The organism is Viridibacillus sp. KH_047, from assembly GCF_057838945.1.
The window spans coordinates 3,229,604-3,690,976 of the sequence record NZ_CM174479.1; the positions used below are offsets into that span (position 1 = coordinate 3,229,604).

Genomic DNA, 461,373 nt, shown 5'->3' on the forward strand with positions numbered 1-461,373 from the left:
TACGCCATCTTCGAATGACATTACACCTGATGCCACTAACGCTGTGTACTCACCTAAGCTATGCCCTGCAGTGTAATCTGGTGTAATACCTGCTTTTGTCAGTTTATCAGCAATCATTGCACTTGTCGTTAACAATGCAGGCTGCGCGTTGTAAGTCAATGTCAAATCTTCAGCCGGACCTTCAAGCATTAACTTAGATAATGAATAACCTAATAATTCATCTGCCTCATTATAGTAGGCTTTGCACGCTTGGTGCTCAGCCACAAATTCTGCTCCCATACCAACTGATTGTGAACCCTGTCCTGGAAAGATAAAAGCGATTTTCGTCATGATTAGTTCTCCTTTGAAATTGTAGAATCAATCGTTGCACATACGTTGTGTTTAACCATAATATTTGCTTGGCGAATAGCACTAGCAAAAGCATTTGCATTTGACGAACCGTGCGCTTTTACTACTGGTGCTTTTAAACCGAATAATGCGGCTCCACCATACTCTGTATAGTCCATTTTTGTTTTAATTTCTTTTAAATTACTCTTCATCATTAACGCTGCAACTTTTGTTTTCCCTGAAGCCATAAATGCTCCCTTTAACATTGAAAAGATGCTATCAGCTGTACCTTCGATTGTTTTTAACACCATATTACCTGTAAACCCATCAGTCACGACAACATCTGCAGCACTATTTAATAATTCACGTGCTTCAACATTACCGATAAAGTTAATTGGCGCTTCTTGCAATAAACCAAAAGCAGCTTTAGTAAGCTCATTTCCTTTTTTATCTTCTGTCCCGATATTCAATAATCCGACTGTTGGATTTTGAATATTGCGTACTTGTTGTGCATAAATGCTAGCCATAATTGCATATTGAGCTAAGTTTTCAGGTTTTGCATCGGCATTTGATCCTAGATCTAACATATCAAAACCTTTACCATCTAAAGTTGGTAATGTAGTTGATAATGCAGGTCGATCAATACCTTTAATACGTCCTACTACAAATAATCCAGCGGCCATTAGTGCACCTGTATTCCCTGCTGATACGCAAGCGTCTGCTTCACCATTCTTAACTGCTTCTGCCATTTTCACCATTGAAGCATCTTTCTTCCGACGTACTGCACGAACTGGTTCGTCATCACCTTCAATAACTTCTTCACAATTAATCACAGTTAAGCGCTCATGATCTTTTAAGTATGGTTGCATTGCCTGTTGTTGGCCAAATAATTGGATTTCGATATCCGCAGAAGCTTCTAACGCTCTATAAACGCCTTCGATAATGGCTTGTGGTGCATTGTCTCCACCCATGCCGTCTATTGCTATTTTCATTTACTTTTCACCTTTTCCTTTCGTACGGTACATTTCGAACTTACCAGCGAAAACAACTTCATTTTCAACAGTAGAGGTTAACTCGATAAATGTTCGACTTTTGCTGTCATCCTTGCCTGTGACAAGTGCTTTTGAAATTACTCTGTCACCTGCTCGTACTGGTTTCACAAAATGGATTTCTGAATGCACAGTTAGGGCTAAGTCATCATTAATCACTGCTACAGCGAGTGAATTTGCTTGAGCAAATAGATGATGCCCCCTCGCGATACCATTACGCTGGAAGACATGCTCTTCTTTCACGTCAAAAATGGAAAGGGCTCTTTCGTCTAATTCAATATCTATAATGTCACCAATCACTTCATCAATTGGTAAAGATTTTACATCATTTTCAAAATTATGAGCAGCCACACCTTTAATTCGTTCACGTAATTCTGGTATCGATAACTCCATTCTATCTAACCGAATCGTTTGTACGCTCACATTAAATTGACTGGCTAGCTGTTCATCGGTGACGAATGGATTATCGATTATTGTTTGCTGTAATAATTTTTGTCGTTCTTTTTTAGAGTACTTCATTTTTTTCGCCACCTTTCAAAAATTAGCACTTGGTACTAATATCAGTATATAAATTTAAAAAAGAGAATGCAAGAGTTGTTTTTAACTCTTTTTCGCATTCTCTCCCTTTTCAACAAAAATAATTCATATCAATCGATACGATCGCCATTTAATACACCAGACTCTGCTAGCATATTACGTAGCTGCTCACAGTCATCTGCTTGCCAAAATTCTTCAGTTGATAGGAGCTTCTCTGCATCTTGTCTCGCCACTTCTAAGGCTCTGTAATCATGTACGAGATCAGCCATTTTAAATTCAGGCAAACCACTTTGTTTTTTACCAAAGAAATCACCTGGTCCACGGAGTTCTAAATCTTTTTCCGCTAAACGAAAACCGTCATTTGTTTCCGTCATTGAAATCATCCGCTCTTTGCCATCTTCTGATTTTGGGTCTGCCAATAATACGCAATAGGATTGATGCTCTCCCCGACCCACACGACCTCGCAATTGATGGAGCTGAGCCAAACCAAAACGTTCTGCATCATAGACAATCATAAATGTTGCATTTGGTACATTTACTCCAACTTCCACAACAGTTGTTGAAACAAGAACATGCAACTGCCCTTCACTAAATTCACGCATCACCGCATCCTTTTCTTCTGCAGGTAAGCGACCATGCATGAGCCCAACTTTATATTTCTCTCCGAATAATGTAGTCAGTTGTGTGTAAACATCGACTGCATTCTGCACATCTAGTTTATCCGATTCTTCAATTAATGGACAAATTACATATGCTTGTCGGCCCATTGCCAGTTCATTTGTCATTTGGGTTAACACTTGATTAAACTGTTCCTTTTTAGCCCAATTTGTCTGAATTTCTTTTCGTCCAGCAGGTAATTCGTCAATAATTGACACATCCATTTCACCGAAAGCTGTAATCGACAAAGTTCGAGGAATTGGTGTCGCTGTCATGAATAGCACATCCGGACTTTCTCCTTTATCTCGCAAAATACGACGCTGCTCTACACCAAATCGATGTTGTTCATCTGTAATCACAAGACCAAGTTTATGAAATTCCACATCCGGCTGAATTAATGCATGTGTTCCAATTAAAATATCAATATCACCGTTTTTTAATCGTTCCAGAAGTATACGACGAGCCTTTGTTTTGGTAGAGCCCGATAGAAGAGCCACTTCCACTCCTAATGGCCTTAGCCATTCATCTAGTGACTCTCCGTGCTGCTCAGCCAAAATCTCAGTTGGAGCCATTAGAGCACCTTGAAAACCCGCAGTTACAGCGGCGTATAATGCAATGGCTGCTACAACAGTTTTCCCAGAACCAACATCCCCTTGTAACAAACGATTCATACGATGAGGTTCTAGTAAATCTCGACATATTTCATTGACGACACGCTTTTGCGCATTCGTTAATTCATATGGCAAAGTTAGAAAAAACTCTTTTAGTTTCTCTAGATCATAGTGAATAGATAAACCCTGCTCTTGTTCTTTGCGAATTTTACGTAAGGCTTGTATTCGTAATTGAAATTGCAACAACTCTTCATATACAAAACGCCTTCTTGCTTGCTTGGCATGGTTTGCATCCATTGGAAAATGAACACCTTCTAGCGCATCTGCAACAGGTAATAATTTATATGCCGTTCTTAATTGACTAGGCAAAGATTCTGCAATTTCTGATTTCGATTCATCTAGTACTTGACGCATATAATTACGGAATTTTTTTTGATGCATACCGCTCTTTAAGCTATAAACTGGCTCAAAGTCAGCATGATCTACTTTCGGGCCAAATGTAATTTGGGTGCCATTAATGACTTGACGACCGCGATCCCACTTCCCCGTTACTGTCGCTATAGAACCAGGTATCATTTTATTCTTTAAGTATAATTGGTTGAAGAAAACGACTTTTATTAAATGGCGCCCTACAAGCATTTGCACTTGTAGACGCGATTTATTCTTCCCTAAAAAGAGGGCAACTGGTTCACTTTCAATACGCCCTTCAACCGTAACACGTTCACTATGTGGTGTTTCTGCTAAATCCTTTAATCGAAAATCTTCATGTCGATAAGGAAATGTCCAAAGTAAGTCATTGAAAGTTTCAATACCCATACTATGAAGCGCTTCCCCCATTCCTTTTCCGACACCTTTTAAATTCGTGACAGGCTGGAGCAAAAGATCATTCACTTTGTAGCACTGCCCCTCCGAAGATTTTAGCCTCCAATGCTCTACCTGTCGGTGTAGCTGCTAGGCCACCTTGTCCAGTTTCTCTTAGTGCAGAAGGCATTGTACGTCCAATACGATACATAGCATCAATGACTTCATCTGTGGGAATTCTACTAGTCACACCTGCTAAGGCCATATCGGCAGCAACAATCGCATTCGCTGCTCCCATAGCGTTACGTTTAACACATGGCACTTCTACTAATCCCGCTACAGGATCACAAACAAGTCCAAGCATGTTTTTCAATGAAATCGAAAAAGCGTGCGCACTTTGTTGAGGAGTACCTCCTGCCATTTCAACAATAGCAGCAGCAGCCATTGCAGCAGCAGAACCTACTTCAGCTTGACATCCACCTGCTGCACCTGAGATGGATGCATTATTTGCTACAACAAACCCAAATGCTCCTGAAGTGAATAAATAACGAATCATTTGTTCCTTCGTTGGATTTAATTTATTTTTCACCGCAAAAAGTGTACCTGGTACAACACCTGCCGAACCTGCTGTTGGCGTTGCACAAATAGTACCCATTGCTGCATTCACTTCGTTTGTTGCAACAGCTTTACTTACAGCGTCTAATAAAAGATCACCCGCTAAAGATTTTCCTGTTGCAATGTATTTCTGAAGTAAGACTGCATCCCCTCCAGTTAAGCCAGTTACAGAATGCACACCTTTTAGACCGCGTTCAACCGCTTCTTCCATAACAGTTAAATTACGTGTCATTTGAGTCATAATTTCTTCTCGTGTACGTTCAGTTATTAACATCTCTTGCTCTATCATAATTTCTGAAATTTGTTTATTTTCACTTTCAGCTAATGCCACTAATTCTCTAACATTATGAAATAATACTTCCATTTTTCTACCTCCTAGTTTTTAATGCGCGTTACTTTAGTAATATTCGGTAGAGTTGACATTTCATCTAAAATGGATTTGTCGATATTTTGGTCAACTTCAATAACCATTAATGCCATATTGCCACGTTCTTTTCGTGAAACTTCCATATGACCAATATTAATGTTATAACCTGCTAAACAGTTTGCAACCGCAGCTATACAGCCTGCTCGGTCATCATGCACAACAAGAATTGCCGGCATACCCCCAGATAACCGAAGTGGGAAACCATTTAATTCTACAATTTCAATACTTCCTCCGCCTATTGAAATACCTACCATTGACATTTCTGTTTTATCGTCTCCAATTACTAGACGAGCTGTATTTGGATGTTCTGTATTCGCTGTTTCTGGAATAAATTCAAATGTTAAGTTAGCTTTTTCTGCATCAGCAAAAGCCGTTTTAATGCGTTCATCAAATGTATCGTAGTCTAGTAGACCTCCGATAATTGCAACATCTGTCCCATGCCCTTTATAAGTTTCTGCAAAAGAGCCATATAAATGTATTTTCGCCCATTTTGGTTGGCCCCCAAATAAGTCACGTGCGACGCGACCAATTCGTGCTGCACCGGCTGTATGTGATGATGATGGCCCAATCATAACCGGGCCGATAATATCGAATACCGATGTGTATTTCATAAAAAACTGCCCCCTTGCTTAATCGTTGTTAGTCGTAACACCATTCTACATGATAATTTAAGACTATACCAAGTATTTGATACAGCACAAAAAAAGTAGCGCACTCTAATAGCGCGCTACTTTTGAATAGCTGTTTAATTTATATACCACAATCTTCGAAAAAACTATACGGTACTCTTTATTCAACAGAAAGAATAAATGGATATAGTGGTTGTTTACCGTTATGAACTTCCACTTCAACATCTGGATAGTTTTCTTCGATAAAGCTTGTAAATGTATTAACTGATGATTCATCAGCATCTTGTCCATAAAGAACTGTTACGATTTCCGAATCCTCATCAATCATTGACTGAATTAAAGTTTCTGAAGCTGATGCAAGTGAAGTTGTTGCTTCCACAATTTTACCTTCAGAAATAGCCATAAAGTCGCCTTTATGAATTTCAACGCCATCAATCGAAGTATCACGAACTGCAAATGTCACTTGTCCAGTTTTCACATGAGCATATGCTGATGTCATATTTGCTTTATTCTCTTCAACTGAAGCATCAGGATTAAACGCAAGAACCGCTGCCATTCCTTGAGGTACTGATTTTGTTGGTACGACCGCAGCTTCAATATCTAACACTTCAGCTGCTTGCTCTGCTGCCATTACGATGTTTTTATTATTCGGTAAAATTAGTACTCGTTCTGCTCCCACTGCTTTAATGGCGTTAACAATATCTTCAGTTGAAGGATTCATTGTTTGTCCGCCTTCGATAACATAAGAAGCGCCAACACTTTCTAAAAGCTCAGCAACACCCGATCCCATTGCTACTGTAACAATTGCATATGGATGTTTTTTCTGTACTTTTTTAGCTGATTCATTAGTATGACCTTCGCCAACGATGTCTGTATGTTGCTGACGCATATTGTCGACTTTTACTTTGATCAAGCTACCAAATTGGTGTCCGTAAGCAATTACTTCACCTGGTTGTTCAGAGTGAATGTGAATTTTCACGACTTCATCATCTGAAATGACAAGCAAAGAATCTCCATAATGACTTAAATCTTCACGGAATTTTGCTTCATCAAAAGGTTTACCGCCTAATTTCTCGTCTTCGAAACGAACCATGAATTCAGTACAGTAACCGTACACAATTTCTGATGTATCCATGAAGTCTTGTACTTTATGGTGTTCAGCACTTACTAAATCGTCCATTGAAGATGCTACAGTTTTTTCTGGAAGTGCTTCACCTTTAAGTGATGCTAAAAAGCCTTCATAAACATACACTAATCCTTGTCCACCACTATCTACTACTCCAACTTCTTTCAGTACAGGTAGTAATTCAGGTGTGTTAGCTAGTGATGCTTGCGCTGCTTTGACTAACTCGTCCATCACAACGATGATATCTTGTTCTGTTTTAGCTACTTCCACAACATGAGCTGCAGCTTCTCTTGCGACTGTTAAAATAGTACCTTCTACAGGTTTCATAACTGCTTTATATGCAGTATCCACGCCGTATTGGAATGCTTGCGCGAATTGGATGGCATCGACTGTAGCTTCTTTTTCGATTGCTTTACCAAAGCCTCGGAATAGTTGAGATAGGATAACACCGGAGTTACCACGCGCTCCCATTAATAATCCTTTTGATAGGGCTTGGGCTGTTTTACCGATATGTTCCACAGCATTTGCTTCAGTTTCCTTAGCACCTGATGTCATCGATAAATTCATATTTGTACCTGTATCGCCATCTGGCACAGGGAATACGTTTAAAGAATCCACATAATCTGCATTTTGGAATAGGTGATGTGATCCCATTTGCACCATTTCGGCAAATTTAATCCCGTCTAATGACTTCATTTGAATGAGTTCCTCCTCTTACACGTTCGCTACGCGAACACCTTGCACATAGATATTGACTGATTTCACTGCCATTCCGAGTGTTTTATCTAGTGTATATTTTACTTTTGATTGGACTTGGTATGCTACTTCAGAGATTTTAGTGCCGTAGCTAACGATTACATACATATCAATATGTAAATCTTCGCCCTGTTGGCGTACAAGAACACCTTTTGCAAAATTCTCTTTGCGTAAAATGTCTGTTAGTCCATCACGAATTTGGTGTTTACTTGCCATACCTACAATGCCGTAACATTCAAGAGCGGCTCCACCAGCCATTTGTGCGACAACATCATTAGAAATATCAATGTTTCCGAATTCGTTTTTTAATTCAACTGACATAAAAATGCCTCCTGACTCCATTTTGACTAACTCTTATTGTACTATACAAAATTCGATTATAAAAGAAAACCTATACATTCGTCTAGTATAGACTGTAAAGGTTTTTTTCTTGAAAGTCTATCGAAATCAGTTGCAATGCATAAAAGTGTATGTTAAATTATTAAAGTATGTGAAATACCGAACTGAAATTATAATCTTTCAGCTTCTTTTTGTGAGGAGGGAATATAAAAATGCCAAAAAAATGCGTAATTACTGGACGTAGAACTCGTTCCGGCAACGCTCGTTCCCACGCAATGAACGCTAACAAGCGTACATGGGGTGCAAACCTACAAAAGGTCCGTATTCTAGTTGACGGTAAACCGAAACGTGTATGGGTTTCTGCACGAGCTTTGAAATCAGGAAAAGTTGAGCGCGTATAATGCACTCATAATAAATGCCAGGGTTGACTTATCGTCACCCTGGCATTTTTTCTTTTTTCTTTCTTTGTTTAGATTTAGCTGTAGCAGTTGTTGATGCTGATGCTGATGTTTCTTTTTGAAATGCTTGTAAACAAATCCTCGCAAATCCACTGACGAATTTTGGCAATTGGAACGTGTATACCTTCAACTCTCCACTCCTCGCTAGTCATCTATACTTCTTATCATTAAGCATATGCCTGCTGTGAATGAAATAGACGCGATTCCGTCAGATATTTCATTACTTGTAAAACGAGAGGTTCCTACTTCAATTACTTCATTGGTGGTTTCATATAAAACACCGCGCAATGTCATATTCTCTACAGGGCCTTTAAATGCAAAGAAGGACATATATTTATAATGATCATCCTGTACCATTGTATGTTCACCAGGGAGTAAAAATTGTAGTTCATTTGAACGATTTACTATTTTAATATGTAGTTGTGGATACGCTAATTGTAAGCGGTATACTGTATGCAAATTTGCCTCGTAATGATCTAAACGACCACCTGTTACTCCAGTAATATATACTGTAGTCGGCTTTAATGATAGCGCTTTAATAATTGCCAGTTCAGTATCTGTCTCATTCTTTTCAGGTGAAAAGCGTTCAATATGAGGTACTCGCTCGGAAATTTCTTGCCATTCCTCATTTGTTATCGAATCAAAATCACCAACAGCCATATCTGGAACAATTCCTCTATTTAATAAATACATCGTCCCATGGTCTGTTCCAATGAAAAAAGCATCAGAAAACGAAAGCAAGAAATCGTTGGACACGATCTCTTGCTCAGGGCCTCCAGCGCAAATCACAATAGTTTTCATTGGATTGCTTGTTCTCCAGCTAATTGAATCTCTTGTAAAGCTTTCGAACGATCTTCTTTACCGTAAATCGCAGATCCTGCTACGAATATTGTTGCACCGGCTTTTGCGCAAGGAATGATTGTTTCTGCATTAATACCACCATCGATTTCAATTTCCACATTCAAGCCTTTTTCTTTAATAATTGTTGAAAGTTGTTCAATTTTAGGCACTACCGAATGGATGAATTTTTGCCCACCAAATCCTGGATTAACTGTCATGAATAACACCATATCAATATCTTCTAAAACATGTTGAATTGTTTCGATAGGTGTATGAGGATTTAATACGACACCTGGTTTCACACCATGTGAACGAATTAATTGAATTGTACGATGTAAATGACGGCATGCTTCTACATGTACTGTAATATAGTCTGCACCGGCTTTTGCAAAGTCTTCGATATATTGGTCTGGATTTTCAATCATTAAATGTACATCAAGTGGTAGATCTGTTACCGGACGTAGCGCTTCCACTACGATTGGGCCCATTGTAATATTCGGTACAAAATGTCCGTCCATTACATCAATATGAATTAATTTTGCTCCTGCTGCTTCAACTTCTTTTACTTCTTCAGCTAATTTTGAAAAATTAGCAGCTAAAATAGATGGTGCGATTTTAATCATCGTTAGTACCTCGGCTTTCTATCAATTATTTCTTGCAAAAACTGCAGGTAATGATCATAGCGATACTGCTTAATTTCTTTGTTCTCTACTGCAGCTTTCACAGCACATTTTGGTTCTTTTAAATGTAAACATCCACGAAATTTACAATCCTCCGATAAACGCTGTAATTCCGGGAAACAGGATGTTAATTCTTCTTTTTCAAGTGTATCAAAATCAAAAGAGCTAAATCCAGGTGTATCAGCAATTAATCCTCCAGCAAGAGGGATTAATTCAACATGTCTTGTCGTATGCTTCCCTCGTCCTAGCGCTTCTGATATAACCCCGGTTTTTAATTCTAATGATGGCATAATTGTATTCAACAAAGTGGATTTCCCAACACCAGATTGTCCTGCTAATACAGTTGTTTTACCTTCTAAAACCTGTTGAATTTTCACCAGTATTTCTGGATCTCCTTTATAGGTTTGAATCACTTCATAACCTATTTCTTGATAATCTCTAATATACTGTTGAATACCATCATTTTCTCCAGAAGTTAATAAATCTGTTTTTGTTAAGCAAATAATCGGGTGGATATGGAAAGATTCTAATGCTACTAAGAATTTATCCAATAATATTGTATTAAAAGCTGGTTCCTTTGCTGAGAAAACAAGAATTGCTTGGTCAATATTTGACACTGGTGGGCGTACTAGCTCGTTATGACGCTCATGAACGGCTGTGATTGTACCATCATTATTTCCTTCAACCACAAAGTCCACAAAGTCACCAACAAGCGGTGAAATACCTCTATTTCGAAATACACCACGACCGCGACATTGTATCAGTTCACCTTCTGAGTGAACATAATAAAATCCGCTTAACGCTTTTCGAATCTGACCTTTCGCCATTCGATTCCTCCTTATTGTAAGCTGTCATAAGTAATTGTTTTATCAATAATTATTTTATCATCACGGACAACGCGATAAATTGCTTTTGATCCTTCTTCAATTTCTAATTGAAGTTGCATTTTTTTTGATTCGGAAATTTTAAACTGATTAGCAATATCAGCAATAGAACGTGTACGATCTTGGATGTAAATACGGATTTCTTGCTCCTCGCCCTCTTCTTCAGGTTCATATGGAATAATAATTGTTGGAATGTATAATTGAACATGTTTTTGTTGCGGTCCTTTTGAAATAACCACATTAATTGTAGATCCAATAGTTGCCATATTACCCGCTTGAGGAGTTTGAGAAATAACTTGTCCTTTTGGAATAGTTTCTGAGTAATCCTCTTTTGCAATGTGGACGTTAAACCCAGAAGATTTTGCATAATTTTTTAGAGCAGCTTCATCATATCTTTCTAAATTTCCAACTTGTGCCTGCTCTTGACCCTCACTTACAGTAAAAACAATAATAGTGTCAGCAGGTATGACTGCATCACTTGCTTCAGGTGTCTGATCTAAGATAGTTCCAGGTGGCTGATCAGAATGCTTCGTTTTTGTTTGGATGTCTTTAAACTTATACTTGGATAGTAATTTTTTTATTGTTTCTATGTCACGACCTCTATAATCGATCAACGTTACTTTTTTCGGCCCTGAACTTACCATGATATCAATTTCCGAACCTTTTTTACGCTCTTTTCCTGCCGAAGGATTCGTTGAAATCACATGGCCTTCTTTAATATTATCAGAAGCCTCTTCAGTTTGTCTTCCGACCTCAAACCCTTTATCTTCAAGTAATCCAATAGCCTTAGCTAACTCTTGTCCAGCAACATCTGGAATCTCCACTTTCTTTTCTTGGAATAGATTAGGGAATAGGACGAGGACCAATATAAACAATAATAGGGAAGTAATAATACCGCTAACAAGTAACAGTAATTTTCTTTTCTTCGATTTCTTCTTACCGCCCTTTTTTTCCTTCTTTATATTTTCTTCTACCACTGGCATTGCCTTTGTTTTTTCAATGTCCGCATTTTGAATCATTTGAGCCTTTGTAATAGCTGGCATTGCTTTTGTCTCATCGTGGTCAACAGGAGGCATAAATTTGGATTCATGACTTCGATTTTCTTCAAGGACTGTAGATAAATCTTCCTGAAGTTCTTCAACAGTAGAATAGCGGTGTGCTGGGTCTTTTGCAGTTGCCTTAAAAACAACATTTTCTAAACTTTGTGGGATAGAGGGTACAATTGCACGTACTGAAGGCGTTTCAGATTGTAAATGCTTCAGTGCGATTGCCACTGCTGATTCACCCATAAACGGTAGCTTACCTGTTAATAATTCATAGAGCACAATTCCCAATGCATAAATATCCGATTTTTTAGTTGCTGTTCCTCCACGTGCTTGCTCAGGTGATAAATAATGGACTGTTCCTAAAACCGAATTTGTTTGTGTAAAAGATGTTGCTGATAATGCAATCGCAATACCAAAATCCGTAATTTTCACATTACCTTCTTGATCCATTAATATATTTTGTGGTTTAATATCGCGATGAACAATTTGATTTTGGTGAGCATGTGCAATAGCTGACGTTAATTGCTCCATTATCATGACACATTTCATTGGTGATAACGGCGCAAATTCCTGTATGTATTGCTTTAAAGTTTTGCCTTCAACGTATTCCATAACCAAATAATGCATATCAGCATCTTCACCAACATCGTAAATACTTACAATATTAGGGTGTGTAAGGCTTGTGGCAGAAAGCGCTTCCCTTTGGAAACGTCGATGAAGCTCCTCTTCATCGGAAAAGCTATATCTTAGTACTTTAATTGCTACATCTCTATCTAAAATCATATCGTGTGCAAGATAAACATTGGACATACCGCCGCCGCCAATCCATTCAAGAACTTTATAACGGCCGCTTAATCTTTTTCCAACAAGCATTCTTACACCTCCTTCATATTATCTGCAAATAAAATAAGCGAGATATTATCTTCTCCGCCATGTTCATTTGCCAGTTGTATCAGTTGTTCACCCTTTTCCTGAATAGGTAAAGGCAGATGAATAATCGCTTGCATTTCTTGTTTTGTTAATTTGTTACTTAGACCATCCGAACAAACTAATAAATATGAATCAGAAACGAATTGCACCGAATAAAAATCTGGTGCAATCGTCGCTTCTGTTCCTAAAGATTTAATGATGTAGTTTTTCTTAGGATGACTTTCGGCTTCTTCTTCACTAATTTCCCCATTATCGACGAGTACATTCACATAAGAGTGATCTCTTGTAATAAGTTGTAAATTAGTTGCAGTGCTGAAATACACACGACTATCACCGATGTGACAAATAATACATTCGCCAGCATCAATCAAAACGGCTATTAAAGTTGTTCCCATGCCGTGACAATTTTCGTGTGATAAAGAATATTGATAAATCGATTCATTGAGTTCTTGAACAGATGCTAATAGCCATTCTTTTTTCAATTCAGTTGATTGAAATGACTCCGCATCTGCTTGCAAAAATAACTGTTCAAATCCAGAAACTGCCATACCACTAGCTATATCTCCAGCATTGTGTCCACCCATACCATCAGCGACAATGGCAAGTTTATATGCATCTTCGCGTTCAATGAATATAGCCCGGTCCTCATTTACCGTCCTTTTCCTTCCAATATCACTCGCTACTATATATTCCACAGCCAGTCACCCCATTAATTCGTCGTTTCTTGCTTTCTCTCCTTCGCACGTAATTGACCACATGCAGCATCAATATCTGAACCGTGCTCGCGTCGAATCGTTACATTAACACCATGATTTTTTAATGTTTTTTCAAAAGAGAAAATATCATTTTTCGGTGTACGTACATAGTCACGTTCTGGAACATAGTTTACTGGAATCAAGTTCACGTGACATTTAATACCTTTGATTAATCTTGCTAATTCTTCAGCATGTTCTACTTGGTCATTGACTCCGCCAAATAGACCATATTCAAAACTAACTCGACGACCTGTTTTCTCAGTGTAATAACGAATTGCTTCAATTAGATCTGGTAATTTGTACGCTTTTGCAATTGGCATCAAACGTAGACGCAATTCTTGGTTAGGTGCATGTAATGACAAGGCAAAATTAATTTGTAATTGTTCATCTGCAAATTTATAAATTGAAGGAATAATACCACTAGTTGATACTGTGATATGGCGCGCACCAATGTTCAATCCTTTTTCATGATTGATGACTTTTAAGAAGCTCATCATGGCATCGTAGTTATCAAACGGTTCACCGATTCCCATAATCACGACATGACTCACACGTTCGCCAACTTCATCTAATGCTTTTTGAACGTTGACAACTTGCTCAACAATTTCACCAGCTAATAAATGACGCTTTAATCCTCCTAAAGTAGATGCACAGAATGAACATCCGATACGACACCCTACTTGTGTCGTTACACAAACAGAGTTCCCATATTCATGACGCATTAACACAGTTTCAATTGAATAGCCATCTTGTAATTGGAACAAGAACTTGATGGTACCATCTTTAGATTCTTGTTTGATTAAAGTACTTAATGTACTAAGTTCAAAGTCAGCAGCTAATTTATCACGTAATTCTTTTGATAAGTTAGACATTTCATCGAATGTTGTTACACGTTTTATATATAACCAGTCAAAAATTTGGCCTGCACGGAACGGTTTTTCACCGTTGTCCTTTAACCAAGTTTGCATTTCTTCTGGTAATAATGAATAAATCGATTGGCGTAATTGTGGTTTTTCTTTTTTAACTCTTACTGGTTTTTGTATTTCTTGATCCATTAGTTTGTAAATTCTCCTTTTTTTCTAAAGGCAGCAACGAAAAAGCCATCACTGCTAAAGTCTTGTGGAAAGACTTGCATCATTCCGTTTGTTTGAAGTTCTTTGAGTACGTCTGGCACATTCGGTACAGGTTCAAGTTCCATATCCGGATGTTTCTCTAAAAATGCAGAAACAGTTCCATCGTTCTCAATTTTATCAACTGTACAAGTACTGTAAACCATTTTGCCTTCATTTTTTAATAATTCATAGGCTGAATCCAGTAATTGTAATTGTATTGGTTGTAGTGATGAGAAATCTTCTTCTTTTTTCGTATATTTAATATCCGGTTTACGTCTAATAACTCCTAATCCACTACACGGTGCATCGACTAAAATACGATCAAATGACTGCTTTTCAAATTGCTCAGTTGCTTTTCGACCGTCTAAAACTTTTGCGTCAATAACAGTTAGACCAAGACGTTCTGCATTGCTCTTTATAAGTTTTAGTTTATGATCATGTAAATCAGTTGCGATTAACTCGCCTTCGTTTTTCATTTTCTCAGCAATATGTGTTGTTTTACCACCTGGTGCCGCACACATATCTAAAACTCTCATTCCTGGCTCTACTTGCAAAGCGTAAGCCGGAATCATAGAGCTTTCATCTTGTATGGTAATCAAACCATTTTTGTATGATTCTGTACGAGCAGCTTGACCCGTTAATAAATGCAAGCATTCTGGTAACACTTTACTACGTACAACTTCAAATTTTTCGCCCCACAAGCTTTCAAGCGCTTGGTCTGTTGTTACTTTTGCTGTATTTACACGAATAGTTTGTTGTGGAGGTAGATTATTTTCAAACAGCATATCAGATGTTTTTTGAATGCCGTAAGCTTCTACATAACGGCGTACTAACCAGATCGGGTGACTCGTTTCAATAGAAAGTCGTTCAATCGGATCTTTTATTTCCGTCGTATCTCTAATTCCGTCACGTAAGACCGAACGTAAAATGCCGTTTACTGTTTTAGAGACACCTTGATGGCGTGCTCGGTGTTTTGCTATCTCAACGGCTTCATTTACTGCTGCATGATCAGGAATTTTCGATAGGTATGCAATTTGATATAAAGACAGGCGTAGTAACCATCTCACCCAATCATCCAATTTCCCACGTACAAATGGCTCTAAATAATAATCTAAAGTCATTTTGTATTGAAGTGTACCGTAAGTAATCTCCGTCAAAAGAGCACGGTCTTTCGGCTTAATATTATATTTTTCAATTGTTTGATGAAGAAGTAAATTACTATATGCTTGCTGTTTATCTACTGCAAGAAGAATAGTTAATGCTGCGTCGCGAACATTACCATCCCAAATTTTATCTTTCTTTTTTGTCATTCAAAACGGTCCCCAATCTGTAATTTTGACCCGGTACCCCTTAAGTAATCCATCGCAGTCATACGCTTTTTGCCAGCTGGCTGTAAATCTAAAATATTAATGGCTTCTCCGTTACCTGTTGCAACTGTAAAATATTCTTTATCAATAGCAATAACAGTACCAGGTACTTCGTTATGTTTTTTATCCGACTTTTGCGCCCACCAAATTTTCACATTATCGCCATTCAATTTCGTATACGCTACCGGCCAAGGATGTAAACCTCTTACTTGGTTATAAATTTCTGTGCTATTTTGCTGCCAATTGACTAGCTCCTGTTCACGTGAAATATTATGAGCAAATGTCACTTTTTCTTCATCTTGCGGGATGCGAGCATTAGTGCCATCGATAATAGACGGTAACGTTTCTTTTAGTAGGTCGCGACCAATAATACTTAATTTATCAAACAATAGGCCAGTATGATCTTGCTCATCAATTGTGAGTTCTGCTTGTGAAATAATATCACCTGCATCAAGTTTAACTGCCATATACATTATCGTAACACCTGTTTTTTCTTGTCCATCGATTAAGCATTGATGAATTGGTGCTCCACCTCGATAAGCTGGTAATAATGAAGCATGAACATTCACACAACCAAGTTTCGGTGTATCCAATAGTTCCTTCGGTAAAATTTGACCGAAAGCCGCTGTTACGATTAAATCAGGATTTAAAGCGATGATTTCTTGCAACTCTTCAGATCCACGAAGTTTCTCTGGTTGAATTACCGGTAACCCTAAACGAACAGCCTCTTCTTTGACAGGTGGTGGCGTTAACACACGTTTACGACCAACAGGACGATCCGGTTGTGTTACGACAGCTTTAATATCGTACCCTTCTTCATGAAGCATACGCAAAACCGGTACCGAAAAGGCAGGTGTCCCCATAAAGACAATGGAAATCATTCCTGTTCCTCCTCTGCTTCGGCCATTTCATCTAATTCTTCAAGCGTATAAACACGCGTAATTTTTTTATCAAATAACACACCAAACAAATGGTCAATTTCATGTTGAATCACACGTGCGTCAAAACCGGCTGCCTCAACTTCATACCACTCTCCATTACGGTCTTGTGCTTTAATATGGACATAATCAGGACGTTCTACATCGCCATAAAGTTCTGGAAAACTCAAACATCCTTCAATCTCAATAGCAGAACCATCTGTAGCTAAAATCGTTGGATTAATGATTTCAAGAATGGCTCTTTCCTCGCCCATTTCTACAACTGCCGCTTGTATGCTTTTATTTACTTGAGGTGCTGCGATGCCTACACCATCATTCTCAAGCATAGTATCATACATATCATCAAGTAATTTTGCTAGCTCTGCATCAAATTTAGTAACAGGCGCTGCTTTAGTTTCTAACACTTTTGCTGGATTTTTTACAATTTCTAATAATGCCATAATACCCTCTTTTCTTGCGATTATATCTAAATGGATGAAGGATCTAAATCAACTGTTAATTGAATACCTTTTTTCACCCAGTCTGTTCGATACATGCGAATTAATTGTTGTAAAGTAGCCGTTAAATTGGGCTCTTTTTTATATTTTATCAAACATTGATAACGATATCTATTTTGCACCCGACTAATAGACGCTGCCGTCGGACCAATAATACCTACATTTTGTGATAGTTGCATCCGTAACCAATCTACTGCCTTACCTGCATATTCTGCTGCCATCAGCACATCTTCATGCGTCACTTGAATAAGTACGACATAATAATACGGTGGATAGGCGAAACGCTGTCTCATTTGCATTTCCTGCACATAAAATGGTTCATAATCTTGTTCTTTTGAAAGTTCGATTGCATAGTGCTCCGGTGTATATGTTTGGATAAACACTTCTCCAGGTTTATCATGACGTCCTGCACGACCACTTACTTGTGTAAGTAATTGAAATGTACGCTCCGCAGCTCTAAAGTCCGGTAAATTTAATGAAGTATCGGCACTCAGAACACCAACCAACGTAATATTCGGAAAATCAAGCCCCTTCGCAATCATCTGTGTTCCTAGTAAAATATCAGCTTCTCCACGACCAAAAGCATCTAAAATACGTTCATGAGAACCCTTTTGTCTCGTTGTATCAACATCCATACGAAGTACTCTTGCTTCAGGAAAGAACTTATATATTTCACTTTCAACCTTTTGCGTTCCAGTACCGAAAAATCGAATATGTTCACTTTGACATTCAGGGCATTCATGTGGCACGTGTTCTTCATAGCCACAATAGTGACATTTCAGTTTTTCTTGAGAGCGGTGATAGGTCATAGAAATATCACAGTTTTTACATTGAACAACCGTACCACAATCTCTGCATAACACAAAGGAAGAAAATCCCCTACGATTAAGGAATAATACCATCTGCTCTTTTTTTTCAAGTCGAATACGAATTGCTTCTGCTAATTCCTCAGAGAACATTGAACGATTCCCATTTTTTAATTGTTCACGCATATCGATAATTTCAACTGTTGGCAAGGATTGCTGCATTGCACGTTTTTTCAGTGTCAATAATGTGTACACTTGCTTCTTTGCTCTAGCAAAAGATTCTAAAGAAGGAGTTGCACTACCTAATATGACAGGACATTGATGAAATTCACTACGCCAAATAGCTACGTCCCGTGCATGATAACGCGGTGAGTCCTCTTGCTTATAAGTTGACTCATGCTCTTCATCCAATATAAATAAACCTACATTTGTGAAAGGGGCAAAAACAGCTGACCGAGCGCCGACTACAACCTTTACTTCCCCTCTTTGAATCTTTCGCCATTCATCATATTTTTCGCCTTTCGATAGGCCGCTATGAAGTACAGCGACTAGTTCTCCAAAACGCGAGCGAAAACGCTCCGACATTTGAGGTGTTAAAGAAATTTCAGGGACGAGTACAATCGCTTCTTTCCCTTTTTCAAGAGTACTTTGAATAGCTTGTAAATAAACTTCCGTTTTCCCACTTCCTGTAATGCCATGCAGTAAAAACGTTGTCGGTAGTTTATTTTTCATCGCTGTTAATATTTGCTGAAGTGCTACTTCTTGTTCATCAGTCAGTGCAAGCGGCTTCGTCTTCACTGCATTCTTTGTAAATGGGTCTCGGTACACTTCTTCTTGAATATACGTGGCAGCCCCTTTTTCAATTAATGCATTAAGAACTGCAGTTGTAATATCTAAGGTTTGACAAAGTTCTTCAGGTGTCAAAACCGCACCTTTGTGATCCACCATCCATTCAGCGACCATAACTTGCTTTTTCGCTCTTTTTGGAATATCAGCGGCAATTTGCTGTAACTTCACTTCATCATCCAAAATTTTCAACTTTCGGACAGCCTTTACTTGACCTTGTTGTTTGACGACTGTTTTTATTTGGACAATTCCTTGTCCAATACTATATTTCAATGATTTCAGAAGTCCAGCAACTTCTACTTTTTTATATGGAATCGATGATTTATTGCCAAAAAGATTTTGTAATTCAGCTGGCAGGTCATCTAGTGGGCCTGTGAGATGAATGGTTTTTTCGTATTTCGCCCGTAACGCGGAGGGTAACATCACTTGTAATGCATCAATTTCAAAGCATAAAGTCTGTTTTGTCATCCACTGGGCAAGCTGTAGCATTTCACCTGTTAAAACAGGTTCAATATCGAGTAACTGTGATAGTGGTTTTAGTTTACCTTGTGGAACATCCGTTTCTTCCTTTAAAGCAGTGATGAAACCGAGCACATTGCGAGGGCCAAATGGTACTTTTACACGACATCCAGCTTCTACAAGTGCTTGCCATTCATCTGGAACAGCGTAGTCAAACGGTCGATCCACTGGATATGCCGCTACATCTACGATGACTTGCGCAATCACAATAACATTTCTTCCCTTGTTAAAATGGTTTTGAACAACTCAAGTGCCAATTCTTTTTTAGGAAGATGAACGAATGTTTTTTCGAAATCATTATGACCAACGAGTGTAACCGTATTTGTATCAGTGCCGAAGCCTGCTCCATCTTGAGTTACATCATTAGCAACAATATAGTTTGCGTTTTTCTTTTCTAGCTTACCTTTTGCATACTTTAATACATCATTGGTTTCTGCTGCAAAGCCAATTAATAATTGATCTTTTTTACGTTCCCCTAATGTTAGTAAAATATCAGTGGTGCGTTCTAATTCAATAATCGCATCACCTGGCTGTTTTTTCATTTTTTGCATATGTGCCGTTTTTGGACGATAATCCGCTACCGCTGCAGTTTTTACAACAATATTGGCGTCATCATATTCGGCTAACATAGCTTGGAGCATGTCCTCGGCACTTTCCACATGAACAACCCTTACACCAGCTGGAGGCTCAATTGCTACCGAACCTGATACAAGTACAGTTTCTGCACCTAATTCAAGTGCTGCTGCAGCCATAGCATAGCCCATTTTCCCAGTTGAGAAATTAGTTAAATAACGTACAGGATCAATTCTTTCACGCGTTGGTCCTGCAGAAATTACAACTTTCTTTCCTTTTAAAAGTTCGTTTTTAGGTTCGAAAAACTGCGCAGCTAGTGCTGTAATTTTCTCTGGTTCTTCTAAACGACCTTTACCTACATATCCGCAAGCTAAAAAGCCCTCAGATGGTTCAATAAATTCATAGCCATCTTTAGCTAATTGGGCAATATTTCGTTTAACTGCAAGATTATCATACATATGAACATTCATTGCAGGTGCAATCCACACTTTTGCAGTTGTTGCTAATAATGTGGTTGTTACCATATCATCTGCAATGCCATTTGCAAGTTTACCAATTACATTTGCAGTTGCCGGAGCTACGATGATTAAATCCGCCCAATCCGCTAAATCGATATGTGCAATAACACTCGAATCTTTTTCATCAAAAGTGTCTGTATAAACATCATTTTTAGACATTACTTGAAAGCTTAAAGGTGTTACAAAACGTGTTGCAGATTCAGTCATCATTACTTTCACATTTGCACCAGCTTGAGATAATTTACTCACTAATGCTACTGCTTTGTAGACGGCGATTCCGCCTGAAACACAAAGTAAAATGTTTTTATTTGCAAGCATTTTTTTCTTCCTTTCAAAACGACAAGCTCCCAAAGAAATGTTAATTTCCTCGGGAGCTTCTACGTTGTCATGTCATTAAACTTCGTCTTCGTAAATAGCTGATTCGTCTTGAGCTACTTGACTTAAAACGCCAGCAGAAACTTCTTCTAGTGCTTTACCTACATTCTTATGTGATTTATAAGATGAAAGTCTATAGTCACTACCTTCTTGCATTGCACGTGCTCTTTTTGAAGCAAGGCTAACTAATGAATATTTTGAATCGATTTTTTGTTTTAATACGTCAACAGATGGGTATAACATCTAATTATTCTCCTCTCAGCATAGCTAAGTATTGTTTTTCTACTCTTTCACGTCGACAATGTTCCGCAACTACGATTGCATTGACACGATCACAAGCTAATTGTACTTCATCGTTCTCAACGACATAATCGTACAAATTCATCATTTCTAATTCTTGATTTGCAGCAGCAATACGCGTTGCAATCACATCTTCTGTTTCAGTACCACGCCCAACTAAACGTTGCTGTAATGCTGAAATGCTAGGTGGCGCAAGGAAGATGAATAAACCATCAGGAACCTTGTCACGAATTTGAGCTGCACCTTGTACTTCAATTTCTAAAAACACATCGCGTCCAGCATCTAATGTTTTGTTTACATATTCTAGAGGTGTGCCGTAATAGTTCCCTACATATTTAGCATATTCAAGGAGTTGTCCTTGTTCGATTAAACTTTCGAATTCCTCTGTTGATTTAAAGAAGTAATCAACACCATCAACTTCGCCTTCACGTGGTAGACGTGTAGTCATGGAAATAGAATACTCATAATTAGTATCTGGTTGTGAAAAAAGTGCTTTTCGTACAGTACCTTTTCCGACACCTGAAGGGCCAGATAGGACAATTAATAATCCACGTTCTCTTCTCATGCTTTCTCCCTCATCATTACAATATATTAATAGTACATTTAGTAAACACAATTATTCAATATTTTGAACTTGTTCTCGCATTTTTTCAAGAATCGTTTTTGCTTGGACAACCGCAGCTGAAGCTTCAACAGATTGGTTTTTAGAACCAATTGTATTAATTTCACGATGAATTTCTTGCAATAAGAAATCGAGTTTTCTTCCGATAGAAACATTATCTTGAAGCGTTTCATCAAGTTGGGCAAAATGACTTGATAAACGGTCTAATTCCTCAGCAATATCTGCTTTTTCAGCAAAAATTGCAACCTCTGCTAATAATCGTTCTTCTAATGCGCTAATGTCTGTAAGCTCTGCAATTCTTGTAACGAGCTTATCGCGATACTTTTGCACGGCTTGATCGGCCACTTTACGAATCAACTCAATTTGCTCTGCTAAATCCGTTTTAAAACCTACTACCGCTTCTTGCAATTCCTGACCTTCTCTTTCGCGCATTTGGATCAGTGCATTTGCAGCTTGTTGTACAGCTTGATCAACAGCTGTTAAAATTTCTTCTTTTGATGTCTCTTGCACTTTGACAGTTAATGCTTGCTCTAAACTCAAAAGTTCTGTCATCGACCACTTTTCGTCGAGCAATATCTGTTTTTGCAATTCTTCTCTTGCTTCTTTATAAGCATTGACTAGAGGCCAATTCACTTGTACAACTTGCTGTTGCTGTGACAATTCTTTCACATATACGGAAACATCTAACTTACCTCTTGAAACTAATGAGGAAAGCAATTTTTTTGTATGAACTTCCGCTTCCATCCACTCTTTCGGAAAACGTGTCGTAACTTCTAAAAAACGATGATTTACCGATCGAATTTCTACAGTAAGCTGAAATTGTTCCGTTGTTGTGACACCCCTGCCAAATCCAGTCATACTACGCACCAAGGTCAGTCACATCCTTCTTTGCATACTGATTTTTAATTATAACATATGAAAACAAGTTTTGCCTTGCAGATTTGCTAGAAGTTCACTTAATGGAGCAAAAAAAATGATTAATATCGATAGGCATTAGTCACGAAGAACTACATTTTACAAATCCTATACTTACCTATATAAACGAAAAAAATGTTAAGATAGAACAAAACGATTTGAAAGAGGAATTACTTATGGCTTATGATGGTTTATTTACAATCGCAATGGCGAAAGAGCTACAACAGTTAGTAACTGGCCGAATCGCGAAAGTGCATCAACCGAACTCTCAAGAAATTATTTTACATATACGTGCCAATGGTGGAAATCACAAATTACTATTTTCAATCCACCCTTCTTATGCACGTGTTCATATCACAGAACAAACAATTGAAAACCCGCCAGAACCACCTATGTTTTGCTCGTTACTCCGTAAACATATTGAAGGTGGATTTATTGAATCAATCCAACAACAAGGAGCTGACCGCGTCCTCATCTTTAAAATTGCTAGTAAAAATGAAATTGGTGACCCAATCACGAGGGAATTGCACGCTGAAATCATGGGACGCCATAGCAATTTAATTTTAGTTGACAAAGAAACAGACAAAATCGTTGATAGCTTAAAGCATCTACCACCTGCAATGAATAGTTACCGTACAGTTTTACCTGGTCAACCTTTTATCGCACCACCAGAACAAGATAAGGAAGACCCTAAAACGGTAAGCATGGAATCATTACAACTTTTCTTTGCTGAAGAAAAAAACACACAAGAAGTAGTCCAGCATTTTACAGGCTTCTCTCCCTTACACGCTACTGAATTGTTATACAGAAGTGAAACTACAGGGCAACCGATCGCTGACCTCTTCTCATTATTTATTGAAGAATTTGAAATTGGAGGGAATTCACCAACCTACGCCGAAATAAAGGGGAAATCATATTTTTCACCAGTGAAATTAACACATTTAGAAGGTGAGCACACAAGCTACCCAAACCTTAGCACTCTACTGGATCGGGTATTCTTTGCAAGAGCTGAGCGAGACCGCGTTAAACAACAAGCTGGTGATTTAGAACGCTGGTTACAAAACGAAATTAGCAAACTTAAATTAAAGTTAAAAAAACTCCAAAAAGATTTAGATCGAGCAAACAATTTAGACCAATTTCAATTATCCGGTGAGTTATTAATGGCTAACTTGTATGCTTTTGAAAAAGGGCAAAAAGAAGTTACTGTTGTTAATTATTATAGTGAGGACAGTGAGGAAATCACGATCCCTATTAGCGAACGGAAAACACCAGTTGAAAATGCACAGAGCTACTATACAAAGTACAACAAGGCGAAAAACGCACTTATTATGGTGCAAGAGCAACTCGATAAAACGCAAGAAGATCTAGCCTACTTTGAAATGCTATCGCAACAAGTACAACAAGCTGCGCCTGCTGATATAGAAGAAATTCGTGAAGAGTTAGCGGAACAAGGCTACTTGAAATTACGCGCTTCAAAACGACGTAAAAAGCCAACAAAACCAACTCCAGAAAAGTTCAAATCTTCTACAGGAATTGATATTTCAGTTGGTAAAAACAATAAACAAAATGATTATTTAACATTTAAAATCGCACGTAAATCTGAAATTTGGATGCATACGAAGGATATCCCAGGATCACATGTCGTTATTCACTCTTCTGAACCAGATGAACAAACTTTATTAGAAGCAGCAACTTTATCAGCCTATTTCAGTAAAGCACGTGAATCATCATCCGTACCTGTCGATTACACAGAGGTACGTCAAGTAAAGAAACCAAATGGCTCTAAACCTGGTTTTGTTATTTACTTCGAGCAAAAGACATTGTATGTAACACCAGATGAAGAACTAATCATGAAGTTAAAATAATTCTTTTGAAGAACACATAAAAGGATTCGCATATTTTTATTTGCGAATCCTTTTCCTTTTTACTAACTTAATTACTTCTCCGTTTCACCAATGCCTAACCATTTCACTGAGATTTCTTTTAATGTACCTTCACTTGTTAATTCTTCTAAAGCTTTCGAAATGTCTTCTACTTTTTTTACTATCCTTAGTAAATAGAAATGCAATACTCCCCCTTGAAGTAGGAACAAACTCTATTTTCACATCATCCAATTTAACTTTATCCATCGTCGGTTTTATGTTGCACAATAAAAAAACTAGCAAGTGAGAATTTCTATTCACTCGCTAGTTTAAAAAGCACTTATATTTGTATTATTATTTTAATTTCCCGGCTTTTAAATCATCATGCCATTGCAGTAAACCTGGAATGTCTGATTCATTAATAGCACCTGATTCTTTTGCTGCTTCAACTAGTGCTTCGAAGTTAGATAGGCAATAGTAAGGAACACCCACTTCTGCAAAAGCTTGTTCAGCACGTGGTAATTTATATGAATATACTGAAACGACACCAAGTACTTCAGCGCCTTCACGACGCAGTGCTTCTACTGCTGTAATGCTAGAACCACCTGTCGAAATAATATCTTCTACTACAACTACTTTTTGACCTACAGAAAGCTTTCCTTCTGTTTGGTTACCACGACCATGGTCTTTTGGTTTTGAACGTACATATACCATCGGTAAGTCTAAAATGTCGCTTACCCATGCTGCATGTGGAATTCCCGCCGTTGCTGTACCAGCTACTACATCTGTTTCTGGGAAGTTTTCTTTAATAAGCGCTGCAAGGCCGTTTGCGATTGTAGTACGTACTTTTGGAAAAGAAATTGTTAAACGTGTATCACAGTAGATTGGTGATTTAATACCTGATGCCCAAGTAAATGGATCATTCGGACTTAGTTCTACTGCTCCTACTTCTAACATACCTTGTGCTACTTCTTTTTGAATTGTCATTATTGTTGTCCTCCCCATAATTGTTGTACAGCATGGTACGCTTCAACTGGATTTTCTGCTTGTGTAATAGCACGACCTACAACGATTTGCGTCGAGCCTTCGTGGCGTGCAAAATCAGGTGTAGCAACGCGTTTTTGATCATGTGCAGCACCGCCAGCCATACGAATACCTGGTGTTACTTTTAGGAAACCTTCTCCACATACTTCCCTGATTGCTTTTGCTTCAAGTACAGAGCACACAACACCATCTAAACCAGCTGAATGTGCAAGTTTAGAATAATGCAGTACTGATTGACCCAAAGATAAATTGATTTGTTGCTCGTTTTGCATTTCCTCTTCAGTCGTTGAGGTTAACTGAGTTACTGCAATTAAAGCTGGTCGCTGTTTACCTTCCTCAGTTCCCTCTTTTAACCCCTCAAGAGCAGCCGCCATCATATTTGAACCGCCTGCAGCATGAACATTGACTAGGTCCACACCAAGTTTTGCTAAGCCCTTCATCGCTGATTTCACCGTATTTGGAATATCATGCAGTTTTAAATCTAAAAAAATGTCGTGACCTTGTGCTTTAATTTTGCGAATGATTTCTGGCCCTTCTTGTAAATAAAGCTCAAGACCCACCTTCACAAATAGTGGCTCATTGAACTGAGAAAGAAATGTCATTACTTTCTGTTCATCTGGAAAATCTAACGCGATAATAGGCTTATTATTCATTTAGCGGTGGCTCCTTCCAATTACGTCAGTTAATTTGTCATAACCTAGTTCATCTAGCTTTTGTGGTAATGCTTCTATAATATTTGGGCATACGAATGGATCCACAAAGTTTGCAGTACCTACTGCTACAGCACTTGCCCCTACAGATAGGAAGTCAATAACATCCTCTGCAGTTGCAACTCCGCCCATTCCAATGATCGGAATATTAACGTTTTGGCTTACTTCATGGACCATACGAATTGCTACCGGTTTAACAGCTGGGCCTGATAAACCTCCAGTACCGTTAGCAATAATCGGTTTGCCTGTTTTCGGATGCAAACGCATACCGATTAATGTATTAATCATCGTAATACCGTCTGCCCCGCCTGCTTCTACAGCTTTAGCGATTTCAGAAATATTGGTTACATTTGGTGATAATTTTACATAGACAGGTACATCTGATACCGCTTTTACCGCTGCCGTTAAGTCACTTGCTGATTTCGGATCTGTACCGAATTGAATCCCACCACATTTAACATTTGGACATGAAATATTCAACTCTAACGCATGTACATTTGGTGCTTTTGAAATAGCCTCTGCTACTGCTACATAATCGGCCGTTTCTGTTCCAGCCACATTTGCAATAATTGGCACATCATATTTTTCTAACCACGGAAGTTCATGTGCTAAAACATGCTCTAAACCTGGATTTTGTAAGCCAATGGCATTTAACATTCCTGCTGCTGTTTCAGCAACTCGTGGTGTTGGGTTACCAGAGCGTGTTTCCAATGTCGTAGCTTTAATCATTATTGCACCTAACTTAGATAAATCATAAAGCTGTGCATATTCTTGTCCAAAACCGAAGCAGCCTGAAGCTGGGATAATTGGGTTTTTTAATGATAAGCCTGGTAATTCGACTTGTAATCTATTCATAGCTTCACAACTCCTCTCGGGAAGACTGGACCGTCAGAACAGATCTTCAAGTATTCTTTTTCTGTTGCATCTGTTGTATTACATACGCAAGCAAAGCAAGCTCCGATGCCGCAGCCCATGCGTTCTTCAAAGGATAGGAATCCTTTTTTATCAGGATAAGTTTGCTCTAATGCCCCTAGCATCGGAGTTGGTCCGCAACTATAAAAAACATCAAATTCTGGTGCTTTATCTCTTAATAAGTCTGTGACAAATCCTTTTGTTCCTTGACTACCATCTGCAGTTACGATATAGGTGTCGTCTAACTCGGAAAATTCATTTTCGTAAAAGACGTTGTTTTCAGATTGGAATCCTAGTACGTGAATCGTACGTACTCCTTTTGCATGTAATTCTTTTGAGAGCTGATACAAAGGAGGAACGCCAATACCACCACCAACTAAAAGTGCTGTTTGCCCTGGCTCTACTTCTTCTACAGGGAAACCATGTCCTAGCGGCCCAAGTACATCCACTTCTTCACCTGGTCGTTTTGCCGATAAGATTGTCGTACCACGACCTTCTGCTCGGTAAATCATTGTGAACTGCAATAGTTCACGATCAATTGATGCGATACTAATCGGTCTTCTAAGTAAAGGTTCAAATGTATCCGTTACACGTACATGGACGAATTGACCCGGTTGTTTCATATCAAGGACAAGCTGACCTGTTAAAGTCAGCTCAAAAATATCCTCAGCAATTTGCTGTTGGCGTACAACTTGCATACGTTCTTGGTGAATCATCCTCGCACCTCCTGCTTAGGCATTTCTTCAGCTGTAAAGGTCATAGATTCGATTACTCGAAGCATTGCCTCTGCAGTATCAAGAGATGTTAAGCATGGAACCCCATTTTCTACTGATTCACGACGGATACGGAAACCGTCACGTGCGGGTTGTTTTCCTTTTGTTAGTGTATTGACGATTAATTGCGCACCACCATTTTGGATAACGTCTAGTAAAGTAGGACCATTTGATCCGATTTTATCGACAACACTTGCTTTTAGACCTGCTTCTTCAATTGCTTTTGCTGTACCTGGTGTTGCTAGAATACTATAGCCGATATTCGTAAAGCGTCTAGCTAAAGCAATTGCTTCGTCTTTATCTTTGTCCGCTACTGTCATTAAGACTGAACCGTGATCCTTAATATCCATACCAGCTGCTACTAGACCTTTATATAGTGCTTTTTCTAGTGTACTATCTTTACCCATTACTTCACCTGTTGATTTCATTTCAGGTCCTAATGTAATGTCTACTCGACGCAATTTAGCAAAGCTGAATACTGGTACTTTCACGTAAACACCTTGTTGAATCGGCGCTAAACCAGTTGGATAACCTTGTTCCACAATCGATTGACCAAGTATCGCTTTTGTTGCAATATTCGCCATCGGTAAATTCGTAATTTTACTTAAGAACGGTACTGTACGAGATGCACGTGGGTTTACTTCGATAACATATACTTCGTCATCAGAAATTACATACTGGATGTTCATTAAACCTTTGATTTCCAACCCTTTAGCTAAACGAGTTGTATAGTCTGTTAATGTATCAATATGTTTTTGAGACAGTTGTTGAGGTGGATATACTGCAATCGAGTCACCTGAGTGAACACCTGCACGTTCGATATGCTCCATAATACCTGGGATCAAGACGTTTTCACCGTCACAAATCGCATCTACTTCAATTTCTGTACCAGTTAGGTATCTATCAACTAATACTGGGTGCTCTGGGCTAGCTTCAACCGCATGCTCCATGTAATATTGTAGTTCTTCTTCGTTATAAACGATTTCCATTGCGCGTCCACCTAGTACATATGATGGTCTCACTAAAACTGGGAATCCGATTCTCTTAGCAATAACAATCGCTTCTTCTGCAGAAGTAGCCGTTTTACCCATTGGTTGTGGGATACCGATTTCGTGTAGTGCTTCCTCGAAACGGTCGCGTGATTCAGCACGGTCAATTGCATCTAGTGATGTTCCTAAAATTTTCACGCCTCTTGCTTCTAGTTTATCTGCTAGGTTAATAGCTGTTTGTCCACCAAATTGTACGACAACACCTTTTGGTTGTTCCAGATCAATGATGTGCATAACATCTTCGATTGTTAATGGCTCGAAGTAAAGCTTATCAGAGATTGAGAAGTCAGTTGAAACTGTTTCTGGGTTTGAGTTAATAATAATTGCCTCGTATCCTGCTTCTTTAATCGCCCAAACAGAATGTACTGTTGCGTAGTCAAATTCTACCCCTTGACCGATACGGATTGGACCTGATCCAAGCACGATTACAGATTCACGTTCTGATTTGATTGATTCATTTTCATCTTCGTATGTACCGTAGAAGTATGGTGTTTCTGATTCAAATTCAGCAGCACATGTATCTACCATTTTGTACACTGGTATAATGCCATTTTCTTTACGGAAATCGTAGATAGCAGACTCTGTTGTATTCCAAAGTTTCGCAACTGTTTCATCTGCAAAACCTATACGTTTTGCTTGACGCAATACGGCTTTGTCATGCGGATTATCTTTTAATACAGTTTCATAATCAACAATGTTTTTAAATTTATTTATGAAGAATAAATCGATTTGACTCCAGTCATGGATTGTTTCGATTGTCACGCCTCGACGCAATGCTTCTCCCAAGAAGAATAGACGCTCATCTCCCGCTTTGCGGATACGCTTCTCAATCCATTGATCTGACAGCTCTTCAGGATTTTTCATTTCAATATGTTTATGCCCAGTTTCAAGTGAACGAACTGCTTTTAGCATAGCTTCCTCGAAATTACGGCCGATTGCCATTACTTCACCAGTTGCTTTCATTTGAGTACCTAAGTTACGTTTTGCATTTTCGAATTTATCGAAAGGCCAGCGTGGAATTTTCGCCACAACATAGTCTAGTGCTGGTTCGAAGCAAGCGTAAGTTTTGCCCGTAACAGGGTTCATCATTTCATCTAGCGTTAAACCGACTGCGATTTTCGCTGCAAGCTTCGCAATTGGGTAACCAGTTGCTTTTGAAGCAAGTGCTGATGAACGTGATACACGTGGATTTACTTCAATAATGTAGTAGTTGAAGCTGTGTGGATCAAGGGCAAGTTGAACGTTACAACCACCTTCGATTTTAAGTGCTCGAATGATTTTAAGCGATACATTACGTAGCATATGATATTCACGGTCTGATAAAGTTTGAGATGGTGCAACTACAATTGAATCTCCTGTATGAATCCCAACTGGATCCACATTTTCCATGTTACAAACTACGATTGCATTGTCTTTAGAGTCACGCATTACTTCATATTCGATTTCTTTAAAACCTGCGATTGATTTTTCTAGTAAACATTGTGTTACCGGGCTATATTTTAGACCAGATGTCACGATTTCGTTTAAATCTTGATCGTTATAACAAATACCACCGCCAGTTCCGCCAAGCGTAAATGCTGGACGAACGATTACTGGATAACCAATTTTTTCAACGAAAGCGTGTGCTTCTTCTAAGTTGTGGATAATGTCTGATTCTGGTACAGGAACCCCTAATTCGTACATTAAGTTACGGAACAAATCACGGTCTTCTGCTTTATTGATGGCATCAAGTTTTGTACCAAGGATTTCAATGTTTAGTTCATCTAAAATACCTGATTCATGCAATTCAATAGCCATGTTTAAGCCCGTTTGGCCACCTAAAGTTGGTAGGACAGCATCTGGGCGTTCTTTACGTATAATACGTGATACAAACTCCAATGTAATTGGTTCGATGTATACTTTATCTGCGATTTGTGTATCCGTCATAATTGTTGCTGGGTTTGAGTTAATTAAAATGACGCGGTAACCCTCTTCTTTTAATGATAGACATGCTTGTGTTCCTGCATAATCGAATTCTGCAGCTTGTCCGATTACGATTGGGCCTGACCCGATTACTAAAATGGTTTTGATATCTTGACGTTTAGGCATGGTGTTGCTCCTTTCTAGTATCTACATTCATTAACTCGATGAATTCATCAAATAAGTGGTTTGAATCTTCTGGTCCTGGTGATGCTTCTGGGTGATATTGTACTGTGAATACTGGGTATTCTTTATGTTTTAATCCTTCAATTGTTCCGTCATTTAATGCAAGGTGAGTAACTTCTAAACCCGTTCCCTCTAGTGAAGCTGGATCGACTGCATAGCCATGGTTTTGAGAAGTTAGTTCAGTACGTCCAGTTTTTAGTTCTTTTACTGGATGATTAGCACCACGATGTCCAAATTTAAGTTTGAACGAATCTGCGCCACATGCTAGTGCGAAAAGTTGGTGTCCTAAGCAAATACCGAACATTGGCACTTTTCCGATTAGATTTTTTATTGTTTCAATTGCTACTGGCACATCTTTCGGATCTCCAGGTCCATTTGATAACATTATACCGTCTGGATATAAAGCTAAAATTTCGTCTGCTGGCATATTGTAAGGAACTACAACGACATCACAGTCACGTTTGTTTAACTCGCGTAAAATACCATGCTTCATACCGAAATCTAATAATACAACTTTTTTACCTCGCCCCGGGCTTGGATATGGTGTTTTCGTAGAAACTTGCTCTACTTGGTTTGTTGGGAATGTAGTTGATTTTAACTTTGCTATTACCTCTTCAACATCTACCTCTTCTCCTGCTGCTGTTAAAGTAGCTTTAATCGAACCCATTTCACGAATCAAACGAGTTAGCTTTCTTGTATCAATCCCTTCAATACCAGGGATTTTTTTCATTTTGAAGAATTCATCTAATGTTGTGTCACAACGGAAATTTGATGGTGTTTGCGCTAATTCGCGAACAACGAATCCTTTTATTGCAGGGTCAATTGTTTCAAAATCATCACGATTAATACCGTAGTTACCGATTAATGGGTATGTCATTGTCACAATTTGTCCTGCAAATGATGGGTCAGACAATGTTTCTTGATAACCCGTCATTCCTGTTGTAAATACAACTTCTCCGTCTGATGCTAAGTCACTACCGAATGCTTGTCCTTCAAATACAATACCGTTTTCTAAAATTAACTTTCTATTTGTCATTGTGCTTCCTCCCATACTATGTTACCTTCAAAGATTGTCATAACTGGCCAGCCTTTTGCTGACCATCCATTGAATGGTGTGTTTCTACCTTTTGATACGAAACCTTCAGCATCAATTGTTTGTTCTTTATTTAGATCAAGTAAGATCAAATCTGCCGATGCCCCAACTTCTATCTTGCCATACGGTAAGTTGAATAACTCAGCTGGTTTTGCGGCCATCCAATCTATTAATTGTTTTAATGTCCATTTACCTGTTTCAACAAATTTTGTATACAGCAGTGGGAATGCTGTTTCAAAACCGACAATGCCGAATGGTGCGCCTACCATACCACAGCATTTTTCTTCAACTGTGTGTGGTGCGTGGTCTGTTGCGATACAGTCAATCGTGCCATCAAGTAATGCTTCGTGTAATGCTTGTAAGTCATCATTCGCACGTAATGGTGGATTCATTTTCCAGTTCGCATCATCTGATGGAATGTCCATTTCTTCTAATAGAAGATGGTGAGGACAAACCTCTGCAGTTACGTTAATGCCTGCAGCTTTTGCATCGCGCACTACGCGTACTGATTCTTTTGTTGATACGTGACATACATGGTAATGTGCACCTGCTGCTTCAGCTAGTAAAACGTCACGAGCAATTTGCACTGATTCGCAAACAGATGGTATTCCCGGCAACCCTAGCTCTTGATTGCGAGTACCTTCGTGCATCACGCCATCGTAGATCAATGAATTATCTTCGCAGTGAGCAACTACTGCCATGCCAATTTTCGCTGCATCTTTCATTTGCTCAAACATCGTTGCTGCTTCTTGTACACCAACACCATCATCAGAAAATGCAACTGCTCCATGTGCTTTTAAGTCTGTTAAGTTTGTGCGTTTGTCGCCAGATTGCGCGACTGTTAAAGACCCATAAGGTAAAACGCGAATGACTGCACTATCTTCAATTAAACTATTTATGTAATCGAGATTTTCAATTGAATCTGGTACTGGCTTTGTGTTAGGCATTGCACAAATTGTTGTGAAGCCACCTTTTGCTGCAGAAGCTGTGCCCGTTGCAATCGTTTCTTTATGTTCAAAACCTGGCTCACGAAGATGAGTATGTACATCTACAAATCCTGGGGCTACGACAAGACCTTTACCTTCGATTACTTCAACAGCCTCAGCTGAGATTAAAGCACCGATTTCTTTAATATTTCCACCCTCTATTAGGATGTCTGTCGATTGAAATTCGCCTTGTTCATTTAACATTTGAACATTTTTTAGTAATTTTGTCATATTAGCCTCGCCCCTTTAAAATATGTTCTAATATTGCCATGCGGATGAATAATCCGTTTCGCATTTGAGAGAAGATTCTTGAACGCTCACATTCTACTAATGATGAATCAATTTCTACACCACGGTTAATCGGTGCCGGGTGCATAATAATTGCTCCATCCTTCATCATTTTTTCACGTTCTTCAGTTAAGCCATATCTTTCTCTGTATGACTCAACTGTGAATCCATCATATGCTGCTTCACGTTCATGTTGTACCCGAAGCAGCATTATGACATCACTCTTTTCGATTAGTTGATCCCAATCTTGATGCGCCTCATACTCACCTTGCCACTCTGGAGGACAAACAAAGTTGACGTTTGCTCCTAAAGTAGTAAGTGCTGTTGCATCTGATTTTGCAACACGACTATGAGAAACATCACCTGCAATTGTAACATTGACACCTTCAAATTTCCTGAACTCTTTGAAGATTGTGTATAAATCAAGCAAAGATTGAGAAGGATGCTGTCCGGCACCATCACCTGCATTGATAATTGATACGTCCAAACCTTCTAAAAGCTCTTCGTAGTAGGCATCTTGTTTATGACGAATTACGACTGCATCGATACCGCTTTGTTGAATCGTTTTTACCGTGTCGTACAATGTTTCACCCTTTAGCACGCTAGAGAATCCTGCATCAAAGGGAATTACTGTAGCTCCTATTTTTCTTTCTGCTGATTCAAATGATGTTTTTGTTCTTGTGCTTGGCTCAAAAAATAGGTTCGCGATAAAGTATTCTTTCTCTAGTTGTGGTTTCGCACCTGCTTCAAATTCAGCAGCGCGGTTTAAAATCAGCATAATTCCTTCTTTTGATACTTCATCCATTGACAGTAAGTTTCTCATCATGAGCCTCCTAGTTTATAAATAAAGCCTCCCTAGATTAGTAGGGAGGCTGAGGAAGGATATGACAGGATAAGCATAGCGCTTTCGCACATGCTTTCGAATCTATACAACCCTTCTTTGCCTCTCTGGGCAATCTGTTAAAAGGTACAGTATTTAAATGTTATTCATCCAAATCAGCGACTTCTTTATCGCGACCTGGTAGTACTAAGTTTAAAATGACACCGACGATGGCTGCTAAGGCCATACCTTCAATTGCAAACGTGTCAGAAACTTGCGGTATTTTCAATGTTGCGCCACCGATACCAAAGATCAAGATAACTGATGCAATGACTAAGTTACGTTTATCATCGAAGTCTACTTTATTTTCAACTAGCATTCGTAGACCACTAGATGCGATGATTCCGAATAATAGAATTGATACACCGCCCAACACTGAAGTTGGAATTGTTTCGATAACTGCCATCGCTTTTGAAAAGAAAGCCATCACTATTGCTAATATTGCTGCGCCACCGATGACGTATACACTATAAACTCTTGTCAACACTAGGACACCGATATTTTCACCATAAGTTGTTTTCGGTGGTCCACCGATGAATGCACTCATTAGCGTTCCTAAACCATCACCTAATAGTGAACGATGTAAACCTGGTTCTTTAATATAATTGCGATTTACAACTTTACCCAACACTAATTGGTGGCCAATATGTTCTGAAATCGTGACAATCACGATTGGTACCATCGCTAGAAGCAATGTGCTTGTCACTTTGAATTCATAATCTATTCCTGGGATTAAGAAGTCAGGAAGTGCAAACCATTTTGCTTGTCCAATTGCAGTATAGTCAACAATACCGATTGCTGCTGAGTATATATAACCTACAACTAAACCGATTAGAATTGGCATTGTACTAATGATATTTTTGAAGAAGATTGTACAAATAATGGCTGCTGCTAACGTAACTAGAGCTGCAGAGAAGTCTGGGAAACTATATATCTTCCCACCATCGCCATCTGGAATATTCATCGCCATATCAACTGCAACTGTTGCAAGACCAAGACCGATAACCATAATAACCGGAGCTACAACGATTGGCGGCAATAACTTCATAATCCATTTATAACCCGTTTTCCAAATGAGTAGTGAGACTATGCCGTAAGTTAAACCGACGAACATCGATCCGATCATTGCACTTCCAACACCACCATTGTTTGATACAAAGATGATTGGTGTGATAAAAGCGAATGAAGATCCTAAGTAAGCTGGGACTTGAAATCTCGTTACTAATAAGAATATCAGCGTTGCGATACCACTTGTTAAAAGGGCCATCGCTGGGCTCAAACCAGTAAGCTTAGGAACTAATATTGTTGAGCCGAACATCGCAAACATATGTTGAGCACTTAGTGTAACAAGTTGAAGTGCTTTTGGTTTTTCATCTATATCTAAAACTGCGTTTGCCATATCCTGTTATCCTCACATTCTTTACCTTGCTTATTCGTGAATTGTGACGCAATCCGTAGCATCAACTTCTACCATGTTAACTACGATTCTTTCATTTCCTGATGTCGGAATGTTCTTCCCTACATAATCAGCACGAATAGGTAGTTCTCTATGACCACGATCGACTAATACGGCTAGTTGGATTTGTGAAGGTCTTCCTAAGTCCATGACCGCATCCATAGCTGACCTTACTGTTCGACCTGTATATAGCACATCATCTACAAGAATGATTTTTTGCTCTGATACGTTGTCCGTAATATCAACTTGCTGTACTAGTGGCTCTTCGTTGTCTGTTTTTGTTGACAAATCATCACGATATAGCGTGATATCAAGTTCTCCGGTACGTATTTCTTTACCTTCAATTCTATTGATCTTTTGAGCTAGCCTTCTTGCTAAATAAGCGCCTCTCGTTTTGATACCTACTAAAATGCACTCATCAATTCCTTCATTGCGTTCAATGATTTCATGAGCGATTCGAGTTAAAGCACGATTCATAGCTGGTTCATCAAGTAATACTGCCTTCTGTGTCATTATTTTTCCTCCTCTCGTTATGAGCATAAAAAAACCTCTTGAGCAATGAGCCCAAGAGGATATAGGTGTACTTAAGATATGTCGAAAATACTTGCATCACAAGGATTTTCCACATTTCACGCATACCTTCTCAGCCTCTCTGGACTGTCTTTAAAGGTGAATATTTAATTTTTCACTACGATAAGTATATTACTCTAGGACTTAAAATGTCAATAGTTACTTTTCAATTCTTTTAATAACTCTTCATAATCAGCTGGTAATGGCGCCTCAAATTCTATATATTCACCAGTTGAAGGATGAATAAAGCCTAATACACCAGCGTGTAGAACTTGTCCACCAAAGTCGAGTGTTTTTCTCGGCCCGTATTTTGGATCACCCGCTAATGGATAACCAATATAGTTCATATGGACACGAATTTGATGTGTACGTCCTGTTTCTAGTCTACAATGGACAAGAGTGTAATCCACTCCTAAACGGTCGATAACAGCAAAATGCGTAATCGCATGCTTCCCATTATCAACAACGCCCATTTTTTGACGATCGCGTGAATCCCGACCTATCGGAGCATCAATTGTTCCTTTATCGTGTGGAATATGACCATGAACAAGCGCCGTATAACGACGAGTTACTGTCTTATCTACAAGTTGCTGTACTAATGATTCATGTGCTTTATCGTTTTTGGCAACCATTAATAAACCTGAAGTATCTTTATCAATACGATGCACGATTCCTGGACGCGCTACACCATTAATACCTGATAAATCTTTGCAATGATACATTAGACCATTTACAAGAGTACCAGTTGCATGACCTGGCGCTGGATGTACGACCATGCCTTTTGGCTTGTTAACTACAATTACGTCGCTATCTTCATAGACGATCTCTAAATTTAAATCTTCTGCTACTATTTCAAGTGGTTCTGTTTCTGGAGGAGTTACTGAAATAACGTCCCCTTCTTTTACTTTATATTTTGTTTTAACTGGCTCATCATTTACCATAACGATTCCATCTTTTAACCAAGCTTGAATTTGAGAACGTGACCAGTCTTGTTGCATTGCTGCAAATGCTTTATCAATACGCTCACCATTCAATTCTTGCATTACTGTATAACTTACTGCTGTCATTGCTTCACCTTTTTCTGATTGAGTTTCTCTTCAAAGAGCATATAAATAATTAACATCACAACGCCAATTGTTAACGCTGCATCTGCAATATTAAAAATCGGGAAATCATAATTAATAACTGGGATTAGTACATTTACAAAATCCACTACTTCACCGCGAAACACACGATCAATAAAATTACCAATCGCTCCACCTAATATGAACATTAAGCTCGCTTGAAATAATGGCTTTCCTTTTGCTTCTTTATGAAAATAATAAAGAATACCGATTATTACAGCTACCGTAACAATTGCAAATAACCAAAATTGTCCCTGTAACATTCCCCATGCTGCTCCGCGATTACGATGCGAAAGAAGTCCAAAATAAGGATCCCATAGCATAATACTTTCACCAAGTTGCATGTTTTTAACGATACTCCATTTTGTTAGTTGATCGATAATTACTACAAAAGCTGCTAGCCCATAATATTTATACACCGCAATATCCTCCGTTTACTCTATATCTTAACCATTTTAACATAATAGTGCTATGAATGAAAAAAACTACTCATAATATACTTCATTTTGCAACAAAAAAGCCCCTTTCAATGAATAATCATTGAAAAAGGCCGCCACTTAAACAGATAAATATAATATTATGTTGTTTCAGATTTCTTTGAATTACTCTTTCCATTCTAAAAAATGAGCAGTCCGATTAAATTATCGGCTGCTCATTTTTTTATTATGCTTCAGTATAGTATTTTTCTACAACATCCGCACAGTTTGCACATAATGTTGGGTGTGATTCACTTTGACCAACTGTTTCAGAAATTGACCAGCAACGTTCACATTTTTCACCTGTAGCTTTTTCTACAAGAACAGCTACGTTATCAACTACAACTGCTTCTGCGGGAGCTTGTGCAGTTTCGCCGCCTACAACGAATTCTGAAACGATATTCAATTGAGCAAAATTAATAGCTTGGTCTGATAGTAAAGCCGTAGTTGCTTCATCTGCAAAGACAGTTACTTTTGCTTCTAATGATTTACCGATTACTTTCGCGTTACGCGCTTCTTCTAAAGCTTTTAAAATTGCATTACGAACAGTGATAATTTGAGCCCATTTCGTGCGTAATGCTTCAAAATCTTCTTGTTCAACAGCTTCTGGCATATCAGTTAATTGAACACTTACTGCCTCTGTGTTATCTAAATACGACCACATTTCATCTGTTGTGTGTGGGATGATTGGAGTTAATAATTTTAATAATGCTTGTAATGTATCATACATAACCGATTGCATTGCACGACGGTCTGCATTATCTTGACCTTCGATATATACAACGTCTTTTGCAATATCTAAGTAGAATGAGCTTAACTCAGTTGCTACGAAGTTGTTGATTGTGTGATATACGCTTGCAAATTCATAGTTATCATAATGCGTGCGTACAGCTTTAATCACATCTTGTAATTTCATGTACATATAGCGATCTACTTCACGAAGATCTGCATATGCTACACGATCTGTTTCAGGATTGAAGTCACTCACATTACCATGTAGGAATCGAAGCGTATTACGAATTTTACGGTATACTTCAGAAACTTGCTTCATGATGTCCATAGAAATACGAACGTCAGCTGTGTAGTCTACTGATGCTACCCATAAACGTAGAATATCGCCACCGTATTGGTTCATTACTTTGATAGGAGCGATAATATTCCCGATAGATTTACTCATTTTGCGACCTTCGCCATCTAATACGAAACCGTGAGAAAGTAAACCTTTATACGGCGCATGTCCGTTTATAGCAACACTTGTAATAAGTGAAGAGTTAAACCATCCACGGTATTGGTCAGAGCCTTCTAAATAAAGGTCTGCAGGGTAACGTAATTCTGGGCGTTCTTGTAATACACCTTGGTGTGTCGAACCTGAGTCAAACCAAACGTCCATAATGTCGGTTTCTTTAGTGAATTCGCCATTTGGGCTACCTGGATGAGTGAAACCTGCTGGTAATAAATCTTTCGCTTCACGTTCGAACCAAATGTTAGAACCGTGTTCTTTGAATAGATTTGCAACATGCTCAATTGTCTCTTCAGTGATGATTGGTTCATCATTCTCAGCATAAAATACTGGAATTGGAACACCCCAAGCACGTTGACGAGAAATACACCAATCCCCGCGGTCACGAATCATATTGAATAGACGTGTTTCACCCCATGAAGGTGTAAAGTTTGTATCACGTATTGCTTGTAACAATTCGGGACGGAATGCTTCAATTGATGCAAACCACTGTGCAGTTGCACGATAAATAACTGGTTTTTTTGTACGCCAGTCATGTGGATATGAGTGCGAGAAGAATGAAAGTTTTAGTAATGCTCCTTTTTCTTCTAATGCTTTTGTAATTTCTTTATTGGCATCATTATAGAACAATCCTTCAAAGCCAGGAGCCTCTTCAGTTAATACACCACGGTTATTAACTGGGCTTAAAATACCAATATCGTATTTTTTACCTATGTTAAAGTCGTCTTCACCATGTCCAGGAGCTGTATGAACACAACCAGTACCGGCGTCAAGTGTTACGTGATCACCGCACATAATAAATGAATCACGGCCGTATATAGGGTGAGCTGCTACAACGTATTCTAAATCTTGTCCAGCGATTTCACGGTCAATTTCGTAGTTTTCCCATTCTAACGTTTCTGCTACTTTTTCAAGTAAACCTTTAGCGATGATAAATTTCTTATCAGCTACTTTTACTACAGCATATGTGAATTCTGGATTCACGGAAATACCTAAGTTAGCAGGAATTGTCCACGGTGTTGTCGTCCAGATGATAAAGCTTTCGTCAGTATTAACTACACCTTTACCGTCTTTTACACCAAATGCAACATAGATAGATGGCGATTTGATATCTTGGTATTCGATTTCTGCTTCAGCTAATGCTGATTCACTTGAAGGAGACCAGTAAACTGGTTTTAAGCCTTTATAGATATAACCTTTTTTTGCCATTTCACCGAAGACTTTAATTTGACGCGCTTCGAATTTAGGTTGTAATGTGATATAGGGATTATCCCAATCACCACGTACACCGATACGTTTGAATTGAGTTCGTTGACGATCAACTTGCTCGTAAGCATACTCTTCACAAAGTTTACGGAATTCCGCAGTAGTCATTTCTTTGCGTTTTACACCTTTGTTAGCTAATGCTTGCTCGATTGGTAGACCATGCGTATCCCAACCTGGTACATAAGGAACGAAGTAACCAGTCATTGAACGATGACGATTAACCATATCTTTTAATACTTTGTTTAATGCATGACCCATATGAAGGTCACCATTTGCGTACGGAGGACCATCATGTAAGATGAATGCTGGGCGATCTTTTGTACGTTCTAGCACCAACGCATTGATGTCCATCTCTTCCCATTTTTCTTGAATTTTCGGTTCATTAGCCGGCAAATTTCCTCGCATCGGGAAATCTGTTTTCGGCATTAATAACGTATCTTTATATTCCATATAAATCCTCCTCTTTTTTATGCAAATAAAAAACTCCTCATCCCAAAAAAGGGACGAGGAGGAATTATCTCGCGGTACCACCCTAATTGCGTATATAAAATAATACGCCTCTTAGACACCGTAACGTGGTGTGAGCCGAGATTACTTACTGTTTTTGTTCAGTAATCTAGTTCCAGAGTGATTTTCTTCCTTGAGTGTTTAGTCCGAGCTTACACCGTCCTCAGATCGCTTTTACATCACTCAAAAAATACTGTCTCCATCATAACTTTTTCTTTGATATGTTGACATTATAGAAAACAGAAAGCATTCAGTCAAGTATCGTTTACTCTACCGGTGTATCCAAGCGCTCTAATTCTGTTGAATCAATTTCATATTCCAATAAATGATCCCAATCATCTGATTCAATCAAATCTAATTGTGCTTCAACAATCATTTTGAAACGATTACGGAATACTTTAGATTGTTTTTTCAACTCTTCAATTTCTAGTGCAATACGACGTGCTTTTGATAGAGCTTCATTAACAATACGATCTGCATTTTTCTCAGCTTCTTTAACGATTAATTTTGCTTCTTTCGTAGAATTACGTCTCACTTCTTCAGCAGCTTCTTGTGCTATGACAATGGATTTTTGAAGAGTTGATTCAATTGAATTATAGTGACCAATTTGCTCATTTGAAGTTAGTAATTTGCTTTCTAACTCTTTTTTCTCTTTTAAAACAACTTCATAGTCTTTTATGATTTGCATTAAAAACTCATTGACTTCATCTTCATTGTAACCTCTAAAACCACGGGTAAACTCTTTATTATGTATATCAACAGGCGATAACGGCATTTTCTACACTCTCCCTTATAGCATAATATATATTGTAAACTATTATACAGGTCATTAATGGTAAGTACATCGAAAAAACAACAAATTTAATGAAATTGTTATGATTTTCTTTCCATACGACCAATATTAATGCGGATTTTATCTTTTTTTGTTCTTCCTTCAATAGCTCTTATCATAAATCTTCCAAATCCTCGAATCGATAATAAATCGAGTTCATGCAATTCAAAAGATATATTTTCTCTGATAGTAAAGTTAACCTTCACTTTTCCACTATTAATAAGCGCTGCTGATTTCTGACGAGATATATTAAATACAGAAGCAATAACCGTATCTAAACGTATCGAACTCACTGTCATCATTTCATCCGTCCAGACTTCTTCATTCGGTAGTAACATTTCAGTTGAATCTAGCGCTTCTACATATACTTTTACCTTACCAATTGAAGTGAGATTAGCTCTTACATAATCTTCTACTTCAGAAGCAATAGCGAATTGGGCTGTAGAGTTGTCTAATCTGATATCCCCAAATTTCTCTCGTCCTAAACCAAGTGACAATAACGCCCCTAGAACATCTGGATGCTCAAGTTGAACAAACTTAGAAGGATAGCGCAAATGAAATACCGTGATTTGATAGTCCTCTTCGACTGGTTCAAAATAGGAAGGGTATATAAGAATCCTTCTGCGCTCAGCTTCATCAAATGCACCATAATACGCCATTACAATATCGCCCTGATGTCCAATGATTGACTGGACAATAAATCGTTGACGTGGATCTAGGAAATCCGTTAACTTTGGCGCATAGCGATCTTCTACTTCCATACGCCAGCCACTAACTTGATCAATAAATTCACGCTCTTCTGGTCGGAAATGCTGGAATATCTCTTCCATAGTCCCCCTCCTTTCTTAATAAAAAAACCCCACATTCATATTGTGGGGAATAGTAACATTGACTAAAATACTAGAGTAAAAATCCATTAAATAAACTTATTACTCCTTGATTTGCCAAATTCAATACAAATAATGCGACGATTGGTGAAATATCAATCATACCTAATGGTGGAATAAAACGTCTAAATAACTCTAAATACGGGTCACAAATTTTACCTAAAATTTGTCCAAATTTAGACTCATACGCTGCTGGAACCCACGACATCAAAATATAAATGATTAGCGCAATTGAATAATAGAAAAACAATTTTGAAATGATAGTACCTACTATATACATAAATTAATAAACTCCTCAGTTTGATCAGTCTTCATAATAATATTCAGAAATATTACCGTCAACTTCTACATTATCTGGTGTGCATAAGAATATGTCCGTCCCAATACGTTTTATATCTCCACCCAGTGCACATATTGTACCACTCAAGAAGTCAATAATACGAATACCTTGCTCTTTATCAATACGCTGTAGATTTACAACGACTGCACGCTTACTTTTTAAATGTTCAGCAATATCTTGAGCTTCTGCATAGACACGAGGTTCAGCTAAGACAACCTTAGAAGATTTTTGTGTAATACTTACTAAATTAGGCGTATTTGTATGTTCAGTTGTCACATTCCGTCGCTCCTTGTTGCTTACTTTTTTAACTGCAGGTTGACTTACTGCAGCTTGATGAACAGGTTGTGACATGACTCTTTGTTGGCGTTGCTGTTGCTGTTGCTGTTGCTGTTGTAATTGTTGCGGTTGCGGTTGCGATTGCTCATAATAGTCTTCATCATCTTCTTCTAGTAAAAAAAAGTTCTTAATTTTATCCTTCATGCTCATTAAGAATCCCTTCTTTCGTTGCCAACTAGAGCCGTACCAATTCGAACATACGTTGCACCCTCTTCGACAGCGATTTCATAGTCATTTGACATTCCCATCGATAAATCGTGACATGGTGCATGAGCATATCCGTTATTTTCGACTTCCAATTGTAGCTTTTTAAGTTTTTTAAAAACGTTGCGAACTACTTCTAAATCTTCTGTATTTGGGGCCATTGTCATTAAACCCACTACTCGAATACGAGAATATTGCGATAGTTGCTCTATAAACGGTATGACTTCTTCTGGTTGTAGACCATGCTTTGATTCTTCACCTGAGACATTTACTTGTACAAAACAATTCACACTACATGTTGCTCGTTTTTCAATTTCTTCTGCTAAACTAATACGATCTAAGGAGTGTAAATAATCAATTTTATCAATGACTTGTTTTACTTTACGTGTTTGCATCGAGCCGATATAATGCCATACAGCACGTTCTGTAATTGTTTTTCTTTTTTCTAACAAGCCTTCTGGACGATTTTCGCCCAATTGATTTAATCCTGCATCAAGCGCTTCAATAGCTCGTTCAGTAGACACTTGCTTCGTAACTGCGATAATTGATACATCTGCTACTTGTCTACCTACCCTGTTTGCTGCTTTTTCAATCTTTAGCTGAATTTCTTCTAAGTTATTTATAATTAACGTCATTTTATTCCCATCTTTTCAAAGATACTTGTTACCTTATTGTACCAAGCTACGCATGAATTATCAATGAATAGTCATACATTTCACTATCGTGCTTTCACTAAGATGACATCCTTTCCTACTACAAGAATATCTTCTATACGAATTTTCATTGCATCCTTATCACTTTGTGAAAATTGAAAGAATCTCTTCGGTTCGGATACGACGAATGCCTCAATCATGCCCGTTTCTTCCGACAATACTGCGTCTAGGACAAACCCTAAAAAACGTCCATTGCCTGCTTCAATAATTTCTTTTCGTTGGATATCAGAAAATCTCATCTACATCCCTCCTAACTTAGTCTATGAAGGGAAATAGCAAAAAACGCATCAACTTTTATAGTTTGATACGTCTTTGCCATAGTTATTAATTATCGTATTGTGATATTTGCTTTTGAATTGTTTTAATTGCACTTTTTTCCAGCCTAGAAATTTGAGCTTGCGAAATTCCTAATTCGTTTGCTATTTCAGTCTGGGTTTCACCATAGTAAAAACGTTTTGCTAAGATTTTTTGTTGCCGTTCATCTAGCTTCATAACATTTTCTTTCATGGTTACATAAGTCAACCATCGTTCTTCAGAAACTGCATTATCTTTTAGTTGATCCATCATATAAACTGGATCACCACCATCCGAATAAATCGGCTCATGCAATGACATTGGTTCTTGAATTGCATCTAAAGCAAATAATATATCCTCTTGTGGCAAGCCTGTCATACGCGCTAAATCTGATAGCGTTGGTTCACGTAATTGCTCATTGATAAATTGCTCTTTAGCCTGCATTGCCTTATAGGCAATATCACGCAATGAGCGAGCAACGCGCAGTGGGTGATGGTCCCGCAGATGCCTGCGAATCTCCCCAATAATCATAGGTACTGCATAGGTTGAAAATCTCACATTATGAGACAAATCAAAATGATCAATTGATTTCAATAAACCAATACAGCCGACTTGAAACAGGTCATCAGCCTGTTCACCACGGTATGCAAAACGCCCCACAATACTGAGCACTAAACGTAGATTGCCCATAACGAGCTGGTCTCTTACTTCCTCTTGGCCACTTTGCAATTGGATAAATAACTGACGCATTTCCTCATGCTTTAATACAGGTAACTTTGCAGTATCTACACCGCATAAATCCACTTTTGTTCGCATAGTCATTTCCTCCGGACGCTTCTTACTTTCTTTGTTGTAAGTTCAGTTTGTCCGTTAAGCGTCAGAATATGCGGTGGAAAAATGACCAATTTCAACCATTACATAGTTGGTTGATTTAAATTTTCACGTAATTCATGAATAATTTTCTTCTCTAAACGAGAAATATAAGATTGAGAAATACCGAGATGATCTGCAACTTCCTTCTGCGTCATCTCTTCTCTACCATTTAGTCCGAAACGACATTCCATTATATAGCGTTCGCGCTCTTCCAATATATGAATTGCTTGAAACATATGTTGGCGCTCGATTTTCTTTTCAACATTATCCGTAATAATATGCTCGTCCGTCCCTAAAATATCCGATAATAATAATTCATTACCATCAGCATCTGAATTGAGCGGTTCATCTAGAGACACTTCACCTTTAGTTCGACTTGTTTTGCGTAAGTGCATTAAAATTTCATTTTCGATACATCTAGAAGCGTATGTAGCGAGTTTGATATTTTTTTCAGTATTAAAAGTTTCAATTGCTTTTATTAATCCAATCGATCCAATACTGATTAAATCTTCAATTGGTGTATTTGAATTATCAAAACGTCTAGCAATATAAACTACTAAACGCAAATTACGTTCGATTAACGTATCTCTAGCACTCATATCTCCTCTCATAAACGCCGCAATAACTTCCTTCTCCTCCTCTTTTTTCAATGGTACAGGCAGCGATTCATGACTTCCTATATAAAAAGTACCCTTCGTTCTCCAAGTAATGAACTTCTGCTGTAGCCAGTGCCAAAATTTTCGAATCATGTAAAAACCCCTTCCATCATTATTGACAAAGCGTTGAGACATTTAGAATGACATCTACCTGCTGTGGGAAATGATCTGATTCCCTTGTAAGTACGAAAAAACCCGGTGCGATAAAGAAACCATCTTCCCCGTGTACCTCCCACTGATCAAAGCGGAAAGCGATTCCATAAACCGCTTTTTCTTGTACCGTTGAAAATCGAATAACCGTCAACTTACTTTGTAACTCTTTCGGGAACATCGATAATTTGTAAGGATTAGATGATTGCCAGCTCTGTAGTGCAGTTTTTAGCACATCATCCATACGTTCTTCTAACGCGCTCCAAGCAATAAAATGAACAGCCCTACCAGTTAATGGCTCGATGCAACTATTTCCTGTATCGATAAAGCCTCTTAACAGCCAACTCTGCCCTTGAAACGTCATTGTCGTATCAAATACTAGTCCACGTTCAAGCGATTGCTGTTTACTAACGGTCCATCTATTTTGCAATAGAACAAGCCCAGCAATAGCTATGATACTGCTGGTCGATGCAAAATAGACAGTAGGCATTTTAAAAAATAGTGGCTCAAGAGCAGTTAATAGACCACCTGCAAATAATGCGGCAACAATACAGATAACAGCACTTTTGAGCCATTTCATAAAATGAAAACCAAAAGCACTAATTGTCATCACGACAAATGCAAAAATCATTGGTATAACAGATTGACCAATAAAGACAACGACGCATGCACCTATTAGCGCGCTTAACAACAATCTTTTTCTCGACACTTGCAATGCACCAATCTTACTTGTAAAGGACAAGACAATGTAATTAAAAATTGTATTGAGCGCTAAAATAACTTCTCCGTACATGACACCGCCTCCCTATTGAAAGGTTAACATTCTCCAACTTCAAAAAATGTCAAACTGTGAAGTGATTCCGCAAAAAATTGCGACAGAAAAAAGTGTATACTGACATTTTTTTGAAGATATTTTCCACAAAATAAAAAGCCCACACAATAAATTGTGTGAGCTAGTTGGATTAATAAATTAACGTCTTTTTTGGCGATTACGTAAGAATGTTGGAATATCTAAAGCATCATCTTGAGATTGTGACGTTTGTGTTTGGCGCACAGGCTCTTGATGTACTTTTACTTCTTCTTGTCTTACTTCACGACCAACTTGTTGAGAAGCCGTAGTAACAGCTGGACGACCAGCACCGATTCCGCCGCGACCAGCTGAACGCGGGTCTACAGGCATATCATCATCTGAGAATCCAGTTGCAATAACTGTAACGATGATTTCATCTTTCAAGTTATCATTAATTACCGCACCAAAGATAATATTCACATCTTCATCAGATGCTGCAGATACAATATCAGCTGCATCCCCTACTTCATAAAGACCTAGGTTTGAACCACCAGTCATATTCATTAGGACACCTTTTGCACCATGAATCGATGTTTCAAGTAATGGACTTGAAATCGCTTTTTTAGCAGCTTCTATTGCACGATTTTCTCCAGATGCAATACCAATACCCATTAATGCAGAACCTTTATCAGACATAATAGATTTCACGTCTGCAAAGTCTAAGTTAATAAGACCCGGTGTTGCGATTAAATCTGAGATACCTTGTACACCTTGACGAAGAACATTATCTGCTTCACGGAATGCTTCTAACATTGGCGTGTTTTTATCTACTATTTCAAGCAGGCGATCATTTGGAATAACAATTAATGTATCAACTGCTTCTTTCATTGCAGTAGTACCGCCATATCCTTGTGATTGACGTTTTCGTCCTTCAAAAGTGAATGGACGTGTTACAACACCTACTGTTAATGCACCTAAATCGTGAGCAATTTGAGCAATCACAGGTGCAGCACCTGTACCTGTACCGCCACCCATACCAGCAGTAACGAATACCATATCTGCTCCGCTTAACGCTTCTTCTAACTGTTCTTTACTTTCTTCAGCAGCCTTTTTCCCAACTTCAGGGTTTGCTCCTGCACCTAAACCACGAGTTAATTTACCACCAATCTGTAATTTCACATCAGCTTTCGATAGTTTTAATGCTTGTGAGTCTGTATTAACGGCAATGAATTCTACACCTTGTACACCATGTTCAATCATACGATTGACTGCATTATTACCGCCGCCGCCAACGCCGATTACTTTAATCACTGCTAGTTGTTCGACATCTGTATCAAATTCTAACATCTCTATTCCTCCTATTTTAGCTCATTGTGTGTAGAGAAAGCCGCCTATATTATTCTAAAAATTTGGTTAAGAAATTCCGAACCTTACCAACTACGCCTTCTTTTTGCTCTTGAGCATCATAAGCAGTTGGCACTTTTGTATTTGACTCTGTATTTTGAATTGGTCCTAGCGGTTTGTCATCGCTATAATCTCCGAGAAACTCGGATTCCATATATGCATAACGAATTAAGTTTACTGCTGATGTATATTCAGGTTCTCTTACACCGATATATTCAGGCGTGTAAACTCTTACTCTCGTTTGTAACACATGGCGAGCTAGTTGAGAAATACCTTCTAATTTGGCAACGCCACCAGTTAATACGACGCCACCTGGTAAATCTTGAATACCCATCCGATATAACTCATCGATTATCAATTCGAATAATTCTTCCAATCGAACACCGATTATTTCGGATATGTACCTTTGACTAAACTGTTCCTTTGTATCTCCATCAATAACTGGCACTTCAAATAGTTCATCTTCTGAAGCATCGTCGTAAAATGCATGTCCATAGTCAATTTTAATCTTCTCAGCTTGTTCTGTAGGTGTTTTTAAGACAATCGATAAATCTTTCGTAATATGTTCTCCACCTACTGGAATAACAGCTGTGTGTGTGAAATGCTCATCTTTGAAAATAGCAATTGTTGTTGAACCTCCGCCAATATCAATAAATGCAGTGCCTCGGTTCTTTTCATCTTCAGTTAATGCAAATTCACCTGCAGCAAGTGACTGTAAGTAAATTTCTTGTATATCCAATCCCGCTTTTTCAACGCAACGGAGTACATTATGCAGGATTGTTTTAGAAGTAGTAATTAATGTACCATCCATTTCTAATCGGATACCAATCATACCTCGAGGGTCTTTGATTTCATCTAAATTATCTACTATAAATTGTCTAGGAACTAAATTGACTAGCTCTCTCTCTGGCGGAATAGACATCACTTGTGCCGATTCCATTACGCGATCTAAATCCTCATCGCCTATTTCACGATTGTCACTATTAACAGCAACTACCCCTTTAACAGGTTGGAGCATAGCCTGATTGGCAGGAATTCCTAGAATAACTTTATTAATAGTCATCCCTATCATTCTTTCGGCTTGTTCGACCGCTTTTTTAATAGATTGTACTGTAGCATCTATATCTACAATACTCCCTTTACGAATGCCAGTAGATTTTACATTCCCTACTCCTATTACATGTAAAGTCTCATTATTTACTTCTCCAATAACGACTTTAATGGATGATGATCCTATATCTAGTGATACATATAATTCTGAGTGACTCAATCTGTGGCACCTCCTTCAACAACTCTTATCAATATTCTATTGTAAATTGAGTAACTTGTCTAAATAAATTCCTGTCTTTTTGAAAAAATTCCTTCTATTAGACTGCTTTTTCAGATTGTTTTGCTTTTTTATCATTCCATTTTGATAATAATATCCTTCTTATGATAGCAATATTTTGGAAAAGTCGCACTCCAAAAGCGAAAACGGCTGCCAAATAAAGATCAACACCTAAGTGAACTCCTAAAAAAGCTAATCCAGCTGCTAGAGCAATATTAAAGAAAAAACCTGTCACGAATACATAATCATCATATACTTGTTGTAATTGTGCTCTTATCCCACCAAAGAGAGTATCTAAAGCCGCAAGTACTGCAATTGATAAGTAACTTTCATAAATTGTAGGTATTTGAACGTCAGTTAACAGACCAAGGGAAATACCTAATAGTAAACCTAGTAACGGTAACCACAAATTCTATTCCCCCTTTGTCGTTTCTGATAAGAATTTATTATGAAAAGATTGATCAAATCCATTTAAAGTTACCTTCTTTTGTGGTTTTCCAATTGATAAAGTTAAATTATCAAGATAAAAATCATCTGAAATGGATGAAGATTCCAAATAACTTGCAAGCTTATTAGCATCCGCTAAAGTACTCGTACCAATAGTTATCATAAATGGTGGTGTTCGAACAGCCAAACTATTAACAGTTGTTTGTCCATTAATATCACGAATAGCTGTTGTTTGAACGATTCTCTTACGATCAATCTCAACTGCATTGCCCTTAAAACGATTAATTTCATTGACAAGTTTTACCAATAAATCCGGTGAGATATTTGGTACTGCTTGTCCTAATACCTTTGCCTCAGGTGAAGCATCAATTCTAAGCACTAAACCCGGAGATGTTATTGCTGTTAATCCTGCTTCTTGTTTCAACCCTTGAACTGTTTCCCTCAATATGCGTTCTGGACTATCATTATCCATATTCTCATATTTACTGATCGTGGAATTTAATTGCTGAATGTTTGCTAACAGTTCTGAATGACGCTGCTTTTCTAGTGATAGTTCCCGACGAATATCCCATAAATCACGTGTATCACGTTGTTGTGGATTTTTCACTGTGTTATACTGCATCGCTAACATAAATCCAATGATGAATAATACGATGATGAACGGTGTATGCACTTTACGCTTCAATCTATCGCCTCCTTACCTTAGGCCATTAAGAATTTCCTTGGACGGCAGGCATGACGAGCTGCTTACTACCATCTATCGTCACAATAATATTATCATCAATGAGTTGGTCAAAAACGCCACCAGCTAGTGTTAAGCCTGCAGACAATACCTTTGGGTCACCTACTGCTTCAATGACAAATGGTGCTGGGAATTGGTCATCATCAATCGTGATTACTGGACCATTACATTTAATATAAGAATTAGCTTTTAATCGATGACCATTAATGGCAATCGCTTGAGCTCCAGAAATCTTTAATTCATTTAATACTTTGAATACGTGACTTTCATGTACGATGTAGTCATTCGGGTTAACCGATTTCGGATCATATTCAGCATCTTGTAGCGTCACTGTAACACCAGATCCTCGTCCAGGTATTTTACCAAGTAAAAGGCGTAGATCATCAGCCTGCTTCACTAAATCTTTATATCCCTCTTTATTACCCGAAAAGTCTTGTTCATAATCCTTTATTTTTTGTTGTAAAAGTAATTTTTCTTCTTCAAGTTCTTTATTACGTTCTTGTTGAGCAATTAAACCTTCACGTAATTGTTCTTTTTTTTCAAAATCAGAAGAGTTTGTTTCAGTCATCGTGTTATCTTTTGTCTTTGCCGTATTATAGGCATACGCGAAAAGAAAGCCCAGGGCAATCGAAACTACTAAAAAGGCAAATTGATGTTTAAATGAATGACGTTTTTTATTGGCTGGTTGTTTGGTCATCTACTTCCTCCTTTGAAGTTGGTTTACCATATTCACTCGAATACGAGCGATAGAATGAACCTACTTCTAAGTCAATAACCCCTTTTTCACCTTTTTTGACTTGCGAAATAATAGATGGATAATACCGCAATTTTTCAGCCAATGTCGTAATAGTTGCACGAACTTCAAAACCATCATTCATAAATAAACGTACCGCATAAGGATTGGATTTTGTTGGAACAGCATTTACTTGAGAAATTAAAGTCATTAATTCTTGATCGACCTTGTCCAACTGTTTAATCATCTTAAGTAGTAAGGCGTCTTCTTTGAAACCAACCAAGATGGGTAAATTCAAATCACGTGGTATTTCATCTAAGCTGTAAATCACACCATTTTGCAACACCAAATTATATTGACTACCATTCTTAATAAAAGCTTTTTTATCGTACTCTTTTACTTTTATAGTCACAGTGTTTAACCAATTACGTTCAACTGATACACTCTCGACCCAATCTTTTTTTTGAAGGGTCTCTTCAATATTTTTTGGCTTAACCCCCCACAAAGAATCTCCTACACGGATCTTACTATGTTTTGTGTAGTATTCTGCTTTTTTTAATTGGCCACCAGTTACTTTAATTTCCCCTATATGACTTAGTGATGATTGAAAATAAAGAAGTGCCAGTAAGATAATGCCGAAAATGGCTAGCAATATTGTAAACCGCTGATTCGTCCGTTTTTTACGACGTTCACGAAGCGTAGGAATACGTTCTTCTATATCTATAATTTTCTCCATACTGTGCACTCCTTCCTCTTTTATTTATACTCTTTTTGTAAAATTCCAAATTACACCGACTATAAGCCAAGCGGACATTAGGGATGAACCACCATAACTTATAAAAGGCAAAGTAACTCCTGTAACAGGTAGTAAGCCTGAAACAACTCCAATATTCAAGAACGCTTGAAAACCTAGCATACTAATCAATGCTGCAACACTGTAATAATAGCTTAATTGCTGCGTTCTGACGGCCAAAGCATAACCAGAGTATAAAGCCACCGCGAAGGTTATAACGATCAATGCTGCGCCTATAAAGCCTGTTTCCTCGGCAATGATGGAAAAGATAAAATCATTTTGTGGTTCGGGTAAGTAGAGATACTTTTGCCGACTGTTACCAAAACCATGTCCAAACAAACCAGCTGGCCCAATTGCAAGTAAGGATTGGATTGCTTGGAAGCCACTACCTAAAGGGTCAGACCAAGGATCCAAATACGCCTCTATACGCTTTAATCGGTATGGAGCCGCCATTATTAAACCCACTAAACCACTTATACCAATCATCATTAGAAAAACGTAAAAACGAATTGGATAACCAGCTATAAAAAGTAATGCAAAGGATGATACGAGTAAAATAAACGCAGAACCAAAATCAGGTTGCAGCATTATAAGCGCTGCTGGCAATAAAATCAAAACAAAGTGACTTAATTGAATGGTTCTTTCCGTACTTTTCTTACGTGCTAACACAAAGCTTAATTTTACAAGTAATGCAATCTTAGCAAATTCAGCGGGCTGAATACTAAGGGGTCCAAAAGCAATCCAGCTTTGAGAACCATTACGCACGGCGCCTATTCCTGGAATCAATACCGCTATTAAAAGTAAGAGTGAAAATATGTACAGTATTGTCCAACTTTTTTCCATCCTTAGAAGGGAACTATTGGAAACAACATAAAATGCTGCTACTGCCACACCTAAATAAATTAGTTGTTTAAAAAGAAAAGGGGCAGTATTGCCATAGTGTACCTTGCCCCAATAAGTCCCTGCAGAATAGACGAAAACAATGCCTATCAATGTCAATAAAATGATTGCACTCATAAAAAGTGTGCGTTCACGTTGATTCAGCTATGGCATCCTTCCTGTTGTTCGAATTTCCTTACAACTTCATTGCAGCTTCGATGAACTTATCACCACGCACCTCGAAAGTTGGGTATTGATCCCAGCTTGCGCATGCAGGAGATAATAAGATGACATCTCCTTCATTTGATAAATCTGCTGCTTGTTTAACACCTGATTCCATATCATCAGCATATGCTATTTTTTTAACACCACATGATTCTGCGAATTTAGCAAATCGCTTAGCTGTTTCCCCAGCTACGACAACCGCGTGAACATTCCCCATATGTGGACGTAGTTCTTCGAATGAGTGCCCTCGATCTAAGCCACCTGCAAGTAAAACAAGCGGCTGTTTAAAGGCTGCTAACGCACTGCGAGTAGCTAATGTATTAGTTGCTTTAGAATCATTGAAGATTTTACGACTTTGCCATTCTCGAACAAATTGTGTACGGTGCTTAACACCCGTAAATGATGATAAAACATGCTCAATCTTATCTTTCGGACAATCCATAATTATCGCTGCAGCAACTGCTACTAAAACATTTTCTAAATTATGTTGTCCAGGAAGAGCTATAATGCTACGTTTGATAAATGGTTTACCTAACCAGTAAATCATGTCATCATCTGCACTTATTCCTAAATAATTAATACCTTTTGTTGTGAAAGGAACTTTATGTGCATGTGATTTATTTGCATAACTTACGACAACTTCTTGATCTGCGTTATAGATTAAATAGTCTGATGCATCCTGGTTGCGTGTTACAGCAAATTTAGCATTACTGTATTCTTCCATTGAACCGTGATAGTCAATATGCGCTTCGTATAAATTCGTCCAAATCGCAATTTTCGGCTTAAATTGTTCAGTACCCATTAATTGGAATGAAGATAATTCTGTAACGACTACATTATCTGTTGTTGCATGTTCAGTGACTGAACATGCTACTGTACCTATATTTCCAGCAATGAGAGGGTTTAAACCACCTTGATTTAAAATATGGTAAAGCAAGGTGGTCGTTGTTGTTTTACCATTTGAACCCGTAATACCAATCATTGGAGCCTCGCTAATTAAGTAAGCGAGCTCTATCTCAGTCCAAATTGGAATACCACGTTTTACAGCATCTGCTACTAGAATGTTTGTATAAGGAATCCCAGGGTTTTTCACAACTAATTCGAAACCTTCATCTAGTAAATCTTCTGGATGACGGCCACAAATCACTGTAATTCCTTGTTGTAACAGACGTTGTGCATCAATGTTCTCTTCAAAAGGTTTTGCATCATTTACAGTAACGAAAGCACCCATTTTATGCAGTAATTCCGCAGCTGCGACACCGCTTTTCGCTAATCCTAGTACAAGTACTTTTTTATGTTCCATCCCATTTATGCTTTTCATTTCAAGACCTCCGGAACCACTGCGATCAACGCTGCAACTACTGCTGTCAACCAGAATGTTAGAACAATACGCCATTCAGACCAGCCTGATAACTCAAAATGGTGATGTAGTGGACTCATTTTAAAAATTCGTTTACCTGTTAATTTGAAGCTTGCTACTTGTAAAATAACAGACAGTGTTTCAGCAACAAAGATAATACCAATCAATAATAGTAACACTTCATGCCCAACTAATACTGAAAGCATCGCAAGTGCTCCACCTAAAGCAAGTGAACCCGTATCTCCCATAAATACTTTTGCTGGATTGGCATTAAATAGTAAGAAACCAAGTAAAGCACCTGTTACAGCAAATGCAAATATCGCGATATCAACTTGATCGTTTACAAGCGCTAGCACACCAAATGCAGTAAACGCAATGGAAGCTGTACCCGACACAAGTCCATCTAACCCATCTGTTAAGTTAACAGCGTTAGAGAAACCTACTAACCAAAAGATTAAGAATAAAACATAAAATCCACCTAAATTAAAGGCGAAATCAGTAAGTGGTATCTGAATTGTATTATGGAAAACGCCTAGACCTAATAAGAAATAGGCAGCAATCGAAATAATAATTTGTCCGATTAACTTTTGGAGGGATGTTAATCCCAAATTACGCTTGAAAATAATTTTAAGACCATCGTCTAAAAAGCCGATTAAACCAAAGCCGAATAAGACGAGAATTAATACAACGGATTGTGAGGTAAAGGCATCATTTAGATAACCTAATACAATTGTAGTAGCGATAATAGAGAATAAAAATATTACGCCACCCATCGTTGGAGTTCCCGCTTTTTTCTGATGTGATTTTGGTCCTTCTTCTCGAATACTTTGACCAAATTTCATTCGACGTAATAACGGAATAACAGCTGGTGCTGAAATTGCCGTTAAGACGAATGAAGTGGCCAAAACAATTAAGGTTGTTGCAATTGTCATGAAAATTCTCCTTCTAACCTTCTTTAGTACATGTACTATCATAGTAGTTTCAATTCTATTTTTAAAGACTAATACACGCTATTTTTCTAAATAAACGTGAATTATGCCATCTAGTCCGATTTGTGCATCTGCTTTTGGCAGTTGAGAGGCAATTTTGGAGCCATTTCCATGCCATTCTAAACGAAACGGATATTGTAATTTTGCTATATCTTCTTTTGTCTGACCGACCAAATTAGGTACGCGCACTTTCTCGACATCCCCCCATTTATATATCTTTTCTAATTGTCCCTTTCGTTCTGTAATACCAACTTTATCATGAACATCCTCAATGATTTGCCCCACAATTGGTGCCGCAATAACACCACCAAATTGCGTAACGTTCTTAGGATTATCTATTGCAACATAAACAACAATTTCTGGATCATCCGCTGGTGCGAAGCCGATAAAGGATACAATATACTCGCCATCCTTATACCGTCCATCTTCAACCTTTTGAGCCGTTCCAGTCTTACCACCTATACGTAGGTGATCTCTGAAAGCATTTCTACCTGAACCTAAAGCAACAACCGATTCTAATGCCTCACGAACTTTTTTGGACGTCTCAGGCTTAATCACTTGACGTTTTTTTACTGGTTTGTAGCTTTTCAATACCTTGCCTGTATTAGAATCGATTAGATTTTTAACTATATAGGGTTGATAAAGTGTACCCCCATTAATCGCTGCTGATACTGCCTGGACTTGTTGAATTGGCGTGACAGAGATTCCTTGCCCAAAAGAAGTTGTAGCATGTTCAACAGGACCATATGCCTTTTCAGAGAACAATATTCCACTTGATTCGCCTGCCATATTCGATCCCGTTGTTTTCCCAAATCCAAAATCACGTATATATTTTTGAAGTTTTGTTGGCCCTACTCTTCTTCCGAGCTCTATAAAACCTGGGTTACAAGAATTTTGTACGACTTCTAAAAAGGTTTCGGTTCCGTGGCCTGCACGCTTCCAACAACGTAGACGAGCACCTTCTACCATAGAGTAGCCCGGATCAAAGAAATGCTCCTTATCTAAATCAACAACCTGTTCTTCTAACGCTGCACTTAATGTAATGATTTTAAATGTAGAACCTGGCTCAAAGGTCATCCACACTGGTAGATTTCTGTTGTAAATTTTGGAATCGACTTTGGAAAATGAAGGAGGAGAGAATGTTGGATAAGATGCTAACGCTAATATTTCACCAGTTTTAGGATTCATAGCAATACCCATTGCCTGGTCTGCCTCGTATTTCTCCATCGCTTGAGAAAGCTCACGTTCTACGACCTTTTGAACATCAACATCAATGGTCAGTTCCATTGTTGCACCGTCTTTACCTTCTTTCCAACTATCTTGGACATGAGGCAATGCTGCACCTTTCGCATCTGTAAATAAGCGGATTGCGGAAGCTTTTCCCATCAATAAATCATCGTACTGATACTCTAATCCGGCTAATCCTTGCTGATCATAACCTGTGAAACCAATTAGCCTAGAGAGTAATTGATCATACGGATAATAACGTATGTAATCAAGCCCTGCGTAAATTCCTGGTATATTTTTTTGTTGTATTTTTTCGGCAATTTCCTTAGATATGTTTTTAGCTTCTGGAGCAAGCTTTACTATAGACGTTCTTTGTTGCATTTTTTTTGCTAATGCTTGCTCATCTACTCCTAATATCGATGCCAACTCTTTTGCAGCCTCTAAAGGTTTATCATTTTGAGCTGGCATAAAATACAATGTTGGGGCGAGTTTATTACCAACGATTAGCTTACCATTACGATCTACTATGTTCCCTCTTAAACTTGAAACTGGTATTTCACGATCCCAGCTTTCTTCTGCCCTTTTTGTTAACAAATCATGTTGTATAAACTGTACATGTACTAATTTCCCAATAAGCATAAGGAATAAAACAACAAAGACAATCCACATCCACTGCATTCTTTTTTTTGTACTTTTAGTGGCCCACATTGTTCGACATATCACACCTTTTTTTCTTACAAAGTATGATATGACTCCCCGTACTATTCAAATTCTTTGCAAAATCATATGAACTATTTGTAACGTTCCTCTGGTTTTTTCATTTTCAAAATAATTTTCTTGTTTCTATTTAGTACAGTACCAGCTTTAATACTTTGTTTCTGTACATAGCCTTCACCATTAATTTCTATATTGGCACCTGACATTGTTTGATACGTAAGAACGTTACGGAGTGACCAATCTGTAAAATCAGGTACTATTGAATCCCCATCTGTCTTCAAGAATACAAAACCGCCTGATAAAACTTCTGATTTTTCTGCAGGGTATTGATCTGTAATCTTTTCTCCATTACCTATGATAACCGTTTCTATGTCATTTTCTTCAAATTCTTTTTCAACCTCTTCAACAAGTTGACCATTTAAGTTCTCCATAGTTAGAGAACTTGTTTTCTTAATTTGTTGAGGCTTGATATTTAAATATTTTAAACTACTTCCCATAACTGTATTAAATACGGTTGCTGTTGGTTCTGAACCGACATCTGTAGGTCCAAGCTTAGGTTTTTCCACAGCAATGTACATAACTAACTGAGGGTCATTTGCAGGAGCCATACCTAAAAATGAATACAAGAATTCATTTTTCCCCCAAGAGTATCCACCAGATGCATTCGGAATTTGAGCTGTACCAGTTTTACCAGAAACTTCATATTCTTTACTTGCAAAGTTTTGACCAGTTCCTTTTTCGGAATAAATGGTAGAAGCTAAAATCTTTCTAACTTCCTTAGCCGTTTTTTCGGAAATAGGCTGACCTTTAATTGTTGGGGTGTTCTCTTTGACGATTTTTTTCGTATTTGGATTCACGATTTTCTCAATTACATACGGTTGCATCATTTTACCATCGTTTGCGATGGCAGAAATAGCTTGAATTAATTGAATAGGGGTGACTGTAGATCCTTGTCCATAAGTAGTTGTGACGCGATTAATTGGATATTTATCTAAAATTTTCCCCGTCGCTTCATTTGGTAAATCAATTCCCGTCTTTTCTCCGAAACCAAACTTATTCATATAAGAAATAAAGGTATCATCGCCCATTAACTTTAATAAGTGAGCCATACCTACGTTTGAAGACCGTTGGATTCCTTCTAAATACGAAATACTTCCCCATCCAACTTGGTTACTATCTCGAATAGTTCGATCGAGCACAGTATACTGACCAGACTGAAATGTAGCATTCGGGAACCATTTCCCTTCTTCAACTGCAGCTGCTAATGTAAATGTTTTCATTGTTGAACCCGGTTCAATCGTCAATTCTGTTAACTGGTTTAACCAGCTATTTTCAAGTCCAGTACCGTCTTGTGGATTGTATGTAGGTCTTTGCGAAACAGCAAGTATTTCTCCCGTTTTCGGATCGGCAACGACTGCTACCATCGATTCAGGATTATATTTTTTATAAACTTTAGACATCGAATCTTCTAAAAAGTTTTGTATGGTCTTATCAATCGTTAGATATACATCCGCACCATCTTTTGCAGGTTCTACCATCTTATCGCTATTAGGTAGCAAATAACCCCATACATCACTCTTATATTGAACCCTTCCATCAGTACCAGATAATTCTTTGTTATAGATCGATTCTAGTCCCATTTTACCTACAGTTCTAGTTTGTCCATCTTGCTGAGTATCCCTTTGTGCTAAGCCAATTAAGTTTGATGCAAAGATACCATTTGGATAAAACCTCTTTGTTTCTTCCATGAAGACGATGCCTGGTAGCTTTTCACTACTAATTTTCTCCATTACGCCATGGCTAATATTACGACCTGCCGCACCGAATTCTACTTGACGGATTTCATTACCTTGTGCATTCTTCGCTTTTGTATTTAATTTATCAAATATATCTTTTTCGCTAATAGAAAGATATTTCGCTAAAATTTTGGCAGTTTTCTCTTTATCTGCGACGTGCATAATAGTTTTAGTTCCTTCAGATACTTTAGGACTAATTACTGCTACTAAGCGATAGTTAATTGTATCTTCTGCAATAACTTGCCCTTGCCGATCTAGAATGTTACCTCTATTAGCTGTAATTACTTTTGATTTTTCATATTTTGCTGCCGCTTTTGCTGCCAAAGCTTGCCCCTCTACTTGGCCAGAAGCTTGGATTGTAAATATACGGAAAAACATAGCAAAAAAGAGCCCTCCATAAACGACTAACATTAGAAAGGCTCCCCATTGAAATCGAAACTTTCTCTTCATTGTCCAGACACTACTTTCACGTTTTTTTCGTTTAGCTTCAAGCCTAATTCTTTCGCTTTATTCCAAATACGCTCATATGTAGAGAGTTCGCTTACCTCGATGGACAATTCCGCATTTTGTTTCTTCGTTTCATCAATTTTATTTTCGATATTTTGAATTTCAACAGATGTTGTATTAATTGCAGATTGCGCATTCAAATTCATAACTGACAATAATGCTATTATTGTCACCATGGCCACAAGGAGAACTCTTTCCCCCTTAGACAATATTCTTTTGGAAGGTCTGGGTGTTGGCTGCTGGACGGTTTTCTCCGGTACTGTTGGCTGTGGCTGCTGGATGTACGTTTGTTGTTGTTGCCGATTAAGCAATGCCATTTAATCACTTCCCTTTTTCTTTAATTTTTTCAGCTATTCTTAGTTTTGCAGAGCGAGCTCGATTATTTTCTTCTAGTTCTTGCTCTGAAGGTAATATCGGTTTACGAGTAACAAGTTTTATCCCTGGAGCTAATTCTTCGGGAATAACAGGTAAACCTGGTGGTAATTCAGGCAAAGAGGATGCTTCTTTGAAGATAGTTTTACATAATCGGTCTTCTAAAGAGTGGAAAGTAATGACGCTAACTCGTCCACCTACATTAATAACTTCAAGTGCTTGTATTAACGAATCTTCAGCTGCACCAAGTTCATCATTTACAGCAATTCGAATGGCTTGGAATACACGTTTCGCTGGGTGTCCGCCTTTACGTCTTGCTGCTGCTGGGATACCTTCTTTAATTAAATCTACTAGTTCACCCGTGGTTTCAATTGGGCTGGTCTTTCTAGCTTCTTCAATTTTCCTGGCAATTTGTTTCGAGAACTTTTCTTCACCGTATCGATAAAAAATACGTACAAGATCTTCGAATGACCATTCATTCACAACATGAAATGCGGAAAGTTCAGCTGTTGTATCCATTCTCATATCAAGTGGTGCATCTTGATGGTAACTAAATCCTCGTTCTGCGTTATCTAATTGAGGAGATGATACGCCTAAGTCGTATAAAATTCCGTCAACTTTATCTATGCCTAATGCTTCTAATTCTTCCTTCAAATAACGGAAGTTTGAATGTACGAAAGTTATTTTATCTAAATATGGCGCTAAACGTTCTTTAGCATTTTCAATGGCTGAAGTATCTTGATCAAAGCAAATAAGTCTACCTTCTGATGATAATTGGCTAACTAAATATTCACTGTGTCCAGCCCCACCTAAAGTACAATCTACATAAATGCCGTCAGGACGAACGTTCAATCCATCAACGGTTTCCTTTAATAATACAGTCGTATGATTAAACAAGGTTTGTCCCTCCTCTAAATTGGTTATATATCAAAATCAATCATATTCTCAGCAATGTCATTGAAGGATTCCTCAGATTCAGCAAAATAATTTTGCCAAGACTCTTTGGACCAAATTTCAATACGATTAGAAACGCCGAGTACTACACAATCCTTTTGAACATTAGCGTGTGTTAATAAGTTACTTGGGATATTAATACGGCCTTGCTTGTCCACTTCCACCTCTGTAGCACCTGAAAAGAAGAAACGCGTAAAAGCTCGGGCATCTTTCTTTGTAACAGGTAATTGCTTCAGTTTTTCTTCCAGCTTACGCCACTCCAAAATAGGATACCCGAATAAGCAATTATCCAATCCTCGAGTGATGACAAAGCCTTCCGTAAGGTGTTCACGGAACTTAGCAGGTATAATCAATCGGCCCTTTGCATCAATACTATGTTGATACTCTCCCATGAACATATTACTCACCCCACTATATGAAATTAATGTACCACATCCCCCCACATTCCACCACTAATTCATTGGAAAATAAGGGCGTTTACATTAAAATGCGTAAATCGTCCTTATCAACAACAGTATTTCTACTAATTTTTCCCTTTTTGTTTAAAAAACTTCATACTTCTTATTATTATTTTATTATTTTATTACCAAACAGTAGTATTTTTTTGATATTTTTAATAAAAAAAGCTATCTCGATTGAGATAGCTTTTAATACCCTATAATCAGGATAATATTATATCTATTATATTTTAAAAAAACATCACTTTTTTAATCCACATTATTCCAAATTATATATATATTACTTGATGCAATTCACTAACTTCTAGTGGTAACTGTAAAATTTCATCAATTAAAGTCATGCCATATTCATTCATATATTGGAATGGATTAAATATACGTTCCATCAAATTACCTTCTGGAATCAGCTGGCCTTCCATCTCGGTAAATTTACGAATTGTAACATCATGCTGAAGCAATACTTCTGCTTCTATTTTCTTCAATAGGAAGTCTAATTGTTTTTCATGAATATCTAGATTTTTTATGACTATTTTATCTAGGTGTACGTTATTGTTATGCAAATGCTTTTGTAATTCCACATATTGCTGCTGTAGCAACGCTTTTGTTTTTTCAATAGTCTCTTTTGCAGCATCATCATACACTTCATTTACAAATGTCTGATGCATTTGGGCCACTTTACCACTTAATACTTCAGTAATAGTTAAATCATGAGCTTCTATTAAGTGTCCCACTTGGCGATTAACAAGTGTCATATTCATACGTGGTACAAAAACCGGCACCTTCATACCAAGCAACTCGAATGCGTCTTTTAATGTAGACCAATATGCAAGCTCTCCCGGTCCACCAACAAATGCAAGTACAGGCAAGACCATATCCTGCATAAGCGGTCTTGTTACTACATTATTACTTAAACAAGAAGGTTGTTCTGTTGCAAGTTGCAACAGTTCTTCTTTCGTAAAATGGACATTCGCTACATTATTGATAAAATTGCCATCTTTACGCTCTAGTAAGAAGCGCTCGCCTTCCTTGACATAAAAAAGGTTGGCATTTTCTTTTGTTGCACCAATTGGGGTACCATAACCATTGTCGGCCAAAAGCGCCTCTCGGTTTGAAACAACAGCTGCAATCTCTTCAGAGTGATTCACTAATCTCTCGAAATACGGTGCTTCATAAGCACGAAGTTTCGGATCAGCTGCATCTAATAGAAGTAATCCTTCTTCTTTAAAGAACCAGTGCATTAATTGAGCGAAAAAGTCAGTATATGTATGACTCTTTACTAAAAATGTATCGATTTTCGCCAACAAATCTTCCGTATATGCAGTTTCGCCGTATTGTTGGAAGACGTTTTTTATAAATTTACGTGTATCTTCAATATCTAATGTTGTTGTTGAAGCCATCGTCTTCTTCTTTGAACGGTCAGGATGAATCTGTTTTTGCAAACGACCATTTAATAATGTAAATGTATGATTAATTTCATCAATATCATGGTCTTCACCAGCAATCCAAAATACCGGAACGACTGGAATATCTAATTTTGCACGCTGTTCTTTAGCTAATAGTAAAACTGAAATAGCTTTATGAACGGAATATAACGGCCCTGTTAATAAGCCCGCTTGTTGTCCACCAACTACAACTACTGCATTGTTTTCTAATTCTTGTAAATGTTGTTCCACTTTTACCGATTTCTCTAGCGGTTCCATAAATTCACGGATAACTTTTACGAGTTCAGCTCGACGAATCGGATGATTTTTTAGTTCTTCTAAACGTTTTTCGAAAGATTCATCTTCATTTGTATAATGAAAAAACGACGAAATTGTTGATTTTTGATTACGATAATCTACCAATAATTGATTCGTTACCGGTACATCTATTTGTTCCAGTTTCATATTAGTATAAACTCCTCTATATTGTTAACTTCATTCGAGTATAGCATTTTAATCGGTTGGATTGAAAAAATACGCTCACGTCATCGTCACATATAAAATGATTCTTTGAACTATTATAATAATCCAAATAACCACATAAGTAATGGTTAACGCTAAAAATAAGAAGCGCCAAATCTTCCTGAATAACGGTAGTATTTCAATTTCTTTTGTCGAGCGCCATTCAATTATCGTAAAAACAATCGCAATTATTATTGCAACAATAAAAGTTATAAACCCGATATCATATCCCCATAAAAAATCCACAGATTCTGGAACAGAAAAAAACAGTATGAACGTCGTCATATCTGCTGCCCTACCAAATACTTTTACTCGCTTCTTAGATAATTTTTTAAGAAGTGAATAAATAATGAGAAATAAGATGACCGGGCAAAGTATAATGAAATGCAAAAAAATTGACAGTATATATATCATCTTTCTACACCGCCTTGTTGCGCTGCCATTAATATCATATAAAGAGTCTTTAATGTAGGCATTTCGTGACCACGATTTTGCGCTATCTCTAATATCCCACCAACAATCGTATCTACTTCCATTAACCTTCCATTTAATCGATCTGTAAGCATAGAAGATGTATTCGTTGCTGTTTTTGTACATAAAGCAAGTACATCCTCAAATAGAAGTTGATCCTGTTGTTCCGAGAATGCTTCCATGAGTTCTTTATATAATTTCTCTAATAATATTAAACTGTGCTCATTCGTAATAAGAGAACCGTTTTTAACATTTAGTATAGTCGTTAGAGAATTAATAAGACAATTTAATAGTGCTTTTCGTATTATCATTTGTTCTGCATTTTCTATCCATTCAATCGGTAGTTTAGAATCTGATAGTTGAAAAAACTTTTTAAACGGCTGTCCATCTCCTCTTTCTATAGCTATTTTCATCTTGCCAATCCCTCTGTGTGCAACACTTGAATTCGATAGCTTCTCAGCTCCAAACTCTACTGAACTAAAAGCAATATGCTTCTGTTTCAAGTTCTTTGCAAATTTAAAATGTTTCACACCATTTTGAATAAAAAGTAAAGACGTGCTTTCTGGTAACGAATTAAATAGAGATTGTAAACTTGCTAGATGATGATATTTTACGGCAATTATCCATATTGCATCTGTCGGAAATACTTTAAAGTCATGTGAAGCTTTAATATATGTATGGTGCGACTGTTGCAAGACATCGATTTGCTGTAGACCTTTGTCATTAAGTTCACTTGCTTGAGTTTCTCGGTGAACAAGAATATTCATCTGGGTGCGATCTTTTTGTAGCAAGGATGCTAGCAGCAAACCAACCGCTCCTCCACCTACAACAACAATTTGCATATCGATATCTCCTTTCAATAAAAATAGACTGAGGTCCACCTTAGATAGGTAGACCTCAATTGCAACACTTATTATACAGGATAAACAGGATGTTTTCGATATGGCAGCATGATTTGTTTTGAGTCATAATAAGTCAAACGTTTCGTAATGACCGCTCTTAAATCACATGGCGCTACGATTTCATCTACAATCATTTCGGATGCCATTTTGTATATATCGATTTCCTTTTTATATTCATCATGTTTTTCTTTTACAAACTGTATTCGTTCTTTCGGATCTTCAATAGCTTCAATTTTATTTGAATAAACGGCATTAACTGCCGCCTCTGGACCCATTACGGCAATTTGCGCAGTTGGAAGAGCAATACAGACATCAGGTTCAAATGCCGGACCGCACATTGCATATAGTCCTGCTCCGTAAGCTTTTCGTACCACTACTGAAATTTTAGGTACTGTTGCCGAACTCATCGCTGAGATTAACTTCGCACCATGGCGAATAATTCCAGCACGTTCTACTTTTGTACCAATCATGAAGCCTGGCACATCAGCTAGGAACAATAATGGAATTGAAAATGCATCACATAAATTAATGAATTTAGCCGCCTTATCTGCCGAGTCAACAAATAATACGCCGCCCTTTACTTTCGGTTGGTTCGCAATAATTCCCACCGCTTGACCATCCATACGCGCTAAACCAGTAATCAATTCCTGTGCAAAAAGTTTTTTTATTTCAAAAAAACTTCCCTCATCTATTAACTGCTCAATCGCTTCATACATATTAAAAGGCGCGTTTTGATTTTCAGGAATTATTTCTTCTAATTTGCGACCTTGTTTTGGTTGTTTTCCACTAATTACTGCTGGTTTATCAGCGAAATTCGCTGGAAAATACGTTAAATATCGACGTGCTTCGGAAATAGCTTCCTCCTCAGTTGAAACAAGTACATCTCCGCACCCACTAACAGTACAATGCATACGTGCTCCACCCATCTCCTCAAGCGACACCTTTTCACCAATAACCTTCTCAGCCATACGAGGTGAACCTAAGTACATGGAAGCATTACCTTCTACCATAACAACGATATCACAAAACGCCGGTATGTATGCTCCACCTGCAGCAGAAGGACCAAACAATAAACAAATTTGCGGAATCATCCCTGACATTCTCACTTGATTATGGAAAATACGTCCTGCTCCACGACGCCCAGGAAACATTTCCAATTGATCTGTAATACGTGCTCCTGCTGAATCTACTAAATAAATCATAGGTACTTGATTTTTTTCTGCCACTTCTTGGATACGGATAATTTTCTCTACAGTACGAGAACCCCAAGAACCTGCTTTTATAGTTGAATCATTCGCCATGACGCAAACTGTTTGACCATTCACCTTCCCCATTGCAGTGACCACGCCGTCTGCAGGTAAATCGCCTGCTTCGCAATTCGCAAAACGTCCATCCTCTTCATATTCTCCATTATCAAAAAGAAGTGCTAAACGATCTCGTACGAACAATTTATTTGTCTCTTTTAGTTTTTCATGGTATTTCGGATGTCCACCTGCAAAAATCCCCTCAAGTTTGTTTGCTAGACGTTCGTTATATACTGTTTGTTCAGTCATATCAAGGCCTCCCCTTTGTGTTCTACACTTACATTTACATTAACCTAAAACGACTAGCACATCATCTTCGTTAACGAAGTCACCTTCGTTGACCTTCACTTCAGCAACTACGCCTGACACTTCAACATCTACTGGGATTTCCATTTTCATAGACTCTAAAACGATGACAGTTTGACCAGCAGTTACTTCGTCTCCTTCTTTTACCTCTACACGAAATACAGTACCTGCCATTGATGCTTTAATTTCCCCCATAAATCTTATCCCCCTTGTGATTGGCTAACCATTCTGTTAGCGAACTTGTATGATAAACTCCTGATTGGAACATTTCTTCTTGCAATAATCGATCAAATAATAACACATTTGATTTTACCCCTTGTATATCTATGTCCTTGATAGCCGTTTCAGAATTAGCCAATGCTTGCTCTCTTGTTTCCCCAAACACGATAAGTTTCGCAATAAGCGGATCATAAAACGGTGACACTGTATTTCCCTCAACGTAACCACTATCTATTCGACAATTACCTTTTTGCGGGAACATCAATACTTGCAACTTACCCGGTGATGGCAAAAACCTCTCTGGATCCTCTGCGTAAATACGATATTCAATTGCATGGCCAGTGCACTTTATAGCTGTTTGGTCTTTTACAGGTAATGTCTTGCCTTCAGCTACTTGCAATTGCCACTCAACAAGATCAAATCCAGTAATAGCCTCGGTAACTGGATGCTCGACCTGTAAGCGTGTATTCATCTCTAGAAAATAAAAGTGATTTTCAGCATCCACTATAAATTCTACTGTTCCAGCATTGGTATAACGAACAGCTTTTGCAGCATCCACAGCAGCTTGCAATAATTTTATGCGCTCCTCTTGCGGAAAATGAGGTGATGGCGATTCTTCAATAACCTTTTGATGACGTCGTTGAATCGAACAGTTTCGTTCAAATAAATGAACGATATCCCCCTTATCATCACCGAAAATTTGCACTTCGATATGACGCGCATTCGGAATATACTTCTCAATAAAAACGAGGTCATTTTTAAAATACGATTGCGCTCGTTTTTTTACATTTTCAAAACTATGACTGAGCGCTTGCTCATCTCCACAGCACACCATGCCAATACCACCCCCACCAGCTGATGCCTTCAGCATTACAGGGTATCCTATTAGACTAGCAAACTGCAATGCCTCTTCTAATGAAGTTAGACCTTCTTCTGAACCTGGTACAACTGGAACACCGGCATTTTTCATCGTTTGACGCGCTTGAATTTTATCACCCATTTGCTCGATTATATCTGCATTTGGACCAATCCAGCGAATACCCGCAGCCTCTACTTTTCTAGCAAAATCCGCATTTTCTGATAGCAACCCGTAACCTGGATGAATATCACTTACCTGATGCTCAATGGCAAGTTGAATAATATCATCAGCCTTCAAATAAGACTGTGCAACTTGATTTCCACCTATACGAACAGCATTTGTCGCTTCTTTTACGAAAGGTAAATCTTGATCTGCATCTGAATAGATAGCAACTGTTTCAATACCTAACTTGTGGCATGTAGAGATAATTCTCCTCGCAATCTCCCCACGATTGGCAATTAGAACTTTGCGCATATTCATCCCCCTTTGCTTGAACCGTTTCTCCCTTTCCTTATTAGTCTAAACGAAATAAGAAAGCGATTTCAACTATTAACTAGCAAATTTTAGTTATTATTGAGTATTTTTTCTTCTTTGTTATTTTATTCACAATAAAAAGATCATTCCAAAATAGATTTAGAATGATCTTCCATACGAAATATTTAACTGCATTTTTATTGTCTAACCTTCTCTAAACCTTGTTCGAGCCAATTTACTAACTCATCATGCTCATGCTTTAATGTTTCATGAGATTTCTTCAATGTTTGATAAGCTTCAGATAATTGGTCAAAGCTCATAAGCGCTTGTTTTAGATGTGAACGCATCATTTGCTTTGGCCTTGTTTTAGCATCTTCCAATTCCGCTTCATATTGTGCTCTTAATGTTTTATTCCATCGAAAGCCACAAGCTTGTTTTGTACGGCCTAACTCTTCAGCTGCTTCTTCAAAACCTGCAAGCTGTGATCGACCTTCTCGAACTGCCATTAATATAATTTCCACCAAACGTGTATCATCTACAGCTAACCATTGATCTTTTCTTTTTTTAACTTCTATCTCAATCACCTCGCATTTTTATTACTATATGCGAGTTTTTCAATTTTAGAAGTTATTTTGATTTTGATAGAAAACGATTTACAGCTTCGTGATGTGCATCACTTTCCCACAATTTTGAGCAGGTGTGAACTTCCTCCATAACACGATCAAATAGCCCCATTTCTCGCCATTTGCGCAGCTCCATTTCTTTATAAGCTTTATGAACTGAAGGATGGACTTTACGCATGTCCTCTATAAACGTCTCAAGAGCTTCTTCTTTACCACCTTCAAATACACGCATAGCCCAACCGATTTCATATAAAAGTTCAGCTGGATATGCTTTAGCATCCACTAACATTTTCAAAGCACGATCAAGGCGTAATCCACGTTCAAATAAATATGTTCCGCCACCCCAGCCAGAAGTAATAGCTAAAGTCCCTTGAATGAAACCACATTTTGCTTCAGAAGCTACTAAACGAAAATCACAGGCTGTCGCAATTTCACAACCTCCACCAACGGCAGCACCATTAACTAAGGCAATAGTCGGGACTGGTAATGTTGCCAGATCATAAAGAATTTTGGCCATTTTACTTAGCATTCCAAAAGCTTGCTTTTCGGTTGTTAATGAATGAAACTCTGCTAAATCCCCTCCGGAGCAAAATGCGCGATCCCCTGCTCCAGTGATGACTAAAAAACGTACGGTATCATGATCATGTACATATGTAATTAGTTCTTTAAAACCTTCCATCACTTCATCATTTATGGCATTACGTCGTTCTGGACGATCAATAGTAAATGTTAATACTCCATCTTGTTCTTGAAAATGATACGCCATTTAAATCTACTCCTTTTAGAATAATTAGAAAATAGAAATAATATCATCATACCCGTTTTAATTGGCTGATGCAATGTGCTCCACAAGTCCAACTCAATAATTTAACGAAACTTCTTTATCAGCGAATAAAAGAGATGCTAAATTCAAACATTACCTAATGGAATTTTTTTAAAAGTTATTCAAAAAAATAAAACAGCAACCTAGAGGATGCTGTCAATAATGATAAGATTAAACAATTATATTATGTATTATTTAATGTTATTTAAAATTAATACTTGTTGAGTTCGAAAGAGAGCCTTCAGCATTATTAACAAATAAAAAAAGACCACTAGAGAGCCATGGTCTCTCTAGTAGTCTTTTCCAGAACAAATACTGAATTATTTGCTCACAACTTCTTTACCTTTGTATTGACCGCATGCTTTACATACGTGGTGAGCCAATTTACTTTCACCACAGTTTGGGCAAGCAACCATACCTGGTAGAGCTAGTTTGAAATGTGTGCGACGTTTACGTTTCGCAGTTTTAGAAGTTCTTCTAAATGGTACAGCCATCGATGGCACCTCCTTACAGATCGGTTATTCGTCTGTTTGATCAAAATACTTTGCTAAATCAGCAAGTCTTGGATCTATTTTTTTTGTGTCATTCTGTTTTTGATAGGCTAATTCGTCCTCCGTTGAAAAACTCCAATCAGAGTTATTCTTAGGTGTCGGAATTGTCGCATCTTCTTTATACACTTGCATCGGAATTTCTAATAAAATTAGTTCTTCTAACACAGGGTCAACATTTACTACTTCACCTTCTACAACGTGAAGGTTATCATAGTCTGTTTCATTAGCAGTTTCTGACCAACTGAATATTTCGTCGGACTCAATATCAAATGAAAACTCAACGTCTTCCCATGTTCGTGCACAAGGAAGTGTTAGCGTGCCTGTCAATTGAAAATGACAAGTGATTTGGGATGCACCAAATGTGCAGTGCCCTTTTACATGAACAGGTGTAATCTGACGGATGTCCGGGTTACGTTTCATCACATCATCCAATTGAACTAATTCGTCAATCGGCATCCCGTTTTGGCGATATTTAGATAATTGTGGGATTGCCCATTTCATACGTTTATCACCTCAAGACAACAAAGTTGATTATATAATGCTAAATTATAGATGTCAAGATATTTTCTTGTCACTACTACAAACTCTCCGTATAATTACGGATAAAGAGTGTAAATGGGGTGAAGATTTGATAGCAACCGGTGTAATTGTAGAATACAATCCTTTTCATAACGGCCACCTCCATCATATCAGACAATCACGTGTAGAGACAAAGGCAGATATTGTCATTGCCGTGATGAGTGGTCATTTTTTACAAAGAGGTGAACCTTCTTTTGTCGATAAATGGACGAGAACTAAGATGGCTCTTGCTTCAGGTGCAGACCTTGTTGTCGAATTACCTTATGTGTACGCAACGGCTCAAGCATCCGATTTTGCTAAAGGTGGTATAAGCATATTAGACGCTATGTGCTGTGACTATTTTTCATTTGGTAGTGAAGAAGGTAATATAACACCGTTTTTAAACAGTTTTAGCCTGTTACAAGAGCATAACGATACTTTACAGCAAATGATAAGGGATTCTATCCAAACAGGTATAAGCTATCCTCAAGCGTTAAATACGGCATATAAACAGCTTATCCCAACAAATGAACTGTCATTCGTAGATTTATCAAAACCAAATAATATTTTAGGTTTTCATTATATTGAAGCAGCAAATAAAATTCATTCGAATATAAAAGCTGTAACAATCCAACGTATTAAAGCTGATTATCATGATGCTATTGAAGTCGATTCAACGATTGCTAGTGCTACCGGAATTAGACAGGCAGTTTTTGAAGAGGGTTCGATTGATGGAATCGCCTCCTACATGCCTCAGGCGTCTTTTAAAGGATTAGAAGAATGGCATCATTCAAATAACACTTTTGGAAGTTGGCAGGCTTTCTGGCCACTTTTACGCTTTACAATCATTCGTCATACACCACTAGAACTAGCAAGTTTTGCAGAAGTTACGGAAGGTATTGAATATTTGCTACTACGTGCTGCAAAAGAAAGTGAATCTTTTGTGTCGTTTATGCAAAAAGTTAAATCAAAACGCTACACATGGACACGTATACAACGTATGTTAACACATATTTTTACCGGCTTTACTTGGGAACGTTTAAAAACCTTTAAGCAGCCTTCGTATATTCGCTTGTTAGGGATGACTGAAAATGGTCAAAAATATTTGTCCTCGAAGAAAAAGAATTTTACATTACCTATTATTAGCCGTGTAGCGAGCTCTGACGATGCAATGTTAATGCAAGATATCCATGCCACCGATTTGTATATGCTTGCGCTTAGCGGACCTGCAAATACAAAAAAAATGGGCTTGGATTATAAAACCCCGCCCATTCGTGTATAAAAATTATTTTTGTTTTAAGTCATTTAAATATTTTAATGCATCATCTACTGTTTTTACAGGCACGATTTTCATTTTCGTGTCTATTTTTTTTGCGGTTTCAACAGCTATCTCATAATTTGTTTTGATTCCTGGATTTAATTTTTTTACTTCATCCGTAATTGTATCGTCTGGAGCAAAGAAAATTTCGATACCACCGTCTTCTGCAGCAATTATTTTCTTATCAATACCACCAATTCGGCCAACTTCACCTGATTCTAACATTTCACCTGTGCCTGCTACGTTATATCCTTTTGTGAGATCGCCTTCCGTTAATTGATTGATGATTTCTAATGTGAACATTAACCCTGCAGAAGGACCACCAATTTCATCCGCTTCGATTTTTACATTTGGATTAGTTGTAATTGATTTATTTTCTGTGAAAGTAATCCCAATACCAACTTTTCCTTTTGTCCCAGGTATTTCTTTTAAAGTAACAGATTTTGTTTGCTCTTTTTCATCTCGAATGATAGTAAGTTTTACTTTATCACCGGATTTTTTTTCTGCTAAATAGTCGATCAATTCTGTTTGACGAATAATTTTTTTTCCATCTATTCCAATCACTTGGTCACCAGGTTTTAAAATACCGTCACTAGCACCGTCTTCTAAAACATACACAACATAAACGCCGTTATACTTAATCTCATATTCTTTATTTGCCTTTTTAAAAGCAACATATTTGGCGTTAAATTGTGAATCCGTCATCAGTTTTAATTGACGCAAATTATATTCGTCCTCACTCTCATGTGGACTTCTTACTTGCGTTTCTGGAAGCAATTCTTTTCGACTACTTAACTTAGCACCAGCATAAGTAAAAGGTGTTGCTTTAGACATCGATACAGTCATGAGACTCATTGTTCCTTCGCTGTCTGATTTTGCATTTTCTACCTCTACAAACTGCGAAAGCTCATAAGCTCCACCTGGCTGCATAATATAATAAGGTAATGGATAGACAAAACCTAAAACCGCAATTGCAGCAATGACTATAAAACCTATAAATTTCTTGATATTCAAGACATGTACCTCCAATTAACAAACTCTTAAGCTATGTATATGACGAAACATTAGAAGGTTTGTTCGATTTTTTTAAAAATAATTTTAGTATTTGTGAATTCGACTTACAAAAAGATAAGAATGGGTGGAGCTAATTCTCGTTTCTCGTATGAACATCATTATTTGTTGGGTACTTATTGCTTTATTACTCTTGCAACCAGGTATTGCTCATGAGGGGGCAGATGTGGGCATCAAATTATTTATGAACGCACTCTTCCCCTATTTATTGCCCTATCTAATATTGACCCAATGGTTACTACGCCTGACAAATCAGGGCAATAGTAATTCATCTAAGACCGCTCTTTACTTAAAAGCATATGGCATAAGTGCGTTAGGAGGATTTCCAACTGGTGCAGCGACAATCGCTTTTATGACAAAGGAACAGCAATTAACACTACGAGAAAGTAAGTTTCTACTTGCTATTTGTCATGCCCCTAGTCCACTCTTTATGATTGGCTTTGTTGGTTATGAATTACTTGAAAATGCCTCAATTGGTTGGCAAATGTTACTGCTAATACATAGTGTAAATTTAGTAACACTTGGTATTTTCATATTGTTTTCTAAACGTCCTGCTGAAACAACGTCCATGAAAAAGGAAATAAAACGTGATTCATTTCCTTTAATTGAAAGTATGAAAGGTAGTATTCCGACTGTCCTTTTGGTTGGTACAACTGTTATATTTTTCACTACAATTAGCCATGTGATTGCAAAGACATTACTTCATTTCTTTCATGATTTGCCTGCAGTTTTGGCCGTTTCTTTATATGCAGTGTTAGAAATGACCTCTAGCTTACATATTGCAACACAATCATTTGCAAGTTCTGCTTACTTGCCTTTATGGCTTATGACTATTTTAGCGGTTCAAGGTTTAAGTATTCATTTGCAAGTTGCAGTTTTAGCTAAGGACGCTGATATCCCTCTTGTTCCATACTTTTTATTACGCTTGATTATGATACCTATACTCCCTCTACTGTACTGGGTGATTTTCTTATGAAAATCACCGCAAAAAAGGCTGTTTTATGATGTACATCATAGAACAGCCTTACTTTTATTTCGAATTGAACTTTTCTTTTAATGCAACTTCAACGATATCTGGTACTAACCCATGGATATCTCCACCATATTGTGATACTTCTTTAACAATACTAGAACTCAAAAATGAGTATTTATTTTTTGTCATGATGAAAAATGTTTCAATTTGCTCGTCAAGGAAGCGGTTCATCGATGTGATCTGCATTTCATACTCAAAGTCTGAAACTGCTCGTAAACCACGTACTATGGCATCTGCATTACATTTCTTTGCATAGTCGATTAATAAGCCAGAAGATGAATCCACTTTAACATTTGGCATGTCGCATGTTACTTGTGTAATTAAATCCATTCTTTCATCCACATTAAACAATGGTTTTTTCGAGGAATTATTCATCACAGCAACATAAACTTCATCAAAAATATCGGCGGCACGTTTAATAATATCTAAATGTCCGTTCGTAATTGGATCAAAAGTCCCCGGTACAACAGCTATTTTATTCAATGGATTCTCCTTCTTCCTTCATCGAACGATAAAATGAAATAATAATGCTACCATAACTCTCTTCACGTATTTTTTCGAAATGTAGGAAGGTTTCTGGTAAATCAGTATCACGATCGTGTTCACAAACAATCGTACCAGAGCTTGAGATAACATTATTTGATACTATTTCTTCTACTAAATCATAATATGCTCGTTTTTTATAAGGTGGATCTAAAAAGATTAAGTCAACTTGTACGCCTTTTTTTATAAGAGCTTTCATAGCTCTAACTGCATCGTTTCGAAAAAGCTCAGTCTGTTCTTCATAACGACATTTTTGTATGTTTTCTTTTAGATTTTGGAAGGCACGTCCATCTTTTTCAATGAAAATCCCTTTATCCATTCCTCTACTAATGGCTTCAATACCTAGTCCACCACTACCTGCAAATAAGTCCAAAACGGTACCACCGTCAAAAAACGGACCTAATATATTGAATAATGATTCTTTAACTTTATCTGTTGTTGGTCTAGTGGTTGTGCCAGATACCGCTTTTAAAGGCATCCCTTTTCTGTCACCAGCAATCACTCTCATTGTTTCACCGAACCTTCTCTTACTTACATTTTTAATCGATTTTAATTCAAAATAGCAGATGGCGCAATATTAATTTTGTCATCCGACTTTTCTACATCGACTAAGAATAACCTAACAAGCCATGCTTCTTCCACATAATAATCGTCACCAAATTTTTCGAAAGGTTGCGAAATGATATTATAGCGTTTTTGATTATAGACATAGAATGGCTCAGTCATTGGGAATCTGAAATTTCGCGTATTACTTTCTATATACAATCCATTTTTCCCTTTGCTTACTTCATAGCCAAGACTATTTAATACCGGTACCGCTTTATAAAAAATACGGCCATCTTTGAAAATAACTTGCGCATCATCATCCTCAGTATCATTCAAATACACATGTCGCGCATCTTCAAATAACAACGGAGCAATCTCAGTACGATCATTGTCATTCATTTCAAAAAATGACGTTTGTAAATCAAGCGTTTTAGACAACAATTTGTCAAGTCCTTTTGGTGAAATCACTTCACCTTTTTGAGCTAACAAACTTTTTTTCCATACTTTTGCTTGTTCACTTGTCATGTACTTATTTACAATCTGAGTGATTTCATGCGCCTTATCAGAGCCAATTTCTTTCCCAGATATAAAGGACGCAACGGCGATTGGCAACCAATTATTATTACTTACAAAGTCATATTGTTGTCCAATCTGTGACATGACTATTTTCTGTTCAATAGAACCAATATTAAATACTGGGGTAAATAAAATTCGTGAAGCTGAGTTTTTCTTTGAACTTTGCATAATCGCTACATGATTAAAGCCTTCCAAAGAAAATTCTTTTAAATCTGTTTTTAAATCCTTCGATATCGCCTTGTCACTATATAAAGTGACTTGCTCATTTTCAAAGACCGTTTTCAACTTTTGTTTTTGCCAATATAAATCAGTCACTGCTCCGTAACCGCTATACATTGAATAATCTACTAGATCAAGTGTTTTTTGACCTACTAATTGTAGACCAGTAAACCATTGACCACCCGATTTTGTCTCATCGGAAATGTGAACCTTTGTATGTACTGGGGTTCCATTTTGTAGAGTTAAAAAAATATTACGCAAAATTTCACCTGAAGTAAGCCCTTTTTTAGATATTGGAAACTCATATGAGATGGATTGGTTCTTTTCATCTCCTGCTTTTAGCTGAGTTAGTTGCTCATTTAAACGTTCGCAACTTTTGATATCATCTAAAAGACATGCCTTTTTCTTACTCTGAGTTGGCCAAATAAGCTTCACATTATCTTGAGGGAGGTCGGTAAAGTGATGATTCACTATCAACTTTCCTTTACGATAAATCACTTCTATTTCTTGGTCATAGTTAAATGCCTTATCCTCTTCAGACAATTGATCCGAAAAGACATGGTACTGAAAAGTTAACATTATGCCGTTTAAAAATAATAAAATTGAAAATAAGCTGGCAGCAAATTTCATGTGCTAATCCTCCTGCATCATGATACTATGTGTTAGGAAAGGATGTGTACGAACAATGATTCAACAATTTATTGAACTCGGCAAAGGTTTTGGTGACGTTTTTGAACTATGCGAACTTGCCGAAACAAATCAGCATCGCTATCGTAATGCCTTCATACTTGTAGCTGAACATAACGGCAAAACTGTAGCTTCTCTTGCCGTAGCTTTTAATCCAGTTGGTGAAAGTAAATTTACACCACTTTATATTTGTAGAGAAGGTATTTCGCATTCAAAAACAAAGCCCTCTAAACGAGTACAACTATTCGAAAATAAAATAACTGAAATCGGTAGACAAGCAATTACGTTAAACGTAAAACACTCATCTGAATTTGCAGAAACTACTCTCTATTACCAATATCTTATTGGTATTATGCGTCTCAATCATTATATCCCACCCATGCACTAACTGATACGTTTCATCAATTTCCATTCAGTTTGACAACAATATACTGGATGTTCTTTTTATCGACAAATATAACCAAAGTTTTATAAATCAGTTTTATAATCGTATTCTTTTGCCTTATCAGGTTTCGCATTTTCAAACTCAGTTGATACAAAAGGACGATATGAGGGCACTGCGTTTTTAACATACGGAAGTCGTATCATTTTGGCCATCGTCGCTTCAATTTCATCTTGATCACAATAAAGTACAACATATTTTAATTTTCTTGAAATATAATGTACATGTCCATATCTTCGCAAAGATTTTGCTTGTTTTAAATGATGGACATACACAATCAGGCCTTGTCGGTCTTTCATATGGATTCCCTCTTTTCTTACAAACAAGAATACCATAGCTTGGAATTCAATCGCAACCAAGTTTAGCTGACAGAGATATGGTTTATCCGTTATAATAAAATTAGAAGTCTGCATTTAGAGGAGGACTATAATGGGAAAGAAAACGAAAGTTGCAATCGCAATTGCAGCGGCAAGCGCAGCAGCATGGGCAGGTTCAAAAGCTCTTTCAAAACCTCAAAAACGAAGCGATAAAGATGCATTACAATATGACCAACCGATTGTACTTGCACATCGTGGCGGCTCACATTTAGCACCAGAACATACAATGGCTGCATTCCGCAAAGCAGCAGAACTCGGTGTACACGGCTTCGAAATCGATATTCGTTTAACAAAAGATGAAGAAATCGTTGTTTTCCATGATGAGTATGTTGATCGTACTTGTGACGGATCAGGTCGCGTAGCAGATTTAACTTTAGAAGAATTACAGTTATTAAACTTTGGCTATAATTTTGTTGATTTGGATGGTTACTTACCATATCGAGAGGATAAACAATCAATTGTTACATTACGTTCATTGTTAGAAGAATTCCCTCAAATGCTCGTAAATATTGATATGAAAGATGCGCCAGATACATATGAGGGAGGACTAATGCCTTCAAAACTTTGGCGTTTAATCGAAGAGTTAGGTGTCGAAAATCGGGTTGTTGTGACAAGCTTCTTCGACGAACAAATCGATCGATTCAATCTTTATGCTCAAAATAAGGTTGCTTTAGGTGCTGGTCAGGGCGAAGTGAAAAAGGCTTATACTTCCTTCACTAGTCAATTCGGCCATCTATACCATCCAAAAGTTGACGTATTCCAAATTCCATCGAAATTTGGTGTTTTTGCTTTAGATAATGCTAGCTTTATACGTTTCTTAGAAAACTTGAATATTCCGGTACATTATTGGACAATCAATGACGTATCAACAATGGAACAATTACTCGCAGTCGGTGCCAAAGGTATTGTTACTGATCGCCCTGATTTAGCAATTGAACTATTAAATGAATAACAGAGTTATATATAAGAAAAAAGACTTATACGAAATTCGTATAAGTCTTTTTCTTATGCTGAACAAGAACAACTACCGCCAGTTCCACAACCCGAACCACATGAGGAGCTAGAGTTTAAGAATGGATTACTAACAGGCACTTTTACAGCCTCTGATACCGTTTTGCCGATTAACAAACTGATTTCATCTAGTAAATCTTGATAATCATTTTCGGCAACTTTAAGAGCTGCTATTTTATCGTTTAAATCGAGTTTACGTTTTTGCAAACGGATCGATTTCATAATTGTTTGGTAATCTGGATGATACTTCCCAAAACGTTGAACATCCTCGTATTGCTCTTTCATCCGTTGGAATGAAGCAATTTCTTCTACAAGTTCAACATCGGAATACACACTGTTGTAGGCATGCTGCAACGTTGCGATTTCTTTGGAGGATCGTATCATTTTACTCAGGACATCTACTTCATCAAGGATTTGTGCCCACTCTGAAGTCATCATCATATTTCATTCCCCCATTCCATTAATATCATAACAGATTTACTGTTTTATTGTTAAGTTAGCGATTGAAAAAAAGTTATTCGTTTAAAGCCCCCTAGCCTTTTTCGAATCTTTCTTCAAACCAAATCTTAAATCTCCCTTGTACAATTGCACTATAAAAAATGCCCTGAACAACTCATCCCCACTTATTAACTGTCGCAACTATTTTATCAAAAAGCATGACTTATTGATAATAGTGGAAAAGCATACATACACTATAGAAAAGCCAAAATGATAGTTACCAATAAACTAAATTTACATATTTCTCTTAAATCAGTTTTCACTACTTCTGTACGAGCTAAGTTATCTACTTACGATGAATATGAAAAAAACAAGGTGGTCATTTCTATCGAAAAAGCACTTCTTTTAATTATTTTGTTAAGACTATGTTCAGGGAGTATTGAGTTGACAGCAGCACTTTTTATGTTTAAGTACAATGACTTAGAAAAAGCATTTTATATCAATACTCTCCTCGCATTAGTTGGACCTACTGTTTTAATTGTTACGACTGGAATTGGTTTATTCGGCTTAGTCGAAAAGGTTTCGTTGCTCAAAATGGTTTGTCTATTCTCAGGAATTTTCCTCATCCTTTTCAGTTTGAATTCCAAGTAAGCAAAATCATTATGTATTTTCATATTAAAAAAACAAAAAGGAACGATTCAGCTAAGTTAACTGATCGCTCCTTTTTATTATGTGGTGCTATTTTTTTGCCCGATTTTATCAATTTGAATGAACTTAAATACTAAAAACAAGATAATAAGCCCTATCACACCAGCTGCAATATAACTCATATTTAGATATTTCTCCATAACCAATGACATAACAGGTGGGCCTGCTGCAACACCGATAAATCTTGCTGAACTATAAAAAGAAGAAACAGTACCTCTCTCCTCTTTTCGAATATTCTCAGTAATGATAGCATCTAACACTGGTAATATTGCTCCGATTGCAATGCCCACAATACTGGTCACTACTAACAATAAAACCAACTTTTCTGCTGTAAATCCAACAAACACAACACTAATAGAAAGGACAATTAAACAAATAATCATCAGCTTCTTAATGAGCTTCATATCCCCTTTTATCTTCCTGCCAGTAATAAAAGAAGCGATACAGAGCATAAGTAAAGGAATAGCTAATACGAATCCTTTTTTTACACCTTTAATATCGTGTGTTTTTTCAAGATTTTCAGATAAGAAAAATAACGCACCAAACAAAATAAGCATAACAAATGCCCCGTTTAGAAATACGGTGAATAACCACTTTCCCTCTTTCTTAAATGTGGTTTTAACATTGGTCAAAAACTCTTTTAATTTTACTGGTTCATCTTTTTCTTTAGGTACTTTTACAAAGAAGAAAATTAGTACGATAGAGATTAAGCTAAAAGCAGATATTGAGAAGAATGGTAAAAACCATATGAAAGCTGCAAACAATGAACCAAGAATTGGACTTAATACTTTTCCGAACGTATTTGACGTTTCAATGATTCCTAAACAGGAACTTGTTTTTTCATCATCATCTTTATATAAGTCACCTACTAGCGGTAATACTATCGGCATAGCACCTGAAGCCCCTGCGCCTTGCAAAATCCTTCCAATAATAATACCCATATACGGATTTTCCATTTTCCAAGACGCTATACCAGCTATTAGACCACCGATTAACGCTAAGATTAAACTCGGTAAGATGACCATTTTCCTTCCAAAACGATCCGATAAGTAACCCGCAACCGGAATAAGAATAATTGCCGCTACTGAATAACTGGTAATAATCATACTTGATTGGAAAGAAGAAATACCCACGTTTTTTTCCAATATCGGTAACACTGGGATTAACATAGAATTTCCAAGTGTCATAACTAAAGGAATTGAGGCCAAACTGATTATACACCAAAGGCTGACTTTGTCTTCACGATTATCCACATTCCCCATCCATACACCTCTATTAACTGTTAGATTAATTTCCATTAATAAAGGTATGATTTCCTTGCTGATTTTTTTTATGCGTTTGGATATACATTATGTACACTAAGGAAAAGAGCGTTTTGAACATCAAGACAAATTAAAAAATGGAATGGTAAGCTTGAATACCAAAATAAATACCGAATCCAATCATCGATAAAGATGAAATAATGGAAATGATTTTCAAAAAAGATGGCGATAAAATTTTCCGTGAACCACCTGATATAGTGGCCATTATGAAATCGACTAAAGAAATGCCTAGTAATATGAATGCACTATAAAGAATTATTTCAACTCCTGATAATGTTCCCGCTCCTCCTACTAGGACAGATCCATATATACCTAACCAAAAAAGGATTGTTAATGGATTTAACAATGCCATTAAAAAACCTGATAATAATGAATGTCTTAAACGAACCACTTTTTCAAATTTTGAATCCATCTCAATAGTATGTAATGTAAGTAGATTCTCAATCCCTGTATACATAAGTACGAAAAAGCCGAATGACCAAAGTAGCGTTTTTATTAAAGGTACCTCTATAAAGTGTCCAATGCCAAAGTACACCATGACCATATATAAAATATCGGTGACGACTGCACCAAGCCCGAAAAACCAAGCATGGAAAAATCCATTTTTAATACCTGTATTTAATAAAGTTGCTTTAACAGGGCCAATTGGTGTAGCTAAAGATACCCCTAAAAAGAAGTAGGGAAGTATGGAATTCATGAAATACCCCTCCGATAAAATAGTGTCTTTGCATCATATTCAAGGCGCATTACTTGTACGACAATTAAAAAAAGAAAATTCTAAGAATAATTAAACCTAGCTCTTATAATTTAATATTAAAGGATTTTTCATCTTCACCATTAATAAATCGATTTATCGAAATAATTACTAAACAATAAAAAAACGAAGGATGTCAATTTTCATCCTCCGTCTTGATACTAGTTATTTTAAACAGGTACATCTAGATCTAGGTCAATCAATCTTAATAAATTTATAAGTAAAGTCGAATACTTTGATTTCTACTGTTATAACATAAAAAAATGTGGAGTATTCTGTATAAATAGGATCTTTCTGTTATTTATTCAATGAGTTTCTCTATAGTTGAGTAGCAATTACTTCACGTTATTTTATCGAATACTTCAGAAACACTTGATATAGCATTAGAACAATTTCACTTGCTATTCAAAATATCTTAAAGTTATAAAATGGTAATGTCATGACAAGTGCTAAATTTATATAGAAATACACGCCAATCACGTTGTATCAGATGGTTACCATGTTAATACGAGTAATCTAACAATGCATTATGTGAAAATCTTTAATCAAAATACATTATTTGCAAAACTCAATCTATTCATCAAAGTAGTCGCACTATGGTACTCGAATCTTCAATTAAAAAGGAAGTTGGTTAACATACTGCATTCGCAACTGGCTCATTTTTCGTCATTGAGCCTAGTTTTTAATAGTTTTATATATTCTTTAGCAATTTCAAAATCTGAAAATGGGACTACCTCATTACCAATTATTTGAGTCGTTTCATGCCCCTTTCCAGCGATTAAAACAGTATCACCAGGATTAGCCTCAGCTATTGCACTTTCTATCGCTTGTTTTCGATTAATTTTAATTGCATACGGGGTCAGGTCAATGCCCTGTGCAATTTGCGCAATGATAATATCCGCTTGTTCTCTACGAGGATTGTCACTTGTTAACCATATTTTATGAGCAAAACTATCTGCTACTTTCCCCATTTCACGACGTTTTCCATGATCCCGATCTCCCCCGCAGCCAAAAACAACTATTAGTCTCTTTTGAGATATTAATTTAAGAGATTGTAAAATAGCTGCAAGAGCACTCGGTGTATGAGCGTAGTCAATGACGATTCGTATACCGAGATCATTCTCTACTTCTTGTTGTCTTCCTGAAGGCAATATGAGGTAAGGAATACTTGGAGCAATGATTTGGAGCGGATATCCAAGTTGTTGTACAGTTGCCACTGCTGCTAATACATTTTGTTGGTGGTGCTCTCCTACAAATGGCATCGTTAGTTCAACTGGATTTTCCAAATACTGCACAAGTAAAACGGTGGAAGTACCATTTATCTCTTTATGAATGACGCTAATGTCCGCTGTTCGATGTCGACCAAAAGTAAAGGATCTTACATGATGTTGTTTCATATTTAAACAAAATGGATCGTCGGCATTAACGATTATTTTATTTGCTAAAGTAGCCAATTTTCTCTTGGCTAATTCATACTTCTCCTTACTGCCATGTTCATCATAATGGTCTCTACTCACATTTAAATATACGCCGTAGTCAATTGGGCAATGATCTAATCGATGTTGCGACAATCCTAAAGAAGATGCTTCTATAATAATATACTTCACGCCCAATTCAACGCATTGCGAAAAAATCGGGTACAAATAGGTTGGAGGTGGTGTGGTCATAGATGAAGTATTCTGATCCTGACGCTCACCATTTATCCATAATCCTAATGTGCCAAGTACAGCTACTTTAGCTCCAAGCTTTTGTAATATCTGCCCAATAAAATGCGTTACAGTTGTCTTGCCATTTGTTCCGGTTACCCCAATGACAGTCAATAACTCAATTTTATCCCCTACAACAGCTTTACATGCATAGGATAAAAATGTTGAACAGTCAGGTACCCAAACATGAGGAACTTCTGAATGTTCAATTGGCTGGTCTTGATCATACACAATGGCTACTGCTCCTTTTGCCACTGCTTCGGAAACAAAGTGCCAACCATTATGCTGCTTTCCTTTCCTTGCAACGAAAATATTACCTGGCTGGATTTGTTCTGCAACATCAGTTATTCCACTTATTTCTACACGTATCGAGCCGCCCTGTACTTCACAAGGCCAATCCTTAATAAGCTCTGCTAAGATCAACTGCTTTCCTCCTGCACGTTTTTAACATCATCGAATACATTATTACAATCCGCTATTCACTTGTATGGTATGAAGAGAGTGCACAAAATGACACGAAGAAAGATGGGAGTATTCACTATGATTATTCAAAAGTTTGGTGGAATCGCAATGCAATCCGAAGCTTCGCGTAAACATTGCATCCTTCATATACGTAAGGCTATTCATAAATTTGAAAAGGCAGTTATTGTTGTTTCAGCTATGGGCCGCGGTGGAGATGCTTATGCCACTGACACATTGTTAACCTTAACAAGTGCTTTTAAAAACGATTCTAAATCAAAAGACCTCGTTGCAGCATGTGGCGAAATGATTGCCGCAGCTGTCATTTCAGCAGAACTAGAACAAAGTGGTATCGATAATACGTTGTTATATGGTCAAGGGATTGGCATTGAGACATCCGATAACTTTGGTGACGCAGAAATTCATGCTGTTCACACAACAGCTATAGAAAAAGCATTAAGTGAGACTTCTTGCGTCATCGTCCCTGGTTTTCAAGGTACCACTGCAGAGGGTGATATTACTACGTTAGGACGTGGCGGTAGTGATTTAACCGCGGCGCTACTTGGAGCTGCCTTGAAGGCACAATTTATTGAATACTATAAAGACGTCCCTGGAGTGATGACTTACAATCCTAAAAATAATGCTAACGCAGAATTAATTTCGAAATTAACGTATCCCGAATTCCATGAATTACTCAATGATAGCCATCCAATAGTGCAAAAAAAAGCAGCGGAGACGGCAGAAAAGCACCATCTCACACTGCATATTCGAAATACTTTTTCTATGGACCAAGGAACACTAATCATACCTGCTATTCATCATGGCTCATCCGATATACTATCTATACTTTGAATAAACACCTGTGAAAAGTGTTTACCAAAAGCACCTGAGCCAAGCTGATTATAATCTTCATTTAATAATGTGTCTCGATGTTTCTCTGAATTAAGTAATCCATTAATTGCTTCAGGTGCATCTAAGTAGTCCTCCGCAATATTTTCTGCTGCCATATCAAAATTAACAACTGCATTTTTTAATCGCTCTTTTAAAGTATCTTGCTGAACGCCCTCTTTTGAAAAATTGCCAAGTGCTAAACTTGCAGCATGACTTTGAGCAATACTATTTAAATCAATTGCTGCGTTTAAAGCTTGCAAACCTTTTTGAGTACGATAAACGTTCGTCAAATCAAAAAGTTGTCGCTGATTCGCTAAATCTATTTCAACTTGTAAATAAGATGAAGGTACGTTTGGTGTAATCATGTCTCCGACATATGTCATATCATAAGGTTGCTGTTTCACAAGTGTTTCTCCATCTATGAAGCGTACTGCCTGTAAGGTTCGATCTGTAGCATCAAAATACATTTGTGCATATAAACCATCATACATCGTTAAAATACGTGTTTTCATATCTTCTTCATCTAAAATAAAAGTGTAAATATTTTCATCAATTTGCACATTGACTTCCGTATCAATAATAGTAGATCGATATATATCATCTAAAGACTGACCTATTTTAAAAGGTGTCGCTGCACCATTAACACCGGCAATATACACTTGTGTTACTTTACGTCCCTCTACACCAACCATTAAATAATCATCATAACCCTCATCGTATACCCACCATTCATAGCCGTAAGCAGAAGGTTCTACTCGGCTTGGCTTGCCTTTTAATTTTTCTAATGCATTAGTAGACTTTCCTACTAATGTAGATAACCCATCTTTTGGTCTAGGTATGGCCTTATCGTTCACATTTGGAACATCTTGATTAGGTATTACTTTTCCTTGTGAATTTGGAGCTGTTAATAGTTCATTTTCCTTTACGGACTGATTTGTATAGAAGAAAACAACTAATATAGCTGCTAATATAACTAATATTCGAAATAACGCTTTCACATGGCCTCTCCCCAATTTGTTTAGTTATTTTATTATACCAATTGCCGTGATGTATTCACAATGTTGTCATTGCAACCGATGCATTTTTGCTCTATTATAAAATGGAACGTATATATGGTACGATGAGTCAAAGGAGGACGAAATTTATGTATTTCGAAAATACAGGACTTGAAAACACTTTAGCTGACATTACACTTCTTGATGATCTTATGCGCGAACATGGTTTAATCCGTGCTACAGGCTGGGACTACGAACGCGTAACTTGGGACAGACGCTTTGATGTACGTGAAGGTACATTCTACCTACGTGTATTCGGCTTCACAAAAGACGGTGACATCGGCGCAAATGATGCAATGATTACACTATTAAAACCAGCTCTAGGTAAACACTACTTCCCACACGGCGTAGAATATGGTGAAGGTGAAGTATTCCCTGCTCATCTAGTAAAATCTTGCCAAGAAATTTTGAAATCTCTTGAAAAACAAATTAAATCATTTGAAATTCATTCTTAATAGTTTTATTGAAGTGCTGGTATCTTTCAGCACTTTTTTTATTGGATAAAAATTAGAAATTTATCCATACTATGAGCGTAAATTTAAAAGATAGGTGATTTGATTGGCTAAATCCAATTTTTTTAGTATATTAAAAAAAATCTTACTAACTATTATAGTTCTATTACTATTATACATTTTGATTCCAGCATCTATACCAATTTTACTATCCCTTGTGACTGCTCTGTTGCTTGAGCCACTTATTCAACTTCTACAACGAAAGTGGATTAAATCTAGACGATTCTCAGTCATCATTTTATTCTCTCTCTTTTTAATCGTATTATCAAGCATCCTGTACTTCGCCATTACAAATGCTATCACACAAGTCTCTCATTTATCAAAAATAGCTCCTGAACTTTTCGACCAATTAACCGCCTCTTGGATGAACCTTCAAAATCGATTAGCGAAGATTACTCACGATCTACCTATTGAAGTAATTACTGAAATTCAACTTGGTATTGACAGAGTCATTGAAAGACTTCAATCCTCATTTATCGAATTCTTTAGCTACGATAGGTTAAAAATGATCGTATCTAAGCTACCGTTTTTTTTACTCAATTTACTTGTTTATATGTTTGCTCTATTTTTATTTATGTCTGAAATGCCGAAACTCAAAAAAAAATTTAATTCATATATCTCTCAAAAGAAGGCAGAAAAGTGGAAAGTACTTTTTCAAAAACTCCATATTGTATTATTTGGTTATATTAAAGCTGAATTAATCGTTAGCTTATCCGTTTTAGTTGTTACTTTTTGCGCTTTACTATTCATCGTTCCGAAATACGCCATTATTATGGCTTTAATCATTTGGTTTGTCGATTTATTACCTATTTTAGGTGCCATTGTTATATTAGCTCCTTGGGCCATTTACGCTATGCTTACTGGTCAAATGGCAATGGGTATCAAGTTGGCAGCATTAGCGGTTGTCATTATTATTCTCCGCCAAATATTAGAGACCAAGGTTATGAGTGCTCAAATCGGATTACCTCCACTTGCTACATTAATCAGTATGTATATCGGCTTACAATTATTTGGGTTCTTAGGTTTTTTTATAGGTCCATTAATTGTCATGGTATTTATAACAGCTAAGGAAGCTGGATTACTAAGTAAATTTATCAAATAAAAAAGCTGTTCCCCCAAAAAATAATAAGGGAACAGCTTTTTAGCTTTAATTACTTAAAATAGCTTTAATAACTGAAGTTGTTTCTCCACCTTTGTATAATACATAAAGTAATGTATATACTGCTACGCCTGTAATGGCTGTGAAGAACCAAATCACACTTGTAATTGGTCCAATTTTACGATGACGTACTAGGTTATTTTTGAATCCTGATAATAATGTTACGATTCCGAAAACGGCACCTGTAGTTGCCAAGCAGATATGGAATATAAGGAAAATCGTATAATAGATTTTCAAATTATCAGGTCCACCAAATGCTGTATTACCAATAAATACAGTACGTGATACGTAGATGATAAAGAATATTAATGCTGAAATTGCAGCTGCAATCATTGTTTTCTTATGCGCTTCAATTTTTCTTTGCTTAATTAGTGCCCAACCAATTGCTACTAAGATAGCACTTAATGCAATAAAGGTTGTACTAATTGTAGGTAAAATAGGTACATTCATGCGTTTTTCTCCTAACAATCTTTTTGTAATTAGTGATATTGATTAGCATTTAGCTGTTGTCTTTCCAATAAAGCTTTTTGCGTAATTTCTTCCGCGTTTTCTTGTTCATTACGATACCATCTAACAAATACTTTACCTAATACAGCTGCAAAGATAATTTCTTGAATAATCTTCATGATGATTCCGCCTAGCTGTTGATCGTACAAAGGATCCATATTTGTAAATAATTCAGGCCCCGATAATGATAATCCTGCTAATGTTGATACAGGCACACATAATTCCATTGCTTTCATCCACAATTCGCCATCTGTATATGTAGCATAGAATGGAGATGAAGCAAAAATAATTAACGCACAAGCAGGCGTGATAAGAACCGCATTCCCGATAATATAGCCAACTTTGTGTAAGTCCTTCATACGAGGTTGTCCCTCTACAGAATTAATAAGTGGCCAGTACATAAATAATGCTGATACGAACAGCAGTAATGTATACAGTCCATGTATCGTTTCATTTAGTTTTATATAGTCCAAAATCATTGGAATATGATAAAAAGAGAATAATGCAACGAAAAATGCTAAAGCAAACATGGGCTTAGTCATAAAATGAAATACAGGTTTGATATACGGTAATTCAATAACATACTTCCATAACCAATTTGGAATCCCTTGAATCAAGAAAATCGGTATTAATAGAAGTAGTAAAGCCATTTGCACCATATGCATTGCAAACATAATATGAGCCATTAAATCGACTGGCGAACCCATAACAATATATATCAAAATCATACTGATTACGAAATTGATCGCCTCACGTTTCTTCAAAGGTTCACTTACTTTGAAGTCTGTTCTCCATTTAACAGTAATAAGAAAATATAGTACAGTTAAAAACAAAATGACGCCTATTAAATAAGGGCTCCACATTGCTTGAAATCCAAATATACTCAGAGGCATAGTATTTCGCTCCTTTAGTCTCAATACTTCCATTATAAGTCCCAACCCCACGAACTTCAATGAACGAATCATGACAATTTATTATTAAATGCTTCAGGCGCTCGTTCAGCTACGAAACACGTTGGAGGACGGAAGCCAAAGTCGCCTTTAGACTTTGAGCGCCCGGCCGAAACGTCGCGAGTAGCTAGCGCCTGAAGCTGGATATCTCAGTTAATGCTTTGCGTGTTTGTTTTAAGGAACGTAACCTAAGTTCGCGGCGTCCTGCTGCAACGGTTACGTGACCCACATCCTGTGGGCCCTCGACAAGCTCTGGAATTTTCGAATCAAAGTCATCTCTTCTGATTTTGACTGTGAGAACAAAAACGATTCGAGACTTTATACTTAAAGCTTGATTGCATCTTCCAGCTTCAAACACTATCTAGCAAAAAAGCAAAAAACCGAGCCTGTAATAGACTCGGTTTTTTGCTCTGGTTCTTACCACCAAATGATTGTTACAAAAGCAAGAATCATTGTAAAAGCGATGAATGCAGCAGAGTACATGAAGAATTGTGCCATTCCATGACCTTTTTCGCTCCAGTGCATAAAGTAATACAATTGTAGCGCTACTTGTACAGCCGCAAATAATAAGATAAGTGGTGCAACTAAGTAAGCAGACATTCCTGCTTGAACTGCAGCAAATGCGATGAATGTTAAGAAAATCATAATCGCAAATACTGTTACTTGATTACGCATACCTTGGTTTGCGCGTTTACGAGCATATTCATACTCGTGTTTACTTCTTGTACGTGCTTCAACGTCATGTGACATTAACCCAACACTCCCATCAAGTAAACTACAGTGAAGATGAATACCCAAACTACGTCGATAAAGTGCCAGTATAATGAAGCTAAGTAGTACTTAGGCGCATTATAAAGGTTTAAGCCACGTTTAGAGTTACGTAGCATTAACAGGATAAACCAAGCTAAACCTAGAATTACGTGCAATCCGTGAGTACCTACTAAAGTGTAGAATGAAGAACCGAATGCACTTTGAGTAAATGTAAAGCCAAGGTGTACATAGTGATAGAACTCATAAATTTCAAGACCAAGGAATCCTAAACCTAATAAAACAGTTACGATTAACCAAGCTTGCATCGCTTTGAAATTATAGTTTTTCATATGATACATAGCATAAACACTTGTTAATGAAGAAGTTAAAAGTAACATCGTCATAATGAAAGCAAGTGGTAACTCAAAAAGACTTTGAGTTGAGAATTCCATTCCAGCTGGCCCTTTATTTTTTAGCGCTAAGAAAGTCGCAAATAAAGTCGCGAATAAAACTGTTTCACCACCAAGGAAAATCCAAAAACCAAGTGTTTTGTTTTTCCCTTCAAGTGTAGAGTTCTCGGGATGTGCTGGCCAAGATTGTGGGGTAAATTTCTTATTTAAATCCATTAGTGTTTACCCCCTTTTTCATTCATTAATTCCTCTTTATGAATATGATAACCTAAATCATCTTTAAGAGAACGAACAATCATTGAAGCGAATGTAATCGCTAAACCAATAATTAAAACTGGAATTGACCATGTTTTATCTGCATCTTGGTGATAAAGTGCACCAAATGCTGCAACGAATAAACCAAATGAAATCATGAATGGAATGAATGAGTTGTTTGGCATATGGATATCTGAAATTGGTTCAGCATATGTCATACCCTCTTTGTTTCCTTCCATTTTTTCAATCCAAAAAGTATCTAATCCACGAACAAGTGGAGTTTGTTTAAAGTTATAATATGGTACTGGTTGTGGAATAGCCCACTCAAGAGTACGTCCATCTTTCCATGGATCGCGTCCTGCTGGTTCATTTTTAATAGCAGTGATAATTACGTTTACTACTAGTAAAATAACACCGATTGCCATTAAGAAAGCACCAACCGTACTAATTAAGTTGAATTGGTCCCAACCTTGACCGCCCATGAATGTGAACACACGACGTGGCATACCCATTAAACCTAAGAAATGTTGAACAAAGAATGTACAGTGGAACCCAATGAAGAAGAATACAAATGTAATCTTACCAAGGGTTTCATTTAACATTTGGTTAAACATTAAAGGCCAGTAATAATGTGCTGAAGCAAATAATGCTAATACGATACCACCAACGATAACATAGTGGAAGTGAGCTACGATAAAGTAAGAATCATGTAGTTGGTAATCAAGAGGTGCAGATGCTTGCATTACCCCTGTAACCCCACCAGCTACGAACGATGGGATGAAACCTAATGCATAAAGCATTGGTGTTGTAACTTTAATGTTACCGCCCCAAATTGTTAATAACCAGTTAAATACTTTCATACCTGTTGGTACAGCAATCGCCATTGTCGCTACTGCGAAGATTGCGTTTGCAGTTGGTCCAAGACCTACAGTAAACATATGGTGAGCCCATACCATGAAGCCTAAGAAACCGATTAAGATAGTCGCAAATACCATTGAAGAGTATCCGAATAAACGTTTTCTTGCGAATGTCGCGAAAATCTCAGAGAATAAACCGAATGCAGGAAGTATTAAGATATATACTTCAGGGTGACCAAAGATCCAGAATAAGTGCTCCCAGATAACTGTATTACCACCATTAATATGATCAAAGAAGTTCGCATCAAACATACGGTCGAAAATCATGAAGAATAATCCCACAGTAAGTGGAGGGAACGCGAATAAAATTAAAGCAGACGCTACAAATGTAGTCCATGTGAATAATGGCATACGCATATATGTCATACCTGGTGCACGCATGTTAATAATCGTTACAAGGAAGTTAATCCCCGCGATTAGTGTACCCGCACCTGAAATTTGTAAACCTAAAGCATAAAAGTCAATACCATGGCCTGGTGATGCTAGAGATAGTGATGCATAAGAAGTCCAACCTGCATCAGGAGCTCCACCTAAGAACCATGAAAGGTTTAAGAAAATACCACCAAATAAGAATAACCAAAAACCTAAAGAGTTTAGGAATGGGAAAGCAACATCACGTGCACCAATTTGTAGTGGTACAGCGGCGTTCATAAATGCAAACAGCAATGGCATTGCAGCTAAGAATATCATTGTTGTACCATGCATTGTAATAATTTCATTGAAAAGACCCGCACTCACAAAATCATTATCTGGTTTTGCTAGTTGGATACGAATAAGCATTGCTTCTATACCACCGACTACGAAGAAGAACGTACCGGCAATAAGGTAAAGAATGGCGATTTTTTTATGGTCTACTGTTGTTAAGTAGTCCCAGATAGTTGCGCCAAAGCCCTTTTTCTTTGCAGTTGAGCTCACAACTTTAACCTCCCTCAATATGATTTAAATCAAATTATTTTTCTACAGATAGACCCATTAAGTATGCGGCTAAAGCATCAAGCTCTTCATCTGTGAATTCTTTACCATTATTTAAAGCTTTTTCTTCTGGCATTATGTTCCCTGGTTTAAGCTCTTGTGAGTTTTTAATCCAGTCTTTAATACCATCTTCTGAGTGTTCAAGGAAACCAGCAACACGGTTACGATCTCCAAATGCAGCTAAGTTAGGTGCAACTCCGCCTCCAGTACCCTCACCAGAAACTGCGTGACATGTAATACAACTATTAGCGAATACTTGTTCACCTAAATCAGTTGAATTTTTATCAGCTGTTTTCCCTTTAGTAGCTTGCATGTTATCAACCCACTTGTTGAAGTTATCTTGGCTTAATGTTTTAACTTTGAAATCCATTAAAGCATGTGAAGGACCACAAAGCTCAGCACATTTACCATAGAATACTCCGTCTTTCAAACCATCTGATTCTTTATCAAATGTTAAATAGAATTTGTTGATGTTATCAACGTTCGTATCCATTTTACCACCGATTGCTGGAATCCAGAATGAGTGTTTAACGTCAGCAGCTTTTAAATTGAAGTAAACTTTCTGACCTGTCGGTACTACTAATTCTTGTGAGGTTACGATACCTTGTTCAGGGTATTCGAATTCCCACCAATATAATTTAGCAGTTACGTTTACAGTAACCGCTTTCGCGTTACCGTCAGCGTCTTTCGCTTCCATCGCTTTAGTATCAGCAAATTTGTAAGTTAAACTTACAGTCGGAACAGCTAAGATTAATAATAATACGATAGGAATTGCTGTCCAAAGAATTTCTAGTGTATGGCTACCTTCAACTTGTTTTGGAATTGTATTTTCTCCAACTTTTTTACGTCGGAACTTAACAATAGCAAGCACGTAAATGATAACCACTACGATAATAACAAACGTCATAATTGCAGTTGATAATAGCAGTAGATTGTATTGATCTTTACCAACTTGACCCGCTGGAGTTAAAGTTGATAAATACTCTTCGCCACAACCTGAAAGGAAAATCGTTAGTGCTGCTAACAATCCGAATAGACGCCATTTTTTAAGCCCTTTCATCATAGCTTAATTAAACCCCTCTTTCTTTGTTGTATTTACATGTGTAACTAGGACTGTGGTTCATTCTATATGAATTCCTTTTAAGAAAGAATCCCAAAGTTAGGCAAAGACAGAGAAAATTATCATTGAAACAAATAAAATAGTCATATAATTTAATGAATAAATAAACATCTTATTCGCCCATTTTATATCATCTGTCGCTTTAAAACCCGTTAAAGCAAGTGCGAACCAACCAAGGTTCAATACTGTTGCGAGAATAATAAATCCTATTCCGAGCTTCATAAGCAGAAATGGTAGAGGGAATAACAATAATACCCATACTAACATTGAACGTTTAGTTCTTGCAAAGCCTTTAACAACTGGAAGCATAGGAATATTGGCTGCTCTGTATTCTTCAGTACGTTTCATAGCAAGTGCATAAAAATGCGGTGGTTGCCATACAAACATTATCAAAAATAGTGCCAATGCACCAGAACCAAGTGATGGTTCAACAGCAGCCCATCCGATCAGTGGTGGAATAGCTCCTGAGATACTTCCTACAACGGTATTACTTACATGCCTTCTCTTTGACCACATGGAGTACAAGACTACGTAACATAGTATGCCTGCAAGTCCCCACACACCGGCAGCAAAAGATGCCATAAATAACAAAAATTCACCTACAATTAAAAGAGAGAGAGCGATTGTCAATACAAGGCTCGGTTTAAATCTACCCGTAACTGTCGGTCTTGACTTTGTCCGTTTCATTATTGGATCTATATCTTGATCAATGTAATTATTCATCGCCCCAGATCCTGCAATAATGAATGCCGCACCTACTAAAGTAAAGAACATGATATTCAATTCTTGTAAAAAATGTTTATTAGTGAATTGAAAGGCCAACCAAAGTCCTGTAAAAGTAGTAACTAAATTGGAATTAACAATGCCAATTTTGATAAGTGCTAAAAAATCTTTTACTAGTGAACTTGTTTCAGGTTCCGAGTTTCCATTAGCAGACAATATACGACCATTTGACATATTCCCCCTCCTTTCGATTGGTAAGCATATTCCGTTAACCCTACTATAACGAAAAATAGCGTTGATTTCTAGACAGAAAGTGAAATTTCATGTCGAAGGGTTGATGGAACCAGTTTCCATATCTATAGTAAATCATTTTCTTGTTTTAATTGTGAAGGTTCTTGTACGAAATTATGAACAATTTGTGAAATCGTTTTCTCTTTAGAATGACAATATTCTATACAAGTTGTTTTTTGGTCCTATTTTCGCTATCATCAGAAAGGCAGGTACCACCTTTAAAAGGTGATTACTATATATAAAGTAGGTGGCAATTATGCAATATAGTAAATACATGAAATGGTTTGCTGTTGCTGCAACAATTGGAATGTTGCTCATTTTACTGGGCGGAGCACTCGTCACAAAAACTGATAGTGGTATGGGCTGTGGTAGAAACTGGCCTGATTGTAACGGTTCTCTAATACCAAAAGAAATAACTACAGAAGTGTTGATCGAATTTTCCCATCGTGTCGTTACTGGAGCCGTGTCATTTCTTATTTTGATTTTAACAGTTTGGGCTTGGAAAGTATTAGGACATATTCGTGAAGTGAAATTCTTATCTTTCATGGCATTATTCTTCTTGATTGCACAAGCTTTAATCGGTGCTGCTCAAGTTCTATGGGGACAAGGCGATTTTATACTAGCTCTTCATTTTGGTATATCACTTATTTCATTTGCAGCAGTACTCTTACTCACATTAATTATTTTCGAAGTTGACCAAAAATTTGATGCGGACAAGGTCATTATTGGTAATAAGCTAAAGAGACATACAATAGGTGTTACAATCTATTCTTATCTCGTAGTATATACAGGTGCCTTAGTACGTCATACAAATGCGAGCTTAATTTGTCCAGATTGGCCATTATGTAATAACAACGATATTGGATTACCTACTAATTTCTATGAGTGGGTTCAAATGGGTCATCGCTTTGCAGCTGGATTAATCTTTGTATGGATTTTATTCATTGCAATTCATGCTATTAAACATTATAAAGAACAACGTGTCCTCTATTGGGGCTGGATTATCGCACTAATAATAGTTTCTCTTCAAGTGTTAGCGGGTATGGCTGTAGTACTTTCTCGCTTAAATATCGTATTAGCATTACTACATTCACTATTAATCACACTTTTATTTGGTTTATTATGCTATATGATTCTATTATTATCTAGAAGTCGACAAAATCAAAAAAGTAACTAAATATTTTAACTAAACAATATAAAACACGCCTTTGCAAATGCAAAGGCGTGTTTTTTGCTAGTTATTCCATTTCGATTAGTAAATCACCTGTTGAAATTGCATCTCCAGCAGCTACATAAATTTCTTTTATAATGCCGTCCTTAGGTGCTTGAACAGTCGTTTCCATTTTCATAGCTTCTGTAATCAGCAAATGCTCACCGCGTTTTACGGAGCTACCTTTTGAGATAGCTACCTTCAATACTGTACCTGGCATTGTTGCGCCAATTTGATCTGGATTTGCAGGGTCTGCTTTCGCTTTACGATCTCCATCTACCTCAACTGTCATATCTTGAATAATAATTTCACGAGGTTGACCGTTTAACTCAAAGTAAAGGACACGTGTACCATCAAATTGAGCTTCCCCAATGGATACTAGCTTAATGATAAGTGTTTTACCTTTTTCTATCTCAACTTCAATCTCTTCACCCAGTCTTAAACCATATAAGAATGTTGGCGTATCTAATACTGATACATCTCCAAACATATCTACTGTCTTCATGTAATCTTCGAAGACTTTTGGATATAAAGCAGTCGCAAGTACTTCATGACTTGTAATTTGACGATTATATTTTTTAAATAATTCATCGTGAAGTTCTTTTAAATCTATTGGCTCTAATAATTCTCCCGGTCTTACAGTAATCGCTTCACGGTCTTTTAAAATAACTTTTTGTAATTCTTCTGGGAATCCACCATATGGCTGTCCTAAATAACCTTGGAAGAATTCAATTACTGAATCTGGGAAATCAATTGTTTTACCACGTTCAATGACTGATTCTTCATCTAAATCATTTTGAACCATGAATAAAGCCATATCACCTACTACTTTTGAAGAAGGTGTTACTTTAACAACATCTCCAAATAACAAGTTTACGCGGGAATACATGCTTTTCACTTCTTCCCAACGGTCGCCAAGACCGACGCCTTTAGCTTGCTGCTGTAAGTTACTATATTGACCTCCCGGCATTTCATGAACATATATTTCAGAATGCGGGCTATTCATGCCACTTTCAAAGTCACTGTAGTATTTTCGAATATCTTCCCAGTAATAAGATAGTTTTTCTAGACCGTCAATGTCTGCTCTTACTTGTCGTTTGCTACCTTTCATCGCATAGTAAAGTGAATTAGCACTTGGTTGCGATGTTAGACCTGCCATTGAGCCTAGCGCTGTATCAATAATGTCTACGCCTGCTTCAATTGCTTTAGCATACAGATAAATACCATTGCCACTTGTATCATGTGTATGCAAATGAATTGGTAAATCTGTCGATGCCTTTAATTCAGAAATTAAACGATAAGCTGCTTCTGGCTTTAATAAGCCTGCCATGTCTTTAATAGCTAAAATATGGGCCCCAGCAGCCTCTAATTCTTTCGCCATATCTTTATAGTATTGTACTGTATATTTTGCTCTAGAGTCATCTAGGATGTCTCCTGTGTAGCAAATAGCTGCTTCTGCAATCTTACCCGACTGTCTTGTTGCATCAATGGCTACTTCCATACCTTTAATCCAGTTCAAACTGTCGAAAATACGGAACACATCAATTCCTGCATCTGAAGATTTTGAGATAAACTCTCTAATAATATTATCTGAATAGTTTTTATAACCTACTGCGTTCGCACCACGCAGTAGCATTTGGAATAACACGTTTGGCATTTTTTCACGTAGTTTAATTAAACGATCCCATGGGTCCTCTTTTAAGAAACGATATGCAACGTCAAAGGTTGCACCACCCCACATCTCTAGTGAGAAGAAATTATTCATTATTTGTGCTGTTTCATCTGCAATATTGAACATATCACGTGAGCGTACACGAGTCGCCAACAATGATTGGTGTGCATCACGCATAGTCGTATCTGTTAACAATACATCATCTTGCTCTTTAATCCATTGTACAAGACCTTCAGGACCACGTTCATCTAAGATTTGCTTCGTACCAGCTGGAATTGATTGTACAATTTTAATATCTGGTTTATGAGGTTTCGAGAAAATTGGCTTCTGTTGATATTCAATTCCAGGGAAACCATTAACCGTAACATTACCGATATAACTTAATAGTTTTGTACCACGGTCTTTACGTGGAGAGAATAAAAATAGTTCTTGCGTTGTATCGATGAAACTTGTATCAAACTTACCATCTATAAAATTCTGATGACGAACAACATTTTCTAAAAACGGAATATTCGTTTTAATACCACGAATACGGAATTCTTGTAGATTTCGATCCATCTTAGCTGCTGCTTCTTTAAATGTCATTCCCCAAGTTGAAACTTTAACAAGTAATGAATCATAATATGGCGAAATAACTGCGCCTTGGAAGCCGTTACCAGCATCTAAGCGTACTCCAAAACCTCCACTTGAACGATAAACCATCAATTTACCAGTGTCAGGCATGAAATTATTTAATGGATCTTCAGTCGTCACACGCGATTGAATAGCAAATCCGAAAAGTGGGATTTGTGATTGCTCAGGGATGCCAATTTCTTCACTATGTAAAGATAAACCTTCTGCAATTTTAATTTGTGCATGTACAATATCAATCCCAGTAACCATCTCTGTAATCGTATGCTCAACTTGGATACGAGGATTTACTTCGATGAAATAAAATTGGTTACCCGCTACTAAAAATTCTACAGTCCCTGCATTTATGTAGGACACATTTTTCATTAATTTTATTGCAGCCTGGCAAATTTCTTCACGTAATTCAGGAGTTATTGAGTTCGAAGGTGCAATTTCAACAACCTTTTGATGACGACGTTGAATAGAACAATCACGTTCATATAAATGAACAATATTACCTTCTTTGTCTCCTAAAATTTGTACTTCAATGTGCTTTGGCTTGTCTACAAATTTCTCTACATACACATCATCAGATCCAAATGCAGCTTTTGCTTCTGACTTGGCTCTATCATAAGCTTCTAAAGCATCAGCAGCAGAGTGTACAACGCGCATACCGCGTCCTCCACCACCAAGTGCAGCTTTTATCATTAACGGGAATCCATACTGCTCACCAAACGCTAACACCTCATCAATAGATGCAACAGGTCCATCTGTTCCAGGAATTACTGGAATATTAGCTACGACAGCTTGTTCACGAGCTTTTACTTTGTCACCAAACATATCTAAATGATTAGAAGTTGGACCGATGAAAATAACGCCTTCTTCTTCACAACGTTTTGCAAAATCTAAGTTTTCAGATAAAAAACCATAACCGGGGTGGATTGCGTCCACTCCTGCATCTTTTGCTATTGCTAAAATTCCTTCTATATCTAAATATGCATCTATAGGCTTCTTACCATCCCCAACAAGGTACGCTTCATCAGCTTTGTAACGGTGATACGAGCCACTATCCTCTCTCGAATAGATTGCTACTGTTGTAATATTAAGCTCCGTACACGCCCGAAACACGCGAATCGCAATTTCACCACGGTTTGCTACTAGAATTTTTTTAATTGCCATTTCCCTTACCCCCTAGACTTTATTCCTTTCCCTTTTAACAAACATGGAGACATTTATGAGAATCCCCATAGCTAAAGATAACAAAATTATCGAAGTTCCGCCATAACTAATAAAGGGAAGCGGTACACCAGTTAATGGTATAATCCCTGTTAATCCACCGACATTTATGAACGTTTGGAACCCTATCATACTAGCAATACCAGCTGCTATCATTCTTGCCATTGGATCCTTTGTGCGTAAGGCAATAAGCAATGCTCGGATTACAATAAAGCCTAAACCACCTAACACAATTGCGACCCCTAATGTGCCCAATTCTTCTGAAATAATCGCTAAAATAAAATCTGTTTGTGGTTCTGGTAAATAACCCATTTTTTGTACAGATTGACCTAAACCTAGCCCTTTAATGCCTCCAGCACCAATTGCTAAATAACCGTTCACAATTTGATACCCGAAAACCTGCTCGTCCTCAAAAGGATTAAAGAAAGCGTTAATTCGTCCCATTCTTTTCTCAGTAAAAAAACTATCTTTTATAAAGAAAATACCAATTAACGCAATTGTCATACAAACACTTAAAACACCTAGAATTTTACCAAAGGTTTTAATTTTAATTCCGCTCGCTGCAATAACTGAAATAGCGATAAAGAATATAATCATCAGACCCCCTAAATCCGGTTCAAGAAAGACCATAAATCCCGCTGCAAATAAAACGAAAATAGGTGGAATGATAGATTCATTTATATTATCGATTTTTCCTTTTTCATATTTCTTCGTAAAGACTGCAGAAAAATACAATATGATAATAATCTTCACAAACTCAGATGGCTGTATATTTGCAAAACCTAGATTAATCCAACTTTTTGCTCCAGAGTCTCCTGGACTAAAGCCAAAAAAGTAAACTGATAAGAGCGAAACGAACATGACACTCAACATCGCTATAATCACTTTATTTTCTTTATAAATTTTGTATGGAATAAAAGCCCCAACTACAAAAGCAACAGCACCAATACACAAGTTCATAATTTGCTTTTTATAAAAAAAGTCAGCGCTATATCCTAATTGATTCACTGCCCACACCATACTTGCGCTATAAATCATAACAAGTCCAAAAAGACAAAGTAATAAATATGTAAAAAACAGTGGATAATCGAAATTCCTTGCATATCTTTTTAAGTATGTTTTCATGCGAATACCTCTTTTACTCATCTTGTAGCAAAAAAACCCAAACAACTGCGTGTTTGAGTTTTTTACTTATTTCTCTGTAAATGCATCATGCAACACAGATAATTCTTTTTCAAGTGAATCAAGAATCTCTCTTCCCTTTTCACGTTCAAGCAAGCCTAACTTAACTGCAAAATCAATTTCGCGTGATAAGCCAAACATTTGTGTATCTAAAACTTCTTCGTATAGTGGGCATTGTGGCATTGTTAAATGCTCCATCTGTACTCTAATAAGCTTAGCAATTTTATCTGCGTCAGCAATAAGGAGTTCCAATGCCTTCTCCTGATATGAACTTTGCGATTTAGTATCCATGAGGACGCCCCCATTACCTGATATTTCTTCTATTCTATCTTAATAAAGTTTATCTTTTGCGCAGTAAAATTGCAAGTATATAACTATGTAAACCGTATAACCAATTTTATTTCTTTATTAACTACATAAATTAGCTGTATACTGAGATATGGAATGTACTATTCAAGGAGGAATCAACATGGAATCTATCATTCAAATTAAGGGTGCCGTGAATTTTGCTATCACATTAGATCCAACCGTTTGGATTTTTGATGATCGTAAATTAGATCTAGACACATATTTTACTGAAGAACGAGTATTTGTAAACGCTGACGAAGAGTATATGGAAAAAGCAGGTAAACACTGGTCACGTGAAATTATGGAGGGCGCCACATTTCCACCAACTTTAAAATCCGAACGGAAATTTGAGAAAAAACATATGATGACTGGCACATTTGGTATCATATTAAAACCATTCCTTAAAAATGCAGAAATTAAAGATGGCGCAACTACAGTTATTCTAGAATGCCGAGATGGCTCTGAATATAACTTCTCCATAGAAGATGCTGAGGCCCTTATCTTAAAATATAGCCAAGACGGTAAAATGCTGACTGATAACGGTCCTGTTTATGTACTCAACGGTGACGGTTCAAATGTAGATAACCCAATTAAAGGTCTTGTAGCGATTCGAGTAGAATAGGAGGGACTTAAACGATGCGAGTTAAGTGTGTCATTTGCGATTCTATTAATGAATTACCCGATTATTCACCAGAAGCAAAAAAATTACGAAATCGCCCTATCCATACGTATATGTGTCCTATATGTCATGTTCGTATTTCAGAAAGAACAAATGCCCGTATAGCAACTGGTCGATTTATCTTTAGAAAAAAACACTCGCTTGTCGAAGATGAATTCTAGTTATTCTATGTAATATAGGTTAAATAAAATATAAAAAGAGCAATTGAGATTCAGCTACTAGCTTGTCCTCAATTGCTCTTTTTTATGTGATTTACTAGACCATTATTATGCTGTTTGTGCTTTTTTATCTCTACGCAGACCAATTTTATACATGATTAGCACAAGTGCGATAATCAATAACCCTTCTACTACAGGTAAATAAGTTGCAAAGAATGTCAAAAAGATACAGCCAACAAACAAGAAGAAATAAATAACGATATTTTGCCAAAACTTAAGTTTTTTCGCAAACCCTAGATTGTAAACAACAATCGATAATGCAAAAATAACTACTAACAAAATATTACTAGCAACACTAAAATCAGATGCAGTTTGATAAACATACTTGGCTACCGGATACATTTTATCAAATACAAATGCATCATTATTTGATACATCAGGTGCGGCAAGTTGAATAAAATTCAGTTCACTTAAAAAACCGGATTTAATATCCAAGACTTTCCTTCCTTTCGTTTAGCGATTGATTACTCAGCGCTACGTGATTTCTTAGCTGCTTTTTCGCGTTCGTTTTTATTTAGAATTTGTTTACGAAGGCGAATAGATTCTGGTGTTACTTCACAGTATTCATCTTCAGCCAAGTATTCTAATGCTTCTTCAAGAGTTAAAATACGAGGTTTTTTAATAACATTCGTTTGGTCTTTGTTAGCTGAACGGATGTTTGTTTTTTGTTTCATTTTGATGATATTAACAGTAATGTCTGCATCACGTGTATTTTCACCAACAATCATACCTTCATAAATATCAGTACCTGGTTCAACAAATAGTGTACCACGGTCTTCAATTTGCATCATACCATAAGTAGTTGATTTACCTGTTTCCATAGAAACTAGTACACCTTGACGACGTCCACCAATTTTACCTGTTAGTAATGGTTGATAGCTATCGAATGTATGGTTGATAATACCGAAACCTTTTGTTAAAGACATAAATTCAGTTGTATAACCAATTAATCCACGAGCAGGTACCATGAAGATTAAACGAACTTGGCCACTACCATTGTTCACCATATCTAACATTTCACCTTTACGTAAACCTAATGATTCAATAATTGAACCTACAGTATCTTCAGGTACATCGATTTGTACACGTTCAAATGGTTCACATTTTACGCCATCAATTTCTTTAACGATAACTTTTGGTTTAGATACTTGTAATTCATAACCTTCACGACGCATGTTTTCGATCAGAATCGATAAGTGAAGTTCACCACGACCCGAAACAGTCCAAGCATCTGGAGAATTAGTATCTTCTACACGTAAACTTACATCTGTTTGTAATTGAGCGCGTAAACGTTCCTCAATTTTACGTGATGTTACCCATTTACCTTCGCGACCTGCAAAAGGTGAGTTATTTACTAAGAAAGTCATTTGTAATGTTGGTTCATCGATACGTAAAGGTGTTAAAGCTTCTTGGTGTTCAGTTGGACAAACAGTTTCACCTACGTTAATGTCTTCCATACCTGAAACAGCAATTAAATCACCTGAGTATGCTTCTTCAACTTCTTCACGTTTTAATCCGAAGAAACCAAAGATTTTAGTTACACGGAAATTTTTCACAGTGCCATCAAGTTTCATAAGTGCAACTTGTTGTCCAACATGGATTTTACCGCGGAATACACGACCGATACCAATACGGCCAACATAGTCATTATAATCAAGTAATGCTACTTGGAATTGTAAAGGTTCATCACGAGTATCAGCTGGTGCTGGAATGTGACTAATAATTTCTTCAAATAAGCATTTCATATTTTCTTCTTGTTTAGCTGGGTCTGAATCAAGTGATGCAGTACCATTTACACCAGAAGCAAATACAACTGGGAATTCTAATTGATCTTCATCAGCACCTAATTCGATTAATAAATCGATTACTTCATCCACTACTTCTGTAGGACGCGCTGAATCTTTATCTACTTTGTTTACTACTACGATTGGTGTTAATTTTTGTTCTAATGCTTTTTTCAATACAAAACGAGTTTGAGGCATACAACCTTCATATGCATCTACAACTAAAAGTACACCGTCAACCATTTTCAGGATACGTTCAACTTCTCCACCGAAATCGGCATGTCCTGGTGTATCTAGGATATTGATACGAGTACCTTCGTAGTTTACTGCTGTATTCTTCGCTAAAATTGTAATACCACGTTCACGTTCGATGTCGTTTGAGTCCATTGCTCTTTCTGCGACATTTTCGTTTGAACGAAAAGTACCTGATTGTTGTAATAATTGGTCAACCAATGTCGTTTTACCATGGTCAACGTGAGCTATAATTGCAATATTTCTAATGTCTTGACGTAAATTTGTCATTATTCCACTCCACATTCTATTTTCGAGTCCATAACTGTGTTATTATAACACAAGAGATGTTTTTTGTCTTTTCTTAACAACTAGTATTTCAAATTTTTTTATTATTTCACAGTATAATTATTAGTTCGACATTAAGTTAAAATCACTTATAAGTCAAACAAATTCATCAACTGGAGGATTTAAAATGAAAAATGCTAAAGTCGTTATGGCTTTTTTTGCGTTAGCTGCAGTGCTAGCTATGTGTTCAATAGGAATTGCAGTTGCCTTTAAAAGCGTAATTGGTATCTTTGGTGCTATTTTATTGGTTTGTGCCATTATGGGCTATGGCTTCAAAACTAAACGTCAATTCCGCGATAAAGGTTTGCTGTAACTCTTCTCAAATAAAAAGAATGAACTGGCAATTTGCGAGTCCATTCTTTTTATTTATATCTATATTCTATTTCAAATGAACGTATTGTTCAATGATTGTCTTATGAATTTTAGGATTTGCAATAATAAATGTATCTTGTTCTTCCAAATTAATCGCTTCATTTCCTAAGTTTGACACAATCGCACCGACTTCATTGGCAATCACTGCACCACCAGCAATATCCCAAGGTGATAATCTCATGGACATATAAGCATCCATTCGTCCACATACTACTGCAGCAATCTCTAAAGTAGCAGAGCCATATGATCTTGTCCCTCTAACATGATGAACAAGGTCAATCATCTTATTGTGTTCGATATAGCGATTTGGTGTAACCCAAGTAGCGTTTATCCCAATAATCGCTTCATGTAACGGTAAAGGTTGCAGCCGCTCTAACTGACGATCATTCATATATGCTCCTTGTCCTTCGACAGCATAATACAAATCATTACGCATTACATCGTATATGTACCCTAGTTTTCCAATGCCATCGACATAAATGCCAATTGAAATCGCAAAATTACGATGCTGTCGTATGAAATTCATCGTCCCGTCAATCGGATCAATTATCCACACGACACCATCCAATGATTCAAGGGGTTCCCCCATCCCTTCCTCACCGAGAATTTTAAATGCAGGATCATAAGAATGAATTTGTTCAATAAAAAACAATTCTGTTTCACGATCAATATTCGTTACAAGATCATTCGCATTAGCCTTTGTCTCGATTTCTAACTTTTCAGAAAGTGATTGACGAATTCGTTCGCCTGCTTCATGAATAATTTTAACCGTAAATTCATGTATTACTGTAATCTCCACCATAGCCCCACCTTTCGAAGCAAAAAAAACATCATTTCTATAAGTACAAGTTAATGTTTTTTGCCTATCTCTATTATAGCAAAAAAAACATCTGCTCCTCATTTGATTAGCAGATGTTCACCGGCGAATTTTGATTCTCTCTTTAGGCAAAAGCATGAAATGCCTCCAATTCCAAATGAAGTTCAGAAAGGCGAATTTTGCTTAATTCAATTTGTTTTACATCCTCATCTTGCAGAGCATCAAATAATGTTGCTAGTTCATAATCCATTTCTAATTGCAGACCCTTCACATATTGCTTTTCATAATCAACTTTGCGAATAATGTGTACTACTTGTTTCATACTAACCAGCTCCTTTTTATTTTGTTTGTGCAAGCTAGGACTTAAAGTGTCTTACTACATTATATGCATGATGTGAAAAATGATAAGTCCTTCTACAAGATTTTTTCCCAAATTTCTAATAAAATAAACATAAACTTTCAAAAGGAGTTAAATTATTATGCCAAAAACAAAATGGACACAAAAGGATTTCGACGTTTTCTCCATCGAAGGTTTAGAACCTCGAATGGAAGCACTTATCCATACCGTAAGACCTAAATTTGAAGAATTAGGTACGACATTTTCTACATATTTCTCCGCAAAAACTGCAGATGAATTTTATCCACATGTAGCAAAACATGCACGTCGTAAAGTAAATCCCCCAAAAGATAGCTGGGTCGCATTTGCTCCGTACAAACGCGGCTATAAATCAATTCCTCACTTTCAGCTTGGCTTATTTGGTACTCATCTATTCATAATTCTTTGCGTTATTTATGAAGCACCAAGTAAAATTGAAATTGCTGATCGTTTGCTAAAAAAACAGAATTTATTTAAAAAGCTACCAAAAAATTTTTATGTATCAGGAGATCATTTTTCACCAGAAGGCATTAATATCAAAGATGCTTTGAATGATGGTCAGCTAGTCGGTTTACTTGAACGTTTACGTGATGTAAAAAAAGGAGAATTTATAGTTGGTCTACAACTTCCAAAAGAAGATGCGATCCAATTAACTGCAGAGGAATTTGAGAAATTAACTGAAGAAACGTTCGATGCACTACTCCCTATTTATAATACTATGGTCAACAAAAAGTAAAAGAACAGGCATAAGCCTGTTCTTTTACTTTTTTTTTCTTGATTCACCTTTAATTTTTGAACCAGCTGGAGCATCTTTCATTTGCTTAATAATTGAATAACTCACATAGCCACTAACTTCTTCAAATTCGCGGAAAATGGTTTTTTCTTCAGCCATCGCTGGCACGATTTCTTTGAATCGTCTATATTTCGACATTAGATCTTCGCGTTGAACACCTGTTTCATATGCTTTTTCTATTGCTTGGAAGAACGCAATTACATCTACAATTTCTTCTGTAGACCAGTCCGTTGAAAACGGATAAGAGTATTCCATAATCTTACCTACCTTTTGATTCAGGCTAGTATAGCCTTTTTATTGTTCTCCCCATTTTAAGCGTATTTCAGTTGCCTGCGCAACCATTCGCTGTATAAGTTCCTCTACAGTCGGTTCATCTTGGATTAAACCTGTTACTTGTCCAGCCCAACCAAACCCTTCATGTTCCTTACCTTCATATATAAATTTTTTGTTTGCTTGACCACTTATATAATTTTTTAAAGCTTCATATGTTGGAGTTACTTTTTCAATATCATGAATTTGATCCGTCCAACTATTTCTAATTGCGCGTGCTGGTGCACCAAGAGATCGTTTTATAACAGTAGTATCTGCTTCCGTACTATGAATTAAAGTGTTTTTATACATAGCAGAAGCATCCACACATTCTTTCGTCGCGATAAAACGCGTCCCCATCTCAATTCCCTCTGCACCTAACGCAAGTGCTGCCATCCAACCACGTCCATCACCTATACCTCCTGATGCAATCACGGGTATAGAAACAGCATCTACAACTTGAGGTACTAGTACCATTGTTCCGATATCATCCCGACCTAGATGGCCACCACCTTCTTGTCCTACAACCATAACGGCATCTGCACCTAATTCTTCAGCTTTTTGCGCTTGTCTACGTGCAGCAACTAATACCAATTTCTTAATATCTGTCCCTTCTAATTGCTTGAAAATAGGCGCAGGATTTCCACCTGTCATTGATACAACCGGTACTTTTTCCTCAATTGCTACCGCTAACATGTGCTCAAATGAGCGATCATGTTGTCCAATAGCATAATTAACACCAAAAGGTCGATCTGTTAAGTGGCGTACTTTTTGAATTTCTTTACGTAATGCTTCTGGGCTTTCTAAGCTCATAGCTGTAATTTGCCCTAATCCTCCGGCATTCGACACAGCTGCAGCTAAATCTGCATATGCTAAATAAGCAAGTCCACCTTGAATAATCGGATACTCTATACCTAATAATTCTGTCACTCTTGTTTTCCATTTCATCTGTTATAACTCCCCTTTGTTTTCCTATAATAAACTGGTTCGCCAAATATGAAGGAAACCCTTTTTTCATTTTTTATTTCCCAAGAAATAAAATAAGCATGTGAAAATTCAAAAAAAATTTCCACATGCCGTCCTTAGAATATGAGCATAGCAAATAATGGACAAATAAATGCACCAATAACAGCACTTAACGTCATAGCAACAGAACCCATGGATAAGGTTTTTTCTCCATATTCAGTAAGTTTGGAAACACCGAATCCATGAGCTCCTCCTCCCATCGAAATTCCTCTGCTCACCGCAGTATCAATTTTACAAATACGGAATATAAACGGCCCTAAAATGGCACCAGTAAATCCTGCCACCATAACAAATACAGCAGTCATAGACGGAATCCCACCCAATGAACCACTTACTTGCATTGCAACTGGTGTTGTAATCGATTTCGGCAGTAACGATCTCACCATTTCATCATCAAAACGCATTAACTTTGCCAAGGCAAAGACACTAATAAGACCCGAAATCATAGCTACAATAACACCCGAAATTATAGATAATTTATATGTTTTAATCATATGCCTTTGTGTATACAATGGATATGCTAAACTCACAACTGCAGGCCCTAGCATTACATCAATCCATTTACCACCAGTCATATATGTTTCATAAGGAATATTACCTAATGCTAAAATAAAAACACCGATTATTGTCGTTGTTAAAATTGGTAACAAAAACGGAGTCGAAAAACGAGCATATAATTTTGACATTAGATAAAAAATAAAAATAGTTATAAGAATAATGGCTACAGCTTTCATTTTACGACCTCCTTCATTTCTTTAGTTTCTACCTTTTCTTTCTTCTCTAAAATTTTACAAATTCTACCTGAAATAATAATTGTGCAAATCGTACTAGCAATAACTGTGAGTAATAGCAATATACCATGCAAGGATAATAATTCAGGATAATTTATAACACCTACAGTTGCCGGAACGAAAAACAACGGTAAAATTGCTAACATAAATCCTGCTCCTTCTTCAATCAATGACACTGGCATTATATTACTAAGTAACAGAGCTAGTAAAATGAGTAAACCTACAATACTACCAGGAAAATTTACACCTAACAAATTCACGATAGTCGTACCAACAAATGAGATCATGTATAGTACTACCATTTGTAAAATTATTCGCATCCATTTAATTGATTTTTGTTTAATAAATTTAATTTTCATTGAGTTTTTCTGCATCAATTTCGTTGAAACCACTTGTGTTGTTGTTAAATTTTCCACTTCTATTTTTTGTTCTGCAATTTCACTTATTTCAGATTCTTTCACTTCTGGTTCTGTTATTTCCAACTCATTTACCGCTGCTTCATTGACTTCTTGCTCTTTTACTTCCACTTTTGCTTCTGACTCTTTAATAACTATCTTATAATTGCTTGTTTTGTGTTTGACTAACTTATAATTACCTACTTTAGATTGCATTTCGAAACTCTCCTTTTAACACATGCCGTGTTTATGAAGTAATACGAAATATTGTACGCCTATCTTCTCTAGATGTCTATGAATCTAACTGGAAAAAAAAAGAAGCTACCCTTCATTAACTAAGTAATGATAGATAGCTTCTTTCCTATTTTCATTAATTAAAATTAATCGTCAAAGTTTTCAGCTGCACGATTCTTCTTCAACATTTTAGACAATAGTTCATAAACAAGTGGCACGATGATTAATGTTAAAACAGTAGAACTGATTAAACCACCGATTACTGTTACACCTAAGCCTTTTGAAATCAAGCCGCTTCCTTCTGCACCAATTGCTAATGGAATTAAAGCGCCAACTGTTGCTAGTGCAGTCATTAAGATTGGACGAAGACGTGTTGCACCGGCTTCTAAAATCGCTTCACGCATTGTCATGCCTTCATGTTCCATATGAATTACTCGGTCGATTAATACGATCGCATTTGTCACTACTATACCTATTAACATTAAAAGACCAATCATTGAAGATACACTAATTGTTTCGCCAGTTATCCATAGCGCTACTAAAGCACCAATTACGGTAAATGGTAGTGAGAACAGGATTGACAATGGTGCTAAACCTTCACCAAAAGTAACTACAAGGATGAAGTAAACAATCGCAATAGCTGCTAACATTGCTAAACCTAATTGAGTGAATGCTTCAGCCATATCTTCTGCTACACCGCCACTATTCACTTCAACATTGTTTGGTAAATCCAGTTTATCAATGTCTTTTTGTACAGCACTAGACGCTTTTGTAATGTCTTTAGAAGTGACTGTTGCTGTTACACTCGCATAAAGTTTTCCTTTACTACGATTAATTTGAGATAAAGTTGTACCCTCTTTGACATCTACTACTTCGGAAAGTTTAACTTCCATACCAAGTGGTGATTTTAATTTTTGTTTCAATACATCATCAAAATTATCAGGTGATGCTGTTTCTTTATGAACATAAACTTCGATTTTTTTGCCATCCTTATCAATTGAAGTTAATACTTCTGATTGGACGTTCGGATTAATCGCCATAGCAATTTGTCCTGTAGTTAAACCTAGTTTTTTCACTTTATCTTGGTCAATTACTAATGTATGTTCATCATAAGCTTCGGAAATTGATGCTTTTACATCTTTTAAATCATCGCGTTTGTTCATGATTTTTTCGATGTTTTTGACAACTGGTTTGATGTCTTCCATCGTATTTCCATAAACTGAATAATTTAACTCACTACTTGAACCAGACATAGAGAAATCTTGGTTTTTCCAAGTTCCTGTTTGGTTAACTGCAACGATTTCTTCTACTAATTTAGTTTTTACTTTACCAAAATCTTTTGTATCTGGATCATAAATGATGTACATTAAAGCACCATTCGAAGCACCCGGCATCATAGGATTAGCTCCACCGATCGATACTTGAACTGTTTGAACATCTTTTTTGTCCATTACCATCTTCTCTACTTCTTCAACGTCTTTAATAACGCTGTCACGTGTTTCTCCTGGTTCTGGAGTATACGTTAAGTAGATCATTTTCTGTTCATCTTCTGGCATGAAACTAAATCCTACAAACGGAGCCAAGAATAGACTTGCTACTAAAATAACAATTGTACCAATTGAAGTTACTAGTTTATGGTCAAGTACCCAACTAAGTAATTTCTTATAGCTTTGTGATAACTTGCCATGTTCTTCTTTTTTCGTTTGTTTTTTACCATATAACTCTTTTTTAAATAGAGAATGAGCTAATACTGGAACAACAGTAATAGCGACGATTAACGATGCCCCTAGAGCAAATGCCATTGTTAAAGCAAACGGCATAAACAATTCGCCAACCATTCCTCCTACTAATGCTAGCGGTAAGAATACAGCTACTGTAACTAGTGTTGAAGATAGAATTGGCTTGAACATTTCAATCGTTGCTTCACGAATTAAAGTACGACCATGTAATTTCTCACCTTCTAAATATATTCTTCTATAAATATTTTCAACTACTACAATAGAGTCATCAATTACACGACCAATCGCGACCGTCATTGCAGCAAGCGTCATCATATTTAATGTAATATCCATTTGTTTCAAAATTAATACAGAGATTAATAGTGATAATGGAATTGATATAATCGATATGATTGTTGAACGAATATTACGTAAAAATAGCATGATAATAATAACGGCAAAAATAGCACCGAATAATGCTTTATTTAACATTGTTGATACAGACTTCTCAATAGGTTCACCTTGGTCCATCGTGATATCAATTTTCATGCCTTTATTATCTTTTTCAAATTGTTTTGAAGCTTCTTTTACATCATTTACAACCTCAACCGTATTAGCTTCTTGCGATTTTACTACTTGAATCGCAATTGCCGACTCACCATTTGTACGAGAAACAGATTCTACGTCACCTATTAGTTTGATTTTAGCGAGGTTTCCTAATTTCACAAACGGTTCAGCTGGTGGTTGTTGCTGAGTTAATCCAGCTCCTGCTTGAGATTGAACAGGAATATCTAAGTTTTTCAACTCTTTTAAAGTTGTTAATTTACCGTCAACTACGACCGATTGTTCCGCATCCTTAAATTGGAACATACCAAGTGGAACTTTAATATCCATTGCTTGAATGTATTGCTTAACCTTCGCTTCATCTAGACCATATTGTGCTAATTTCTTTTGGTCATATGTTAATTGAACTTTTTCAACTTGTTGCCCAGTTACTGATACTGAAGCAACACCGTCGATTGCTTCCATTTTAGGAACGAAGTAATCTTCTACTGTTTTTGTTAACTGATCGAGTGTTTCTTCCTTATCAGAAACACTTAACGCTACTACTGGGAAGGCGTTAATGTTAACTCGATCAATGGTTGGTACTTGCGCAGTTTCAGGAAGATCAACTTTTTCAATTGCTTCCTTTACATTGTCAACTGCTTCTTTCATATCTGTACCATATTTAAATTCAATTTGAAGACTTGAGGCGTTTTGATATGAATTTGAGTAAACAGATTTTACTGATTTTAAATTATTAACTGCCTTCTCAAAGGGAATTGAAATATCATCAGTTACTTGCTCTGGTGTAGCACCAGGATAAACTGTTGTTACTGTAACTATTGGAATTGAAATATCAGGAATTGATTCAAGCTTCATTTTCAAGCCTGCATAAACCCCCGCCACGGCTACGATAATTGTTAATAACCATACCGCTAGCTTGTTTTTTAGCATAAATTTAATTGTAGAATGCACCTTTGCACCGCCTTTTTTGACTATTTGGTCACTATTCTATATAATAATGACTGATTAGTCAGTTGTCAAATACAATACTACGAATAAGGAGTGCGTTATTATATCTAAGCAACAATTAATTATTGAAAAGGCAGTAGAATTATTTGCGCAAAATAGTATAGCATCGACCTCTATTCAAGATATAACAGATGCATGCGGTATTTCTAAAGGAGCCTTTTATTTATCTTTCAAATCAAAAGATGAGTTATTCATTGCTATATTCGAACATTTTTTACGAGAAATTATTGGTCAATATAATGATTTATTAGAAAGTGACATGCCTCCAAAAGAAAAGTTCAATAACTACTTTCTTTTACATTTTCAACTATTTGAAGAAAAATTACCATTAATATCTATGTTTATGAAGGAACAAATGCATCCAATTAATGAACAAATTCTTCAAAGATTAAATTATTATAAAGATCTTAGTGATAAAACTACTCTTGCATTATTAACAGAAGTATATGGAAAGCGTATTGCTCCCTTCCAATATGACATTCTCATTTCTTTAAAAGGAATCATGCATGGATATTCAGAATTTATCCTTTTCCATAGACAACCATATGATTTCGTTCAATTAAGTTCTACTCTTATTGAAAAAGTAGATATCCTTGTAGAGCATGCAAAAAGCACATTCCTTACTGAACAATTATGGAACTCAAAACCACATTCCATGCAAGCGTATTCTGTGACTGCATGCGAAGTACAAGAAGAAGTAAATCGTTGGCAAGAAACTTATAAAGGACACCCTATCATTGAAGACACATTATCTTTAATAGAAGCAGAACTAAAACTTACAAATCCTCGTCCAGCTTTATTAAATGGAATGATGACGAACCTTAAACAACATGATAACTTACAATGGCTAGCCTTATTAATAAAACAATATATAGCACATCTTTCATAAACTCAAAAGAGATAGTCGTATCAATGTACGTCTATCTCTTTTTATTATTTGTGATAATCAGAATTAATTCTTCTTCCAAACACTTTACTCGACTTTGAAAAGTTTTATGACTAGACGGTCATTATTAGTAACTACGCTAGTATATTCACTCATAAATTCACTTTACGGAATTTCTATTTAAACATGTATATTAGCTTATAGTAAGTACACTGGTAGCGCACGAGTAACAGTAGTTAAATATTTCTTTCCATAAATAAAAAGCAGTCCAAAGTATATAAACTTTGAACTGCTTTTTCTATTATTATCTTAATATCCCCAAATCATTGTTAACAATGAACCAAAGACTGTTACAAGACCAACTACTACAGCAAAAATGACACTTGTATATAGGGATTTTTTATCTTCTGTTTCTCCGATATGCATGAATAACACAAGTTGCACAACAGCTTGCGCTAGTGCAGTTACACTTAAGATAGTCATTGCAATACCATTAGACATATCAAATGTAATTACACTTAGAGCAGCGAGCGTTAAAATAAGGGAGCCAACAAACCCTACAACATGTTCTTTTGGAAATAATTCTTTCATCATCCCAACACTCCTTTCAGATAAACGAAGCTGAAGATGAAGATCCATACGACATCTAAGAAATGCCAGTATAACGAGAAGATAAATGCTTTGTTTGCAGTTTGAGCATTTAATCCACGTTTAACCACCTGTACGATAATCGCGATACCCCATAGTAAACCGAAAGTAACGTGAGCACCGTGCGTACCTAATAGAGTCATTAATGATGACAAGAATGCGCTTGTTGTAATTGTTGCACCTTCATTAACATATGTTACGAACTCTATAATCTCAACAGTCAAGAAACCTGCGCCAAGTAGCAATGTCAAGATATAGAACACTATCATTGCTTTGACACGACCAATTCTCATCGCATGTACACCAAGTCCAATCAAGAAACTACTTGTTAATAACAAGAAAGTTTCTAGTAAAACTGGTGGCATTTCGAAGATGTCAATACCAGCAGGGCCTGAACCTGTGCGATCCGCTAATACAAAGTACACAGTAAATAGAGTTGCAAATAACATAATCTCAGCACCTAGGAAAATCCAAAAACCGAAAACCTTTAATCGATTTTCCTCTGTACGATATTCTAATGGAAGTGATGTGTTTTCTTTAGACATTATTTGTCACCTCTCAATTGACGTTCAGTTGCTTCAATTTCAGCCACTTCAATATAGTGACCGTGATCTTTTTCAAATGAACGGAATGCCATAAATCCAAGAGTAGCTATACCAAATACGATAACAGCTGTCCATACACTAAATACAAAGAAGAATGAGAATAGGAATAGTACGCCGGCCATCCACATTGGAGCACCACTATTATTAGGCATATGAATACGTTCATATTCGCCTGCCGTAATATCGCGACCTTCTTTTTTCGCATACCAATATTCATCCAATTGATTAACTTCTGGTACAACCGCAAAGTTATATTCAGGTACTGGACTATGTGTTGCCCATTCAAGAGAACGCGCATCCCAAGGGTCGCCGTTTTCGTCGCGTGGGCTATGACGGAAGCTGTAGTAAATGTTATAACAAATAAGCGCAAATCCGACTGCCATTCCTAGAGCTCCTAGGAAGGAAATCATATTTAATGTACCGTAACCAGTACTTGCAGAATAAGTGAACATACGACGTGCATAACCGTCTAAACCAAGAATAAATAACGGGAAGAATGCAACATTGAATCCAACTGCAATGCACCAGAAAGCAGCTTTCCCTAATTTTTCATTTAAGCGGAAGCCAAATATTTTCGGCCACCAGAAATGGTACCCTGCTAATACACCGAATACGGTACCCGGAATTAATACATAGTGGAAGTGGGCAACTAAGAACATCGTATTGTGATATTGATAGTCAGCACTTGCCATCGCTAGCATTACCCCTGTTACCCCACCAATAGTGAAGATTGGAATAAATGCAAGCGCATAAAGCATTGGAGTAGTAAATTGAATCTTACCATGCCTCATTGTAAGCAACCAGTTAAAGATTTTAACCCCGGTCGGTACAGCAATTAACATTGTAGATACTGAGAAAATACTGTTTACCATAACGCCATGGCCCATTGTATAGAAATGGTGAGCCCATACCATAAATGATAGTAAAGAAATTACGATCATACTCATAACCATTGATTTGTAACCAAATAAGTTTTTACGTGAGAATGTTGAGATTACCTCACTGAAAATACCGAACGCTGGTAAAATAACGATATATACTTCAGGGTGACCCCAAACCCAGAAAATGTTAGCCCATAACATATCCATACCACCGTCAGACATGGCAAAGAATTTAGTTCCAAATTGACGGTCTAATGTCATAAGCCCAAGTGCCACTGTTAAAACAGGGAAAGCAAATGTAATGATGACATTTGTAACTAATGCTGACCAAGTGAACATAGGCATTTTCATTAATTTCATACCCGGTGCACGCATTTTCATGATTGTAGTAATGAAGTTAATACCTGTCATTAACGTACCTAAACCTGATAATTGTAAAGCCCATGCATAATAGTTATTTCCAACAGTTGGACTGAATTCAATACCAGCTAGTGGGAAGTATGCAGTCCAACCAGCATCTGGTGATCCACCAATGATGAAGGAAACATTTAATAATCCTGCACCTGCAGCAAATAGCCAGAAGCTAAGTGCATTTAATCGTGGAAACGCAACGTCACGTGCACCAATTTGTAATGGTACTACAACGTTCATTAACCCGATAATAAACGGCATTGCCATGAAGAGAATCATGATTAAACCGTGAGTTGTAAAGATTTCATTATAGTGTTGTGCATCTAATAATCCATTTTCAGGAACAGCAGTTTGTGCACGCATTAATAATGCGTCAATACCACCTCTTAATAGCATGACTAATGCAACAATGATATACATAACACCGATTTTTTTATGGTCAACTGTAGTTAGCCAGTTTTTATAGAAATAGCCCCATTTCTTGAAGTAAGTCAAACCAGCAACAATTGCAATGGCACCTACAACAATACTAACGGCCGCACCCATGATCATTGGTTCTTTCATCGGCGCAAATAATTCTTCCATGCTCATTTTTGTAACTCCTTTCAATCATCTAATCTAGCTATCTAGTGATTAGAGTGGTCCATTTCTCCATCAGACATATCCATTCCATCCATTTCTTCAGCATCATCAGACATATCTGATGATTTTCCATGATGCATTTCTGGAGCCGGACTGAATGTTAAATGTGTAGAAGAGAAACTTTTACGTCCTACGAAGTCCGTATCTAATAATTCATTGAATGTTTTTTCTGTTAACTTAGGCTCTTTCGCTTTTACGTCAGATACCCATTCGTCAAATTTCTGTTGAGACATTGTTTGTGCTTCAAACTCCATTTGTGCAAATCCTTGACCATTAAAGTTTGAGTTTCTACCAAAAAATGATCCTTCTACATCTGCTGCCATATGAATTTTATTGACCATATCACTCATTGCATATTTTTGACCAGCTAATTGTGGAATCCAAAAACTTGTAATTGGACCAAATGAATATAGTCTAAATTCAATTGGACGATCTGTTGGTAGGTTGACATAGTTTACCGTCTCAACGCCTTCTTCTGGATAACTAAAATGCCATTTCCAGTTAGAAGATGATGCGTATACTACAAGAGGTTTTGTATTGTCATAACCTGTTTGTTGACTTTCAACTTTTGCAGTACTGTTAATCGTAACTATTGATAGAGCAGTTACGATAAGAATCGGAATAACTGTCCAAATAATTTCGAGTTTTGTACTACCTTCTTCATGCGGTGGTTCATAATCACTAGGTAATTTAGATGCTCGATATCTCAAAAGCATATTCGCTAATAATACATAAACAACTAACAATATAAATGCCATCACGATAATGGATAGAATGATTGTATTCGATAAAGTCTTAGCGTTTGGACCTTTTGCATCAAAAATCATTAATGGTTCACAGCCAGATAAGAATAAAGCCATGATTGACATCAACGCCGGCAAGATTAGCATTTTTTTCTTCATGTTGAACTCCCTTCAAAAAACAACTTACTTGTAATGTGTTTTAGAATATTAAATCGTTCTTAAAAAATTGCCTCCTAAAAATTAATAGTATTCCAAAACAAAAAACACATTTTGAATTTGCTAGATTATTGAAGGTTACTCCTTTTGTTTGGAACAACGATGAGACAATTCATAGTAGTCTCAATGTTTTAATAGCCTACTTGATTGAGTTAAAGCATTAAATACATTCTCACGTTTCCAATAGGAGAAATTAGGCACCCAGGTTTTCGCGCCTAAAACTCTTCAGAGGAACTTTCAAACCTCTTGCTTGATTCAAATGAAATTATAACTCCTAATTCTTAATAAAAAAATCAAAACCTCTCCATAAACATAAGAATTTCACATCATTATGAACGTTCTATGTACGTTTTTTGTACAAAATGTGTATTGGCAATAATTACATTGGTCTATTTATTTCATATTTAACAACTTTTCCTTAATAAGGATTATTACATATTTACTATAACTTTAATTAAAGGAAGAATGTACTATCACTGTTAAACAATAAGCAAAAAAAAAACACCACAAGGAATTTTGCCAAAACAAAACATCCAAGTGGTGTAGCTATTTTTTATTTCAAAGGTTTTTTCATTGTGAATTACTAAATTTCTAAAATCATTATTTATATCATAAATTCTTATTTTTCATATTTATAGGACTGGAGCTGAACCACCATCGATATTAACTGCAGTACCACTAACATAAGAAGCTGCATCTGATACTAAGAAAGTGATAACATTTGCTGCTTCTTCAGTTTCACCAATCCGACCAAGAGGAATATTTTTTCCCATTTCTTCAGAAAATGCATTCCAACTAAGACCCGGAGAGATTGTTTGCCATTTCTGCTCAATTTGTGAGCTGCGAATTAATCCGATACAAACAGTATTTACTCTAATCTGCTCTTTCCCTAAATCTTTACTCATAGCTTTCGTTAATGCTAACCCCGCTGCACGACTTACAGATGTCGGTAAAGAGGATTCCGAAGGGGCTTTTCCTTGTATAGCAGTAACATTTACAATTGCTCCTCCACCTACCGCCCTCATATGAGGAATCGCAAATTTAGAACAATTCACAGCACCGTATAGTTTTAAATCCAGATCATCTTGCCAAAGCTCGTTTTCTACACTTTCAAAAGTGTTAGCAGAACTTGTGCCGGCATTGTTCACTAAAATATTTAGTTGTCCATAATGTTCAATTGTCTCATTTATTATTCTCTCGCAATCTTCTTTTATCGATACATCCGCACATACTGTATGTACTTTCTGCCCCGTTTCCAAGAAAATCACTTTCGCTGCATGCATTAAATTTTCTTCATTACGTGCACAGATTGTAACATCGGCACCCTCATTAGCGAGTTGTAATGCTGTTGCAAGACCAATTCCTTTACTGCTCCCTGTTACAATCGCTACTTTTCCTAGTAAACCTAAATCCATTTTTCAGCACTCCTTTGTTGTTCTGAATAAATAAATTCAATTCGGATAAAAAAGCACCCTATCATTTACTATATATAAACACAGGATTATTATACCATATTTAAATATAGCAACTTTGTAAATTAATTATTAATATTACATACCTATTAATTTTGCGTATTATATAGAAGGAATTTTATTGAAATACATAAGCTATAATTTTTATTCTATTAAATCAAATTTATTATAATGACAATTCAATTGTATTACACCTAGATATTTTCTCATAAAAAAACCTCTTGAAGTCCAAAAACTTCAAGAGGTTTACTAATTGGCAAAGCCATATTATTTTTTAGCTACGATGTGAATTGGGTTTCCAAGTAATACTTCAGCAGTTTCCATAGTGATTTCACCTAATGTTGGGTGTGCATGAATAGTCATGGCAATATCTTCTACAGTCATACCTGCTTCGATTGCTAAACCAATTTCAGCGATCATATCAGAAGCACCAGCACCAACAATTTGACCACCTAGTAATAAGCCATCAGCTTTACGAGAAACTAGTTTCACGAAGCCTTCTGTTTCATTTAAAGCTAATGCACGACCATTTGCTCCGAATGGGAATTTCCCAGCTACTACTTCATAACCTTCTGCTTTTGCTTGGTCTTCTGAAAGACCTACAGTTGCCATTTCTGGATCTGTGAAGCAAACAGCAGGGATAGCTAAGTAATCTACTACTGATTTCTCACCAGCAATTGCTTCAGCAGCTACTTTACCTTCGTAAGAAGCTTTGTGAGCAAGCTGTGGTCCAGCAACGATATCACCGATTGCATAAATGTTTGGAATATTTGTACGGCATTGTTTGTCGACTTTTAATAGTCCACGTTCACCAAATTCAAGACCTAGTTCTTCTAAGCCAATTTCGTCAGTGTTTGGACGACGACCAACAGTTACTAATACGTAATCAGCATCAACAGATTTTGCTTCGCCTTTTACTTCGTATTTTACAGTAACACCTGTTTCTGTTTCTTCAACGCCTTGAGCAAGTGCGCCTGTTTCGATTGTAACGCCTTTTTTCTTAAGACCTTTTTTAACAATCATTGTCATTTGTTTTTCGAAGCCAGCTAGAATATCTTTGCCGCCTTCTAGAATTGTTACTTCAGAACCAAGGTTAGCAAATGCTGAACCAAGCTCCGTTCCGATGTATCCTCCACCTATAACAACAAGTTTTCCAGGCACTTCTTGTAATGAAAGTGCGCCTGTAGAGTTTATTACGCGTTTAGAAAATTTGAAAGTTGGGATTTCAACAGGGCGTGAACCAGTTGCTAAAATCGCATTTTTGAATGTATACGTTTGTGCAGAGTCTTCGTTAATAACACGGATTGTGTTTGCATCTACAAAGTAAGCTTCTCCACTTACTACGTCAACGTTGTTGCCTTTTAATAAGCTTGATACGCCGCCAGTTAATTTTTTAACTACGCCGTCTTTAAATTCTTGCGCTTTTTTGAAATCGATGCTAACTTCAGGAGCCACAATACCCATGTCTGCTGAGTTTTTAGCATGTTCTAAACGGTGACCGACTGAAATTAATGCTTTTGAAGGAATACAACCAACGTTTAAGCATACGCCACCTACGTGTTCTTTTTCAACAACTGTTACTTTTTGTCCAGTTTGCGCTGCACGAATTGCTGCAACATATCCACCAGGGCCTGCGCCAATTACAAGTGTATCTGTTTCGATTGGGAAATCTCCTACTACCATTTTCTTACGCCTCCATTAATAATAATTCGGGCTCGCTTAACAAACGCTTAATATGATTTAACGCATGTTGCGCTGTAGCACCGTCGATCATTCGATGATCAAAGCTCAATGATAATGCTAACACAGGTGCCGCTACAATTTCACCATTTTTTATTACAGGTTTCTCTGCAATTCGACCAATTCCTAATATAGCTACTTCAGGATGGTTAATTACCGGAGTAAACCATTGGCCACCTGCAGAACCTATGTTTGTAATCGAACAAGATGCACCTTTCATTTCATTTGGTGCTAATTTACCGTCACGTGCTTTTGTAGCAAGCTCATTAATCTCGTCAGATACTGCAAATACCGATTTGCGATCTGCATGTTTAATAACCGGAACTAATAAGCCTTTATCTGTATCGGCAGCTATACCGATATTATAATAGTGTTTTTGAACAATTTCTTGTGTTGCATCATCAAGTGATCGATTAAATTCTGGGAATTCACGTAATGCGCTAACTAAAGCTTTTACTACATACGGCAAATAAGTAAGTTTGATACCTTTTTCAAGAGCGATTTCTTTGAATTTTTTGCGATGTGCTACAAGTTCTGTTACATCCACTTCGTCCATTAATGTTACGTGTGGAGCTGTTTGTTTTGAATGAACCATTGCTTTTGCAATTGCACGACGGATACCTGACATTTTCTCACGTGTTTCAGGGAAGTCGCCTTCTAATACTGGTTGAACGGAAGCTTTTTCATTAGTTTTTTCAGAAACTGGGGTCTCTTCTACAACTGGTGCTTCAACTGCCTGCGTTGAAGCTTGAACTGGGCCACCATTCATAAATGATTCCACATCTTCTTTGACAATACGTCCATTTTTACCTGAACCCGATAGTTGTTTAATATCAATGTCATTGTCACGTGCAAACTTACGGACTGATGGCATTGCAATAACACGTTTATTTGGGTCAGCTTCCACGGATGGTTGTGATGCTACTGTTGTTGTTTCTGCTTTAGGAGCTTCTTCAACTGCAGCTTTTGTTGGTTCTTCTTTTGCGGTTTCTTCTTCATCATGGTGACCTTTTAGTTGGATATCTTCATATCCCGGTGCGTCTACTCGTAGTAAAACTGTACCAACTGTTGTAAGAACACCTTCTTCAACAAGGACTTCTTCAACTGTACCTTCTACCGGAGAAGGGATTTCAACGACCGCTTTATCATTTTGTACTTCACAAAGCACGTCATCTTCTTGAATTTTGTCACCTGCTTTTACGAACCATTTTACAATTTCACCCTCATGGATTCCTTCACCAATATCTGGTAATCGAAATTCAAATGCCATATGTTTCACCCTTTCTGTTTCGAAAACGAATTAGAATGTTAGTACTTTTTTCGCTGTTTCAACAATATCTTTTGCATTCGGCAACCAAACTGCTTCTGCTTGTGGGAACGGGTAGATTGTATCCGGTGCTGTTACACGAAGTACCGGTGCTTCAAGACTAAGAATAGCACGCTCTGTAATTTCAGCTACTACATTAGCAGCAATACCTGCTTGTTTTTGTGCTTCTTGAACAACAACTGCACGACCTGTTTTTTCAACAGAAGCAATAATTGTTTCAATATCTAGCGGTTGAATAGTTCGTAAATCCACAACTTCAACTGAGAACTCTTCTTTTTCTAATAATTCAGCAGCTTTTAGTGATTCGTGTACCATTGCACCGTATGCAAAGATTGACAAATCTGTTCCTTCACGCTTCACATCAGCTTTTCCTAATGGAATAGTATAAGACTCTTCAGGAACCTCTTCACGGAACGAGCGATATAATTTTAAATGCTCAAGGAAAACTACTGGGTCATTATCACGAATAGATGAGATTAGTAACCCTTTTGCATCATAAGGTGTTGAAGGTACGACTACCTTTAATCCTGGTTGAGATGCCATTAATCCTTCTAAGCTATCTGAGTGCATTTCTGGTGTATGTACACCACCCCCGAATGGAGAACGGATTGTAACAGGTGCACCAAGTGCTCCACCTGTACGGTAACGCATACGCGCTAATTGACCGCTTACAGAGTCCATTACTTCATATATGAAACCAAAGAATTGTATTTCTGGAACCGGACGGAAACCTTGAAGCGCAAGACCGATTGTTAATCCACCAATTCCTGATTCTGCTAGTGGAGTATCGAAAACGCGATCTTCCCCAAATTCTTTTTGAAGACCTTCAGTTGCACGGAAAACCCCTCCGTTGACACCAACGTCTTCACCGAACACTAGAACGTTTTCGTCATCTTTTAATTCGCAGCGTAGTGCGTCTGTAATTGCTTGAATCATCGTCAGTTGTGCCATAGGTTACTTCGACTCCTTCTCTTTGAAGATTTCGTATTGTTCTTGTAAATTATATGGTAAATCGCCATCATTCATATTACGGATCAGTTCTGTTACTTTTTGTTTTGGTGCTGCATCCGCTTCTTTGACAGCTGCTTTAATTTCTTCTTTAGCTTTTTCAATTACTTCTGCTTCTTTTTCTTCGCTCCATAAACCTTTTGCTTCTAAGTATTTACGGAAACGTACAATTGGATCTTTCTTTTCCCATTGTGAATCTGTATCAGAAGTACGGTAACGAGTTGGGTCATCACCAGCCATAGTATGTGGACCATAACGGTAACACATTGTTTCAATTAATGAAGGACCTTCACCATTTACGGCACGTTGGCGCGCATCGCGAGTTGCTACGAAAACTGCAAGTGGATCCATTCCATCTACTAAGATACTAGGAATACCTGCCGCAATGCCTTTTTGAGCGATTGTTTTTGCAGCTGTTTGCAATTCACGTGGTGTTGAAATAGCAAATTGGTTATTTTGAACGATGAAGATTGCTGGTGAACGAAACGCTCCTGCAAAGTTAATACCTTCGTAGAAGTCCCCTTGAGACGAACCACCATCACCCGTATAAGTTACAGCAACGGATTTTTTGCCTCGTTTTTGCATACCAAGTGCCACTCCAGCTGTTTGAATATACTGAGCACCAATAATAATTTGTGGTGGTAATACATTTACATCCTCAGGAATTTGATTACCTATGAAATGTCCACGTGAGAATAAGAATGCTTTATAAAGCGGTAGTCCGTGCCAAACAATTTGAGGCACATCACGATATCCCGGTAAAATATAATCTTCTTTTTCAAGTGCATAGTGAGAAGCAATTTGAGAAGCTTCTTGACCCGCTGTTGGTGCATAGAATCCTAAGCGTCCTTGACGGTTCAATGAAATTGAACGTTGGTCTAAAATACGTGTGAAAACCATTCGGCTCATTAATTCAACTAATTCAGTATCCGATAGTTTCGGATCTGCATCTGCGTTAACAATTTCGCCTTCCTCATTCAAAATCTGAAACATTTCAAATTTTTCTTCAATCTCATGCAAGTTTGCAACTGGATCGAATTGCTTTGATTTTTGTGAAGCCATGTTACCACATCTCCTCTGTGTCTGTATTATAAATTTTCTTTGTTTTAGTAATACAACTTTTCTTCATTTTCAGTATACTGAATTAAAATAAATAGGTCAATCATTGTTATGATAATGCTTACATTATTTTATTCTTATTATTCAGAAAAACCTGTACCATAAACATTTAGACAACTGTATTATACAACAGATTATTTTTCCCACCCTTTACTAGAACAGCTTTTTACCTCGTATTAAATATTCCCAGATGTCATAAACTTAAACAAATAATCTTTTAAGAACTCTTTTTCCATTGAACGATTGTCGTAGTTCGTTATACTATGGATATAGATTTTGTATCGAAAGGAAGAACCGAAATGATTTTAATGGATAATGTAATTCGCGAAGGCCATCCAACATTACGTACCCGCGCGAAAGAACTAACTTTCCCCCTATCACCTGAGGATAAAAAGTTAGGTCAAGACTTACTTGAATTCCTTATTAATAGTCAAGACCCTGTAATAAGTGAAAAATATAGCTTGCGTTCCGGAATAGGTATTGCCGCTCCGCAAATAAATGAATCAAAAAGAATGTTTGCTCTTCATCTACCTGATGACAATGATAATCTAATTAGTTTCGTAGCTGTAAACCCGAAAATCGTTAGTCATTCAGTTGAAAATACTTATTTAACAAATGGTGAAGGTTGTTTATCAGTTGATCGTAATGTAGCTGGTTACGTACCGCGTCATGCACGTATTACAGTTAAATTCCACACACTCGATGGTGAAGAAAAAAAAATGCGTTTAAAAGGAATACCCGCAATCGCGTTTCAACATGAATTAGACCATTTAAATGGTGTCATGTTCTATGATCATATTAATGAATCCAACCCATTCGCGGATGTACCTAATTCTCAACCAATTGAAAATAATTAACACGAAAAGCCTTACTATGAGTCGCAAAATCATAGTAAGGCTTTTTTATTGTTTTTTATACCAATTGTAATTTCTCCATTGCTTTTACTAATCCATCTTCATCTACATGATCAGTCACAAAACTCGCAACAGTTTTCGCTTCCACATGACCATTTCCCATCGCTACACCTGTCCCAACTGCCGTTAGCATTTCAACGTCATTTAAGCCATCACCGAAAGCTATTGCATCTTGCATTTCAAAATTTGTATATTCAAGTAATCGTTCAATCCCATACGCTTTAGAGACACCTTTATTTAATACATCACAACAATAAGTATGCCAACGAACTAACTGCAATTCAGGAAAAGCCTTTGCATACTCTTCTTCTTCCTCGACACTTACATATAATAATACTTGATAAATAGGATGATTTAAGTAGAAATCTTTTTCCAGTCTTGGCATAGGATAGAGTAAAGAAGCCAAGCTTTCCTTTATCTGATGATGCTCTGGAACAGAAGTAACCATCTCTTGATTATCTAAAAAAACTAATGGTTTGTCTTGTTTTTCCACATAGTTAACAAGAGCCTTCAGTTGTTCGAGTGGCACCGGCTTCAATGAGATGGGCTGTCCCTTATACACAACGTATTGGCCATTGAAACAAACATAAGAGTCTAATTTTAGCGTTTCAAGAACTTCCTGAATCATAAACGGAGCTCTACCTGTAGCAATAACCACTTCATGACCATTATCTTTTGCTTTTTTGACCGCATCAATTGTTGTCTGTGGAATTTCTTTTTTCGAATTATAGAGTGTACCGTCAATATCAAAAAACAATATTCTTTTCTGCATACTAAATTACTCCCTCTCTTTTCTTGTATTTCCATTTGTTAAGTAAAAAAACTTTACAGTAATAACCTAATATTGTATAATGTCCACGAGGAGTGATATGCCATGTTTAAACGCCTTAAAAAACAATTGTTGAAACGGCTTAATGGCTTGCTCGGAAAAAAAACAATCGCTTAAGTATATTTGCCCTTCATAATTTTGGAGGGCTTTTCTTTATTTTAAGTTACTAGCGTGATAATATAAAGGAAATGCAATTATTTTGAACGTGTTAAAGGAGAGCATATTATGATTTACAAAGTTTATTATCAAGAAAATGCGCTTGAAGTACCAGTTCGCGAAAATACTAAAAGCTTATACTTAGAAGCGGCAGATGAGCGTGAAGTTCGTCAAAAACTTAAAGACCGTAACTACAATATCGAATTTGTCCAATTGCTTGAAGGAAACTATTTAGAGTACGAACAAGCAAGCGAACATTTCCACGTGGAGAAACTCTAAACGTATGAAGTTTGTCAAAAACGACCAAACAGCGGTTTTCGCACTCGGCGGACTGGGCGAAATCGGTAAAAATACGTATGCCGTACAATTCCAAGATGAAATTATCTTGATTGACGCAGGAATTAAATTCCCTGAGGATGATCTATTAGGTATTGACTATGTAATACCAGACTACACTTATTTAGTAAGAAATGTAGACAAGATTAAAGGTCTTTTCATTACACATGGTCATGAAGATCATATTGGTGGTATTCCTTATTTGCTACGTCAAATTAACATTCCTGTATACGGCGGCAAGCTTGCACTAGGTTTGTTACGTAATAAATTGGACGAGCATGGTTTACTTCGCCAAACAAAAATGATTGAAATCCAAGAAGAGGACATTATTAAATTCCGTAAAACTTCTGTGAGCTTCTTCAGAACAACCCACAGTATTCCGGATGCATACGGTATTGTCGTTAAAACTCCTCCTGGTAATATCGTTCATACAGGAGATTTCAAATTTGACTTCACTCCTGTTGGTGAACCAGCAAACTTAACAAAAATGGCTGAAATCGGACGCGATGGCGTGTTATGTCTACTATCTGATAGTACAAATGCCGAAGTTCCTAATTTCACAATGTCTGAACGCAAAGTTGGAGAAAGTATTGATGAAATTCTACGCAAAGTAGAAGGTCGTCTTATTTTTGCAACATTCGCTTCAAATATTCACCGTTTACAACAAGTTACAGATGCAGCGGCTAAACACGGGCGTAAAATCGCCGTATTTGGCCGAAGTATGGATAACGCCATTACAATTGGTCGTGAATTGGGCTATATCACTGCACCAAAAGAAACGTTTGTTGATTCACAAACGTTAAATCGTTTGCCAGCTAACGAAGTATTAATTCTTTGTACAGGTAGCCAAGGTGAACCAATGGCAGCACTTTCTCGTATTGCCAACGGAACTCACCGTCAAATCCAAATTCAGCCTGGTGATACTGTTGTATTTTCATCTTCACCAATCCCAGGGAACACAATTAGCGTTAATAAAACAATTAACTCATTATTCCGTGCAGGTGCAGAAGTTATTCATGGTTCATTAAACAATATTCATACTTCCGGTCACGGTTCTCAAGAAGAACAAAAACTAATGCTTCGTCTGATTAAACCAAAATTCTTTATGCCAATTCATGGTGAGTACCGCATGCTTCGTATGCATGCTGATTTAGCTATTGATTGTGACGTAGAACCAGACAATACGTTCATCATGGAAAATGGTGACGTCCTTGCACTTAGCCCTAATACGGCTGCTGTATCGGGCCGAATTCCTTCTGGTGATGTTTACATTGATGGTAACGGAATTGGTGACATCGGTAATATCGTATTACGCGATCGCCGTATCCTTTCCGAAGAAGGTCTAGTCATCGTTGTGGTTAGCGTGAATATGGAGACACAGAAAATTGTTTCCGGCCCAGATATTATCTCTCGTGGTTTCGTATATATGCGTGAATCAGGTATGATGATTAATGAAGCTCAACAAATGTTGAACCGTCACTTACAACGTACATTACAAGACAAAACACCTCAATGGTCAGAATTGAAAAATGATATCACTGATGCATTAGGACCATACTTGTTTGAAAAAACAAAACGCCGTCCAATGATTTTGCCGATTATCATGGAAGTTTGATTACAAAAGGGTAGAGATTTTAAAATCTCTACCCTTTTAATATTTTATGGTGAAAGTCAATAAAAATGTATCTACCAAAAGATCATTCATCCCTAGCTCTCGAAATGAATTATCCTTAAAAAACTTTACTCTTAATTCATCATTTTCTTCTCAAAACGACTAATATCAACATCTGCCCCGATAACAATTAAAATATCACCTTCATGAATGACCTCATCCGCTTGCGGTGAAACGATGATTTCGTGCCCTCTTTTAATCGCTACAATATTAATACCATATCTTACCCTGATATCTAAGTTAATGATTGTATGGCCTTCTAATAAATGATTTGCCTTAATCTCCATAATTGAATGTTCATCAGATAATTCCAAGTAATCGAGTACATTATTTGACATCATATTATTCGCAATACGAATCCCCATATCACGTTCTGGATGGACAACATGATCTGCACCAATTTTTCGTAAAACTTTTTCATGGTAATCATTTTGCGCCTTCACAGTAATTTTCTGCACTCCAATTTCTTTTAACATCAATGTAGTTAAAATACTCGATTGAATGTCGTCACCAATTGCTATGATTACATGTTCAAAATTACGAATCCCAAGTGATTTCAAAACGGATTCATCCGTCGTATCTGCTACGACTGCCTGCGTGGCGATAGGAGCAAACTCATCCACTCTTTCTGGTTGTTTATCTATTGCCATTACATCAGCACCTTGTTGTATCAGCTCCGAAACGATACTGCCACCAAAACGACCTAAACCAATGACAACAAATTCTTTTTTCATGAAAATTTCCCCCGATACTGTAAAGAATGGACATAGTGTAACACAATACATTTAAGCATACAAACACAGCTATCACTATTTTTTCCAATAAAAAAAGAATTATCCTTATAAAAACAGGACAATTCTTATGACATTCGAAATGGCTTACGCGTCAGCGTTACGAACTTCGTCTAATACACGGTTAACGCGTTTTTCAAGCATTTTCATACCGCTACCACCTGCTTGGAAATGACGAAGTTGACCTTCTTTATCAAAAACATAATATGCAGGTACATATTGGTTATCGAAGGCGTCAGTTAACTTCATTTCACCGTCAACAAAGATTGGTTGTGTAATATCATGTTCAGCTGCAGTTGCTTTAATAACCTCTAAATCTAAATCACTTTCAGAACGTGGCATATGAACTGCAATAACATTTAATTCTCTACTGTATTCATCACGGAATTTATTGACATCTGGCATTGCTTCTTTACATAAATGACAGCTTACTGACCAGAAATGGATTAGTGTTGGTTTATTACCGATTAAGTTTGCTTTTGATACTTTACCGTTTAACCAAGCTGTTTCGCCTACTAATTCAGGCATTTGAGCACGTAGTTTCATATTTAATCACCTCATAATGGAATTCGTACATAGTATATTCTTATCTTTCAAAAAAAGACCTAACGTTTGTTAGGCCTTTTTGATGTTAAAAATCTAAATTAAACTTCTAGAGTTTTTTGACCTGGGCGCCAGTTAGCTGGGCAAAGACCGCCAGTTTGTAGTGCTTGTAGTACGCGAAGAGTTTCATCTACATCGCGACCAATGTTATTGTGATTAACAACTTGATATTGAAGTTCGCCTTCTGGATTGATGATGAATAATCCGCGAAGTGCTACGCCTTCTTCTTCAATTAACACGCCATAATCACGAGATACACGTTGATTGTGGTCAGCTGCTAATGGGAATTTTAATTGACCAAGACCATTTTCAGTACGATCAGTGTTGATCCACGCTAAGTGAGTGTGGATTGTATCAGTTGATACACCAATTACTTCTGCATCAAGATCTTCAAATTCATCGTAACGATCTGACATTGCAGTGATTTCTGTTGGGCATACAAATGTGAAGTCCATTGGATAGAAGAATAAAACAGTCCACTTGTCATTTTTCATGTTTTCTTCTAAATTAACTTTACCGAATTCTTTATTAGCTAATACTGCTTGCATTTCAAATCGAGGTGCTTGATTTGCTACTAAACGTTCTGCCATTGTGAATCCCTCCAAATATTGTTATGTATGCTATTGCGAAAAACCAAAATTTCCGCATTAATCCAATTCCTACAATAGCAAATCGACATTGTGAAATCAATCATTTACACTTAATAATTATTCTAATCTATATCTTTCTGTGACAAATAATCGACATTTTATGCATCAAATAATTATATAACTTATATTTAGTAAGAATTTATTAATTATATTAAAAAAATGATAACAAAAGAAAAAACCCCATAAATGGAGTTTAAATTCGATTAAAACTATTATAATTATTGGCTTTTTTGTCAATGTAATCATATTAGATATGGAGAAATACTCCATATATTAATTACTGTCAATTTTACAAGAGCAATTACAAAGGTCGATTAGGCCGCCCTTTACAAGTTTCACAGGAGGGATCCTCACATGCCTCTTCTCGCCATTCATTGCAATTTGCACAAAATAACGCATCATAATCATCTGAATAACGTAATAACCCTAAACATTCAGGACAATAATCTTCTAATGCAATCGCATCGATTAAACGATTATTCGCCATTAAGAATGTACCTTCAAAAACGGGATCACTTGGGACTTTCACCGCACCCTGTCGTTCTTTAGGATCTAGATAAAAAAACAATTTCTTTCCCAATATTTCCGCCTCCTTAGACACCTAGTTTAGCATAAATCATCGTCATTTTTCTCTATAATACTTTTTATTTTTTAAGAACATTTCGGTGAACTATTGCATATGTTCATAAATTACTTTCATGGAGGAATAGTACTATTTAGACTTCACATGAGGATTGTAGAATGCAGTTTTAAAAAAACCGAAAAGAATACATTTCAAATAGGTTATCGAAAAAGCATCATCCTTTAAAATAATTACAACAAAAAAACTCATCAGCCTATTGTTGACTGATGAGTTTAACTTTTACTATTCGTTTTACTCTTCGTTTATGCCGATGCAGCGCTCACACTCATAAAGAGTTGATTCAACACGCTCAACAATTACGCATCCGCATTCACGACAATGTTTTTTTGCTACTTCTTGTTTCGTTGTTTTCATTGTAATCTCCCCCATTTTTGTTATTGAATATGACTATAGCTTGGTAAAGTTAAAAATTCTTCAAATGTCGGTTTTAACGTCAAGAATTTAAAAATGTCTGCAGCTTCCTCATAACGACCACTTCGGAAGTTTCCCTGGCCAACTTGTTGCTCAATTTCTGCAAGTTCTTGTTGTAATATTTCTATAAATAGCTGCTCATTAATGTTACGACCATCATCAAGCACCCCTTGCGGATGACGAATCCATTGCCAAGTTTGTGAGCGTGAAATTTCTGCTGTAGCCACATCTTCCATCATATGGTTGATTGGCGCTGCTCCATTACCTCGTAGCCATGAAGCGATATATTGAACCCCTACACTGCAATTGACTCGTAAGCCAGCCTCCGTAATCGTTCCTACTGGCACTTCTAACAAATCTGCTGCTGTAACATGCACATCTTCTCTCTTTCGATCAATTTGGTTTGGTGTTTTCATATGCTCATCGAATTGTTCCATTGCTACTGATACTAACCCCGGATGGGCAACCCACGTTCCATCATGACCATCTGATGCTTCACGACGCTTATCTTCTCGTACCTTACCAAAAGCGATTTCATTTGCCTCTGGATTATCTTTAATCGGAATTTGCGCAGCCATTCCCCCGATAGCTGGTGCATTCCGTTTATGACAAGTTTGCACACATTTCAAAGTGTACGCACGCATGAAAGGCGATGTCATTGTCACTTGACCACGATCAGGTAAAATAACTTCTGGTTGATTGCGTAATCGTTTCAAATAGCTGAAAATGTAATCCCATCGTCCACAATTTAGACCTGCTGAATGCTCACGCAATTCATATAAAATTTCATCCATTTCAAATGCAGCTGTAATCGTTTCGATTAAGACAGTAGCCTTAATTGTTCTTTGCGGAAGACCTAGTTGCTCTTGAGCATAGATAAATACGTCATTCCATAATCGTGCTTCTAAATGGCTTTCAAGTTTAGGTAAGTAGAAATAAGGACCTGATCCACGGGCCACTAACTCCTTCGCATTGTGGAAGACATATAAACCGAAATCAAACAGACCTCCAGCGATTTGTTCACCGGCAATTTCAATATTCTTCTCGAGTAAGTGTAAACCTCGTGGGCGAACAAGTAAGACAGCTGGATTGTCATTTAATTGATATGTTTTACCATTTGATGATTGTGTAAAGAAAATTGTTTTTCGAACTGCATCACGCATATTCACTTGCCCTTCAATCATATTATCCCAAGTTGGTGATGTTGCATCTTCAAAACATGCCATGAACATTTTCGCCCCAGAATTCAGTGCATTAATGACCATTTTACGATTAACAGGCCCAGTAATTTCTACTCGACGATCTTGTAAATCTGCAGGAAGTGGAGCAATAGTCCACTCCCCCTCACGAATCTCTTTTGTCTCTGGAAGAAAATCCAGTTTCTCGCCAGCATCAATGCGCTGTTGTCTATTTTGACGTTCTTCTAATAATACTTTTCTTCTTTGATCAAACTGGCGGTGTAACGAAGCTATAAATTGCAAGGCTTCAGTTGTTAAAATTTCTTCGCTAGCTGCCGATTGTTTCCCTAAAATTTTGATTTCGTGAGAAGTTACTTGTTGAGTACTCATAGCTCATCCCCCTTTTGATTAAATGAATTGTGCTGTTTCTGTAGAACCTTTCATAGCAGTTGTAGAAGATGTTCCCCCTGAGATCACTTGTGATACATCATCAAAGTAACCAGTTCCTACTTCGCGTTGATGCTTTGTAGCTGTGTAACCTTTTGTTTCGTTAGCAAATTCAGCTTCTTGAAGTTTAGAGTATGCTGCCATGCCATTATCTTTATAATCATGCGCTAATTCGAACATGCTGTGGTTTAGTGCATGGAATCCAGCTAACGTTACGAATTGGAATTTGTAACCCATTTTCCCTAGTTCAACTTGATATTTAGCGATTGTTTCATCATCTAAGTTTGCTTTCCAGTTGAATGACGGAGAGCAGTTATACGCAAGCATTTTATTTGGGAATTTTGCACGGATCGCATCAGCGAATTTTTTTGCCTCTTCTAAGTCTGGTGTTGATGTTTCGCACCAAATTAAGTCTGCATACGGCGCATAAGCTAGGCCGCGAGCAATTGCTTGATTAATACCCGCTTTTGTACGGAAGAAACCTTCAGGAGTACGTTCCCCTGTGATAAACTCAGCATCTCTTGGATCGATATCACTTGTAACCATATCTGCTGCATCTGCATCTGTACGAGCAATTAAAATTGTAGGTACATCTAAAACATCAGCTGCAAGTCTTGCAGAGATTAGATTCCGAATTGCATTTTGTGTTGGAAGTAAAACTTTACCACCTAAATGACCACATTTTTTCTCCGAAGCTAATTGGTCTTCTAAGTGGACTCCTGATGCACCAGATTCAATCATACCTTTAACTAATTCAAAAACATTTAAAGGTCCGCCAAAACCAGCTTCAGCATCAGCTACAATCGGTGCGAACCAGTCAAAACCATCTTCGCGCCCTTCAGCATGATCAATTTGATCTGCTCGTTGTAATGCTTGGTTAATACGCTTAACAACTGCAGGAACGCTATTAGCTGGGTATAAGCTTTGGTCAGGATACATTTGACCTGAAAGGTTTGCATCTGCCGCTACTTGCCAACCGCTTAGGTAAATTGCTTGTAAACCCGCTTTAACTTGTTGTACAGCTTGGTTACCTGTCAATGCACCTAAAGCATTGATAAAATCTTCTTCATGTAAAGATTTCCATAAACGTGCAGCACCTTTTTTGGCTAATGTATGTTCAATAATTACTGAACCACGTAATTTAACTACCTCTTCCGCGCTATATGGACGTTCAATTCCTAACCAACGCCCCTCTTCAGTCCAGTTTTTTTCTAATTGCTCCACTTGTTGTTGTCTCGATACCATAACAATCCACACCTTCCAATTAATTTACGTTAAAATCTGTTTGAATTTAGTGTTGCATAACAGACAACGTTGTTATAAATTAATATATAACAGTTTCTAATTTTTGTTATTGTTTTTTGACAAAAACCCATTTTTTTATGACGAAAGAATGTTTTTCCAAGATGAATTGAGGGGGCACTTCAAATGGTTGAGGATAAAGTTGGTTTTGCAAAAGGATTAGTTGATCAATACAAGAATTTATTAGCGGATTGGGTTCCACAGGAGGCAACGCTGGCGATTGCTATCGGAGACTCTTACATCTATTATGTGGCAGGCGATTATAATGTACATTTAAATAATGGCAAAGGGATACAAAAAGGGAGTATTGCTGAACGAGTCATTCAAGAAAGAAGAAAGATCGAAGCTGTTGTAGAAGAAGAGGTGTTGGGTACACCCTATTACTGCATTGGTTATCCCATCGATTTACATGGCAAACCTGCAGCATTGCTAGTCATATTACCACCCAATCATCATTTAGCTGTAAAAGAACCTTTCCGCTTTATAACTGGTAAACAACAAGATGAATGGGCACCTATCGCAATTGAAAACGTCTCGCATTTCGAAAGCTTAAATAAAAAAAGCTGGTTTTATGCTAAAAGTGAACAATACAAAACGAACTTAACATTAAAAGAGTTACATAGACGATTACCCGATTGTTTTTTAAGAATTCACCGTTCCTATATAGTGAACATTCACTCTATCCAAAAAATAACAAGGGATTTCTCATCAAATTTAATGATTGTTTTAAAAGATAATACTGAACTACCTATCAGTAGTACCTATATTAATGATGTGAAGAGAGCTCTAGAGTTTTGAGATTAATATTAGTAATGTCTACCGAATGCCAAGATGCATTCGGTTTTTTTATTTAATAACTTCGGTTAATTAAGGACACCCTGTTAAATATGCTTAATTTTTTAATCCAGAACAACTTGACGAAATCACCTCCTATATAAAGAGAATACTTTCTTTCCATTTAGGGTAAGAGATTAAAGAGAATGCAGTTTTCATCTTAAAACTTCAAGTATTTTCTCATTAACTTTCAATAATGCTATTATTTTTTTCTAAAAACGGTTGAAAAATGCTGTCAATTTTGTATAATAGATATCGTTTGAGTAAACTAAAAGTTTCGTTAAAGTAAACTTTCGATTCTTTAAGTTTACGAATAGTAAACAATCGAGGAGCAAGGTAGATGCAAATCGGCAAAAAGATTAAACGACTTCGCCTAAAAAAGGGGCTTACCCAAGAAGAGTTAGGTGAAAGAACAGATTTGAGCAAAGGTTACATCTCACAATTAGAAAGAGATTTAAACTCTCCTTCTATTGAAACTCTCTTCACATTACTAGAAGTTCTTGGCTCAACACCGAAAGACTTTTTTGATGATGAACAAGAAGAACAAAAGGTCGTCTACACAGATGAGGACCAAACAATCTTTACAGACGAAGATAAAAAATATCGTATTCAATGGCTTATTCCAACTTCTAATGAAAAAGAAATTGAACCTGTCATTTTAACATTTGAACAAAACGGTGAATTCAAACAATTTGAGCCTTCTCTCTCTGAAACATTTATCTATGTTTTAACTGGGCGTGTTCGACTTGTATTAGGTAAAGAAGAATATATCGCAACTGCAGGAAATGCGGTTTATTTCGATGCTTCAGATACCCATCAACTGTTTAATGCTCACGCAGGAAAAACCGAGCTTTTACTCGTCGCAACCGAATCTTATTTATAGTTTAGGAGGCCCCACATGACTGAAAACTCAATTATCCGCTTTGAAAACGTGTCAAAGTCTTATTCTGATGGCACTGTCGTATTAAAAGACATCAGTTTTGAATTAGAAAGAGGTGAGTTTTACACGCTACTAGGTCCATCTGGTTGTGGTAAAACAACAATTCTCCGCCTAATCGCTGGTTTCATGGAGCCAACGAGTGGCTCGATTTATTTCAATGGGAAGAAAATCAATAATGTTCCTGCAAATGAAAGACAAGTGAATACTGTATTCCAAGACTATGCCCTATTCCCACATTTAGATGTGTTTGAAAATGTAGCATTTGGATTGCGTATAAAAAAACTAAAAAATGCTGAAATAACAACTCGTGTAAATGAAGCATTAAAATTCGTTAACTTAGAAGGCTATGGCAATCGTGAAATATCTGAAATGTCTGGTGGTCAACGTCAACGTGTCGCTATCGCTCGGGCAATTGTGAATGATCCTGAAATCATCTTATTAGATGAACCATTATCTGCATTAGATTTAAAGCTTCGCACAGAAATGCAATATGAACTGAGAGAATTACAACAACGACTAGGTAAAACATTTGTATTTGTCACACATGATCAAGAAGAAGCATTAGCAATGTCGGATGAAATTTTCGTTTTAAGCGAAGGTACTATTCAACAAAGTGGAACACCAGTTGATATTTATGACGAACCAATTAACCGATTCGTGGCTGATTTCATCGGCGAATCAAATATAGTACCTGGTACGATGATTGAAGACTTTGTCGTGAAATTCGCAGGCAAAACATTCGAATGTGTTGACCAAGGTTTAAATCCAAATGAAAAAATAGACATCGTAATTCGACCTGAAGATTTAGAAATTACGTCACTTGAAAATGGTAAGCTAGAAGTAACTGTAGATACACAATTATTCCGCGGTGTACATTATGAATTATCTACCTATGATGAAGATGGAAATGAATGGCTTGTACACTCATTAAAAAAAGCAACAGTTGGTACGAAAATCGGACTAGATTTTGATCCTGAAGCCATTCACGTTATGCGTCTAAACGAGACAGAGGAAGACTTTGACAAACGTTTAGAATCATATGGAGATGAAGAAGATGAGAAATAACAAAAACAATCCATTTACACTCGTTCCATATTATTTATGGATTGCTCTCTTTGTAATTGCTCCTATTATATTGGTTGTGTATTACTCACTTCTTGATTTAAATGGTAATTTTACATTCGCAAACTATCAGAACTTCTTTACGGGCGTTTATTTGAAAATGACGTTAAGTTCATTTTGGTACGCATTTCTGATTACCGTATTTTCATTATTAGTTTCTTATCCAACTGCCTATTTAATTACTAAAACAAAGCAAAAACAACTTTGGCTGATATTAATTATTATTCCTTCATGGATTAACTTACTTTTAAAAACGTACGCATTTATTGGGATTTTCGGTATGAGTGGTCCGATTAATGCAGTTTTGAAAACACTTGGCATTCCAGAACAACAAATCTTATTTACTGATGCTAGTTTTGTTTTTGTGGCTGTTTATATTTTCATTCCGTTTATGATTTTACCGATTTTCAATGCATTGGATAAACTAAATCCAGCACTTATTTATGCTTCTCGTGATTTAGGTGCTTCTAAACTGACTACATTTCGTCGAGTTATACTACCACTGACAATGAACGGTGTTAAATCAGGAATTCAAGCAGTGTTTATCCCTTCATTATCACTATTTATGATAACTCGACTCATTGCAGGTAACCGCGTTATTACACTTGGGACTGCAATCGAACAACAGTTTTTGGTTACACAAAACTGGGGAATGGGTTCGACAATTGCAGTTTTCTTAATACTATTTATGTTCATCATCATGCTACTCACTGGTCAAAAAGAGAAAGGGGCATCACAAAATGGAAAAGCTAAGTAAAGGTTCAAAGCTGTATTTAGCTTTGGTTTTTGTCGTTTTGTATGCGCCTATTCTGTTTTTAGTATTTTACTCTTTTAACAGTGGCGGAACGATGACAAATTTTGAATCATTTACGTTGGAACATTATAAAGCTGTATTTGAAGATACACGGTTGATAAACATTTTGATTAATACTGTTGTAGTAGCATTATTGTCCGCACTCATTTCCACTATAATTGGGACTCTTGGTGCGATTGGAATTGTTTCGATACGCAATCACAAACTACGTAATACTGTTCTTTCGCTTAATAATATTTTAATTGTAAGTCCAGACGTTATTATTGGAGCATCTTTCTTGATTTTATTCACAATGGTTGGAGTTAATTTAGGATTCAGTTCTGTATTATTAGCACACGTTGCTTTTAGTATCCCAATTGTTGTCATCATGGTTTTACCTAAGTTACAAGAAATGAGTTCTTCTCTAATCGATGCCGCACTTGATTTAGGTGCATCACGTCGCGACATTTTAACTCGTGTTATTTTACCTTATATCAAACCAGGTATTTTCGCAGGATTCTTTTTAGCTTTAACTTATTCTCTTGATGATTTCGCAGTAACGTTTTTCGTTACCGGAAATGGCTTCAGTACTTTATCTGTTGAAATCTATTCGATGGCACGCGCTGGTGTGTCCTTAACTGTTAATGCTATTTCAGGCTTAGTATTCTTTGTTACGATGTTACTAGTGCTTGGCTATTACTTCATCACAAACCGTAGTAAAGGCGCTCGTGGATCGGAGGTTCCTAAATGAAGTCATTAGTACGCTATACAGTTGGCATAATTCTTGTTTGCGCAATACTGATGTATGCTGCAAGTGTAATGGACCAAACTTCCGGTAAATCAGGAAAAGATATTTTAACCATTTACAACTGGGGCGAATATATTGACCCTGACTTACTGAAACAATTTGAAAAAGAAACTGGTATTCATGTTATTTACGAAACATTTGATTCAAACGAAGCGATGATGACGAAAATTGAACAAGGTGGTACATCTTATGATATTTCGATGCCATCTGAATACACAATTGAGCAAATGAAAGAACGTGAATTACTACTTCCAATCGACTACAAACAAGTTCCGAATATCAAGAACATCGATGAAGATTTTTTGAATTTGGATTTTGACCTGAAGAATAAATACTCTGTCCCTTATTTTTGGGGGACTGTAGGGATTGTATACAATACAAAAATGTTAAAAGGACACAATTTTGATAGCTGGGATGATCTTTGGGATCCCTCTCTAAAAGGAAAATTAATATTAGTTGATAGTGCTCGTGAAGTTTTAGGTGTTAGCTTAAACAGTATGGGGAAATCACTTAATTCTACTGATACTGATGAATTAAAGGAAGCAACTGACAAATTAATAACAATGGCCCCAAATGTCAAAGCTATTATCGGAGATGAAGTAACGCAATTAATGGTCAATGGCGATGCCTCTGTTGCTTTAACTTGGTCAGGTCAAGCCGCTGATATGATGTCTGAGAATGAGGACTTAACATACAATGTACCATCAGAAGGTTCGAATTTATGGTTTGATAACATGGTTATTCCTAAAACTTCTAAAAACATTACAGGTGCGCATAAATTCATTAACTTTATGTTAGATCCTGAAGTGGCTGCTCAAAATGCAGATTATGTAGGATACTCTACACCGAATAAAGCTGCATTAAAATTAATGGATCCTGAAGTAGTAAACGACGAACGCTACTATCCATCGAAAGAAGTTCGAAATAATTTGCATGTGTATAAAAATTTAGGTAAAGAAAAAATCGGTGAGTACAATGAGTTTTTCTTGAAATTTAAAATGTCCATACGATAAAATGAAGAAGCTCGGTAGGTGTAAACCTTACTGAGCTTCTTTTGTTGCTTAACATCTGAACAAGCTGTATAATTCTAACAGCGACGTTAATTAGCAACACGAAATACTTCTTCGAGAAAGAGTGAAATATATGAAATCCTCTAATAAATTGGCATTGATTTTATTAATGTTCAATATGTTTATCACAATGAGTGCCGTTGGTCTTATTATTCCTGTTATGCCCACCTATTTAAAACTGTTTGGTGCAGCTGGACAAGTACTCGGCTTTTTAATAGCTATAATAGCTTTTGCACAGTTTCTGTTCTCCCCTATTGCTGGTAATCTATCTGACCGTATAGGTAGAAAAAAATTAATAGTTTTTGGACTAATTTTAAACGGTATTGCACAAATCTCTTTTGGCTTATCTACAGAACTTTGGATGCTATTCGTTTGTCGATTCTTAACAGGAGTCGGATCTGCATTTATCGTACCGCCAATTATGGCCTATGTAGCAGATATTACAACCATTGATGAACGCGGAAAAGCGATGGGTCTAATTGGTGCAGCGATTTCACTGGGCTTTATGATTGGTCCCGGAATTGGTGGCTTTTTGTCTAATGTTAGTTTACACTTCCCATTTTATTTTGCTGGGTCTGCTTCTATTATTGCAGGGGTATTATCTCTCATCTTATTACCAGCGACAACACCAGTAATACAGAATGTTGTGAAAGGTGATAACATATTCAAGCAATTAACCCGTTCATTCCATGCATCTTATTTTGTACTACTCATTGTTGTCTTTGTCTTCTCATTTGGAATTTCAAATTTCCAAGCGACTCTATCATTGTTCTTAACTTATAAGTTTGCATATACAGCAACTGATATCGCTATTTTAATGACAGTTGGTGGTTTTGTTGGTGTCATCGTTCAAGGCTTTGCATTAAATAAGTTATTTAAAAAATTCGGCGAAATGAAAATAATTTTATTTGGTCTTGCAGTTGCGTCCATTAGCATGCTTGGAATATTATTCGTTAGTGGATTCTTTATCATGTTGCTTGTGGCAACAATATTCTCAACTGCAACAACTTTAATTCGTCCTTCTGTCAATACTCTAATTTCAAAAACTGCTGGCAATGAACAAGGTTTCGCAGCTGGTATGAATAATGCATACATGAGTTTAGGTAATATGATTGGTCCTGCACTTGCAGGAATATTATTCGATTGGAATATGAATAGCCCCTATGTTTTCGGGACGATTATTCTTGTAGGTTGCTTCTCCTTAACTGCGGTTTGGGCAAAGAAAAAAACGACACTTGCTTAATAAAATATATGAAAAGGCGGCTCAAACTCGAGCCGCCTTTTTAACGTGTTTTTTTATTTTTTAACAGTTCACCAACATTGAGGTGTTCTTCATGTTTGGTTTCTTTTTTTGTTCTACGAAATCCCTTAGGAATATTACGTAATGTAGTCCAGCCAAAACGTCTTAATGTAATATCTATAAAGAACAATAACATTGCAGTTAACACTAACCATTGTGCAATGCTCTGTTGATTTAAACTTGATGAAGGAAGCTTACGAAATGCTTCTGCTGGATCTGTAAGTTCTTTACCATTGGTTTTTGTTGAAAGCTCTGTTAATAACTTTGTATTGTCCGGCTGTATTTGATATTCTGCACTATATGGGATAGTCAGTCCCGCTTGATACAAACCTTCTTCATCATTTGAAACTCTGAAGAATACTAATCCGGGTCCATGTTCAAAATTCACACGGGTTTTACCAGGTGCTAAAGGTTCTTCTGTGATTGATAACTCTTCACCTTTTTCATCTACAACAACTATGTCCATAAAGGCCGATTGTGCTGTCGGGTCTGAAACAATAAAAGAACCGTCGCTCTGCTGTTGGATATTATAGGGTACCTCATTATATGCTGGGAGTAGCTCTGACACGGTCGTGTTCCAAAAATCCGACCATCCTTGAAAGCGAGCCCAATCTCCACTCCACTTGCCTGTTGTATCCGATGTGAAGGCCATTGTCTTTCCTAGTCCATATTTCCATTCAGCAAGAACAGGATCATCCTTTTCACTTTCTGCAATGACATTAGCCGTTTGCTTTGCTGTAGTAGCGATATAAGCATTCATTTTCGGCACGCCATCTTTAAATAAACTTTGCCATTTCGCCCCTCCACCTATGATAGGATAAAAGGGATTATCTTCAATATATGTGCGCGTCAACATCGACGTTTCACGAGAAAGTATTGATGGAATTGTTTCTTCATCTGCCACATCATAGAATCGACCTGCACCTGCTTCCGCTAAATATTGAAGCAAACCTCGATCAGAATCTTGTCCAATCGCAACTGTAGAAAGTGTAATATTCGCTTTTTTACCTTCCTCAATTAGCTGATCATAGGAATTATTTGTTGCTGCCTGCCCATCTGTTAACAATATAATATGCTTGCGCTGTAATTTTAAATCTTGCATACGTTCATAAGCTAAGCTTAATGAAGTATAAATTTCGGTTCCTCCATTTGGTGCGACAGATAAAATTTGCTCGATCACTTGCTTTCTATCTTCTAACGGGATTGGCGGTATGATTTCCCATGGCCGATCGTCAAACGCGATGAATCCAAATGTATCGTCTTCACGCAATAATTCTACTGAGCGTGCAGCGGCTTCTTTTGCTAAATTAATTTTGTTACCACTCATACTCCCAGAACGGTCTAGGACAATTGTTAAGCCAAGAGAAGGAATTTGTTCTTTACCTTTCACTTCCATTTCAACAGGTAAAATGGTTTCAATCGGTGTTTTGAAATAACCACCGAGCCCAAAACTATTTTCCCCACCAATCATCATAAATCCCATTCCAAAGTTTTTCACTGCCTGTTCAATCATCGCCATTTTCTTCTCTCCGACTAAATGCCCTGAGACATTGTCAAAAATAATAGCATCATAGCCAATATAAGATGACTGCATTGACGGTAATTCTATCGCTGAGATGTCATCTATCTTTAACGTACTCTGGTCAATAACATTCGAAAGAGTACTTGATTTCACATCATCTCCGTGTACTAATAATATATGTGGTGTTCCTTGCACTGTAGTGACACTCGTTAACTCATTATTTTCAAGTAAGGCATCTTCTGCCATTTTAAGTTGGACCTTATATTTAAAAAGGCCGTCACCTTTTGCCGTATGGCGGAAAGTAATTGTATTTGAACCACTATCTAACTGCACTTTTTGTTTTTCAATTACTTTATCATTCGCCGATAAAAGTAACTCACCTGTCGTATTTGTCGATGCTTCTATTTGTACCGTTAACTGTTGCCGTTCACCTTTATATGCCACTGGTGGCGTTTCAAAAGATGTAATGGCAACATCTTGTTTTACTGGTTTATCTACTTTTACTGTATCAATTTGAATATTACTATTTTGTAGCCGACTAAGTTGATCCATTGTAGAACCCGCTGTTTCTACTCCATCTGAAAATAATACAATACGAGTAGCCTTATTGCGATCTACTACATTCGATACTAGCTGTAAGGCATTTGCTAGATTGGTTTGTCCACTATCTTTTATAGCTGACCATACTGGCAAATTGATGTTATCAGCGGTTAAGCCAAGATCAGTTTGTACTCCTGAAGCAAAGCTATAAACTCCTTTAGATTGATAGTCCTTACTACTTTCAATACTTTCTTGAATCCAACTTGCAATATCTTTTTCAGTTCCTTTCATTGAAGCAGAACGATCTACTAAAAAGACTACTTGTTCTTCCTTTACCGGCAATAAAATATATGGGGCACTCAATGCAAAAATAAGCAAGCTGATTGCTACTACACGCATGTAGAAAATAATTTTATGTTCTTTATTATAACGCTTTCTACTTTGTAGCCATGCCCATCCAAAATACATTAGAACTGGTATGAATAACAAAAGATAGAGAGGGTGATCAATGCGTAAATCCATATCGACGTTGCACCTCCCATTCAACTAGTAATAATGTGATAATCAACAATAATAATAATGGCACTAGGGGTTGCTGTATAAAATTTGTTGCTTTTTTATCCATAGTCTCTCCATATTCAAATGAAGTCCCTTTAGCAATTACTTTTTCTTGCTGCTGTAATGTAACTACGAAGCGTTTTTCCTCATTACCCGATTTCATCATATAGAGTCCTGGTTTAGTAGGTGCGATAAAACTGTTACCATCTTCAAAGCTACGAATGTATTCCCCGTCTTGAGTATATATTTCATACCCTTCTTCTCCACCGTCTATTCCTGCCAAAGAAATAATACGTCTTTCATTCGGTGAAAATGTGCCAATATCACTACCACTACTAGCAAGGCTTTCTTTTGCACTCCATAAGAATAAAGGGAATGAAGGGTGAAGCGGCCAATCTGTCATTTGTATATCCGCTAAGACGGCAATATGTCCTATAGGTGAAATTTGAATAAATGGCGCATCTCCAATTGTTGCAATTGTTTTATAATCTGTAAACGCAGGATACAACTCATTGACGTATACACCCTTTATTGGAGCATAAGCAAAGAGGTTAGAATCCTTCGTTTTCAGTTCTCCCTTTACTTCTTTTGCTTTTTTATCATCACGCCCAATTAAAAGAACTGGTTGCTTTTGTTGTTCTAAGAACCTCGTTTGGTTTGTAACGATGATTGCATCATCCTTCGAATCTCCCAATTGTAATGATGGTACTATGCTTACTGGGAAATCCATCGCCTGAAAAGCTTTTTGTACTAATTGCTGTAACCCTTGATCGACTAAAATTTTAGATATATTCTGCTGTATCAAAATGGTCATTTCGTTATCTACTTTGTAGTCATCCTTGACCTTTAACTTAGCTGTTAGAGCTGTTTGATTAGGAAGATTATCGAAGAGAACACGTTCTTCTTTATTTGCAGGGATAGTAATTTTCTTTTTTGTTAACTCTTTACCTTTATCATTTGCAATTAAAATTGTTACTTGTTGTTCTTTTCTCGTATCATTTTTTACTTGAGTAATCGCCTTCAGCTGACCTTCTACTTTTGTTGCACCAAAGCGCTGCAATGAAATGTTCTGTAGGTCATCTGGTGCCCCTTTCACAATCCATTTAACGTCTGGTAATTCCAATGGTAATTGGTCACGTTCTATTGCATCCGTGAACAAATAAATAACTGTTGATTTCTTGCTAATGAATGTTTGTAAAAAATCTAACATTTTTGGAAACTGTTCATTAGCATATGTAACTTCTAAAGATTTTACGGCGCTTTGAATCGTCTTAGTATTAGTTTCGTTACGCAAAATGACTTGTGGTTCTGGTCCAGTCGTTATTATCGTAACAGCCTTACCGCCAAGCCTATTTGTTAAATCTAGCATTTCTTTTTGATGTTCCTCAAATATAGTTTGCTCGTCTTTTTGCGATAGCATTGTAGCTGACGTATCTACTACCCAAATAATTTGATCACCAGCAATAGATTTCGTTTTCCAATACGGTTGTAATAAAGCTAAAACAAGTAAAATAAGCCCAAGCATTTGCAAATAAAATAAGGCATTTCTTTGTAAATGTTGTAAATAAGGTGAAGCCTTCGTTTCTTTCATTACTTCGTCCCAAAAAAGCGTGGAAGAAATTTGTTTCACCACATATTTTTTACGGAAAAAATAATAAATTAATACCGTTAGAGGAAAGATTGCTGTTAATAGAAACGGTAGTTGATTAAATCCCATTTACTTCACCTCACTGTAACCATTTTGCTTTGACTAGTTGATTAAATAGAACGTGTTGGAGCCCATCTATCACTTGCACAGTTAAATGCTGTACACCATATTTTCTACATATTGACTCAAGCTCTAATTGATGTCCCTGTTGTTTTTCTTCATATGATCGAAGTACATTTTGTGACATTGATACATTAACACTCGATGAAGTCTCAACATCAACTAATCGTACATCCCCAGAGTAAGTTGGTAATTTTTCATCAGCTGACTGTATTTGGAGAAGTCGAACATCCTTTGCAAATCTCGGCGTTTTACTTAAAAAAGCACTCCACTTTTCGAGTGGTTCAAGCACATCTGAAATAATTATCAATATCGTTGCATCCTTAGGCAAAGTTTGTAAAGCATGTTCAGCAAAAGATTCGGTGAAAATTGGTTCCGATAAATCTGATACCGTCTTTTCAAATGCCCTTTGATAAGTTGCCCCCTTGCGACGAAATAGTGGTGTCGGTTTGTCTGATACATATGAAAATGTTAATCGATCATCCTTATTTAACACCATAAGGCCTAAAGCAGTAGTTAGCTGTCTTGCGAATAGCCATTTTGACTCCTCACCCATCGATTTCGTTGTATCAAGTACTATATGAACACGCATCTCTTGCTCATCTAAAAAACGTTTAATAAAGAATTTCTCAGTTCTTGCAAAGACATTCCAATCCAATTGTCGAACATCGTCACCTGGATGATATTCTCTAAAATCAGAGAAATCTAGTGATGCTCCAAAACGCTGTGACCGATTCGCTCCTTTATGATGTCCACGTATTTTCGTAGCTGTATTTAAAGACAACCTCCGAATTTTACTAGCCCATTCATTTGGCAGCAAAAGATTTGATTGTATCATACTACTTGCCCTTGTTTCATTTTTTCAAGTAATGTATTTAGTACATCGTCAACTTGTAAGCCTGCAGCCTCTCCTTCATAATTAAGCATTAATCGATGGCGGAGAGCTGGTTTTGCTACAGTTTTTATATCTGCAATAGACACATGATAGCGGCCATTAATTAGTGCACGTGCTTTTGCAAGTTTTACAATACTTTGCAATCCACGAGGACCACTACCATACTCGATAAACTGTTTCACTTCATCAATCGTATCAGGACTATCTGGATGCGTAGCGACAACTAAATCTACCGCATAAGAAAGCATATCATCAGCTATTATTACCTCTTTTACCATTTCTTGTAATTCAACAATTTCTGTATCATTCATTATTTTTTGTAGTTCAATTGAAATTGAACCTGTCGTTCTTTTCATGATTTCTATCAGTTCCATTTTTGATGGAGTAGGGACTAGTATTTTACAAAGGAAACGGTCCATTTGCGCTTCTGGTAAAGGATAGGTTCCTTCCATTTCGATTGGATTTTGTGTAGCTAATACAAAGAATGGTTTTGCCATTTTCTTTGTATCACCAAGAACAGTTACTGTTTTTTCACCCATTGCCTCTAGTAGTGCACTTTGAGTTTTTGGCGTTGCACGGTTTATTTCATCGGCTAATACCATTTGACTGAATATAGGCCCTTTTTGGAAAGAAAAACGCTGATTTCCATCTGCTGAACGTTCAATAACACTCGTACCTGTTATATCCGTTGGCATTAAGTCTGGCGTAAATTGAATACGTGAAAACGATAAGTCAAGAACTTCAGAAATTGTTCGGATCAACATTGTTTTCCCTAACCCTGGAAGCCCTTCTAGTAAAGCGTGGCCATCAGCAAGAACAGCAAACATCGTATAATCGATTGCCTCTTCCTGACCAACGATAAAGCGACCAATTTCGTCTCGAACAGTTTGTAATTTTTCACTCATCGCTACATATTGCTCTGGTGTGTATGACATGGATTTCCTCCTCTATTTGTTTTCAATCGTAGAAAAATAATTTTGAACAATATTCTGTAATTCTTTTGGTAATTGCAGTCGATCAGTTGTTTGGAAATACGAATCTTTATAACTTCCAACGACTTCTTCATAAGGTCTTATTGACCCTTTGTGAACTGGACCTTTTTCTGTTTCATGAATTTCTGAAGCACTACCCTCACCCATTTTACCGGAGTCTACTGATGATTCCCCTTTACTGCCAATACGTTCTGGGATCGCTAGCAAATTGCGATTGCCTTGACCGGTTCCTGCCCCCTGCCCAGCGCCTGAACCATTACCTTGACCCTGGCCTTGGCCTTGACCTTGGCCTTGGCCCTGGCCTTGGCCTTGACCTTGGCCTTGGCCTTGGCCCTGGCCTTGGCTTTGACCTTGGCTTTGATTCTTTCCGTTCTGATTAGGACTACTTTGCGTATTTGATTGAGATGTACTACTATTTTGTGAACTACTTCCATTTTGACTAGAACTCTGACTAGCATTGCTATTTGAAGTAGCCGATTGATTTTGAACATTTGTTTGCTGATTTTGTAACGCCGATTGAAGCGATTGGGATAGCGGCTTTCCCTGTTGACTCATCGCTGTTTGTGCATCCTTCGCCTTATTCATCAATAAGTCATTCGCTTTTTGCAAATCGGCTAATTCTTTCACTTCCGCCTCCGATAATCCTTTTCCTTCGCCCTTTTCATCACTTTTAACTAGTTCCTTTTTCTCTAATAATTGCTGCTCTTTTAATTGTAATTCCTTTTGCTTTTTTACGAGCTCACGCAACGCTTCTTCAGATGTTTTAGTTTCTTTTAGCTTTTCCTGTAGCTTCGCTAGTTCCTTTTTTACTTCTTCTGATTTTGCCTTTTTCTCAAGTTTTTTCACTTCTTTTTTCATGTCTGAAATGATCTTATTTTCTTGCTCGGCATCTTTTGCAGCTAATTGTGTTGTTGCTGGAAATAAAGTAAGAGCGAAAATTGCTACGACAATAAAAAAACTACCTAATATGTAGGGTACATTCAGGATTTTCTTCTCTCTTGCTTTAAATTTGAGCAACGCTGTCTCAGCATGATCATCTGTCTGCTTCAATAAATGTTGATACAATGGCGTCGATGTATCGTCTATCGAAAAAACTGCTCGTAATAGATTATGTGGAAAATAGTCATCAAGTGCATATATTGCATGCTCTTTTGATGGCTTCGTCCACAAAATATAAAGTACCCAAGAAATAAAAATCATGATAGATACTATGAGTGCAATTTGAGAATAGTAAGGAAAAACAAAGAATCGAGAAACGATCATTAATATAAAACTAACACTCAATGCGACTAGTAGTCCCAACTGAATTTCAGTAAATAAATGCTCTAGAAAAAGACTTGTTTTTGCCTTTTTCACTGCGTGTGCTAAACGACTTTGACCGTTCATCGATTACCCTCCTCATTTCGCTTTTTTCATGTTAACACGTAGTCTCTTTATAGCAATAAACAAGCAGATAAAGGTCACAATTGAATAGAATATTAAATACCCTGCCCAAATTGGAAAATGAATTTTCGTCACTTCATAGAAAGCCTCCAACATTTCAGGGCTAATGAGTGTCATCATTAAAGCAACTGGATTAATGGTACCCCAAAAATAAGCAAAAATTGATGGGTTACTTGTCACACCCGTTGTGCTTGATACATTCATCTGCACTGAGATTAAAAAGAAAAACGCTGTAACACCTGTTAAAAATAGCATCGATCCATACGTCACAATCATAGAGAGAATAGTCTTCCTAAGTATTGTCGAGAACATGACTCCGATACTTCCAATAGCAAGCATTGTCAAAATCAAAAATGCGAAGATAACAAGTAATTGTGTAGGTGAAACGCCACCAAATAAAAACACTAAACTATAAATTGGCAAACCCGCAATTAATAACAGTAATAAAAAAACGATAGATGAGCTCATTTTCCCAAAAATGATTTGGAAAGAAGATTGCGCCGTGGTTAAGAGAATATTTAATGTTTGTTTTTCGCGTTCAGAACTAATTGAACCGGCTGTCATACCTGGTGTAATAAATAGTGTTAAAGCTAATTGAACAAAGGTCAATAAACTAAATAACAGTACGCTTTCTTGTGAATTTATAAAACCACTTAAATTAAACTCCATTGATACAAAAATGAAACCAAAGACAAATATGCTAAGTGCTAGTAAATAAAACATGATGCCTGAAAAGCTTTTAAAGGCGCGGAATCTTAGCTTAAGCTCTTTTATAAGCACTGGATTAGTAAACATCGACCTCATGCTTCATCTACTCCCTTCGTAATAGCCATAAAGACATCTTCTAAGTCTTTTTCTTCTTCTGAAAATGATAATATAGGAATATTTGCTAATACTGCCTTTTTCAATAGTTCCATCTGTTCTTCATCTGACCCTCGATAACGGAAACTTAATTGCTGTTCACCTGTTTCAATTCCTGTTACAAACGGATCTTCCTCAAAGAAACTTATCGCTTTTTCAAGACCATCTTGCAGCTTCACAGTCAATACTTTTTCACCTTGTAATTGTGTTTGAATAGTTGAAACCGATCCATGAGCTATTAATTTGCCATTATCAATAACACCAATTTCATCACACATCTCCGCAAGCTCAGGGAGGATATGCGAAGAAATTAATATCGTCTTACCCATTGATTTTAGCTGTTTCAAAATATCACGCATTTCTATTCGAGCACGGGGGTCTAGACCCGATGCCGGTTCATCCAAAATGAGAACTTTAGGATCATGAATAAGCGTTCTAGCTAAACAAAGACGCTGCTTCATACCGCGTGATAATACATCAACATATTCATAGCGCTTATGTGTTAAATTTACTAGTTCTAATAGTTGCGGAATTAACTTCTCTCGCTCAGATGCTGGAATACCATAACTTGAACCAAAGAAATCTAAATATTCATCTGCTTTCAATTGATCATAGACACCAAAGAAGTCAGGCATATATCCAATTAGTTTTCGGATTTCCTCAGCGTGTTTCGTTACACTTTTACCATCAATCCATGCATCACCAGCTGTTGGTTGCAGTAGTGTTGACAAAATAGAGAATGTCGTTGACTTACCCGCTCCATTTGCTCCAACAAAACCAAATACTGTTCCTTCACCAATTGAGAGATCCAGTCCTTGTAAAGCATAAAAGGAACCGTATTTTTTTGTTAGCCCTTTAATTTCTATCATTTTTGGACCTCTCCTTTCAATTGTAACTCTGGTAACACAGTCGTTGGATTATTATATTTCCCAACATTCTTTATTAATTTATATATAACCTGACCTTCTTTTGAAATATATTGCGAAACGTCTTTATCTACTATAAACCTTGCGTCGGTTACTTCTTCAAACTTATCTTTTTTCACATTATATAAATTGATTGTTAAAGTTTGCATATCCGTATTGGCTAGTTGTAATTCTGTCCACTTTACTTTTTTATCTAATATAGAATCTGGTATTGTCCAATTCACATCATATTCTCCATCATCTAAATACCAAGAATTATTATCCTCAAGGTTTTGTTCAACGTAGCCACCCATCGTTGAATTAATCTCTTTAGTCATTGCATTTGCTGGTAATACGAATTCACCAGATAAATTAGTTTTTGGATTAAAATTTTGGACAATTAAACTCATAGAAGATTGCTCAGCTTTTTGCGTTTTTAATTCAATTGGTACCAGTGCTTCATCTACCCATGCCACTATAGCTGGTTGATCATTATCACCTAACATTTGATACGCTAAGTTTCGAGCACTCTGCTGTCGATTTTTTAAAAGCTCTTTTTTATTTTTTGCTGGTTCTACTCCTACCATGCCCATTTGCATTGGAGACAATAATATTGATCCATTAATTGTTTGGGTTACTTTAATAGTCTCATTTGGTTCAATATCACCTAATTCCAACCACTTAACACCTGACCAAATGGAAACATCCTTCATTTTAAATGGGAAATTATTTTTAACTGTACCTTTCACAGCCCCATTTTCTACGTCTAACTGAATATCTAAACGACCAACATCTTTAAGTTGCGTATGTCCAACCAAGCTATTAACAGCCCAATAACGGCTATTTCGAATTGTCAATGATTGATGGTCGGCATATTGTTCTAATACCGCTTTTTGATGTACATCATTTAAGTTTCTGAAACCTGAATATGTAGTAGACATAGTCATTGATGTATCTTTTGGTGCCGTAAATTCAAAATTACCACTGCGATTTGATAATAATGCTGATGCATAGATACCTGATAAGCTATTATCATCATTAACCTTAAAAACAGCTGTTTGCTGAATTTGTGGATTTAATAGACGATCTTTTGCCCCGTACCAAAAGATGAACAAAGAAGTCACAATTGCTAATACTGGAATAATCCACCATGCATGTTCTCGCTTATCTTTATTTTTTAGTAAGAAGTAGAGTACTGGTCCTAATATAAAGATATATATGATAACAATCACTAGTAATAAAATAGCGGATACTTGGAATGATGGAAAAATCTCATTTTGACTGACTAATTCCCAATTCATTTGACTTAATGTTGATTGTAATGATTGGTTATTAACTTTCAAAGGTACTATTTTCTCAAGAAGTTTTGTGTAATCATCTTCTTTTGCCAAAGGAGCATTTCCTAGAGAAAAGGCCGTTTGAATAACCGCCCCCTTACCAACAGCAAGTGTAGCAACAAGCGGAGAATGGTTTGCTTCTAATATCACTTCTGCATTATTATTTAATTTGGCTTCGTAAGCTGTTACATTTTCTTTGAAATTCCCACCTTTTGTTAACTTATTGAGTGTCTCCTTAGATACTGTTCGCTCTTCACCTAAAGTCAACGGCAAATATTCTTTCAATAAACCAACTTCGGCATCTATGTTAATAGAAGCCCCGATAATTGCTTTACCACCATTTTTCAGCCATTCAATAATGGCTTGTTGTTGTTCTTCTGTTAAGTCAGCTAATTTATATTCATCAATAACAAGTACATCCCCCGCTGACCAAGACGCTGCTTTTGTAGGTATTGTAAAGTCCGTTAACTGTGCAACATCTATTACTTCCATTTTAGTTGCATTGTTTTTGCCAAGTTTAGTGAAGCCTAATAACCGATCAGCATTACTTGTTAATGTGAAAACAATTGGAATATCAGCTTCAAGTAGTTGTGGATTGACATTTGCTTTACCAGTGTACTCAATCGATTTCCCCTTTTTCCAACCACCTTCGTAAAAGTGAATCATTTGTTGATTTGATCCATTCCCAAAATAAGAATCTGAAAACTGTTCGAATGCTACTTCTATCGACTTCGTTTCATTTTCTCCAATCTCTACAGGGATGGCGATACCGCTTCCAGTATTATAGTCCTGCATTGAGTCAATAACGATGTCGCCAGAAAATGCTGTTCCTGTGTTCTTAACCGTTATTGTAAGAGGTAACCCTCTGTCATATTTACCTTTATTTGCAAACCCAACTGATGTCTTCACATCAAGCTTCGGTGCTGCAAATGCCTCCATTTGAATACCTGGTAAAAAGCTAAATATTAATAAAAAACATGAGACCAGTAATATTAACCTACTTCGCAATGGAGATCCCCCCTCTTTCTTCTTTTTATTTAGTACGTTTTTTTTAATAATTTGGTTGCATAGATAACAAAAATATATATTTTTATAAAACAAGGAAAATATTTCTTGTTATTTAAAATGATCTATTTATACACAAAAAACCTATAGTGCAAAATTACACTATAGGTTTATATTATTTATCAACAGTAAATGAGCGTAAAAATTGTTCTACAAATTGTATATTAACATTCACTAATTCTTCATCTGGTTGCATAGCAGAATGATGAAGACCATGTGGCGTATTTGCCCCTGTCCAGAACATAGCACCTGGTAAGTCTTTTAAAAAGAATCCAAAATCTTCGCCAGTCATTGCTGGTGGACATTCATAAGCTACGACACCAGGAAACTGCTCTGCAAAGTGTAATAACTCATACGCACAATGCTCATCATTTTCCACTTGATAATAAGATGAACCATAATCAATACTTACTCTACAATCATAGGCTATTTCAGTCGCTCTACAAAGTGCTTCTATGCGCTTTTTAATCAGTTTCATCGACTCTGCCGACATCGTTCGAATTGTACCTTCGAGTCGTGCATCTTCAGCAATTATATTCTGAACAGTACCCGAAGTCATCTTACCTATTGTTACTACGGCACTATCTAAAGGATTTAAATTCCGGCTGACAATTGTTTGGAGTTGAATCATTAGATTAGCAGCTGCAACTGTCATATCTCTCGTATTATGAGGATATGCTGCATGTCCACCTAACCCTTTTAAATCAATAAAAAGCTCAGATGTATTCGCAAATAGCATACCTGGTCTAGTTGCAATAGTCCCCACAGGATATTCAGGAGCGATATGTAAGGCAAAAATAGTGTCAGGTACTAAATCAGGTCTTTCACTTTGTAGCCATTCAAGCATAGGCTTTGCACCACCTGGACCTTCTTCAGCTGGTTGGAAGTATATAATTACGGTGTTTTCTGGTTGATTTTCTGAAAAGGCCTGTACTAACCCTAATGCGATAGTCATATGGAAGTCGTGGCCACAAGCATGCATAAAACCTGGATGCTCTGAAGAATAAGCCAAGCCTGTATTTTCTTGAACCGGTAGACCATCAATATCAGTTCGCCAACCAATTTTCAACTGTGGATTAGAGCCATTAATCGTCACAATTATACCCGTTCGCCAAACGTCAATTTGAATGTACGGCTTCCACAACTTTTCAATGATCGTGAGTAAATACTTTTGGGTTTTCTCTTCCTTGAAACCAACTTCCGGAATTTTATGTAACTCTCGTCTAATTTCCAGTAAACTTTTCATCTTATACACCTGCTTATAATTTACGAAGATCTTGCATTATTTCAGTTTTCGATTTTGTCTTCTCATCAATATTTTTGATGACTTTTGCTGGCATCCCTGCAACTACTGTATATGGTGGCACATCTTTGGTAACGACTGCTCCCGCTGCAACTACAGCACCTTCTCCTACCCTACAGCCTTCTAAAACAACAGCATTAGCACCAATCATTACTTTATCTTCGATAATAACTGGAGATGCGGAAGGAGGCTCGATAACTCCTGCTAACACCGCTCCTGCTCCGATGTGACAATCTTTTCCTACCATTGCACGCCCACCTAATACAACATTCATATCAATCATTGTACGATCGCCAATTTCAGCTCCAATATTAATGACACTACCCATCATAATGACACAATTATCTCCTATAGTTACTCGATCACGGATAATAGCACCAGGCTCAATACGAGCATTGATACCTTTTAAGTCAAGAGTTGGTACCGCAGAATTTCTTCGATCATGTTCAACAACAAAATCGGCAATATGTACTTCGTTAGCTACTAAAGCTTTTTCAATTTCTGCCCATTCGCCAAATACAACAGCTGAGTTGCCTTCACCAAAAACTTTACTTCCCTCACCAAATGAAAGTTCTGCTACTTTTTCACCTTTTACATAAACTTTCACTGGCGTTGCTTTTTTGGCATTAGCTAAATAAGCAATAATTTCTTGTGCGTCTAATTTCTGCATTGGTTACGTCCTCCTACTATTCTGAAAATATGGACTAATTGTACACGAAATATTATAGTGTTGTCATTTCTTTTCTTCCTCACTATTCGAATAATCATAAAGACATTCAGCATGTTTTTTTACTAGATCTACAAAGGCTGCTACTTGGCGCAATTCAAAAGAAGATTCATAACCAATAAGCCATGTATCGCGCGTTAGCTCAAATTCTTCTTCATTATTCGTTAAGGGAATGGTATTTACATCCTCATGTCCACTTAATGTAATAGAAGGTAAAATGGCGTATCCAATCCCGTTCAGCGCCATTTGTTTGCAAGTCTCAATTTGATCTACCGTAATTTGTCGACGAGGATTAGACTTAAAATGACGTTGCCACCATTGTTGTATTTCTTGATAATAATTAGAATCACTTTTGAATTGAATAAATGGACGATCTGTTTCGAAAACTTCGTCAATCTCTTTTATTTCTTTATCTACTAAATACAACGTATCACGGAATAAGTGAATCTTCGAGCCTTTCCAATCTGTATGTCCACGCACTATACCTACATGCGCCTCACCCTCATAGAGAGATTTAACAATTTCTGAGCTCCAACCTGTGATCAGTGAAATTTTAGCCTCAGGATATTGTGTCATAAAATCTTTCAATACTTTCGGTAACCATGTATGCCCTACAATCGAAGCACATGCTATTTTCAATGTACCGTGTACTTTCGAATTCAACGACTGAATCATTTCATAAATTTCTTCTTTTTTTGCAATTGTATCAATCGCATATTGTATGACCAACTCCCCTGCTGGTGTAGGTGTTAATCCCTTTTGTGAGCGTAAAAACAACTGTGCTCCCCAGTCTTTTTCAATGGATTGTAAACGTTGAGAAAGGGCAGGTTGGGATAAAAATAAACGTTCAGCTGCTTTTCTCATATTGCCTTCCTCAGACAATACTTTTACAATTTGAGCTTCTGTTGTAGTCATCGAAAAGTAACCTCCTGTTCGTCCTTATATGGCTTAAATCATTTATTATAAATAAAGAAGGCCCCATTAATGGCGACCTTCTTTCATTTTGTCATATTAAGAATTGAATTGATAGATATGTTTTTTTAGTTGTTTTAAAATTACACGACGTGTCATAATCCCCATGAAGGTACCTTCATCATCAATTACGCATAAAAATGCATGATTAATTACAAGGTCTAGTGCTCTTTGGAAATTATCGCCAATGTTTAATGTAGCCACTTTCTTATCCATTATTTCATCTACTTTAATATCTGTTAATCTCTCATACTCTATATGATCCATTCCCAAAATCGGTTCTGTGATCATACGCATGCTTAACATGCCATGCAGACGGTATTTTGCGTCAAGTACAGGTATAGACGAATAGCCAGTTTTCGTTAGGACGAGCAAGGCGTGCTCTGCATTATTCCCCATTTGAACATGTGCAACTTTCTCTGAAGAAATGATAAAATCAGTAATTGGCATTTCAAGGAACTCTCTGCTATTTAAGGACATCATAGTATTCTACTCCTTTTTCTGTTCCTCGTTTTAGAACAGCAAAATACTTATTAATCATATCACAGTCCCTCATAAAATTTCCATTTCTACAAATAAATTTTTAAATATATATAATATTAATTCACTAAGATGAATTTTTATGTAATAACAACAATAAAAAATGTGAAGAGGGAACTAACAATCCCTCTTCACATCTTTATATCCATTGGTATTTCACAACATTGTAAAAAATTAAAATAAATACAAAAACAAACGCTAAGCCATATACCCAAATAATTGGATTAAGCATCGTTGGATTATCTTTAACAGCTTGACTAATCGGTTGATCATTATTATTAACAGCCTGTTGCTCCATTTTCGCAATACGTCTCGTATAAGCATAACCGATACCGCAAATAATTAATATTACTGCCATTAACGGCCAAGTCCACATATCCATAGCGTCACTTCCTTCTTACTAGTTTCACTAAGTATGTGCATTACTTGGCTATTTTAGTCTCTAGAATGGATACTGATTTAAGTGTTGTCCACCATCAAGGGTGACCACTTCCCCATTCATGTAAGCTGCCTTATCTGACATCATAAACGTTGCTAAATCAGCAATTTCTTCTGGTTTTCCTAATCGACCAAGTGGCACAGACTGTAATGTGCGTTTCGCTGCTTCTTCAGATTGCCATAACTTATCAGCACCGCCAGTTCTTTCAATCGGTCCCGGAGCAATCGCATTAACTCTGATACCATATTGTCTTCCCCATTCCACTGCAAGTGTTCTAGTTAAAGACAGTACTCCAGCTTTTGCTGCTGCTGAATGGACAACTCCTGGACCAGCGTCCCACGCATAGGTTGCGACCATATTAAGAATTGAACCATTTATTTTGTTATCCATCCAGTACTTCCCTACTTCTTTTGAACAATAAAATGTACCATTTAGTACGATATCAATAACGGATTTCCATCCATTAGGTGATAAATCCTCAGCACGAACGATAAAATTTCCTGCAGCATTATTTACTAGACCGTCTACTTGCCCAAAGGTATCTACCGCAAAATTTAACATTCCAGTAACATGTTCAGGTTGTCTTACATCCATTTGGAAGATGGCAATATTGTTCCCGTCTCTTGAAATTTCATCCTTTGCGTTATTTAGACGCTCTAAATCACGACCTGTAATGACAACGTTTGCACCTTCTTCTACAAACGTTTTCGCCATGTATTTCCCCATTCCATTTGAACCGCCTGTGATAATAATTGTTTTCCCCTTTAACAATTACGATTCCCCCTTTGAATGAATATTCATTCATAATTTTACCATACTTCGGAATTACTGTCTTTATTTTGGGGTAAAAATAAAAACCTCAATGGTTGCTAGCTCATTAAGGTTTGCATTTATTAAGTCTAACAAAAATACATTTCGATAATACTTTCAATCGGTACTGGTCGGCTAAAATAGTAACCTTGTGCCTTTTCACAATTTACTTCTTTTAAAATTTCCACATGATCTTTTTTCTCGACACCTTCAGCAATTACTTTCATACCTAAACTATGTGCAAGATGAATAATTGTTTTCTCTATTGCTTCATCCTTTTCATCTTGTTCAATTTCCTTAATGAAAGATTGGTCGATTTTAATAATATCAATTGGGTATCTTTTCAAATAGCTGAGAGAAGAATATCCTGTCCCAAAATCATCAATAGAAATAATAACACCCATTTTCTTTAATTCTTGTAAAATTGCAAGGGTTTCATGGATATTTGTCATTGAACTTTCGGTAATTTCAAGTTCTAAAGATTGCGGGTTCAATTCATATTTGTAAATATATTTTTTAATAGCATTAGCGAAAGCTTCTTGCTTAAATTGCTTCGATGAAATATTAACTGCAATTCGTACATCTATAAATCCGTTAATTTGCCATTCTTTTAACTGAATACATACTTGATTTAGAACCCAATCACCTATTTCTAAAATGAGACCAGATTCTTCTGCAATAGGAATGAATACACTTGGGGGAACTGAACCAAACTTTGGATTATTCCATCTCAGTAATGCTTCAAAACTGTTTATTTTCCCAGTATCTAGATCCACTTGGGGTTGATAATGAATCGATAATTCGTTTTTTTCGATTGCACGTCTAAGATGAGATTCCATCACTGCACCATTATTAGAGGTATCAAGCATTTTACTATGATAAAAACGAAATGTTGAAGGTACTCTCTCTTTTACATAACACCCCCTATAGAACCTGAGATATTCAACTCTAGCTCATCTATACAAAAAGGCTTTTTAAATAAGGCTAATACTTTATTGACAAAATATTCTGTTTTTTCGACATCCGATTGTTGTAAAAGAAAGATAAAATCATCACCATTTTGTCTATAGATTTGGCTATTAGCATCTGACAGAGTAGAAAGTCTTTGCACTACTTTCTTTAACAACTCATCTCCTTTATTGAAGCCAATAGAGTCGTTGATCTTTTTAAACCGATCTAAATCTAATAGTATTATCGCCATTTGATGACCCCGACACTTGGCAATTCTCTCTTCTTATTTAAAATGCTCCTGAAGTGCACGTTTATTCCAAATGCCTGTTAATTGATCGTGATATGACAAGTAGAAAACCGTCTTTCCCGTTTCTCCATACCTTGAGTTATCGCGCAATATTAGTTGTATTTCTTTTACTTCATCAAATTCGATAATTGGGATACTTTTTACGTATACCACTATTGTTCTACCCTCGACATTTTTAATACTACATTCGTTTAATTCTATAGGTTGCTTTTGCTCTAGTGTTTGCTCTATCAATTTCACCAGTTTTAACTTATCTTGCTTAGATACAAGTTCTAAATAAGGCAGTTTTAATAAAGCATCTTGTTTATATCCAAATATAGAAGTTGCTGCTCTATTACTTTTAATAATTTGCCCAAATTGATTAATCGTAATGACTGGATCTAAATTGTGATCCATTAGCGAACAATACGATTCGTTACTCACTACTTTAGTTAATGTCAAACAAATTACTCTGTGTTGTATCGTTGTATCTGCAATCACTCCAACATTAAAGGAATGTTGTATCGTTTTCTTACTTATTGTTATCTGCTTAGTATATGGTTCTATCTCTCCACCACTTTGTAATAGGAAATCTTCTAGATTAGTTCCCATTTGAAGTGTAAAAAAAGATGATGCAAGCACTTTATGTTCAAATGTATGTTCAAAAAAAGTTTTAAACGATTTATTAACGTATGTAATCCAGTATTGATTGTTTGAATCTTGTTCTATTAACATTGTCATGGATTCAGGATATAATCTTGAAAACTTTTGTATAAAATCTATATATTGTTGAGGACTCAATGTTGAATTATACATATAATGCCTCCATTAACAGAAGTAGTCTACTACGTATTATCATAATTGATTTTTATTCGATTGAATACAATTTTATTTATTCTTTTGTATCTTTTGGCATATTATCTATATTGAATTTTAAAAAAGTTTATTTCACGCAAAATTTTCCAAATATAGTAAGAAGACTTTCGTCATATTTACAAAAGTCTTCGTTTTTATATTATCGTTTTATTCTTCATCTATTAGGACACGGTATGCTTCTTTTAAGAAGATTTCCTGGCTGTTTATACATTTATCTCCAGCTTTTTTCTCGCTATAATAGTAAACACCATTCTCATTTTGAATGCGTGCCTTTACATTATCACGGAACTGAGTCTTCATAGATTTCATAATCCGTTTTTTTATTTCTGTATCAAAAATTGGGAATAGAATTTCTACACGTTTGATCATATTTCTTGTCATCATGTCGGCTGAAGATAAAAATAATTTGTTTTCTCCATTATGATGGAACCAATAGATACGTGCGTGTTCAAGAAAACGACCAACGATACTTATAACAGTAATATTTTCACTAATCCCTTTAATACCCGGGCGCAAACAACATATCCCGCGGATGATTAAATCTACTTTCACTCCGGCAATTGAAGCTTCATACATTTTCATAATCAATTCTTTATCAGTTAATGAATTCATTTTCGCACGTAAATGTCCTTTACCGTACTTCAAATGATAATTGATTTCGTCATCAATTAGTTTAATAAATTCAACTCTTATATCATTTGGTGACACCACAATGTGATGGAAGTTTGGCTTCTCCGTATATCCACTTAGGAAATTAAAAAAGTTCGTCGCATCAATTCCAAATTTCTTTTTCGTCGTTATAATACCCATATCCGTATAAATTTTCGCAGTTGCATCGTTATAATTCCCTGTACCTAAATGAACAAAACGCTCTATTTTACTTTGTCTTCTTCTCACAACTAGCGTGATTTTAGAATGTGTTTTTAAATTATGCATGCCATAAATAACTAGACAACCGGATTGTTCTAATTCTTTTGCCCAGTGTACATTATTTTCTTCATCAAATCGTGCTTTTAGCTCTACTAGAACTGTTACTTGCTTTCCATTTTCAGCAGCAAGCTTTAATGCTTGAATTACTGGTGAATTCCCGCTGACACGGTATAATGTTTGTTTAATGGCTAAAACACTAGGATCATTCGCTGCTTCTGTTACAAATTCCACTATAGGTGTAAAAGATTCATATGGATGATTAAAGAATATATCCTGAGTTAACGCTTTCTCAAAAATATTTTCATCCGACCCTAAATCTTGTGGAGGCTGAGGGATGAAACTTTCATATTCTAAATGCTTTCTGCCTTCACCTATAAATTTTACAAATGAAAACAGAAATGTTAAATCTAGCGGACAATCTACACTATAGACCTCCGCTTCCCAGTCTTCTAATTCGTTCAGCAGAAATTGTAGTACGCCTTTATCCATTTCTCCTGTACGAACTTCTAGACGAGAAAGAGCACCCCATTTACGCTTTTTCAATTCTTTTTCAATCTCTAAAAGTAAATCACGTGCACCTTCTTCATGAATAGTTAAATCTGCATTACGTGTTAGACGGAAAGATTGTACAGATTTAACATGATAACCATAAAACAATTTATTTATGTTTGCACTAATTATATCTTCAAGAAGTACCACTGAGATCTCATTCCCTTTAGATGGTACTTGAATAAAACGTTCTAAGACAGATGGCACTTGTACAACTGCTACTTTTTCACAGAACTCTGGTTCTACATTGTCTTGTTCCAAAAGTATTATCATATTTAGAGTTTTACTGATTAATGTTGGAAAAGGGCGATACGCATCAACTGCTACAGGTGTTAACACTGGAAAAATCGTTTCTTCGAAATATTCATTGATAAAATTAGTTTGTTCTTCATTTAGCTCTGCTATTTTGCGCGTATAAACATTCTCTTTTGGTAATAGTTGTTTCACTAATTTTTTGTAAATCGCTGTTTGTCTTGAAACAAGTGCTTGGGTTTTCTCAGAAATTCGAGCTAATTGTTCCTTTGGTGTTAAACCTGATTTATTCTCTGGTTTATGAAATCCAGCTTTCACCTGATCTTGCAACCCTGCTACACGTACCATGAAAAACTCGTCCAAATTGGAACTGAATATCGCCAAAAATTTCAATCTCTCAAGTAATGGGTTTTGTGCATCCTCAGCTTCCTGTATCACGCGTTCATTGAATGCTAGCCAACTTAATTCACGGTTGTTGTAGTATTCTGGTTTTGTAATTTCTGTATGCTTAACTTGGACTAATTCCATTATCTATCCTTCCTTTTCTATAAAGTGTATGGATACTTCCCCTTTAAAAATTCGATTTAAATGCTTTTTTTGGCGGTTAGCTTGATACATTTCAGCCATAGCATTACCTTTTGTGTAAATCTTCAGTTTTACATTATCACCCGATTGTTCCATTGCAATCGATTCGACAATATTTCGTTTCGAGGCATCTAATGCATATACAAATTTCAGTAATGCACCGATGTCACGCATTTTTTTAAACTCTTCCTTCGAAAACCACTCCATAAATGGTTCCGAATAACGGCTGAAATCATCTCTATTCTTGTATGAAGCAATTAACGCTAAACGAACACGCTGCCCATGGCTTATCCCATCAATTGAGCGATTAGACAGTAAATAAAATGTATGTTGACTAGCAGCATCAACTTCAATATACTCGCCTATATGAAACAATCTAGCGGCTTGCTTCAACATATGTAAATCTTCTGCATTATACAAAAATGCCCCTATTTTACAAACTTCAAAATAGGCCATTTCCGTTAGTTGTACAAAATGAGCTGTCTTTTCTAAAGGTTTATCAAATTCTGCAGCTAAAAATTTTGTACTCCTCTCAAAAACATTGTTTTTGTTAAAAGCTGTTGGATTGTCCTTTAGTATGCGATCAATAACAAGACCTTCACGTAATCCTTTTCTACTAAATTGAAATGTCTCACTACCCACAACATCCATCAACGCTTGAAATACTATGATCACGGGTGCAATAATATCTGCACGATCACTTGAAAGTCCATCTAGTTGCTTTAATTCTTCGTATGTCAAAGATGTTACTTCGTTGCTAATATTTGTGAAGTCTTCTTTCGTCATCTCATATTGGTGGATACCTGAAATAGGATAATCCTTTTTACGTTGATCTAGCTTTGCCATGTTACGAGCACTTCCTCCTATACCGATAACAGGCAACTGAGCACCTTTTAGCCATAGCAATGGCTCAAAGTTACTTTTTGCAAACTCATAAATCTTTTCTCCAGTTTCATTTGTCATTGTGTCACCTTGGATAAATTGTTGCTTTAAAGACACAGATCCAAATGGAAAGCTATGAGAACTCTGTAGTTCTTTATCTTTAAAATAGGTTAACTCAGTACTACCACCCCCAATATCAATTGTTATAGCTGATGGTGTTTCTAATGTATGGGCCACAGCAAAATAGCCAAAATAAGCTTCCTGCTCGCCTGATAATAACTCTATCTTTATCCCTGTATTTTTCCACATACGCTCAATAATTTCGTAACTATTTTGTGCTTGACGAATTGCAGCAGTAGCTATGGCTCTTAGATCTACTATGTGATAATCATTTAATATGTCTCTGAAAAAAAGTAATACTTCTTCAAGTTCCTGTACGCCTTCTTCAGACATTACATTATCAACTTGTAAATAATTTCTCAGACGGGCTACCGATTTAATATTTTCTACTTCCTTTAAGCCTCTTAGCGGATCATACGTATAAAGTACAAGTCGGATTGTATTAGAGCCGATATCGATAATAGCTGTTTTAAAATAAGTCATTTGGGGCACATCCTTAGAATTTTTCTTGTCTCTCTATACAACCGAGAGTAATATTGGTATTATAATGTATATTATAAATTGAATGCTCTGAATTTTCTTCTAAACACAATCAATTACAGACATTAACTTAAGTAGAAAGGCGGTATTTTATGCAAAGAGACTATTGTGATGAACAACTAGCTACTGCTATCTATACTGTAAATAGACACGCAAAAACTGCACCAGACAACAAACCTCTTTACGAGCTGAAACGCCTTGCACTTGAGAAAATGATTCTTGACAGCAGAGCGAAAAAAATCGGTTTACATTTTGTGAAAAACCCTCGTTTTAGTAAGCAACAATCATCAGTACTCATTCAATGCGCAGATTACTATTTTCATACTCTACCAAAAAAAGATGACTTTACTTCATTACCCCATCTAGGACATCTTGATGACAGCTATCGTAACCCCCAACGTAAAATGAGCTTAAACACAGCTAGAAATGTATTAAAAGACTATTTAGGAATAAAAACCCAACAAATAGTAAAAAAAGAAACGGGTAGTACTTCTAATCCTAAAAAGAAGCCTTTAGTTAATACTACAAGTTATTTCTACGGACACTAGACGCTTTTATAATGATAAAACCGGATTCCTCATTTATTAAGGTATCCGGTTTTTTGCATTCATATACTTATAAGATATACTGATCTATTTTTAAGATGAGCTCGGCAATCTCTGGTTTGCTTATTTGATCTTCAGCCCCTACTTGATCTCCTTTATGTCTTAAATCATCTGTTATTAGACTAGAGAAGATAATAACAGGTAATTTCGACAATTCGGGATGGGTTTTAATTTGTTTTGTTAAATGATGACCATCCATTTGTGGCATCTCAATGTCTGTTACGACTAATTGCACAACCTTCGAAACATCATTTTCTCTGTCTACTAAAGCAAGTAAATAATCTAAGGCGTCTTTCCCATTCTCGAAGAATTCTATATTCATATATCCTGCTTCATGCATCGTATCATGTAGTAATTTGCGAAGTAATGGTGAATCCTCCGCTATAACAATTTTCTTCTCTGAACGATTACGATCACCTAGTTTTTTTACAGACTCTACACTAATACCCGAATCAGGGTTAATATCTACCATAATCTTCTCAAAGTCCAATAGTAGCAGCATTAAATCATCTTGTTTAATTACTCCGATAACTTGCGAACCACCGCCCTGGTACATATCAGTAGGCTTTTCAATTTGATTCCATGAAATACGATGAATCATCGTCACATTATCAACATGGAAAACGACGCGTTGTCGATTAAATTCTGCAACAATATATTTTTGTTGCTCATTAAAAGCACCAGACAAACCTAAAACTTTTTTCATATCTACAACTGGTAATACTTCTCCACGTAATTGAATTATTCCTTCAACATGCGGATGAGCATGTGGTATAAATGTAACCGGAATTGGTTGTATAATTTCTTTTACTTTAATAACATTAATACCAAATTTATTGGAACCTACTTCAAACTCAACAATTTCAAGTTCGTTTGTCCCGCTCTCTAGCAAAATACCCTGACTTTTTACCATTAGATTCGCCTCCTTGAGTCACACTTTTCTTTACTTCAATTGTAACATAAAGGGTACATTACTCCTATGTGGATTTAGTGACATTCGGGCGAACTCTTATATGGATGATCAGACCAATTATAGTTAATACAATTAAAGTTGACAAAGCTATACGGCTAGCAAGCGTCCCATAGTCCCTTAGTAACAAAGTCACTGTTCCGTAAATAGCAGGACCAATAATTGATGATACTTTCCCAGAAAAAGCGAATAATCCAAAGAACTGCCCTTGCTTTTCTTTTGGGCTAAGTTCGATAATATATGTGCGAGATGTTACCCACATAGACCCTAAGGAAACGCCAAACATACTTCCCGCAATCCAGAACATCCATTGCTTTAATGCAAATACCGCGATGACAAGGGATACAATCATTAACAGAGCTACATAAGTGATCGCTCTCTTAGCACCAACACTTTTAGTAATGTATCCGAACACAAGTGAACCAATGATAGTAGAAACAGTAGATACTAAATAAAGAATGATAAATTGCCCGGAGGAAAAACCTACAATTGCAGTTGCATAGACAGCCATCATCGCAATGGTTGTTGCAATTGCATCATTTAAAAAGAAGTAGGCAATCATAAAGGTGAAAATAGCTTTATAAGCTCGCATCTCTTTAAATGTTTTTATAATTTCTTTATAGCCAGATAAGAAAGAATTAACTTTCCGTTGTGCCTTTGGAATTGGTTTATCTTTGTTAATAAAAAATAATGGTAATGAAAAAATTAAATATAATACCGCTGTAGGAATGAAAGCTCGATGGAAATCTCCATCACTAACAAATGGATAGACTAGCAAACCAACAATCGTACCTAAATAACCAACCGCTACCCCATACCCGGATATTAGAGGCATCTCTTCTTTCGTTCCTAAATCTGGCATCATTGCATCATAGAATACTAAGCTTGAATTAAAGAAGAACTTTGCTATAACAAAACTTACAACAACTAAAAACAGACTCATGGGTACTCCACCAAACGTAGTATCTGTTTGCCAGTAACTAAATACCCCCATCAAAAAAGTGAAGGTTATGGAAATTGATGCGAACCATACAATAAACCTCTTTTTCAGTCCAGTATTATCAATCCATACGCCAAAAAGCGGTGAGAATATTACTAGGAAAAGGCTCGCTATTGCATTTGCATAGGAGATAAATGTACTGGCAACTTGTTGCTTTACTTCATTCGTTCCAAGTATTTCATCCATATAAAACGGAAAAAATACCGTATTAATATTGGATGAAAAAATAGTATTCGCAAAATCATAAAATGCCCATGATAAAATAGGTAACGATAAGTATAATCCCCATGGACCTCTTAATATTGATTTCTGAGCCCCTACATTCATCATATCCCTCCTAATCTTTATAACTATTCCATATTGAAAGAAGAATGTCCTGTATTTCAAAGTGAATTTACAAAAAACTTACAATCAATCGTCGAGTTTCCTACCCAAATTATCGAACAATGTCATATACTATTTATTTCTTCATATATATGTTGATAGAATTGTTGATATTAATAATTAAAAACCGCTACTGTGAAAAATCCACAGAGCGGCTTTTAGAATAGTGTTATTTATAATAGCGAATCAATGCTTGTGTACCATTATCCTCATAACCTTTACTAGCTAATTCATCATACATTTTCTTTGCAAGTGAGAGGCCAGGTAAATCTAATTGCATGAGTTCTGCTTCTTGTAAAGCAATTTTCATATCTTTTATAAAATGCTTTACATAAAATCCAGGGGCTAAATCTTCGTTCACTATACGTGGTGCTAAATTACTTAATGACCAGGAACCAGCTGCTCCTGAAGAAATTGAAACTAGGACATCTTCTATATCAAGACCTGCCTTTTTCCCATAAGCAATTGCTTCACATACGCCAATCATATTTGTTGCGATCGCGATTTGATTGCACATTTTCGTATGCTGACCTGCACCAGCTTCTCCTTGATAAACAATATTCGTTCCAATTAGATTAAATAGCGGTGTAATTTTATTAAATATTTCACGTTCTCCACCCACCATAATCGATAGCGTTCCATTTTGTGCACCGATATCACCGCCTGAAACAGGAGCGTCTAAAGCATCCATTTGTAATGATTTTGCATGATCAGCAATTTTTTTTGCTAGAGTAGGCTGGGAAGTCGTCATATCAACGACGATTAAACCTGCTTGTCCATTTTTAAAAATTCCACTTTCATCGAAATATACTTCTTCAACATCTTGTGGGTAACCTACCATCGTGAAAACGATATTTGAATGACTGGCTACTTCACCTGCTGACTGAAACCAATTTGCTCCTAATTCAACAAGTGGTAAAGCTTTTTCCTTTGTTCTTGAATAAACATTAACAATATGACCTGCATGCAAAAAATGCTTGATAATGCTAGAACCCATTACCCCAGTACCTACAAATCCAATATTCCATTGTTCAGCCATCGTAATTTCCTCCATATTTATATATATGCTCTTTATTGTATCAGAAAATTTTCAGAATTGTATGTCTTCCCTATATTATCACATAAAAAAAAGACAGATGCGTTTGCATCTGCCAAAGAAAGGGGGAAATGAGATTGTTGCTGTGTTCATAATTATTATTTCCTTTTAACGAAATTTTAAACCTTTTATTTCGAAAAATTAGAAAATTCATCAAAAAGAAAAAAAGAGCACTAGGAATTCCCCCTAATGCTTAACATTTTCCATTGTAAAATTATAATCATTCATCTTGTCGACATTCTGAAGTTGATAAATATTTAATAAATGATCTAGCTTTTTACTTAAGCGGATGGTTTCAATATTTGAAAAACCATGTTCAATTCCAGAACGGATCATCATTTCTCTTGTAGATTCTAATTTTTTCAAGATGGAATCAGACATTTACCATCCTCCTCTCAAGCTAAATTCTGTTCATTATTATACTATTATTCCCACTTTTTCGGAGAAGAAACTTTCGACACCTTTCGACAAATTAACTCCTCGCAACATCCATGTATTGATAAATAACTTGACCTCCTTGTTTTGCCACACCTCGGAAATGTTTGAAGTCTTCTCTCTTCACTAGAACTTCTCTAAAGGCATAAAATTCATTTTTATCAACCGTGATATCTTTTCTCGTACCATTTTTCAATTCGTCTAACATATCATTATATGAATTCACTTATTAAACTTCCTTTTGTTTGAAATTTTCTTTTTTTTTAAAATAATAATAGAAAATACTTTACCTCAGACGTATTTTCGTGCAAACTGTAAAGTATTAGTAGGTGAAGGAGCTGAATTTCTATGAAAATCGCTGAAATCGGAAATATCATTGAATTTAACGACGGTCTACAAGGCATTGTTGAGAAAGTAAATGAAAACTCTGTTATCGTCAACCTTACTTATATGGAAAATTTCAACAGCCTAGAAGTTGAAGAAAAAACAGTGGTCAATCACAAACGTTATAAAATATTATACAGTAACGAAGTTTAAAAAAAATGTTCAATGCCCATTATGAATACATATGTAACATATGCGACATACTTATAGCAATTACTATTCGTTAACAGTATACTTTACTAGACATCGGGCATCTAAAACACTACAATGATTGTATTTGAGTCTGCGCCGTCCCTCAGAATCTGAAGGACGGCGTCTCTTTTGTACAAAGGCTACAAAAATGTTCAAAAAAGACTTAAAGACCTTCTTTAAATATCCAGTTGGAGGTGATTATTAATATGAAACAGCACAAGAATATATTAGTGCTTATACTTTCATTGGTATTCATATACGTTCTGCTATACTTTAGTTTCGATCAAAAAGCTGTATTCTGGTATCTATATACATTTACAATGCTAGTTGGTATGGCTTTTGCATTTGCATTTGGAAAGATTGAAGACAAAATTAAAACGTGGGAATACTTACTATTTGGGATAGGTTTTGGAACGATTACCTATGGTCTAATTGCATTAGGTTATCGTTTATTACCTTTCTTATCAGAAGAACTTCTGACAACAGTACATCAATTTATCAAAACATTCGGTCCTAGTACTTTATGGCACTATATACTACTGATTTTGATCATTGCTACCGCGGAAGAATTATTCTGGCGTGGTTATGTACAACAACAACTAAAACAGTATATGAAGATGCCTTATGCCGTTATTCTAGCTGCAATTTTATTTGCAATGTCACTTGCAGTAAGTGGCTTCTGGTTAGGCGTATTAGCTGCTTTCATAACTGGCATTATTTTTGGTTTCCTATATGAATGGAAAAAAAGTATGCCAATTATCATTGTCGCTCACCTTGTCATGATAACACTATTATTCCTATTATTACCACTATATTGATTTTTATACTATCAAAAAACCAATCGATCCAAAATCGATTGGTTTTTTTGTAATTTCTTTTAATAAGATAAATCTTTTATAGATAGACCCATTTTTTTCAATAATGCAATTGCCTGATCTTTTTCTTCAGGCGAAAGGGCATTTGTAAGCTCGTATAATTGTTCTTCATGTCTAGGGAACAATTCCTCCATAAAAGCTTCACCTTCAGGCGTAATTTCAGCATAGGTGATACGACGATCTGAAGGACAAGATATACGATTTAGGAAACCTCTTTTTTCCAATTTATCAATTACATAAGTAATTGATCCACTTGCTAAAAGGATTTTATTCCCTATTTTCTGTAATGGTTGTCGTCCTTTATGGAAAAGCAGCTCCAAAACCGCGAATTCTGTAGGATTAAGTCCATTATCTTGAAAAAATTTATTTGTGCATTCATTTATTGCTTTGTTTGCTCTCGATAAAACGATAAATAGTTTTAACGATTGTTTTATTTCCTCTGATGTCATTTCAATTCATCCTTCATATCCATTATCTTGATTAAAAGCTATTATATCGATAATGTTGAAGCTTTGTCAAAATAGACTAATGAAAAACCCATACACCCTTTTAGCTTGTGTATAGGCTTTCTGGCTTTGGTTCATACTGAGGAATTGAAGGGTCTACTCCTAAAGGCAATGTAATTTCAAAGCTTGTCCCTTTTTGTAATTCACTAGACACTTCAATTTTACCACCGTGCTCTTCAATAGTTTTCAATACGAATGGCAGACCTAGACCTGTTCCACTTTTTTTCGTAGAATAGAATGGCATGAAAATCTTTTGGATTTCTAGGTCGCTTATACCTGAACCGCAGTCTTTAATTGTCAACTTCATTTGCCCCATAAAGTCAAAAGTTTGGGTAATCGTTATATCGCCACCATCTGGCATTACTTCTATAGCATTTTTAATAAGATTTATTAGTACTTGTTTGATTTTAAAATCATCCGCATATATATATCCCGGTTCAAAATCCGGTTTATTATACACAATGTTAACGTTTTTCATTAAAGCATTTGGTAACATTAACTCAAGAACTTTAGTTACTATTCCACTTAATGATAGCATACTCTTTGTCCATTCTTTCGGTTTGGATAATACTAAAAATTCATTGAGAATCGCTTCCATTCTCTCAAGTTCACTATCAATAACTGATAAATAACGGCGATTTTCTTCAGTCGCACTTATTTTCAATAATTCGGTAAACCCTTTTAAGGATGTCATCGGATTACGTATTTCATGTGCTATACTTGCAGCAAGCTCTCCTAGAATGTTTAGTGAATCTTGATGTTCAACTTGTTGTTTTAAGTTCATCATTTCTGTGTCATCACGAATAACAGTCATGTGAAGTTCTGATGTCGTATCGTAGGTACTCATAATATTAAGATACCTAGTGTATTCATTTGCAAACTGAATATTAAAAGTATGCTCAGCTTTACCTGTCGTCAATAGCTGCTTTAAGAAATGACGAATTTCATTTGTTTCCCCATGGAATATCTCCATTAAAACAGGTATTTTATTGCCAAGAAGGATCTTTCTTGATACTTGTAATAATTCTTCGGCCTGATTATTAACTTCTACAATGATACCATTCTTATCAGTTAATATAATGCCATTTGTAGAATAATTAAACACATGATTAAATTTCTTCTCACTGTCATTCAATAAACTGAAAGTCGGCAATTCTATAGTAGATCGTTCGAATCGCACCATCATGACATTAAATTTAGTATAATGGAATCCTGTAATTCTAACTCCTTCAATTATACTATGATTTATATTTAAATTAAGTACGCATGCTGCATGCTTTTCATTGATTAATTCATGAATAAACTGTTGCCAATCTGCTTTAAAAGACTCTTCCACAATAGTTTCTAAATCTATGCTTAGATCTATTGCTAACATTTCCTTTGCAGAATCATTAATTCTAACCATTTTGCAATTAGCATCTAAAATTGTAAGCGGGTCTTTTATTTCCTTAAATAAATAGTCGAACGTTGGATTAGTACTACTCGTCATACGCTGTTTCACCGTACCTTTCGTTTACTTCTTTAACCCTATGCATCCTTTTAAAATAGTATGCAAATATAATCGAAAATAAAAAGGTCACAATTGAGACACAAACGTTTATATATAATATTCAGATTATTCCATAAAAAATAATATATAGGAATAGGTCTTTATACTTATATTGCGGAAATTTCCCAATATTGATACAATCTATAACAGTTACACATATGTTACTTTCTCATTAATAACAGCCTACATTACGCTGTTTTCCAAAGGAGTTCATAAATATGAACATAGTACTAGCTACTTTAAATGCAAAATATATCCATACTAATATTGCATTGCGCTATTTAAAATCATTTGCTAAACCCGAATTCGACCCAATTATCTCTGAATACACTATTAAAGACCCTTCTTTTAATATTGTTTCTGATATTTATCAAAAAAAACCTGATATCGTGGGCTTTAGCTGCTACATATGGAATATCGAAGAAACGATTCGCGTCATTAGAATGTTAAAAAAAGTTAGTCCTAATACGAAAATCATTCTTGGTGGTCCCGAAGTATCGTATGATGTGCATGATTGGCTACGTCGACTTAATGACGTGGATTATATCATTATGGGTGAAGGAGAATATTCTTTTAAACAGCTCCTTTTCCACTTTAATGGTGACCTACCACTTGAAGAAGTCCCAGGAATTTGTTATTTAAAAGAAGGTAAAGTCATTATTCACCCACAGCCTAAAAAAGTCGATTTACGCGAGATGCCAAGTCCTTATCGCTTTGAAGAGGACATTCCTGATATCCCAAAACGAATTTCATATATTGAAACAAGCCGTGGATGTCCATTTAGCTGTCAATTCTGCCTATCATCCATTGAAGTTGGTGTCCGTTACTTTAACCGTGAAAAGATAAAAGAAGATATTCGTTACTTAATGGAACATGGTGCTAGAACGATTAAATTCGTCGACCGTACATTTAATATTAGCCGTAGCTATGCAATGGAGATGTTCCAATTTTTAATCGATGAGCATAAGCCAGGTGTAGTTTTTCAATTTGAAATTACAGCTGATATTATGCGACCTGAAGTCATTCAATTTTTGAATGATAACGCACCTAAGGGGCTATTCCGATTTGAGATAGGCGTTCAATCAACAAATGACTTAACGAATGAACTTGTCAAACGACGACAAAATTTCGAAAAACTATCTCGTACAGTTACTATGGTTAAAGACGGTGGAAAGATTGATCAGCATTTGGACTTAATAGCTGGTTTACCTGAGGAAGATTATGTTAGTTTCCGTCAAACTTTTAATGATGTATTTGCAATGCGTCCCGAGGAGTTACAACTCGGTTTCTTAAAACTACTACGCGGTACAGGTTTACGATTGCAAGCGAAGGAATATGGTTATGAATATGTCGATATGGCACCTTATGAAATTTTCGCTAACAACTTATTAACATTTGATGACATTTTGCGTATTAAACAAGCTGAAGATGTATTAGAAAAATATTGGAATGATCACCGCATGGATCGTACGATAGAATATCTAGTATCAGAAGTATTTGAATCGCCATTCGACTTTTTCCAAGAATTCGGTACATATTGGGAAGAGCGTGCATGGTCAAGAATAGGCCATCAACTTGAAGATTTATTTAACCGTTTACTTCAATTTTTACATGACCGTGGTGGCGTAAATTTAGAAATAGTAACAAACTTAATGCAACTTGATTACTTAGCAGTCCAACAGTTCCAACCTCGTAAAATTTGGTGGGATAAACGCGTTTCCAGTGAAGAATCCAAAAAGCTTTTCCAACAGTTGCGTGAGAATCCTGCAATCGCTGGTGAGGAATTTGCCTCATTCCAATTAAATGAAAAGGAATTATATAAACATACTCTACTCGTTCCTTTCTCACTTAATTATGAAGCATTAGAAAATGGACAGCTTGCAGTACAAAGCGGTTATTTATTAACCTACTTCAGAAAAGATAATAAACCTTACTTCACAACTATTTCAAGTACTCTCATTTCTTAATAACAAAAGCAGAGCAAAAGCCATTAAAATTGGCTTTGCACTGCTTTTTTGTCTTTCGCATAATGATAACTTTATGAATCAAAAAATCGTCTGCATTTTTACTTAATGTTAGAACGTAGACGACTTTCTATGGATTATCCAATAATTACTCGCTCTTTTGGATAATGGTATTTCGATTTCTTTGCCTTCCCTCCAAGAGAATATAAGAAGGATATAAGACCAACTCGGCCAATGAACATGAGTAGCATCATGATTACTTTCCCAATTGATGATAAGTGTTCTGTCAAACCAAGCGACATACCACAAGTTCCGAATGCGGATGTAATTTCAAATACAATTTGAGTTAATGTAGCTTCCGGCTCAGTGATTAATAAAATCATCGTTGCAACAAGTACCATTGCTGCAGCTAAAATGATAACAACATATGAGCGGTACACATCCACAATATGAATTTCACGATTAAAAATCTGGATTTCTTCCTTACCCCTTGCAAAATTAATTAAAAATAAAATTGCTATTGCAAAAGTAGTTGTCCGAATCCCACCACCAACCGAACTTGGGGAAGCCCCTATAAACATTAAGAAACTTAAAAAAACATCTGTCGCTTCACTGAATTTCGTGACATCTATTGTCGTTAATCCACCTGATCGTGCTGAAATAGAATGGAACATCGCTGAGAAAAATGCTTCATGCCAGCTCATCCCTTTAAATGCATGGAATGATTCAATAATAAGTATTACGAAAGTACCGAAGAGAAATAACATTGCATAAGTAGTTGTCGTAATTTTTGTAAACAACGAGAAGCGAAAATTTCTATTTTTATTTTCTAAAAACGCTTTAAGTTCAATCAATACAGGGAAACCAATTGCCCCTAAAGTAATTAATAACATATTAATTACTTGTACAAAATAATCACCATGGAAAGGTAATAATGACATACCGGTTATATCAAAACCACCATTTGTCGTCGCAGAAATAGCCCCGAAAACACCATGTAATAATGCTTCTTTAAAATTGTCGAAATATTGCACGAAATAAAGCGTTAATACGGTAGCACCTATAAGTTCAATCGTTATTAATATTTTCACGATTTCTTTTATTAAATATACGACACCTGATATTTTCGTTTGGTTATGATCGACCATGATTAGTTGACGTTCACGCATCCCAATCTTCTTCCCGACAAGTAACCAAACAAAGGTGCCTAAAGACATAATCCCAATTGCACCTAATTGCAAAATAAGCAGTAACATAACAATACCAAAAACCGAATACGTTTCAGATATATTCGTAACTGTTAAACCGGTCACACTAACTGCACTAACTGCAGTAAATAACGAATCAAGTAACGAAACTTCTACACCTGGTTTATGTACACCTGGTAACCTTAAAAGTACAAAAGAAATAGCAATGGCTATAAAATAATATGAAACAATAGCTTGGAATGGTGTTGCACGCCGATTGATATCTTTAGTAAACCCCAAATAAATCGAATCCTTTCAATCTTGAAAGCAAGATACTCCCTATTGTATGAAAAAGTAAGAGAAAAGGAAAGTACCTAAAAATATTCTCTCTATAACTTTTCAATCTCCCCTATTCTGCCCTTTTTCTCCAAAGAAAAAACCCTATTCACCATAAATATAGAGAATAGGGTTACAACTAATTTATTCAGTTGCATCTGACTTTTTCTTATTGCGGACTCCTACAAGGTATCCACCAACTGCTAGTACAATCAGTACAATCCAGAATGTCAGTTTCCAAGCAGTTGAATGAGGGAAATGCTCTTCTAAAATCGCTACCTTTGGATGTGCTAATGTTAAAACTAATAATTTCACTCCGACCCATCCAACGATTAAAAACGCCGCCGTTTCTAAAGATGGATAAGTTTGTAGTATCTTAACAAACCATTGTGCTGCAAAACGCATAATGACTAAGCCAATAATACCACCTAAGAACATAACTGCGAACTGACCACCATTAATACCACCAACTTGTAAATTACCAATTTCAGGTAGCGTTACAGCTAAAGCTACTGCTGCAAGCATTGAATCAATAGCAAAAGCTAAATCTGCTAATTCTACTTTAAATACTGTCATCCAGAAGCCAGAACCCTGTTTTTCTTCGACCTCTTCCTCCTGATCTTTTTTCTTCCAATGATCATATAAATGTTTGAAACAGATAAATAGTAAATACGCTGCTCCTAACGCTTGAATTTGCCAAAAGTTCACTAGGAATGTAATCATAAATAGCGCAGCAAATCGTAATACAAACGCACCTAGCAAGCCGTAAAATAACGCTCTTTTCTGTTGAACAGGTGGTAAGTGTTTGACCATAACAGCCATAACAACCGCATTATCTGCGGCTAATAAACCTTCTAATACTATAAGTACTAATAGCACCCATGCATATTCCAATAATATCGCGTCCATCCAATTTCCTCCTTTTTCAAACAAAAATAAAAGACCCATGCCTAATAAAAGGCAAAGGTCTCGCTTAGCAATTTTAAAAATTCATTTGCTCTCATAACCGATGGTGGTTAAACCATGTAATGACGACTATGAGGTAGGTTTCCCTATAGCTACTCCCCTTTGACAAAATGTCAAAAGTAATTAAGTTTGTTTGTAACTCTATTATAACTAAATTATTTGGGTAAGTAAACTTTTTTCTAGGTGAAAAATTCTTTTTTAACAAAGTAACTATTATTAGTCTTATTTAATCTGAATTTGAAAGGCTTTGTTATTTTTATGCTTATTATAGAACTCTATCATCGCAGGTAGAGATTGAATAAAGTCTTTACATTGAATAGAAGAACCCGCTAAAAGTTGCTCAGCAATCCTCGTGTCAAATGATGCTTTCCACGTTAAATAGTCTAGAGTCTCATACTCAACCCCAAGTACTTTACGGACAGGTAGTATACTCATTGATTTTCTAGCAAGACTTAACGGAATACGACCTTTTGGCTTCTTACCAGTCAAAGTAAGTACCATGGCTCGATATATTTCTTGAACAGGATGCGAATTTGGATCAGTCATATGAACAGTCTTTCCTATAGCCTCGCAAAGAGTACTCAAATAAACAACACCGTTCGTTATATAATCTATAGGTACCACATTTAACCTGGCATTCGATTGACCGATGTACGGAATAATTGGGAGACATTTTAATCGATCAATCATATTCAAAAAGAAATACGGTCCATCAAATTTAACTGTTTCTCCAGTTTGTGAATGACCTCCCACGATACCAGGACGAATAATCGTTACTGGCATCGTCGCTTTTAATTCTTCTACTAATGTTTCTGCTTCGAATTTTGTTTCTTCATAGAAATTTTTAAAACTTATTGGACGAATTAATTCAGATTCTTTTAAAATGCCTTCACGGGTTCCTGCAACATATGCCGTACTAAAATACATATAACGTTGTATATTTTCTATTCGGCTAACAAATTCATTTACCATTGATGTGCCTTGAACATTTACTTTCCAGGCAGCCTCTTTTGGTACAGCCAAATCATAGATAGCAGCTAAATTCCAAACGACATCCACCTCATTCATTAATTCCTCAAGTTGATCACCGTTAATATCTAAGTTTGGTAATGTAATATCTCCTTCAATAATAACTATTTTTTTACGCGGATAATCTTTTAATATACGCTCTACTTCAGCTTCTGCTCGTTGCTTTTCCGTTATTAACACCACTGCGTACACTTTATCGTACAATTCTTGTTTAAAGGCTGTACGAACAATTTGACTAGCAATAAAACCTGGAAATCCCGTAAAAAAACCTGTAGCCACCCCATCCACCCCTTAATTACTATGTTTTTCTCTTTTTATGCAAAAAACGTGTTTCACGATCAAACAAACTGTATACAATCGGTACAATGTAGAGAGTTAAAAATGTAGAACTTACTAATCCACCGATTACAGCAATCCCCATTGGTTGATTCATTTCGGTTCCTTCACCTAAACCAATAGCTAATGGAATTAATCCTAGAATAGTCGTTAAAGCAGTCATTAATATTGGTCTTAAACGATCTCTAGCAGAAGTAACAATGGCTTCATAAGAGGGTACTCCAGCAGCCTTTCGCTGATTAATGTAATCGACAAGTACAATACCATTATTAACAACAATTCCAACTAGAACCAGAATACCAATAATGGCAGTTACCCCAATCGGTGTATTCGTTAACACTAAAGCAAGTGCGACACCAATAATCATTAATGGAACAGTGAACATAATGACAAAAGGATATTTAAATGATTCAAACTGAGCTGCCATTACGATATAAACAAGTATTACTGCTAATACAATGGCTAACAGCATATCGTTAATCGATTCATCAAACAGTTCACGATCTCCACTAAATTTAATCGTTGTACTTTCTGGAAGATTGAGCTCTTTAATTACTTTATCAACTTTTTCTCCTGCCCCAGTTAACGTTTGTGTTGACTTGTACTTCAAAATAAAGGCAACGGATGGCAGTTGGTCCGTACGTCTGATGGATACTGGCCCTTTTTTCACTTTCACTTCAGCTACATCCTGTAATTCAACAAATTCACCTGTAGCATTTCGCAATTGCAACTTTTTTAATTGCTCTATACTTTTTTTATATGCATCACCATAATTCACAACAACCGATTGTACTTCATCTTGATTTGTCAAAATTTGCGTTGCTGTGACACCTTTTGTCATTTGTTGTACGGTTTGTGCAATTTGGGCGGGTACTAAACCTAATTGTGAAGCTTTCTGTTGCTTCACATTTACTTGTATTTCTTCAACTGTATTATTGAGGTCATTTTCAACTTCGATAATATCTGAAATTCCCTCTATTTTCATCTGAATATCCTCCACTGCCTGATTAAGGCGCTTATGATTCGTGTCAGATACTCTAAATGTTAATGTATTTGGAGCAGAACCAGATGCCGTTTGCATATTAAAACTAACATCTGCCCTCTTCCCTACGTCCTTTTGCACCTCTTTTTGTATATCATCTACAAACTCAAATACAGAGCGCTTCCGTTTATCAAGGGCTACTAGTTTGACAGAAAGTTCAGCTTCATTTGCTTTAGAATTTCCCCTCGATTGTGTTTGTTGATTCCCTCCGATGAAGCTAACATAAACTGCAACGTCTTTTTCTTTTTTCAATCGATCCTCAATTAACTGAACCACTTCTTCAGTTTTAGAAAGCGCGGAACCATTTTTAAGTTTCACAGAAATTGAAAAGAACCCTTCATCAGTCGATGGCAAAAACTCCATGCCAGTACGAGTTAATCCAAAAACCGAAAGAACTAGTAAAAATAGAGTTACAACAAGCACTAAGAATCTATGTTTGATAGCCCACTCAACTGAATTTTTAAATACAATATACCGTTTGGAATTACTACGCTTTTCTTCCGTATCTTCTGGCTTTATCTTCAACATATGGCCTGCCATCATCGGTACAACTGTAAGTGCAACGACTAAAGATGCAAATAAACTAAAAGAAATAGTCAATGCAAATTCAGTGAAAATCTGACCAATTAATCCTGTTATAAAAATAACTGGTACAAACACCGCTACTGTCGTTAAGGTAGATGCCATAATTGCTATGGCTACTTCTTTCGTTCCTTCAGAAGCTGCTTGCTTAGGTGTTTTCCCCATCCCTAGATGGCGCTCAATATTCTCAATTACGACAATAGCGTTATCAACAAGCATGCCGATCCCTAAAGCTAGTGCTCCAAGCGTTAATATATTTAACGAAAAATTGGCGAAATACATAAGAACGAACGTCACAATGACAGAATACGGGATTGCAACAGCTATGATAACAGGGCTACGAATGCCTCTTAAAAAAACAAATAGAACTAACATAGCAAAAACCCCACCATAAATGAGCGATGAACCAATATTATCAATTGCTAACTTTACATAATCACCCTGATCAAATAAAATATCAGCCTTAACTCCTTCATACTGCTTTTGGGCTAAAAAAGTATTCAATGAATTTCGGAAATTCTTTGAAACTTCTGCTGTATTAGCTCCCGATTCTTGTAAGACAGACATTAAGACAGCTGGATGCTCATTTGCTCTAGTAATCGTTGCAGTTGGTTGCTCAGCCACTTTTACATTTGCAATGTCTTGTAATTTTATTTCATCCCCATTTAAAGGGTTTGTTTTTACAATAAGTGTTTTTAAATCGTTTACTGAACTTAACGTACTTAATACTCTCACTGTCAGTTGCTGTCCTTGACCCGTTTCAATCGGATCTCCAGGTAGTGAAACATTGTTACCTTGAATTGTTTGTACAATATCTGCCTGGGTTAAACCATTTTTCACAAGCTTGTCCTTATCTAATGTTATACGCATTTCTTCTATAAGAGTCCCTGAAATATTTACACTAGCAACGCCTTCAGTACGTAGTAAATCTTTCTCTAGTTTTTCTGCTAAAATGCGGACATCTTGATTGTCTCCGGTTGCTTGCAATGTCAGTTGAATAACTGGAAATTGAGCTGGATCAAACTTTAAAAATTGCGGACGATTAGCTTCTGATGGGATAGGAGTTTGATCTATACGCTGTAAAACATCCGTTTGTATTTTATTGATATCTGTCGACCAATTGAATTCAAGCATCATAAAGTTTGCGCCCTCTTGAGAAGTCGATTGAATCGATTTAATTCCCGGCAAGGTTGATAAGGTACTTTCTAAAGGTTTTGTTACCTTTTCATTTACTTCAGCTGGACTAGCTCCTGAATAATTTGTAACGACAACACCAATTGGCGGATTTAACTCAGGAATTAAAGTCACTGGAATTTTGAAAAAAGATACTGCGCCTAGAATAATCACGAGCAACATCGTCACTATCGTAAAAACTGGCCTCTTGATGGAAAAATTACTAATCTTCATTGCGCTCGCTCCTTTTTACTCATTCTTTTAATCATAGTGAATTATTACTTTAACTTCAAATGTTTTTGGATAATAATGATTTTTCCGAACTTTTATAAGACTCGCATCATACATACTATTGACATGTTTAGTATGAGTTAAATCTAATTGTTAAACTTTTAAAATTTTAGTGAATAGAATATGGAGAAAAATCTATAGCACCATTAATATTTCTCAAACAAAGCATAAAAAAAGCCGTCCCAACTAAGTAGGACGACTGCATGTGAAACTTATAATAAGCTATAAAGCTCAATATTTTCGTTTTTATCTTGGAACCAGCGCATTGCAAATTCATTTTCGAAAAGGAAGACAAGATTTTCATAACGGTCGTGTACGAGCATGCTACGAGGACCTGTCATAGATTCTTTAACGTCAGCTTCATTTTGAATCCAGCGTGCTATTTTCGAGCCCATTGGTTCCATACGAACATCTACGTTATATTCTGCTTTCATACGGTGTTCAAATACTTCAAATTGTAGTTGACCAACTGCTCCAAGTATTACTTCCTCTGTATGCAAAGTTTTGTAGTATTGGATAGCACCTTCTTGTACAAGTTGTAAGATACCTTTATGGAAGTGTTTTGATTTCATAACGTTTTTCGCTGTTACCTTCATAAACAATTCAGGTGTGAATTGTGGTAATCTTTCAAATTGGAATGTTTTTTTACCACCAACAACTGTATCACCAATTTGATAGTTACCTGTATCATAAAGACCAATAATATCTCCAGCCACAGCTTTATCAACTGTTTCACGGTCATCCGCTAAGAACTGAGTCGATTGTGTTACTTTGAATGATTTATTTGTACGTGATAAAGTCATGTTCATACCACGTTCAAATTCTCCCGATACAATACGTACAAAAGCAATACGGTCACGGTGAGCTGGGTTCATATTTGCTTGAATTTTAAATACAAAGCCTGAGAAATCTTTGTCTAAAGGTTCGATGATTTGCTCATCTTCTGTTAGACGAGGTTGTGGTGTTGGTGCAAAGTTCAAATATGTTTCTAAGAATGTTTGTACACCGAAGTTTGTTAGAGCTGACCCAAAGAATACAGGTGTTAACTCTCCTCTTGTTACACGTTCTGCTGAGAAATCATTACCAGCTTCGTTTAGAAGCATAATGTCTTCCATAGCCTGTGTGTAATATGATGTTTTCTTCATCTCATGTTCAACGGCTAACTCGCCATTTTCATCAATTGGTAAGAATCGCTCATCTTCTTCTGTGCGGAATTGCTCAATTCGTTTATTGTAGCGATCGTAAATTCCTAAGAACTCCTTACCCATACCAATCGGCCAGTTCATAGCATAAGACTCAATACCAAGAACCTCTTCAAGTTCTTCCATCAATTCAAGTGGTTCTTTACCTTGGCGATCTAATTTATTGATAAATGTAAAGATAGGAATACCGCGCATACGACAAACTTTGAATAGTTTTAGCGTTTGTGCCTCAATACCTTTTGCTGCATCCACAACCATCACAGCACTATCTACTGCCATTAACGTACGGTACGTATCTTCCGAGAAATCCGAGTGCCCTGGTGTATCCAAAATGTTAACACGGCGACCATTATAATCAAATTGCATCACTGAAGATGTTACTGAAATTCCACGTTGCTTTTCAATTTCCATCCAGTCAGAAGTAGCAAATTTGCCTGTTTTTTTCGCTTTAACTGTACCTGCATCGCGAATTGCGCCACCAAAGTACAAAAGCTTTTCTGTTATCGTTGTTTTACCAGCATCCGGGTGAGAGATGATGGCAAACGTACGACGAGATAATATATCTTGTTCAAGATTAGAACTCATTTTTCAGTCTCCTTCTATCCATTATGTTTCATCTTAAAACTAAAAATGTTAAGCCATACTGAACCGAATACAGCTGTCAATATAAGTTTTTCATTGACGGACTCTAGTCGGTGAGCGTGACGTACAATTTATTTTTTTCTATTATTGTAGTCCATTCTCCATGCGCTTATCCTGTTATACATTCTTAACCCTACTATTATAACAAAAAAGAGCATACATAGTTAGCATGCTCTTATCTAGATTGTGTTATTTTTTGACGATTAGTGATTGTCCTACATAAATCAAATCCGACTTTAAATTGTTCCAGTTTTTTAAACTTGCTACTGGTACACCGTATACTTTTCCAATTACAGATAATGAATCTCCATATTGAACGATATATTTAGAGACGTTATTAGTAGACTGACTATTTTCTATCCCCTTTGTTATTTTTTGTTTAACAAGTAGTTTTTGTCCAACTAATATTGTGTCGGATTTTAAATTATTCCAGTTTATCACATCAGAGATAGATACATTATATACTTTGCTTATAGCAGATAAAGTATTACCCTTCTGCACTGTATAATACATGTTGGTGGAGGATACTTTGTTATTTGTTAACGTATTATTATCATTATTAGTTGATTTGTCATTAGTAGCATTCGTTTTTATGCTAACGATTATTTTCTGTCCTATATAAATCATATCAGATTTTAAATTATTCCAACTTTTCAATTTCACTACTGTTGTATTGTATTTTTCCGCGATGGCAGATAAAGTATTGCCTTTTTGTATTGTATAATAGTTTATTGTTGATTGATTACTTGAGTTTGTATTTTCACCTAGATCTACATTTTCAACTTTACTGCTTTTGTTTACTATCAACTTTTGCCCTACATAAATCGTATCGGATTTTAAATTATTCCAACTTTTCAATTTTGCTACTGTTGTATTGTAATTTTTCGCGATGACTGATAAGGTATTACCTTTTTGAACTGAGTAATATTTTGTATTTTCTCCTAAACCTGCATTTTCTAATGTTTCACCTTTGCCAATTATTAATTTTTGTCCTACATAAATCATGTCGGACTTCAAATTATTCCACTTTTTCAAGTTTGCAACTGTTGTACTATGTTTTTGTGCAATTGCAGATAGCGTGTTGCCTTTTTGTACTGTATAAAAGACTGTGTTTCCTAGTGAACTATTAGAATCATTGTTATCTAGTGATTCATCTCCTGAAGAATCTCCTACAGATATCGCAGAATCATAAGCTGTTAAATTATATGTTGCAATTAAATTATTTAGTTTACTAGCATAAAGCGTGTCCGTAGCATATGTACCAGTTAAAGCGCGAGTCGCATCTTTATAAGAACTCGTACTACTTTTCCATACTTTCATATAACGAAAGGCATCCCAGGACACACCGTTTCTAATTAAATCAACATAATCTTGTAACGACTGCGTGTGAGATGGATATTTTTTAAAGTGTGCAGAAATTTGATAGTAATTCCCTTTACCATCATCTTCTAACGTTAGCATCGCTACAAACGCTCCCTGATAATTACCTTTCATGCCAAATAAATTGTAATTTGGCGCTGCACCTAAAGTACTTGTCCCATATGAACTCTCAAGAACAGCTTGTGCAATCATAACAGAAGCATATAAGTCATTATTCTTTGCTAAAGACCGAGCTATTGGTGAAATCGTCTGTATAAATGTTGGTATATTACCACTACTATAAGGTGTAACTGTTTTCACAACAGTTTGTGGTGGTACAATTTCTTCTTCATTTGTAGTTGAAATAGACTTTTGTTTTGTGTTATTTGTTAGCTCTGCTTGTCCTGTATCAATTGTATTATCTAAGGTATTTGATGCATCCACATCTTGTCCTGTTGTACCTATATCTTCTGCACTTTCAATTTCAGACACATCAGATTCTTCATTAACAGGAGGTAATGGCTGATCATTCTTTTCCATTTCCTCGACTTCTGTATTTGTTTGCACTATTAAGCCTTTATCATCATCTAAATCTGCATTTGCAACTCCAGGCAAAGCTGATGTTCCAATCACTGCAGTCATTCCGACAACTAATAAACTTTTTGCACCAATTTTTGTATCCATAATTAACGGTGCTATAAGATATCATCTTCATTAGCACCTGTCTCTCCCCCATTCAAATTAATAATCATTTATACCCAAAAACCAAATAATTAGTTAGACCTTTTATATCTAACGAGTTTTTTAACCTTTATAAAAAACTAGTTTATCACACATCATTATACCTATTTTTATATTATAACGGGATCAAAAAAACACTACAAATGTAACAAATAAATACATTTGTAGTGTTTTCGTTTTATGGTAAGCATTATTTAGTTGATGACTGGAATTTTTCGTGCGCTGCTTCTAGTGCAATCTCTGCGTCACTATGAGGATATTTTGTATTCTCAATAATCTGATAATCTTCGTGGCCTTTACCAGCGAAAATAATTAAATCTCCTGCTTCAGCCACTTCTACAGCCTTTCTCACCGCTTCTGCACGATCACCGATACATGCGTAGTTATCATGTGTCATACCTTTTTCAAGGTCAGCTAAAATACTGTCATATTCTTCATATCGTGGATCATCTGTCGTTAAAATCACGTAATCTGAAAGTGAAGCCATTTTCGCCATATCAGGTCGTTTAGATTTATCACGATTACCGCCTGTACCAATGACAAAAATCATTTTATTTTTTTTATAAGGCATAGCTGCACTGATTGCTTTTTCAATAGCGTCAGGTGTATGTGCATAATCGACGAAAATTGAGATTGGCAAATCACCTGTTGGAATCCCTTGCATACGACCTTTAACAGATTCGATTGCCTCAACTTGTTCAATAATATCTTCTAGAGCATAGCCTCTAGCATATAAAGCGGCAGTAGCTGCTAGCACATTATATATATTGAATTCTCCAAGTAAATGCATTTTAATAGGGAAAGTTCCTTCTGGAGTTTCCATATCAAAATAAGTCATATGATTATGATATTGACAGTTAACAGCTTTAAAAATGGCATCATTTTTTATACCGTAAGTCCATATTGGATATGGTGTTAATTCTTGATATCTTTCTGACCATGGATCATCAGCATTTAAGACGGCGTCCTTATCTTTTTCAAGGTCTTGTCCAAGTTGGGAGAAAAGCATACCTTTTGCATTTCCGTAGTTTTCCATAGTACCGTGGAAATCTAGGTGATCATGCGTTAGATTTGTGAAAATAGCGACATCAAAATCGACACCTGCTAAGCGTCCCTCTACTAGTCCGTGTGAAGAAACTTCCATAATCATACCTCGACAACCTTCAGCTGCTGCACGGAAAATCATTTGCTGCGTACTAAGGGCGTCACTTGTAGTGTTTGCAGATTCATACATGACACCATTCAGATTAAATCCGATAGTACCAGATAAAGCTGTTTTAATGCCTAATCCATGAAGAATATCTCGAATAATAGATGTAACACTCGTTTTACCATTTGTTCCCGTTACCCCAAACATTGTCATGTCTTTAGATGGATAATCGAAGAACTTCGCTGCAAGTAAACCAAGTGCACGACTAGTATTATTTACGATTACTTGTGCTACATCACCTTCAAGCTCTAACTCGTGGTCTGCCACAATAATAATAGCACCATTTTCAACAGCTTTTTGTGCATAGTCATGACCATCTACTGTGTAACCCTTAATACAGACGAACACACTTTTCGGTTGTACACCACGAGAATCAATCGCAATATCTTTAATATTTTCTGGTAATTGACCTATTATTTTTTTTATAGGTAAACATTGTAGTAATTCGGTGGCTTGCATTATTCTGCCTCCTGTTCATCAATCATTGGAGATTTGATGTATGCTAATAATAAATTTGCTGTATGTCGAAGTGAATCGATATGTGTACGTTCATAAGCATGCGACGCTTCAATTCCTGGTCCAAATAATGCATGTCGCACATCAGCACCCGCTCTAATCGCAGCTGAAGCATCTGAGCCATAGTATGGATAAATATCTAATTTATAATCTATGTGATTGTCTTTTGCAAGTGCTACAAGCTGTCTAGTTAATGCGTAATGATATGGACCACTTGAATCTTTTGCACAGATAGAAACAGTATATTCATCAGATGCTTGTCCATCACCGATTGCTCCCATATCTACAGCAATATATTCTACCGTTTGAGATGGAATGTTTGAGTTTCCTCCATAACCTATTTCTTCATTATTAGAAATATAGAAATGTGTTGTATATGGTAATTCGATTTTTTCTGTAGTTAATTTTTCAAGTAATTTTAATAATAAAGTTGTGCTCGCTTTGTCATCTAAATGACGTGATTTTATAAAACCACTCTCAGTATATTCAAAACGTGGATCAAAAGATACGAAATCCCCTACTTCAATACCTTTTGTGCGAATATCGCTCGAACTAAATACTTTTTCATCGAGGCGAACTTCGATATGCTCTTCGTTACGAGGTAGTTTCCCTGCTTCACGATAAACATGTACTGTCGTTTCATGCATTAAAATCGTACCTCTAATTTTAACACCTTTAGCTGTATGAATTGTACAATACTCACCTTCTACAGCATTCCAGTTGAACCCTCCTACCATAGACAATTTCAAGCGTCCATTTTCTTTCACTTCTTTTACCATAGCACCTAAAGTATCAGTGTGCGCCGTTAAGAGGCGATGTCTAGAATCATCTTTACCTAAAACAGTTGCGATTATTGCACCTTTATTTGTTTTTTTATAAGATACGCCCATCTTTTCTAGTAGGCTAGACATATATTTCATAATGTCCTCTGTAAAGCCAGATGGACTAGCAATATTCACTAATTCCTTCAGTAATTCAACCGTTTCTCGTTCTTTAAAATCGCTTGTCAAATTGAAAGCCTCCCTTATTCTTTTCATCATATCAAAATATGACATTTTACGACAACGTTAAATCATGTATGATGGTATTATAACCAAATTCGAGGTGTCTTTATGAAGCACTCTACTATTTTACGCAAAAGAAATCAATTCGTACTGTTTTTATTTGCAACCGGGCTCATTATTCATGCCATTATTAGTAGCATCCATTTGATAAATTATGATGTACCTTTCCCCTTCACTGCAAGTATTTATTGTGTACTCTTACTTGTTTGTTCGGCACTGAAAATAAATGAATATGTAATGAGGATATTATTAATTATCGGATTGAATGGTTCCATCATATTATTGATCATGCAAACTAATTATATCTATCACTTAGTATTTCTTATTCTACTACTTTTTTTACTAGCAATATATCAATCACTTTGTATTAATTTATCGATGTTTATTGTTACTATCATTCAGATTATTTTACTAATTGAATATCGCTATACAATATTCCGTAATTCTATAACTGATTCAGATATTGCTCTTTTTACTATAATCTTATTTATAGTCGCTATAATAGGTTTTATGCAAACAGTTTATATCAATAAATCGTGGAAGAAAATGGAGACTCATTCAGACTCTTTAGAGAAGGCATTCTTATCAAAGGAAGCCTACTTAAATTTATTTTTTGAAAATGCGAAAGACAGTATAGCTGTTTTTGATTTAGAGAATAAAATCATTGCGGTTAATCCAGCTTTTGAGAAACTATATGGATGGAAAAAGAAAGAATGTATTGGAAAAGCTGTTCCTTTAGTGGCTCCAGAAAATATAAACTTAGCAAAAGAACGAAGCAATCACTTATTGAATGGTGGGAGCTTCGATATGCTTGAATCAAAAGATATGAAAAGAGACGGCACTTATTTTGATGCACAAATGACGTTATCTCCCATTTTTGATTATAACGGTAAAATTATTGCTACATCCGTAATCACTCGTGATATTTCATATAAAAAAGAAGCTGAAAAACTAATCATTCAGACGGAAAAGTTAAAGGCGATAGGAGAAATAGCTGCAGGTGTCGCACACGAAGTACGTAACCCAATAACTGTTATTTCTGGTTTCGTCCAAATGATGAATAACGATAAAAGTTCACCATATGCATTTTATACAAATTTAATTGAGGAAGAAATTGATCGCATTAACTTAATTATTAGTGAGTTTTTAGTTCTCTCAAAACCACATGCTATGCAACCAAAAGTATTCAAAATTGATAAAGTCATCTCAGATATCCTGACTTTATATCAGCCTGAGTTGCAATTAAAAAACATTGAACTCATACAAAATTGGAACACGAATAATATGATGATCAAAGGTGACGCCAACCAAATTAAACAAGTTATTATTAATATTATAAAAAATGCAGTAGAAGCGATTGAAAAAGAAGGTAACATAAGTATTACTATTGAAAAAACGGCCAAACAATTTTGTAGTATCTGTTTTACTGACGATGGCGGCGGCATGAAAAAAGAAGTTGTTGAACATATTTTCAAACCCTTTTATACGACAAAAACAGAGGGCACTGGTCTTGGGATGATGATTACAGAAAAAATTATTCAAGAACACGAAGGTCAAATTACAATTGATAGTGAATACGGTAAGGGTACAAGTATTACGATTAAACTTCCTTGCGTTGACGTTTAATGTACATAAAAAGCATTTCTAGGGGGTTATAAGACCTTAGAAATGCTTTTTCTTTTATCAATTATTCCCACTAATTGTATAAACAGAATACAGTCACGCAGAGTTCTAATAAACTCAATCTTTACGGAAAAGATAAGAACGCCTATCAGTCAGCACAATCGACTAATAGACGTTCTTTGCTACTCTTATCTTAATATGGTTTTTACTAATTTCACCTTCTGTTTATACGGTGGGAATAACAAATTATTTGCCAGCTTCGTTGACTTTTTCAAAATAGATTTTGGATGTGTAAAGCATTCGAAGCTTGCCTTACCATGATAAGCATTAACGCCAGAATTACCGACACCTCCAAATGGTAAATAGACACTTGCTACATGAGTTACTGTATCGTTTACACAGCCACCACCAAATGGTAATTCATCAAGGAAATATTGAATGGCTTTCTCTGTTTCAGAGAAAAAGTATGCCGCTAATGGTTTCGGATATTGTCGAATTTGATGAATAGCAACACGTAAATCATCATAAACGATAATCGGTAAAATTGGTCCAAATAGTTCATCTTCCATAGAAGGGCTATTCCACGTAATATTTTGTAGGACAGTTGGCTCCATATATAAATCATCACGATCATAGTTACCACCAAATAACACTTGGCTCTGCTCTCGATCTAATATAGTCTGTAAGCGGTCAAATTGACGTTCATTAATAATGCGACCGTAATCCGGGCTGTCTTGTGCATCTTTGCCATAAAACTTTTGGAGAGTCTTTTTCAGAATACGGATAAAAGGTACTTTCACTGACTCATGCACTAATACATAATCCGGAGCGACACATGTTTGACCAGCATTCGTAAATTTCCCCCATGCAATACGCTTCACAGCAACTTCTAAATTTGCTGTTTGGTCAACAATTGCAGGACTTTTCCCACCAAGTTCAAGCGTATGTGGCGTTAAGCGTTCTGCTGCTGCTCTCGCAATGATTTTCCCAACAGCTACACTTCCAGTAAAGAAAATATAATCAAACGAAGCATGTATCAAAGCAGTTGTTTCTTCCTTTTCTCCTTCCACTATACGCACGTAATTTTCCTGGAACGTTTCTTGAATTATTTTTTTTATAATTTCAGCAGTATGTACAGATGCTTCAGAAGGTTTTACAATCGCTGTATTGCCACCGATAATTGCCCCGATTAAAGGTTCCATTACTAACTGGAATGGATAATTGAATGGTCCAATAATAAGTACAGTCCCATATGGCTCTCGGACAATAAAACTTTTCCCTGGTTGAAAATGTAGTGGCGTTGGCACAGAAACTGGCTGTAACCATTCTTCTAAATACTTCTGCATATAGCTAATACTATCTAGCACAATCCCTACTTCAGTGGAGTACGCCTCGAATTCACTTTTTCTTAAATCTTTGTGCAGTGCTTGTAGAATTTCCTTCTCATGACTGACGATTGCAACTTTTAATTTTTTTAATTGTTCTTTACGGAATGACAAGCTTTTTGTAGCACCTGATAAGTAAAATTTCCGTTGTGCTGCTATCATTGCTTCTACATCGTGGGCAGTAAAATTCGCCATTAAAAAACCTCCAATTTATCGAAATATTTATCTAATTTTGTTCATAAGCTTGCATAAATACATCGTGATTTATCCATAATAAAAGTGTTACATAATTTCATAAGAAAAAGAGCTTTATCTGACTCAAATTGTACCATTTTCAAGAAGGTTGCTGTCAAATGTTGAAGACTTCTAAAAGGGGGAATGTTACATGTTGAAAACAGAAACATGGTGGGAATCAATCTTCACAGGGCCATTAGCACATGGCTTACATCCGCACAAACAAGAGGAATTAGAGGACGAATCTTTTTTGTTCTTTCAGTACAATGATACAGCATCGGAAGAAAATGATCAGCCATCTTGAATGAAGTGTAGCAAAGTGAGCTGTCTGCTTAAAAAGGACAGCTCCTACTTTATATATATAGCTTTAGCCATTGGATAAAAGCATTATTAACGTATGTATAATAATAGCCTACCCAAACTGTAATTGGTATAGTCATCTATTTATCACATTTTACCATTTAATTCAAATCAAATTTATTTACTACCTCGCCTTATCCTCCACAAATCAGTAAATTATTTGACACTATTTCTTTAATTTCATCTCATTATCTATGTTCCATCACCTACAATTACTATCATTCACTCCCTAAAATATCGTTCTAATGTACCCTCACAATACTACTTACTAACTCCACAAAATTCTATTTTAATCATATATTACCTCCAAAATCCCAGTTTTTTATTCCCTATTTTTAATCAAAAAACTATTGATACTTTCAAATTTATTGCTAGAACCTTTTCAAAAGGGGTATGCAATTAGAAAGAGTTTATTACTCTTACTCTTTTTCTTTTTAACACAGGAGGACTGTCATGAAAAATATTTGGGAAATTTATAAGCGGGATATTAGAAGTATTTTCTCTAACTGGGTAGCCGCGGTAATATTAGGTGGGCTTATTATTTTGCCTTCATTATATGCATGGTTGAATATTGCAGCTTCATGGGATCCTTATGCGAAAACCTCTCAAATCCCCGTCGGTATTGTAAATGAAGACAGAGGTGCAAAGATACAAAACCAACATATTGATGCCGGAGAAGAGCTAGTTGCAACGTTACATAAAAATCATGATATGGATTGGCAATTTACAAATCGTAAAACAGCTATGGAAAAAGTTCGAAACGGTGATTTTTTTGCGGTAATCATTATTCCAGAGAATTTCTCTAAAGAACTCGCTACAGTTGCTTCAGGTAAGCCACGAAAAGCCAAAATAGAATATTATGTTAACGAAAAAATCAACTCAATTGCTCCAAAAATCACAAGCAAAGGTGCCAGTGTACTCGCTGAAGAAATGAGTAGTAAATTTATTGGTACAGTAAACGGTACAATCTTTGAGATGTTCAATCGAATTGGAATAGAAATGCAAAACAACTTACCTGATATCAAAAAATTCAAAGATTATGTTTTTACATTAGAAAAAGATTTGCCGGGCATTCATACCGAATTGAGGAATGCACAAAAAGATGCCAATTCTGCAAGTTCTCAGATTGGAGATGCTCAAAATGAAATTCCACATGTAAAAAAACTAACAGAAGAAGGATTAAATACAATAGAGAACACATTGACCTTCTTAACACAAGCTGAAAATCGCCTCAATAATATGAGTCCGAAAATTAAAGAAGATTTACAATCAGTCCAGAAAATTTCAACTGATGCAAATACATTGTTAAAACAACTAAAAAATACAAAGATTGATTTTACTGAGGTAAATAATGCAAAAGAAACGTTAGACAATCAAGTTACATCTGCTATTGATAAAGTATCTAACGTTGAACAAGCATTGGCGGATTTAAAGCAATTCAACGATGACAACAACATTCAAGATCAATCACAACTACTCTCATCGGCAATTGAGCGTACAAAAAATTTAAAAGCTTTATTAGTAGAAGCACAAACAAATGCCCGCAATGTAAACGAAGTACTTGCTGGTAAAGAACATGATGTTGCTGATGCCATAGACTCATTGCAAACTATCGCACAAAACACTTCTGTCGAGCTCGACAGCTTCATCAAAGAATATGCACAATCTATTGAACCAACTGTTTTTAAAGCTATTAATGATGCCCAAAAAACGTTATCTACTGCAAAGGGTAAGCTGACTATAATCCAAACCCAATTGCCCGAAGTTGTGCGTATCATTAATAATACCGATGGCTACATCTCAGAGGTGAAATCTGGTCTCAATACAGCGCTTGCTCAATATCCTTATGTGAATACCAAAGTTAAAGAACTTGCTAACAAAATCCGGGACTTCGAAAAAGAAACAGATTTAAATAGCGTCATTCAATTACTTATTAACGATCCTAATGCGGAGAAATCATTCTTTGAGCAGCCTATTAAACTAAACGAAAATGCCATCTTCCCTATCAAAAATTACGGAACAGGTATGACGCCTTTCTATACTGTTTTATCTATTTGGGTTGGTTGCCTACTTTTAATTTCACTACTTTCAGTAGGAGGGAAAAATGAAGAAGATTTCACCACTCGACAAGTATATTTTGGGAAACTACTTACATTTTGGACCATTGGCATACTCCAAACACTAATCATTACTATGGGTGACCTTTTCATTCTTAAAGTGTCTGCACATAATCCTGTATGGTTCGTCCTATTTTGCCTATTCATCAGTCTCGTATTTATGAGCGTTGTCTACACTTTAGTTTCTGTTTTCGGAGATGTCGGAAAAGCACTTGCAATCGTGTTGCTTGTACTTCAACTAGCAGGCTCAGGCGGTACTTATCCCGTGGTTTTACTGCCAAAGTTCTTCCAGGTGATTAACCCATACTTACCTTTCACATACGCTATAGAAATGGCTCGAGAAGCTATAGGTGGGATTATTTGGAGCAAAATATTAATGGATGTCCTCATACTTGGCATAGTTCTCATAGGTGTTCTGTTATTCGGCACCATCCTCAAAAAACGTTTAAATGTCATTACCTCACGTATGCTACTCAAATCCAGAAAATCAGGGTTATTTCATTAAAAAAAGGCTAGTTTGGTTTTATTGACCAAACTAGCCTCTTCTATTTTATTGTTGAAAACAATGATTGACTTTTACTGTTTGCCATCTTATGATATTAAGTAATTCTTACATAAATCTAAGAATTAGAATTTCTCCCGATTCCTTAGCTCAGCTGGGAGAGCGCCACCTTGACAGGGTGGAGGTCGCTGGTTCGAGCCCAGTAGGAATCATACAAAGCGTTATATATCAACAGTTTAAAGGGTTATAGTTGCTATGTCAAAATGTTTAGAAGACCACCACCCTCAGAGCATGGATAGCTTACACCCTCGCACTAGATTGTTCGATATATTAAGCTATAAAGAAAGAAGAAGAGCGGTCAAATGACCGCTCTTCTTTTCATATCATCTTATTAATTTTTATCTATTCTTAGTTTGAAACTTGATGAGGAGAAGTATGAAACTTTTCTGGAAGGTACTATATATGACATTTTAAGTAACAACAAAATTGAAAGAGAATCCTTACAAATCCAGATTACAGAAACTTTAACGCCCGATTGTTGAACAAAAGTTAAACAACGCTCTTCAACTAATCTGCCCCGTTAGTTCAATAAAGAAAAAAAGAGCAGTATATGCAACTCAATGATCTTCAAGTAAAGCACCCGTTAGTTTAATAAGAACCCAGTAATTTTAATTCGAAAACGATTATTATTGCTGTTAGAATTAAAAACATTTCAGTTAAAGTTAAAATAGATTGTTTTGGATATTGTGTATATTTCCACTCAAAAAATGCTCTTACCATATAATCCAATAACATTAAAACGATTGCTGCAATTAAAATAAGGTAAGTTAAATCTTCAAAATAAAACATCAGAACAAAAGATAGAAGTATTAGAGTAATCACAGAAAAAATTTTCAAACCATTATCAATTTTTCGATGTAACTCGTTTATGTGATTATAGGAAAAAAAATCTTTTTTTACTTTCTCAATATTGAGTAGCTTCCTCAGAAGAAGCTTAACTATTGAAATAAGGATAAAAACAATTAACGCAATCAAACCAAATTTTATCCAGAACACACAACTCCTCCTATTCCATTAACCTGCCCCGTTAGTTGAAGAAGCACCATCTCTTTTATTACACATTATTGACACGTTGCTTCTTAACTACATGCTCCCATTCATCAATTATTTAAAACGCATAATTAAACATCCTCTGTAAAGACTAAATTGAGGAGGTGAAATCCATGCCAAACAACAAAAAATCACATGAAAGATTTGGGACTGATGGTGACCAAGTTAAACAAATAATCCAACATAATGAAGATGAAAAACGACAAGCATCTGGTTCGAATTCTAATGTGGAATTCGGAAATGAGACTGATATTAAAGAAATTAATCAGAAAATCCGACAAGCTAAAACGAAAAATAAATAGTTACCAATCACAACCGGCAACTTTTATGCCGGTTGTGATTTCTTACTGCACATTTTCTACATATTATGCAGTAATTTTTAGCAACCTCTAAAATAGAATATCCATCATTCCATTTAAATAATTTCCAGAATATTCAAATTACAGTTATAATACTAGTTAGTATAAAACGTCTATTTCTGTGAGAAATAGACGTTAAGTAAATTAATTAATAGGTTTACAACAAAGATTTCCTTCACCTATTTCAAGAGCTGATTTTAAGCTACTTAAAACACTAGACCAGGCCATTTCGTTCCATTTAAAAGCTTCTGACCAACTTATTTATAATTCATCTTAGTTAATCTAACTTAGTTACTGCACATTTTCTTTCAAATGCGACATAAAAAATTCCCTTCTCTTATTGAACTAAACTGCCCCTTTAGTTGAATAAGAAAAAAGAGCTGTCTGAACAGCTCAAAAATCTTGTACTAAAGACCCCGTTAGTACAATAAGTTTAAATTTAGGCAAACAAAGGATAATTATGTATAAAAAATTATTTTGACGGTTAGATCATATCTATAATAATTCCGTTGTCTTTATCATAACCGCCCTCAATAAACGTTTTTTTTGCAGCTTTCCCAATCACGTAAGTAGTTGAAGCGTCAAACGCTCCACCAACCACACCCCCTATTAATGGCACCATCTTCCCTAAATTAATAGCACCTTTTTCACCAAACTTTGTTACTAATCTAAAACCAACTTTCTGGTTAATTTGTGTGATAACCTCACCTGGTATTCTTTTAATTTGTGCTTCACCGATCTTCGAAGCAATTTTAATACCACTTTGTTTTACTAGTTCGGATGCGGATTGTCCTGTTAAACACGCATATATAAAAGTTTGTACTTGGTCATCCTTTAAATCGTATCCACGAATATGAGCAATTGCTGCTATCATTCGCATTTGCATATACATTACAGAAGCAAGATTGGTAGGTATAGCAATAGGCGTAACAACGATTCCACCTAGTCCAGCTGCAAATCCATTTGCACCCGTTTTTCCTTGTTGCCAACGGATTAAACTTTTGATTGCTTTATCATTCGATGAGTGTTTCGACGTATAGCTATTTGAAAGCTCATATACTGAATCTGTACCGGGTATCCCGTTTAAGGCCTTTTCATATGTCCAATCTAAAATTTTTTGCACATTACCTTCATTAAGTCCCATATGTATTTCCTCCTATTTTTTGCTGAAAATAATCTCTATAAATCTATTCTACCTAACATTGGTAATAATTAACTATAATTATTAAACAAAAATATTAAATCGGTATAATGTTAAAAAATATGTACTAACAAGTTCTGAGTATTCACTAATAACTGCTTATTGAACTAAACTGCCCCGTTAGTTTAAGTGTAACATTTCACAATAGATCGCCGAAATATACTTGATGTTATGGACGTAAAAATGGACCATCAAAATGATGGTCCATTTTTAACTAAAGCACCCGTTCGTATTATAAGGTCAGCCAGAGAAATCTGGTTGACTATTTTTTATTCAATTTATAGATTGATAGTAGCCGGAGTAGAACGGAAGCACCCGTGGGATTTAATCCCGACAACTAAACAGTTCGCCCTCTACTTGTTAACACATGATTAGGCTGGTTGGGACATAGTGATCCCGTATAACAAGCGAAGATATGAATAACAAGCTAGATAGAGGTTACCGGTCAATACACTACATGAGGAGGAGATAAACTATGAATCCAGTAGTTGGTCTGGATGTCGCCAAAGGTGAAAGTCAGGTTCAAATGTTCTTGGATAAAAAAATGCCCTATAAAAACAGTGTGAAGATTGAACATACGGTGGAAGGACTTGAAGAGTTACACTCTTATTTACTAGATTTAGAGCGTCAAACAGGATTAAAACCACCTGTTGTTTTGGAATCAACTGGCCATTATCATGCCTCAGTTGTACAGTTTTTAGAAACTAGAGAATACATTGTCATTATCGTCAATCCGCTCGTTTCATATCGAGCGAAAAGCTCTAGTTTACGAAAAACTAAAACAGATGCCATTGATGCCTATCACTTAGGTGAACTGTATTACAAAGAGGATTTAGAGCCTCAGAAAAAGCGTGGTATTCAGCTTTTAAACCTTAGGCATCTGACAAGGCAACACGAAAATATGACGGGAATTATGGTTCAAACAAAGCTACAATTCCAAGCTATATTAGATCAAGTTTTCCCTGAGTATAAAGGAGTTTTTGGTGATTTATACGCTGAGATTTCATTAAGGACTTTACAGTCCTTCCCTACATCTGAATCAGTACTAAATACAAGTGTAGAAGAGATTGCACAATTTATTGATAAGCATTGTAAAGCACGTTCGTATAAGTGGGCGTACGAAAGAGCTGAGCGATTAATCGCAGCTGCAGAACGTAACCCATTTCAGTCAACGCTTTATCAAAGCCTTCTTGTCAGTCTGAATATGTATATTGATTTACTTCAAGCGTACCGCCAACAACTTTCTACGTTAGAGCGTGAGATTGATCAATTGGCGGCACAACTCGAAGAATATGAATTAATCCAGTCACTTCCCGGTATAGGTGAAAAAATCGCAGCCACGATACTTTCAGAAATTGGGGAAATTGAGCGGTTTAATCATCCGAAAAAGTTAGTAGCCTTTGCGGGACTAGACCCAAGTGTGTTCGAATCAGGTCGCTTTAAAGGCACGAAAAATCACATTACCAAACGCGGCTCAGCTAGACTTCGCCACATGCTTTACACAGCCGTTCGTTGTTCAATTCGAGATAGCCGTAAAAAGAAAACAACAGATGAAACCATTGCACGAAATAAACGATTACGAGCCTTCTACGATTTAAAACGCGAAGAAGGTAAGCCGTATAAAGTAGCTATTATTGCTTGTGCTAATAAGCTTTTACACTGGATTTATGCGATTTTAAAAACGAAAACACCGTTCCAAGTAACTATTTAGCTACAGTATTTTCAAATAGAACAAAAACCTTCCACATTAATGAGGAGGGTTATTTGTGTTGTGCATTTTTAGTATAACATGAAGTGTTTTTCGATTAAAAATATTTTACTTGACTTTCTATTAGCTGGTTTAGTTGAAGAGTAATTACATATCATTTATCTGAAAAGTTATTTGCCTCATTTTTAATCCTTGATATTACTCCGTCTATATTAAACTCTGTAGGTATATCACCATATCGTAATTCATCAATCATTTCACTTATTTCATACCACCAAATCAAATCATCTGGATAATGTAAATCCGAAACAATCCGAAAAATCATATAAGCTAAATCAAATGTCACTGAATCGTTATTTGCTTGTATTATTTTATTAGCTAAATCACCTATATAGGCTCTAGCACACATCTCAAAAGTTGGTTTATGTATTTCCAACTCATTTAAAGCTCTATTAAAATAAACTTCCACTTCGAAAATATTTTCACCAAATGAAAATGAAGAAATTATATCTACGGATGGTGAAGACACATCGTTTTCTATTAAGTTATGGGACCAATTTACATAGTCCTCAGTCGAAACAGTTCTCTTATGTATTTTATAAAATAATGCATTTGTTTGCACTTTATCAACCACCTTATAGGTTCTTTTCCTACAACTAGATTATAACCCTTATTGAACTAACCTGCCCCGTTAGTTGAATAAAAAAAAGGCTCTACTCAATATTGAAGTAAAGCCACAAGATGAATCTGGGAACGAAGAATTGAAGAAAAAGAAAAGTGTAATGGATCGACTATTCGGTTGATTAATAACTGAAAAGAGCCAATCCCTTGATAGATCTTGGATAGGATTTCTTGCTTGGTTTCTGTCAAAAATAGTCATTTTTATATAAATGAAAATAGTTCCATGGCCTATCGTAATGCAAATTTTTACATGGTAAAATTTAGCTGAAAGGAGTTGTTATAATGAAAAAATTATTAAATATTGGAATGATGTTTACTCTTGTCGTTGGTCTGTTTTTTGCAATTACACCAATAAATAAAGCGTTTGCTCTTTCTTATGATGGTTCAGATCCTGTTTCAACAGGTTGTGCAAATGGTGCAATCACCACATCTTCTAGTAAAATTAGTGACAGACACGGTAATATTTATGGAAAAGTGGAGCTAAAATGGAGTGGGAAGTGTAGCACATCTTGGGGTAAAATAACGCTTAATCATACCGCTCCGTACGATAACGGCGCTTACTATGCGAGTGCAAGGGTGTATAGTTACACTAGTAGTGGTACTAAGAGAAAAGAGTATACTTGTAAGAATGGTAACGGGTCGATAATGAAAGGTCAAACCTCCTGTTATACCGCTCAAGTGTATAATGGTACTGGGTATAAAGCAAAAGCTAAAGGGTGGATTAATTGGGATATAGGCGCAGGAATGACTGGTTGGTACTAATCTGAGAAGAAATTTTGCGTCCTTCAGCAAAATGAAATTTAGAAATTACAACTCTGGTAATCCATATATATTTTGTCTTAATGCATAATCGGACGCTTTAATTGAACAAACAGCTAAAAGGATCTTCTAACTGAAGATCCTTTTTCAGTACCGATAACATCCAATTATGTTATCGCCTTTGAAGTCTTCAAAAGTATTTTCTTCTCCTGTTCTATTCTGCACAGTTATTTTTTGCCCTATCATTTCATTTACACAACCCGAACTAACTAACAGAACACCCAGTACAGAAAGAAGTCATAGTATTTTTTTCAAGCAGCTATGCCCCCTTTATTATTATTTTCTTATTGTACTAAACTACCTCTTTAGTTCAATAAAAAAAGAGCTGTCTGAACAGCTCAACAATCCTCCACTAAAGCACCCGTTAGTTTAAGTGAGAACCTTCACAAAGATGCTTATTTAATTGTATTTTAAATGTTTTTAAACGACTTTAATGTTAATAGAACAAGCTTTATTATCTCTCTACATAACATTTAAAAATTTCGGATTTAAATTGTTTTTCTTTAGAATATTATAAAAGATTGTCCCTACTTCTTCACTTCGAGAATTTTATCATATATATATTCCAAGTAAAATTTAAAGCACATTCTCTTGCTTAAAAGATCAATTTAATTAGGAATATTCTTTGTAATACAGTGTATACCACCACCTAAAATATTAAGTGCTGTTGTATTTATCGTAATTACTTTTCTATCCGGGAAAATAGTTTCTAAAACTTTCTTGGCTTGCTCATCTTTTTCCTTAATTTTTTCTGGTAAACCTTCTTTCCAATAACTTTGACCTAACACAATACCATTTACAATAAGGAAATTACAATAACTAAGAGCTGGCTGCATTTTAGTTTTTCCACTTGGGAATGGAGAACCGTCTCTTAATGTATCAGTTGTACCATCTAGTTCTTTACACCACTGCCATAGGTCATATATTTCATCTCCTGATTCTGCAGTTATATACATCGGTTCTGGACAAGGCATACGTACTATTTTAAATTTTTCACCGTTAATATCTGTAGCATTTTTTACCACTTCATATGCCTTATCTAAACATTCTTTTGTAATTCGAGCAGAATTTAGTTTCTCAGCTTCTTCTTCACTTACCTCTGCTAGTAAAATAGTATTTTCATTTACAAAACGACACATTTCATCAATATGACCATTTGCAGATGCACTACGATATACGGGTTCTCCATCCACAACATCTAATATTCCATCTAACATTTCCTCATCATCAAAAGTAGCATGTGGAATCCAAATTACCTTTTCAAGATTGAATAATCTCTTAAATTCATCCTCAACTTGTTCTTTAGAATATTGAGGGTTACGTTTTCTCACTTCAGTATCCTCAATTGTCAAAAGCACTCCATTTCCATTGAATTCTCTATCTCCTCCCTCAGAAATAAGGTCGGAATTTACTATGTCATAACATCCAAGTTCAATTGCCTGATGTGGTGCTATCTTAGCTGTCTCAAAAGAAGTTGGTTCCTTGTCATCTGTCAACCCATACTGATTAAATTTAAAATTTACAAGACGCATGTTACCGTTGTCGTCTATAAGAATATCAGCACCATAATCACGAGCCCAATAACTTTCATCGGCAAATTGAGTAAACTGAACGCAATCTATATTTATTCCAGCGTTTGATAGTGTTTCTTTACAAGTTGTAATTGTTCCCTCTACACCACAGTTTACATATACTTCAACTTCACCAACAAGATTCTTTATAACCTCGACAAAAACATCGTGAACATTATATTCTTTGGCTGAATACGCATCTGCAGGCCAACAAAGCATAACTGCTTTCTGCTTCTCAAATTCTCCAGCATATCTAAAAGCCTTTTCATTTTTATTATTCATTTTTCTATCTCCATTTCATAAATTTAATGTTTTATACTTCTACTTGAAGTTTAAGTTCATTCATATTCCTTATAATAAGGTGTAGTGTTACACTACAGTCAATAGGAGGGGTATTATGAGTGAAAATAAAAAACTTCATTTTACAACGGGTGAATTTGCAAAACTTGTCGGTGTTTCAAAATATACACTTTTTCACTATGATAAGTTTGGAATTTTTTCTCCTGAATTAAAAGATGAGAATGATTATAGATACTATTCTACTTTTCAAGTTGAACCATTCTTTGTTATATCTTCACTAAAAGAATTAGGAATGCCATTAAAAGAAATTAATAGTTATTTAGACGGAAGAAATCCAGAAAAACTAATATCTCTTTTAAATACACAGAATGAAAAAATTGATAAGGAAATCAATAGACTTATTGCCATAAAAGAAGTGATTTCACAAAAAATAAAAACTACTCAGTCTCTATTTAATATAAATACTGAAAAAATTTTTATATCAACAGAAAAAAAGGAATTGCTGTTTCTTACAAATGTAATTCCCAATTCAGATCAGCGAAGTATAGCTGTATCTTTTGCAAATCATATAAAACGTTGTGATGAGCACAATATTGCTTCTCGCTTTTCTGTAGGGCAAATGATCAATCTTAAAAATATATGTAAAGGCTATTATGATTCATATAGCTATTTTTATACAAAAATTTCATCACCATTGCCAAACGCTAATGTTTATTTAAAAAAAGAAGGTGACTACTTAACTGCTTACCATACAACTGGTTATGACTCAATAGAAGAAACCTATTTAAAAATGCTTGGATTTGCCAATGAAAATAAGTTGTTTTTAGATAACTATTTTTTTGAAGATGTCATTTTAGATGAATTATCGGTGACTGGATATGAACACTTTGTTATAAAAATTTCTATTTTAATTGGGGACTCTCACTAACATATCAGAAATTTTGTACGCTAAGGTAGTTTTAATGGATATATTGACCTCCGCTACCTATCGAAGAGCGGGATATATCTATACGGCTGATAAACTACTATAACTTCAGTTACACAATGAGAGGAAAATTTCTGTAGAAATACTCTAAAATGAAGTGAATCTTTTAGAAAATGGGGAAATTATTTGGTTGAGGAAGTAAAAGGACACTAAAGTTGTTCTGTTGCTATATAAATAGCTATTTATTCTTCAGGTAACGGGATCGAAATAATAAGAGAACATAATTCTTCTTTAAACAATTCAAATGTAAACAACACCGTTCATCTTTAATATGAACGGTGTTGATTACTCTTGTTATTATAGTAAAGGCATATATGTATCGACCACAAAGGCAAGTGCCTTTTCCTGACGCTGTTGAAGCTTCCTGATAAAATCCGTCAATTGCTCAACCCCCTTCATTTTTAACAACGAAAAAAATTAAAAACACTCTCGGAAAAATGAAAAAATGAAAAAAAGACCACAATTAATATATTTGGTCTTCTAAAAATTATATATTGAAAGAATTAACTGTTACTAGCATTTTTCTTTAGATGTGGAACATAATTATGATTTTCGTTATTCAACTAAACTGCCCCGTTAGTTCAATAAGAAAAAAGAGCTGCATATGCAACTCAATGATCTTCAAGTAAAGCCCCCCGTTAGTTGAATAAGAAAAACAATATTTATTACTTCTATTCGTTAATATTAAGTATCTTATAATAGGCAAAAATGATGGTCGTGAGACCAATCCCAAAAAGGATACTTCCAGCAGCCAAGAAATTATTTGTAAAACCTTCAAGTACAACAAGGTATGTTGAATTTTCTACTACATCTTGTTTAAATATCCAATTTTCAGCAACTGATAATCCAAAGTTAACACTGAAAAATAACAATATAAAACCAATTGCAGTTATTAAAGAACCTAAAGCAACTAGACCTATAAATTTATTTTTTGTCATTATTCTTCCTCCAATCTCTTCTTAAACTAACCTGCCCCGTTAGTTCCATAAGAAAAAGCTACCTTAAAGACAGCTCCAATCTTCAGCTAACGCACCCATTAGTTGAATGGCGTAGAGAGTAAAAAATCAAGTATTAATGTTTATTTTGCTCATCTAACTTTTGTAAAATAGTGTCTAATTTTTGGTTAATTATCTGTTTTTCTTTAGTTGAATCTTTTAATCGTTTAAAAGCAATAAAAATAATAGCAATAACTAAAATAAGAAAGACAAAATATATTAAAGTCACTATAACATCGCCAATATTCACACTCACAAAAAAACACCCCCTAAATTCATTTAATCACTTCTCTATACTAATATAATAACAAAAAGTTACGATCTTCTAAATAGGTTAGCAATCCTTATTCAAGTAAACTGCTTCTTTAGTTGAATAAGGAAAAGGAGCCGTCTGAACAGCTCGACCATCTTCCACTAAACCACCCGTTAGCTTAACAAGACGTAACTGGGATATATTTATAATTCTCACAGTAAAATAAGTCATTGTCCCAAAAAACCTCATTCACCTATTTATTCATTTTTATGTTGTTTCAACCTCTCTTTTATATACTAAAAAACTCCCTATATAGAATTGTTAAAATCACCATAACCATTATTTAATGTATTAATAATCATTTTTAATACAAAATATGAAGGAATAAATAATATCTTAGGGAGTGTGTTGATTAATGGGCGTTATGGATAATCCAAAAAAAGATCCTATGCATTATGGTGAAGTAATGGGTTCCTGGTCATTTGTTGCAGCAAACAATGGACTAATAAGTGGATATGAGACATTTGTTAATCATGTTGGAGATAAAGACCTGAAAAAGCTACTCACACAAGTTATAGAAATGATGCAATCACATAATAAAGAGGTTGTGGAACTATTAAAAAACAACGGTATTGTTCCTCCACCTGCATTACCAAGTCGCCCAAAAGCAACGACTGAAGATATTCCTGTTGGTGCAAGATTTGAGGATGTTGAAATAAGTGCAACAGTTGCTGTAAATGTTGGACAAGGTTTAGTGTCATGTAGCCAAGTAATGGGGCAATGTTTACGTGAGGATATTGCTAGGATGTTCGGTAAATTCCATACAGAATGGGCACTATTTGGAGCGAAACTTTTAAAACTAAACAAAGAAAAAGGTTGGATTGTTCCACCACCTCTTCACACAGATGTTCCAGAATAATAACGTAAAATAACGTAACTGTATTTTGAATGGTAAAGGGACCAATTAGAAGGTCCCTTTTGTTTTGTTATTCTTGTTTAAGGTTTCAGTATAACTTTAATACATTTAAATCACCCTTAATTAATTTTTTGTATTCTTTTACCCATGTCTATTCGTACTATCCTTATTCAAGTAAACTGCCCCGTTAGTTGAATAAAGAAAAAAGAGCTACCTAAGCATCAATGATCATTAATTAGCGCCCCCATTTGTGAAAATGTGTACCCATCGCTGGATGCCCCATAATCAGGATTAAGCCATTGTATAAATTCACTTAAAGCGGTTAATCTCGCTGTAATAATGCGCCATTTTGTTTATCGTATATTTTATAATGTATACCAAAATCAGAACCTTCATAATAGGTAACTTCGCAATACGCCTTTGTTAATGAACCTTTGTCCCAATGATTTGGAGGCACACTAAAAAACACATCCTCTGAAAACGTAATATCTAAATAAGAACTTTTTGTAGTGCTCCAGTATTCAACTGAACACGCACCCTTTACTGTGTCGTGATCTCCCTTTAAAATCTTAGGCATCACCGTTAGGGCATCCCAAAATATGACGAGAGATAATAGGGCACTTAATAAGAGTCCAAGCTGGATTCCATAGTATTTAATATGCGGTAAAGGTTTCTTTTTTCGAGTCTTTCTCATATACACAATACCTGCTATACATAAAACAAAGCCTAAAATCGTTAATGAAAATGCACCTAGTAGTTCCATCATTTCACTTTCACCTACTCTGTCTATCGTGTTAATTCTACATCAATTTTAGTAGTGTAGTGCTCTAACTTCCTTCAATAGTTGAAAAGCAACAAGCTTTGAGAAAACAGCCTTTATCTATTATCAATAGTTTACTCATTATTGCTATATATTTAATATTGCATATAAAAAGACTACTGAAAATTGAAATTCAGTAGTCTTTAGTGCCCTAATAGGCCTCTATCACTTGTGTAGTCTTTCCATAATTTCTTGGAGTTAAGCGATTAGTTGTAATATCCAAAAATAATCCAGGATCATTTCTATTATTAGAATACTTGTGGATTATGAGATCTTTTCTAGAATTAGAATCAAACTTTGAAAATGATTCATGATATTTATAGTCTAATAAACCTTTCTCTTTAAAAACCGCGCTTACTTTATCAGATTTATACACATTTGCATACTCTAATCCTGTGAAGCGAACTAAATCCTTATAGGTTAAGTATTCATCATTGAACATATTATAAAATAGAATCATCGACATTTTCTCAAGAATCCAACACCCATCAAAAAAAATATCTTCTTTCTCTTTTACATGCATCGTTAATAATACATCTTCCTCCTGACTTCCCTCTAGTTCTCTCATAATCTCCTCTAGGTTATCAATTGTTCCTTGGGTGATTAAGTAGGTTATATATTTAAGATTTTCTTGCGGCGAGATCACTACCAATGCCTTTACATATGCCCCTCTCCTCTTATTCTTAATTACATTAAGAAACTGTGTCCCTACACTTTTTATCAAATTATTAGTTGTAACTTGAATTTTGTACAGAGTAATAGTTGAACTATCCATAAAGTTAGTTCTGAATAAACGTTTAAAAGCTGTAATTGCTGCTCCTATTCTATCTGATTCATAAGTGAATTTGTTTAGCTCTCTTGAAGACTCGTAATCAACAACATAGACTACATTTTTACAGTCAATTAATTTACTATAAATCATTGATTATCTTCTCCCCCTAACCATTTAACAAACACTTCTTTGGAAACTTTAATTCTACGCCCAATCGTTACTACATGGAATGCACCAGAGTGAACAAGTTCATATGCTTGTTGTCGACCGATAGACATGATCTCTTGAATATCTGACACATCTAAAACATCAGAATATTCAGTTATTTCTTTATGCATTAATATTATCTCCTTTATCTTCTAAGTAATATTCTTCGTATTTTGATTTTCCTGTATAAGCACTATAATATTCTCGGCTATTCTTGATAGTGGCTCCTAATGAATCTATAACGCTATACAAATCCTCTAGATTGTCATAATGCAAGTTCAATGGTTTCAAAAGATTCTTGGAGCAACGGAAATACCGTCTGTTCTGTAACCGCTGATCATCTATATGCTTCGTTAAATAGCTACATATTTTCTGATTACTTATCCTGTTACTCTCTACACATTGTGATTTTACATAGCCATATTTCCACTTTGCCTTTACAATATCTTTAGGATCTATCTTTAGATTTGATACCATATGGAAATGGATAACACCATCTCGATTTTGATCTTGAAATTCTGTTACGCATATATACTTTAGTTTCGGTAAAGCTTCCTTTTGTAGATATCTAGCTATGGCTTTTTTAAAGTTGCTAAAACATTTCCAAGCTATATCCATATCATATATATCATCTCGGAATGTTAGTGTTGTAAAAGTATACCTTTCACTAAAGTTGCTTTCTAGCAATCTCCTCAAGCGCTTTTTAGCTCTAGAAATACTGATTTTCTGATTTACAGCATAATTAGTAGATGTATAACGTCTACTTTTAACTTTAGGATGTGCCTTCGATTTTATGGTGTTTAGAGGCTTATCATATAATTTCAACTCTATATAACGGTTACTCTTAATTAATGTAGCTACAGCCATAAATTAAATATTCCTCCTTCTCTCTAATTGATGTCCCAAAGTAATCACTTTATTTCAAGTGGCTTTAAGTAGCACCGCTTACCTTTTTAATTTTACGAATAATAGATAAAAAAAGCATTTACGACTATTGAGCTTCGGCACCGCTCACTGAGTTCTATTAATCAAAAATGAAGAATAAGGTCACTTTATTGTATATTTCCTATTATTTTCGCTCATTTCCTTTCATTTTCAGTGTTTTGGAGTAATTTGGAGCAAAAAAAGAGGAGATCTCCAATAGTACTTAGAGATCTTCCTCTTCAAAATAAGCTTAACATTTTCATCCAATACAGATATTACTATATATCTAAACCTTCATTGTGTATTAACTTCATGGAACGCTACTTTTAGAGTTAAATTATCATTTCCATTAACAAATTTATGATTAACGAAAAATATTTCCTCTCCAGCGCTTACGGATTTGCAGATAATTCCATTTTCAAATAACGTCTCAATTCCAGCCGTTGTATATTTTTCGCTTTTCTCAATTTTATGAGCAATACCCTTTAAATCCAAAGGTATATCATCAGACATCAAACAATTACTTTTGAAATCCACTAAAGGTAGAATTTCCGTTAAAAACATTCTGTTTTCATTATTCAACTGAACATTAGGCATTATAAAACTATTCATTAAAAAATCTTCCTATCCTTAAATCCTCATGTTCCAATAAAAGTTTTCACTAAACTACGTTGCATTTTAACACAGTATCAAAATCTTATTTAATCATACGAGGTTTGTTTATTATTTCTTTCATAATATCATGTCTCTTCTAATTATTTAAGTCTTTGATCCAATATCACAGTAATATACCCTTACCTCTGTAATTTTGCAGCTTTCTGCTATGCCACAAGCTAACATTGAAAAAGATAAGAGATATTTATTGTATTTTTTGGGATATTCGACAATTAACTTTGTATCCAAACCATCCTTAAATCTAATGTAATTATTTTATTTTCCCTATATATAGATCTTACTATTCCTGGTCACACTTCTGGTCACACATTGAAAATAACTTTAGGTTATTGCAGGAGTCTAATGAAGAATACAAATCGTTAGAGCCTGCACTACCATTAACCTTGGGAGCTTTTAAATTACTATAGGATATTTCGGAATAGGAATTGACAGGGTGGAGGTCGCTGGTTCGAGCCCAGTAGGAATCATAGGTGCCAAACCTAATGTGAAGACCGTCGGAACAACGGTTTTCACAAAAAAGACCCCTTAACAGCACGTATTGCTGGGGGTCTTTTTTTATTTCCAGATACTTCTCCTCTTCTTTTTGTGATATCCCATTCCTTTCTTAAGCCTTCTATTATTACAATCATATACAATTTACCATCAATTTTTTCACACTTTTCCTAGCAAATCATTATATAGCGATATAAAAGAAACTCGATTCAACAATTTTTAGGAGCAAGGGATTATCTATATAAAAATCACAACTTTTTTCTAAAAATTGGGCTTATGACTGTACTTCACTACTTAATGGTACATATAAATAGCAAGACAATGAAAACAGGGGGAAAAGTGGATGAAAAAAGAAATGATGCTTTCTTTATTGAATAAGGTCATTAAGGTCGATCGTGGGGGTCCTGAATCTCGTACTGGTTATTTATTAGCTGCAGAAGATGATTATTTTGCATTACTTACCGAAGCAGACGGCGTTACCTATTACAGAACACAACACGTTAAAAGCATAACACTTGATGCAAAAGAGGGCTTACAGTTCGAACTCGAGATTCCTGAAAACTTCGAGTATAAAACAGGAGTAGACTTTTTAAGTATTCTAAACAGCTTACAATATTCCTGGGTCAAAGTTAATCGTGGAGGGCCAGAAATGCTTGAGGGTGTGCTAGATGAAGTTGGCACAGATTATGTTATCCTCATTGCAAACCAAGAAATCATCAGACTATCAATGTTCCATATTCGCAGTTTAAGCTATGGCGCTAAAGTAGAAAAAGTAAAAGAAGAAGAAGAAAAAGAAAGTAATTCTTCGGCAAAGAAAAAATCAAGTAATTCGGAAAGTTCTTCCAAAGGAAAAGAATAATAGCATGTGCGGTTTACCTTTTTATTCGTCAGAAAAAATAATTCATGAAAGGAGACCCCTATTTGAAAGAGAAGAGCTTTGGGCAATCAATAGGGGGGCTTAAAGGCGCAAAGATTGGTTTTTATCTAAACTTCAACCAATTTGTAAAAGGTACCTTACTTGAAGTTAAACAAGACCACCTTGTTGTTGATGTGAATGACATTGTACATTATTTTTCACTTCACCAAATCCATGCACTTTCAAAAAACGCTACAGACATTCGTATATCTTCTCAAATGACCCCTTATCTTGACAGGGATCATTTGACTGATGTATTAAAAGATTTAAAATACAGCTGGGTTACTATCAATAGTTTGAGTAACCAATTATTTGTCGGATTACTAAGTAAAATTGCCGATGATCACATCATTTTAATACACAATGGCGAACTATTATATATTCAGAATTCATTTATATCAAATATTTATAAAGGTAATTATAAAATTGAAGAAGTCGCTCAAATTCCCCCTATTCAATCCAAAAATGAAGCATCGGTATCCACTATAGAAGAAGTACAAGAATATGCTCTTGAAGACGAAGTTATCCTACAGACACTTAGTAAAAAGACAGATGTGGATAATTTTCAAATAGATAATCCACAGTCGAGTGCAAAGGTTGATTTTATAGATGCACCTAAGGCTATATTCCTGAACAAACATTTTTTATTAAAACTAGATTCAGCATTATCTATCGATGTTGATCAACCTCCTTTACACTCTGAGGTTGATTCTTCTATCGCTTTAGGTCAAACCCCTTTGTTGCAATCTGAGGTTGATTCTTCTATCGCTTTAGATCAATCTCTTTTGCTTCACTCTAAGGCTGATTCTTCTATCGCTTTAGATCAATCTCTTTTGCTTCACTCTAAGGCTGATTCTTCTATCGCTTTAGATCAATCTCTTTTGCTTCACTCTAAGGCTGATTCTTCTATCGCTTTAGATCAATCTCTTTTGCTTCACTCTGAGGCTGATTCTTCTTTCGATTTAGTTCAACTCCCTTTATTGCAATCCGAGGTTGATTCTTCTATCGCTTTAGATCAAACTCCTTTACTGCAATCCGAGGTTGATTCTTCTATCGCTTTAGATCAAACTCTTTTACTGCAATCCGAGGTTGATTCTTCTATCGCTTTAGATCAAACTCTTTTGATTCACTCTGAGGCTGATTCTTCTTTCGATTTAGATCAATCTCTTTTGATTCACTCTGAGGCTGATTCTTCTATCGATTTAGTTCAACTCCCTTTATTGCAATCCGAGATTGATTCTACTCTCGATTTAGTTCAAACTCTTTTGATTCACTTTGAGGCTAATTCTTCTATCGATTTAGATCAAACTCCTTTGTTGCAGTCCGAGGTTGATTCTTCTATTGATTTAGATCAAACTCTTTTGCTTCACTTTGAGGCTAATTCTTCTATCGCTTTAGATCAAACTCTTTTGCTTCACTCTGAGGCTGATTCTTCTATCGCTTTAGATCAAACTCCTTTACTGCAATCCGAGGTCGATTCTTCTTTCGATTTAGATCAACTCCCTTTATTGCACTCTGAGGTTGATTCTTCTTTCGATTTAGATCAAACTCCTTTACTGCAATCCGAGGTTGATTCTTCTATCGCTTTAGATCAAACTCCTTTACTGCAATCCGAGGTTGATTCTTCTTTCGATTTAGATCAAACTCTTTTGCTTCACTCTGAGGTTGGTTCTTCTTTCGATTTAGATCAATCTTCTTTGTCGCAGTCCGAAGTCGATTCTTCTATCGCTTTAGATCAAACTCTTTTGCTTCACTCTGAGGCTGATTCTTCTTTCGATTTAGATCAACTCCCTTTATTGCAATCTGAGGTTGGTTCTTCTTTCGATTTAGATCAATCTCCTTTACTGCAATCCGAGGTTGATTCTTCTATCGCTTTAGATCAAACTCCTTTACTGCAATCCGAGGTTGATTCTTCTATCGCTTTAGATCAAACTCTTTTGCTTCACTCTGAGGCTGATTCTTTTATCGATTTAGATCAACTCCCTTTATTCCAATCTGAGGTTGATTCTTCTTTCGATTTAGATCAAACTCATTTGATTCACTCTGAGGCTGATTCTTTTATCGATTTAGATCAACTCCCTTTATTCCAATCTGAGGTTGATTCTTCTTTCGATTTAGATCAAACTCTTTTGCTTCACTCTGAGGTTGATTCTTCTTTCGATTTAGATCAAACTCTTTTGCTTCACTCTGAGGTTGATTCTTCTATCGCTTTAGATCAAACTCTTTTGCTTCACTCTGAGGCTGATTCTTCTATCGCTTTAGATCAAACTTCTTTACTGCAATCTGAGGCTGATTCTTCTTTCGCTTTAGATCAAACTCCTTTACTGCAATCTGAGGTTGATTCTTCTTTCGATTTAGATCAAACTCTTTTGCTTCACTCTGAGGCTGATTCTTCTTTCGATTTAGATCAACTCCCTTTATTGCAATCTGAGGTTGATTCTTCTATCGCTTTAGATCAAACTCCTTTACTGCAATCCGAGGTTGATTCTTCTATCGCTTTAGATCAAACTCCTTTACTGCAATCCGAGGTTGATTCTTCTTTCGATTTAGATCAAACTCTTTTGATTCACTCTGAGGTTGATTCTTCTTTCGATTTAGATCAAACTCTTTTGCTTCACTCTGAGGCTGATTCTTCTTTCGATTTAGATCAACTCCCTTTATTGCAATCTGAGGCTGATTCTTCTATCGCTTTAGATCAAACTCCTTTACTGCAATCCGAGGTTGATTCTTCTATCGCTTTAGATCAAACTCCTTTACTGCAATCCGAGGTTGATTCTTCTATCGCTTTAGATCAAACTCCTTTACTGCAATCCGAGGTTGATTCTTCTTTCGATTTAGATCAACTCCCTTTATTGCAATCTGAGGCTGATTCTTCTATCGCTTTAGATCAAACTCCTTTACTGCAATCCGAGGTTGATTCTTCTATCGCTTTAGATCAAACTCCTTTGTCGCAGTCCGAAGTCCATTCTTCTATCGATTTAGATCAACTCCCTTTATTTCAATCTGAGGTTGTTATTGATGATAAAGGAAGCAATCAGAATGTTTTACCAACGAACAAAAAAAGAGCACCCAATACTTTCAAGACCATTTTTAGTAATCAACATTCAGAGGAGAAGGAACACTTTCCTTTTAATGAGATGGAATCAATTAGTAATGAGCTACCTTCAATTAAAAGTGATTTAGAAGACTTAGTCGAAGAGCTTGATTGTACCAATGAAAAACTTTCTCAACTGCCTTCTAAAAAAACGAGTTCCAAAGAAGAAAAGATAATATTAGAAAAGCAGTATTTAGCTTTAATGAAATATGCTAGCAAATTAGCGATTAAAAAAAATTTAGAGGAATCGGTTGTAAAACTAAGCTCATTTAATACAAAACTTGATTATTCACCTACAAGTCAACTGAGTTCAAAAGAAGAAAAAATCAGATTAGAAAAGCAATACTTTGCTTTAATGAAGCATGCAGAAAAGATGTATAGACAATTGAGAGATGAACGATCAAGAAAATAATATTAATAAGTAAAGATAGATACTTGTAATAATTTTTCTTTTTAATGATTTAAATATTAATTTAATATTGATTCCCAATATTTTACAGGTAATGGATTAAACTGCTATTTAATTAAATAGGAGGGTAAACTTGAATAATACATTTCAAAACTTTGCTAACGAAATTGTCAAATTGGAATTATCGGGGAAAAAACATCATATAGGTAATATCATTGAATTAGGCAATGACTTGATTGTTCTATTTAATGGAACTGATTATATTTATATTCCCTTTGATCATATTTTAAATTTAGCCATTGATAAAGATAATAAAGATGCGATTTCTGAGCCTTTAGAATCCCCTAGCATAATATCAAAAGAAAACAAAAATCATTTAACTCTATCCCAAGTACTTACACAGGCACAAGGTATGTTCGTCGAAATCTATATAACGAATAACCAACCCCTTCAAGGGTATATCTCACATATCAAGGATGATTATTTTGTATTCCATTCTCCAATATATAAAACAATGATTATCGCAACAAAACATTTGAAATGGCTAATTCCCTACTCTCATAATCAACGACCTTACGGATTATCTGATCTTGATTTTTCTATTCAACCTTTTAAGGATCCATTATTGAATACGCTAAAAGAAGAAGTTGAAAAAAAACAAAATCAACTTGTTGTATTTAATCTTGGTGAAAAGAATCACCACATTGGAAAAATAAAGAACATTAATGGGCAAGTCGTTGAGGTTGAAACAGCTAGAAATGTCTCTACTTTCCTTAACCTTCTTCATATTAAAACAATACACAGAGTGTAAATTATTTGTATCCACAGCTGATATTTAGTTGCTTCGTATTCTTTGATTTTCATAAGAAAGAAATTATTCCAATTTTAAAATGGACCCTATAAAACATAGAATAACTACGAAATCAATTCTATATTTTATAGGGTCCTTATATTAATTATGATTGATGTATAATTAATATTTATCATTAAAATACATAAGTTTAAATTGCATCTATTGCAGAATGGCTCCGGCAATCCCCGGGGTTATTTTATTTAGGTTCAATTTAGTTTTGTAGTATTGTAAAGTGAACTCCAATTGTTAGACAATTGGAGAGTTACATTTTTTTAAACTACGTTAAGTTAAACTCATTCCTAGCGTAAATGTATACCATCTTCATGAGTTCTATACATATCAACTTCAACTTTGTCTTCAACTAATTATTTTTTTTAAACATTTGGTCATTAAACTGATCTGATTGCCCTTTTGGAATACTTAACGATTGCCATTCAGAAGTTTTTAAAAGCTTACCGATATACACAATTTGCCCAACATGATAGGAATAATGAGCAACTTGACGCTCAACCGCTGCCATCACCAGATGATCTTCCCCGCGTATCTTAACTTTTTTTAGTAAATCTTGCTCTTTAAGATCGGCAAGTGTCGTAAATAGAATTTGCCAACCATGTTCCCAAATCCGGATTAACTCTTCCCTAGGTAAGTACGAATCATCAAATTCTAAATCTCTATTTCTAGTTGGTTTTTCGCCATCTGTACTTAAAAAATCACTCCAACGAGAAACCATGTTACCCCCTACATGTTTTACAATAACCGCAATACTATTAGATTCCTCGTGATTGGACCAAGACAGTTGTTCATCATCCAGTTGATGGAAGGTTTGATCCCCAAGCTTTTTCATTTCCATAAATCTTTTCTTTACTATGTTTAAATAATTCTCACCTATATTCATTTCAAATCCCCCTTTACACAAATTTTAACGCACTGTAATATATCCTATCTATAAAATTGGTGAAAATAAACTACTTATTGACTCTTTTATTTGTTTCCCGAAGCTTTTATTTTTCATATCTGCCATTGTCAGCTCTCTACTCGCTTGAAAATCTATTTTAAAATCATGCAATAAGTGATGAATTGCAGCATTAGCCTCATATAGAAAAACCATTAGCTCATGATTAAGTCGGAAGCTACGAATGTCGAAGTTGGCGGTTCCAATAGCAGCGTTCACACCGTCTACAGTAATAATTTTACAATGTAAAAACGATTCTTCATCATAAGCAAATACGCGTACTCCTGCTTCAAGTAAAGTTTTAATATTAGCATTACTACCATGATAAGAAATTCCCATATCTCCTTTCCCTGGAAGAATAATTCGTACATCTATACCACTCATTGCTGCCCTCCTTACCACTGCTAAAGCTTCAGCATCTGGGATAAAATAAGGAGTTGCAATCCATACATTTTCATGTGCTGATTCGATTAAATTTAGCATGGCATCACGAATTATATTTTCTTTATCATATGGCCCACCATATATCACCTGAGCCCAATCATCTCCTTTTTCAATCGGGGAAAAGTATTTTTGTATCCCCTTTTCATTTATAAAAGGAGTCGCTGCACCCTTTTCATTTTTCATAAATATCCAATCGTTTAGAAAAGATTCTTGTAATTCACTAACTGATAATCCTTCAATACGAAGATGCGTATCACGCCAAATTTTAAAGGCATTGGTATTAGATAAATATTCATCACCTACATTCAAACCGCCAGTGAAACCGATTTGACTATCTATGACTATTACCTTCCTATGATTTCGAAAATTTGCCTTATGTAATAACCACAGAGATAATATTGGATCGAATGCTATGACCTCAGCTCCTGCATCGGACAATGGTTTAAGAAAAGCCGAATTTAAACACTTCGCACCTATTGCATCATACATAAAGCGTACTTCTACACCTGACTTTGCCTTTTGGACTAATAAATCTCTAATTTCGGTACCAATATCATCTTTTTTATAAATATAGAATTGCATATGGATATGATATTTGGCATTTTTTATAGCCTCCATAATAGCTGTAAACGTTGCAGTACCATTTGTTAAAATATCAATAGTATTCCCTTTTAAAGGCTTGATATTTGATAAATTTGCAATACGTTTCGATAAACGGGGCATATCTGAAGAACGTTGTTTTTTTTGTATCGCGTGTGTTACTTCAAATAATTTCGCTGTTTCTTTTATTTGTGAAATCGAAAATTTACGTGTTTTTGGATCTCTTCCAAAGTATAAATAATAACCTGTTCCTATGACTGGAAGACCTAAAATAACTGTAACCCAAGCGACTTTTGAGGAGGTATTACGTATATCAAAGAAAATTAGCTTAATGACAATTGCAAGTCCAATTAACTCAATAAGTATGCCTACTACGTAAGTAATTTTCATATTCCAAATAGAAAATATATATCCGATGCCTATTATGACTGCTGAAATGGCTAAAAATTGAATAACCTTCTGCATAATATCCCTCCACTTTCCTATCCCTAATCCAAAAGAAATCTATACTTATAACTTATGTATATTTTTTTAAAAATAGCTCCTATTTTTTTTCGAGATTCGGAAGCTTTTTAAATAATTTTGACACTGACAACTTCATAAATGCGAATACGACCAAAATAAAACAATTTACAAATACAACTAATAATTGAAGTGAAATTTAGATACTTATTTATTAATTTGCGACATTTTTTTATTATTTTAACTGTTTATTTGATATTTTTTTATATTTAATGTGGAACAAAAAAAATTCAGTCCCCTATGTTAAAACACTTCATTTAATTTACTGCACAATGATTAAACAATAAAAAACCCTGCCATTTTGGCAGGGTTTCAGAGTGTCGACAAAAGGCATCGAGAATAGACTTCTCGATGCCTTTTGTCATTTTTTCGTTCTTTTTTGGTTTAAACAATAAGATAATTCATTTCAATTAACCATACTCTTCAAATAATTTCACACTATTAAGCAGCTTGCCATGTCCAAGTGGCGAGCTTTTTTAAATTCATGGCAGCAAAAGTAAGCATCGCTTGCATGGACCGAATATGCAAACTGCTTTGTCCGTTCATCTTTTATGTAATAACCACTTTCAGGATCTGTCTTACTTTCCTTGATTTCTTTCCACTCTTCCTTTTGTGGCACCAATTGAACAATTATCAGCATTTCTAATTGTTCACGTTCATTGATTTGATTCTTCGTCAACATCTTCCATCACCTCAAAAATAATGTTTATAGTAGACTGTAATATTTACATTTTCAGTTGATTGGAGCGGAGGGCGGCGACTCCAGCGGGAAAAGCGGGATAGTCGAGACCCTGGACTGAGCGTAGCGAAGGAAGCGGCTCGGCCCTGCACGCAGCGGAAATCAACGGTAGTATTCATCTATATTTATTTTCTATGGCTTCAAGATGTTGCAATTAATATATAAGAATAACTGCAGATTTATTATTTCTTATTAGCTCGATATAAATTCATGGTTTTGAATCCTTTTCCGAGAATCTCCACCATTTCTGACAATCGTTTTTCTTGTGTCTCTTTACGTTTCGCACTATACACAAATCGTGCCCAATCTCGCTGATACCCTGGTGTTAGTTCATTATAAATATGAAGTATTTCTTTTTGATTACTCAAATACTGTTGGATGTCTTGAATACGATTCACATAATCACCGACACGTTGACTCACTTTACTAGCAGTAGATTTTTTTGCATTCTTTGGCTCATTTTTAATACCCACAACTGTAAATGTATCATTAAAGCTAACCATGCGTGCAAACTTCATTGTACTATTTAGAACGTAACCATCATCATCTGGCGAAATAGCTGGAAACAGTGCGTCTCGCTCAATATATTCCTTATATTCTTTATTATTTTTCTTTGGATAAGCTACAAAGAGGTACCCGTTGTCCTTAACTCGATTCTTTTCCACGACCTCCTGGAGCAATTCAGTTAACTCATTTAGAGAAAAAACAAATGCAAAAATTAAATCATAATTTTCTTCCTCAAAATCCTTGTCAAACTCTAGCTCATCTAATTCAGTTACATGATTCGGCATATGCAGCACTACTTTTTTTTCGTATTGTTGCAACTTTAACTTTTCTACAACAGTTTTTACTTCCGCCATCATTTCTCTCCTATCGTGCTCAACATCGCTATTATACGCACATTTAATAAAAGCTTTTCAAACTTTTTAGCTGCTTCGTAACTCCATTATACAATTTTAACAAAACAATAAAATTATAAGCATTTGCTAGTAAATAAGGCTACTCAGTTAACAAAACTGAGTAGCCTTATTTACCACATCATGATTCTTCGTATATTCAAACTCGGAAATTATATTCAAATATATACTGCAATATCTTTCACAAAAACGGCCGTTCCAGTAATCGCTATTGTAATTTCCTCATTATTTTCAACATGAACAATTACTCTACCATCTTTACCTAATTCTTGACCTTGCTCAACAACTAAGTCATACTGCCCTTTTTTCTCAGGAAGCACGTACGTCGCAACATATGCACCCATAACGCCTGATGCTGTCCCAGTCACCGCATCTTGAATTGTACCTGAAATAGGGGCTGAAAAATGTCTAGCATGCATATCCGCATCCTTAGAAAAAGCATTCATTGAGAAAGGGTGCAAAGATGCATTCGGCAATTCCTTTAATATAGAAGGAAATGTTGTAGTTTTTGGTTCCATTTTTGCAAAGGCATTCATGTTTCTAATTGGAATACAGAGCGTCCAAATGCCCGTATTACCATAAACAATTGGATATTCAGCATGGATATCTTCTATAGTAATACCAATTGAAGTGGCTAAATCATTGACAGATCCATCAAAGGATTTAAAAAGCGGTTTTGCATGCTCCATCCTCATATAATATGTATTTTGTTCTTCAGTTAAAAGAATCGATAGTATGCCCGCTTTTGTTTCAATTGTCAAATTATGTTTAGGTTCGATATATCTCTCTGTAACAAGGGCAAAAATAGTAGCCATTGTGGCATGACCACATAAATCCATTTCATGCCCTGGTGTGAAATAACGAATGCGAAGATCCGCAACATTGGATTTCACAGGAAAAGCACATTCATTAAAACCAACCTTCGATGCGATTTCTTGCATTTCATCATCGGTTAAATTAACAGCATCTAACACGATTCCAGCTGGATTTCCCTTACCAGGTTTAGTTGAAAATGCATCGTATTGTTTAACAATTATTTTCTTCATAAGAACCCCTTTGTTTATCCATAATGTAAATTTACAATTAGCTTATCACTGTTTATACATTATTTGTATTATTAAATTGGTGTATCAACATATATTTGTACTCGATTTAATCTAATTCCTCATTGTATTAGCAATCCTTCTAAACGAAGTTTCACATCTGCCCATTCTGAATCTATAATACTATATAATACCGTATTGCGGATTGTACCATTTGGCCGGATCATATGATTGCGTAAAATCCCTTCTTTTTTTGCTCCCAACCTTTCAATTGCTGCCTGTGAGCGTTTATTCTCGTGATCCGTTTTTATTTGTACTCGATTGACACTTAATTGCTCAAACGCGTACTTCAACAATAAATACTTACATTCTGTATTAATAGGCGTTCGCCATTTTGTTGGAGTGAGCCATGTAAACCCAATCTCTAGTCGCCTTTGTTTGTAATCAATATCCAAAAATCTTGTGGATCCAATTACTTGATTTGTATATTTATCTATTATAACGAATGGATATTGAGTGCCATTAACTTTTTCATGAAATGCATGTTGTACATACTGCTTCATATCATCAAACGTTTTAATATTCGCCGTCATATATGTCCAAATTTCTTGAAAATGCCCCGCCATATATAGCCCCTCTATATGACTATCCTTTAGGGGTACTAACAATACATGTTCACCTATTAACTGAATATCTTCCATTACACTTCACTCCTTTGCTATTATTAAAACAGATTTTGATTTAAGTAATAGTACCAAAAGTAAATGTTTTAACCATACCAGATGAGGTGAAGCTATGACATTGACTATTTATTTTGACCAATCTTCAACGCCTTTGTATATACAAATTTACGAGCAAATAAAGCAATTAATCCAGTCACAACAGCTAGTCGAAGGGTCGAGACTCCCTTCAAAGCGACAACTGGCAAATCAGCTACACGTAAGCATTCATACTGTTCAAATTGCCTATGAACAGTTAACTGCAGAAGGTTTTATTTCAAGTCGTGAACGTTCAGGTTATTTCGTTGCACCCTTTCTAGATGAGTGGCGAATGAAGATATCTCCTAAACAAGAAGAAGTTATTATTAATGATGTTACAGATTCTATAGACATAGACTTTAATTCTGGCCAGATTGCGTATGATCATTTCCCCTTTAAACCTTGGCGGAAAATAACAACAAATCTTATGCGAGCAGATATGACTTATCATAGTCAGTGGCAAGGAGAAAGGTCTCTTCGTGAACAAATATGTCAATACGTTTATTTATCACGAGGTGTATCCTGTACAGTAGAACAAATATACATATGCAATGGTACACAAGCTCAGCTCTCTCTACTGTGTAGATATTTCGGTCCAACAGCATCGGTAGGATTTGAAGAACCTGGATTTTCGCGCGCCTACTCCATTTTCAACCAGTATAGAATGAATATTGTTTCTATTCCTGTAGATGCACTAGGAATATCCATTCCAGAAGAGCCCCTTAGCCTGTTATACACAACACCTGCACATCAATTTCCGCTCGGTATGATTATGCCCATTCAAAGAAGATACGCACTTCTTCAATGGGCATTTCAAACAAATGCGTATGTTATTGAAGATGACTATGACAGCGAATTTCGTTACAGTGGTAAGCCAATCCCTTCACTTCATAGTTTAGATTACCAAGATCGTGTCATCTATTTTGGCACTTTCTCAAAAGCGTTACTTCCTTCATTACGCATAAGTTATATGATTTTACCTAAAGCACTAGTAAATGACTTTAACGACTTTTATACTGAACAAAAATCCACTGTATCGCGCATAGACCAACTATCTATTGCTGAGTTTATGAAGCAAGGTCATTGGGATAAACATTTGGGGAAAATGCGTACATTATATCGAAAAAAGCGTGACATTCTCGTTACACAATTAAAATTGAAACTCGGAGAAAATGTTCAGATTATAGGTGAGAATGCAGGCCTTCATTTAATTATTCAACTAAAGCTAAACATTTCAGAAGCCGCTGCTATCCAAAGAGGTATGGAATGTGGGGTGAAGATTTATTCTGTATCGCATTATTATCATACTTCACCAAAAAATACCCTTCTTTTATTAGGCTATGGTGGTTTAAACGAAGAACAAATCACTGATGGCATTAATCGTTTAGCCAATGCATGGATGGATTGATATAAATTTAAAAAGGCTACTAAAATCAGTAGCCTTTTTCCACATCAATACATAGACTTAATATATGTATTTATTATTAGTGTTCAATAATTTTTATCGACTTTTTGTTTGTGTCTATCTCTACAAGTCCTCCTATAGGAAAAGTAAACATAGGCTGAATATGACCAAAGCTTGCATTATACATCACAGGAATATTCTTCAGAATTGGATGTTTATCAAAAATAAAATGCAAATGCTCTTCAGTCACTTGGGATTTATTCTGGAATTTACCAATCACCAGTCCCTTTAAATTGACTAATTTCCCCTGCTGTAGCAAAGACGTAAAATCACGTGCAAAAGTTAGTGGATCTGTTAACTCATCATCTTCAATAAACAATATGACATCCTTTAAATCTGGCATAAATTCCGTTCCTTGTAGTAAATTGAGAGTACAAAGGTTCCCACCATATAATGTACCATTAGTTAATCCACTATTATAAATTTTCAAACCCTCATTTGGAATTAAGTTGCGATTATCTTGATCTCTAAACCACGCATCATCACTCCAAACAACCGACTGCTCAATTTCATAGGCTTCGTCTTGCATGAGGCATTTTTTGAAAAAAGTCGTTTGATAATCCTGTTCCTTCCGCATTCCAAAACTTGAAAAGTGAGGTCCAGAATATGTGACTAAACCTGTTTTAGCTGTTATTGCCCATGCTAGCGCTGTAATATCGCTATAGCCACATAGGATTTTCGGATTCGTCTTTATTAGTTCATAGTTGATATAGGGCAAGATCTCATTGACATTAAATCCACCAATGACTGTCAAGATTCCTTTTACATTTGAGTCTGCGAAAGCTGCATGTAAATCTTTCACTCTCGCATGAATTGAAGAAGAGTAATGTAGATCACAATCATATACATGCTCTCCAAAAGTCACTTTTAAACCCATTTCCTCTAACTGCTCAATTGCTTCTTGAATACCATCCTTAGATAAAATTTGCATACTACGACTAGGCGCAATAATACGTATTTCATCACCTTTTTTTAACTTTGGTGCAATCATTCTAAAGCCAACTCCTTCTTATTAAGTTTACTAGTACAATATTTTGAAACGTCCATAAATTAAAGTAAAAAGCTTCAATCTTGTAAATAATAGTTTTAATAATAAAGAATATTCCGATTAATATCAAGTTTTGATTTTTTCAACTGCCTTTCTTTGTGTTGCTTGCACTTGCCAATTATTTTGAAGTGAATAGCATGATAATGATAGGAGGTGAAATAATGGATTATGAGAAAAAAAGATGTAGTAAGTGCAGTAAATATATCTGTACTTGTAATATTGACCCTGCTCGGGGTCCAAGAGGGTATAAAGGTACTATAGGCCCTGTTGGACCTCCAGGCCCTCAAGGACCTAAAGGTGAACGAGGTCCTAGGGGATTCATGGGTCTTCCTGGAGCTGATGGTGAACGTGGGCATAGAGGCTCCGATGGTGAACAAGGTCCTAGGGGGCTAAGAGGTCTCCCTGGAGAGGCTGGGCCTCCAGGACCTGCCGGATCTACTGGTCCTGGCTCAATAATTCCTTTCGCATCAGGTATTCCTGTTAAACTTACAACTGTTGGTGGGCACGTTGGAACAACTAGTTTAATCGGCTTTGGGAACTCTGCATCAAACGTTAAGTTAGATGGGACAAAAATAAATCTTACAGGTTCTGCTGGAGCACTTCTGAATTTTGCATTTTCAATTCCTCGTGATGGAATAATCACTTCGATGGATGCTTTCTTCAGTACTTCAGAGGCTCTATCTCTAGTTAATTCTACTATCACCATTACAGCTCAATTATATCAATCAACTACACCAAATAATCTATTCACTCCTGTTCCAGGTGCTACTGTAACATTATCTCCTAAACTCTCTGGCAATCTTCCTCTAGGTTATGTAAGTCACGGAATCACTACAGGATTAAATATAAAGGTAACAGCACAAACACGACTATTAATGGTATTTTCTACAGCAGCCACTGGTCATTCACTTGATAATATGGTAGCTGGGTATGCTAGCGCAGGTCTTTCAATTAGTTAATTCCTTAAAGTTAATTATTTTAAATCTGCAATTCTTACCTAATAGTTGATGCAAAAAATATCCATAAAATACATCATTATACGATAAAATAATTTTGGTATTAATTGAAATTATTTTAAGATTGCTAATTAATACCATATAATATTAATAGAAGACAAAGGCAACTTTTCGTATAAATTAAAACGAAAAGTTGCCTTAATTCGTATTTTCTCTATTTAACTTTTGCTAATATTACAGTTCTTTTTTAAATAAAAAGATTTGAGTTATTACGAACTTTTAGGGTTTTCTGTGAACTAAGGAAATGTTTGAAGCATCCTTTGCTATTAACTTTAAAATTATTAAATATCATTATTAATTTTTATATGTCAATATCACTAGCTAGCCTAATCAATCCAATTATACAAGTAGCCAAATTGGTATTTGGTCTTTAGCAGATTCCTATTTCGAATCACAATTATCCCAAGGCCCAATAACTGGAATTTTCACAACATTTGCAACAGGAAATTATTCCTTGAACTATTAACTATGCAACAACTGCTTCTAAAAGTGTAAGTTTAGGTACGGCTATATACTATGCAGAGGTAGATGAATTTAGTATTTTATAAAAAGGTGTCTTTTTTTTTATGTAAATCATCTATTAAATCACCATTTTCATAGAGCGAAAAACAAATTATTAACCCTTATTATCTGCAGTAATAAAATTAAATGTATAATGTTCAAATTCCACATCATGAACGAATCCAAGCTTTTCATATAACTTTTTAGCATTAATATTCGTAAGAGCAGTTTCTAATGTTAAATAACTAGCATTTGTTTGTTTACCTAGTTCCATTGCTGATTGTAATAATTGCTTCGCAATGCCCGATTTTCGATTATTTTTTGTTACGAACAAATCATTTAATATCCAAGCTTTTTTCATTGAAATGGATGAGAAGGTTGGATAAAGTTGTGTAAACCCTACATATTCCTCTCCCTCTTTTGCCACAAATATGACTGAATCCTTATTAGTAAGTCGGCTGTGGATGAATTTATATGCTCCTTCTATATTTGTTTGTTGCTCATAAAATTGGCGATACATATCGAATAACCCCGCTACGCCAACTGTATCAGATAGATTTGCTTGATAAACTTTCACTTCATTATCCTCCTTTAAAAATTACAAGACCCTCGAACAACAAAAACAACTCCTCATATGAAGCAGAAGTTGTCTTTGGTATTTAAAGTGATTGTGCAATAGGTTCTTTGTTTATTTCAGGCATTAAATTATCTACAATAATACTATTTACTGCATTAATATAAGCTAAAGCACTTGCCTTAATGACATCTGTATCAGTTGCTTTTGCAATATATTTTTCGCCTTTATATTCTACCTGTAATTTTACTTTCCCTAATGCTTCTTTCCCTCTAGATACACTGCTAATTTTATACTCTAATAATTTGATATCGAGATCAATGATTTCTTTAATCGATGAGTAAAGTGCATCAATTGGACCTGATGCTACTGTAGTACTGCTTTTGAAAATCTGATCTCCCTTTTTTATTTTGACGCTTGCTGACGGGAAAATTGTATTACTAATTACTTGCAAATCCAACAACTCATAAAAATTTTCACTATGATGGTGAATTTCTTCATTCATTTCATGACGCGCAAAATATTTTTCCACAATAATATACAAATCATGGTTATATACTTCTTTTTTCGCATCAGCTAATACTAAAAAGTCAGCAAAGATTTCTTCGAATTGTTCGTCTGTTAGTTGGTTAAAGGCTAATTTTCCGAGTGCATTTTTCACTGCATGGCGTCCAGAACGGGCAGTTAAGACCAGTTCCATATCATCTAAGCCAACTTCAGTAGGACTAATAATTTCGTAAGCATCACGTGATTTCAGTAAACCATCTTGGTGAATACCTGACGAGTGGGCAAATGCATTGTCTCCTGTAATAGCTTTATTTACCTGTACATCAAGTCCCATTAGGCTACTCACAAGCTTAGATGTGTTCATTATTTCCTTTGTATTAATATTTGTGTTTGCTTTATAGAAAGGTGAACGTGTATTTAATGCCATAACAACCTCTTCTAATGCTGCATTACCAGCTCGCTCTCCTATTCCGTTAATCGTACACTCCACTTTATCTGCTCCATTTTTTATAGCAGCTAATGTATTTGCTGTAGCCATTCCTAAATCATTATGACAATGTACACTTAAAAGTACTTTATCATTCAGATTTTTTAGGCGGTCATTCAATTTATATATAAGTTCGCCGAATTCCTCTGGCACGGCAAAACCAACTGTATCAGGAACATTAATCATTGTAGCTCCAGCTTTAACAACCGCTTCAATTGTTGACCATAAGTATTCAAAATTAGAGCGTGATGCATCTTCTGTAGAATACTGCACTTCTGGCAAAAGCGTTTTAGCATATTTGACAGCCTCTACACCGATATCTAAAATTTGGTTTTTTGATTTACCAAATTTCTTTTCAACGTGAATGTCTGAAGTACCAAGAACCATATGAATTAACGGCTTTTCAGCATACTTCACGCTATTATATACCGCATCAATATCTGCTTTAACAGCACGTGCTAGGGCCGTAATCATTATATTATCCGTATTCCCGACCTTCATCGCAATTTCTTTTACCGCATTGAAATCTCCGGCCGATGATGCTGGGAAACCCGCTTCAATAATATCTACTTGTAATTTCTTTAATTGATGAGCTACTTCTAGTTTTTCGTATAAATTTAGTTTAGCCCCCGGAACTTGTTCCCCATCACGTAAAGTCGTATCAAACATCCATATTTTTCTCGACATTTCACATACACTCCTTTTCTTTTATAAAATAATAAAAAGCCCCGCCTCTATAGAAACTATAGAGACGAGGCTGTGCTCGCGGTACCACTCTAATTGATCCATGACTACTACATGAACCCACTCAGTTCGATGGCTATCACCATCTATTCTTTTAACGGCAGAATCCCGACATCCGTTACTATTATTTCACGGAGTAGCTCTTGGACGAGTTCAAAGGCAAATAACTACCGGTTTCCACCAACCACCGGCTCTCTGAATAGCTTATTTATCCCCTTACTATTTCCAATCATTGCTCATTCGTTATTTGATTAGTTTTGATTTTAACCTTTGAATTCTTAATAGTCAATACAATTGTCAGAAAAATTTTAATTTTCTTTTAAGAATGAATTTATAGTTATAAACATAAAAGTACCATTGTCCTGAATAGACAAATACTTTGCTAAAAATAGGGTTATTTATTTTTCTTTAAGTAGTTTACCGCGTATTGTACATATAACTCTGAACCAACTTTCAATGCATCCTCATCTACATTGAAGCCTCCATGATGGTGTGCCTTTATTATTTAATCCATGTTACAAATAAGCCTGCTAATACAACAGAAACTATCGTAACTGTGATGAAACCACCAACAAGCATCGGTGGAAGCATATGACTTGTTAAGAATTCCCGTTCTTTTTTATCTGTTGTTACAGAGTTCACAACTTCATTTGTGATAATATAATCTGCTGGGAATCCATATAAGGCTGTTAATGATACAGCAAACGCCATATTTGGGTTTACTTTTAAAATTTTCCCTATGATAAATGAAAAGATGTACATGCCAATTACTGCAAGAACGATACTGACTATTAAAGGTGTAATTATTCGTAGCATCATTTCTGGTGTGGCATTTTTTAAACCATCAAAAATAAATAGCATTAATGCCATGATGGCAAAACCGAAACCATTTGCTTTTTGTAATGGCTGCTTTTCTAAGAAACCTAGTGAAGTAGCAATTACACCGAATAGTAAACATAGTACCAATGCATTCACTGTAATAATTGGGGCTAATGCAGTTGATGTAAAATACGCTAAACAGCCTACAATGGCTAAGCGGAAAAATTTGAAATAATCCGTATTGTAGCGGTCAGGTAATTTTTTAAATAATCTTGGTTTTTCTAGTTTTTCCTCTTCTTCAACTGTTATCTCCTGTGCTTTCAACTCACCAGAACGATATAGCTTTAATAAACGATTTCCTTCTTTTTTTAAGAAAATTGACGTTAGCGGATAACCAGCAAAACCTTGAATAACATATATAACAATTGCGAAAACAGCTAGATCGTCGTACCCTGCATTCGCGGCTCCCTCAGACATAATAAGAGCTGAAACTAATCCACCAACAAGTGGAGGAATCGCTACGATCATCGTTTGCATATCGAAAATCAAAGCACCTATCGTAAATAATATTACGACGATTCCTAAAATCCCTGATAGCGCAATAACTATCGTTTTCCATTGATTTCTTAATTCTTTCAATGAAAGTAAAGTTCCCATATTTGTAATTAGTAAGTACATCATCATTGTTGCTACTATTGCTGGAATCCCTGCAATCTCTACAATATTCTTCGGGAAAAACGTCCAATATCCCAATAAAAATAGTACCGCGCAAACAAATACAGATGGAATCCATGCTTTCGTTTTAGTTGCCACAACATCGCCAATATATAAAATCCCTAATAAAATAACAAGGGCAAGCATTTGAGCCATAACATAACCTCCAATTAATACAATTTGTAATATTACAATAACATTAAATTTTCTGAATATGTATATAATTAGTATATTTCGAGAAAATATTAACCTTAACTAGCTAATTATCAACATTAATCATATTTCGCTATTTAAATATGGGTAAAACCTCTTTATTGAAATAGTAAATTTATTCCTTATGAGAGATAATACTACTCATTAAAGAATAGTTTTCTCTTAGTAAAATTAATGCAATCATGAGTAGTCATCTCCTCAGCGAAGTACTATCTGCACGACTTACAAGCTCAAACAACCCCATCCTTTCACTATTAATCTACTGAATGGCATTGTGAATTTTCTAAATTAAAAGTACAATTGGAATTATATTTGTTGGTACTATACATATTTTTAGGAGGAAAGACTTTGAGTAAAATTCGAATTGGTATTGTAGGTTATGGTAATTTAGGACGTGGCGTTGAAGGGGCAATTGCCCAAAACCCTGATATGGAATTAGTGGCAGTATTTACTCGTCGTGATCCTTCTTCATTAAAAATCGAGAGCGCTAATGTGCCCGTATATGCGGTAAATGATGCTGAACAATTTAAAGATGCCATTGATGTCATGATCTTGTGTGGGGGGTCTGCTACGGACTTACCGGAGCAAGTACCTCATTTCGCACAATGGTTTAATACTATTGATAGCTTTGATACACACGCCAACATTCCAGCTTTCTTTGATGCAGTAAATGAGGTTGCAGAACCTGCAAATAAAGTGAGCATCATTTCAGTTGGTTGGGATCCAGGTCTATTTTCATTAAACCGCCTTTTAGGAGAAGCTGTGTTACCTGTTGGCAATACTTATACTTTTTGGGGTGATGGCTTAAGTCAAGGCCACTCTGATGCAGTTCGACGCATTGAAGGCGTTAAAAATGCAGTGCAATATACATTACCAATTGAAGAGGCAGTAAATCGCGTACGCAATGGTGAAAACCCTGAATTAACTACTCGTGAAAAGCATGCCCGTGAATGTTTCGTTGTTTTAGAAGATGGCGCAGATGCAGTGAAAATCGAAGAACAAATTAAAACAATGCCAAACTATTTCTCTGATTATGATACAACTGTAAATTTCATCTCTGAGGATGAACTTGCTACAAACCATAGCGGTATGCCGCATGGTGGGTTCGTTATTCGAAGTGGTGAATCTAACGCGGAGCATAAACAAATTATGGAATTCTCTTTAAACTTAGAAAGCAATCCATACTTCACATCAAGCGTCCTAGTTGCCTTTGCACGTGCTGCTTTCAAACTAAACAAAGCTGGCGACAAAGGAGCTAAAACGGTATTCGATGTACCATTTGGTTTGTTGTCACCAAAATCAGCAGCAGAACTGCGTAAAGAGTTATTATAAGAAATTAAAAATAAAAGGCTGACTCTGTCTTCATGAGTCAGCCTTTATTACATTATTAATTTTTTTAAGATTCACTAAATAGCTTCCGTCATATTGACTTTTGTCCTCTCGACAACTATGATGAATAGTGATTCTTACAAAAGACTCAATAATCTCAAACAAGAAACCTTATGCTGCCTTCTATCAATCGAAGGGCCCATAAGGTTTTTTGTTATTCTACAGAATTCTAATGGCTGAATACTCAATTCTTATTTTGACTATGCAAATTACCTCATGTACTGTTGAAGGGTTACTCGCGAGAATGATCCTACCTCAATCTGATTTACTTAATAAAAATTACCAATAATGAATAAGCTATTACTATTAACCATCACTCTTCTAATCTTGATCACGTGATACACAATCGTATTGAACTAATTTTCTACAAAAATTCAAGGCATATCAACATTAATGAATTAGTAAACTCTTCTAATTACTAATTAGTACATATGTAGACATCGGTTTTATAGCATTTTTTTGTATTGCCTCTTTAAGTATTAATATTTCAGTTTGCAGTAATTGGACCAACTTTTCTGGAATATAATTTACAGCCAGAAGCTCCCTGGCATAATCTTGGATAGTAAAGTCAACTTCCCATTCTCCATCCTGTAATTCAGGAGAGTAAATTATATTCTCTTTTTGGATTTCCCAACCGGTTTGTTGAATGATTTTCTTAATATCCTCTGCCGTAAATAATGTACGGATATTAGAGATACTTGTTTCTTTAAATACTTCATACTGAGCTTGAATTAATACAGCCAGAAAATGAGGATACTGTTCAATACTTGTTACCCTTGCATCCCATTCTGCAAAGCATAATGTTTTCCCCCACTTCCTAGCCTTTTTTAATACGGCTGCTAGCTGCTCGGCTGACTGGAAATACCAAGAACAGTGAGATAACACAACCATATCAAATGATTGTTCCAGAAAATCAATTTCATCCGCAATCACATCTGTAGCTAAATCTATTTGTATTTGCGCACCTAATTTTGAGGCTTTTAAATACCTGGCTGCTTCTCCTAATGTGAGGGGACTACCATAATCTGCAGCCGCGACATCAATACCATGAACAAAGCCTTCTACACCTACTAAATGTGCTAATACTGCTGTAGTATCCCCTTGTCCACAACCTATTTCCAATACTCTCATCCCTTTTTTGATTGACCAAAACTGCGCTAACTTCAAACGATGTGCTGTCTGGATTTTTTGAATTGTACTATCGTTACCATAAATGGCCATAGAGTCTATAATTTCTTCTATTATCTTTTCATCCATCTAGTTACCTCCAATACTCAAATTCATATTGTAATATCTTCCATACTAAATTAGACTATGTGTACAATCAACTCAATTTATTAATGTATAGAAAAGGAGTGAATTTTATGTCTTCAATCCAATTAACAGATGTACAAAAGAACTTTCAAAAAAGATCCATTATTCAAAATGTCAGTCTGTCTATTGACTCCGGAAAAATTTTCGGCCTAATCGGTCCATCCGGTTGTGGTAAAACAACATTAATCAAACTAATAGTAGGTATGTTAAAAGCGGATGCAGGTCAAATAGAAGTTTTTCAGCAAACTGTACCAAATTACAATTTACTCAAAAGAATTGGCTATATGGCACAATCCGATGCTTTATATAGTGATTTAACTGGAATGGAGAATATGCAATTTTTTGCGAAGTTATATTCTTTAAATAAAGCAGAAAGAGACAAACGTATTGCTTATGCTGCGGATATTGTCCAACTAACAAATGAGCTCTCTCAAAAAGTACAAAACTACTCTGGCGGTATGAAACGAAGACTCTCTTTAGCCATAGCACTGCTTCAAAACCCAGATATTCTTATTTTAGATGAACCAACTGTAGGTATTGACCCTGCTCTAAAACTCACAATTTGGCAAGAACTCGAACGTCTGAAAAAAACAGAGAAGAAAACCATCCTTCTAACTACACATGTAATGGATGAAGCCGAAAAATGCGATGAGCTCGCTTTAATGCGAGAAGGTAAAATAATTGCAACTGGGACTCCTAATAAGTTAAAGGCACTATATAGCGCAGACACATTTGATGAAGTGTTTTTACGAGCTGGCGGTGCTAAAATATGAGAATTATTGCTTTAGTAAATAGAATTATTCAGCAAATGCTACGAGATAAACGGACACTTGCACTACTATTTCTTGCACCACTACTTATCTTGAGTCTGATGTACTTTATATTTCATACAGAAGATAGTACTCCGAAGCTTGGAGTGATTGGTGGAGATACGAAAATAATTAAAACATTAGAAAAGGCTAATATTGAAGTAGAAAAGTATAACCAGCTTTCTCAAAAAGAGGCACTTGCTGAACACTTAGACGGTTGGCTAGCAATTGAAAATATGCAGGTTTCTTTGACGTTACAAAACGATTCTCCTAGTAAAGCAAAGGCTTTACAAATGCAGGTGAAACAAGCACTATCATCCTTTCAAATGTCTAATAATTCTAGTAAATCATCGGATCTAGGAGTGAATACAAATTATGTATACGGTGATGAAAACACCCAGTTATTTGACATCATTAGCCCTATCTTAGTTGGCTTCTTTGTATTCTTTTTCGTCTTCCTCATTGCAGGAATTGCATTATTAAAGGAACGCACAACAGGCACATTAGAAAGGTTATTAGCTACACCCATTCGCCGTCATGAAGTTGTGCTTGGTTATTTAATAGGCTACGGACTATTTGCTATCATTCAGACATCAATCGTCGTTTTATATGCTGTGAAAATACTTGATATTGTTCTAGTTGGATCTATTTGGTATGTGCTACTTATTAATCTATTGCTTGCATTAGTTGCCTTGTCATTAGGCATTTTATTATCTAGCTTTGCATCTTCAGAATTTCAAATGGTTCAATTCATTCCACTAGTCATTGTTCCGCAAATTTTCTTTACAGGATTATTTCCACTGGATGGCATGGCGGATTGGTTGCTTTCAATCGGTAAAATCATGCCACTATACTACGCCGCAGATGCTCTTACGGGTGTTATGTATAAAGGGTTTGCATTTACAGATATCATTGTTGATCTCGGTGTATTACTATTATTCTCAATCCTCTTCATAACCTTAAATTTCGTCGCTTTAAAAAAATACCGCGCTATTTAATATCGTGTATAACTACTAAAATAACACGCGCTATATAACGTACCTGTTGTTTCAGTATTTCGACAAAGGGCACTCAGAATTCTGACATCCTTGATTGGAGCGGAGATGGCGACTCCTGCGGGAAAAGCGGGACAGTCCAAGACCCTGCAAAGGAGCTTGGCGCCCGCCCGCGGAAATCGGCCACCGTAGCGGAAATCAACGATCTTATCTATTTATTTTTTAAAAGAAAAAAAGACCTTAGACAAACTCAAATTTTTTCGAGTTTGTCTAAGGTCTGAAACAGTACGGTCTATAAAACGAGCGTGTTGTTTTTTTATTCTACTGAGACATTCTTTAAATCATCAGCTTCTGTTGGATGTGCTTTAAAGTCTTTTACTGATTTAGATACTGCTAATAGTGGTGTGGAATGTACTAATGGCAAAACAGGTGCTTCTTTATGCAAAATAAGCTGAATTTGTTTATATATCTCTTTACGTTTTTCTACATCCTGTTCAGAACGACCAGCTTGCAGAAGCTTTTGAACTTCATCATTTGAAAACTGAGAGTTATTTAATGATCCATCACGATCAAAGAACAAAGATAATAAATTGTCAGGATCACCATTGTCACTTGTACCACCAAGTAAAAATAGATCTGCTTCCCCTGCTTTTGTTTTCTCTAAATATGTCGCCCATTCGAATGACATAATTTTCGTTTTAATCCCCACATCTGCTAAATTCTTCTGAATCGCCTCAGCAACCTTTTGGCCATCTGGCATATATGGACGCGGTACAGGCATTGCCCATAATTCTAATTCTTTACCGTCATAAGTAGACTCTTTCAATAATGCTTTCGCTTTTTCCGGATTATAATCATATAAAGGCGTATCTTCGTTATAACCTAAAGCTGTAGGTTGCACCGGATTTTTTGCTACTAATGCTTTCCCTTCAAAGAATGTGTCCGCAATTACTTGACGATCTACTGCATGGCTAATCGCCTGACGTAACTTTATATCTGTAAATGGTGCTTTATTTGTTGTCATCCCTAAATAGCCGACATTAAATGAAGGGCGTTCAATTAATATAATTTGATCATTTTGTTCTACTGTCGAAATAGATGCAGGTGCTACACCATCTGCAATATCAATTTCTCCACTCAACAATGCATTTAACCTTGCTGAATTATCTGGCATTGCTTTGAAGATAACACTATCAAGCTTTGGTAATCCATCTTGCCAGTAACCTTCGTTTTTTGTCAAAATGACTGAATCATTTCTTTTCCATTCTGAGAATTTGAATGGACCTGTCCCTACAGGGTTTTCTCCAAATTTTTCTCCGTCTTTTTCAAAAGCGGTTGGACTGGCAATTGAAAAAGCCACCATTGCTAAATTATTTAAAAGTGGCATCATAGGCTTCTTTAATTGAATGATGAAAGTATAATCCCCATTAGCTTTTACGCTTTCAATAATGTGATTTTTGTCGCCTTTAAAGCCGCCGAACATATCTGCATAATACGGAAATTGATCTGCACTACCATTCATCCAACGTTCGAAGTTTTTAACAACGGCTTCCGCATTAAAGTCTGTACCATCATGAAATTTAACATTTTCCTCAAGCGTAAAAGTATACGTCTTACCATCATCAGAGATTTTCGTATCTTTAGCTAATCCAGGTTGTGTAGATGTATCTTGGTCGCCAAAGACTAATAATGTCTCAAAAATATTGCGTGCTACTTTGAACGATTCACCGTCCGTTACTGTACTTGGATCTAACGAAACTGAATCCGCTCCTCGGCCATAAACAATAGTTTGCTTGTCCTTGTTATTTACTTTATCACCAGATGATTTCCCACCTTTTGTATCATCAGATGAACATGCTACCAATAGGAAAATCATAGCCATTACGACAACGCTCAATCCTAATCTCTTATTCTTCATAAAACTCCCCCCACATCCTATTTTCTTACTTCTACCAATTATAAATATATTTTCATAATTTTCAAATAATAGTGTTCATAAAAAAATGCCTGCAACCGATTTGTGATCAGTTGTCAGGCAGTTCAGTTATTAGTTAAGTTTTAGAAAAAGATATTTAAAATGTAGAAAATCAATGCAGCCATTGCTGCCGCTGATGGCATTGTAATAATCCAAGTCATAATAATTTTACGAGCTACTCCCCATTTAACACCTTTCACACGTTGTGCAGCTCCAACCCCCATAATAGCGGAAGAAATAACATGTGTAGTACTAACTGGCAAGTGAATTAATGTTGCACTAAAGATAACTGAAGCAGAAGCTAAGTCGGCTGCTGCACCGTTAACAGGGCGCAATTTCATAATTTTACCACCAACTGTTTTGATGATTTTATAACCACCGATTGATGTTCCAAGTCCCATTGCTAATGCTGCGGAAACTCGAACCCAACCTTGAATTTCATCGCCAGATTGTAATCCTCCAGCTATTAAAGCCATTGTCATTATACCCATTGCTTTTTGCGCATCATTCGTACCATGTGTAAACGATTGAAGTGCAGCTGTACAAATTTGTAAATATCGGATTCCTTTATTTGTACGATATAGATTTGCGTTTTTGAAAATGACTTTGAATAGAGACATCATCAAGAAACCAGCAGCTATAGCAATAAACGGTGATAATAATAAAGCTTGTAATATTTTCACGAAACCTGTGTAGTTCAAGACACCAAAACCGGCTGCTGCAATAGCAGCACCAGCGATAGCACCAATAATCGCATGAGATGAACTAGACGGAATTCCGTAATACCAAGTAATTAAGTTCCAAATTATTGCTGCTAGTAATGCAGCTAAAATAATCACTGAACCATTTGATAATGCGAAAGGATCTACGATGTCTTTCGTAATTGCCTTTGCAACACCTGTAAATGTGATTGCCCCGATAAAGTTCATAATTGCAGCCATTATTACTGCTACTTTAGGTGGCAAAGCTCGTGTCGATACTGAAGTAGCAATGGCATTTGCTGTATCATGAAAACCATTGATAAAGTCAAATGTCAGTGCAAAAATAACAACTAAAACTGTTAATAAGAGTATTGTATCCATTCGTGACTCCTGCTCCTATGCATTACGCATAATAATAGTTTCCATAGTATTCGCTACATTTTGGCAATCATCTGCAATATCCTCTAATTGTTCATAGATATCCTTGAACTTAATCAGTTGGATTGGATCTTTTTCATGCAAGAATAGTTGCTTAATGGATGTACGAAGCACTTCATCACATTTACTTTCATAATCTTTTATTAAAATGGCATGATCACGCATACCAATTAAGTTTTTCGTTTTTAATAATTCCATTGCTTTTACAATTTCATCCGCACTTTTCACAATATAGCCGATAAATGTATTCATTGAATCATCGATATCGATTAACGCGAACATGTCGAAGTGTGCAATACATTCTTCCATTCCATCAAGAACGTCATCCATACTGTTAGCAAGCGCAAGTATATCTTCTCTTTCAATTGGGGTCATAAATGATTTGTTCAGCATCACGATTAATTCATGAATGAGAGAATCCCCATCCGTTTCATATTTTTTCATTCGTTTGCTAATTTCTTCTAAGTCTTCCAAACTCTGTATGCGGAAATCATTGGCATAATGCATTGCCTCTTGTACATTAACTGCAATTTTTGCTAAAACATCAAAGAATGGATCTGGCTTTTTTCGATTAAACATAAATTCCTCCTGAAAAAGTTAGTGTCAAAACATATATTTGTCCTGAACGCTAAATTAGCTTAACAATAATTTAATAGAATATCTGCTATTTTTACATATTCTATTACAACTTTTACAATCCTGTAACATTAGCGTTCACAATTTCGCAAAAAAATTGTTCCAATGTGGAAAATCACATCGCTTCATTTGTCGAATATTGTCGAAAAATATAAATTCTGTTGTAAAAAAGACCTTAACTACTAGGCTTAACCTCATGATAAATATAACATTCCTTTGTCAATATCGAACCTTTTTGTAAACGTTTTATTTTTCGACAAAATACCTACCATTTTTATACAGAATATAGGTTTTACAATTTACAAAACTAAGAACATTGTCTAAAGGAAAGCCTTTTTGTTGTTGGCAACACAGCAAATATGAGTCCAACTCCAAAAACTACAGAATTGTTAAACATTAGAAGGAATTCTTGTATACCTTCAAAAATAAATACACGAATAACAGTTGAATTATACATACACCACAGACAGCTTCTCTCATCCATCGAAATCCACAGAAATACAAAAAGAATACGGTAATAAAACTAATGATAGTAGGGCAAATTGAAAATGAATTATTACAAATTCATTTCACAGTAGTATGTCCAACATCAAAAAAAGCAATCATGTAAATTTCAAATATTATTTTTTCTGCCTATTCTCTATTTTTGTATTTATTAACAATTACTACTTCACTACTTTTAGTACCTACTGACATCAAGTACTAGCTAGAACCACAGATCATAACGTTCCTTTTGAACCCTTTCAATAATTGATCCCTTTCTTAACACCGGCGTAAAACATCCTTCATTAAAAAAAACTCCTTATTTAAGCTCATTTTCAAAAAAAATAAAAAAAGATGTGCATAATATCATACACATCTTAAATCTTTCCTGTTTCACTTACTTGTGACAAATGTGATGATTGATTGAATTCACCAAGTAACCATCTATCATCTTGAATCTTAATATAACTAACGCCTGCATTTGCTAATCGTACTTCCTGTGGAAAAGTATCGCCATTCTCTAGTAGTGTAAAGAGCGCATGAATTACCGCTCCGTGGGCGACTAGAATGACTCGATCATTTGGATGATGCTCGTGAATTTCAACAAGTCCGTTTCGTAACCTTGTAAGCACGGAGTGCAAGGGTTCTTGATTTGGATATTGTTTATCTGGAAATGCTTTTATACGTTTTTCCATATCCATGCCTTCTGCTTCACCGAAAGATCGTTCTTTAAACTCTTCAATTTCAATTAGAGGTATGTGTAATTGTTCGTTAATTATTTCCGCTGTTCGTTTTGCTCTTGTTAATGGACTTGTATAAATTGCAGCCCACTTAGTATTTTTGAAAAACACACCACATTCTTTTGCTTGTTGGATCCCTCTATCATTAAGAGGTACATCTGTTACACCTTGCAATTTCCCTAGTGCATTCCAATCCGTTTCTCCATGTCTTACCACACAAATTTCTGTCATGTGAGTACCTCCTAAACCAACTTTACATTAGAGTATCACACTAAATTCCAGCTGTATGCATTAACACTACTCTCCAGCCATCAGGGTCTTCAATTGTCTTACCTTCCTTTTCCCAATATGGGTTTTCTGGAGGGACTGCATTATAGCCTAATTCTCTTAAACTCTCGATAATCGTATCAATCTGTTGTTGATTAGGTATATAAAATACAATTAAATTGTCTTTAGTTGGTACTGGGCAAGGGCTGCCATCTTTGTGCTGGGTAAATTCCAAATGATATGTTGCAGTTGGAAGCCCAATCAACAAACCTTCATAACCTCTACCTGTAAATGACCCAATTTTCGTCAATCCTAAACCTTCACAATAAAAACGCTCAACTTGTCGTAACTGATTTGTAGGTCTAGCAACCCTAACCTGTGTAACATGCATATTTTCTGACCAATCGTTATTCATTCTTACCACCCCTTCGAAAGGATATTACCATTTAATTCAATTTATTTATTCCGTCATAAGATTGAACAACATCTCACTCTTTTGATTTATTTCGGTTTTATTTTTTCAGTAAAACACTGCATAATAAAGGTAAATCGAAAGGGGTTATACATATGGATTGGTTTGAAAAACTAAATGAATATTTTCCCGTTGAGGAAATGAAATCACGCCAACATATAGAACTTTTATTGAAAAATAAGGTAGATATTTACAAAAAGGTAGAAGACGAAAAATATGTATTAACATATGTAGATCACCCTGATTTTATATTTGTCGATTATTTATTTGTTTCATCGTCTGCACGTGGTGAAGGATTAGGTGGGAAAATTTTAGAGCATTTAAAAAGCAATGGCAAACCAATTTTATTGGAGGTAGAATCACTTGATCAAGCTGAAGAAGACACTGAAAAGCGATTACGCTTCTATAAACGTCACGATTTCAATTTAGCATCACATATTCGTTATTGTAGGCATCATGTAAAGACAGGCGAGCCACTGAAAATGGATATTCATTACTGGGCTCCAACGGGCATTGCTGAAGAAGAAATACTTGGACATATGAAATGGATATATGAAAATATTCATGCGTACGAAGATGAACTTCTTTACGGTGCGAAGTATGAACCGACCGATAATGTATTGTATTTTATTAAATAAAGACAAGGTAATAAATCTGAGCAAAAATTAAAAAAGACTTTTCGCATTTGTGAAAAGTCTTTTTTATATATTAGCTAGCTTTTTTAAATCCAGCTTGCTCCGCTTCTTTTTCAGTACAGAACATTTTTTCCTCTTTAACTGCATCATAATTGTTGGAGCCTGGCATATGATAAAGCTTATTACCTTTGCTATTTATATTACCCTTAATAGAGCAGCTTGTTTTATTCGATTGATTTAAGCTATCGGCTTTATTTGAGTTTTTTGTTTGCCCTTCAGTAGACGCCCCGCTTCTCACAGCCGATTTATCAAAACCTCGATTTGTGACATAACCGTCGTATTGCCAAATTCCTTTTTTCAATGCTTTAGCTTCATCTTGAATTTTCTCAAAAGCTTTCACATTTGTAGTATTCGGTTCATATATATATCCAACACGTACCAGACCTTCACGGATTAGTTGCTCTTGAACACTTTTCCCATCCGCATATATATAGGCTAGAAGGCGACCATATTTATCTTCATGTTCACCAACATCAAATTCAATTGAAACTTGATTTGCGTTGTTCAATATTTCACGATTACGAGCCTGCGCTTCTCGTCCAAAAGGTTGTTCACCTAATTGTTTATGGTACATTTCAGGCGCATCTACTAATAAATAGCGTACTTTTTTTGTTTCTCCGTCGTATTTTACTTTAATCGTATCACCGTCCATGATACTTACCACTTCGACATCGATTCGATTTTCTGATTCATCTTTTTTTGTCACTGTAGTTTCTGTACATGCTTGTAGCATAAATACTAGACAGCCGATTAAAAGGAGTCCCCATTTTTTCATTGTCATCACCATCGTAATCTTAACATAAACTATTAGTTATCGGCTTACTTTCAGCATTTAACGCATAAAAATACCCAGTCTTCGGTAGAGGGCTGGGTAATGACTAGATGAATATTAATCTGTTGTAGTGCCGTATGGTTTAATGTCTTTGATTGATTTTCCTTGCTCTTCTAAATCACGAATACGGTGTGCAAGACGTGATGCAGCAGATGCAGCAATGCTTCCTACTAAATCATCTAGGAATGTGTGAATACCATTACCAGCTTTTGTATCAAGGTGCTGTATTATTCCGATTTTCTGTTTATCTAAATGTCCAAAAGTTGTTACAGCAATACTACCGTAAGTAAATACTGCTCCTAAAGCGATAGTCTCATCAACTCCAAATAATCCTTCATCGGATTCAACTAATTGTTGTAGTGGCGCTGACAGCATCTTTTTCTCTGCTAATTCATCTAGCTCAATCCCTACTAAAATTGCATGTTGAATTTCACGTTTATAAAGTACTTTATCAACCGATTCAATACAATGATCTAGAGATAGTCCTTCATTATATGCAAATTGCATTTCATACACAATTTCCGCGATATCCTTTAATGTAACACCGCGGCGTTCTAATGCATCGCGCGCCGCTTTAGCGACTACTTCTGATGAAACTTGAAGTTTTTTGTTATACATGACTCATCCTCATTTCCATATTTATAGTCCTTTGTTAGCTATTATACCTTTACTTTCTTATATGTTACAATTTTCGTACAGAAAACTGAAGGAGTGACAGCTTTGAATCGTGGCACAATCACAGATATAGATTTTTTCAGTGAATCCTTACAAGAGGACATCCATCTATTAGTCTACTTACCTGCAAACTATTCACCACTTTATAAATACTCAGTGTTAATCGCATCTGATGGTAAGGATTATTTCCAACTCGGTCGAATCTCTCGAGTAGTAGATGACTATTTGGAGCAAGGCGATATCGAAAATTTAATAATTGTAGGTGTACCTTATAAAAGTGTAGAGGATCGTCGACAAAAATATTTGCCAAATGGAGAAAAGCATGAAGCATACTTACGCTTTTTAGCACATGAACTTGTTCCTTATATTGACGAGCATTACTCTACATATCAAATGGGGATGGGTCGAGCATTGATTGGAGATTCACAGGCTGCGACAGTATCTTTACTAGCAGCCATCCAATATCCGAATATTTTTGGTAAAGTATTAATGCAGTCACCTCTAGTAAATGATACTGTTTTAGAAAAAGTGCAGCACGTACAAGATGTTCATGCTTTTTCAATCTATCACGTTATTGGAAAAAAAGAACATGAAGTAGTAACTATGGATAAGAGTATTAAGGATTTCCTTACACCTAATCGTGCATTACATGAGTTGATAGTCAACAAAGGCTTTTCTACTTTCTACGATGAATTCGAAGGAAATCACTCATGGAAGTTTTGGCAACCTGACTTAAAACGTGTCATAAAACAAAACTTTAGTATTTAACATGTATTTCACAATGAATATTATCTTTTTTCTGTTATACTGAAAATTAAGAAAAACTATATAAAACTACTTAGGAGGTACGGAATAATGAAATACGGTATCGTTGCATTTCCATCTAAGAAACTACAAGATTTTGCGAATTCATATAGAAAAAGATATGACACGCATTTCTCTAAAATCACACCTCATATTACTTTAAAAAGTGTTTTTGAAGTAGATGATTCAAAAGTGAACGAAGTTACTAATATGCTCCAAGAAATTAGTAAACAATTTAAACCGCTTTCAATTCACGTATCAAAAGTTAGTTCATTTGCGCCAGTGAACAACGCTATCTATCTAAAAGTGGAACCAACAGAACAGCTTCAAAAATTACATGATGCATTGCATGCTGAATCATTCGGTCAAGAACCAGAATATAAATTTGTGCCACATATTACTATTGCACAAGATATGTCCTCAGGTGAACATGATGATATTTATGGTCAGCTACGCATGACAGATGTTCATTCTGAAGAAGTTATTGATCGTATTCATTTACTTTATCAATTAGAAGACGGTTCTTGGACGGTTTACGAAACATTCCGACTGTCTGGAGCTGAGTAATTATTGGTTTTTGCTAAAATTGTTGAGACAGAGAAGGAATTACGAGACGCTTTCTTTGTTCGGGAGGAAGTCTTCGTTAAAGAGCAGGGTGTTCCTCTACCTTTAGAAAAAGATGAATACGACAAAGACGCAACACATTTCGTAGCATACAATGGCGAAGAGCCGATTGCAGCAGGCAGAGTACGAATAGTCGACGGTAATATCGCTAAAGTAGACCGTGTTTGTGTATTACCTGATTTTCGAAGAAAGCAAATCGGTGTTTTAATGATGACACACTTAGAAAAATACGCTAAAGGTCGTCAGTTAGCAAAAGTGAAGTTAAATGCTCAAACACATGCTATTCCTTTCTACGAAAAACAAAATTATATTATTACATCTCCTGAATTTTTGGATTCTGGCATTCCATATCGCGCAATGGAAAAGGCATTCTAATAATAAGTTACTAAAACGCTGAATGATCAACGTTTTAGTAGCTTTTTTTTTGGTGATTGCTACTTTCATCTCTTTTTCATTGGTTCTGTGGACTTTCTAGTGAAAATGTTTTAACTAATCCTCTATCTACCTAAGTTCTATAACAAAAAGAGCCAACCACGGTTGATTGCAAACTCAACCATGGATTGGCTCCTTTTTATTATTCGAAGTACCTTATGATAATCGTCTATAGTATTTTTCAAACATATTTACTATAATATTTACCTCTATCAGTAACCTTTAGTTCAAATTTTGATAACTCTGCTGGGTTAGGATGGATGAATTGTTGATGGACTCGAAGGGAGTTCCCACGATTTTTGTTTTTTTCATTGTTCAATTGCATTTCAGTAAGTTCAGCACGCATATCAAGCTCTCTTTCAAAATGAGATTGCTTTTTTACTTTTGCAATTGCATTAACATGAGCATAATTATATGCTTTCATGTTCATACGTTCTGCATATTGCGTTGCTTGTAACGGCTGAACTGGTAGAATGTAGCCCATCACAATCCCCTCCTAACTATAACTTTTCCTGCAAAGACATATTCTCGATTAAAGTTAGTATATTACTGAGAATATTATTTTATGCTATAACATTTTTTGAATTTTATTTAAATCTAAAGAATTACCATCTTTTATGATAGATGCGACGATTTTTTCTTCTAGCTCTTTTGTTACTGGTTTATTTGCTAGTTGGGAAACTTTACGAATAATTTGGCGAATTTGGCGTTCGTCTTGAAAATCTGCATATTGAATAGCGTTTGCTAATGCAAGTACATCTTCCATTGGTACGCCCGTTTTTCCTTCAATTTTTCGAAAGAATGAGCTTTGCATTTAAGTCCCCCCTTAGATAAAGCTTGCTCCGACAATAATCAACAAGATGAATAGAACAACGATTAGGATAAACGTTGAGCCATTGCCGCGGTTGCCGCCATAGTAGCATTCCCCGCCGCCGTAGCCACCGCCGTAGCCACCGCCGTAGCCGTAACCATAACCTGACATTCCAGACATAAGAAATCCCTCCTCTCTCTCACCGTATTGTATGCAACGGTTTACAGAAAGAAGAGGGCGTTTGAACTAGTCGATATTTCCTTTTGATCGAAAAATTAAAGCTCCTATAAATCCAAATATGATGGCCGCACTAATACCCGAACTCGTCACTTCAAACATCCCCGTTAAAACTCCAATCCAACCATGCTTTTCAACTTCTGCTAAAGCACCGTGTGTCAAAGAGTTACCAAATGACGTAATAGGGATTGTTGCACCTGCACCAGCAAAATCGATAAGCGGTTCATATAAGCCAAAGCCATCTAAAATTGCACCAGTGACAACTAATATGGCTAATGTATGTGCAGGTGTTAATTTACCGACATCCATCAGCAGTTGACCAATTACACAAATCAATCCGCCAACAATAAATGCGATTATAAAAGAAGTAAACATTTTATTCCCTCATTTCATCGTTACTTCGATTGCATGTGCAACGGTTGGAATCGATTGATTTTGTTGCACAGATAACTGCGACAAGAGAGCTCCTGTTGCTACTAATAGCACTCGTTTCATCCGTCCGCTTTTTAGCTCTGCTAATATTTCGCTAAAGAAAACAGATGCGGAGCAACCTGCGCCACTTGCACCAGCTAAAAACAATGGATTATCTCCATAATATTCAGCACCGCCATCGCGAATTGTTTCTAACTGTTTTGTCGTAAATCCAGATTGTCTTAACATTTCTTTTAAAATTGGCAAGCCCACTTTTCCCAAATCACCCGTCATAATAACATCGTAATCCTGAACTGTTTGCCCTCTACCCTTTAAATGTTGTTTAATAGTTGAAAACGCTGCAGGTGCCATTGCTGCCCCCATATGAAATGGATCTGATTGTTGAAAATCCTCTACTTTTCCGAAAGTAGCGGCCTCAATACAAGGTTCCCCTTCTTGATGCTTACCAATAAGAGCATAACCCGCAGCAGTTACTGTCCATTGTGCAGTCGCTGGTTTTTGGCCTCCATAGTCGACAGGATATCGGAATTGCCTTTCTATCGCGTTATGCTGACTCGCAGCACCTGCAATAGCATAATGGCTACCACCTAGCTCCGTTAATAAACTGGCGATAATGACGGCTGCTGTGGACGTAGCACACGCTGAGTACATACCGATAAAAGGACTACCGATAGTACTAGCAGCAAAATTCGTCGGTGTCATTTGATTGACTAGATCTCCTCCAATAAAGAAATCTACCGCGTCCATTTTTAACTTCTTTTTTTGTAAAGCAATTTGTGCGGCTTCTTCAATTAAATGTTGATGTCCCTGCTCGTTTGTTTTTTGATCTGCCCTTTCATCATCAAGCACTAAATCGAAATTTTGCGCAAAAACACTTCTCTTTTCCAATGGACCAACTACTACTCCGGCTGCTAAAATGGACGGCTTAGAAGGAAAATAAATTACACCTTTATCCATCACCAGTGAGTCACCCCAATCGTTACTAAAATTAATTTGACAAGTGCTACAAAAAAGGCTGAAACAACACCAAATAAAATAACAGATCCTGCTAGTTTAAAGATATTGCCACCCACTCCGAGTACTAAACCTTCTGTCTTATGTTCAATAGCTGCTGAAATAACAGCATTCCCAAAGCCGGTAACTGGTACTGCTGACCCTGCTCCTCCAAATTGACCTAGCTTTTTATAAAGTCCAAAACCAGTCAGTAATAAAGAAATGAAAATCATTGTTGCTACGGTTGGATTACCAGCTGTACGTTCTGTAAAATCAAAATTCATAATAAAGAAAAATGAAATTCCTTGTCCAACTGCACAAATAATACCACCAACTAAAAAAGCTTTTAGTACATTTGTGGCAATAGGGGTTTTAGGCGATAGTTTCGTTTGTAATTGCTCATAATCTTTTTGATTCATCAGGTTTCTTCCTTTGCAAGATCTTGTAATTTCTTAATTTTCTTTTTGAGCTCTTCCTCTGTTATTTCTTTTTTCATAAGCTTCTGGGCTTCCCAAGATATTTTGAAGTCAGTACTAACGAGTACGTCTTTACCCGGGAATTCCTTTTCAAATTTCTTCTGCAAATCCTTTTCTATTTTGGATCGCTTCAATTTTGAAAAAGGTTTTATCTGCACACCCACTAATACAATGTCATCCACTAAAACAGCAGTACCTTTTTTAATCGACTTTTCTTCTTTCAAAAGCTTTTCAATTGCTGAATGCGATCCATTATCACCTGTTGCATGATAGGTAGCGAATTTTTCCTTCTGTTCTCCAGAGCAAGCGACTAATAACTGGATGCTGAGTGTTAAAATCAAAATCCTTAAGACATTTCTCTTCATATACTTCACCTTTTTTTAAGAACAGTATGCGTTTCTTTTGAAAAATTATGCATAACTGAGGCAGTTGCCCTAGTTCATTTTCTAATATGACATATTGTATAAGGAGATTGAAAAGGAGGTGAAATTAATAATGGGATGCGGAAGAAATGATGATGCAGTAGGTCACAAAGTGTCAAAAGGATGTGTTTGCGACGTAGTACGCGCAATCAAAGACATTCAAGACCAAAACGTTGATGAGGGTTGTGGCCCTTGCCCAACTAACTGTTTCCTAGAACCTCTTGGTGGATTAGTAAGCCCTGCACGTATGCAAGCTAATACACGTGTATTTATGCTATTAAACAAAGACGGCACTCCTTTTAAAGCGTTTTTCAGAACTAAAGCTTCTGGCGATCATCACTGTTTCTCGGTCTTTTTCCGAGTAGAGGATATTTTCGACGGTTGCTGTGCTACTTTACGTGTATTAATTCCTTTAAAACACGGTGATTGTGTAGCTGATTTGTTAACAGATTGCGGTACTGATGTAGATTTATCAACTATCTGTAAAGTTGTAGATTGGGAAGCATCAACTAGCTGTGTTACTGTTGACTTGAATTGCTTCTGTGCAGTTCAATGTATAAAAGACGTATTTTTAGAAGGTGTATGCGACTAATATCAAGTCAAAAGACTTTGCAGTAGTGTCTTTGTTTTAAAATGGATGATAGCAGTGTCAGGCAATGAGCTCCGAAGTTAGGTATTCTAACTTTCGGGGCTTTTTGTGATATTATATTTTTATCTTGTGCAGTTTTGATTTATTTTTGCATAAAAAAAGCCATCCCTTTTAAGGGATAGCTGTTAAAATACTCTTCCTCGCCACTTAATTTCCACGAGTTCATTAATTTTCGTTGGATATACAACACCTGTGTAACTTTTCAAAATCACTTCTTCTTGCATTACGCGATCAACGATACCTTCTATAATACGGCCATCCGACAAACTAAATTGCAATGGTTGATAAGCTTTCTGTTGAAACGGTGCAGATAAAAATTTTAAACGCTCTGTTTTACGGCGTACTTCAGCATCTTCTATAACTGGCTCTATGGATTCTACTTGCTCAGTTTCCTCTTCTACAACACCATCTACAACTACCTCTTCAATAACATCAGCCAAGACAGGAGTACTATCACTATTAATATCAATAAAAAAAGCCGGGGGAGCTTTGATAAAAAGGAGTGGGCGATTCCCCAAGTTAACACATCCTTTTTTTCATATTGTATGCTCCTCCGGAAAATAAGTTCACATTAATTTACTAATGAACATCGTTGCAATCCCAAGATAAATTAAAATACTTGTTATATCATTTAATGTTGTAATAAACGGACCAGATGCTACCGCAGGGTCAATTTTCAGTCGGTGCATTAATAATGGTATAAAAGATCCTGCAATTGTTGCAACAATAATTGAACAACAAATAGCGGTTCCTACTAATAGCCCTAAAAGCCACATGTGTTTCCAAAAGAACACAATACCAAATGCAATAACACCACAAACAACACCTGTAATTATACCTGTAATTGCTTCTCGTATTAATAACTTCATCTTACTTTCTTCTTCAACATCACCAGTTGCAATCCCTCGAACAGCAACGGCCAGTGCTTGCGTTCCACTATTCCCTGAAGTACCACCTATTAAAGGAATAAAAGCAGCAAGTATCGCCACTTTTTCTAATGTCCCAGTAAATAAGTCTACTAAATTAGCGGTTAACATGCCTAAAAATAATAATACAACAAGCCATGGCAAGCGTTTTTTCGCTGCAGCAAACGGGCTTTTGTCGAATGTTACCATGTCTGAAACCCCGGCTAATTTAGAGTAGTCATCTGACGCCTCTTCATCAATGACATCAATAATATCATCAACTGTAATGATACCCAGCATCTCGTTTTTTGAATTAATAACAGGTACAGCTAAAAAGTTATAGTCCTTCATAATTTGAGCGACTGCCTCTTGATCATCAGTTACATTAATACTTACAACACGATCATTCATTATTTGACGTATTAATGTGTCTTCTTCTGCAATGATTAAGTCACGCAAAGAAATAACACCCGTTAAATGATTTGTATCATCCACTACAAATATATAGTAAATCGTTTCTGCATCTGGCGCTGCGTTGCGTAAAATTGTCATCGCTGAACGTACGGTTGAATTCTCAGGAATAGCGACATATTCTGTCGTCATTATAGAACCAGCTGTATACTCCGCATAGTACAGAAGCTCTTTAATATCTTGTGCTGAATCTTTATCCATTATTTTAAGGAAATGAGTGATTTGATCTTTATCTAATTCATTTAGAACGTCAACCGCATCGTCAGTATACATAGCAGCTATCATTTGCGCTGCATATGTCGTATCCATTTCCTTCAAAATACCTTTATATTCGTCATCATCGAGTTCAATAGCTTCAAAAATGTCAGCCATCTCTTTAGGGGAGAGATACTGATAGATAATCTGTCGTATATCTGGCCCCACCTTCTCATAAAACTGTGCCTGATCATACGGATGAAGTGCTAAAAACTCCTCACGAAAATTATCTGTCTCTAGATTCTCCAGTAATTGACGTAGATGTTGCTCATCGAATTGTACTTCATCTTTTTCCTTTGTTTCTTCTATCATGCATGTCCCCTCCTCTCGACTCAATAAGTCAGTTAAAATAACACCTTACTATAATAGTGTGTAGACCTTCAAAAGAGCAATTATTTTTTAAAACTTTTTATTTCAGCTCTTTGAACACCCCTAATACTAACATTCGTTAATGTACTTTTACAAATGGCATCTTTAAATTTCCCGGGAAATCAAAAATAAGGTGCTTTATTTAATAAAAGCACCTTATTTTAATTATTCTATTAGTAGTGATTGCATATCTTTTGGTAAATTTATTTGCCAGCTATAATATTGTTTCGTCACTGGATGGTGTAACTGCAGCTCTACACAATGTAAAGCTTGACGATCTATTAAATTTCTACGACCACCATACAACGTATCTCCAACAAGTGGATGTCCAATAGATGCCATATGTACACGAATTTGATGCGTACGTCCAGTGTGCAGTTTTAAACGAATATGAGTAATTGCTTCTCCATCTAACATTGTTCGTTTTAATACGACAACATCGGTATGTGCAAACTGTCCATCACTTCGTACTTCACGTTCAATAATACTACCATCTTTGCGCCCAATTGGAGCAATAATTTCTTGTTGGTCTTGCTCCATATGGCCGTGTACAATCGCTTCATATGTCCGATGTATTGCATGTCTCTTTTGAGCTTCACTCATAAGATGATGAACGTGGCGATGCTTTGCTATACACATAAGGCCTGAGGTATCCCGATCTAGACGTGTTACAATATGCACCGTTGAAGCTAATTCCTGCTGTTGTAAATGGGCAGCTACAAAATTAGCAACACTACCTTTAGGATGATCATGTGAAGGAATCGTATTTTGATAAGGTTGTTTAGCAATCACTAACAGTTCATGATCCTCGAAAACGACCTCGAGCTCCCCATCCTCAGGAACTAATCCCTGACTAATTTCTTCCGGAGGAAAGATAATTGTGACTAAATCGTTCTTCTTTAGAATATGACGGACATTTTGCTCTATATTATTTACTAAAAGTTGTCCACCTTGAAATTTTATTGCAGTTAAAGCTCTCTTAGAAATTCCCCACATAGCAAGTGCATCTCTAAAAAGTTGGTCTTGCTCTACTTTAAACGTTAAGCGATATCGTAAATCTCTCATATTATTTCAAATCACTATCAATAAAAGAATCATGTACACGTTGCCAAAACGGGAATGCTCTAAAGCGTGCGAACCGAACCTTTTCCTTCGCAACTTTGTACTGAATTGATTTTACATTTTTATGCAATAATTGCACATGATCGACTGTGACCATAAAATCTTTAGCCTTCACTGGCTTTAGCACGCAACTATGATGTGCCGGTAACACTAGCGAAGATCCGACTGTACGGAATACACGATTATTAATAGACGCCATTTCAGTCACTTGAATAGCCTCTATTGATGGATGTAAAATGGCACCTCCAAGTGCCTTATTGTAAGCTGTACTTCCTGAAGGTGTAGAAACACAAAGCCCATCTCCACGGAAGCGTTCAAATGGTCTCCCATTTAATTCAACGTCCATTACTAATGTTACTTCTGGGGATTTAACTGTAGATTCATTCAAAGCTAAATAAGTGTAATTTTCATCTGAGTTTTGATAATTAATCACAACTTCTAATAGAGGATAATCGATTACTTTATAGTCACTCTTTGCTATAGAAATAACCAATTTCTCGATTTCAATTGGCTTCCAGTCAGCATAAAAACCTAGGTGTCCCGTATGAATACCTACAAACGCAACATCTGACAATATATGACTATACCGATGAAATGCATGTAGCAGTGTACCATCTCCACCAATCGACAACACGATATCTGGTTTTTCTTCATCTATTTCTAATCCAAAATCAGTTAAGTACGAGATGGCTCTTTCCATTAATTCATTTGATTGTGGATCATTACGTGATTGAACTGCAAATTTCATAGGTTTTCATGAGCTCCCTTCGAATTATCCTCTCTAACTTTTGGATTTGAAGCCTCTTTGTATTCGGTAAAATACTTTTGAGCTTCCTGTATCTCCTCGCGAATTAAAGACATTTCCTCATCTAAGCGGAACGCTGCCTCTGCTGCGCTTTGCAGGCGATTTTTTATTTCCTCTGGAAAAATCCCTTTATACTTATAGTTCAATGAATGCTCAATAGATGCCCAGAAGTTCATAGCAAGTGTTCTAATTTGAATTTCAGCTAAAATCTTTTTTTCACCTTGAATGGTTCCGACAGGATATTCGATTATCATATGATAAGAACGATATCCACTAACTTTTACATTGGTGATATAATCTCTTTCTTCTACAACTGTTAAATCATTGCGCTGGCGTAATAATTCAATAACAGTAGGAATTTCATCCACAAATTGACACATGATACGTACCCCTGCAATATCTTGTAACTCATGCGCTAGCATATCTGACGGTTCAAAGACTAGGCCTTTTTCTAACGTCTTGTCATAAATACTCGCAAGTGGCTTCACCCGACCTGTTACAAATTCTATTGGTGACGTTTCATTTGATTTTTCGAACTGTGCGCGCATTCCTTTTAGCTTAATTTTCAATTCATCTACTGCTTGCTTATAGGGCTGTAAAAAGCGATCCCATTGTCCCATGATAAGTCCCCCTAATCTTCTCGGGATTCGTTCAATATTTCTGCAAAGGCTTCTTCAACAGCTGTTGAGAAGTCTGCTCCATAATTATGATTTCCTTCAATATTAAATATAAGTGCGTTTAATTCATCTTGGAAGTTCACTAATTCAGTCTGTCCATTCCCCCAAGTTAATATTGGCTCAAAATCAGATTGTAATGTTTTGACTAGTAGTGGCCAAATAGCTTGTGGGAATTTTATGTAATGGTAGTCTTCCCCGGCATCCATTAGATAGATAAAAGCCATGGCGTCTGAATCAGTAATAACTTGACCTGCAGCTCGCCATTCACAATCAGGTGTTTGTCCGCATATTTGTAAATGAATTTGTTTTTCTAGTTGTGATCCATTTTCTACTGTATATGTTTTACGCAAAGCCTATCTTCCTTTCCGTGAATCTTCTATCATTTTATCATAGTAAGCCTCATTACTACCCACTTTTTCGGTGAATTGTTGTGCTTTACCCCATTTCGACAATCATTGCAATGCCATCTATACTTCACCTATAATTAATTAATACAAATTTATAAAAAGAGAGGGTGATTGGTATGGCACAACAACTAGAAATTGAGTTTAAAAACCTACTTTCGAAAGAGGAATATGAAGCACTTTGTATTACTTTTGCTATTCCAAATGAAGATTTTCACGAACAGGCAAATCATTATTTCGATACTGCGGATTTCAAATTAAAGAAAGCACGTTCAGGCCTACGAATACGCGAAGTTCAAAATCGCTTTGAATGTACACTAAAGGAACCTGCGACTGGTATTGGATTATTAGAAACAACGGATTTATTATCTGAAGAGCACGTAAATGCTGTGTTAAACGGAACAACTCTAAAAGCAGATGAAGTAGATACTCGATTGAAAAAACTTCAGATTAATCCAGCAGAGTTACAACTATTAGGTACACTTTTTACAAAGCGTGCCGAAATAAAATATAATGGCGGTCTTCTCGTTTTCGACCATTCTCGTTATTTGGACACTGATGATTATGAACTAGAATTTGAAGTGACAAATGAGGAAACAGGTAGAACAATATTCGAGGAATTTTTAGCAACACATTCAATACCTGTTAGAGTGGCTGATAAAAAAATTGCTCGCTTCATGGCCGCCGTCAACAAGAAAAGAGGTTAACAGATGGATATATCATCATTGAAAACGCTCCTTGAAATTCAAGGTCTTCAATCCATGGGATCGACTAGCTTATCTGCAAATGAATCATCATCTTCTTCATCAAATAATATGTTTACCCAACTAATGAATGAAATGATGACTTCATCAACATCTCAGAACTCCCCTACACAATTACTAGGCTTAACAAACTCAGTGTCGGGCTCAAACAATTTAGCTGCTTCAGATTATTCTTCGTTATTAGGTAGTAGCTTAATGGGGGGGACAATACCTAACTCAAATAATACAGTTTCGAGCTTGTACTATAACGGTACTTCACCTATTTATAGACCGACTTCGGTGTCTAAAAATACATATAGTACAACACCTTTGAATCCAGTATTAACAGGTTATACTGCTGGACCTACTAATGTCACTTCAAATACGCAATATGATGCCATTATAAAAAAAGCGTCCGAAACTTATGGTATTCCCGAAAAAATGATTAAATCTGTAATTAAACAAGAATCAAATTTTAATAACTCTGTCGTTAGTCATGCTGGAGCTGCTGGTCTAATGCAATTAATGCCAGGTACAGCCAAATTTCTTGGTGTTTCCAATGTCTTTGACCCCGAACAAAACATTATGGGCGGTACGAAATATTTGAAACAAATGTATGATAAATTCGGTGGTGATATGAATCTAATGTTAGCTGCATATAATGCAGGGCCGGGTAATGTTTCTAAATATAATGGTATTCCACCATTTAAAGAGACGACAAACTATGTTACTAAAATCATGAATAGCTATCAAGCCTAATTAGTCAACTACCGTAGTTTTCGAATAATTACATATCAATTCACTCTAAGAATCGACATATAACTTATTATTATGTCGATTTTTTTATGAATAAATTGCATAGAAGACACGATTTTTCATTGTAATCATACACTTTAACGGACCTTTTTATTAAACTATATGAAAAAAGTAATGTAATTTAATCGATTTGTTTGAGAAAAAACGTTTAGGTTGATAGAATAGAATTACAGCTAAAGCAAAGGAGCATCATCAATGACGCAAAAACCTATTATTCCTTATGAGGAAATTGGCGAAGAAACACTATCAAAAATGATTAAGATTTTCTACTCCAAAGTCGCTAAAAATCCGAAGCTAAAGCCGATATTTCCTGATGATTTAACTGAAACAGCACGCAAGCAAATTCAATTTCAAACTCAATATTTAGGTGGTCCAAATCTTTTTACTGAAGAGCATGGGCATCCAATGATGAGAGCCCGCCATATGCCCTTCAAAATTACACCTGAACGTGCACAAGCATGGTTAGAATGTATGGCTGAAGCTATGGATGAGGTTGGATTAGATGGAAAGATTCGAGAAATATACTATAAACGACTCGTCCTTACAGCGCACCACATGATTAATTCACCTGATAACGACGAGGAGGTATTAGAGTGAATAATATTCAGATCATGCCGGCACCGCCTTCGCCTACTACTACTCTTAGTAGACCGATTGAACTTTATGTATTCATTGATCCGCTTGCTCCAAACAGTTGGGATTTACAAGCAATTATCCGTAAGCTTCAAGTAAACTATAATCAGTACTTTACTTTACGCTTTGTTCTTAGTACAGAATTAGCTTCACTTAATGTCGCTTGCCAACGTGTAAATAGCTGTAATAGTGAATATGAGGAAATCGATGTCTCTCATCCTGTTCTTCCTACAATCGCAGTAAAGACCGCTGAATTACAGGGAAAAAAAGCTGGCTATCGCTACCTTATGAAATTGCAAGAATATGTATTATTGAATACGAAAAACGTCCGTTCATTCTCGACCTTAGTCGAAATTGCCAAAGAGGCCAATTTGGATATTCAGGAGTTCCAAACAGACTTCCAGTCGTTGGAAGTTTCTCGTGCATTTCAAAGTGACTTATGCATTACGCGCGAGATGGATGTAGAAGAAGTACCAAGCTTCGTTTTCTTTAATGAAAATATTGAAGATGAAGGTTTAAAAGTTAGTGGAAATTATTCATATGAAGTTTATGAACAAATATTAGAAGAATTATTAGACGGTGAACTTATTTGTCAACAGCCTCCATCAGTAGAAGAATTATTTAAACGGTATCATACATTATCAACTAAAGAAGTAGCATCAATTTATAACATTACTGAACAAACTGCTGACCGAGAGTTAAAAAAGAAAATGCTACAACAAAAAGTCGACCGCATCAATTATGAAGAATCATCGCTGTGGCGTTTAAAATAAATTATATATAGGCTAGTAACGATCTATTTTGTCGTTGCTAGTCTTTTTTATTTTAAATTAAAAGTCTTGTTGATTGTATGTAAGGTACTAGTTAACATGTCGATGACAGTTATCAATTGATAGAATATAACAAAATAAAAGAGGCGCCTCTACGAGAGACGCCTTCTTTTCACAAAGGGGATGGGAGAAATGTTCACGTTCAAACAAAGGGGTGTATGTTTGTTTGTGATTTATTTCACATCTAACACTTTAGCATGGAAAAAATGATATAGCAATGCTTCAGAATTGAATTCACAAAGTTGTCATAAGGAAAGCGTTTGCAAGTAGTAATCAGTCTTTTAAACTTCAAATTGACATGGCTTTGTCGAGTCTTGTTAGTATCATTCATGAGTTTTTATTCAAATATTTCTTATTATTTCATATATCTAAATGGAATGATTTCAAATTAAAAAGCCGAAGAGAATTATCTCCACTTCGACTTTTAATCATTAACTATTATACATCTAAAAGTTTTTCTAGTTCCTCTAAGTTTTTCTCAAATACTTTGCAAGCTTCTTCGATAGGTTCAGCAGATTCCATATTAACACCCGCCGCTTTTAATACTTCAATTGGGAAATCTGAACATCCAGCTTTCAGGAAATTGTTAATATAACGATCTACTGCAGGTTGTCCTTCTTCAAGGATTTGAGCACTTAGAGCAGTAGCCGCACTCTTACCTGTAGCATATTGGTATACATAGTAGTTGTAGTAGAAGTGAGGAATACGTGCCCATTCTAAACCGATCTCTTCGTCCACAACAATATCGTCACCATAATATTGTTTATTTAGATTATAGTAGATTTCTGTCATTTTTTCCGCTGTTAGCGCTTCCCCATTTTGATCAAGCTGATGAATAATATGTTCAAATTCAGCAAACATTGTTTGGCGGAAAATTGTACCTCGGAATCCTTCTAACCAGTGATTTAATATATAAATACGTTGTTGTGGATCTTCAATTGTTTTTAATAAATGATGGTTTAATAACTCTTCATTACATGTTGATGCAACTTCTGCAACGAAAATAGAATAGTTGCCGTATACGAACGGTTGGTTGTTACGAGTGAAGTAACTATGGACACTATGTCCAAATTCATGAACAAGAGTAAATAGATTATCTAAATTATTTTGCCAGTTCATTAGGATATATGGATTCGTACCATACGCACCTGAAGAATATGCGCCGCTTCTTTTCCCTTTGTTTTCAAGTACATCTACCCAGCGATCCTCTAAACCTTGTTTGACAATACTTACATACTCATCACCAAGTACTTCAAAGCTTTTTAACATATGATTTTTTGCTTCTTCATAGGGCATATCCACTTTTGATTCTTGTACAAGTGGTGTATATATATCCCACATATGAAGTTCATCGACACCCAATACCTTTTTGCGCAGCGCAATATAACGATGCATCAAAGGTAAATACTTATGAATTGTCGAGATAAGTTGATCATACACTTTTTCCGGGATATGATTTGCAGCCATGGCTGACTGACGAGCTGATTCGTATTTGCGAATACGTGCATTTACGTTATCACCTTTAACATTACCAGCAAGGGTCGTTGCAAATGTATTACGGAATTCTCCGTACGTTTTATACATTGCGCGAAATGCTGCTTCACGTACTTTGCGATCGCCACTTTCTAAGAAATGTGTATAATTCCCATGTGTTAGTTGAACTGGATGACCATTTTCATCTTCTATTGTAGGGAACTGTAAATCAGCGTTGTTTAATGTGCTAAATGTTTCAGACGATGCACTTGTCACTTCTGACAACTGTGCAAGGATTGCCTCCTGCTCCGCTGGTAAAATATGTGGACGTCCAATGTTAATTTCAAGCAATTCTTGTCTGTATAATTGAAGTTCCTCATTTTCAGCTAGATATTGTTCAATTATTTTTTCATCTAATGCTAGAATTTCAGGTGTTAAAAATGACAGACCCGTTGAAACTTTCGCATAAAGTGATTTGCAACGACTGTCCATTGCTTGGTAGAAACTGTTCGCTGTGTCTTGATCCAATCGCATATGTGAATATGTGTAAAGACGCATTAATTTTGAATACAATTTATCTCGGTATTCTAGAACCGCTAAAAGTGCCTGAGCACCGTTTTCAATTGTACCTTGATAAGATGAAGCATTTTCACTTAAAGCACTAATATCCTTAAACTCTGCTTCCCAAGCTTCGTCTGTCTCAAATATATCTTCAAGACGCCAAGTAAGTTCAACAGGTACCTCTTGTCTTGTTAATACTTTTTGTTCTGATTTCGTTGTCATATTTTATGACCTCCTATTGTAAATACGTTGAGAAACAAATACTTTATTATTTTCTCAATTTTCATAACACTTTGCAAGGAATTCACTATGCAATAATTGTAAGATATTAACTTCTTTTGTTGAACAATGAATGGAATGAATACCTAATTTTTTTAGCAACAAAATATAGTGAAAAATCGCTTCTTTACCTCGTTCATCTTGGAAATAATCTGGATTATTTAAGATAAATATTGAAATAACCTCATCATCCACTTGTAATATACTAATTTGACAATCTTGTAAAAAAAATAATAATATAGCTTGCCATTCTACAATGTAGACATCAATATACTGGGCATTTCGAACAGGCAAGCCAATGAAAAGAGGCAATTGGTCAAGTCTCATACGCGCATTGTAACAGGTTTTTAAGAGCCTATCCTGAATCCCCTTCCTGCTTAAGTAGAAACGTTGACGTAAAAACCGCTGTCGGATATGCAAATGGAATTGCCAATAATGAGCGAATTCCTCCTTTGTAGGCTCTTTTAAATGCAAAAACGGAAAATGTTGATGTGAAATCGGTAACTGTTGTACCTTGGCAATAAAGCGATAGCCATGTATGAACAATAGATGAGAATAATAAATAAACGTCGCTGTAGTTGGATTGTAAGTAAGAAGGGTTGATCCGTGTTGGGGATGACATGTGATAAATTGTTGACGAAACGGAGAGAGTTGAATAAGTTGAATACCTGTAGATTTTAGCTGCTTAAAATTAGGGGTTTTAAGAAGCCATAGAGGAACTATACTTGCATTCATATAACCTTTAGTCCGAGCTTGTACAACTTCAATAGGAATATTACTACACTGAAATTCAATCGCAAATTGCTCATTTTGAGTTGTTACCAATAAATCCGGCCGTTGAGACAAGTTCTTTATAAAAGGCTCCAGTTGAACAGTTAATCCTTTGTTTTCAAAAAAATGATAAAGTTGTTGCTTACCTATTAAATGTTCTTTTGACTCTCCATCCGAAAATAGCTGAGGACAATTCGAATCCTTTTTGTGAGCAAAATGCGGAACAACAATATCACCTATTCGAAGTTGTAACTCTTCTTTACATTGCGGACAAAAAAACTTATGGGTCCGCCTTAACTGTTTTAGCTTTTCTTTAGTATGTGAAATAGACAATATAAATAGTTCATTTTTTGTTGTCATTGCGGTTAAAATACAAACACCCCCTATTTTTATCCATTCTATTAATTTATGGGATAAATTGCAAGAAAAAAACCCCCCGGTATTCGGAGGATTTTCACTGTCATTTAACAAAGTATTTTATGACTGTATCAAAACAATCTTTTTCCATTAATGCTTTACCGTATTCTTGAAGAATGTGGATTGTTACTTCAGCGTCCGTGGAAAATTCAGTAATTACACTGAAAATGTCCTCAGCTTCATCATGTAAAACCTCTTCATTAAAACGGATGTATAAATAATAGTTACCTTCCCACTGATACAACGCATTATGGAATAGTGATGTTTCTTGTATTTTTTGTGCAAGAGGAATAATATCATCAAATTCCTGTAATTTAAAGATAAAATCGGAGTCCTCATCAATTGTACTATTTACAAGATCTTCAAAATCGTCAAATTCATGCGCTTTTGGCTCATCGCCACCAAATGCGGATGACATCATTCTTTGTTTATCTTCTATATCGAAGGGCGGTTCGATATGCTGACCGTCCTTATAAATTTTAGCATGTGTGATAGTCAGTTCAAGGCCATTCTCTTGAACTATCACTTGGATCCATAATGGTCCTTCAACTTCAAAATATTCTTCGTCATTTATTTCATCCATCATAGACCAGAAGAGTTCTTCACTTTTTTCCCGGTTATACCATACTTCATCTTTCGTGAATCCACGTTCTTCAATGTCATGATAAGAAATGAAGAGTTTAAGTGTATTCTCATTTATGCGTTCGATGTCCATATTACACAACTCCCTTCGGTCAATACTAATAGATGCATCGAGTCCACTTATGAACAAGTCTTTAAAATTTCTTGATAATACAGTGTCTAATACTATTGTATGATGAGTTTGTTGAAAATGGAAAGGAAATAACTCGGAAAATTACAACAGTATATGAATTGTAGTGGACAAGGTTTAGTAAATCAAGTCATAACGCTACTATGTATAGGTGTACTAGCCTCTTTTATATCGTAAATAATGAATTTTTTTTAATGCATAAAAAAAAGCCAGTTGTGTAACACTTAACAACAACTGACTCTGAAGAGACACATATTGCATACTGCTGACTATTTCGAGCGAGCATGCTACATGAAAATAACTCTTATTATTAGTTAACCATCTTCTGTGCTTCTTGTAATTGATAAGCACGAACTTTACGAGGTAAGAAACGACGAATTTCATCTTCGTTATACCCAACTTGTAAACGTTTTTCGTCTAAAATAATCGGACGACGTAAAAGCCCTGGATGTTCTTGGATTAACTCATAAAGACGTTGTAACGGTAAAGTTTCTACATCCACTTTTAGTTTTTGGAAAATTTTAGAACGAGTTGAGATTATTTCGTCTGTACCATCCTCAGTCATGCGTAAAATTTCTTTTATTTCACTTATGCTTAAAGGCTCCGCAAAAATGTTTCTTTCTGTATATGGAATATCATGTTCTTCTAACCATGCTTTTGCTTTTCTACAAGATGTACAACTGGGTGAAGTAAATAATGTCACCATCATATAAAACACATCCTTTCAAAATGTGTAGCGAATATAATAACATTCCTAAATTAGAATGACTTTAAAAAAAGAACTGTAAGCACATTATACAACATTTTGTCCAATTTGAATATATGCTATTAAGAAAAATTTCCATTGTAAGTTATGACCGTTTTTTCTATCATTTCAAGTTTTTCCATAAAAGTTAGACCACTTTAGTACGCGTATATATGTAGTATCCCCAAAATCGCAGTACGGTAAACCTATTATTTCAAAAAAATATTCTCATTTAGAATCGCTATATTGAAAAAATATATATTATATTTACACTAATTATACGTTCAATCTTCAAAAAAGTTTCAATTTTAAATAAAATTCATAAATCAAATTTGACAAAATACAAAACTGCCCCTTTAGTCAACTGATTTCATTGACTAAAGAGGCAGCCTTTAATTAATCATAATGATTAGTTATTTGCATATTCTGCTTGTAATACTTCAAATTCATCTTTAGAGCAATAAACAAAATGTCCGGGACGTACTTCACGCATTGTTACATTCTCTCCATCTTTATAATTATGCGACTTTGGATCATATGTTTTGCGCACACGATTACGCTCATAATCAGGGTCTGGAAGTGGAATAGCTGATAGTAGTGATTGTGTATAAGGATGCATAGGATATTTGTAAAGATCCTCTGCAGGTGCAAGTTCTACTAATTTACCAAAATACATTACACCGATTCTATCAGATATATATTTAACCATCGAAAGATCATGTGCGATAAATAAGTAGGTTAATCCTTTTTCTTCTTGTAACTCTTTTAATAGGTTAACAACTTGCGCTTGAATTGACACATCTAGTGCAGAAATTGGTTCATCTGCTATGATGAATTCCGGCTCTACTGCAAGTGCACGAGCAATTCCTAAGCGCTGACGTTGACCACCAGAGAATTCATGTGGATAACGATTAGCATGTTCTTTATTTAAGCCTACTGTTTCTAATAATTGATAGACTCGTTCTTGACGTTCTTTTGCGTTTTTTACAAGGCCGTGAATATCTAAACCTTCTGCAATGATATCCATTACTTTCATACGTGGATTTAATGATGCATACGGATCTTGGAAAATCATTTGCATTTTGCGGTTAAATGACTTTAGTTCCGTTTTAGATTTACGACCATGGACATTTACACCATCATAAAGAACTTCACCGCCAGTGGCATCATAAAGGCGAATAATCGTACGACCTGTCGTAGATTTCCCACAACCTGACTCCCCTACTAATCCTAAAGTTTCTCCTTTATAAATATCAAATGTAATATCATCGATAGCTTTAACTTCATTTGGTTTTCCAGGATTGAAGTATTGTTTTAAATTTTTGATTTCCAATAGTTTCTTTTGTATTTTCATTTTAAAATACCTCCATTGGCACCTTCGTAATAGCGACTATTAGGGAATCGTTTCATTCTTTCAATAATTGTAGCAGGTGGTGTCACTTCTGGAGCATCTGGGTGTAATAACCAAGTTGCCGCATAATGTGTATCACTTACTTTAAAGAATGGAGGCGTTTCTTCCATATCGATTTGCATAGCATATTCACTACGAAGCGCAAAAGCATCCCCTTTTGGTGGATTCAGTAAATCTGGTGGTGTGCCTGGAATTGCATATAGTTTCTCTTCCTGCACATCTAATGAAGGCATAGAACTTAGAAGTCCCCAAGTATATGGATGCTGCGGATTGTAGAATATTTCATCTACTGTACCAATTTCAACAATTTTACCACTGTACATAACAGCTACACGATCAGCCACATTTGCTACAACACCCAGGTCATGCGTGATGAAAATAATAGATGTATCGATTTTCTTTTGTAGATCTTTCATCAGTTCAAGAATTTGAGCTTGAATTGTAACGTCTAATGCAGTTGTCGGCTCATCAGCAATTAATATTTTTGGATTACATGCTAATGCTATTGCAATAACAATACGTTGACGTTGACCACCTGAAAATTGATGTGGATATTGTTTCATACGTTGTTCGGGTTGCGGCATACCTACTAGTTTTAATAGATCAATGGCCATTTTTTGAGCTTCTGATTTCGGTACATTTTGATGTTTTAAAATCGGCTCCATTATTTGTTTACCAATTGTCATCGTTGGATTCAAAGATGTCATAGGATCTTGGAAAATCATCGAGATATCTTTTCCGCGAATTTTCTGCATTTCTTTATCAGTTAATTTCGTCAAATCTTTTCCATTAAATAAAATCTGACCATTTTTAAATTCCGAACTAGATTCAGGGAGAAGACGCATAATTGCTTTAGTCGTAACCGATTTACCTGAACCTGATTCCCCAACGATTGCTAGTGTTTCTCCTTTTTTCAAATCGAAGTTCACACCACGAATCGCTTTCACTTCACCAGCAAATGTGTGGAAGGAAAGCTCAAGATTTTTTACTTCAAGTATTTTCTCCATAACTGCTTTCCTCCTATTAATCCTTCATTTTTGGATCTAGTGCATCACGTAGACCATCACCAATTAAGTTAAAAGCAATCATTAATAAACTTAAAATTGCTGCTGGAATAGCTAAAATATGAGGTTGGAACTGTATTAGCTTGTAACCATCATTAATTAAAGTACCCAAAGATGCATCTGGTGATTGTAACCCTAATCCGATAAAGCTTAAAAATGCTTCAAAGAATATCGCGCTAGGAATTGTAAACATTGTGTTTATAATGATAACCGCCATTACATTTGGCAATAAATGTTTTTTAATAATACGTCCATTACTTGCTCCTAAAGTTCTAGCTGCAAGTACGAACTCTTGGTTTTTATATTTCAATACTTGTCCTCGAACAATACGAGACATACCAATCCATCCAGTAATTGAAATGGCAATAATAATGGCCACAATACCCGGATCCATTACAAGAATCATTAAAATAACAACAATCAGTGTTGGTATTCCATATAAAATTTCAACAATACGTTGCATCGCATCGTCAACACGACCACCATAAAATGCCGAAATACCACCGTAAGCTACACCAATAACCATATCAATTACAGCTGCAACAAGAGCTATTAATAATGAAATTTGAGTACCTTTCCAGACACGTGAGAACATATCACGACCAAGTCCGTCTGTACCAAACCAGTAATAAGTATCAACGTTTTTCATTTCATACAAATTGACTTCTTGACCACCCATATTACCCGTCCCATCAAAGATTCCTAACTTTTCTAAACCAGGTACTTTTGGAGGTAAATTTGCATGAGTTATTTCTTGCGTTTCAAAGTCATGCGGGCTAATCATCGGTCCAACAAATGACATCAGAATGATGAATAATAGTACAAATATACTCACTACGGCTGCTTTATTTTTTCGTATACGTAACCAAGCATCTTGCCAGAAATTTAAGGATGGTTTAGAAATTTTCTCAGAGTGACTGCCATCCATATGCACGTGTTTAAAAGCTTCAGGTGGTAATTTAGGATATTCATTTGTCATTATTTATTACCTCCTGTTAAACGGATACGTGGATCTACAATGCCGTATAGAATATCAACAATGAAAATAACTAAAATCAATAGTACTGAAAAGAACATTGTTGTTCCCATTATTAAGGAATAATCACTAGAATTAATCGCTTTAACGAATTGTTCACCAATACCAGGAATAGCAAAGATTTGTTCTACTACAAGAGAACCTGTTACTAAACCTGCTGCTAAAGGACCCATTACTGTTATTAATGGAATTAATGCATTACGAAATGCATGCTTAAATGCAATTTCAAGGCCGCTAGCACCTTTAGCTTTTGCTAGAGTAATATAGTCAGTTCCTAATACTTCTATCATTTCTGTTCGAATGAAACGAGCTGATGTCGCTAGGGGACCCATTGCTAATGCGATTGTCGGCAAAATACTAGATTGCCAGCCATTCTCCCATAATCCAACAGGAAGGAATCCTCCCTTCACACCAATCCAATATTGAAGTAATGAAGCAAATACGAATGAAGGAATGGAGATACCGAATATCGCGATTAAGGTACTGCCATAATCCCATACAGTATTTTGCCTTAAAGCTGCAATCATACCTAAAATAATACCGCCTATAGTTCCGAGTATAAGCGCTTGAATACCTAAAAGGAATGAAGGACCAGCACGGTTAATAATCAATTCTGTAACGTTAGCCCCTTTAAATTGATAAGATACACCAAAATCAAGTTGCACCATCTTTTTCATATATATTCCATACTGAACTGGAAGCGGCTTATCTAATCCATATTTTGCTTCCACCGCAGCTAGCTGTTCGTGGGTTAGTTTAGGTGAGCTAGCTATAGGGGAACCCGGCAACATCTTCATCAAGAAGAACGTAAATGTTGCAATCAGGAATAGTGTTAGTATCATATACAATACTCGTTTTAAAATGTATTTTGCCATTCTTGCACCTCCTAAAATAGTGGTCGTAACTATGGAACTCATAGAAATATCTCAATTAGAAAATTCTTTCCTTTGTAAATGTTGTTATTCAACAAAACCTTTAACAGCATGATTTTCCAATTAATTAATATCTGATTAAAAAGAGAGTATATGGCTTAAAATCAACCACATACTCTCCCTATTCAGGGTTTTAGCATAATCTAATAAAATTGAAAACTATTATTTACCTGAGATATATGTCCATTTATAACTATATTGAGCACCGAAGTTATGTTTCACTAAACCTTTAACATAAGGTTTTTGAAGTGCCATAGTACCACGTTGATAAATAGGTGCAATCGCTGCATCTTCTTCGATTAACGTTTTTTCTGCATCTGCCATAGCTTTCCAACGTTTTGCTGGATCAGTTGCATAAATTGTTTGAGCATCTGTTACTAATTTATCGTACTTTTCAGATGCATAGCTCATTCTGTTTTGTTGACCATCTGTTAACCATAAATTTAAGAATGTGTATGGATCTTGGAAGTCTGGAGCCCAACCTGCAACTTCGATATCATAATCTTGTTTAGAATCCAAATCAACACGTACTAAGAAAGGAACTTCTTTCAGTTTAATACTTAAACCAGGTAGATTTTTTTCTAATTGGTTTTTCAAGTACTCGTCCATTTTTTTAGCTAAGTCACTGTCATCGCCTAAGAAGTCTAATTCAATTTTATCAGTTCCAAGTTCTTTAAGACCTTTTTCCCAATATGATTTAGCTTCTTCTAGGTTGTACTTGTTCATATCTCCGTTTACTTCACGGAAGTCTTTACCCTCTTCATCAAATGTGAATTCAGCTGGGATTAAGTAGTTAGCTTCGAATGAACCATTAGCTAATACGGCTTTAGTTAAATCTTCTTTGTTGAAAGCCATAGAAATTGCTTTACGAATGTTTACATTTGCAAGAGCTGTATCTTTTTTACCTTCACGTTTTTGGTTTAATTTCAAGTAGAAAGGTGAAGATTCAACGTCTTTCACTACATCTGGATTGTCAGCATATTGCATTGCAAATTCACCTGTTAAACCTGCACGGTCTTTTTTACCAGAAGTATAAAGATTTAATTGAGTCTGAACTTCTTTCACTACGTCAACATTGATTGTGTCAAGTTTTACATTATCTTTGTCCCAGTAGTTATCATTTTTAGTATATTTCCAAGTTAATCCTGTTCCATCCCAGTCTTCAAGAACGAATGGACCATTGTATAAAGTTGTATCTGAATTTGAAGCGAATTTTTTACCTTGTGCTACTACGAACTCTTCTTTTTGAGGCAAGAATGTACTTAGTGAAATTAAAGATAAGAAATAAGGAACTGGTTTTTCAAGTGTAACTTCTAGTGTTTTTTCATCTAGAGCTTTTACACCAAGGTCAGCAACTTTTGCTTTACCTTTACCAATTGCACTTGCGTTTTTAACTACTCCATCCATCATATATGGACCATACTCAGATCCAGTTTTAGGATCAATTGCACGTTTCCATGCATATTCGAAGTCATTGGCAATTACTGCAGAGCCATCTGACCATTTAGCATCACGAATCTTAAATGTGTAAACTGTACCTTCTTTGTTTACTTTTGGTTCTTCAGCAGCCATCGCTGGAATTGGTAAGTTTTCTTGATTTAAACGATATAATCCTTCATTAACGTTGTTTAAAACGTTAGATCCTACTACATCTGTTACTAATACTGAGTCCATTGTTGGAATTTCAGCAGTTTCCATTACATTTAGTTCTTGAGTAGCATCAACACTACCTGAATTTTCTTTGCTACCACTACCAGATTCTTTGCTTGTATCTTTGTCATTTCCTGTACCGCAAGCAGCTAAGAAAACACTAAGAACAAGGATAAGACTTGATAGCCATACTAGTTTACTTTTCTTCATGTATAACTAACCCCCTTGAATTTTCTGAAAAATCATTACATTGCTAATTATACATATTCAAAAAAAGTTGTACAGTAACCTTTTGATATAAATGTCTTTTTTTGACGTATAATTGATTTGCAAACACGATAATATCAACGCTAATCCAACCAAAGTTCTAATATTCTGAATATACAATTCCGTTTGATATTTTTGATTTTTCACCTTTATTCAACTAAAATGAATAAAGAATCGGGGGTTTTTCGCTTGAAAAAGAAAGGTTTTCTCTTCTTAGCACTGCAATTTTTAATCGTGATCATCATGCTTTTTCAATATAAAGCGCTGAGATTAATCGATTACATTAATGTGTCATTTATCATTGGAGCTATTGTGCTTTTTGTTGGACTCGCCACATATATTCTATCAACGGGCTTTTTTGACATTTTCACGGTTAGTATGCGTAAGGTTTTTGTTAAGTCATCTAGATTAGAGGATGTTAAAAGTATGAGAGCCCCATCTGAAATTGTTTCAATACCCCATTTGGGTATTTTACAAATCGGAGGAGCTACCATTATGATGATGTTCATTGCCCTTATTTTTTATTATTTGTAATCTGTAGACGATTGCTTGATTTTTGGCTTTGTACTATATTATAATCACACAAAGTAATATAGAAAAACGAAGACGAAGAGTAGTACATTTATGTCGTATGTAAAGAGAGTCTGTGGTTGGTGCAAACAGATGATACGCTAAGTGGAATGGACTTCCGAGTTAACTTTGCGAACCTTTATGTAGTAGCTCAGTTCGTTAACCTCACGTTACGAGGATGAGTGGTCGATTTATCGACAAGCTTGGGTGGTACCGCGGATTCAACATCATTCGTCCCTATTTAGGAGACGCATGATGTTTTTTTATATCCAAGGAGGAATTTAATTATGAAACGTATTTTTTCAGGTGTTCAACCAACAGGTGTCATTACATTAGGTAACTACATCGGTGCTTTCAGACAATTTACAACTTTGCAAGATGAGTACGATTGTATTTTTTGTATTGTAGATCAACACGCAATTACAATGCCACAAGATAGTAAAGAACTTCGTAACAGCATCCGCAAGCTTGCTGCAACATATTTGGCAACAGGTATTGATCCAGAAAAATCAACGCTATTTATTCAATCAGAAGTACCTGCACACGCACAAGCTGGATGGATGTTACAATGTATTTCTTACACTGGTGAACTTGAGCGTATGACACAATTCAAAGATAAATCTACTGGTAAAGAGGCAGTTTCTGCAGGCTTACTTACTTACCCACCACTTATGGCTGGAGATATTCTTCTATATAACACAGATATCGTGCCAGTTGGTGACGACCAAAAACAACATTTAGAACTTACACGTGACTTAGCTGAACGTTTCAATAAACGTTACGGTAAAGTATTCACGATTCCTACTATTCAATTACCAAAAAACGGTGCTCGCATTAAGTCACTTCAAGAGCCAACGAAAAAAATGAGTAAATCAGATGAAAACAAAAAAGCAACAATCCGCCTTCTAGATACTCCAAAAGAGATCGAGAAGAAAATCAAATCTGCCGTGACAGATTCTGAAGGCGTTGTTGCTTTCAATACTGAATCTAAACCTGGTGTCTCTAATTTACTAACAATTGAAGCATCATTAACAAATGAATCAATTGATAATCTTGTAGCAAAATACGCTGGGCTGGGTTATGGTGCTTTCAAAGCAGGAGTTGCTGAAAGTGTTATTAATCATCTAGCACCTATCCAAGAACGTTTTAACGAGTTAATCGATTCACCACAATTAGATGATATTTTAGATGCCGGTGCTGAAAAAGCGAACGCTATTGCAAGCGCAACAATCAAGAAAATGGAAGACGCGATGGGCCTTGGGAGAAATAGACGATAACTAGTCCAATACTTGAGCCGATGAAAATTTTGAAATCAACTGTATTCAAAATGAACATAAAAACGGCTGTCCAAGTATATCCTAGCCCACGGTAGTTCAAATATAGAATCATATGTGTTGAACTTATTACCATCAGACCGTAAAAAGTTAAGAAAAATAGTAAGCGCATTTGCATATTTCCTTTTCTAGTTTTTATTACTATATGAAAAAATGACTTCGTTATAACTAACGAGGTCATTTTTTATACGAAAATATGATGTTGTAACTAATTAATAATCTTTCACTTACTATAATAAAATACAACACTATTCCAGTAATCATTTAATATAAATAATAAAATTGTATAGATAAAAAACCACAGGGTATTCACCCTGTGGTCATTTATAACTTATTGAAACTTTTTAAATAGTAGTGCGGCATTATGCCCACCAAAACCTAGTGAATTACTTAAGGCATAAGTAATTTCTTTTTCTCTAGCACCATTGGCAACATAATCTAAGTCACATTCAGGATCTGCTGTTTCTAGATTCATCGTTGGCGGTAGAATACCTTCTTTTAATGCAAGTACTGAAAAGATTGCTTCAATCCCTCCAGCTGCTCCTAGTAAATGACCTGTCATCGACTTTGTAGAACTCATTGCTAAATTATACGCATGCTCGCCAAATACAGTCTTTACAGCTTTCGTTTCAAATAAATCATTATAAGGTGTACTCGTACCATGGGCATTAATATAACCAACTTCTGTTGCATCAATTCCAGCATCATCAATCGCTTGTTTCATAGCGCGTGCTGCACCTTCACCTTCTGGAGCAGGTGCTGTAATATGATGGGCATCGCCAGTTGAACCGTACCCTACAACTTCACCGTAGATTTTCGCTCCACGTTTTACTGCATGTTCGTATTCTTCTAAAATAACAATTCCCGATCCTTCACCGATAACAAAACCATCACGATTTGCATCGAATGGACGAGATGCAGTTTGCGGATCTTGGTTTAATGTTAGCGCCGTATTTGAGCAAAATCCTGCAACAGCCATATTCGTAATTGGTGCCTCTGCTCCTCCAGTAATCATGACATCTGCATCGCCACGTTCAATAACTTTGAACGCATCACCAATTGAGTTTGTACCCGATGCACAAGCTGTTACTGAACATGAATTAATGGCTTTTGCACCAAAGTGGATAGATACTTGCCCTGCAGCCATATCTGGAATCATCATTGGTACGAAAAATGGACTAACACGTCGTTGTCCTTTTTCAAGGAAATTGCGGAATTGTTGCTCATACGTCTCCATTCCACCAATACCAGAACCGATCCAAACACCTGTACGTAGACCAACTTCAGGAGTTATTTCTAACCCTGCGTCTTTTACAGCCATAATAGATGCCGCTAATGCGTAATGTGTAAAACGATCCATTTTACGTGCTTCTTTGCGAGGAATATATGCTTCTATATCAAAATCTTTTACTTCTGCAGCAACTTTTGCAGGAAATTGTTCAGCATCTATACGAGTTAATGGACCTACACCACTTTGTCCTTCTTTAATCGCTTTCCATGTTGTTTCTACATCATTTCCTAAAGGTGTTACAGCACCCATACCCGTAACAACTACTCGACGTTTTGTCATGTTATTTTAACTCCCTCTTTTCCTTGTATTGTTATTTTCCCCAGCGCATTGCAACAGCGCCCCATGTAAGGCCGCCACCAAATCCAACGAGTACGAGTAAATCGCCATCATGAATTTTGCCGGCTTCTAGTTCTTCTATTAATGCATTGCCGATTGAAGCAGACGATGTATTGCCATATTTTTTAATAGCAGTAGACATCTTCTCCTCTGGCAAACCTAGTCTTTGTCTTGCAGATTCCATAATTCGAATATTTGCTTGATGCGGAATAAGGAAATCTACGTCTTCCTTAGTGTATCCAGCTTTCTCTATAACATTTAAAGCTGATTCACCCATTTGACGTACTGCAAATTTGAAAACTTCACGACCATTCATCTCAATATGACCTGCGTCATTTTGGAACAAATGCTTTCCGCCTGAGCCGTCTGAACCTAGCTCAAATGATAAAATCCCTCGATTTTCAGATACTTTACCCATCACAGCTGCACATGCACCATCGCCGAATAGGACAGCAGTATTACGATCTTCCCAGTTTGTAATTTTCGAAAGCTTTTCAACACCAACTATTAATACATAATCATACGTATTAGATTCAATGAATTGCTTAGCCGTTACCAATCCATACATAAATCCTGCACATGCAGCGGACAAGTCCATTGCAGCTGCATTATGTGCACCGAGTTGGTCTTGTATCATACACGCTACACTCGGAAATGGTCGGTCAGGTGTTACGGTTGCAACTAAAATAAGTCCGATTTGATCAGCCGAAATTCCAGCATTAGCTATTGCATTTTTTGCAGCTTCAAAAGCTAAATGAGAAGAGTTATGTTCATCTGATGCGATTCTTCGTTCTTCAATTCCTGTTCTAGTGCGAATCCATTCATCCGATGTATCCATCATTTTCTCTAAGTCAGCATTTGTGACTACGCGATTAGGGATACATCTTCCTAAGCCTATTATTCCAGCGTTCATGAAGTAGCGCCTCTTTTCTTTTGTTATCAATTATTAGTACCTGGTAATAATTATAACGAAAGATTTATACTTTTTCAACACTTCGTCAATTTTTGTCCAAATAACGGGGCATAATAATGAAAAGATTCTTTTATTTAAATGTGGCTATATGATATGATAGAACAGGTAAAAAAGTTAGTTAGAGGTGAAATTAATGAGATATATTATGCTATTTTTCTGGTCAGCATTATTAGTTTCTGTACTGAACTACGTAGTAAGTTCAATTCAGAATGTTGGATTTAACTTAAATCTTGGATTAGGGCTATCAGTAGTTTTCTCTGTATTCTTAATTATTATTAGCAATGTTATTCCAAACGAATCACCTAAACAAGTAGGTCACCAACAATAATGAAAATCCTGTCCAAAGATTGGACGGGGTTTTTTTCTTAAAAAAAGTCTGAGCAACCTATTATCAAGGTTGCTCAGACTTTTTATCTTTACGCTGGGTCTTTATGAATTGTTACTTTACCATCTTCCATTGAAATGACTAGCTGATCCCCTGGTACTGTCTCCCCTTTTAACAATTCTTTTGCAACGAGCGTTTCAATATGTCGCTGTACAAATCTTCTTAAAGGTCTTGCACCAAAAGTTGGATCTATTCCTTCTGCTACTACCCACTGGATGACATCTTCATCCACTTGTAATTCAATTTCTTGTTCAGCCACTCGTTTTTGTAGTAACTGAATATACTTCCAAGTAATTTGATAAAAATGTTCGTTTGTTAATGAATGGAACATTATGATATCATCAAGTCGATTTAATAACTCTGGTTTGAAATGCTCTCTTAAAGAAGCCATTACTAAGTCCTCAACAGCATGTTCACTATTTTCAGGCATATCGAGTAAATAACTTGAACCGATATTAGACGTCAATATGATCACTGTGTTTGTGAAATTAACCATACGACCTTGGCTATCGGTAATACGACCATCATCTAGAATCTGTAGCAAAATATTCGCAACATCTGGATGTGCCTTTTCAATTTCATCTAATAATACTACTGCGTATGGGTTTCTACGGACAGCTTCTGTCAATTGACCGCCTTCTTCATAACCTACATAGCCAGGAGGCGCTCCTACTAAGCGAGACACACTATGCTTTTCCATATACTCAGACATATCAATTCGAATGAAATGGTCCTCAGAGTCGAATAATTGAGCAGCTAATGCTTTTGCTAATTCTGTTTTCCCTACACCTGTTGGGCCTAAGAATAAGAAAGATCCGATTGGTTTTTGTGGATCTTGAATACCTGCACGTGCTCTCCAAACCGCTTCGGTCACTAATTGAACCGCTTCGTCTTGACCGACAACTCGCTCTTGTAATGTAGCTTTTAGGTTGAGTAATTTCTCACGTTCACCTTCAACTAATTTTGTTACAGGAATACCTGTCCATCTTGAAACGATTGAAGCAATTTCCTCAGCTGTGACATCTTCACGTAGCAGTCGATCATTACCTTGCTGTAAATTCTGCTCTAGTTCTACTAATTCTTTTTCTAATTCAGGAATTTTACCGTGTCTTAGAACTGCTGCTTTATTTAGATCATAATTATTTTCAGCTTCTTCTAAATCCCTACGATAACGATCAAGTGTTTCTCGCTTTTCTTGGATTACATGAAGAGCCGATTTTTCTTCTTCCCATTGCTCACGCATATTAGAAGTAGAATCTTTTAGCTCCGATAATTCCTCACGAAGTGCTACAAGTCGTTTTTTACTCGCTTCATCCTTTTCTTTCATCAAAGCTTGCTCTTCGATTTCAAGTTGCATTGTACGACGTGTTACTTCATCTAATTCCTGTGGCATCGAATCTATTTCTGTACGAATCATTGCACAAGCTTCATCGATTAAATCAATCGCTTTGTCTGGCATAAAACGCTCAGTTAAATAACGATTTGATAATTCTGCAGCAGCTACAATTGCTCGGTCATGAATTTTGACTGCATGATGTAGTTCGAAGCGTTCTTTTAAACCACGTAAAATAGAAATCGTATCCTCTACAGATGGTTCACGAACTAAAACTTGTTGGAAACGACGTTCAAGTGCTGGGTCCTTTTCGATATACATACGGTACTCATCTAATGTAGTTGCACCGATACAATGTAGCTCACCTCTAGCTAACATTGGTTTGAGCATATTCCCTGCATCCATCGCACCATCCGTTTTACCTGCACCAACAATCGTATGAATCTCATCGATGAATAGGATGATTTGACCTTCACTTTCTTTTACTTCTTTCAAGACACCTTTTAAACGCTCTTCAAACTCCCCACGATATTTGGCACCAGCGATTAATGCACTCATATCCAGCTCATAAATTTTACGGTCTTTTAATCCTTCTGGTACATCTTTTTTTACGATACGTTGCGCTAATCCTTCAACAATCGCAGTTTTACCAACACCGGGTTCACCGATTAATACAGGGTTGTTTTTTGTTTTACGTGATAATATTCGAATGACATTACGGATTTCTTGATCGCGACCAATAACCGGGTCCATTTTGCCATTTTTCACTTCTTCAATTAAATTACGTCCAAATTGTTCAAGTGGACTTTTTTGCTCTTCATTATTCATATTCATTTGCATTATAGTTCACTCCTTGTTTGACCTTTTTTGACCTTTTGATTAACTACATTATATTATCGTCTTCCCATGAATGTAAAGTGATTTGTTTGACCTTTTTTGACTAAAATAATTTCCCATTTCAAATATGTTTTTAATCAAAAATCCATGTCATCAAATAAGGCAAAATTGAGAAATTCAAATATTCCCCAATTGCAAGAAATCAGTATGTTATAATTGTGAAAAACAGCAGAGGTTGTGAATATTTTGGAGGCAATTGAAACTATCCCACCTAAGATCCATTCACTTTTCAAAGAGCATGGTACAGTTGTCAAATTCGCCAAAGACACACCTATATTTTTAGAAGGTGACCGTACTCAAGATGTTTTTTTTGTTGTATCAGGACAAGTGAGAATTTCAAAAGAAACTGCAAGTGGGAAGGAATTAACTATTCGTATCTGTGGTAGTAATAATTTAATTGGTGAAAGTACTATTTTTAGTTCTCTAGAATATAATTCAACAACAGCTACAGCTATGGAACCGACTACTATTTTAACGATCGATAACAACATGCTTGAACTCTATCTCAGTCAAGAACCGTCATTGATGATTGCATGTTTACGTTGGATACAGTTGCAAAATATGAAAAGTCAATCTAGACTTCGTGATTTATTACTACATGGAAAAAAGGGCGCACTCTTTTCTACCCTAATACGATTAGCAAACACTTATGGTGAAGAGTTGGATGATGGATCAATACATATTAACTATAAATTGACCAATAATGAGCTAGCTAATCTCTGTGCTACTAGCCGAGAAGTCATTAACCGTATGTTAAATGACCTGAAGAAGAATAATATTATTACATTTGACAAGAGTACAATCACAGTTCTTAATTTACAATTTCTAAAAGATGAATGTGAATGCGAAAACTGCCCTCTTACTATTTGTAGAATTGACTAACCTCATATATTATACCCATTTATAAATTTAAAAAACCCGCTCGACTATTAAGTCAGAACGGGTTTTCTTTACAGTATTAGCGAATGCCTAAAGCTATTTTAGCATAACGTGACATATTGTCTTTATTCCATGGTGGATTCCATACAATATCAACAGTTACCTCTTTAATTTCTGGTAATTCAAATAGTGCTGTACGGATTTGATCAACAATAACTGGACCAAGTGGGCATCCCATTGATGTTAATGTCATAGTTACTACACATAATCCTTCTTCAGATAAATCTACTTCATATACTAAACCTAAGTTGACAATATCAATACCTAACTCAGGATCAATTACGTTTTCTAAAGCACCATATATACTTTCTTTCATATCTGCATCCATAGTATTTCCCCTTTCTGCATAGTGTTTATCCCATCATAACAAATGAAGCGGCTTATGCCAAATGGTCTGCAAGCCATTTTGTTGCCGCAATCATTCCTGGACGAGATACTTTATGCTCTGCTTGCTTATCGACGATAAAGACCAGATCTTCGGGATGGTCTGCATAATCTGCTTGTATACTCTCATAAAATTGATATGTAGGTACAAATGGAACCATATGATCCTTCTTACCATGCCAAAATAACACTGGACGGTTAGCCATTGATTCAGGGTGTTTTGACATATCAAAGTAGCTAAGTGTTTGTTCCATTTTCTGAAGGTCTTCATCTGATATTGGAATTTTAAAACCTCGTTCTTCAAATTGGGCCATCTGTGCTTTTGATAGCTCCACATAACAAGGTGAACCCATCATAACTGAAGCAGTTTGAATCCAAGGGTATACACGTAAGCAACCTAGTGTAACAATTCCACCCATAGAAGTGCCTGCCAAACCTATTTTGCCTTCTGGTAGTAAACCTTTTTCTATTAACTGCTTATGTAAAAAACCAACTTCTTCAATTGAAGTTAAGATTACTTCCCAAAAACGTAAACTAAGTTGAACTTCATCTAGCCCTTCATCACGTTCACCATGAAGATAAGCATCTGGTAAAAGTACTCGAACGCCTCTTTCAACTAGTTTATACGCATAGTGCAAATTATGTTCACTCGCACTCATAAAGCCATGGAGAAAAATGACAACTGGTGATGCTGATGTTACTGTCTCTTCATCATATATGTGAAGTAACGGAATTTTACCCCACTGTTCTTGTTGAACCTTCACTGCATTCACTCCTTGTTAGTTTATTCTAATATCGTAACAAAAATAATTGACGGTGACAAAGTTTTGACGAACAAGCAAGATTAACGATACACTCTATTATAGTAGGAAAGGAGTTTTTTCATATGGTACAACCACATTTGATTGTTTTAGATTTAGACGGTACACTTTTAACCGACGAGAAAGTTATTTCTGAAAAAACAAAACGCACTTTACTACAGGCGAAAGAAGCAGGTCATCAAGTTATGATTGCTACTGGTAGACCGTATCGTGCGAGTAAAATATACTATCAAGAACTAGGTTTACATACACCAATCGTCAATTTTAATGGAGCCTTCGTACATCACCCAACTAACACTTCTTGGAAAACAATTCATAGCCCAATAGATTTATCAGTTGTAAAAGATGTTGTCGAATCCATCAACCATTATGAAATTGAAAATTTAATCGCTGAGGTTATGGATGATGTGTATGTTCAATACCATGACCAAAAAATCTTAGATATTTTAACAATGGGCGAACCAAAAGTAACGACAGGTATATTACGTGATTATTTAAAAGATAATCCTACAAGCCTTTTAATTCAGGCTAGCTCATCGAATGTGCCCTTAATTCGCCAACATTTAGCAGACACAAAAGCTGAGCTTATCGATCACCGTCGCTGGGGTGACCCTTGGGAAGTTATTGAAATCGTTCGTCGAGGCATGCATAAAGCAGTCGGGTTATCGCATGTTGCAAAAGATTTACAAATCCCGCGCGAACGTATTATTGCGTTTGGCGATGAAGACAATGACTTAGAAATGATCGAATACGCAGGCCTTGGTGTAGCAATGGGTAATGGCATTGGACAGCTAAAAAATATTGCAGATGAAATAACACAAACTAACAATGAGGATGGTATAGCTAACCTCTTGATCGACCGACTAAACTTAAAATAAATTACACTAGGAGGTAAATAAATGAGAATCTATGCAGATAGCGCTTCTGATTTACCTAAATCTTTTTATGAAGAAAATAATGTCACACTAATCCCTTTACGAGTTCATATGAACAACGAAGAATATGCAGATGTCGTTGGTATCGACGTCTTGAAAGTATACGAATATATCCGTCAAGGCGGACAGCCAAAAACTTCTCAAGCATCTCCTGAGTTGTTTTTAGAACTTTTCGAAGAGCTAGCAAAATCAGGTGAGGAAGGTCTTTATATAGCCTTTTCATCTGAATTATCTGGTACATACAGCACTGCTGTAATGATCTACAAACAAGTAAAAGAACAGTACCCTGATTTAAAATTAACAATTGTAGATTCTAAATGTGCTTCACTTGGCTATGGTCTAGTTGTTAAAGAAGCTGTTCGACTACGCGAAGCAGGTTTAAGCCTAGATGAGATCTCAGAGAAAGTTCGTTTAAATGCACAGCATATGGAGCATTTCTTTACAGTAGAAGACTTAGATTATTTAGCACGTGGTGGACGTGTTTCAAAAGCAAGTGCATTTATCGGTGGCTTACTTAGTATTAAACCGTTACTTCATGTGGAGGATGGTAAACTTGTACCAATAGAAAAACATCGTGGGCGTAAGAAAGTGATGAAACGTATCTTAGACAAAATGGAAGAAACAGGTGACCGTTTAAGCGATCAAGTTATTGCCATTAGTCATGGAGATGATTTAGCCACTGCTGAAGAGATGAAAGCTATGATTATGGACAGATTCCAGCCTAAAGCTGTCGAAATCCATTTGATTGGCTCTGCAGTTGCATCACATGCGGGTCCTGGTACTTTAGCTATCTTCTTCTTAAATCAATACCCTACCGCTTAAAATACAAAATCCCTTAGAGATAACTTACTTTCTCTAAGGGATTTTATTTTAGTTATTTTTTGCTTTTCTATTTTTTTTACCTTTACGTAATACTAATACGATAAATGCTATGAATAACACATAGACAAAACCTAATGAAATCATATATGAGATATTCAAGCCATCATGTTCTTTTACTTGATATAGTTCAACAATTTCACGATCAACCACGATTCGGTATACGCCCTCATCATTTGGACGTACGATATCATTTTCAAATAAGCCATGCAGTTCTTTGTTTTCTCCAATAATATCTTTACCTAAATCGATATGCTGTGTATTTTTTGTATTATTCACAACAACAATCCATCGTTCGTCATCAGAAGAACGTTCAAATACAATGAAACCATCTTTATTCTTTAATAGTTTAAAGTCCCCAGTACGAAGCGTCTCCGATTTATTACGAACAGATTGAACGTCGCCTATGTATGAAACGATATCATCCTTCGTTTTGAAATCAAATATTGCATGTGATTCAGGGGCTTGTTCACCGTTTTGTGCAATTTCAGTACCATATGTCATTACTGGTACACCAGGTAACGTAAACATCGCAGCCATCGCTACTTTAATACGTGTTGGTGGATACATATTTTCACTTGCTGAAGCAAATGTAAAACGAGAGCTATTTAAACTATCTAACATAATTGCTGAAGGCTTTTCTGCATCGTCTTTTTTCATTGCGCCAAGTGGTTGTTCCACTTTTGCTGAATCCATATCGACATTTTTGAAAATCGACTGATAAATATCGATTGTCTCTTTATTAATAGACATATCAAAATTTGCATCGCTGGTTTCGGAAGATGTAACATAGATATCTTTATTTGTATTTTTTAATGATTGAATCATTTCATTTAAAAATGCTGTATTACTATTACCTAAATTAGTTAAGCGAATACCATCAATATCATATTTCTTAGCAAAATCAGTTGCTGCATTGATTAATGCCTTTTGTACTTCAGGATTCTCTGTATTCCAATTTATACGACCGTTATCAGCGGCTTCGTACCAATCTGAATTGGCTTTATCTTTAGCCCAAACGTGATTTTTGCTAACATTATTTAGCGGAAAATCAACCATTAACTTCATCTTGCCTTTATGAACATCAGACAACAAAGATTTAAATTCTTTTGCTGTACCAAAATGACGCTCAATATTTTCGTAATCCACTACCGCACTGCCATCATATGATTCAGTCGAAAAAATTGAACCAATCGATAGAATAGTGAATCCCATATCCTGAATATGTGTTAACTTAGTAGCAATCCCTGTAAGATCACCACCGGCAAAAGCATTTTGATCTCGAGCATCTACATTATAGTCATTTTCGACCGATGAATTAAAATAACGATCCACTAAAAGATCATAGATACTTTCGTCTTTAATATTATGCGTCACTTCAGTCTCTGCCTTCGCAATAGGTGCAAACCCCATTGTCGTAGCCAAAAGCGCTGACGCAACTACCGTACTAATCCACTTTGCAACGTTCACTTATAGTCCTCCTCTGCAGAACTGTCCATCGTAATTTTACCAAACCCCCACCATCCCCGCTATGCTTTAACACTAAAAACAAACGAAACCGAAACAAATTCGACAAAAATGTGAATTTACTTAAATGCTGAAGCGGCCCGTTTAGGCCCGACAAGCACTGGAAGGCTCGAATCAAAGGCGCTTTATGCCTTTGACCGAGAGACTGAAGTGACTCGAGGGCCTGGCCGCTGAAGCTGGATATACTTTAATGCTGAAAGCGCTCGTCCAGACTCGACAGGCGTTGGAGGGCTCGAACACAAGACGCTTTTTGTCTTGTGCAGAGAGACCGAAACGACCCGAGAGTCTAGCGCTTGAAGCTGGATATCTTAAGTGCTGAAGCGGCCCGTTTAGCTACTAAACCCATCAAATGGAAATTCCCTATAAACTTGTTTGTTGCACTATCTCCATTGTTTGTTGCGCTAAGCGTCTCCTTTGTTGCACTAACTTCACCTTTTGTTGCGTTAAAACCCCTGTTTGTTGCGCTAACTGCCGCCTTTGTTATTTAGCAGAATATTCACGTCCTAAAAGCACGAATCACCCAGTTAATTACCTATATTTTTCCCAACATGAAATACTGAAAGCGGAAATCCCTGTTTGTTGCACTATCTCCATTGTTTGTTGCACTAAGTGGTTCCTTTGTTGCGCTAACTTCACCTTTTGTTGCGTTAAAACCCCTGTTTGTTGCGCTAACTGCACCCTTTGTTATTTAGCAGAATATTCACGTCCTAAAAGCACCTATTACTCTGTTAAAACACCATCTTTATCTAACAAAAAAACAACCACACAACGAGATTCGTCGTGTGGCTGTTTATCATGCCAGTTATTAAGCTAAGAAATGCATACCCATTGGTAATTTGAATCCTAGGAACATAGTGATTAATAAGAATACTGCAAATAGAATCCAGAACATAGTTGTTGGTTTGCCTTTTGCTTTTCTCACTAAAACCATTTCCATCATACCGATAACTAAAATACCGCCAATGAATTTGAAACCATAAAGCATACCCATATTAAAATCCATACCTTTAGCGAATAATGCGCCACCAGTAATGATGATTAGAATATAGAATACACGTAAAATCATATGCGTTACTTTTTGCCCTTTAGTACCACTTTGCATAGCAGCGGAAACTAGGAACAAGATAATTGCGATTACCCAAGTTGTAATGTGTAAATGGGTGCTAGCTAAAAAATCCATTAATTACCCCACCTTATATAGTTTTCATAATCATTAATATCCTATCACGAGGTGGAAAACTATACAAATATAACAGACCGATGGAAAATCATCCACCGGTCTGTAGTAATATCTATAAAATGCTAAAAAACTTATTCGAAGCGGTTTACTAGAGTTCCAATACCCTCTATTGATACTTTTACTACATCACCAGATGCTAAGAATGTTGGCGGGTTCAAACCTTTACCAACGCCAGCTGGAGTACCCGTTAAGATCACGTCACCCGGCTCTAAAGTTACTAATCTAGAAATCTCCGAAATGATTTCTTCAATCGTGAAGATCATGTCTTTTGTTGAACCATTCTGACGAATTTCATCATTCACTTTTGTAACGATTGATAAAGAATGCGGATTTGGAATTTCATCTTTTGTTACTAAGTATGGACCCATTGGACAAGCGCCATCTAGGCTCTTTCCTAAGAAGAATTGCTTATGTTTTGCTTGTAAATCACGTGCAGTGATGTCATTGGCAATTGTATAACCAAATACATAATCATATGCTAGTTTAGTAGGGATATTCTTACCCTTTTTACCAATAACAACTGCTAATTCACCTTCATAGTCAAGTTCTGAAGTGACGTCTGCATGTGCAGAGATTGTTTGCCCATCTGCAGCAATTGAAGTTGGTGCTTTTGTGAAGATCATTAAATTTTCTGGAGCAGATTCAGCGCCCATTTCTTTGGCGTGATCTTGATAGTTTTTACCAACACAAATAATATTTTTCGTTGTACGTGGAATTGGCGCTAACCACTCAATTTCCGTAAATGCATATTTAAATTGCTCTGGGTTTTCTGAATTCTGTGCAGCTTCTACAAGTTTACGAGATTGTTCCACAAACTCGAAACCAGCTGTCATCCCCTCTACAATTGTTGTAGCGAAAGAAGGTAGTACTTGAAGAGCTTCTTGGATCGCTAAAACATCCCATACAGCTTCTTCTTTTTTTACTTTCGGACCAAAACTTACTACATCGTTATAACGAAATGATAAAATTTTCATGAATATTGGCACTCCTTCTTTTTTTTCAATGATACATTAATTATCGACCAATTTCCTCTTTTTTCTGTAACATTTTTCCGTAAGTTAATCGTTTCCACACTGCTTCAACCGGTCCTTGCTTAAATTTCAGGAACCAAAGCTCAGCAAATACTATCTGCAGGACAAAAATCCCAACAGCTAACCACGTAACGGTATCGACACCGATTTTACCATATAATCCTAATCCATAGTGATAGAAAATAAATGTTCCAATAATAGACTGCATTAAATATATTGTCATCGACATGCGTCCTGCCTTTGCAACAGGCGACAATATTTTTGTGAATTTAGGAATTTGGCATAATAGGACGATTAGACCCGCATACCCTATCGCAAGAATTGGACCACCGAAAGAAACTTGCACATAATCAAGGAAAAGATTGCGCTCTAAATTATATGGCAACATTTTAAGTGCTACCCCAACCGGTATAGTAATAACAGTTAAAATAATCCAAAATACTCGTTTTTCCTTTGCACGTTCTACTAGTTTCCATTTAGAAGCAGCGGCCCCTAATAACATATAAGGTAAAATCGTAAACAACGCCACAATCCACATACTAGGGGATGCCTGTATTTGTAAATCTGCTAGGCGCTGCATGAAAGCCTCTGTCCACGAACCGGAACCGTAAGCAGCTATTGCACTTTCGATAGCTGCTATGTCAACAAACTCTGAAAGATCAGTAGACTCTTCCACTAATGATGCTAATCCCATTAATACCACTAAAAAGCCATGTACAATTCCATATAATGCGCCACCAATTGTAATTAACCAAACTGGTTTCAGACGTAACAGAATTAATAAGAAGAAACCACAAAATGCATACGTCATTAGAATGTCTCCCCACCAAATAAGGAAGGCATGTAACACACCAATGCCAAATAACACACCTAAACGCTTCGATCCGATCTTATAGAAGTTGTCACCTAACTGCGTTGCTTTCGCAAATTGCATCGCTAAACCGTATCCAAATAACATTGAAAATAATGGATAAAAGCTTCCTTGCACAAAAATATCTAGCCACTGATGATATTGTTTATCTAGTGGCGATTCGAACCAAGTTTTTAAATCAATATGTGGCGAAGGCGTACTAAACGCAAACATATTTACTAAAAAAATACCTAGCAAACTAAAACCGCGTATTATATCGAGCGTATCAATCCTTTTTTGCATAGGTGTTGGTGTTAAATTCAAATGCTTTTCCTCCTATAATTCAATTGAGCGCTGTGCGTCAAATGCATATATTAATTTTTCTGCAACGTTGATTTTTAAAGTCTCTTCTATCGCCTTTTTATATAGCGTCAACTGTACATCGTAACGTTCTTTCATTTCCTTTTGTAAACCTTCATCTGTTTTCATCGTTTCTTTAATTCGGTCGGTTTTATAGTCGAGTAGAATCCAATTACCATCTGCTTCTTTAAATAGACAATCGACAATCCCTTGTACGATTTGTGAGTCACCGTCTTCATCAGTAATACTAAAAGTAAATGGCGTTTCTCGATAAAGTTCTACTGCATTCATAAAGCGCTGACCTGCAGATGTTGCAAAGAAACCTACAATTTTAGGTGCATGTACAGCTGCCCCCTCTTCCTTCGTCAAAAGTTGACGGTCAACAAGCCCTTGCACAAAAACATCAACCTCTTCAATTGAATGCAAGCCCTTCTGCGGTATATGTTGCATTACCGTATGCATAGCTGTTCCAATTTCGGCTGCTGTTAACGAACGTTGTTGTAAAAAGCTAGGTCTTTTTGCCACTTGCTGTTGTTTTTTAGGTGCATTCCAAAAAAGTTCAGGTTGCTCAGATTGTTCTAAATTTTGCAGACGTTTTAGTTCACTAACAGATGTTTTAGATCGTTTTGCTATCGCTCTATCGTACGCATATGCTGTATTAAAACGCTTTTTGATAGTTGTTAATAAACCCTCATCAACAAGAGTAGGTTTTTTCGTATCCTCAACAATCTCTTCATCTATTTCCGCCACTTCTAATGGCGCTTTAAAATGTTCTGCACCTATCACTTGAACTTTCCATCTCGATAATTCGTTAGTAGCTAACTGGGTTTCATCATTTAGACATCGGTCATAGTCTGGGTGTCTAGCTAAAGCTGGACCAATCCAATCTAAATAGCTTTTTGCTAAAGCTCGAACATGATCAGGTAGCATTTCACCTTCAGGTATTAGTTTTGCATCTTCCCAAACAGCTTTTGTCTTATCCCAGTTTTTCACAGTACCAACTAGATAAAGATGTTCTTTTGCACGTGTCATCGCAACATAAAGAACTCGCATCTCTTCTGCCTTTAACTCAAGCTTCTTTTTCTCCTGCATCGCAAGGAATGGCAGAGAGGTATATTGAATACGTTTCTCAGGATCAATCATTTTCACCGCTAAACCAAATTGTTGGTCGAATAAATACGGTAAATTGAAATCCATTTTGTTAAACTCTCGTCCTAATCCGGCTACAAAAACATAAGGGAACTCTAAGCCTTTAGATGAGTGTATTGTCATTAAACGTACAACATTTTCCGTTTCACTAATAGCGCGTGCAGTTCCTAAATCATCACCACGTAATCTCATACGATCTACGAATCTTAAAAATCGGAAAAGCCCTCGGAAAGACGTTTTTTCATACGATAACGCACGATCATGAAGTGCACGTAAATTCGCTTGACGCTGTTTACCATTAGGCATTGCACCAACCATTTCATAATAATTCGTATCAATATAGACTCGCCAAATTAAGTCTGCTAGAGAACCCCTACGAGCTAAATCACGCCAATCTTCAAAGTGCAGTAAGAAACGTTGTAACTTTTCAGCAGTACTAGATTTTAGCCCCGTACCTTCGATGCGTACAAATTGTTTCAAAGCATCATAAAAAGGTGCTTTCGGGTCAGCTAAACGAATTTTCGCTAGCTCATTCTCCGTTAACCCAACAAATGGCGCTCTTAATACAGATGCTAATGGAATATCTTGATATGGGTTATCAATAATTCTCAACGTATTTATCATTATCATTACTTCAAGGGCTTCAAAATATCCTTTAGACAACTCTGCATATAACGGAATCCCTGCTAGCTTAAACTCCTCTGCTAAATCACCTGACCAAGTCATCGAGCGCATTAATATGACAATATCACGATATTCTAAAGGTCGTTCGGTGCCTTTTTTTGTATCATAAACCATTTGTCCAGAATCCATTAATTGCTTTATTTTCTCAATTATATAGCGTGCCTCTTGCTGAGATTTTTTTAATTCTTCTTCAGCTTGTAATTCAGAACTGACACCCGCTTCACCATCATCAGTTTCTTTAGACTCTCCCTCTTCAGTTTGATCTGTATATAACACTGTCAATTCAATTGGGGCATCTTTTTCATTATAGGGAGCTTGTGGCTTTAATGCTGCAGCTTCGTCGTAATTGATTTCTCCGACTTCTTCGCCCATAATCTGTGAGAAAATATAGTTTGTACCGTGCAATACTTCTTGACGACTTCTGAAGTTTGCATTTAAGTCAATTTTCATACCTGTATTGTTTGGTTCTTCTTCAAACGCCAAATATTTGTTTAAAAAAAGCGTCGGTTCTGCCAATCTGAATCGGTAAATAGATTGTTTTACATCACCAACCATAAACATATTGCCATCCGCTTCCCCACCACTTTTCACAAGCTGTAAAATGGTTTCTTGAAGTCTATTAGTATCTTGATATTCATCAACAAGTACTTCATTGAACTTTTCTCGATAACTCAGTGCTACAGCTGACGGAACAAGTTCTCCGTCAATTTCATCCGTTAGAATTTGCAAAGCAAAATGTTCTAAGTCTGAGAAATCTACAAGACCTTTTTCGTTTTTTGCAGCGGCATATTTTTCACTGAAACTTGCAGCGATTATTACTAGTGTTTCGAGCATTGGTTTCATTAAACGAATCTCTTCTAGCAATCGTTCTGGCCTTCTTGTGAAATATTGTTTTTTAGCCGTGTCAAATAATTCCTTTGCTTGCTTACGTTTGTTTTGAGCTAAAGCTTTTAATTCTAAATCACAATCCATCTTCTTCGTAGAAATTCTCGCCCAGCTAACGGAATGGAAATATTCATATGCCTCTTCCCAAGAACGTTCGTGTAAAAATGCACGAGCTTCAGTTAATAAAATAAAATCCTTCTCAGCTGTTTCACCATAGGCTGACGGGCCGTTTGGTGCTAGGCTTAGCTCTCGCATATCTTTAATAAGCGCATAGGCAGCTTCAATAGCATGGCTAACCGAACGCTTTATTATTTTACTAATTGGCAACTCATCAATTGATGTAATACCTTCAAGGTCATATTGATCTGGTAGTGATTCTAGCCATTTCATCGGCTCTGGATTAACACGTGACATATCGTATAATTTTTCAATTAATGTCTCAATTGCTTGGTCATCACGATCGGATGTAAAACTGTCAACTAATCGATATACATCGTCAACTTGGTCACTGTTATAAGCTTCTTCTAGTACTTCTGCTAACGTATCATCTTTTAAAAGAGCAGCTTCAGTATCGTTTGCAATACGGAAGCCTGGATCAATGTCTAATAGATACGCATATTGTCGAACAATATTTAAACAAAATGAGTGTAATGTAGAAATTTGTGCTTTATTTAATAAACTTAATTGCCTTCTGAGATGCTTTGAATCTGGCTCATTGTTAATAGCTTTTTCAAGGGCTTCTGCCATACGATGGCGCATTTCAGCTGCAGACGCATTGGTAAATGTTACGACTAACAACTCATCAACATCGATTGGATTATCCGATGAGATAACCTTTTCAATCATACGATTGATCAATACGGCTGTTTTTCCTGAGCCCGCTGCTGCTGAAACTAAAGTATCTTGTCCAGTAGCCCAGATTGCTTTCCACTGCTCATCAGTCCAAGTTGCTGTCGCCGGCTTCACAGGAATTTCCTTCATCTGCTTTAGTCTCCTTTCGAATTTGCTCAATAACATCTTCTTTTTTACCGATTGGTTGTAAGTATCGATAATGTTGATTTGCATCTGTTGTATCAAACTGACATACGCTCTTAAATGAGCAATACTCGCAAGCTGTACGTGTTTTCATACGGTATGGACTTATATCAGTATGACCTGCTAAAATGCCCTCACCGGCCTGTTGATGCTTGTATCGTACAAAATTTCGGAGATGCCCCATTTCTTGAGTTGAGATAACGGAAGACATTTTTGGTGAAACGGTACCATCCTTCTTACCCACATAAACTGGTACTACTTGTGAATGGCCGCCTTCTTCAAGCGCCTCATCCATATCAATCAAAGTTTCTCGATCATCTAATAAAAGACCCTTCATCTTGAATTCTTTTAATCGTTCCAGTTCTGCCTGTGTGCCATCCAAATTATCATGTGGCTTTAGCATCGGATTGTGGACATGTATATATAACACACCACCAGCTTCTGAATGTAACGGTAACCATGCCTCTGAATTTTCAACAGCCACATCCAAATAGGTTAACATTTGTAAAGATAGACCATAATACACATCATTTAAATCTAGCTTTTTCGCAGAAGATTTATAATCTACAACGCGAATATACGGTTTATCATTAATTGTAGTTGCATCTACTCGGTCAATTCGACCGCGCATTTGCATTTTCTTACCTCCATCTAATTTGATCATTAATGGTGGTAAGGGTTCTCCTGGTCCAAATGCAGCTTCTAAAGCAATCGGTTTGAAATTTGATACACGTGCATGTTGACTTAAAGAAAGCATCGTTCTTTGTACGATCAATGTCAGTTTTCTTTGAATGTAGCGATAACGCGATGTACTCATTAAAATTTGGTGATACAACAGTGGAGAAATCTTATCCACTGCTCGTTTTGCTAAATCAGCACATTGCTCTGGCGTCAACTGACCCCATTTTATATTCTTCTCATGTGTCTCCTCAGAAATCCATTTTAACGCTGCATGGAATAAGTCCCCGATTGTCGGTGTTTCCAGTCGATACTCCGCACGTTCCTCAAGACGTAAACCATAAGTTGAAAAATGTGAAAATGGACAACCATAGAACTTCTCAATACGTGAAACACTTGAGGTAAGAGTTGATCCATACAAGGCATCAGTAATATCAGGTGTAAGTTGTTCTGCTTTATTCAGCACTTTTAGTGGGCGCATTAAACGCTCTAGAATATCCGACCAATAAGGATCCTCTTCATAATACGCCTGCAACGCACGCCATTCGGGTGTAAGCTCTTTTCCATGCTCCACTTGTCTAAGTTGCATCATTAAATAGGCTAAAGACGTATTAGGGTGATTAATATAAGGGAGATCCGAGAGCTCTGATAAAGCCTCAGTTGGATCCATTAACGCCCTTGTAAATGGTGCATTGGGAATAAGTTGCTGTAACTTCTTCACATATAGAGATGGTAATAACGCTTTACTTTCTTCATCTGCAATCGCATAACTAACAACGAGCTTTTCAGAAGCCATGGTTAAGGCTCGATAGGTAATGAATGATTCTTCTAACAATCTCGTTTTAGATGTTGGTGCCAGCTCCATCCCAAGTTGCATAAACCATTCACGTTCTGCATCCGAAAGTAATCCTTCATGGTCCATCCTTTGTGGATATACACCTTCATTCATACCGATTACGAAAACTGCTTTCATATTCGTTAAACGAGACAAATCTGCTGTTGCAATGGTCACTTGATCTAATGACGGTGGGATACGTGAAAATTCTAATGTATCGAACCCTTCTTCTAATGTGTGGAGCGCTTCTTCTAGCGTCATTTCTTGTTCACCAAACATCATGACGAACTGATCAAGTACGTCTACCCATTGGTTCCACGCTTGTTCATGTTCACTTGCAGCTAGCAATTGGCCTTTGTCTATTTCTTTATCTTTTAAAGCCTGCAGTTTTTCATAAACTTCAAGATTCTCGATAAAATTAAAGAGAGCTGTTGCGATATCTTGCCCAGTTTTACAACTAGCTAATTCATTTTCTAACTCTTTTAAAGGTTCTCTTACTTTACTTCGAGCTGCTTCAATTTCTTGCTGGAAGGCGCGCTCATCATCTGTTTGATTTTTTGTTAAAAATTCTAGTCCGCGATATTTTTTATATAGCCAACGATTCTCATCAAACCAGCGCTCACTATAGATCCCTTGTGCAATAACAAAGTTTTCCAAACGGTCTGCGCGCTCCCGCCAAACTTGTAAATCTGCATCTACCGGGAAAAACAAATCCGTTTTTACTGCACGGAAAATAGGCTCGTACTTCCAATCAGATTGGATAGCCTCCAGAGCCGAGCGACTTAGTTCAATTAATGGATGATGAAGCATGGGCTTTTTTTGACTTACGAAAACAGGAATATCGTATTGAGGGAAAATTGTCGCAAACAATGGATCATATACATTGGCTTGACGATACAAAATAGCCATCTCACGATAACGAATTGCATCATTTTGCATAAATTCTCTAATTTTCCTTGCAATCGCATGTACTTCTGCACGGCGATTGACTGCTTCAATAATCTCAAAATCATCCGAAGAGTTACACGTTGTTTCTTCATGTGAATCAAATTTTTCTTCGATACATTTCAAATCATTATTTTGGAAACGGAATACTGTTTGACAATGCACTGTTGGCTCTACTTCAATGCCTTCTTCAAATGCTAATTCTTTTAAGCGTACACTTGTACGAGCAGATTGATAAAATAGTGCTTGCTCATCGTCTGCATCAGCATCTGATTCCATAGGCAAAACAATCGTTACTCGACGCGCTACTTTTAATAATTCTTGCACTAATTCAAATTCTCGTGTTGTGAATGCTGTGAATCCATCAATATAAATATCTGCAGATCGAATAATTTCCGAATCCTTTAGCTGTGCTGTTAGCAAGGGGAAATAACCTTCACTATCAATATATGTAGTACCTAATCGCTCTTCTAAAGCTGACAATAATAACTGAAGATCATGTGCCTTATCCCGCAATGTTTGTGGTGCATTCATGCCTTCAAAATCTGATAGAAGCAGTTCTAATGTTTTGCTATCCAAACTATAGCGATTAAATTCCTTTAATAAAGTTTCCATCTCATCCGTAAAGCCGCGTTTTCCAGCTGCCTGACGAAACAATGAAAACTGTTCTTTATTATCCTCTAATAAACGTTTGATAAGCATTCGGTAGCCGAAGCCGTTAATCTCTTGTCGGCTTATGCCACCAGTTTCTTGCAGGACGCGCCACGCTAAACGCTTAAACGTCGTAACCTGCGCCCGAATAAGCCCTGATACACCGTAGCGATGTGTTAAATCATATTCAGAAGAAAATGACATTTGGTCAGGAACAAGCAAGAATATTGGTGCCCCTATCGACTGTTCCTTTATAATATCAACTATTTCATGATGAATAAGTGTCGATTTTCCAGAGCCTGACCTTCCAGAAACGATACGCAGTGACATTCTAACTCCCCCTCTTTTAATCACGATAAAAATTTCAACCACTTTTACTATCTATGCTCAAAAATATGTAGACCCTTAACAAAAAAGAACGTTTGTTCCTATTTTATATTAAAAATAGAACAGTGGCAAATTACTTCACTTTTTATTTGTTCGGGAGGCTCTTCTCATATCTTCTTCCACTTTTGCATTTAAGTGTCCTTCAACCATTTTTCCGCCCCACCACATAATTCCTATCAATATAACGATTATACCAGTACGGATAGGATCTGTTATCAGCGCACTTAAATCTGAGCCAATCCAGCTAATAACGAAAATCATAACAAGTTTTGAAGCCATTATTGTAAATAAATAATGATGGCGCTTTAGATTGGATAAGCCTGCAACAATATTAACGAGCGCTGATGGTGTAAAAGGAAAACATAGCAATAGAAATAACGGAGTAAATCCTTTCATTTCAACCCAATGAATTAATCTTTTCACCGTAGCACGATTTGTCACGTAGTTCAATAATCGACTTTGCCCATATTTTCGTACGATCAAAAATACACAATAAGATCCTAACACAGCTCCGCTCCAAGAAAGTAGAAAACCAATCCATAGCCCATATGCACTGGCATTTGCGACGACAAATGCCGCTAGTGGGAGAAATGGTAAAAAAGCTTCAAAAAATGGTAGTAATATACCTAGAAGCGTGCCAAATAATCGATATTCTTTTGCTAATGCATGAAAATTTTCTAACGTTAACCAGTCAGGCATATGTTTCTCCCTCTCTAGAAAATAGCGTCTTGTCGGTATTCCAATTGAGGAATGAGCGCTACTTAAAAGTTACTGTTTATATTGTAAAATAAAGTGCAGGACAGTCATTTCATCTGCTGTATTCGTATATTGATGGATTTGATGTCCTTTAAATACGAGCGTTTCACCAACATTTAAGGTTTCACTCATATCACCAGCTTCGACAACTACTTGTCCTTTTATAGCCGTTATGGTTTCTTCTACTCCATCAGTATGTGCATCACTCTTATGACTACACCCAGGATCCATTTCTACTTTAAAGAGTTCCCAACCCCGTTCAGGGTCATAAGGAATAATTGAATATACTCGATACTTTCCATCGTTCTCCGTGACAAATGGCATTTCTGCACTATTTATTTTTAAAAATTGCTCCTTCGGTGGTTTTAATAGTGTTGAAAATGAAATGCGTAAACCGGTAGCAATTTTCCAAATCGTCGACACAGTTGGATTGGATTCTCCTTTTTCCATTTGTGCTAACTGACCTTTACTAACATCAGTTAATTTAGCCATATCATCTAAGCTAAGCAAGCGTTGATGACGGATTTTCTTCAATTGTTTTCCTAAATTACGGCTTATTTCTTCCATAAATTTCACCTCTTGTATATTTTATCATACGGCTGTATACTTTATTAAACATTTCAATGGAGGACCTACACATGAAAAAACTTGGCTTTTCAGCTGGTATGAAGGCAGGTTCTAGTATTGCGATCGGCTACTTTCCAATTGCACTGACATTTGGTTTGCTCGCAAAAACAACCGGTCTGTCAATGATTGAAGCAACGGCTATGAGTATACTCGTTTACGCTGGAGCTTCACAGTATATAGCTTTAAATTTATTGACAACAGGGACAGATCCTTTACTAATTGTCCTTAATACTTTTGTCGTCAATATCCGTCACTTTTTAATGACGGCATCACTAAATGAAAAGATGCAATCCAAAACAAAATGGAAAAAATCCATCTATGCTTTTTGGGTAACAGATGAATCATTTTCTGTACTTGCAACACGAAAAGAAGAAAAGCTACCTACTTCATTTGGTGTCGGTGTAATGCTCATTGCATATGGGAGTTGGGTTGTTTTCACAGCAGTCGGTCACTTAATAGGTGCAAATTTGCCAGCCTTCTTGCAAGTAGCCATGGGGATTGCTCTATATGCCATGTTCGTCGGCCTGTTAGTTCCCTCTATGAAAGGTAATCGCAAAGTAGTTATGCTAGCTTTGCTCGCAGCAGTTATTAATTGCTTTTTCTACTGGACACAAATTTTATCAACTGGCTGGGCATTATTAGTTGCTGCTCTGGTTTCTTCAATAACAGTTGAAATCGTTTATGCAAATCGTGCAAAACGAAAAGGAGGTTTTGTGTAATGGGTTCTTGGTACTGGTGGATGCTTATTGGTATGGCAATTGTGACGTATATTCCACGCGCAATTCCGTTAACATTCTTAGAGGGGAAAGAATTACCCCCTATTATTTCTGGTGTTTTACAAAATATCCCTTACGCAATCTTAGGAGCAATGATTTTCCCGGCAATATTGCTGATTAAAGAAGGCGATATTTTATTCGGTTTAGTTGGAACTGTAACTGCATTTGCCATCGCACTTGCAGGCGCTAATGTGATCATCGTTGTAATTGGTGCTATTGCTATTTTATCAATTTACAGTTTACTTTTTTAATTCGCTCAAAATTATTTGACTTTTCTTTCAATTGAGTATATAGTAATATATAATTCTTACAACAATTACATAGTAATATCACTTTCTTATCCAGAGAGACTGAGGGACAGGCCCTATGAAGTCTCGGCAACAGATTCATGTATGAACACTGTGCCAATTCCTACAAGCATTATTTGCTTGAAAGATGAGAACGAGATGGTTCGTATATATTTGAGAGCCTATTGTTTTCTTTCTGGTAAAGGAGCAATAGGCTCTTTTCGTTCAATAAAGAAAGTTGATGATATCAATTGTCTGCTAAGAAACTCTCATTTGAGTATCGCCCATTTGCGAGAAAATCTAATCATACACTCTCATTCGAGCAATATATTTATGAATACTACTCATTCGTAGCTCACATTCCATTCAGGTCATTTCCTGGCAAAGCAAAAGCCCGATTGTCTCATTCGACAAATCGGGCTTTCTTTTGTATTTTTATTGTTCTTTATTGCGATTCATCATACGTGTGGCATACCAGAAGCCAACTGTTAATGATAACGCATCAATAACATATAAAAAAGTTGTATGTGTAAAACCAGCATAAACTGAAGCTGCAATAAGTGCTACAGATAACACTAAAGCTACATAATGACTGAATGTGATGCGTGTAAATAATACGACGAGTAATCCTGGAATGAACAGTGCTAAAATTACTTTAGTAACCATAGATTCTATTTTTTCTCCTTATCTTACGACGAGTAGACCGATTTTGTAATGATCATGTCGATGAATAACGTGTTGTCGCAGGCGAACTTCACCTTCATGATTTAATACTTCAATACGACAATGTGCGGCATTTATTTGCAATGCTTCGTATAATTCTTCTTCTTTTTGCACTTCAAGTCCATTCACCTTACGGATACATTCCCCCACCTGTAATCCCATCGCCTGTGCGGGAGATCCTGGTAAGACAGCAGCTATGACCACACCAGAATTGCGTGGCGTTACCGCATAGCCTGCATTTCGCTCAGTCCAAGCATATATAATCGAAATTAACAAACGCCCACATACAGCGATACAAACAGCTATAAAGCCAAGAACAGTTACCTTGTAAGCAGTACCTGCTCCTATTAATACAATTAGAGCTAGTAAGATAATTGTTCGCCCCATTCGAGGATAAAAGTGAACAGGCAATGTTTTACGTGTGCGCTGCTGAAATCCAATCACAACTGGTACTAAAATTATTGAAAACGTAGAATTGAACATCGTAAATTGTGGCCAATATGGGATATATTCTTGAATTAATCCACCAGGAATAACGAAGAAAATCGGTAATAGCCACAATCGTTTCACTAAATATGTAGTGGCCTGCATACCTCGATCAGACTTTTCTAATCTTGGTGAAGCAAAATTCGATGCGTGCTTATAAACAAGTATACCTTCTGCTAATAAGAGTAAACCGATAAACGCTGGTATCACTACATATAACCCTAAGTCCATCGATTCTCCAGAAAACGTCCACCCTAAAAAATCAAAAGACTTGTCATTCGCATATAAATACCAAATAACACCGAAAGCTATAGCGAAAGGATAAACCGCTGAAGCTGTATAATAATAAAAAGTTAAAATACAAATGATACTTGCGCAACTGAATAACACTAAGTATTCAAATGGTACAACTAATCCAATCGCAATACTTACTATCGATATGCCGAGTGCTAGTAGCCATCCGTCTTTTAACAAGAAAAGCGTTTCTGTCCAGCCCCATCGAATCCTTGTGTTGAATGATTTACGCTCTGTAATTACGCGTCGATAGCCTAGTAATATGGCAAAAATAATGGCAATGTATAGAATTGGATTTAAAAAGAAACGGCCAATGCCTTTAACCAACTCAACTATTATATCTAAGTACATTTTCCGTATCACCTTCCGTAGTGTATCTAGTAGTTTGTCTATTTATTAATTGTATCAAACGACTGTTTGAAAACGTAGTGGTATTTGGATTAAATTTCAAAATTAGAGCCTATTTTGGGTGAAATATCAGAAAAAAGCTTGTAAAGACGTGACCATTTCTCAAAATTATAAGACTACACCTTTTTTTAGGTACTTTTAACAAACAAATTGTTTGTTAATTCATCATTTTAAATTTTTCAGCATATACCCGATAGCCATTTGTAATTGATGGTCATTTTCATTGCTATCCTTATATTCTACCATTTCTTTATGTAATGCTGAAAAGAATGATTCATTAATAATAGGTTCTTGTGCTAATTTTTTTGTCTTTCTATATAACAGAACTGCTTCAGCTGTTTGGCGATCAAAATATCCATCTGTTCGCTCTAATTTATAGTCCATTTTCGATAATACTTCTTGTACATATCTTACTTGCTCATTGAAATCTCCTTCTTCGAAACTGCCTGCTAATGGCGGCAACTCCATATGATATAAATCATCCTGTTCTACATGTAAAGTTGCTTCTATTCCTTTTCCGTGAATCCATTTCTTATCTGGTGTAAGCCATTTATGCGTTGATAACTTTAATTCTCCACCATTTAACAATGGCCAAGTTTCTTGTACTGTGCCTTTTCCAAAACTTTTTACACCTGCTATAGTAGCTCGATCTAATTCTTTTAATGACCCACTTAAAACTTCACTTGCTGAAGCACTTCCTTCATCTTGAAGTAATACGATCGGCAACGATTTTAATTGTGTGTCAAAATTTAATTTGTTTTTCTTTTCATCAGTTACTAACGGCTCAAGCTCTCCCTTGGCATTTTGCATAAAAGCATATGTAGAGCCTGGTTTTACAACACTTGCTATAACTTGCTCAACACTTCGTAAATAGCCACCTGGATTACTACGCACATCAATAATAAGACCTGAGATTTTTTGTTTCATCAAAGAAGACGTATGTTTTTGCCATTCTTCTGCAGTTTTTTCCCCAAAAAGTGAAATAGATACATATCCGATTAGGTGATCATCAGCTTGTAAAATTTCACTATGCACCGTTTCCATGGAAATTGCTGATCTTGTCATTGAAACCTCAATATGACGGTCTTCTGCTGGTCTGAATATAGTCATTTTTATCGTTGTACCCTCTTCTCCTTGAATAAGAGCTAAGAGCTGTGCCATAGATTTACCTTCTAATCGTTCCTTATTTACTTGTACAATTTCATCATAAGGTTTCAATCCTGCTTTTTCTGCTGGAGACGCCTTAACAGGTGAAACAATGATAAATTTGCCATCACTTGCTGTAATTTCAGCTCCAATACCGACACGGGAATCAGACAGCGACTCCTTATGCATTCTAGCTTCTTCCTTTGTGTAATAAGTGCTATATGGGTCACCCAGTGAACCCGCCATGCCTTTAATTGCCCCTTCAACTAGCTGTTCCTCAGAAGTCTCATGCACTGATTCTTTTCTTATTAGTTTAAAAGCTTCATCAATTTTTTCTAGTTTACTCACTTTTTCACTTGAAGGCTCCGCTCCTTGCAATTTTGATACTGCATACATTCCTATAGCTCCTAGCAAAACTATAAAAAAAAGAAAAATCCAACGTTTCCGCATCATGTCTACCCCTTTCATATCCATTCAGTTTATGAATAATTTCTTAGGATTAACACTATCAAAAAGTGGATTTTTCTTTATTAATTTAATGCTTTAACACTTTCCCGCATACTATCTTGATCAACAGGTCCTCTTACCTTCTTTTGAATGATCCCTTTCGTATCTATATAGTAAGTAGTTGGAATGATGTAAATTTCATATGCATTCATTTGTTCACCCTTAGTATCTAATAAAACCGGGAAAGTCATCTCATACGTTTTAACAAACTTTTTCACATATTTAACACTTTCTTTATAACTGGTTAAGTTGACTGCTACGATTTCAAAATTATCTTCTTTTGCAAATTTCTCGTAATACTTTTGCATATGAGGAATTTCTGCCTTACAAGGTGGACACCAAGTTGCCCAGAAATTTAAAATAACCTTTTTCCCTCGAAAATCAGATAGCTTTACTTTTTTTCCTTCTAATGTTTCTAATTCAAAATCCGGTGCCAATTCACCAATAGCTAAGCCACTTTTAACGCCTAAAGTGTCCTCAACAATTGTTGCTCTCGTATCCACTTTCTGCTCTTCAGCAACTTTTGTTTTAACAAAATTTGTGACAGCAATTCCAATCATCGCTGCAATTATTAGCAACGCAAATATTTTTTTCTTCATGTGGAAGCCTCCATCTGTTTACGACTGTTATCTTTTAAGAAATGGACAAATAACACAAACAAACTAAATATGATAGTTGCCATTAATGATTTCTGCCAAAAACCACCTGGCTGTAATAATGCGATAATTATATGCGATAAGCTAAATAAAATGATGAGTTGCTTACGCCAAATATCCTGATTGAGGCCGTTTTTTATCGCTATGAGCAGCCAAATGATAAAGGCTACAACTGTCAGCCACCTTTGCCAAGCGAGACCATCATTTAGGATGGCCATTGCAATTTGGTACATGCTTTGCGTTAAAATAATAGCCATTGTTAATGTACGTAATTGAGCAGCTGCAAATGCATTCTTTTTCAACTGACGGAATATAGAAATACAAGTTGCAACTATCGCTATGTAAAAGCCCACCGTCCCACCGTTAAAGAATAGTATAATTAAAGGCTGTTTTATTACCAACGACAAATCTGTGACAATCACACTAAACTTCCAAACTAAAATGAAAAATATAGCATGATCCGCATATACACTTGCATCTTTTTTGCCATAACGCCACCATAGAATAATTCCTGCCAAAGTAAACGCGATAAGAACTGAAACCCATGATGTCGGAAATGTCACTCCGCGTATAGTATACCATTCTGTTACTGGCAAAATTCACACCTACTCCCATTAATATACCCTACACCGTATATTAATAGGTGTCCTGGTAGAATACAAGATTTTTGTTTTACTAATTGATGACTGGACTGGTTTTTACAGTATCCAGCTCTTTTTAGTATCATTTTTATCACTAGAAGAAAAGTCGCCTGTAATCGGTGAATTTACCGATGTCCAGACGACTTCTATTAAATCTGATTAGAATGAAATATAACGACGTGGGTCAACTGCCCCAACTTTTTGCCCTTGCCAAGCTGTTGTATGAAGTTCGAAATGCAAGTGACTTCCGAATGCACGACCCGTTTGTCCCATATAACCGATTACTTCACCTTTAGAAACAGATTGTCCAGCTCTTGCTTTATAGCCACTTAAGTGAGCATATACCGTTGTAAAAGTTTTACCCTCAATTGAATGAGTGATCATAATTACATTACCGTATGTAGATAGTGGGCTTGCACGGAAGACTACTCCATCAGCTGCTGCTACGATTGGCGTACCTACACTATTTGCAATATCGATACCATAATCAAATTCTTGACCTGAGCCTATATCACGCCAGCCAAAATTAGATGTAACAGTACCAGTTGTAGGTCTTGTCCAAGTACCACTTGAAACAGTTGGTATATTACCTGATTCTCCAACATTTGAAACATATGCTGATTTTGATTTAGATTTCGCTTTTGCTTTCGCTGCAGCTTCTTTACGTGCTCGTTCAGCTAGACGCGCTTGCTCATTTTGAATTTCTTTTTGAACTTTTTTACTTACTTTAATCGCTTCAGAATACTCTTTTTGAAGTGATTTCTTTTGAGATTTCAGTTTTGATTGCTCACGCTCTAGATCATCAATCAACTTATTTTTACTTGATTTTTGTGAGTCCAAAGATTTCTTAAGATCTTCTAATCGATCACGATTGTCAATTTGTTTTTTACGTTTTTCTTCAAGTTTCTTCTGTTGCTCTTCTAATCTTTTTTTATCATCTGCTTGTTCTTGCAAAATTTTACGATCCGCATCTAACAAAGTGTTTACTGCAGAAAAACGGTCAATTAAATCTACAAAACTACTAGCACCAAATAGAACATCAACATAATTAATTGAACCGCCACCTTCTTGAATGGCACGCGCGCGTTCTTTCAATAATGCATCACGTTCTGCAATTTTCTTCTCTAAATCTTTGATAGAAGTTTGTAAGTCCTCAATTTCACTCGTTGTTTGAGCAATTGTTGATTTTACAATACTAATTTTCTCATCCGTTTTGATAATCTTCTTATCAAGCTTTTGGATTTGTTTGTTGATTTTCTCTTGCTTTGATTTGTTGTACTTAATCTTACTTGATTTTTCATTTATGTTGGAATTCAGTTTCGATTTCTTTTGATCTAATTCTTGCTGTTTAGACTTTAAATCGTTTAGAGATTCAGCATTCGCTATTGGTTGAACAACCAATGATAAAGATACTGTAGCTGTAATGACGTATAAAATATTTTTCAACTGCTTTTTCAACTAATAACCCCCTCTTTTTCTATTAATCTATCTCGATTACTTATACTTTTAAGAATTTACGTACAGACATGAAACTTCCCCAAACACCGATAAATACACCCATTATTAAAATCAATAAATCTACTTGGATAATAAATGGTGTTACATCTAACAGCTGGAACATTTCGCCTTGTAATTTTGGTTGCAATACACTATGTAATTTCACATATGAAATTGTTACAACCGTAATAGGAATGATGGAACCTAATAGGCCTAACCACATACCTTCCAAAATAAACGGAATACGTACAAACCAGTTAGTTGCACCTACTAATTTCATAATCTCTATTTCTTTTCTTCTTGCTACAATTGTGATTTTAATTGTATTTGAGATTAGGAACATTGCTGTAAATAGCAACGCTACGATTAAGCCAATACCTACGTTTCGACTAATATTTAAAAAGTTAAATAGCTTTTCAATCTTACCTTTACCGTATAATACCTCATATGTATTATCGAGCTTGTCTATCTCCTCGGCTACTGTTGCTGTTTTCTGCGGGTCACTAGCCTTTACATAGATGACGTTACGTAACGGATTACTCTGTTTAAATAGGCTTAAATCTTCTCCAAAATCTTTTACAAGATGATTAAGTTCTTCCTCTTTTGTTGAGTACTTGAAAGAATCTACACCTGATAATTCTTTAATTTGTTTCTGTAAAGCATCTTCAGCTTTTTGATCCGCTTCTAAATCAATAAGTACTTTTATTTCGACATCATTTTCTAAATCTGTAGCAATTTTATTCAAGTTCATCATTATCATGAGAAATACGCCAACTATTAATAGTGTGACCGTTACTGCTGAGACAGAAGCGACTGTCATCCAGCTATTACGACCAATCGATTTTATACTTTCACGGAAATGGCGACTTATAGTTCTAGATTTCATAGCCGTAACTACCTCCATTTTCATCACGAACAATCAATCCGCCCTCAATAGCGATAACACGACGTCTTATTGTATTAACAATTTCTTTGTTATGTGTTGCCATAATAATTGTTGTTCCACGTGCATTTATTTCCTCAAAAAGATTCATAATATCCCAAGATGTCTCAGGATCCAAGTTTCCAGTAGGCTCATCAGCAATGACAACTTTCGGCACGTTCACAATCGATCGCGCAATTGACACACGTTGTTGCTCTCCACCAGACAATTCATTCGGGAACATTCGAGCTTTATGTTTTAATCCCACTAAATCTAACACTTCCATGACACGTTTACGTATCGTAGCTGGCTGCTCTTCAATAACTTCCAAAGCAAATGCAACATTTTCATAGACAGTTAGCATCGGTAACAATTTAAAATCTTGGAACACCACGCCAATTTGTCGACGGAGATAAGGTATTTCTTTGTTTTTTAATGTCGTCAAATTCATACCGTTTACGATAACATCTCCAGATGTAGCTCGTTCTTCTCGATACATCATTTTGATAAATGTCGACTTTCCAGCACCACTAGGTCCTACAATATAAGCAAATTCGCCTTGATTAAACTTAATACTTAATCCATTTGCTGCTACTATTCCATTCGGATATTTCTTGTAAACATTCTTCATTTCGATCATTTTTTTACCACCTATTTTCTATAAAACCAACTCTATTATAATAGCTATTATATCATTGAATAGCCTGTCTACTATTACAATTTCATTTCAATTAAATTGAAATTCGAATTCTAGCTTATTACAAAAATAATTTACTGTCATAGCGAATTAATCAAAAATATGTATTAAAAAAGCGAAGGAGATAGAATCTCCTTCGCTAAAAATTAATTTTTATTACAAAATATATCGAACAACGACAGATCCTGTTTTAGTTTCACCATCAATCGTTAATGTTGAAGTATCTAGTAACTTTTTAGAGAAGCGCACCGATTTTTGTAAAAACTGCTCATGCTCATTGCGATATTGAACATCTGACAATTGAACATCCATTTTACCTAGGTTAGAAGAAACTTCTCCTTCTAGTGACAATGTACTTGGAATATAAAGTTCCACAGCACCTGCAACGGTTTGTGCCTTCATTCTTGTCGCATCAATTGCACGAGTAGTCACTACAACATGGCCACTGATAGATTTCGCTTCAATATCTCGAATTGCACCGTCAATATACACTTGGCCATTTAACGTCTCAGCTTCAAGGTCTTCTCCTGCTACATCCTTCACTTTAATAGCACCGTTAGCAGTTTCTAGCTCAGCACTCTTAAATGCGAATCTTTCACAACCGATCAGACCATTTTTTGTCTTAACCTTCAGTTTACTGACATCCAAATCAGTTAATACAAAATTACCATTAAATAAGTTCGCTGAAATTGCTTCGTATCGTCTAATCGGTACATATAGGACAATATCAACACGCATTGCTTTCAAATCACTAATAATGCGTAGTTTCCCTTGATCATTCGTGAAGATAAATTTATTGAGAAATTCCTTCTGTAAATCTTCACCCGAGCGAACGATTGTAGGACGTACGCGACATTCTGCATGTACGGTTGCATCAACAGAAGGTTTAATTTGCAATTGACCATTCGGAATATCCACACTAATATGTGTAAATTCCGCATTATCTAGATCAAAACGTTGTTCGAATGCATTTTTTTCACCAAATGAAAAGTCAAAATCAATGTCTTTCACTTTTGAGACAGCCGTATTCATAAAGTCCATAAACTTTGCACTAAATTGCGAGAAATCTTGTTTAATTTCTTCAAAGAATTCTTGCTCTGAAGTAGATTTTTGTTTAGTTGACTGTTGTTTTGGTTCTTCCTTTTTCTCAAAGAAGTCATCATAATTTGTTTGTTTTTGTTCTCTTTCAGGTTGTGATTGCCCTACTTGTTGATTCATTTCAGTTTGGCTGGAACTTGTATAATTCGCTCCAGTTGATGTATTAGTAGTTGTTTTATTTCCCAAAGCTTCTAGTAGTAATATTGCCTCTTGTGCTGTAATGGTGCCATTTTCAAGCAATGTTAAAATGCGTTTACGCTCACTTTGCATTTTTCGGCCTCCTTCTACTTATTACTATTATTTACGAAAGTTCATGGAAAAAGTTTCATATACCCAGAAAATTTGTCTCTACTTATTTGTAGCTGTTGTCAATACTTTATCCATACGTGCTCGATCGCGCTCTATAATCGGCTTCAAATAATGTCCTGTGTAAGATTCTTTCACTTTTATTACCTCTTCAGGTGTTCCAGTTGCAATAATCATACCGCCTTTATCGCCACCTTCTGGACCTAAATCAATTAGATGATCAGCTGTTTTAATAACATCCAGATTATGTTCAATTACCAACACAGTATCACCACTTTCAACTAGACGTTGTAATACTTTTAATAATCGAGCGATATCTTCTGCATGCAATCCTGTCGTCGGTTCGTCCAATATATAAATGGACTTACCATTAGAGCGTTTATGCAACTCAGACGCTAATTTCACACGCTGTGCTTCCCCTCCTGATAAGGTTGTCGCAGGCTGCCCAAGTTCCATATAGCCTAAACCGACATCAACTATCGTTTGTAACTTGCGTGATATTTTAGGAATGTTTGTGAAAAATTCCACTGCATCTTCAACGGTCATTTTCAAAACGTCGGCGATACTCTTATCTTTATATTTTACTTCTAATGTTTCACGATTATAACGCTTACCATGGCATACTTCGCAAGGTACATAAACATCAGGTAAGAAATGCATTTCAATTTTAATAATTCCGTCACCACGACAAGCTTCACAACGTCCACCTTTGACATTAAAGCTAAAGCGACCTTTTTTATAGCCACGTACTTTTGCCTCATTCGTTGTTGCAAATACATCACGAATATCATCAAAGACACCTGTATATGTCGCTGGGTTTGAACGCGGTGTACGACCGATTGGCGATTGGTCGATATCAATTACCTTCTCAAGCTGTTCGATACCTGTAATTTCTTTCACTTCACCTGGCTTCACCTTCGAACGGTTCAGCTTTTGCGCTAGCGATTTATATAGAATTTCATTAATTAACGTACTTTTCCCTGATCCTGAAACTCCAGTTACAGCAATAAATAAACCAAGTGGAATATCCGCTTTAACATTTTTTAAATTATTTTCTTTAGCGCCTTTAATCGTAATGAAACGTCCATCTGGCTTACGACGTTCTGTTGGGAGTGGAATGAATTTTTTGCCACTTAAATATTGCCCCGTTAATGAATGTTTGTCTTTCATAACTTGAGCAGGTGTTCCAGCAGCGACGATTTCTCCACCATGTACACCAGCCCCTGGACCAACATCAATTAAATAATCAGCTGCAAGCATTGTATCTTCATCATGCTCGACTACAATCAATGTGTTGCCGATATCACGCATGTTTTTTAGTGTATCAATCAAACGGTCATTATCCCGTTGATGCAAGCCAATGGATGGCTCATCAAGAATATACAGAACACCGGTTAAGCGCGAGCCAATTTGAGTTGCTAAGCGAATACGCTGCGCTTCCCCACCTGATAATGTACCCGCAGCTCGGTTTAATGTTAAATAATCAAGCCCAACGTTAATGAGGAAGCCTAGACGTTCTAGTATTTCACGTAAAATCAATCGGGCAATTTGCATATCCTTCTCTGAAAGCGATAGCGTCGAGAAGAAAAAGTATGCATCTTTAATAGAATAGTCCGTCACTTCTCCAATATGTTTGCTATCAATTTTAACCGCCAATGTCTCAGGTTTTAAGCGGTATCCTTTACAAGATGGGCAATGTTGCTGTGCCATGTACTTTTCCATTTGCTCACGGATATAGTCAGAAGTCGTTTCACGAAAGCGTCTTTCAATATTACGTAGGACACCTTCAAAAATAATTTCTTGGTCACGAACATTTCCGAAGTCATTCTCATAATGGAAGTGGATTTTATCCGTGCCTGAACCATTTAAAATTTTATCCATTTTATCTTTCGGTATGTCTTCAACTGGCATATCCATATCGATGTCGTAATGATCACAAACTGCTTTTAACAGTTGAGGATAGTATTGCGAGCTTGTTGGTTCCCAAGGAGCAAGCGCATTATCATTTAATGAGCGGCTCCAATCAGGTATTACAAGTGTTGGATCTACTTCTAATTTTGTTCCTAAGCCATCACATTTTGTACAAGCACCAAAAGGACTGTTGAACGAGAACATTCTCGGTTCCAATTCGCCAATTGAAAAGCCACAGATTGGACAAGCGTGATGTTCACTGAATAGTAGCTCCTCATGCTCCATTACATCAACCATTACACGACCTTCTGCCAATCTAAGTGCCGTTTCAAGAGAATCACTTAAACGGGCTTCCACGCCTTCTTTTAAAACAACACGGTCAATGACCACTTCAATACTATGCTTTTTGTTTTTGTCTAATTCAATATTATCATCTAAATCACGCAACTCTCCGTCAACTCGAACTCGGACATACCCTTGCTTTTTCAAGTCTTCAAGAAGTTTCACATGTGTCCCTTTTCGCCCTGAAACCATTGGAGCCAACAATTGCATTTTCGTACGTTCAGGATACTGCACAAGACGATCAACCATTTGTTCCACAGTTTGTGACGTAATTTCTATACCGTGATTCGGACAAATTGGTTTGCCCACACGCGCATATAATAGGCGCAAATAGTCATATATTTCTGTGACTGTTCCAACCGTTGAACGTGGATTTCGGCTTGTTGTTTTTTGGTCAATAGAAATAGCTGGTGAGAGACCTTCGATTGCATCAACATCCGGTTTGTCCATTTGCCCTAGAAATTGGCGAGCATATGCAGATAAGGACTCCACATAACGTCTTTGACCTTCTGCATAGATTGTATCGAATGCTAGAGATGATTTTCCAGAACCCGATAAGCCAGTTATAACAACTAGCTTATCTCGCGGTATTTTAACATCTATATTTTTTAAATTATTTGCACGTGCACCTTGAACGATAATTTCTTGGTTTTTCAATTCCTTCATCCTTCCGATTTCAGTTCCAGGATTGTATCACGAAGTTCTGCTGCACGTTCGAAGTCGAGCGCTTTTGCTGCATCCTTCATTTCTTTTTCTAATGAAAGTAAAAGCGTTTCTCTTTCTTGCTTTGTTAGCTTTTTACCCTTCAATACTTTCGTTACATATGTTTCTTGTTCTTCAGCTGCCTGTGTTGCACGAATGACGTCGCGAATTTCCTTCTGAATGGTTCTTGGCGTAATCCCATGCTCCTCATTGTAGGCAGCTTGAATTGTGCGACGGCGATTTGTTTCGTCGATTGCTTTTGTCATCGAATCCGTCATACGATCTGCATACATAATAACGTGACCGTTCGAATTACGCGCTGCACGTCCAATTGTTTGGATGAGCGAACGTTCTGAACGTAGGAAGCCTTCCTTATCTGCATCCAATATGGCTACTAAAGATACTTCTGGGATATCGATACCTTCACGTAGTAAGTTAATACCGATTAATACGTCGTATACTCCCATACGTAATTCACGAATGATTTCGATTCGCTCTAACGTTTTTACTTCTGAGTGTAAGTACTGTACTTTAATCCCAATTTCTTTTAAATAATCCGTTAAATCTTCTGACATTTTTTTCGTTAATGTTGTAATTAATACACGCTCATTTTTTTCAGTCCGTAAATTAATTTCATGGATTAAATCATCGATCTGACCTTCAATCGGTCGTACTTCAATCTCAGGATCAAGTAGACCAGTTGGACGAATAATTTGCTCTACCATGTCAGGTGTATGTTCTAATTCATAAGGTCCTGGTGTAGCAGAAACAAAAATCGCGTTATGAACATGTTTCTCAAATTCTTCAAATTTTAACGGTCTATTATCAAGTGCTGATGGTAATCGGAATCCATGATCAACTAAAACACCTTTGCGCGCTTGGTCACCGTTATACATTCCCCGGATTTGTGGTAATGTAACATGGCTTTCATCTACCACTAGCAAAAAGTCCTCTGGGAAGTAATCTAATAATGTGTAAGGTGTTGCGCCTGCTGGTCTTAGCGTTAAATGGCGAGAATAGTTTTCTACGCCTGAACAGAAGCCCACTTCACTCATCATTTCTAAATCATAATTTGTTCTTTGTTCTAAGCGTTGTGCCTCTAGTAATTTATCTTCCTCACGAAGTTTCTCAAGTTGTTCCTTCAATTCATCTTTAATATTCTCAATGGCTTTGACCATTTTTTCTTCTCTCGTAACGAAGTGGGATGCTGGGAAGATAGCGACATGTTCACGTTCACCGATAATTTCACCTGTTAACGCATCAACTTCACGAATACGCTCTACTTCATCACCGAAAAATTCTACGCGTAAGCATCTCTCATCTCGAGATACTGGGAAAATCTCGACAACATCACCGCGTACTCGAAATGTACCGCGGGTGAAATTAATATCATTACGTTCATACTGAATATCTACAAGTTTACGTAACAATTGATTCCTTTCGATTTCCATCCCTGTTCGGATGGACAACACCATTTCTCGATATTCTTCTGGTGAACCGAGACCATAAATACAAGAAACAGATGCGATGACGATAACATCTTCTCTTTCAAATAATGAAGATGTTGCCGAATGTCGCAACTTATCAATTTCATCATTAATACTAGAGTCCTTCTCGATATATGTATCAGTTTGTGGTACATAAGCTTCTGGCTGATAGTAGTCATAATAGCTGACGAAATATTCTACTGCATTATTTGGAAAGAATTCTTTAAATTCACTATATAATTGACCCGCAAGTGTCTTATTATGCGCTATCACAAGGGTCGGCTTTTTGACTTCTTTTATAACATTGGAAATTGTAAATGTTTTACCTGTACCAGTTGCTCCTAGTAAGGTTTGGTGTTGTTTACCTTGACGAACACCTTCGACAAGCTCTGCTATTGCTGCTGGCTGATCGCCATTTGGCTTGTATGGTGAATGTAAATCAAATGCCTGAACCATAGCCACGTCCTCCTTGTTACTAATTACATATATTTTAACATAGCAAATTGGAAATATCGAGCAATAAGCGAACATATGTTTTTCAAACTAGTTTCGTTGTTTTGCCAATTATTGTACTCCCAATCCATTAATTTTTTTGAGATTTATTCACTTCTTTTACTTTCGTTAATTTCAATTTAAAAACAAGATTCTATCTGTCCACTCCATGTTGTTTACACTTTTTTATTTTCCAAATAATTTTATCAATAAAAAAAATCGCTCCAATTTTGGAACGATTTTTTTATGCTGTAATTCTCTATGTATAAGTTGGAAACTTATACGAGTATTTCTTTTATCATTAATTGTTTAACAATGCTTATCCGGCGGTTGTCTGCAATTTCTCTAATTCTTTTGCGTATTTATAAAAGGCGACTTCATTTCTTTCATCTAGGGCTGAGTCAATGCAAGCTAATAGATACTCTTCCGTTTGTGCACGATGTATATGGTTTAAAAACAAATCTAAATAGATCGTATCTAATAATTTTTCAGCATTATTCGTGTTGTCAGTTCGTCCAAGAGCTTTTAGAAAATCGGTATAGGAATAATATTTATCCAACGATCTCACCTCGAATGCCTTTTTTCTATTATAAGAAATTTCAGAAAAATAAGCAATCTTAATTTATAATAGAGGTAATATATAGGAAATTTTAATTATATATTCCACTTTACCATTGCACTTTATACCAATTATAGTTAAAATGATAGTGAAATTATACTGATTTCAATTATATTCGGAAGGAGGAACAAGTATTGGATAAAAAACTGACGAAATTATCGAATTTCACATTGTCTTTTAGTACATTTGCCCTTATGCCAGTTTTCGAGGGTAATCACATTTACACAAGAGTAGTTGAAAAGGAGAGGGAATTTCTTGTAGATGCAAGGCCAGCTCGAGTGATACATAAATCTTGCTCTGACTATGGTACTTCTTTTAAGCTCGCTACGAACAAGTCAAAAGAATATCTTGGCGCACGCCATAAGCTACCGATTGTTGTTGCATATGATTATGGTACACCTTGTATTTTCATGCCCACTTTATCGCCTAGTTCGCATTATAACGTTTGGTTTGCTATGCATGCAATTGAGTTTTTTGAAGATGCTGGTCCATCAAAAAGTCTCGTGTCTTTTAAAAACGGACAAGATGTCGAAGTAGACGTATCAGTCATCACAATGAGAACTCAACTAGCAATGGCATACTTTTTACAACAACGTTTTGAGATTAAACGTCCTTCTCTTTTTTAAATTGAACTTTTGTTAAATAAATTGATAACAATTCTTCTACCCGATTACGTAATCGAATATTAGAATACCGACGATGTTCTTCATTATTATTGTAAATGAAGATATATTCAGAAAATAACTCATCACGATTTCCTCGCATAATTTTAAGCCGGTTTTTTTGCAAATATTGATGAGCTGCATGTAATTCACTTTGCACCTGTTTCATCGCTTCATGCACTAAATCGATATATGGCCGCTTCAATTTGAATGTTCCTTGTTCAAATGCTTTACAGTCTCTTTCGAAAATGGATAGTACCATTGGTAAGTAGATAACTGTTTCAAGCACTACAAGAGCTTCATTTGGGATACGCGACATGCTTCCACCTCCAAAATAGGAACATTTGTTCTTACTTTGTATTTTACTACGTTTATAAGAAATTGCAAGTAGGAAGCATACCCTTTTTACATGCAAAAAAGCCATTCAACGAATTACTCCGTCGAATGGCTTTTCATAGATAAATTATAGTTTAGATCGTAAGTAAGCATTGATAAATTGATCAATGTCACCATCCATAACATTTTGCACGTTTCCTGTTTCAGCACTTGTGCGGTGGTCTTTTACCATTGAATATGGGTGGAATACGTATGAACGAATTTGACTACCCCAGCCAATTTCTTTTTGTTCTCCACGAATTTCGTCCAATTCCGCTTGTTGTTCATCAATTTTCAATTGATACAACTTCGCTTTTAACATACCCATTGCTTTTTCACGGTTTTTAATTTGTGAACGTTCAGCCTGACATTGAACAACCGTACCTGTTGGTGTGTGTGTAATACGAACAGCGGAGTCAGTCGTGTTAATATGCTGACCACCTGCACCAGTTGCACGGTACGTATCAACTTTCAAGTCTTCTGTGCGAATTTCAATTTCAATTTCGTCGTTGAATTCTGGCATCACATCACATGATACGAATGAAGTATGACGGCGACCTGAAGAATCGAAAGGCGAAATACGTACAAGACGGTGAACACCTTTCTCAGCTTTTAAATAGCCATATGCATTATGCCCTTTGATAGCCAATGTAACCGACTTGATGCCGGCCTCATCGCCTGGTAAATAATCCATTGTTTCAACTTTAAAGCCGCGTTTTTCAGCCCAACGTGTATACATACGTAATAACATCGAACCCCAATCTTGTGACTCGGTACCACCAGCGCCCGGGTGAAGTTCCAAGATTGCGTTGTTCTTATCATACGGTTCACTTAATAATAACTGTAGTTCGAATTCTTTTAAACGTGCTACGAATTCTTTTAACTCCACGGCTAAATCTTCTTGTAATTCTTCATCAGGTTCTTCACGTAATAATTCTAGTGTCATTTCTAAGTTTTCTTGTGTATCTTCTAATTCTTTATACTCATTCACAACTTCTTTTAAGCCTTTTGACTCATTAATAATATTTTGTGCTTGTTGTTGATTGTTCCAGAACTCTGGTTCAAGCATTAATTCGTCAAATTCTTGTATTCGTGCCTCTTTGTTTTCTAAGTCAAAGAGACCCCCTGAAGTCCGCTAATTTCTTAGCTGAATTGTCTAACTCGTTACGCACGTCTGCTAATTCAAACATTTTTTGTATTCCTCCAAATTTGGTTTGATTATTTCACAATAATCTTTGCCTAATGATTACCCCTTAGGACGGCATAAAACATGAGAGGATAAAATCCCCCCATGTTTTGTTAGTTGCCACCTATTCATTTAATCATACAATTAGGCTTTATTAAACTGCACCATGGCAGTTTTTATATTTTTTACCGCTACCACATGGACATAAATCATTACGACCAATATTGGCATCTTTGCTGCGGACTGGTTTTTTCTTCACTTTTTCGCCGTCTTCTTTAGGGTTAACAGCTTGGCCTTTCGCCACTTCTTCACGTTCTAAATTGCTGCGGATTTCAGCTTTCATCGCATATTTTGCAACATCTACGCGGATTGCTTCAACCATAGCATCAAACATTTCGAAACCTTCTTGTTGGTATTCGCGAAGTGGATCAGTTTGACCGTATGCACGTAAATGGATACCTTGGCGTAATTGATCCATAGCATCGATGTGATCGATCCATTTAGAGTCAATTGCACGAAGTAAAATTACTTTTTCAAACTCACGCATACGCTCTGGTGAAAGTTCTGCCTCTTTTTCATCATAGTGCGCTTTAATTTCTTTGCGAATTTCATCTAGGATATCATCAACTGATTTACCTTGTAAATCTTCAACAGTGATAACCCCTTCAGGTAATAAATTCGCTGCAACGAAGTCTTCGATTGCTTTTAAGTTCCAATCCGTTTCCGAATCTGATGCAGTATATGCATTTACTGTGTTCACTAACACTTCATCAATCATCGTTTCAACTAAATCACGCATATTATCCGTTTCAAGTACTTCGTAACGTTCCTTGTAGATAATTTCACGTTGTTGACGCATAACATCATCATATTGTAATAAACGCTTACGAGAGTCGAAGTTGTTACCTTCAACACGTTTTTGCGCTGATTCTACAGCACGAGATACCATACCCGATTGAATTGGTTGAGAATCATCCATACCAAGTTTAGTCATCATGTTCTTCATATTATCAGAACCGAAACGGCGCATTAATTCATCTTCAAGTGAAAGATAGAACTGAGTCACACCAGGGTCACCTTGACGACCAGCACGACCACGTAACTGATTATCGATACGACGCGATTCATGACGTTCAGTACCAATTACAGCTAAACCGCCGATATCTAAGACGCCATCAGCTAATTTAATATCTGTACCACGACCAGCCATGTTTGTTGCAATTGTAACTGCTCCTTTTGAACCTGCTTCTGCAATAATTTCAGCTTCACGTTCATGGTTTTTCGCATTTAATACTTCATGTGGAATGCCACGTTTTGTTAGCAAATGCGATATCAATTCAGATGTTTCAATAGCAACTGTACCAACTAGAACTGGTTGTTGATTTCTATGGCGTTCAGCAATATCATCTGCAACAGCTTCAAACTTGCCTTTCATAGAAGCGTAAATTAAATCAGGACGGTCATCACGAGCAATCGGTTTATTTGTTGGAATTGTCACAACTTGCATATTGTAAATGTTGCGGAATTCCTCTTCCTCTGTTTTCGCTGTACCTGTCATACCAGATAACTTTTCATACATACGGAAGTAGTTTTGGAACGTTATTGTTGCCATTGTCATCGATTCATTTTGAATCTCAAGACCTTCCTTCGCCTCGATCGCTTGGTGAAGACCATCGCTATAACGGCGACCATCCATTAAACGACCAGTGAAAGAGTCAACGATCACAATTTCCCCGTCTTGAACGACATAGTCTACATCAAGATGCATTGAAGCGTGTGCTTTTAACGATTGGTTAATAGCATGGTTTAAACCTACATGTGTTAAATCAAACAGGTTGTCGATATTGAATGCACTTTCAGCTTTTTCAATACCTTTCTCGGTTAACGTAACACCTTTTGTTTGTTCTTCATACGTATAATCTTCATCTATTTTTAAAGTACGTACAAATGCATTTGATTGTTTATACAGTTGAGCTGATTTTCCAGCTTGTCCAGAAATGATCAAAGGCGTACGCGCTTCATCAATTAAGATGGAGTCAATTTCATCAATTACGGCATAGTAAAGTGGACGTTGCACGCGCTCTTCTTTATAAAGAACCATGTTGTCACGTAAGTAATCGAATCCTAACTCATTGTTTGTACTATAAGTAATATCGCAATTATATGCTTCGCGTTTTTCATCTTTAGATAAACTATTTAAGTTCAAACCTACAGTTAAACCAAGGAATTCATATAGTTTACCCATTTCTGCAGCATCACGACTTGCAAGGTATTCGTTGACCGTAATTACATGAACACCTTTACCAGTGATTGCATTTAAATACACAGGCAAAGTAGAAGTTAACGTTTTACCTTCACCCGTTTTCATCTCAGCGATATTACCTTCATGAAGGGTTGCGCCCCCCATAAGCTGTACGCGGAATGGGAACATACCTAAAACACGGCGAGCTCCTTCACGAACAACGGCAAATGCCTCAGGACGAAGCGAATCTAAATCTTCACCATTTGCATAGCGCTCTTTAAATTCTTCTGTTTTTGCTTTCAATTCTTCATCAGATAATTTCTCTATTTGTCCAGCAAACGCTTCAACAGCATCTGCAACTTTTGATAAGTGTTTAATTTCACGTTTATTAAAATCGAAAACTTTATTTAATATGCCAAGCATTTATCTTCACATCCCATATAGTCTCAAAGCTCATTTTAACACTGATTTGATACTCAGTGCAAATGAACCCTAGTTATTTTACAATTGAATTTCTCCATATTTTTCATCTACAAATGTGAAAAGTCCTTCTTGTGTTATAGGTCTACTATAAAAATAGCCTTGTACCTTGTCGACTTGAAGCATATTTAACATCTGCATTTGCTTCTCTGTTTCGACACCTTCCGCCACAACTTTCAGTCCTAAACTATGCGCCATTTCAATAATATAATGCACCATTGTTGCCATTTTAGGATCTTCATCCATTTCTTGAATAAACGAACGATCTAGCTTTACTCGATCAATTGGCAAACGACGTAAATAATTTAGTGACGAATAGCCTGTCCCAAAATCATCTAAGGCAAGAGCGATTCCTAATTTCTTTAACGCTAAAAGTTTTTCAATTGTTTCCTCTAAACGATCGATGACAACGGATTCTGTAATTTCTAGCTCAATTAATGAAGGATCAATATTGTATTTTGCAATTGCTGTTTTTACTTGCTCTACAAAATTCCGTTCCCTTAGTTGCACCGAACTAATATTTAAACCGATTCGATGTAACCTTGGATAATGCTGTTTTAACATCTTTGCCATCTTAATACCTTCATCTATGACCCAAGCGCCAATTGAACGTATCTGGCCAGAACTCTCCGCTAAAGGAATAAATTCATCAGGTGACACCATTCCCCATTCTGGATGATTCCAGCGAATTAAGGCCTCTGCACTCGCCATGTAACCTAAGGAAACATTTAATTGGGGTTGAAAGAATAACTCAAATTCATTATTTTCAAGTGCGGTCCGTAACCCCGCCTCTAAACGCATCTTCTTTTCAAAAATTTCCTGCATCTCACCTTGGAAAAACTCAACACGGTTCCGCCCTTGTTTCTTCGCTTCATAAAGAGCCGTATCTGCCTTCGCTAATAACCCTGCCCTTGATTTGCTATCTCTCGGATATACTGCAACGCCTATAGAAGCAGTAGCGAATACATCATGGCCATTCAAAATGAATGGTTCATTGAATGATATCAGTATTTCTTTTAGTTTTTGCTGACTAGCTTCACAATTTGCTTTAAGTAATAAGATAAATTCGTCACCGCCGAAGCGACCTAAATAACTACTTTTACTTAGCCTCGTTTGTACACGTTGTCCGACTTGAATTAATAACTCATCACCATAAGCATGACCATGTGTATCATTTACTTCTTTGAAATTATCAACATCAATAAAAGCGACAGTCATTTCTTCATTTTGCAAGCGACAATGACGAATTCCGACATCTATTCGACGCTCAATGGAAGAGCGATTTGGTAATTTAGTTAGCATATCAAAGCTTGCTTGAAAATTCAAAATTTCCATCTGCTTATGTATTTGATTACCCATTTGTTCCGCTGCATCTGCTATTCGTCCTACTTCATCTCGGCGTTGAATTTTGAATTTCTTTGTATAATCTCCCTTTTCAATATGCTTTAATTGGTCAACTACGGAATTAAAATCTTTCATTGAATAAGTCATCACAGCTTTAATGACAAAAAGTAAAATAAGAATAGCGACCAACCAGAAGAAAACATTTCTCTTTTGGAAATCTTTTAAAGGTGCTAAAACTTTCTCTTCGGGAACATAAACACCCATCTTCCAATCACTATTACTCACCTTGCGTAATTCGACATAATATTTACCTTTATCAATAGATACCTGTGAGCTTATGTTCAATGGAATATGCTCTTTTTTAAATAATGGCCAGATTTGATTCTCATCGAATAAGACTTGTCCATCTGAAGAGAAGAGAACGATATTTTGACCCGTAATACCACCTGTTTTAGCGGTAGGTAAAATCTTATTTAGAGCCATATCAATGGCTATATAGCCTAATCTCTTATCATTTGTGGTAACTGGATAAATTACGCTAATTGTACGCGTTTTCGTATGTTCATCTTGATAGGGTTTTGTATAAATAACTCCTTCGTTTTTTGTAGCTAGTGTTAACCAAGAACGTTTTTTTATACCAATCATATCTTCAGCCAATAATCCTGAATTCCCTGTCATAAATTCTCCATTAGCATCAGTAATCCATATAAGATCAATATAACTACTCTTACTTTTAGCATCATCTAATAATTTCTGTACAGAATTATTTGAGTCATAAAGTTTTGCATTGTCACGTGTATACGCTTTTTGTAAGTACGCTTCTACTTCCTTCTTTTCACCAATACGCTCAGCAATCAACCTTTTCTGAAATAACTCATTTGAAAACTGTTTCTCAATACTTTGTATTTCATGTGAAAGTTCCTTTTCCAATTGTTGTAATTGCATTTTCTTTGTATTCGAATATGTATAAGTTGCAGTAAGTATAAAAAAAGAAAGTACGACGATTAACATAGGTACTAAAACTTTCCAAGTAAAGCTTATTTCATTCAACCAAAACTTTTTAACCACTAACACACCTCACCAAATAATACATTAGAACTAATATATACCTATTTTATTACATGGAAAAAATATTGCAATATAAATATTTTATTGGTATATAAAGTAATTTTTCAATAAATATAGTTTTATGAAATTCGTTTTTTTCGCATAAAAAAACACCCCTCATTTTAAATGAGGGATGAAAATAGTTAATGGTTAGTTAGTTTCAATTAAGCCGTATTTGCCGTCGCTACGTTTATAGACTATGTTCGTACCATCTGTTTCTGCATCTGTAAAGATGAAGAAATCATGACCAAGTAGGTTCATTTGAAGAACAGCTTCCTCATGATCCATTGGTTTTAATGAGAATTGTTTAGTACGCACGATTGTTAATTCGTCCTCTTCTTCAGTAACAGCCGCTGCAGTCGGTGATGATTGAACAGTAGCAAAATAATAGCCTACACCTTCACGCTCACGGAATTTTCGGTTCACTTTTGTTTTGTGTTTACGAATTTGTCGCTCAAGTTTGTTGATAATTAAATCAATACCTGCATATAAATCTGCATTGCGCTCTTCAGCACGTAATGTTAGGTTTTTCATAGGAATAGTTACTTCAACTTTAGTTTGCTTATCATTGTAAAGCTTCAAGTTAACGTTAGCTGTTGCTTCGAAATCTTCGTTGAAATAACGCTCCATTTTTTGAATCTTGTTTTCAACGTACTCTCGAATTGCTGGAGTCACCTCAATGTTTTCACCACGAATGTTAAATGTTAGCATGTAAACTCCTCCTTTATTTCAACCATGTCTTACTAATTCTACACTTCCCTAAAAACTCCTTCTTAAACCGTAAAAAACTTTTAAAAAATTTAGGAATTCTGCAGAATTTTGTCGAAATATTGAACACTCAATTATCAGAAGACGGTTTATTAGTCATCACTTCAGTGCGTCGTCTCGCTTTGAGTTCTGAAATAATCATCTCTTCAACCGATTCATCTTCTTCTAAATCAATGCCATATACATACGAGCCATTACCTGATTTTTTCCATTTCACTTCACCTATTGTACGTATAGGCTTCGAAAAAAGAACAAACATTAACTCCATTCGAATTAAATAATTCTCCGCAGGCAAATTTAGAGGTGTTGATAATCTCAAGCCACTCGGACTCATATCTAAAATCAAACAGTCAGCTTTACTCGATAATTTACCCTGTTCCTTGCCATCCATACACAAACGAAATTCAGCTTTCACAGGCTCTTGAAGAATATGGCGAAACGACTCCAAACGATTATATTTCATCAGAACTCACCTTCTCTTTTTATGTAATTTTATTATAATTAAATTGTTTATATTGGTAAATCGACAGGTATAAGTGATTATAAAACCCTCCTCGTTGGGTGAGGAGGGTTGAAGTTATTTTTTTCGGTCATAATACATGCCATCCATCGTACGAACAGATGCATATGGATTAGTGTACTTTTGCTCCGAAGCTTTAGTTGTTTGGAGTTGCTGCATATCAGCTTTAATCAAATTTTTCACTTTCAAAAGACGTTCTTGAATTCCTTTATCCAATTCAATCAGGTTCTTTAAAAGTGGATGATTATTCAATGCATCCGGTTCGTTAACCTGCAAATCATCTATGATGGCTCCACGAGCATCCAATAGAGTATCTATCTTCTCGATAAAAGCATCACGGTCTTTATCAGCTGGTAAATTAGTTAGGTGTGAATAAAGCTGTTCAGAAGCAATTAGCAATTGCTGCACGTTCCCCATCAAATCTGATTCCCTGTAAATTGTTGTTGACGATTTAAACGTATAACTTCTTTCCATGTATCACGGAATTCTACAACATAGCCCTCAACTTCATCAATTATTGCTACATCATTTTTGATATTCGCTTCAACTAAACGACGATTCATATATTCATATAAATTCAGCATTTGTTCAGAAATCTCAATATCCATGTTCAACGTTGACATTAATTCAGAGATAATTGCTTGCGCTTTTAATAGATTCGTATTCTTTGCTTCTACATCTTTAGCCTCAATAGCAAGTTTACCTTTATGTAAAAACTTAATACATCCATTATAAAGCATTAATGTAAGCTCACCAGGGGATGCCGTCGTCACACTATTTTGTTTATAGGCTTGATGCGCTGATTGTGCTGCCAAAATCATACAACTCCTTCAAAATGTTTACTACTATTATACCAGTTATTGTCCGCCAAATTGCGCGAAAATTGACGATTGTGAGTTGGCTTTGTTGATTGCTACTTCCATTGCAGAGAATTGTTTCCAATAGCGTGCTTCAACGTCTTTTAGGCGGTCCGTGAGAGTTGTAATACGTTTATCCGTATCTAGAAGGCTTTTACCAATAGAATACTGGTTATCAGTCATAGTAGCACGGCCAGCTTTACGCTCAATGTTTTTTGTAAAATCACTCATTGAATCACGTAAACGTTTAATAATTCCTCTAGTGTCTCCTTCAGGCGCGTCTTTCGCACCAGCTTGTGTAAAGGTTTTCGATACAAGATCTGGATCATCTGTTAAAGCTTTACGTAATTTTGTTTCATTGATGACAAGCTTACCACCATCAGTATAGCTATTTGAAGTAGTGATACCCATTTCAGCCAATGTATCAATGACTTGATCGCCTAATCCATTAACTTGTCCATAGATAGAATTGCGCATATCACTTAAGCCATTACGGATAATAGAATCACTTCTCAAAAGCCCACTTTGCGCTTTCTCATCCCATAACTTTTGTTCGCTTTCTGACATATCCTTACGTTGTTCAGCAGTTAGAGGTGGATAATCACGATATTTGGTTTCTTTAAGTTGTGAATTCATGCCTTCAATCAATTCATTATACTTTGAAACAAATTCTTTTATTTTATCTACCATAGAATCGATATCATTATTCGAAGTGACGCTTACATTCCCTGTTACCTTTGTCGTATCTAAACTATTATCACCACGAATAGCATCATTATTGAACGTATCGTTTAATGTAACACTGTAGCCTGATATACTAGCTGTATTGGATTGACTTTCCATAACTAAACCATTGACTGCGTATATAGCATTTTGGCCGCTATTATTGCTAGATAAATTAATAGATTGGGTCCCTTTACTATCAATACCCTCTTCCTTTGTATCATCCTTTATAAATCCTAACGCAGCAAAGAGTTCCTTACTACCGTCAACTGGAATATCATTTCCAGATTCGTCTTTAATATTTGTAACGAGTTGAATCTCACCTAGAACATTTGGATCCTTAGCTTTACCAGTATTATTCGCAACAAGTGACATCTGCCCTTGGGAGAACATAGCTGTTACACCTGCTCCAGAGTTATTTAAACGCTTAACAAAAGTATCAATTGTATCTGTTGAGTTATATGTAACTTTTGTCTTCTTCATGGTGCCATCCGCTTGTACTACATCTAAAGTAATTGAACCATCTTTAAGTCCTAAATGCCCTAATGCTGTTGTTCCTGATGGAGTTTGTACCGTATCAGTAGTTTTTAGTTTAACGATATGCGCACTACTTTGTGATGTAGTTGATTTAATGCCTAAGTTGCTTAACATTTCAAATGAATCTTTGTCTGCAGCCGTAACAGTTTCACCCGGGTTACTAGCTGTAATTGATAGTTTTCCTGTTGCTTCATTATAAGAAGCTCTAATGCCATTTTCGTCATTAAGCTCAGTAAGTAATGATTCAATGGTATCGCCTGCTTTAACTTCAATTGCTACATTTTTGTCGCCAACTTTGAAATTGTATGTGCCTGGATTAATATTAAGCGTATTTAAATCTGTTGTTTTAGGGGCAACTACTTCTTCGTCACCATTCTTCACTTTTATTCCTCCAACTGTAGTAGAAGTAGAGAAACCAAATAATTTTAATTTATCTGCACTATTTGAATCCGCAATAGTGAATGATGCATCTTTACCTGAAATTTTAAATCTACCAGTTGACTCATCGTAACTAGAGGTATCTAAACCTATTCCTTCTAGTGCTTTAACAAAACCTCCAACAGTCATACCATCAGTAATCTCAATGGTCTTTGGGGTTGTAGTTACATTACCATCAGCATCTTTAGTTGTAACATTCAAAGTAATTTTATCCCCAGCACTAATACCGGGATTAGGGCCTCCAAGAGATTCTTCAAAAAGATACTTTAATGAATCATCATTCTTAGCATAACGGTTTGATGTTTCTTTAGCAGTTGCAATATCAGCTTTAGCTGCCTTTGCTAATTGTTTTACAGCTTGAATATCCAATGCACCTGAAGCACCTGATCCAGCACTAACTGAAACCTTATTGCTATGAATTCCTGTTACAGCGGACGTTTTTTTCCCAAAACTACTTGATAATCCAAAGTTATCAAATAAATAGTTACTAAATGTACTAAGTTTTGTATTTATTCCACGGTAAGCATCACGTTGCCATTCATATGTTGTTTTCTTTTGATTTAATTTGTTTAGTGGCACTCGTTCTGCCGACATTAATTTTTCTACAAGAGCATCAATATCCATACCTGATGCTAATCCACCTACACGGTTTACCATTTATATTACCTCCCAGTAATCAAGATTTTAAATTGTTTCGTCTACAACCATTCCCAAATACTTTTGCATTGTGTAATAGGCATCCAACAGTGTTTTCGGTGGGATTTCACGTACCACTTCATCTGTTATGGTGTCTACTACTTGTACAAAGTAACGGTTAAGCCCATCGTGTAATACAAATTTTGAGCTTTTGCTATGAAACTCCATAAATTCATTGAGCGCATTTACTGCTCTTTCTAACGTTTCTTTAGTTGGCTGTTCCTCTTGTGGTGACTGCTGTTGCACTTTAATCATTTTATCCATGTCACCCACTTCGACAATAGATGCCTTGTCTTGCGGTATAACTGTAGTTGTGACATTCTCAATGGGTGCTTGTGACGATATTCGCATTTGACTCAATCCTCCTACACTCACAATATTTCTTACTGTTATTATCGGAGTCATCTAAGAATCTTTCAGCCAATCTAAAAATTTCACAAGATTCAACCGATATTACATTTGGAAACAAATATTTCACATGGAGGTGAATAGATTGAGAATACAAGATAAGGCATGGACGACCTTTGCAAATAACCGTGTTCAAAAGAATCAATCTGCAATCACAAAAACACTGGAGAAGTTATCAGGTGGGGATAAAATTGTGCGAGCTGCATTAAATGCTTCTGGACTTAGTATTTCTGAAACGATGCGTGCTCAAATTAAAGGTTTATCACAGGCACAACATAATATGCAGAATGGATTATCCGTTTTAGAAATCACGGATTCAGGATTACAAAGTGTAAATGAAGCTTTGCATCGAGGACGTGAGCTAGCTGTACAAGCAGCTAATGATACATTAACAAACGAAGATCGCGATGCTGCACAAAAAGAATTGAATCAGCTAATGGATTCCATTGATGATACTGCGAACTATATGGAGTTTAATACGCAAAAGATTTTAGGAGAAATTCGTCCACTTTACATTCAAGTTGGAGCAAATTCTGGACAGTCACTTGCTATTGATACTGTTGATGTTAGTACAAAAGCACTTAGTTTAGAAAATGCTAGCATACAAACTCAAACTAATGCGAATGACTTAATTGGAAAAATAGATGATGCATTGAACTTTATTTCAAAGAAATTAACAAATGTTGGAGCCGATTACAACAAAATAACTATGCATCATGAAAATGTAGGGCGTACAGAAGAAAACCTTCAAAAATCCGAATCATTGATTCGTGATCCAGATATGGCTCTTGAAATGATGGATTTTGTAAAACAAGGAATTCAAGAGAAAGGAACAACATTACTAATCAATCAAACTAATAGTAATGTAAAATCGCTTTTGGGGTTATTTGAACGTTAAATAGATTTGAACCTTTGAAATAGCTATGTTCCTTATTGATACAAAAAACACCTCCATAATCAGGAAAATATCTTCTGATTATGGAGGTGTTTTAATGTTTGGAATAATTACGCTAATCCAGCATCCCAGTGGCTACAATTATACAAAATCAAAAAGCTACCGAAAATAACTCTTCTGTAGTTTCAATTAAACTATTAGATTAAACCAATTTTATATTATATTATTTAAAGGATATCTGAACTCTCAATATATTTCCAAACTACACCTTTAAAAGAACGAGAATATGCGCCATGGTTGTATAGCCACTATCTTTTAGAGCAGTTCTAACATTAGTTAAATAATTTGAATTATGATCAATTGTTTTCGAGTAAGATTGAATTAATTTTACAACTAAATCCTTCGACAAACCATCATGTGCACCAGCCATCCCTATTAAATGCAATTTAATCATCATAACATTGACAATGAGCATTACAAAACTCTCAAATAAATTAGTTTGGTCATAAGGGAAGAAATTTTTAAATACGTAATTCACAGTATAGTTTTCTAGGATATACTCATGCTTTGAAATAAACGGCTCGTAATATTCTTTAAAGGCTTGAATATAACATTCTATCGAAACATCCGTATCACCTTCAAGTTTCAATGCACCAAACACTTCTTGAAGACAATCTATATATCTTTTGCTTGTAATATTATTGGAAAAGCGATTGTTAATTAACAACTCTTTTGCTAAGTTCATTTGAAATGCAACATTGTGTTCAAGTTTATCGAACGAAGAAGCCATCTCTCCACTTAATAATTGTTTATAATAGTGCGTCATTATTTCTTCTAACTTATGTTCCCATTCTGCTTCAGATATCGATTGAAGTTTTCTATAGAATAAGCCTAATGTCATTAATCGAACTTCAATTTTATGAGATTGTTCCTGAAGTATTTGAATTGTATACATTCTCAATTTCCAGAAGTAAGGATATTCTTCTTTGCTTGAAAATTTTTTCATTACGAAACCTTTTATTTGGTCAGATTCCTCATCTTCTATAAAGTCTATACCTCCTGGTTTCAAAAGGGCTAATCGAGCTGCTTCTGGACAAGATAAAGTAAGACTCTTTTCTACAATATCATCTACTTGATTGAAAATTCTTGGATATACCGAACATGTATTACTTAAATAGCCTTCCCCTAATTGCGAATGAATTTTACATAAGCCATTATTGTCTAATAAATTACATGCACCTTCACTATTCAGTTTCATTTTCCCGTAGTTAGAAAAATTTTGATTTGAACGTACTCGTTTAACACTACTATCTAGCTCTTTTTTAATTGTAGAGTTGGGTAACTTTTTGTATTTTCTATAAGTTTCTTGATCAATTGTTACATTCCAGCCCGCACAACAAGTATCTTCACATGCTGATCCGATACAAGAAAATTCGTTCATATAAGCCGGAAATAATACCTTTCTATTCATAACATCCTCCAAAGTTTATTTCATATAATTTATCAATATCAAAGTCACTCTTAATTACTATATTTCACTATGTATAATTACTATTTTCTATGATATATACCAAAAAATACCGCCCCTCTTTAGAAGGGCGGTAAAGCTTTAGTCAATTAAAATTATTGTAATAATTGAAGAACGCCTTGCGGTTGTTGGTTAGCTTGAGCTAACATAGATTGTGCAGCTTGAGTTAAGATGTTGTTTTTAGTGAACTCCATCATTTCTTTCGCCATATCTGTATCACGGATACGAGATTCAGCAGCAGATAAGTTTTCAGAAGTTGCGCCTAGGTTGTTGATTGTATGTTCTAAACGGTTTTGAACAGCACCTAAATCTGAACGTTGTTTAGAAACTGTTTCTAATGCCGTATCAATAATAGCGATTGCATCATTAGCTCCTGTTTGAGTTGCAATATTAGCTGTAGCAGAAGTTAATGTAGTTGCATCCATTTTATCGATTGATAATTTAATTGCTTGACCACCATTTGCACCAATATGGAATGTTTTATCAGTGAAAGTACCATCCAATAAACCTTGAGTATTGAACTCAGTATCTGTAGAAATACGAGTAATTTCCTCATTTAGTGCTGCAACTTCAGCTTGAAGTGCATCACGGTCAGAGTTAACGTTCGTATCGTTAGCAGATTGTACTGCTAATTCACGCATACGTTGTAGGATTGAGTGTGTTTCGTTAAGAGCACCTTCAGCAGTTTGGATTAAAGAAATTGAATCTTGAGAGTTTTTAGTTGCCATGTCAAGACCACGGATTTGTCCACGCATTTTTTCAGAGATAGCAAGACCAGCTGCGTCATCACCAGCGCGGTTGATTTTGAAACCTGAAGATAATTTTTCTAAGTTTTTAGCTGATTGCGTGTTGTTGAAACCTAAGTTACGGTGTGTGTTTAAAGCTGAAATGTTGTGTTGAATTCTCATTGTGAGATTCCTCCTTGAAATTGTTTTTTAGTTCCACATCCATGTGGACTGCGTCTGACTGATGGCTCGTTTTCACTTACCTTCCGCCTTACAATACTTATATCGTACCTTAATAGAAATGTTTAATAGTTTTTTCGATTTTTTAAAAAGTTTTTTTTGAAAGTTGTTCTATTAATGCTTGTGATACATTCATTGCTTCTTTATTTTGCTCTTGAATCGCTTCATAAACTTCTGAACGATGCACTTTAACTGACTTTGGGGCAACAATGCCTAGCTTGACTTGCTCACCATCTACTGACAGTACCTTTAACTCAATTTGGTCACCAATCATAATAGATTCTCCTGTTTTACGAGTAAGGACTAGCATTATTTCGCACTTCCTTCCAATGTGCTTATTGGATGGCGTAAGTCGTATTTTTCATTGTCTTGGAGAACAATTTGTTTACCTATTTTTTCTTTGATGTTAATAATTACTGGTGCTAGAAGGTTGAGTGTTGATGTCTCGAAAGGCTCTTTTAATGTCACTATAGAATATGTAACAATATCAGACTCCTCTTTAACTTGTAATGCTTTCTTATCTGACTTTGATAAGTCGAATTCATAATCTTTTTTTATTAAGAAGGGAAAAGCAACAACAAATCCTACTTTGATATGTTCAATTGATTGCAATATACCAAATGGTGAATCTTTTTCTAATGGCAGTAATACATATTTCGTGAATTCTTCAAAACCAGGGATACCCTCTTCAAATGTAATTACACTTTCTTCCTCAATTTCTACAGCGCCTAAAAATTTTGTTTCAATCTGCATTTTTATTCTCCTTTAATGACTGTCGTTTCGACTGATGGGTATTGTAACATTGTACCCGTTACATCTCCTTGTTTGTAGTCGTGAACTACTTTACCAATTTGAACATCAATTTTCGGATCTTGTCGGGTAAATTTTATATCAAGGTTATTAGGTACATATTTTATTTTCACTGCACCGACTGATGGCTTCCACGCGATTCCGATGTTTTTCGGTGGAGGGTTTGCATTGTTTTGGGCAATTGAAGGTATTACACTACTTTTTCCTTTGCCAATATTCATCATTTGGCGTCCTTCGCTTGCACGTCTGCCAACACCCTCTAGAACTTTTTGTCGGCCCTCACTTGCAAACTTTTGAATCGACTCGCGTGGTGTGTACAAACCTAAATCTCTATAGGCCTGAGAAGAATCGATTTGTAATTTTGCTTGTGTTGAATTCATTTTCAGAATAGCTGCGGGCTGCTCGATATGCTGCTGGGCTTGAGGCTGTTTAATCACTTGCACTGGATCAGTTATATTAAGTCCCAATTTTGCATCCGTTGTGCGAATTTGAATTTGATCGAGCTTCATATAAATTTCACTCCTTTGAAAAAGGCCCTCGCTCTATAGTAGCGAGAGCCTTTTGGCTAAGTATGTCTTATAGGAAATCTACTAATGTAGGTTGGAGGATACGGCCACCTACTGATAATGATGCACGGTGAATAGATTCTTCCGTGATTAATTGTGTAATAACTTTTTCGTAATCGACATCTTCATTGTTGGACATTTGTTTTGTGACATTTATCTCTTGTGCCGAAAGGCGGTTCGTCATCATTTCTACACGGTTTTGTTTAGCGCCCACTACCGATAAATTTTGTAATACTATATCTTGCATACCTTGGATTGTTTTACCGAGCCCCGCCGCTTCGTCACCTCCAAGAATTGCACCAATTTCACTTCCATCTGTGTTTGCTTTACTTAATTTACCTGAAATATCCGCCATTAACGATTCCATTTTTTGGAACATATCAAGACCGACAGTGTTTACAGTTAAGTTAACTCCATTATAAACTTCAATATCTACATTACTATTCGCAGCACCATTCCCTACTAAATTGGGATTTATTGCTCCATTTATATATAAAGGCTCCAATGTTTTTGTGCCGCTAAATATATACTTTTCGCCTGATTTACTATTTCCTAAATCCTTTAATTGATCACTAATTTGATCAATTTCTTGTTGTATTTTCTTTCTATCTTCATCTGTATTTGTATCATTAGCTGCTTGCGTTACTAATTCTTGAACACGCTTTAAAGCATCTCCAACTTGACTTAAAGATTCATCTGTCGTATCTAACCAGCTATTTACTTCATTCATATTACGTGTAAATTGTGCATTTTTCACTAAATCTGTACGGTATCCCATACCTTTAATAGCTGCTACTGGATCATCGGAAGGACGAGTCAGCTTTGAGCCTGATGAAATTTGTTGTTGTAAATTCCCCATTTTGTTATAGCTATTACTTAAATTACGTAGCATATTACCTGCTAACATTGATTGTGTTACGCGCATTTAGCTAACCCCCTATACTCCTACACGGCCCATGCCGTTAATAATTTTGTCTAACGTTTCATCAATTACTGTAATCATACGAGCCGATGCATTATAGGCTTGCTGGTATGTAATCATATTCGTCATTTCTTCATCTAATGAAACAGAGCTTACAGAGGCACGATTGTTGTTGACAGTCAGTAGAATCGTTGTCGTATTGAATGCAAGTCGATTTGCTTCTGCACCGTTAACCCCTACCTTAGCTACCATACCTTCATAGTAAGTTTGAGTTGTTGCTCCTCCAAGGTCTGCTAATGCTTTGTCTTTAATTTTAGATAATAAGATGGCATTTTTACCATTACCTTCTTCTCCAGGAGCAGTAGATGCGGCTATTTCGGAACCTTTTGTTATTACCACTTTTATATCCGCGGCTCCTGTACCAGAAAAGAAGTCTCCACCTGGAGTATTACTATCAAGCTGGAATCCACCCTTATGGACTGCATTAAATTCATCAATAAACGCTTTAGCTAATTTATCTAATTCTGCAAGCATTTCTGGATATTCGCCTTTTGCATCTTTTTGAAGTGTTGTACCCGCATCATCGTAACCATATGATTGTATTAAGGCACTCAGTTTCCCGCCACCAATAATTAACTGATTATGACCTACACTTTCAGCACCAAAATTGACCGTATTCTTAGCATTTTCCACCGGCACCATAGCAGATAGTCCAAAGTTAGTAAATGATTGGAATTTTTCATCCTTCGCAAGACCAGCTCCTCCGCTTTGAGCTTGTAGCTGTCTCACTTGTTTTCCATTAACAAGTTCAAGGTCATCCCCATTTTGGTCCTTAACACCTTTGAACTTAATTACTACCGAACCTTCAGCCATCGCTAAGGCGTTACCACCTGATTTTGTATATTCAACTTCGATAGGAAGATAGCCAGACAACTGATCTATCAAGTTATCGCGTGCATCATATAAATCATTTGGCAAATAGCCATTTGGTTCGATTTTTTGAATTTGTTCATTTATCTCAGCAATTTGACGTAAAATAGAGTTTACAGCATCTGTTTCTGTACGAATTTCATTTTTTAAATTACCTTGAATTTCAGCCAGCTGTGAATTTATGTAATTAAATGAATCCGCTAAATGTGCACCTTTTTGTAAAACAACTTCGCGAGCTGCTGCATTTTCAGGATTCGTACTGAGGACTTGTAGCGCTTCATAAAAATCATCGAATGCTTTATTCATACCATATTCAGACGGCTCTGCCATAACATCTTCCATCTGACTAATAGCTTCAGATTTAGAATTCCAATAGCCTAGTTTATTACTCTCTTGTCTAAATTGTCTATCGATAAACTGATCACGAACACGCTGAATAGATCCAGCTTCTACCCCAGTACCAATATGACCTTTTGTCATTGGAGCGTTAAGGCCGGCACCTGGGTAGCCTTGTGTTGCTTGCATGTTAACACGTTGGCGAGAGTAGCCAATTGTATTAGCGTTGGAGATATTGTGGCCGGTTGTGTATAGGGCACTTTGTTGAGTGTATAGGCCTCGTTTACTTGTTTCTAATCCCATAAATGTGGAGCGCATTTTATTTCCTCCTCTGTTTTTCTATGCTTGTGAGTCAAAATTTGTTTTTAAGTTACTGCCGCGAACTTGGGTTTGTGAGTAGTTGATTTGGTTTGGTTGTGGTCGCAGCATATCGAGTGTCATGTTGACGAATTGTAGTGATTGGAAAATCATTTTTTGGTTTAGGTCGTTTTGGTGCTTAAGAGTTTCGATGACGAGTAGCAGTTTTTTGCGTGCTTCGTCTAATTTGAGTTGTTCAATTGGCGTATCAGCTACTTCCATTACTTGAGCGACAGTTGCATGTTCAGCAGAGGCAATTCCTTTTGCCTTAAGGTAATCCGTTACCACTTGCTGACGTTGTTGCTCGAGCTGTGTGATGGCAGCTACGTGCGATTGCTCGTCCTTGAGCAATTGATCGAGTCCGTCCATGTCTCCTGTTTTGATGAACTCCGTTTTGTGATATGCAAGTTCTAACAGGCTCTTATGCATTTTTTCTAATTTATCCATAATGGATAAGATCATTTCAATGGACATTTCTCATACTCCTTTTGCTTATGGGCGATAATATTTCAATATATCTGAAGCGACTTGTTTTGCATCTACTTTATAATTGCCCTCTTGAATTTGCGCTTTTAAAGCTTGTACGCGTTCTGCTCTTTCATCTGCATAACTGACAATTCCTTGAAGATCTTTTGCAGCTGATGAAATCTCAATTTGATCTGCGCTATTCGCTACGGATTTCATAGCAAAGTCAGATTTTACAGGCTGGTTTTTATATGGATTTACAGCGTTCACGCCATAGTTAGTAATTTTCATATAGAATGGCCTCCTCTCAATCGTTCCTTTTATATATTCATTATTTCGGTTGGTTTATATCGATGTTAAGTATTTTGTAATAAAAGCGAAAGACATCCTAATCCGTTTTTTAATTGCTAGTGCTATATGCCTTATTTGTGGGAGGGTAATTGACGGGAGTTTTTGGTGTTGTTTGTTTTGAAGTTTGGTCGCTCTGGGTTTGGTGCTACTCATCCTGGCTTTAGCGCTTCTCGCTCTCCCTTTGGCGCTACTCGCTCTTGCTTTAGCGCTTCTCACTCTTGCTTTGGCGCTTCTCACTCTCTCTTTGGCGCTACTCGCTCACGCTTTGGCGCTTCTCACTCTCTCTTTGGCGCTACTCGCTCTTGCTTTAGCGCTTCTCACTCTCTCTTTGGCGCTACTCGCTCACGCTTTGGCGCTTCTCACTCTCGCTTTAGCGCTACTCACTCCTACTTTGGCGCTACTCGCTCTCGCTTTGGCGCTACTCGCTCTCGCTTTGGCGCTACTCACTCCCGCTTTGGCGCTACTCACTCCCGCTTTGGCGCTACTCACTCCCGCTTTGGCGCTACTCACTCCCGCTTTGGCGCTACTCACTCCCGCTTTGGCGCTACTCACTCCCGCTTTGGCGCTACTCACTCCCGCTTTGGCCCTACCCGCTCTCACATTATCCCTACTCACAAGCTCCCTAACTCAAAAACCAAATAACTCCAAAACAAAAAATCCCCACACACTAAGTATGCGAAGATTTATACTTTATTGCTTTTTCTTAGTAGAGTCGGCATAGTAAGTTGTTCGGTCTGATTCTTCTACGCTTGATCTAAATTCACGTGCTGCTTCGAATTTATTTAGTTCGGATTTTAGTTCGGTTTGGCATTTAATGCAGAGCTTGCCTTTCGTCGTTAGAGCTCCGCAGTTGTCACAAGGATAACCTAGGTTTGGGAACATAGCTGGTTGCAAGCGACCTTTCCTTACCCATTTATGTAGTAAGTCCTCTTCTACACCTGTAGCTTCGACAATTTGCTCGATTGTAGCCGATCGATTATCGCGTTTGCGTAAGAAACGGTAAACAACCTCGTACATTTTCTCTTCATCTTGCGCACATTTTCCGCAAACCTCTCTAACACCAGTATAGTTATAAAAGTCTCCACATTTAGGACAGTTTCGCAATTCACCCATGTTCTTACCCCCTGGAATTTAAATTCTACTACTTAATATACTAGTTATATTGTCGGTAAAATCAACCTAAAATTTATAAAATACAGGGAGTTTGTAAAGAATCGTACGATTTTTTGTATCTTTATGACTAACCTTGAATTAGGGTAAATGCTTTCACGGAATGTGCTCCAGCCGCAGTGAGTATCGTTTTGGCATGTTTTAAAGTGGTCCCAGTTGTCACTATATCATCTATTAAAATATGTGGTCGATTTTCAATTATACTATTCGGTTTTAATTGAAATAACTGAGCGCTTTGTTCACGTTCTACTTTTGATTTAGATGATTGGGATTCAATTGAAATTTTCTCTAGTAAATGTGTATAGGGTATGCCAGCCGCTTTCAATAATTCATCGATATGGGCAAATGTGCGTGTTTTTATTTTTGCTGGATGCATTGGAATTGGCACAATAATAGCGTCAGTGTTTTTCAGTGCTTTAGCAATTTCAGATCTAAATACATCTTTTAACACAATATCTTTAAAAAACTTATATTGATGCAGGAAGTCTTTCATCGCTTCATTGTAATGAAATAATGCTTGGATATCTGGGGACTTTTGTTCCTCAGGTTTAACAAGCTCAAATTTACTATGGCAAATAGGACAAATGACTGCTTGCTGTTCATACATAATCAGTTGCTTCCACGTTAATTGTCTTTTTAAAGGCTTTGAACATAGATAACAAATCATATTCATATCATTGTTAGCTCCGTATGATTGAGACGTTTAATTTCTTTTGTTGCTCGGTCCATTTCAACAGAGATACCGTGGTGAAAGAAGACAAGATCTCCAGTCGGACAATCGAAAGAACGTCCAACTCTTCCTCCTATTTGAATGAGTGCACTTGAAGTGAAGATACCACTTTCTGCTCCTACTACAGCTACTTGTACGTTAGGTATTGTGATACCGCGTTCTAAAATGGTTGTTGTTAATAGTCCCCTTACTTTTTTTGCACGGAGTTCTAACACTTTTTCTTTTCGGTTTGGATCTTCTGCATGAACAGCTTGAATGTTTGGTTCCAATTGCTGAAATAACGGGATGGCCTTTTCCATTAGAGCGATAGTAGGAAAGAAAATGAGAAAAGGTTTATTTTCTTGGAGCTGTTTCTTTGTCCATTGAATAAGTTTCTTGGGTAGTCTTGTCGATTCAATTTGTTTTGAGTATCTCCACAATGATTCATAGCGTGGCACTGGTAGTAGATGCCCGTGATATCTTCTAGGAATAAATGAATAGCCACCCTGCTGTTTTTGTATTCGATTGAGTAGTTTTTCTGATGGCGTTGCTGTCACGTACATAATGGGTGCATCACTTTTTTTTGCTTTAATAACCGCTTGTTGTAAAGTTTCATCATGCGTATATGGGAATGCATCGGCTTCATCGACAATGATCGTATCAAAAGCATCCTCAAAACGGTAAAGCTGGTGTGTCGTCGCAATAATAATCGGGGCGTAATTCTTGTCGACATCTGCGCCACCGTAGAGTGCTTGTGTTTTTGTCTTTGGGAAAACTTGTTGAATACGCGGTGCTAGCTCTAATACGACATCCGTTCGAGGCGTTGCGACAGCAATTCGTTTTCCTTCCTTTAAGCATTCGTAAATAGCTGGAAATAAAATCTCTGTCTTTCCAGCACCACAAACCGCATGGATTAAATGATCTCGGTTTACATTTATACTTTCAATAAGTTCTTTCGAAGCCTTTTGCTGATAAGGTGTAAAGGTGCCTGTCCATGAGAATTGGTGTTTAGGTGATTTTCTAGGTGTTGGCCCAATCCATTTTATGAGATCCGAACAACCGCTGACACGTCCCATGCTGATGCAATGTCTACAATAGACACAAGTTTGCTCACAAGCTGCACAATAATAGGTTACAAATAGATTTGGATTGTTGTTAGCACATCGATTACAGGTGTAATTCATACGCTTAAATCGAGAATTCATTTTGGCGTTTTTCTGCACACCTGGGAGAGTGGCGATGTAGCCAAGTTGGATGTGTTGGATGATTAATTCTTCTGAGAAAGGGGAATGTTCACGTAGCCAAATACGTCCTGTTAGGAAATCACGTAAGGACGGGTTTTCTAAGGCACCTACATAACGATGGAATTTGTTTCGTTGCTTGAATAATCGTTTTCGCAAATATTGCCTCCTTACTAGGGGTTAGATTTGGATTTATTTTACAATCATTTATATGCGTTGGCAAGTAGCAATTTTAGAGTTTCAAATCCACAAAAAAACCACCCTACATTTTGTAAGGCGGTTCGTCGTTTACTTTATTTTTTTACCCAACCAAGACCCATAGAGCCTTCACCTAGGTGGGTTCCAATAACGGGTCCAAAATAGCTTAATTTGACGTTCACATTTGGGAATCTATCTTGCAAAGTTGCCATCCATTCGTTCGCTTCATCTTCACAGTTACCGTGTATTACTACTGCATCAAGTTGATCGTATTTCGCTGCGTCTTCACCTAGCAGGTCCTCTACTCGTTTAAGGGCACGTTTACGTGTACGAATTTTTTCGAAGGGTACAATGACTTTGTTTTCAAAATGTAGTATTGGCTTAACTTGTAAAAGTCCACCGATTAGAGCTTGAGCTGCTGATAAGCGACCGCCTCTTTGTAGATGAGCTAGATCGTCTACCATGAAATAAGCGCGCATTGTTTTACGCATTTCTTCAAGAGCTTCTAAAATTTCTTTCGCTGATGCACCGTCTTTGGCCATTTCGCCAGCTTTCAATACATAGAACCCTTGGACAGCACATGAGATTTCACTGTCAAATCCATAGACATCAATGCCTTGGACCATTTCGCCAGCTTGTAAAGCGCCTTGGTATGTACCGCTAATACCACTTGATAAGTGTATAGCCACAATTTCATCATATTCTTTCGAGAGCTCGTCAAATAATGTCATAAAAGTACCAATTGGTGGTTGGGACGTCTTTGGTAGCTCGTTTTCATTTCGTACTTTATCATAAAAGTTAGTAGTTGTTATATTTACTTCTTCTTCAAATGTTTCATGTTTAATTACAACACTTAATGGAACCATGCGAATATTATATTGTTCACGTTCGGCTTTAGTTAAGTAAGCTGTACTGTCTGTTACGATGGCAGTTGTCATTAATCGTTCACGCTCCTACTTCAATAGTATATTAATATCGTAAGAAAGTGAAATGATAAATAATGTGTCTACAAAGAATGTTACTTTTCGCTACAATTCGTTTTTATTTACGGAAAAATAGCAAAGCAGCTACTTGTCTAATCAGTAGCTGCTACTTTTCTTATTCCATTTTTTCACCAACAGCAGCTACACGTGTTACTAGCCATTTGCCATCTTCTTTAACAAAGACAGTATTTGTTCTAGCTGCCTGTTTAAACGGTTCGTCATTTTCTAATTCTACTTCTACTGTGATTCGAGACAAAAGTTGCGCTTCATTTTCGTCATATTGAACTACTTGGACGTCTTTAGCTGAATGTTTTATATCGAAATTCTCAAAGTTTAGCTTTTGATATTCCACATCTTCTTCAAGATCGAAGCCTGTAGGGTTTTTTGAAAGGGTTTTGCTATAGCGCTCTAAGTCTTCTGCATTTAAAGCAGCAATGTATTCATCAAATGCTTGAAGGAGAGCTTTTTCTTCTTCAGCAGGAACATTTTTCGCCGCTTCTACTTTACCTTCCACCATTTCAAATCCTATAGCTTGATCGTCTTCTTTTGTTTCTTCTGTAGCTGATTTTTCTGATTTAGATTCGTCATTAGTTTCTTTTTCAGTTTTATCTTTAATACTATGGTCAACAGCATTAGATGCTGCTGCATTCTCACCATCATTGACTGAACCAGTGTTCTCTTTTGTTGTGCTGTCATCATTGCCACATGCCACTAATAATAAGGCACATACTGGGACAAGCAACCATTTTTTTATAATCAATTCCAAAACCTCCCGCGGATATTGTAGCATATTTGTAGATTACCTAAAAATTAATAGCTTTATGCAAAGTTCCAACTAATAGCTTAATCTTTTTTATCGATGAAAACACCATTTTTTTTAAATTTCTTTTACAAATAGATGACGTTTGTATCTCGTTGGAAGTTGCAAAAAACACAAAACCCTGCTTCTCGACAAAGAGAAACAGGGTTTTGCTTGGTACCATCAAATACAAAATGATAGAATGCGTGCAAATAAATTTGCAGTGCTAATCGCATAATATAAGAATGCAGAAAGTGACCAATACTATTCAAGTTTTAAATGCAGGCTCTGACATTGCGCTATGAACTGCACTTTTAATAATAGGCTAATTCATAATTTAGCACAAGTAATGCGATGCTTTGTTCACTTGCGTCAATTAGCTTATCATCATCTGGATTGCGATAAATAATTAGCGTACTTCAACCCAACCGTTTTTAATTGCTGTCACTACAGCTTGTGTACGGTCATTTACGTTCATTTTTTGTAAAATGCTTGATACGTGGTTTTTAACTGTTTTTTCTGAGATGAATAATGTTTCACCAATTGCACGATTACTTTGACCATCAGTTAATAATTGCAATACTTCACATTCACGTTTCGTTAATAAATGGAATGGTCGACGAATTTCAGTTTGATGGAATGAACCTTTGTTTTCGCGTTCGCTTAAACGACGGTACTCAGCAACTAGGTTTTTAGTTACTTTCGGATGTAAGTATGAACCACCAGAAGCTACGATTTTGATAGCTTCAACGATTTCGTCAGCATCCATTTCTTTTAACATATAACCAAGTGCACCTGATTTTAAAGCGTGTGATACATATGATTCATCATCATGGATAGAAAGCATGATAACTTTTGCATCAGCGTATTTCTCTAAAAGTTCAGCTGTTGCTTCAACACCATTTTTTTGAGGCATATTAATATCCATTAATATAACATCTGGATTATACTCTTCATAAAGTTGGATAACATCTGTACCGTCATCGCCTTCTGCTACTACTTCGAATGTATCTTCAAAATCTAAAATGCGTTTTACTCCTTCACGGAATAATTGGTGATCATCTACTATTACTATCTTTGTCATATAAAATCCTCCTATTTAATACTACTTTAATTCTTTTGTTCATGATTTAGTGGAATTTTGAATATTAATCGAGTTCCATTATTAATCTCAGAAATCATTTCCATTTCCCCACTAAGTAATTCTACGCGCTCGCGCATACCAATTAAACCGAATGAATTTTTTTTCACAATATTAGTATCGAATCCAACACCATTATCCTTTATAGTTATATTGGCATGTTCTTCCAACCATTCGAATTTAACCCATACTTCAAGTGCTTTGCCATGTTTGATAGCGTTATTTACACATTCTTGTACAAGTCGAAAAATGGCTACCTCGTAATTTGTCCCCATTCTTCTTTGCTCACCCATTGACTGAAAATGGATTGTAGTACCTTTATTATACTCTTCAACTGAAGAAAGATATTTCTTTAGTGTTGGAATTATACCTAGGTCATCTAAAGCCATTGGACGTAAATCGTAAATAATGCGTCTTACTTCATGTAATGCATCGCGCACCATATCTTTTAATTGTAGTATTTCTTGTAATGCTTTTTCTACCCCTCGTTCTTGGTATGTGCGATTGATTAAATCTGTGCGAAGTAATACATTGGCTAACATTTGTGCAGGTCCATCGTGAATCTCTCGAGAAATACGTTTACGTTCATCTTCTGTTGCTTCGATGATCTTAATCGTAAAGTCTTCTTTCATCTTCGCATTTTCGAGTGCTGGACCGACATGCTTCAAATCAAAGGTCAAATAATTCAATACAACATTTACTTGGTTTACGAGATGATTTGCTTTTTCAATCGTATCAAGTAAATTGCGCATCCTTCTTTCAAGGTCATCTCTTTTCTCACGTAGCTGCTTTTCTTCAGCTTGGACAACAGAATGACGTATTTGAAGTTGATTTGCTTGATCGTATGCTTTGTGGATTTCTGCTTCAGAATAAGTTTGGAAGTTTTTTGATACTTCCGCTAATCTTCCTCTGGCAAATTTCGTTTTGGTCTCTAAAATGTCATTTTCAGTGATTACATCAGCGATTTTTTCACGAACTTCTTCCAGTTCGATTTTCATTTCTTCAAATGTATGTCTACTCTGTTCACTGATCGTAAAAATATCACTTTTAGATTCGTCTATTGTTTTTACCATTCGATTAAAAATTATATCTAATGATTTTATATCAATTTTTTCTCCCAACATACCAAACCCCTTACAAATTGTGCTACATTTTGAAGAAGTAATGAGCATATATTATAATTATATATATGAACCTATTTTCCCGTATCACAAAGTTAATTATAGCATTTTTATGATTTTTTTTTATTAAAATTTCGTGTCAACTAGATGTCAAAAATAAATTGATTTATTTAAGGAGTTTACCATGAGAGAAAACTATTATACACTAAAAAGCTTTGGAACTGATGAAATAATCATCTCAAAATCGAGATTTATCGCGCATTGCGGGCGAGCAGAGACTGAAGAAGAAGCCATTGCATTTATAAATAAGATAAAAAAAGAGCATCATTCCGCAACACATAATTGTTCAGCTTATCTAATTGGAGAACACGATCAAATCCAAAAAGCGAATGATGATGGTGAACCTAGTGGTACGGCCGGAGTACCTATGCTTGAAGTATTGAAAAAACAAAATTTGAAAGATACTGTTGTTGTTGTAACTCGTTACTTTGGGGGCATTAAATTGGGAGCTGGTGGATTAGTCCGTGCTTATGGCAAATCAACTACCGTTGGAATTGAGGCTGCAACAGTGGTTGAACGTCGCCTTCATAGTTTGATGAAAGTTTCCGTTAGCTATACATGGTTAGGAAAAGTAGAAAATGCTATTCGCAATTCTTCTTATATATTAGATAACATTGAATATACTGATGATGTCGATTTTTATACCTTTGTACCAAAGGAGGAAGTAGAGAACTTTACAAATTGGATGATTGAATTGACTAATGGTCAATGTAAAATAAATTGTAATAAACAAGAATTTTTAGAATTCGACAAGCAGTAATGTAAATTTAATTTTACTGTTATAAAACTGCATAGTATAATATAATTCGCTATACATTTACATTTGAAACTTTTTGGATACGCCATACGTCCAATATTTATATATAGCATTTATTCCTAATTTAGAGGAGATCGTGTATGACTAACTTAAGAATGGGCCAAAGAAAAAAGAAGCCCTCAAAGAAAAAACTGATATTACGCACTACTTTAATTCTGATTGCCCTTATGGTTGTCTCAACTGGCACCTACGCATATTGGTTAACGAAAAAAGCAGAAGAAGCTGCAAATAATGCATATGACGGAGATAATACACGTTTAAAGTCGGATTTACGTGAGTCGATCGTAAAGCCAATGACAGATAATGTTTCTATTCTATTTGTCGGTATTGACGATAGTGAAAAACGCGGTCAAGGTTCCGAACATTCCCGTTCTGATGCATTGTTACTAGCAACGTTAAATAATAAATCGAAATCCGTAAAGTTACTAAGTATTCCTCGTGACTCATATGTTTATATTCCTGATATAGACAAGAAAGATAAAATTACGCACGCACATCTTGGAGGCACGAACGCAACAATTGACACTATTGAGAATTTATTAAACGTCCCAGTTGACTATTATTACCGCTTAAATTTCGATGCATTTATCGAAATTGTTGATGCTCTTGGTGGTATTGAAGTAGATGTTCCTTATGAACTTCATGAACTAGATGAAAACGATAAACGTACAGTAAATCTAAAACCGGGTTTACAAACGGTAAATGGTCGTGAAGCCTTAGCGCTTGCAAGAACGCGTAAAAAAGATAGCGATATTCAACGTGGTGAACGCCAACAAATGATTTTAGCTGCCATACTGAAAAAAGCATCTTCCGTTACATCATTTACTAAATACGATAACATTCTTGAAGCCGTTGGTAACAACATGAAAACAAATATGACTTTTAATGAAATGAAATCATTCTTTGAATACATTAAAGGTGGTATGCCTAACGTAGAATCATTGACTCTTAAAGGTAGTGATGATACTTCTACTGGTATTTACTACTACCAATTAGACGAGCCCGCATTAGCAGAAACACAAAATATCTTACGTACTCAACTTGGACTAACAGATAGTAACCTAACTGATAATTCAGGTGACACAGAAAATGCAGCAGACAATAATAATACTGAAGGCTCTGGATATAATTCAGATTATAAATCGAACTATAAATCAGACAATAATAATCAATAATCACGAAAATCCCTACGTCATCTTCGACTAAGGGATTTTATTATGTTTATAACGGCGTTTATTAAGTAAATAAATTTGTGTCATCTCACTAAACATGACTGACCTGCTTCAATGTGGGCAATTGTACAATTCATAACACCGCCATTAAAGTTACTAGCCCTCGTTCACATCCATAACTACTCTATCTATCTCCAAATAAAAAGACGATATCGCAGTCAATTCTGCAATATCGTCTTTTACTATTTATTTTTTACTACGCACTAAGTTTAATAGCGGTCTATAATTCGATCCTGCTAGTCCGATTATTTCTACAAATAATTCAATCGCAACAAGCAATACCGTTATGAGTAGAATGCCTCCCCATAGCTTAGCCATTGAGAAGACAATCGCCGCTAAACCAAACATCGATGCCATACCATAAATGATTATTACAGTTTGGCGATGTGTGAAACCAACATTTAATAAGCAGTGATGTAAATGTGATTTATCTGGCGAAAATGGTGGTTGTTTATTTAACAAACGGCGAACAATCGCAAAGAATGTATCTGAGATTGGTACGCCAAGCATGATAATCGGAATAACTAGTGAGATAAATGTAACGTTTTTGAATCCCATTAAAGCTAAAACTGAAATCATGAAGCCGAGGAACAACGAACCTGTATCCCCCATGAAAATTTTCGCAGGATGGAAATTGTAAAATAAAAAACCAATAGAACTTACAGCTAACATCGTAGCCATGATGATAACAAATGTATTTCCCATTATAAAAGCCATTCCAGCAAGTGTAATCAACGCAATGGTTGAAACACCAGCAGCAAGGCCATCTAGTCCATCAATTAGATTAATCGCATTCGTAATACCTACAATCCAAATAATTGTTAATGGGATACTTAGGAAACCGAAATCAAGTTCTCCACCGAATGGTAGGTTTATTTGTTCAATTTGAATTCCGCCGAAAAATATTACGATTACTGCAGCAATTAACTGACCAAGCAGTTTAGCCTTCGCTGAAATCTCAAACATATCATCAAGGGCGCCTGTCACAATAATGACAAAGCTCCCAATTAATAGAGGAAGCATTGCTTCATGCATAGGTCGTAAAATCAAAATCCCTATGAGGAATGCAAGATAGATGGCTAAGCCACCAAGTCTTGGCATAATTTTAGCATGCACTTTTCGATAATTTGGACGATCGACCGCACCTACACGAAATGCGAGTCGTTTCACAAGCGGAGTCAGTAAAATTGAAGCTATGAATGCTACAATCCATGCAAGGTATGTCATACCCTTCCTCCTTAATAACTCTTTTCATTTATATTTTATAGACGCAAAAAATATGCATCCAATATATTTACAATTTATTTACAATGTATTATAGCATGAATTACTAGAAAACACACTTCGTTTAACCGAAATTATTACTTTCTTATACTCTAGTCAATTCTTTTATAGGACGTCGCTTCACTTTAAAAAGTTCCCACTTTCACAGAAAAAGTCTCCCAACAATGCAGTTAGGAGAAGCATCACGGCATTTTCTTAATATTGTACCCCCCTCCTAGGAAGGCTAAACATTTTTCCACATATTACTTTAACTGTGCATCTCAAACTTTGTTGTTGATTGGCGCATTGTCATCGCTTGATCAGAGACGTCATGAATACGTGCCGACAATAATTCAATAGTTGATAGATTATCACTTAAGAACAATGTCGTCTCTTCAATATGCTCAGTATTTTGAAAGATAGCGTCATTTAACTGGTGAATCAAGGTTTTAGTACTTTCCTTTTCTTTTTCAACAGTTTGTATTTGTCTGGACATCGCTTTAAATTGTTCACGTGTATTACCTAAATATTGTATGATAATCGTCATTTGCTGTGCCGCGTTTTGAATTGCTGTTGCACTTTCTTCTGATGTTATAAGACCAGCGTTAAAAGTATTCGCCATTGTTGTACCTTGCACAGTTATATCATCGGACAAATTATGAATATTGTGAGCAGCATTCGAAACTTCTTCCGCTAATTTACGGACTTCCTCTGCTACAACTGCGAACCCCTTCCCTGCTTCACCAGAACGTGCCGCTTCAATTTCAGCATTCAACGCTAACAAATGCGTTTGTTTGGCAATTTGTTTTACCAAAAGAGAGACACGGACAATTTCATCAGTACGCTTTTGTAAAAGTATTCTTTCCTGTTCTGCTTCTATTAGAAGTTGCTGTAAACCCGTCATTTTGCTTACAGCTTCAGTCATCGAAACACTACTATCTTCTACAAATTGTTCCGCTTGAAGCCCCTTTATTGACAGTTGCTCTACTTGGCCAACCATTTGCTGCAAATTATTTGAGAAGCGTTCCATAAAATCAACAATACCATCAGATGAATATTGCTGTGCTTTTGCATTTTGCAAAGACTCTTTAAGTGAAACTGATACTATTTTCGATCCCTCTAAAGATTGTACTGAATAATTTTGCAGTACATGACTGTCATTCGATATTTCATGTGCTGACGATTTAATTATTTGAAGCATTTCTACAAGTTGATGCTTCATATGATTCATCGCTGTAGATACTTGTCCTATCTCGTCATTCGTATGTATTGGTAAATCTACAACGGTCAAATTTCCTTTTGAAATACTTTCAGCTGTTTGTGCAACTAATTCAAGTTGTTGGCGAATTTGGTGATTTGTGATCATCATTAATATAGTAGAAATGGCTACCGCCAGTAAGAATGACACACATAATACGATTAAAGTTCTTCGCTGGCTATCATTCATATTTTGTAAAATCTGTTCACGTTCCGATGATGCTCCTGCTCGAATTGTGTTTAAATTTTTTTCGATATTGTCATACGATTGATATACCGAATTCAGTTGACGCCGTTTGGCGATATTGTCTTTTTTCGCAACTGATACTTTCAAACGCTTTATGTATAATTCATGAATCCTTTTTAGTTCCACTTCGATTGCTTCCAAGTTTCCCGACTGCACTACATCTCCATATTTTTCCAATAAACTTTCAAGAGTAGACATTGATGCACCATACGAAGCATCATACTTAGCTAACGGATCCCCAGTATAATGGATGACTGCAATATATAATGTACTGAATTCCTTTGATAACATATCTATGTCATTAATACTCTTCGATAAACTATCTAATTCTTGAGACCATTTTCTATTCTCGTTTACTTGAAAAGTTAGTGTGACTGTCATTATGGCAAATAACAGCAAAGTAATACTAAGTGAGAGAAAATACTTTCTTCTCAAGTCCATTTTATTCCATATAAACATATATATTACCCCTCCTTAAAGACAATCTAGCACACGAAATAGACTAAAAGTTCCATTTTACAAACACTTAACAGTTCCTTTACACTATCTCCATAAATGTATTCCGTGCAATGAAAGCGCTTTAATACTATAAAGCGCTGGATTGAGAAAAAACCTACTAGCTTGTCTTTTTTTAAGGTTCCATTCTTAACGTATTCATGTTAAAGTTGTTTAGTAACTTTTATAACTTTTGCAATTAGAATTTTCAGATTACAAAGATTATTTATTATAAAGAAAATTAGTGTTGTGTTTTCATAGATGAAATCATTACGCAAGTAATTTTTAAAAGGAGTCTTTTTTTATGAAGAACAAATCTTTATCACTTGGGGAGCAAGTTGCTGTAGGTTTAATGCTCTTTGCATTGTTCTTAGGTGCAGGAAATATAATCTTCCCTCCGCAATTAGGTCAACAAGCTGGCGAATCATTTAGTCTAGCCATGATCGGATTTTTAATCACCGGTGTTGGTTTACCACTAATTGGTGTTATCACTGTTGCTAAAGCTGGCGGTCAATTACAAGATATGGCCGGTAAAGTTCACCCTCTTTTTGGGATTGTATTTACTTCCATCGTCTATTTAGCAATCGGACCATTCTTCGCAATTCCACGTACTGGTACAGTATCTTATGAAATTGGTGTCTCACCATTTCTATCAGATGCAATGCGTGAATCTTCTATTCCGTTATTGATTTCTACAATTGTTTTCTTCGGAATAACAACATTCTTTGCACTAAATCCAACTAAATTAGTTGACCGTGTTGGTAAAATCCTAACTCCAATACTTCTATTAGTAATTGCTCTTCTAGCAGCAAAAAGTATTATTACACCAATGGATGGTCCTGGTGAAGCAATTGGTAAATATACTACACAGCCATTTACTGAAGGTTTCCTACAAGGATACTTAACTATGGATTTCTTAGCTGCTTTAATATTTGGGATTGTAATTATCCAAGCCTTACATTCCAAAGGTATAACTGATAATAAAAAAATTGTTAAAACAACTATTTTCGCTGCATGTATTGCTGCAGTAGGTTTAGCTTTAGTTTATATTTCTTTAGGTTATATTGGAGCATCAAGCTTCCAAACGATTGGCGCTCAAAGTAGTGGTGCTGAAATTATTGCAAAATCTGCAAACATTCTTTACGGTGATTTTGGTAATATTCTATTATCAGCAGTTATCTTACTTGCTTGTTTATCTACTTCAATTGGCTTATTAACTGCATCATCTCAATTCTTTACAAAACTTTTCCCTAAAGTTTCATACCAAGTTTTTGTTTTCATTTTCGCGATTTTCAGTATGGTTATTTCAAACTTTGGCTTAGAGCAACTAATTTCGATCTCTTTACCAGTACTTTTAGCTATCTATCCGCCTGCAATCGTGTTAATGAGCTTAGCTTTAATCGATAAATTCTTTAATGGTGCATCAATTGTTTACATTGTTGCATTAATCGCTACTGCACTAGTTAGTGTATATGACGGTTTACATGCAGCAAAAATGGAGATCCCAGCTTACGCAGATCTATTAAGCCACTTACCTCTTTATGCAGAAGGTATTGGTTGGTTAGTACCTGCAATAGTTGGAACAATCATTGGTTTGATTATTTCATTATTTACAAGAAAATAAGATACTTTTCGCAAAAATACCCCGAGCTTCGTGCTCAGGGTATTTTTGCGTTAACAAACTTAAATATACATAATATTCTAAAAGTATAGTATTTTCATATTGGGCTATTCTTATAATCTTTCCTATTTTCAGGAAGAATGAGGTATATCCTCGAAAAGGTCGGACCTGAATTCCACCAATACTTATTTGACGATGATCATGCAGCGAAACCGTTTAATCGTGAAGATTTTTTACATATTGTATTACCTGGGAAATACTTAGGAAACGTAATTGGCTTCGGCTCAAAACGCGATTTTAATGAAGCCAGATTTTATATTCGTAATGCGATGTTTACGAAACAAGTGGATGAATTACATGTGGATTCAGAGGAACGTATTCATACAAAAAAATATGTAATGGATGCATATATTTATTTTCACGTAATGAACATACTGAAGAAGTTGATAAACAAAATTAAGTAAGGAACATATTGTTTATAAAGATGCATATGGTCGCGTATTTTCCGTTGAGGATTTAGAGAAAAAATAAAATATCTTTGAGAGAAAGCATTTCGCATTTGCGGAATGCTTTTTTTATACAAAAAAACCGCTTAATAAGCGGCCTATTGTTATTAATCTATATATGCCATCTCTATTAAAGCTACTCTTTCAACTGCTTCAGCTACCGATTTATGAACGTTTGGATCTAGCGGGTGTGGTACTAGGTCACCGTTTCGCGTTGCGTCTACAATGGCATTAGCGGCCGCTAATAACATTGGGTACGTAATACTTTTAACATTAGCATTTAATGCCCCTCTGAAAATCCCAGGGAAGCCTAAAACATTATTAACAAGGCGTCCATCTGCAGCATATGATGCTCCAGCAGCAATTGCATCTTCAGGAGTAATTTCTGGGTATGGATTTGAAAGAGCCAAAATAATTTGTCCTTCACGTACCATTGATGGTTGAATCAGACCTGATACCCCTGTCGTTGCAATGACAATATCACATTTTGCCATCGTTTCTTCAACTGACCCTACTACCGTTCCACCAAAACTACGCAAACGGACTAATGCACTTTCTTGCGGATCTGTGCCACATACTTCTTTAACACCATAAGCCATTAGCATACGACAAATTGCCAGCCCTGCTGCACCGAGACCAATTTGACCAACTACAGCATCTTTCAATTCAACTCCTGCATAACGACAAGCTGATATTACTGCAGCTAAAGTAACAACAGCTGTTCCATGCTGATCATCATGCATAACGGGGATTGATAGCTCAGCTTTTAGACGCTCTTCAATTTCGAAGCAATGTGGTGAACCAATATCCTCCAACAATATGCCACCAAAACCTTTTGCAATATGTTTTACCGTTTCAACTACTTCATCAGGCTTGCTTGTATCGAGTAAAATTGGAATACCACTAATACCAGCAAATTGATCAAACAATACAGCCTTCCCTTCCATCACTGGCATACCTGCAACTGGTCCTATATTCCCCAACCCTAAAATAGCTGTACCATCGGTAACGATGGCAACAGTATTACCAATGCTTGTGTAATAATGTGCTTTTTCGGGTTCTCTTTGGATCTCTTGGCAAACGTTCGCCACACCCGGTGTATAAATTCGACGTAAATCACTTAATGAGCGCACGTCTACGCGACTCGTCATATGTATTTTTCCGCCTTCATGCGCTTTCATGACGTCATCCGAAACTGAACGAACGTGAATATTTTCATCTATATTATTAATCGCTTCTACAATCTGATTGAGCTGAGCTACATCTGCACAAGTACATGAAATATCACGAATTGTAGATAATGTACCGATTTTCATTGTTTTGATATCACCAATATCACCGCCAATTGAGCCAATTGCTGTAGCAACCTTTGCCAAATTACCAGGAATAGATGGTGTTTCTACTATTAGATTACGAATAATGCTTTGAACGTTCAATTTCTTTCCTCCCAATTGTGAAAACGCTTTTATGTTTATGGAGTTTATGATACTACTCTATATCCTACACGTAAATACGTTTACCTATAAAAATCATAAAAAAGCTAAATTATTCGCAAATTGAGGTTGTTTTTACTACTTTTTACTACTTTCAAATCTTTTACAAATGCATTACACCTTTAAGTTACATTACAGTTACTTTCTTTTTACTTCTCAATGCTGAAAAACGCATGAATTCAAATTCATGCGTTTTCGCAAAGAAATCATATATTCTTTTTAGTCATTTCCTATTCAAGCAATGCAAATCACTCAAATTTAGTTATTTCGACAACCGACTCCCACTTCAATCTACAATTTCTTCTACAACTATCCTCTTGCTGTCTATTATCCATGACATTTTCTGCAGTGCCTCTGGAAATTCTGCCAAGAAAGCTATTGATTTCGACATTTACTGCGGTAAACCGATAGATTCCTTAATAATTTCGCTCCACTTTGTATAAACTTTCTAGCTTACACCTCTAGGAACGACCAACCTTTACTTACCTTTTTTACGACTCTTCATTTTTTCTTCTCTTATTTGCTTCATAATCCGATCTCTCCGTTTTTTTATACCTCCTACTGTAATTCCTTCCATAACCGCTAATTCGTCATAGCTGTATCCTTTTATATACAATAGAATGAGTAACTGTAAATCCTTAGTCGGTAGTGATTCTAATATAGTATCTAGTATATGAGTGTCTGACTTATCTACATGATTGTTTTTTATTAGTATTTCTAACGTATCTGATTCGGCAGGTATATTACGATCTTCATTGCGAGATTCTTTCTTCAATTCATCTAAAACAGCACCTTGAATACATCTGTAGGCATACGGAGCAAAGTCACCTCGACTGTCTTCATATTTTGTCCACGCTTTCCAAAGTCCGATACGTGCTGCTTGCCTGTATAGCTCGTGATCTCTATAAATACGACAGCGGTTCATAACACTTGTAATCATTGGTTCAAATTGTGCTAAAACAATTTCAAATTGGTCCATTAGATGGCCTTTCTAGTTGTGCACAACGCTTTGTATTCCCGGGTACTACTTATCGTATATGGAATTATCGTTCAGGACGAATGACTATAGTTAACGTTTACTACACCAAATTTAACGTATACCTTACTTTAAACTAATTTATAATTTATAATATTTGGAAATTATACAATATTATGTTGATTTTAGTTGGTTATTTTCGTATGATGGATGAAAATGTGAGGTGTTTGATGATGTTTGATAAGGATTTAGATTTAATCACTACCAATTCATTCGTTTTATCCCCTTTATTTGAAGGAGAAATGAAGTCGAAGGTAATGACTAGAGATGGATATTTATTCTCGACTTTAACGCCTATTCAGCTACTCGAAAAAATTTGTATTCGCTATGGTTCTACTTTTCAAGGCCGGATAGATGCAGTGAAGGAACTTCTCGGCTATTCAAAAAAGCTACCACTCTATATCGGCGAAGGTATTTACGCATACCCGACACGATCACCTTATCACCCTGAGTGTGTATGGGTGTTTTATCATAGTTATCGTTATGAGGCATATAGTAAAGGACAAACAATTCTTTATTTCGATCATGGCGAAATAGTCATACTGGATATTTCACTACATACTGTTAAAGAGCAACAGCAACGATTAGCCTCGATTATTTTATCTTTACGTTTTAATAAGCAGCAAACACTAATTCGTCGAAAGTGATATCAAAAAAGCTCCCTTTCATGAGAAATGCGAGCTTTTTTATTATTTAAATATATTGTTAGAAGCTCTTCCAAGTTGTTTTGATACAACTTTTATAACGACATTTAACAAATAATAATTGGAAAATTGATTGAAATGACTTATAGCCGCCATGTATCCACACTACCTTTTACGACATAATCTTCGGTAAGTCGATAATTAAAATAGCTTTTGTCGATTACTTTTATGTTTTGTGATATTTTGTATAATTTCATCGGATGATAGTAAGTGAGATAACCGATGAATTTGTCGACTCAATTCGCGATTTTACATAAAATAGTTGAACACCATGTTTCAGGAGGTGTCATACCATTGGATATCGAGGTTAAAAAGACGAAGAAGAAAAGAAAATGGCCATGGATTATTGGCATAGTTCTATTAGGAATTGGGATGTATGTATGGAACGTATATGCTAATGTGTCTTCGAATTTAAAGAGTGTGCACGTAGAAATTAATCGAGATAAATCCGATTTGAGGGTGGAAAAAGTCCATTTAGAGAAAAAAGAGCCGTTTTCCATTTTACTATTAGGAGTAGATCAACGGGAAAATGATAAAGGACGATCTGATACGATTATTGTACTAACGATTAATGCTAATGAAGGAAGTACGAAAATGCTAAGTATTCCAAGAGATACTTATACTAAAATTGTTGGGTACGGGACACGTGATAAGTTGAATCATGCTTATGCTTTTGGAGGCACTAAAATGGCAATGGCCTCAGTTGAAAATTTACTAGATATCCCTATCGATTATGTAGCGGAAGTGAACATGGAAGGCTTCCAAGACATTGTAGATGCTGTTGGGGGTATTACAGTGACTAATATGCTTGCATTTAAGGAAGAAGGTTATAGTTTTCCAAAAGGGCAGATAAAATTAGACGGTGAACATGCACTCGCATATGTACGTATGAGGAAGGAAGATCCTGATGGGGACTTTGGTCGACAAGAACGACAAAAACAACTTATTCAAGGAATTTTAAAAGAAGGAGCTTCTGTTAGTAGTCTATGGAAGTATAAAGATATTTTTAATGCACTTGGTGACAATATTTCAACAAATTTAACATTTGGACAAATGATGGAGCTACAAAAAAATCATAAAGAGGCTCTTAATTCGATTGAACAACTCTATTTTAATAAGGGGCAAAGTCAGACGATGAATGGTATTTGGTATTATATGATGAATAAGAAGGAACTTAAGGATGTATCTGTTGAATTAAAAGCTCATTTAGACTTGAATTAGTTAAATAGTTTATTTTTATTACTATTGATATAATTTTACTATTTGTAATTAGTCATAAAAACACTTGTTATTTTCATAACAAGTGTTTTTATGGTTTTAAATGACCATTACTTTAGAATCTTGCGCATTTCGAAAAATTAATCACTATCTTATTACCCCTTTTTACTAATTTCATTGTTTTCTCTGTTTTTTTTCAATAGAATGAGGGTACAACGAACAGGGATGACAATTTGAAATATAAAGAGGAGTGATTTTTGTGAAAAAAGCGACCTATTCCATTTTGGCTACAGGTGCACTCGCACTTTGTATAAATAGTCAATCGACAGAAGCAAGCTCAAATACTTACACAGTAAAAAGTGGTGATTCTTTATACACAATCGCACTTAAACATGGCACAACAGTCACCAAACTAAAACAGTCGAATAAATTGAAATCAGATATAATTTATCCAAAACAAAAATTGCTACTTTCCGGCAAAGCATCTACTCAAACATCAAAAGCACCATCTAATACAGTGAATACAAATGCAGTTTCTCAATCTAGCAAAACAGCTACTTATAAAGTGAAACAAGGTGACACACTTTCAATAATTTCAACAAAATTCAACGTATCTGTCAGCTCCCTTCAAAAAACAAATAAAATAAAGGGCCATCTTATATATGTAGGACAAAAGATAAAAATCCCTACAACAACGACTAATGCTGGTAAACCAAATGGTAATACTACAAAACCTAAGCCTGATAAAACAACTAAACCACCAACTCAAAACAATGTTAATGCTACTTCCTATAAAATTGTAGCTGGTGATACGCTATCTGGCATTGCTTATAAATTCGGTATTACGATAACACAGTTGAAATCTTGGAACGGTTTAACTTCTGATCTAATTCGTGTTGGACAAACATTAAAAGTCAAAAACAGCTCAAGCTCTACTATCCAACAAGACAAGGAAGATACAACAAATGTTTCAAAACCAAAACCAACACCACCAACAGTTTCAACAAATGAAATTAAACAAAAGGCTGTTAGCTTAGGTCTATCTTTACTAAATACACCTTATGTTTGGGGTGGACAAACACCATCAGGATTTGATTGTAGCGGTTTTATTAACTATGTATTTAATACTGCAGGCCTTTCCATGACTCGTACAAACGCTGCCGGTTATGAAGCTAGATCTTACTATATCAATACACCTCAAGTAGGTGACCTAGTATTTTTCCGCGATACATATCAAACCGGCATTTCGCATTTAGGCATTTATATTGGTAATGGTCAATTCGTACATGCTGGTGGTACACATGTTCAAGTCTCTTCAGTAAACGAACCTTATTGGGCTAAGCACTTTGATAGTTATAAACGTTTCTATTCACTGGATTAAAACTTATATGCGAAAGAATGTATTCTACTATCCAGGTACTGATTTTATAAACCAACTGTCTAAAAAAGCATTTCCACGGCGACCCAAATTGCCTTGGGAATGCTTTTTTGTGTAGTCAGGCTAGCTTAATTGGCACCCCAGCAGAACTCATTACTGAAATACTCTTCTTGGAATACCCCAAAGCTACTTGCAATGAAATATTTCAATAACAGCTGGATTTTGTAACATTATGTTACAAAACGCTTCGCTAAAAACTAAAATTACCCGACTTATTACGTTAATTTAACTTTCACATAAATTGTTTAACTTTTAAGTAATACAAATTAGACATTTCCCACTAATATTCAAACAACCAAGACTTAAATATCATTCGTTATTAGCACTTTATCCTCATTTTTGTTACACAACTGTAATATAACTGTAAACGAAATAGCATTGTGTTTCTTTTCTGAATTCTTTAAAGTATTACTTAGTCAAACAAACTAAAATTCAAAATAATCGTTGAACATTATATACAAAAAAAATTGTTGAAAAGTTGGAGGACGAATTGATGAATATGAAAGCACTATTTACAGCAATCGCATCAAGCACACTTGCTTTAACACTTGCCTTTGGAAGTGCCAAAGCTACTGAAAACGACAACAACACTAAAGAAAATACAAAGATTGAAACAGTAGAAATAACTCAAGTTTCAAACCCGAATGCTACTAAAGTTAATAGTCGCTATAAAACAACTGCAAACTTGAACCTTCGTTCAAATGCTTCAACTAACTCAAATGTAAAAACAACTGTTGCTTCAGGCACTGTTGTAAAAGCGTCTTATAAAAAAACTATCAATAACAAAACATGGTATAAAGTTTCAGTAAAAGGCAAACAAGGCTGGATGTCTGGTGCTTACTTATCAAAAACATCAAAGAGTGTAACAAAAGCATCTGCAAGTAATGATTCTGGTAGTGACATCGTCGATCAAGCTCTTAAATATATTGGTATTCCATACCGTTATGGTGGTACGTCTACTTCTGGATTTGATTGCAGCGGCTTCACACAATATGTTTTCAAACAACAAGGTAAATCTATCACACGTACAAGCCGTTCACAACGTAGTGAAACAAGATATACAAGCAACCCACAAGCAGGCGATTTAGTATTCTTCGCACAAGGTGGAGGGTCAATCGATCACGTAGCGATTTATATGGGTAACGGTCGAATCGTACATGCTGCCGGAAGCCAAGTTCAAGTACAATCTATCAATAATGGATACTGGAATCGCTATTTACACAGCTATGGTACTTTTAAATAATTTAATCATTCACTTTAGAACCTCTAAGTATTGGACTTTTAGAAAAAAGCCCTTTACTTAGAGGTTTTTATATTCATAATTAGTAAACTTACTTTTCTTCTAAAACTTAATGTCTATATTACATACAAAAACCTCGAGCTTTGCTGGCTCGAGGTTGGGTACTTATCCTTCTGTTTTTTCATCTGAAGGTGTTTCAGTTGGTGTTTCTTTACCTTGTGTTTCTACAGGTTCTTTTTCTTCATCTTCTTCATCTTCTTCATCTGATTTTCCATTGTCATCAGCTGGTGGCGTAGTTACATTTTCTTTATCTTCTTCTTTTTTATCACCAGAACCTGATGTAGGTAAATCTGTATTTGTTGATAAGATTTCAATTTTAGAGAACTGATAATCACCATATTCATCAATAATTATTGTGTATTGAATAGATTGTTTTATCGTTCCTTTTGTACCTGTTTTAACGTCTTTGTAAGTGTATGTCGAGTTAATATTTGCTGTCGCATAGTGATCAGAGATGTTCGGGGAATCATCATAAATATGCACTGCGCCAAAAGTAAATTTCAAATCTTGATACTCTTTATCTTTTGATGAATAGTTTGCAATCATCTCTTTAGCTGTTGTTGCTGCACTACTGTTTGGTAACAAATAAGTTTCATAGTAGTTTTTATTTTTATCTTTGATAGCGTACGGGAATAGTTCATAGTAGCCATCAATATAGTCTTTAATTAATTTTTTATCTAAATAAGCATCCTGCTTATGGTCGTAATCTTCTTCGTCATCTAGGTTAATGTCGACGTCTTGGTCTGCCCATTTGGTGATAAGTGACATTATTGAATAGACTGGGATTGCGTAACCAATTTCAGGTTTATCAGTTAATATGATGGAGTTAATACCGATAACATTACCAGTTGTCGCATTAACTAGAGGTCCACCACTAGAACCTGGCTCTAATCTTGCTGTGATTTCATATAGATTTGAATAATTATATTCGTCTGTAAAATTGCCGTCTATACTTTTAATATCACCTTCTGTTGATGTACCACCCTTGTTATTGGGGCTTCCAATGGCGATGACTGGCGTATTTACTTTTGCTTTTGTAGTATCCAATACAAGTGGGTCTTTACCTTCTAAACCAGGTACACGAATCAGTGCAATATCTGTTTTTTTAGAAATACCGATTACTTGTCCTTGGAATTCTTGACCATGCTCATTTGTCACAAATACATAGGATGCATCTTTTACAACATGGGCATTTGTAATAATGTCCCCTTTTCTATTGAAAAGAAAGCCCGACCCTTGTTGTAAGTCTGTGTATACCGTGTACACTTGCGTTTTTGCATTCGCAATAATAGCAGATGTATCATGTTTAGGCATTATCACATCTGTGACATCTTCATTCGTGATGCCATCTTTAACACCCGTCGTGACAGATCCTTCTTTCTTCTCAGAAGTGTCCTCATCTAAATTTTCTTTTGGTTCTTCCGGAGTTGGCTTTTGGACTTCAGCCACTTTCACATTGGGTTCATTTGTCGCTTCATCATTTTTTGTAAGGAGTGTGTATAATCCGGCAATAACTGCTATGATTAAAATAACGGAAGCTACTACACGTTTAAAGGATGTATTTTTGGGATTATATCTCCTATTATTAGTCACTTTCACATCCACTTCCTGTCTGTATAAAATTCATTACTATAATAGACGGATTAACTACATCTAAAGTTTCAAAAAATGTAGTAATCATTTTTCACAAAGTTTATCATAGCACAATCTATAGAAAATGGACTTAGAAAGGATGATTTTCTTTGAAAAAAATTCTATTAATATGTTGTACTCTCTCTTTACTTAGCGCATGCACCATTTCAGAAAAATATCAAAAAATAGCATCCACTGAAACTACTACTGATAGACAACCAGAAAAAGTTGAGCAAGTTGAGCAAAAGGTGCCTGTCATAAAAGATAAGAAGATTTCCATCGCTATGATTGGCGATATCCTATTGCATGAACAATTATTATATTACCAAGATTACTCCCCTTCTTTTGCTGGGATAGAAAATACATTAAAGAGCTACGACTTTCTGCTTGCGAATCAGGAATCCTTACCAATAGGTAAAGAATTTGGCTTATCTGGCTACCCTAAATTTGCAAGCCCTGATTATATTGTTCGTGATTTAAAAGAAGCTGGTGTTGATCTCTTATCAGTAGCTAATAATCACACATTAGACCGTGGAGAAGAAGGTGTTCTAGCTGCTCTTAAGAATATCAAATCTTATGGCCTTCCTTATGTTGGGGCTTATAAATCCGCGAAAGATCGCAAAAAGATGCGTATTATCGATGTCAAAGGTATTAAAGTTGGAACTTTATCTTACACTTATGGAACAAATGATAATGAAACACCTGCTGGTAAAGACTATCTAGTTAATCGAATCAATCTTGACACTATTCAAAAGGACATCAAAAAAATGCGTCCTTATAGCGACGTCATCATCGTCAATATGCATTGGGGCACCGAATACCAATCTACACCAAATAAGAAGCAAAAACAAATGGCTAAAGTCATTTCTGAAGCTGGTGCAGATATAATTTTTGGGCATCATCCACATGTCTTACAACCCTATGAGAAAATAACCGCAAAAGACGGACACGAGACGCATGTATTTTACTCTTTAGGTAATTTCTTCTCGGCTATGCAAGATCCATCTACTTATGTTGGTGGCATCGCCTCGTTAAATGTTGTAAAAAATGCTGAAGGGGCTATTCGGATCGTTTCACCCCACTTCACCCCAACTGCTATTATGAATAAAGACGGTTTCTATTCAGTAGAGCTTTTGAAGGATGTCGAAAAACAGGCTGTAAGATCCGTTGATTGGGTAAAAGAAACTGTAGGCGTTGATAGTAAGAAGTAAACATATTGGACATTTATACGTTAACTACGCCCCTTTCAGATGGTTTACTATATAATAAAAAGAAATGCTTTTATAAAGAAGGTTTTTAAATGAAGAAAATAGATATTTTATCGATTCCGATTGCAGATACAACAAAAAAAGAATTTGTAAATACAGTCACAAAACAAGATGGACAAGTTTGGATCGTAACCGCGAATCCTGAAATCATTATGCTTGCCAAAGAACTACCCAGTTATGAAAAGCTATTACACACTGCTGATTATGTAGTGGCAGATGGTATAGGCGTTGTCATTGGTTCTAAAATGCTAGGACAACCATTAAAGGAGCGCATTCCAGGGTTTGAATTAGTACATGAATTTATGGCAGTTGCAAGTACTACGGGAACGCGTAATAGAATTTTCATGTATGGAGGCAAGCCTGGTATCGCAGCGAAAGCAGCTGAGATGGCAAAAGCTCAGTACCCTAACATTGAAATCGTCGGCGTCGCTGATGGCTATGGCGGAGACGGCGATGGTGATGAAGTTGCATCAAAAGCGGCCGCTCTATCCCCTGACTACGTATTTGTAGCGTTAGGTGCTCCAAAGCAAGAGGAATGGATTGCTGCACATCTCGAAAAGTTTCCTAATTCTATCTTGATGGGTGTTGGCGGAAGCTTGGATATACTATCCGGGAACATTGATCGCGCACCAGATATCTTCCTTAAGCTAAATTTGGAATGGTTCCATCGTTTGATTACACAACCTACACGCTGGAAGAGAATGTTGAAGATTCCGCAGTTTTTGATTGCTGTGAAGAGAGATGGACGGAAATGATTGTTTGTTGAGTAGTTGGATAAAATTGATTGGAAGCCGCCTGGATGGGCGGCTTTTTTGTGTGTTTTGGAGCTGGTTTTGGGATTGTTGTGCTAACTGGGGTGTTTGTTGTGGTAACTCCTGTGTTTGTTGTGCTAACTCCGATGTTTGTTGCACTAACTCTGTTGTTTGTTGCGCTAACTCCGCTGTTTGTTATTTAGCAGAATATTCACGTCCTTAGAAGCTAGGTTTTTGTTTGAATAAAGGATAATTTTCTAACTTGATTAAAATATCATTATTCCCCTTTTCAGCAAAAGAAAGCCCCTAACCTCCGAAAAGATTAAGGACTAATTGCATTAATATACTCTTAGAATCTGGAAACCAATGATTAGATGACTAATGAAATCCACCAAACATGCTGAATAAACACGAGGGTGTAAAGGACAATAGCCGCTCCCATAAGAGTTGTAATGCTCTTTTCAACTGAACCTTACTGAGGATGTACAATAACAATATTGGAAACATAATTTTCATATACTAAACGCATGAGTGGGTTTGCTTCAGTAATGTGGTTATGTCGAATGCCAAAATCGGTGAAAATGGAATCTAAAATGGATAAGAGTAATAAAAGTAATTCCGCAAAAAGAGTTTGCTACGAGGAAAAAATGTAAGTTTCATTTTCAAACAATGTAACCCCTTTTTTATTCAATAGTATGCTTGCACTATTCTGGTAAACTATTGGCGAAATACACTTTTGATTTGGGGGAATTTTCTAGAAATGATTATAAGACAAAGTAATTTCGATTACTGACACTGTATTCTTATATATACTTAAAATCCAATAGTATACAGACAAAAATCACTTGATCTAGAATTAAGAGCAATATTGTTTCTATCCACAATTATTCGGGTAAATGATTGATTCGAATTATTGATTCTTGTTTTTGTTATTAACGTTTTTAAGTTTAGAATTAACTTCAGCACCAAATTCTTCTTTAAGATTTATAATGAGGCTATTGTTATCGCCGTTCTTATTAATATTGAGCGTTCACCCCATGACGTCTAATTGATTAATACTTTTATTCTCAATGAATATTTTCTAATTATTAACTTATAGTTATAATTTCATCCTTTTTTGGAAAGTATGTATTTATCACTGAAAGAAGGATGATAAATTATGATTAAGAAGTTTTTCTCCATTTTAATAATATGTTCAATTTCTTTTTTCGCAGGATCGTATTATACAATGAACAATTCTCCATCTAAACTCCTTGATTGGAATAAGCAATCGATTTTCCAAGATGGCGTTGAATTAATTTCAGTTCTGCCTCAAAACCTAGAAAAAGCATTTGATGAATTAAAAATTTTCATATCCAACACAATAGGCTTCGGTGATGATAAGTTAGAAAACTCACCAAACCAAGAGAACGATGGAATTAAAGGTGAAAAAGTAGAAAACCAAAATAACTATAGAAATCTTTTATCTGTACCTACTGAAAAGTTACAAAAGGTAAATCTTGATTACTATTTTGAAGAAAATAAAATCATAAATACAATAGAAGAAAACTATTTCATTATTCCTCAAAGAATTATAGGTGAAGAATAATTAGCTTTGTTGAATACCCAAATTTAATATGATTTGGATGCGTTTTGTTTGTGTATGAAATACTTATTCACATACTAAAATAAGAGTTTTTCTATTTATAAATCACCCCCCATAATTTCTTAAGAAATTATGGGGTAAATTGTTTTAAGCATTAAAATAATGGCTTATATAAGTTAACCAATACCTGTAAATATGTAAACCTTCTGCTGATAGATCGACTTGTTCTGATGTGTGATTAATACATACCACATGGATTCCTCATTTAAAATATTACCACTTCTATTGGGCGGACTATATGGTTGGCTCATTCTTTGTATTTAGACATATTACTGGGAAGTGCTCTCTATCAACTTCTCCTAGAAACTCTCTAAAAAACACTGCCCCATCTTGTGGTGATTTTACTTTACGGTTGCTGTAGAATAATGATTTCTCCTTCACTAATTGAACTGATACTATCTTTATTCGTTTGCTTTTACTACTTTTTCTTTCATAATAATTTATTTCACTAGATAACAAAAAACTCCTATCTTACAAAGAAGATAGGAGTTTTTGAATCCGTTCACCCAATAAGATAAGGGTTGGATTTATTAATCAATTAATTATTGTGATACAACAGCTTTTTCAACTTTTGTTTCATTACTGTTTTCGTCAAGAATAGTTAAGTCTACTTTTAAGCCAGCTTGTAATTGATCTGCAGTTAAAGTTGTATCTTTAGGAAGTGTAACTGTTACAACTTTAGCATCTGTTTTAGATACTTCTGCTGTTACATTTTTAACTTCTTCAGTTCCAGCAAACAATTTAACATCAGGATCTTTAACATTTTCAGAGAATGTTAATACAATTTGATTGTTTGCTACTAATTTTGCTGTATCTAAAGTTGCTGCTATGTTTTCAATTAATGAAACATCAGTAAATTTAACAGGAGCCATCACTTTAGTTGAGTTTTTCACTTTAACGTTAGAAACTGAAATGTTACGAATACCTGTAAATTGATTAGAGTTTGCTTTTAATTTTAATGTTACAGCTTGTTTACCACTTGCAAATGGAGCCAGTTTAGCTGATTCAACTACTGCACCATCGATTACGTAGTTAGCTGTATTAATTGCTGTCGAACCATCTACTTCACCTGTATAAGTAACAGTTACTTCTGATGGAGTATCACCTTGTTTTACTACAATTGCATCTTTTGTAAATACATCTTCATTTGCTTCACTAGCAACATCATCTTTACCACGAGTGAATGAAGCTGATGCTTCTTTCATTTCTTGGTCAGCATCGGATTTTACATCAGTTGAGTTAATTTTAACATCATATTTAGCACCTTCAACATCTGCAAAACTAGCTACAGGAACTAATAAAACTTTTTTAGTTTTATCGCCTTTTGGAGCTACTGCTGTAGCAGTTTTTTCAGTTAAAGTAGTTGTTACGTAATCTTTCACATAAGAACCTGTTACTTTAACATCACCAGTAGTTACTGCTTTATCAAATGTTAATTGAATGTTTTCTTTGCCATCAACTTTAATAATTTTAGATGATGTTACATTAGGAGCTACTTCATCTTTTACAAATGTTACAACTTTAGTTGTTGCAGTAATTTTTTGACCATCAATGTCAGTGAAGTCATTTAAAGATACGTTTTGTACACCTTCAAGTACTTTATCAGCTGTTACTACAAAAGTAGTATCGGCAGTTGCTTTATCAGTTTTTGGAGCAGTTGTTAAAGTATATCCAGCAATTTCAACAGTACCAGCGTCAGCTTTTACTGCTTTAGAAAAAGTTACTTCGAAAGTTTTAGCACCAGTTTGAGAAACTGAATTTACTACTGGAGTAACGCCATCAGCTTTTAGTTTAGTGATATCGAAAGTTGCAGGGTTTGGAGTAATAATATTACCAGCTACGTCTTTAAGACCAATAGCAGTTACTTTAATTGTTTTACCAACTTCTACTTTGTCATCTGATAAATCAAATGTCGCTTCAGTTGATCCAGCAGCTACATCTGGAGATAGAACACCTTCTACAGCTTTACCGTCAGCATACTGGAACGTGAATGAGTTGTATGCTGCAACTGGTTCAGAGAATTTCACTTTTACTTGTGTCGAAGAAACTTGTTCAGTACCAATAATTGTTGGAGCTACAGTATCTTCATAAGTGAATAAATCAGTATACGCTGCTGATTCTTCTTTGCTATCTTTTAATTGAATAGCTGGAACTTCAATTTTTGCTTTATTTGCATTAATAACTGTAGTCGTTGTAATAGTTAATGTTTTACCATCTTCAGATAATTCACCTGTTGGAAGCTCAATATTAGCTAATTTTACAACTGCTGCTTCTGCTTTATCTTTATCCAAAGTTCTGTTAAATGTTACAACAAGAGTTGTGCCGTTAGTCGCCTCAACAGATTTAACTTTAGCGCCAACTTCAACACCATTTTCAAATGCCTTTTCAACGCCATCTTTATCGTTGTAAGTACCATTAGCTAAAGCAGTATCGAAGTACCATTTATCTTCAAACTCTTTTAATCCAACGTTATATTTACCATCGATAAATAGTTTACCAGAATTTTTACCAAGACCAGTTAATACTATGCCTTTTTCGTACCATTTTTTGTCTTCGCCTTTACCGAACCAGCCGTCTCCTAGTTGACCATCTTTGTAGTATTTACCAGAGTTTTTGCCAACGCCAGTTAATGCTGTACCATTTTCGTACCATTTTTTGTTAGCACCAGTGCCGTACCAACCAGTTGCTTTTTTACCAGCTTTGTATAAAGTTTTGCCACTTAAACCAGTGAATGCTTTACCAGTTTTGTAGTATACGCCTTTATAAGTACCAGTTGCTTTTTTACCTGATTTGTAATAAGTAGATTTGTATACGCCAGAGAATTTTTTCCCGTCTTTATATAGCGCTTTGTTGTAAGTTTTGTAACCTTTTACAACTTTACCAGTGCTCTTGTATACAATTTTACCATTGCTCACCTTTATTGAAGTTGAGCTTTTTGCGAATGCTGTATCTGATCCAGCAGCTGCGAATGATCCTGTTAATACTGTAGCACCAATGACAAAGGCAGTAGCCGATTTTACTAGTTTAAGTTTGTTGTTTACCATTTTATTCATTCTCCTTTACCTGTGGACTATCTTAAAGTTTTAAAGTTATGTAGTTAATACCGTTAAATATCCTTTAAATTTACTTTACATAATCCTTATTAACTATGTTAACACACATCAAAAGACGTATTTGATAATTTTTTGTGTTTTTTGCTACCTTGATTGTTTTTGATAGTATATTCCTATTAAATTTATATAATTTTCCACTTAATGATAAAATATATTTATATTATCCTGAAATAATTATCTATTAAAAATCTATTAAAACATTCTTATTTTAGTAAAATGTTATCAAAAAAATAACTTAAAATAAATTTTTCATAGCAAAATTATACTACAAATATATTTACCCGGAATGTTTGTATAATTTTAATATTCTGTTTTTTAAGACTTAAAATAGCACCTTTTAATGTATTATAAGGATATTACTAACAATAAATTCTTGTGTTATGTTAATAATATGGATTAGATATAAATATTTCCTAGGGTTTATTTTATTCATAATTATTACAAATAATCCTTTAAATAGATTTTCTTCATGACAACATATGCATTGATATACTATTATTCCAATATATTTACCCATAAAAAAGTAAAAACGCAGCCAGAAGTTTACTGACTACGTTTCATATTCTTTAATCTTCTACCATTTCATAACCATAATTGGCATCTGCAATATGGAGAGCTGATTCACCCTCTACTGCAATAGAACCGAATAGTTTAATATTATCAATGCCGAAAATAGTAATGTTATATTTTCCTGCAGTGATGGATCCTGAGAGATCGAAGGTTGATACTGTTTTGGCTTTGTTCCATTTAAATGCTGAGATTGTATATAGAACGCCATTTTTTTCTACGTTGATCAAAGGCTTCTTATTATTAACTGCTTGGCTATATGTTACTTCTAACGTTTTTGTATCAACTATACGAATAGATTTAATAGTCGTCGCACTTCTAACTAATTTTCCATCTTCGTATAGATTTCCACCGTATTTGCCATTTGCGATATCTGTATGGTAATAATATTGACCATCAAATTTTGCAATTCCATAGTTTTCATCTTTGCCATTGTAAAGTCGATCCTCAAATAAAGTATATCCTTTATTATAATCTGCATCGTTATATAAGATATCGTTATATAGGAAGTACCCTTCATTTAAATATGATCCATCGTATAGTTTCTTATTATAAGTTGTATAACCAACATTCGGTTTTGCGTTCGTATATAATCGATCTTTATATACAGTTTTACTTTTTCTTAAATACGCTCCGTAATATAGTTCCCCATCAAATGTTCTATAACCACTATTTATTTTTGCTCCGTAATATAGTTTACTTTGATAAATAAGAGCACCTTTATTTAAATTTCCCCCATCATAAAGTAAACCATTATAGATTCTAAAGCCTTCATTCGGCCAGCCATCTGGAGCATAAAGTTTGTTATTATATACAACATATCTTCCAGGCTCTTTACCAGATTCGTAATAATAACCTTCTAATAGACCCGTAAAAAGTTTACCGGATTTATAATATCGTTTATTGCCAGAAACCGTGTATTGACCAGTTGCCTTTTTTGCATCTACATAGAGGATTCCTTGATAAAGCTTTTGCTTTTTATAGAGCTTACTTCCTTTATATAGTTTGCCGTTTTTCACCTTATAGCTTTGAGAAACCTTTTTCTTAGCTGTTGTCGGTTTTTTTGTCGTTGTTTGAAAACCGACTTTTTCTTTTTGTAAATTAGTAGAATTAGCAGCTTGTGCGATGTCTGTTTTCGTTAACGTTATTATCGAAGGAATTAATAGTACAGAACAAAGCATAAGCCGTCTGAGAAGTTTGATACGGGTATTGTTAGTCTTCTGCATCGATTTTAAAGCTCCTTCACTTATATGTATTTAGTTCTTCCACTTCATGTAACATACTTATTTTACCACATTTAAACCTATTTTTGATAAATTCTGGTATTTATGTTTTATTATTAAAATAACAAAAAAAGCATCACTGATTTTATAGATCAGTGACGCTTTGCTTTGTTTTTTATTAGTTTACTACGGCAATAATGCCTTCTTCATCGTCTAGTACAAGTTCAATTCCTGAAGCGAATGGATCGCGGTTTAGGAATTCGGAAATCCATAGGCGAACTGCAGCTATCAAACCCGCTTCGCTAACTACTTCAACTTGACCTCTAATGAATGATTCTGCTGAAAAGCCTTCATCATCATCGTATGCTAATTCAACTTCAACATCTTCTGGCATAACGTTTTTGTTACGAGCTTGGAAAAGACAGATTGCATTGATGATATCTTGTTCTGGAATAATTATCTGTTCCATGGGTTTGCTTCCTCTTTACGTTTTTTTGCTTTTATCATAGTGAATACTTTACGAACTAATGCAATTAATACGATAATCGCAAGGATATTTACTGCGAACCCTAAAATAGAACCAAGTGCTCCCATGTTACCAAATAGACCGCCGAATAATAATCCTGCTAATCCACCAAGCATAAGACCTTTCATAAGGCCGCCCTTCATGAAGCCACCGCCAGGCTTTGTAGCCGATGTTCCGTTATTTGTTTTTGTATCTTGTTTATCTTTTTGAATATTTGAATTAGTTGGTTGATTGTAGTTCTTGTTCGTATTGAAGCCTTTTTTACCTGATTTATACCCTTTTGCTTCAACTGTTGTTGCTTGGTCGTTGAACACAAAGCTTCCGACACTTGAGAATACAAGAGTGGCTGCAAATAAAGCTGCTACTAATTTTTTCAATGTATGACCCTCCGTCAATTTTGGTAGTTTTTTTTGGTGCTAACCCCACTGAACAGTGTATCATGCACTACTGGATATTTACACTGATATACGAGCGTTAGCCCATCTCATCAAAGATAATTATCATGACTTACTTTATATACGTTCGAAAGGAAAAAAGGTTTCAAAAAAATAAAGTAATTAATTTCTTTCTATCAAAGCACATTACTTCCTATTTATAAGACACATTTCAAGTATACGATTTTACTGCTTAGATTGTTTGAACACTAGGCCTTTCTCAACTTATTGTTTAGATACTAGTCCTTCAGGGTAAAGATTATATGTAAAACAAAATCGGAGGGATTCAAATGAAATTAAAATTAACAGTAGAAAACGCCGTACAAGCTTTGGAAGAAATCAAAAAGCTAGAGCTCCAAGGTCACTCACGAGATGATATATATGTATTCGCACACTTTAAAGAAAGATCTGATGATATTAATAAGGCTCTAGATACTGCGGAAGTTGGAATCAAAGAACTAGGTATCTTAAATAGTATGAAGAATATGTTCACTTCTCGTGGTGATGAACTACGCAATAAGATGGAGGCTGCTGGCTTAACAAAAGAAGAAGCTGCTAATGCGGAAGAGGAACTAGATCAAGGTAAATTAATCATTATAGCAAACTAATGAATATATAGATAACCCTCAATCACACTAGTGGTGATTGGGGGTTTTTTGAATTAATATTAAAGCTGGTCGTTCTTCAATGTTTCAACTAAGTATTTTACTTGAGAAATATAGGATTTCATATCTGTTGAAATAAACAATTTATCTTGTGATTTTCCTTTTATATTCCCTTTTCTCAAGAAAATTTGGGTGATTGGCATTGATAGGCTATAATATATAGAGAATTTAATTGTTGGAGAGGTTTTACATGAAAAAATTCATTTATGTCATCGTGTTCTTTTCGTTCTTCGATTTATTTACGCAACTGCCAGTCATGAGTACATTTGCTGAATCGCTTGGAGCATCGGCCTTTATAACAGGCTTGGCGGTAGGTATGTATTCATTGTCTAATACATTTGGTAACATCATTTCAGGGTTTTTAACGGATCGCGGAGGTCCATATAAAATCTTGATAGCGGGATTATTCACTACTGGTCTAGCTTTGTTGCTTTATATGTTCGCTGATGCACCAATCATGCTCTTAGTTGTTCGCTTTATCCACGGTTTAGTAGCAGGTTTAATCGTTCCAGCAGCATTTACTTTTTTAGCAAATGAAACTGAACAAGGAAAACGTGGTAAGAGTAGTGCCATATCAGGCGCATTTGTAGGTATTGCCGCCATTACCGGCCCTGCATTTAGTGGTATTTTAGCTAGTCGGACAAGCGTACCATTTGTTTTTAACATTACAGCTGCCTGCATGCTAGTACTCGCTTTTTTAGCCCTCTTTATCTTAAAAGCATCTCAAATAAAAAAAGATTCATCGACTAGTGTCCAAGTTCCAATTCGAGCTTTTTTCAAAAATGCAGGTACACTTAAAGCCTTTATAGGCGCATTTTTCCTTATGTTTTCTCAAGGAGCCATTGCTTATTTATTACCTTTAAAGGTACAAGAATTAGGTTTTGATTCTCGTCTGAGCGGAACTTTAATGAGTACATTTGGCATTGTTGCGGTTCTTGTATTCTTATTACCGACTAATAGAATTTTCGATAGAGTCAAGCCGATTAAAACATTAGCACTTGGTATTAGCTTGATGGGGTTAAGCCAACTATTAATTAGCCAAGCAGATTCAAGTACATTACTTTATATTGCTATGGCTTGTTATGGCTTTGGGTTCGCCTTCTTATTCCCTTCATTAAATTCGTTACTGATTGATTCGACAACTGTTGAGGTTCGAGGCAAGGCTTATGGTTACTTCTATGCGTTCTTCTCATTAGGAGTAGTTGTAGGATCTTCACTTTTAGGTTGGTTGTCACTTGGAATCACAGGCGGCTTTATTTTTACAGGAATCCTATTACTGGGCTTTGCTTGTGTTACATTATTAGATCGCAAAACTACTTTAGCTTGAGATTCTGCCAGAGATTTAAATATCTCTGGCTTTTTTTGTGGAGTTTGTTGCTGATTTTCATATTAATCTCAATATCAAAAACTCCCCTTTGCCCGAAGACAAAGAGGATTCCTTCTATATTATGTCAAACTTTTAGAGATGGACTTGAATACTTCAACCGATAAAATTTTTGTGTATTTTCATATAGCGTAGTAGAAACTTCTTCATTTGACAGCTGTTTAATCGAAGCAATCTTCTCAATAGAGGCTCTGATCATGATTGGATGTGTCATCTTACCAGAGAAAGTCCCTTTAAACGGCCAAGGTCCATCTGTTTCTACCATCATTTGCTCTAATGGATATTGATTTACGAGCTGCTGAATTTCTTTTTCATACAATACATCAGGTGTTATGGAGATGAAATATCCATTTGCAATCATCCGTTTGACTACTTGTACATCCCCTTTAAACCAATGAAAATGTGCTGCTGTTACATTATATTTTTCTAATAAATCACAAACTATGAGCGCATCTTCATAAACAGCGTGCAAAATAATAGGCTTATCCATTTCTGCTGCAAGTGCGATGAACTTTTCAAGTAAGTCGATATAGGGTTGATACAGGAGCTCTTTTTCTTGCTTCAAATAATAAGGGAGCCCCACTTCACCAATCGCAACCATCTCATCTCTATGTTCTCTTATCCATTCGAACAATTGAGCTTGCTCACTTTCTCCTAACAGTACTTGTTCTGGATGAAAGCCAAATGCAGGTAGGATGCGCTTATCATTTTGAGCTAATTTTAAATTGACCTTACTTGATGCTAAGTGAGTAGATACTGCGATTAGATGTGTCACATTAAATTGAGCCATTTCTTTTAAAATCATCTTTTGTTGCTCTTCATTGTATTGATCAAAATGGATATGAGCATCAATCATCAACTTCACTCACCTACCTCAATTTCATCCTTCAACAGATTGAAAAGTTTTTGTTTGAGCTGGAAGAATTCATTTGTATTTAAGAGGCTTTCCTCTCTCGGTCTTGCAAAGGGTACTTTTATCTCTTCTTTTATAGTAGCTGGGCGCTTCGTTAGTATATAAATTCGATCCGCTAAAAAGATTGCCTCTTCAATGCTATGAGTGACGAATAATATTGATTTTCGATTTTCTTCCCACACAGATAGAAGCCACTTTTGCATTTCAATTCTTGTAAATTCGTCTAACGCTGAAAATGGCTCATCTAGACATAATAAATTTTGTTTACTGAGTAACGCTCTTATAAAGGCTACGCGTTGCTTCATACCACCTGATAATTCAATTGGGTAGGATTTTTTAAACTCTCGTAACCCTACTTTTTCTAGCCATTCACTAGCTTCTTCATAATTTGGTTTACCTGATAATTCTTGCATAAGGACGACATTTTCAATGACGGTTCTCCATGGGAAAAGTGACGGTTGTTGAGGCATATAGCCGATTAAGCCTTTTTGTCCTTGAATAGTTTTGTCATTCAAAGAAATAGTTCCTTCATCTGGCGTAGCCATTCCGCCTATTAAATTAAAAATTGTGCTCTTGCCACTTCCTGAAGGTCCGAGTAATGCAACAAATTCTCCTTCTTCTACATGTATAGAAATATCATGCAAAACCTGAGTTGTACCAAAAGACTTTTCGATATGATCCATTTTAAGTAACATTGTATTCACCTCTCCAGTTTGCCTTTTATTACTATTCTTTCAACCACACGTAGCAAACCAAATACGATGACACTTAATAACATAATGGTGAAAATAGCGACAAACACACGATCTGTACGGAACGAGGACTGAGATAAAGTCATGTATACGCCAATCCCTTTTTTCGCACCTAGCCATTCAGAAATAACTGCCCCCATGACACTATAAGTAGCAGAGATTTTCAATCCTGAAAATAAGGACGGAAGTGAATGTGGCAATTCTAGCTTCCAAAATAATTGGCTTTTCGATGCCCCCGCCATTTCCATATAGTATTTGAGCTCAGGTGCGGTATTTTTAAAGCCATCTAATGCTGCTACCACGATTGGGAAAAAGCAGACTAAACCTATAATGATCAGTTTTGGTAATAAGCCAAAACCGAACCAAATAATTAGGAGCGGTGCTAAAACAATGATTGGAATATTTTGAGATAGAATAAATAACGGATAAACAAGTTTCTGCACTTTCGGCATCATATGTAGGGAGACCGCTATGATAAACCCAACTAAGCTTCCAATTGTAAGCCCTAATACTGCCAACTGAGTTGTTGATAAAATATCGGTTGAAAAAGTAGGAATCGCTTTAATTGCTTCTGAAAAGATAGCTGTAGGAGCTGGTAACAACCAACCCGGAACTTCTTTTAAGCGAACAATCAATTCCCAACAACATAAAATGAAAAGGAGCAGAAAAATCGCTCCTCCTTTTTCACGCATCCATTTCATTATCTGTATTTCTCCGTTAATGTACCTAGTTCGATACCAGTTGGTTGGTAAAGTATTTTCACTTGTGTAATGACGTTCACGCTACCTAGTTCAATCATCTTTTCATTCATTTTTTTGATAATTTCTAGTAGTTCAGAAAGTTCACCTTCCATTGTTGTTTCAAGTGGATGCACTTCATACTTCACACCAGCATCGTCGATAATTTTGATAGCTGCATCTACAAAAGGAATAACATCCTCGTAAGTTTTTGTTTTTGGAATAATTTGTACACTGATTAATGAATTAGCCATTTCTTTCTCCTCCTTATTGTGGTAAAAATTCGTTTGTGAACGCATTTTCAGGATCGAATTTACCCTCTAATACGTTATTTTCACTCATCCAATTTGCATAGTTTTTCCAAACTTCAAGCTTCTGCTCTCCCCATTGATTTGCATCATCTTGGTATTTGTCAGCTAGCCATTGTTGGCTTTTCTTAACTAACTCTGCATCTAATTCTGGGGCCGCTTCTAGTAAAATATCTGCAGCAGCTTCTGGGTCTTTTATAGCGAATTCATACCCTTGTGAAGTTGCTTTAGTGAATGCTTTCACTGTTTCGGGATTACTTTGGATCATTTTTTCGTTAGTTGTTAGAACTGGAGTATAGTAATCTAGCTTGTCACTATAGTCTGTTAAATAAAGCATATTTATTTTATCTCCTCGCAGTTCCGCTTCGACACCTGTCCATGCATAGTAAATCCATGCAAAATCTACATCTTTTTTGACCATTGTAAAGAAGTCTGCATCTCCAGCATTAATAATGTCTAGCTTCTTACTATCCGCGTTTTCAATTTTCATAAGAGAATCAAGCACAGCTTTTTCTATTGGAGAACCCCATCCTCCGTATGTTTTACCTTCGAAATCTTTTGGTGAATTAATATTTTTGTCTATTGGGGACGCAAAGCCCGATGTATTGTGTTGAATAATCGCTGCAATTGATACTAGTGGAACTCCTTGGACTCTTGCTTGCGTAATCGATTCTTGCGCCGTAATACCAAATTCGGCTTTTCCTGAAGCTACTAGTTGGTCTGCTCCTGTTTCGCCTGGTCGAATGATTTCTACATCCAAGCCTTGCTCTTTAAAAAATCCTTTTTCTTTTGCTACATACAAACCAGTATGATTTGTATTTGGCGTCCAATCTAAAACGACGGTTACTTTTTTTAATGCGTTTTCCGAGTCATTATCATTTCCTTTTGACTCATTTGATTGGCAGCCTACTAAAGCCAATAATGCTACAAGCAGCATACATTTTTTCATTTCCCTTGCCTCCATCTATATTATTTTGACAAGTTCCATGCAAAAAGAAAAACGCCCGGAACTATTCCGGACGTTAACATACACTCTAAAATTCAATGATACTCGAGATTTTAGCTGATGTTCCCTCCGCTGGTGTTAACCAGATCAGGTTCTAAGGGTCAGCATCTATCGGATACATTCTCAGCTGGCAACACCAGCCCCCCCACATTCTTGCACATATGAACTTTTCTCACCTATTATATCAAAAAAACAAAAGATTCCAACATTTATTTGGAAATGATTGTTTTTGGGGTTTTGGAATTTGGTGCTTTTGCTTGGGATTATTGTGTTGAGTTGGTGGTTTGTTGTGGTAACTTTGGTGTTTGTTGCGCTAACTTTGGTGTTTGTTGCGCTATCTCCGGCGTTTGTTGCGTTAACTCGAGTGTTTGTTGCGTTATCTTCGTTGTTTGTTGCGCTAACTCGAGTGTTTGTTATTTAGCAGAATATTCACGTCCTTAGTACCCACTTATCGCTAACTACTAATCCAAAAAAACAGATTATTTCGCTGGCAAATCTTCACCGAAAATCGATACAGTTTGGCGGTCTGGAACAAATTTTTGTCCATTCCATTTCAATATTGTTTCCACATAACCTAATCCATCCGCATGGTATCTACCCGCGATTTCTTGGTACGCCAAAAATTCGTAGTTGCCGTCCCTTGCATAATCAATAGGATAGAATCCGCTAATTGGATCCACCCATCCTTGGATTGGTGCTTTAAGCGTGCCGTCTATATTATAAATTTCAGATAAATAATCTTTACCTTTATAAGTTAGATCTAAGATATACTTTTTCGCTGGATAGGAGCTAGTAACACTAACTTTGTAATTATCCATATAATTAACTTCATATTTTGAGAGTTCATTATAGGCATCTGTGTCAAACACTTGGCGCATTTCTCCATTCACATATGTAAATATATATGCGAATATGATGCCGCCACTTCCACCTGAGTCTATGACAACTAATATGTCTTCTACATGATTTCCTGTATAATCTCCGAGCGATATTGTGGGATTATAACCTGCATTTTCTTTTAACGGGATTTGTTCATAAAAATTCGTTTTTTCATTAAAAACAACTAAAGTAATATTTTTTAAATACGGACTTCCTTCAGTTTTCTCAGCAGTTAGAAGAATTGTATCAATTAAACCATCTCCCGTAACATCGCCTCTTTTTTTATCGATGACTGTTTGAGCGACCACTTGATGTTGCTTCAACTTATTTAAAATTTGTCTTCTTTTTTCTAATAGGGTTTCTTTAGATGGGTATGGTGAATTAAACGACAGCGTTTTATCAATTGAAATAAGTGCCTGTTCTAAATCTCCCGCCTTCATTTGAGCATCCGATAAATAGTACCAATAAAAAGGATAATCATTATTCTTCAATAGATTCTTATAGTACGCTTCTACTTTTTTAAAATAATATGGGTACACATCCTTTGCTTTTACAAGTCTCATGCCATTAAAACGATAGACGGCTATTTTATAGGCATCACCCGTATCGTGAATCCAAATAGCTAGCTCATATTTTCCGTCTGAATTTTGGGTACTCGGCATATTTTCAACTTCCAATTTACTATAGACCATATTATTCGTTGGTATATGAATAAAACCTTTGTTTGTCCATTGCAGTAGATCTAACTTCGACCATATACTACCTATTTGCCAACCTACAATTAAAGTATTTATATTTTTGTTAACTAATGGTACAGCTACTAAATTCGTTATTCCATATCCGCTTCCTTTAATGTCTGCTATCGGAACCCATTCATTATGGATATTTTTTAATATCTTAATATAATTTTGACCTTGATTGTTGTACGCTCCGATTATCTCTTCAATATGATCTCCATCTATATCTGCTAGCAGTATTGCTGGCCTTTTTTCCGGATGTTGTAATTGTAAAATGGTTGCCGTTGATGGTAAAAATCTCATCAGTACATCTGCATATTCTTTCAATATTCCCCCACCCTTCAATCAATTATATGCGGGCTTCTGTTAGATAATTTGCATCCCCATTGCACTTCTAAAGTGTTTACCTCTGAGACATAATAATATCCCCTGACTCAATCGAATCAGGGGATGCTTGATAGTCATATTAAATATATGTGAAATCTATGTGTGACTATACTCGTTCTAATTTATTACCAACGGTGCCCTTGGTGCCATGGATGCCATGGATGCCATGGACCCCATTGATTCCAAGGATTCCACGGTTGCCATTGATTCCATTGATTCCATTGCTGTCCTGGGAACCAGTTTTGGCCGTGGTGCCAGTCGTTACCTTGATTCCAATGCTGTCCCCGCCAAAAATTAGAACTTTCGCGTTGCCACTGTCCTCCATGAAAAGGTTGAACCATTCAATTTCACTCCTTTTTCTTTTCATTCTTTGTAGGATATGTATGAGAGTACAAAATGGTCCAAAATAGTGATTAAAAAACAGTGTTTCTCTTTAATTTTCCCTTCTTTTTATGTTCCTGTAGAATGCCATTGCTAAAAAGCATATGCATTTTTCGTTTAGACGTTAGAAACCCCCTTCTCAAAAGAGATAGGGGGTTCATTACTCAATAGCGTTTATTTCTCAACATTGATATATAGCTTACCTTTCGCTTCTTGACGCGTTTCGTTTTTGAAATTATCAACAGCTTTTACTTCAATTACTGCTCCTTTAGCTACTGTTCCTGATGGTACTGTCCAATAGCCTACGTAATGACCGTCTGCTTGTTCTGACATAGGTAGCTCAGTCGCATTTTGAACTTGTCCATTAACGTTTGTTAGTGGCATGTGGATGACGAAAGTAGCTTTCAATCCAGCTGCACTATCAAATTCAATTTTAACACTTTTGCCTGTTTTCAGATTAAGGTCTTCTACTGGTGTTAAGTTTTCAATGACAGGTGCATCGTAATTTGCTGTGATGCTAATTTTCTTAGTTACTTTGTTATTTGCTTTATCGCTAGCTACTACTTTGATTTCATTTACACCATTGTCGAGAAGAATACGTTTTGAATATTTCCCATTGACCACAGGTGCGTCTTTTCCATTTACACGGACCCAATCTAGGTTTGAATCTTTAACAGTACCTTCAACTGTTACTGACTCACGGTTTGTTTTATCCCCGTCAAGCGGACTTTCGATTTTCAGTTCGGGTTTCATCGTGTCTAATACAACATTAACTGCTTCAGATTCCCCTATTACTCGATTATCAAGAGTTGCTACTGCTACGAATTCATTTGAACCCTCTGATAATTTAGCATCAATTGAGAATTTACCATCTGCTCCAACGACTGCAGATCCAACTTCTTGATCATTTTGTTTTAATTTAATCTTTGTCGTTGGTGATGCTGTTCCTTCGATTTTTGTTGATGCTTGATTTGTTACAGATTTTGATGCTGGTGAAGTGATCACTGGACCCTGTACTTCATAACTTACACGGGCACGAATCATATAGTTTCCTTCTTCAGCTGGTGATGGTGACCAAGCATCGGAAACACTTTGATAGCTTCGTCTTGCATTTTTTCCACTTTCGTCTGTTGCAAGACCTGGTGCTTTTGTACCAGCAAACGTTTGACGATATACCATGTAGAAATCGCCTTTTACAATAATATTGTGATCACTTAAATCAACAACTGTCCATTCACCATTACGTAGAGCTGTCGCATCAATCGGACCTGCAAGTTTCTTACCAGGCGATCCATCGGCTCCAGTCGCGTCCCACACTTCAACTGCGAATGCAGTACCACCTGGAACTGGAAATTCAGTGTCCCAGAATCGGAATACGCCATCCGTTACAATGCCGTTTTCCTTTCCTTCAGGAAGAGACATTTTCACTGCCCAAGCGTTTCCTGCTGCATTAAATGCACGTGCATTTTCAGGAGTACCATCATCATACCCAATTTCGCCACCTGGGTAAGTGTAGAATGGTTTTAACTCAATATTTTGTGTCGTAGCTTGTTGGCCGATTTTAATAGTTGTTTCTTGGCTATAGTAGCCACGAGCAATTACTTTTAATGTGTAGTCGCCTTCATATGCAGTCAATGAATAGTTACCTTTTGCATCTGTAGTAACAGGCGTAATATTCGCATCTTCAACTAATAAGATAGTTGCCCCTGCTACGCCTTCTCCTGTTGATTTGTCAGTGATTTTACCACTCACTGTATTTTGTGCTACTTCATTCAATGTGAAGTTTGCAGTTGCCATGCCATCTGCTTCAATCGAAACAGATTGCTGTTTAGATGTAAACCCGTAGGCTTCTGCTTTCGCAGTGAATGTTCCGGCACCATGTGTTAATGAATATGAACCATCAGCAGGATTTGAATACACTGAACGGCCAGATTCAAGAATACTTACTTGAGCACCTAGCGGTAAAAGTGTTGGATTCACAACAGCTTCTTCTACTGGTGTTTTCTCTTTTGCAGGCATTACAGGTCGAATAGTCTTCGGATCAATCCACTCTTTCTTAGCATTTTTATCTGGATCCATTCCTACATTACCTTTGTTGCTGCTGTTTTTATCATTAGTATTATTAGATTTATTGCCATTCACGTCTTTATTTTTATTCTTGTCTTTAGATACTTTACCTGTTTGTGAGACATCCACTAACCCGATATCATCAATATACCAACCTTCTTTATTAATACTTGAGTCAGAGAATGCATTAAAACCAATATAGATGCGTTGACCTGCATAAGCTGATAAGTCAACTTCTGCATTTTTCCAACCGTTTGAAGCACCTTGAACCTTCATTACTTGTGTCCACTCTTCTCTATCCGTCGAGACAAAGACATGACCATAATCCCATGCTCTACCCGATGTAGATTCCTCGAAGTTATGCCATTGTTTAAACTGTAAATAAGAGTGTCCTTGTGGTAAATCAACTGGAGGCATCACGAGTGTTGCGTTCATTTGGCCGTCATAGTTACCAGCTAACTTTGTAGCATACACTTTGTCACCAGATGCCGCTTTTCCTGGACCTGACGTTGGTGCTCCCCACTCCCAGCTGTTTTTATTGCCAAACGATGTCCAGCCAGTAGGTTGTTTTTCTAGGTTTTCAAAGTATCCTACTGTGATGCCAGGTTTTACTTGCACTACATATTCTTCACTATTCACTTCGTTATTACCGAAGTCATTGACTGTCCATTTGTACTTGAATGAATCTCCTTTAATCGCTTCACCTGGAATCGTCACACCGAACTCCCCTGATTTATAATCGCCTGATTTATGAGTTGCGGTAATTGCTTTCCAAGCGCCATTAGCGTCTTTGTAATTAAAGATAACAGATGAAATACTTATGTTATCTGTTACTGAAGCTGTCAAATCTAAATCCATCCCTGCAAATACTTCAACAGGACTGTTATGTTTTAGTACTGGAGCTTCATTGTCATCACCTTGTTTTGTCACTTGACCTTTTAACTTACCTAGGCCAGTAATTATTGAAGAAACTGCTGCCTGAGCATCTACTAATCCATAACCATAGCCATGGTTTGGTGTTTGTGGATATTCAGAGTCAGTTAATGGAATTGCTGTATCAAGTAGAATTTGTTCCATTTCATCAACTGTTAAGTTTGCATTTACTTGACGAAGAAGAGCTAATACCCCTGATACTGCTGGGCCAGCCATCGATGTTCCATTCCAGCCACCTTCATAGCCACTTCCTGGAACAGTTGATCGGATGTTCACACCAGGAGCTGAAATGTCTGGCTTGATTTGATCATATGGTGATGGTCCACGAAGTGAGAAACCGCCTACTTTGTTATTAATATCAGTTGCCCCAGTTGCAAACGCCTCTGGGTAATTGGCTGGTGCAGCAACAGACCCCGGTCCACCTGGATTTGTTGGCGTTGTGTTACCTGCCGAAAATTCAGGGAAAATTTCTGCAGCACGCCAATTGAGCACTACGTCTCGGTACCATTCATCAAGACCTGGACCTCCACCCCAAGAGTTATTCACAATATCTGGAGCCATATCAACTCGTGCATTTCCATTGGCATCAGTTGGCGCTAAAATCCATTGTGCAGCTGCTAATAGATCTTCATCTGTACCACCTTGTGATGTAAATGCTTTGACAGCAATATATTTTGCGCCAGGTGCAACCCCAACTTGGTTAGAGCCATCTGGTTCACTACCAACCATTGTTCCTGAAACGTGTGTACCATGTCCAATATCATCATACGGAGTGGTACGCCCTACAGTCGCATCAAACCAGTTGAAGTCATGAGAAACTTGTCCAGTAGATGCATTGAAACCACGATATTTTTGCTTTAATGCTGGGTGATCCCATTGCACACCCGTATCAATACTTGCTACCACTGTTCCTGTTCCATCAATCCCTTTCGCCCAAACTTGAGGAGCTTTAACACGTTCAACGTTCCACTCAACATTTGCAGTTTTTGATTTGGGTGCAGGTGTCTCTTTTGTCTTTGTCGTAAATAATTGACGTTTTTCATTTGGTAATACTTTTTCTACTTCTGCAAATGTCGCCACTTTTTCAGCAATCTCTTTTGTTGCAGTAACAGCCATCCCATTGACGATGTAATAAGATGTGATGTCTTTTGCATTTCCTTTTTTCTCTTCTTGTTCAAGGAATTCTTTGACTGTTTCTTGTGATTCAAGTGAAGTTGCCTTCAAATCAGATACAACTGCAGATCGTTGAGCGAGCTTAGCTTGATGGGCTGTCATTTTATCTGCTTTTGCATTTTTCTTAGCTTCAGTAGCTACCTTATTTGCAGCAGATTTTTCCTTAAATTTGATAAGGAATGTTACTTTTTCATCATCTTTAAAATTATTGAGTAATCGATCGCTTAGCTTGTCTTTCACGAGAGCAGTGTTTGAACTTGAATCTCTGAAAGATTGATGCAGCTTATCAGTCGTTTTCGCACTAGCAACATTTGGAGCGACTAAAGAAAATGCCATGAGTACAGATGCAGCGATGCTAAATGCTTTGACAGAACTACTTTTTTCCCTCATCTTCATTCCCCCTGTAATTTTATAAAGATATTTGTTCTTTGCTAGAAGCTGATAGCCTTTTTAAGTCACCCAAAAAAGACCAAAGAAAAACACCTTTGCCTCCTTTCCCAAACAGATATTTAGGTAAACAGAATCAATGGTGCCAAATATCAATCTCTAGTTGTAACTACAACTATATAAGATTACAATTCAAATTTTTGTCAGTTTTTATCGATTTTTTTCTCCATTTTTACAAATAATAGTAATTTACTATAGAGTTACAGGTCTTAAGTCTCTAAAAGTTCATCTTGATGCATTGAAGCTATTCATAATAAATACGTAGAAAAGTTGATATAACAATATTTATAAGGTTTAATTGTATTTTTGTTAAATTTATAAGATTTTCAATTTTATTGAAAAATACCTAAATACACCTACAAAATTAAAAAGAGGGTAATTTGACTATCAACTTTCAAAATTATTGAATAGTACTAAAAGATTATTCACATTTTTAAATTCAAATTCTTTTTACCTTAAATACATTTTACATAAACACTTGAAAACAAAGAGTTTTCAGATGTTTTTCATCTTAATTTCCAAGGTCTTTTTTTGCTTATTTTCATATTTATTAAAAATTGAAATATCAAATTAAGCATTGCATTTTCAAAGGACTAATATCCTACCCTCAATAAAATGAAAGGATAACCTCTAAAACAAGCAATCCTATTTTTCTATCTAGGAATGCTAAAAAAAGATATAAGAACTCATTCAAGATTTATATACAGATCATTTCTATGAAAGGTTTTAAAAAAAAAATTAGGTTAATGTTAATGCAATAAAAAATCTCCTAAATTTTAATTTAGGAGATTCATTTTATTAATGATTACTTCACATTAACATTAATTTGTTGAGATCCTTTTCCAGTTTCCTTCAATTGTTGTTATCTTGATAAACAATAGGGCCGTTTTCAACTATAACTATTTTTAAAATCGAAATCGACAGAATTTTACGAATGTTAATGTTTTTTATGTTATTTGACCCTTAACAGGAAGCGGGATGTATAGGTTTATTGCCTAAATACGATGATTTTTGAGGGAAACGCAACAATTATTATTCTACAACCATAAATATTCGCAATATTATGACTACTATTACAATAACAATCCAAATTAATTATTAGCAGAATATTCACGTCTTTTTATAAGTAAATTCCAGCTCTGACGCTGATTTGAGGTCGCTTAATATCTCTATTTTTATGAGTTAAAATCCCATTTTTGATGTCAATTCAACTCGAAATACCAACGAAAAGCTGACAATTCAGAAAAATGTTTCGACAAATTATAATGGTATATACAAATGTGGATAACTTTATACACATTATACACACTGCCGCTTCTATATTTCACCAATATATCCATAAGTTAATAACAAATTATCCACTAAAACCTGTGGATAAAGGGGTGGTTGTCTTGAACAAAGCAATTTGCTACATTAATTATAGCAAAGTTAACTATCAATATATTCCACCTTGTTTTGATTTAGAACTCGACTCACAAAAATATGGAGGTGAACTAATTCGTGAGTAAATTATCAGACGATTTACTGATTAAAGCTTATGTTACGGCAACTACTAGCATGTTAAATCCAGATTTTATTAACCTATTAAAAGTTGAAATTATGCGTCGCTCTCTAATTAAAAAAGTCCCGTGTTAAACTGATCCAGCATTTATATAAAAATGCAGCATTAACTTTTCTTGTTCTTGATAGTCATCTCAATATAAATAGCTATTTATTTCTTCGTTTGAACACCAAATTAAATTAGAGATCTTTTTGATGATTGTCATGTATTTCATCTTGTAGATGTATATAGTGCGTTATATTAACCTGTCTCCCATTATTGATAGTTTATCTGCTAATTATTCGTGTTGTTAAATGAAGATACCATTTTCGATTAATATACTTCATAAAAAGTGAAAGCACGATGAATGGTATTAACTTGAATAACATATTTAGAAAATAATAGATTCGGCTTATATAGTCTTGAAGGTGTGATGTTATACAATCACGCCTTTACTAATACTTGCTTATGAACATAAAAAAAACGTCAGAATTGTTTTAATAACAGCTTCTGACGTGCCTACTATTTAGTATTATATTATTCTAGTCCTTCGCTAATCCATCCTCGAAATCAGCTGAATCTGCTATTTTTTCCTTTCTAAAGAAGTAACCAATAACAGCCCCAATGATCCCTGTAATAATCCAACCTGCTCCACTTGTAAACAATGGAATAAAATTAAATGTATTATTAAGTGTCTCTACTCCTAGATTTGCCTCTTTTAGTGCATCTATAACTGCTATAAAACCAACTCCGATGATTGTTCCTACATATACAGATTTTGCACCTTTAAAGAACGAATCCGTGAAGATAAGGATAATCAATGCAATCGCGATTGGATACAGTAACATTAAAATAGGTGATGCCATTGTTAAGATCTTCGATAAACCAAAGTTTGTAATGATTAAGCTCCCAATCGCGAAAACGATCAACCATTTTTTATAAGAAATTGATGGAATAATACGTTCAAAATACTCTGCTACAGCTGCTAAACACGCAACATTTGTTGTAATACCTGTAAGGAAAATGACAATTCCTATTAAATAAATACCAATTGGGCCAAACAACGCTTTGGAAGCTAATGCAATTAATTCTCCACCGTTATCCAAATAACCAATTGCATCAACACTAGATGCTCCAATCCATGACATTGACACTTGCAGCAACACTAAACCAATTATTGTAATGAACCCCGCCTGTATAAAAACCTTTGAAACTGATTTCTTAGACTTAATACCAAGACTATCAATTGATTTGATAAAGATTCCACCGAATACGAATGCTGCTAATACATCCATTGTATAATACCCTTGTGTAAACCCTTTCAAAAATGCTGCTCCTGTTGTTTCATACCCCATAGTTGGAACAGGTGCATGAATAGAACCTAGTGGAGTAAAGATTGATTTACCTACGATAATAACTAATAATACAGCGAAAATTGGAGTAATTAGCTTTCCTAATCGATCTACAAATTTAGTCGTTTCCCATGATAGAAAAATAGTTAAAACAATGAAGAAAGTAGAGAACAAAAGTAAGTACAATCCATGTTGATCAGTATTTGTGATTAATTGTTTAATACCGATTTCATATACAACTGAAGTTGTCCGTGGAATTACATAAATAGGCCCCAATGTTAAAAATAAAAGTACTGAGAAGATTATTGCAAATTTTGGTGATACACGTCCTGCTAACTTCTCAACAGTTCCTCCACCTTTTGTTAAAGCAATGATGGCTAATAATACTAGCCCTACCCCAGTAATTAAAAACCCTGCCATAGCGATTGGCGTGTTTGTACCAGCTTGCTGACCAACGATTGGCGCAAATATGACATTCCCAGCCCCTAAGAACATTGCAAATAACATGAAACCGATTGCTACAATTTGAAAAATTGATAAATCCTTTTTCATAATACACTCCCCTTTGTTAATTCCTCATAATGAGATGACTATCTTAAATGGCAAATCCTTCAGCGTAAATATCAGCTTCCTGTAAAACAAATTTATGCTCACCAGTTATCCAAGCAGCCCCTTTTAATGCTGGTATGATGGCATCAAATTCTCCTACTCTAGTTTTCCCCAATACGCTTCCTTCAAATTTAGAACCAATGATACTCTCTTGAATAATTGATGTTCCTGGCTCTAACTCAAGTGAAGCCATTTTCGCACAAGTACCTGTCCCACACGGTGAACGGTCAATTTGTCCATCTCCGAAGACTACGACATTTTTGTAATGCTCCTCTGATACTTTACTTGATATTTCAATTAGGTCGACGGTATTAATACCAGGTATAGTAGGATGTTGAATCTCAATATTTTCATTGATAAAATTTCTTGCCTCTGTTGCAATTTCCAAAATCTGTTGTTTATTAATCAAGTCTATCTCTAATTGCAAATCAACTGCATTTATTATTCCAAAAAAACTTCCACCAAATGCTATGTCCACTGAAACTTTACCAATATTTTTTAAATCTATTTCAATTTCTTTATGTAATAAAAATGCCGGTACATTTGTAAATTCAACATTTTCGACACTATCGCCTTTAAAAGTAGCTCTACACTCAATAATCCCAGAAGGAGCATCAATATAAATAAGCTCTTTTTTCGGTATAATTCCTTTACTCAGACACATTGTAACTGTACCAATTGTTCCATGACCACACATGTTCAAATATGAACCACTATCCATAAATATTATACCGATATCGCATTTCGGATTCGTAGGCTCTGTAATGATCGAACCGAACATGTCTTTATGGCCTCTTGGTTCGTTCATCAATAATTTTCTTAAATGATCATAGTTGTCTTTCACGTACTCCTTTTTTTCCATCATCGTTTCCCCAACGATTTCTGGAAAACCATTGACAACAATTCGCGTTGCTTCCCCCATCGTATGCGTATCTACTGTCTCTAAACTCATGATGTATTCGCCCATAATAATCCCCCTAAAAAAACAATTTTACATAAAAATCAAATTCATAGTTAGTTAATTACAATCTTATTTATCTTAGCCAGCGTATTACTTATTACTGCCCATCGTCATATAAAGTTTGAATTACTGTTTAATTTTTAAATGATAATTAGTTTGAAATTTTGACTCTAATAATTTATCAAAACTTAAACATAGTAACAGTTTTACACCCAAAAACATTGATGTGACGGCTCTCAGATTAAAAAACTAACTCGTTCTAAAAACATATACTATTTAGTTAGTTTTGAAAAGTCTTATTTTTTAATAAAATTCTAAATGAGTCTAAAATTATCTATCTAGAACCGTTATTTTCTAACTGTTTCAGTGCTGAAAATTCACTTAAATTATTTCTTTCGAAAAATTTCTTTTAAAAGAAAACTCTTGCAATTTGAAATTTTATGATATAATCGCTTGGAATTTAGTTCACAAATGATGGGGAGAGATTTTTTATGATATTAAGAGACTTTTTTATGTATTTATCCGAGAATCGCACACTAAATGCAGCCGCTCAAAGATACGGTTTAAAGATGGGTGCACAAAGCGTAGTAGCCGGTACTAATATTCAAGAAACGATTGATAGTATTAAAGAATTAAACAAGCATGGTATTGCTTGTACAGTTGATAACTTAGGTGAATTTGTTTTTGAAAAATCAGAAGCTATCGCTGCTAAAAAACAAATTTTAGAATTAATTCAAGCGATTCACGATCATGGGGTAGATGCTCATATCTCTTTAAAACCTTCTCAATTAGGCTTAGATATTGATCGTGACTTCTGTTATGAAAATTTAAAAGAAATTGTTGCCCTAGCAGACAAATTCGATATTTTCGTTAACTTCGACATGGAAGATTATGATCGTTTACATCCTTCTTTCGAATTGATGGAGCAACTGAATACTGAGCATCAAAATATCGGTACAGTTATTCAAGCATACTTCCATGAATCTGATGAAAATATCGAAAAGTATAAAAACTACCGTTTGCGTATCGTAAAAGGTGCTTATAAAGAACCAGCTAATATTGCTTACCAAGATAAAGCTGAAATCGATGCAAAATATATTAAATTGATCGAGTATCACTTACTACATGGTAAATTCACTTCAATCGCAACACATGATCACCGTGTCATTAACCATGTAAAACAATTTGTTAAAACAAATAATATTCCAAACGACAAATTTGAGTTCCAAATGCTTTATGGTTTCCGTAAAGATATGCAACTTCAATTAGCAAAAGAAGGTTACAACTTCTGTACTTATGTACCATTTGGTCGTGATTGGTATGGATACTTCATGCGTCGTTTAGCGGAGCGTCCACAAAACTTAACACTTGTTACTAAACAAGTTTTCAATAAAAAAACTAACACTGCGATTGGCTTAGCTGCTTCAGCATTCATAGTTGGTCGTCTATCTAAACGCAAATAAAAAAAGATCCCGCTCAAAAGGCGGGATCTTTTATTTTTTCTCTTCAGCATCTTTCATTCTTTTCATGCGATATTGTAAACTTTGTCTTTTCAGCCCCAGCTCTTTTGCAGTTTTTGAGACATTCCCCCCAAAGAATTCAAGTGCTTTAACCACATAATAGTCTTCTACTTCACGGATATATTGTTCGAGTGGACGGAGATCCTTGGCCGTTTGAACGATAAACAAATCACTTTGTGCATTATTTTCCTGACGATGTATATCTTGCACCTTCCATCGGAAATATGCTGGTAACATCTCATAAGTAATACTTTCCTCAGTAGTGATAAGAGATGCTATTTCGTCTAATAACACTTCTAATTCCTTCAAGTTTCCAGGCCAATCATAAGACAAAAATATTTCTTCAACTTCTAGTGCAAGACCTTTCACGAAAGAACCGTAGTCTTGTCGATGTCTCGAAAAGTAATCATTCACAAAGGGCATAATATCTTCTTTTCGTTCTCTGATTGATGGAACACGGATTGTAAGGGATGAGAAGAAAAAGTATAGACTTTTCGATAGCTTACCATCACTTATTAGTTCAATTGGGTCGCCGCCAATACTAGCGATAAAGACGTGATTTTTTGTTTCATGGATTTTCATCAACTCTACGATTCTTTCCTGAGCTGACATCGATAAATATTCTATTCGTTCACCGAAAAACGTAATGTTATGATGCTCAGTTATATATTTTTCTAGCTGTGCAATTACTGCTTCCTCGTCTCTTCTACAAATGAGAGTTATAAATTGTTCGTTGGGTATAGAAAGTGAGTGGTGGATTCCTTCAGCGATCATATCTTTCCCAGTTCCTGATTCCCCGATAAGCATGACCGAAATGCGACTAGTCGCAGCTATTTTTGCAGTTGAAATTACATTCTTCATCGATGCTGAAACAGCTGTAATTGTTTCAAACGTTAATGGCTGTCCATAACGGCGAAGTGGTTGATACATCATGAATTCTTGTGTAGAAATATCTCTCGCAAATTCTACTGCCCCAAGGATTCTCCCTTCTTTTTCAATTGGCAAAATATTATTGATTGTCGTAATCTCCTGCCCTTTTCGATTCCAAAAAGTTTTTTTATGATTTCGAATCGGTTGACCTTTATGTAACACTTGTAGCAATAGACTCTCTTCAGATTCAAAATTAATAATTTCCCTTGCAGAGCGCTTTTTAACCTCGTCATCTGTTATACCCTCAAGCTCTTTCATTTTTTTATTATAGATTACTGGCATTCCGTTAGCATCGATTGCACTAATGCCGATATCACTCATTTCCGTAATAAATTCATACAATTGAAGAAGACCATTTAATCCCAATTTTATATACCCCTTTAAGTTTTTTATAATTTTTTGAATATTTTTATTGTAATATGCCAAATGATGTTGCATTATTATATATATACTTTTCAGAAAAGTGCAAACTCACTTTGCACCTTACAACTTAGGGGGAGAAAAAATAATGATTCCATACAAACATGAACCATTTACAGATTTCACTTCAAACGAGCATGCAGATGCATATCAAACTGCATTAAAACAAGTTAAAGAACAATTAGGACAAGAATATCCTTTAATCATAAACGGTGAAAAAGTAACAACTGAGCAAAAAATCTCATCTTACAATCCTGCTAAGAAATCAGAATTAGTTGGTGTTGTATCAAAAGCTGATCAAGAATTAGCTGAAAAAGCAATGCAAGCGGCACATACTGCCTTTGGGGAATGGCAATATACGCCGGCCGAAGTAAGAGCTGATATTTTGTTTAAAGCAGCTGCAATCATCCGCCGTCGTAAACATGAATTCTCTGCTTGGTTAACATTCGAAGCTGGTAAACCATGGAACGAGGCTGATGCTGATACTGCAGAAGCAATCGATTTCCTTGAATATTACGGTCGTCAAATGTTAGCGATTAAAGATGGTCAACCAGTTGAAAGCCGCGTTGGCGAATTTAACCGTTATGACTACATTCCATTAGGTGTTGGTGTCATCATCTCTCCTTGGAACTTCCCATTTGCAATCATGGCTGGTACTACTGTAGCAGCAGTTGTAACTGGTAACACTGTACTTTTAAAACCTGCTTCAACTACACCTGTTGTTGCTTACAAATTCATGGAAGTATTAGAGGAAGCTGGACTTCCAGCGGGCGTTGTTAACTACATCCCAGGTTCTGGCGCTGAAGTTGGCGATTATTTAGTAGATCACAAGTATACTCGTTTCATCAGTTTCACTGGTTCTCGTGATGTTGGTCTTCGTATTAATCAACGCGCTTCTGTTGTAAACGAAGGTCAAATTTGGATTAAACGTGTTATCGCTGAAATGGGTGGTAAAGATACGATTGTAGTAGATAAAGAGGCTGATTTAGAATTAGCTGCTCAATCTATCGTTAAATCTGCATTCGGCTTTAGTGGTCAAAAATGTTCAGCATGTTCACGTGTTGTAATTGTGGATGAAGTTTATGATGAAGTAGTCGCACGTGTAGAGGAATTAACAAAAGCATTACAAGTCGGTAATCCAGAAGATCCTACTAACTATACTGGACCAGTTATTGATGAAGCAGCATTCAATAAAATTACTAGCTACATCGAAATTGGTAAAGAAGAAGGTCGCTTAATCGCTGGCGGTACTGCTGACCAATCAGAAGGCTATTTCGTTCAACCAACAGTATTTGCAGATGTATCTCCTGAAGCACGCATTATGAAAGAAGAAATCTTCGGACCAGTTGTAGCTATTTCTAAAGCTTCTAATTTCGAAGAAGCAATCGCAATTGCTAATGATACTGAATATGGTTTAACTGGAGCTGTTATTTCAAAAAATCGTACTAACATCGAATACGCACGTCAACGCTTCCATGTTGGTAATTTATACTTCAACCGTGGCTGTACTGGCGCTATCGTAGGATACCAACCATTCGGTGGCTTCAATATGTCAGGTACAGATTCAAAAGCTGGTGGCCCTGATTATTTACAGCTTCATATGCAAGCAAAAACAACATCAGAAACACTATAATTTTTTCTACATTATAATAGAAGAAACTCTACTATTTTTACGCTCGACGTGTGATAATTCATGCGTCGGGTTTTTGTTTTACACATTTTAAATGCAAAAAGAATAGTTGAATTAATGGCATTTCCACTTGTACAAAACACTTTTATTTTCACTAATTTAAATTCGAAATTAAATGGATTATCAAATGTATATGTATGTAGATTATCATACATATGTCAAATTGTTTAGAACACTCTAATTGTTCAATTTATATTGACAATTCTATTTCTAGCTGATATGCTATAAAACATATCCAAATTCGATGAAGAGAATAAGTACGAATGGATTCTTAATCTATAGAGAGTCGACGCTTGCTGAAAGTCGATGTTTAAGTCCTTTTCTGAAATCATCTCCGAGAAGCAAAATTGAACCTGATGTAAATTTTGCCGGCAAATCCTCCGTTACCTTAGGATCACGTATGATAGTACGGTGGCTGAGTGCTGGATTTTTTGTGAACACAAAATTCCGGAATTAGGGTGGTATCGCGAGTAATCTCGTCCCTTTTTATAGGGGCGAGTTTTTTTGTGCCTATTTTCACTGAATATGGATTACTATTTTAGAGGAGTGAATGAAATGAAAAAATCAACAACTTTATTTATTGGACTAATGTTATTCTCAATGTTCTTTGGAGCCGGTAATCTTATTTTCCCACCGTTTTTAGGCGCTAATGCAGGGACAAACTTTCCACTCGCTATTACTGGATTTATCGTAACTGCAGTTGGTCTCCCTCTACTTGTATTAACAGCTTTGTCTTTTGTTGAAGGAGGAGTACGTTCACTAGCAAGTCGCGTTCATCCTATTTTCGGAATCGCATTTACTATCATCGTATATTTATCAATCGGACCATTTCTTGCTATCCCTCGTAATGCAACACTTGCATACGAAATGGGGTTAAAGCCTTTTATATCAGATTCTCCTTTTGCTCTAATCGGTTTTACGGCATTATTTTTCCTTCTAGTATTTTTAGTCAGCTTAAACCAAAGTAAAATGATGGATCTTATGGGTAAGATTATTACACCACTTCTATTACTTAGCATGATAATTTTAGTTGTAGTAGGTTTTGTTCGTTTACAAAATGGCGCATTAGCCCCTGCAACAACAGAGTACGCCCAATCTCCTTTCCTAAAAGGTTTTTTAGAAGGATATAACACAATGGATGCACTCGCTGCACTTGCATTCGGTATTGTTATTTTGACAACGCTAAAGCAACAAGGAGCTACTGAAGGTAAAATGCTACGAAGAGAAATGCTGAAAGCGGGTCTTTTAGCAGGATCTTTACTTGCTGTTGTATATTGCTCATTAGGCTATATTGGTGTGAAAATGGCAGGAACAAGTACATTTGAAAACGGTAGTTCCCTTCTATCTTCTGCTTCCTATTTATTGTTCGGACAATGGGGCAATTTATTGTTAGGTATTATTTTCGTTCTAGCTTGCTTTACTACATGTGTTGGATTGGTGTCTGCTTGTGCAAACTATTTCAATTCGTTAATTCCTAAAATTAGTTATAAGAAAATCTCTTTATTCTTTTCATTGATTGGTTTCGGGTTAGCTAATTTCGGTTTAAGTACAATATTATTAGTAAGCGTTCCTTTTTTAGTTGCTGCATACTCATTAACAATTGTCTTGATCGTGATATCTCTTTTCCATCCGTTATTCAGAGGATCTTCCTATGTTTACGTTGGAGCAATGACACTCACAGGAATCGTTGCATTATATGATGGACTAAAAGCATTTGGCTTCACGTTTGGCGTAGTCGATAAATATATGAACTATCTTCCATTTGCAGATCTTGGATTGGGGTGGATTATTCCTGCTATTGTAGGGACTGCTATTGGATTTTGTCTATACCTTATTAAGGGTGAATCTTCGATGGTTGTTTCTAGGCCTGTTGGGAAGTGATTTTTTATAGTAGAGACTACCCGCAGTTCGTTGGGTAGTCTTTTTACTTGTAGAATAAATGGACTTGGGATGTAGAAAGTCGGTTGTGTATCGACTGTTGCGCTATGTGCAGGGATTGTTGCGCTATCTTAGTTGTTTGTTGCACTATCTCAGCTGTTTGTTGCGCTAACTTGGATGTTTGTTATTTAGCAGAATATTCACGTCCTTATGTTTAGTATTTTTATTGATTTTGGGCATAAAAAAACCAGCTTTTGCTGGTTTTATTTTTTGAATAACGGTTGCTTGTAATCATAGTGATGCACCCGCAATTTTGTGTTCCCTATCGGAGTTAAATTCATCTTTTTGAAGAGTCTTGATATTGTAAATTTATCTTCTATTTGTAGAAAGCCTCTACACTCTTTGTTTGTGATGGTAGATTTAAACAGTTGAAACCAATCGAGCATAGTTTGCTCGAGAATGACTTGCTTCGGTGCTTTACAATTAGAACAACATTGACCTCTTCTAGATGAATACTCTATAAGGGCACCACATGGGCAGATCATGCCTGGGGTTAAATTTTCAGGTTGTAGGTTGTATTTTTGACATAAGGGAAAGGGATTATACGGCTTGATTTGTGACTTTAGTTGATTGCAAAGTAAACGGAATTCTTCAACGTTGAGTTTGTGTGGGAGAGAATTAAGCTGTTCTAGAAAGTTGGAGATTTCTTTGTTGAACAGTAATTGTACTTTCTTGGGGCGTTTTTTTATAAATGTGTTGGTGTTTGGCATGACAATTTTATAGTAGATCGGGATTTCATATTTGTTATTTTGAAGCCAATATTTCATGCTACTTACAGCACGGATAATTTGACTTTGGGGACACTCGTATATTCGCTTTTCACCATCTACTATTTGGACTAATTGATATGGATTTTCGTGAAATCGTAATACACCTCGCATATTTTTCACTTCAAATATGCAAATGTAGCTTGGAGTGATTATGAGCGAGTCTATTTGAACAAAGCGAAACTTTGAAACTTGTAATTCAACATTAGGAAAATAGAAATATGGCAGTTTAAAATGAGTTTCTTGGACGAAATGGTCAACACGCAATTCTCCTTTATAGCCTGCTAAAATACGCTCGGTATCTTGCCGTATACTGTTGATGGCTTGATGATGCGTGTTCGGGACTCGATAAAGGAGCCGATTGAGTGCTTGAATTTGTAGTGGAACGGGTCTTGTAATAATGATGAAGATTCACTCCTTCTCAACTATAGTTAGATAGAATCTATCATAATATGGAAAATATTTCAATGGAGATGTGGGTTGAGTTGTGGGTTGTTGCACTAAGTGCGTTATTTGTTGCTCTAATTCGGCCGTTTGTTGCTCTATCTCAGTTGTTTGTTGCACTAACTCACTCCTTTGTTGCGCTAACTCACTCCTTTATTATTTAGCAGAATATTCAAGTCCTATTTCGCTCTTTTTCTCCGTTTTGAGGTACCTTGAGGATGAGATACTTGATTTTGATCATATTGTAGCTATCCCCCGATATTCGCTGTTATTTAAGGATTAGTTGGCAGCAGATTTTGATTACTGCTCGAATTTCGGGGATTGTTGCACTAACTCTGCTGTTTGTTGAGCTAATTCGTCCGTTTGTTGTGCTAACTCACTCCTTTGTTGCACTAACCCACCCCTTTGTTGCGCTAACTCACTCCTTTGTTATTTAGCAGAATGTTCATGTCTTTAGAGGCTTTCATTCTCCCCTAAGGACATCAATGATTTTACGTTTCTTTAACTGGAGGGTAAAGGTAGACTTTTTTTATTTTAGAAAAGTGAGCGATGGGGTAATTTTCTTTGTCATCATAATTTAAATAAGAAGCGATTGAATTTTCATGGATGGTATATGCGGCTTTTTGCAATGTCCATGGAGTATGGTCATTATCTACTCTAAGTAACTGGTCATTTACTTTTGTCCAGCAATGGTAACGTTCGCTTAGCCAGCGCTCGAGTTGACTACGTTCTATGGGTCCAGAAATTGGTTCATATGAAGCTATTAGAGTTTCGTAATTCGTTTCTATTTTTTTGCTTCTACTATAAAAAGTAATTACATTTTCGTACTTTTTCAAAGTAATATTCGCTTGTCTAAAAGGCATGAAGTTCTTATAATTCACTAGTTTTGTGATTAGTTGATTATTGGCATCTATGCTTAAGAAATATACGCCAGACTTTTCTTTATAAGTGACATATGTGCGGACATTTAATTCTAAAAAAGAACTGATACCAGGTATGGATGGTATCAATCTTGGGCGATTCTCTTTTACTTGGAAAAACACTAAACTGATCCATGCTTTATTGTTAAAGAGCTCAAGTTCGAGTTCTGATGGGATGTATTGACGTATATCTTCAGCTGGAACCGGCCAATGTAGAAATAATACATCGTGCCATTCCTGCGTTATGATCCAAGGTCTATTATTCATTTCATGACTCCTTTCAATAACTTCACAATGTTTATTATTCCCTTTGATGAATATATTCAAACGAGTAAAAAATAAACCCTAAGCTTCGAAAAGGTTAGGGTATTAATACAGACCAAGTTTTAAACTGTTGTTATTGTTGCATACTAATCGAAGTACCATCACTTTTCACGTATACAGTTCCGTTTTTTGTGACAAAAACTTTCGTTCCTAATTTCTCCAAGGCACTAACTGTTTTAGCTCTTTTCCTTCCACTCGTGATGACAGCGAATTTCGGTTTCACCATGCTGTAAAATTCCAATGTATTATCTTCAAATTTCCCATGATGCGGTACTTTTAAAAATGTATGCTCAACAACGCTATGGTTCATTATTTCATCCATGCGTTCTTCCTCTGCATCCGCTGTTAATAAAAAGCTGTTGCTTCCATGCTGTACGCTTACTACAAGTGAATAATCATTTTCTATTTTGTATTTACTTTTTTGAGGTGGGTATACTGTGAATTCAGCGGTACCTGCAGTAAAGGAATACGTAGCGGTCAAAGCTTTAGGCGTGATGTGATTTGCTGTAATGGCATTTTTGTACTCCAGATACTGTAAACTGCTACGTTTATAATTCGGCGTAATAATTTGTAGGACGTCTACACTATTGATAATCGTATCTGCTCCACCGACATGATCTTTATCAAAATGAGTCAAAATAAGGTAGTCAATTTTTTCTATATTATGCTTTTCTAAATACGCGACAATCTTTTTGCCATGCTTGTCTTCCCCAGTATCAATCAATATCGTTTTGCCACCGGACATTAAAAGCATGCTGTCAGATTTACCAATTTGAAAAATCGTCATATCTAATAATGTTGTCTCACTACTTGCAGCAGTTTTCGTGTTAAAAGAGGAGCAACCTATTAAAGTCAGAATGATGAGCATAACTATGTACTGGAACATCAATCTTTTGCCTTTGGACAAATACTGATTCATAAAACCACTCCTCTCTTTTCTTCGAATTAATGTACGTGTAGTATCCACTAAATGAGTTGAATTATGACGCAAAAAAATCCCCTTATCTAATGATGAGGAGATTTTCGTTATTGCTATTGGGACTATTCGTACATTAAAGTTTTTTTAGGTGATCGGTATCAGAACTCAATACATCCTGCACTCTTTGCACGTATGGATCTTTATCATAAGTAAAATATAGCTGACTAGAGAGTCTGAGGGGATCACCAAAGAACAGTCGTTCATACAGTGTTTGACGTGTGCCGAAAGAGCTCATAGTCATATCCCAAGCTAGACGGAATATTTTAACACGATTTTCTGCCGTGTCAGCTTTCGATTGCAAATATTGATCTAGATCTTTTCTTATACTTGATTGGAATGAATTTTCAGTTGGGATTGACATCAACCCACTTGCTCCCAAGATTTGAATGATTTCAGCAAATCTCGGATAGACCTTAGGAAATACATTTATAGATATTTGTAACGTTGTACGATCTGGTCTCATAACGCCTGATTCATCTAACTTGGCTTCTGCTTCTGATTTCATGACCAGTGCTTTCATTGTTTCCAACGCAACAATAATTTCAGAAGCCTTTTCTTGAACATGTAAGTATTCACTGATATTAATCGTATCGATAATTGACTGTACTACGCCCAAAACAAATTCAGTTTTTATAATCTGTCTACAAGCTACTTGATGCAATGCAAAAGGTTGAAAAGAACTAGCCATCATAAAATTATTGGATGCGCCTAAATTATTATAATAAAATACTCGCTCCCAAGGAACCAATACATTATCAAATACCACAATCGTATCCATTTCATCATAACGAGAACTTAATGGGTAATTAAATGTTGAATCTCCCCCAACAAAAGACTCTCTGCATAGAAATTTCAATCCTTTAGTGTTACTTGGTATCGAAAAGGCAAATCCCTTTTCCTCTTCTAACATTCCAGCAGCTGACATAACTAATAATTCGTCAGTAATGCCACCCTGTGTTGCGAGTAACCGCGCACCTTTTATAATAATCCCTTCATCGTTACTATCTATTACTTTTGCAGCAATAGGCTCTTTTGTAGACTCAAAATAATATAGACCTCTATTTACCTGAGGGTCCACAAATGTATGTGTCATTGATATATCATTTTCTCGTGCATACTCATAGAACGCTCGTAAATTTTTAGGAAAGCAATTTTCTTTCCCTTCTAAAAATTGAGCAGAAGATGCAAACGCCATTAACGCTGTATTCATATAATCTGGACTTCTGCCCATCATTCCATTATTTGATTTAGCCCATTGCTGAATCATTTCTCGTCTTTTAGCTAAATCAGCTTTCGTCTTAGGTTGTAGATAAGACAGACCTACTGGATTCCCAGTAGTTGGTGATGGATAGGTGAGGACATCTTTTAGTGAAGCATCATGCTGCATCTCATATAACATCGCTTGGCTTTTCATGATCCCTTTGAATGCAGGGTGCTCGGAAATATTGCCTGTCACTTGCTTACCATCAACCCAAACATTCGTTTTCAGCTTGTTAATTCGGTCAATATATTGTTTGCCGGTTATTGCTGTCATACGCACACTCCTAATTTATACTCGCTAATGGTGAAATAGCTGTATGGTTATATACATTCAACTATTTCTATAGTCATATTTTATGAATATGACCTAACTATTGTTACTGTCCGATTAAGGCACTCCAAATTACATTAGCTTTAATAAGGAGGAAAATCATTCAAAGAGAAATTATACTCAACAAAAAAGTCCCCTAAACCGAAGTTAAGGGGACCATTTGGATGCTGTGTCCAAATTAGTGCTTTATTTTTTTCAATGATATTGTTGTCCAACTTAATTTTTTCATCACAATTTATCGCAAAAATGAATATATAGTTTTGAAATACTGTATGTATAACCAACTTTTATATACCACTTTCCATCTTCGATAAATATTAATTTTAAAAGCAAAAAACCCCCTGATAGAGCATGCGGAGGTTTACTTTTTAATGATTATATTGTTTTTACATTCTTTTTCACTAATTACATAGTATCATGATTTTTCCATTCATTTTATGTATAAGTAATCGTCCAATTTTAATAATGGAAATTTATCATTTCTACCTACTTAGATTGCATGATTGCCCCTACTTTTCGTTTTTTCTTCGTCTTGTAATAAAATGGTGGTGGGTTTTAAACCCTTTCCATTCTTTCATATGCCTATGTAAGTCTTTTCGTTGAAGTCTCGTTTCAGTTGTTTCCATATCAAAAGTAGAATTGGTCTTCATAGTGTCATCAACAATAAATATTACCGGGAATTGAAATAATTTTCGAACTAAATATATCATTCTCTGCTCATTTCGATCTGCCTCAATTATATGCACTGTTATTTCACTAAAATCGATTATTTCTTCCCCTTGATAATAGTACTTCACTTCTCCCATCTCCTTTTAGAAATTTTATCCCCTCTCTTAATTTATCATAAATAGGAAAAAATAACTATTAAATATATGTTTTTTTAACTTTGCTATATAGAGTAGGCATAATGTTGTTTTTCCATTATGATTTTAATTGCTTAGAAATATTTCACGCCAGAGTTTACCGATGAATATGCATATACGGAATCTTGTGTAAAGACATGCTGTATGTAACTATATTCGGCTACACCATTTACGTCTGCCAAACTTCGACAGTTGTTTTCTTACTTGTATCTGCTTCCTTTCCAATAGTAAAGTAACTGGAATATAAGCTTTTGGCTGACCATTTATAAGATGCCACTTCTGTCTATCAAGCATTTTACTGCTATTCACCGCAATTTACTATTAAAGACAAATTAAATCCCCTAACCAAAAAGATTAGGGGATAATTTGTTATGTGAAATCGTTACTTCTCACTTTGGTATTCTTTTAATAATTCTTTTGCTTTGTTGTTATCTGCTTCTAGTTTTAAACCAGTTTCTACAAGAGGGCTCAACGTTGAAACAGCGTTCATCTTGTTACCTTGGTAGAAGTTTTTAATTTCTTCTTGATTGATTGAATACAAGATTGATTGGCGTAATGCTACACTCTTAGATACATCACGGTCTTTCATATTAAAGGCAAGATATGCGATACCATTACTTTTATTTTGTTGCAATGTAAGCTTGTCGTCTTTCTTCACGATATCATATTTGCCTTCTGGAACACCATTTAAAATATGAATTTCGCCGTTACGTAATGCAGATAATGCACTTTCTGGATCTTGAATAAATTTCACTGTTATTGCTGAAATTTTCGGCTCGTATTCTGTGCCTTTCATGTAAGCAGGGTTTTTCACAAACTTCGCTTCGTAATCATTTTTAGAAACTAAGATATAAGGTCCGCTTGTATAAAGGGCATTATTGTAATCTTTTCCTTCAGTGATTGTTTTTTGATCACCATAAGCGATGTCTTTGTTAACGTCATATTTAGCTACATCATATGTGTTAATGCTTTCAACTTGTTTTTTAGAAACGATACCAGCTGATTGGTGTGCTAAATAATTTAGTACTTGTGGGAATGGCTTTTCAGTCGTTACTTTAACAATTTGATACGCGCCAGATCCGTTATTTGCTTTTGTTTTATCTGTTACTAATGTTGCAATCTTTTTATCTAAACCTTTTTCTAATTGTTCACGAACAGTCGATTGACCATCTGTTGTTTTTACATCTAATTCTTTTAAGTCACTAACGATTGAAATGTCTTTCATGCTTTCATGAAGACTATACGTACGGTGATCAGGTACAGAGTTTTTGTCTTTAGCACGATCAAGTGAGAATTTTACATCCTCTGCTCCTACACGCTCACCTGAGTCAGCTGCTTTTTTGTCTTTAACTGATGCAAAATGAATGTCATCACGTAATAAGAAGTAATAATCTTTACTGCCATCCGCAATCGCGTGATTTAACGACAATGAGCCATCTGATACAACTTCATCATCATCAGTTAAATTCACTAAACGCACATACATATTTGTATTTAATGTATTGATAGAACCGTCATTTCCTTTAATCGGATCTAACGAAGTTAAAGCACCGATTCCTTGTTGAACAAGTAAAGGTTGTGTTGCGTTTTTAGCCTTATCTTTAAATGATATTGCTTCCCAAACTGCTGCTCTTGATTTTGGTAAGCGTAAAGTTTTTTCATCGATTACTTGGTTGTTTACGCCTTGCGCTTTATAAGAAGTATATAGTGGCACAATATACGCTTTATCGAACACTACTAACTGCTCTAAATCTTTATACGTTTGTGTGTATTCTTCTTTTAATTGTGTACTTGCTTTTTCTACTAATTTATCTGCTTCTTCATCGGCAAATAAAGTATTGTCACCGTCAGATGTAAACAATGAACGAACTGCATAATCAGGATTCCCTGTTACTGTTGTCCATCCACTTAGCGCTAAATCATAATTACCTGCATCTCTTTGTGCAGTGAAACTACCGTAATCAGGTTGGATGTTTAACTTTACATTGAATCCATTCTTCGTAAGTTGGTCACGTAGAATATTTAAATCATCTTCACCTGTGCTCATGCCTAAAATTTCAATAGACGTGTTTTTTGTTTCAGAAGAAGGTTTTGATTCATCTTTTTTAACGTCGGATTTTGTATTAACACATCCTGCTAAAACGAGTACTACTGCTGCTAAAAAAAGTACTAATCTCTTTTTCATTTGAATTCCTCCATAGATAATATTTATCAATCCAATTTTGGATCTAAAGCATCTCTTAACCCGTCCCCTAAGAAGTTAAAGGAAAGTACTAATAAAATAATGGCTATCCCTGGGAAAATCGCTAAATAAGGGTTGGTTTCAAGATACATGCTTCCTACTTTTAAAATATTGCCCCACTCTGGTATATGTGGTTCCACACCTAAACCTAAAAAGCTTAAACTACTAGTTGCAATGACTGCGCCCCCAATAGTTAGGGTTGCTTTAACAATCATCGGAGCAAACGAATTGGGTACTACTTGCTTGAAGATGATTTTCCAATCTGCTTCTCCTAAAGCCTTTGCAGCTTCTACAAACTCTAAATTGGATACCATCATGACATTTGCACGCATTGTTCTTGCATAGGTAGGAATGGATCCTACACTTAATGCGATGATTAAATTGACGGTATTTGCACCAAATGCGGCAATAATAGCGATTGCTAGTAAGATACCAGGAACCGCATAAAGAACATCCAAAATACGCATGATGACGTTGTCAATTGACTTGTTGTAATAGCCAGCAATAGCACCTAGGAATCCACCTATTACTAATGGAATAAGTGTTGATACTACTCCAACAATTAATGAAATGCGAGCGCCATAAATAATGCGTGAAAACACATCTCGTCCGAAGTTATCCGTGCCAAATGGATTAGCTAAACTTGGCTCTAATAACATGGCTTCATAATTGTTTTCTACAGCAAATTCATAAACAAATGTACCGTAGCTAGCGATTGAAATGCCAAATGTGAAAATTACAAACAGTAAGCCTAGCATCGCTGTGAAATTCTTTGTGATTTTAGACCAAATCTTATTCCACTTTTCAATCGTTGACATATCTCTATTTGTACTTTTTAATAACACGCTATACCCTAAAATAAAACCAAATATATTTCCAGAAAACCCTGTAATGATTAAAGCAATACCTAACCATTTAAATGCAGGTTTAATTTGACGGTCCGTATCCACTTTGCCGAAGATAACTACAGCTACGACATCAAAGATGATTAATAATATGAATACAGCCATTGAAAGTAAAAACATATCTGATACATACGGTTTAAAAAGATTTAGTAATGATACTGAAACAATTAACAACTGAGTCAGCAGCATATAGTAAGAAAGCGTATATTCAATAGAAGCTTTGCGACGCAACATTCGGAAGGCGAAGGTTGTCGTAAAAACGTTCCCCACTAAAATAGTTAGTAAGTTTACTGCACTCATTAACCTTGTTCTTTTTTGAATATCCCCCGTATTTAGTAAATCTCTTTTCATACAAAATAGAATAATAGCTTGCCAACATGCGATTACTAAATAAGCAATTGTCAAAGAGCCCCACACTTTGTTCCATGTTCCCTCTGTAACATCAAAGGCATTCACTAGAAAAACAAGTACTAGTGCAATTGAAATAACTAAAACAAAGAGTGCATGTTTATACTCTTGCGATCGTTTTAAAGCAAAATCCTGTTGTGTTGTCATTTCATACACCTCGTTAAGTATTTTTCATTTGCGATCGAATTCTTGGATTTAAGAAAGCATATAGAATATCAACTGCTAAGTTTACAATCGAAATCGTGATGGCAATGTAGACAACTCCCCCTAATATAGAAGGAATATCCGGTACGAATTGTTTATCTACGATATAACTGCCTAAACCACTAATATTAAATACTTTCTCTGTTACTGCTGCCCCGCCTAGCATGCCACCAAACTGCAATCCGATAATTGTAATAATAGGAATGATTGCATTACGTAAAGCATGGTTGATAAATACTCGACTTGGCTTTAAACCCTTCGCCTTCGCAGTCACAATATACTCTTCGTTCACTACTTCTAAAATGGAGGATCTAGTCATTCGCGCAATCGACGCTGTTAACCCTGTCCCTAATACAATCACAGGCATTATGATTGATAACCAATCACCTGGAGAATACGTAGCTGGTAGTATGTGCCACTTTATAGAGAAGTTCAAAATGAACACAAGTCCTTGCCAAAAGTTAGGAATAGATAAACCGATTAAGGCGATAAACATAAAGCTATAATCCCAAAATGAATTGGGCTTCGCTGCTGATATCATCCCAACTGGAATTGCTATTACAATAGCCATTAATAATGACCAAAACGCGATCGTTAGTGTGACAGGGAATTTGTTTGCAATGCTTGCCATTACATCTTCATTACCAGTATAGGAATAACCTAAATCTAACGTCAGAATCCCTTTTGTCGCATCCCATAACTGCACCCAATATGATTGATCTAAGCCATAACGATGATCAAACTCTGCTCGCTGTTCAGCTGTTGCTGATTCTCCTAAAATATTTGCTGCTGGATCAGCAGGAGAAAAATGCAAAATAGAGAATACAAAGATAGTAACCGATATTATTACAAAAACTGTCATCACTAATCGTTCAAAAATATAGCGAACGAGTGGTCTAGCATAAATCATTAAGAACAAATACATAAGAATACCTGGTATAAAACTGACAATAACGAAGTTTCTATTTTGTAAGCATTTTGCAAAGAAGTGCTGATAGTTTGTGTTGCTTTGATCAGTTGTTTCCAATTCAGCTTGCGCTATTTTCAATACTCTTTCATTTGCAAGCTTAGTTGCTTCCTCCTGCATTTCTTGTTCGCGGATGGGTTCATCGAAATATAGCTTTTTACTTCTATATTGTTCCTCATATCGTTGAATCAGTTCACTATATATAGAAGTTTTTTTTATCTTTTCCATATGCTCGAATTGCATTTGCTGATATTGGGTGCTCTTATATTTTGTTTTATAAATGCACCACATGACGATATGGACTGGTAAACCTAACAAGAATATTATGTACTTATAAAAAAGGAGAGAGCTTAGATTGCTATATACATTCTCTAAACTGCCTTTTATCCGTTCTTTCTTTATATTCAGAAAAATCACTCCTTTAATCTTGATTATTCCTAGTAATTTAGTATACTATTAGAAACAAAGTATAAATTTTATCTTATTAGAAGTCAACATAATTATTTTAAATTTTCAGTAAATGAGGAATTATTATATGGATAGTATTTTAAAGGTTGATAACTTACATATTTCATTTGTCTCAAATCACGAAGTTTTTGAAGCGGTTAAAGGGGTTTCTTTTGAATTACATAAAGGAGAGACTTTAGGGATTGTCGGAGAATCTGGTTCCGGAAAAAGTGTTACTGCACGTTCCATTATGCGTTTACTTCCGTCTCCACCTGCGTTAATGACTGACGGTTCTATTGAATTCTCAGGAGAAACGATTTCTAATTTTACTGATCACGAAATGGAAGCAGTTCGCGGAAAAGAGATTAGTATGATCTTCCAAGATCCAATGACATCTCTGAATCCAACGATTAAAGTTGGCAAGCAAATCGATGAAATCCTAACAAAACATCAGCAGCTTACTTCTAAAGAAGCGAAAAACAGATCAATTGAAATGCTGCAACTTGTAGGGATAAAAAACGCCGAAGAACGTTACAATCAATATCCACATGAATTTTCTGGGGGGATGCGTCAACGTGCCATGATCGCTATGGCTCTCGCTTGCCAACCTAAATTACTCATTGCTGATGAACCAACTACTGCGCTTGATGTAACTATACAAGCTCAAATACTACGCTTAATGAAAAAAATGCAACAGCAATTTGGTACTTCGATTATTTTAATCACGCATGATTTAGGTGTAGTTGCCGGTATGTGTGACCGTGTCGTCGTTATGAAAGAAGGTCAAATTGTTGAAACAAATACGACTGAGGAGCTTTTCGCTTCTCCTCAACATCCATATACAAAGAAATTGTTGAATGCTCTTCCCCGTATGGATGAAAAGAAAAAACCTAAAGGTGAACTATGTTTACCAGCAGATATTAACCCTGATAAACCACTGATTGAAGTACAGGATTTAAATCAGGTATTTCCACTTGGAAGTGGTCGTACTTTAAAAGCTGTCGATTCTATTAGCTTTTCAATCCAACCTGGCGAAACATTAGGTCTAGTTGGTGAATCCGGTTCCGGAAAATCGACTACTGGGCGATTGCTATTACAGCTACAAAAGGCTACTCACGGGGAAATTTTATACAAAGGTATGGCTATTAATCGATTGAACAAGAAGGAAATGAAACAGCTGCGCAAAGAGATTCAAATTATTTTCCAAGACCCTTACGCCTCTTTGAACCCACGCATGAAGGTATTGGATATTATAGGCCAATCTTTGGATATTCATAAATTATGTAAAACAAAAGCAGAACGTCTTGCACGTGTGGAAGAATTGTTAGAACTAGTTGGCTTACAAAAAGAACATGCGATGCGCTATCCACATGAATTCTCTGGTGGCCAACGTCAAAGAATTGGCATTGCGAGAGCTCTAGCTGTTAATCCAAAATTTATCGTTTGTGATGAACCACTATCTGCACTCGATGTTTCCATTCAAGCTCAGGTCGTCGATTTGCTAAAGGATTTGCAAGCGAAGCTCGGCTTAACGTATTTGTTTATCGCACATGATTTGTCGATGGTAAAGCATATTAGTGATCGTGTCGCGGTGATGAATGCCGGAAAGATTATTGAACTCGCAGAAAGTGAAGAACTTTATAGCAACCCGATTCATCCGTATACGAAATCATTATTAGCTGCTGTACCCGTTCCTGACCCTTCTATTGAATCGAAGAAATTAAAAAAAGAAGCGGTAGAAACACCGCATTACGATTTTGACCAAAGTACATTGCAAGAAGTGAAGCCTGGTCACTGGGTACTTGCAAGTAGCTAAATAGTGTGAAAAATACGTAGTTACCTAAAAAGGTGGCTACGTATTTTATTGTGTCTTTTCACTAAAGATGCAACCAATATTTAAAAATGCATCATTACAAAAGTAGTGTTTAAATAATCTTGGAATACGATTTCCTTCCTATATTAATAGTTGAATAAAAAGAACTTATGCTAACTCCTTATATTTATAAGTATATTGAAGTAATAATTGCTTGAAACTATTTGTCTTCATCAAATCTGCATTCCATGTCTTCTACTCGCCAAATAATTCATGTTATTTTTACATTACTTATTTCTTTATAAAAAAACCTAACCTCTAAGAGATTAGGAATTAAATTGTGCCCATTGTTTAAACTAACATGGCTACATTATTAATTTGGGTATTTGTTTTGAATGTTATTTTTTACGTCCTCACTATTCGTATTACTATACATCGCTGTACCTTTTCCACCCGTTTTTGCAATCATTGCTTTTACTTCATTATAAGACATGCCAGACTCTGCATTTTTTCTTTTTACCTCATCAATATCTGTTCCAGAAGACGTAAAGTTACCCTCGCCATTATTGTTCATAAGACACCTCCATTTTGGTATGCCATAATGTTCCCTCAAGCTCAGGTTTTTATAAGTGAAATGTATGGAACACTAAATTCAATTGACCTTTTTTTTACTCTTGTCGACTCTGTGGTATTCGGAAATTTGAATTACGCGAACATTACTTGTATGAAGTTCGTGGTATATGCCTCTACTATCCGTAAACGTTATATACTGTTCCCTCTCACTTTGAATGAGCTCTTCCGCCTTTTCTTGAGACTCGATATGGATAAACCTTCTAATGTAATGCTCTTCATCAAAGAAGTATGTTATTTTGAATTCTTTCATGATTACATATCCCCTTAAGTATATTGTTTTGTTAATGGGTTTCGATTTTCTTTATGATATGTAAAATGTCTTTATTGCATCCAAATTTGCTATTAGCTTTAATTGATGTTTTATTGGCTAAGTAAAAGAGACCATGATTTACAAACTGTATACTGCTATTATCCCTTTTAGAGATTAAAATCCCCCAATTCAGCATTGGAGGATTATTGTTAATAGTATCGGAATTGATATTTTCATATGGTTATTTAGTAATAGTAAGCTCTGCATAAGCACTTTTGGACTTTTTCGTTTTGCTCGTTAGTACAACATAGTATTTAGTGCCAGGTTTTAGTTGTTTGTTTGGCGTTAGTTTCAATTGTAGTTTTGATGTTTTTTGAACTTTAATTGATTGTTGTTTGCCACCAATTTGTAGTAGGGATACTTTAGCATCTTTCATTGTGCTCCAGTTCATCTTCGTACTGCTTTTAATAGTGATCGTTTTTTGTGCTGATTTTTGATTAATGTTTGAGAATTTGTTATACCCTTTTATTTGTTGCTTTAAGAAATCTCGATGGCTATATTCGATTTCTTTACCGACTGGTGTTTTAACATTTGGGGTGATACCTTTTTTCTGTATTTTTGTATTTTTTGGGCCCATGAATTCTCCGATAGTCAGTTTCAACTGGCTACCATCTTTTAAAGAAAATACTTGCTGCATAACGCCTTTACCATATGTTGTTTGCCCGTATAATTTGGCTGCCTTTTGATCTTTTAATGATGCTACTGTCATTTCAGAAGCGCTCGCTGAATTGCCATCCATAGTGATTGAAACAGGTGCATTCCATCTGACTTTCTGCTTTATAGGCTTTGTGTAGTAGGTTTCACTATCCTTATATTTAAACAAATAAGCTACTTGCGCTTTTGGAAACAAGCCAATTACTTCTTCAGCTGCAGTAATGTAACCACCGCCATTACTTCTTAAGTCAAAAATCCAGCCTTTCATACCAGGCATTGATTTAATAGCCTTTTGGATCTCTTTGCTACTATTCTCAGCATAACTGTTAAGACGTATATAACCAATTTTGCCCGCTAGTTTATCTGTTTCAACATTAGGTATATTGATGACTTTACGGATTAACGTTTTCGTAAATGTACTGTTCGTTTTTGAACGAAATATGGTCAAAGTTACTTTGGTGTTTTCTTTTCCCGTAATGAGCCCAATCGTTGTTTGAACTGCTTCTCCCGCCAAGTTCTTACCATTGACTGCCTTGATAATATCTCCTGCAAGTATGCCCCCATTAGCTGCGGGCCCACCTTTAATAGTAGAGATAATTTTCAATCCATTAGCATGTTCTTCAATCGTCACACCGATTCCGACTAATTTCATATCAATGGAATTCGTAAAATCCTTATATTCCTCTTTCGTCATATAAACGGAATACGGATCAAGCTGTTTTGTTAAATCTCCGATTGAAGTACTATTTAACACTGATTCCGATACATTTGGATAATAGTATTTTTTCACTAACTGCTTCACTTCATCCAGTGGCTCTGCTGCATAAGCAACCGATGTCGTAAAGAAAACACATAAGGCAATAAGACTCAATACATAAATCCGTAGTTTTTTCATGGTATCCCTCTTATACTAGTAAGTTTATTATTTATTTTACCATTATATTGAAATTAATGATAGTTATGTAATATTAATATTCTACGACTTTTCACAATACACTATGTTAATGTGAATTTGCTTGAGTAATGTGGTGATACCGAATGCCAAAAGGAAACTAAATTAGAAAAGAATAAGAGAAAAAATTCAGAGATAAATAGTTGCTACGAGGAGAATTGCTGCGTTAGTCCAATTTTATTTTATATACATACGTAATCTTTACACTAACAGAAAAAACTGTTGTGATGATACGAAAATCGATAGCTTTATTTAAATTTAAAGGCCTATAAAATACCTTTTTGACGTTAGATGTCCAATGTTATAAAATAAACAAATAAATACATGTATTTCCAATAAAGGGAGAGATGACTATGAAATTTCTTGCGCGTTTTCTATGTGCTTTTGTACTGCTCTTTTCAATAATTGCAGTTGTAGTTCCAATTAATTCACATGCGCAGAGCATTAAAGTAAACAAATCATTTAAAAGTGCTGCAAAAAAAGGACAACTTCTTGGTAATAAAGGCTATGTCGGTATGTCTTATAAAGAATTGAAGAAATCGGTACCTGGTAAAGCTCTTATTGCCGAAGCTGTAAATGTCTATTATGCTAAAAGAGGCGGTACTATGTATGGATTTGAACAATATAATCCACATACTGGTTCTTTCTCATATAAATTTAAAAGTACTGATGAAGTCGAGTACATTTCTAACAGTTACTCTGGTAAATTAACACACAAACAAATGGAAAAATATTTTGGTCATCCTGTTGGTAATCGTACATATGGTACCAAAAACAAGCTTTATAAATCAGGTGTTTACTATATTGGCTTTCGTAGCTATAAAAGGGGTAAAGGTTATATAACAGATATCGCGATTGGTACACGCGATATGATGGAATTAGCTGCATATTTTAATGGATACTAGTTAAAAATTTAAATAATTGAATATAAAGTGAGTTTTTTTAAAAAAGATACTTAAAGAGCCAGCGATTTTCATATAGATCGCTGGCTCTTTAGATTTACTATATTACGTAAGTTTTTTTCAATCTCTACTAAAAGTGTGAGATTGATCACTAAGCATCAGTTAACAAAATTAATATTATTATGATGATTCTGTGAGTGCTTTAACCATTTATTTATTCACTTTCACAAGTTCCATTCGTCCGCTATCAGATTTAAGCAAAATCAACCCTATGTTTTTAGCAAAATAATACGTTACATTGTTCGCACGTTCTTTAACTACAACACAGTTTTTATATGTACCTCCTTTTACTTTAACGGTCTTTTGAATACTTATTATTTTCGAATTGTTAACGATATTTCCATCAAAATCAGTCACTTTTAATACTTTTCCTTTTTTAGTTGGCACTTTAAATCCAGTATAAATCCAGTCTGAACTAGGTGCACCGACTAAAAATCCTGCCTTATTTACGTTATAGCTTAAATCAAGCATTTTACTATTATTTGAAACCCATCCATCTATTTCTTTACGGTATTTCAGTGTAGCTTTAGTCGATTTTCCGTTTGACGTATTTTGATAAACAAAAGACCATTTTTTACTGCTTGGTTGATACTTTTTCATTGTGCTATATGATAAGCTTTTCGCTGCTTGTGCATCTTCATCGCTTATACAATAGAAGGCAACAAATGCGACAACAAAAGTCACTATTATTTTTAAAATTTTATTCATGTTTCCCCACCTAATTAAGTATTTGAAATGACTTACGCAATGTTTTCATAACAGACACGTCCACTCTTAATTTCTAGGATAAGGACTTAACTTCAACGCGCCATTCACCTATGCTAACCCCACTTAATTATGGGCAATTCATACTGAGCTCACTAATTAACCTTAACTGTTTTCACCTTACTTTTGTTTCCTACTGCGTCTTTAGCGTATATTTTCAAATTGGTACCTTTCTTTTGTTTGGCAATTTTAACTGAGTACGTTCCTTTACTAGTAACAACTCCTTGCCCTAATAATTTAGTCCCCTTATATACATATAATTTTGCACTTTTCTCAGCCTTCCCAGTAATCATGGTTGTTTTAGAAGTTACTCTATTTACGCTAGGTATAGCTGGCGGAGTTGTATCACGCTTGATGGCACGGACTGTATATGGAATTTTATATTCTTGACCATCATATCTTTTAACCCTTATATAGTATATGCCTTTTTTCAAATTGACATTAGCAAACGTTTTCAATTTATTATGACCATACTGTGTATAGTAATATTGTACAAATGTTCTATTTGGATTGGATACCTCAATATAAAATCTTGCGTTTTTTGAATTTGTAATTTGTAATGCTATATTTGTATTTTTTGATAAATCTAAACGATAGTAATCTTCATCATAATATGATCTAATAATACCTTTTTTAGAAGTACCTATTCTAAGTGAGTCCGCTCGAGATTCATCATCATTGTCCTCATTTTCAATTGCGGTTGATGCGCTAAAATTTACGTTAAATAAGTATGGTACATTATACCTTTTACCTTCGTATGTTCTTACTTTCAGATAATATGTGCCTTTTGGAAGACCTATATTAATAATATTACTCATCTTCTTATTACTATAATCAGTAGTCCATCTTTCTAATTCTGTTCTGCTACCTGAGTAAAGAACAACTTCATATTTCGTTTGTAAACTTCTATTCATATCAATTTTTAATTCGCCACTTTTGGATACTTCAAAAACAAAGTAGTCTGATTCATAGTCAGCAAAACCATGAACCTCTTTGTTTAAAGAAATTAAATTTGCTGAAGAAAAATCATTATTAAATTCCTTTTCAAAACTTTTACTCGAAGTGAAATCCAATTTTAACTTATATGGAATGCCTACTCCTTGGCCAGCATATCTTTCAACCTTTAAATAATATGTTCCTTTATCTAACCCTTGCGAAAATAAATCGGCAGTTCCTTTATTCACTCCATAATTTGTATGGTAAGCTTCTATTTTTTTCATATTCTCATTATATAATTCTACAGAATATTGCACATTTAAATGCTGATTGATCGAAACACCTAATTTCCCAGCATTTTCTAAAGTGAAGACATAATAATCATCATCATAGTTATCATAAAAATCTCCATCTATTGAAGTGGTATTATTTGTAAGACTTATACTTTGTGCAGTAGACATGCTATCATTCGGTTCATATTCACTTGCTGCCAATACATTATTCACATTAAAGAATAAGGACAAGCCAATAAAAACACTAAAAATAGATATTATACTCTTAAACAAAACTTCCACCTCCATTTATAATAACCTAATAATATCATGTTATTAAAATAAAAGGTTATTTATTAGTCAATAATATCTATAAGTGTGCAATTTTCAATTGAATTCCGAAGATAAAAAACGTAATCTTCATCATAGAGGGTACTTAAAGATCAATTATTACCTATAGCATTAGAGCTTATCTTGATTGTGAATTAATCTTTGTAACTAAAACGGAATTCACTATTATTTTTTGTTATAGCTTTACTAACAGAGATTTCAATAAAAAACGCAGCTATAAAAGACTGGATAACTACACCAATTGTCTTTATAGCTACGTATATAGAAGGTGCTGAATACTTAACAAAAACTCGATTATTTTTGTTTTTAAAATGAAGGAGTTCAATTGGAAAATATTAGATAAACTTAAACTGCATTACAAAACTTAATTGAGATGTTACCCTTATCAAGTTTATTGATTATTAATAACTTATTAGCTAGTAACAGTCGGTTTCTTTTCAGTAAAAGAAACTTCTCCATTGATTGAATGAAAAAAAGAAAAAACCTAACCTCCTATCCTTCTATCCACTAAACGATAGGAGGATATTATATTTGGAAAATCTGTTATCTGCTATAGATGTGTTGTTTTAGCAAATAATAATGATGTTTAATTCTGTATGGGATACTATACTCACTTGCAAGTTGAATGACGACTTACCAGTGAGATCAAGTTTACTTTTTCACAATAATAGTTTTCGCTTTTCCAACATTACCTGCATTATCTTTTGCAAAAATAGATAGTTTTGTGTTGGCTTTTTGTCTTTTTATGTTTACTGAGAAAGTGCCTTTTTTACTTACTTTAGCTGATCCGATAACCTTCTTGCCAGCTTTTACATAGACTTTGGAGCTGGCTTCTGCCTTTCCTGTCACCTTAGTTGATATAGTTTTCACTGTATTAACTGAAGGCACTTTTGGAGCAATTTTGTCTACTACTGTGATTTTTTTAGATGTGCTATTGTTTCCAGCCTTATCTACGGCTACCACTGTTAGGACTATGCCTGCTTTTTGGGCTTTAATCTTTATTGAAAATTGCCCTTTTTTATTTGCAGCCCCAGTTCCAAGTACTTTATTTCCTACTTTTACTGTCACTTTAGCATAAGCTTCAGTTGTTCCCGTTACCTTCTGATCTTTATCACTTATTTTATGGACGACAGGCATAGTTGGAGGAGTTTTATCTATAACAACTATTTTAGTTTCTCCACTTACTTTTTCAGCAATATTTGTCGTAGCATAAAGGATTGTTCCTGCTTCAAGCTTCTTATCTAGCAAAATAGAAAAAGTACCATCAGTAGTTTTTGCTATAGACTCTTTTGTAAATTCCTTTTTGTCAGTAATCTTCACCTTAGAACCTTTATCAGCCATCCCTTTAATTTCAAGAGTTTCTGATGTCACTACATTTACTTCTGGTGCATTTAGAGTCGGTTCTGGATCAATAGGAACTGTTGGACCTGGATCTGGTTGAGGAGTTGGTTCAACCGGATTTTCTTTACCATCTGTTATTTCAAATGTAGCAAAAACAGTTTGGGCATTAATTGCAGAAATTTGAATTTTGTATGATCCATTACTATATTTTGATGTTTTGATCGTTGTTTTAAAATTCCCTTTTTCATCGATTCCAGTATCATTCCATTGATAAGCTTCTACAACAGTATTATTTGCCGTATTTTTCACTTGCATCATCGGAGAAGTTCCCTTTCCTGCTACCTGTCCTTTTAAAACAGTTCCAGAAACCTGTATCTTACTGCCAGAAATATATTGTGCTGCATCTGTTTGGACCGTTAGTGTTACATTACTGTCCGCAAATGCTGGGAGAATTGTATTCAACATGATAAAGATAGTTACTATGAAGGTGACTAGGCTTTTTTTCAAAACACTCACTCCTATTTTAGTATATAAAAGAGGGAGAGGTAGTTATTCCCCTCTCTCCTTATGCTTCGATATCACTTATTTGACTGTAAAGGACCCCACTTTACTTGATTCTGCGAGTGGAATTGGATTGTCATTGTTATCCCAGATGTACATTTCAACTTTATATTCGCCTTTATCAAATGTATCTAATGGAATATCTACTCTAAAACGATTTTTGGCTTTGCTATTTAACTTACTCGTAGTCACTTCTTTGAAGTATACGACCGCACCTTCGTTATCTTTAATCTGGAAGGCAACTGTAGGATTTCCTACTTTTGCTCCACGATTTTTGATATCTGCTTTTATGCTGACACTGTTATCAGGAGTAAAGCTAGATGTAGCAGTACCTTTTGAATCGGTAGTTGAAATAGATTCAACTGTTAAAGGATGATTCGATACATTGAATTCAACTGTTTGCTTCTCTGAGTCTTTACTGCCAGTAGCACCTATTAACAGTTTATACTTACCGCTTTCAGCCAACTCATTTGGCGTGAAGCTACCGTTATACTTTTGCCCTTCTTTCGTTTCAAGAGTCGTTTCTTCTCCACTTGGACTAATTACTTTTGCGTCCCAATTGATAGATTCAGATGCTTCTGCTTGAATTTCTGCAGGATTATCCACAGTTACATCTGCGTTGCCATTTGTTAATTCTACTGAAGTTACAAATGCTGCAGGTGAAGGAGTACCTTTATAGATCGTAATGATCTTCTTAGTAATATGCCCACTAAGATCTTCTACTTGGAATACAATATCATTTTTTCCTTCTTCTAATACCAATTGAACTTTTTGATCATGCGTCAAAGATCTCATTTCAAAAGGTTCATCGAATTCATGTGTAAATTCCTCACTACCGTTCACTAGTAGACGTAAGTCATCAAAGTTATCAGCAACTGTTACAGTAACCGTTGGATCCTCACTATTAGAATCAACAAAATTATTTGTTGGAAGGTCTTTTACTGTAAGTGTTGGTGCTTCTGTATCTATTATTACTTGTCTTCTAAATTCAATTTCATTGCCAACTTTATCTGCCCCTTCAATATAAACTTCATTGACACCATCTTTTATAAATTCAATATTTGTAGCGAATTCATATTGCTTTGTTACACTGTTATACACTAAATTTACATCTTGTGAAGAAGGATTTAATGTTTCACCTTTTATTTTCAGATAGTCCACTTTTGAAGCGTCTGTTACATAACCTGTAAACGGCACTTCACGTGTATCATAAACACCTAAGGCCTCTGGAACATCAGAGACAATGTAAGGAATTGTGTTGTCCCCAGGACTTGATACTTTTTGTTCACTATGGTTATATGCATAGTCATATGCCTTCACTGTAATATTCTTGCCATCATCCACTTTTCCAAGAGATACTTTAAAGTCATTTTTTGTACCAGGATTTATGACTCCTAAGGGTTTATCATCCACATATACTTCAACATATTGTAATCCGCTTCCTTTTTCATCTGTAGCATTGAATGAAAGGGTGCCCGTTGTCTTACTATAGGATATGTTAGATACGACTGGTGCCTTGTTATCAACAATGACAGGAATCTTTGTTACTTGTTGTTCTTTATCGCCAAAATCGATTTTTGTTTTTACTTGATAATAATACGTACCATCTGCAGCGATTTTATTATTCAGATTTCCATCCCATTCTGTATAGCCCGGTTTATATGAGTATATAGAGCCGTTTGATCTACCATTGTGATACGTTTTTCGTTGATCTTTGTCAGTCCGAAGTTTACGCAATGTTTTCCCGCTTGCATCGGTAATTACATATTCAACTGTTTTACTGTTTCGTAAGAATGAAAGTACAGGCGTTACTGAATCATTATCACCATCTCCATTTGGCGAAATAGCAATTGCATCTTTGTTAGGTTCTTCAGTGAAAGGATTTATACCAAGATAATAGCCTTGATCATCTACCATTCCTGCAGCACCATAGTAAGAGCCAGTATCGTAAATCATTGGATCTAATACAGGTGGTTTATTCCAGTCACCTTTAAAGCCTAGGTAAGGAATAGATAAGTCAGGTAAAACGACATCTTGGGAATCATTTGTCAGTGTGATGAATCCTTCAACGAAGTAACCGTTCTTCTGTATTTTTTCTAACTCTTCTTTAGCTTTAGTTAGATCTATTTGAACAGTAATATCTTTAGACTGCCTTCCAAATAAGGTAACCTTCGGCGTATCAATTGTTACCTTTGCGTTTTTAATAACTTGTTCCTTCAACTCATTAACTGCTGTTTCTCCTGAACCTGAAGTCGCATCAGTTAACACAGATGCGTTTACATTATAAGTAGCATCTTCATCGCTAAAGTTAGTTGCCGTAACAGTCATACTGAACTTATCTTTGCCAATTTCCTTCAGCTCCACTTTACCTTCTTTTGTACCCTTTGCTTCTACAAAAACTGGCGTTGTAACGGCTGAATTCAATTGCATAATACCAGCCCCTTGTAAACGGGGTGAGTAGGCAATATTGTCATTTCCTTGTTCCTTAACAATCTTGGCTGTGTTCATTAAAAGTGTTTTTGCACGTTTTACTTTATCTGCACCTTTTAAATCTGGGAACGTTTCTTGTACCTTCTCCAGGACAAGAGCAGCTCCCCCTGATACATGTGGAGCTGCCATCGATGTACCACTCATGACACCATACTTACCATCATTGAATGTCGAGTAGATCTGTCCACCTGGAGCAGTAATCTCAGGCTTCAACTCAAGACTTGGCGTAACTCCCCAAGAACTAGAATCTGCCATTTTTCCTTTAGAACCATTGACAACTGTAGTCATTTTCCCGCTAAAGTTTACTTTACCTGTTCCGCCTGCTGCTTTAATCTTTGTTTCTAAAGTAGTACCATCTGCTACGCTTAAAGAAACAAGTGGTATCGTTGGATTATTTAGTGCCATGTTAACGTAATCACCATGGGCAGCAGTCCCTCTAATAATGACACCTACTGCGCCTTCTTTTTCAGCTTGTGCTTGAATCTCTCCATAGTTTGGATTTGCTGCTGTTCTTACTGCGAAGACTACTTTTCCCTTCACATCTTTGCCTTTATACTGAGCTGCACTGCCATCGCCAACGTAGACAACATCTTTTTCAACATTTTTTCCAAATACCTCTACAGGAATTGGAGAAGACTGCGTTTTATAAGCAATTGGTAGTGATTCTGACCCAATTTTCAATGTCATCTGATCCAACGTAATTTTGTCATTCTCAATGGAAGCAACTGAGATTGAATTAGTAGCAAGTCCAGGAGCACCGACTAATCCAGTATCAGGATTAGTTGCTAACGGATTTTCGCCGTAATTGTAACTAAAATCACCTGAGTTACCCGCTGAAATAGACATTAACACACCATTTTCAACAGCTCTTTCAACTGCTTTTTGCTCTAGACTGTTCGCATCTACAAAGCCTGCAGTTGAACCTAAACTCATATTCAAGACATCTGCCCCAAGAATAATTCCATCATCAATCGCTTTGATATAAATATCTCCGAAAGTTGATGGCATCGCTTGGTCATTACCAAACACTTTAAGTGCCAATAATTGAGCTTCTGGAGCTACACCTTTAATACCATTCCCTGTTTCGTCGCCATTAGCTCCTACAGTACCGGCTACGTGCATGCCGTGCATTGAGGCATCAGGACCAAGATCACGAATTTCATTGTTTTTATCTGCATAATTGTAACCATAAGGAACTTTTAATGAGTAATAATTCCCTGTTAGTTTATTTGTTTTCACAAGGTCTTGCACTTTTGTTGATGATAATTTATGCTTTTCATCCGCCTTTAGCGTCATGTCTTTATGAGTACTATCAATACCAGTATCGATGACACCTACAACCATGCCTTTTCCATCATAACCGGCATTCCATGTTTGAATTGCTTCAACCATATCTTTACTGGAAATCATTGTAGGTTTTACAGATGGTCTTTCATACTCGTTCACGATACTTACTTCTCCAACATTCGGTAGTTTTTCAAGTTCTTCAATTTGACCAAATTCAATTTCTCCGCTAACTCCATTGACCACAGTTGTAAAGGTATTTTCAACATCAAAATCAATTTTTTCCTTTTTTACATCAGTGAAAAATTCAGCTTGTTCACTTTTTACACTAGCCTGTAATTCATTTTTCTTTGCTTGTCCTAAATCCTTATATCTTATTCCTTTTTTAGTAGAGTAAGTAATGGCTGGCGCCCCTTCCAACTCCACAACTACTCTGACAACCTCATCGTCTTTATAATCCTTGGTCGCTTCTTTAACTTTTTTATTTGATTTTTGAATCTTGATTAGCTTGTCTAAATTATTTGTTTCCGCTTTAGCAAAATTCGTGCCAAAAGTCATGTTTGAGACTGTTAATAAGCCCATCAAGCCAATAATTGCACTTTTTCTGAATCTCTGAATCTTTTTCACTCTTTTCTCTCCTTTTCAAAAAACGAATTTGGTACAAACAGTAAAAAACTTTCTACTCTAAAAGAAGTTTATAAGTATAATAATTTCCAAACATACCCTACCTCAGATTTAACTAAGAATTACAGCAAGTTATAAGATAATAAAATATAAATCTAGTTCTACAATTCTTTCTAAGCTAAGGCTATAGATTAACTACATACTAAAATTCAGTAAATACTTTTAGCTGTCCCCCCTTAAGATAGTAATAATATGTATATACAAGTGCATCTACTACATTAACTATCGCTACTTGTTTACATATTTTATAAACCTCCTTATCTATGTATATTAGAGAGATTCATAAAACATTCACGAATATCTTATTAATGTCGATAGTCTTAATCATGCTAAATAATCTGGCATGGATCATGATATGATTTCGAAAATCTATGCCGACAATATCTCCAATGCTTCTAGTAATCTCTCAGTTACATCTACATTCTCTAGTGATGGTCCGTCCTATTTTGGTGGGCAATTACGGAAGATTGTTCTAAATGCTACATTTGATAATATGGTTAGTTTTAAGACCTCTCTTTGATGGGCTATACTAGCATTTAAGCTACCTATATGGCAGATATTCAAATGAGTTGGGTCATTCTTTGTATTTAGACATATTACTAGAAAATGAACTAACTCTATCTACTTTTCCTAGAAACTCTCTTAAAAGCTCTGCCTCATCTTGTGGTGATTCTACTTTGTGGTTACTGTATGAAAATGATTTCTCCTTTACTAACTGCACCGGAACTATATCTACTCGTTTTGCTTTTACTACTTTTTCTTTCATTATAAACTCCTCCTAAACGAAAATAGCCCTCGCGCCAATTGGCATGAGAGCTTTAAATACTATCAAAATCATAATATATATTTGAAAAGATATTTATTTCGGTTTCTTTCTCTTTATTTCTTCTCCTGTAAACGGGGCAATGAATTCTTTCATTGTCATTTGATCATACAGGATATCTTCTTGTAATTGGTTCTTGATATACTCTTGAATCACTTTTCGATTTCGACCGACTGTATCCACATAGTATCCCCGACACCAAAATTGTCGATTTCCATATCGATACTTTAAATTGGCATGTCGGTCGAATATCATTAAGCTACTCTTCCCTTTTAAATAGCCCATGAACGAAGATACACTGAGTTTTGGCGGTATACTCACCAACATATGTATATGATCCGGACATGCTGTTGCTTCAATAATTTCTCCACCTTTTCTTTCGCATAACTGACGTAGAATTCTTACTATATCCGTCTTGATTTGACTATAAATAACTTGCCTTCTGTATTTCGGTGCGAAGACAATGCGACACTTACAATTACATATTTCGCATAATAAACTTTTATTATCCATTTTTGGAACTCCAATCATACGAAGTCGGTTGACCAGACCTGTCTTCGTACGATTGGAGTTTTTTTATTGTCCATAGCTAAAAGCTTTCCGGAACCCCCTGCACAGCAGGGGGTTTTCAAAGCATACAAAAAAACTCCTATCATCCGAAGAAGATAGGAGTCTTTGAATCCGTTCGCCCAATAAGGTAAGGGAGTGGATTAATAATCGATAGATTATTTAGAAATAGTAACACCAGATACAGAAGTTACAGTATTAGAAGCTGAATCAGTTAATGTTCCTGCTTTTACATCAAGAGTTAGTGCAGAAGCTAGGTTTGCTTCTGTTAAATCACCACTTAAAGTTAATACTACTTTATTAGTATCACTACCTGCTGTTACAGTAGTAACAGTTAATTCAGTAGAACCAGCTTTAACTGTAAAGTCTGATGTTGAACCAGTAATTGTAGAAGCAAGTAGTGCTTCAGATAAAGTTACTTCGATAGTATCAGTAGTTAAAACTTTAGCAGAAGTAACAGTTGGTGCAATGTTTTCAGTTAAATATACATAACCTTTGAATTCATCCATTGCAACACCATCAGCTGATTTAACACCTGCAATTTTAACAACTTGGTTACCAGTGTTAACAGTATTACCCAAAGTTAAAGTTACAACTTTTTTAGTTGTATCAAGAGTAGCTTTTGTTACAGTAGTACCATCAATTGTATAGTTAGAAGCTGTTGTAGCAGTAGCACCTTCTAAAGCTTTATCGAATGTTACTTTAACAGTTTTATTACCTGCTTGTGCTGCAATACCATTAGTAATAACTTCTGGTTTTGCAGAGTTTGCAGTACCTGCAAATGTAAATTCAACAGGAGTTGAAGCAGATTCGTTTCCTGTAGCTGTACCATCTGTTGCTTTTACATTAAAGTTATATTTAGTACCTGCAACTAGATCTGCACCATTAAATGTTGTACCAGTTAATGCAATACGTACAGATTTTTTATTTACTACTGTTTGATTTCCTAATACTAATGCTTGTGAATCTGTAACATAATCTTTATAAGAAGTTGCGTTACCATCTACAGCAATAGGATTAGTTGTATTTAAATCTTTATCAAAAGTAAGTGTTAGATAAGATACGCCTGCAACTGTTTCTAGTTTAGATGAAACAAATTTAGGTGCTACTGTATCTTTCGCAATTTTAATAATTTGAGTATGATTAGCAGCCATTGGTTCTCCTGAAAGGTCCGTAATGCCTGTAGCTGCAACTGTAACATTCGCTACAGCAGAATCACCTGTAGTTAGTGCTGAACTTGATAATGTTACATTGTATTTTTTCTTATCAGTAGAATCTTGTTCAATTGATGCTGCAGTTACTGAAGCAATATTAGTACCTGTTAATGAAACAGCACCTGCTGTGAAACCTTGAACTTCTTCACTGAATGTTACTACTAGAGTTTTATCATCTTTTGCTGTTACTGAAGCTGTTGGAGCAACTCCATCTTTTTGACCAACAGTAAATGTTACAGTAGATGGGTTAGGATTAATAATATTGTTTGCTCCATCAAGAGCACCTACTACTGTTGCTACAACTGTTTTACCAGCGTATTTAGTTACATCACCTGTAAATGTTAAATCTAAAGATTTACCATCAGCTGATAATGTTGAATCTGTAACTAATCCAGCTGGAAGTGAAGTACCATCTGAGAATTTGTAAGACCAGTTACCTTTATTAGATAATGGCTCAGAGAATTTTACAGTAGTTTTTACTGCATTTACTTTTTCAGTAGAAGCAATAGAAGGAGCAGTAGTATCTTTCGCCAAAGTAACTACAGAATCAAATTTTTCAATTTTTTCTTCTTTTGCATCACGTACATTTTCAACTACTAATTTGTAACGACCTTCAAAAGCAGTTGCAGAAGTAAGTGTCAATTCACGACCATTTTCACTTAGTTCTGCTTGAGTAGTACTTGCAGTGTAAGGTTGACCGTCAACAGGAGTAATAGCTACATTAGTAGCATTAACTACATCACCTGTAGCAACTACGTCTGATTCTTGAACTTTTTTGTTGAAAGTAATTTTTAATTGAGTAGCGTTAATCGCTTCTACAGATTTAACTTTTGCGCTAACTTCAACACCGTTTTCAAATGCTTTTTCAACGCCATCTTTATCGTCGTAAGTACCATTAGCTAAAGCAGTATCGAAGTACCATTTACCTTCAAACTCTTTTAGTCCAACGTTATATTTACCTTCGATAAATAGTTTACCAGAGTTTTTACCAAGACCAGTTAATGCTGTACCATTTTCGTACCATTTTTTGTCTTCGCCTTTACCGAACCAGCCGTCTCCTAGTTTACCATCTTTGTAGTATTTACCAGAGTTTTTGCCAAGGCCAGTTAATGCTGTACCATTTTCGTACCATTTTTTGTTAGCACCAGTACCGTACCAACCAGTTGCTTTTTTACCAGCTTTGTATAAAGTTTTGCCACTTAAACCAGTGAATGCTTTACCAGTTTTGTAGTATACGCCTTTATAAGTACCAGTTGCTTTTTTACCTGATTTGTAATAAGTAGATTTGTATACGCCAGAGAATTTTTTACCGTCTTTGTATAATACTGATTTATATGTTTTGTAGCCTTTAACTACTTTACCAGTTTTAGCAGATAATAGTTTACCACCTGATAATTTGTAAGTAGCTGTAGCAGCTGAAGCTGTGTCAGTTGCACCTGTTACTGCGAATGATCCTGTTAATACTGCTGCACCGATTGCTAGTGATGCTACAGGTTTTACTAATTTTAAGTTAAATTTACCCATTTGAAAAAATCCTCCCTTATTGGATATGATTAGCATTATGCTGTTTTTATTAAGTCTTCAGCTAATCATGCTTAGCCTAATTATCGTCCATTGAAGAGAGAATTTCCACCCTTTTTTATGTAAAAGATTTGAATATAAACATTACTTTAATATCAAAATGATTTATGTGTCAAAATTATCATTAAAAAACATCAAAATTATCAATTTATTATAAAAGAAATGATAATATTACAATTTTATTCTAAAAGTTAGTAATATAGTACTCATTAAGAGGATAACTTATCAAAAACCTATATTAATATTCATAACTTATACAATAGTTACTTTCTTGTAACATTAGACACATACTTTAGGAAAAGTTATCCTTCCTATATTCTTTTTATAGCTATCTCATCTTGATAAATAAAATGAGTTTCTTCCTATTATATAGCAATATTCCCACAATTCACTCACATTATTGAAAGCGCTATCATTTAGTTGTTAGCTATTTATATGATTCTACTTCCGATGGCATGCCTGTTCTTCCATTACAAATATTACAGTCTGCATGTTAAATATTGCAGACTGTAATATTCCACCCGCGCGCTGCTAGTGATGCTATTTTCTACTTAGTAGTATTCACTTTAATCGTGTAAGGTGCTTTATCATAATCAGATGAGGTGCCAAAATATACTCCGCTGGATACATTGACATAGTATGTTCCTTTATCTACTGTTACCTTGCCAGTGTGTGTTAATGTATTGTTTAATGTTTTCATCTTCAGCTGTTTAAGTGTTTGCTTCTTGCTATTTTGTAGAGAGATTTTAAATGGTGCTTTTAGTTGTTTCTTTACTGTAATTTGGAGCTTTGTCTTTTTAGGTACTGTGATTTTATAGTAATCTTTCATGTCATACATCTTTATGTCTGCTTTATATGTGCTACCAAGTTTCATCGGCGTCGCAGTTTGTATCGTGTTGTTGTTTTCCTTTTCGTAGTTGGATGCTGCTTTAAAGGATACTTTGAACTTTACCTTCTCTACTTTCCCTTGTGTGAACGCGAATACGTAGTAAGTTCCCTTTTTAACACCTACTGAATCGGTCATAATTGGCTTGTAGTAATCGGCTGCTTTTGAACTGATGGCATAGCTAATGATTGGTGAATTCACTTTCGGATCTAGTATGCCTACATTTTCTAAGCTATTCATAAGGAACAAAGTGAATTCTTTGTTTCTTGGGGACTCGATTTGGAGCTTTGCAACGCCGTCTTTTGGTATTTTCACTTGATACAAATTCCCTGCTTCTTTGTTTTCATCCATGATTAATGTTTTGGATAGCGTTTTGTTTAGTGGGATCGTTTCATAAATTTCCCCAGCATGGCTTATGGTACTGTTCATACATACGGATATTATAACCATTACCGCCAGCATTACGATGTACTTCATCATTTTCATTTCTTTCATCTCCAATCTATTTTGTTCCTTTTCAGTATACTAGGAATTTATGCTCAAACCAATATTATCCATATATATTATTTTGTGATGAGGGTGGATTGTTGTGTTATCTGTGCGGTTTTTTGCACTAATTCGGGGGTTTGTTGCACTAACTTGGATGTTTGTTGCACTAAGTCCAGTGTTTGTTGCACTAAGTCCAGTGTTTGTTGCGCTAACTTGATTGTTTGTTATTTATCAGAATATTCACACCCTAATATATGATGACTTTTAGTTGTGTAAACCATAATTATTGGGGAAATCTTTTTTAGCGGCGTTTGCGTAAACTATTTGAGTTGTATTACTCACTCAAATGATTGAGAAAACCCGCGTTATTCGGTGGACTTTTGGTGGGTGATGTCTTAGTTGATGGGATTTTTCTCTTTAGACAAAAAAAGACCCCCTGCGTTTGCAGGAGGTCTTTTATATTAGAATGTTGTTAATAGGCTGCCACTGATCCATAGCTTTGCTCCTGATTTAGGGGCGTATACTTGGTACCATGTGTCTTTTCCTACTTTTTCTTTTTTCTTATTACCTAAAATAGTATAGACGTGTTTAAGTGGTGCGTTGTTTGGTACTACTTCTTTGATCGTATCGCTTGTTGTTGCTCCTGCACTTGAGCGTAGGTTCGATTCGTCTTTTGTGAACGATAAGTTATCTAGCGTAATCTCGTCCGTGCGTACCCAACCTTGTGTGCCATTGTAAGCAATACGTAACCAGCGTGTGTTTTTACCACTCGTGTTTTTAAAGTCATGTACATCTGTATGGTACGCCTTTAATGTGATCACTTTTTCTTTTCCGTAAGTGCCAATTTTTTTTGAGTATGCGTATGGCATATAGTAGATGTTCAAGCTACTCGCTGAGACTGTTGCTGTTACGTCAGTTGGTAATTTTACGAATTGTGTTGGTTGTGATTTAGACTCTGGCAGAATATGATCATATTCTTTTGGAGCTTTCATCACTTTTGTGCTCACTGTTTTACCGCTGTATTCAGATGAACTATAAGCTTTCATCTGTGCCATTAGGTTGGCGATTTTACGACTCCATTCTTTGTCCGTCGCATATTTTACATTCATACCTAATAATGTCGGACCGTTGTAATAAGCACCTGTAGTCGTTAGGTAATCACGATAGATTTTATATGCGTAGGCATTCAAACCGTCTTTTCCTGTTGGGAAGTACTTTGCACATGTGAAAGCACATGTATCATATGCTTGGAAGCCAAAGTAGTTGTTTTTATATTGCGAAATAGCTGAGCCTCCCCAACCTGTTTCTAAAATTGCATGAGCTAGCATGAACTGTGCGTTAATACCTGCTTCTTTTTGAACTTCTAAGAATGATGGTACTAGTTTGTAAAGTACATTGTCTGTCGTTTTTCCTTTACTAATAAGGAACGAGCGCATTTGTGTAGCTGTTAGATCTGTTGATTTTCTTAAGTTAAGTGCAATATATGGATTTGTTTCTACGTAAGCTGAATTGATCCATACTGTTTTGCTTGATAATGTACCTTGATACCAAATACTTGAACCGACTTTTTCTGTGCGAGTAACTTTGAATGTTTTCGCACGGTATTTACTCAAGTCATAGACGATGTTATTTGTTGTACCATAAGGAATGTTATAAGCACTGCTTGTCCCTGCAATATAAGTTGTAAATTTAGTTGTATCTACAAGTGAATTATTGTAAGTAGTTACATCACTTGCTTCTACCCAACCGACTACAGTTGTTGATGTGCCGTTTGTGCGGCTAATTTGGTAGTATTCTTTATCGTCGAATAAAGCTTCTTTTTTTATATAGAAGGTTTCGTTTGTATATGTGCTATTTGCTAAGATGTAGTCTTCTAGCTTTGTGATATCTTTGTAGATTTTCACTGTTTTACTAGAAAGACGACCAAGGTAGCTCGCGTCAGTTTCTTTTGGTTTTTCTGCTACTTCCACATATGCCTTTGTATATTTTGATGAAATCCATATTGTTTTTGTACCGATTTTACCTTGGTACCAATCTGTGTTACCAATTCTTTCTGTTTTTGTTACGACAAATTTTGCGTTTTTATATTTTGTTAGGGTTTTGATGGCAACATCATTTGTGCCTCCCCAAATTTTCGTATAGGCTGACCCTGTTCCAGTTAACGAAAGGGTTTTAGATTTTGTGCTGATCGCTTTATGGTTATAGGCTGTTGCATCTGTTGATTTGATCCAGCCGATGACTCCTGATGTTGCACTTTCTTTAGTGCTTAGTAGGTAGTATTTGCTCCCTTTATATGTAGCTTTCTTTTTAACATATAAAACGGTGTTAATATTGCTAGTTCCTGCTTTTGTATATGTTGATTTAGTGATATCTTTGAAAATTTTAGCTGAACTGCTATTAACTTTAGCTACGAAACTAACGCTCGTTTCTATTGGTTTTTCTGTTGGGACTGCTGAAGTATCAAGAGTTGGATTTGTTGATAGATTGCTGTTGTGAATCCAAACAGTTTTGCCATTTAGCTTGCCTTGGTACCATTTGCTTGTTGATGTAATAGTTGTTGTAGCTGAGAATTTAACGTTTTTATATGTTTTTAATGATGTGTAGATAGCATCGGTACTTCCCCACGGACTAACATATCCCCTACCTGAGCCTTCTAGATAGAATGTTTGGGCTTTTGTAGAAGTTAGGCTGTAGTTTCGGATTTTAAGGTCTGTAGATTTTACCCAGCCTAATTGTGTTTTTTTCGCATCTCCGAATTTGTAGATGGAATAGTATGTCACACCGCCTGTTGTAGCTTTTTTATCGCTCATCATTACTTGTTTTGTTTGAGCTGTTGTTGCGACTTTACTAGTAGACTTTGCGTCTGGTTGTTGATAGATTTTCGCTTTTGTAGATTTGATAACTGAGATATTGCTGATTGATGTTGTTTTGTAGCTTTTCGCGGCTTGAGTTCCGTTAGCTCCAATGACGAAAATCGCTAGTAGTAATGTGCAGATGATTGTCCATGCATGTTTTTTTATCATTTTCTACTTCCTTTCTTTTTTCACTTTAATAGGTTCATATACGCGTCAGATAAGCTAGATAATGTTAGCTCTTGTTAGTGCTTTTTTAAGTTACGTCGACAAAATAGGTGAGCATTAGATAGTGGCAATCATATCACTGATGTTTGCATACGATAGTTAGATTGATGCAGAACTATAGACTTTTGCCTTATTAAAATGAGATAACTAGATTACATATATTCCATTATATAGTAAATTATATTAAATTTGTGTTGCGATACTTAAATTAGTTCTTTACTATCACATCTTATGACTTATGTACTTGTCTTTATATTTAAAAAAGCAGAGAATTTGTAATATAATGCGCTATTCTGTCTGATGTGTATATCGACCTATCACTATTCTCGTTAAGTATAGCTTATTAATAGTAGAGTTTGTCTTTACGATTATGTTACAAAATTGTGGAGTGGTATTTGTAGTTCATTGTTTTTTATTATTTTCGGAGTTAATGAGCTGTTGAGACGTAAAAAAAGAGCTGCCCTGGGGCAACTCTTAGATTTCTTGTGTATATAGATTGTGATTTTCGTTTACGACGTCTTGTAGTAATTTTGACCACTTTTCATAATATCGTTCCGGTGTGTAATCTTTTAGCACAGTGTTACGTGCTTCGTTCCCCATCTTCACTACTAAATCATGGTTATTTAATAGATGAATGATTTTCTCCGCTAGTTGTTCACGGTCACCATTTGGGACAAGATAGCCATTTACACCATCTTCGATTACTTGGGATGGACCATAGTTAATGTCATAACTAATTACTGGTGTCTTATTTGCTAGTGATTCAAGCATCGCTAGACTGAAACCTTCGTATGCTGAAGTAACGAGCGAGACAGATGATGCCGCAAGTACTTCATGCACTTTGTTTGTATAGCCTTTAAGCTCGACACTATTTTCTAGCTTAAGCTCTTGAATCAGCTTATTTAGCGCCTCTTCTTCATTGCCATTACCGTAAATGTGCAACTTCGCTTCCGGTACTTGTTCTACAACTAGTGAGAAGGCTTTGATCGCTTCGTCTAATCGTTTTTCTGGACTATAACGGGCAATCATCGACACAAGCTTCGGATTCTTTTTGACGTTAAAATCATTCACTTCTACACAGTTTGGGATGACATGGATATTGCCACGGTTACCAATTTCTTTGTGTAGATCAAGTCGTTGTTGTTCTGTTAACACTACGACCGGATACCCCTTTGGAATGATATCGAGTTTTGCTTGATACACTGTTCTATATGGACTACCCAATTCGTATGGTGCAGCGAAATGATTTGAATGTAACATATAAATTTTGTAGACAAGTTCATCATCAATTGATGTCACTCGCGTAGTTGGTGCAGAGCCATCACAAATGATGACAGGCTTAACGACTTCTACACGACATATTTCGTTTAGCCAGAAATCATGGAATTCTTTGCTTGACGGGAAGTATTCGACCTTATCATAATCTGGACTGAATAAGTATACTTTTTGAAGCTTACCACTCTTGTTGTTATACCAAAGTGATAAGAAGCAAAAACCATCTTCCGTATATAAACGCTCTTGGTTCTTTTTGTTGTTACTTGGATGATAAAGGACCTCCCGTTGAAGGAATCCAGTGTGATGGTATTCTTCACGACGTGTACGTACTCGGTTGTCATCAAAGTAATCGATAAAGTTAATCGTGCCATCTTCATTCCACTTTTTATACTTTATATAAGTACCATTTTGGAAGTAGCGAGCGAATTCACCACCGTCTTCAACCCAGTAGCCATCTTCGAATTTCTTTAGTTGTTGCTCGAATTTAGCTTGAGCTGCAGATGATATCGTATTCTTCGTGAATTTCCTTCTATAGTAATCATAGACGTTTGTAATTTTTGCGCTTTTCGGAAGTTGCCCTGATAGCTTCAATTCTTTTTCAATGACGTCATAGTTAAATTTGAAATCCATTGTTAGGAGTTCAATATCGTATTCGTCATTAGCAAAAAGGCTGGCGCGCTTGAGCATAACTTTGTTGATGCCGCCTTTTTCGATGTCCATATCCCATGCTGTCATGAAGATTTTTCTTTTCATTAGGGGTTCACATCCTTTCTAGTGCAGTTATTTATTTCTTCTTTTTGGATCCATATTTACGTCGATCTGCAAGTTTCTTTTGGAAAGCTTTTTGATCTTCATATGAAAGTTTATTGTATTGTTTGATGAAATCATTGTAGTTTTTCATAACGACATTTGTCGGGCCAAATTCTCTAAGCTGACCGCCTTCAATCCAAGCAATTTTGTTACAGAAGCTCGTTACTTGTCTTAAGTTATGGCTGACGAAGAAGATCGTTTTACCGCGGTTTTTGTATTCATTCATCTTGGCTAGTGATTTGTCAGCGAAGGTTTGATCTCCTACAGATAACGCTTCATCGATAACAATAATATCCGGGTCTGCTGTAACGCTGATGGCGAAGCCTAGTTTGGACTTCATACCACTAGAGTATTTCTTTACAGGCTGATAGATGAAGTCTCCTAGTTCTGAGAATTCGACAATTTGCGGTGTCACTTCATCAATTTTTTCTTTACTATAGCCCATTAATAAACATTTAAATTCGATATTTTCAATGCCTGTTAGTTGGGGGTTTAAACCTGCATTAATGGCGATTACATTGACCTCACCCTTGGCAATGATTTCACCTGAAGAAGGAGGTATAATTCCGCCAATGATGTTGCTCAGGGTAGATTTACCAGAGCCATTTATACCTACTAGCCCAACTACATCTCCTTCTTCAACCGCAAATGATATGCCATCGATGGCATTGAAGTCAGAGCCCATTTTACCAGGGAAAAGTAGGTCACCGATTTGTTCTTTTTTTGATCTATACATACGATATTTTTTAGATACATTTTTTATAATGACTGATTCTGCCATGTTTTATGTCCTCCATGTTACTTTTAGATAAAGTCAGAGAAACGGTTTCTGAATTTATAGTGTGCTGATGAACCAATTATCAATATGACGAGAATAAGTCCCCAGTTATATAACGTTAATTGCCAATTCTCAATGGCATACCAATTGTTATAAAGTAGTGATGCGCGATATCCATTTGCTAAATAATAGAATGGATTTAGTGCCAATAAACTTTGTAGCCATTCAGGGAAGTTTCCACTACGATCCCATAAGATTGGTGATAAGAAGAACATCCCTTGTAATACGGATTGGATTAGCATTTGTACGTCGCGAACTACGACTGTCAATGTTGAAGTTAATAGTGTAATACTAAACGCAAAAATATAACTCATCGCTAGGAAGTATATTAGCTGGATATAATAAATGCTCGGGGCGTAACCCTTTATCCAAAAGACGACCATAATGCCACCCACTAATGCTAAGTGTCCGTAAAACTTCCCAGTAATGATGTAGCTTGGTAACACAGATAACGGGAAGTTCATCTTGGCGACCATGGAATACTTTTGATAAATCGCTTTAGAACCGTTTAATATAGCTTTGTTGATAAAGAACCACATTGAGATCCCTGCAAGCATCCAGTAGACATAGGGTACTCCGTCTAATTCTGATTTACCACGTAATCCAACGCCGAAGACAACCCAGTACATAGCCATTTGAATAGCAGGGTTAAGAACTTCCCAGATGAAGCCTAGATAGTTGTTCTGATTATCAATTTTTAGTTGGAACTTTGCTAGTCTTTGTATCATATAAAAAGACGATATTTGTTCTTTAATGATATTAATAAGTGCTTTCATATTGTTTTTTCCTCAATTCCTCGAATTTCATTAAGGGATGATTTTGTCGCATTGTTTCGTATAAATGATAGCTTAGGTATTGAATGATCGTTTATCATGACGCTATTGTTTTCGAAAAGATGCATTTTCACATTTTTGGCGATACTATCTTCCATCATTTTGTAGCTCTGTTAATAGTCTTGAAAGTGTATGATGACGGCATTTTATCACGCCAAATATTATATATATTACCATAAAAACATACAACATAGTATATCATATAATATCCTTTAATTCTGTTTTCAAAACGTAAAGATTTGAGAGAAATTAACAGTTGCGTTGATGTGGTGTGGATATTTTGTTTTTTGGGTGAGTTTTGGGGTGCTCGGATGGGGCTTTGGCGCTTCTCGCTCGGGGTTTAGCGCTTCTCGCTCGGGCTTTGGCGCTACTCTTAAGAATTTTATCTCTGCTCAAGACCATCTTTAACAAAATGAAAAACAAAAATGCGAGGAGAAAATATTGAATTTTCTCCTCGCATTTTATTTGTTTGGTGTTATTTTTTGAATACTTCGTTGACTACGCGTTCTGAGGCTTTGCCGTCTTCCCATTCGCAGAAGCGTTCTGCGAAGCGGTCGAATTGTTCTTTTGAGTGGTGGCCTTCAGTTAGGGCACGACCGATTTCAGTAAATAGCTCGTCCTGTTCTTTGACGATTAGTCCTGGTGCATCTGCTTCGATGTCGATGTAGAAGCCACGTAGGCGGTCGCGGTAATCTTCAAGATCGTACATATAGAAGATAATTGGGCGATCTAGGATGGCATAGTCAAAGAATACAGATGAATAGTCAGTGATTAAAAGGTCGCTGACTAAGTATAGATCTGCTATGTCATAGTAGTTTGAAACGTCTTTAATGAAGTCGCCGTATTGATCGAAATCAAAGCTTTCTGATACTAAGTAGTGCATGCGAGCAAGTAGGACGAAATCGTCTCCGTATTGTTCTTTAAGTTTTTGAATGTCGAATTGGAATTCGAATTTGTATTTCCCTTTTTTGAAGAATTGGTCATCACGCCATGTTGGTGCGTAAAGAACGATTTTCTTGCCTTCAGGGATGTTCAATGACTTACGGATTTTTTCAATTTTGCTTGGATCTGTGTTTTGTAATGCATCATTTCGTGGATATCCTGACTCAATCACTTTGCCTTTAAAGTGGAATGCACGAGCTAGAATTTCCCCTGAATATGCATTTGGCGCTATTAAGTAGTTCCAATTTTTTGATTCAGCAATAATGTTCTTACGATATTTATTTGTTTTTGTACCTGGCATATATACTTCTTCAATGTCAGTACCAAGTTTTTTCAGCGGTGTACCATGCCATGTTTGAAGATACGTTGTTTGTTTCGGTCTTGGCATCCATTTTGGTAAGCGGACGTTGTTGACCCAGTATTCTGCACGAGGGAAATTCAGTAACCATTTTAATGAGAAGCGTCTCATGTATGGAACGCCCATTTCTTCAAATAGAGGTATACTGTCTTTTGCTACACTCCAAATCAATTTGTATTCTGGGTTATTTTCTTTCATGTATTCATAAATGGCACGCGGATTATCGCTATAACGTTTTCCGTGAAAACTTTCAAATACAACTAAATTTTTCTTTCTAGGCGTTCTAGATAATAACCTAAATGCTTTTGTAATGAGCTTTTTAGTGTATTTACTTTTCTTTATCTTCTTAAACAACTGAATCCACTCTTTCTATTCATATTTATATTCGTATGTTTTTAAGTCTATTTGTCCCAAGGTATATTTTATCATTAAGCATTACAAGAAAAAACCTTTAAAGTTATTATTTTTTTCTATTCAAATAAAACCGTTCTCCCTGCTTAAATCATTTAATGACAAGGCTTTGGACCAAATTATCATTCGTAGTCATTCCTATGCTTTTCTAATTAATCATTAATATCAACAACACATATAATCCTCAAGCTTTTTGCAAAATCTGCACCTTACTTTTCAATTTGATGAATACTGTACTTGTATAATGTGCAATAATTTCTAGAGAATGCTCCTTTAAGCTCTTGTTGACTAAAATTATTTGTTAGTTATTTTTATTTGATTTTTTACAAATGATAAACATTCTTCTAAAAGTCCTGAAGTATTATATACAGCTACTTTAACTCTTCCATTATTACACCTCTTTATTTCTTCAAACATTGCTTTCACATTACTATTTGGTATGTATTTTATTTTCTCCTAAATAACACTTTAGAAAAAAATTACCTCTTGATTAATAATTTTTTGATATTTACGCCTTTAAGATAATACCATAGGATAATATTATTCAGTATAATTATTCTGTTTACTACAGCTAAATTTTCTTTGTTATACAACTATTGTTTCAGTTATACTAATAGAAGTTATTGTATATAAATTCTAAATTACAATACCTCTTATAATGTGGTAATTAAACATAAATATGCGAATTATTTATTTGATTATCCAACGAAATGTAGAAAAATAGGTGAATGAATGTTAAAGGAATTTTTAATATATATATATTTGTTGTTAAATAGGTTGGTATTTGGGCTTTTTAAGTTTTTGCCACAAAAGAATAAAATCGTTTTTTTATGTGACTTTGGGGATAATGCGCGGTTTGTAATTCGAGAGTTGCAATCACGCGGTTTTGAAGAGATTTATGTTTTGAAGACTCGCAAATGCAAAGATGATTTTTCCGACTTAGGTTTACCTGCTGAGCATGTGTTGGATTTCCACGTATCCAGTATCGGAGGATATTTGAAAGGTTTATATCATTTAGCAACGGGTAGGAAGGTATTAATCGACAATTATTTTGCCATTTTAAGTGCAACGCCGTTTCGTGAGGGCGTTGAGTGTATTCAATTATGGCATGCGGCTGGCGCAATTAAAAAGTTTGCGTTACAAGATCCGAGTATCATGTTCCGCTCTCCTTCTGCTGTAAAGCGATTTGAGAAGGTTTATGGGCGGATGACGAAAGTAGTTATTGGTTCTGATGAGATGGTACCAATTTTCATGTCAGCGTTTGGCATGCGCCAAGATCAATTTTTGCGTTTTGGTATTCCACGGACTGACTTTTACTTTCAACAAAAAGAAGAGATTAATGCTCGAGGTGAAATTCTCGAGTTGTATCCTCAATTAGAAGGAAAAAAGGTAATTTTGTATGCACCAACTTTCCGTGATCAGCAATTGTTAGAACAGAAGATTCCTTTGAATTTTGTTGAAATCATGGATTCACTTGGAGAAGATTTTGCAATGGTGATCAAGTTACACCCTGCTGTGGCTCATAATGTTGAGTCAATTGCTCATCCTGCAATTGTATCCGTTGCTAATGATGTACCTATTTCAAAATTACTGTTTGTAACGGATTATTTAATCAGTGATTATTCTTCGATCCCATTTGAATTTGCTCTACTTGGGAAACCTCAGATTTTCTATCCTTATGATTTAGAAGCATATGAGATGGAACGCGGTTTTTGGACGGATTATGAACAATTGGTACCCGGTCCGGTTGTTTCAAATGATGAAGAACTAGTTTATGTTCTATTGCATCACGAATTTAATCAGGAGCAAGTAGCGGCTTTTTCAAATGATTGGAATACCTATTCTGATGGGCATGCTAGTGAAAGATTGGCAGCGTATTTGATGGATTAGTCAAATGGTTCGGAGCTTATTCTTGGGAACCTTATATCAGTTCCAGTCGTTTCTTATTCTATTAAGACTTTTTATGGAGATTTTCTACAGAAATGAATTTGGCATTTCTAGTTAAATATAATATAATACCATTTAGTATTATGTATGGAGGCACACTATGAAAAAAGTAATTACGTACGGTACATTTGATTTACTTCATGTGGGACATGTTAATATTCTTCGACGTGCAAAAGCTTTAGGCGATTACCTTGTTGTTGCTATTTCTTCTGATGAATTTAATGCTTTAAAAGGGAAAAAAGCTTACTATAGTTTTGAGGACCGTAAGACAATACTTGAAGCAATCAAGTATGTAGATGAAGTAATTCCGGAAGATAATTGGGAACAAAAAGTTCTAGACGTGAAAGAACATAATATCGACACATTTGTTATGGGCCACGACTGGGAAGGTAAATTCGATTTTCTAAAAGATCATTGCGAAGTAATTTACTTACCTCGTACTGAAGGTATTTCTACAACTAAGATTAAAAAAGATCTAAATACTCAAGTAACTAAATAAGCATATCGCTTTAACTAACCACCTGCTCCTATATTGGAGAGGTGGTTTTTTTGTTGTATACAGAAACGGCAAAAAAGGTCGCCTAAGCGACCTTTTAATCTTGTGATGTGACTTTATTCAAAAGGCTGGTCCATAATTCGTATTGAAGTTCAGGCGAGTATTTCTCTTGAACGGTACGGTATGCATTTTCGCCCATTCTTTTTGCCTCGTCTTCATTTTCTAGAAGATAGATGATCTTTTCTGCTAATTGCTCACGGTCCTTATTTGGAACAGCATAACCATTCTGTCCAGCTGGTTCGAATTCGTCTATATAGTAGTTATTGTCGTAAATAATGACCGGCGTTTTATTTGCAAATGATTCTAATGCTACCAAGCTAAAGCCTTCGTATTTCGATGTTAGGACTGTTACGGTAGCTTTTGCTAATACTTCGTCTACTTTTTTTGTGTAGCCTTTTAATTCGACATTATTTCTCAATTTTAGTTTCCGAATAAGCGAAGTTAACGCACGTTTTCTAGGCCCTTCACCATAAATATGAAGTTTAGCGTCAGGAACGTCTTGAATTACTTTAGCAAATGCACGAACAGCTTCTCCAACTGCTTTCCCTTCATCTAATCTTGCTACAACTGTAACAAGAAGAGGATCTTTTTTAGCGATATCCACATTTCTCACTTCGATTGCATTTGGAATGACATAAATATTGTCGTGATCACCAAATTGCTTGATGATATCCTCTTTTTGCTTTTCTGTTAGGACAACAATAGGATCGCCATTCTCCAGGTTTTCTAGCATGCCTTTGTGATATTCCTTGAGCTCGCTACCGTATGTGTAAGGTGCCTCAAAATGGTTTGTATGAATAGTATAGATACGGTGTGCCAAGCCGGATTCCATACTACGGACTTTGCTTGCTGTTCCTGCTCCGTCGCAGATGATAATTGGCTTTTCAGGCTCGTTTTCGCATAATTCGTTAAACCAATTAACATGAAATTCTCTGTTATTGGCAAAACTTAAGACTTTCTTTGACTCAGGATGGAATAGATAAATTTTCTGTTGCTTACCCGTTTTATGGTTGTACCATTTCGAAAGGTAACAAAAGCCGTCTGGTGTATAGTGTAGTTCTTGGTTTAGCTCATTGTTAGACAAATGATAATAGAGCGTGCGGTTAATATAACCATCGTTATGGAATTCTTCACGTTTAATGTGAATTTGTTCGGGTGTGTAATAGTCGATGTATCTCAGTTTTTGATGCTTGTCCCAAGCTTTACACTTTACATATGTACCATTTTGGAAGTAGTGCGTTTGTTCTCCGCTATCTTCAACTTGATATCCAGGTTCGAATTTTTCACTAGCTAAACGGTAGCTTTCAATACTTTCGACTGTTGGTTCACTTGTTGTGTAGCTTTTTTTATAGTAGTCATAAATGTTCGTGATTTTAACGTTTTCGGCAAGTCTGCCTTCTTTTTTTAAGTGTAATTCTATTTCAGAATAATTATCTTTATAATCTAGTGTGATTAGTTCAGAGCAATAATCAGCGTTATTTAATAAGCCTGCTCGTTTGTACATGACACTATTAACGCCATATTTATCTACGTCAATGTCCCAAACGACCATGAATATTTTTTTCATTATTTCACTACTTTCTTTTTGGGTGTGTTTGTTAAGGTCTACTATACTCTGTTTTTGGCTCTGAATTCAATTATTTTCAAGTTAGCCATATGTTTTGCATTGTTCATGATAAATGCCAAGTGAGATAGTTTCACTTGGCATTTTGGGTATATTTTTTAATTTATAGTGTTTGAATGAAGGCTTCTAGACGATCAAGGCCTTCTTTTAATGTTGCTGGTGCATACGCGTAAGTGATGCGAAGATAGCCTTCACCATATGGAGTGAAAACAGATCCCGGGATGGCACCAACGCCCCCCTCTTTCATAAGACGGATCGCAAATTCTTGAGATGATAATCCAAACTTTTTGATAGATGGGAAAATGTAAAATGCACCTGTAGGTTTTTGAACTTCAATACCCATTGCAATTAGGCGGTCGTAAACGTAATCCCGACGGACAATATATTGTTTGTTCATCTCAGCTGGAATGTCTTTGCAGTTTGTAAGTGCTTCGACAGCAGCATATTGGCTAGGAAGTGCTGCACAGATTGCATTGTATGCGTGAATTTTCACGACTTCTGCCAAAAGCTTAGCAGATGTCATAAGGAATCCAATGCGCCAGCCTGTCATTGAGTGTGATTTTGATAAACCGTGAATTAAGAACAATTTATCTTTTAGCTCAGGATACGCACCGAATGAACGGTGTTCTCCTTCGAATGTATTTTCACTATAAATTTCGTCTGAAATGATAAAGACATCTTGTTTTGATAGTACATTTGCTAACGCATCCATTTGTTCATGGGAGATTGTAGCTCCTGTTGGGTTAGATGGGAAGTTAAATAGTACGGCTTTCGTTTTAGGTGTGATCAGTTTTTCTAGACGTTCCGCAGATGGTTGGAAGTTAGTGTCTGTCGTGTCTAGATAAACTACTTTTGCACCGCAAAATTGGATGATTGGTTCGTATCCTGAGTAAATTGGTGCTGGGAGGATGATTTCATCCCCTTCTTCGAAGATTGTACGGAATACAGAATCAATGGCCTGACTTGCTCCGTTTGTAACGATAATTTCGTCTACAGCATTATAGTGGCAGTCGTATTTTTCTTTAAAGAACGCTACAGCTGCTTCACGAAGTTCGATGATACCAGCGTTATGTGAATATGTTGTCAGGTTTTGTTCGATTGAACGGATACCTGCTTGTTTGATTGATTCAGGAGTTGGGAAGTCTGGTTGGCCAATCGTTAAGTTGACGGCATCAGGATAATTGACAAGTTGATTTGCGAATTGGCGTATTCCGGGTAAACCACCCTTTTGAGCTTGCGGATTAAGGGATAAAGACATTTGGTGTTCCTTCTTTCATATGATTAGCATTTTTATTTCTTGCTATTTATTATACTCTCAAATTCTGAAAACTTAAATATTTTATTTCATATTTTGGAGATTTTTTGGTTTTGAGGTCGGGGTGCTCGGGTGGGGATTGGCGCTACTCGGCCTGGCTTTGGCTCTATTCGCTCTGGTTTTGGCGCTACTCGCTACGGCTTTGGCGCTTCTCGAGCGGGCTTTAGCGCTACTCGAGCGGGCTTTGGCGCTACTCACTCCGGCTTTGGCGCTACTCGCTACGGCTCTGGGGCTTCTCGAGCGGGCTTTGGCGCTTCTCACAAGCAATCTTTAATTAGATAGAGTTTCTTTAAACAAAGGCTTTCTATAATTATAGTGATATGTTCGTGATCTAGTATGGCCTGTGGGGGTTAGGTTCATTTGTTTTAGTAGCTTTGTTATTCGGTTTTTATTGTTGATTTGAAGGTATTGGCTACATTCTTTATGGGTTATGGTTGACTTGAAGAGCCAGAACCAGTCTTGCATTGCTATTTTGATTGCGTTATCGATATTTTTTCCGCAGGTTTGGCATGTCCATGTACGTTGGGAAGAACGTCGGCCTTGTCCTCCACAGCAACAGATGATGCCCGTTTTAAGTTGCTCTAAAGGAATGCTGTGTTTTTTTGTTAATGGAAAGGCGTTGTATGGTTTGTTGCTATTTTTTATTTTATAAATAATATGTTGGAATTGGTTTATTGTGATAATGGCTGGGTGTTTATTTAATTCTTGTAGGTAGAGTGGTACTTCTTTTGGTCCTAGTAATTTAATTTGTGTTGGTGGGATCTCGATGTGTGTGCGTTTGTTTGGCAATACGATTGCTTTGAATATTGGTAATTGGATGCCGACTTCGTGTTGCAACCAGTATTCTAAGCTGTCGACTGTTCGTAATATTTGTTGTTGTGGACATACGTATGTTGTGTTGTTGCCATCGATTGTTTGGATTAGTTGGTAGGGGTTTTCTAAGAATTTTAATGTTCCTCTTAGATGTTTTACTTCAAGGATGCAAATATAGCTTGGTGTGATTATTAATGAATCTATTTGAATGAGTCTGTTTGGGGATGCTTGAATTTCAACATTAGGGAGAGTTTGAAATGGGAGAGTAAAATGCGTTTCTTGGATCAATTGATCGACTCTACATTCTCCATTGTAACCTGCTTGGATGTTGTCCAATTCTTTTTTCAAGTCAATGGTTTTTGAGCATGTTGGGGAGAGTCTCATTAGTAGTCGTGGATATGCTGACAATAATATTGGTTTTGTTCGTGGTTCGAAAATTATTATTACCCCTTTCTATCATAATTTTACATACTATTATATCTTTTTATGTAATATATTACAATTTAATAATGTGCATAAAAAAGCCAGCTGCTTATGCGGCTGGCTCGTTATTAGTGATTTAAGACAACTGATAGGAAGTCTTGCGCACGTTTTGAGTCTGGGTTTGTGAAGAATTTTTCTGGTGGTGCGACTTCGACGATTTTACCATCGGCCATGAAGACGATTTGGTCGCAAATTTCTTTAGCGAAGCCCATTTCATGGGTAACGACTACCATTGTCATGCCGTCTTTTGCAAGCTTACGGATAGCATCGAGTACTTCTTTGACCATTTCTGGGTCAAGAGCTGATGTTGGTTCGTCAAAAAGCATGACTTGTGGATCCATTGCAAGTGCGCGCGCGATCGCTACACGTTGTTGTTGACCACCGGATAGGCGTCCTGGGTAGGCATCAAATTTGTCACCTAAACCTAGAGATGTTAGTAGTTCTTTGCCACGTTTTTCTGCTTCAGCTTTTGATAGACCTTTTACTTTTATTGGGGCGATTGTGACATTTTCGAGTGCTGATAAGAACGGATATAGGTTAAAGCTTTGGAATACGAAGCCGATGTTCGTACGAGCTTTGTTAATATCCGTTTTTTTGTCATGAATAGAAATACCGTCTACGATTATTTCACCCGTGTCGATTTCTTCTAGTGCATTTATGGTACGGATCAGAGTTGATTTACCTGCTCCACTTGGTCCGATTAGTGCGACAACATTTGATTTTGGTACTTCTAGGTCGATGTCGGTTAATACATGATGATTACCGAAACTTTTATTAACATTTTTGATAGAAATCATAATTCGTATTCCCCTTCTTATTGTTCATTTTTCAGCATACGTTTTTCGATTTGACGAATGATTAAAGATAAGCTGAATGTCATGATGAAATAAACGAGCGCAACGAATGTCCAAATTTCTATATAACGGAATGATGTTGCTGCTAAATTTTTTGCTTTTAACGTTAAATCTACACCTGCGATGACAGAAATTAACGATGAGTCTTTGATAAGAATGATAAATTGTGATGCCATTGGCGGTAAGATTCTTCTAAATGCTTGAGGTAATATGATGTAGCGCATTGCTTGGAAATTAGACATACCGGCTGAACGTGCCGCTTCCATTTGACCTTTAGGAACAGCTTGGATACCAGAACGAACGATTTCAGCAAGGAATGCCCCTGAGAATGTTGCTAGACCAACGATTGAACCCCAATAAGATCCTAATGAGAAAAATTGACCTAACCCGAAGTAAATCCACATTAACAATACTAGTAATGGTACGCCACGCATGATTTCTACGTAAGCACTTGAAATGAAGCGAATAATAGGGTTACGTGAAATACGCCCGATTCCAAAAATGACTCCCAATGGAATACTTAATAAAAGTGAGATAGCTGAAATTTCTAATGTTAGTAAGGCGCCTTGGATGAAGACGTCCATATTATTTGGAATGACGCTCCAGTCTAGTTGAATGTCCATGTAAATGTCCTCCTCGATCATTTCTGTGATCGGTTTTTATTCGATGAAAGACTACAACGACGTCAGCAAACATAGTGGAGTCGTCCCCCCTTATGTTTAGCTACGCCGTTTGTAATGTTTCAAAGTACAGCTTGTTCTATTATTCTTTAACTGTTGTTAACCAATCACTATTTTCGAACCATTTTGCACGTGATTGTAATTCAGCCGGGCTATCGATGTATGAGTGTAAGAATGAATTTAACCATTGTACTGATTCGAAATCATTTTTCTGTACTGCAAGACCTAAGTTGTCTGCAGAGATGACACCTTCAAGTTTCTTCACTTTCCCCACTTGTTGTAGGTTGTAAACTTGGATAGCTGGCTCGTCATAGATTACTGCATCAACTTGTCCAGATTGTAGTGCTAGTGCTGCTGCTGGGAAGTCTTCATAATCTTTAATTTCTGCATTTTTGAACATGTCTTTTGAAATTAATGAACCTGTTGTTGCAATTTGAGCTGCAATTTTAGTGCCCTTTTTATCTAGGTCTTCATATGATTTTATAGTGTTGTTTTTTGATTGAAGCATGATGGCTTGTCCTGTTTTGTAGTAAGGATTTGCAAAGCTGACTGCTAATGCACGTTCACCTGTGATAGACATACCTGCGAAGATCATGTCAATTTCGCCCGTTTGTAGAGCCGGAACTAGTCCATCAAATCCGTATTGTTTTACTTCTAATTTAACGCCTAAGTTATCTGCAATTGCTTGCGCAACGTCTATATCATAACCGATGAATTTTCCTTTTGAGTCGACCATTTCAAACGGGAAGTAACCAGGGTTTGTACCAATTACTAGTTTTTTTGCTTTGATTACTTTTTGGATAGTTGAGTTGCTATTGCTCTTTCCTGCAGATGAATTTGAATCTCCTCCATTGCCACAGCCTGCAACTACTAGCATGGTAATCATTAATAATGCCGTTAACCATTTCTTCATAATATATACCTCACTTTATATAATTTTTAGAATAAGTTGATAATTTGAAGTATAATTTATTTTTATTCATATGTCTACATAAAAATTAGTATAATATAAGTTTTTTAGAGATTTTATTCATATTTTAATAGATTTATCGTATTTTTATTCATTTTTACGCAGTATGTATATTACTTTATGCAGTAGCAGTGATTGCTTTGGCGCTGCTCATGGGTTCTTTGGCTCTACTCAAACCTCTTTAGCGCTGCTCGAGCTCTCTTTAGCGCTACTCGCTCCCTTTAGCCTACTCGAGCTCTCTTTGGCTCCACTCAAGACCCTTTTAGCGCTACTCGAGCTCTCTTTGGCTCTACTCAAGCTCCCTTTAGCGCTACTCGCTCCCTTTAGCCCTACTCAAGCTCACTTTGGCCCTGCTCGAGCTCCCTTTAGCGCTACTCGCTCCCTTTAGCCCTACTCGAGCTCACTTTGGCTCTACTCAAGACCCTTTTAGCGCTGCTCGAGCTCTCTTTGGCCCTACTCGCTCCCTTTGGCACTACTCGAGCTCCCTTTGGCCCTGCTCGAGCTCACTTTAGCCCTACTCGAGCTCTCTTTGGCTCTACTCAAGACCTCTTTAGCCCTACTCGAGCTCTCTTTGGCGCTACTCAAGTTCCCTTTAGCGCTATTCGCTCCCTTTGGCACTACTCAAGACCCTTTTAGCGCTGCTCGAGCTCTCTTTGGCGCTACTCAAACTTCCTCTAGCACTACTCACTCTTCATCACCGCCATTCCTCAAAAATAAAAAGCCCGCTGTTGTGCTGGGCTTTAGCGTTTTGCATTTGGTGGGCGTAGTAGTTCTAGGATGGATTGGGCTCGTTGGATGTGTAGGCTTTGTGTTTTTCATTTACATCTATTTTTACATTAATTCCCCAATTAGGAAAATCTAATTCTAGTTCACGTGTTTAAAGTTTAAGTGATTTGTCTAAGCTTTATATAAATATTATTGGTATTCATCGAAAGGGGCTGTATTGGATTGGAATCGAAAAAAAGTGTGAAATTGGATTTCTATGATTTTGTAATTAATGCATTTGGGGTTTTTATAGCACTTTTAATTATTTTTGTATATGTGTTAACACATTGAGGGTAAGTTAAAAGCACCTATCGTTTTATTAATGATAGGTGCTTTCTATGTGATCTGGTTATTCAATTGAAAATCCTCCGTTAGTACGATGCTATAGTTTGTGTGTTAGTGTGATAAATAAATTTTCATCTCGAACAGCAAGTGCATGATCTATAAGGCGAAGTTTGTTGTCCTTTTCAAGTTGAGTGATTAGGTCTACTACTTCCTTATTAGTACTAGTGAATTGCTCTGTTTTGACCTTTTCCTTACTCAACTCAAGAGAGTCGTAAATGAGTTTCAGATGATCATGGATGTTAGATATGGTTAGCAATTGATACAACGGTAAGCGTATGAAACGGCTACCTTTTTGGAAAACAAATACTTCAGATAAGTTTTCAATTTGTAAATTATTTAGATTGATAATGATTTCCTTACCCTCTACTGGGACAAAATGATATAGCTCATCTTCTTTTGTAATGGAGAAATATTGATAAGCAAATACTAGCTTTAGTCGATTACCCTCTTTCTTAGTATAAAAAGGTTCCATTCTTCGTACATGTAACATGTAAACCACTCCTTTTTATAGAATTTTCAGATTATTTATATGGTACCATTATATGCTCATTTAGTGCAGATAAAAAGCAAAAGAACAAATTTCTTTTGCTTTCTAGAATTTATCTCTTTTTCTTCCTTCCATATGTAAAAAAATAAAAAGTATTCGGCTCAGCGATTACATAAATAGTGGTTAATAAAGCTTTTAAATTCTCCTCGCTTTGCTCGTATGGTATTCTTCGTTGATGTAGTAAAATATGGTTCCGGGTTAAGTCTACTCTAACTGTATCGAAAAAATGATTATCAATGTAAACGTCGCGGCGTTCTTCATAACTTCCCTCAGAAGAAATGATGACCTTTTTTGATCGGTTTTTAGGTGCATAAACTAAATACCATTTAAAAGATTTGACTGAATGTATGGATGATCTTAAATCAGGAATTCGAATCATATAGCGTGCCAATTAATCACCACCCTAATATTATTATTTATTCCAATATTTAGTTATATACATTCTTACATTTTTCTCTGAACATTTCAATAACATAATGAAAAAGTACCCTGTTTTATTGATTTCCTTCATGCTTTTTATGTATTTTTGCATTAAAACCAGACTTTCTTCACTATTTATCAATCCATACAGTATGCTTATAGCCTCTTATTTTCAATAAATATAATATTATTCTTGTTTGATTAGTTATATAAAAAAATAAAGACTGTCCTTATGCATTTACGGATGACCTGAAATAGCCGTATAATGAAAGGAACGATTTTTTTCAGGAGCGGAATGTATGAATACAAATATTTCAGAAATTGCCAAAAAATACGAAGATGCTATTCGCAATAATATGGCTGCAATTGAATTAGAGCTGAATTCATCAGTTCCCGAGGATGAAGAGCTTGTCAGAAGAGCAGCTTTTTTAGCACGCCATAACTATGTGAAAATTTCTTCATATAGTGAAGCACTTAATATACTTCATTTTGTTGTGCAGGATGCTACTCCTGCTACGGCAACGTTATATCTAAACGATGATTTATTTACATGTGATTGTCGTAATAAGAAATGGTGCCGCCATAAATTAGCGGCGATGTTCGTGTTATATCAATATGTTGATTCACTGTCTGGTTGGCTCGAGAATTTCCGTTCTCAGAAGTTAAATCAGCTTTCTTTATTTAAAGATGAGCGAACGCCTGAAAGTTGGCTTAAGCTTGTGGAGAATATTTACAAAGTAAATTTATATAATCAACAATCGTTAAACCCTTATTTAATAGAGAGCATTTTCGCTGATATGCAGTCTCAGATTGCAAAACATACGCCATTAGAACGTGAATGGCGCAGTTTATATCAATTATTTACGCATATGGCACTTCTATCTCATACTTGGAAGCACCTACATCCAGCTAATGAGTCAGCGCGCTCCTATATGATCAATTTTATAGAGCAAGAGAGCCAGGCATTAAAAGATTATATTCGCTTAACTGCTAGTAAATCTCGTCTTTTTGCGACGGATCCGTTCTATGATACATTGCAACAAATGACGCATTATTTCCTTGTAAAGCAGGAAGGTTATTTTGAAGAGCGTTTGTACATTTACACATTGTTTTGGGAGTCTATGTTTAATGAGAAAAAACGACGTGAGCTTGAACTTGATATGCTTCGAGCAGAAAAAGACTTTTCGAGTGATGTAAATGTAGAAAGCATCCGAGCTATGTTCTTCCTTATGCTGAAAAAGTATGATGATTTACAACAATCATTGACACAGATTAAAGTCGATGAGCTATTAGTATGGCTTGATCTAGCTCATTTTGCAGACCGCAATGAGGATTCAGAAGCGTTACAAATGATTTTGCGTTCGATGCTTCCGCTGTTAGATGAATTCATCAATAGTTGGCTAGCAACGAGGTATCGTTCTAATTTCGTCAATACTTTCAATCGTCTTTGTTCGAAAATAGATTTAACTGATGAAGAGGCAGAGTTACTCTTTACAGCTTCTGGTATGTATGGCATGCAACCTTTTTCACATTATTTGATTGAAAAGGAACGTTATTTAGAATGGGCTGCTCTGCATCATCGCTTCCCTTCTTCACTAGCTTATTTGGAGTTATGTGGTGTGAAGGATGTATTGGAGTATAAACCTGAAGTTCTACTTCCTCTTTATCATGCGCTTGCATTAGAAGAAGTTTCTCAAAAATCGAGACAGCATTATAAACAAGCCGTCCGAGTTTGGAAGAAAATGAAGTCTGCGGCGAAGAAAAGTGCAAAAAATGAATATTGGAATCAATATGTAGAAACACTTCGACAACAATATAAACGATTACGAGCTTTACAAGAAGAAATCGAGAAAGGAAACCTGAAGCTATGACAACTATTTCAAACGTGCCATCTACTTTCATGAAATCCATCACGCTTGGCATTCAAACCGAGTCCAATCAGTCGTTCACGTTGCAAGCTTTTAAATCCGATGGACAACCAATGTTTACACATGAATGGCTTCCTTTTCTCTTTTTCCACTACGAGGCTACTTTTTATGGTTTAACGGCTAATCATTCGGAGGAATTTGTTACGTTAACTCCCCTTGAAATGGTTGAATTATTTTCTCAAAAAGAGCAACATCCTTTTGTTCAATACGAAGGTATCGACATGGCATCAGCGAAGTGGCTGACTGCAGCAAATGAAGCCTCTAGTTTTTGGTACTCTCCTCGACTATGGGATTCAATTTCACTTGACGAAGAAGAGCAAAAGTTGGAGCTAAAGGTTCCATTAGATGAAACAGCTACAAATTTACTAGAAAATGCATTGATGCAAAAAATGGTGGAGGCTGGTTTGCGTTTTGCAGATTTACAGCCATTGTTACCTTTCTTCCGAAATGGCGGATGGCCAATTACAACCAAAAATGTTCATGATGAAATTTTCGTCGCTTTACGGTTACGTGAACCGGAGGAATTATCTGAGGATTGGGTTTTAGAGACCGTTATTCGCGGGAAAAAAAGTGCAACTTATTGGGCACCACCTATGCGCAAGCGCGCTTTGAAAATCGAAAACGCGCTGCCTGATAAGTGGAAGCAACATGCTGACGGAATAGAAAAGCTACAAGGTCAAATGTCTAGTTTATTGCATATGCATGACTATATGGATAATGCAGATACCAGTTTATTCTTGTCATTAACTTTATCGGATGCAGATGTTAGACAGTTTTTACGTGCAGATTTTATTCGCCTACAAGCACTTGGTTTTGAAATCATTTTACCCGCTTGGTTAAAAGACATAAAAGATTCTCGTGTGAAAGTACGAGCTAGTGCTAGCACTGCTTCAAATTATAAATCAGCTGCTGGTTTACAAGAGATTCTGACGTTTAATTGGAAATTGTCATTGAACGGTCAAGAACTTACCATGGAGCAATTTCAACAAATGGTCAATGATAATCGTGAATTTATACGTGCTGGTACAGAATGGGTACGTGTGGATGCGGCTTGGATGCAAGAGATCCGTAAACTAATGGATAAAGCTGAAAATGAAAATTGGACCGTTCGTGATCTGCTATTCCAGGAGTTGCCTGAAGAACTTGTTGTACCAGTGGAAGAGGATGAGGATGATTCTGCGGATGATCCATTCTTCCAATTTGAGATTCAGAAGTCATTGAAGGAATATGTGAAAAAGCTACAAGATAAAAAAGGTTTGCCGTCTGTTCCTGTATCAGATAAGCTACAAGCTTCTTTACGTCCTTATCAGCAGGAAGGTTATGAATGGCTGACATTCATGCGTAACCAGCAGTTTGGAGCTTGTTTAGCTGATGATATGGGACTTGGTAAAACAGTTCAGCTTATCTCATATTTATGTCATGTCTATGAAGAGGAAAAGCCACCGACTCTAATCATTTGCCCAACTTCTGTTTTAGGCAACTGGCAAAAAGAACTTGAACGATTTGCCCCTTCCTTAGAGGTTTACTTACATTATGGAGCAGGTCGTTTGAAGGAAGAATCACTAGTTAGTTATTTAAAAGAGCAATCCCCTCAAGTTGTGTTGACAACGTACGGAACTGTTACACAAGATGCAGACAGCCTTGAAAAATTGAATTGGGCTTGTATTGCACTTGATGAAGCTCAAAATATAAAAAATATGCAAACAAAGCAATCTAGAGCGATTCGTAAGTTACAGGGTGAACATCATATTGCATTAACAGGGACACCTGTTGAAAACCGCTTATCTGAGCTATGGGCTATTTTCGACTTTATATACAAAGGTTACTTAGGAAGCATTCGTCGCTTCCAAGAAGATTATATAGCTCCGATTGAGCGTGATGATTCTGAAGCTCATAAACAAAAATTACGTAAAAAAATCCAACCATTCCTATTACGTAGAACGAAGCAGGATCCTGCACTAATGCTGAACTTACCTGATAAGCTTGAACAGCTTGAATACTGTCCATTAACACAAGAACAAGCTGTGCTTTACGAAAGCTTTATCCAAGAAACAATGCATAAGCTCGAAACATTAACTGGCTTTGAACGTAAAGGTTTGATTTTGAAAATGCTTAGTAAATTAAAGCAGCTATGTAATCACCCCGCTCTGTATTTAAAAGAACCATTTGATAATGCAGCGGATATGCTTCCGCGTTCAGAAAAGTTAGATCGCCTTGTAACACTTGGCTCTGAAATTGCCAGTAATAATGAGCAATGCTTAATTTTCACTCAGTATATTGGTATGGGCCACTTACTACAACATTGTTTCTCTGAACTTTATGATATAGATGTGCCGTTTTTAACAGGTAGTATGCCTAAGCAACAGCGCGATCATTTCGTTGAATCATTCCAAAAAGGTGAATTCCCTATTTTCATCTTGTCTTTAAAAGCAGGTGGAACCGGTCTAAACTTAACGGCAGCCAATCACGTTCTACATGCTGACCGCTGGTGGAATCCTGCAGTAGAAAACCAAGCGACAGACCGTGCATACCGTATTGGGCAAACTCAATTTGTACATGTCCATAAGTTCATCACAACAGGAACTATTGAAGAGAAAATCGATACACTATTAACTGAAAAACAAGCTTTATCAGAGGATCTCATCCAATCAAGTCAGTGGATTACTGAACTAAAAGACGAAGAAATCCTTGATCTCTTATCATTCAATTTTAACTAAATTATTATCGATAAAATCCGGCTATGATGATAGCCGGATTTTTTTGATCTCTCCCGTTAGATCTTATTCACATACTATCGTTATTTCTACTTCTTACATCCCCTTCTCAGATAGATGAAATTTCAATGAAATGATTTATCATTATTTTTACTGCTTCATCCGTGGCCGAGTCCAATTGCTTGATCCGATGTTAATACCATAATCTATGAAACATTCTCCTTGTAAGGTGGTAGATTATTTGGTAATTCAATAAAGAAATTATGTGCCTATTGGTGCGGTCTTCCAATAGGGATATGGATTAAACAATCGGTAATTTTTCTTTTTCAGTATTAGGTAGATGGAATTCTTTTGTGAATTCTGCTACTACAGATGCTTGTTGTGTCGTTAGACCCGCTTCTGAAGCGTTTTGTTCATGTCTACCTTCCCTGTCTTTCAAAACCAGAAAACGGACGTCCTCTCCAATGACTTCCGTTATATAGATTCTTTTGCCATCCTCCTTTTGATAAGAGCGTGATTGTACGCGGCCACTAACCCCTATTAGTGATCCTTTGCCACAATACTTCACAACATTATCTGCCAGCCTTCCCCATGCTGTACAGAAGACGAAATCAGCTTCTATTTCTCCGTTTTGATTTTTGTAGTTTCGATTTACAGCAAGAATAAAGTTAGTTTGAACCTTCCCTTCATGTAACCTTCGTAGTTCAGGATCCTTTGTAATCCTTCCTACTAACGAAACTTGATTCAATGTCTCACCTCCTTTTACTTGAATGTAAGTTCATCTTATTCTGGAAAGAGTATTTACGCAAAGTCTTAAAAATAGATTTTGGGCTATTTTGGGTATGTATAATTAGCTTTTTAAACGTGTCAATTTAAGTTCTTTCTTGTAAACTGTTGTCATATATAGGTTTCCTATTTTAGAATGACTGTACAAAAGTTAAAATTGGGACATTTAGGTATATGTTATAATGAACATAATACATTACATAAAGGATGGTGGTTGATTTTAGTGAAAACGTTTAAAATGCTCTCTTTTGAATTGTTACAGAATGATCAGTTGAAGTCATTTCCTTTAACAGATGGCATCATTATCAATCAAGAGAATAGCCATAAATCATGGGTTTTGGAAATGTATATGGATCGCCAATATAAAACTGTTTTTGAGCCTTATTTAGGAACCGATGAAATTTTAGAAGTGCGCGCAGTTATTTCTTATCCAGACAATGAACCAGCGGCCTTTAGGGTTGTCGTAAATGCCGTGAAGGAAATAGACAATCAAGTTTCCGTATTGCTGAAGGGAACGCTAAAAACGATACGTCGTCAATATGCGGAGCTATTACTGGCTAAGCTAATTGATGAGGGCCTTGAAGGTGATGCACTTTTAAATCAATTTAAAACGGATATGCAAAATAGACCACGAATAAAACCGTAAGAAACTTATAAAAACTCGGCATATTTATACTATGCCGAGTTTTTTTGCTAATCATTATTATCTATTTTCTCTATTAAGATTATCCTCGACGACTCCATCATTTGGTGTTACGTTTTCGTCTATGATTTTCTCATTTGTTCTCTCGTCTATGACTTTATTGTCACCTGGTACCGTTTCATCCACACGTTCATCATGAACGTCTGGCGTAACTCTTTCCACTCCTCTGTTAACATCATCCTCGACACGCTCCATTGGCGTTTCGTTTTTTAGAGGCTCGTTTGCTTTATTACTATTACATCCAACGAGTAAAAGTGAACCAAGCAATAGCACTGCTGCAGGTTTAATCCACATAAAAAAGTTCCCTCCTTTCTGCAATGTCATATCCATCACACACTATACGTGCGATATAACATATCTTGCCCTGAAAGAAGGAAACTATCCTAAAAAAAACTGATTTGAATTTTATTTTATGCTTTTTGCACTGGTCCAATTGCAAATAAAATGTCTGCTTCGCAAACTAGCTCCCCATCAACTGTTGCTTTAGCATGTCCCTTACCCATCACACCACGTAATTTAGTAAATTCTACTTCTAAACGAAGTTGATCTCCGGGAATTACTTGACGTTTAAAACGTGCATTATCAATTCCTGTTAAGAAAGCTAATCGCCCTTTGAACGCTTCAGACTTCAATAGCGCTACTCCACCAACTTGTGCAAGTGCTTCGATAATCAAAACACCTGGCATCACAGGGTATCCTGGGAAATGCCCATTGAAAAATTGCTCATTAATTGAAACGTTTTTTAAACCTACCGCTCTTTTTCCTTCTTCTAGTTCAAGAATACGGTCTACAAGTAAAAAGGGATAACGATGAGGTAAAATCGCTTGAATTTGATCTGCAGTTAACATTTTAGTCCTCCTAATATGAAAGGTTCTGAAGAAATAATGATTATTTGTCCACTACACCGTTCATAATATCAAATATATGACGCCATGTAGAGACTTTCAGTGTATCTAATGCATCGCCTTCACCAATAACACTATAACCAATCATAGCACCTGACACAGCTGCTATGACAAGCAAAATGAGTACGACAAGGATTCGCATCCCAATTGGGAACAGTCGTAAATTCGACCACCATTTCATATTAACTTCTTCTTTAACCTCTCTCTCGATTTTTGCTTCTTTACGAGTCATTGGCTTTGAAGTATTAGGCTCAGTCGCGTTTTTTTTCACATTGTTTGTCATAACTTGTTTTTCTCCTCTGTTCAGGTTGCTTTATCGAATGCCGTTAACAAGACCTAACATTTGATCCGATAAAGTAATCGTTCTAGCGTTAAATTGATAAGATCTTTGCGTATTAATAAGCTCGGTCATTTCTTTAGACGTATCAACGTTCGACATTTCTAAAGAACCATTTTGTAAACCAATCTCAGCTCGGTCTGCACCTTGTAAATTACGTAGGACTTCAGCTTCTGTCACACCTAATTCATTTAAGTTTGCAGGAAGACCGATGTATGTACCCGAAATATGTTCCATTAATTGGGGACGTTGAAGCTCTGTAACAGCAAGTTCTACTGTACGTTGTGAACCGTCATCAAAAGTAATATTCAGCTCACCATTGTCTTTCATACCAAATCCCTTTACGTTTTCAGGGAAAATAATTGGATTTCCATCAGCCCCAGCCACTGGGTAGCCATCTGCATTTACTAGCATGGCGTTGTTATAATCATCTGTTGATATATATAAATCACCTTGGCGTGTATAGACTGTACGGTCACCATTTTTTCCATCTGGCATGATGATATTCAAGTATTGCTTCGGCTTTGTGAATGCAAAGTCGAGAGAACGTTCTGTCGTTTGAATACTACCTTGCTTCCAAACCGTTTGTGCTTGGGCAAGTTGTGCCCCAACACCAATACGAATTCCTAATGGAGATTGGCGCACTGTCTTATCAGACTTGTCATTGTTAAATTGTTGATATAATAATTCACCAAACTTTGCTTCCTTAGCTTTGAAACCATGCGTATTACTATTCGCTAAGTTATTGCCAATTGTATCAAGCTGTTGTTGCAATTGAGACATCGTGTTGGAAGCGGAAATCATTGTACGTAGCATATCATAGCCCTCCTATGTATTTCAAAAATACTGTTTCTGTTACACTTTTCCAATTTCGTTAACGGCTTTATCCATACTACGGTCATAGGCCTGTAATACCTTTTGATTTGCTTCGAATGCACGGTATGCTGTCAGCATTTCTGTCATCGTTTTACTAGCATCAACATTTGAGCGTTCAATATAACCTTGTTTTAAATTAAAACTGACACCATTTACTGTGTATGCAGATGGTAAATCTTCACCGTTGTATGTACGATATAGTCCGTTATCTTGCTTTTGAAGTGTATCTGGCTGTGCTGCGTATGATACGCCAATACGTGCTACTTCTTGTTCTCCAGCGCCGATAATACGGCCGTCATCCATAATTTGATAATCATCATTTTGCAACTGTATACGCTGACCTCTATCTGATAAAACATAAAGACCTTGTGCGTTTGTTAAGTAGCCTTGTGGATCTAAAGTGAAATTACCGTTACGTGTATACGTTTCGCCTTCTGTAGGATGCTCTAAACGGAAGAATATTGCACCTTTAGCGCCTGTTTCTGCATCTGTCGGTAATTGGTTATCAACTAAAGCAACATCAGTGGTTAAATCAGTGGCTGTAATTTGACCTTGTGAATAATCTGGTAATGTTTCTTGCATATATACACCTGCATTTAATGCACCAATCTGATTATTGGCCGTTGTGTTTAGTCCACTCTCTAAATTCGAACCTGTGTTCGTCATACGAGACATAAGCATATCTGGGAAAGAACGAATTGTAGATTGGTCTGCTTTATAACCTGGTGTGTTGGCATTAGTAATATTATTTGACAGTAATTCAGTACGTCGCTGTTGTGCAATCATTCCTGTAGCTACTGTATAAAATCCACGAAACATTGCAATCACCCTTTCATCAATAAATTAAAGTATATGCGATTTCTATACTTTCTTTATTTCGGCTACAAATCAAATATGTTTTGATACTTTGTCCATATTGTTCAGCATAATGCCTGTTCCTTCAGCAACACAGTTCATCGGATTCTCTGCAGAGAGTACTGGTACTTTTAACTCGTCCGTTAATAATTGGTCAAGACCGTGCAATAATGCTCCACCACCAGTAATCATAATACCGCGGTCAATAATATCTGCTGATAGTTCAGGAGGTGTTTTTTCTAATACGTTTTTAGCTGCTTGTACAATCATTGAAATCGATTCACGTAAAGACTTTTCAATTTCAGCAGAACCAATTGTAAGTGTTCTTGGTAAGCCTGTTACCATGTCTCGTCCTCGAATGTCCATCTCATCTTCTCGGCTACCGGCATACACTGTACCGATCGTCATTTTGATTGATTCGGCTGTACGTTCCCCAATTAGTAATTTATATTCTTTTTTAATATATTGTAAGATATCATTATCGAATACATCTCCTGCAACCTTAATGGATTCAGAAGTAACGATATCCCCCATTGATAGTACGGCAACATCTGTAGTGCCTCCACCAATATCAACAACCATATTCCCACTTGGTTGGAAAATATCCATTCCAGCTCCAATAGCAGCTACTTTTGGCTCTTCTTCTAAGTAGACATTACGACCACCAGATTTCTCTGCTGCTTCACGAATAGCCTTTTGTTCTACACTTGTAATATTTGTTGGACAACAAACTAAAATACGAGGCTTTGAGAGAAATCTTTTAACATCTAATTTACTTATAAAGTGTCTTAACATCGCTTCAGTAATATCGAAATCAGCAATTACACCGTCTTTTAATGGTCGAATCGCAATAATATTGCCTGGTGTTCTCCCTACCATCTTACGTGCTTCTTCTCCTACAGCAAGCACTCTGTTTGTATTTTTATCTATCGCAACAACGGATGGTTCATTTAAAACGATTCCCTTACCTTTAACATGGATTAATACATTAGCAGTTCCTAAATCAATCCCAATATCCGTAGAAAACATGGAACTTTCCCCTTCCTTCACATAACAGCATTTATCGTACGTTTTATATATGTAATTATCTAGAATATTTTATCATATCAAGGGGGAAATTACATCTACATATTTTATGGAGATCGCTTATATGAACGGCTTGTTAAAGGTTTCTTTCAATCTAGATCCGCGTTTTCATTTTCCTAATAACGTAAAAAGACATCGAAGCATATTGCTTACTTCGATGCCTTCTCCATAGTCGATTGTCGGGCTAACCATTTTTTCCTTGTAGCCTCTCCACCTCGTATGTGACGTACCGATTTATGGTACGCCAGAATTTCACTAACTTCCTTGGCCAACTCTTCATTTACTTCATTGAGACGTTCTGTTAAGTCTTTATGAATAGTGCTTTTTGAATAGCCTGTAATTTGTGCCATCGCTCTTACGGTTTGCCTCGTTTCTTTCAACATAAACCCAAGTTTCAAACAGCGGTTGCGAATATGTTCGTGCACATTCTCTTCCTTTCCACAATGTACGAACGTTTCTTCAACTTATGTTTGCTTGGAGCTTTTAAGAACTAAGCATTCCTTATTTCGTTGATAAATGACATTATTCAGCTAAATTTAAAAAGGTAAGATCTTTTTAGGGTTAACATTAACCCCATCTTCTAAAACTTCGAAGTATAAGTGATTACCCGCTGTTGGATTCCACTCGTTTTCGATTGTTTTACCAAGTATTTGTCCTTGGGAAACTTTGTCGCCCTTTTTAACTTTGATATCGCCTACAGAGCTATATTTCGTCGTTGTACCATTTGGATGTGCAATAACGATTTCGTTGCCGATGAATGGATCCATCTTCACTTCCTCAACATTACCGCTCATAACTGATAATACTTCAAATGGTTTCCCATCAACCGAAAGTGAGATACCGTTGCTCGTTGTGAACGTTTGATTGAACACAAGCAATGCGCCTTCTCTCTCTTTTTCATTTGCTTCGACATCGTAAAAGTCTTGTACGATTGCTACTTCATCTAAAAGATCCTGTTGGAATGGGTATTTCATAGACTCTGCCTTAGCATTTGTTTCAACTGATGTACCTGTCTCGCCTTTACTTGCTAAATTCGTAGCGTTGTTAGCATCTGGGTTTGTATAAGCACTATATCCCCAAACAAGTCCTACTAACAGAATTGAAAAGCTTGCATAAATAGTAGGCCAAAACCAACGCTTTGTTGTGACACTACCTTTTTTCGGAGAAGGGTTTGGTGTTTTTTCTTCCCTCATTGTCATCACCTCAACGTCATTCTAGACAATAACGCTTCAGTTTAAACATATGTTTTTATTATTTTTTATGGAAGTAATAGAAGCTTTCTTATAGAAGTGCTTTAAGATGTCCTTTGCTTGGACCCCCTCCCGCGCCAAAGCCTCCGCACCGTATTGGCTCATGCCTACTCCGTGGCCGTATCCTACTGTTGTAACAGTAATCTTACTTTGAGCTGAGTTCCAATAAATTCTGAAGTCCGTAGAAGGGATATTAAGCTTTTCCCGAATTTCCCGGCCTGTCCAACTGTAGCTTCCCACTTGCATCGTTTGAACACGATTAGAACTGTTTCTCGTTAGTTTAATACCGTTTAGTTGTTCAGCAGACCATTGAAAATTAAAGGCAGCATTCCACTGTGTTAGAGAAAAGTCTGTGTTTTGAATGTAATTTGGAGACAATTCTTTTTCGCCTTCTACAGTAACTGTTTGTAAATACGGAATATCTTGTCCACTGTATTCTTCTGCACTTTCTGTTTTACCATTGCTTGTTGAAAAGAACATAGCCGTGATTAATTCACCGTTATAAGTGAGAATTTCACCTGCTGTAGTAGCTACAGCTTGTTGTAATTTTTTCTCGTTCTTATTGAAATTTGCTCCCCATTTTTTCTTTCTTTGCTGTTTTGAATCAAAGACTTGATGGAGAACACTCGGTTTTACCGCTTTCTGGCCATTCTCCGTGACTTTAAGGACAAATGTGCGCGAAGCTATAGCTTGTGCTTCAAGCGCCTCTAAGTGGAAGCTAGAGGGCATTTCAGCTGCTATAACTCCAGCGATATATTGTTCCAGAGGTAGGGGGTCTTTAATTCCTTCCACAGTAATGTAAACTTCACAAGGCGGCTCGTTTTCTTGTTGTTTCTTCTGAGTCTGTTGCGTAGTAGATACGTTTGTGAAATTTTTAGGATAAAAATGCATACTAACGATCGGTAGCACAAACAAAAGGATAACGACAAAAAGACTGATGGGTATTAGAAGGATTTTTTTCATATGCCATTCTATGCTGAGGCATTCGTCGTTATACGAAAAAAACGTTCAAGAGCAATTAAGCTCTTAAACGTTTTAGTATTATGCTAGTTTAATTTGTTTGAAATTCTACAGATGCTTTTTCAATCGTCGATACTCTTTCAATATCAGCGCCTAAAGTGGCAAGCTTTTTATGGAAATTAACATATCCACGATCTAAGTGATGCAATTCAGAAACACGCGTAATTCCTTCAGCTACTAATCCTGCAAGAATAAGTGCTGCTGCTGCTCGTAAATCTGTCGCTGCAACTTCTGCACCTTGTAACTCACATGGGCCATCAATAATAACAGAACGACCATCAATTTTCGCAGAAGCATTCATACGTCTGAACTCTTCAACGTGCATAAAGCGATTTTCAAATACTGTTTCAGTAATAACACCCGTACCAGTTGTTTTCAACATTAAAGCCATCAATTGAGATTGCATATCTGTTGGGAACCCTGGATGTGGCATTGTTTTAATATCTACAGCTTTTAAAGGTCCGTTTGAACGGATACGTAAACCTTCGCCTTCTTCTGTAATTTCAACACCCATTTCACGCATTTTCGCGACAAGTGCTGTCATATGTTCAGCAATGGCATTTTCAATTAGTACATCTCCACCTGTAATCGCCGCTGCTACCATAAATGTACCAGCTTCAATACGATCAGGAATAATATAATGAGTTGTACCATATAGTTCTTTAACGCCCTCTACACGGATCGTGTCAGTACCAGCGCCAACAACTTTACCACCCATCTCATTTATAAAGTTAGCTAAATCCACAATTTCTGGCTCTTTAGCAGCATTTTCGATAAATGTAGTACCCTCTGCTAAAGCTGCAGCAGTTAAGATATTCTCAGTAGCACCTACGCTTGGGAAGTCTAAATAAATTTTAGCTCCGTGTAAGCGTCCTTCAGTTTTTGCTTCGACATAGCCGTGTCCCATTGAGATTTTTGCACCCATTAGTTCAAAGCCTTTTAGATGTTGATCAATTGGACGTGATCCGATTGCACAACCACCCGGCATAGCTACGCGTGCAAAGCCATTACGTGCTAATAAAGGTCCCATTACTAAAATTGAAGCTCTCATTTTACGTACATATTCAAATTGTGCTTCAGATGATAATTGTTTAGTTGCATCAATTTCTACTGTGTTTGTTTCAGGTGAAAATGATAATTCCACATTTAAACTTTTTAATACTTCATCGATTGTATACACATCGGCCAAATTTGGCACATTTTTAATAATATTTTTTCCTTTTGACGCAAGTAATGTAGCCGCCAATATAGGTAATACGGCATTTTTTGCCCCTTCAACTCGAACGTTACCAGTTAAGGTATTACCGCCTTTAACAATGATTTTCTCCACCATTTGTCCCTCCGAACCCATGTATCCATTTATTATATATTTCAGTCGATAAATTTCTATTGTATGATGTCAATAATTAGTAAGCAAAGCATATAACATGTTACCTTTTTTTTTACTTAATGACAAGTATCCAACAAACTATTTAATTAAGTGATAACAATTAACTATAGACATTATACTTTACGCAAAGTTAGCGCAAATGGTGTCTGATTTTAGAAAACTAGACGCCCATTTTATATACCCGATAAGTATCTAAATAAAACAAATTTCCACAAAATATTTCCTGGGTAATGATTATTCTATATGGAAAAATAATAATATACTCTCACAAACTCAACCATAACAAATATCTAGCAATATTGAAAGCATTCCCTCTGTAAGAGTTCAAAAATTTTAGCGTATCTTGTCAAAATGACCGATAATCTAGAAATATTATATTATAATTGGTTTTCCATATAAAACAAGTTATTCAAAGAGATATGGAAGCTGACTTGACCATCCAGAAAATGTTAAGAAAAAATTAGAAACAGATGACCCAATTGCGATACTTAATAAAATAAATAGTAACTGTATTTGAAACACGTGATTCTTTTTAAATACTTTTTCAAACATAATTGCTTGTAATGCATAGAATGAAATCCCTATAAAAAATATATGTGAAATAATGCTAATTAGTGCATTTTGACCAATTGTTGCTGTTATATCCACACTTGTCATCTCCTTTTAAATAAATCTTAAAAAAGCGGGCAGAAAAATTCTGCCCGCATTTCTAATTTATAAAGATTAGATGTTACCCTCTTTAACGTTGATACGGTTCATAGCGCGTTTAAGTGCAAACTCAGCACGCTTGAAATCAATGCCATCTTGTTTACTTTGTAGTCGCTGTTCAGCGCGATTTAACGCTTCTTTTGCACGAGCAAGATCGATTGAGCTTGCTGTTTCAGCTGAAGGAGTTAAAATCGTTACTTTATCAGGACGAATTTCAACAAAACCGCCGCTAACTGCTACTAATTCAGTTTGCTTGTCTGAATCCAGACGTACAGCACCTACTACTAGTGGCGCAACTGTAGGGATGTGACCAGGTAAAATACCCATCTCACCCGTTACAGTTTTAGCAATCACCATGTTGACTTCTGAATCGTATACTGGGCCGTCGGGAGTGACAATGTTGACTGTTATGGTCTTCATATTTTTTCCTCCTCGTCCCTAGTATTAAAGTTCAATACCCATGCTTTTCGCTTTTTCGATAACTTCTTCAATACGACCAACTAGACGGAATGCATCTTCTGGTAATTTGTCATATTTACCTTCAAGAATTTCACGGAAACCTTTAACAGTTTCTTTAACAGGTACATAAGAACCTTTTTGACCAGTGAATTGTTCCGCTACGTGGAAGTTTTGAGATAAGAAGAATTGAATACGACGAGCGCGGTCAACTGTTAATTTATCTTCATCAGATAATTCATCCATACCTAGGATAGCGATGATATCTTGTAATTCGTTGTAACGTTGTAAAGTTTGTTGAACTTGACGAGCAACTTCATAGTGTTCAACACCAACGATATCTGGTGAAAGTGCACGAGAAGTTGAAGCCAATGGATCAACCGCTGGGTAGATACCCATTTCAGAAAGTTTACGCTCAAGGTTAGTAGTTGCATCTAAGTGGGCGAAAGTTGTAGCCGGAGCCGGGTCAGTATAGTCATCGGCTGGTACATAGATCGCTTGGATAGAAGTTACAGAACCTTTGTTTGTTGACGTAATACGTTCTTGTAAACGACCCATTTCAGTAGCAAGAGTTGGTTGGTAACCTACGGCAGAAGGCATACGACCTAATAACGCAGAAACCTCAGAACCTGCTTGAGTGAAACGGAAAATGTTATCGATGAATAGAAGTACGTCTTGACCTTGTTCATCACGGAAATATTCAGCCATAGTAAGACCAGATAAAGCTACACGCATACGTGCGCCTGGTGGCTCGTTCATTTGACCGAATACCATTGCTGTTTTCTTAATAACGCCTGAGTCGCTCATTTCGAAGAATAAATCGTTACCCTCACGAGTACGTTCACCTACACCTGCGAATACGGAGATACCACCGTGTCCTTGAGCGATGTTGTTAATAAGTTCTTGGATTAATACAGTTTTACCTACACCGGCACCACCGAATAGACCAATTTTACCACCTTTAATATATGGTGCTAATAAGTCTACTACTTTGATACCTGTTTCAAGGATTTCAACTTGAGTTGAAAGGTTTTCAAATGTTGGTGCTTCGCGGTGAATTGGATCACGGCGTTCAGTTGTTGGAATTTCTTCCGCTAAATCGATTGTTTCACCAAGTACGTTGAATACACGTCCAAGAGTGATGTCACCAACTGGAACTGAGATTGGAGCACCAAGGTCTGTTACTACTGCGCCACGTTGTAAGCCATCTGAAGATGACATAGCAATCGTACGGACAGCATTGTCTCCTAGGTGAAGTGCTACTTCAAGAGTAAGTGTTTGAGGCTCTTCACCAGGGCGTTTAATTTCTACAGTAAGCGCGTTGTAAATTTCTGGTAATGATGAGTTGTCGAATTGAACGTCAACAACGGCACCCATTACTTGAAGAACGTGTCCTGTTTTCATACTTTTCCCCTCCTATCGTACTTGCATTACAGAAGCTGGAGAGCGCCTATTCTAAGGCTGCAGCTCCACCAACGATTTCTGTAATTTCTTGTGTAATAGCCGCTTGTCGTGCACGGTTATATACAAGTGTTAATGAACTAATAAGTTCGTTTGCATTATCGGTTGCACTCTTCATTGCTGTCATACGTGAAGCATGTTCACTAGCTTTACCGTCGAGCAACGCACCATAAATTAAGCTCTCTGCGTATTGTGGTAACAATACTTCAAGAATTGCTTCACCAGATGGATCGAATTCATAAGATGCAGTTGTGCTTGATGCTGCGATGTCTGTAATTGGCAGTACCTTTTTCTCAGTTGGTTCATGTTGAATGGCACTGACAAAGTGGCTGTAGTACATATAAAGTTCATCATATGTACCATCAGTGAACATACCAACAGCCTTACGAGCGATTTGTTTAATGTCAGCAAATAAAGGTTGGTCAGGTAGACCAATTTCTTCATCTACTACGTTATATCCACGTTTCGCAAAGAATTCACTTGCCATACGGCCGATAGCGATGATAACAAACTCATCTTTAGAGTTGTGTCGTTCATCCATAGCGTTTTTAGCAGTACGAATTACGTTACTGTTATAACCACCTGCAAGACCACGGTCAGAAGTAATAACTAAATAAGCCGTTTTCTTAACTGGACGAGATACTAACATCGGGTGTGATCCGTCTGGAGTACCTGCTGCAATTGCAGCCACAACATCCTGAATTTTCTCCATATATGGAACGTAAGCTTTAGCGTTTGCTTCAGCACGTGTCATTTTAGAAGAAGAAACCATCTGCATCGCTTTCGTGATTTGACTTGTGCTTTTAGTCGATGTGATACGTTTTTTTATGTCGCGTAATGATGCCACTGGTATTTCACCACCTTACCGTTTATTTTATATTGACGTAAAACTATCAGATCTTATTCTGATTTAGCAAAAGTTTTTTTGAAAGCATTTAAAGTTTCTGCCATGTCTTCATCAGATGGAAGTCCTTGAGTAGTACGGATATGATTTAAAACGTTTTTGTGGCTTTCGTCATTTGCATCTAACCAAGCGTATAATTCGTTTTCGAAACGAACGATATCTTGTACAGGAATATCATCTAAGTATCCTTTTGTTAGTGCATATAGAATTGTAACTTGTTTTTCAACTTTAATAGGTTTGTGAAGTTCTTGTTTTAGAACTTCTACAGTACGCTTACCACGTTCTAATTTAGCTGAAGTAGCTTTATCTAGGTCAGAACCAAATTGAGCGAATGATTCAAGCTCACGGAATGCAGCTAAGTCAAGACGTAGTGTACCCGCAACTTTTTTCATTGCTTTAATTTGAGCTGAACCACCTACACGTGATACAGAAAGACCTGCGTTGATCGCTGGACGTACACCTGAGTGGAATAGATCAGATTGTAAGAAAATTTGTCCATCCGTAATAGAAATTACGTTTGTTGGAATGTAAGCTGAGATATCCCCTGCTTGTGTTTCAACGAATGGAAGTGCTGTGATTGAACCACAGTCATATTTTTCATTCAATTTAGCAGCACGTTCTAATAAGCGGCTGTGTAAATAGAATACATCACCTGGGTATGCTTCACGACCTGGCGGACGGCGAAGAAGTAATGAAAGTTCACGGTAAGCAGATGCTTGTTTAGATAAATCATCATATACGATTAATACATGTTTACCTTGTAACATGAACTCTTCTGCCATTGAGATACCAGCATAAGGAGCTAGGTATAATAATGGTGATGGTTGAGATGCAGATGCAGTTACAACGATTGAGTAATCTAGTGCACCGTGTTGACGAAGTGTTTCAACTACGCCACGAACAGTAGATTCTTTTTGACCGATAGCAACATAGATACAAATCATATCTTGGTCTGCTTGGTTTAAAATTGTATCGATTGCAACAGCAGTTTTACCAGTTTGACGGTCACCGATGATTAACTCACGTTGACCACGACCGATTGGAACTAATGCGTCAATCGCTTTAATACCTGTTTGTAATGGTTCGTGTACTGATTTACGATCCATTACTCCGAAAGCAGGGCTTTCGATTGGACGAGATTTTGTAGTGTTGATTGGTCCTAAACCATCAACAGGAAGACCTAGTGAATTGACAACACGACCGATCAATTCTTCACCAACTGGTACTTCCATAATACGGCCAGTACGACGCACTTCATCGCCTTCATTGATGCCTTTAGTTGGTCCAAGGATAACGATACCTACGTTGTTCGCTTCCAAGTTTTGTGCCATACCAAGTACACCAGTAGAGAACTCAAGCAATTCTCCAGCCATGACGTTGTCGAGGCCATGAGCACGAGCGATACCGTCACCAACTGTGATAACTGTACCTACCTCGCTAACTTCCATTGCAGATTGGTAATTCTCCATCTGCTGCTTAATAAGTCCACTGATTTCTTCAGCTTTGATGCCCATGTTTCTCACCTCTCAAATTCTTTATAATTAACCGATTAACGTACGTTTTAAGCCAGCTAGTTTATGTGAAATACTGCTGTCAAAAATTTGGTTACCGATTTGAAGTCGTACTCCACCAATTAAAGATGGATCGATTTCGTTTGTAATATTAAGTGTATTTTTACCCACTTTACGAGCGAATGCCGTAGAAATGCGTTGTGTTTCATCTTCTGTAAGAGGTTGAGTAGTGTATACGATTGCATCTGCTACGCCTTGCGTATCATTAGCAAAACGGATAAACTCTTCAATCACACTTACTACTTCATGAATACGTTTTTTATCAATTAAGACTTTAATTGCATTCACGATGATTGGTTGAACAGAAGCAAATACTTTAGAAACAAGTTCTTTCTTTTCTTTATCTTCTAATTTTGGAGAATCTAAAAGTTGGAATAACTCTTTATTCTCCTCGAAAACAACTTTCACTTCACGTAAGTCAGAACTTACTTCAGTTAATACTTGTTTTTCTTGTGCCAATTGGAACAATGCTTTGGCGTAGCGACTCGCTGCAGTCGATTGACTCATAGAGTTTCCCCTGCCTTCGCAATCGTTTCTTCAATTAGAGCACGATTCTCTTCTACTGAGACTTGTTTTTCAAGAACTTTAGATGCAGCAAGTACAGATAGTGAAACCACTTCTCCACGAACAGCAGCAATAGCTTTCTCTTTTTCAGTCTCGATATCACGCACAGCTGATTCTTTCAAACGCAATGCTTCAGCACGAGCAGCAGAAATAATTTCTTCTTTTTGCAAGTCGCCTTGTTTCTTCGCGTTTTCAACAATCGATTGTGCTTCTACACGCGCTTCTTTAAGAAGGCTGCGTTGATCTTCTAAAAGTTGTTGTGATTCTTGACGGCTCTTTTCAGCTGACTCGATTTCACTAGCAACTAATTCTTCACGTTGTTGCATGATTCCCATCAATGGACCCCACGCCACTTTTTTCAAAGCGAACATTAGGATAATGAAAACTGCTAACGTTACAAGGATATCTCCACCATTAATAAATTCAGCAGAATTCCCTAGTACTAGATAGTCTAAAAACACGATTGTTTCACTCCCTTCAAGAGCTTAGAGTTCAAATCTTATATGATTGAATCTTAGTAAGATGTATTGTCTAAAGGAATATTATGCCTTAAAGACATAAAGGAATGGCGAAGTTTTCCTTTATCAAAAAGTCTCTTCGCCATTTTTTTATAAAACAATTAAAGACGATTATTTGTTCATTACGATGAAAGCTACTACTACAGCGATGATCGGAAGGGCCTCAACTAATGCTACCCCGATGAACATTGTTGTTTGAAGAACGCCACGTGCTTCTGGTTGGCGAGCGATACCTTCTACTGTTTTTGAAACGATCATACCATTACCAATACCTGCACCAAGTGCACCTAAACCGATTGCGATTGCTGCTGCTAATAAACCAACTGAACCTACCATTGAAATTTTTCCTCCTTGGAAATATAAAGTTTTTTGTGTGTCAGCTACTTAACTTATTAAATTAAGCATTTTATACTTAATGGTCTTCGCTCACTTTGTGAGACATGTAAACCATTGTTAACATAACGAAAATAAATGATTGGATTGCACCGATAAAGATCGAGAAACCTTGCCAAATCATTGTTGGAACTACCGCTGCGAAGAAACCAAATCCTCCCCAAAGCGTTCCCATACCTGCAAGTAATCCTAAAAGAATCTCACCTGCATAGATGTTACCGTAAAGACGTAGACCAAGAGTTAACGTATTTGCGAACTCTTCAATAATCTTCAATGGGAATAAGAAAGCCATCGGTTGAGCGAAACTTCCAAGATACCCTTTGAATCCTTTCGCTTTAACACCATAGTAGTTAGATAATACAATTATCATAACAGCAAGTGTCATAGTGACGATTGGATCTGCTGTTGGTGATTTCCACCATAATTCTCCATGAATTACGACTGAGAACGGAAGACCAAGCATATTCGCAACGAAGATGAACATAATCAGCGTGATTCCAAGTATATGGAACTTACCACCTGTTTTCCAGTCCATGTTGCTGCCAATAATATTCTTTACGAAGTCCATAACCCACTCCATAAAGTTTTGCATGCCTGTTGGTTTTAATTTTAAGTTTCGTGTCGAAACGAAAGCAATTAAGAAAACTATTAACGCTGCTACCACTAACATTAAAACATTACCTGGGTTAAATCCTAGTCCCCACAATTCAAAATGTGGATTTTCATGTTGCACTTTGCATTCACCTCTCTTTCAAATGCGCTTATTGGTATTTTACATGAAATACGATCCTGTCTACTAAAAGCAGAACGTACGGAATCATTAGCCCAATGACCGTGCTAATTAAATGAAAATACTTTGGCAACATGGTAGCAACCGCTACTGCAGCAATACCTGATGCAAAGCGAAAAGCCGAACCTAGTGATGCCACTTTCTTTCCTTCGTTAATAGAGCGATCAAATCGTTCCATTCTTCGGACTAGAATCCAAAAGTTATATTGACCAAAAAGCGCACCTAATGCGAGACCAGCGAATACTGTTTGATATGGCGTAAAAGCCCATCCTAACGCACAAAATGCGAGCAAAAAAAATAGCATTCTTTTCTGCTTAGCAAAAATCTGATGCAATTCTAGCATTGGTCTTTGATCTCCTGAATCTTATTTTCGAATGACGGAAGTAATAGCTGACCACCGGTTGGATGCCGGATAAGTAGTCATTTAAAACTACTAGCGGGGGCGGAAGCCGTAATCTACTCTCATAAAGAGATGAATCGGAATCCATATTAAATGTGAGAGATAAGCTTTTAATGGAGAACCACCGCATATAAGGACACCAAAAATGATGCACAATACCGTATAATTTTACAAATTATGCCCAAACTGTAAGACTAGCAAAACTTGATAACTCAAGTAATTGTAGATTGTTTACAGTTAAGAAACCCTTATCATTCTTACCCTTAGTTAGCATACAATAGTGAATATTTCATGTCAATTGGTTAGAGTGAAAAACTTCACAAAGGTGGAAATCTTGTCAAATTGTCGACAAATTTACAACAATATTGACTTAAGTTAGTTTATCATCTATTTATAGACAGAAATAGAACTACCTTACAAATTGCTTATAACAGGTCATAAGGTAGTTTTTATTCAATATATTATTGATTTCACTTTTCCAAATAGGTCAGTAAAGCTTCGACAATTCTTTTTGAGGCAAACCCGTCGCCATATGGATTTGAAGCATGAGCCATAGCATTATACGTATTTTCTTCTATTAAAAGCTCTTTTGCTAAGCGATAAATAGTTTCTTCTTCCGTACCAGCTAATTTCAAAGTACCTGCTTCAATTCCTTCGGGACGTTCTGTCGTATTACGAAGAACAAGAACCGGCTTCCCTAGAGAAGGCGCTTCTTCTTGAACACCACCTGAGTCTGTTAAAATCATGTATGATCTAGCAGCGAGATTATGGAAATCAAAAACCTCAAGTGGTTCGATCAAATGAACTTTCGCTTCGTCTCCAAGTATTTCATTGGCAATTTCGCGGACAGCTGGGTTCATATGAACGGGATAAACAACTTGTATATCACTATGCTCTACTAATAGTCTTTTTATAGCTTTAAACATATGGCGCATTGGTTCGCCTAGATTTTCTCTGCGATGTGCAGTTAGTAAAATCATACGATCTTGTCCAATTTGTTCGAGCACTGGATGACTGTAGGATGTGTTAACAGTTGTTTTTAATGCATCAATTGCAGTATTACCTGTAACTACAATCGTGCTATTTGCTTTATTTTCTTTCAATAGGTTTTGTTTAGACTGCTCAGTTGGCGCAAAATGAATATCTGCCATAATACCCGTAAGCTGACGATTCATCTCTTCTGGATATGGGGAGTATTTGTCACCTGTTCGAAGTCCAGCTTCAACGTGACCTATTGCAATTTGGTTATAAAAGGCTGCGAGGCTTGCGATAAATGTTGTGGTCGTATCCCCATGAACCAATACGATGTCCGGTTTAGCTTGTTTCATCACTTGGTCTAAACCTTCTAGCCCTCTAGTTGTGACATCAACAAGTGTTTGGCGATCCTTCATGATGTTCAAATCATAATCTGGCGTAATTTTGAATGTATCCAGCACTTGGTCGAGCATTTGTCGATGTTGCGCTGTCACTGTCACAATTGTTTCGATTTGATCTGAATGTTTTTGTAATTCTAAAACGAGGGGAGCCATTTTAATGGCCTCTGGTCTTGTTCCAAAAATAGTCATCACTTTCCATTTTTTACGCAATGACCTTGCACCACCTTAACATTATTTTGTACCGAATAAACGGTCTCCAGCATCACCTAAACCAGGAATAATATAACCATGGTCGTTTAATTTTTCGTCAAGTGCAGCGATATAAATATCGATTTCTGGGTGCTCATCATGAATCGCTTTTACACCTTCAGGAGCTGCGATTAAGCACATGAATTTAATGCTTTTAGCGCCACGTTTTTTCAAAGAGTTAATTGCTTCAATTGCAGAACCACCAGTTGCTAACATTGGATCAACGATGATGAAATCACGTTCTTCTACATCAGCAGGAAGTTTTGCATAATACTCGATTGGTTTTAAAGTTTGTGGATCACGATATAATCCGATATGACCTACTTTTGCAGCAGGGATTAGTTTTAATACTCCATCTACCATACCGATACCAGCGCGTAGAATTGGAACAATAGCCATTTTCTTACCTGATAATACTTTTGTTTTAGCTGTTGTTACTGGTGTATCAATTTCAATTTCTTCTAATGGTAAATCACGAGTGATTTCAAATGCCATAAGTGTTGCTACTTCGTCTACAAGCTCGCGGAATTCTTTCGTTCCTGTATTTTTGTCACGAATGTATGTTAGCTTATGTTGAATTAGTGGATGGTCAAATACGTATACTTTACCCAATGTGTTCCTCTCCCTACTTTTATTTATCTTGATTATTATAACAGAAAAACGCAGTTTGACTATGAGTCCGTTGCGTTTTTTTAATTTGTAATATTTCGCCGAGTAATTCATCTGCTCGTTCTAGTGTTAATGGCTTATTAAAATAGTAAGCTTGTCCAATTACTTCACTTAACCGCTTTATAATCACTTTTTTTGAGAATGTTCCAACATCTTCGAAGACCGATAAAACGAAGGAATTATAAACTAATTTAATAATCGTACGGAAAATTACAAAGGTACTAAGTACATACATTACATATTATCAATTACGCTGCAATATATTTTACATTTTTGTGAATGACGAATCCTGTAAATAGTTGCATGATAAAATGCTGTTCAAATAATTATCATAGATGTTTCAAAACTATATGATTTTAGACTCTTATAATTGCCTTAGCTATATTAAAATCTTCTCATAGTAAACAAAGTGGACTCTATTTTAGAAATCAAGTATTAAAAAAGCTACTTTTGAATGAACAAAAGTAGCTTCGACTATTATTATAGTTTTTTATCTATTAAATTATACGTAAAGTGGATGTTTAGTAGTTAATGCTGCAACACGTTTTTGTGCTTCAACTTTAATCACTTCATCTTCTGGGTTTTTAAGAACAGCTGCAATGATTGAAGCAACTTCTTTCATATCATCTTCTTTGAAACCACGAGAAGTAACTGCAGCTGTACCAACACGAACTCCTGAAGTTACGAATGGACTTTCAGTTTCGTAAGGAATCGTGTTTTTGTTTGCAGTAATTTGTACTTCATCAAGTAATGCTTCTGCAACCTTACCAGTTAACCCCATAGAACGTACATCTAATAATAGTAAGTGGTTATCTGTTCCACCTGATACTAATTTAATGCCTTCAGCTTGAAGTGCTTCACCGAATGCTTTTGCGTTCTTCACAACTTGTCCAATGTATTCTTTGAATTCTGGTTGTTGTGCTTCACCGAACGCTACTGCTTTACCAGCGATGACATGCATTAAAGGACCACCTTGGATTCCTGGGAAGATCGATTTATCGATTTTTTTGCCAAACTCTTCTTTACAAAGAATAAGTCCACCACGAGGTCCACGTAAAGTTTTGTGTGTTGTAGACGTTACGAAATCAGCATATGGTACTGGGTTTGGATGTTCACCAGCAGCAACTAAACCTGCGATGTGCGCCATGTCTACCATGAAATACGCGCCTACTTCGTCAGCAATTTCACGGAATTTAGCAAAGTCAATTTGACGAGGATATGCAGATGCACCTGCAACGATTAACTTTGGTTTATGCTCAAGCGCTTTTTGACGAACATCTTCATAGTCAATTACATTTGTATCTTCTGTTACGCCATACTCTACGAAATTGTATTGAACGCCTGAGAAGTTTACAGGGCTACCGTGAGTTAAGTGTCCACCATGAGATAAGTTCATACCTAATACAGTGTCGCCTTGCTCAAGGATTGTGAAGTATACAGCCATGTTCGCTTGTGCACCTGAGTGTGGTTGAACGTTAGCATATTCTGCGCCGAAAATTTCTTTTAGACGGTCACGTGCGATGTTTTCAACTACATCCACGTGTTCACATCCACCGTAATAACGTTTACCAGGATAGCCTTCAGCATATTTGTTTGTTAGTACTGAACCTTGTGCTTCCATTACTGCTTCAGAAACGATATTTTCAGATGCAATCAATTCAATATTAGCTTGTTGACGTGCTTTTTCGGCTTCCATTGCTTCAAATACCGCTGTGTCTAGTGCTGCAAGTTTGATCATTATACATATTCCCCCTGTAATCTATTCTTTTTTATATACTGCTCTTTCGCCACCAATTAATTTGGGGCGTGTTATCGCAACTGTCACAACTGCCTCACCTATATGGGTTACGGAAGTACGAACAGGAACTGCCACTCTTTTTAAGTGCATACCAATTAATGTTTGACCGATATCTATACCAGCATGTGCTTGTATTTCTTCCACAACGACCGGATCTGTAAGCTGATTATATACGTAAGTCGACATAGAGCCCCCTGCTGTTTGGGCAGGAATAACTGAAACTGGCTCAAGTCGGTAGTCTTCCGCAACTTTACGTTCTAAAGTTAAAGCACGATTGAGATGCTCGCAACCTTGGAATACTAAAGATAATCCGTGATTTTCAGCAAATGCATGTAATGGTTTGTACAGTGCTTCTGCTATTTCTAAACCACCAGCTGTACCGATTTTTTGTCCTTTGACTTCTGAAGTTGAACAACCAACAACAAATAGTTGCCCCCTACGGAATGTTGCTTGTTGCTCTAACTCAGTAAGAAGCTGTTGTAGTTGATCTGTTATTTGCTGTAAGTTCATAATTTATGACCTTCTTAGTCGTTTTCAATCTCTGCAAGTTTTTCAACGCGACGTTCGTGACGTCCGCCTTCAAACTCTGTAGATAACCAAGTTCGCACAATTTCAAGCGCAAGTCCTGGGCCAATTACACGTTCTCCCATTGCTAACACGTTTGAATTGTTATGGCATCTAGTTGCTTTTGCACTGAATAAATCATGAACTAATGCACATCGAATACCTTTCACTTTGTTAGCTGCGATAGACATACCAATGCCTGTTCCACAAATTAAAATACCTCGATCATACTTTCCACTTGCTACACCTTCTGCAACTGGTAGTGCATAGTCAGGATAATCAACTGAATCAGAGGATTGTGGTCCAAAATCGTCGTAGTTTATGCCTAGCTCTTCTAGCATTGTCATAATCTCTTTTCGTAAATTGTTGCCACCATGGTCTGATGAAATCGCAATTTTCAAATGGGTTCCCTCTTTTCGATAATTTTATTCAACAATAGTTTACCACTTCTAGCTATAGAAAGACATATTTTTCACAGTATTTATATAAAAGCATTAAATATAAACACGAATATTACCCTTGTAATAGCGTTTTTCAGAGACTTTATCGACCAATTACCGAATATAAAACATTGTTATTATGAATTAAATTCGGATTTCAATGGATTTCTCATTGAAATTTCTTTTGATACACAAAATCTGAAAATTCGAGCAAGCTATTATTGAGCTTTAAGATAGTAAGTGTTATTTTAAACTAAAATATACATTCTTTAAAAGTAAAAAACTATCACGATA

Annotated in this window: 423 protein-coding genes, 1 tRNA gene, 3 pseudogenes, 3 riboswitches and 4 other annotated features (1 of these 434 running past the window's edge); of the genes and pseudogenes, 93 read left to right on the forward strand and 334 right to left on the reverse strand. The window is 36.1% G+C overall.

Annotation, left to right across the window (positions count from 1 at the left end):
• From fabD to AC3IS5_RS15985, 8 genes are all read right to left on the reverse strand, one after another.
• Window positions 1–330 carry the 5' portion of an ACP S-malonyltransferase gene (gene fabD, locus AC3IS5_RS15950; protein WP_489425278.1) on the reverse strand. 633 nt of this gene lie to the left of the window's left edge, so only the first 330 of its 963 coding nucleotides appear in the window; its start codon is at window positions 328–330; its stop codon lies off the left edge, out of view.
• Between the two features lie 2 nt (window positions 331–332).
• Window positions 333–1,319, reverse strand: coding sequence for a phosphate acyltransferase PlsX (gene plsX, locus AC3IS5_RS15955; RefSeq protein ID WP_427725739.1), 987 nt, complete (start codon window positions 1,317–1,319; stop codon window positions 333–335).
• Entirely contained in the window at window positions 1,320–1,895 is a 576-nt protein-coding gene (fapR, locus tag AC3IS5_RS15960) for a transcription factor FapR (protein ID WP_489425279.1), read from the reverse strand.
• A gap of 128 nt (window positions 1,896–2,023) precedes the next feature.
• The gene (gene recG / locus AC3IS5_RS15965; protein ID WP_489425280.1) at window positions 2,024–4,072 is read right to left on the reverse strand and encodes an ATP-dependent DNA helicase RecG; all 2,049 of its coding nucleotides are present in this window, start codon (window positions 4,070–4,072) and stop codon (window positions 2,024–2,026) included.
• Window positions 4,065–4,961, reverse strand: coding sequence for an L-serine ammonia-lyase, iron-sulfur-dependent, subunit alpha (sdaAA, locus tag AC3IS5_RS15970; RefSeq protein ID WP_053417496.1), 897 nt, complete (start codon window positions 4,959–4,961; stop codon window positions 4,065–4,067). The genes recG and sdaAA overlap by 8 nt, the downstream gene beginning before the upstream one ends.
• A gap of 11 nt (window positions 4,962–4,972) precedes the next feature.
• Window positions 4,973–5,635 (reverse strand): L-serine ammonia-lyase, iron-sulfur-dependent subunit beta, encoded by a 663-nt coding sequence (gene sdaAB / locus AC3IS5_RS15975; RefSeq protein ID WP_489425281.1) that lies wholly within the window; start codon window positions 5,633–5,635, stop codon window positions 4,973–4,975.
• A gap of 178 nt (window positions 5,636–5,813) precedes the next feature.
• Complete coding sequence (locus tag AC3IS5_RS15980) at window positions 5,814–7,475, reverse strand: DAK2 domain-containing protein (RefSeq protein WP_489425282.1); 1,662 nt, start codon at window positions 7,473–7,475, stop codon at window positions 5,814–5,816.
• A gap of 18 nt (window positions 7,476–7,493) precedes the next feature.
• Window positions 7,494–7,856 carry an Asp23/Gls24 family envelope stress response protein gene (locus AC3IS5_RS15985; RefSeq protein WP_038183979.1) on the reverse strand — a complete coding sequence of 121 codons (363 nt, stop codon included), beginning with the start codon at window positions 7,854–7,856 and terminating at the stop codon, window positions 7,494–7,496.
• 230 nt (window positions 7,857–8,086) lie between these two features.
• Here AC3IS5_RS15985 and rpmB point away from each other — a divergent pair, with 230 nt between their 5' ends.
• Complete coding sequence (gene rpmB / locus AC3IS5_RS15990) at window positions 8,087–8,275, forward strand: 50S ribosomal protein L28 (RefSeq protein ID WP_038183978.1); 189 nt, start codon at window positions 8,087–8,089, stop codon at window positions 8,273–8,275.
• 34 nt (window positions 8,276–8,309) lie between these two features.
• Here the strand turns inward: rpmB and spoVM are convergent, their stop codons facing one another.
• From spoVM to AC3IS5_RS16065, 15 genes are all read right to left on the reverse strand, one after another.
• Complete coding sequence (spoVM, locus tag AC3IS5_RS15995; RefSeq protein WP_489425283.1) at window positions 8,310–8,462, reverse strand: stage V sporulation protein SpoVM; 153 nt, start codon at window positions 8,460–8,462, stop codon at window positions 8,310–8,312.
• Between the two features lie 14 nt (window positions 8,463–8,476).
• On the reverse strand, window positions 8,477–9,133 hold the full coding sequence (locus AC3IS5_RS16000) for a thiamine diphosphokinase (RefSeq protein WP_489425284.1): 657 nt from the start codon (window positions 9,131–9,133) through the stop codon (window positions 8,477–8,479).
• A complete protein-coding gene (gene rpe, locus AC3IS5_RS16005; RefSeq protein ID WP_489425285.1) occupies window positions 9,130–9,795 on the reverse strand; it encodes a ribulose-phosphate 3-epimerase in 666 nt (221 codons plus the stop codon). Before rpe ends, AC3IS5_RS16000 begins: the two co-directional genes overlap by 4 nt.
• 2 nt (window positions 9,796–9,797) lie before the next feature.
• The gene (gene rsgA, locus AC3IS5_RS16010; RefSeq protein WP_489425286.1) at window positions 9,798–10,679 is read right to left on the reverse strand and encodes a ribosome small subunit-dependent GTPase A; all 882 of its coding nucleotides are present in this window, start codon (window positions 10,677–10,679) and stop codon (window positions 9,798–9,800) included.
• 11 nt (window positions 10,680–10,690) lie between these two features.
• Window positions 10,691–12,655 carry a Stk1 family PASTA domain-containing Ser/Thr kinase gene (gene pknB, locus AC3IS5_RS16015; RefSeq protein ID WP_489425287.1) on the reverse strand — a complete coding sequence of 655 codons (1,965 nt, stop codon included), beginning with the start codon at window positions 12,653–12,655 and terminating at the stop codon, window positions 10,691–10,693.
• A gap of 2 nt (window positions 12,656–12,657) precedes the next feature.
• Window positions 12,658–13,407, reverse strand: coding sequence for a Stp1/IreP family PP2C-type Ser/Thr phosphatase (locus AC3IS5_RS16020; protein ID WP_053417503.1), 750 nt, complete (start codon window positions 13,405–13,407; stop codon window positions 12,658–12,660).
• Between the two features lie 14 nt (window positions 13,408–13,421).
• Entirely contained in the window at window positions 13,422–14,522 is a 1,101-nt protein-coding gene (gene rlmN / locus AC3IS5_RS16025) for a dual-specificity RNA methyltransferase RlmN (protein ID WP_053417504.1), read from the reverse strand.
• On the reverse strand, window positions 14,522–15,889 hold the full coding sequence (rsmB, locus tag AC3IS5_RS16030) for a 16S rRNA (cytosine(967)-C(5))-methyltransferase RsmB (RefSeq protein ID WP_489425288.1): 1,368 nt from the start codon (window positions 15,887–15,889) through the stop codon (window positions 14,522–14,524). The genes rlmN and rsmB overlap by 1 nt, the downstream gene beginning before the upstream one ends.
• Window positions 15,886–16,827 carry a methionyl-tRNA formyltransferase gene (gene fmt / locus AC3IS5_RS16035; protein ID WP_489425289.1) on the reverse strand — a complete coding sequence of 314 codons (942 nt, stop codon included), beginning with the start codon at window positions 16,825–16,827 and terminating at the stop codon, window positions 15,886–15,888. The genes rsmB and fmt overlap by 4 nt, the downstream gene beginning before the upstream one ends.
• Complete coding sequence (gene def / locus AC3IS5_RS16040; RefSeq protein WP_489425290.1) at window positions 16,824–17,324, reverse strand: peptide deformylase; 501 nt, start codon at window positions 17,322–17,324, stop codon at window positions 16,824–16,826. The genes fmt and def (AC3IS5_RS16040) overlap by 4 nt, the downstream gene beginning before the upstream one ends.
• Before the next feature lie 26 nt (window positions 17,325–17,350).
• Window positions 17,351–19,759, reverse strand: a complete 2,409-nt coding sequence (gene priA, locus AC3IS5_RS16045) for a primosomal protein N' (RefSeq protein WP_489425291.1) — start codon at window positions 19,757–19,759, stop codon at window positions 17,351–17,353.
• Entirely contained in the window at window positions 19,756–20,961 is a 1,206-nt protein-coding gene (coaBC, locus tag AC3IS5_RS16050) for a bifunctional phosphopantothenoylcysteine decarboxylase/phosphopantothenate--cysteine ligase CoaBC (RefSeq protein ID WP_489425292.1), read from the reverse strand. Before coaBC ends, priA begins: the two co-directional genes overlap by 4 nt.
• A 75-nt stretch (window positions 20,962–21,036) precedes the next feature.
• Window positions 21,037–21,261 carry a DNA-directed RNA polymerase subunit omega gene (gene rpoZ / locus AC3IS5_RS16055; protein WP_038183947.1) on the reverse strand — a complete coding sequence of 75 codons (225 nt, stop codon included), beginning with the start codon at window positions 21,259–21,261 and terminating at the stop codon, window positions 21,037–21,039.
• Between the two features lie 4 nt (window positions 21,262–21,265).
• Window positions 21,266–21,883: a guanylate kinase gene (gmk, locus tag AC3IS5_RS16060; RefSeq protein WP_038183944.1), complete on the reverse strand. Its 618-nt coding sequence runs from the start codon at window positions 21,881–21,883 to the stop codon at window positions 21,266–21,268.
• 51 nt (window positions 21,884–21,934) lie between these two features.
• Complete coding sequence (locus tag AC3IS5_RS16065) at window positions 21,935–22,810, reverse strand: YicC/YloC family endoribonuclease (protein WP_430355428.1); 876 nt, start codon at window positions 22,808–22,810, stop codon at window positions 21,935–21,937.
• A 221-nt stretch (window positions 22,811–23,031) separates the two neighbouring features.
• Between AC3IS5_RS16065 and AC3IS5_RS16070 the strand changes: the two genes are divergently transcribed.
• Window positions 23,032–24,720 (forward strand): Rqc2 family fibronectin-binding protein, encoded by a 1,689-nt coding sequence (locus AC3IS5_RS16070; RefSeq protein WP_489425293.1) that lies wholly within the window; start codon window positions 23,032–23,034, stop codon window positions 24,718–24,720.
• A 71-nt stretch (window positions 24,721–24,791) separates the two neighbouring features.
• On the opposite strand, the gene AC3IS5_RS16075 is transcribed toward AC3IS5_RS16070, so the two are convergent.
• The 47 genes from AC3IS5_RS16075 to AC3IS5_RS16305 all read right to left on the reverse strand — a co-directional run bounded on the left by AC3IS5_RS16075 (window position 24,792) and on the right by AC3IS5_RS16305 (window position 71,217).
• Window positions 24,792–24,923 (reverse strand): hypothetical protein, encoded by a 132-nt coding sequence (locus AC3IS5_RS16075; RefSeq protein ID WP_489425294.1) that lies wholly within the window; start codon window positions 24,921–24,923, stop codon window positions 24,792–24,794.
• A gap of 148 nt (window positions 24,924–25,071) precedes the next feature.
• Entirely contained in the window at window positions 25,072–25,704 is a 633-nt protein-coding gene (gene pyrE, locus AC3IS5_RS16080) for an orotate phosphoribosyltransferase (RefSeq protein WP_489425295.1), read from the reverse strand.
• The gene (pyrF, locus tag AC3IS5_RS16085; RefSeq protein ID WP_489425296.1) at window positions 25,704–26,414 is read right to left on the reverse strand and encodes an orotidine-5'-phosphate decarboxylase; all 711 of its coding nucleotides are present in this window, start codon (window positions 26,412–26,414) and stop codon (window positions 25,704–25,706) included. The genes pyrE and pyrF overlap by 1 nt, the downstream gene beginning before the upstream one ends.
• A complete protein-coding gene (locus tag AC3IS5_RS16090) occupies window positions 26,415–27,326 on the reverse strand; it encodes a dihydroorotate dehydrogenase (protein WP_489425297.1) in 912 nt (303 codons plus the stop codon).
• Complete coding sequence (locus AC3IS5_RS16095; protein WP_489425298.1) at window positions 27,323–28,099, reverse strand: dihydroorotate dehydrogenase electron transfer subunit; 777 nt, start codon at window positions 28,097–28,099, stop codon at window positions 27,323–27,325. Before AC3IS5_RS16095 ends, AC3IS5_RS16090 begins: the two co-directional genes overlap by 4 nt.
• A complete protein-coding gene (gene carB, locus AC3IS5_RS16100; protein WP_489425299.1) occupies window positions 28,096–31,293 on the reverse strand; it encodes a carbamoyl-phosphate synthase large subunit in 3,198 nt (1,065 codons plus the stop codon). The genes AC3IS5_RS16095 and carB overlap by 4 nt, the downstream gene beginning before the upstream one ends.
• Window positions 31,286–32,386 carry a carbamoyl phosphate synthase small subunit gene (locus AC3IS5_RS16105; RefSeq protein ID WP_489425300.1) on the reverse strand — a complete coding sequence of 367 codons (1,101 nt, stop codon included), beginning with the start codon at window positions 32,384–32,386 and terminating at the stop codon, window positions 31,286–31,288. Before AC3IS5_RS16105 ends, carB begins: the two co-directional genes overlap by 8 nt.
• Entirely contained in the window at window positions 32,383–33,660 is a 1,278-nt protein-coding gene (gene pyrC, locus AC3IS5_RS16110) for a dihydroorotase (RefSeq protein WP_489425301.1), read from the reverse strand. Before pyrC ends, AC3IS5_RS16105 begins: the two co-directional genes overlap by 4 nt.
• A 1-nt stretch (window position 33,661) precedes the next feature.
• Window positions 33,662–34,540, reverse strand: coding sequence for an aspartate carbamoyltransferase catalytic subunit (locus AC3IS5_RS16115; protein ID WP_489425302.1), 879 nt, complete (start codon window positions 34,538–34,540; stop codon window positions 33,662–33,664).
• Between the two features lie 160 nt (window positions 34,541–34,700).
• A complete protein-coding gene (locus AC3IS5_RS16120; RefSeq protein WP_489425303.1) occupies window positions 34,701–35,996 on the reverse strand; it encodes a uracil-xanthine permease family protein in 1,296 nt (431 codons plus the stop codon).
• 30 nt (window positions 35,997–36,026) lie between these two features.
• The gene (gene pyrR / locus AC3IS5_RS16125; protein ID WP_053417522.1) at window positions 36,027–36,566 is read right to left on the reverse strand and encodes a bifunctional pyr operon transcriptional regulator/uracil phosphoribosyltransferase PyrR; all 540 of its coding nucleotides are present in this window, start codon (window positions 36,564–36,566) and stop codon (window positions 36,027–36,029) included.
• A 209-nt stretch (window positions 36,567–36,775) separates the two neighbouring features.
• On the reverse strand, window positions 36,776–37,690 hold the full coding sequence (locus AC3IS5_RS16130; protein ID WP_489425304.1) for an RluA family pseudouridine synthase: 915 nt from the start codon (window positions 37,688–37,690) through the stop codon (window positions 36,776–36,778).
• Window positions 37,687–38,166, reverse strand: a complete 480-nt coding sequence (gene lspA / locus AC3IS5_RS16135) for a signal peptidase II (protein WP_489425305.1) — start codon at window positions 38,164–38,166, stop codon at window positions 37,687–37,689. The genes AC3IS5_RS16130 and lspA overlap by 4 nt, the downstream gene beginning before the upstream one ends.
• 244 nt (window positions 38,167–38,410) lie before the next feature.
• Window positions 38,411–41,179 carry an isoleucine--tRNA ligase gene (ileS, locus tag AC3IS5_RS16140; RefSeq protein ID WP_489425306.1) on the reverse strand — a complete coding sequence of 923 codons (2,769 nt, stop codon included), beginning with the start codon at window positions 41,177–41,179 and terminating at the stop codon, window positions 38,411–38,413.
• A gap of 46 nt (window positions 41,180–41,225) precedes the next feature.
• Window positions 41,226–41,451: a binding site (T-box leader), on the reverse strand.
• Between the two features lie 50 nt (window positions 41,452–41,501).
• A complete protein-coding gene (locus tag AC3IS5_RS16145) occupies window positions 41,502–42,011 on the reverse strand; it encodes a DivIVA domain-containing protein (RefSeq protein WP_038183899.1) in 510 nt (169 codons plus the stop codon).
• A 98-nt stretch (window positions 42,012–42,109) separates the two neighbouring features.
• Window positions 42,110–42,898 carry a YlmH family RNA-binding protein gene (locus AC3IS5_RS16150; RefSeq protein WP_489425307.1) on the reverse strand — a complete coding sequence of 263 codons (789 nt, stop codon included), beginning with the start codon at window positions 42,896–42,898 and terminating at the stop codon, window positions 42,110–42,112.
• A 70-nt stretch (window positions 42,899–42,968) separates the two neighbouring features.
• The gene (locus AC3IS5_RS16155; protein WP_489425308.1) at window positions 42,969–43,235 is read right to left on the reverse strand and encodes a YggT family protein; all 267 of its coding nucleotides are present in this window, start codon (window positions 43,233–43,235) and stop codon (window positions 42,969–42,971) included.
• 24 nt (window positions 43,236–43,259) lie between these two features.
• Entirely contained in the window at window positions 43,260–43,781 is a 522-nt protein-coding gene (locus tag AC3IS5_RS16160) for a cell division protein SepF (RefSeq protein ID WP_489425309.1), read from the reverse strand.
• The gene (locus AC3IS5_RS16165; protein WP_489425310.1) at window positions 43,781–44,470 is read right to left on the reverse strand and encodes a YggS family pyridoxal phosphate-dependent enzyme; all 690 of its coding nucleotides are present in this window, start codon (window positions 44,468–44,470) and stop codon (window positions 43,781–43,783) included. Before AC3IS5_RS16165 ends, AC3IS5_RS16160 begins: the two co-directional genes overlap by 1 nt.
• Window positions 44,471–44,553: 83 nt before the next feature.
• Window positions 44,554–44,787: a PRC-barrel domain-containing protein gene (locus AC3IS5_RS16170; RefSeq protein ID WP_489425311.1), complete on the reverse strand. Its 234-nt coding sequence runs from the start codon at window positions 44,785–44,787 to the stop codon at window positions 44,554–44,556.
• 85 nt (window positions 44,788–44,872) lie between these two features.
• Window positions 44,873–45,658: an RNA polymerase sporulation sigma factor SigG gene (gene sigG / locus AC3IS5_RS16175; RefSeq protein WP_038183877.1), complete on the reverse strand. Its 786-nt coding sequence runs from the start codon at window positions 45,656–45,658 to the stop codon at window positions 44,873–44,875.
• Window positions 45,659–45,756: 98 nt separating this feature from the next.
• Window positions 45,757–46,464, reverse strand: a complete 708-nt coding sequence (gene sigE, locus AC3IS5_RS16180) for an RNA polymerase sporulation sigma factor SigE (RefSeq protein ID WP_038183874.1) — start codon at window positions 46,462–46,464, stop codon at window positions 45,757–45,759.
• A gap of 19 nt (window positions 46,465–46,483) precedes the next feature.
• Complete coding sequence (locus AC3IS5_RS16185) at window positions 46,484–47,314, reverse strand: sigma-E processing peptidase SpoIIGA (protein WP_489425312.1); 831 nt, start codon at window positions 47,312–47,314, stop codon at window positions 46,484–46,486.
• A gap of 177 nt (window positions 47,315–47,491) precedes the next feature.
• A complete protein-coding gene (gene ftsZ, locus AC3IS5_RS16190) occupies window positions 47,492–48,658 on the reverse strand; it encodes a cell division protein FtsZ (RefSeq protein ID WP_489425313.1) in 1,167 nt (388 codons plus the stop codon).
• Window positions 48,659–48,707: 49 nt separating this feature from the next.
• Entirely contained in the window at window positions 48,708–49,985 is a 1,278-nt protein-coding gene (ftsA, locus tag AC3IS5_RS16195) for a cell division protein FtsA (RefSeq protein ID WP_489425314.1), read from the reverse strand.
• 97 nt (window positions 49,986–50,082) lie between these two features.
• A complete protein-coding gene (locus AC3IS5_RS16200; protein WP_038183861.1) occupies window positions 50,083–50,451 on the reverse strand; it encodes a small basic family protein in 369 nt (122 codons plus the stop codon).
• Window positions 50,452–50,454: 3 nt separating this feature from the next.
• Window positions 50,455–51,174 (reverse strand): DUF881 domain-containing protein, encoded by a 720-nt coding sequence (locus AC3IS5_RS16205; RefSeq protein WP_489425315.1) that lies wholly within the window; start codon window positions 51,172–51,174, stop codon window positions 50,455–50,457.
• A 25-nt stretch (window positions 51,175–51,199) separates the two neighbouring features.
• Window positions 51,200–51,928: a DUF881 domain-containing protein gene (locus AC3IS5_RS16210; protein ID WP_489425316.1), complete on the reverse strand. Its 729-nt coding sequence runs from the start codon at window positions 51,926–51,928 to the stop codon at window positions 51,200–51,202.
• Window positions 51,906–52,700: a cell division protein FtsQ/DivIB gene (locus AC3IS5_RS16215; RefSeq protein ID WP_489425317.1), complete on the reverse strand. Its 795-nt coding sequence runs from the start codon at window positions 52,698–52,700 to the stop codon at window positions 51,906–51,908. The genes AC3IS5_RS16210 and AC3IS5_RS16215 overlap by 23 nt, the downstream gene beginning before the upstream one ends.
• Before the next feature lie 24 nt (window positions 52,701–52,724).
• Window positions 52,725–53,774, reverse strand: coding sequence for a putative lipid II flippase FtsW (gene ftsW / locus AC3IS5_RS16220; RefSeq protein WP_193738657.1), 1,050 nt, complete (start codon window positions 53,772–53,774; stop codon window positions 52,725–52,727).
• 58 nt (window positions 53,775–53,832) lie between these two features.
• A complete protein-coding gene (gene murD / locus AC3IS5_RS16225) occupies window positions 53,833–55,182 on the reverse strand; it encodes a UDP-N-acetylmuramoyl-L-alanine--D-glutamate ligase (protein ID WP_489425318.1) in 1,350 nt (449 codons plus the stop codon).
• On the reverse strand, window positions 55,179–56,153 hold the full coding sequence (mraY, locus tag AC3IS5_RS16230; RefSeq protein ID WP_489425319.1) for a phospho-N-acetylmuramoyl-pentapeptide-transferase: 975 nt from the start codon (window positions 56,151–56,153) through the stop codon (window positions 55,179–55,181). Before mraY ends, murD begins: the two co-directional genes overlap by 4 nt.
• A gap of 78 nt (window positions 56,154–56,231) precedes the next feature.
• Entirely contained in the window at window positions 56,232–58,145 is a 1,914-nt protein-coding gene (locus AC3IS5_RS16235) for a stage V sporulation protein D (protein ID WP_489425320.1), read from the reverse strand.
• 83 nt (window positions 58,146–58,228) lie between these two features.
• Window positions 58,229–60,361, reverse strand: coding sequence for a penicillin-binding transpeptidase domain-containing protein (locus tag AC3IS5_RS16240; RefSeq protein WP_489425321.1), 2,133 nt, complete (start codon window positions 60,359–60,361; stop codon window positions 58,229–58,231).
• Window positions 60,362–60,396: 35 nt separating this feature from the next.
• Window positions 60,397–60,774 (reverse strand): cell division protein FtsL, encoded by a 378-nt coding sequence (gene ftsL, locus AC3IS5_RS16245; protein ID WP_489425322.1) that lies wholly within the window; start codon window positions 60,772–60,774, stop codon window positions 60,397–60,399.
• Window positions 60,775–60,778: 4 nt separating this feature from the next.
• Complete coding sequence (rsmH, locus tag AC3IS5_RS16250) at window positions 60,779–61,726, reverse strand: 16S rRNA (cytosine(1402)-N(4))-methyltransferase RsmH (RefSeq protein ID WP_489425323.1); 948 nt, start codon at window positions 61,724–61,726, stop codon at window positions 60,779–60,781.
• Window positions 61,727–61,749: 23 nt separating this feature from the next.
• Complete coding sequence (mraZ, locus tag AC3IS5_RS16255) at window positions 61,750–62,181, reverse strand: division/cell wall cluster transcriptional repressor MraZ (RefSeq protein ID WP_038183816.1); 432 nt, start codon at window positions 62,179–62,181, stop codon at window positions 61,750–61,752.
• A gap of 329 nt (window positions 62,182–62,510) precedes the next feature.
• Entirely contained in the window at window positions 62,511–64,127 is a 1,617-nt protein-coding gene (gene bshC, locus AC3IS5_RS16260) for a bacillithiol biosynthesis cysteine-adding enzyme BshC (protein ID WP_489425324.1), read from the reverse strand.
• A gap of 75 nt (window positions 64,128–64,202) precedes the next feature.
• Window positions 64,203–64,598 (reverse strand): DUF3397 family protein, encoded by a 396-nt coding sequence (locus AC3IS5_RS16265; RefSeq protein ID WP_489425325.1) that lies wholly within the window; start codon window positions 64,596–64,598, stop codon window positions 64,203–64,205.
• Window positions 64,595–65,497 (reverse strand): ketopantoate reductase family protein, encoded by a 903-nt coding sequence (locus AC3IS5_RS16270; protein ID WP_489425326.1) that lies wholly within the window; start codon window positions 65,495–65,497, stop codon window positions 64,595–64,597. The genes AC3IS5_RS16265 and AC3IS5_RS16270 overlap by 4 nt, the downstream gene beginning before the upstream one ends.
• A 71-nt stretch (window positions 65,498–65,568) precedes the next feature.
• The gene (locus AC3IS5_RS16275; RefSeq protein ID WP_489425327.1) at window positions 65,569–67,110 is read right to left on the reverse strand and encodes an acyl-CoA carboxylase subunit beta; all 1,542 of its coding nucleotides are present in this window, start codon (window positions 67,108–67,110) and stop codon (window positions 65,569–65,571) included.
• A 39-nt stretch (window positions 67,111–67,149) separates the two neighbouring features.
• The gene (locus tag AC3IS5_RS16280) at window positions 67,150–67,362 is read right to left on the reverse strand and encodes an acetyl-CoA carboxylase biotin carboxyl carrier protein subunit (protein ID WP_489425328.1); all 213 of its coding nucleotides are present in this window, start codon (window positions 67,360–67,362) and stop codon (window positions 67,150–67,152) included.
• Window positions 67,349–68,719 carry an acetyl-CoA carboxylase biotin carboxylase subunit gene (locus AC3IS5_RS16285; RefSeq protein ID WP_489425329.1) on the reverse strand — a complete coding sequence of 457 codons (1,371 nt, stop codon included), beginning with the start codon at window positions 68,717–68,719 and terminating at the stop codon, window positions 67,349–67,351. The genes AC3IS5_RS16280 and AC3IS5_RS16285 overlap by 14 nt, the downstream gene beginning before the upstream one ends.
• A 197-nt stretch (window positions 68,720–68,916) precedes the next feature.
• Entirely contained in the window at window positions 68,917–69,303 is a 387-nt protein-coding gene (locus AC3IS5_RS16290; protein ID WP_489425330.1) for a transcriptional regulator, read from the reverse strand.
• Between the two features lie 43 nt (window positions 69,304–69,346).
• Entirely contained in the window at window positions 69,347–70,108 is a 762-nt protein-coding gene (locus tag AC3IS5_RS16295) for an enoyl-CoA hydratase/isomerase family protein (RefSeq protein WP_489425331.1), read from the reverse strand.
• 377 nt (window positions 70,109–70,485) lie between these two features.
• The gene (rpmF, locus tag AC3IS5_RS16300) at window positions 70,486–70,659 is read right to left on the reverse strand and encodes a 50S ribosomal protein L32 (RefSeq protein ID WP_038183775.1); all 174 of its coding nucleotides are present in this window, start codon (window positions 70,657–70,659) and stop codon (window positions 70,486–70,488) included.
• Window positions 70,660–70,683: 24 nt separating this feature from the next.
• A complete protein-coding gene (locus AC3IS5_RS16305; RefSeq protein WP_489425332.1) occupies window positions 70,684–71,217 on the reverse strand; it encodes a YceD family protein in 534 nt (177 codons plus the stop codon).
• A gap of 127 nt (window positions 71,218–71,344) precedes the next feature.
• Between AC3IS5_RS16305 and AC3IS5_RS16310 the strand changes: the two genes are divergently transcribed.
• Complete coding sequence (locus AC3IS5_RS16310) at window positions 71,345–72,556, forward strand: nucleotidyltransferase (protein WP_489425333.1); 1,212 nt, start codon at window positions 71,345–71,347, stop codon at window positions 72,554–72,556.
• Window positions 72,557–72,559: 3 nt separating this feature from the next.
• On the opposite strand, the gene AC3IS5_RS16315 is transcribed toward AC3IS5_RS16310, so the two are convergent.
• On the reverse strand, window positions 72,560–73,606 hold the full coding sequence (locus AC3IS5_RS16315; RefSeq protein ID WP_489425334.1) for a SepM family pheromone-processing serine protease: 1,047 nt from the start codon (window positions 73,604–73,606) through the stop codon (window positions 72,560–72,562).
• 223 nt (window positions 73,607–73,829) lie between these two features.
• Between AC3IS5_RS16315 and AC3IS5_RS16320 the strand changes: the two genes are divergently transcribed.
• Window positions 73,830–74,639, forward strand: coding sequence for a hypothetical protein (locus AC3IS5_RS16320; RefSeq protein ID WP_489425335.1), 810 nt, complete (start codon window positions 73,830–73,832; stop codon window positions 74,637–74,639).
• 54 nt (window positions 74,640–74,693) lie between these two features.
• On the opposite strand, the gene coaD is transcribed toward AC3IS5_RS16320, so the two are convergent.
• From coaD to AC3IS5_RS16335, 3 genes are read right to left on the reverse strand one after another with little or no spacing between them, the layout of a single operon-like run.
• Window positions 74,694–75,179 (reverse strand): pantetheine-phosphate adenylyltransferase, encoded by a 486-nt coding sequence (gene coaD / locus AC3IS5_RS16325; RefSeq protein WP_489425336.1) that lies wholly within the window; start codon window positions 75,177–75,179, stop codon window positions 74,694–74,696.
• Window positions 75,172–75,747 (reverse strand): 16S rRNA (guanine(966)-N(2))-methyltransferase RsmD, encoded by a 576-nt coding sequence (gene rsmD / locus AC3IS5_RS16330; protein ID WP_489425337.1) that lies wholly within the window; start codon window positions 75,745–75,747, stop codon window positions 75,172–75,174. Before rsmD ends, coaD begins: the two co-directional genes overlap by 8 nt.
• 41 nt (window positions 75,748–75,788) lie before the next feature.
• On the reverse strand, window positions 75,789–77,210 hold the full coding sequence (locus tag AC3IS5_RS16335; RefSeq protein ID WP_489425338.1) for a hypothetical protein: 1,422 nt from the start codon (window positions 77,208–77,210) through the stop codon (window positions 75,789–75,791).
• Between the two features lie 55 nt (window positions 77,211–77,265).
• Here AC3IS5_RS16335 and AC3IS5_RS16340 point away from each other — a divergent pair, with 55 nt between their 5' ends.
• The gene (locus tag AC3IS5_RS16340) at window positions 77,266–77,655 is read left to right on the forward strand and encodes a DUF7147 family protein (RefSeq protein WP_489425339.1); all 390 of its coding nucleotides are present in this window, start codon (window positions 77,266–77,268) and stop codon (window positions 77,653–77,655) included.
• Window positions 77,656–77,735: 80 nt separating this feature from the next.
• Here the strand turns inward: AC3IS5_RS16340 and AC3IS5_RS16345 are convergent, their stop codons facing one another.
• Complete coding sequence (locus AC3IS5_RS16345) at window positions 77,736–78,008, reverse strand: YlbG family protein (RefSeq protein ID WP_053417558.1); 273 nt, start codon at window positions 78,006–78,008, stop codon at window positions 77,736–77,738.
• 130 nt (window positions 78,009–78,138) lie between these two features.
• Here AC3IS5_RS16345 and AC3IS5_RS16350 point away from each other — a divergent pair, with 130 nt between their 5' ends.
• Window positions 78,139–79,038: a glycerophosphodiester phosphodiesterase family protein gene (locus tag AC3IS5_RS16350; RefSeq protein ID WP_489425340.1), complete on the forward strand. Its 900-nt coding sequence runs from the start codon at window positions 78,139–78,141 to the stop codon at window positions 79,036–79,038.
• Between the two features lie 53 nt (window positions 79,039–79,091).
• Here the strand turns inward: AC3IS5_RS16350 and AC3IS5_RS16355 are convergent, their stop codons facing one another.
• Window positions 79,092–79,538 carry a YlbF/YmcA family competence regulator gene (locus AC3IS5_RS16355; protein ID WP_193738638.1) on the reverse strand — a complete coding sequence of 149 codons (447 nt, stop codon included), beginning with the start codon at window positions 79,536–79,538 and terminating at the stop codon, window positions 79,092–79,094.
• 372 nt (window positions 79,539–79,910) lie between these two features.
• Between AC3IS5_RS16355 and AC3IS5_RS16360 the strand changes: the two genes are divergently transcribed.
• Window positions 79,911–80,186: a YqhV family protein gene (locus AC3IS5_RS16360; RefSeq protein ID WP_489427921.1), complete on the forward strand. Its 276-nt coding sequence runs from the start codon at window positions 79,911–79,913 to the stop codon at window positions 80,184–80,186.
• A gap of 77 nt (window positions 80,187–80,263) precedes the next feature.
• Here the strand turns inward: AC3IS5_RS16360 and AC3IS5_RS16365 are convergent, their stop codons facing one another.
• The 3 genes from AC3IS5_RS16365 to AC3IS5_RS16375 form a co-directional block, all read right to left on the reverse strand.
• The gene (locus AC3IS5_RS16365; protein ID WP_489425341.1) at window positions 80,264–81,505 is read right to left on the reverse strand and encodes an MFS transporter; all 1,242 of its coding nucleotides are present in this window, start codon (window positions 81,503–81,505) and stop codon (window positions 80,264–80,266) included.
• A 130-nt stretch (window positions 81,506–81,635) separates the two neighbouring features.
• Entirely contained in the window at window positions 81,636–82,262 is a 627-nt protein-coding gene (locus AC3IS5_RS16370; protein WP_489425342.1) for a LysE family transporter, read from the reverse strand.
• Window positions 82,263–82,975: 713 nt separating this feature from the next.
• Window positions 82,976–84,448: a UDP-N-acetylmuramoyl-L-alanyl-D-glutamate--2,6-diaminopimelate ligase gene (locus AC3IS5_RS16375; protein ID WP_489425343.1), complete on the reverse strand. Its 1,473-nt coding sequence runs from the start codon at window positions 84,446–84,448 to the stop codon at window positions 82,976–82,978.
• 117 nt (window positions 84,449–84,565) lie between these two features.
• Here AC3IS5_RS16375 and AC3IS5_RS16380 point away from each other — a divergent pair, with 117 nt between their 5' ends.
• Window positions 84,566–85,336 (forward strand): amino acid kinase family protein, encoded by a 771-nt coding sequence (locus AC3IS5_RS16380; RefSeq protein ID WP_489425344.1) that lies wholly within the window; start codon window positions 84,566–84,568, stop codon window positions 85,334–85,336.
• On the opposite strand, the gene AC3IS5_RS16385 is transcribed toward AC3IS5_RS16380, so the two are convergent.
• Window positions 85,303–86,373, reverse strand: coding sequence for a CAP domain-containing protein (locus AC3IS5_RS16385; RefSeq protein ID WP_489425345.1), 1,071 nt, complete (start codon window positions 86,371–86,373; stop codon window positions 85,303–85,305). The two genes, AC3IS5_RS16380 and AC3IS5_RS16385, sit on opposite strands and share 34 nt — an antisense overlap.
• A gap of 146 nt (window positions 86,374–86,519) precedes the next feature.
• Here AC3IS5_RS16385 and AC3IS5_RS16390 point away from each other — a divergent pair, with 146 nt between their 5' ends.
• Both AC3IS5_RS16390 and ytvI read left to right on the forward strand, forming a co-directional pair.
• A complete protein-coding gene (locus AC3IS5_RS16390) occupies window positions 86,520–86,885 on the forward strand; it encodes a YugN family protein (protein WP_489425346.1) in 366 nt (121 codons plus the stop codon).
• A gap of 103 nt (window positions 86,886–86,988) precedes the next feature.
• Window positions 86,989–88,044, forward strand: coding sequence for a sporulation integral membrane protein YtvI (gene ytvI, locus AC3IS5_RS16395; protein WP_489425347.1), 1,056 nt, complete (start codon window positions 86,989–86,991; stop codon window positions 88,042–88,044).
• Window positions 88,045–88,089: 45 nt separating this feature from the next.
• On the opposite strand, the gene AC3IS5_RS16400 is transcribed toward ytvI, so the two are convergent.
• The 7 genes from AC3IS5_RS16400 to cyoE all read right to left on the reverse strand — a co-directional run bounded on the left by AC3IS5_RS16400 (window position 88,090) and on the right by cyoE (window position 94,939).
• Entirely contained in the window at window positions 88,090–88,551 is a 462-nt protein-coding gene (locus AC3IS5_RS16400) for a DUF420 domain-containing protein (protein ID WP_489425348.1), read from the reverse strand.
• A gap of 29 nt (window positions 88,552–88,580) precedes the next feature.
• A complete protein-coding gene (ctaG, locus tag AC3IS5_RS16405) occupies window positions 88,581–89,501 on the reverse strand; it encodes a cytochrome c oxidase assembly factor CtaG (protein ID WP_489425349.1) in 921 nt (306 codons plus the stop codon).
• Window positions 89,502–89,975: 474 nt separating this feature from the next.
• Entirely contained in the window at window positions 89,976–90,308 is a 333-nt protein-coding gene (locus AC3IS5_RS16410) for a cytochrome C oxidase subunit IV family protein (protein WP_038183700.1), read from the reverse strand.
• The gene (locus tag AC3IS5_RS16415; protein ID WP_038183699.1) at window positions 90,308–90,934 is read right to left on the reverse strand and encodes a cytochrome (ubi)quinol oxidase subunit III; all 627 of its coding nucleotides are present in this window, start codon (window positions 90,932–90,934) and stop codon (window positions 90,308–90,310) included. Before AC3IS5_RS16415 ends, AC3IS5_RS16410 begins: the two co-directional genes overlap by 1 nt.
• Complete coding sequence (ctaD, locus tag AC3IS5_RS16420) at window positions 90,934–92,805, reverse strand: cytochrome c oxidase subunit I (RefSeq protein WP_489425350.1); 1,872 nt, start codon at window positions 92,803–92,805, stop codon at window positions 90,934–90,936. The genes AC3IS5_RS16415 and ctaD overlap by 1 nt, the downstream gene beginning before the upstream one ends.
• 34 nt (window positions 92,806–92,839) lie before the next feature.
• On the reverse strand, window positions 92,840–93,925 hold the full coding sequence (gene coxB / locus AC3IS5_RS16425) for a cytochrome c oxidase subunit II (RefSeq protein WP_489425351.1): 1,086 nt from the start codon (window positions 93,923–93,925) through the stop codon (window positions 92,840–92,842).
• Window positions 93,926–94,021: 96 nt separating this feature from the next.
• The gene (cyoE, locus tag AC3IS5_RS16430; RefSeq protein ID WP_489425352.1) at window positions 94,022–94,939 is read right to left on the reverse strand and encodes a heme o synthase; all 918 of its coding nucleotides are present in this window, start codon (window positions 94,937–94,939) and stop codon (window positions 94,022–94,024) included.
• A gap of 313 nt (window positions 94,940–95,252) precedes the next feature.
• On the opposite strand from cyoE, the gene AC3IS5_RS16435 reads away from it, so the two are divergent.
• Window positions 95,253–96,173, forward strand: a complete 921-nt coding sequence (locus AC3IS5_RS16435) for a COX15/CtaA family protein (RefSeq protein ID WP_489425353.1) — start codon at window positions 95,253–95,255, stop codon at window positions 96,171–96,173.
• Between the two features lie 61 nt (window positions 96,174–96,234).
• Here AC3IS5_RS16435 and pyc read toward each other — a convergent pair whose 3' ends face one another.
• From pyc to AC3IS5_RS16450, 3 genes are all read right to left on the reverse strand, one after another.
• Window positions 96,235–99,666: a pyruvate carboxylase gene (gene pyc / locus AC3IS5_RS16440; protein ID WP_489425354.1), complete on the reverse strand. Its 3,432-nt coding sequence runs from the start codon at window positions 99,664–99,666 to the stop codon at window positions 96,235–96,237.
• A gap of 12 nt (window positions 99,667–99,678) precedes the next feature.
• Entirely contained in the window at window positions 99,679–100,848 is a 1,170-nt protein-coding gene (locus AC3IS5_RS16445) for an FtsW/RodA/SpoVE family cell cycle protein (RefSeq protein ID WP_489425355.1), read from the reverse strand.
• Between the two features lie 66 nt (window positions 100,849–100,914).
• Entirely contained in the window at window positions 100,915–101,196 is a 282-nt protein-coding gene (locus AC3IS5_RS16450) for an Fpa/YlaN family protein (protein ID WP_038183678.1), read from the reverse strand.
• 178 nt (window positions 101,197–101,374) lie between these two features.
• Between AC3IS5_RS16450 and AC3IS5_RS16455 the strand changes: the two genes are divergently transcribed.
• Window positions 101,375–101,875, forward strand: a complete 501-nt coding sequence (locus AC3IS5_RS16455; RefSeq protein WP_489425356.1) for a peptidyl-prolyl cis-trans isomerase — start codon at window positions 101,375–101,377, stop codon at window positions 101,873–101,875.
• Window positions 101,876–101,889: 14 nt separating this feature from the next.
• Window positions 101,890–102,093, forward strand: a complete 204-nt coding sequence (locus AC3IS5_RS16460; RefSeq protein WP_489425357.1) for a YlaI family protein — start codon at window positions 101,890–101,892, stop codon at window positions 102,091–102,093.
• A gap of 105 nt (window positions 102,094–102,198) precedes the next feature.
• Here AC3IS5_RS16460 and AC3IS5_RS16465 read toward each other — a convergent pair whose 3' ends face one another.
• Both AC3IS5_RS16465 and typA read right to left on the reverse strand, forming a co-directional pair.
• Entirely contained in the window at window positions 102,199–102,585 is a 387-nt protein-coding gene (locus AC3IS5_RS16465; RefSeq protein ID WP_489425358.1) for a YlaH-like family protein, read from the reverse strand.
• 29 nt (window positions 102,586–102,614) lie between these two features.
• A complete protein-coding gene (gene typA, locus AC3IS5_RS16470) occupies window positions 102,615–104,456 on the reverse strand; it encodes a translational GTPase TypA (RefSeq protein WP_489425359.1) in 1,842 nt (613 codons plus the stop codon).
• Window positions 104,457–104,640: 184 nt separating this feature from the next.
• Here typA and AC3IS5_RS16475 point away from each other — a divergent pair, with 184 nt between their 5' ends.
• Window positions 104,641–104,826, forward strand: a complete 186-nt coding sequence (locus AC3IS5_RS16475; protein ID WP_038183663.1) for a DUF5325 family protein — start codon at window positions 104,641–104,643, stop codon at window positions 104,824–104,826.
• Window positions 104,827–104,892: 66 nt separating this feature from the next.
• Here AC3IS5_RS16475 and AC3IS5_RS16480 read toward each other — a convergent pair whose 3' ends face one another.
• Together AC3IS5_RS16480 and AC3IS5_RS16485 are read right to left on the reverse strand one after the other, a co-directional pair.
• A complete protein-coding gene (locus tag AC3IS5_RS16480; RefSeq protein WP_489427922.1) occupies window positions 104,893–105,684 on the reverse strand; it encodes an inositol monophosphatase family protein in 792 nt (263 codons plus the stop codon).
• Between the two features lie 142 nt (window positions 105,685–105,826).
• On the reverse strand, window positions 105,827–106,024 hold the full coding sequence (locus AC3IS5_RS16485) for a hypothetical protein (RefSeq protein WP_038183657.1): 198 nt from the start codon (window positions 106,022–106,024) through the stop codon (window positions 105,827–105,829).
• A gap of 157 nt (window positions 106,025–106,181) precedes the next feature.
• On the opposite strand from AC3IS5_RS16485, the gene AC3IS5_RS16490 reads away from it, so the two are divergent.
• Entirely contained in the window at window positions 106,182–106,814 is a 633-nt protein-coding gene (locus AC3IS5_RS16490) for a YktB family protein (RefSeq protein WP_489425360.1), read from the forward strand.
• Window positions 106,815–106,838: 24 nt separating this feature from the next.
• On the opposite strand, the gene AC3IS5_RS16495 is transcribed toward AC3IS5_RS16490, so the two are convergent.
• The 5 genes from AC3IS5_RS16495 to AC3IS5_RS16515 form a co-directional block, all read right to left on the reverse strand.
• A complete protein-coding gene (locus AC3IS5_RS16495) occupies window positions 106,839–107,126 on the reverse strand; it encodes a UPF0223 family protein (RefSeq protein WP_489425361.1) in 288 nt (95 codons plus the stop codon).
• Between the two features lie 39 nt (window positions 107,127–107,165).
• A complete protein-coding gene (locus AC3IS5_RS16500) occupies window positions 107,166–108,128 on the reverse strand; it encodes an NAD(P)H-dependent flavin oxidoreductase (protein WP_489425362.1) in 963 nt (320 codons plus the stop codon).
• Window positions 108,129–108,262: 134 nt separating this feature from the next.
• Window positions 108,263–108,940, reverse strand: coding sequence for an LrgB family protein (locus AC3IS5_RS16505; protein WP_489425363.1), 678 nt, complete (start codon window positions 108,938–108,940; stop codon window positions 108,263–108,265).
• Window positions 108,937–109,608 (reverse strand): CidA/LrgA family protein, encoded by a 672-nt coding sequence (locus AC3IS5_RS16510; protein ID WP_489425364.1) that lies wholly within the window; start codon window positions 109,606–109,608, stop codon window positions 108,937–108,939. Before AC3IS5_RS16510 ends, AC3IS5_RS16505 begins: the two co-directional genes overlap by 4 nt.
• A 164-nt stretch (window positions 109,609–109,772) precedes the next feature.
• Window positions 109,773–112,862, reverse strand: coding sequence for an efflux RND transporter permease subunit (locus AC3IS5_RS16515; RefSeq protein ID WP_489425365.1), 3,090 nt, complete (start codon window positions 112,860–112,862; stop codon window positions 109,773–109,775).
• A 121-nt stretch (window positions 112,863–112,983) separates the two neighbouring features.
• On the opposite strand from AC3IS5_RS16515, the pseudogene AC3IS5_RS16520 reads away from it, so the two are divergent.
• Together AC3IS5_RS16520 and AC3IS5_RS16525 are read left to right on the forward strand one after the other, a co-directional pair.
• A pseudogene (locus AC3IS5_RS16520) lies at window positions 112,984–113,109 on the forward strand (TetR/AcrR family transcriptional regulator); the annotation flags it as partial.
• Between the two features lie 165 nt (window positions 113,110–113,274).
• Window positions 113,275–113,808: a hypothetical protein gene (locus AC3IS5_RS16525; RefSeq protein ID WP_489425366.1), complete on the forward strand. Its 534-nt coding sequence runs from the start codon at window positions 113,275–113,277 to the stop codon at window positions 113,806–113,808.
• A gap of 306 nt (window positions 113,809–114,114) precedes the next feature.
• On the opposite strand, the gene qoxD is transcribed toward AC3IS5_RS16525, so the two are convergent.
• The 9 genes from qoxD to pdhA all read right to left on the reverse strand — a co-directional run bounded on the left by qoxD (window position 114,115) and on the right by pdhA (window position 124,560).
• Window positions 114,115–114,396: a cytochrome aa3 quinol oxidase subunit IV gene (qoxD, locus tag AC3IS5_RS16530; protein WP_489427923.1), complete on the reverse strand. Its 282-nt coding sequence runs from the start codon at window positions 114,394–114,396 to the stop codon at window positions 114,115–114,117.
• Complete coding sequence (gene qoxC / locus AC3IS5_RS16535) at window positions 114,396–114,998, reverse strand: cytochrome aa3 quinol oxidase subunit III (RefSeq protein ID WP_489425367.1); 603 nt, start codon at window positions 114,996–114,998, stop codon at window positions 114,396–114,398. Before qoxC ends, qoxD begins: the two co-directional genes overlap by 1 nt.
• Window positions 114,998–116,941: a cytochrome aa3 quinol oxidase subunit I gene (qoxB, locus tag AC3IS5_RS16540; protein WP_489425368.1), complete on the reverse strand. Its 1,944-nt coding sequence runs from the start codon at window positions 116,939–116,941 to the stop codon at window positions 114,998–115,000. The genes qoxC and qoxB overlap by 1 nt, the downstream gene beginning before the upstream one ends.
• 35 nt (window positions 116,942–116,976) lie before the next feature.
• Complete coding sequence (gene qoxA, locus AC3IS5_RS16545; protein ID WP_489425369.1) at window positions 116,977–117,894, reverse strand: cytochrome aa3 quinol oxidase subunit II; 918 nt, start codon at window positions 117,892–117,894, stop codon at window positions 116,977–116,979.
• A 689-nt stretch (window positions 117,895–118,583) separates the two neighbouring features.
• Window positions 118,584–119,366: an SDR family NAD(P)-dependent oxidoreductase gene (locus AC3IS5_RS16550; protein ID WP_489425370.1), complete on the reverse strand. Its 783-nt coding sequence runs from the start codon at window positions 119,364–119,366 to the stop codon at window positions 118,584–118,586.
• Window positions 119,367–119,690: 324 nt separating this feature from the next.
• Window positions 119,691–121,106 (reverse strand): dihydrolipoyl dehydrogenase, encoded by a 1,416-nt coding sequence (gene lpdA / locus AC3IS5_RS16555; protein WP_489425371.1) that lies wholly within the window; start codon window positions 121,104–121,106, stop codon window positions 119,691–119,693.
• A gap of 4 nt (window positions 121,107–121,110) precedes the next feature.
• Window positions 121,111–122,433 (reverse strand): dihydrolipoamide acetyltransferase family protein, encoded by a 1,323-nt coding sequence (locus AC3IS5_RS16560; protein ID WP_489425372.1) that lies wholly within the window; start codon window positions 122,431–122,433, stop codon window positions 121,111–121,113.
• Window positions 122,434–122,463: 30 nt separating this feature from the next.
• On the reverse strand, window positions 122,464–123,441 hold the full coding sequence (locus AC3IS5_RS16565) for an alpha-ketoacid dehydrogenase subunit beta (RefSeq protein WP_489425373.1): 978 nt from the start codon (window positions 123,439–123,441) through the stop codon (window positions 122,464–122,466).
• A gap of 3 nt (window positions 123,442–123,444) precedes the next feature.
• Window positions 123,445–124,560, reverse strand: a complete 1,116-nt coding sequence (gene pdhA, locus AC3IS5_RS16570; protein ID WP_489425374.1) for a pyruvate dehydrogenase (acetyl-transferring) E1 component subunit alpha — start codon at window positions 124,558–124,560, stop codon at window positions 123,445–123,447.
• Between the two features lie 356 nt (window positions 124,561–124,916).
• Between pdhA and def (AC3IS5_RS16575) the strand changes: the two genes are divergently transcribed.
• On the forward strand, window positions 124,917–125,474 hold the full coding sequence (gene def / locus AC3IS5_RS16575) for a peptide deformylase (protein WP_489425375.1): 558 nt from the start codon (window positions 124,917–124,919) through the stop codon (window positions 125,472–125,474).
• Window positions 125,475–125,529: 55 nt separating this feature from the next.
• On the opposite strand, the gene AC3IS5_RS16580 is transcribed toward def (AC3IS5_RS16575), so the two are convergent.
• Window positions 125,530–126,303 carry a Cof-type HAD-IIB family hydrolase gene (locus tag AC3IS5_RS16580; RefSeq protein ID WP_489425376.1) on the reverse strand — a complete coding sequence of 258 codons (774 nt, stop codon included), beginning with the start codon at window positions 126,301–126,303 and terminating at the stop codon, window positions 125,530–125,532.
• Window positions 126,304–126,585: 282 nt separating this feature from the next.
• Between AC3IS5_RS16580 and AC3IS5_RS16585 the strand changes: the two genes are divergently transcribed.
• Together AC3IS5_RS16585 and rnjA are read left to right on the forward strand one after the other, a co-directional pair.
• Complete coding sequence (locus AC3IS5_RS16585; RefSeq protein ID WP_053417599.1) at window positions 126,586–126,795, forward strand: DNA-dependent RNA polymerase subunit epsilon; 210 nt, start codon at window positions 126,586–126,588, stop codon at window positions 126,793–126,795.
• 4 nt (window positions 126,796–126,799) lie between these two features.
• On the forward strand, window positions 126,800–128,467 hold the full coding sequence (gene rnjA / locus AC3IS5_RS16590) for a ribonuclease J1 (RefSeq protein WP_390392709.1): 1,668 nt from the start codon (window positions 126,800–126,802) through the stop codon (window positions 128,465–128,467).
• A 131-nt stretch (window positions 128,468–128,598) separates the two neighbouring features.
• On the opposite strand, the gene AC3IS5_RS16595 is transcribed toward rnjA, so the two are convergent.
• From AC3IS5_RS16595 to aceA, 7 genes are all read right to left on the reverse strand, one after another.
• Window positions 128,599–129,258, reverse strand: a complete 660-nt coding sequence (locus AC3IS5_RS16595; RefSeq protein ID WP_038183611.1) for a potassium channel family protein — start codon at window positions 129,256–129,258, stop codon at window positions 128,599–128,601.
• 144 nt (window positions 129,259–129,402) lie between these two features.
• Window positions 129,403–129,861, reverse strand: coding sequence for a TlpA family protein disulfide reductase (locus tag AC3IS5_RS16600; protein WP_489425377.1), 459 nt, complete (start codon window positions 129,859–129,861; stop codon window positions 129,403–129,405).
• 98 nt (window positions 129,862–129,959) lie between these two features.
• On the reverse strand, window positions 129,960–130,508 hold the full coding sequence (locus AC3IS5_RS16605; protein WP_038183596.1) for a peroxiredoxin: 549 nt from the start codon (window positions 130,506–130,508) through the stop codon (window positions 129,960–129,962).
• A 361-nt stretch (window positions 130,509–130,869) separates the two neighbouring features.
• Window positions 130,870–131,148, reverse strand: a complete 279-nt coding sequence (locus tag AC3IS5_RS16610; RefSeq protein WP_489425378.1) for a hypothetical protein — start codon at window positions 131,146–131,148, stop codon at window positions 130,870–130,872.
• A 294-nt stretch (window positions 131,149–131,442) separates the two neighbouring features.
• Window positions 131,443–131,565, reverse strand: a complete 123-nt coding sequence (locus AC3IS5_RS16615; RefSeq protein WP_200866437.1) for a YhfH family protein — start codon at window positions 131,563–131,565, stop codon at window positions 131,443–131,445.
• Window positions 131,566–131,585: 20 nt separating this feature from the next.
• Entirely contained in the window at window positions 131,586–133,190 is a 1,605-nt protein-coding gene (gene aceB, locus AC3IS5_RS16620) for a malate synthase A (protein WP_489425379.1), read from the reverse strand.
• Window positions 133,191–133,208: 18 nt separating this feature from the next.
• Complete coding sequence (gene aceA / locus AC3IS5_RS16625; RefSeq protein ID WP_489425380.1) at window positions 133,209–134,492, reverse strand: isocitrate lyase; 1,284 nt, start codon at window positions 134,490–134,492, stop codon at window positions 133,209–133,211.
• 183 nt (window positions 134,493–134,675) lie between these two features.
• On the opposite strand from aceA, the gene AC3IS5_RS16630 reads away from it, so the two are divergent.
• From AC3IS5_RS16630 to AC3IS5_RS16660, 7 genes are all read left to right on the forward strand, one after another.
• Window positions 134,676–135,347 (forward strand): LytTR family DNA-binding domain-containing protein, encoded by a 672-nt coding sequence (locus tag AC3IS5_RS16630; RefSeq protein WP_489425381.1) that lies wholly within the window; start codon window positions 134,676–134,678, stop codon window positions 135,345–135,347.
• Between the two features lie 376 nt (window positions 135,348–135,723).
• Window positions 135,724–136,266 carry a helix-turn-helix domain-containing protein gene (locus AC3IS5_RS16635; protein WP_038183578.1) on the forward strand — a complete coding sequence of 181 codons (543 nt, stop codon included), beginning with the start codon at window positions 135,724–135,726 and terminating at the stop codon, window positions 136,264–136,266.
• Window positions 136,267–136,281: 15 nt separating this feature from the next.
• Window positions 136,282–137,388 carry an ABC transporter ATP-binding protein gene (locus AC3IS5_RS16640; RefSeq protein ID WP_489425382.1) on the forward strand — a complete coding sequence of 369 codons (1,107 nt, stop codon included), beginning with the start codon at window positions 136,282–136,284 and terminating at the stop codon, window positions 137,386–137,388.
• On the forward strand, window positions 137,378–138,202 hold the full coding sequence (locus tag AC3IS5_RS16645) for an ABC transporter permease (RefSeq protein ID WP_489425383.1): 825 nt from the start codon (window positions 137,378–137,380) through the stop codon (window positions 138,200–138,202). The genes AC3IS5_RS16640 and AC3IS5_RS16645 overlap by 11 nt, the downstream gene beginning before the upstream one ends.
• The gene (locus tag AC3IS5_RS16650; protein ID WP_489425384.1) at window positions 138,186–138,989 is read left to right on the forward strand and encodes an ABC transporter permease; all 804 of its coding nucleotides are present in this window, start codon (window positions 138,186–138,188) and stop codon (window positions 138,987–138,989) included. Before AC3IS5_RS16645 ends, AC3IS5_RS16650 begins: the two co-directional genes overlap by 17 nt.
• On the forward strand, window positions 138,986–140,059 hold the full coding sequence (locus AC3IS5_RS16655) for an ABC transporter substrate-binding protein (RefSeq protein ID WP_489425385.1): 1,074 nt from the start codon (window positions 138,986–138,988) through the stop codon (window positions 140,057–140,059). The genes AC3IS5_RS16650 and AC3IS5_RS16655 overlap by 4 nt, the downstream gene beginning before the upstream one ends.
• A 103-nt stretch (window positions 140,060–140,162) precedes the next feature.
• Window positions 140,163–141,359, forward strand: coding sequence for an MFS transporter (locus AC3IS5_RS16660; RefSeq protein ID WP_489427924.1), 1,197 nt, complete (start codon window positions 140,163–140,165; stop codon window positions 141,357–141,359).
• Window positions 141,360–141,399: 40 nt separating this feature from the next.
• On the opposite strand, the gene AC3IS5_RS16665 is transcribed toward AC3IS5_RS16660, so the two are convergent.
• The 19 genes from AC3IS5_RS16665 to AC3IS5_RS16755 form a co-directional block, all read right to left on the reverse strand.
• A complete protein-coding gene (locus AC3IS5_RS16665) occupies window positions 141,400–144,000 on the reverse strand; it encodes a VWA domain-containing protein (protein ID WP_489425386.1) in 2,601 nt (866 codons plus the stop codon).
• Window positions 143,984–145,753, reverse strand: coding sequence for a vWA domain-containing protein (locus tag AC3IS5_RS16670; RefSeq protein WP_489425387.1), 1,770 nt, complete (start codon window positions 145,751–145,753; stop codon window positions 143,984–143,986). The genes AC3IS5_RS16665 and AC3IS5_RS16670 overlap by 17 nt, the downstream gene beginning before the upstream one ends.
• A 10-nt stretch (window positions 145,754–145,763) precedes the next feature.
• Window positions 145,764–146,642, reverse strand: coding sequence for a DUF58 domain-containing protein (locus tag AC3IS5_RS16675; protein WP_489425388.1), 879 nt, complete (start codon window positions 146,640–146,642; stop codon window positions 145,764–145,766).
• A complete protein-coding gene (locus AC3IS5_RS16680; protein ID WP_489425389.1) occupies window positions 146,639–147,634 on the reverse strand; it encodes an AAA family ATPase in 996 nt (331 codons plus the stop codon). The genes AC3IS5_RS16675 and AC3IS5_RS16680 overlap by 4 nt, the downstream gene beginning before the upstream one ends.
• A 12-nt stretch (window positions 147,635–147,646) precedes the next feature.
• On the reverse strand, window positions 147,647–149,077 hold the full coding sequence (locus tag AC3IS5_RS16685; RefSeq protein WP_489425390.1) for a DUF8809 domain-containing protein: 1,431 nt from the start codon (window positions 149,075–149,077) through the stop codon (window positions 147,647–147,649).
• Window positions 149,078–149,089: 12 nt separating this feature from the next.
• The gene (locus tag AC3IS5_RS16690) at window positions 149,090–149,938 is read right to left on the reverse strand and encodes an ABC transporter permease (protein ID WP_489425391.1); all 849 of its coding nucleotides are present in this window, start codon (window positions 149,936–149,938) and stop codon (window positions 149,090–149,092) included.
• Complete coding sequence (locus tag AC3IS5_RS16695; RefSeq protein WP_489425392.1) at window positions 149,935–150,864, reverse strand: ABC transporter ATP-binding protein; 930 nt, start codon at window positions 150,862–150,864, stop codon at window positions 149,935–149,937. Before AC3IS5_RS16695 ends, AC3IS5_RS16690 begins: the two co-directional genes overlap by 4 nt.
• Window positions 150,861–153,245 (reverse strand): DUF8725 domain-containing protein, encoded by a 2,385-nt coding sequence (locus AC3IS5_RS16700; RefSeq protein WP_489425393.1) that lies wholly within the window; start codon window positions 153,243–153,245, stop codon window positions 150,861–150,863. The genes AC3IS5_RS16695 and AC3IS5_RS16700 overlap by 4 nt, the downstream gene beginning before the upstream one ends.
• Before the next feature lie 172 nt (window positions 153,246–153,417).
• The gene (locus tag AC3IS5_RS16705) at window positions 153,418–154,548 is read right to left on the reverse strand and encodes an N-acetyldiaminopimelate deacetylase (protein WP_489425394.1); all 1,131 of its coding nucleotides are present in this window, start codon (window positions 154,546–154,548) and stop codon (window positions 153,418–153,420) included.
• 13 nt (window positions 154,549–154,561) lie between these two features.
• The gene (gene dapD, locus AC3IS5_RS16710; RefSeq protein ID WP_489425395.1) at window positions 154,562–155,275 is read right to left on the reverse strand and encodes a 2,3,4,5-tetrahydropyridine-2,6-dicarboxylate N-acetyltransferase; all 714 of its coding nucleotides are present in this window, start codon (window positions 155,273–155,275) and stop codon (window positions 154,562–154,564) included.
• A gap of 63 nt (window positions 155,276–155,338) precedes the next feature.
• Window positions 155,339–156,247, reverse strand: coding sequence for a transcriptional regulator CcpC (gene ccpC / locus AC3IS5_RS16715; protein WP_489425396.1), 909 nt, complete (start codon window positions 156,245–156,247; stop codon window positions 155,339–155,341).
• Window positions 156,248–156,343: 96 nt separating this feature from the next.
• Window positions 156,344–156,787: a cyclic-di-AMP-binding protein CbpB gene (gene cbpB / locus AC3IS5_RS16720; RefSeq protein ID WP_489425397.1), complete on the reverse strand. Its 444-nt coding sequence runs from the start codon at window positions 156,785–156,787 to the stop codon at window positions 156,344–156,346.
• Between the two features lie 196 nt (window positions 156,788–156,983).
• A complete protein-coding gene (locus AC3IS5_RS16725; protein WP_489425398.1) occupies window positions 156,984–157,226 on the reverse strand; it encodes a hypothetical protein in 243 nt (80 codons plus the stop codon).
• 60 nt (window positions 157,227–157,286) lie between these two features.
• Entirely contained in the window at window positions 157,287–158,054 is a 768-nt protein-coding gene (gene fadH, locus AC3IS5_RS16730; RefSeq protein ID WP_489425399.1) for a 2,4-dienoyl-CoA reductase, read from the reverse strand.
• A gap of 128 nt (window positions 158,055–158,182) precedes the next feature.
• The gene (locus tag AC3IS5_RS16735) at window positions 158,183–158,932 is read right to left on the reverse strand and encodes a putative bifunctional diguanylate cyclase/phosphodiesterase (RefSeq protein ID WP_489425400.1); all 750 of its coding nucleotides are present in this window, start codon (window positions 158,930–158,932) and stop codon (window positions 158,183–158,185) included.
• Window positions 158,933–159,003: 71 nt separating this feature from the next.
• A complete protein-coding gene (locus tag AC3IS5_RS16740) occupies window positions 159,004–159,318 on the reverse strand; it encodes a diguanylate cyclase domain-containing protein (RefSeq protein ID WP_489427925.1) in 315 nt (104 codons plus the stop codon).
• Between the two features lie 9 nt (window positions 159,319–159,327).
• A complete protein-coding gene (locus tag AC3IS5_RS16745) occupies window positions 159,328–160,146 on the reverse strand; it encodes a PAS domain S-box protein (protein ID WP_489425401.1) in 819 nt (272 codons plus the stop codon).
• A 207-nt stretch (window positions 160,147–160,353) separates the two neighbouring features.
• The gene (locus AC3IS5_RS16750; protein WP_489425402.1) at window positions 160,354–162,465 is read right to left on the reverse strand and encodes an RNA degradosome polyphosphate kinase; all 2,112 of its coding nucleotides are present in this window, start codon (window positions 162,463–162,465) and stop codon (window positions 160,354–160,356) included.
• A 3-nt stretch (window positions 162,466–162,468) separates the two neighbouring features.
• Window positions 162,469–164,007, reverse strand: a complete 1,539-nt coding sequence (locus tag AC3IS5_RS16755; protein WP_489425403.1) for a Ppx/GppA phosphatase family protein — start codon at window positions 164,005–164,007, stop codon at window positions 162,469–162,471.
• Between the two features lie 149 nt (window positions 164,008–164,156).
• Here AC3IS5_RS16755 and AC3IS5_RS16760 point away from each other — a divergent pair, with 149 nt between their 5' ends.
• On the forward strand, window positions 164,157–164,612 hold the full coding sequence (locus tag AC3IS5_RS16760) for a YkyB family protein (RefSeq protein WP_489425404.1): 456 nt from the start codon (window positions 164,157–164,159) through the stop codon (window positions 164,610–164,612).
• Window positions 164,613–164,679: 67 nt separating this feature from the next.
• On the opposite strand, the gene AC3IS5_RS16765 is transcribed toward AC3IS5_RS16760, so the two are convergent.
• From AC3IS5_RS16765 to AC3IS5_RS16785, 5 genes are all read right to left on the reverse strand, one after another.
• Window positions 164,680–165,582 (reverse strand): chemotaxis protein, encoded by a 903-nt coding sequence (locus tag AC3IS5_RS16765; RefSeq protein WP_489425405.1) that lies wholly within the window; start codon window positions 165,580–165,582, stop codon window positions 164,680–164,682.
• A gap of 64 nt (window positions 165,583–165,646) precedes the next feature.
• Window positions 165,647–166,966 carry an MFS transporter gene (locus tag AC3IS5_RS16770; protein WP_489425406.1) on the reverse strand — a complete coding sequence of 440 codons (1,320 nt, stop codon included), beginning with the start codon at window positions 166,964–166,966 and terminating at the stop codon, window positions 165,647–165,649.
• 226 nt (window positions 166,967–167,192) lie between these two features.
• Window positions 167,193–168,062: an NAD(P)-dependent oxidoreductase gene (locus AC3IS5_RS16775; RefSeq protein WP_489425407.1), complete on the reverse strand. Its 870-nt coding sequence runs from the start codon at window positions 168,060–168,062 to the stop codon at window positions 167,193–167,195.
• Between the two features lie 243 nt (window positions 168,063–168,305).
• Complete coding sequence (locus tag AC3IS5_RS16780; RefSeq protein ID WP_038183512.1) at window positions 168,306–168,500, reverse strand: aspartyl-phosphate phosphatase Spo0E family protein; 195 nt, start codon at window positions 168,498–168,500, stop codon at window positions 168,306–168,308.
• 91 nt (window positions 168,501–168,591) lie between these two features.
• On the reverse strand, window positions 168,592–168,780 hold the full coding sequence (locus AC3IS5_RS16785) for a hypothetical protein (RefSeq protein WP_489425408.1): 189 nt from the start codon (window positions 168,778–168,780) through the stop codon (window positions 168,592–168,594).
• A gap of 122 nt (window positions 168,781–168,902) precedes the next feature.
• Here AC3IS5_RS16785 and AC3IS5_RS16790 point away from each other — a divergent pair, with 122 nt between their 5' ends.
• Entirely contained in the window at window positions 168,903–169,091 is a 189-nt protein-coding gene (locus AC3IS5_RS16790) for a YkvS family protein (protein WP_038183507.1), read from the forward strand.
• Between the two features lie 245 nt (window positions 169,092–169,336).
• Entirely contained in the window at window positions 169,337–169,948 is a 612-nt protein-coding gene (locus tag AC3IS5_RS16795; RefSeq protein WP_489425409.1) for a CPBP family intramembrane glutamic endopeptidase, read from the forward strand.
• A 59-nt stretch (window positions 169,949–170,007) separates the two neighbouring features.
• On the opposite strand, the gene AC3IS5_RS16800 is transcribed toward AC3IS5_RS16795, so the two are convergent.
• Complete coding sequence (locus tag AC3IS5_RS16800) at window positions 170,008–170,454, reverse strand: MarR family winged helix-turn-helix transcriptional regulator (protein ID WP_489425410.1); 447 nt, start codon at window positions 170,452–170,454, stop codon at window positions 170,008–170,010.
• Between the two features lie 100 nt (window positions 170,455–170,554).
• Window positions 170,555–172,000, reverse strand: a complete 1,446-nt coding sequence (locus tag AC3IS5_RS16805) for an ATP-binding protein (RefSeq protein WP_489425411.1) — start codon at window positions 171,998–172,000, stop codon at window positions 170,555–170,557.
• Between the two features lie 278 nt (window positions 172,001–172,278).
• Between AC3IS5_RS16805 and AC3IS5_RS16810 the strand changes: the two genes are divergently transcribed.
• Window positions 172,279–174,027: a B12-binding domain-containing radical SAM protein gene (locus AC3IS5_RS16810; protein ID WP_489425412.1), complete on the forward strand. Its 1,749-nt coding sequence runs from the start codon at window positions 172,279–172,281 to the stop codon at window positions 174,025–174,027.
• Window positions 174,028–174,161: 134 nt separating this feature from the next.
• Here AC3IS5_RS16810 and AC3IS5_RS16815 read toward each other — a convergent pair whose 3' ends face one another.
• From AC3IS5_RS16815 to AC3IS5_RS16850, 8 genes and pseudogenes are all read right to left on the reverse strand, one after another.
• Complete coding sequence (locus AC3IS5_RS16815; RefSeq protein ID WP_489425413.1) at window positions 174,162–175,511, reverse strand: TrkH family potassium uptake protein; 1,350 nt, start codon at window positions 175,509–175,511, stop codon at window positions 174,162–174,164.
• 180 nt (window positions 175,512–175,691) lie between these two features.
• Window positions 175,692–176,456 carry a TerC family protein gene (locus AC3IS5_RS16820; protein WP_489425414.1) on the reverse strand — a complete coding sequence of 255 codons (765 nt, stop codon included), beginning with the start codon at window positions 176,454–176,456 and terminating at the stop codon, window positions 175,692–175,694.
• A 1-nt stretch (window position 176,457) separates the two neighbouring features.
• Window positions 176,458–176,626: riboswitch (yybP-ykoY riboswitch) on the reverse strand.
• Between the two features lie 109 nt (window positions 176,627–176,735).
• Window positions 176,736–177,821: an SDR family oxidoreductase gene (locus tag AC3IS5_RS16825; protein ID WP_489425415.1), complete on the reverse strand. Its 1,086-nt coding sequence runs from the start codon at window positions 177,819–177,821 to the stop codon at window positions 176,736–176,738.
• Window positions 177,822–177,840: 19 nt separating this feature from the next.
• Window positions 177,841–180,909 carry an efflux RND transporter permease subunit gene (locus AC3IS5_RS16830; protein ID WP_489425416.1) on the reverse strand — a complete coding sequence of 1,023 codons (3,069 nt, stop codon included), beginning with the start codon at window positions 180,907–180,909 and terminating at the stop codon, window positions 177,841–177,843.
• A gap of 269 nt (window positions 180,910–181,178) precedes the next feature.
• A complete protein-coding gene (locus tag AC3IS5_RS16835; RefSeq protein ID WP_489425417.1) occupies window positions 181,179–182,753 on the reverse strand; it encodes a peptide chain release factor 3 in 1,575 nt (524 codons plus the stop codon).
• A 1,232-nt stretch (window positions 182,754–183,985) separates the two neighbouring features.
• Window positions 183,986–184,853, reverse strand: a pseudogene (locus AC3IS5_RS16840) (glucosaminidase domain-containing protein); the annotation flags it as partial.
• 247 nt (window positions 184,854–185,100) lie between these two features.
• Window positions 185,101–186,579 (reverse strand): UDP-N-acetylmuramoyl-L-alanyl-D-glutamate--2,6-diaminopimelate ligase, encoded by a 1,479-nt coding sequence (locus AC3IS5_RS16845; RefSeq protein WP_489425418.1) that lies wholly within the window; start codon window positions 186,577–186,579, stop codon window positions 185,101–185,103.
• Window positions 186,579–187,673, reverse strand: a complete 1,095-nt coding sequence (locus tag AC3IS5_RS16850) for a M42 family metallopeptidase (protein WP_489427926.1) — start codon at window positions 187,671–187,673, stop codon at window positions 186,579–186,581. Before AC3IS5_RS16850 ends, AC3IS5_RS16845 begins: the two co-directional genes overlap by 1 nt.
• A gap of 75 nt (window positions 187,674–187,748) precedes the next feature.
• Between AC3IS5_RS16850 and AC3IS5_RS16855 the strand changes: the two genes are divergently transcribed.
• Complete coding sequence (locus AC3IS5_RS16855; protein WP_489425419.1) at window positions 187,749–189,326, forward strand: two-component system sensor histidine kinase NtrB; 1,578 nt, start codon at window positions 187,749–187,751, stop codon at window positions 189,324–189,326.
• 185 nt (window positions 189,327–189,511) lie between these two features.
• On the opposite strand, the gene AC3IS5_RS16860 is transcribed toward AC3IS5_RS16855, so the two are convergent.
• Complete coding sequence (locus AC3IS5_RS16860) at window positions 189,512–190,903, reverse strand: aldehyde dehydrogenase (protein ID WP_489425420.1); 1,392 nt, start codon at window positions 190,901–190,903, stop codon at window positions 189,512–189,514.
• Between the two features lie 190 nt (window positions 190,904–191,093).
• Between AC3IS5_RS16860 and AC3IS5_RS16865 the strand changes: the two genes are divergently transcribed.
• The 3 genes from AC3IS5_RS16865 (at window position 191,094) to AC3IS5_RS16875 (ending at window position 194,133) form a co-directional block, all read left to right on the forward strand.
• Window positions 191,094–191,246, forward strand: a complete 153-nt coding sequence (locus AC3IS5_RS16865) for a hypothetical protein (protein WP_489425421.1) — start codon at window positions 191,094–191,096, stop codon at window positions 191,244–191,246.
• A gap of 509 nt (window positions 191,247–191,755) precedes the next feature.
• Window positions 191,756–193,924, forward strand: a complete 2,169-nt coding sequence (locus AC3IS5_RS16870) for a YhgE/Pip domain-containing protein (RefSeq protein ID WP_489425422.1) — start codon at window positions 191,756–191,758, stop codon at window positions 193,922–193,924.
• A gap of 136 nt (window positions 193,925–194,060) precedes the next feature.
• Window positions 194,061–194,133: transfer RNA gene (locus AC3IS5_RS16875), tRNA-Val, on the forward strand.
• Window positions 194,134–194,569: 436 nt separating this feature from the next.
• On the opposite strand, the gene AC3IS5_RS16880 is transcribed toward AC3IS5_RS16875, so the two are convergent.
• Window positions 194,570–194,977, reverse strand: a complete 408-nt coding sequence (locus AC3IS5_RS16880; RefSeq protein ID WP_489425423.1) for a DUF4181 domain-containing protein — start codon at window positions 194,975–194,977, stop codon at window positions 194,570–194,572.
• A 167-nt stretch (window positions 194,978–195,144) separates the two neighbouring features.
• Between AC3IS5_RS16880 and AC3IS5_RS16885 the strand changes: the two genes are divergently transcribed.
• The gene (locus tag AC3IS5_RS16885; protein ID WP_489425424.1) at window positions 195,145–195,333 is read left to right on the forward strand and encodes a hypothetical protein; all 189 of its coding nucleotides are present in this window, start codon (window positions 195,145–195,147) and stop codon (window positions 195,331–195,333) included.
• A gap of 541 nt (window positions 195,334–195,874) precedes the next feature.
• Here the strand turns inward: AC3IS5_RS16885 and AC3IS5_RS16890 are convergent.
• Window positions 195,875–196,534 carry an EcsC family protein gene (locus tag AC3IS5_RS16890; RefSeq protein ID WP_489425425.1) on the reverse strand — a complete coding sequence of 220 codons (660 nt, stop codon included), beginning with the start codon at window positions 196,532–196,534 and terminating at the stop codon, window positions 195,875–195,877.
• 532 nt (window positions 196,535–197,066) lie between these two features.
• On the opposite strand from AC3IS5_RS16890, the gene AC3IS5_RS16895 reads away from it, so the two are divergent.
• Window positions 197,067–198,302, forward strand: a complete 1,236-nt coding sequence (locus tag AC3IS5_RS16895; RefSeq protein ID WP_489425426.1) for an IS110 family RNA-guided transposase — start codon at window positions 197,067–197,069, stop codon at window positions 198,300–198,302.
• 151 nt (window positions 198,303–198,453) lie between these two features.
• Here the strand turns inward: AC3IS5_RS16895 and AC3IS5_RS16900 are convergent, their stop codons facing one another.
• On the reverse strand, window positions 198,454–198,921 hold the full coding sequence (locus AC3IS5_RS16900) for a hypothetical protein (RefSeq protein ID WP_489425427.1): 468 nt from the start codon (window positions 198,919–198,921) through the stop codon (window positions 198,454–198,456).
• A 341-nt stretch (window positions 198,922–199,262) separates the two neighbouring features.
• Between AC3IS5_RS16900 and AC3IS5_RS16905 the strand changes: the two genes are divergently transcribed.
• Entirely contained in the window at window positions 199,263–199,742 is a 480-nt protein-coding gene (locus tag AC3IS5_RS16905) for a DUF2690 domain-containing protein (RefSeq protein ID WP_489425428.1), read from the forward strand.
• A 665-nt stretch (window positions 199,743–200,407) separates the two neighbouring features.
• Here the strand turns inward: AC3IS5_RS16905 and AC3IS5_RS16910 are convergent.
• Window positions 200,408–201,652, reverse strand: coding sequence for an agmatine deiminase family protein (locus AC3IS5_RS16910; protein WP_489425429.1), 1,245 nt, complete (start codon window positions 201,650–201,652; stop codon window positions 200,408–200,410).
• A 115-nt stretch (window positions 201,653–201,767) separates the two neighbouring features.
• On the opposite strand from AC3IS5_RS16910, the gene AC3IS5_RS16915 reads away from it, so the two are divergent.
• Window positions 201,768–202,598, forward strand: a complete 831-nt coding sequence (locus AC3IS5_RS16915; RefSeq protein WP_489425430.1) for a MerR family transcriptional regulator — start codon at window positions 201,768–201,770, stop codon at window positions 202,596–202,598.
• 728 nt (window positions 202,599–203,326) lie between these two features.
• Here AC3IS5_RS16915 and AC3IS5_RS16920 read toward each other — a convergent pair.
• The 3 genes from AC3IS5_RS16920 to AC3IS5_RS16930 all read right to left on the reverse strand — a co-directional run bounded on the left by AC3IS5_RS16920 (window position 203,327) and on the right by AC3IS5_RS16930 (window position 204,134).
• Complete coding sequence (locus AC3IS5_RS16920; RefSeq protein WP_489425431.1) at window positions 203,327–203,593, reverse strand: hypothetical protein; 267 nt, start codon at window positions 203,591–203,593, stop codon at window positions 203,327–203,329.
• A gap of 133 nt (window positions 203,594–203,726) precedes the next feature.
• On the reverse strand, window positions 203,727–203,906 hold the full coding sequence (locus tag AC3IS5_RS16925; RefSeq protein WP_038183346.1) for a DUF4083 family protein: 180 nt from the start codon (window positions 203,904–203,906) through the stop codon (window positions 203,727–203,729).
• 78 nt (window positions 203,907–203,984) lie between these two features.
• Window positions 203,985–204,134: a hypothetical protein gene (locus tag AC3IS5_RS16930; protein ID WP_489425432.1), complete on the reverse strand. Its 150-nt coding sequence runs from the start codon at window positions 204,132–204,134 to the stop codon at window positions 203,985–203,987.
• Window positions 204,135–204,318: 184 nt separating this feature from the next.
• On the opposite strand from AC3IS5_RS16930, the gene AC3IS5_RS16935 reads away from it, so the two are divergent.
• Complete coding sequence (locus AC3IS5_RS16935) at window positions 204,319–204,822, forward strand: DUF3231 family protein (protein ID WP_489425433.1); 504 nt, start codon at window positions 204,319–204,321, stop codon at window positions 204,820–204,822.
• A 319-nt stretch (window positions 204,823–205,141) separates the two neighbouring features.
• Here the strand turns inward: AC3IS5_RS16935 and AC3IS5_RS16940 are convergent, their stop codons facing one another.
• The 5 genes from AC3IS5_RS16940 to AC3IS5_RS16960 all read right to left on the reverse strand — a co-directional run bounded on the left by AC3IS5_RS16940 (window position 205,142) and on the right by AC3IS5_RS16960 (window position 208,154).
• The gene (locus AC3IS5_RS16940) at window positions 205,142–205,585 is read right to left on the reverse strand and encodes a flavoprotein (RefSeq protein WP_489425434.1); all 444 of its coding nucleotides are present in this window, start codon (window positions 205,583–205,585) and stop codon (window positions 205,142–205,144) included.
• Between the two features lie 205 nt (window positions 205,586–205,790).
• The gene (locus AC3IS5_RS16945) at window positions 205,791–206,561 is read right to left on the reverse strand and encodes a hypothetical protein (protein ID WP_489425435.1); all 771 of its coding nucleotides are present in this window, start codon (window positions 206,559–206,561) and stop codon (window positions 205,791–205,793) included.
• Window positions 206,558–206,749 (reverse strand): helix-turn-helix domain-containing protein, encoded by a 192-nt coding sequence (locus AC3IS5_RS16950; RefSeq protein WP_489425436.1) that lies wholly within the window; start codon window positions 206,747–206,749, stop codon window positions 206,558–206,560. The genes AC3IS5_RS16945 and AC3IS5_RS16950 overlap by 4 nt, the downstream gene beginning before the upstream one ends.
• Window positions 206,742–207,485, reverse strand: coding sequence for a rolling circle replication-associated protein (locus AC3IS5_RS16955; RefSeq protein ID WP_489425437.1), 744 nt, complete (start codon window positions 207,483–207,485; stop codon window positions 206,742–206,744). The genes AC3IS5_RS16950 and AC3IS5_RS16955 overlap by 8 nt, the downstream gene beginning before the upstream one ends.
• Window positions 207,486–207,836: 351 nt before the next feature.
• Window positions 207,837–208,154, reverse strand: a complete 318-nt coding sequence (locus AC3IS5_RS16960; protein ID WP_489425438.1) for a hypothetical protein — start codon at window positions 208,152–208,154, stop codon at window positions 207,837–207,839.
• Window positions 208,155–209,052: 898 nt separating this feature from the next.
• Between AC3IS5_RS16960 and AC3IS5_RS16965 the strand changes: the two genes are divergently transcribed.
• The 3 genes from AC3IS5_RS16965 (at window position 209,053) to AC3IS5_RS16975 (ending at window position 213,939) form a co-directional block, all read left to right on the forward strand.
• Window positions 209,053–209,568, forward strand: coding sequence for a hypothetical protein (locus tag AC3IS5_RS16965; RefSeq protein WP_489425439.1), 516 nt, complete (start codon window positions 209,053–209,055; stop codon window positions 209,566–209,568).
• A 62-nt stretch (window positions 209,569–209,630) separates the two neighbouring features.
• Window positions 209,631–213,131, forward strand: a complete 3,501-nt coding sequence (locus tag AC3IS5_RS16970; protein WP_489425440.1) for a hypothetical protein — start codon at window positions 209,631–209,633, stop codon at window positions 213,129–213,131.
• Between the two features lie 130 nt (window positions 213,132–213,261).
• The gene (locus tag AC3IS5_RS16975; RefSeq protein WP_489425441.1) at window positions 213,262–213,939 is read left to right on the forward strand and encodes a DUF2642 domain-containing protein; all 678 of its coding nucleotides are present in this window, start codon (window positions 213,262–213,264) and stop codon (window positions 213,937–213,939) included.
• Between the two features lie 403 nt (window positions 213,940–214,342).
• Here AC3IS5_RS16975 and AC3IS5_RS16980 read toward each other — a convergent pair whose 3' ends face one another.
• The 6 genes from AC3IS5_RS16980 to AC3IS5_RS17005 form a co-directional block, all read right to left on the reverse strand.
• Window positions 214,343–214,876 (reverse strand): DUF1572 family protein, encoded by a 534-nt coding sequence (locus AC3IS5_RS16980; RefSeq protein ID WP_489425442.1) that lies wholly within the window; start codon window positions 214,874–214,876, stop codon window positions 214,343–214,345.
• Between the two features lie 48 nt (window positions 214,877–214,924).
• The gene (gene cls / locus AC3IS5_RS16985; RefSeq protein ID WP_489425443.1) at window positions 214,925–216,442 is read right to left on the reverse strand and encodes a cardiolipin synthase; all 1,518 of its coding nucleotides are present in this window, start codon (window positions 216,440–216,442) and stop codon (window positions 214,925–214,927) included.
• Between the two features lie 490 nt (window positions 216,443–216,932).
• A complete protein-coding gene (locus AC3IS5_RS16990) occupies window positions 216,933–217,181 on the reverse strand; it encodes a hypothetical protein (protein ID WP_489427951.1) in 249 nt (82 codons plus the stop codon).
• A gap of 239 nt (window positions 217,182–217,420) precedes the next feature.
• Complete coding sequence (locus AC3IS5_RS16995; RefSeq protein ID WP_489425444.1) at window positions 217,421–218,098, reverse strand: YdeI/OmpD-associated family protein; 678 nt, start codon at window positions 218,096–218,098, stop codon at window positions 217,421–217,423.
• 215 nt (window positions 218,099–218,313) lie between these two features.
• The gene (locus AC3IS5_RS17000; RefSeq protein ID WP_489425445.1) at window positions 218,314–219,201 is read right to left on the reverse strand and encodes a PhzF family phenazine biosynthesis isomerase; all 888 of its coding nucleotides are present in this window, start codon (window positions 219,199–219,201) and stop codon (window positions 218,314–218,316) included.
• Between the two features lie 119 nt (window positions 219,202–219,320).
• The gene (locus AC3IS5_RS17005) at window positions 219,321–219,899 is read right to left on the reverse strand and encodes a GNAT family N-acetyltransferase (RefSeq protein ID WP_489425446.1); all 579 of its coding nucleotides are present in this window, start codon (window positions 219,897–219,899) and stop codon (window positions 219,321–219,323) included.
• Window positions 219,900–219,993: 94 nt separating this feature from the next.
• Between AC3IS5_RS17005 and pdxR the strand changes: the two genes are divergently transcribed.
• Complete coding sequence (pdxR, locus tag AC3IS5_RS17010) at window positions 219,994–221,364, forward strand: MocR-like pyridoxine biosynthesis transcription factor PdxR (protein WP_489425447.1); 1,371 nt, start codon at window positions 219,994–219,996, stop codon at window positions 221,362–221,364.
• 76 nt (window positions 221,365–221,440) lie between these two features.
• Here pdxR and AC3IS5_RS17015 read toward each other — a convergent pair whose 3' ends face one another.
• Window positions 221,441–222,412, reverse strand: coding sequence for a S66 family peptidase (locus tag AC3IS5_RS17015; protein ID WP_489425448.1), 972 nt, complete (start codon window positions 222,410–222,412; stop codon window positions 221,441–221,443).
• Between the two features lie 218 nt (window positions 222,413–222,630).
• On the opposite strand from AC3IS5_RS17015, the gene AC3IS5_RS17020 reads away from it, so the two are divergent.
• Window positions 222,631–223,428: an exosporium glycoprotein BclB-related protein gene (locus tag AC3IS5_RS17020; RefSeq protein ID WP_489425449.1), complete on the forward strand. Its 798-nt coding sequence runs from the start codon at window positions 222,631–222,633 to the stop codon at window positions 223,426–223,428.
• A gap of 673 nt (window positions 223,429–224,101) precedes the next feature.
• Here AC3IS5_RS17020 and AC3IS5_RS17025 read toward each other — a convergent pair.
• From AC3IS5_RS17025 to AC3IS5_RS17035, 3 genes are all read right to left on the reverse strand, one after another.
• Window positions 224,102–224,563: a GNAT family N-acetyltransferase gene (locus tag AC3IS5_RS17025; RefSeq protein WP_489425450.1), complete on the reverse strand. Its 462-nt coding sequence runs from the start codon at window positions 224,561–224,563 to the stop codon at window positions 224,102–224,104.
• Window positions 224,564–224,645: 82 nt separating this feature from the next.
• Complete coding sequence (locus AC3IS5_RS17030; RefSeq protein WP_489425451.1) at window positions 224,646–226,241, reverse strand: 2-isopropylmalate synthase; 1,596 nt, start codon at window positions 226,239–226,241, stop codon at window positions 224,646–224,648.
• A gap of 57 nt (window positions 226,242–226,298) precedes the next feature.
• Window positions 226,299–226,540 (reverse strand) — a binding site (T-box leader).
• 259 nt (window positions 226,541–226,799) lie between these two features.
• Entirely contained in the window at window positions 226,800–227,987 is a 1,188-nt protein-coding gene (locus tag AC3IS5_RS17035; protein ID WP_489425452.1) for a hypothetical protein, read from the reverse strand.
• Between the two features lie 405 nt (window positions 227,988–228,392).
• Here AC3IS5_RS17035 and AC3IS5_RS17040 point away from each other — a divergent pair, with 405 nt between their 5' ends.
• Window positions 228,393–229,376 (forward strand): diaminopimelate dehydrogenase, encoded by a 984-nt coding sequence (locus AC3IS5_RS17040; RefSeq protein WP_489425453.1) that lies wholly within the window; start codon window positions 228,393–228,395, stop codon window positions 229,374–229,376.
• A gap of 468 nt (window positions 229,377–229,844) precedes the next feature.
• Here AC3IS5_RS17040 and AC3IS5_RS17045 read toward each other — a convergent pair whose 3' ends face one another.
• The gene (locus tag AC3IS5_RS17045; protein ID WP_489425454.1) at window positions 229,845–230,690 is read right to left on the reverse strand and encodes a class I SAM-dependent methyltransferase; all 846 of its coding nucleotides are present in this window, start codon (window positions 230,688–230,690) and stop codon (window positions 229,845–229,847) included.
• Window positions 230,691–230,797: 107 nt separating this feature from the next.
• On the opposite strand from AC3IS5_RS17045, the gene AC3IS5_RS17050 reads away from it, so the two are divergent.
• Both AC3IS5_RS17050 and AC3IS5_RS17055 read left to right on the forward strand, forming a co-directional pair.
• On the forward strand, window positions 230,798–231,520 hold the full coding sequence (locus AC3IS5_RS17050) for an ABC transporter ATP-binding protein (RefSeq protein WP_489425455.1): 723 nt from the start codon (window positions 230,798–230,800) through the stop codon (window positions 231,518–231,520).
• Window positions 231,517–232,554: an ABC transporter permease gene (locus AC3IS5_RS17055; protein ID WP_489425456.1), complete on the forward strand. Its 1,038-nt coding sequence runs from the start codon at window positions 231,517–231,519 to the stop codon at window positions 232,552–232,554. The genes AC3IS5_RS17050 and AC3IS5_RS17055 overlap by 4 nt, the downstream gene beginning before the upstream one ends.
• Window positions 232,555–232,867: 313 nt before the next feature.
• On the opposite strand, the gene AC3IS5_RS17060 is transcribed toward AC3IS5_RS17055, so the two are convergent.
• The 5 genes from AC3IS5_RS17060 to AC3IS5_RS17080 all read right to left on the reverse strand — a co-directional run bounded on the left by AC3IS5_RS17060 (window position 232,868) and on the right by AC3IS5_RS17080 (window position 238,206).
• Window positions 232,868–234,469, reverse strand: a complete 1,602-nt coding sequence (locus AC3IS5_RS17060; protein ID WP_489425457.1) for an ABC transporter substrate-binding protein — start codon at window positions 234,467–234,469, stop codon at window positions 232,868–232,870.
• 140 nt (window positions 234,470–234,609) lie between these two features.
• Window positions 234,610–235,608, reverse strand: coding sequence for an inorganic phosphate transporter (locus tag AC3IS5_RS17065; protein ID WP_489425458.1), 999 nt, complete (start codon window positions 235,606–235,608; stop codon window positions 234,610–234,612).
• A 15-nt stretch (window positions 235,609–235,623) separates the two neighbouring features.
• A complete protein-coding gene (locus tag AC3IS5_RS17070; RefSeq protein WP_489425459.1) occupies window positions 235,624–236,244 on the reverse strand; it encodes a DUF47 domain-containing protein in 621 nt (206 codons plus the stop codon).
• Window positions 236,245–237,161: 917 nt separating this feature from the next.
• Complete coding sequence (locus tag AC3IS5_RS17075) at window positions 237,162–237,755, reverse strand: histidine phosphatase family protein (protein ID WP_489425460.1); 594 nt, start codon at window positions 237,753–237,755, stop codon at window positions 237,162–237,164.
• 40 nt (window positions 237,756–237,795) lie between these two features.
• A complete protein-coding gene (locus AC3IS5_RS17080) occupies window positions 237,796–238,206 on the reverse strand; it encodes a VOC family protein (RefSeq protein ID WP_489425461.1) in 411 nt (136 codons plus the stop codon).
• 152 nt (window positions 238,207–238,358) lie between these two features.
• On the opposite strand from AC3IS5_RS17080, the gene AC3IS5_RS17085 reads away from it, so the two are divergent.
• On the forward strand, window positions 238,359–238,901 hold the full coding sequence (locus AC3IS5_RS17085) for a GNAT family N-acetyltransferase (RefSeq protein WP_489425462.1): 543 nt from the start codon (window positions 238,359–238,361) through the stop codon (window positions 238,899–238,901).
• A 70-nt stretch (window positions 238,902–238,971) separates the two neighbouring features.
• Here AC3IS5_RS17085 and AC3IS5_RS17090 read toward each other — a convergent pair whose 3' ends face one another.
• Together AC3IS5_RS17090 and AC3IS5_RS17095 are read right to left on the reverse strand one after the other, a co-directional pair.
• On the reverse strand, window positions 238,972–239,739 hold the full coding sequence (locus AC3IS5_RS17090) for a thermonuclease family protein (RefSeq protein ID WP_489425463.1): 768 nt from the start codon (window positions 239,737–239,739) through the stop codon (window positions 238,972–238,974).
• 108 nt (window positions 239,740–239,847) lie between these two features.
• Window positions 239,848–240,408: a phosphatidylglycerophosphatase A family protein gene (locus tag AC3IS5_RS17095; RefSeq protein WP_489425464.1), complete on the reverse strand. Its 561-nt coding sequence runs from the start codon at window positions 240,406–240,408 to the stop codon at window positions 239,848–239,850.
• 102 nt (window positions 240,409–240,510) lie between these two features.
• Here AC3IS5_RS17095 and AC3IS5_RS17100 point away from each other — a divergent pair, with 102 nt between their 5' ends.
• The 3 genes from AC3IS5_RS17100 to AC3IS5_RS17110 all read left to right on the forward strand — a co-directional run bounded on the left by AC3IS5_RS17100 (window position 240,511) and on the right by AC3IS5_RS17110 (window position 242,268).
• Window positions 240,511–241,233 carry an alpha/beta hydrolase gene (locus AC3IS5_RS17100; protein WP_489425465.1) on the forward strand — a complete coding sequence of 241 codons (723 nt, stop codon included), beginning with the start codon at window positions 240,511–240,513 and terminating at the stop codon, window positions 241,231–241,233.
• An 87-nt stretch (window positions 241,234–241,320) separates the two neighbouring features.
• Window positions 241,321–241,836, forward strand: coding sequence for a YjcG family protein (locus AC3IS5_RS17105; RefSeq protein ID WP_489425466.1), 516 nt, complete (start codon window positions 241,321–241,323; stop codon window positions 241,834–241,836).
• Window positions 241,837–241,839: 3 nt separating this feature from the next.
• Window positions 241,840–242,268 (forward strand): GNAT family N-acetyltransferase, encoded by a 429-nt coding sequence (locus AC3IS5_RS17110; RefSeq protein ID WP_489425467.1) that lies wholly within the window; start codon window positions 241,840–241,842, stop codon window positions 242,266–242,268.
• A gap of 238 nt (window positions 242,269–242,506) precedes the next feature.
• On the opposite strand, the gene AC3IS5_RS17115 is transcribed toward AC3IS5_RS17110, so the two are convergent.
• The 7 genes from AC3IS5_RS17115 to AC3IS5_RS17145 form a co-directional block, all read right to left on the reverse strand.
• Window positions 242,507–242,809 (reverse strand): hypothetical protein, encoded by a 303-nt coding sequence (locus AC3IS5_RS17115; RefSeq protein ID WP_489425468.1) that lies wholly within the window; start codon window positions 242,807–242,809, stop codon window positions 242,507–242,509.
• Between the two features lie 84 nt (window positions 242,810–242,893).
• A complete protein-coding gene (locus AC3IS5_RS17120) occupies window positions 242,894–243,139 on the reverse strand; it encodes a stage VI sporulation protein F (protein ID WP_489425469.1) in 246 nt (81 codons plus the stop codon).
• Between the two features lie 12 nt (window positions 243,140–243,151).
• On the reverse strand, window positions 243,152–243,307 hold the full coding sequence (locus AC3IS5_RS17125; protein WP_489427927.1) for a YjcZ family sporulation protein: 156 nt from the start codon (window positions 243,305–243,307) through the stop codon (window positions 243,152–243,154).
• 75 nt (window positions 243,308–243,382) lie between these two features.
• Entirely contained in the window at window positions 243,383–243,748 is a 366-nt protein-coding gene (spoVAE, locus tag AC3IS5_RS17130; protein WP_489425470.1) for a stage V sporulation protein AE, read from the reverse strand.
• Between the two features lie 9 nt (window positions 243,749–243,757).
• Complete coding sequence (locus tag AC3IS5_RS17135) at window positions 243,758–244,762, reverse strand: stage V sporulation protein AD (protein ID WP_489425471.1); 1,005 nt, start codon at window positions 244,760–244,762, stop codon at window positions 243,758–243,760.
• A complete protein-coding gene (gene spoVAC, locus AC3IS5_RS17140; RefSeq protein ID WP_489425472.1) occupies window positions 244,762–245,217 on the reverse strand; it encodes a stage V sporulation protein AC in 456 nt (151 codons plus the stop codon). The genes AC3IS5_RS17135 and spoVAC overlap by 1 nt, the downstream gene beginning before the upstream one ends.
• Window positions 245,217–245,639 (reverse strand): YhcN/YlaJ family sporulation lipoprotein, encoded by a 423-nt coding sequence (locus tag AC3IS5_RS17145; RefSeq protein WP_489425473.1) that lies wholly within the window; start codon window positions 245,637–245,639, stop codon window positions 245,217–245,219. The genes spoVAC and AC3IS5_RS17145 overlap by 1 nt, the downstream gene beginning before the upstream one ends.
• A gap of 130 nt (window positions 245,640–245,769) precedes the next feature.
• Between AC3IS5_RS17145 and AC3IS5_RS17150 the strand changes: the two genes are divergently transcribed.
• The gene (locus tag AC3IS5_RS17150; RefSeq protein ID WP_489425474.1) at window positions 245,770–246,288 is read left to right on the forward strand and encodes a CotY/CotZ family spore coat protein; all 519 of its coding nucleotides are present in this window, start codon (window positions 245,770–245,772) and stop codon (window positions 246,286–246,288) included.
• 182 nt (window positions 246,289–246,470) lie between these two features.
• Here AC3IS5_RS17150 and AC3IS5_RS17155 read toward each other — a convergent pair whose 3' ends face one another.
• The 6 genes from AC3IS5_RS17155 to AC3IS5_RS17180 all read right to left on the reverse strand — a co-directional run bounded on the left by AC3IS5_RS17155 (window position 246,471) and on the right by AC3IS5_RS17180 (window position 251,299).
• Entirely contained in the window at window positions 246,471–246,863 is a 393-nt protein-coding gene (locus tag AC3IS5_RS17155; RefSeq protein ID WP_489425475.1) for a hypothetical protein, read from the reverse strand.
• A gap of 48 nt (window positions 246,864–246,911) precedes the next feature.
• Window positions 246,912–248,288: a magnesium transporter gene (gene mgtE, locus AC3IS5_RS17160; protein WP_489425476.1), complete on the reverse strand. Its 1,377-nt coding sequence runs from the start codon at window positions 248,286–248,288 to the stop codon at window positions 246,912–246,914.
• Window positions 248,289–248,510: 222 nt separating this feature from the next.
• Entirely contained in the window at window positions 248,511–249,410 is a 900-nt protein-coding gene (locus AC3IS5_RS17165; protein ID WP_489425477.1) for an RluA family pseudouridine synthase, read from the reverse strand.
• 1 nt (window position 249,411) lies between these two features.
• Window positions 249,412–250,215 (reverse strand): NAD kinase, encoded by an 804-nt coding sequence (locus AC3IS5_RS17170; RefSeq protein ID WP_053417719.1) that lies wholly within the window; start codon window positions 250,213–250,215, stop codon window positions 249,412–249,414.
• A complete protein-coding gene (gene yjbM, locus AC3IS5_RS17175; protein ID WP_038179606.1) occupies window positions 250,212–250,892 on the reverse strand; it encodes a GTP diphosphokinase in 681 nt (226 codons plus the stop codon). Before yjbM ends, AC3IS5_RS17170 begins: the two co-directional genes overlap by 4 nt.
• Before the next feature lie 11 nt (window positions 250,893–250,903).
• The gene (locus AC3IS5_RS17180) at window positions 250,904–251,299 is read right to left on the reverse strand and encodes a UPF0738 family protein (RefSeq protein WP_489425478.1); all 396 of its coding nucleotides are present in this window, start codon (window positions 251,297–251,299) and stop codon (window positions 250,904–250,906) included.
• A gap of 173 nt (window positions 251,300–251,472) precedes the next feature.
• Between AC3IS5_RS17180 and AC3IS5_RS17185 the strand changes: the two genes are divergently transcribed.
• The 4 genes from AC3IS5_RS17185 to AC3IS5_RS17200 all read left to right on the forward strand — a co-directional run bounded on the left by AC3IS5_RS17185 (window position 251,473) and on the right by AC3IS5_RS17200 (window position 254,318).
• Window positions 251,473–252,060, forward strand: a complete 588-nt coding sequence (locus tag AC3IS5_RS17185; RefSeq protein WP_489425479.1) for a CYTH domain-containing protein — start codon at window positions 251,473–251,475, stop codon at window positions 252,058–252,060.
• 3 nt (window positions 252,061–252,063) lie between these two features.
• Window positions 252,064–252,855 (forward strand): lytic transglycosylase domain-containing protein, encoded by a 792-nt coding sequence (locus AC3IS5_RS17190; RefSeq protein WP_489425480.1) that lies wholly within the window; start codon window positions 252,064–252,066, stop codon window positions 252,853–252,855.
• Window positions 252,856–253,107: 252 nt separating this feature from the next.
• Window positions 253,108–253,509 carry a globin domain-containing protein gene (locus tag AC3IS5_RS17195; RefSeq protein ID WP_038179615.1) on the forward strand — a complete coding sequence of 134 codons (402 nt, stop codon included), beginning with the start codon at window positions 253,108–253,110 and terminating at the stop codon, window positions 253,507–253,509.
• Window positions 253,506–254,318, forward strand: coding sequence for a ClpXP adapter SpxH family protein (locus AC3IS5_RS17200; protein WP_489425481.1), 813 nt, complete (start codon window positions 253,506–253,508; stop codon window positions 254,316–254,318). Before AC3IS5_RS17195 ends, AC3IS5_RS17200 begins: the two co-directional genes overlap by 4 nt.
• 495 nt (window positions 254,319–254,813) lie before the next feature.
• Here AC3IS5_RS17200 and pepF read toward each other — a convergent pair whose 3' ends face one another.
• The 9 genes from pepF to AC3IS5_RS17245 all read right to left on the reverse strand — a co-directional run bounded on the left by pepF (window position 254,814) and on the right by AC3IS5_RS17245 (window position 265,696).
• Window positions 254,814–256,631: an oligoendopeptidase F gene (gene pepF / locus AC3IS5_RS17205; protein WP_489425482.1), complete on the reverse strand. Its 1,818-nt coding sequence runs from the start codon at window positions 256,629–256,631 to the stop codon at window positions 254,814–254,816.
• A 54-nt stretch (window positions 256,632–256,685) separates the two neighbouring features.
• A complete protein-coding gene (locus AC3IS5_RS17210) occupies window positions 256,686–257,930 on the reverse strand; it encodes a competence protein CoiA (protein ID WP_489425483.1) in 1,245 nt (414 codons plus the stop codon).
• Window positions 257,920–258,591, reverse strand: coding sequence for an adaptor protein MecA (gene mecA, locus AC3IS5_RS17215; RefSeq protein ID WP_427731942.1), 672 nt, complete (start codon window positions 258,589–258,591; stop codon window positions 257,920–257,922). Before mecA ends, AC3IS5_RS17210 begins: the two co-directional genes overlap by 11 nt.
• Before the next feature lie 367 nt (window positions 258,592–258,958).
• Window positions 258,959–259,354, reverse strand: coding sequence for a transcriptional regulator SpxA (gene spxA, locus AC3IS5_RS17220; protein ID WP_179078282.1), 396 nt, complete (start codon window positions 259,352–259,354; stop codon window positions 258,959–258,961).
• Between the two features lie 448 nt (window positions 259,355–259,802).
• Window positions 259,803–260,741 carry an ABC transporter ATP-binding protein gene (locus tag AC3IS5_RS17225; RefSeq protein ID WP_489427928.1) on the reverse strand — a complete coding sequence of 313 codons (939 nt, stop codon included), beginning with the start codon at window positions 260,739–260,741 and terminating at the stop codon, window positions 259,803–259,805.
• 2 nt (window positions 260,742–260,743) lie between these two features.
• A complete protein-coding gene (locus tag AC3IS5_RS17230) occupies window positions 260,744–261,811 on the reverse strand; it encodes an ABC transporter ATP-binding protein (RefSeq protein WP_489425484.1) in 1,068 nt (355 codons plus the stop codon).
• A gap of 16 nt (window positions 261,812–261,827) precedes the next feature.
• Complete coding sequence (gene opp3C / locus AC3IS5_RS17235; RefSeq protein WP_489425485.1) at window positions 261,828–262,847, reverse strand: oligopeptide ABC transporter permease; 1,020 nt, start codon at window positions 262,845–262,847, stop codon at window positions 261,828–261,830.
• Window positions 262,847–263,779, reverse strand: coding sequence for an oligopeptide ABC transporter permease (gene opp3b / locus AC3IS5_RS17240; protein ID WP_038179629.1), 933 nt, complete (start codon window positions 263,777–263,779; stop codon window positions 262,847–262,849). Before opp3b ends, opp3C begins: the two co-directional genes overlap by 1 nt.
• A gap of 219 nt (window positions 263,780–263,998) precedes the next feature.
• Window positions 263,999–265,696: a peptide ABC transporter substrate-binding protein gene (locus AC3IS5_RS17245; RefSeq protein WP_489425486.1), complete on the reverse strand. Its 1,698-nt coding sequence runs from the start codon at window positions 265,694–265,696 to the stop codon at window positions 263,999–264,001.
• A gap of 246 nt (window positions 265,697–265,942) precedes the next feature.
• Here AC3IS5_RS17245 and AC3IS5_RS17250 point away from each other — a divergent pair, with 246 nt between their 5' ends.
• Both AC3IS5_RS17250 and trpS read left to right on the forward strand, forming a co-directional pair.
• Window positions 265,943–266,287 carry a DUF3899 domain-containing protein gene (locus AC3IS5_RS17250; RefSeq protein WP_489425487.1) on the forward strand — a complete coding sequence of 115 codons (345 nt, stop codon included), beginning with the start codon at window positions 265,943–265,945 and terminating at the stop codon, window positions 266,285–266,287.
• 60 nt (window positions 266,288–266,347) lie between these two features.
• Window positions 266,348–266,565 (forward strand) — a binding site (T-box leader).
• A 45-nt stretch (window positions 266,566–266,610) separates the two neighbouring features.
• On the forward strand, window positions 266,611–267,600 hold the full coding sequence (gene trpS, locus AC3IS5_RS17255) for a tryptophan--tRNA ligase (RefSeq protein WP_489425488.1): 990 nt from the start codon (window positions 266,611–266,613) through the stop codon (window positions 267,598–267,600).
• Here the strand turns inward: trpS and AC3IS5_RS17260 are convergent.
• From AC3IS5_RS17260 to AC3IS5_RS17270, 3 genes are all read right to left on the reverse strand, one after another.
• Entirely contained in the window at window positions 267,554–267,838 is a 285-nt protein-coding gene (locus tag AC3IS5_RS17260; protein ID WP_489425489.1) for a YuzI family membrane protein, read from the reverse strand. The genes trpS and AC3IS5_RS17260 overlap by 47 nt on opposite strands.
• A gap of 150 nt (window positions 267,839–267,988) precedes the next feature.
• Window positions 267,989–269,227 (reverse strand): beta-ketoacyl-ACP synthase II, encoded by a 1,239-nt coding sequence (gene fabF, locus AC3IS5_RS17265; protein ID WP_489425490.1) that lies wholly within the window; start codon window positions 269,225–269,227, stop codon window positions 267,989–267,991.
• 31 nt (window positions 269,228–269,258) lie between these two features.
• Entirely contained in the window at window positions 269,259–270,197 is a 939-nt protein-coding gene (locus tag AC3IS5_RS17270) for a beta-ketoacyl-ACP synthase III (RefSeq protein WP_489425491.1), read from the reverse strand.
• Window positions 270,198–270,390: 193 nt separating this feature from the next.
• Here AC3IS5_RS17270 and AC3IS5_RS17275 point away from each other — a divergent pair, with 193 nt between their 5' ends.
• Window positions 270,391–270,585: a YjzD family protein gene (locus tag AC3IS5_RS17275; RefSeq protein ID WP_038179641.1), complete on the forward strand. Its 195-nt coding sequence runs from the start codon at window positions 270,391–270,393 to the stop codon at window positions 270,583–270,585.
• Window positions 270,586–270,673: 88 nt separating this feature from the next.
• On the opposite strand, the gene AC3IS5_RS17280 is transcribed toward AC3IS5_RS17275, so the two are convergent.
• On the reverse strand, window positions 270,674–272,815 hold the full coding sequence (locus AC3IS5_RS17280; RefSeq protein ID WP_489425492.1) for an ATP-dependent Clp protease ATP-binding subunit: 2,142 nt from the start codon (window positions 272,813–272,815) through the stop codon (window positions 270,674–270,676).
• A 234-nt stretch (window positions 272,816–273,049) separates the two neighbouring features.
• Here AC3IS5_RS17280 and AC3IS5_RS17285 point away from each other — a divergent pair, with 234 nt between their 5' ends.
• Window positions 273,050–273,754 (forward strand): Crp/Fnr family transcriptional regulator, encoded by a 705-nt coding sequence (locus AC3IS5_RS17285; RefSeq protein ID WP_489425493.1) that lies wholly within the window; start codon window positions 273,050–273,052, stop codon window positions 273,752–273,754.
• A gap of 76 nt (window positions 273,755–273,830) precedes the next feature.
• On the opposite strand, the gene AC3IS5_RS17290 is transcribed toward AC3IS5_RS17285, so the two are convergent.
• Both AC3IS5_RS17290 and AC3IS5_RS17295 read right to left on the reverse strand, forming a co-directional pair.
• Window positions 273,831–274,139 carry a metal-sulfur cluster assembly factor gene (locus AC3IS5_RS17290; RefSeq protein ID WP_053417733.1) on the reverse strand — a complete coding sequence of 103 codons (309 nt, stop codon included), beginning with the start codon at window positions 274,137–274,139 and terminating at the stop codon, window positions 273,831–273,833.
• A gap of 52 nt (window positions 274,140–274,191) precedes the next feature.
• Window positions 274,192–274,959, reverse strand: coding sequence for an alpha/beta fold hydrolase (locus tag AC3IS5_RS17295; RefSeq protein ID WP_489425494.1), 768 nt, complete (start codon window positions 274,957–274,959; stop codon window positions 274,192–274,194).
• 122 nt (window positions 274,960–275,081) lie between these two features.
• Between AC3IS5_RS17295 and AC3IS5_RS17300 the strand changes: the two genes are divergently transcribed.
• Together AC3IS5_RS17300 and AC3IS5_RS17305 are read left to right on the forward strand one after the other, a co-directional pair.
• On the forward strand, window positions 275,082–275,894 hold the full coding sequence (locus tag AC3IS5_RS17300; RefSeq protein WP_489425495.1) for a Cof-type HAD-IIB family hydrolase: 813 nt from the start codon (window positions 275,082–275,084) through the stop codon (window positions 275,892–275,894).
• Window positions 275,895–275,915: 21 nt separating this feature from the next.
• Window positions 275,916–276,773, forward strand: a complete 858-nt coding sequence (locus tag AC3IS5_RS17305) for a DegV family protein (protein ID WP_489425496.1) — start codon at window positions 275,916–275,918, stop codon at window positions 276,771–276,773.
• 48 nt (window positions 276,774–276,821) lie between these two features.
• Here the strand turns inward: AC3IS5_RS17305 and AC3IS5_RS17310 are convergent, their stop codons facing one another.
• Complete coding sequence (locus AC3IS5_RS17310; RefSeq protein ID WP_489425497.1) at window positions 276,822–278,300, reverse strand: alpha-amylase family glycosyl hydrolase; 1,479 nt, start codon at window positions 278,298–278,300, stop codon at window positions 276,822–276,824.
• Window positions 278,301–278,650: 350 nt separating this feature from the next.
• Here AC3IS5_RS17310 and AC3IS5_RS17315 point away from each other — a divergent pair, with 350 nt between their 5' ends.
• On the forward strand, window positions 278,651–278,845 hold the full coding sequence (locus AC3IS5_RS17315; RefSeq protein ID WP_489425498.1) for a hypothetical protein: 195 nt from the start codon (window positions 278,651–278,653) through the stop codon (window positions 278,843–278,845).
• A 317-nt stretch (window positions 278,846–279,162) separates the two neighbouring features.
• Here the strand turns inward: AC3IS5_RS17315 and AC3IS5_RS17320 are convergent, their stop codons facing one another.
• The 7 genes from AC3IS5_RS17320 to AC3IS5_RS17350 all read right to left on the reverse strand — a co-directional run bounded on the left by AC3IS5_RS17320 (window position 279,163) and on the right by AC3IS5_RS17350 (window position 290,410).
• Window positions 279,163–279,537 (reverse strand): YisL family protein, encoded by a 375-nt coding sequence (locus AC3IS5_RS17320; protein WP_340707749.1) that lies wholly within the window; start codon window positions 279,535–279,537, stop codon window positions 279,163–279,165.
• A 131-nt stretch (window positions 279,538–279,668) separates the two neighbouring features.
• On the reverse strand, window positions 279,669–280,571 hold the full coding sequence (locus AC3IS5_RS17325; RefSeq protein WP_489425499.1) for a fumarylacetoacetate hydrolase family protein: 903 nt from the start codon (window positions 280,569–280,571) through the stop codon (window positions 279,669–279,671).
• Window positions 280,572–280,611: 40 nt separating this feature from the next.
• The gene (locus AC3IS5_RS17330) at window positions 280,612–281,802 is read right to left on the reverse strand and encodes a DUF418 domain-containing protein (RefSeq protein ID WP_489425500.1); all 1,191 of its coding nucleotides are present in this window, start codon (window positions 281,800–281,802) and stop codon (window positions 280,612–280,614) included.
• A 12-nt stretch (window positions 281,803–281,814) separates the two neighbouring features.
• Window positions 281,815–285,537 (reverse strand): helicase-exonuclease AddAB subunit AddA, encoded by a 3,723-nt coding sequence (gene addA / locus AC3IS5_RS17335; RefSeq protein ID WP_489425501.1) that lies wholly within the window; start codon window positions 285,535–285,537, stop codon window positions 281,815–281,817.
• The gene (addB, locus tag AC3IS5_RS17340; protein ID WP_489425502.1) at window positions 285,494–289,030 is read right to left on the reverse strand and encodes a helicase-exonuclease AddAB subunit AddB; all 3,537 of its coding nucleotides are present in this window, start codon (window positions 289,028–289,030) and stop codon (window positions 285,494–285,496) included. Before addB ends, addA begins: the two co-directional genes overlap by 44 nt.
• A gap of 135 nt (window positions 289,031–289,165) precedes the next feature.
• The gene (locus AC3IS5_RS17345; protein ID WP_489425503.1) at window positions 289,166–289,786 is read right to left on the reverse strand and encodes a TVP38/TMEM64 family protein; all 621 of its coding nucleotides are present in this window, start codon (window positions 289,784–289,786) and stop codon (window positions 289,166–289,168) included.
• 69 nt (window positions 289,787–289,855) lie between these two features.
• Window positions 289,856–290,410: a helix-turn-helix domain-containing protein gene (locus tag AC3IS5_RS17350; RefSeq protein ID WP_489425504.1), complete on the reverse strand. Its 555-nt coding sequence runs from the start codon at window positions 290,408–290,410 to the stop codon at window positions 289,856–289,858.
• A gap of 71 nt (window positions 290,411–290,481) precedes the next feature.
• On the opposite strand from AC3IS5_RS17350, the gene AC3IS5_RS17355 reads away from it, so the two are divergent.
• Both AC3IS5_RS17355 and AC3IS5_RS17360 read left to right on the forward strand, forming a co-directional pair.
• The gene (locus AC3IS5_RS17355) at window positions 290,482–291,189 is read left to right on the forward strand and encodes an AzlC family ABC transporter permease (protein WP_489425505.1); all 708 of its coding nucleotides are present in this window, start codon (window positions 290,482–290,484) and stop codon (window positions 291,187–291,189) included.
• Complete coding sequence (locus AC3IS5_RS17360; protein WP_489425506.1) at window positions 291,189–291,497, forward strand: AzlD domain-containing protein; 309 nt, start codon at window positions 291,189–291,191, stop codon at window positions 291,495–291,497. Before AC3IS5_RS17355 ends, AC3IS5_RS17360 begins: the two co-directional genes overlap by 1 nt.
• A gap of 83 nt (window positions 291,498–291,580) precedes the next feature.
• Window positions 291,581–291,688: riboswitch (SAM riboswitch) on the forward strand.
• A gap of 280 nt (window positions 291,689–291,968) precedes the next feature.
• Here the strand turns inward: AC3IS5_RS17360 and AC3IS5_RS17365 are convergent.
• The 12 genes from AC3IS5_RS17365 to AC3IS5_RS17420 form a co-directional block, all read right to left on the reverse strand.
• Window positions 291,969–292,208: a CsbA family protein gene (locus tag AC3IS5_RS17365; RefSeq protein ID WP_053417745.1), complete on the reverse strand. Its 240-nt coding sequence runs from the start codon at window positions 292,206–292,208 to the stop codon at window positions 291,969–291,971.
• Window positions 292,209–292,217: 9 nt separating this feature from the next.
• Complete coding sequence (locus AC3IS5_RS17370) at window positions 292,218–293,387, reverse strand: PDZ domain-containing protein (RefSeq protein WP_489425507.1); 1,170 nt, start codon at window positions 293,385–293,387, stop codon at window positions 292,218–292,220.
• A 222-nt stretch (window positions 293,388–293,609) separates the two neighbouring features.
• A complete protein-coding gene (locus AC3IS5_RS17375; RefSeq protein WP_489425508.1) occupies window positions 293,610–294,986 on the reverse strand; it encodes a S41 family peptidase in 1,377 nt (458 codons plus the stop codon).
• Between the two features lie 134 nt (window positions 294,987–295,120).
• Window positions 295,121–295,696, reverse strand: a complete 576-nt coding sequence (locus tag AC3IS5_RS17380) for a peroxiredoxin family protein (protein WP_489425509.1) — start codon at window positions 295,694–295,696, stop codon at window positions 295,121–295,123.
• Complete coding sequence (locus AC3IS5_RS17385) at window positions 295,693–296,349, reverse strand: hypothetical protein (RefSeq protein WP_489425510.1); 657 nt, start codon at window positions 296,347–296,349, stop codon at window positions 295,693–295,695. Before AC3IS5_RS17385 ends, AC3IS5_RS17380 begins: the two co-directional genes overlap by 4 nt.
• A gap of 204 nt (window positions 296,350–296,553) precedes the next feature.
• Window positions 296,554–297,852, reverse strand: a complete 1,299-nt coding sequence (locus tag AC3IS5_RS17390; protein WP_489425511.1) for a murein hydrolase activator EnvC family protein — start codon at window positions 297,850–297,852, stop codon at window positions 296,554–296,556.
• A gap of 40 nt (window positions 297,853–297,892) precedes the next feature.
• Window positions 297,893–298,777, reverse strand: a complete 885-nt coding sequence (gene ftsX / locus AC3IS5_RS17395; RefSeq protein ID WP_489425512.1) for a permease-like cell division protein FtsX — start codon at window positions 298,775–298,777, stop codon at window positions 297,893–297,895.
• On the reverse strand, window positions 298,767–299,453 hold the full coding sequence (gene ftsE / locus AC3IS5_RS17400) for a cell division ATP-binding protein FtsE (RefSeq protein WP_489425513.1): 687 nt from the start codon (window positions 299,451–299,453) through the stop codon (window positions 298,767–298,769). Before ftsE ends, ftsX begins: the two co-directional genes overlap by 11 nt.
• Window positions 299,454–299,666: 213 nt before the next feature.
• Window positions 299,667–300,878, reverse strand: coding sequence for a DUF4097 family beta strand repeat-containing protein (locus AC3IS5_RS17405; RefSeq protein ID WP_489425514.1), 1,212 nt, complete (start codon window positions 300,876–300,878; stop codon window positions 299,667–299,669).
• 78 nt (window positions 300,879–300,956) lie between these two features.
• Window positions 300,957–303,824, reverse strand: coding sequence for an excinuclease ABC subunit UvrA (gene uvrA, locus AC3IS5_RS17410; protein WP_489425515.1), 2,868 nt, complete (start codon window positions 303,822–303,824; stop codon window positions 300,957–300,959).
• A gap of 5 nt (window positions 303,825–303,829) precedes the next feature.
• Window positions 303,830–305,812, reverse strand: coding sequence for an excinuclease ABC subunit UvrB (gene uvrB, locus AC3IS5_RS17415; RefSeq protein WP_489425516.1), 1,983 nt, complete (start codon window positions 305,810–305,812; stop codon window positions 303,830–303,832).
• Window positions 305,813–306,167: 355 nt separating this feature from the next.
• Window positions 306,168–306,416, reverse strand: a complete 249-nt coding sequence (locus AC3IS5_RS17420; protein ID WP_489425517.1) for an IDEAL domain-containing protein — start codon at window positions 306,414–306,416, stop codon at window positions 306,168–306,170.
• Between the two features lie 185 nt (window positions 306,417–306,601).
• On the opposite strand from AC3IS5_RS17420, the gene AC3IS5_RS17425 reads away from it, so the two are divergent.
• Window positions 306,602–307,093 carry a competence protein ComK gene (locus tag AC3IS5_RS17425; RefSeq protein WP_489425518.1) on the forward strand — a complete coding sequence of 164 codons (492 nt, stop codon included), beginning with the start codon at window positions 306,602–306,604 and terminating at the stop codon, window positions 307,091–307,093.
• On the opposite strand, the gene AC3IS5_RS17430 is transcribed toward AC3IS5_RS17425, so the two are convergent.
• From AC3IS5_RS17430 to AC3IS5_RS17475, 10 genes are all read right to left on the reverse strand, one after another.
• Window positions 307,071–307,448: a YhjD family protein gene (locus AC3IS5_RS17430; RefSeq protein ID WP_489425519.1), complete on the reverse strand. Its 378-nt coding sequence runs from the start codon at window positions 307,446–307,448 to the stop codon at window positions 307,071–307,073. The two genes, AC3IS5_RS17425 and AC3IS5_RS17430, sit on opposite strands and share 23 nt — an antisense overlap.
• Before the next feature lie 144 nt (window positions 307,449–307,592).
• Window positions 307,593–308,694, reverse strand: a protein-coding gene (gene prfB / locus AC3IS5_RS17435; protein ID WP_489425520.1) for a peptide chain release factor 2 whose coding sequence is annotated in 2 segments (ribosomal slippage) — window positions 307,593–308,618 and window positions 308,620–308,694 — 1,101 coding nt in all. Because the reading frame shifts where the segments join, the coding sequence is not laid out codon by codon here.
• A 150-nt stretch (window positions 308,695–308,844) separates the two neighbouring features.
• The gene (gene secA / locus AC3IS5_RS17440) at window positions 308,845–311,355 is read right to left on the reverse strand and encodes a preprotein translocase subunit SecA (protein WP_489425521.1); all 2,511 of its coding nucleotides are present in this window, start codon (window positions 311,353–311,355) and stop codon (window positions 308,845–308,847) included.
• A gap of 78 nt (window positions 311,356–311,433) precedes the next feature.
• Window positions 311,434–313,824 (reverse strand): EAL domain-containing protein, encoded by a 2,391-nt coding sequence (locus tag AC3IS5_RS17445; protein WP_489425522.1) that lies wholly within the window; start codon window positions 313,822–313,824, stop codon window positions 311,434–311,436.
• Between the two features lie 189 nt (window positions 313,825–314,013).
• Complete coding sequence (gene hpf / locus AC3IS5_RS17450; RefSeq protein WP_489425523.1) at window positions 314,014–314,574, reverse strand: ribosome hibernation-promoting factor, HPF/YfiA family; 561 nt, start codon at window positions 314,572–314,574, stop codon at window positions 314,014–314,016.
• Between the two features lie 127 nt (window positions 314,575–314,701).
• Window positions 314,702–315,094, reverse strand: coding sequence for a PilZ domain-containing protein (locus tag AC3IS5_RS17455; protein ID WP_489425524.1), 393 nt, complete (start codon window positions 315,092–315,094; stop codon window positions 314,702–314,704).
• A 114-nt stretch (window positions 315,095–315,208) separates the two neighbouring features.
• Window positions 315,209–315,568 carry a flagellar protein FliT gene (gene fliT, locus AC3IS5_RS17460; protein WP_489425525.1) on the reverse strand — a complete coding sequence of 120 codons (360 nt, stop codon included), beginning with the start codon at window positions 315,566–315,568 and terminating at the stop codon, window positions 315,209–315,211.
• Window positions 315,568–315,972: a flagellar export chaperone FliS gene (gene fliS, locus AC3IS5_RS17465; protein ID WP_489425526.1), complete on the reverse strand. Its 405-nt coding sequence runs from the start codon at window positions 315,970–315,972 to the stop codon at window positions 315,568–315,570. Before fliS ends, fliT begins: the two co-directional genes overlap by 1 nt.
• A 36-nt stretch (window positions 315,973–316,008) precedes the next feature.
• Entirely contained in the window at window positions 316,009–318,363 is a 2,355-nt protein-coding gene (fliD, locus tag AC3IS5_RS17470; RefSeq protein WP_489425527.1) for a flagellar filament capping protein FliD, read from the reverse strand.
• 27 nt (window positions 318,364–318,390) lie between these two features.
• Window positions 318,391–318,753: a flagellar protein FlaG gene (locus AC3IS5_RS17475; protein WP_489425528.1), complete on the reverse strand. Its 363-nt coding sequence runs from the start codon at window positions 318,751–318,753 to the stop codon at window positions 318,391–318,393.
• 142 nt (window positions 318,754–318,895) lie between these two features.
• Here AC3IS5_RS17475 and AC3IS5_RS17480 point away from each other — a divergent pair, with 142 nt between their 5' ends.
• Window positions 318,896–319,708 (forward strand): flagellin, encoded by an 813-nt coding sequence (locus tag AC3IS5_RS17480; RefSeq protein ID WP_489425529.1) that lies wholly within the window; start codon window positions 318,896–318,898, stop codon window positions 319,706–319,708.
• Window positions 319,709–319,967: 259 nt separating this feature from the next.
• Here the strand turns inward: AC3IS5_RS17480 and fliB are convergent, their stop codons facing one another.
• From fliB to AC3IS5_RS17560, 16 genes are all read right to left on the reverse strand, one after another.
• A complete protein-coding gene (fliB, locus tag AC3IS5_RS17485; protein ID WP_489425530.1) occupies window positions 319,968–321,176 on the reverse strand; it encodes a flagellin lysine-N-methylase in 1,209 nt (402 codons plus the stop codon).
• A 152-nt stretch (window positions 321,177–321,328) separates the two neighbouring features.
• Window positions 321,329–322,141: a flagellin N-terminal helical domain-containing protein gene (locus AC3IS5_RS17490; protein ID WP_489425531.1), complete on the reverse strand. Its 813-nt coding sequence runs from the start codon at window positions 322,139–322,141 to the stop codon at window positions 321,329–321,331.
• A gap of 142 nt (window positions 322,142–322,283) precedes the next feature.
• A complete protein-coding gene (gene csrA / locus AC3IS5_RS17495) occupies window positions 322,284–322,508 on the reverse strand; it encodes a carbon storage regulator CsrA (protein ID WP_489425532.1) in 225 nt (74 codons plus the stop codon).
• Window positions 322,508–322,951, reverse strand: coding sequence for a flagellar assembly protein FliW (gene fliW / locus AC3IS5_RS17500; RefSeq protein WP_489425533.1), 444 nt, complete (start codon window positions 322,949–322,951; stop codon window positions 322,508–322,510). The genes csrA and fliW overlap by 1 nt, the downstream gene beginning before the upstream one ends.
• A 2-nt stretch (window positions 322,952–322,953) precedes the next feature.
• On the reverse strand, window positions 322,954–323,517 hold the full coding sequence (locus AC3IS5_RS17505) for a DUF6470 family protein (protein ID WP_489425534.1): 564 nt from the start codon (window positions 323,515–323,517) through the stop codon (window positions 322,954–322,956).
• Window positions 323,518–323,584: 67 nt separating this feature from the next.
• The gene (flgL, locus tag AC3IS5_RS17510) at window positions 323,585–324,499 is read right to left on the reverse strand and encodes a flagellar hook-associated protein FlgL (protein ID WP_489425535.1); all 915 of its coding nucleotides are present in this window, start codon (window positions 324,497–324,499) and stop codon (window positions 323,585–323,587) included.
• Window positions 324,500–324,511: 12 nt separating this feature from the next.
• Window positions 324,512–326,080 (reverse strand): flagellar hook-associated protein FlgK, encoded by a 1,569-nt coding sequence (gene flgK, locus AC3IS5_RS17515; RefSeq protein ID WP_489425536.1) that lies wholly within the window; start codon window positions 326,078–326,080, stop codon window positions 324,512–324,514.
• A gap of 21 nt (window positions 326,081–326,101) precedes the next feature.
• The gene (locus AC3IS5_RS17520) at window positions 326,102–326,593 is read right to left on the reverse strand and encodes a flagellar protein FlgN (RefSeq protein ID WP_489425537.1); all 492 of its coding nucleotides are present in this window, start codon (window positions 326,591–326,593) and stop codon (window positions 326,102–326,104) included.
• 18 nt (window positions 326,594–326,611) lie between these two features.
• Window positions 326,612–326,875, reverse strand: a complete 264-nt coding sequence (gene flgM / locus AC3IS5_RS17525) for a flagellar biosynthesis anti-sigma factor FlgM (RefSeq protein ID WP_489425538.1) — start codon at window positions 326,873–326,875, stop codon at window positions 326,612–326,614.
• Between the two features lie 750 nt (window positions 326,876–327,625).
• Window positions 327,626–328,048, reverse strand: coding sequence for a TIGR03826 family flagellar region protein (locus AC3IS5_RS17530; protein ID WP_489425539.1), 423 nt, complete (start codon window positions 328,046–328,048; stop codon window positions 327,626–327,628).
• A 127-nt stretch (window positions 328,049–328,175) separates the two neighbouring features.
• Window positions 328,176–328,778, reverse strand: a complete 603-nt coding sequence (locus AC3IS5_RS17535) for a ComF family protein (protein ID WP_489425540.1) — start codon at window positions 328,776–328,778, stop codon at window positions 328,176–328,178.
• Window positions 328,775–330,214, reverse strand: coding sequence for an ATP-dependent helicase ComFA (locus AC3IS5_RS17540; RefSeq protein ID WP_489425541.1), 1,440 nt, complete (start codon window positions 330,212–330,214; stop codon window positions 328,775–328,777). Before AC3IS5_RS17540 ends, AC3IS5_RS17535 begins: the two co-directional genes overlap by 4 nt.
• A 134-nt stretch (window positions 330,215–330,348) precedes the next feature.
• Entirely contained in the window at window positions 330,349–331,191 is an 843-nt protein-coding gene (locus AC3IS5_RS17545) for a DegV family protein (protein ID WP_489425542.1), read from the reverse strand.
• A 160-nt stretch (window positions 331,192–331,351) separates the two neighbouring features.
• The gene (locus AC3IS5_RS17550; RefSeq protein ID WP_489425543.1) at window positions 331,352–331,996 is read right to left on the reverse strand and encodes a Cif family virulence factor; all 645 of its coding nucleotides are present in this window, start codon (window positions 331,994–331,996) and stop codon (window positions 331,352–331,354) included.
• Between the two features lie 448 nt (window positions 331,997–332,444).
• The gene (locus AC3IS5_RS17555; protein WP_489425544.1) at window positions 332,445–333,119 is read right to left on the reverse strand and encodes a response regulator; all 675 of its coding nucleotides are present in this window, start codon (window positions 333,117–333,119) and stop codon (window positions 332,445–332,447) included.
• Between the two features lie 26 nt (window positions 333,120–333,145).
• Window positions 333,146–334,300 carry a sensor histidine kinase gene (locus AC3IS5_RS17560; RefSeq protein ID WP_489425545.1) on the reverse strand — a complete coding sequence of 385 codons (1,155 nt, stop codon included), beginning with the start codon at window positions 334,298–334,300 and terminating at the stop codon, window positions 333,146–333,148.
• Window positions 334,301–334,481: 181 nt separating this feature from the next.
• Between AC3IS5_RS17560 and AC3IS5_RS17565 the strand changes: the two genes are divergently transcribed.
• Window positions 334,482–335,117: a YigZ family protein gene (locus tag AC3IS5_RS17565; protein ID WP_489425546.1), complete on the forward strand. Its 636-nt coding sequence runs from the start codon at window positions 334,482–334,484 to the stop codon at window positions 335,115–335,117.
• A gap of 137 nt (window positions 335,118–335,254) precedes the next feature.
• Window positions 335,255–336,349, forward strand: coding sequence for an LCP family protein (locus AC3IS5_RS17570; RefSeq protein ID WP_489425547.1), 1,095 nt, complete (start codon window positions 335,255–335,257; stop codon window positions 336,347–336,349).
• Between the two features lie 243 nt (window positions 336,350–336,592).
• Here AC3IS5_RS17570 and AC3IS5_RS17575 read toward each other — a convergent pair whose 3' ends face one another.
• Window positions 336,593–337,633: a glycosyltransferase family 4 protein gene (locus AC3IS5_RS17575; RefSeq protein ID WP_489425548.1), complete on the reverse strand. Its 1,041-nt coding sequence runs from the start codon at window positions 337,631–337,633 to the stop codon at window positions 336,593–336,595.
• Window positions 337,634–337,937: 304 nt separating this feature from the next.
• Window positions 337,938–339,632: a methyl-accepting chemotaxis protein gene (locus AC3IS5_RS17580; protein ID WP_489425549.1), complete on the reverse strand. Its 1,695-nt coding sequence runs from the start codon at window positions 339,630–339,632 to the stop codon at window positions 337,938–337,940.
• 340 nt (window positions 339,633–339,972) lie between these two features.
• On the opposite strand from AC3IS5_RS17580, the gene brnQ (AC3IS5_RS17585) reads away from it, so the two are divergent.
• The gene (gene brnQ / locus AC3IS5_RS17585; protein ID WP_489425550.1) at window positions 339,973–341,292 is read left to right on the forward strand and encodes a branched-chain amino acid transport system II carrier protein; all 1,320 of its coding nucleotides are present in this window, start codon (window positions 339,973–339,975) and stop codon (window positions 341,290–341,292) included.
• Window positions 341,293–341,429: 137 nt separating this feature from the next.
• Window positions 341,430–341,753, forward strand: a complete 324-nt coding sequence (locus AC3IS5_RS17590) for a hypothetical protein (RefSeq protein ID WP_489425551.1) — start codon at window positions 341,430–341,432, stop codon at window positions 341,751–341,753.
• Window positions 341,754–341,902: 149 nt separating this feature from the next.
• Here the strand turns inward: AC3IS5_RS17590 and AC3IS5_RS17595 are convergent, their stop codons facing one another.
• Window positions 341,903–343,231 (reverse strand): NAD-dependent malic enzyme, encoded by a 1,329-nt coding sequence (locus AC3IS5_RS17595; RefSeq protein WP_489425552.1) that lies wholly within the window; start codon window positions 343,229–343,231, stop codon window positions 341,903–341,905.
• A 535-nt stretch (window positions 343,232–343,766) separates the two neighbouring features.
• Window positions 343,767–344,267, reverse strand: a complete 501-nt coding sequence (locus AC3IS5_RS17600) for a sigma-70 family RNA polymerase sigma factor (protein WP_489425553.1) — start codon at window positions 344,265–344,267, stop codon at window positions 343,767–343,769.
• A gap of 227 nt (window positions 344,268–344,494) precedes the next feature.
• On the opposite strand from AC3IS5_RS17600, the gene AC3IS5_RS17605 reads away from it, so the two are divergent.
• The 4 genes from AC3IS5_RS17605 (at window position 344,495) to AC3IS5_RS17620 (ending at window position 348,927) form a co-directional block, all read left to right on the forward strand.
• The gene (locus tag AC3IS5_RS17605; RefSeq protein ID WP_489425554.1) at window positions 344,495–344,971 is read left to right on the forward strand and encodes a competence protein ComK; all 477 of its coding nucleotides are present in this window, start codon (window positions 344,495–344,497) and stop codon (window positions 344,969–344,971) included.
• A 351-nt stretch (window positions 344,972–345,322) separates the two neighbouring features.
• Window positions 345,323–346,249, forward strand: coding sequence for an LCP family glycopolymer transferase (locus AC3IS5_RS17610; RefSeq protein ID WP_489425555.1), 927 nt, complete (start codon window positions 345,323–345,325; stop codon window positions 346,247–346,249).
• Window positions 346,250–346,505: 256 nt separating this feature from the next.
• Complete coding sequence (locus tag AC3IS5_RS17615) at window positions 346,506–347,627, forward strand: C40 family peptidase (protein ID WP_489425556.1); 1,122 nt, start codon at window positions 346,506–346,508, stop codon at window positions 347,625–347,627.
• Between the two features lie 550 nt (window positions 347,628–348,177).
• On the forward strand, window positions 348,178–348,927 hold the full coding sequence (locus tag AC3IS5_RS17620) for a C40 family peptidase (RefSeq protein WP_489425557.1): 750 nt from the start codon (window positions 348,178–348,180) through the stop codon (window positions 348,925–348,927).
• 162 nt (window positions 348,928–349,089) lie between these two features.
• On the opposite strand, the gene AC3IS5_RS17625 is transcribed toward AC3IS5_RS17620, so the two are convergent.
• Window positions 349,090–350,577: a S1C family serine protease gene (locus AC3IS5_RS17625; protein ID WP_489425558.1), complete on the reverse strand. Its 1,488-nt coding sequence runs from the start codon at window positions 350,575–350,577 to the stop codon at window positions 349,090–349,092.
• Window positions 350,578–350,726: 149 nt separating this feature from the next.
• On the opposite strand from AC3IS5_RS17625, the gene AC3IS5_RS17630 reads away from it, so the two are divergent.
• Both AC3IS5_RS17630 and AC3IS5_RS17635 read left to right on the forward strand, forming a co-directional pair.
• Window positions 350,727–351,827, forward strand: a complete 1,101-nt coding sequence (locus tag AC3IS5_RS17630; protein ID WP_489425559.1) for a CapA family protein — start codon at window positions 350,727–350,729, stop codon at window positions 351,825–351,827.
• 89 nt (window positions 351,828–351,916) lie between these two features.
• Window positions 351,917–352,639, forward strand: coding sequence for a WecB/TagA/CpsF family glycosyltransferase (locus tag AC3IS5_RS17635; protein ID WP_489425560.1), 723 nt, complete (start codon window positions 351,917–351,919; stop codon window positions 352,637–352,639).
• 469 nt (window positions 352,640–353,108) lie between these two features.
• Here the strand turns inward: AC3IS5_RS17635 and AC3IS5_RS17640 are convergent.
• Window positions 353,109–353,240, reverse strand: a pseudogene (locus AC3IS5_RS17640) (DUF5658 family protein); the annotation flags it as partial.
• A gap of 555 nt (window positions 353,241–353,795) precedes the next feature.
• Between AC3IS5_RS17640 and AC3IS5_RS17645 the strand changes: the two are divergent.
• Complete coding sequence (locus AC3IS5_RS17645) at window positions 353,796–354,224, forward strand: hypothetical protein (RefSeq protein WP_489425561.1); 429 nt, start codon at window positions 353,796–353,798, stop codon at window positions 354,222–354,224.
• 599 nt (window positions 354,225–354,823) lie between these two features.
• Here the strand turns inward: AC3IS5_RS17645 and AC3IS5_RS17650 are convergent.
• From AC3IS5_RS17650 to AC3IS5_RS17665, 4 genes are all read right to left on the reverse strand, one after another.
• Window positions 354,824–357,325, reverse strand: coding sequence for a toxin-antitoxin system YwqK family antitoxin (locus AC3IS5_RS17650; protein ID WP_489425562.1), 2,502 nt, complete (start codon window positions 357,323–357,325; stop codon window positions 354,824–354,826).
• A 635-nt stretch (window positions 357,326–357,960) separates the two neighbouring features.
• A complete protein-coding gene (locus AC3IS5_RS17655) occupies window positions 357,961–359,187 on the reverse strand; it encodes a hypothetical protein (protein WP_489425563.1) in 1,227 nt (408 codons plus the stop codon).
• 175 nt (window positions 359,188–359,362) lie between these two features.
• On the reverse strand, window positions 359,363–359,653 hold the full coding sequence (locus tag AC3IS5_RS17660; RefSeq protein WP_489425564.1) for a DUF2653 family protein: 291 nt from the start codon (window positions 359,651–359,653) through the stop codon (window positions 359,363–359,365).
• Window positions 359,641–360,087 (reverse strand): hypothetical protein, encoded by a 447-nt coding sequence (locus tag AC3IS5_RS17665; protein ID WP_489425565.1) that lies wholly within the window; start codon window positions 360,085–360,087, stop codon window positions 359,641–359,643. Before AC3IS5_RS17665 ends, AC3IS5_RS17660 begins: the two co-directional genes overlap by 13 nt.
• A gap of 347 nt (window positions 360,088–360,434) precedes the next feature.
• On the opposite strand from AC3IS5_RS17665, the gene AC3IS5_RS17670 reads away from it, so the two are divergent.
• Both AC3IS5_RS17670 and AC3IS5_RS17675 read left to right on the forward strand, forming a co-directional pair.
• A complete protein-coding gene (locus AC3IS5_RS17670) occupies window positions 360,435–360,752 on the forward strand; it encodes a YflT domain-containing protein (RefSeq protein ID WP_489425566.1) in 318 nt (105 codons plus the stop codon).
• Between the two features lie 247 nt (window positions 360,753–360,999).
• Entirely contained in the window at window positions 361,000–362,136 is a 1,137-nt protein-coding gene (locus AC3IS5_RS17675) for an MFS transporter (RefSeq protein WP_489425567.1), read from the forward strand.
• A 124-nt stretch (window positions 362,137–362,260) separates the two neighbouring features.
• Here the strand turns inward: AC3IS5_RS17675 and AC3IS5_RS17680 are convergent, their stop codons facing one another.
• The 7 genes from AC3IS5_RS17680 to AC3IS5_RS17710 all read right to left on the reverse strand — a co-directional run bounded on the left by AC3IS5_RS17680 (window position 362,261) and on the right by AC3IS5_RS17710 (window position 372,856).
• Window positions 362,261–363,049, reverse strand: coding sequence for a TatD family hydrolase (locus tag AC3IS5_RS17680; protein WP_489427929.1), 789 nt, complete (start codon window positions 363,047–363,049; stop codon window positions 362,261–362,263).
• A gap of 5 nt (window positions 363,050–363,054) precedes the next feature.
• Window positions 363,055–363,801 (reverse strand): ABC transporter ATP-binding protein, encoded by a 747-nt coding sequence (locus AC3IS5_RS17685; protein WP_489425568.1) that lies wholly within the window; start codon window positions 363,799–363,801, stop codon window positions 363,055–363,057.
• 5 nt (window positions 363,802–363,806) lie between these two features.
• A complete protein-coding gene (locus tag AC3IS5_RS17690) occupies window positions 363,807–364,559 on the reverse strand; it encodes an ABC transporter permease (RefSeq protein ID WP_489425569.1) in 753 nt (250 codons plus the stop codon).
• Window positions 364,559–364,849: a thiamine-binding protein gene (locus tag AC3IS5_RS17695; protein ID WP_489425570.1), complete on the reverse strand. Its 291-nt coding sequence runs from the start codon at window positions 364,847–364,849 to the stop codon at window positions 364,559–364,561. Before AC3IS5_RS17695 ends, AC3IS5_RS17690 begins: the two co-directional genes overlap by 1 nt.
• Window positions 364,850–364,862: 13 nt before the next feature.
• The gene (locus AC3IS5_RS17700; protein ID WP_489425571.1) at window positions 364,863–365,852 is read right to left on the reverse strand and encodes an ABC transporter substrate-binding protein; all 990 of its coding nucleotides are present in this window, start codon (window positions 365,850–365,852) and stop codon (window positions 364,863–364,865) included.
• Window positions 365,853–365,956: 104 nt separating this feature from the next.
• A riboswitch (TPP riboswitch) is annotated at window positions 365,957–366,066 on the reverse strand.
• A 322-nt stretch (window positions 366,067–366,388) separates the two neighbouring features.
• Complete coding sequence (locus tag AC3IS5_RS17705) at window positions 366,389–367,327, reverse strand: VCBS repeat-containing protein (RefSeq protein WP_489427930.1); 939 nt, start codon at window positions 367,325–367,327, stop codon at window positions 366,389–366,391.
• A 1,140-nt stretch (window positions 367,328–368,467) separates the two neighbouring features.
• Window positions 368,468–372,856 carry a S8 family serine peptidase gene (locus AC3IS5_RS17710; RefSeq protein WP_489425572.1) on the reverse strand — a complete coding sequence of 1,463 codons (4,389 nt, stop codon included), beginning with the start codon at window positions 372,854–372,856 and terminating at the stop codon, window positions 368,468–368,470.
• Between the two features lie 1,557 nt (window positions 372,857–374,413).
• Between AC3IS5_RS17710 and AC3IS5_RS17715 the strand changes: the two genes are divergently transcribed.
• Entirely contained in the window at window positions 374,414–374,548 is a 135-nt protein-coding gene (locus tag AC3IS5_RS17715) for a sporulation histidine kinase inhibitor Sda (RefSeq protein ID WP_427731751.1), read from the forward strand.
• Window positions 374,549–374,995: 447 nt separating this feature from the next.
• Here AC3IS5_RS17715 and brnQ (AC3IS5_RS17720) read toward each other — a convergent pair whose 3' ends face one another.
• Complete coding sequence (gene brnQ / locus AC3IS5_RS17720; protein WP_489425573.1) at window positions 374,996–376,357, reverse strand: branched-chain amino acid transport system II carrier protein; 1,362 nt, start codon at window positions 376,355–376,357, stop codon at window positions 374,996–374,998.
• A 43-nt stretch (window positions 376,358–376,400) separates the two neighbouring features.
• A complete protein-coding gene (locus AC3IS5_RS17725; protein ID WP_489425574.1) occupies window positions 376,401–377,381 on the reverse strand; it encodes a proline racemase family protein in 981 nt (326 codons plus the stop codon).
• 485 nt (window positions 377,382–377,866) lie between these two features.
• Between AC3IS5_RS17725 and AC3IS5_RS17730 the strand changes: the two genes are divergently transcribed.
• Window positions 377,867–378,838: a proline dehydrogenase family protein gene (locus AC3IS5_RS17730; protein WP_489425575.1), complete on the forward strand. Its 972-nt coding sequence runs from the start codon at window positions 377,867–377,869 to the stop codon at window positions 378,836–378,838.
• A gap of 30 nt (window positions 378,839–378,868) precedes the next feature.
• On the opposite strand, the gene AC3IS5_RS17735 is transcribed toward AC3IS5_RS17730, so the two are convergent.
• Window positions 378,869–380,191, reverse strand: a complete 1,323-nt coding sequence (locus tag AC3IS5_RS17735; protein ID WP_489425576.1) for an AAA-type ATPase lid domain-containing protein — start codon at window positions 380,189–380,191, stop codon at window positions 378,869–378,871.
• 139 nt (window positions 380,192–380,330) lie between these two features.
• Here AC3IS5_RS17735 and pruA point away from each other — a divergent pair, with 139 nt between their 5' ends.
• Together pruA and brnQ (AC3IS5_RS17745) are read left to right on the forward strand one after the other, a co-directional pair.
• On the forward strand, window positions 380,331–381,878 hold the full coding sequence (gene pruA / locus AC3IS5_RS17740) for an L-glutamate gamma-semialdehyde dehydrogenase (RefSeq protein WP_489427931.1): 1,548 nt from the start codon (window positions 380,331–380,333) through the stop codon (window positions 381,876–381,878).
• A gap of 292 nt (window positions 381,879–382,170) precedes the next feature.
• Window positions 382,171–382,422 (forward strand) — a binding site (T-box leader).
• Window positions 382,423–382,490: 68 nt separating this feature from the next.
• Complete coding sequence (brnQ, locus tag AC3IS5_RS17745; RefSeq protein ID WP_489425577.1) at window positions 382,491–383,816, forward strand: branched-chain amino acid transport system II carrier protein; 1,326 nt, start codon at window positions 382,491–382,493, stop codon at window positions 383,814–383,816.
• 260 nt (window positions 383,817–384,076) lie between these two features.
• On the opposite strand, the gene AC3IS5_RS17750 is transcribed toward brnQ (AC3IS5_RS17745), so the two are convergent.
• The 8 genes from AC3IS5_RS17750 to AC3IS5_RS17785 all read right to left on the reverse strand — a co-directional run bounded on the left by AC3IS5_RS17750 (window position 384,077) and on the right by AC3IS5_RS17785 (window position 394,715).
• Window positions 384,077–385,051, reverse strand: a complete 975-nt coding sequence (locus AC3IS5_RS17750) for a nuclease-related domain-containing protein (protein ID WP_489427932.1) — start codon at window positions 385,049–385,051, stop codon at window positions 384,077–384,079.
• A gap of 524 nt (window positions 385,052–385,575) precedes the next feature.
• A complete protein-coding gene (locus AC3IS5_RS17755; RefSeq protein WP_489425578.1) occupies window positions 385,576–386,271 on the reverse strand; it encodes a YqjF family protein in 696 nt (231 codons plus the stop codon).
• Between the two features lie 130 nt (window positions 386,272–386,401).
• A complete protein-coding gene (locus AC3IS5_RS17760; RefSeq protein ID WP_489425579.1) occupies window positions 386,402–387,247 on the reverse strand; it encodes a ComEC/Rec2 family competence protein in 846 nt (281 codons plus the stop codon).
• 133 nt (window positions 387,248–387,380) lie between these two features.
• Complete coding sequence (gene hpaB, locus AC3IS5_RS17765) at window positions 387,381–388,841, reverse strand: 4-hydroxyphenylacetate 3-monooxygenase, oxygenase component (RefSeq protein WP_489425580.1); 1,461 nt, start codon at window positions 388,839–388,841, stop codon at window positions 387,381–387,383.
• Between the two features lie 566 nt (window positions 388,842–389,407).
• Window positions 389,408–389,695 carry a hypothetical protein gene (locus AC3IS5_RS17770; protein ID WP_489425581.1) on the reverse strand — a complete coding sequence of 96 codons (288 nt, stop codon included), beginning with the start codon at window positions 389,693–389,695 and terminating at the stop codon, window positions 389,408–389,410.
• 448 nt (window positions 389,696–390,143) lie between these two features.
• Window positions 390,144–391,946 (reverse strand): ABC transporter substrate-binding protein, encoded by a 1,803-nt coding sequence (locus tag AC3IS5_RS17775; RefSeq protein WP_489425582.1) that lies wholly within the window; start codon window positions 391,944–391,946, stop codon window positions 390,144–390,146.
• 26 nt (window positions 391,947–391,972) lie between these two features.
• The gene (locus AC3IS5_RS17780; protein WP_489425583.1) at window positions 391,973–393,463 is read right to left on the reverse strand and encodes an ABC transporter permease; all 1,491 of its coding nucleotides are present in this window, start codon (window positions 393,461–393,463) and stop codon (window positions 391,973–391,975) included.
• 13 nt (window positions 393,464–393,476) lie between these two features.
• A complete protein-coding gene (locus AC3IS5_RS17785) occupies window positions 393,477–394,715 on the reverse strand; it encodes an ABC transporter permease (RefSeq protein WP_489425584.1) in 1,239 nt (412 codons plus the stop codon).
• A 307-nt stretch (window positions 394,716–395,022) separates the two neighbouring features.
• Between AC3IS5_RS17785 and AC3IS5_RS17790 the strand changes: the two genes are divergently transcribed.
• Entirely contained in the window at window positions 395,023–396,750 is a 1,728-nt protein-coding gene (locus AC3IS5_RS17790; protein WP_489425585.1) for an ABC transporter ATP-binding protein, read from the forward strand.
• A gap of 370 nt (window positions 396,751–397,120) precedes the next feature.
• Here AC3IS5_RS17790 and AC3IS5_RS17795 read toward each other — a convergent pair whose 3' ends face one another.
• Both AC3IS5_RS17795 and AC3IS5_RS17800 read right to left on the reverse strand, forming a co-directional pair.
• Window positions 397,121–397,321, reverse strand: a complete 201-nt coding sequence (locus tag AC3IS5_RS17795; RefSeq protein ID WP_489425586.1) for a gamma-type small acid-soluble spore protein — start codon at window positions 397,319–397,321, stop codon at window positions 397,121–397,123.
• A 550-nt stretch (window positions 397,322–397,871) separates the two neighbouring features.
• A complete protein-coding gene (locus AC3IS5_RS17800; RefSeq protein ID WP_489425587.1) occupies window positions 397,872–399,239 on the reverse strand; it encodes a S41 family peptidase in 1,368 nt (455 codons plus the stop codon).
• Between the two features lie 410 nt (window positions 399,240–399,649).
• On the opposite strand from AC3IS5_RS17800, the gene AC3IS5_RS17805 reads away from it, so the two are divergent.
• A complete protein-coding gene (locus AC3IS5_RS17805) occupies window positions 399,650–400,201 on the forward strand; it encodes a hypothetical protein (protein ID WP_489425588.1) in 552 nt (183 codons plus the stop codon).
• Window positions 400,202–400,408: 207 nt separating this feature from the next.
• Here AC3IS5_RS17805 and AC3IS5_RS17810 read toward each other — a convergent pair whose 3' ends face one another.
• The 14 genes from AC3IS5_RS17810 to AC3IS5_RS17875 form a co-directional block, all read right to left on the reverse strand.
• Window positions 400,409–400,966 (reverse strand): hypothetical protein, encoded by a 558-nt coding sequence (locus AC3IS5_RS17810; protein WP_489425589.1) that lies wholly within the window; start codon window positions 400,964–400,966, stop codon window positions 400,409–400,411.
• A gap of 152 nt (window positions 400,967–401,118) precedes the next feature.
• Entirely contained in the window at window positions 401,119–402,525 is a 1,407-nt protein-coding gene (locus tag AC3IS5_RS17815) for an Ig-like domain-containing protein (protein WP_489425590.1), read from the reverse strand.
• Window positions 402,526–403,233: 708 nt separating this feature from the next.
• On the reverse strand, window positions 403,234–404,430 hold the full coding sequence (locus AC3IS5_RS17820) for an Ig-like domain-containing protein (protein ID WP_489425591.1): 1,197 nt from the start codon (window positions 404,428–404,430) through the stop codon (window positions 403,234–403,236).
• Between the two features lie 75 nt (window positions 404,431–404,505).
• Window positions 404,506–408,885, reverse strand: coding sequence for a S8 family serine peptidase (locus AC3IS5_RS17825; protein WP_489425592.1), 4,380 nt, complete (start codon window positions 408,883–408,885; stop codon window positions 404,506–404,508).
• Between the two features lie 498 nt (window positions 408,886–409,383).
• Window positions 409,384–409,506 (reverse strand): hypothetical protein, encoded by a 123-nt coding sequence (locus AC3IS5_RS17830; RefSeq protein ID WP_489425593.1) that lies wholly within the window; start codon window positions 409,504–409,506, stop codon window positions 409,384–409,386.
• 10 nt (window positions 409,507–409,516) lie between these two features.
• Window positions 409,517–409,708 (reverse strand): hypothetical protein, encoded by a 192-nt coding sequence (locus tag AC3IS5_RS17835; RefSeq protein WP_489425594.1) that lies wholly within the window; start codon window positions 409,706–409,708, stop codon window positions 409,517–409,519.
• A gap of 93 nt (window positions 409,709–409,801) precedes the next feature.
• On the reverse strand, window positions 409,802–410,278 hold the full coding sequence (gene tnpA / locus AC3IS5_RS17840) for an IS200/IS605 family transposase (protein WP_489425595.1): 477 nt from the start codon (window positions 410,276–410,278) through the stop codon (window positions 409,802–409,804).
• Between the two features lie 212 nt (window positions 410,279–410,490).
• Window positions 410,491–413,070 carry a hypothetical protein gene (locus AC3IS5_RS17845; RefSeq protein ID WP_489425596.1) on the reverse strand — a complete coding sequence of 860 codons (2,580 nt, stop codon included), beginning with the start codon at window positions 413,068–413,070 and terminating at the stop codon, window positions 410,491–410,493.
• Between the two features lie 604 nt (window positions 413,071–413,674).
• Window positions 413,675–414,499: a hypothetical protein gene (locus tag AC3IS5_RS17850; RefSeq protein WP_489425597.1), complete on the reverse strand. Its 825-nt coding sequence runs from the start codon at window positions 414,497–414,499 to the stop codon at window positions 413,675–413,677.
• Window positions 414,500–414,963: 464 nt separating this feature from the next.
• A complete protein-coding gene (locus AC3IS5_RS17855) occupies window positions 414,964–417,525 on the reverse strand; it encodes a GW dipeptide domain-containing protein (protein ID WP_489425598.1) in 2,562 nt (853 codons plus the stop codon).
• Window positions 417,526–418,056: 531 nt separating this feature from the next.
• Entirely contained in the window at window positions 418,057–419,610 is a 1,554-nt protein-coding gene (locus tag AC3IS5_RS17860) for a glycosyltransferase (RefSeq protein ID WP_489425599.1), read from the reverse strand.
• Between the two features lie 31 nt (window positions 419,611–419,641).
• Window positions 419,642–420,448, reverse strand: a complete 807-nt coding sequence (gene tagH / locus AC3IS5_RS17865) for a teichoic acids export ABC transporter ATP-binding subunit TagH (RefSeq protein WP_489425600.1) — start codon at window positions 420,446–420,448, stop codon at window positions 419,642–419,644.
• A gap of 23 nt (window positions 420,449–420,471) precedes the next feature.
• Window positions 420,472–421,281: an ABC transporter permease gene (locus AC3IS5_RS17870; RefSeq protein WP_489425601.1), complete on the reverse strand. Its 810-nt coding sequence runs from the start codon at window positions 421,279–421,281 to the stop codon at window positions 420,472–420,474.
• A gap of 532 nt (window positions 421,282–421,813) precedes the next feature.
• A complete protein-coding gene (locus AC3IS5_RS17875; protein ID WP_489425602.1) occupies window positions 421,814–422,992 on the reverse strand; it encodes a CDP-glycerol glycerophosphotransferase family protein in 1,179 nt (392 codons plus the stop codon).
• A 789-nt stretch (window positions 422,993–423,781) separates the two neighbouring features.
• On the opposite strand from AC3IS5_RS17875, the gene AC3IS5_RS17880 reads away from it, so the two are divergent.
• Together AC3IS5_RS17880 and tagD are read left to right on the forward strand one after the other, a co-directional pair.
• Entirely contained in the window at window positions 423,782–424,939 is a 1,158-nt protein-coding gene (locus AC3IS5_RS17880) for a CDP-glycerol glycerophosphotransferase family protein (protein WP_489425603.1), read from the forward strand.
• Window positions 424,940–425,096: 157 nt separating this feature from the next.
• A complete protein-coding gene (gene tagD / locus AC3IS5_RS17885) occupies window positions 425,097–425,495 on the forward strand; it encodes a glycerol-3-phosphate cytidylyltransferase (protein ID WP_053417861.1) in 399 nt (132 codons plus the stop codon).
• 94 nt (window positions 425,496–425,589) lie between these two features.
• Here the strand turns inward: tagD and AC3IS5_RS17890 are convergent, their stop codons facing one another.
• Window positions 425,590–427,119: a glycosyltransferase gene (locus AC3IS5_RS17890; protein WP_489425604.1), complete on the reverse strand. Its 1,530-nt coding sequence runs from the start codon at window positions 427,117–427,119 to the stop codon at window positions 425,590–425,592.
• Between the two features lie 160 nt (window positions 427,120–427,279).
• Entirely contained in the window at window positions 427,280–428,434 is a 1,155-nt protein-coding gene (locus AC3IS5_RS17895; protein WP_489425605.1) for an aminotransferase class I/II-fold pyridoxal phosphate-dependent enzyme, read from the reverse strand.
• Between the two features lie 129 nt (window positions 428,435–428,563).
• Between AC3IS5_RS17895 and AC3IS5_RS17900 the strand changes: the two genes are divergently transcribed.
• Window positions 428,564–428,773, forward strand: a complete 210-nt coding sequence (locus AC3IS5_RS17900; RefSeq protein WP_489425606.1) for a hypothetical protein — start codon at window positions 428,564–428,566, stop codon at window positions 428,771–428,773.
• Here the strand turns inward: AC3IS5_RS17900 and AC3IS5_RS17905 are convergent.
• The 6 genes from AC3IS5_RS17905 to AC3IS5_RS17930 all read right to left on the reverse strand — a co-directional run bounded on the left by AC3IS5_RS17905 (window position 428,762) and on the right by AC3IS5_RS17930 (window position 434,339).
• A complete protein-coding gene (locus AC3IS5_RS17905; RefSeq protein WP_489425607.1) occupies window positions 428,762–429,688 on the reverse strand; it encodes a nuclease-related domain-containing protein in 927 nt (308 codons plus the stop codon). The two genes, AC3IS5_RS17900 and AC3IS5_RS17905, sit on opposite strands and share 12 nt — an antisense overlap.
• Window positions 429,689–429,855: 167 nt before the next feature.
• Window positions 429,856–430,584: an amino acid ABC transporter ATP-binding protein gene (locus tag AC3IS5_RS17910; RefSeq protein ID WP_489425608.1), complete on the reverse strand. Its 729-nt coding sequence runs from the start codon at window positions 430,582–430,584 to the stop codon at window positions 429,856–429,858.
• A 17-nt stretch (window positions 430,585–430,601) separates the two neighbouring features.
• Entirely contained in the window at window positions 430,602–431,264 is a 663-nt protein-coding gene (locus AC3IS5_RS17915) for an amino acid ABC transporter permease (RefSeq protein WP_193738370.1), read from the reverse strand.
• Between the two features lie 139 nt (window positions 431,265–431,403).
• Complete coding sequence (locus AC3IS5_RS17920; RefSeq protein WP_489425609.1) at window positions 431,404–432,234, reverse strand: transporter substrate-binding domain-containing protein; 831 nt, start codon at window positions 432,232–432,234, stop codon at window positions 431,404–431,406.
• A 1,204-nt stretch (window positions 432,235–433,438) separates the two neighbouring features.
• Entirely contained in the window at window positions 433,439–433,891 is a 453-nt protein-coding gene (locus AC3IS5_RS17925) for an IDEAL domain-containing protein (protein WP_489425610.1), read from the reverse strand.
• A 109-nt stretch (window positions 433,892–434,000) separates the two neighbouring features.
• Complete coding sequence (locus tag AC3IS5_RS17930; protein WP_489425611.1) at window positions 434,001–434,339, reverse strand: hypothetical protein; 339 nt, start codon at window positions 434,337–434,339, stop codon at window positions 434,001–434,003.
• 328 nt (window positions 434,340–434,667) lie between these two features.
• On the opposite strand from AC3IS5_RS17930, the gene AC3IS5_RS17935 reads away from it, so the two are divergent.
• Window positions 434,668–436,239, forward strand: coding sequence for a hypothetical protein (locus AC3IS5_RS17935; protein WP_489425612.1), 1,572 nt, complete (start codon window positions 434,668–434,670; stop codon window positions 436,237–436,239).
• Window positions 436,236–439,013, forward strand: coding sequence for a DEAD/DEAH box helicase (locus AC3IS5_RS17940; RefSeq protein ID WP_489425613.1), 2,778 nt, complete (start codon window positions 436,236–436,238; stop codon window positions 439,011–439,013). Before AC3IS5_RS17935 ends, AC3IS5_RS17940 begins: the two co-directional genes overlap by 4 nt.
• A gap of 298 nt (window positions 439,014–439,311) precedes the next feature.
• Here the strand turns inward: AC3IS5_RS17940 and AC3IS5_RS17945 are convergent, their stop codons facing one another.
• On the reverse strand, window positions 439,312–439,758 hold the full coding sequence (locus tag AC3IS5_RS17945; protein ID WP_489425614.1) for a single-stranded DNA-binding protein: 447 nt from the start codon (window positions 439,756–439,758) through the stop codon (window positions 439,312–439,314).
• Window positions 439,759–440,019: 261 nt separating this feature from the next.
• On the opposite strand from AC3IS5_RS17945, the gene AC3IS5_RS17950 reads away from it, so the two are divergent.
• Entirely contained in the window at window positions 440,020–440,442 is a 423-nt protein-coding gene (locus tag AC3IS5_RS17950) for a YwpF family protein (RefSeq protein ID WP_489425615.1), read from the forward strand.
• Between the two features lie 57 nt (window positions 440,443–440,499).
• Here the strand turns inward: AC3IS5_RS17950 and AC3IS5_RS17955 are convergent, their stop codons facing one another.
• The 26 genes from AC3IS5_RS17955 to rpiB all read right to left on the reverse strand — a co-directional run bounded on the left by AC3IS5_RS17955 (window position 440,500) and on the right by rpiB (window position 461,040).
• Window positions 440,500–440,793, reverse strand: coding sequence for a hypothetical protein (locus tag AC3IS5_RS17955; protein ID WP_489425616.1), 294 nt, complete (start codon window positions 440,791–440,793; stop codon window positions 440,500–440,502).
• Between the two features lie 116 nt (window positions 440,794–440,909).
• Window positions 440,910–441,347 (reverse strand): 3-hydroxyacyl-ACP dehydratase FabZ, encoded by a 438-nt coding sequence (gene fabZ / locus AC3IS5_RS17960; protein WP_489425617.1) that lies wholly within the window; start codon window positions 441,345–441,347, stop codon window positions 440,910–440,912.
• 40 nt (window positions 441,348–441,387) lie between these two features.
• Window positions 441,388–441,687, reverse strand: a complete 300-nt coding sequence (locus tag AC3IS5_RS17965) for a DNA-directed RNA polymerase subunit beta (protein WP_489425618.1) — start codon at window positions 441,685–441,687, stop codon at window positions 441,388–441,390.
• Between the two features lie 30 nt (window positions 441,688–441,717).
• Window positions 441,718–442,557, reverse strand: a complete 840-nt coding sequence (locus tag AC3IS5_RS17970) for a flagellar hook-basal body protein (RefSeq protein WP_489425619.1) — start codon at window positions 442,555–442,557, stop codon at window positions 441,718–441,720.
• Window positions 442,558–442,596: 39 nt separating this feature from the next.
• Window positions 442,597–443,436 carry a flagellar hook-basal body protein gene (locus tag AC3IS5_RS17975; RefSeq protein WP_489425620.1) on the reverse strand — a complete coding sequence of 280 codons (840 nt, stop codon included), beginning with the start codon at window positions 443,434–443,436 and terminating at the stop codon, window positions 442,597–442,599.
• A 69-nt stretch (window positions 443,437–443,505) separates the two neighbouring features.
• Complete coding sequence (locus AC3IS5_RS17980; RefSeq protein ID WP_489425621.1) at window positions 443,506–444,501, reverse strand: rod shape-determining protein; 996 nt, start codon at window positions 444,499–444,501, stop codon at window positions 443,506–443,508.
• Window positions 444,502–444,707: 206 nt separating this feature from the next.
• Window positions 444,708–444,983, reverse strand: a complete 276-nt coding sequence (locus AC3IS5_RS17985) for a sporulation transcriptional regulator SpoIIID (RefSeq protein ID WP_038180010.1) — start codon at window positions 444,981–444,983, stop codon at window positions 444,708–444,710.
• Between the two features lie 111 nt (window positions 444,984–445,094).
• Window positions 445,095–445,751 (reverse strand): peptidoglycan DD-metalloendopeptidase family protein, encoded by a 657-nt coding sequence (locus AC3IS5_RS17990; protein WP_489425622.1) that lies wholly within the window; start codon window positions 445,749–445,751, stop codon window positions 445,095–445,097.
• A 36-nt stretch (window positions 445,752–445,787) separates the two neighbouring features.
• The gene (gene spoIID, locus AC3IS5_RS17995; RefSeq protein WP_489425623.1) at window positions 445,788–446,771 is read right to left on the reverse strand and encodes a stage II sporulation protein D; all 984 of its coding nucleotides are present in this window, start codon (window positions 446,769–446,771) and stop codon (window positions 445,788–445,790) included.
• Between the two features lie 88 nt (window positions 446,772–446,859).
• Complete coding sequence (murA, locus tag AC3IS5_RS18000) at window positions 446,860–448,158, reverse strand: UDP-N-acetylglucosamine 1-carboxyvinyltransferase (RefSeq protein WP_489427933.1); 1,299 nt, start codon at window positions 448,156–448,158, stop codon at window positions 446,860–446,862.
• 465 nt (window positions 448,159–448,623) lie between these two features.
• Window positions 448,624–448,860, reverse strand: coding sequence for a DUF1146 family protein (locus AC3IS5_RS18005; protein ID WP_464938070.1), 237 nt, complete (start codon window positions 448,858–448,860; stop codon window positions 448,624–448,626).
• An 81-nt stretch (window positions 448,861–448,941) separates the two neighbouring features.
• A complete protein-coding gene (locus AC3IS5_RS18010; RefSeq protein WP_489425624.1) occupies window positions 448,942–449,346 on the reverse strand; it encodes a F0F1 ATP synthase subunit epsilon in 405 nt (134 codons plus the stop codon).
• Between the two features lie 24 nt (window positions 449,347–449,370).
• Entirely contained in the window at window positions 449,371–450,786 is a 1,416-nt protein-coding gene (gene atpD / locus AC3IS5_RS18015; RefSeq protein ID WP_038180029.1) for a F0F1 ATP synthase subunit beta, read from the reverse strand.
• Between the two features lie 46 nt (window positions 450,787–450,832).
• On the reverse strand, window positions 450,833–451,690 hold the full coding sequence (gene atpG / locus AC3IS5_RS18020; protein WP_038180030.1) for an ATP synthase F1 subunit gamma: 858 nt from the start codon (window positions 451,688–451,690) through the stop codon (window positions 450,833–450,835).
• 53 nt (window positions 451,691–451,743) lie between these two features.
• Window positions 451,744–453,261, reverse strand: coding sequence for a F0F1 ATP synthase subunit alpha (gene atpA, locus AC3IS5_RS18025; RefSeq protein ID WP_053417883.1), 1,518 nt, complete (start codon window positions 453,259–453,261; stop codon window positions 451,744–451,746).
• A 27-nt stretch (window positions 453,262–453,288) separates the two neighbouring features.
• A complete protein-coding gene (locus tag AC3IS5_RS18030; RefSeq protein WP_489425625.1) occupies window positions 453,289–453,825 on the reverse strand; it encodes a F0F1 ATP synthase subunit delta in 537 nt (178 codons plus the stop codon).
• Entirely contained in the window at window positions 453,822–454,343 is a 522-nt protein-coding gene (atpF, locus tag AC3IS5_RS18035; protein WP_489425626.1) for a F0F1 ATP synthase subunit B, read from the reverse strand. The genes AC3IS5_RS18030 and atpF overlap by 4 nt, the downstream gene beginning before the upstream one ends.
• Window positions 454,344–454,511: 168 nt before the next feature.
• Window positions 454,512–454,736 carry a F0F1 ATP synthase subunit C gene (gene atpE, locus AC3IS5_RS18040; RefSeq protein ID WP_038180035.1) on the reverse strand — a complete coding sequence of 75 codons (225 nt, stop codon included), beginning with the start codon at window positions 454,734–454,736 and terminating at the stop codon, window positions 454,512–454,514.
• A gap of 76 nt (window positions 454,737–454,812) precedes the next feature.
• Window positions 454,813–455,526 carry a F0F1 ATP synthase subunit A gene (atpB, locus tag AC3IS5_RS18045; RefSeq protein WP_489425627.1) on the reverse strand — a complete coding sequence of 238 codons (714 nt, stop codon included), beginning with the start codon at window positions 455,524–455,526 and terminating at the stop codon, window positions 454,813–454,815.
• Window positions 455,527–455,554: 28 nt separating this feature from the next.
• Window positions 455,555–455,926, reverse strand: a complete 372-nt coding sequence (locus AC3IS5_RS18050) for an ATP synthase subunit I (RefSeq protein WP_489425628.1) — start codon at window positions 455,924–455,926, stop codon at window positions 455,555–455,557.
• Between the two features lie 527 nt (window positions 455,927–456,453).
• Entirely contained in the window at window positions 456,454–457,569 is a 1,116-nt protein-coding gene (wecB, locus tag AC3IS5_RS18055; RefSeq protein ID WP_489425629.1) for a non-hydrolyzing UDP-N-acetylglucosamine 2-epimerase, read from the reverse strand.
• A gap of 21 nt (window positions 457,570–457,590) precedes the next feature.
• On the reverse strand, window positions 457,591–458,220 hold the full coding sequence (gene upp / locus AC3IS5_RS18060; protein WP_427731630.1) for a uracil phosphoribosyltransferase: 630 nt from the start codon (window positions 458,218–458,220) through the stop codon (window positions 457,591–457,593).
• A gap of 19 nt (window positions 458,221–458,239) precedes the next feature.
• On the reverse strand, window positions 458,240–458,512 hold the full coding sequence (locus tag AC3IS5_RS18065) for a hypothetical protein (protein ID WP_489425630.1): 273 nt from the start codon (window positions 458,510–458,512) through the stop codon (window positions 458,240–458,242).
• Between the two features lie 267 nt (window positions 458,513–458,779).
• The gene (gene glyA / locus AC3IS5_RS18070; RefSeq protein WP_489425631.1) at window positions 458,780–460,015 is read right to left on the reverse strand and encodes a serine hydroxymethyltransferase; all 1,236 of its coding nucleotides are present in this window, start codon (window positions 460,013–460,015) and stop codon (window positions 458,780–458,782) included.
• A gap of 21 nt (window positions 460,016–460,036) precedes the next feature.
• Window positions 460,037–460,585, reverse strand: coding sequence for a TIGR01440 family protein (locus AC3IS5_RS18075; protein WP_489425632.1), 549 nt, complete (start codon window positions 460,583–460,585; stop codon window positions 460,037–460,039).
• A gap of 14 nt (window positions 460,586–460,599) precedes the next feature.
• Complete coding sequence (gene rpiB, locus AC3IS5_RS18080) at window positions 460,600–461,040, reverse strand: ribose 5-phosphate isomerase B (protein WP_489425633.1); 441 nt, start codon at window positions 461,038–461,040, stop codon at window positions 460,600–460,602.
• Window positions 461,041–461,373: the final 333 nt, after the last annotated feature.

Coding starts and splice junctions, on each gene's coding strand:
- AC3IS5_RS16095 (WP_489425298.1), bottom strand. CDS start 28,099: ATGATTCACCAAGAACGTATGCAAGTTGTACGCCAACAGCAAATTGCT.
- AC3IS5_RS16560 (WP_489425372.1), bottom strand. CDS start 122,433: ATGGCATTTGAATTTCGATTACCAGATATTGGTGAAGGAATCCATGAG.
- AC3IS5_RS16565 (WP_489425373.1), bottom strand. CDS start 123,441: ATGGCACAACTGACGATGATTCAAGCAATTACAGACGCACTACGCTGC.
- rnjA (WP_390392709.1), top strand. CDS start 126,800: ATGAAGTTTGTCAAAAACGACCAAACAGCGGTTTTCGCACTCGGCGGA.
- AC3IS5_RS16950 (WP_489425436.1), bottom strand. CDS start 206,749: ATGCATAAAGAAATAACTGAATATTCTGATGTTTTAGATGTGTCAGAT.
- AC3IS5_RS16490 (WP_489425360.1), top strand. CDS start 106,182: ATGCCAAAAACAAAATGGACACAAAAGGATTTCGACGTTTTCTCCATC.
- AC3IS5_RS17325 (WP_489425499.1), bottom strand. CDS start 280,571: ATGAAAATTTTATCATTTCGTTATAACGATGTAGTAAGTTTTGGTCCG.
- AC3IS5_RS17060 (WP_489425457.1), bottom strand. CDS start 234,469: ATGAAGAATAAGAGATTAGGATTGAGCGTTGTCGTAATGGCTATGATT.
- rsmB (WP_489425288.1), bottom strand. CDS start 15,889: ATGACAAAAAAGAAAGATAAAATTTGGGATGGTAATGTTCGCGACGCA.
- ccpC (WP_489425396.1), bottom strand. CDS start 156,247: ATGACTACAACAGAAGCTCAAATTGTAAAAGTATTGTCTGAGGAAGGC.
- AC3IS5_RS16910 (WP_489425429.1), bottom strand. CDS start 201,652: ATGAATAATAAAAATGAAAAGGCTTTTAGATATGCTGGAGAATTTGAG.
- AC3IS5_RS17645 (WP_489425561.1), top strand. CDS start 353,796: ATGATTAAGAAGTTTTTCTCCATTTTAATAATATGTTCAATTTCTTTT.
- AC3IS5_RS16155 (WP_489425308.1), bottom strand. CDS start 43,235: ATGTATATAGTAGGTACTATCATTTCAAAATTGTTTTTCTATTATTCA.
- typA (WP_489425359.1), bottom strand. CDS start 104,456: ATGACAAATTTACGTCAAGACATTAGAAATATTGCAATTATAGCTCAC.
- AC3IS5_RS17965 (WP_489425618.1), bottom strand. CDS start 441,687: ATGACAAACAATGTGAAAAAAAACGCGACTGAGCCTAATACTTCAAAG.
- AC3IS5_RS16830 (WP_489425416.1), bottom strand. CDS start 180,909: ATGAAGATTAGTAATTTTTCCATCAAGAGGCCAGTTTTTACGATAGTG.
- pyrF (WP_489425296.1), bottom strand. CDS start 26,414: ATGAATAATAAGCCTATTATCGCGTTAGATTTTCCAGATGAACAGAAA.
- sigE (WP_038183874.1), bottom strand. CDS start 46,464: ATGATTCGAAAATTTTGGCACTGGCTACAGCAGAAGTTCATTACTTGG.
- atpD (WP_038180029.1), bottom strand. CDS start 450,786: ATGAAAACAGGACACGTTCTTCAAGTAATGGGTGCCGTTGTTGACGTT.
- ftsE (WP_489425513.1), bottom strand. CDS start 299,453: ATGATCGAAATGAAGAATGTTTACAAGAAATATCCGAATGGAATAGTA.
- AC3IS5_RS16845 (WP_489425418.1), bottom strand. CDS start 186,579: ATGCAAGCCACCGAATTACTACAATGTTTACCTATAAAAAAAATAATA.
- AC3IS5_RS16705 (WP_489425394.1), bottom strand. CDS start 154,548: ATGAAAAGTTTACTGGAAATTAGACGAGAGTTACATAAAATTCCGGAA.
- AC3IS5_RS17990 (WP_489425622.1), bottom strand. CDS start 445,751: ATGAGGGAAGAAAAAACACCAAACCCTTCTCCGAAAAAAGGTAGTGTC.
- AC3IS5_RS16170 (WP_489425311.1), bottom strand. CDS start 44,787: ATGAGATTTTCTGATATCCAACGAAAAGAAATTATTGAAGCAGGCAAT.
- AC3IS5_RS16355 (WP_193738638.1), bottom strand. CDS start 79,538: ATGATGATGACTTCAGAGTGGGCACAAATCCTTGATGAAGTAGATGTC.
- AC3IS5_RS17000 (WP_489425445.1), bottom strand. CDS start 219,201: ATGAAGAAAATAATTGTTAAACAATACGATGCATTTTCAACTAAACCT.
- def (WP_489425375.1), top strand. CDS start 124,917: ATGATTTTAATGGATAATGTAATTCGCGAAGGCCATCCAACATTACGT.
- AC3IS5_RS16380 (WP_489425344.1), top strand. CDS start 84,566: ATGATTATTCAAAAGTTTGGTGGAATCGCAATGCAATCCGAAGCTTCG.
- pknB (WP_489425287.1), bottom strand. CDS start 12,655: ATGCTTGTTGGAAAAAGATTAAGCGGCCGTTATAAAGTTCTTGAATGG.
- AC3IS5_RS16770 (WP_489425406.1), bottom strand. CDS start 166,966: ATGAATGTAGGGGCTCAGAAATCAATATTAAGAGGTCCATGGGGATTA.
- AC3IS5_RS17090 (WP_489425463.1), bottom strand. CDS start 239,739: ATGACAATGAAAAAATGGGGACTCCTTTTAATCGGCTGTCTAGTATTT.
- AC3IS5_RS17810 (WP_489425589.1), bottom strand. CDS start 400,966: ATGAATAAAATTTTAAAAATAATAGTGACTTTTGTTGTCGCATTTGTT.
- AC3IS5_RS16905 (WP_489425428.1), top strand. CDS start 199,263: ATGAAAAAATTATTAAATATTGGAATGATGTTTACTCTTGTCGTTGGT.
- AC3IS5_RS16635 (WP_038183578.1), top strand. CDS start 135,724: ATGCAAATCGGCAAAAAGATTAAACGACTTCGCCTAAAAAAGGGGCTT.
- AC3IS5_RS16365 (WP_489425341.1), bottom strand. CDS start 81,505: ATGGGGAATGTGGATAATCGTGAAGACAAAGTCAGCCTTTGGTGTATA.
- AC3IS5_RS16210 (WP_489425316.1), bottom strand. CDS start 51,928: ATGACCAAACAACCAGCCAATAAAAAACGTCATTCATTTAAACATCAA.
- AC3IS5_RS16165 (WP_489425310.1), bottom strand. CDS start 44,470: ATGACGTTAATTATAAATAACTTAGAAGAAATTCAGCTAAAGATTGAA.
- AC3IS5_RS17280 (WP_489425492.1), bottom strand. CDS start 272,815: ATGCAAATGAATATGAATAATGAAGAGCAAAAAAGTCCACTTGAACAA.
- rpmF (WP_038183775.1), bottom strand. CDS start 70,659: ATGGCTGTACCATTTAGAAGAACTTCTAAAACTGCGAAACGTAAACGT.
- AC3IS5_RS16735 (WP_489425400.1), bottom strand. CDS start 158,932: ATGGAATCTCATCTTAGACGTGCAATCGAAAAAAACGAATTATCGATT.
- tnpA (WP_489425595.1), bottom strand. CDS start 410,278: ATGGATAATAAAAGTTTATTATGCGAAATATGTAATTGTAAGTGTCGC.
- AC3IS5_RS16795 (WP_489425409.1), top strand. CDS start 169,337: ATGAAACAGCACAAGAATATATTAGTGCTTATACTTTCATTGGTATTC.
- AC3IS5_RS17370 (WP_489425507.1), bottom strand. CDS start 293,387: ATGTACTTAGATATAATAGTTGAGTTGGTTAAAGGCATTGGCCGTTTC.
- AC3IS5_RS16920 (WP_489425431.1), bottom strand. CDS start 203,593: ATGACAAAAAATAAATTTATAGGTCTAGTTGCTTTAGGTTCTTTAATA.
- AC3IS5_RS16605 (WP_038183596.1), bottom strand. CDS start 130,508: ATGGCAGAACGTTTAGTAGCAAATCAAGCACCTCGATTTGAAATGCAA.
- AC3IS5_RS17605 (WP_489425554.1), top strand. CDS start 344,495: ATGATGTTTGATAAGGATTTAGATTTAATCACTACCAATTCATTCGTT.
- AC3IS5_RS17725 (WP_489425574.1), bottom strand. CDS start 377,381: ATGGGCGAATACATCATGAGTTTAGAGACAGTAGATACGCATACGATG.
- AC3IS5_RS17860 (WP_489425599.1), bottom strand. CDS start 419,610: ATGAAAAGAAAAATCTTCATGACAGCATGGGATATGGACATCGAAAAA.
- AC3IS5_RS17125 (WP_489427927.1), bottom strand. CDS start 243,307: ATGTCAGGTTATGGTTACGGCTACGGCGGTGGCTACGGCGGTGGCTAC.
- AC3IS5_RS16675 (WP_489425388.1), bottom strand. CDS start 146,642: ATGATACAATCAAATCTTTTGCTGCCAAATGAATGGGCTAGTAAAATT.
- sdaAB (WP_489425281.1), bottom strand. CDS start 5,635: ATGAAATACACATCGGTATTCGATATTATCGGCCCGGTTATGATTGGG.
- murD (WP_489425318.1), bottom strand. CDS start 55,182: ATGAAAAGCATAAATGGGATGGAACATAAAAAAGTACTTGTACTAGGA.
- sigG (WP_038183877.1), bottom strand. CDS start 45,658: ATGCGAACAAAAGTGGATTTATGCGGTGTAGATACTGCAAAGTTACCT.
- AC3IS5_RS16160 (WP_489425309.1), bottom strand. CDS start 43,781: ATGAGCATGAAGGATAAAATTAAGAACTTTTTTTTACTAGAAGAAGAT.
- AC3IS5_RS17135 (WP_489425471.1), bottom strand. CDS start 244,762: ATGGATAAAGGTGTAATTTATTTTCCTTCTAAGCCGTCCATTTTAGCA.
- AC3IS5_RS17620 (WP_489425557.1), top strand. CDS start 348,178: ATGAATATGAAAGCACTATTTACAGCAATCGCATCAAGCACACTTGCT.
- AC3IS5_RS16955 (WP_489425437.1), bottom strand. CDS start 207,485: ATGGCTGTAGCTACATTAATTAAGAGTAACCGTTATATAGAGTTGAAA.
- AC3IS5_RS16645 (WP_489425383.1), top strand. CDS start 137,378: ATGAGAAATAACAAAAACAATCCATTTACACTCGTTCCATATTATTTA.
- ileS (WP_489425306.1), bottom strand. CDS start 41,179: ATGGAATATAAAGATACGTTATTAATGCCGAAAACAGATTTCCCGATG.
- AC3IS5_RS17075 (WP_489425460.1), bottom strand. CDS start 237,755: ATGACAGAAATTTGTGTGGTAAGACATGGAGAAACGGATTGGAATGCA.
- AC3IS5_RS17730 (WP_489425575.1), top strand. CDS start 377,867: ATGATATTAAGAGACTTTTTTATGTATTTATCCGAGAATCGCACACTA.
- AC3IS5_RS17795 (WP_489425586.1), bottom strand. CDS start 397,321: ATGAACAATAATGGCGAGGGTAACTTTACGTCTTCTGGAACAGATATT.
- bshC (WP_489425324.1), bottom strand. CDS start 64,127: ATGAAACTGGAACAAATAGATGTACCGGTAACGAATCAATTATTGGTA.
- mraY (WP_489425319.1), bottom strand. CDS start 56,153: ATGACAATTGCAACAACCTTAATTGTTTTGGCCACTTCATTCGTCTTA.
- fliS (WP_489425526.1), bottom strand. CDS start 315,972: ATGATTTTGGCAGCACAATCAGCGCATCAAGCCTATAAACAAAATAGT.
- cbpB (WP_489425397.1), bottom strand. CDS start 156,787: ATGATGTCCTTAAATAGCAGAGAGTTCCTTGAAATGCCAATTACTGAT.
- qoxC (WP_489425367.1), bottom strand. CDS start 114,998: ATGTCTAAAGAAAACACATCACTTCCATTAGAATATCGTACAGAGGAA.
- pepF (WP_489425482.1), bottom strand. CDS start 256,631: ATGACAACGAAATCAGAACAAAAAGTATTAACAAGACAAGAGGTACCT.
- AC3IS5_RS16435 (WP_489425353.1), top strand. CDS start 95,253: ATGCAATATAGTAAATACATGAAATGGTTTGCTGTTGCTGCAACAATT.
- opp3C (WP_489425485.1), bottom strand. CDS start 262,847: ATGACAAATGAATATCCTAAATTACCACCTGAAGCTTTTAAACACGTG.
- AC3IS5_RS17145 (WP_489425473.1), bottom strand. CDS start 245,639: ATGAAGAGAAATGTCTTAAGGATTTTGATTTTAACACTCAGCATCCAG.
- fabZ (WP_489425617.1), bottom strand. CDS start 441,347: ATGTTAACTGCAGATCAAATTCAAGCGATTTTACCTCATCGTTATCCC.
- pyrE (WP_489425295.1), bottom strand. CDS start 25,704: ATGACAATTCAAAAAGAAGTAGCACAAGGTATGTTAGAAGTAGGAGCA.
- rpe (WP_489425285.1), bottom strand. CDS start 9,795: ATGATTAAAATCGCACCATCTATTTTAGCTGCTAATTTTTCAAAATTA.
- AC3IS5_RS16690 (WP_489425391.1), bottom strand. CDS start 149,938: ATGAGGTCGATGTTTACTAATCCAGTGCTTATAAAAGAGCTTAAGCTA.
- AC3IS5_RS17910 (WP_489425608.1), bottom strand. CDS start 430,584: ATGATTTCTATCAAAAATGTTAATAAAAGTTTCGGTAATCATCATGTA.
- AC3IS5_RS17355 (WP_489425505.1), top strand. CDS start 290,482: ATGAAAAAACTTGGCTTTTCAGCTGGTATGAAGGCAGGTTCTAGTATT.
- AC3IS5_RS17015 (WP_489425448.1), bottom strand. CDS start 222,412: ATGATTGCACCAAAGTTAAAAAAAGGTGATGAAATACGTATTATTGCG.
- brnQ (WP_489425577.1), top strand. CDS start 382,491: ATGAAAAAATCAACAACTTTATTTATTGGACTAATGTTATTCTCAATG.
- AC3IS5_RS16305 (WP_489425332.1), bottom strand. CDS start 71,217: ATGAAATGGGCAATCCCACAATTATCTAAATATCGCCAAAACGGGATG.
- AC3IS5_RS17570 (WP_489425547.1), top strand. CDS start 335,255: ATGACTAACTTAAGAATGGGCCAAAGAAAAAAGAAGCCCTCAAAGAAA.
- AC3IS5_RS17710 (WP_489425572.1), bottom strand. CDS start 372,856: ATGAGGGAAAAAAGTAGTTCTGTCAAAGCATTTAGCATCGCTGCATCT.
- AC3IS5_RS16550 (WP_489425370.1), bottom strand. CDS start 119,366: ATGGATTTAGGTTTACTAGGAAAAGTAGCGATTGTAACAGGGAGCAGT.
- AC3IS5_RS16390 (WP_489425346.1), top strand. CDS start 86,520: ATGTATTTCGAAAATACAGGACTTGAAAACACTTTAGCTGACATTACA.
- AC3IS5_RS16150 (WP_489425307.1), bottom strand. CDS start 42,898: ATGGAAGAGATATTCCAGCATTTCCGACCAGAAGAGCGTGAATTTATT.
- AC3IS5_RS16415 (WP_038183699.1), bottom strand. CDS start 90,934: ATGGATTTAAATAAGAAATTTACCCCACAATCTTGGCCAGCACATCCC.
- AC3IS5_RS17855 (WP_489425598.1), bottom strand. CDS start 417,525: ATGATAAAAAAACATGCATGGACAATCATCTGCACATTACTACTAGCG.
- AC3IS5_RS17545 (WP_489425542.1), bottom strand. CDS start 331,191: ATGACAACTGCCATCGTAACAGACAGTACAGCTTACTTAACTAAAGCC.
- mraZ (WP_038183816.1), bottom strand. CDS start 62,181: ATGTTCATGGGAGAGTATCAACATAGTATTGATGCAAAGGGCCGATTG.
- AC3IS5_RS16775 (WP_489425407.1), bottom strand. CDS start 168,062: ATGGCTGAACAATGGAATATTGGATTTGTAGGTACTGGGGTAATGGGT.
- AC3IS5_RS16885 (WP_489425424.1), top strand. CDS start 195,145: ATGCCAAACAACAAAAAATCACATGAAAGATTTGGGACTGATGGTGAC.
- addB (WP_489425502.1), bottom strand. CDS start 289,030: ATGTCACTGCGTATCGTTTCTGGAAGGTCAGGCTCTGGAAAATCGACA.
- rsmD (WP_489425337.1), bottom strand. CDS start 75,747: ATGAGAGTGATTGCTGGTGACAGAAAAGGGATGCCTTTAAAAGCGGTA.
- AC3IS5_RS16340 (WP_489425339.1), top strand. CDS start 77,266: ATGATTCAACAATTTATTGAACTCGGCAAAGGTTTTGGTGACGTTTTT.
- AC3IS5_RS17780 (WP_489425583.1), bottom strand. CDS start 393,463: ATGACAACACAACAGGATTTTGCTTTAAAACGATCGCAAGAGTATAAA.
- fliB (WP_489425530.1), bottom strand. CDS start 321,176: ATGAATAGAAAGGTATTATTTCCGGCTTATATGAACGAATTTTCTTGT.
- AC3IS5_RS16070 (WP_489425293.1), top strand. CDS start 23,032: ATGGCTTATGATGGTTTATTTACAATCGCAATGGCGAAAGAGCTACAA.
- aceA (WP_489425380.1), bottom strand. CDS start 134,492: ATGGTATCGAGACAACAACAAGTGGAGCAATTAGAAAAAAACTGGACT.
- AC3IS5_RS16460 (WP_489425357.1), top strand. CDS start 101,890: ATGCGAGTTAAGTGTGTCATTTGCGATTCTATTAATGAATTACCCGAT.
- ftsW (WP_193738657.1), bottom strand. CDS start 53,774: ATGAGTGCAATCATTTTATTGACATTGATAGGCATTGTTTTCGTCTAT.
- AC3IS5_RS17800 (WP_489425587.1), bottom strand. CDS start 399,239: ATGAAAAAACTACGGATTTATGTATTGAGTCTTATTGCCTTATGTGTT.
- AC3IS5_RS17670 (WP_489425566.1), top strand. CDS start 360,435: ATGAAATTAAAATTAACAGTAGAAAACGCCGTACAAGCTTTGGAAGAA.
- AC3IS5_RS17305 (WP_489425496.1), top strand. CDS start 275,916: ATGAGAATCTATGCAGATAGCGCTTCTGATTTACCTAAATCTTTTTAT.
- AC3IS5_RS17835 (WP_489425594.1), bottom strand. CDS start 409,708: ATGAAAGAAAAAGTAGTAAAAGCAAAACGAGTAGATATAGTTCCGGTG.
- AC3IS5_RS17115 (WP_489425468.1), bottom strand. CDS start 242,809: ATGGGCTACATTCTACCAGTTCAGCCGTTACAAGCAACGCAATATGCA.
- AC3IS5_RS16295 (WP_489425331.1), bottom strand. CDS start 70,108: ATGGCGTATCATTTTCAAGAACAAGATGGAGTATTAACATTTACTATT.
- AC3IS5_RS16860 (WP_489425420.1), bottom strand. CDS start 190,903: ATGGCGAATTTTACTGCCCACGATGTAGAAGCAATGATAGCAGCACAA.
- AC3IS5_RS18050 (WP_489425628.1), bottom strand. CDS start 455,926: ATGCTAGAATTGCATCAGATTTTTGCTAAGCAGAAAAGAATGCTATTT.
- AC3IS5_RS17785 (WP_489425584.1), bottom strand. CDS start 394,715: ATGGAAAAGATAAAAAAAACTTCTATATATAGTGAACTGATTCAACGA.
- AC3IS5_RS17535 (WP_489425540.1), bottom strand. CDS start 328,778: ATGAATATGATTTGTTATCTATGTTCAAAGCCTTTAAAAAGACAATTA.
- qoxD (WP_489427923.1), bottom strand. CDS start 114,396: ATGAAAGAATTATTTCCAAAAGAACATGTTGTAGGGTTTGTTGGCTCC.
- AC3IS5_RS16855 (WP_489425419.1), top strand. CDS start 187,749: ATGAAGCACTCTACTATTTTACGCAAAAGAAATCAATTCGTACTGTTT.
- AC3IS5_RS17905 (WP_489425607.1), bottom strand. CDS start 429,688: ATGAGACTCTCCCCAACATGCTCAAAAACCATTGACTTGAAAAAAGAA.
- AC3IS5_RS16765 (WP_489425405.1), bottom strand. CDS start 165,582: ATGGTAAAAAGTCAGGGTATTTTGCTAGAGAGCGGGACAAACGAACTT.
- AC3IS5_RS16680 (WP_489425389.1), bottom strand. CDS start 147,634: ATGTCATACACACCAGAGCAATATGTAGCGATGAGTGAAAAATTACAA.
- AC3IS5_RS17020 (WP_489425449.1), top strand. CDS start 222,631: ATGGATTATGAGAAAAAAAGATGTAGTAAGTGCAGTAAATATATCTGT.
- AC3IS5_RS16585 (WP_053417599.1), top strand. CDS start 126,586: ATGATTTACAAAGTTTATTATCAAGAAAATGCGCTTGAAGTACCAGTT.
- AC3IS5_RS17030 (WP_489425451.1), bottom strand. CDS start 226,241: ATGTCGAGAAAAATATGGATGTTTGATACGACTTTACGTGATGGGGAA.
- AC3IS5_RS17890 (WP_489425604.1), bottom strand. CDS start 427,119: ATGAAAAAAATATTCATGGTCGTTTGGGACATTGACGTAGATAAATAT.
- AC3IS5_RS16835 (WP_489425417.1), bottom strand. CDS start 182,753: ATGAGTTCTAATCTTGAACAAGATATATTATCTCGTCGTACGTTTGCC.
- AC3IS5_RS17055 (WP_489425456.1), top strand. CDS start 231,517: ATGAGAATTATTGCTTTAGTAAATAGAATTATTCAGCAAATGCTACGA.
- AC3IS5_RS16695 (WP_489425392.1), bottom strand. CDS start 150,864: ATGATAGAAATTAAAGGGCTAACAAAAAAATACGGTTCCTTTTATGCT.
- AC3IS5_RS16500 (WP_489425362.1), bottom strand. CDS start 108,128: ATGAAATGGAAAACAAGAGTGACAGAATTATTAGGTATAGAGTATCCG.
- AC3IS5_RS16930 (WP_489425432.1), bottom strand. CDS start 204,134: ATGACTTATTTTACTGTGAGAATTATAAATATATCCCAGTTACGTCTT.
- coxB (WP_489425351.1), bottom strand. CDS start 93,925: ATGATGAAAGGGCTTAAAAAATGGCGTCTATTCGGATTGTTAGCAGCA.
- sdaAA (WP_053417496.1), bottom strand. CDS start 4,961: ATGGAAGTATTATTTCATAATGTTAGAGAATTAGTGGCATTAGCTGAA.
- rsgA (WP_489425286.1), bottom strand. CDS start 10,679: ATGGCGAAAGGTCAGATTCGAAAAGCGTTAAGCGGATTTTATTATGTT.
- cyoE (WP_489425352.1), bottom strand. CDS start 94,939: ATGTCAAATGGTCGTATATTGTCTGCTAATGGAAACTCGGAACCTGAA.
- pdxR (WP_489425447.1), top strand. CDS start 219,994: ATGACATTGACTATTTATTTTGACCAATCTTCAACGCCTTTGTATATA.
- AC3IS5_RS16345 (WP_053417558.1), bottom strand. CDS start 78,008: ATGAAAGACCGACAAGGCCTGATTGTGTATGTCCATCATTTAAAACAA.
- AC3IS5_RS16615 (WP_200866437.1), bottom strand. CDS start 131,565: ATGAAAACAACGAAACAAGAAGTAGCAAAAAAACATTGTCGTGAATGC.
- AC3IS5_RS17955 (WP_489425616.1), bottom strand. CDS start 440,793: ATGTGGATTAAACCTGCAGCAGTGCTATTGCTTGGTTCACTTTTACTC.
- AC3IS5_RS17565 (WP_489425546.1), top strand. CDS start 334,482: ATGAGAGAAAACTATTATACACTAAAAAGCTTTGGAACTGATGAAATA.
- AC3IS5_RS16935 (WP_489425433.1), top strand. CDS start 204,319: ATGGGCGTTATGGATAATCCAAAAAAAGATCCTATGCATTATGGTGAA.
- AC3IS5_RS17070 (WP_489425459.1), bottom strand. CDS start 236,244: ATGTTTAATCGAAAAAAGCCAGATCCATTCTTTGATGTTTTAGCAAAA.
- AC3IS5_RS17270 (WP_489425491.1), bottom strand. CDS start 270,197: ATGAACGCTGGAATAATAGGCTTAGGAAGATGTATCCCTAATCGCGTA.
- AC3IS5_RS16650 (WP_489425384.1), top strand. CDS start 138,186: ATGGAAAAGCTAAGTAAAGGTTCAAAGCTGTATTTAGCTTTGGTTTTT.
- AC3IS5_RS17755 (WP_489425578.1), bottom strand. CDS start 386,271: ATGAATAATAGACCTTGGATCATAACGCAGGAATGGCACGATGTATTA.
- flgM (WP_489425538.1), bottom strand. CDS start 326,875: ATGAAAATTACTAACTATGGCGTGAACGCTGTAAATCCATATAAAAAC.
- spxA (WP_179078282.1), bottom strand. CDS start 259,354: ATGGTGACATTATTTACTTCACCCAGTTGTACATCTTGTAGAAAAGCA.
- rlmN (WP_053417504.1), bottom strand. CDS start 14,522: ATGGATCAAGAAATACAAAAACCAGTAAGAGTTAAAAAAGAAAAACCA.
- AC3IS5_RS17345 (WP_489425503.1), bottom strand. CDS start 289,786: ATGCCTGACTGGTTAACGTTAGAAAATTTTCATGCATTAGCAAAAGAA.
- fmt (WP_489425289.1), bottom strand. CDS start 16,827: ATGATTTCCATTGTCTTTATGGGGACACCTGCCTTTTCGGTACCGGTT.
- AC3IS5_RS17360 (WP_489425506.1), top strand. CDS start 291,189: ATGGGTTCTTGGTACTGGTGGATGCTTATTGGTATGGCAATTGTGACG.
- fliD (WP_489425527.1), bottom strand. CDS start 318,363: ATGGTAAACCGTGTAGGTGGATTAGCATCAGGTATGGATATTGATGCT.
- def (WP_489425290.1), bottom strand. CDS start 17,324: ATGGCATTATTAGAAATTGTAAAAAATCCAGCAAAAGTGTTAGAAACT.
- pyrR (WP_053417522.1), bottom strand. CDS start 36,566: ATGACACAGAAGGCAGTATTACTTGATGAACCAGCTATGAATCGTGCT.
- AC3IS5_RS16780 (WP_038183512.1), bottom strand. CDS start 168,500: ATGTCTGATTCCATCTTGAAAAAATTAGAATCTACAAGAGAAATGATG.
- AC3IS5_RS17105 (WP_489425466.1), top strand. CDS start 241,321: ATGAAATACGGTATCGTTGCATTTCCATCTAAGAAACTACAAGATTTT.
- AC3IS5_RS16655 (WP_489425385.1), top strand. CDS start 138,986: ATGAAGTCATTAGTACGCTATACAGTTGGCATAATTCTTGTTTGCGCA.
- AC3IS5_RS16940 (WP_489425434.1), bottom strand. CDS start 205,585: ATGATGGAACTACTAGGTGCATTTTCATTAACGATTTTAGGCTTTGTT.
- brnQ (WP_489425573.1), bottom strand. CDS start 376,357: ATGAAAAAGGATTTATCAATTTTTCAAATTGTAGCAATCGGTTTCATG.
- AC3IS5_RS17120 (WP_489425469.1), bottom strand. CDS start 243,139: ATGCAAAGCTCATTCTTTCGAAAAATTGAAGGAAAAACGGGCGTACCA.
- AC3IS5_RS16870 (WP_489425422.1), top strand. CDS start 191,756: ATGAAAAATATTTGGGAAATTTATAAGCGGGATATTAGAAGTATTTTC.
- AC3IS5_RS17190 (WP_489425480.1), top strand. CDS start 252,064: ATGGATATATCATCATTGAAAACGCTCCTTGAAATTCAAGGTCTTCAA.
- AC3IS5_RS17925 (WP_489425610.1), bottom strand. CDS start 433,891: ATGTTACATGTACGAAGAATGGAACCTTTTTATACTAAGAAAGAGGGT.
- AC3IS5_RS17475 (WP_489425528.1), bottom strand. CDS start 318,753: ATGCGAATATCGTCACAAGCACCCATTGAGAATGTCACAACTACAGTT.
- AC3IS5_RS17300 (WP_489425495.1), top strand. CDS start 275,082: ATGGTACAACCACATTTGATTGTTTTAGATTTAGACGGTACACTTTTA.
- AC3IS5_RS17695 (WP_489425570.1), bottom strand. CDS start 364,849: ATGGCTAATTCATTAATCAGTGTACAAATTATTCCAAAAACAAAAACT.
- AC3IS5_RS16670 (WP_489425387.1), bottom strand. CDS start 145,753: ATGGGATTTAATCAACTACCGTTTCTATTAACAGCAATCTTTCCTCTA.
- AC3IS5_RS16760 (WP_489425404.1), top strand. CDS start 164,157: ATGCAAAGAGACTATTGTGATGAACAACTAGCTACTGCTATCTATACT.
- AC3IS5_RS17650 (WP_489425562.1), bottom strand. CDS start 357,325: ATGGTAAACAACAAACTTAAACTAGTAAAATCGGCTACTGCCTTTGTC.
- AC3IS5_RS16980 (WP_489425442.1), bottom strand. CDS start 214,876: ATGAATATAGGTGAGAATTATTTAAACATAGTAAAGAAAAGATTTATG.
- AC3IS5_RS16755 (WP_489425403.1), bottom strand. CDS start 164,007: ATGACTTATTTTAAAACAGCTATTATCGATATCGGCTCTAATACAATC.
- atpA (WP_053417883.1), bottom strand. CDS start 453,261: ATGGGCATCAAAGCTGAAGAAATCAGTGGACTTATTAAGCAGCAGATG.
- AC3IS5_RS17170 (WP_053417719.1), bottom strand. CDS start 250,215: ATGAAATTTGCAGTTCAATCACGTAATGATCCACAATCAAATGAATTA.
- pyrC (WP_489425301.1), bottom strand. CDS start 33,660: ATGACAAAATTACTAAAAAATGTTCAAATGTTAAATGAACAAGGCGAA.
- AC3IS5_RS16890 (WP_489425425.1), bottom strand. CDS start 196,534: ATGGGACTTAATGAAGGTAATGTGCAAAAAATTTTAGATTGGACATAT.
- AC3IS5_RS18075 (WP_489425632.1), bottom strand. CDS start 460,585: ATGAACTTACAGCAAATAACAGATCAACTACAACAGCTTCTTACTGAG.
- trpS (WP_489425488.1), top strand. CDS start 266,611: ATGAAACGTATTTTTTCAGGTGTTCAACCAACAGGTGTCATTACATTA.
- AC3IS5_RS17080 (WP_489425461.1), bottom strand. CDS start 238,206: ATGAATAACGATTGGTCAGAAAATATGCATGTTACACAGGTTAGGGTT.
- tagH (WP_489425600.1), bottom strand. CDS start 420,448: ATGGCAGAATCAGTCATTATAAAAAATGTATCTAAAAAATATCGTATG.
- AC3IS5_RS16895 (WP_489425426.1), top strand. CDS start 197,067: ATGAATCCAGTAGTTGGTCTGGATGTCGCCAAAGGTGAAAGTCAGGTT.
- ftsZ (WP_489425313.1), bottom strand. CDS start 48,658: ATGTTAGAATTTGATACAGATGTCGAACAACTAGCAGTGATTAAAGTA.
- AC3IS5_RS16810 (WP_489425412.1), top strand. CDS start 172,279: ATGAACATAGTACTAGCTACTTTAAATGCAAAATATATCCATACTAAT.
- AC3IS5_RS16725 (WP_489425398.1), bottom strand. CDS start 157,226: ATGGATATGTGGACTTGGCCGTTAATGGCAGTAATATTAATTATTTGC.
- brnQ (WP_489425550.1), top strand. CDS start 339,973: ATGAAGAACAAATCTTTATCACTTGGGGAGCAAGTTGCTGTAGGTTTA.
- AC3IS5_RS17555 (WP_489425544.1), bottom strand. CDS start 333,119: ATGACAAAGATAGTAATAGTAGATGATCACCAATTATTCCGTGAAGGA.
- hpf (WP_489425523.1), bottom strand. CDS start 314,574: ATGCTAACATTTAACATTCGTGGTGAAAACATTGAGGTGACTCCAGCA.
- secA (WP_489425521.1), bottom strand. CDS start 311,355: ATGCTTGGCATATTAAATAAAGTTTTCGATTTTAATAAACGTGAAATT.
- AC3IS5_RS17520 (WP_489425537.1), bottom strand. CDS start 326,593: ATGTCCATTGAAATGATCTTATCCATTATGGATAAATTAGAAAAAATG.
- AC3IS5_RS17350 (WP_489425504.1), bottom strand. CDS start 290,410: ATGGAAGAAATAAGCCGTAATTTAGGAAAACAATTGAAGAAAATCCGT.
- AC3IS5_RS16745 (WP_489425401.1), bottom strand. CDS start 160,146: ATGTATAATTCAACATTGAGTCCTCAACAATATATAGATTTTATACAA.
- AC3IS5_RS17880 (WP_489425603.1), top strand. CDS start 423,782: ATGTTAAAGGAATTTTTAATATATATATATTTGTTGTTAAATAGGTTG.
- AC3IS5_RS16630 (WP_489425381.1), top strand. CDS start 134,676: ATGGTTGAGGATAAAGTTGGTTTTGCAAAAGGATTAGTTGATCAATAC.
- AC3IS5_RS18030 (WP_489425625.1), bottom strand. CDS start 453,825: ATGAGTCAATCGACTGCAGCGAGTCGCTACGCCAAAGCATTGTTCCAA.
- uvrB (WP_489425516.1), bottom strand. CDS start 305,812: ATGGTTCAGGCATTTGATTTACATTCACCATACAAGCCAAATGGCGAT.
- qoxA (WP_489425369.1), bottom strand. CDS start 117,894: ATGAAGAAAAAAATGCTAATCTTGCCGGCGTTGATGTCAATCATGGCT.
- dapD (WP_489425395.1), bottom strand. CDS start 155,275: ATGCAGAAATTAGACGCACAAGAAATTATTGCTTATTTAGCTAATGCC.
- AC3IS5_RS17760 (WP_489425579.1), bottom strand. CDS start 387,247: ATGAATCAGTATTTGTCCAAAGGCAAAAGATTGATGTTCCAGTACATA.
- AC3IS5_RS17940 (WP_489425613.1), top strand. CDS start 436,236: ATGACAACTATTTCAAACGTGCCATCTACTTTCATGAAATCCATCACG.
- AC3IS5_RS17260 (WP_489425489.1), bottom strand. CDS start 267,838: ATGACCTCGTTAGTTATAACGAAGTCATTTTTTCATATAGTAATAAAA.
- AC3IS5_RS16270 (WP_489425326.1), bottom strand. CDS start 65,497: ATGCAAATTGTTGTTGTAGGTGGAGGAGCGGTTGGTTTGCTGCTAGCA.
- AC3IS5_RS16790 (WP_038183507.1), top strand. CDS start 168,903: ATGAAAATCGCTGAAATCGGAAATATCATTGAATTTAACGACGGTCTA.
- AC3IS5_RS16850 (WP_489427926.1), bottom strand. CDS start 187,673: ATGAAAAGAATAAGGGAGGCTTTCAATTTGACAAGCGATTTTAAAGAA.
- AC3IS5_RS17920 (WP_489425609.1), bottom strand. CDS start 432,234: ATGAAGAAATGGTTAACGGCATTATTAATGATTACCATGCTAGTAGTT.
- AC3IS5_RS16145 (WP_038183899.1), bottom strand. CDS start 42,011: ATGCCGTTATCGCCTGTTGATATACATAATAAAGAGTTTACCCGTGGT.
- AC3IS5_RS17575 (WP_489425548.1), bottom strand. CDS start 337,633: ATGACATACCTTGCATGGATTGTAGCATTCATAGCTTCAATTTTACTG.
- AC3IS5_RS16090 (WP_489425297.1), bottom strand. CDS start 27,326: ATGAATAGATTACAAGTCGAATTACCAGGCTTATCATTAAAAAACCCA.
- cls (WP_489425443.1), bottom strand. CDS start 216,442: ATGCAGAAGGTTATTCAATTTTTAGCCATTTCAGCAGTCATAATAGGC.
- AC3IS5_RS17065 (WP_489425458.1), bottom strand. CDS start 235,608: ATGGATACAATACTCTTATTAACAGTTTTAGTTGTTATTTTTGCACTG.
- yjbM (WP_038179606.1), bottom strand. CDS start 250,892: ATGGGACAATGGGATCGCTTTTTACAGCCCTATAAGCAAGCAGTAGAT.
- AC3IS5_RS17045 (WP_489425454.1), bottom strand. CDS start 230,690: ATGGATGAAAAGATAATAGAAGAAATTATAGACTCTATGGCCATTTAT.
- AC3IS5_RS17380 (WP_489425509.1), bottom strand. CDS start 295,696: ATGAAGAAAAAAATATTTGCGTTGCTAATAATTGCAGCGATGATTGGA.
- AC3IS5_RS16450 (WP_038183678.1), bottom strand. CDS start 101,196: ATGGATACTAAATCGCAAAGTTCATATCAGGAGAAGGCATTGGAACTC.
- AC3IS5_RS16600 (WP_489425377.1), bottom strand. CDS start 129,861: ATGAAACTACGTGCTCAAATGCCTGAATTAGTAGGCGAAACAGCTTGG.
- AC3IS5_RS16370 (WP_489425342.1), bottom strand. CDS start 82,262: ATGAATTCCATACTTCCCTACTTCTTTTTAGGGGTATCTTTAGCTACA.
- AC3IS5_RS17455 (WP_489425524.1), bottom strand. CDS start 315,094: ATGAAATATAATCGTTTGGAGTCGTTTCGCCATATTCTTCAAGAGCCT.
- fliW (WP_489425533.1), bottom strand. CDS start 322,951: ATGCAGATTGAAACAAAATTTTTAGGCGCTGTAGAAATTGAGGAAGAA.
- AC3IS5_RS16915 (WP_489425430.1), top strand. CDS start 201,768: ATGAGTGAAAATAAAAAACTTCATTTTACAACGGGTGAATTTGCAAAA.
- AC3IS5_RS17165 (WP_489425477.1), bottom strand. CDS start 249,410: ATGAGAGATTTACGATATCGCTTAACGTTTAAAGTAGAGCAAGACCAA.
- AC3IS5_RS16105 (WP_489425300.1), bottom strand. CDS start 32,386: ATGACAAATAGAAAGTTAATTTTAGAAAACGGTATTGTATTTGAAGGA.
- AC3IS5_RS16525 (WP_489425366.1), top strand. CDS start 113,275: ATGCATCCAATTAATGAACAAATTCTTCAAAGATTAAATTATTATAAA.
- plsX (WP_427725739.1), bottom strand. CDS start 1,319: ATGAAAATAGCAATAGACGGCATGGGTGGAGACAATGCACCACAAGCC.
- ctaG (WP_489425349.1), bottom strand. CDS start 89,501: ATGCCTCTGAGTATATTTGGATTTCAAGCAATGTGGAGCCCTTATTTA.
- rpoZ (WP_038183947.1), bottom strand. CDS start 21,261: ATGTTATACCCATCTGTTGACGTATTAAAACAAAAAATCGATTCAAAA.
- opp3b (WP_038179629.1), bottom strand. CDS start 263,779: ATGGCAAAATACATTTTAAAACGAGTATTGTATATGATACTAACACTA.
- spoIID (WP_489425623.1), bottom strand. CDS start 446,771: ATGAAAAAAATCCTTCTAATACCCATCAGTCTTTTTGTCGTTATCCTT.
- tagD (WP_053417861.1), top strand. CDS start 425,097: ATGAAAAAAGTAATTACGTACGGTACATTTGATTTACTTCATGTGGGA.
- AC3IS5_RS16400 (WP_489425348.1), bottom strand. CDS start 88,551: ATGAATGTACCTATTTTACCTACAATTAGTACAACCTTTATTGCATTA.
- pdhA (WP_489425374.1), bottom strand. CDS start 124,560: ATGGCTTCACAAAAATCAAAGCAATTCGATCCAGTTGCAAACTTGCAT.
- AC3IS5_RS17560 (WP_489425545.1), bottom strand. CDS start 334,300: ATGTTGGGAGAAAAAATTGATATAAAATCATTAGATATAATTTTTAAT.
- AC3IS5_RS18010 (WP_489425624.1), bottom strand. CDS start 449,346: ATGAAGACCATAACAGTCAACATTGTCACTCCCGACGGCCCAGTATAC.
- mgtE (WP_489425476.1), bottom strand. CDS start 248,288: ATGATAGAAGAAACAAAGGAAAAAGATGAAGTACAATTCGATGAGCAA.
- ftsX (WP_489425512.1), bottom strand. CDS start 298,777: ATGAAATCTAGAACTATAAGTCGCCATTTCCGTGAAAGTATAAAATCG.
- AC3IS5_RS17580 (WP_489425549.1), bottom strand. CDS start 339,632: ATGTTTATATGGAATAAAATGGACTTGAGAAGAAAGTATTTTCTCTCA.
- AC3IS5_RS17690 (WP_489425569.1), bottom strand. CDS start 364,559: ATGAAATGGATGCGTGAAAAAGGAGGAGCGATTTTTCTGCTCCTTTTC.
- flgK (WP_489425536.1), bottom strand. CDS start 326,080: ATGCGCTCCACATTTATGGGATTAGAAACAAGTAAACGAGGCCTATAC.
- AC3IS5_RS16280 (WP_489425328.1), bottom strand. CDS start 67,362: ATGGGGGAAATTAAAGCATCAATGGCAGGTACTGTATTTCGTGTAGAG.
- aceB (WP_489425379.1), bottom strand. CDS start 133,190: ATGAGTACTCAACAAGTAACTTCTCACGAAATCAAAATTTTAGGGAAA.
- AC3IS5_RS17490 (WP_489425531.1), bottom strand. CDS start 322,141: ATGAGAATTCAACACAACATTTCAGCTTTAAACACACACCGTAACTTA.
- AC3IS5_RS17675 (WP_489425567.1), top strand. CDS start 361,000: ATGAAAAAATTCATTTATGTCATCGTGTTCTTTTCGTTCTTCGATTTA.
- coaBC (WP_489425292.1), bottom strand. CDS start 20,961: ATGCTTGCAAATAAAAACATTTTACTTTGTGTTTCAGGCGGAATCGCC.
- AC3IS5_RS16275 (WP_489425327.1), bottom strand. CDS start 67,110: ATGACTGAACAAACAGTATATAACGAACGTCTAGCAAACAAACTTGAG.
- AC3IS5_RS16350 (WP_489425340.1), top strand. CDS start 78,139: ATGGGAAAGAAAACGAAAGTTGCAATCGCAATTGCAGCGGCAAGCGCA.
- AC3IS5_RS17915 (WP_193738370.1), bottom strand. CDS start 431,264: ATGGACATTCAACTAGACTGGAGCGTCATTCCAAATAATATGGACGTC.
- AC3IS5_RS17405 (WP_489425514.1), bottom strand. CDS start 300,878: ATGCAAAGTGAGCGTAAACGCATTTTAACATTGCTTGAAAATGGCACC.
- AC3IS5_RS16805 (WP_489425411.1), bottom strand. CDS start 172,000: ATGACGAGTAGTACTAATCCAACGTTCGACTATTTATTTAAGGAAATA.
- hpaB (WP_489425580.1), bottom strand. CDS start 388,841: ATGACAGCAATAACCGGCAAACAATATATTGACCGAATTAACAAGCTG.
- AC3IS5_RS17150 (WP_489425474.1), top strand. CDS start 245,770: ATGGGATGCGGAAGAAATGATGATGCAGTAGGTCACAAAGTGTCAAAA.
- AC3IS5_RS16965 (WP_489425439.1), top strand. CDS start 209,053: ATGAAAAAAGAAATGATGCTTTCTTTATTGAATAAGGTCATTAAGGTC.
- AC3IS5_RS16510 (WP_489425364.1), bottom strand. CDS start 109,608: ATGCAATCTAAAGTAGGTAATTATAAGTTAGTCAAACACAAAACAAGC.
- AC3IS5_RS16665 (WP_489425386.1), bottom strand. CDS start 144,000: ATGGATTTACGCATTGATCACCCTCTCTATCTTTTGTTATTCATACCA.
- AC3IS5_RS16410 (WP_038183700.1), bottom strand. CDS start 90,308: ATGTCACATGACGTTGAAGCACGTACAAGAAGTAAACACGAGTATGAA.
- AC3IS5_RS17850 (WP_489425597.1), bottom strand. CDS start 414,499: ATGAAAATGATGAAGTACATCGTAATGCTGGCGGTAATGGTTATAATA.
- carB (WP_489425299.1), bottom strand. CDS start 31,293: ATGCCTAAACGTCAAGATATCAAAACCATTTTAGTAATCGGGTCAGGC.
- AC3IS5_RS17700 (WP_489425571.1), bottom strand. CDS start 365,852: ATGAAAAAATGTATGCTGCTTGTAGCATTATTGGCTTTAGTAGGCTGC.
- AC3IS5_RS17975 (WP_489425620.1), bottom strand. CDS start 443,436: ATGTTTCGTGGATTTTATACAGTAGCTACAGGAATGATTGCACAACAG.
- AC3IS5_RS17095 (WP_489425464.1), bottom strand. CDS start 240,408: ATGTATAACAAAAAACTTCAAGTTTCATCAGAAGTAGTCGCTAAAGCG.
- AC3IS5_RS17035 (WP_489425452.1), bottom strand. CDS start 227,987: ATGGCTCAAATGCTTGCCCTTGTTATTTTATTAGGGATTTTATATATT.
- AC3IS5_RS17185 (WP_489425479.1), top strand. CDS start 251,473: ATGGCACAACAACTAGAAATTGAGTTTAAAAACCTACTTTCGAAAGAG.
- pyc (WP_489425354.1), bottom strand. CDS start 99,666: ATGGCAATTAAAAAAATTCTAGTAGCAAACCGTGGTGAAATTGCGATT.
- AC3IS5_RS16485 (WP_038183657.1), bottom strand. CDS start 106,024: ATGAAACAAGTAGTACACATTATTCGCAAAGTTGATTATGAAAAGCAA.
- AC3IS5_RS15985 (WP_038183979.1), bottom strand. CDS start 7,856: ATGTCAGTTGAATTAAAAAACGAATTCGGAAACATTGATATTTCTAAT.
- AC3IS5_RS17870 (WP_489425601.1), bottom strand. CDS start 421,281: ATGAAAGCACTTATTAATATCATTAAAGAACAAATATCGTCTTTTTAT.
- gmk (WP_038183944.1), bottom strand. CDS start 21,883: ATGAGAAGAGAACGTGGATTATTAATTGTCCTATCTGGCCCTTCAGGT.
- AC3IS5_RS17660 (WP_489425564.1), bottom strand. CDS start 359,653: ATGGAACAGATAATTATTCCAGAACAAGATATCATCAATGCAATCTGT.
- AC3IS5_RS16995 (WP_489425444.1), bottom strand. CDS start 218,098: ATGGCGGAAGTAAAAACTGTTGTAGAAAAGTTAAAGTTGCAACAATAC.
- AC3IS5_RS17320 (WP_340707749.1), bottom strand. CDS start 279,537: ATGGATTTTTTAGCTAGCACCCATTTACACATTACAACTTGGGTAATC.
- mecA (WP_427731942.1), bottom strand. CDS start 258,591: ATGGACATCGAACGCATAAATGAGAATACACTTAAACTCTTCATTTCT.
- AC3IS5_RS16945 (WP_489425435.1), bottom strand. CDS start 206,561: ATGATTTATAGTAAATTAATTGACTGTAAAAATGTAGTCTATGTTGTT.
- AC3IS5_RS16445 (WP_489425355.1), bottom strand. CDS start 100,848: ATGAAAACATACTTAAAAAGATATGCAAGGAATTTCGATTATCCACTG.
- flgL (WP_489425535.1), bottom strand. CDS start 324,499: ATGCGCGTAACACAATCAATGTTAGCAGGTAATATGCTACGTAATTTA.
- addA (WP_489425501.1), bottom strand. CDS start 285,537: ATGAAGGAAATTCCTGTGAAGCCGGCGACAGCAACTTGGACTGATGAG.
- AC3IS5_RS17050 (WP_489425455.1), top strand. CDS start 230,798: ATGTCTTCAATCCAATTAACAGATGTACAAAAGAACTTTCAAAAAAGA.
- AC3IS5_RS16235 (WP_489425320.1), bottom strand. CDS start 58,145: ATGTGGGCCACTAAAAGTACAAAAAAAAGAATGCAGTGGATGTGGATT.
- spoVAC (WP_489425472.1), bottom strand. CDS start 245,217: ATGAATCAAAAAGATTATGAGCAATTACAAACGAAACTATCGCCTAAA.
- csrA (WP_489425532.1), bottom strand. CDS start 322,508: ATGCTAGTCCTTACTCGTAAAACAGGAGAATCTATTATGATTGGTGAC.
- AC3IS5_RS17805 (WP_489425588.1), top strand. CDS start 399,650: ATGAAATTTCTTGCGCGTTTTCTATGTGCTTTTGTACTGCTCTTTTCA.
- AC3IS5_RS15980 (WP_489425282.1), bottom strand. CDS start 7,475: ATGAAGTCATTAGACGGGATTAAATTTGCCGAAATGGTGCAAATGGGA.
- AC3IS5_RS16475 (WP_038183663.1), top strand. CDS start 104,641: ATGAAAAATGCTAAAGTCGTTATGGCTTTTTTTGCGTTAGCTGCAGTG.
- AC3IS5_RS17895 (WP_489425605.1), bottom strand. CDS start 428,434: ATGTCTTTATCCCTTAATCCGCAAGCTCAAAAGGGTGGTTTACCCGGA.
- AC3IS5_RS16335 (WP_489425338.1), bottom strand. CDS start 77,210: ATGAAATTTGCTGCCAGCTTATTTTCAATTTTATTATTTTTAAACGGC.
- AC3IS5_RS16115 (WP_489425302.1), bottom strand. CDS start 34,540: ATGAGAAACTTACTGTCAATGGATGAAGTATCAAAAGAAGGAATTATG.
- lpdA (WP_489425371.1), bottom strand. CDS start 121,106: ATGGTAGTAGGAGATTTCCCAATCGAAACAGATACACTTGTAATTGGC.
- fliT (WP_489425525.1), bottom strand. CDS start 315,568: ATGGGGAACGTGCAGCAATTGCTAATTGCTTCTGAACAGCTTTATTCA.
- AC3IS5_RS16820 (WP_489425414.1), bottom strand. CDS start 176,456: ATGGACGCGATATTATTGGAATATGCATGGGTGCTATTAGTACTTATA.
- AC3IS5_RS16185 (WP_489425312.1), bottom strand. CDS start 47,314: ATGTACGGAGAAGTTATTTTAGCGCTCAATACAATTTTTAATTACATT.
- AC3IS5_RS17845 (WP_489425596.1), bottom strand. CDS start 413,070: ATGGGTAAATTTAACTTAAAATTAGTAAAACCTGTAGCATCACTAGCA.
- glyA (WP_489425631.1), bottom strand. CDS start 460,015: ATGATCAAACTTGCAGCACTAGACACAGCGGTATTTGAAGCAATGGAA.
- AC3IS5_RS17775 (WP_489425582.1), bottom strand. CDS start 391,946: ATGAAAAAGAGATTAGTACTTTTTTTAGCAGCAGTAGTACTCGTTTTA.
- AC3IS5_RS17530 (WP_489425539.1), bottom strand. CDS start 328,048: ATGGGTGAATTGCGAAACTGTCCTAAATGTGGAGACTTTTATAACTAT.
- AC3IS5_RS16285 (WP_489425329.1), bottom strand. CDS start 68,719: ATGCGCAAAGTTCTAATTGCCAATCGTGGGGAGATTGCGAGGAGAATT.
- AC3IS5_RS17195 (WP_038179615.1), top strand. CDS start 253,108: ATGACGCAAAAACCTATTATTCCTTATGAGGAAATTGGCGAAGAAACA.
- AC3IS5_RS16595 (WP_038183611.1), bottom strand. CDS start 129,258: ATGAAAAAAGAATTTGTTGTCATTGGTTTAGGTCGTTTTGGTGGCAGT.
- AC3IS5_RS16000 (WP_489425284.1), bottom strand. CDS start 9,133: ATGAAAACTATTGTGATTTGCGCTGGAGGCCCTGAGCAAGAGATCGTG.
- AC3IS5_RS16990 (WP_489427951.1), bottom strand. CDS start 217,181: ATGTTGACGAAGAATCAAATCAATGAACGTGAACAATTAGAAATGCTG.
- AC3IS5_RS16800 (WP_489425410.1), bottom strand. CDS start 170,454: ATGACATCAGAGGAAATAAAACAATCGTTAAAACTATTTATCGTTTTA.
- atpE (WP_038180035.1), bottom strand. CDS start 454,736: ATGGTAGGTTCAGTTGGTTTATTAGCAGCAGCAATCGCAATCGGTTTA.
- AC3IS5_RS17980 (WP_489425621.1), bottom strand. CDS start 444,501: ATGTTTTCTACGGATATTGGGATTGATTTAGGAACTGCTAATGTATTA.
- AC3IS5_RS17085 (WP_489425462.1), top strand. CDS start 238,359: ATGGATTGGTTTGAAAAACTAAATGAATATTTTCCCGTTGAGGAAATG.
- spoVAE (WP_489425470.1), bottom strand. CDS start 243,748: ATGTTTACTTCTTTTATAATCGCATTTATTGTTGGCGGATTGATTTGT.
- AC3IS5_RS18065 (WP_489425630.1), bottom strand. CDS start 458,512: ATGTATGTACTTAGTACCTTTGTAATTTTCCGTACGATTATTAAATTA.
- rpmB (WP_038183978.1), top strand. CDS start 8,087: ATGCCAAAAAAATGCGTAATTACTGGACGTAGAACTCGTTCCGGCAAC.
- AC3IS5_RS16240 (WP_489425321.1), bottom strand. CDS start 60,361: ATGTTAGTCGTTTATGGAGGGCTCTTTTTTGCTATGTTTTTCCGTATA.
- fapR (WP_489425279.1), bottom strand. CDS start 1,895: ATGAAGTACTCTAAAAAAGAACGACAAAAATTATTACAGCAAACAATA.
- AC3IS5_RS17685 (WP_489425568.1), bottom strand. CDS start 363,801: ATGTTACTTAAAATGGATCATATCGAAAAGTCTTTTGGTACAACTCAG.
- AC3IS5_RS17430 (WP_489425519.1), bottom strand. CDS start 307,448: ATGTCGCGTATCCCAAATGAAGCTCTTGTAGTGCTTGAAACAGTTATC.
- AC3IS5_RS16960 (WP_489425438.1), bottom strand. CDS start 208,154: ATGAATAGTTTTATAATGCCTAATGTTCAGTTGAATAATGAAAACAGA.
- AC3IS5_RS17230 (WP_489425484.1), bottom strand. CDS start 261,811: ATGGAGAAAATACTTGAAGTAAAAAATCTTGAGCTTTCCTTCCACACA.
- AC3IS5_RS16865 (WP_489425421.1), top strand. CDS start 191,094: ATGTTGAAAACAGAAACATGGTGGGAATCAATCTTCACAGGGCCATTA.
- AC3IS5_RS17680 (WP_489427929.1), bottom strand. CDS start 363,049: ATGATTGATGCTCATATCCATTTTGATCAATACAATGAAGAGCAACAA.
- AC3IS5_RS17655 (WP_489425563.1), bottom strand. CDS start 359,187: ATGCAGAAGACTAACAATACCCGTATCAAACTTCTCAGACGGCTTATG.
- AC3IS5_RS17245 (WP_489425486.1), bottom strand. CDS start 265,696: ATGAAGAAAAGTAAACTAGTATGGCTATCAAGTCTTATCCTTGTTCTT.
- ftsL (WP_489425322.1), bottom strand. CDS start 60,774: ATGGCATTGCTTAATCGGCAACAACAACAAACGTACATCCAGCAGCCA.
- AC3IS5_RS16580 (WP_489425376.1), bottom strand. CDS start 126,303: ATGCAGAAAAGAATATTGTTTTTTGATATTGACGGTACACTCTATAAT.
- AC3IS5_RS16455 (WP_489425356.1), top strand. CDS start 101,375: ATGGAATCTATCATTCAAATTAAGGGTGCCGTGAATTTTGCTATCACA.
- AC3IS5_RS17290 (WP_053417733.1), bottom strand. CDS start 274,139: ATGGATGCAGATATGAAAGAAAGTATATATGGTGCTTTAGAAAACGTA.
- AC3IS5_RS17935 (WP_489425612.1), top strand. CDS start 434,668: ATGAATACAAATATTTCAGAAATTGCCAAAAAATACGAAGATGCTATT.
- AC3IS5_RS17600 (WP_489425553.1), bottom strand. CDS start 344,267: ATGGACCAATTTGAAATTGTTTTAGCACAATTTGAACCAATGATTACA.
- AC3IS5_RS17635 (WP_489425560.1), top strand. CDS start 351,917: ATGAAGAAAATAGATATTTTATCGATTCCGATTGCAGATACAACAAAA.
- AC3IS5_RS16120 (WP_489425303.1), bottom strand. CDS start 35,996: ATGGCAAACGCAGTTTTAGATATAGATGAAAAACCAAAAGCACTTCAA.
- AC3IS5_RS16130 (WP_489425304.1), bottom strand. CDS start 37,690: ATGACAGCAGTAAGTTATACAGTAATGCAAGAATTGAATGGTGAGCGT.
- AC3IS5_RS16685 (WP_489425390.1), bottom strand. CDS start 149,077: ATGAACGGTCAAAGTCGTTTAGCACACGCAGTGAAAAAGGCAAAAACA.
- fabF (WP_489425490.1), bottom strand. CDS start 269,227: ATGACAAAACGTCGAGTAGTTGTTACGGGTATGGGTGCTGTAACACCT.
- qoxB (WP_489425368.1), bottom strand. CDS start 116,941: ATGAGCATGGAAGAATTATTTGCGCCGATGAAAGAACCAATGATCATG.
- AC3IS5_RS17005 (WP_489425446.1), bottom strand. CDS start 219,899: ATGGAAGATATTCAGTTAATAGGTGAACATGTATTGTTAGTACCCCTA.
- AC3IS5_RS17505 (WP_489425534.1), bottom strand. CDS start 323,517: ATGAAGCTCGATCAAATTCAAATTCGCACAACGGATGCAAAATTGGGA.
- AC3IS5_RS16215 (WP_489425317.1), bottom strand. CDS start 52,700: ATGGAGAAAATTATAGATATAGAAGAACGTATTCCTACGCTTCGTGAA.
- AC3IS5_RS17970 (WP_489425619.1), bottom strand. CDS start 442,557: ATGCTACGTACAATGATTTCCGCTTCCAACACGATGTCTCAATTGCAA.
- AC3IS5_RS16640 (WP_489425382.1), top strand. CDS start 136,282: ATGACTGAAAACTCAATTATCCGCTTTGAAAACGTGTCAAAGTCTTAT.
- AC3IS5_RS17590 (WP_489425551.1), top strand. CDS start 341,430: ATGAGGTATATCCTCGAAAAGGTCGGACCTGAATTCCACCAATACTTA.
- AC3IS5_RS16505 (WP_489425363.1), bottom strand. CDS start 108,940: ATGAAAGCTGTAGCCATTATTCTTATAACTATTTTTATTTTTTATCTA.
- AC3IS5_RS16750 (WP_489425402.1), bottom strand. CDS start 162,465: ATGGAATTAGTCCAAGTTAAGCATACAGAAATTACAAAACCAGAATAC.
- AC3IS5_RS17275 (WP_038179641.1), top strand. CDS start 270,391: ATGAGATATATTATGCTATTTTTCTGGTCAGCATTATTAGTTTCTGTA.
- AC3IS5_RS16495 (WP_489425361.1), bottom strand. CDS start 107,126: ATGGAATACTCTTATCCGTTTTCAACGGACTGGTCTACAGAAGAAATT.
- AC3IS5_RS17375 (WP_489425508.1), bottom strand. CDS start 294,986: ATGTATGCAGTATCAAAATTGCAAGGAGCGGAGCCTTCAAGTGAAAAA.
- AC3IS5_RS17790 (WP_489425585.1), top strand. CDS start 395,023: ATGGATAGTATTTTAAAGGTTGATAACTTACATATTTCATTTGTCTCA.
- AC3IS5_RS16265 (WP_489425325.1), bottom strand. CDS start 64,598: ATGATATATATACTGTCAATTTTTTTGCATTTCATTATACTTTGCCCG.